The sequence below is a fragment of the Lysinibacillus sp. RS11 genome (assembly GCF_042019215.1).
GTDB classification, from domain to species: domain Bacteria; phylum Bacillota; class Bacilli; order Bacillales_A; family Planococcaceae; genus Lysinibacillus; species Lysinibacillus xylanilyticus_A.
Genome location: NZ_CP168124.1, coordinates 3,690,312 through 4,120,000 on the forward strand (window position 1 = coordinate 3,690,312; position 429,689 = coordinate 4,120,000).

Here is a 429,689-nt window from a genome sequence, read left to right on the forward strand (position 1 = left end):
TTAAGGTTTCATAATCCACCTTCTGAGAATGCTCAAAATAACGTATAAACAGCTTTCTATCTTCCACGCTAATTAGTTCGCATATCTCCTTGAAACGCTTGTATTGAAGTCGTATGCGTTCTAAGCGTTTCTTATATGATGCTTTCTCGTCAATAATCATAAATGATAGAATATCCGCCCTACTCGAAAGAGATTGATCATTATACTCTTTCAAGTAGTAAATTACTATTTTGTAGAAAAAGACCCGAGTAGCAATTACACGGTTAGGGGTTTGTTTAAAGTTTTTCGTATTAGAATAATCAGAAAATCAGATTCACCGTTATTGAATTTTGCGTATTATCGAAAATGAAAGCCCAGTGGTAATATGTCAACCATAAAAAACATCGAAACTGGAAACTCTTAAGTTAGTAAGCATCTAAAAAACTGTTTTTAAGCGTACTCAAATAAACCTCGCATTTTTCGCGCAAAAAAAGGGCGAAAATGGAAGTCGGTTCAAAGGTTTGAAAGAAAGAGAATGGGTAAATTTACTCTCTCCTTTCGGTTGGTATGTACAGCTGATTCGTGCGTAGTAGCGAATGCACGAGGCGTACAAGTTTTCTAGCGGTTAAGACGAGAGCGCGTTTGTGTTGATTTTTCGTAACTTCATTAAATTTCTTTTGATAAAAGGTTTTGTATTCAGTGTCATTTTTTCGTATGGCATCAGCGGCTTGAACGAGATAGTAGCGTAAATACTTATTACCGGTTCGCACACGATGGGTGTTTTCTGATTCATATTCACCTGATTGATATTGTGACCATACAAGTCCTGCGTATTTCGCTAAAGCGTGATGATCATCAAAACGCTTAATGTCACCAATTTCAGAGAGTAATCCCGCTGCGTACACAGGTCCTATGCCTTTTACTGATGTTAATGTTTGGGTGAATCCTTTCATCATACGCTCGATTTCTTTATCTAAGCGCTTGACTTGGGCTTCCATATGGCGAATCGTACTTAAAATCACCGATAGTGATAAATTAACGGGATCCGCCATCGTTTTGTCTAAACGAAAGGAGTTGCGAGCCAGCTTTTGAAGATATTTTGCGATTTCTTCTGGTTCCGCAAAACGATTCTTGCCCTTTTCTTGTAAGAACTCTACTAGCTCTTCTAGTGGCATTTCTGCAATCATTTCAGGATCGAGCTCTTCAATGACTGCTAAACTCGTCGTACCAAATGTGTTAGAGAACGGATTATCTTGGCGTAAGCCACTAAGTTTTAAAAACAGTTGATTTAACATGTACGTTTTATTACGCGCAATTTCATGCATCATGTGAAAACGTGTACGTGTTAAACGGCGAAGCGCCTCGTGTTGAAGGGTTTCTTGCATATCATATGGCAAGCGTCCAAAGCGTAAATGATCCGCAATTACCCAGGCATCAATTCGTCGTTTTTCGGTAACGTATCGTAGCCTTTTTTAAAGCGTGCTACTTTTCGAGCATTGAGCATAAACACCGCTGTTTGAAACAAGGGTGCATAGCCCTGTAACTGATTTTTCAAATAATGGGCTAGGTGCCAACTATATTGGTCCGTTGACTCCATCCAAATTTTTAATTGTGTAAGCTGATTCTTTTCCGCTGTTTTCAAAAGCTTTTGAATCAAGGTGTTCGCACCTTCTATATCATTAGAAACAGAAAAATCAGCAAGCGAATGACCCTCGCCATGCATGAATTGGACATGATGGGAGCGCATACTCACGTCGATACCGACTAGCATTTGTGACATGCCAATCACCTCCTATAGTGGGAATAATCAAGATTGCCTCAGACCTGGGTGCCTAGTCGAATCATCGATGTCTGCCTCGTGATGAGCAATCAAAGTGAAGAAGACCATAATGAGCGCTACACTCTCTTCTCCAACAACGTCGCAGCCAGTGGTTAGACCTTCAATAATGAACGATGGGTAGCAGGCTTTTTAAGCAGTGCACAAAAAGTGCCCGCAAGGGGGAATAGCTATTTCCTGTGTCAACCTTGTCCGTTCCATTGTCTCATGGGCACAGTCCGAGTGAAATACAAGTTGAAATAAAAAAGACGAAGTACTAAAATGGAGCCTCCTCCATCCTTCGCCCAAACGATATAAAATTGGATAACACAAATAAGCAGGTAAGCACCTGTTAGCTATACTATTTTGAATGGTTAAAATGGAAGTTTCCTTTTGGGTCCCTCGTGTAAACCAGGGTCAAAACAGGTAAAACATAAAAAAGAGTGAGGGAGCCAAAAGGCGACTATCTCCTATAGGAAATCCAACAGATCCCCCAGTTGTCCGGATCAACTGGAAATTCTATCGGAAAGAGCTCTTACTACTAATATACGAGGGGGAAGAACATGAAAAACATGACAAAAAACATTCTTATTTTTTCTCTAGGCTTTGTGACGTTCTTCATTTTCTCAATCATTTTCAGATTTTTCTTTTAAAACAAAGGGGTAAAACGAAAAAGCAACTAAAGTTCCCAGTTATGGGCTGGAGTTGTTAACTCATAACGTCTGCTATTGGAAGTAGTCCAAACAAACTTAGAACAGCTTATGTATAGAGGGCAACACTGTTACGTGGTATCTGTTTATGCAAACGGTGTTAAACCAAGTTCGTCGAAGATAGCTTATGTATATTCATTCATATAGTAGTGCCCCCTAAAGTTAAAGTTTTTATTATGCAGCTAATTGGATGGCATGAATTCGGTATTTTAATTTCAGGAGGGATAACATGAAAAAAATAGCTATTTTGGTACTAATTTGTTCTTTGCTAGGTATTATTATTAGAATTTATGATATCGGGAAATCAAGAAATACAATATTCTCCATTTATAATATTGATTTAATTATTCTTTATATAATAGTAATCTTTAGTTTGGTGCTCAGTTTAAAACTTGATCCAAAGAAATGAATCCGAATATAATTTACAGTATATTCAACTTATTTGTGTTTGATATTTTAAATACTAGTCAATGTTGTTAAACTCACTACAATCATGTATTAAAGATAAACCATCACTGTCCTTCTTAAATTCAAATTTGGCAAAGGTAATAACTCTATTATATTCTTTACCGAACCAATACTACGTTTGTGTACCCAAACTGTCCTAAGAAAGGAGACCTACCCCACCCAAGAATTCTTTAATAATAAAAACCCTAGAAACCTTATTAGATTAATGGCTCCTAGAATTTTTTTCATCGCTAAAATTTTCAAACGATAGCTGTTGTACTCGATTTTGATACAATTTCCCTCTTCAGCTTTTTTCGTTTAGTTCGCAATATAAGCCCAACTATTAGGTAAAGAATTGTAGTAATAATACCTGCCGTTGGAGAAGCAATACATACTTTTCCCTCCCAGTCTCCACTCCAATTAACTTTTAGTGATGAGCCCTGAAAATGCTAAAAAAATAAAAAAGAAACCTTCTGTCTTTACGGAAGTCTAAATAGAAAATATTTCAAATTACAAGGAGGGAATTATGGGGTTTTCTGAACTTACTGTGATGGCCTTAATTTATAGTGGCATGATGATTTTTTTCTTAGTACCTTTTAAAAAGCAGCAAAGCAATTTTCAATCCATTTTTAAAGAAAGCTTACTTCATATCACTTTTCATAAAAAAAGCTTTACTGGCCCTCCTTTTATTAACCTTTTTGTTAATAGCTATTTGGTTCGGTTATGAGCAAGAGATCTATCATTTTAATGCTCACAGTGGTTATCCCCCTATCAATACAGATTCAGAAGCAACTTTCTATATGTGCGCATTAATTGGGTATACAGTCATTCTTTATTTACTTCTCGCAGTATGGATCTCCTTAAACATTTTAAAAAGAAAGGTAAATTAATTAAATATTCTAATAATTTATGACGTTTTTTTTGTACTTTACAATAGTAATCTCTCAATTTATAAACAACTTAATCACTACTTTTATAACAGAAACAATATATCAGTTTTTTACTATTCATCCCATCTTTAAAATAGAACAGACTTCCAAAAAATATATTTTACTTTTATAAGAAAACAATTTAAAAACGCTTTCAAATAAACATCCCTAGATAACTCAACCTTCCACCAACCCAAAATACACGCTAACTTTTTTATAAAATAATAACATGAATAAAATTAACAATTTTAATAAAAATACGAGTTGAACTTTTACAAGGATTAGAATAACATGAATTTCGGAAGGTGGTTCGCCATCATTCAAGCAATAACAATTTTGTTAAAGGGGTTGGAAATATGTCAGACGTTCTAAAGCAATTTGTAATGCCAAAAACAAACTTATTTGGACCTGGAGCAATTCAAGAAGTTGGTACACGCTTAAATGATTTAGAAGTGAAAAAGACATTAATCGTAACAGATGAGGGCTTACACAAATTAGGTCTCTCTGAACAAATTGCTAACATCATTACAGCTGCTGGAATTGATGTAGCGATTTTCCCGAAAGCAGAACCAAATCCAACAGATCAGAACATTGAAGATGGAGTTGCAGTATATCATGCCGAAAACTGTGATTCAATCATATCTCTTGGAGGAGGTAGCGCACACGATGCAGCGAAAGGTATTGGACTTATTGCTTCGAATGGTGGACGCATTCATGATTACGAAGGCGTTGACAAATCTCAAAACCCATTGGTGCCATTAATCGCTATCAACACAACTGCTGGTACTGCAAGTGAAATGACTCGCTTCACAATTATCACGGATACAGAACGCAAAGTGAAGATGGCCATCGTTGACAAACATGTTACACCACTTCTGTCGATTAATGACCCAGAGTTAATGGTTGGCTTACCTCCTGCCCTAACTGCGGCAACTGGTTTAGATGCATTAACACATGCGATCGAATCGTTTGTATCGACAAACGCAACACCAATTACTGATGCATGTGCTGAAAAGGTACTTCAGTTAGTTCCTGAATATTTACCACGTGCCTATGCAAACGGTGCAGATTTAGAAGCACGTGAGCAAATGGTATACGCACAATTTTTAGCAGGTATGGCATTTAATAATGCATCACTTGGCTATGTACATGCGATTGCTCATCAATTAGGTGGCTTCTATAACCTACCACACGGCGTATGTAATGCTATTTTATTGCCACATGTTTGCCGCTTCAATTTAACAGCACGCACAGAGCGTTTTGCAAGAATTGCTGAATTATTAGGCGAAAACGTTGAAGGATTAAGTAAACGTGATGCTGCTGAAAAAGCAATTGCAACAATTGAAAATCTCTCTAAAGATTTAAACATTCCATGTGGCTTCCGCGAATTAGGTGCGAAGGATGAGGATATTGAAATCTTAGCGAAAAACGCAATGTTAGATGTATGTGCTGCAACAAACCCACGTAAAGCAACTTTAGAAGACATTAAACAAATTATTACGAACGCGATGGGCCCTGTAGCGAAGAAAGAAGAGTCACTTGAAGCTGTCGCACTTTCTTAATAAACAATAAAACAAATAGAACGGCATGTCTTTTACAGGCATGTCGTTTTTGTTGAGTCGAAAATGCGTTCGCTCATTGTATGTAACGCCAACACTCGCTATACTTTTCTTAAAAAGAATTGGAGATATGAATATGCGTTTAATCTCAATTTGTCCTAGTAATACTGAGCTCGTCGCTTATCTAGGTTTGACAGATCAGCTTGTTGGTGTCGATGATTTCTCAGATTGGCCATTAGCAGTTAAAAACTTACCACAGCTAGGTCCAGACCTATCCATTAATATGGACGCATTAGAAGCATTACAGCCTGATCTTGTACTTGCATCCTTAAGTGTACCCGGTATGGAAAAAAATATTGAAGCTCTACAAGCAAGAAATATTCCTCACATTGTTTTTAATGCCAATTCATTAGAGGAAATCGCACAAGATCTCCATACATTGGGTAAAGCCTGTGGAGTTGAAGATCGAGCTAGAAAAATTTCTGAGGAATATTTACAATATATTGAACGTCTTCGCTCTGTTGCACAAACGATTCCTAAAAAACCTACGCTCTATTGGGAATGGTGGCCGAAACCTTTTTTTACACCAGGTAAAATAAATTGGCTAACTGAAATTAGCACCATTGCTGGTGGGCAAAATCTGTTTCAAGATGTAGAACTCGCAAGCGTGCAAACTGATTGGGCAGATGTAGTAAGGCGCAATCCAGACTATATTATGATGGCTTGGGTAGGAGTTGCCTTCGAGCGTATTCAACCTGCAATTTTATTAAAACGTCCACATGCGCAGGAGCTACAGGCAGTTCAAATGAAACAGCTTCACGTGATGGAGGAATGGCTTTATTGTCGCCCATCACCTCGCCTAATAGAGGGTGCATTGAAACTTGCCCAAATACTTCACCCAAAAGAATATGGGCACTTAAAGCTTCCTAGTTTTTTAGATAGCTAAAACCCCTCGTTTTGCCAAAGAGCCATACTTTATTTAATAGAACACCCAAAATAAAACATCCCCTCAAATATTGAAGGGATGTTTCGTTTTGTTGTATAGGTTTGAATTAAACAAACTTCACCATATGGTATTTTTTCTTACCGCGACGTACAATGCTAAACGCATCCTCTAAACGATCCTTGCCGTCGATGACATATTCTAATTCAGTGACCTTTTCACCGTTCACGCTAATCGCACCATTCGTTACGTCTTCACGAGCTTGACGTTTTGAAGGTGAAATGCCTGCTTCCACAAGTAAATCTACGATGTTTTTATCTTCTTTCGCCATTTCAAAAGAAGGAACATCTTTAAACGCATCCTTCATTTCATTAGCAGAAAGTGCTTTTAAATCACCAGAGAATAATGCAGCAGTAATACGAATTGCTTGATCTAATGCTTCTTGACCATGAATTAAACGAGTCATTTCTTCTGCTAGGGCTTTTTGTGCCTTACGTAAATGTGGTTCCTCTTCCACAGATACTGCTAAAGCTTCTATCTCTTCACGAGAAAGGAATGTAAAGATTTTTAAGTATTTTACAACATCAGCATCTGCAGCATTAATCCAGAATTGGTAGAACTCGTATGGGGAAGTTTTCTTGCCATCTAACCATACAGCACCACCAGCTGTTTTACCGAATTTTGTACCATCTGCTTTCGTTACTAATGGAATCGTTATACCAAATGCTTTCGTCTCTTCCTCATGCGTTTTACGAATAACTTCTAAACCAGTTGTAATATTCCCCCACTGATCAGAACCACCTACTTGAATGCGACAGTTGTAATGGTTGTATAAATGATTGTAATCAATACCTTGAATTAAAGTGTACGCAAACTCAGTGAATGAAATCCCTGTGTCAAGACGTGATGCAATTGTATCCTTTGCTAGCATGTAGTTCACATTAATTAATTTCCCGTAATCGCGTAAAAACTCAATTGTATTGATATCGCCAATCCAGTCACGGTTGTTAACTAACTGCGCGCCATTTCCATCTTCTGCAAAGTCAAAAATACGCTCTAATTGACTACGAATACCTTGAACGTTTTTATCGATTTGCTCAACTGTTTGCAATTGGCGTTCTTCTGAGCGACCAGATGGATCTCCAATCATACCAGTCGCACCTCCTACTAGCAAAATCGGACGATGACCTGCTTTTTGGAATCGACGTAGTGTTAAAAGAGGCACAATATGTCCAATATGCATAGAGTCTGCAGTTGGATCTACACCACAGTATAAAGAAACAGACTGTTCATCTAATAATTTGGTCATACCTTCAGCATCAGTTTGTTGGTATAACAATCCGCGCCATTCTAAGTCTTGTAATAATTCGTTCGTCATTTCTATTCCTCCTAATGTGTTTAATGTTTCTTTACGTGTAGAGCCAATCTAAATAAAAAAGTCCCTACACGCAAAATATTGCATGCAGGGACGTTAATCACTAACGCGGTACCACCCGGCTTGAAGATGTCATCCATCTTCCTCTTCATTCAACCGCCTTTATCGCAGGCGCGCACGTCTAAGCTCCAAGCACGTAATTCGTCTCTACATTATGACCAGCTTTCACCAACCGCTGGCTCTCTAAACAGGGAATATAGACACTACTGCAAGCTCTTCATCACTAGAAAACTATAAGCATTATTCTATACGATTCTTTTTTTCATTGTCAATAACTATGTTCGAGCTAAATCAATATGTGCTATAATAAACAAGATTTTAGGAGGTCGATACATTGAAAGAATGGATTGAGAAAATCAATGCAAAGATCGAAGAATTATTAGTACGAAAATGGATGAAGAAATTACGCATTTCCGGAAGTGTTATCTGGAACTTATTTTTACTATTTTTAATCTTTGCATTGGTAGGCACTGTATTTGTCGGTTCAGTTGGTGCTGGCTATTTTGCTTCACTCGTTAAAGAAGAGCCTCTGCGCTCCAAAGAAGAATTGCGAACTCAAATTTTTAACTACGATTCAACCAGTGAAATTTATTTTGCCGACGATATTTATATTGGAAAATTACGTACCGATTTAGAACGTCGTGAAACAACATTAAATAATGTCTCACCAGATGTAATTAATGCCGTATTAGCGACAGAGGATGAGTATTTCCGTGAACACAACGGAATAGTTCCGAAGGCCGTTATTCGTGGGCTACTTCAAGACGTAACAAACTCTTCTACTCAAACAGGGGGCTCTACGCTAACACAGCAACTTATTAAAAACCAAGTATTAACAAACGAAGTATCCTATGAACGTAAAGCAAAAGAACTTTTACTTGCGATGCGTTTAGAGCATTTTATGACAAAGGAAGAAATTTTAGAGGCCTATTTAAATATTATTCCTTATGGTCGTAGCTCTTCAGGTCGAAATATCGCAGGAGTGGAAACTGCTGCTGAAGGTATTTTCGGCGTAAAAGCAAAGGATTTAACGCTTCCTCAAGCGGCGTACATAGCTGGTATTCCTCAAGCACCTTTTGCTTACACACCTTTTACAAATACAGGTGATCTTAAAAGTGAAGAAGCTCTTCAACCGGGCATTGATCGTATGAAAACTGTTCTTTATCGTATGAAAGACGCAGGTTATATTAACGAAGCGCAGTATAAACAAGCAATCGCTTATGATATCACTGCCGACTTCCGTTCACCCGAGATACATGCTGAGGATAGCTATCCATGGCTAACATATGAGCTCGAAAATCGCGCGAAAGAAATAATTGCTGAAAAACTAGCAAAAGAAGATGGTATTGATCCAGAACGCTTAAAGAATGAACAAAAATTAAAAGATAGATATATGATCTTAGCAGACCGTGATGTCCGTTCGAAAGGCTATCGTATTTATTCGACAATCGATAAAGATATGTACGATGCGATGCAAAAAGCAGCGGAAAACTTTAAATATTACGGTCATACGTATACAGCTAAAGAAAAGGACCCTGTAACAGGTGAAGAAGTTGAGGTTCAAATGCCTGTTCAGGTTGGTAGTGTTTTAATCGAAAATACTACTGGACGTATTTTAAGCTTCGTCGGTGGTCGTGATTTTGAATTAAAAAGTTATAACTATGCTACACAGGCAAAACGCTCAAATGGCTCAACAATGAAGCCTTTACTCGTATATGCACCTGCAATAGAATACGGTGTAATCGGTGCAGGTAGCCCGTTAGTCGACGTAAAATTCTCTATTGGTAATTGGAGTCCAAGCAACTATATTGCTAGTGATGAACGAGGACTTATACCTGCACGTGAGGCATTAGCTGATTCACAGAACTTATCTGCTTTACGTCTATATTATGATATTCTTAACAAACGTCCTGCCGATTATTTAGTAAAGATGGGGATTACGACCTTACAACCGGATGACTTCACAAACATTGCAGCCGGGATTGGGGGAGTAAAAGAAGGTATTACTGTTGAAGAGAACACCAATGCCTACTCAACTTTTGCAAATGGTGGACAATTCATCGACGCTTATATGATTGATAGAATTGAAGACCAAGATGGGAATATCATCTATAAACACGAAGTTGAACCTGTACAAGTATTCAGCCCTGAAACATCTTATATCATGACTGATATGATGCGAGATGTGTTATCACAAGGAACGGGTACAGTTGCAAAAAATACACTAAAATTCTCTTCTGACTTCGCTGCTAAAACTGGTACATCACAAAACTATAAAGATGTTTGGTTAGTCGGCTATAACCCGAATGTTTCTCTTGGAGTATGGATGGGTTATGATCAAAATCAATCACTGTATGCATTTAACAATACGTATCAGCAACCTAGTGTGCGTATTAACAAGCTATGGGGAACATTGATGAATTCTGTGTATGATGTAGATCCGCAATTAATTGACCCTAATACTAGCTTTAAGGCACCTAAAAACGTTGTGACTGCATCATTCTGTGGTATTTCTGGTTTAGCGCCTTCTGCAGCATGTGCGAATGCTGGTCTCGTGCGCTCTGATTTGTTTAATGCGAAAGTATTTTTACCTTCGCAGCCAGATGATAGCTTAGCTTCTTCTAGTGTAGTTACGATTAAGGGTAACACATATAATGCACTACCTAGTACACCACGAGAATTTGTAAAAGCAGGTGGTGCAGGTATTAATCAGGCATTTATTAAACGGATGCTAGGCCCACTTGGCGGTAATCCGGCTAGCCTATTACCAAAAAATTCGTCATTATCGAATTCAGCGGTATCAGCTGTTAATTTCCCAGCTGACAGTCATGCACCTGGAGCAGTATCTGCTTCAATTAATGGCAATACGTTATCTTGGTCAGGCTCTTCAAATGATGTAGTCGGTTACCGGATCTATAACGTAACAAACGGTGGTAGGACACTTGTCGGATCAGTACTTGAATCATCACAAAGTATGACGGTAGCAAGTGGTCAAGCCTATGCTGTTGTCGCTGTAGATATTACAGGTTTAACTTCACCGCAATCCAATGTCGTTTCTACTGGTGGCAGCGGAAGTGAAAAAAAACCTGAAGAAAAAGACGAACAAGAAAAGCCACCAACAACTCCACCTACTAACGAAAATGATTCGGACAATAATGAAAATGGCAATGGTTCCGATGGTAGTAATGAGGATGGCTCCAATACCGGCAGTGGTTCCGGGAATAACGGAAACAACTCGAATAATGGCAGTGGCTCCGGGAATAACGGAAACGGCTCGAATAATGGCAGTGGTTCCGGGAATAACGGAAACGGCTCTAACAATGGCAGCGGCTCCGGGAACAACGGAGACGGCTCGAATAGCGGCAGTGGCTCCGGGAATAACGGAAACGGCTCTAACGGAGGAGACAACGGAAATACAACTCCACCTCCTACCCAATAAAGATAAACAAGCTTGCTACAATCAATTTTGAATTGTAGTAAGCTTGTTTTTTTGTCATTATAAAGAGGACTACTAATTTGAAGAGGTGGAAAAAATATGAACATTTTAGTTTTAGGGGGCACTCGCTTTTTTGGTAAACAGCTCGTTGAACTTTGTATTGAAAATGGACATAATGTAACTATTTTAACACGTGGTCAAAGTGGAAATCCTTTTGGTACAAAGGTGAAGCAACTAGTTGTTAATCGAGATGATGCTAATGTGTTGTCACAAGTACTATCAGGTACAACATGGGATATTGTCTATGATAATATTTGCTATTCTCCAAATGAGGCACATCAACTAAGCAAAATTTTAGATGGTAAAACGAAAAAGCTCGTTTTCACCTCTACTCTCTCGACCTATGACATAAACAACATTGTCAAAACAGAAGAAGATTTTAATCCTTACGATTATGAAATTCGAATGGGAAAGCGTGAAGATTTTTCATATGGTGAAGGTAAACGACAAGCGGAGGCAGTACTTTTCAAAGAGGCTACATTCCCCGTCGTCGCTGTACGTTTCCCAATTGTTATGGGTGAGAACGACTATACACGCCGTTTACATTTTCACGTTGAGCGAATTTTACAGGATCAGCCTATTTCATTCCCAAATATTGAAGCAAAGATGAGTTTTATTACCGATGAAGAGGCCGCTGCATTTTTATATTTTGCTGGCATTACGCCTATTGAAGGACCTTATAACGCTACAGCAACGGATGCAATTTCGTTACAAGATTTAATGGGGCTTATTGAAGAAGCTAGTGGGAAGCATGCAAAAATTTCACTTGTAGGTGGCGATGAACAGTCGCAATCGCCATATGGAATTCCAGCAGATTGGTATATGTCAACTGCAAAGGCAGAAGCTGCAGGCTTTACATTTAGTCACCTTCACGATTGGCTCCCTGCTCTAGTAAAAACATTAGTAAAAGAGCTGAAATAAAATTTTACTAAGTTACCCAATAGTTTGCGGATGGCATTTGTTAAAACGTAAACCATGTAAGTTGATTGGAGTGGAGGCTGGGTTATGGTGATAAGTCTTTTTTGATTAGCTATTAAAAATCTGCTAAACTTCTTGTAAAAGGAAGTCTAGCAGATTCATTTTTTATCGTATTTAATTGTCTAGATACTATAGCAATATCGTTTTTAAAATCGCTATTGCTTCATCGATTTCTTCCTTTGACACGGTTAAAGGAGGTAATAGACGAATAACGTTTGGTCCCGCCCCTACCACTAATAAGCCCTTTTCCTCTGCTGCCGTTATAAAAGGAGCCACTTCAGTATCGCCACCACAGCCAATGCCAAGAAGCAAACCCTGCCCTTGAACTGTATACGTTGACGGTAAATTCGCTTTCAACTGCTTAACAAAATACGTGGAAAGCTCCTGTACATTTTGTAAAAAGGCCGGTTCAAAGATATGATCAAGCACGGTTTCCGCAACACTCATCGCTAACGGATTACCACCAAATGTTGTCCCATGTGTACCAGGACCAAATGTTTCATATAGCTCAGCTGTTCCAAGCATTCCGCCGACAGGGAAACCACCACCTAGTCCCTTCGCCAATGTTACAATATTTGGTTTCAATACAGTTTGCTCATAAGCATATCTTGTTCCTGTTCGTCCAATACCTGTTTGAACCTCATCGATGATTAGTAAAATACCTTTGTCATCACAGGCTTTCGCTATGGCTGCCGCGAATTCTGGTGATACGCTGTTAACACCGCCCTCACCTTGAATCATTTCCAACATAATGGCCGCGACAGAATCATCAATCGTTGCTTCAAGTGCTTCCACATCATTAAAAGGAAGAATCGTAAATTTTTCAACAAGTGGTCCGAAGCCATTATGTACCTTGCCCTGACCTGTTGCAGACATCGCTCCAAAAGTTCGCCCATGAAAAGATTTTTCAAATGTAATCAGATGATTTTTCCCTGTATGCTTACGAGCAAGCTTGATAGCCGCTTCATTTGCTTCTGCACCACTATTACAGAAAAATGCATAAGAAAAATGTGTGTTTGCTACTAATTTTTGAGCAACTTTCTCCTGACCCGGTATATCAAATAAATTAGAAATATGCCAAAGCTTTTCACTTTGATCATGAATAGCCTTCACAATCGCAGGATGGGCATGACCAAGACTCACTACAGCGATTCCACTTGTAAAATCTAAATATTTTTTCCCAGCAGCATCTTCTACTACAGTTCCTTGCCCTTTGACAATTTGGGCACGGCGTTTTCCATAGTTTCCAAATAAAGCACTCATTTTATCAACCCCTACTAATATTTTGCATAGGCAAAAATCTTCAAATATCTTCTCTAAATATCTATACTGCTTCCAGCAAATCATTAGAACGCTCAATCTTCACTATAATAAAGAATGACTTTTACTGGTTGAGGCTAAAATCGTCGTACCTTCTAAGGAATCTCCAACAATTTGCACCGATGGAATACCTGCACTTAAGCATTCAAGAGCTCCTTGTACTTTAGGTATCATCCCACCATAAATATAACCTTCCTCAATCCATTGATCGATTAAGGAAGACGTCGCTTCCGATTGATACTCATCATTAATTCGAATCCCACTTACATCCGTTACAAGTAATAGATTATCCGCATCTATAGCTAGTGCTATTTCACTTGCAACGGTATCTCCATTAATGTTTAACGCCTGACCATGTTCATCTGCTCCAACGCAAGCAATTACTGGTACAATACCCGCACTAATTAATGCTTCTAATAAAGATGTATTAACAGCTTTTACTTCACCAACAAAACCGTATACATCTTTGTCTAAATAATCCGCTACAAGTAACTGACCATCAAAGCCGTTTAAACCAATTGCAGCAATTCCAGCAGTTGTTAATTCATGAACAAGAGCTGGATTGACCTTTCCTATTAACGTTGACTGTACAATAGCAACTGCAGCTTCGTTCGTTACACGAATACCATTTAAAGTGTGTGATTCTACCCCGCGCGCCGCAAGTTCACGGTTAATGGCTGGGCCACCACCATGGGTAATAATAAGCTCTACACCACTCTCTTGTAGTTTTTTAAAATTCTTAAAAAACGACTCGTTTAAGCCTTCTAACGTACTACCACCAAGCTTAATGACCATTCGTTTACGAGCGGTATGATGCATTGATTTGAACGTAGTCATAAGTAAGATCACATCCCCAAGCATGCCCCTTGCCCTCACCCATACCAAGTGACACATAGATTTTTACTTCATTCATTTTTAAAATCTGAATTAACTCATCTTCTGAGAATGAAATGGGCTCACCATTTTCGACCATTGTTGCGCCACCAATTTGGATTGTAATGTTATCTGGATTAACTGTTGCACCACTGTAGCCTACAGCAGCAATAATACGTCCCCAGTTTGCATCACAGCCAAATACTGCCGTTTTCACAAGTGGTGAACCTACTACCGTTTTTGCAATTTTACGTGCTTCTTCATCCGAAATGGCCCCTTCTACTTCAACCTCAATCAGCTTCGTTGCCCCTTCACCATCTTTGGCAATCATTTTTGCTAAATCTTGCGCTACTGTTTTTAGAGTATAGTAAAAGTTTTGCCAATCTGGATGGTTAGGCGTTAAAGCTTCATTTCTTGCTAAGCCGTTTGCCATTACAACTACTGTATCATTTGTAGATGTATCTCCATCCACTGTGATTGCATTAAAAGTGAGATTTGTAATGTCAGATAATGCATACTGTAAAACATCAGATTCGATATTTGCATCCGTCGTAATAAAGCCAAGCATCGTTGCCATATTCGGTTCAATCATACCTGAACCTTTAGCAACCCCAGCAATAATTACCTCTTTACCGTCAATTGTCGTACTATAACTTGTGTTTTTCATAACAGTATCTGTTGTCATGATTGCTTGTGCAAAATCAATAGCACTTTCTAAATTATCCATAGGCTCTAACTGAATAATCCCATTTGCCACTGGCTCCATATTCATAATTTCACCGATGACACCTGTTGAGCAAACCCCTACTAGATTCGCCTCTATGCCAAGCTTTTCTGCCAGTAGGGACTGCATTGTTAGTGCATCCTTTACACCCTGCTTCCCTGTACACGCATTAGCATTTCCGGAATTAACAATCATCGCCTGCATTTTCTTCGTCGCGTACACAACCTCTTTCGTTACTTTTAATGGCGCTGCCTGAACTGCGTTCGTTGTAAATACACCTGCAACACTTGCTGGTACTTCACTGACTAACACAGCTAAATCTTTTTTCTTATGCTTTAATCCACAATGTAAACCCGCAGCTTTAAAACCCTTTGGTGAAACAATATTTTTACTTGACAATTTTTTCATAATACTAGTTGATGCTATTAATGTCATAAAATAATTCCTCCTTAGTTTTAAGAATAAGAGAAGCATACAGTTTCCTGTATGCTATTAAATAAAGAATGGAACGACATCCAGTCCTGTCGTTTGAGGTAAATCAAATTGAACATTCATATTTTGAATCGCTTGCCCCGCTGCCCCTTTGACCAAATTATCGATGACCCCAATAATTGTTGCACGATTTGTACGGCTATCTACCTTCACCAAAATATCACAATAGTTCGAACCTTTAACACGGTTTGTTCCTAGACTATTTATATCTGTTACAATTCGCACGAACGGATGCTTTTCATAAGTATTCTGCAAACAAGCTACTAACTGCTTCTCTGTAACACCAGGCATAACTGGCGCATACGAGGTCGATAAAATCCCTCGTGTCATTGGCACTAAATGAGTATTAAAAGAAATAGTTGCATCGACACCGGCAAACATAGCAATGGACTGTTCAATTTCTGGTATATGCTGATGCGTATTGGTTTTGTAGATGGAGAAGCTTTCATTCACCTCACTAAAATGTGTCGTTTGCGAAGGCTTATTTCCAGCCCCTGAAATCCCACTTTTCGCATCAATCACTAAAAAGCTCGGATCAATCAATCGCTCTTTTAGCAATGGCAACAACGACAGCAAAACGGCTGTTGGATAGCAGCCAGGATTTGCGATAAGAGATGCATGTTGAACCTGCTCTGCATTCCATTCAGTTAAGCCATAAACACTTTTCCTAAGAATATCGAGTGGTGCCGCCTTTTTACCGTACCACTCTTCATAGCTTGCTGGATCTTTTAAACGGAAGTCCCCAGACAAGTCTATTAACTTAGGACCTTTCCCTACCAACGGAGGTAATAGCTCACTTGTCACCCCAGAAGGCGTGCTTGTAAAAACAACATCAAATTTCTCCAAAGCCCCATAATCAATTTTTTGTAATGGTGTATCAGCAATATGAACGAGATGACCAAACTTAGAAGAAAAAATTACACCTTCTTCTGAGGATGTGAATAAATCGATCCGCTCCACCGCTTTATGATTATGTAAAAATCGAATAAGTTCTAATCCACCATATCCGGTTGCACCTACAATTCCTATTTTCAATACACTCACCTCTGAAATAAGTTAAAATTAGTATACGTCTGTATATTTATTAAGTCAATTGAATTTTTATTTACATTTAAACTTTTCTAAATATTCGCTGATTATCACCAAACGTGAGGTTGATTTCCGTTCCGACTGGGCGCTTTCCTGGGGGCGTCCAGTCTCCACTCCAATCAACTAAAACACATGGCATACAATTTAACAAATGTCATCTCCAACTTTTGAAGAAAAGCTCTTTGTAAATAAAATAGTTATATTTTTTATTTACTTATCTTTTTAATATTATTGTATTAAATAATAGCAATGCGATTTTTTCTAGAAGGTATAAAAGAGAGGTAACCAATTTCTCTAAAAACTTAGAGTAAGGGGACGTTCTTTCTATCTGAAGGGATATGTATTATTATGCAAAAAATATTAGTATATTCTTTCTGTTTCTATTAGTACTAACAGGTTGTTCTTCTACCAGGTAATCCAACATCAAAAACTATTCTTAAAGAAGATCCTCAAAAAGATATTTTACAAATTGATCAATTAATTTATTTAAAAGCAGCCAATCAACAATCTCTGAAAATGGTGATTTTATAAAAGAAGACAAATTCAGAAAAAAAACGACTACATTCACTCTATTTTTCAAAGATTTTTATCCTTTAAATTGCCAGTTGGATCTGAAATTTTCGCTACATATAATCATCACATTTACACAATTATTTAGAAATTGATGGTAAACAAATATTATATACGGCGCTTGTAGAAGGCTAATCCTAACCCGCCTATAACTGGCAGCAAAACGAGAAAGCAGGATTTTTTCGTCGACCGAATAAATTCCTGCTTCTTATGCTACAAATCAGTCTTCCAACGTAGATAAATCGCCAGTTGGTAAATTCAACTCCCATGCCTTTAACACACGACGCATAATCTTTCCACTGCGTGTTTTTGGTAGCTTATCCTTAAATTCGATTTCGCGTGGTGCAGCGTGTGCAGACAAGCCCTTCTTGACAAAATTACGAATATCCTCAATTAATACATCAGAAGGTTCAATACCCTCACGTAATGATACAAAAGCTTTAATAATTTCACCTCGTACAGGGTCTGGCTTCCCAATAACCCCTGCTTCGACTATATCAGGATGCTCTAGTAGTTTACTTTCCACCTCGAAAGGCCCTACCCGCTCACCGGCCGTCATAATAACATCATCTACACGTCCCTGGAACCAGAAGTAACCTTCATCATCCATATAAGCTGAGTCCCCAGATACATACCATTCTCCTTTTAAGAAATAGGATTCATAGCGCTCTGGATTCCCCCAAATTTGACGCATCATTGCCGGCCAACCACGGCGAACAGCAAGATTGCCCATTGTAAAAGGCGGTACTTCATTACCAGCATCATCAACAATCGTCGCATGGATACCAGGTAATGGTTTCCCCATAGATCCTGGCTTAATATCCATAGAAGGATAGTTACAAATCATATGTGCACCCGTTTCCGTCATCCACCATGTATCATGAATACGGTGACCTAGTTCATCAATCCCCCAACGAATTACTTCTGGATTTAACGGCTCACCAACAGATAAAATGTGGCGTAAAGAAGATAAATCATAATTCTCAAGCATGCCACTACCAGCGCCCATTAACATTCTGAAGGCTGTTGGTGCACTATACCAAACTGTTACACTATAATCTTCAATTGCTTGATACCAAGCTTGTGGTGAGAATCTTCCCCCAACAACTAGCATTGTGACACCATTTAACCACGGACCGAAAATGCCATATGCTGTGCCTGTTACCCATCCTGGATCAGCCGTACACCAGTAAATATCATCTTCACGCAAATCTAGTACCCATTGTGTGGATTGATATTGTTGAAGCATTGCGTTATGGACATGCAAAACGCCCTTTGGTGCTCCAGTTGATCCAGAAGTATAATGAAGAATCATACCATCCTCTCGCTCCACCCATTCAATATCAAATTGAGAAGATGCCTCTTTCAGGCGTTTATTGAAATCTAAAATTTGTGATGTCTCCTCTATATTCGATCCAACTAAAAAGACGTGCTGCAAATGCGGTAGCTTTGCTAAAGGTACTCGTTCAAGCAACTCTGGTGTCGTCACCAGTACTTTCGCTTCACTATCTACCAGCCTGTCATAAACAGCACCTTCCATAAACGCCTCAAATAACGGACCTACAATAACGCCCATTTTCAATGCACCTAATAGTGTAAAATAAAGCTCGGGTGACCGTGGCATGAAAATAAATAAACGATCCCCTTTTTCTAAATTTGTTGCGGTCTTAAAAACATTTGCTGCTTTATTTGTCAGCCTTTTCATTTCATTGAAAGAATAAGCCTCTTTACGCTTACCATCATTAAAATAAAGAGCAACTTTGTTTTTTCGATGCGTTTCTGTATGACGATCAATTGCCTCATACGCCATATTCACAAGACCTGTTTCATACCAACTAAATCCCTTTTCTGTCTCTGCCCAATCATGTACCGCTGCTGCTTCCTCATAATCGGGCAAATTGTATTGCCCTATTAAAGCATTCAACTTCTCCATCATTTTCATCCCCATGAAACTACCCCTTTCTTTGCTATCGCTTTAGAACATTAGGAAGCAAATTTCAAATCGTAATCTAAACCTCACTATTTTTCCCCTTCAAAATTCGCTACCTTCTCAAAAGACAACTACGTTATGTAGCGATTGTTATATAACAGTTTATGCAGTGTAAAATTAATCATTTATTATTCACCCTACATTCATCTGTTAAATAACAGATGCAATATAAATATATTTTACACGAATTTACTAATAATGTCTCAATATTTTTATTTTTCCAAAAACACAGGTGTATTTTGCAAAAATAAGCGTTTTTCCGCAAGAAATCAGCTATAATGGAATCATTAAACTCAGGTGGTGTAATTATGGAACATAAAAAAACTTTTTTTTCTGTCACAAAGGAAACAAAGCATGGTACTGTGTATGTGGAAGGACCTGTTCCTCCAGAAAAATTAGCTACATATTCATTCCACGAAGGTTTGGTTGCTTTTAGACCTCCAAAACAACAACAACAAGCCATTATAGAAATTGCAGGACTTCCTGAAGGAAGAATTATTATTATCCGAAATGAAAATATCATTGTAGGCTACGTCACCTATCTATACCCTGATCCATTAGAACGATGGGCGGAAGACCGAATTGATAACATGATTGAGCTAGGTGCCATTGAAGTCATTCCAGAATATCGTGGAACAGGTGCTGGTAAAGCACTACTAGCTGTGTCTTTTACGGGAGATGAAATGGAAGACTATCTTGTTATCACTACCGAATATTATTGGCATTGGGACTTAAAAGGGACTGGTTTAAACGTTTGGGATTATCGCAAAATGATGGAGAAAATGATGAGCTCTGCTGACTTCGAATATTTCGCTACAGATGATCCTGAAATTACATCACATCCAGCTAACTGCCTGATGGCTCGCGAAGGAAAACGTGTGCCTCCTGAAACAATGGAAAGATTCGATAGACTTCGTTTTAGAAATCGCTTCATGTATTAAACCAACACAAAGGGGATTGAGTATATGATCGTAGAAGAAATTATGAATGATGAGCCCTTCACGCTGGCTCCGACAAATACAGTATTTGAAGCGCTTAAGTTAATGCGCGAGAAAAAAGTACGTCATGTGCCAGTCGTAGACGAGGAGCATCACGTTCTTGGGGTTATTACTGAACGAGATATTAAAGAGGCGTTACCTTCCTCATTACGGGATGAACCAAATTCTCCAGTTTTTAATGCAAAAGTGGAAGAAATTATGGTTAAAAATCCACTCGTCGGCCATCCACTTGATTTTGTAGAAGAAGTGGCTCTTACTTTTTATGAATCCAAAATAGGCTGCTTACCCATTGTCACTGGAGGAAAATTAGTTGGAATTGTGACTACCACAGATTTACTCTATACATATATAGAGTTAACTGGCGCCACTGACCCTGGCTCAAAAATTGAAATTCGCGTATCCGATACGCCAGGAATATTATTTGAGATTACAAAGATTTTTCACGAACATCATGTAAATGTCCAAAGCGTCCTAGTTTATCCTGATTCTGAAAATGCCCAAAATAAAATTCTAAGCATCCGAGTAAAAACACTGAATCCGCTCGCCATGATTGAAGATCTTCGTAAAAAAGGCTTTGATGTATTATGGCCTAACTTACCAGGTGTTTCGTTACAATGAAAAAAGCAGTATTTGTATACTCGCCAGAGCAACTCGGATATAAATTTTCAGATACCCATCCTTTCAATCATAAACGCTTGACGCTTACAATGGATTTGTTAAAAAATATAGACGCTCTTCATGATTTAGATATTGTTCCAGCTCGTGTCGCTACGGAGAAAGAGCTTTTGCTAGCACATGATCCAAAATATATAGATATCGTTAAAAGAGCAGGGCACGGTGAGCTTTCAGAGGCACAATGCGAAAGCTACGGCATAGGTACCGAAGATACACCCATTTTCGAAAACATGCACGAAGCAAGTGCACAGCTTGTTGGCGGAACGCTAACAGCTGTCGATTATGTTATGCAAGGCAAAGCCGAGCACGCCCTCAATCTAGGCGGAGGGCTACATCATGGCTTCCGTGGTCGTGCATCAGGTTTTTGTATTTACAACGATAGTACAGTAGCTATTCGCTATTTGCAGGAAAAATACAACGCTCGTGTACTTTACGTGGATACGGATGCCCATCATGGAGATGGTGTACAATGGAGCTTTTATGAAGACCCGGATGTTTGTACATTATCTATTCATGAAACAGGCCGCTATCTTTTCCCCGGAACTGGTAATATTACGGAACGTGGAAATGGGCAGGGCTATGGCACGTCTTTTAATTTTCCAATTGATGCTTTTACAGAAGATGAGAGTTTCCTAGAAATATATGAAAAGGCTATGCGAGAAGTCTTTGAATTTTTCAAGCCAGATGTTGTACTAACACAAAACGGCGCAGATGCACATTTTTTCGATCCATTAACTCATTTATATGGAACAATGAATATTTATAGAGAAATTCCAAAGCTTGCGCATAAATTAGCACATGAATATTGCGATGGTAAATGGATTGCTGTCGGTGGTGGAGGCTATGATATTTGGCGTGTGGTGCCTCGTGCGTGGTCTATGCTATGGCTTGAAATGACCGATCAGCCATTACCGACAGGACCTCTCCCTCAAGCATGGTTAGATCGTTGGCAACCTGAAGCACCAGTGCCCTTTATTCCAACTTGGGAGGATCCAAATCCCTTGTATGAGCCAATCCCTCGAAAAGCCGAGATTGAAGAAAAAAATGCGCAAATGCTGGCCAAAGCGCTACATATTATTCGCAATGAAAAGCGCGCTTAATATTACGCCTCACGATTTTCGTGGGGCTTTTTTATTTGTTCTCAATCATCTATCCGCCTGCATAAAAAACACGTAAATCATCGACTGATTTACGTGTTAAGTACCATTATTTACTTTTGACAGATTGTCGATGCTCAATGCGATGAGGTAAAATTACTGCCTTGTCCTCAACAGGCTCTTTGCTCATCAATTTAGTTAGTAAGCGCATGGCAACAGCTCCGATATCGTACAACGGTAGCGCTACACTTGTAAGCTGCGGACGTACCATACGCGCTAATTTTGAATTCTCAAAGCTGATCACTTCAATATCCTCAGGTACATTTTTTCCTACATCCTGCGCACCATGAATCAGTCCAATTGCCAATTCATCACTACCTGCAAAATAAGCAGTTGGCGGATTTTCAAGTGAGGATAATGTTTCCCACGCCTCTAAGCCCATATCATAGCTTGATTCTTCTGCAACAATTAGTGATACATCTATAGGTAAACCTGCATCTTGTAAGGCTTTTTTATAAGCTTCAAGTTTGAATTTTCCATTAATAGTATACGTAAGTGGACCTGTTACAAAGCCGATTCTCTTATGACCGTTTTGAATGAGTAAAGTAATCGCCTCATAAGCTGCTTGGTAATAATCAATATTCACAGTCGCGATGGTTTGTGATTCATCTACTGAACCCGCAAGCACAATCGGTACAGGTGAATGATCCATAGTTTGTTGCATTTTCTCAGTTACATCATCACTCATCATAACAATACCGTCAACCTGTTTCCCCAGCATTGTATCCAGTAGCTGTAGCTCTTTATCTTCATGTTGATCTGAGTTGGCTAAAATAATATTGTAACGATACATTGTTGCAATATCCTCTACACCACGTGCCAGCTCCGCATAAATATTATTTGCAATATCTGGGATAATCACGCCAACTGTTGTTGTTTTCTTACTTGCTAATCCTCGCGCTACTGCGTTCGGACGATACTCTAATCGTTCAATTACTTCTAATACTTTTTTTCGTGTTGCTGGCTTTACGTTTTGATTGCCATTGACTACACGAGAGACTGTTGCCATAGAAACATTTGCTTCTCTTGCAACATCATAAATTGTAACAGTCATCGCACGTGCCTCCCTTTTTTCCTTTTATAGCCTTATAATACGATAATTTTTATAATCTTTTCAAGAAGAAGTAAGTGTATGAAAAGAAAAACCAAGTACAAATAGTATTATTCTAGACATTATTTTGTCACGATATATAGTAAAAACCGCCTGCTACTAATTAAGCAAGCGGTTTTTATCAAAACAATTAAGCATTGATTTCATAGTTCTTCATGAAATTTTGTAATGTTTCGTAGAAAGCATCAAATGTCGGAATATCCATTTGTTGTTGTGAGTCAGATAGTGCTACAGACGGATCTGGATGCACCTCTGCCATGACGCCATCAGCTCCAATTGCAATTGCCGCCTTAGCACATGGTAATAGTAAATCACGACGACCTGTTGAATGCGTAACGTCTACAAATACTGGTAAATGCGTTTCTTGTTTTAAAATTGGTACGGCAGAAATATCTAATGTGTTACGAGTTGCTTTTTCGTAAGTACGGATACCACGTTCACAAAGAATAATGTTCTCATTCCCTTTAGACATAATGTATTCTGCTGCGTGAATGAATTCATCAATTGTCGCTGCTAAGCCTCGTTTTAAAAGTACAGGTTTGTTTGCAGCACCAGCCGCTTTTAATAATTCGAAGTTTTGCATATTACGTGCACCAATTTGGATAACATCGATATAATCCAATGCTTCCTCTAAATGACTTGGTGTAACAATTTCCGTAATAACAGCTAAACCGTATTCCTCTGACACACGTTTTAAAATTTTTAGACCTTCTAATCCAAGACCTTGGAAGTCATATGGAGAAGTACGTGGTTTATATGCTCCACCACGTATTAATTTTTCACCTTTTGCTTTAATAGATGCTGCTACTGCTGCTACTTGCTCGTATGATTCTACAGCACAAGGTCCAAATACGAAAGATGGTTTTCCTTGGCCAATTAGCTCACCATTCACATTAATGACAGTATCTTCTGATTTCTTTTTACGGGATACAAGTAACTCTTTCTTCTTATCTGCTTCAAGTTGTTTTAAAGCTGTTTTAAAGATTTGCTTAAATATATAATCAACTGTCATTTGATTTAACGGACCTTGATTGTGTTCTTTGATGAGATCAAGCATGTGTCGTTCACGTAATGGATCATAACGATTCACACCTTGTTTTTCTTTAATCTTACCGATTTCATCAACTACAGTTGCTCGTTCGTTAATTAGACGAAGAATTTCTAAGTTTAAGTCGTCTATTTGACTACGTAAACTTTCTAAATCTTTTTGGCTCATGCTTCTTTCCCCTCTCCTCATGACAGACACTTTCAGAACTCTGAAATGTATGTTACATTTTTAGATATTAGCATCATTATAATCAATGTTGTACAGAATGTCACGCATTTTTAATTTAGCGCTTCAACTCGCTAAATTATATTAACATATTTCGAGAAAGGAAGCGAGTATTTTGAGTTCAAAATTATTTGCACTTGATATCGGTACACGCTCAGTAGTGGGCATTATTTTAGCTGAAGATAATGACCGCTTTCACGTGGAAGACATCTTAATAAAAGAACATAAAGAACGCGCCATGGTTGATGGACAAATACATAACGTCATGTATGTGGCAGATTTAATCAATGAAATTAAACATGAACTTGAAGACAAGCACGGCCCTTTAACAAAAGTGAGTGTCGCGGCGGCTGGTCGCTCTTTAAAAACAGAACAAGCAAGCGTAACAATCAATATACGTAATCGGCCAATCTTTACAGAAGAGGATATAAGTCGTTTAGAACTACAAGCTGTTCAACAGGCACAGCAACAGCTTCTACAACATAAAGAGGATACCAAAATAAGCCACTATTATTGTGTTGGTTATTCAGTTCTATATTATCGATTAGATGGTGAAGAAATTGGTAGCCTACTCGATCAGCAAGGTGATGAGGCACAAATTGAAGTTATTGCTACGTTCCTACCTCGAGTTGTCGTAGAATCACTAATTGCAGCTCTTAAACGCGCGGATTTAGAAATGGATGCACTAACGTTAGAACCTATTGCAGCTATTAATGTCCTGATCCCGCCTACTATGCGCCGTTTAAATGTTGCACTCGTTGATATTGGTGCTGGGACTTCCGATATTGCCATTACTGATAAAAGTACTGTTGTCGCCTATGGTATGGTGCCAACAGCTGGTGATGAAATAACAGAGGCTTTAAGTGACCACTATTTACTCGACTTCCCTGTTGCTGAAAAAGTGAAGCGTCAACTGCAAACAGAAGAAGAAATTTTAATTCAAGATATTTTAGGCTTTGATCAATATTATCCGAAAGAAGAAGTTTTTCAAGCAATTGATCTTGCTGTCAAACAACTTGCAAAAGCCATCGGGGAAGAAATTTTACGCCTTAATAATCGTACAGCTCCTAAGGCGGTCATGCTTGTTGGTGGAGGAAGCTTAACACCAAACCTTACGACTGAACTTGGACTAGTACTAGATTTACCAGCAAATCGTATTGCCGTTCGAGGGATTGACGCCATTCAAAACTTAACGAAAGAAGAACATATTAAAGCATCGCCTGAACTGGTTACACCAATCGGTATTGCCATTGCAGCAAAAAAAATGCCCATTCAATATATGAGCCTAACTGTCAATGAACAAGTAGTTCGTCTTTTTGAATTAAAGGAAATGACCGTTGCCGATGCATTTTTAGCAGCCAATATTCGAGCAAAACAATTATATGGTAAACCAGGACATGGATTATCAGTGAGTGTAAATGGACAAGATATTTTCATCCCTGGTGGTCACGGTCAACCGGCGGAAATTTTAGTAAATGGGCATCAGGCATCTACTAAAACGATGATTAAAACAGGCGATGCCATCCAGTTAATTGAAGGCCAAGACGGTCAGCAAGCTACTGCTACAGTAAGAGATATTGTAGATGATGCTGCCATCAAAACAGTCACGATTCAACACACAAAATATGTAATAGAACCACAAATTACTGTTAATGGTTCCCATGCATCTCTAGATAGTGCAATAAATGATCGAGATGTTGTTAAATTTGAAATAGCGGAAACAGTAGAGGATGTATTTAAAAACACAAATAATCGGGAGTTATTAAAACAATTTGAGTCATTTTACATTCAAGTAGACGGAAAGCCACTTTATTTACCAGAGTTTTCAGCGCAATTAATGATTAATGGTAAACCTTCTAAAATGACATATGCTGTACAAGATGGGGATGTTATTACATTTCAGCAACAAACATTACCGACTGTTCAACGTATTGCTGATCAAATGAATGTTTTACTTGAGGATAATATCATCGTACATTTCCAAAATGAGGTGTTGGAGCTAAAGAAGATGGCAAACGAAGTACTCGTTAATCAGGTAGTCGTATCACCACTTTCAACAACACCAAATGGAGCAACCATTTCATTTAAAGAAAAAGACCGAAGTCGTTGGATTTACCAAGATGTATTCCGCTTCTCCAATTGGCAACTACCTACTACATTTAAAGGTAACTTTACAATTTTACGAAATGGCCAACCGGCAAGCTTTGATATGGAGATTTTCGGTGGGGATAAGTTAGAAATTTTACTAGAAGAAGCGTCTATATCTCACTAAAACAAAAAGGGATCCAATACGTCGAAAGATGTATTGGATCCCTTCTTTATCACTCATGCATTAGGCGCGAACTTCTTCACTTTTTTCATCAGCTTGCACTTTTTTTTCACTAGCATCCTCTGCTTTAGGCTCTTCGCTAGGAATGAAATCCTCTAGTGGCTCTTCACCCTCGAAAGAAACAGTACCATCATCAAAAACAGTTGGTGCCTTTGCTGATTTTAATGTTTTAACTTTCTCTACTAATTGTGTAGATTGCTCTTGAAGTTGTTTAGATAATTGAACCGTTTTATCTTTTGCAGTTGTCGAGAAATCTGCACTCTTATCCTTAAAGTTAACAGCTTGTACTGCTACGTCGCTACGTAAATCTTTTCCTGATTTTGGAGCTAATAATAAGCCTGCAGCTGCACCTACTATACCCCCAACTAATGCGCCAATAACAAAATCTTTCATGTTCACACGCTCCTCTTCATAAATCGATTCTTGCGGATAATAAAGCTGAGGCAATGAACTTTCAAGCTGTTGTTCCTTCACTTCATTAAAATTCGGCTTTTGAGTTGTCATGCAACAATTCCTCCCCATAAAATAATCTAATTTGCCTAGACTGGTTGTCCATCTGCTTTCGCGGATGCATCTTCAACTTATGCCTAAGACTTTATTTTTATTCAGTTGACATTCAATGTCTACCGAATAATAATCACTTTTTACGGCCCCATCTTCTTTTCGATTTTTCCGACTGCTCTGGTTCAAAAGAGTAAAGATCTTCTTGACCCATTTCATGTGCCTGATCGATGATTTTACGCTTCTTCCACTTATCAGCAATACCCATTGCGACATTGCTCCACTGAACAACCTGTGCAATTTTTTCTTCATTGTGTTCTACACTTTTTGAAATCGAAGAAGTGATTTGCTGTACAGACGTATTTAGTCCGTTCACAGAGTCACCAATGCCCTTGACTGCATGAACAACGGAATTTAACTGTTCAGATTTTTCTTGAATATCCTCTGCTAAGCTATTTGTTTTGGATAGTAAGGAAGTCGTTTCGCGTGTAATACCCTCCATTTGTCCCTCAATACCTGATAATGTCCCAGCTAAGCTGTTAAGAATTGATTTGAGCGAAAATAATGTCATGCCGACGCTCACACATAAAATTAAAAACCCGATTGCTGCAATGATTGCTGCAATATACAAAATAATTTCCATCACTAGACCTCCCGGAAGTAAAAATTCTCTTTACTATTCCTTTCCATATCTTCGACAAAAAAAACTAATTTCCTCCTCATTTTTTGAGAAAAAACAGCTTATTCCTTACGGACTAAGCTGTTTCGTTGTTTTTTAGCACGTTTTCAAAGGCATCTTGGAATTTATGAACATCGCCAGCACCCATAAATAAAAATACTGCGCGCTCATGCTTTGTAAGCACTTCAATTCCTTCAGTAGTAATCACTGCACTACCTTCAATTAAAGATGCTAAATCTTGGATTGAAAGTGCACCTTGTGTTTCCCTTGCAGAACCAAATATATCACATAAGTAAGCTGTATCTGCAAGACTTAGACTATCTGCAAAATCCTGTAAAAAAGCTTGCGTACGTGTAAATGTATGTGGTTGGAAAATAGCTACCAGCTCACGATCTGGAAATTTTTGTCTTGCCGATTGAACCGTTGCACGTATTTCAGTTGGATGATGTGCATAGTCGTCTATTAAAACATTATTTCCAATATCCGTTTCTGTAAAACGTCTTTTTACACCTTTATAAGTGATTAAACGTTCTTGGATAATGTCTGGTGATATTCCTTCGTACTCGCAAAGTGTAATAACCGCTAATGTATTTAATACCGCGTGATCTCCAAACAATGGGATAAAGAATGTACTATAAAATTCATTGCGAACAAATACATCAAATTTTGTACCCTCTGTTGTTTTTTCAACATTACGAGCCTCAAAATCATTTTCAGCTCCAAAGCCATAATATACCACCGGTACCTTTGCTTGAATACGTTGTAGCTGTTCATCATCACCACAAGCAATAATTGCTTTTTTAACCTGTAATGCTAATGATTGAAAGGCTGAATATACATCCTCTATGTTTGCAAAGTAGTCTGGATGGTCAAAATCAATATTAGTCATTACAGCGTAATCGGGATTGTAAGCTAAAAAGTGTCGACGGTATTCACATGCCTCCATTACAAAGAAGTCAGCATTTTCATGCCCGGCTCCTGTTCCATCACCGATTAAATATGAGGTTGGTTTATAACCTCCTACAACATGAGACATTAAGCCTGTCGTAGATGTTTTACCGTGTGCACCAGTAATAGCAATCGACGTATAATTACCGATATATTCACCTAAAAATTTATGGTAACGAACAACTTCTACACCGATTTGACGAGCACGTTCTAATTCGGGATGGTCATCAGGAAATGCGTTCCCTGCAATAATTGTCATACCTTCTTTAATATTATCTGCATTAAATGTAAAAATTGGAATATTACGTTCACGTAACGGTTGCTCCGTGAAGAAATATTTATCAACATCTGAGCCCTGTACTTGTTCACCAGCATCAAATAAGATTTGTGCAAGTGAACTCATGCCAGAACCTTTAATGCCTGTGAAATGAAAAACTGTCATTAATTAAACCCCCCGGGAATTCAATATCCCTTCTATCATCTATTAGGTGTATCGTATCTTTTACTTATTATTAGGTATTAATACCTTTTCAAGTGTTAAAAAATACGTACTAATCAACACATCTCGTCTATTATAGCACTATTTATGCACAAGGATAAATGTGTAACTTTTCTAAAAATACGAAATTTGACGTAAAAAAGATAATCTATACGAAAACAATGCAATTATTATTCAAACATAGCAATTAAATCTTCTTCCGTAATATAGCTTTCTCGTGGTTTACTTCCTCTTGCCTCAGACACAAAGCCATGAGACTCTAACATATCAATTAAACGAGCAGCACGATTGTAGCCAATATGATATTTTCGCTGAATCAAGGAAGTCGATGCGCCTCCCTGTTCATACACAAATCGGCAGACATCCTCAAACAGATCATCTTGCTCAGCTGAAACTTCCGTTTTCTTTAAAAGTTCCTCTTGATCAAATATATAATCCGGCTCCCCTTGCTCACGAACATGATCAATAATGGCTTCAATTTCATCATCTGTCACAAATGTTCCCTGCAAACGCACAGGGGCAGACATACCATTACCTAAATATAACATATCGCCTCGTCCAAGTAATCTTTCTGCGCCTTGCCCATCTAAAATAGTACGTGAATCTATTTGTGATGATACTGCAAAGGCAATACGTGTAGGAATATTTGATTTAATAAGCCCTGTAATAACGTCAACAGACGGTCTTTGAGTCGCAACAATTAAATGGATACCACAAGCACGCGCTTTTTGCGCAATACGACAGATCGCCTCTTCTACATCTGCAGGAGACATCATCATTAAATCTGCTAACTCATCAATGACAATTAGAATATACGGTAATTTTAAGCTATGTTCATTATTTTTATCCGCGATTGCATTATAACGCGTAATATCACGTGCACCTACATGAGCAAATAACTGATAACGACGCTCCATTTCCTCCACTGCCCATTTTAGTGCAGCAGTAGCAGCCTTAACATCTGTGATGACCGGGCTAACTAAATGTGGGATATGATTAAAAGGTGCTAACTCTACCATTTTAGGATCAATAAGCATCAGCTTTAATTCATGTGGCGCAGCTTTATATAGCAAACTAACCAAAAGTGAATTGATACAAACTGATTTACCAGAACCTGTAGCTCCAGCAATTAAGCCATGTGGCATTTTTCGCAAATCAATGGTTACAGGCTTCCCTGTTAAATCCAGACCCAATGCTGCTTCTAACGGTGAATCTGACTCGAGGAAAGAAGCACTATTTGTCACTTCCGATAGTCGAACAGCGCGAGATACACGATTCGGTATCTCAATGCCAATTGAGCTCTTACCAGGAATCGGAGCTTGGATACGGATATCTTTCGCAGCCAACGCAAGCTTCAAATCATCTGCTAAATTGCGGATTTTGCTAACCTTCGTACCATGACTCACTGTTATTTCAAATTGTGTTACGGCTGGTCCTTGCATAATAGATTCTATTTGAGCTGAGACTTGGAAGTAAGACAAAGCTTCAACCAATGTATCACCCTGTTGCTCCATCCACTCAGTATCCTGTGTTTTTTCCTCAGGCGGCTCTAAAAATTCATCATTTGGTTTTTGATACACATGAACAGGTTTTTGAGGTTCCTCCATTACTTGATTCTCTACTAATGTTTCATCTGATTTGGAAGGTCGCTCTGGATATTCATCTGCGTCATTAGAATCCTTCTCAGAAATCTCTATGTTGTTTGTAGGAAGCTCCTGTTCAATAGTTGCGTCTGTTTCCATTTCGGTAGTTGCTGAAATTTCGTCAGAACTCTCAATGTCTAGTTCTTTCTTTTCTAATGTCGAAACGCTAGACATTGTTGCTACTGGTGACATAGTAATAACTGATACACTGTCTGTTGCAGCATTGATTGGTGAAGTATTTTGAATAATATCTTCGTTTTCCTTCGACGATTGCGGTGCTGTTTCATTGTCCATCTCTGAAGATAAAGGATTTTTATTTTCATCTTTATTGGATGGTGTTAATCGATGTTCTATATCCAAATGAATAAGTTCAGAAGAAGACTCTTGGACTTTTTGAGCTTCTTGAACTTCTTGGGCATCCTGAGCTTCTTGGGCTTCTTGAGCTTCTTGAACTTCTTGGACTTCTTGAGCTTCTTGAGCTTCTTGAGCTTTTTGCACTTCTTGAGCTTCTTGGACTTCTTGAGCTCTTTGCACTTCTTGAGCTTTTTGGACTTCTTGAGCTCTTTGCACTTCTTGAGCTTTTTGGACTTCTTGAGCTCTTTGCACTTCTTGAGCTTTTTGCACTTCTTGAGCTCTTTGCACTTCTTGAGCTTTTTGGGCCTCTTCAACAATTGTTGTAGTTGGCTTCGTATTTTTAAATTGCTGTTGTATTCTCCATTTCTCTTTATCTGTTTTTAGCATTAGGACATTAAAAGGAATACCGCTTTTTTCACGCTTGGCTTCTTCTACAGATTTCTCTTCTAACACCTCTTGCTCATCAGCTTCAGTTGTTGACGGCTGGATTACTGTAACTTCCCCAATGTGTATGGTAGAATTTTCTATCTGCAATTGTTCTACAACTACTTCTTTTACATGAATTTCTGATTGATTCTCTGAAAGTTGTTCACCATTCAGCTCGTGCTGAACGGCCTCTTTCACTTGATCTTCAAATTCTACGGCAAAGGAAGTTGTTTGCAGTACAGGTAATTCCGTGTTCGTTTCATCACTAGGCTGGTTCGTTTCGTCTGTAAATTTTTCATCAAAAGTAATCGGTTGCTTTGTAGGTGCTTCAATTTTTTCATGGACTTCAAGCTGTTCAGGTTCTTCTTTCTGAACTGTGCTCACAGGCTCTTTTTCTTTTAGTATATTTTCAATAGCCTCATTTGTTGTCGCTTCTTTTAAAGTCTTAGTTGCTGTAGGTATTGCAGACTCTTTCTTGTCATGCTCTTCCTTCCGCTTCTCTAATAATTGCTCAATTGGGCTCGGCTTAGAAAAACCATAAACCGGTGAAGGGACATCACTTGGTACAAAGCGCTTGTGATTAGCAGCTAAATCACGTTCAACTGTCTTTTCTGGTGAATTATTAGTTTCTTTAGGAGTAATAGGTGGTTCATTTTGCGCATCTCTAAAAACAAGACTTGCTCTTGTCCGATTCGTTTGTTCAGACTGACTTCGTGTAACTGTCGTTCTACCCGTTCGCTTCGTACGATTTGCTAATAAATCTCGAATTCCTGAAACCTCAATATCATAAACACTTGAATCCACAATATGATTATTTAAATGCCTCGGCAGAGATAAATCTTCAATTTGTCCGTAATTAGCATCCTCCATTTGATTGAATGCTTCTTTTGATGATGTTGTTGATGGTGAAGCTGAAAATTCCTCATCCTCAATTAACGGAAAACGAAAAGTTTTTGTCTGTGGTCCAGGTGCTTCTTTAAGCTGCTCAGATTGTTCTTCTTCATAGTCCTCATAAAATTCCTCATATTCGTATTCATTGTCATCTCTATTTACAAATTTATTTATTTGTTTTTTAAACCAATTCACATTATTCACTCATTTCTATTACACTTCATTTATAGCATCGTCTATGTCATTTCAAAAACAAATTCAATGTCTATAACAAAAAGCATACCATAAAAATGTAATAGAAACTTGCATATAGAGGCTCATTCTAGACAAAAAAATCGTTATGTTACTAGCATATTAGTAGCATAACGATTTTAATTATATTTTATCTAGTTGGCGTTTCAAACGCACTACCAATTACTTCATCTTCTGGTAATACTAAAATCCCTTTTTCAGAAGGTGCATTTGGTATTGCTAATTCACGTGCTGAACATAACATACCGTATGAATCAACACCTCGTAAATTACCTTCTTTAATAAGCATACCCGAAGGCATCACTGCACCGATTTTTGCCACGACAACTTTTTGACCTGCTTCAACATTAGGCGCACCACATACAATTTGTAATGTCTCTTCACCAACGTTTACAGAACAAATGCTTAGTTTATCAGCATTTGGATGCTTGTCCTTAGTTTCTACATAACCCACAACAAATTTTGGAGAAAAATCTACATCAAGACTAATTTCAGCGCCATTTTTTGCAATAGCCGCTTCTAGCTGTGCAACTAATTCTGGAGTAACCTCAACTAAACCTTTAGCATCAGTTTGTATATAGCTGCTGGCATTAAATAAATTAAATGCTTTAATTTCTCCTGTCTGTGCTTCCTTTAAAATAGCGAGATCACCTGCACGTTCTACCTCTGTTTTCACGATTGATTCTGATGCTAATTGTACTAGCAATACATCTCCTACATGCTCTTTGTTGTAAAATACATTCATTGTTTCTCTTGCTCCTTTTTAACTCTGTTTTTTGCTAATATAAAGATTGGTTCTAACTCCCCATCTTCATAAATAAAAGATAATGACGTAATCGGTACAGTACCGACAGCGAAGAAATGCATCGTCATCTGTGCTAATACATCATACCCTGTTTCATTCCGAATATCACCTACTATTAATACGTCCTGATGTGGCACAGATAACGTCATATCGCCCTCAATTTTAGTCTGCATGTCTTTCAAAAAGTTTTCATTTAAAATGCGACTTGCATCGTAGCCATCATTAGCATTAACAAAATAGAAAATATTCCCTGCAACTTCATCTTTCTTATACATTGTTGGTAATTGCTTTACAGAAAATCGTGCCATTTCACGAATTTGCTCTACTGTTAATTGTAGTACCTCTAACATGGATTCATCAATAAAACGATAGGTTTTTCCTAAATCGAGCGCATAAAAAATACGTGTTTCAGCTGTATGTTCAGTAGTGATGAATGCATGCCCCTCCTTCGAGGCTTGAGGGTAGGATGTTGCGCGAATAACAGGATAAATTTGCGAAGTAGATTGGAATCCTTTTTCCATCTCTTGCTCCATAGCATTAAAGGTTTGCTCGATTGTATAAACAACTTCATCGATTGCAGCCCCTTGCTTGTCATTATATTTTGCTAAAATACCTGGTAGAGATAGCTCCATCCCTTTACCAATCTTTTTGTGATTTAAACGTAATTTATCGTGCTTTTTGTCAAATTCAAAATCAAACGTTTCCTCATTTAATTGTTGCTTTAATAGGGACACAAGTTGTTCTGATTTAATTTGTTTCACCTAGCTCACATCCTTTCTTTATAATCAATATTGCCTCGGCGTAATTGAAACTGTCGCTTCGTTAGTACTACACTTTCGCGCAGATAATTTACTACAGGACGTGCATACTTAGACTGAGTTCCTCTACTTCTGGAATCTACACCCTCATACAACGCATCAACTATAGAAGTAGACATCTTTTATAGACTAATAAATGCTAAATGAGAGAAAACGGCTCACATGTTTGTGAACCGTTCTGTTCAAAACTATCCAATTACTTAATCTTAACCGAATGAACGATTTTCGTCATCTCATGTAAATTATCTTCAATATGTTTTCCTTGAGAAATGGTTGTCATTTTTACGCCACCGCTACTGACAATGAGCTCATATTCGTCTTCATTATCAGTTTTTGAAACAGCTGAAAAGCCGAAAATACCATCCTTTTCATATGTATTTTCTTCAATTATCTTTTTTGAACTATCCTCTTTTAATAAATTGTAATAGAGTTTACTCTCTGCATCTTCGCGATCATTGATGAAAAGAACATAACTCTTTTTTCCTTTAGTTACCAATATATTGTATGCATCTGAACTATCTTCAACTTTAAAGTTGGAAGGTAAGTATAATTCTACATCCCCAATACTATCTGTATGCTTCTCTGGCTCTCCCGCAAAGACAGTTTCTGTTGTTTGAAGTCCATTTTTAATTTGTTCATCAACAGATTGATTACAGCCAGTAAGTCCCAACAGTAAAAGCATTAAGCCTACCGCTCGTAGCCATGTATGAGACATATTTCTCTTCCTTTCATTGCTAACTTTTATTTATTTTAAAAAAATTTATGTAAAGTTGCAACTTCCCTGTTCCAATATCACTAATCCAAAAACATTACTCATGTGCTAATGTGAATAAATATTGACCAACAAGAAGCGAGACAATATGCTCAAACATCATCTGACGACTTACTACCCCTTGCGTAAAAATACCTACAGCTCCCGCACCTTGTCGAATATCTCGACGTTGTGTATATAGCTCCATCACTGGCCCAAGTTCCTTCCCAGCTCTTATTTCCTGGGCAATTTCTTCTGGTAATATAATTTGTGCGCCAGCAGCTGTATAAGTTGTGCCATTTGTTACTGTAAGAGCTCCCCAGTTACATACGTACATAACACCATCAATTTCCGTTACTCCACCCTCTAGTCCAAACGATAATTGAGCACCCGTCTCATTCATTGCATTTTTTGAACGGTTTATGGCCCCCATTCGTGTTTCTTCATGAGTCATCGGTTGATCAGATACTTGTGAAACAGCCTTAACATAGGTAAAAATCGGTTTATCAAAATATTTTCTAGCTATAACTTCAACTGCCTCTGTTTTTGCTTTGTTTGTTGTCCCAATAGCTATCTTCATTTTTCCAATCCCTCTTTCTTTTCATAGAAAAAGATGCCCCTAAAGGCACCTCCGGCGGATGTTACTTTACACATTAGCGCGAATCGTCTCTAATGTCGAACGATCTGCTTTTTTCACTAGTTCCACAATTAAAGCTTTTGCAGCTGCATAGTCATCAATATGAATAATTGATGCAGCTGTATGAATATAGCGTGAGCAAATACCGATTACCGCACTTGGCACACCATCATTTGCTGTGTGTACACGCCCTGCATCAGTTCCACCTTGTGATACAAAATATTGATAAGGTATATGATTTGTTTCAGCCGTATCTAAAATGAACTCACGTATGCCTCGATGTGTGACCATTGTACGGTCCAAAATACGCAATAAAGCACCTTTTCCAAGTTGACCAAATTGATTTTTTTCTCCTGACATATCATTTGCAGGTGATGCATCTAGAGCAAAAAATAAATCTGGTTTAATCATATTTGCGGATACTTGAGCACCACGTAGACCAACTTCTTCCATTACATTCGCACCTGAATATAAATGTGAGGCTAGCTTTTCATCCTTTACTTCTTTCATCAATTCAATTGCCAATCCACAGCCATAGCGGTTATCCCAAGCTTTCGCCATAATTTTCTTCGGATTAGCCATCGGTGTAAATGGACAGACAGGGATAATTGATTGACCCGGACGAACGCCAAGTGCAATAGCATCCTCTTTATTATCTGCACCAACATCTATTAGCATATTTTTAATATCCATCGGTTTAGAACGTTCAGCATCTGTTAGTAAATGTGGAGGTATTGATGAAATCACACCAGGAATCGCACCATTTTTAGTAAATACTTCAACACGTTGCGCTAGCATAACCTGATTCCACCAGCCACCTAATGTTTGAAAGCGGAGCATCCCGTTGTCGGTAATAGAAGTAACCATAAATGCCACTTCATCCATATGACCTGCAACCAATATTTTTGGTGCATCAGCAACATCACTGTGCTTTACACCGAAAATCCCACCTAAATTATCCTGAACGATTTCATCCGAGTACTTTTCCAACTCAGAACGCATGAACGCACGTACAGCATGTTCATTACCCGGAGCGCCTGGTAATTCCGTTAACGTTTTAAATAATTGTAATGTTTCCTCATTCATGATGACTCTCTCCCCACGAAGTAGAATATTCTTCCTTGCTATTGTAACACATTTATCTTCATTCAGTAGAAGACTCCTACCTCTGAATGTGGTGAGATGAATACGAGTGAGGTTTCTTTTCAGTGGGTATCCAAACACTTACTGAATGAAGATAAAGCCTCTGGCAGATGTCACGGATTTTGAAAGGAATGAATTGTGCGTGCACAATTCAAAATCCGGACACAATTACGCCAAGGCGAAATCGATTGCTGAATTCAAAATATTGATACATTTCCTAAAAGCGCTCATGTGTGAACGTGCATTCAATCCGTATGCTATGTTAAAATGAACCTATAGAAAAAGGAGGAAAAAAGCATGAAATTACGTGATTTTTTAATTGGTGTTGCAACTGGCCTAGCTGCCGCAGTCATTGTTAAAGAAGCAAGTGAAAAGGTTTCTCCGTATGTACCTGCTGGACAAGTACTCGAAAACATAAAAAAAGAATTTAAAAAGGATTCGCCGATTGATGGTTCTTGGATTTTTATGAAAACTGACAATTTCACAAACGGCATTATGACAATTCCAGTATACCGTGGAGGTATCTCACGTATGCATGAGGGCGAAATGCAAACCTTTGAATTCGCTGCTGACGCCCGCTCAGGTGTAGTTGTCGAGCTAACAGAAGTGTAACCTTACTCTGCAATACGCGATCAAAAATTATAGAACCCTACGAAAGAAGCCATCTCAGCTATTTGAGATGGCTTCTTTGTTTTACTCAGACAATCCTTTATTGTTGAAGTATTTTTTATATTTTCGATAATAATTTAAATTATTTAACGTTAGCTTCACCCAACGCTTTGCATTCATATCTTGATTATAGTAAAGAGAGTTTGTATATTTCCCTTCACGAATTAATTTTTTCGCTTCTAATTTAAGCTTTTCATTTGAGGCATATTTGAATAATACGCCCTTAGGAATGATCATCCATAAGTGCTTATCTTGAACATACGTTACATCCTGTTCAATATTTAACATATGGTCATCAGCTACATACTTCATTAAATTATGACCACTTGCTGTTACATAATAGCTTGAGCGACCATTACGTAGGTTAATTTCAAACAACTTATACTGTTTGTCTCGCATATCGTATTTCATATCAAAGTTAGCAAAACCTGTGTAACCGATATCTTCTAAAAAGGAACGTACTTGATCCAATAATTCTTTATCGTATGTTGTCACGATCGCTGCATAACTACCAATACCCTCAGGTGAATGCTCTTCTAAGATTGGGTTTCCTAGACACATTAGCTTCACTTTGCCGTCTTTCCCGACATAGGCATTTAATACACGCATATATGAATCATCACCTGGGATGAATTCTTGAATAATCATTGTATCCTGATAGGTTGAGCTATAGATTGCTTTTAAAATGGCTGTTTTTTCAGCTTCATCATGTGCAACGAATACTTTTTTCTTACCTGGGAATTTACATGCCCAGTATTCCACTGAGTTCGATGCCTTTAAAATAATTGGATAATCGAACAGTGGTGTAAAGTTTTCGTAATTATCAGCTGTCACTGTCGTCGTACCTGGATACTTAAAATTGTACTTATCACACATTTTATAGAAATTTTCTTTTAATAAAATTTCATCCATTAATGATTCATCGATATATGGTACTGTAAAATGCTCCTGCAATGCCGGCTTATTTTTGATAATAAGTTTTGCATAGTCATCACCACAAGCTAACAACAGTAGTTTTTTATTTGAATATTTTTTCGCGACTTCTGCAAGTGCAGGTGCAAACACATCCTGTTCATTTAAGCGATCAATTGCTTGAAAATTTATAATGTGGCTGTCTTGTGTTGCCGTTAAATGTGAACGCCCTAATACAAGTGGTTTAATACCATATGCCTCGTAAAATGCACGTGCCATACCATATGCATTCATATCTGATCCTAGTAATACTGGTAAAAATGGTTGTTCAGTTGTCATGTAATTTCAACTCTCTTTTGTGTTTTAGTATAGCTTTTAGTGTATCATATTTTACAAAATGTTCACGAAAAAAAGTGTCAAAAAAATGGGGTATAGACAATTAAGCATATCTTCATAACGTTAAGTTGATTTCTGTTCCTACTATACAACTACAATAATTTATATCACATAGCTTACGTTTACATAAAACAATAAGTGAAGTTCCGTTTTATCACTATAAATTAGAGTGACATACCAGAGATACATACTACGTGAAGCGTTTGATTGGAGTGGAGACTGGGCGACTCCTCGGGGATTAGCGATAAAGGAACAAAGGTTAAAAGCATCACGTCCTGTGATAACGCCTTTGTGACCAACATCCTTTTGGTCCAAGCGGCTCATCGGACGCCCCCAGGAAGCTTTGCTCTGTGCGAAAGTGCAACGACAGCAACATTGTTTTTTCTGTGCGAAAGCGTAGCGACAGCAACAAATGTTTTATCTGTGCGAAAGCGTAGCGACAGCAACATTGTTTTTTCTGTGCGAAAGTGCAACGACAGCAACAACAAAGCGCCCAGTCGAAACGGAAATCAAACCCTATTTTGCCAAAGAGCGATACTTTATTTAATTCCCTTAATTTTATTGACACAATAGTTTTCAACACTATGAAAAAAACGTGCGAACACAAAGGTTCACACGTTCTATTAATTAGAATGTAATAACAGCTTGTCTGCTACGTTCTAGTTTATCTACAATTTCTTTACCTGTTTCATCCCATTTAATCATGCGATAATAGGCATCATGATAAAAGATAAAGCCATAACCATTCGCAAGCGCTTCTTTCATAATACGCTCTTTTGCAAAGACACTCGCCATTGGATAATCATCATACGCTAATACCCATAATGGATTTTGATGCGCATGTGTCGGCATAATATCCGCCATATGCAATAATACTTCGCCGTTTTGTGTTAATTTTATTACGGCATGTCCATCACTATGACCACCAGTATGAATCATTTCAATCCCAGGAACTATCTCTAACGTACCTTCATACGTTTCAACTAAATGCTGAACTGGCTCCCAGTTTTCTTTCCAATACGTATTTTTTGAGCGAATATTTGGCTCACGCATCTCGTCCCACTCAATTTTCGTCACATAGATTTTTGCATTTGGGAATGTTGGTACAAGTACTTCGCCTTCCCATTGCGTTAAACCACCAGCGTGATCGAAATGTAAATGCGTCATTAACACGACATCAATATCAGCTGTAGTTAATCCTAACTCCTGTAAGCTAGCCGCTAATGTTGATTCTTCAGTAACACCAAAGTTACGTAGCTGTTTTTCATTTAATTTGTTAAAGCCAACACCCGTATCAATAATATAGTTTTTACCTTCATATTGAACTAAGATTGGCTCAGTCGGTAACTCAATTTGATTTTTTTCGTTTACCGGATACTTGCGTGCCCAAAGTGGTTTGGGCACAACTCCAAACATAGCACCGCCATCAAGGCAAGTGACACCCCCGTTTAGCCATGATAATGACATGTTGTGAAACTGTAACTGATCCATCCATACTCCCCCTATTTAGTAATGAATTGTGATTCTAGACGATAAATCGGCTGTCCTTTCGCAGAAAATTTCTGCTCATATTCAGTCATCACATTATCCTCAGGCATATTCGCATGTAAGTCGAGTGATACATACTTTAGTAACATACCGTATTCAGACATACTAATTAACGAATACTCAAACAAACCACGGTTGTCCGTTTTAAAATGGATTTCCCCATTATCCACTAAAATCGACTCATATAATTTCAAAAAATCCCCGTGCGTTAAACGTCGCTTAGCATGGCGCGTTTTCGGCCAAGGATCTGAGAAATTCAGATACACACGGTCTACATCATTTTTACCAAAATATTTATATAAATCTGCGCCATTTACTTTTAATAATCGTAAATTCGCTGGAGATTTAGCCTCTAAAATTTTTTCCAATGCACAAACGATTACACTGTCATAAAGCTCAATGCCAATATAATTTATATCTGGATTTTGTAAGGCCATACCCGTGACAAATTGTCCTTTCCCAGTACCTACTTCAATATGTAGGGGGTTGTCATTTCCGAAAACAGCCTGCCAATTCCCTTTAAAGTCTTCAGGATTCGGGATGATCACCTCTGAATGATTCGTAATCATTTCCTCCGCCCAAGGCTTATTTCTTAATCTCAATTTTTTTCCTCATTTCTTTCTCGTGAAATTATTGATTTGTTATAGTATAACTTATAACCATCAAATTCGCATGAAATTATTGCGAAATGATATTTTTTAATAGTTCTTTGATATAATCTGCCACGCATCACGTTGGACTGTACAGTGAATTCTCGTACCTTTTCTAATTTCCCCAATATAGTTACCATCTGTATGACAATCTACGTCATTTGCATGCACAAAAATATCAAATTGATTGCCTTGCAAAAAAGAAATCTCTTTAAATTTTGTATGTTTTCCAAAAAACACAGTGACAAATACCAGTAGTAATTTGAGACGTGAAATACTGTGAACGATTGTTATTTCGATTTGTCCATCATTAGGGATAGAGGAAGGCGAAATTTTCATACCTCCTCCGAAATAAGGATGATTGCTCATCGCAACAAACCATGCCTGCTGAAATTGCCACTCTTGCTCGTTTGCTTGAATGATTACATCAAAACGTTCAAAGCTAAATAGTCCTCTTACAACAGCCACAGCATAGGATAACTTGCCGAACCCAATTTTATTGAGGTAAAACTTTAAACGAGATTTATTAATGTGCTTTGTAACAAATGCATCAAAGCCCACACCTGCATTGTTAACAAATATCTCGTGTTGGAGTGCTCCAAGGTGAATAGCTCCGACATCCATCATTTTATCGGCAATCTCCGTCTGCAAATAGGCTTCGATTTGTTTTACATTTTTAAAAGTAGTAAAGTATCGTGCAAAATCATTCCCAGAGCCAGCACGCACTACACCAATAACTATAAATTCATTATGTAAAACACCACTCACTACCTCATGTATTGTGCCGTCACCGCCAACTACAACAATTAGTTTTTTTGTACGTGTATCGTCCGCACATTTTTTCGCAAGTTCCTGTCCATGTCCTTCATATTCTGTAAAAGCAACTTGATAATCAATTGTCAAATGGCGTTGAAGATGGCACCAAACTTTCTTACCTTTTCCATTCCCAGCTGCTTCATTTACAATAAATAACACTTGCATTTATTAATCCTCAGCTGGTTGAGAAGATTTCTGCCAAATATCCCGGTTAAAGGATGTTGTTTGTACATTGTTTAAAATCGTTTGGGCAGCTCGAATTTGCATATGCTTCATCGGGGAGGACACTTTCTTTAAATGTTCCATCCATTCTCCGTAGTTTCGACGATCAATAAACTGAATGCCAAAGGATGTACCTGGATAATCGAAGTAGCCATTACGTGTTAAAACAACTTTACGAATTGGCATATCTATATTGTCCTGCTTAAATAATTGAGTTAATACAGATTCCATACGATTTAGATTTATCAATGGATTAAGGACTTTTGAATCTTTCGTTCCTACTTTTTTTATCCAGAATCGTTCACTACCACCCACATAAACTGCTTGATTTTCCGCATCTAGCACTGTAATGCAAATACATTCTGTTGGTGACATTAGTACGACATCAAGCTCTATGGGTGCTTTTCTGATTTGTAAAATAGGGTAATAAAAAAGCAGATAATTATCTGGTAATTTTTGCAACAAATCTCGCAACAAGGAATCACGCATAAAACGAGGATCTACATACGACTTTTCACGTAGTGTTGAACTTGCCCATTTCATCTGAAAATGGAAAAATTGATCGATAAACATACGCTTTAATTCATGGATAGATTGCGGCGCATAGACAATTTTAGGTTCAAATGTTAAAGTCGTTTCTTCTTCTGGTATGCTTTCTTCATCACTCACCAGTTCATTCGTTATTTCTACCTGTTCAACGTCCCCACTGTCTGCCTTCTGGCGACCCGCAAACCATTTTTTCAATAAAGAAAATCGCTCTTTCTCTTCAAAAGAATCATTTTCAGAATCGTTGTCATGTTGCCACTCACTAATTTCTTCTCCTAACTCCCACTGTCGCTTAACACGTTCCCATTGACTATTCTTTAAGCGTACAAATTGTGTTGGATATCTCGCTAAATCAATTTGATAGCGTGAGATATAATCTTGTAATTTCACTAATTGTGCCATTTTAAGGTCACTCCAATCTTACTCGCCCTAATATCTAAACTCCCTGACTACGTTTTTGAGGGTACTCAAAAACATTATCAATAGTTATTTGCATTCATTACATCGTCATTTGTTCTTTGATTTTAAATATGTAAACTTCAGGCTATGTAGATAAATCATCATCTTATTTATTTTACATGACGTTCCAGAAGAAAACATCCATAATTTGTTCTATAGAAAAAGAGAACTACCCTTGTAGCTTGGGATAAAACCAAGTTAAGGTAGCTCTCTTGAAAGCGTAACTTATTTAGCATTAATGGAAAGCGGTAATTTCGCCTCAAATGCTTGCTGTAATTTTCGAGTCCATTCACCTGGAACTCCAGCACCAATTTTGTTACCATCGACATCGATCACCGGTGTTACTTCCGAAGATACAGATGATACAATTACCTCATCCATCGTTAATAAATCAGCCTTTGTCATCGGTTCTTCAATAACAGTTAGGTTAATCTCCGCAGCACATTTTAAAATAACTTGGCGTGTAATACCGTTTAAAATGAAGTTATTTGCAGGGTGTGTATAAAGCTTACCATCTTTAATGCCATAAACATTCGCTGATGAACATTCTGTTACGACATCTCCACGATGTAAAATAGCTTCATAGCAACCTTTTTCAGAAGCTTCTTGCTTTGCCAGTACAGCGCCTAGTAAATTTAAGGATTTAATATCACAACGTAACCAACGGATATCCTCTACAAAAGTAGCCTTAACACCTTTTTCAAAATTTTCATATGAACGCTCGCCAACTTTAACATTCCCTGTTAATACAGCTGGAACACTTGCATCTGGGAAAATATGATTACGAGAAGTTGTACCACGTGTAATTTGGAAGTAAACATGTCCAGTGTCTAAATTATTTGTCTCAATAAGTTCATGTAATAATTTGTGTAATACGTCTTTAGTATAAGGAATGACAAGACGAATTTTTTCGGCACTCGCATAGAAACGATCAATATGTTCTTGTGCTGTGAACATGTTGCCGTTATAAACTTTAATTACTTCATAAATGCCGTCACCAAATTGGTAACCTCTGTCTTCTGGGGATACTGCAATAGATCCTTCTTCAACGATTTGATCATTCCATAATGAATATGCCATGTTTCGCTCATCCTTTTCAGCTTTAAATTATTTGTTTCCTGCAAGTTCAACAATTGCTTCAGCGTAAATAGCTGTTGCTTTTATAAGATTTTCAATGACAACAAACTCATCTGCACGATGCGCTACGTCAGGTTCGCCTGGGAACAGCATACCGAATGCCACACCTTTTTTCATGACACGTGCATACGTACCACCACCTGTAGAAAGTAAAGGTGTTTCATAATCTCCTGTTTGACGTCTATAGATATCAGCTAAAGTCTGAATCAATGCATCATCCTCACTTACATAATGCGGCTTTGAATCATCTTGAATATCCAATGAAAATCCTTTAGCCACCGCTATACGTTGTGCTTCGGTAATTTTTTCATCAAACGGATAAGTGACTGAATAACGCATACTAATCACCATACTGCCACCTTTAGCTACATCAAAGCTCACAATCCCTGGATTTAATGTAGTTTTACCAGACATTTCGTCCTCAAATTGTAGTTCAAGCATGTTGCCATAATGATCTTGATAAAAAACATCTGCGGTAAAGTCGACAAATTGCTTACTTGCCTCTGTCGTCAACTCATGCTGTAAAAATGCTGCAAGATAAACAGCTGCATTGACCCCTTTTTCTGGTTCCATAGCGTGGGCTGCTTTACCTTTGATAGTTATTATATAGTGAGAACCCTCGATTAATAAAGAGCCTTCTAGCTGATTTTCGCTTAAATATGTGTGAAAATTCTGTTCGAATTGCGGAGAAACAAATTGCACTGTCGCTTCTGCAAAATCAGGTACCATATTTGGTCGCTTTCCAGCATTAAATAGTAATAGCTGTTCTTTCGTTGCATCACCAGTTTTATTTTGAGAGAACACTAGCTCTGCAATGCCTTTTTCTGCATTGATGAGTGGGAAATCCGCATCTGGCGCAAAGCCAATAGTCGGCATTTCCTCGTGTTTAAAATAGTGGTCGACACAGCGGAAGCCTGTTTCTTCATCTGTACCAATAATCATTCGTACTCTTTTATCAAGCTGAATGCCTGCATCTTTAACAAGTTTCATAGCCATCCATGCTGCAATAGTTGGTCCCTTATCATCTATTGCACCACGGGCGAATAGTTTACCATCTGCAACAGTGCCACTAAATGGTGGGTATGTCCAATTTCTTTCATCACCAACAGGTACTACATCAACATGACATAAAATACCTAATAAATCTTCACCTTCACCCATCTGTATATGCCCTGCATAATTATCAATATTTTTCGTTTGCAGTCCTTCAGCTTGGCCCTTTGCTAATAACCATTCAAGAGCCTTTAATGGACCATCACCGAAAGGTACTTCAGTAGTGATCGTATTCTCATCGAGTACACTATTAATTTGCACAAGCTCCTGTAAATCTTGTATTAATTCATCTTGCCTTTCTTTTGCAGCTTGTAACCAATCCATACGATGTACCTCCTCCAATTTCATAACATTATTCTACTCTTTACACCTTAAATTACAATCATCTTTCTGACAACTGTTTTTACAATCTTCCTCTAACACTACCATATATAGCATGTTCTTCGCTTTTTTCCACAAAATACAGTATAAATTTTTTATTTAAATTGTAAATTTCCCTTGCATTCACTAGAAAATCAACTAGTTTTTCTATATAATAAAGTTATCAGAATAATTGTTCTGAATATAAAATTAGAAAAGGGGATGTCTAAGGCAGCTACTTATTAGCCTAAGTGCACTCCGCACATATTGTCGTCCGCTAGTCTTTGCCAAGAGAAATAAGATGAAGGAGTGGTTCATTTATGAAACCAACTACTGATCGAATGCTTAATCGTATTAAAGACGTGTACATGTTTATTTTAGACAAAGGAACCGTGTCTACACAGGATTTAGTCGAAGAGTTTAGTATCACTCCTCGCACCGTTCAAAGAGATTTGAACGTGTTAGCCTTTAACGATTTGGTGATGAGTCCAAGTCGAGGCAAATGGACAACGACGAAGAAAAAAGTAAAATTGACGTCTTAGTTTTTACGTTTAACACGTAAAGCATTTTGTATGGGAAAAGAATGACCTTTCGTCGTGGTCATTCTTTTTTTGTTGTCTTGTAATTGTTGATGCCCTCATCTATTCATCAATTATGCCTAATTGCGTCCGGAATCCACTTTGTGCTTTCATAAAGAGCTCTTCGGAACAGAAATCCCCCCGCCTTTTAATCCGTTTCACTTATATGGGGATTCCAGTTCATTTCTCTCCTCAATTTGCTAAGAATTACATGCATTTTTATAAATATTTTGTTCTTCAGCGTTATCCCTGTTTATTTTTTTGACTATTTACAATTGCTCAACAATCCGTTAAAATCGAAACATTCTATATTTTGGAAGGAGGATTTTCTATGAAACTTCCCAAACTGTTCCATCCACTCGTTTGGATTATTTTAGGCGGAACTATTTTCACACGCATTGCAAGTTTTATGGCAATGCCCTTTCTAGCAATTTACCTACATAATGAAATTGAAGCCTCCCCTTTACAAATAGGTTTGACAATTGGTATTGCACCATTAATCTCCACTGTAGGAGGTTTCATAGGTGGTTATTTAACAGACCGATTTGGTAGGAAAAGAATCATTTTGCTTACTATTATTGTTTGGAGTATCGTGTTCTTCGGCTTTGCAATCGCACAGACTGTTTGGGTCTTCGTAGCATTAAACGCCTTGAATGGCTTATGTCGTTCCTTCTTTGAGCCTTCCACCCAGGCATTAATGATTGATTTTACTCCCGCTGACAAACGAAAAAGATTGTTTTCATTGCGCTATACGGCGATTAACATAGCTGCGGTGATCGGTCCCGTTATCGGTGTTTATATTTCTCAATTATCCAGCCCAAGTATCCCTTTTATGCTGACAGGAACTATGTATATTATTTATGCTGTATTTTTATATTTCGTTTTAAATTGCTATAAAATGCAACAACAAAAAGCTGCAACACAAACAAAAATATTGCAAACCTTCACAATACTAATAACAAATCGTGTACTATTAAGTTTTATTTTTGGTGCAATTTTAATAAATATTGGTTACTCTCAATTTGATTCGACACTGCCACAAATCATTGAGCTCAAAATTGAAGACGGTACTAAGCTTTTTTCTCTACTCATTTCGCTAAATGCAGCAGTTGTGTTATTACTACAATTACCGATTAGTATACTATCTGAACGCTTTTCATCGGCAGCCACTCTATTAGTAGGAATCCTGTTCTTGGCGTTTGGTCTTTTATTATTCGGCCTCTCAAATAACTATCCGCTGTATATAATCGCTATGATTATATTTACGATTGGTGAGATTTTCGCCTTTCCAACTATGAATGTCATGATTGATGAAATTGCGCCTGATACACAAAAGGCAACCTATTTAGGAGCAGCCCAATTTAAAAATTTTGGGGGCTTTGTTGGGCCAATTATTGGTGGGTGGCTATTATCACATTATATGAATGCAACGTTTGCAGTCATCGCTGTTGTTGTTTTATGCAGTTGTCTATTTTATAGAATCAATTATGCCTCTGCATAATTGTGTCCGGAATCGGCTTTGTGCTTACTGCTAGATGCAGGTCAGTTAGCTGTTATCGTATGGATGCGATGATTTTAAGCTACCATCCTTTATTAACTCCTTTCCGATTTCGTGACATCCGCCGGGAGGCTTTGGGCCAACAAGATGTTGGTCACTCAGTCGTTGTGCCACAGGACGTGGCGTTTTTAGACTGAGTAGCTGACGCATTGCTTTCGCTACAAAAACCATCTGCTGAAAGAAGTTAAAACTTAAGCCGCTACAGTAACTAGACTTCAGACAAAAAAATCGCTCCATTTCTTTTAGCGAATCTCAAGCATTTGAAAAACTTGCTTGGACTCACTATTAGGAATGGAGCGAGCAATATTACAATTTATCCTTATAATTTTTAAGTGGTTTTAGCTTTCTTCATCAGCAGCAACCTCTTCATAACTGGAGTATTGGTCTTTACCAGCATTTTTCGATTGATATAATGCCTTATCTGCACGCTCAAATAAACTTCTTTCTGACTCATCCGGATGAATGCAAATGGCACCGCCCATACTGACTGAAAGTACAGACCATCTATCAATAGTGACTTTATCAACATACTTCAAGTGGCGAATTTTCTCCAAAATAGAATTCGCTATTTGCTGTATAGCTTCTTCCTTCGCGTCATACAAAACAACTGCAAATTCATCCCCACCGAACCTTACAACAAAGCCATTCCTTTCCACTTCTTGTTTTAAAATTCTTGCTGTTTCAATCAGGATTTTATCTCCTTCGCCATGTCCAAATCGATCATTTACTTGTTTAAAATTATCTAAATCTAGCAACAATAAACCAGGTTGATTCATCTTCCTTTTCCTTAATAACTTGTCCATTTTTCTAATATAGGTAGCACGATTATAGACATTTGTTAACGGATCGTATGTTGCAAGATGCATCGTTTTGGAAAGGAGTTTATTGATGACTAATAGCATTATGAAAGAAGTTACTAATGCAATACAAAGCAATAGCTGAAACTGCTTTGTATTTTTAGCTAGCGCCTTTAATTCTGTGAAATTACCATATTTCACAAACACAACCCTTTTAGAAGATTCCCCTCGAACCGTTTCTGCTTCGTATGGTAAAAAACGATACTTTTCAATATAGCCATTTTGAAACTCTTCTTGAAATTCCGTTGGCTGCATCGTTTTTCTTGCTAACTCAAAATGCTCTTGAAATTTTTTCGATTGATCTGTTACAGTTGTTTTACTGGCTTTAGAATAATCAAAGAAAACTCCCCCCGCATTTATCGTTTGTACCTCTAACAAATCAGCATATTTATCAATTAAATATTCAGATGTCTTTTCAAAGTTAAAAGTTTGGAACACAGGATTATCAAGTAAGTCTATACCTAACTCAAATAAATATTTGTTATCAGGTGTCGCTAAATAGCTAAATTTTCGATAGCCCCCTGTTGTTGTCGAAATATCTATGCCATCACTGTAGAATTCCCCGCTTGCTCGACGTTCATCTAGTAAAGCAGAAAAACGTATGCAGCATTTTGAAAAATTTAATCCTTTATCTTTTTCAAAAGTTGTATAAATTACAGTATTTGATTGATCGAGTATGTACACATCCATACCATGTTCGTTTTTAATCTTCTGCAAATCCCACGTCGCTATATCTGGATTTTCTCTATAATATGTAATTAGTTTCCGGAGTTCTTCTTCCATTTTGTCAGAGATATTCTTATCAAAATAATAATGGGCATTATCTACAGTTTGCATATCTGTCAGAATATGCTTTTCAATTAGCTCTCTATTCAAGGCTTCTTGTTCTTCTATATCTGCCATTAGTATTTGCCTGTTGACATAAGAAATGACAGCAACCAGTACTAATGCAAAGACAATTAAAGATATTAATAATTTAATTCTCAGGTTTTTCATTAATTTGTCCTCTACTTAATTTCACCATCTTTTTTCTGAAAGATTTAGAGATTTTTTAGTACCATAGACTAAAAAGCTATTCATTGAAAGTTATATCATATTATACATTCACTATTATAAGTATGTATATTAAAATACCTCGATACTAATTGTCCTTAGCATCGAGGTATTCTTTAATCCCTATTCTGTAATCCGGCTAACTCTTCAGCAGTTAACTCTCGATATTCACCTAATTCTAGATTGTCATCTAGCTTTAGGTTCCCCATCGACAGCCGCTTTAAATACGTTACACGTTTACCTACTGCCTCAAACATACGCTTCACCTGATGAAACTTACCTTCTTGAATCATTAACTCAATTTCTGATTGCTGAGCAGATTTTAATATGATGAGCTCTCCCGGTTTTGTTACATAACCATCGTCTAGCTCAACACCTTGAGCAAATTTCTCACAGTCTTCATCCGTGACAATACCTTCTATTTGTGCATAATAGACCTTTGGCACGTGCTTTTTTGGAGACAATAAATTATGTGCTAATATGCCATCATTTGTTAACAGCAATAAACCCTCTGTATCTTTATCTAAGCGACCTACCGGGAAAGGCTCGAAATGTTGAAGTAAAGGATCTAACAAATCAATGACGGTTTCATCCCGTAAATCTTCTGTTGCAGAAATAACTCCCGGAGGCTTATTCATCATAATGTATACAAATTCTGTATATATAACACGTTCACCAAAAACGGAGACATCTTGCTTTTCAGGGTCAACATGCAATGCTGCATCCTTCACATATGCACCATCCACTGTCACTGCTTTTTGCTTTAGAAGTTGTTTAACTTCCTTGCGTGACCCATAACCCATATTCGCCAGTAATTTATCTAATCGCATAATACCTCCTATTTCAATCCCAGTTTGTTCGTAATTCTTGTCAATCGTTCACCGAGTAATTTTTGTGCTAAACCTAAGCGTAAAGACAAATAGCCATATACGGCTACACCTACTCCAGCACAAATAACAGAATAAACTAATGCGGAGAATTTACCATCTACTGGTCCCATCAATAACTCTAAAAGTTTATGAACAATTAGTACACTTACCGCCATGGCCACTGTCAAACAAGAAATAAGCATCACACGACGTATAACCATTTCTGATCTATAGTTTAGTGTTTGTCGTAGCACAAATACATTGATGATAATTGATACACTATAGCCAATAGCTGTAGCAAGAATCGCGCCATCCGCCTCCATCCAACGAATTAAAGGAATATTAATGGCTAGCTTTACTAAAATACCAGATAATAAGCTAAAGACAATCCATTTTTGGAAATCAATGCCCTGTAAAAGAGCCGCTGTTACTTGGAACAATGCAAATAAAATTGCAACAGGTGCGTAATGGGCTAAAATTGTAGCCCCCATCTCACTTTCAGAATAGAGCATAAAGTATATTTCATTTGATAACAACGAAATTCCAACTACCGCTGGCAATGTAATAAAAATTAATATTTGATATGTCTTATCCATTGCATGTCGTAGTGATAAATATTCACCTTGCGTATAATATTTTGTAATCGTCGGTACAAGAGCCATCGAAAAACCTGTAGCTAGCATTACCGGAATAATGACAACCTTATGAGTTGTAAAGTTAATCATTGATAAATAACTATCTGTCACTCCCGCTAATCCGATTGATGTCATAGCTCCGTTAAATGTTAGCATATCTACTAATTGGAATAACGGATTAGCAACGCCTACAAACACCATTGGAATCGAATACGTAATAACTTCTTTATATATGTCGGACATTGGGAGCTGCTTAGACGTAACGCTTTGGCTGCGTAGTAAATCAAATTCAGGTTGGTATTTTTTCCAATAATAATAGAGTGTCAATAACCCACCAATCGCCCCGATAAATGCAGCAAATACTGCGAAGGAGATCGCCGTTTCTGGTTGCCCATTGAAAACTACTACAACTAAGAATGAACCACCTAACAACACAACAATACGAACAATTTGCTCCACTAACTGCGAAACTGCTGTAGGCTCCATTTTGTCATAACCTTGGAAAAACCCACGCCAAAGACTCATAAATGGCACAACAATTAATGCAAAGCTAACCCAGCGCATTACTGAGGCAATTTGTTCAATCGTAAATGCCTGCTCATCACTTTTAATAACAAGACCCGCTATTGGCTTAGCTAGTATAAAGAGAGCAATAAACGCAGCAACACCAGTAATCAGCATAATCATTATGCCTGATTTCATCAGCTTACGACCTGACTGGTAATCACCCGCTGCATTGTATTTAGAAACAAACTTGGATACAGCAATTGGCGCACCCGAGATGGCTATAGCCAGCATAATCGAATAGGGAATGTATGCATATTGATAGAGGGCAATATTCTCCTCACCCACAATCGCATAAAACGGAAAAATATAAATTAATCCGAGCACCTTCGATAAAAACATCCCCATTGTTAATATCGCAGTACCTTTCATTAAATTGGACATCATACCCATCCATTCATCGTAAAATCAAGATTTTCATTATCATAACACTTAGAAAAACACTTATTAAATAATTGCTGTAAAGACCTTGCTTCGGTAGCATCCTATCTTTTTACAGGTATCTGAGTGGGTTCCCTTGCTACCCGAGTACTTTTGAGCAATTCAGGGAAACTGTTTGATTTGCAAACGCTCTCACACACAATAGCCGTCTCCTGATAGCTTAATTTCACTGATCAACAATATTCAGCAAAACTACACGAAAAGTCAACATAACCAAATATTAAATAAGTAAACCAACTGTAATCTTAACATATTTATAGAATACCGACGCATAAATACATTAAAAAGTTCTAGAAAAACACAGCTCAATCAAAAAAAATATCGATTGTGTCCTCCTTGTGGAAAGTAGAGGCCTCAAAATAATCGGTGGAGATTTAGAAAACCTCCACCGATTAAAGTTACTTCTCTATTACATGTCTACGAAAAATTGTTTATACCATACTAAAAATACATAAGCTGTCCAAATATAACGTCCACGATTCGCTTGTCCTTCATAGTGCTCATCTAGATAGCCTACTAATTGCTTTGTATCAAAGAATTCATTGGCAAAGTCAGTTGTAAACATTTCTTTTACCATCTTGTAATACTTTTCTTCACGTAGCCAGTGACGAATTGGCACTGGGAAGCCAAGTTTTGGACGCTTTGCCCATTCTTCAGGTAGTTCCTGATGCGCAGCTTGACGTAGAACATATTTCGTATCAATGTCATTTACGCGGTATCTCGATGGAATGTTTTTCGCTAATTCCATCACTTCTTTATCTAAAAATGGTACACGTAATTCGATAGAATGAGCCATACTCATTTTATCTGCTTTTAATAAAATATCACCTGGCATCCAAAGATTTAGATCAAGATACTGCATTTTAGTAACATCATCATCACCTGGTACTTCATCGTAAATACGTTTTGTAATCGATTTTACAGATGGACCATTTTTATAGTCTGGTTTTAAGACATTTAATGCATCTTCTTCATCCCACACAACCGCTTCCCCAATAAAGCGTTCTTCTACTGTTTGACCACCTTTAACAAGGAAGTGCGTGTATTGATTTTTAGGTAACACCTCTGCAATACCACGTAATGCTTTACGAATACCAAATGGGACTTTCTCATATTTTTGCATTTTGCCTGAGTTTTGATACCATGAGTAGCCACCAAAAATTTCATCTGCACCTTCACCTGAAAGTACAACTGTTACATCCTTTGAAGCTAACTCGGAAAGGAAATAAAGTGGTACTGAAGATGGATTCGATTGTGGCTCGTCCATATGCCACTGAATTTTTGGTAATGCTTCAAAACACTCATCAGCTGAAATATATTTACGCTCATTTTGAATATCTAATGTATCAGATAAATCTTTTGCTAAATTTGTTTCATTAAACATATCCTCGTAGTCAGAGAAACCAACAGAGAAGGATTTATCAGGGCGTAATAATGAAGTAATATAACTTGAATCAATACCACCTGATAAGAAAGAACCAACCTTTACATCACTTATTTGATGCGCATCTACTGATTCTCTTACTGTCGTACGAATTTCTTCTACATATTTTTCAATTGGAGCTTCTTTTGCATGGAATTTTTTATCCCAATACTGCACAATTTTCTTTTGCCCATTTTGAATAAGCATATAGTGTGCTGGTTGTAATTTGTATACACCTTTAAAGAACGTTTCGTCCATTGAAGAATATTGGAATGTCAAATAAGGACGTAGCGCATCTTTATTTAATTCTTTAATAAATGATGGGTGTGGTAAAAATGATTTAATTTCTGAACCGAAAATAAAAGTACCATCTGTTGTGTTTTCTGTATAATACAGTGGCTTAATACCAAATCCATCACGAGCGATGAATTGTAAATCATTCTTTTTATCCCAAATACAGAATGCGAACATTCCGCGAAGCTTTTTGACAAATTCTACTCCGTATTCAACATAACCATAAATAATAACTTCACTATCAGAGTGTGTTTTAAAGTTGTGACCTTTTGCAATCAAATCAGCACGTAACTCTTGGAAATTAAAAATTTCCCCATTAAATACGAGAACAATATTACCATCCGCACTATATAACGGCTGATTCGCCACGTCTGATAAGTCGATAATACTTAATCGACGGAATCCTAAAGTTACTTTATCGTCACTGTGAATCCCGCCACTGTCTGGTCCACGGTGAATAATTGTATTCATCATATTTTCGATCGTTTGATGATGATCGATCACATTTGTTCCATTAATATAGCCTATAAATCCGCACATTCTATTTTTCACCTCATAATTTAGTGCATAACCTTTACCATAATAGCATGAAAAGACATTCATTTCATGCAGACAATACAGATAAAGCAAAACTTTCATCAGTGAGGTTATTCTACACTGATTATTCATTCAACTAACTAGCGCTTTATCTCTCAATTATACTTGAATTTTCCATCTAAACTTTACACATGTAAGCTATTCACCATAACGTAGGGTTAATTTCCGTTCCGACTGAGCGCTTTGTCGCTGACGCTTTGCTTTCGCGCAGAGCAGAGCTTCCTGGGGGCGTCCGATGAGCCGCTTCGCTGCAGGGTCTCGGGGTAACAGATGTTTTTTGCGCGAAAGCGAAGCGGCAGCAGCACGATGTTTTTTGCGCGAAAGCGAAGCGACAGCAGCACGATGTTTTTTGCGCGAAAGCGTAGTGCTAACGTAGCGGCAGCAGCACCGATGTTGGTCATGAAGGCGTTATCACAGGACGTGATGGTTTTAGCCTTCGTCCCTCTATCGCTAATCCCCAAGGAGTCGCCCAGTCTCCACTACAATCAACTTATATAGCATACGTTTAACAAACGCATATCTCAAGGTTTCGGAAATAACTCTACATTAAAGTAGAAGATAAAGCATTATAAAATACTTTTGTGTTATTTTCAATGTGAAAGAAGCCCCTCTATATAGACTTCATGTATAATAGGAAAGATTCCTAATTTGAAGAGAAAGTGAGTTTTAATATATGTACGATGTTATCGTTATCGGTGGTGGCCCATCAGGTTTAATGGCCGCTGTCGCTGCTGGTGAGCGTAAAAAGAAAGTACTATTACTAGAAAAAGGGACAAAGCTCGGTAAAAAATTGGCCATTTCTGGCGGTGGTCGTTGTAATGTTACCAATCGTTTACCTGTAGAAGAAATAGTCAAGCACATACCTGGAAATGGTCGTTTTCTTTACAGTCCTTTTACGGTTTACAACAACGAAGATATTATCGCATTTTTCGAAGGACTTGGCGTTGCATTAAAAGAGGAAGATCACGGGCGTATGTTCCCCGTTTCTAATCGTGCTCAAGATGTGGTCGATGCACTTATTCGTCAACTTCAGCGGCTACATGTTGAAGTACGCTTAAACACACCAGTTAATAAGCTTCTAATGGATGAGGACAAAATTCTCGGTGTACGCCTTACAGATGGTACTGAAATTCGCAGTGAAGCCGTAATCGTTGCAGTTGGTGGAAAAGCTGTTCCACAAACAGGTTCGACAGGAGATGGTTATCCATGGGCAGAACGTGCTGGTCATACAATCACAACACTTTTCCCTACTGAGGTTCCTGTTATATCAAAAGAGGATTTTATTCAAGCTCGCGAACTACAAGGGCTAGCGTTACGAGATGTAGCTGTTTCTGTTTTAAACAAAAAGGGCAAGGTACTTATAACCCATCAAATGGATATGCTATTTACGCATTTCGGAATAAGTGGCCCTGCTGTGTTACGCTGTAGTCAATTTGTTGTTAAAGAGTTAATGAAAACAGGTTACGAGCCTGTGACAATGCGTATTCAAACACTCGTTGATTATAATGAAGAAACGTGCCTGCAATATTTAAACAGACTTATTAAAGAAGATCCTAAAAAAGCAGTGAAAAATGTTTGGAAAGGAATTGCGCCTGAACGCTGGTTGTTATTTTTATGTGAACGCGCGGATATCGATGTACAAATGACAGGCATAGAATTATCACAGGAAAAAATTCGCAACTTAGCTAGACTACTCGTCAATTTCACAATGTCGGTTAGTAGTACGCAGTCTCTTGAAAAAGCATTTGTCACTGGGGGTGGAGTTTCTGTTAAAGAGATTGAACCAAAGACAATGGCCTCGAAGAAAAAGGATGGGTTATTTTTCTGCGGAGAAATCCTTGATATTCACGGCTATACAGGTGGCTATAATATAACGTCTGCACTCGTTACAGGACGTATCGCAGGGATGAATGCAGGAATGTAAGATTACTGTATCGGGGGCTTTTATCAGCGGACTTTCGGGAGTTATCGGCGATTTTTAGGTCTTTTATCAGCGATTTCCCGCAAGTTATCAGCGATTCCGGACTTTTATCAGCGATTTCCCACAAGTTATCAGCGATTCCAGGGCTTTTATCAGCGATTTCCCGCAAGTTATCAGCGATTCCAGATCTTCTATCCATTAAAAAGAGGCTGGGACAAAAAGAGAAAATGTTAGACCGATTGTATTGGTCTAACATTTTTTTGATTCAGGAAGGAACAACCTACTCACTGAAGCGAAAAAGTTACTATCTTTTTTCGCTATTATTCAAAATAATAGCGTTTTGTCCCAGCTTCCTTTTTAGCTTTCTTTAGTCACATACACTTCCTCAAACGGTTGAATAATGACAAAGCCTTCACCTGAGAAAGCCATTTGAATGGACTCACCGCTCCCACGACCGATAAACGTACGGAAGCTAATATCTGTTTTAAATTCTGGTTTCAAATTGCCTGACCATGCTACTGTTGCATGTGGGTCCGTATAAACCGTTTCACCAGGTTTCACTAGCAAGGTAAGCGGTTCAAAATGAGTTGTAATAGCGACCTTCCCTTTTCCTTGTAACGTTACATTAAACAACCCACCTGACATGACTCCAGCCATTTTACGCATTAATTGAATATCCCATTCTATACTCGGTTCAAATGCGAGTAAGTCATTACCATTGACACAAATACTTTCACCCTTTAAATCGAAGATTGTTACTTTTTTTCCTTGATCGGCTAAGTACAGTCGCCCTTTCCCATTCGCTTTCATAAGTTGTGTACCTTCGCCTGTTAATGCCTTTTTAAACATTTTACCTAATCCATGCTCCAACACACGCTCACGCTCAAACTTAATATCGCCTATGTAGGAAATCATTGCGCCCATTTTTGACCATACTTCACCATCTAGATTGACCTCTAATACACGTTCAGTTTCTAACTCGAAATATTCATTTTCGTTGTCGTCCTGTTGTGTTTTATTGACAAATTCATCTAATGAAAATTTACCCATTCCAATTCCTCCCTTTTTTATCTTATATACGTTTAAACTAATGAAAAGATTCAATTCATTTTAATTCCTCTTGAATTTCGCACTCTAACTAAACTTACAAACTTATGCATTAACGGTTGTTCCTAAATATTTCTGACAAATACATCCCCATTTTTAGGTCCCCCATTAAAGATTGATTCATGAGCCTTGCATTTACTTTTCGTTGCAAAAATTCTCTTTTGGTAGCGAAATCACTTTATTTCCTGTAATGATATTGACATCAGACAACAGCTGTTATACATTAAAAAAAGATTAATCAAGTGTTATATAACAACTACTACAAAAAAAGACCATACAAGCGTCATGTGCGAAATGACACTCATATGGCGAATACTTTCAAGTGCGAATTGAAAGTAAAATTTATCGTGTAGCAGAGACGTCTCCAACCTTTTGAGAAGCTTCTTTTAATGCAGTTTGTTTACGTACATCGGCACGTAAAGTTATTGAAATTATTAATGAGGCTGCAATTAATCCTGTAAACACATAGAATACTGGAATATAGCTTCCATAAGCATTTTTAATTGCGCTTACTAAAAGTGGTCCAAAAACTCCACCTAATGACCATGTTGTTAATAAATAACCATGAATAACACCAAGTTGCTTCGTACCGAATAAATCACTTGCAAATGCAGGTAAATTCGAGAAACCTCCACCATAGCAACTAACAACTAAGAAAATAAGTGCTTGGAAAATAATAGCGTTTGTTGTATATGGTAAGACGATAAATGTAACTAGCTGTATGATAAAGAAAATTACAAAGACGTTCGAACGACCAATATAGTCAGACACAGCAGCCCATACTAAACGACCACCACCATTAAATAATCCCATTACTCCTACCATTGCTGCGGCTCCCGCAACTGATAATCCTACAATTTCCTGAGCCATTGGAGATGCAACAGAAATCATCATAATCCCTGCTGTTACGTTTACTAAATGCATCGCCCATAGCATCCAGAAATGCTTAGTTCTTACAGCTTCACGCGCTGACATGACAGCTAAATCTTTTTTCACAACTTCTTTACCATTGTTTGCAGCAGCCTTCATATTCGCTGGCATATAACCAGGTGCAGGCGGCACTATATATAAAGCCCCTAAAATCATTAACGTGAAATAACTTGCCCCTAAAATGAAGTACGTTGTAGAAATCCCCACAGCCTCCATTAAGTTAGCTGCGACAGGCGCTGTAATGAGTGCCCCTGATCCAAACCCAAGTACAGCCATACCTGTTGCCAAACCACGACGGTCTGGGAACCATTTAACTAATGTCGATACAGGTGAAATATAACCAATACCCATACCCAATCCACTTAGTAAACCATATGTTAACCAGTACATTGTTACGGAATCCATTTCAATCGCTAGACCAGCACCAGCTTGTCCTGCCCCAAATAGAACAGCTGCTATCATTGCAGATTTACGTGGCCCCATTTTCTCTACTAAGCTACCAAATAATGCTGCGGAAGAACCCGCAAGCCCCATCATTATTGTAAAGGCAACCGTTACGTTTGTTTCACTCCATCCCATCTCTGTGACAATCGGTAGCTTATATACACTGTATGCATATGCTCCACCGATCGAAAGATGAATAGCGATTGCGGATAATGCAATTAACCATCTATTTTTATTCATAAATTCTCTTTTCTCCCCTCTTTTGCTACCTGTGAAAGTTTTATGAACGTCCATGTAAAACAATTTACCATTTAGAATTATTCAAATGCAAGATGTTTTTCAAAAAAATATTATTTCCCCAAAAAGTTTTTTATTTTTCACCCTTGTTATATTACATCGAAAACCCTACAACCTCTAAGTAAATAGCTGTTTATTAAAGGAAAACCACAACACTTTTTAGCTAATATTACTTTTCCACACTATTACCGCAGCTCATAAAAATTATTCTAATATAATTAAATTTGTGCATATTTTCACATTCAAACAATGTATAGTTCATATTTTTCTGACTCACTTATTTTTTTCGCCCTTCTCATAAATCATAATCGAATATTAAATAGGTAGAAATATTAAGAATAAAAGAGAATTTTAAAACCTAAACAAAAGAAATTTACCACACAAAAAGAAACCAAAAAATTATATTAAATGATATTTTTAACTTTTATTAAATTTCCACTTCAATAAACCAAATCCATATTGTGCATATTTCAAGTTAGATGATCAGTACCTATTCATTTTTATTATTCAAATATATATATTTTCTTTCAATAGGAATTGTGTCATCCTTATTTAACTATGGCTAGTGATGTTATTTAAACCTAAAAGCAACTATTCCAATTAGTTTTCATCAAATACATTTGTTATAGCGCGCAAGTGAAAATTTTACTTTTTAACTAATATTGGCTCACTACTACAACGGTGGTTATGGTCGTATCGATATCCCAGTTGGTTTCAGTATAAAAGAAAAAAGTGCCCAAATTTTGGACACTTTTATCATAATTATTTAACTACGATGTTAACAAGCTTGCCTGGGATAACAATGATTTTTACTAAGTCTTTGCCTGCCATATACTCTTGTACTTTGTCATCTGCAAGTGCTACTTTTTCGATTTCCTCTTTTGAAGCATCTTTTGCTACGATGATTTTGGCACGTACTTTGCCGGCAACCTGAACTGCGACTTCCACTTCATCATCAACAAGTTTAGACTCGTCATATGTTGGCCATTGCTCATATGAAAGTGTTGCATCATGACCTAATAGCTGCCATAGTTCCTCCGCAACGTGTGGAACCATTGGAGCTAGCATCTTCACAAAGCCTTCTGCGTAAGCTGTCGGAATAACATCCGCTTTGTAGCAGTCGTTAATGAATACCATCATTTGTGAAATAGCTGTATTAAAGCGAATACCTTCATAATCCTCTGTCACTTTTTTTACAGTTTGATGGTACGATTTTTCAAGTGTTTTATCATCAGAAGCTTGGATTTTCGCAGCGATTGTTCCACCTTCTTCATTGATAAATAGACGCCAAATACGATCTAAGAAGCGACGTGCTCCGTCCAAACCATTTGTTGACCATGCAACAGATGCTTCAAGTGGACCCATGAACATTTCATAGAGACGTAAAGTATCAGCGCCGTGTGAAGAAATGATTTCATCAGGGTTCACAACATTGCCTTTTGATTTAGACATTTTTTCATTACCTTCACCAAGAATCATCCCTTGGTTAAATAATTTATGGAATGGCTCTTTCGTGTGTACAACACCTAAATCGTATAGTACTTTGTGCCAGAAGCGAGCGTATAGTAAGTGTAATACAGCATGCTCAGCCCCACCGATATAAATATCAACTGGTAACCAGCGTTTTAGTAACTCAGGGTCTGCAATTGCTTCTTTATTTGTTGGGTCAATATAACGTATGAAGTACCAGCTAGAACCTGCCCATTGTGGCATCGTGTTCGTTTCGCGACGACCTTTTTTGCCTGTTTCAGGGTCAACAACATTTACCCATTCAGAAATATTTGCTAGTGGAGATTCACCAGTACCTGAAGGACGAATATTATCTGTTTTTGGTAGCACTAATGGTAATTCGGATTCTGGTACTGGCGTCGTTGTACCATCTTCCCAATGAATCATAGGAATTGGCTCTCCCCAGTAACGTTGACGAGAGAATAACCAGTCGCGAAGACGGTAAGAGATTTTCTTCTCCCCTACGCCTTTTTCCTCAAGCCATTCAATTGCCTTAGCAATACCGTCCTCTTTGTTTAAGCCATCAAGGAAGTCAGAGTTAATGTGCTTACCATCACCTGTGAATGCCTCTTTGCTTATGTCGCCGCCTTCAAGCACAGCAGTAATTTCTAAGCCAAATTCTGTTGCGAATTCATAGTCACGTTCATCATGTGCTGGAACTGCCATAATTGCGCCAGTACCGTATGATGCTAATACGTAGTCCGCAATCCAAATCGGCATTTTTTTGCTGTTAATAGGATTAACTGCGTAGGCACCAGTAAATACGCCAGTTTTTTCTTTCGCTAAATCTGTACGCTCTAAATCAGATTTCATTTTTACTTTTTCTAAATAAGCTTCTACAGCTTGGCGTTGTTCAGCAGTTGTAATTTGCTCCACTAATTTATGCTCAGGCGCAAGAACACAGTATGTAGCACCAAATAATGTATCAGGACGAGTTGTAAACACTGTGAAGTTTTCATCTGTACCATCAATGCTAAATGTTACTTCTGCACCCTCAGAGCGACCAATCCAGTTACGTTGCATATCTTTAATAGACTCTGGCCAATCAACTTCCTCTAAGTCGTCGATTAAACGATCTGCATAGGCAGTAATTTTAAGCATCCATTGCTTCATCGGACGACGTTCTACTGGATGACCACCACGCTCTGACTTTCCATCAATAACCTCTTCGTTTGCAAGTACTGTTCCAAGTGCTGGGCACCAGTTTACAGCCACTTCATCTACATACGCTAAGCCTTTTTTATAAAGTTGGATAAAAATCCACTGTGTCCATTTATAATATTCTGGGTCTGTAGTGTTAATTTCGCGATCCCAATCATAGCTAAATCCTAGCTCTTGAATTTGACGCTTAAATGTCGCAATATTTTTCGCTGTAAATTCTGCTGGGTCATTCCCTGTATCAAGTGCATATTGCTCTGCTGGTAAACCAAATGCATCCCACCCCATTGGATGTAGAACATTATAGCCTTGCATGCGTTTAAAGCGTGAAAGGATGTCTGTCGCTGTATAACCTTCCGGGTGTCCTACGTGAAGACCTGCGCCTGATGGGTATGGGAACATATCTAACGCATAAAATTTTGGTTTATCCGTTTCATTTTCAGTTTTGAAAGTTTTATTATCGGCCCAATATTGCTGCCACTTTTTTTCGATTTGTAGATGATTAAAACTCACGATTTTTCCTCCTTCGAATTTGTAATATTACTCTTCATAATAATTGACAAAATATTTAAAAAATAAAAAAACTCGCCCCTTTCTGTAGAAAGGGACGAGAGAATTCGTATCTCCCGCGGTACCACCCAAATTAGTGATCACACTCGGCTTTAGCTTCCTTAACGCGGAAGGAACGGCACGCGTTGTTTCACGCGGGCAGACTCAGAAGGCGAGTTCAATTTGCTTTCCTACTAGCTCCCACCAACCGCTAGCTCTCTTAAAAGAAACACAAATTTACTATTCCTCATCACTGTCTTTTCATGTATTGCATTTATTCTAATGGAAAGTACTGAAAAGCACAAGGCTTTGTTTACATACTACCCATTATTGAACAATTCAATCCCAAAAGGTAGCAATACCCGAAATACATTGTGTCCATAGAGCTCGCATTATTTTAAACTATGAGAAAGCTCCGTAAAAATAACCCCTAGCGCATATGCACCAGCATCCGGATATCCTAGGCTTCTTTCACCAACTGTACCCGCACGACCCATTCGAGCAACAATTTCTTTTGTATATTCCGCTCCTTTAACAGCAGCCTCTGCCCCGTTTTCAAAAGCTGTTTTAATATCCGTACCATCTGCAGCGCTTTCTAACCAAGCATTTACACAAGGTACAAACGCATCTACAAGCGTTTTATCGCCTACCTCTGCTCCTCTTCCGAAAGAGTGCTCACCGACAGACTGTATACCTTTTAGTGTAGCTTGTAACATTTCAGCAAACTCTCCGACTGTTAATGCCATTTTTTCTTCTACAGCTTTACTTGCAGCTCGGAAAGCTCCGCCCCAAATTGGACCAGAAGCTCCTCCGCAATGTTCCATAATTATCATCGAACACGCATCCAGGAAAGTTCCAATATTTAAATGTTCTTGATTTAGAATCGAGCTCCATCCTCGTTTCAATTGCTTAAATCCTTTAGCGACACTCATCCCGAAATCGCCATCACCTGCATGGGTATCCAATTCGCAGAAAGGCACTTCGTTCTTGATAATAATTTCGCTCATTTTATCTACGAGATAAATTATATTGTTTAATGTGATTACCTCATTTTTGATGATAGCGTGTTCTTCCTCTGTTTCCGTCTCAAAGAAAACTCGCTTCTCTTCTACGTGATCATTAATATCTACGTATTCTACACTCTCAACCGGTCCATCTACCTTAAATGCAGGCGTATTACATTCTTTCGATAGTAATGCTTTCAGCTCATCATCTAGTTTCATTACTGTTAGAGAAATCCCAGCCATATCAATACTTGTCATGTAATTGCCGACAAACGTTCTATTGATTCGAATATTACTTTTACTCAACTCTCTAGTAACTGCATTGTTAAACAGATAAAGTTCTTGCAGAGGTGTACCACCAAATCCATTTATTAGGATAGCAATTTCATCCTCTTCAACTAGTCCTAAATCTTTCATAAGGTCATTTGTCATGCGGAAGGCTAATTCATCTGCGGTCATCATTTTTTCACGTTTTCTTCCTGGCTCTCCATGAATACCGACACCATATTCCATCTCATCTTCACCCAATTTGAAAGTTGGTGATCCACTAGCTGGCACCGTACAGGAAGTTAGTGCTAGACCAATTGTTCGAACATTTGCCGCTGCTTTTTCCGTCACAGCTTTGACCTGCATTAAATCCATACCTTCTTCTGCAGCTGCACCAGCGATTTTATGTACTAACACAACTCCCGCAACACCGCGTCGTCCTACTGTATAAAGACTATCTTCTACTGCAATATCATCATCTACGCGGACATACTCTACTTGAATGCCATCCTCAGAAGCTAATTGAGCACCATTTTTAAAGTTCATAATATCTCCGCTATAATTTTTAATAATAAGCAGTGTACCTTTTTTGCTAGCTGTTGCTTTAATTGCTTGATATACCTGTATTTGTGAAGGAGAAGCAAAGACGTCACCGCATACTGCAGCGTCCAACATCCCTTTTCCGACTAACCCCGCATGTGCCGGTTCATGTCCACTACCGCCACCGCTAATTAAAGTTACCTTATTCTCATTCATTTCTTTTTTCTTAATTACTTTATATATTTTTAACAACTCAAGTTCTGGATGAGCCATAACCATCCCATTGCACATTTCCATAACGAGTGTTTCAGGTGAATTCATAATTTTCTTCATTTTTATTCCTCCTCTGTAAGCTTTGTTACATTCTTTGCAGCCTATTTCGTATCCATACTTCTATAATTATTCACAGGAGATTCCTGCTATGATATGATTCCTATTATTTGAAAGCATATTCTTAATGATTATAGTAAAATGAAAGCGTTTTATCGTAGAAGGACAAAATGAACAATTTGCCTAAAGACACTCACCCTTCATTAACGAATATAATTGCGGGGATGACTATAATGACCTCTCAGGCAGTTCATCTCCCACCTAACTTCTTTGCTTTCGCTAGATTTTGAGGTAGGAGACTTGTACCTAATGCTTCGCTTTCAATAAGATAAATTACTGCCCGTTAGGTTGGGATAAAGTGAAATTTTAATCGGTGGGGATTCTTCATCCCCACCGATTAGTCTTCACCAATCAGGCAGCTAGGGGCAGTTACTTTATTTACTGTCCCTTTATCGCGAGATAATTCCTGACATTCACGGAAAGCAAAGTGCTTACACCCGATACATTTATTTATATCTAAATAGCTTAAAGCTTTATTAATTGCTTCTCCTGTATGCGGATAGAAATTATCCTCACCAATCTCATCATATAAGCCATTGTTTTGTAATGCTAATTTCAATTCATCTTGAACACCTGTAACTAAAATAGTTTCACCCTGGGCTTTAAAATTCCGGACGAAATTACCAAAATATGTCTCACCTGTTGTATCCAAAAAGGGCACTTTACTCATACGTAATATCAAAACTTTTTTTTGTTGTTGAACGGAACCTACAATTGCCTCCTCAAAATTTTGAGCTGCGCCAAAGAAAAGAGGACCCTCAATTGTATAAATACTAATTTGTGGACAGTCACGCTTCTGATGAACTACATGTGATTGTACCTTCCCACTCTCTTTCGAATGATCCGGTAATACCTTTGTTACTACAAGCTTTTCGCTCATACGCTTTGCAAATAATACAACGGCTAACACAAGCCCCACCTCTACAGCTAATGTTAAGCTTGTGAAAACAGTCAGTAAAAACGTAATCATCAAGACCAGGGAATCTCCTGATTTCAATTTAAGGATTTGCGCAAAATGTTTTTGCTCACTCATATTCCAAGCTACAACCATTAAAACTGGCGCCATACTAGCCAATGGGATATGTGAAGCAACTGGTGCTAATAATAATAAAGTGACTAATACAAATACGCCATGGATAACACCTGACATTGGTGATGCTGCACCTGTTTTAATATTTGTCGCAGTACGGGCAATAGCACCCGTTGCAGGAATCCCCCCAAATAAAGGCGTTACAATATTAGCAATCCCTTGACCAATAAGTTCTCGGTTACTATTATGTTTTGTATTTGTCATCCCATCCGCTACTACCGCTGATAGAAGGGATTCAATTCCACCAAGCATAGCAATCACAAATGCTGGGCCAATAAGTAGCTGAATTCGCTCGAATGTGATTTCTGGAATTGCAAAATCCGGTAATGTATTTGGAATTACTCCATAGGCTGTTGCTATTGTGGCCACTTGTCCAGAAAAAAAGAACGTTGCAACAAGTGTAGAAACAACAATGCCTGCTAACGCCGCAGGTACTTTAGGTAAAACTTTCGGTGTAATTAATATAATGACAAGACTAATAATTGCCGTTAAAACACTATAAAAACTTGTAGTATTAATATGCGTAACAATTTCTTTTATATTGTCAATAAAATACTCATGATTTTTAACATTTTTCAAACCCAAGAAATTGGCAATTTGACCTGTAAAAATACTAACAGCAATTCCAGCTGTAAAACCTATCGTCACGGGACGTGGGATAAATTTTATTAATGAGCCTAGTTTAAAAATACCCATTAAGCACAACATAACCCCGGCCATTAATCCAGCAATTAGTAAGTTTTCATAGCCATACGAAATGACGATCCCTAGCAGAATTGGCACAAACGCCCCTGTAGGTCCCCCAATTTGATATTTCGACCCACCAAAAATAGAAATAAGTATACCAGCAATAAAAGCTGTATATATGCCATACTCGGGTTTAACGCCTGACGCAATGGCAAAGGACATTGCAAGTGGTATTGCCACAATCCCGACAATAATCCCTGATATTAAATCTTTCTTTAAGTGATGAATAGAATACCCTTCATATCTCCCCGTAAACAGTGACTTCATCTATAAATCTTCCCTTCAAAAAGGTAAATGTTTCATAATAAACGCTACATATCCTCTTCATTTTCGTTAATAGCCATCTCTTCTAATCTTGTAATTGTATTTATTAAGTGATTGTTGAAAATATCCTTTGCTATACTAAGTAATTCAACAATCATCGGATCACTTAAAGAATAGTAAACTTTTTTACCCTCTTTCATCCCATACACGATATTTTTCCCTCGTAATACACTTAATTGCTGAGAAACAGCTGAGCCCTCTTTTTCTAAGCAGCTTTGAATCTCGTTGACACTTTTTTTACCATCAACTAGTAATTCCAATATTCTGATTCGTAATGGATGTGCTAAAGCTTTAAAAAAATCTGCCTTAAATTGTTGTAAGCTCTCTTCCACATAGATCCCTCCACGGAACTTCATCTTTACATATTCAAATATTTGAATATGTATGATTGATTCTACGCTACAATATCTTTACTTTCAAGAGTAAACATTAAAAAACGAGCAAAAAACGTGTCTCCCACACAGTTTTTGCTCGTTTCCGGAATTTTTTTGTTAAATTTAACCTATTGATCTGTCACTGTTTTATTCTTTCGTAAAGGATAATCATAGATAAGACATGGAATAATCGCAAACAATACTATAATTACTAGGATTAATACGAGTACAATCATGCCAAACTGATCGACCATAATACCACCAAATAGAGGACCTATCATACGACCTGCTGTTGCCGCACTATTGATAATCCCTTGATAAAAGCCCTGACGTCCTTTTGGTGCAAGCTGATTGGCGATGGTAGGTAAAGCGGGCGTATAAAACATTTCGCCAAACGTTAACACAACCATGGCGGCAGCAAACATTTTAAAATCACTAGCAAAGGCAATAATTCCAAAAGATAATGCGATAAGGACAATACCAAATACTAATTGCCGCTTCAATTTATTTTCCCAACGCTTCACTAATGGTGCAATTAACGGCTGCCCTAAAACAATAAGCAGGCCATTAATAGTCCAAAGTAAGCTGTACTGTTTCAATCCTAATCCTAGATCTTGCGTATAAGAAGAAATAGTTGCACTCCATTGTGAATAAGCTAGCCAGCATAGCACAGAGGATGAACTTACAATTAATAACGCATAAAACGGTGCTTTATTAATAATTCGTTTACTTTCACTTACTACATTTTTCGGTGCAATGCTACCTTCTTCTAATCGTTTAAAAGTAAATAACGCTATAAAAAAGAACAAAATATACATGACTAAGTTGACCTTAAATACATAGTCAAACTGGTAATCAGCAACAACCCCGGCAAGTGCAGGTCCAATTGCCACTCCTAAATTTTGAGCTAAATAAATGGCGTTAAAGGCCTTCCGTCCACCCTCAGGCCACGCAGTTCCAGCTAAAGCAAACATTCCAGGGAATACGATACCTCCACTAAAGCCAAGTATCGTTAAGAACCATACATAATGTGGCCATCCGTGCCAAATCGTTAAACCAATTAATGAGGCAATCGTCAAAAGAATGCCAAACATTATTGATTTATAGCCCCCTATTCTATCAAATAAATAACCACCTAATAGATTTCCCAATACGCCAGCAGCAGAATTCAACATCAACACAAAGCCAGCCATCGCAAGCGACTTCCCTAAATGATCGTGCAAGTAAATGGCGTTTAAAGGCCATAAAAAAGAGTTGCCCGTTGTGTTCACAAGCATTCCGATAATTAAAAACCACACACTTTTTGGCATAGAATGACCTCCATTATTTCGATACTCTAAATAGTTAGTTTATGTTGAAAAATACAAAAGCACAAGAAAAATAATTTTACTCTTTTTACATAGACTTAAGAATGCTTTTAATGCAGGTGTTTTTAGTGTAGGTTACGTAAAGCCCTCTATGATTTGCGCTTGTGGATGTCCTTTTCGCTCAGCTATCACCACGATTCACTCCGGTCATTATCCTTTTCGCTCGGCTACCACCATGATTCGCTCCGGTCATTATCCATCGCTCGGCTACCCCATCCATTTGCACCAGTCGTCTTATTTTTTCGCTCAGCTCTCCCAGTATTAAATAGTAAAGTCCTTAATAATAAATTCTTACCTCATGACGGAACCATTGACACATGATAAAATATAGTGTTAGAGGAGTGAAATAAATGACAGAAACAAACTTTCCTTTTCCTTCAGACGGGAAAAGATATTATACATGGAATCGCTATTTACGTGAGCAATTTGGTCATAAAGTTTTTAAAGTAGCGCTTGATGCAGGTTTTGACTGCCCAAACCGTGATGGTACAGTTGCCTTTGGAGGCTGTACGTTTTGTAGTGCAGCAGGTTCTGGTGATTTTGCCGGCAACAAAGTGGATCCGATCGAGGTGCAATTTGCTGAAATCCGTGACAAAATGCATCAAAAATGGAAGGACGGCAAATACATGGCCTATTTCCAGGCATATACAAATACACATGCACCACTACCAGTATTAAAGGAAAAATTTGAGGCAGCTCTGGCCCAAGAGGGTGTTGTTGGATTATCCATTGCAACTCGCCCAGACTGTTTGCCAGATGATGTTGTCGAGTATTTAGCTGAATTAAACGAACGCACATATTTATGGATTGAACTAGGACTTCAAACTGTGCATGAAAAAACAGCAAATCTCATAAATCGTGCCCACGATTATGCAACATATGTAGAAGGTGTTGAAAAGCTACGGAAGCATGGTATTCGTGTATGCTCGCATATTATTAATGGCCTTCCTCTTGAAGACTATGACATGATGATGGAAACTGCTCGCGAGGTAGCAAAGCTTGATGTACAAGGCATTAAAATTCATTTACTGCACCTTTTAAAAGGCACGCCTATGGTTAAGCAATATGAAAAGGGTATGTTAGAATTTTTAGATCAGGAGGTTTACACAAAGCTAGTAGCAGATCAACTTGAAATTCTACCACCAGATATGGTTATTCATCGTATCACAGGCGATGGACCAATTGATTTAATGATTGGTCCGATGTGGAGTGTTAATAAATGGGAAGTATTAAATGGAATTGATGCTGAACTTGAACGCCGCGGAAGCTGGCAAGGGAAATTTTATAAAGCTGAGGTTGCGAAATGAAGCTACAACGCGTTTTACAATATGCTCAACAGCTAATAAAGGATACAGTTGCCGATGGAGATACTGTGGTGGATGCAACTGCAGGAAACGGCCATGACACATTGTTTTTAGCACAACTTGTCGGTGATGAAGGTCAAGTCTACGCCTTTGATGTTCAAAAGAGCGCAGTCGATGCAACTCTCCATCGGCTTTTAGATAATGGCTTAGAGCATCGTGCACTTGTTTTACACAGGGGACATGAAGAAATAGCCAAATATGTACACAAACAAGTAGCTGCTGCAATTTTTAATCTTGGTTATTTGCCTGGTAGTGATCATGACATTATTACAAAGCCAAATACTACGATACAAGCACTTCAGGATTTGTTAAAATTGCTCAAAGTCGGTGGTCTTATAGTCCTTGTCATTTATCACGGTCATCCGGGTGGCAAGGAAGAACGTGATACAGTGATAGAATATGTCAGTCAACTTCCCCAAAAATATGTACATGTATTAAAATACGAGTTTCTAAATCAACAAAATGATCCACCCTTTGTTATTGCTTTAGAAAAAATGAAAGATTACCCTTTAATCTAATCCATTTACGCCCGAAATAAGATAAGTATTTCGGGCTTTTTTTGAGGCTTCTCACCATAACGTGGAGTTGATTTCCTTTCCGACTGGGCGCTTTGCCGCTGTCGCTTCGCTTTCGCACAGATAAAACATTTGCCGCTGCCGCTTCGCTTTCGCACAGAGCAAAGCTTCCTAGGGGCGTCCGATGAGCCGCTTGGGCCGACACGATGTTGGTCTCGAAGGCGTTATCACAGGACGTGATGGTTTTAGCCTTCGTTCCTCTATCGCTAATCCCCAAGGAGTCGCCCAGTCGTAACGAAGATCACCTTACTCAGAACCACCAGGATTTTATTTTATAAAAAATAAAAAGCTATCTAATAGAATATTAGAATCTATTAGATAGCTTTTTCTTTATTATCTATTTATTTTTACGTTTTTCATTATAATCTATCCAGAAATCTGCACCTTTAATTCCTAGTTTACGAGGATCAAAAACAGGATCTTTTCCTTCCTTTTTCTGTTTCTCATAATCCTTTAATGCAACAATTGCAGGTTTCATAATAATTAAAATTGCTAAAACATTAATCCAAACCATTAGGCCCAGCCCAACATCCCCCATTGCCCAAGCTAGGTCAGATGTGCGGATAGTACCGTAGAACGAAGCAATTAAAATAGCAAATTTTGCAATCCAAATGACGACTTTTTCTGTAGCTCCTGAGAATAGATAAGCCACATTTGTTTCGGCAATGTAGTAATATGCCATAATTGTCGTAAAAGCAAAGAAGAATAATGCAATCGCTACGAATGGACCACCAAAGCCTGGTAGTGAAGAGTCAACTGCATATTGTGTGTATGCTGCACCTTCTTTAATACTTTTCGCAAATGTTATTTGTTCATCCCCAGTTAATCCGTCATTATTGAATTCACCAGTATAAATAAATGAATCCGTACCTTCTGCAGCTTTTTCATCCTGTACATTATACATTCCAGTAAATAAAATCATAAATGCTGTAGCTGAACAGATTAATAATGTATCAATATATACAGAAGCCGCTTGCACGATTCCTTGTTTAGCAGGGTGTGATACTTCTGCTGCTGCAGCTGGATGCGCCCCTGTCCCTTGACCGGCCTCATTTGAATAAATTCCGCGTTTAACACCCCATGCAATAGCGGATCCAATTATACCACCAAAGATTTCTTGTGCACCAAATGCGCTAGAAAAAATTAATGCAATTACAGATGGTACTTCTTCAATATTCATTACAATAATGATAAGGGCCATAAGAATATAAGCTAACGCCATAAAAGGTACTATAATCTGTGCAGCGTTGGCAATCCATTTAACCCCACCGATAATAATGGCACCTAGTAATACGGCAATAATAAGTCCTGTAATCCAAGTTTCAATATTAAAAGCGTTTTCAACAGCTGTCGCAATTGCATTCGATTGAACACCCGGCATCAAGATTAACATTGCAGCTAATGCGGCAATAGCAAAAATAACTGCAAACCACTTTTGCCCCATTCCCTTTTCTATGTAATATGCGGGTCCGCCACGATATTCTGTATCTTTCTCTTCTTTATAAATTTGAGCCAATGTCGACTCAACGTAAGCAGTTGCCGCACCGATAAAGGCGATTGCCCACATCCAAAAAACAGCTCCAGGTCCCCCCATCCCGATTGCTGTAGCAGTACCGGCTATATTACCTGTACCTACTCGACCAGATAATGCGATAGACATCGCCTGAAAGGATGAAATCCCCTTATCCGATTTTTCACCTTTAAACATTAAAACAAACATATCTTTGAAGTGTCTTACTTGTAGGAATCGTGTAATGATTGAAAAAAAGAGTCCAATCAATAAGATACCGTAAATAAACCATGGTCCCCATAAAATGTCATTCAATATTCCAACAATTGCTTCCATCTTACCCCTCCAATTTTGAAATGTTACTTTAAGTCATTATAGTATTACACTTTTCAGAAAATTACAACATTATCTTTGGAGATTATTTACCAAAAGTTGGATGTTTGTTTTTTTAATATTATATCGTGTCACTAGCGTCGCATTAAAATAATTCAACGTATTTTAAAAAACTGAATTTTCTGCAATATTATCTGTGCATAAAAAAAGCCTTTATAATGGTTGGGTGGTAGTAAACCATCCAAATCCAAAATAAAGGACATAAGCATGGATAAGTTTACACGAAAAACTTCATTTGAACAATGGTTTTCACCTATTTCTTCTACACAAATGGAGAAATTAGTTGAAATTCATCAATTAAATTACTATACAAAGAAGCTTCAAATCGCTTCATTCTTGAAATTATTACTGTTTGCGCAACTGAATGAAACCGAAAGTCTACGTGCCATTAGTGACACGCTGTTATCAGACGACTTACAAAAAGCAACGTATTTAGAGTCCATCAGCTTTTCGCAGTTAGGTCGGCGATTAAACCAAGTGCCAACTGAGTTTTTCCAACAAATTTTTCTAGACTTAGTCGGGCAAATTCATGAGAAAACGCATTTTGAGCAGCGCCGAAAAACCACAACACCACTAAAAATCATTGATTCTAGCACATTGCCATTGAACTTAAACAACCATAGATGGGCTGAATTCCGTAAAACAAAATCAGGTGTGAAGTTACATTTGCGCCTTGTTTACCTAGAAAAAGGTTGTTCGTACCCTGATAAAGCGGTGCTGACGAATGCGAAAGAACATGATCGTGGTCAGCTTGAAATTCTCGTTGATGACAAGGAGTGCATGTACGTGTTTGACCGAGGCTACTTAGATTATGAGCGCTTTGACCGCATGACAGATGACGGACTTTTCTTTGTCTCACGCTTGCGAAAAAACGCCGTAACACGTGTGATTGAATCATTTAAAGTACCTGAACAGTCATCGGTGTTATCGGATGAAATGATTCTGATTGGCAACACGCAAAATCGTGCTGAAAATGTATTTCGCCGTATCGAAGTACTAGATCCAAACGGTAAAGAACTACATCTGATTACGAATCGTTTTGATTTAAGCGCAGATGAAGTCGCTGAACTGTATAAGTCACGCTGGACAATCGAACTGTTTTTCAAGTGGATGAAACAGCATCTGAACATTAAAAAGTTCTACGGGCAAAGCGAGCAAGCTGTGCATAATCAGGTGTACATTGCGATGATCGTTTACTGCTTAAACGTGCTAGCACAGCTTTACACAAACAGTTCACTGACGTACTTACAAATTAGTAGGTACTTAAAAGCAACACTATGGAAGCCCGCACGTATTTGGCTTCGGGAAATCGAAGGAACTACGGTACCATAAGGATTTAGAACTGTCAGTTGCCCCAGTCAAAGGTTATAGTAAAAAAATGGATGTTTACTATCTCTATTTAAGTATCTTTCATTTTCTTTAAAAACGGAAGAAGTAGAAAACAGAAAATTCAATTAAAATTCATGCGACATTAGTGATATCGTGTATGTAAGTTAATTGGAGTCATGGGTGGACTATGCCTTGAGGAATTAGCGTTTTAGGTGGGGCTCTGAGCGAGCAGCCAGTAGAGGACGAAGGCTAATAAACGCCTTCGTGACCAACATTTGTGCTATTGTCGCTTTGCTTTCGCACATAAAACATTTGTTGCTGTCGCTTCGCTTTCGCACATAAAACATTTGTTGCTCTAAGCGGCTCATCGGACGCACACAGAAAGCGCCTTAGTCGGAACCCAACATTTATGGTGATGAGCCATGTTAGTAACAATACGTTAGCAAGTTTTAGAAGGCTATTCTATAATATAACCAATTCTTCGAAGAGCATTATTAATAAAATCACGAATATAAACAAAAATTTCTTCACGCTCTACTTCATGAAATAGATTATGATAACAGTTTTCCCATTCTTTGAATTGAAACTCTGTAAATTCCTGCTGATATAGCCAATTACGTGTTTGTTTAGTTTCAGTAATACTATCTTTTTCAGCTGTCATAACTAACATAGGTCTATTAGGGAATTCAGCTTTAGGCAATAACACTAAATTACGCATCATTTGCTGTAGTTCTCTATACCATTTCACAGAAACGACTGACATAAAAGAAACCTCATCCTTCATCTCATCTCTTCCTTCTACACTGCGCGTTAACGTGTTTAATGTAATTTCATGAGTCATTTTCACATTGGCTGTCAGGGCACTTAGACTAGTTAGAGCATTTGATAGTTTACCTGGCAATAGCTTTAAATTTAGCCAAGGTGAAGTTAAAATAATACCTGCGCATTCATATTTTCGCTTATGCATGGTATGTAGTAATAATGTTGCACCAAGCCCATGTCCTATTAAAAAGACAGGTAAATTATACGAAAAAGCATTCTCGATTAAATGCCTTGTATATTTGTTGTATTCTTTAAAATCTTCATCATGAACACGTGAAAACCCGACATTTACTCCATGATTAGGTAAATCCCCCATGACTACGTGAAAGCCTTCCAATCTAAGTTTTTCTATAAGCCACGCATACCAGCGGTGATTTTCATATGCACCATGAATAATAGCAACCACAGCCTTTGCTTGTCCATCAGCTTCCCATTTCCACATTTCACATAGTCCTCCTAAAAAATAATTACACAATGATTATATCGAAATATTTCGCTCATTTTAATTTTATATTTCCATCAAGTTGCGTATTTGATACGATAATAATACATCATAGAAAGAAAAGAGGCGATTCTCATGATCTATCCATTTAAAGGGAAAACACCAAAAATCGATCCATCTGTTTTTATTGCCGATTATGCAACCGTTACTGGTGACGTTACAATAGGTGCTGAAACGACTATTTGGTTTAACACAGTAATTCGAGGTGATGTATCACCAACAATTATCGGAAAACGAGTTAGTATACAAGACCTTTGTTGTTTACATCAAAGCCCTAAATATCCACTCATTATTGAAGATGAAGTAACAGTCGGACATCAAGTAACTTTACATAGCTGTACGATTCGTAAAAATGCCTTAATAGGTATGGGCTCAATAGTATTAGACGGAGCAGAGATTGGAGAGGGTGCATTCATCGGGGCGGGTAGTCTTGTACCTCCAGGCAAAGTCATTCCTCCGAATAGCCTAGCATTAGGTCGTCCAGCAAAGGTAGTACGAGAATTAAATGCTGAAGATAAAGAAGATATGGAACGCATCGTACGTGAATATACAGAAAAAGGTCAATACTATAAATCTCTTCAAACAAAAATATAAATAGCTATTTCATCTAAATCGAAGCAGCTCTTCGTATTTTTGGACAACCAAGCCATACATAATTGTGATTAGAAGCAATTTTTGGGATAAAACTATTTCAGCGGATGTTTGGACACCCGCTGAAATGAGTTAAAATAATTTTACAGCTTCTGCATTATTTTAGCTAAACAATTTATAGTCCTGCTTTTTCCATTAATGCGTCAGCTTTGTCTGTTTGTTCCCAAGGTACATTTAAGTCCGTACGACCGAAATGACCGTATGCTGCAGTTTGCTTATAAATAGGACGACGAAGATTAAGCATTTTTATAATCCCTGCTGGGCGTAAATCGAATAGCTCGCGCACCCATTCTACGATATCACTTTCCTTAACTTTGCCTGTCCCAAATGTATCTACAGCAATAGATACTGGTTGAGCAACACCGATTGCATAAGCAAGTTGTACTTCAGCACGTTCTGCTAAGCCTGCCGCTACGATATTTTTCGCTACATAGCGTGCTGCATATGCCGCTGAACGGTCCACCTTAGTTGCGTCCTTACCAGAGAAAGCACCTCCACCATGACGCGCATAGCCACCGTATGTATCAACGATGATTTTACGTCCTGTTAGACCAGCATCCCCTTTTGGACCACCTATTACGAAACGGCCAGTTGGGTTGATGAAATATTTAGTATTAGCATCTAGTAATTCATTTGGCACAACCGGAGCAATAACGAATTCTTTTATATCCGCTTGAATTCGTTCAAGTGTCGCTTCTTCGTCGTGCTGTGTTGAAATTACAATCGTATCTACGCGCACTGGTACATTGTTTTCATCATATTCAACCGTAACTTGCGTTTTTCCATCTGGACGTAAATATGCAAGTTCGCCAGATTTACGTGCTTCCGTTAAACGACGAGCTAATTTATGCGCTAAACTAATTGGTAATGGCATAAGCTCTGGTGTTTCGTTACATGCATAACCGAACATTAAGCCTTGGTCACCCGCGCCAATTGCTTCAATGTCAGCGTCTGTCATAGAGCCTTCACGCGCCTCTAAAGCTTGGTCAACACCTTGCGCAATATCAGGTGATTGCTCGCCAATAGCAACAAGTACTGCTAAGTTTTCGGCATCAAAGCCATATTTCCCACGAGTATAACCGATTTCTGCTACAGTATCACGGACGATACCTTTAATATCTACATATGTAGAAGTAGTAATTTCTCCTGCTACTAATACTAAGCCTGTTGTTACAGTTGTTTCACACGCTACACGTGCATTTGGATCTTCTGCTAAAATAGCATCTAAAATGGCATCCGAAATTTGGTCACAAATTTTGTCTGGATGTCCTTCTGTTACACTCTCTGATGTAAACAATCGACGGTTTGTCATTTAGTTTTCCTCCTATTACTCTTACAAATAATATTTGCGAATGAATACGGTACTCATTACCCATGTCAAGTCCGTTCCTAAGGATTGAACTCTCAAGCCGTTGTTGCTGTCGTTTCACTTTCGCACAAAAAACAACCTGTTGCTGTCGTTTCACTTTCGCACAAAAAACAACCTGTTGCTGTCGTTTCACTTTCGCACAAAAAACAACCTGTTGCTGTCGTTTCACTTTCGCACAAAAAAAACAGTTGCCGCTTTTAACACGAGGATTTTCGAAAGATCCGTCATTATAATAAGGAAAGGATTACACATACTTACCTTTACATTCGTTTTTTACAATAAAAAAAATCCTTTTCTCACGCTTACTTAACATGAGGAAAGGAAATAATGACTTCGTAACCTTTCACTCTTATCGTTCAAGGGTTTACCCTTGCATCAGGTTGGCACCAACGCATGTCGTGAAATAGTTCATGCAGGTTGCCGGGTTTCATAGGGCCTGACCCTCCACCAGCTCGGGATAAGAGTATCCGTTCAATATCTCATAATACGTAAAAGGTCGAACGTTGTCAATTATTTTTGCTTTATTCCTTATCAATTATGCCTCGGCATAATTGTGTCCGCTACGCTTTCAGTACAAAAATTATCTGCTGAGAGAAGTTAAAAACTATGGAATACACAAGGAATCAAAACACTTAACATTTGGATTATGCTATAATTTGAAGCGCAAAGGCTTATTACCATAACGATATGGCAATAGTTTCAACAAACTTATCCTAACTTTTGGTGATAAGCCCAAAATAATCCCTACTCTCCACCTCACATCATGTGTTAACATATGTGTGACCCTTTAATCTTCATTCGACAAATGTTTTTTGTGGCGAAAGTAGATCGTCAGCTACGGAAGAAAGCCATCATTATGTGGTGGATGAAAATAGTTATGCCCCCTTTTCAGTCGGTGACAAACTCCAACTGATAAAAACCAGCTAAAAATTTGACATCCTGTGCGAACCTCATGTTGGTCAAAAGCTTCCCAAACGCGATTCAACTTGTCGAAAGTGGTTGTGTAATCACTTGATTATAAATAGGGTAAAAAGCATTCTTAAAGCGAATAAATTAACTTTTTGTCGTTTTCTTGAAAAGTAATAAAATCTCAAAAATAATTTCTTAATTAGTATAGATTATTTAAGCAATTGTGTTATACTATTTTTGAAATTAAGAAAATCTCCCCAGACTCAAGGGAATACTATAAAAAAGGATGGTATTTAATCGATGAATTCAGTAGAAATTGCAAACGAACTGAAGGAATTATTAAACGGCGGTAACATTAATGTTCAACTTTCAGTACCACAATTAGCTGAAAAGGCAACATCTCGTGGTGAAGCTATGTTAACAGTAGATGGCGCTGTTCGTGCAGAAACTGGCAAATACACTGGTCGTTCACCTAAAGATAAATATATGGTAGAAGAAGAAAGCACAAAAGATAAAATTGACTGGGGAAAAGTAAACCAACCAATTTCTTCTGAAGTGTTCGATAACTTATATGTAAAAGTAGTAAAATATTTAAAAGAACGTGACGAATTATTCGTATTCAAGGGCTTTGCTGGTGCTGACAAAGATTCACAATTGAGCATCCAAGTAATCAATGAATACGCTTGGCACAATCTTTTCGCTCATCAATTATTTATCCGTCCAACTGCAGAAGAATTAACTTCTCATGTTGCTGACTTCACAGTGATCTCAGCTCCTAACTTTAAAGCAGACCCTGCTATCGATGGCACTGCTTCTGAAACATTCATCATTGTATCACTTGAAAAGAAAATCATCCTAATCGGTGGTACTGAATACGCTGGTGAAATCAAAAAATCTATTTTCGGTATTATGAACTACTTATTACCACAACAAGGCATCCTTTCAATGCACTGCTCAGCAAACGTTGGTGAAGCTGGTGATGTTGCATTATTCTTCGGTTTATCTGGTACTGGTAAAACTACTTTATCAGCTGATCCTGACCGTAAACTTATCGGTGACGATGAACACGGTTGGTCAGATAATGGTGTATTCAACATTGAGGGCGGTTGCTATGCAAAAACAATTAATCTTTCTGCTGAAAAAGAACCAGAAATCTACAACGCAATCCGCTTCGGTTCTGTTCTAGAAAACGTAGCTGTTGATCCAGAAACTCGAGTTTGTGACTATGATGATGGTTCATTAACAGAAAATACTCGTGTAGCTTATCCAATCCAATTCATTGAAAATATTGTTGATCCATCTGTTGCAGGTCACCCAAAAACAATCATCTTCTTAACAGCTGATGCATTTGGTGTATTACCTCCAATCAGTAAATTAACAAAAGAGCAAGCAATGTACCACTTCCTAAGCGGTTTCACATCTAAACTTGCTGGTACAGAACGTGGTGTAACAGAGCCAGAACCAGTATTCTCAACTTGCTTCGGCTCTCCATTCCTTCCACTTCCAGCAACAGTATATGCTGAAATGTTAGGTCAAAAAATTGACGAGCACGGTGCACAAGTATACTTAGTGAACACTGGTTGGACTGGTGGCGAATATGGTACTGGTAACCGTATGAAGCTTTCTTACACTCGTACAATGGTACGTGCTGCAATTGATGGCCAATTAGCTAATGTTGAAACAATTCAAGATTCAGTATTCGGATTAAACATCCCTACTTCTATTGAAGGTGTACCAACAGAAGTGCTTAACCCTCGTGATGCATGGGCGGACAAAGCTGCTTATGATGCGAAAGCTTCTGAACTTGCTGGTCTATTCAACGAAAACTTCAAGAAATTCTCAAATGTTTCTGAAGCTATCACTAAACTTGGCGGTCCATTAAAATAATTTACTATGCAAAGGGAACGATTTCATAATCGTTCCCTTTTTTTGTGTTGAAAAAGAAAATTTTCGTAAATATTTAGCTCTCTTTAAATGAGGGTGATTTCCATTCTAGACTACTCGCTATCCTATGTATCTAGCCACTTCTTCTGCTTTGTGCTTTGCTACCGCTTCGATTTCGCACACATAACAGTACCGTTTTATCACTATTAATTAGAGTAGTATGCCAGCAGATACATGCCGAGTGAAAGGATTGATTGGAGCGGAGACTGGGCGACTCCTTGGGGATCAGCGATAGGGGAACGAAGGCTAAGAGCATCACATCCTGTGATAACGCCTTCGTGACCAACATCGGTGCTGTTGCTGTCGCTGCGCTTTCGCACAAAAAAAACCCTCTGCTGCCGCTACGTTAGCACTACGCTTTCGCGCAAAAAACATCTGTTGGCCCAAGCGGCTCATCGGACGCTCCCAGGAAGCTCTGCTCTGTGCGGAAGCGAAGCGACAGCAACAAATGTTTTATCTGTGCGAAAGCGAAGCGGCAGCAACAAATGTTTTATCTGTGCGAAAGCGAAGCGGCAGCAACAAATGTTTTATCTGTGCGAAAGCGAAGCGGCAGCAACAAATGTTTTATCTGTGCGAAAGCGAAGCGGCAGCAACAAATGTTTTATCTGTGCGAAAGCGAAGCGGCAGCAACAAATGTTTTATCTGCGCGAAAGCGAAGCGGCAGCAACAAATGTTTTATCTGTGCAAAAGCGAAGCGGCAGCAACAAATGTTTTATCTGTGCGAAAGCGAAGCGTCAGCAACAAATGTTTTATCTGTGCGAAAGCGAAGCGTCAGCAACAAATGTTTTATCTGCGCGAAAGTGAAGCGGCAGCGGCAAATGTTTTATCTGCGCGAAAGCGAAGCGGCAGCAACAAATGTTTTATCTGCGCGAAAGTGAAGCGGCAGCGGCAAATGTTTTATCTGCGCGAAAGCGAAGCGGCAGCGGCAAATGTTTTATCTGCGCGAAAGCGAAGCGGCAGCAACAATGTTTTATCTGTGCGAAAGCGAAGCGACAGCAACAATGTTTTATCTGTGCGAAAGCGAAGTGACAGCAACAAAGCGCCCAGTCGGAGCGGAAATCAATCTCTCATTTTTGCCGAAGAGCCACACTAAATTATTCACATTTCGACAACATTCAAAGGGAACGATTCAAGTAGTTCCCTTTTTTATATCCCCTTATTTTGAAAAGTCTACTTTTCATATTAGTAACTTTGTGTATAATTCATAATAGTAGTTTTAGGAGGATACATATGAAAAAAAAATATAAAGTGATTATTACCATTGTCAGTCTTCTATTAGTATTGTTTGTTGGGGTTGGATTTTTTGCAGGGAATTATTTTTATAACTTCGCCTTAAATCCTAATATTGATAAATCAGAAGTGTTTAATGCTCCGCACAATTCTATTGCTGTTAGTCCTAAGGATGCTAAAGAAAAAGAAGAGAGTGAGAAGTGGTTTAAAGAGAATTATGAGGAATCTTATATACCGTCTTTCGACGATTTGAAATTACATGCCTATACGCTTAAAAATACAAACGAAACAAATAAATGGACAATTATTTTCCATGGATATTCATCTGATGGCTCACAAATGACAAAGTACGCTAAGCATTTTTATGATACAGGCTACAACGTTCTCGTACCTGATGCAAGGGCTCATGGAAAAAGTGACGGCGACTATATTGGTATGGGCTGGCATGATCGACTTGATGTAGTCTCTTGGATTAATAATATTATCAGTTCTGATAAAAACGCTGAAATTGTTTTGTATGGTGTTTCCATGGGTGGTGCTACAGTGATGATGGCCTCAGGAGAAGATCTACCTGACAATGTTAAGGCTATTATTGAGGATTGTGGTTATTCTTCAGTTTGGGATGAATTCTCCTATCAATTGAAAGCACTCTTTAATTTACCTGAATTTCCTATTATGCATTTTTCTTCAATTGTCACAAAGTTAAGAGCTGACTTTACGCTTGGTGAAGCAGATACCGTCAAGCAAGTAGCAAAATCGAAAACACCTATGCTATTCATTCATGGAAGTAATGATACATTTGTTCCCTCTGATATGCTAAATGAAGTATTTGAGGCTGCCAATGTACCGAAGGAGAAATTTATAGTTGAAGGTGCTGGACATGGTAATGCTGAAAGTGTTGCTGGAGATACTTATTGGGAAACTATTAATAACTTTTTAGCAAAATATATAGAGTAAATATCCTTAATTTTTGCTACCGCTCAGGTGTCTTCCCAAAGCACCTGAGCGGTTCTTTGTCCTACCCGAGCAGTTTTCCCACTGACCCGAGCAATTCCGAGGTCTACCCCGAGTTAATATCTTTTTGATTCCAAAGAGTTTCTACATTAGAATCGTTAAATGGAAAGACAGCTTGAATACCTTATTGTCGTTTCATCCATTCGCAAAGTGCATGTACTGTTGCTCGATTTTTTGCCGGTGGATACTGATGAGCGTAGCGGCTATCATACCATGTCTCATATGTTTTATCAGCATCCTTTAAATAAAATTCTAACTGTCTTGCATGTTCAATATCTACATTTTCATCACGGTAGCCATGAATGATAAGTACGGGAGCTGTAATGTGCTCTACCTCAAATAGTGGTGTTCGAGCATCATAAGCCTCTGGTACACGATTAGGTGTCCCTCCAATAACCCGCTTCATCATACGGCGCATATCTGTCCGCTCCCAATATGTAGCTGTTGCATCCGATACTCCTGCCCATGTCACAACAGAGGTGATATCTCTACGTAATATGGCTGTCCACAGTGCCATAATGCCACCACGCGAAAAGCCAAAGATATGGATATTATCATTACAAAACTGTTTTAGTACGTCCACTGCATATACAGCGTCATAACGATCCCCTCCAGCAAACTCATCTCGACCTTCTCCACCTCGATTGCCACGGTAATATGGAGCGAAAACGATAAAGCCTTGTGCTGCAAACTGTGCGACACGCGAAGGTCTCACCATACCAATGCTTTGCATACCTCCACGTAAATATAAAAAACCATCATATGTACCTTCTGCCTTAGGCTCTGCTAATAATCCCTTCACACGTAGCCCCTGTGACATATAAGTAATTTCGGTTAAACGAATAGCTGGATTCGGCGAAGGATAGGCACGCTTTTTTACGATATCACCATTGTTTGTCACGATGTTTCAACTCCTCCAGCATTTTCTTCATACCTTCATCCTTCATATGAAAACTCAAGTTAGGATGCTGAGCAAATTCTTCATCTGTTAACCAAAGCATGCCTGACGTTTCTAAATCAAATTCTATGTCCTCTTGCCCTGCAAATTGTGCGGTAAAGACCGTTTTACAAAATAAGATGTCCTCATGAACTGCGTATTCTGCAAACCATTTAAGATTTTTCACATGAACACCAGTTTCCTCAAATACTTCCCTAACTGCTGCCTGCTCTAATGTTTCTCCAGGTTCTTGCTTTCCACCTGGAACCTCTACACCACGGCGTTTATGAATCGTACATAACCACTTATTTTTATGTTTTAAAAAAACAAGTACATGCTTAGGCTCAACCTCAAGTTGCCCCCTTGTAAAGCTTAAATCCACTCGTAAACCATTTAAATCTGTAAATGAGAACATGCTCTTCAACTCCTTTTTATATTGCAAAAGCATTATTTCATACATAAGTTAAATCTATTACTAAGAAATAATAGCATTCTTCAGCACATAGATAAAAATCTATGTCAGTATTGGCCTTAAAAGGATTTACCTCCTATAATTCACTGCTCTAATAAAGTGGATAGAGTAGTATATAAAAATTTAGCAGTTTGACAGGCCAAAGGAAAGTTTCTGTAATGTTCCAAATTTCATGTACTCACGCTCCTTCAACAGTCCTTTGAGATCCATTTATTTTTACTATAGACTATAGCTTAAATAAAGTGGTATTAGGAGTATTTTTTGCTAAAATCTTATTTGCCTAGTTAATATTTTATTTATGCTTTTCGTTTTAAAAAAATCTACAATTTTTACAGATCGTGTAGCGCCATTTCCCCACTCTTTAACACTAGTATTGGAAAATAACATTCAATAGAAATAGACTCTCGGTATATAAAACTCTTTTTATTTAATAATAGACATTGCAATCATCATAGTTTTCAATTTTAGCGTGCATTAAAAGTTTATACAAATTAGGGTCGCTGAAGTTTTTCAGTGACCCCCAATCTTAAACACGTTTATTGAAATAAGGAAGTTGTTCCACAAATGCTTTCGTATCATCATCCCCATACTCATGGACGAGTGCATAGATTTTTTTTAATCGCAAATCAATTTCATCATTTTCCCTATCTAAGTGATACTGTATATACGGTAACTGTGCACGCCATGCATTTGAAATTTCTAACAGCTGCATTTGCTGAAAAATCTTTTCAAAGACATCTAACGCTTGGCGATCTATATTGAGTTCAAAGTTCCACGGTCCTGCATATGGATTTGTATAATACGTTCTATTGGCAAGTGAAAAATATACACGATGACGCTCCATCTCTACAAACCTCCTTTTTCCATAGTATGGAGGTAAAAGTGACGTTTTATTCGCTGGAATGTCAAACTTCCTTCACAACTAAGTAAGATTATCTAATTTATAATAGATATGATGATTAAGGAACGGAGGGAATGCCATGAGTTTAATCACGCTTTTAATTGTAGCAGCGATTATCGTTATTTTAATAACAGTCGCTACTATTATTAGTGTCAATCGCGCATATGCCTTTAAACATACTGTTGATGAAAAACCTAAGCAAAGCTTTCATCCAGATGAAGACTAGTTCAATTTGTACATTTTTTAAAGGAATTCTTTTATAATATTATTAACAAATAGAATTTGGAGTGAACACAATGGGCGTACCATTACCAATAATAATTATGATTGCAATGATGATGCTTATGTTTGGCGTTTCTGTCATTGTCCTTTTGAAGAAAAAAAGCAATTTCTTTACACAGACTATCGATGCTAAGCCTGAACAGGTCAATCCTCAACAAAAGGATAAACACATATGAAATATCCCTTTATATGGCTCATTAAGTTTTACAGAAAATTTATTTCACCTATGACGCCACCATCCTGCCGCTTCTACCCTACATGCTCCTCTTATGGGCTAGAAGCTTTTCAAAAACACGGTGCCATTAAAGGATTCTATTTAACGATTAAGCGCATATCAAAATGCCAACCATTTCATCCTGGCGGCTTTGATCCTGTACCTGAAAAATGGCCTTCGAAAAAGAATTAATTTTCGAGGGTCATTTTTTCTTGTACTTTTTTCAGATGTACGTTATTATAGAAACTGTTCTAATAACCAAATCGTAACGATTACTATTTGAAAGAGGTATGCTATAAAATGAAAAAATTATTTTTGTTATGTTTAGTTGCAGTTCTTGCCTTATTCACTGCTGCCTGTGGAGATAAAACATCAACATCTAAACAGTCAGAGAAAAAGGATAAATTAACCATTTATACAACTGTATATCCGTTAAGTTATTTTGCACAACGAATTGGTGGCGATTTTGTAGAGGTTTCTTCCATTTACCCCGCTGGCGCCAATGAACACACATTTGAGCCAACACAAAAAGATATGATGAAACTAGCAGACGCTGATATATTTTTCTATATTGGTTTAGGACTAGAGGGCTTTGTTGAAAATGCCAAAAAAACTCTAGCTAATGAAGATGTAACAATGGTTGCAACAGCAGATCAGGTTTCAGATGAAAAATTAGCTGTCAGCACTGGCCATATACACGATGATGAAGATGACCATGCTACTACAGAAGAGCATAGCCACGGTGAAGACGAAGACGGACATGACGATCATGATCATGGAAATATAGATCCACATGTTTGGTTATCACCTATTATTAGTCAAGACTTAGCACTTTCCATTAAAAACACGCTAGTTGAAAAAATGCCGGAACAAGAAGCTACATTTACAGCTAACTACGAAGCATTAGTAAAAGAACTTCAAGATTTAGACAACGAATTTAAAGTAATGGCTGATAAAGCGCAAGAGAAGACATTCTTCGTATCACATGCAGCATTTGGCTATATCGCAGGTCAATACGGCTTAAAGCAAATACCAATAGCAGGTTTAAACTCACAAACTGAACCTTCTCAAAAGGAACTAACTAAGATTGTTGATAAAGCAAATGATTTGCATATACATTACATTTTATTCGAGCAAAATGTTTCTTCTAAGTTAGCCGAGGTCATCCAAAAAGAAGTTGGGGCAGATTCGCTTGTCTTGCATAATTTAAGCGTTTTAACAACGGATGATGAAAAAAATAATGAAACATACTTTACGCTAATGAAGAAAAATATTCAAACTTTAGATACTGCATTAAACTCCCACAAATAAATGACTAAGGAGGTGCCCCGACAATCGTTTGGGACACCTCCTTTATTATGACGTATTTTTCTTGTGGCATTCGTTTTTCCGTTCTATAAATACTTATTAGCCTCTTTTTCATTTTTACCAAATCATGTTTCTTTTGCTCAGCCTTTATTTGTACTACTTTACTTTCTAAAATGATCGGTTCCCATTTATTTAGATGTAACTGAACAGAGTTATCGCTTTGATTTCCTATTATAAGCTGTGTAGGTTGTTCTATTAATTGTTTTACAATTAGTTTATTTTTACTTAAATTAGACAGTCTTTCATCAAAAATAAAATAACTATCCAATATTGGTTTTGTAAGAACTTCAACCTTACTAGTTCTATGAAAATCTATATAGGCTTCGCTTGTTGCAGCGGGGAAGCTCGCATAGTCCCAAGAGTGATCCTGCGCTAATTGGCGATCCGAAACTAAAAAGTAATTATAACGTACTTCACCTTTACGATCTGGCAAAGGATCATCCCATGTAACATCGATATGATACCATTCATTATCAAGCTTTACTAAAACCCAGGCATGTAGCTGTTCACCTACTTTTCCTGGAACGTATTGTACCTCAAAGCCTAGCATCTCTAACATCCGATAAAGCACTAAAGCATATGCCTGACAGACTCCCTTGTTTTCCGTAAGCAATGTGTAGGGAGAATATTGACTTCCTTCGGTTTCCTTTGAATATTCAGCGGATAGGACAATAAAATCATGTGCAGCCTGTAGTTTCTGCAGATCACTTAATCCATGCATAGGTGCAATAATATTCGCCAAAGTCTGTTCTACAAATGCCTCCTCTGCTTGTGAAATATGATAAGTAAATTGAAATTTAATGACAATATTATTGGCATATCCATCATATTTCCATTTAAAACTTGAAATATTGGCGTAAATATAAGGATCTTGAATAGCATGTTTAATAAGCTCTGATAGTTCATCTTTTATTTCCGACGTATCACCAGTGTAATGAATGTCAAATTCAGTAGACAATTGCATAACTTGTTTTTCAATTAGATTTTGTAGTGTTTCTATTGAATTTGCTGTTGCAATATTCTTTTGTTCATAGTTTGCGAATACTTGCACATGACTCATTTGTAAAACAAATAATATAATGACAACATTATATATATATTTTCTCATATGAGTCATTCTCCTTTACTAACTAGTTTATGCCTTCCATTTTTTATTATGTTAATGAATGATTAATTTAATTCTAAAAGTTTGCTAAAAAAGACTCTCCAAACGTATAAAAGAAGCCATCTTATTATGAAGGCTTCTTTCAACTGATCGACAAAAGAATAAAAATAAATTAATTTGTATCCATAAACAAAGGTTGATTTTCACTCAGAGTGAACGCTTTCAGCGCAAGCTTATCCCGCAGGAGTCGCCACTCTCTCCGTAAAAATCAACTGTTCCTCTTCAAAAGATGAGTCGGCAAGCTGAAACCAAAATTCCATTATGGTTATGATTAAACACCAGAAAAAACCAGATAAAATTATAATAGGTGTTTTTTTTGTACAAAGTAAATCTACCTATATAGGAAAACAAGACAGCTTCTACGCTTCCCACGAAATGTTAAGTAGCGTGTCTACCAATTAAATGCTTTATGCAAACAAAATAATGTTTGTCTATAAACTGAAAGAAGCCCTCTTATCATGAAGGCTTCTTTCATAGTGTTGAAAAAAATTATTTTTTCAATGAAATTAAAGTATGGTACTCCGGCAAAATGAGTTGCTGATTTCCGTCCCGACTGGGCACTTTCCTGGAGCACCCAGTCAGTCACTCAATCAACCAATTCACTTAGCATATCGCTAAATTTATAGTGATAAATGAAACTTCAGCAGATGTTTTTTGTGCGATAGCAAAGCGGCAGCAACAAGAAGGTTTTGTCCGTGTGAAAGTGAAGCACCGCAACATTACTTCATTAATTTTCTACGAAGTAACTTATTAGCACCGTTACGAGGGAGCTTGTCCGTAATAATAATTTCTTTTGGCATTTTATATTTAGCAAGCTTCTGTTGACAAAATGCTTGTATTTGTTCTACCTGTACTTGTTCTTTTAATACAACAAAGGCAATCGGCACTTGTCCCCACTCATCATCTTCGATACCACATACTCCCGCTTCCTGGACAGCATAATGTGTAAGTAACACATTTTCAATTTCAGCAGGGTAAATATTTTCGCCACCTGAAATAATTAAATCAGCACGACGATCCAAAACAAACAAATAACCATCTCCGTCTATATAGCCAATATCCCCAGTATGGAGCCAACCATCAATCATCGCTTCTTTTTGGGCAAAACGGCCAATATATCCTGGCGTTACATGTGGACCACGTATACAAATCTCTCCCTCACCATTGGCATTCGGCTCAGCAATGCGAATTTGGTTAAAAAACAATGGTTTTCCTGCTGAACCTATTTTTTGCATCGCATCTTCGTTTGCTAATGTTGCCGTTTGTGATGAAGTTTCAGTCATACCGTACGTTTGAGCTACAGCTAAATTTAATGCATGAGCTCTTTTTAAATAATCTACTGGCACAGGTCCTCCGCCTGCTAGCATCATTTTAAATTTCGGTGAGGCTTGTGCATTTTTCTGTTCAAGTGTATGTAGAATTCTTTCCAATGTAACAGCGACTACTGACATATGTGTAACATCACCATTTACTATATTTTCGGAAATGGCTTCTACATCAAAATGATTATATAAATTCACTTTATTACCGTACAATAGAGAGCGTACTAATATAGAAAAGCCACTAATATGAAAAAGTGGTACTGCACATAACCAAGCGTCATCAGCCTGCAAACCTAAATTAAGAACAGAGGACGTTGCACTTGCCTGATGATTGCCAACCGTTTGACGAACCCCTTTTGGGAACCCAGTCGTACCAGATGTATACATAATGGATGTTGTTTGATGTAAAGACCATTCCTTTGCAACATCTATCGTCGTCTCCGAACTTTCTTCAATAGTTGAAAATAAGTGATGCGTAGTTTGCGACGGTAGTTTTTCTACATCCTCATCTGCAATTACTACTGTCACTGCTTCTGAATCCTCTAATTGATAGGCAATTTCAGCCTGTGATAGCCTCCGATTTAGCATGACCATTTCACATTGTAAATGCATACATGCATACATCATGATGACAAGTGCAGGCTTGCTCGGCCCCATTATAGCAATCCGGTCTCCTTGCTTAATTCCTAATGTAGTTAGTTGACGCGCACGCTTTAAAGACAAATCATTTAATTCTTGAAATGTCCAAGTTTGCCCGTTATATGTTAAACCGTTTCGTAATGGTGTTAAATACGCTCGCTGTAAAATCCAATTTGGATACATCTCGTTTTCCCTCCGATCAACCTTAATCTTAACGTTTCATCGCATCATCCGTCTATTCGTTAGTTTGAGGAAATATGTCCATTGCTTTGATGAGGTAATCCGTTACTTTGACATGTCTATTTAGTGCTCTGACACGGGGTTCCGCCGCTAACGTACCAGGTTCCGCCGCTAACGCACCACTTTCCGCCGCTAACGCACCGCTTTCCGCCGCTAACGCACCACTTTCCGCCGCTAACGCACCACTTTCCGCCGCTAACGCACCGCTTTCCGCCACTAAACCGTAACTTTTCCGTCGCTCTAGCAAGTCTATCCGTCGCGCCCCTTTAGATATACAAAAAGCTCGTATCTCCAAAAAGATACGAGCTTTTCGCTCCCAATAATCAAGGGAATCTTGGGAATTGACCGAAATCTGGTTGACGTTTTTCTTTAAATGCGTCACGACCTTCTTTAGCTTCATCTGTTGTGTAATAAAGAAGAGTAGCGTCGCCAGCCATTTGTTGAAGGCCTGCTAAACCGTCTGTATCTGCATTCATCGCTGCTTTTAAGAAGCGTAAAGCAGTTGGAGACATTTCTAGCATTTCTTCACACCATTGTACAGTTTCATCTTCAAGTTGCTCGTAAGGAACAACTGTGTTAACTAATCCCATATCAAGTGCTTGCTGTGCATCATATTGACGGCAAAGGTACCAAATTTCACGTGCCTTTTTATGTCCAATGATACGTGCAAGATAGCCTGAGCCATAACCAGCATCGAATGAACCAACTTTTGGTCCAGTTTGTCCAAAACGTGCATTGTCAGCAGCAATTGTTAGGTCACAGACAACATGTAATACGTGTCCTCCACCGATTGCATAGCCAGCAACCATCGCTACTACTGGTTTTGGAATAACACGGATTAAACGTTGTAAATCAAGAACGTTTAGACGTGGGATTTCATCTTCACCAACGTAGCCGCCATGACCGCGTACTTTTTGGTCCCCACCTGAACAGAAGGCATGTTCACCTTCACCAGTTAAAATGATAACCCCAACATTTTTGTCATCACGTGCACGTGAAAAAGCATCGATCATTTCCATTACCGTTTTTGGTCGGAATGCGTTGCGCACTTCTGGACGGTTAATCGTAATTTTTGCGATACCGTTATAGAACTCATACTTAATATCTTCGTAAGTATGTAAAGTAGTCCATTGACGTGTCATTGAATTGCCTCCTAATAAATATATTCGTCTCGTTCAGAACCGAGGCGGTAACGTAAAATTTTATTACGATCAATTATGCCTCGGCATAATTGCGTCTGGAATCGGCTTTGTGCAATCACAAAGAATTCCTTTCCGATTCCATGACATCCGCCGGAGGCTTTAACTTCTTTCATTGGTGTTGAAAGAAGTTAAATACTCCTCTACTATTGTAGCAAACTCAGCGGGATTTTCCACATGAATTGCATGTCCAGCGTCATTTACTGTCTTATGCTTAACAATTTTTAATAACGCTTTCATTTCTAGTGCTATTTTACAAAATTTTTCATCTAATGAGCCTGTTATTAAAAGCACAGGACATTCTAACTTAGTTAATGACAACCAATTTGAAGGCTGGACGCCTGTCCCAATGCCTCGTAAGCTACCAGCCAGGCCTTCCTTCTTCTGAGAAAGTCTTTCTGCACGAATAGCTTCTTGTATACTGCGAGGTAAACGTTTTTGTGATTCAAACATCGGAATATTCTCCCATGCGTTGACAAATGATAATAAACCGTTACGAACTATTTTTTCAGCTAAAGCGTTATCCTTCTCACAACGTTCAGAACGTTCCTCTAAAGTTCGTAAACCTGGAGAAGCACTTTCTAAAATTAGCTTATCCACACGTTCTGGGTAAGAGATTGCATAAGATAATGCAATTCTTCCCCCCATAGAATAGCCTAACAACGTAAATTTCTTTAACTGTAGCTGACAACAAACTTCCTCTACATCTAGGATTTGTTCTTGCATAGAGAAGCGACTAATTAGCTGAGGTATAGCCGTTCGACCATGTCCAATTAAATCAATTGCAATCACTCTTACATTCGGTAATGCTTCCGCTAAATTTCGCCATGTAGCCGTACTACCTGTAAAACCATGCAATGCAACGAGCGTTTGCTGTGCTTCTTCATTCCAGATTTCTACGTACGTTTCCAGCCCTCGAATCATTAACTTTGCCATGCTTTTAATCCCGCATTAATGCGATTCCATAATGCCCGATGCGCATAAACATTTTCCTCTCTATCTGTGAAAATTTCGAATAAGCGCAATGGTCGTTTTTTTATTGTAGTAAACTTCTCTGATAGCTCTGAAATGTCGTCTACGCGAATATAGTCCATAGCGTACATATTGGCAATATCTCTGAACTCGAGTGCAGTTGGTGTGCCAAATAAATCTTCATAATGTGCCTCAACTGTGGATTGAGGTAAATAAGAGAAAATACCGCCGCCATCATTATTCATAACAATGATTGTCAGGTTGCATTCCTGGTATCTTGAAGCAATAAGACCGTTGACATCATGTAAAAATGCTAAATCGCCAATAAGCAAGTAGGTTTCACGGTTATTTCCTTGACTGAAGCCCATTGCAGTTGAGACGACGCCATCGATACCATTCGTTCCACGATTCGCTACAATACGAATATCCTTCGATGTCGCCATTAAAAACGTATCAATATCACGCACTGGCATACTGCTACTAACAAAAATATCACTGCCATTCGGAATCATGTTCAGTAATCGACTTACCATTGCTCCTTCATCGATTGCAGCGTCAGAATAATGTTCAATATATTCCAAAGCTATATCATTAGCATCTTGCCACTCAGCTAAATATTCTGCCTCTAGTGCTGATTCAGAGATTTCTAATTGAGTGAGCCACTCACCAATGCTTGCGTGAATAAAATGAGTAGACACACTTGTAGAATCACGGAACATCGGATCTTCATCGACAATAATATAAGCATCAGGCTGAGATTTAGTTATAAACTGCATAATAAATTTAGAAACAGGCTGTGCGCCTAAACGTAGTACCGTATCAGGTTCAACTAATGCTTTAAAATCCTCACTCTTCATAATTGCATCATACGTTGTGATAATATATGGCAGACAATCCTCTGGGACAGATGCCCGCATATTCGATAAACTCTCGACAATGACAGGCCATTTTAATTGGCGAACAAACTCCCACATAATTGTTAAATCTGTACCAAGTGCTAGCTCACCAATAATAACAAAGCCTCTTTTGGTTGCGCTTAAAATCTCTGATAGCTCCTGTTGAGTGGCCGTTGAAGGCATTAACTGAGCTATACGATTATGCTTAAATGTTGCTTCTGGGAGCTCTTCTCGAAAATCAATCAACAAAGGTTCTCGGAACGGTACATTAATATGTACTGGTCCAAATGGTGCGCTCATTGCAATCGCTACTGCACGTGCAATATGGCGCTCGATAAACGGCAATGTTGGTGCTGCATCATCTGCCAACGGGAAATCTACGCTCCATTTGACATGTTTACCATATAAATTAGGCTGATCAATAGCTTGTGGTGCACCCACCTGTCGCAATTCATGTGGACGATCCGCTGTAATCACAATTAACGGTACACGAGCATAGTATGCCTCAACAATGGCAGGAAAATAGTTTGCTGCTGCTGTTCCTGATGTACATAAAAGTACAACTGGTTTCGCTGTAGCCTTTGCGATTCCTAGCGCAAAAAAAGCTGCCGAACGCTCATCAACTTGACGATACAACTGGAGCTGTTTCGTTGAAGCAAATGCATAAGCTAATGGGGTCGAACGTGAGCCTGGGCTAACAACAACATTCTCTACTCCAGCTTGCACTAATGATGCTACCATTTTATAAACATAGTCCGTTAAAATTTTCCGTTCACTCATGTAATTGTCCTCCTAGCGCACGAAGCATCGGACGGAATTTCACTAATGTTTCCTCATATTCAGAATGTGGCTCTGAATCTGCTACAATACCGCCACCAGCATATAAATAAGCTTTATCCTTAAGTAAAGCAGCCGAGCGAATGGCTACTGCAAATTCGCCGTTACCTTCAGCATCTACCCAACCGATTGGAGCAGCGTAAAGTCCACGATTCATAGGCTCGTATTTACGTATAGCTGCCATTGCCTCGTTTCTCGGTACACCACCTAAAGCAGGTGTAGGATGCAATGATTTTGTCAGTTGTAAAATCGTCGCGTCACTATTTAATTGACCTTCAACAGGTGTATATAGATGTTGTATATCTCTAATTTTTAGTAATCGAGGGCTATCTGGTATTGTCATCTCAAGACAATTTTTACGGAATGTTTCCGCAATCATATCGACTACATATTGATGTTCCCCACCATTTTTCGGATCATTCAATAAGCTTTGTCCATAGTTTTCATCTTCTTCAGCCGTCTTACCACGTTTAATAGAGCCCGCAACACAAGATGAAAAGGCACGTCCATCTTCTACTTTCACAAGACGTTCAGGGGATGCACCGAAGAACAATAATTCTTGACGCTCTAAGCCAAATAAATAGCTCTCTGGCTGTTCATGTATGATTTGTGAAAGTACTTGCGGTGAAGATACTTGCTCATTAAATTGCAATGCGAGTGACCGGGCAATTACAACTTTATCTGCCTTTTTCTGTTTAATTAATGCTGTCACTTGGTCAATGGAAGCTAAATATGGCTCCTTATACGGCTCAAAATAACTTGTAATTTCAGGCTTTGAATACGTTTTCACTTCTTTTACCTGGGCAGCATGAATTAAATGATCCCGCTCTTTTCGTAGCGCTTCAAATCGAGCCTCTGCCTGCTGATCTTTTGTAATAAGATGAAGGCTTACATACGCTTTGTCATCACGTATGACAAGCTGATAAGTTGCAAGCGCAAAATAAGCCTCTGGAAAGTCCGTCCATTCCCCAGCTACATTATTTTGTGGATCAAATGTAAAACCGCCAAATAAAATTGGCTGTAGCTCGCTTTGATCCTTTACACAGTTTTTCGTTAAACTTTTCCATTCTGCTTCAACTGCATCAAAGCGATCATTTTTGGCGTTATTTTGAATCGTATGGGCATGTCCTAGCCCTACTAATGTCATTGTTTTTTCTCTATTTTGCCAATAAAATCGTTCACCTTTATAACGCTCTTCGCCCGCTGCATAAAATGCAAGCGCCGATAAGCGACTTACTTCAATTGTTTCCATATAAAAATGAAGGCTTTGGCCCAAAGAGTCCACTTCTACCTCTGTGGCTTGGTACCACTTCTGTTGCATGAAAATTACCTCCGTTGTTGCAATGTATATAATGAGCAATGCCACGGTTCAAATACATATTGACCGAGACTTTACTTAATGAAGTGAGCGATTATATTTTCACCACATCATATTTCTTTGTTAAAATAGCGGTCATTGTTTGTTTGACAGCCTATTCTTCGTACTGTTGCGATTTTCCTAATTGTTGTTTCCAGTTCATAAATGCATGTTCTATTGTATCATTTTTTTTACTGAACTGTATGTAATAAGCTGTGAACCTACCCAATTTCTCATTCTTCGTATAAAATAAGAAGAGTCCACAACATTCGAAGGAGAGAAAGACCTTATGACCAAAGTCATTGAAGCTGATAGGGGTTTTAAAGTTTGGTGGCATTTAACACGTCCACATACTTTAACCGCTTCATTCGTTCCTGTATTTTTAGGAACAGCAATTGCCCTAGCAATTGAAAAACAAACAATTGATTTTGGACTATTTTTTGCTATGCTCATTGCAAGTATGCTTATTCAAGCAGCAACGAATATGTTCAATGAATATTACGATTACAAGCTAGGATTAGATAATGAACATTCTGTCGGTATCGGCGGAACCATTGTGCGTCACGGTGTCCAACCAAAAACAATTATGATCATTGCCTTAAGCTTTTATGCAATCGCTATGCTACTTGGCATATACATATGTGCCTCTACTTCTTGGTGGCTTGCTGCAGTCGGGCTTGTTTGTATGCTTATTGGTTTTTTATATACGGGAGGACCATACCCTATAGCTTATTCACCATTTGGAGAGCTTGTATCTGGTGCTGTTATGGGAATGGGTATTATCTTAATCGCCTTTTATATTCAAACACTTACTGTGACACTTGATGCTGTTTTACTTTCAGTACCAAGTATGATTTTAGTCGGTGCCATCATGCTGTCCAATAATATTCGTGATATCGTTGGTGATACAGAGGGTGGTCGAAAAACACTTGCTATTTTAGTGGGGCGTGATAATGCGATTTCTGTGCTTTCTGGCTTTTTTGTTGTTTCGTACTTATGGGTAATCGCTCTTGTAGCAATTGATGGTATTACTTTTTGGGCTTTACTCATTTTCTTAAGTGTTCCAAAGCCACTTCGTGCGATTCAAATTTTCCGCGATAAAAAAGAAGCCAAGGAAGTGATGCCTGCGATGAAATTTACAGCGCAAACAAATACATTCTTCGGCTTCCTCTTAGGAATAGGTTTATTAATTCAATATTTCTGTTATTAAGATACACCAGTAAAAAATGTAGCAGCCTTAACGGGTTGCTACATTTTTTACATAGCGTCGAAAATTATTACTTGCTATACCACGAACCTCTTCGACTGAAAAATGCTCACGTAATGCCTCTAGTAAATTTTGCGCCTCTCCAGCGTGTGCCAATCCATTTACAGTAGCATCTATCCCGTCAAAGTCTGAACCTAGACCAAGATGCTCTACTCCTACTAATTTCGCTAGATGCTTCACATGTGCAACTAAATCATCCAACGTAGCATCATCACTGATAAAAGTCGGGTAGTAAACGACATGAATATGCCCTCCATGCTCTACGAGTGCTTTTGCCTGAGCATCCGTTAAATTTCTTGGATGATCACAAATTGCCCGTGCATTACTATGGCTCGCAATTATATGCTTCGCTAGTGGCAACACATCCCAAAAGCTCTGTTCATTTAAATGAGCAACATCAATAATAATATCTCGTTCATTTAGCAAGTTTACAACTTCTTTACCAAATGGTTTTAAGCCAAGACTTGCATCCTGTTCAGCACCGTGGGCTACAGCATTTTCTTCATTCCATGTAAGTCCAACAAGCTTGACACCCGCGTCTAATATAACGGAAAGCTTTGCTAAATCGTCAGCGATTGGGCCACAGCCTTCTAAGCTTAAGATGGCTCCAATTTCATGTGGAGCTAAAGTATCTAATTGTGACCAATTAGTAATATGCACCATTCCCTCAGTTTGTAATACATGTGTATGAAAAGCTTCAATTTGGCGCATTGCCTCTAAAAACTGCATACTTTGTGGAATGTTAGGATCGATAAAAATAGCAAATACTTGTGCCTTTACTTGCCCTAGATGTAATCTTCCTCGATTGGCATGCAACCGTAAATCATCCTCAAATTTTGCTGTTTCTAAAGTGCTTAATTTCAATAGTGCATCACAGTGTAAATCAATTATTTCCATATTCTCACCTCATACAGCTATTATACTGCTTGTGAGAGGAAATGCTTACTAACTTTTATCTTGAGGTGTATCAGAAGAGCCAAATTCCTCAAGCTCTATGAAATCATCCGATCTTGGTGTTGAAGACAACACGTCTTCTTCCACCGGTCTTAAACCGTCTTCTCTTTGTTCTGCATGCTCCACACATGTCAAAGCTTTCGGCATAGCTTCTAAGCGACCAATCGGAATCTCTTCACCACATATAGCGCATTTGCCATATGTACCGTCCGCCATTGCTTGCAGTGCGCGCTTTATTTCCTCAGCATTGTCACCACGGTGCTCATCAATTGCCATTTCCGTTAGCTGATCCGTTAAATCACTCGCATTGTCAGCCGGATGATTATCATAATTAGATAGCTCTGTCGCTTGTGGACGCTCTGATTCCTCAAGTTGATTTTCTATTTCCTGTAGTTCCTGCTCTAATTGCTGTTTTAATTTTTCCATTACTTGTGGGTTCAAAAAAATCTCCTCCTCATGCTTCATTTTTTCCTAAATTAATATTTCTAAAACATTAAAGCATAAGGAGGAATCACTTATTTTTTTCGTATAATTACACCAAAGCGAAATTGATTATAGCATCATGCAAAAATGTTGTGGCTCCCGGAGAAATACGCTCGTCATAATAAGCTGTAAATCGTTCATCTGCAATATACATCTGTGCTATACCAGCATGTGCCTCTTTAGAATATTGTGACCATGAAAAGCTTAGCCAACGCTTATGAAGCTCCGCTACCTCCATTGCCACATCATTTTTGGTATCGCCGATTTCCATCGCTTCTTTTAAACGAGCAAATAATTGCTGTTCTAGCTGCTGCATTGCCTCATACTGTTCCTCTGTCATATTTCTGAACTTAGCATTCGATGCATCAACCGTTTGATTTCCATATTTTGAACGAATCTCTTGACCATATTGCTTTTCATTTTCTTCGATTAGCTTCTCTTTAAAGCCATTAAATTTCTCTTCATTTGTCATTGGTTGTTCCTCCTCAATCGATTGAATTGTTTTTTCCACTGTTTGTAATATCTTTTCAAGCTGCTCCTTGCGCTGCAGTAAAGCAGTACGATGAGTCTTGAGTGCCTCTGTATGTTGAAAATCAGGTGCTTGAATAATTTCCTGAATTGTTGCTAGCTTCATATCTAATGCTCTATAAAATAAAATTTGCTGGAGCATATCAACCTCAAACTGTCCATAAAATCGGTAGCCTGCTTCATTGGTTCTTGCTGGCTTCAGTAATCCAATTTCATCGTAATAACGCAGGGTTCTTGTGCTAACCCCTGATAACTGAGCAAGCTCTTGGATTGTATATTCCACACTTTCTCACCTCCACTAATGCTACTGTAAACCTTTACGCAACGTTAAGGTCAACAGAAAATAATGCAATTCTAAATTCATTTTTGTTCATTACAAATAAAAAAAAGCAAACTAGCCTTTTCATGTTCATGCTAGTTTGCTTTTCTAGTATTAATTTTTCGCATACTTTCCGTGCCACACAATATTTCTGTAGTTTTCTACATCTGTGTCACCTTCAGTATTGATAAATAATACCCGAGAATTTTCATCTAATTGTAATGTCTCTTTCAGTTCTGTATATTGCCTGTTCGTCATCAATTCATAAAAACATCCAACTGGGGCAGCTCCTGATTCTCCAGCAATAATTCGTTGATCTGTTGCTAATGGATGACCTAGAATACGCATACCAGTCGCAGCAACTTCTTCATCACAGCAGATACTCACCTTCGTATAAGTCTTTAAAGGTTCCCAAGCTAGTGGATTCGGCTCACCACAAGCAAGCCCTGCCATAATTGTTTGCATCTCTCCGCCAACTGTTACAAACTGCTCAGTACCTGCTTTAAAGCTCTCATAATAGCAATTCGCTACATCAGGCTCAACTAAGACAAATGTTATCTCTTGCTCATAATATTGTTCTAAGAAAGCTACAACTGCCCCTGCAAAAGATCCAACCCCAGCTTGTAAAAATACATGGGTAGGTGCCTTTTCCAACTCCTCAACGACTTCTTTTATTAGCGTTGTATAGCCTTGCATAATCCATAAAGGAATTTCCTCATAGCCTTCCCACATCGTATCCTGAATAACGACCCAGCCATTTTCTTTTGCAAGCTGAGAAGTATAACGAACTGTATCATCATAATTCATTGTCGTTATTTCAGCATATGCACCTTCATTTTTAATATTTTGCAGGCGCTCCGCCGCACTTCCAGCAGGCATATAAATGCGCGCTTGCAAACCAAGCTCTCTAGCAGCCCAAGCCACTCCACGACCATGATTGCCATCTGTCGTTGAAATAAATGTTAAGTCCCCTAGCCGCTCCTTTATTTCTGGTGATTTTAGTCGCTCAAACGATAGCTCATCAATACTCTTACCTAACTTTTTGGCAACGTATTGCCCAATTGCATAAACACCACCTAATACTTTGAATGCATTTAAGTCAAATCGATAAGATTCATCTTTTACAAAAATACTTTGTACTCCAACTAACAAAGCAAAAGCATCTAAGCTTCGTAAAGGTGTTCTTTCAAATTTCGCATATGTACGCTGAAATCTACTAACACGCTTTACTTGTTCCTGTGAAAAATCACGTAGAAAAGGTAAGACTTGTTCGACGTTCTTCTGCAACAAATATTGTTGATTATTAGCCCATAATAATTTCCCCATCCATATCCCCCTAGTTTTTGTTCTATCATTATTTTAGCTTATAGAATCGCTAAACACAAAAATTACCATACATATCGATAGTAAGCTCATCACTCTAGCATAGGGTTGATTTCCGTTCCGACCGGGCACTTTCTAGGGGAGGTCAGCCTTCATCCAATCATCTTATAGCCATGGCATACATTTTAATACATGTCATCTCAGATTCTCAGTAGCGAGACCGATTTTACATAACTTAGTAAAAAATAGGGAAATATGAAACCTTTTTTAAGGTTTGTTGGTATATCTACTATTACGCTTAGTAGGAGGTATATTATGGATAGCCCTTATAAGATAGCTATAATTGGAGGAACAGGGAAAGTAGGAAGACATATAGCAACTCATGCAATACAGAAAGGATACCATGTTCGGATGCTTGTTAGAAGTCCGGAAAGATTACTGTATACAAATGAGAAAATTGAAATAGTGAAAGGCCAAGTACAAGATATAGATAGTATCCGAGAGCTTCTTAAAGATTGTAAAATCGTCATTAATACATTTGGTCAACCAACTAAAGGAGAACAAATATATAGTAAAGTAACGAAAACTATTTTTGCTGTGATGAATGAATTAAACATTAATCGATATATAGGTGTTTCTGGTGGCTCTCTAACAATTAATAATGATAAAAAAAGTATATTAAATCGCTTTGGGGCAAAGATGTTTGAAGTTTTCCTTCAAAAAATGATGCAGGATAAAAAATCAGAATGGGAATTTCTGTTAAATAGTAAACAGATCGAATGGACACTAATTAGATTGCCATTTGTAAAAGATAGCTTGAAATCATATCAAATTAAGGAAAACCTTATTGATATGCCTGGTACAAAAATTACGAATCAAGATATAGCTACCTTTATCATTGATCATATAAATAACCCCCAGTACATACACAAAGCACCGTTTATCTCCCATTAATATAAAATCACATAAGAAAATAGCATGCTGATCATACATCTAGCATGCTATTTTTTATACTGAGGATTTCACAAACATTACGTCTTAGGAAATTCTCGTTAAATCCCTGTTATTTATTTTTGTACTGTAATTGTTTGTGAAGTGAAATCTAACTTATTCCCATTGGAATCCATAATAGCATTACGAGGTGAAGCTTGAATCGTAACAGTTCTACCATTTTCAAATAAATAGCCACTCTGTGGTATTGTAACTAACACTTTGTCATTTCCTTGTGAATAGGAACTATAGGTACTTGCTGCTACCGAATAACCATTCACATTAACATCAAAGTCCGTACTATTAACGTTTATGACTGGCTCACTGAAAACAAGCTCTAATGTTTGTGAATTGCTCACATTCACATTCACAATCTTTGGTGCAATATTTTCTTTAAGATTAACTGTTGTTCGCACCTCATCGAATGATTCCATAGAGTTAGCTGCTCTTAAGCCTCTAATCGTTAGATTACGTATGCCATTAAAATAATTCGAATCTTTTTTCAATGTGAGCTTAATACGATTTAAATTGGATGCCTCTACCACTGCACTTTCTACCTGAGCATTATCAATCGTATAATTTTGAACGTTTTGAGCAAGTGCTGCATCAACAGGATAATTGAAATTTAAATAAACAACATTATTATCTTTTATAGAATAATCTGTTGCCGATGTTTGAATTGGATTGTTCGGCAATAATGTAAGTTTATTTCCATTAATATTTAAATCACCATTACGTGTAAATTTTACATTTTGCACTTCATTGATCGGCACACCATATGAATTTGTAACATTAAATAAAGTTAGTTTGCCATCATAAGAAGCTCCCTTTAAATCATAAGGGCCTAGCAGACCTGCTACTTTAACACGTAATTTTGTAGGTTGATCCTTTACGATATGCATATCACTTTGAGGCCCTCTTGATAACTCATACAAAATGTGGTTATTCATATAGCTCCCTGTAAATGATGCTTTTGCGTAAGCTCCTAACTGTACTGGCTTATCGAAAGTCAATTGTAAATATTCTACATTATCCTCGTAAACAATTTCAGAATTCATTAAGACAGGCGCTTTATCATCTTTTATAAAGTTATACACTGTTGAGAATGTTGCCGTTTCACCTGATAAGTCGGTAATCACACGGCTAGAAGCTGTCCCGATCGTTGTAATTCCTTGAAGTGAATTTTTTGGATCAACGGTAACATTAAATAAACGACCATTTTTAGGGTCTTTCTCTACTTTGTTCACAGAAATAAAAGTTTGACCACTTTTAATTGAAAGATCGTATGGATAAAGTTGTTGAATCTCCTCTGAGAACAATAGCTGGAACGTATTTGGTCCAGTTTGTGTAACTGAAGATAATGTTGGTGCAATACCATCCTTATTTCCCTTTTTCACTGTTACAGTAGAAGGGTTCGGTGAAATTATGTTTCCTGATAAATCTGTTGCCGCTACGAATGTAATCTGCACATCTGTACCAGGTGATAAATAACTACCATTTACAGTTGCTGCTGATAAGTCAAATGTTGCTTCCGTTTTGTTTTGCTCAATGCTGCCTACTACATTCGCTACCTTTGTACCATTTGGTAATGTAAATTGAATGCGTTCATTAGGAAATGCTGCCATTGGCTCAGAAAACTGCACTTTAACGATGGAAGAATTGTTTCCTTGCGTTGTCCCTATAATAGTAGGCGCTTGTGTATCCCCAGCAATGACGAAATTCGCATCTACTTTAGTAAGCATTGTGCCCTTTTCAGATTTAATGTTATTTAACACATAACGATGTGTACCTTTTAGTGGCTCATTCATTGTAAAGATGATTGATTTTTTATCAGCACTGATTTCTGTTTTCACAACTGTTAGTGCTTTTAAAGTATCCACATTAGAGAAAGCTACAATATTATCTTGTAATTTCCCATCTGCTTTTAACACAGAGTTTGGATCAATTGCTTGGTTGAAAACTACTTTAATCTGTGAAGCATTGATTCCCTCAACTGATTGTACTTTTAGCTCATTGACTTCATATGTAACAACAGCGGAATATGGTTTGTTATTAATTTTGAAATCCACTTTAGTTTCCACATTTTCAATAAGCGGCGTTGCTAATGTAACCTTGTGACTTGACCCATCTGTTAATGTTACCTGTAGTGTAGTTGCATCGACAACTTTAACTGTTTGGATAAGTAATGGCACTTCAGGTTTTTTGATCATTTCATTGATATTCATCATTGAACGATGTAAAAATGACGCAAATTGACCACGTGTTAATGTATTTTTCGGATTAAATGTCTTTACATTTGTAATCTTTGCGTATTCTAATGCAATAATAGCTTCTCGATTTTCTGGTAAAGCTGATTTTAAATCTATAATAGAAGATTTATAGTTTTCTTTTTTATACATCGTAATTAAATCGATATCGTAAACTGTTTCAATCGCACGTACTAAGATAGACGCCATTTGTTCACGTGAGATTTTTTCGGAAGGTAATAACTTGTTATTAGTACCTTTGTAAATACCAGTATCATTTATAAGCGCTGCATATTGTAGTAATTCTTTATCTTTTGTAGATGTAGGCAAGTCCGTAAAACGTACTTTTTTATTGTAATCTGCTGGCACTTGGAAGTTTTCAGATACAAGCCATTTCCCTAAAAATTTCGTTACATTTCCTTTAGTAAGGACCGCGTTTGGCTTAAATGAGCCGTCTGGATATCCACCTATAATTTTTGCATCTGCTAATGCTAAAATGGCTTCTTTGTGGTCACTTTTTGCAATATCTGTAAAGTTTGCTGCACTTGCAGTAGGTACAATAGCTGCGGCAACCAATGCAGCAGCTGCTGTACTTACAATCCATTTACTTTGCTTTTTTTTCACTTTTATAACCCCCTACGAATTCTATTCATCTCCATTATAAAAGAAAGATAGATATATTCCAAAGATTATACCAATATTATCGTCATTTACCATGGATTATTTGTGTAATAAATGATGAAATTAGCAAAGTTAAGTTACATTTAGTTTGTTTGTCCATTTTTTATATGAAATTGCACAATTTTTATTGACTACTTATATTGATAGTGACGAGGATGATCAGAAATGTTTTTTAGTAGTCTTATTAGGATAAAGCAAAAGGTTATATAGCAACATTTATTGAACGAATGATATGTTGGTATGTAGGAATTTTTATCCAAATTGCTTAACGAAGACTTGAGCGTGCTATTCACCTCCCCTACATGAACAACTACCAAAAGGTGCTATCTAAACCGCAACAACAGATCGTTTAAAGAATTTAGCTATTTTCAAGTGTTAGAGGAATGCCAATGTGAATAGATTACTACGTGAATTCTGCCCATTGAAAAACAATTTTGATAAGATATCGGAGGAAGTAATTGAATGGAGCCGTACACAATTTAATAACTTGCCTAGAAAGTGACTGGGGAAACAGCAAATGATGCGTTTATGGAACAACAAAGAATCATAAAAAACAAATGCGCTAAAGCGCTGGAGAGCCCGAAGCAAAAGTAAACGCTACACCACTTTTGCCCGATGGATCAAAGCGACCTACAGGATTAGCGCTTAAGCCTAGACGACGACTAGGCTTAAGGTTATCCACAGGAAAAAAACCTATAGTTTCTCTTAACAATGAAAAAGCAGTAGATGTAAATTACATCTACTGCTTTTTAGTATGACCCGTACGGGATTCGAACCCGTGTTACCGCCGTGAAAGGGCGGTGTCTTAACCACTTGACCAACGGGCCAATGGCGGAGAAGGAGGGATTTGAACCCTCGCGCCGGTTACCCGACCTACACCCTTAGCAGGGGCGCCTCTTCAGCCTCTTGAGTACTTCCCCACAAAAAAATGGCTCCGAAGGCAGGACTCGAACCTGCGACAACCTGATTAACAGTCAGGTGCTACTACCAACTGAGCTACTTCGGAATAATGGTGGGCCTAAATGGACTCGAACCATCGACCTCACGCTTATCAGGCGTGCGCTCTAACCAGCTGAGCTATAGGCCCTTGGAGCGGGTGATGAGAATCGAACTCACGACATCAGCTTGGAAGGCTGAGGTTTTACCATTAAACTACACCCGCAAATATGGTGGGTCAGGACGGAATCGAACCGCCGACACTTAGAGCTTCAATCTAATGCTCTACCAACTGAGCTACTGACCCATATTTTTTAAAAATGGCGGTCCCGACCGGGATCGAACCGGCGATCTCCTGCGTGACAGGCAGGCATGTTAACCGCTACACCACGGGACCATTTGGTTGCGGGGGCCGGATTTGAACCAACGACCTTCGGGTTATGAGCCCGACGAGCTACCACTGCTCCACCCCGCGTTAATAATATTCTTTTCGAGTTTTTCAAGCACCATTTATAGAAATAAAACTGGAGGAGGTAGAGGGATTCGAACCCCCGCGCGGTGTTACCCGCCTGTCGGTTTTCAAGACCGATCCCTTCAGCCAGACTTGGGTATACCTCCGTAATTATATAAATGGTGGACCTTGCAGGACTCGAACCTGCGACCGGACGGTTATGAGCCGTCTGCTCTAACCAACTGAGCTAAAGGTCCTTTAAGATGGCGGCAGAGGGGATCGAACCCCCGACCTTACGGGTATGAACCGTACGCTCTAGCCAGCTGAGCTACGCCGCCAGGATCTTTATACTGGTTATCTTTTATGGTGGAGCCTAGCGGGATCGAACCGCTGACCTCCTGCGTGCAAGGCAGGCGCTCTCCCAGCTGAGCTAAGGCCCCATAAAGTGGTCGGAATGACAGGATTCGAACCTACGACCCCTTGGTCCCAAACCAAGTGCTCTACCAAGCTGAGCTACATTCCGATAAATATTAATTTGGCGCGCCCGACAGGAGTCGAACCCATAACCTTCTGATCCGTAGTCAGACGCTCTATCCAATTGAGCTACGGGCGCTAATTATAAAAAATGGTGCCGAGGGCCGGAATCGAACCGGCACGGTAGTCACCTACCGCAGGATTTTAAGTCCTGTGCGTCTGCCAGTTCCGCCACCCCGGCACATTTGGAGCGGAAGACGAGGTTCGAACTCGCGACCCCCACCTTGGCAAGGTGGTGTTCTACCACTGAACTACTTCCGCATGTGCATAAGATTTATTTATCCTGGCAATATGAAATTCTTAAAAATGGTGCGGGTGAAGGGAGTCGAACCCCCACGCCTTGCGGCGCTAGATCCTAAGTCTAGTGCGTCTGCCAATTCCGCCACACCCGCATATTTTGTTGGCAATTAAATGGTGAGCCATGAAGGACTCGAACCTTCGACCCTCTGATTAAAAGTCAGATGCTCTACCAACTGAGCTAATGGCTCAAAACTATGGTGCCGGCGATAGGAGTCGAACCCACGACCTACTGATTACAAGTCAGTTGCTCTACCAACTGAGCTACACCGGCAAATGGTGGAGGATGACGGGCTCGAACCGCCGACCCCCTGCTTGTAAGGCAGGTGCTCTCCCAGCTGAGCTAATCCTCCTGGGTATAATGCCTAGCGACGTCCTACTCTCACAGGGGGAAGCCCCCAACTACCATCGGCGCTAAAGAGCTTAACTTCCGTGTTCGGTATGGGAACGGGTGTGACCTCTTTGCCATCATCACTAGACTATTAACAGTTTTCAATATACGTTGTATTTTGAAACTCTTATGTATTTTGTTTTGAAGTTTATTACCTGTCCTTCAAGACAAGAATTATTGTATAACGTTTTCTCGCATTGTGCAACACTTTTTTATAAAAAAAAGAAATTATTACTTTATGAAGATATTTTCGTTTCGAAAGAGAAATTATTACTCTACTATTTATTATAGCAATTGTTCAATTAAAAGAAAACAATTAATTTATCAAATAGATTGATTCGCTATTTTTATTCCCTTTATTTAATAAAAGGATGCTGATTTTCACAATAAGCTAACTCCTTCCTGCGGGCAAACATCAAGCCTTGTTATTTTTTCCTTGGGAATCTTTGCTCTTCGACAGAAGTACTTGAGTAACCTTTCGCTCCAATCAGCTACAAAAATGAATACAAAAAATCTTTTATAAATCATGAACATGCCTGTTAATTTATAATTTCTATATTATTTTATTATAAAATTTCATTTTTAATCCTATCCTTTACTTTTTTATTCTGAAATGCACTAAATTATGGAAAGCGCCATTTGTAATCGATCAATTTCTTCAAATGTTGTTGCAGGACCAAAAGATATTCTAAAAAATTGGCGTGCCGCTTCCATAGAATAGCCCATTGATAAAATCGCCTTTGTACCAGATTCACTATGAATATCACAGGCACTTCCTGTGGAAATACATATTCCCGCTTCATTTAATTTTAGCAAAACATTTTGCCCCTCTACCCTTTTCATCAATACACCACAAATATTAGGCAATTGCTCCTTACACTCAATTATCTGACACGTCTCCGGTAAATTTTTCTGAAAATATTGACGTAATGCTTCATAGTGTTGACGCTCATATTGATAAACTTCAATGGCCGTAGCAAAAGCAACAATGGCTGGTGTATCCAAGGTACCTCCCCTTAACCCACGCTCATGTGTCAAACCCGGTGCTAATGCCGGAACACAGAGCTCAGGATTAATATAGATAGCTCCACACCCTTTTGGCCCACCTATTTTATGAGCTGATACAGTAATAGCATCTACTTTTTGTTTTAACGGAAGTTTACAGAAGGACTGTACACTATCGACATGCAAAAGAACGTTTGATTGTTTTGCAATCTCGGCTATTTCTTCAATAGGTTGAATAGAACCTATCTCTGAATTTACATGTTGGATCGTGATTAAAGCTGTATCTTCTTGTATTGCTGCTCGTAATTGCTCCACATGAATACAACCATCTTGCTGTAAAGGTAACTTCGTGACCACAAAACCCATTTTTTCAAGAGTATTTAACGCAGCATGTACGGATGTGTGTTCAGCTTGTGATGAAATAATATGCTTGCCTTTATTTGTTGCTAAAGCTAACGACAAAATCGAAATTAAATTGCCCTCCGTTCCGCTTCCAGTAAAAATCACACCATCACTGTTTACTCCAAGAGATTTTGCTACAACAGCTCTTGCCTGTTCAACAAAATAATGTGCTTGCCCTCCTAGATCATGTAAGCTTGCACTATTTCCATAATACTGCTTCGCTACTTCACAATATGCTTTAAGCGCTTTTGGAGACATTGGAGAGGTTGCAGCGTAATCCAAATAAATCATCTTATTCTTCCTTTCTAGTTCATCAGGTCTTGTTTTCTCCTTTATTTTATGTAAAGATATGTGTCAAGACAACTGTAAAGAAGGTATTTGAATGGATGTAATGACAGATGTACTTATTATTGGTAGCGGTGTTGCTGCACTTCAAACTGCTCGACTACTCGAAGGACATTTTCAAGTTCAGATAGTTACAAAATGTTCAATTAAAATGAGTAGTTCTTATCGTGCTCAAGGTGGTATTGCTACCGTTACAAGTCAAGAAGATCATCCAAAGTTTCATATCGCTGATACGTTGACTGCTGGTGAATATCATCATGAAAGAAGGAATGTTGAAGTACTAATAGAAAACGGCACAGAAATTATGCGTAATCTATTAAATGGGGACTTCCCTATCGATCGACAAGTTGATGGATCACCTGCTCTAGGCTTAGAAGGTGCACATAGTCATCACCGTATTTTACATGCAGGTGGTGATCGTATTGGCCAAGTAATGATAGATTATTTACTCAATCAACTTACATCTAATATCGTTGTGAATTGCTATGAAATGGCTTACGAGCTTTTATTGAATACAAATGGGGATTGTGTTGGCGTTCTTACAAAGGGAGCAGAGGGAACGAAGCGCTACCTTGCCCACCACGTCATTCTCGCAACAGGTGGTGCCGGCGCGCTTTATTCTTGTACGTCCAATTTTGCAACGAATACTGGAGATGGTATCGCTTTAGCATATCGTGCAGGAGCTGCCATCAGTGATATGGAATTTATGCAATTTCACCCTAGCTTACTTTGGTGTGAAGGTGAGGCCAAAGGATTAGTCTCTGAGGCTGTGCGTGGCGCCGGGGGAAAATTTGTCGATGCACAGCGTCATCCCATAATGAAAGGTATACATGAACAGTTGGATTTAGCACCACGCCATGTTACTGCACATGCATTATTTAATAAACGCGCTGCTGGACAGGAAACATTTATTGATATTTCAAGTATCGAGCACTTTGAAGAAAAATTCCCTACGATTGCTCAGCTTTGCTATGACAATCATGTTAATTTACACGATGGATTAATTCCTGTAGTACCAGGTAGCCATTTCTTAATGGGGGGTGTTGTTGCTGATGACAAAGGAAGAACAACTATTCCTAATCTATTTGCAATTGGAGAAGTTGCTTGTACTGGGGTACATGGTGCCAATCGTTTAGCTAGTAACTCTCTTTTAGAAGGAATTACGTTTGGACAAAGAACTGCCCAATACATTATTCAAAAAGGTTGTAAGCAAAATAATTTCTTAATTGATGACAAACATCACCAACAAACAATGCCATCATTATTTACAAAAGATAAACTACGACAAATGATGATGAACACATTAGGCATTGTGCGAAATCCAATCGATATGGAACAATTCGTACAACAATTGCCCTCAATACAAACACTTCTACAAGTTGATTTAGATGGCTTGAATCGACAGGAACTCGAACTTTACATGATGCATATTGTCGCTACATTAATGGTACACGCAGCCCTTACACGAACAGAAACTCGCGGAGCACATATTCGCATTGATAAAACAAACAATGATCATGAGTGGGCAAACCGCTGGATCATTTTTCAACAAGGACAGATGAAAGTGAGGAATTCATTATATGAATATCATCAAACTTGAGGAATTGCTAAAACATTTTTTTAATGAGGATATAGGCGATGGGGATTTATCGAGTGAATTTATTTTTTCTCCAGAACAGCAGGGATCTTTTTCTTTTTATGCGAAGGAAAGCGGCATTTTTTGTGGAGCCATCATCATTGAGCATGGATTTCTTCTACTGGACCGATCAATGGATATTATACTTTATAAAAAAGATGGTGATGAAGTAAATGCCGGTGATGTTCTCGCTGTTATTCAAGGTCCTCTTCAAAAATTATTAATTGGTGAACGGGTAATATTGAATCTAATCCAGCGCATGTCTGCTATCGCTACAGCTACGAATTTAGCAGTACGTGAAACAGTAGGTACGAATGCGAAAATATGCGATACTCGCAAAACCATGCCTGGCCTGCGTATGTTAGATAAATATGCTGTTAGAATCGGTGGCGCCTACAACCATCGTAATGGATTATATGATGCGATAATGCTAAAAGATAATCATATTGCGTTTGCAGGTAGTATAACCAAGGCCGTACAAACAGCCCGTGAGAAAATCGGTCACACCATTAAAATCGAAGTGGAAATCGAAACAAAAGCACAGCTAGTTGAAGCAATTGTAGCTGGTGCAGACATTATTATGTTTGATAATCGCAGCCCTGAAGAAATACATGAATGGCTTCTTGCCGTTCCCCCACATATCGTTACAGAAGCTTCAGGAAGCATTACTCTTCAAAACTTAAACACCTATGCTAAAACAGGCATTCAATGGATTTCGCTTGGAGCGTTAACACATTCAGTAAAAGCTTTTGATATTAGTGCACTTGTACAAACGAAAGGAGCTAATCCCCTTGTCCATCACTAGTTTATTACAACAAACGTCACTACTACCAAATCATTATCGTGCATTATCTAAAAATGAAATGGAAGGTCGCATTATCGCTATAAAAAAGAAATTAGGAAGGAAACTCTTCATCCCTGGGCATCATTATCAAAAAGATGAAGTAATTCAATTTGCAGATGTAACAGGGGATTCTTTACAGCTTGCTCAATTATCAGCTGCTAATAAAGAAGCTAAACATATAGTATTTTGTGGAGTACATTTTATGGCGGAAACGGCTGATATGCTTACAACAGAACAGCAGCATGTTTACTTACCTGATATGCGAGCAGGCTGTTCAATGGCCGATATGGCAGACATTTATCAAACAGAACAAGCATGGTCTATTTTACAACAGCTTTTCGGGGATACCATTATCCCGCTAACATATGTCAATTCTACTGCTGCCATTAAAGCATTTACGGGAAGGCATGGAGGGGCCTGTGTTACATCGTCCAATGCAAAAGAAATGGTTAAATGGGCATTTACACAAAAACAACGTATTTTCTTTTTACCTGATCAACATTTAGGTAGAAATACTGCGTATGATTTAGGAATACCGCTTGAAAATATGGCAGTTTGGAATCCTCATACAAATATACTTGAGACAGATCAGTCTCCAGAAAACATTCAAGTCATCTTATGGAAGGGACACTGCTCTGTACACGAAGGTTTTACAGTTCAACATACGGAGCTTGTGCGTAAAGTGTATCCAAATATGCGTATCATTGTTCATCCTGAATGTAGTCGCGAGGTTGTTGCCGCTGCAGATGATGCAGGTTCTACAAAATACATTATCGATACGATTAATAAGGCACCGAGTGGTTCAGCATGGGCAATCGGTACTGAAATGAATCTTGTTAATCGGATTATTAAGCAGCACCCTGATAAGCATATTATCTCTTTAAATGAGAATTTCTGTCCTTGTCTTACAATGAATCGAATTGACCTCCCCCATCTACTTTGGTCCTTAGAAAGTATAGAAAAGGGGCAACCACATAATCGTATTCGAGTAGATGCTCACACTGCTGAAGAAGCACGTAGCTCACTTGAAAGAATGCTGTTAAGCACTTAAATGGCAAAACGTCTACTCATTTCTGGTAGACGTTTGTTTATTATAGCTCTAGGTAAACATGTTGTGATGTTCAATATCGATTATGTCTCAGCATAATCGCCTCTGAAGACTTTAATTCATAATTGTTTAGAGGAAATTATTGAAATCTCAAAAACTATTCTTATACAAAAAAAAGCAGTAGATGTAAATTACATCTACTGCTTTTAGTATGACCCGTACGGGATTCGAACCCGTGTTACCGCCGTGAAAGGGCGGTGTCTTAACCACTTGACCAACGGGCCAATGGCGGAGAAGGAGGGATTTGAACCCTCGCGCCGGTTACCCGACCTACACCCTTAGCAGGGGCGCCTCTTCAGCCTCTTGAGTACTTCCCCACAAAAAAAATGGCTCCGAAGGCAGGACTCGAACCTGCGACAACCTGATTAACAGTCAGGTGCTACTACCAACTGAGCTACTTCGGAATAATGGTGGGCCTAAATGGACTCGAACCATCGACCTCACGCTTATCAGGCGTGCGCTCTAACCAGCTGAGCTATAGGCCCTTGGAGCGGGTGATGAGAATCGAACTCACGACATCAGCTTGGAAGGCTGAGGTTTTACCATTAAACTACACCCGCAAATATGGTGGGTCAGGACGGAATCGAACCGCCGACACTTAGAGCTTCAATCTAATGCTCTACCAACTGAGCTACTGACCCATATTTTTTAAAAATGGCGGTCCCGACCGGGATCGAACCGGCGATCTCCTGCGTGACAGGCAGGCATGTTAACCGCTACACCACGGGACCATTTGGTTGCGGGGGCCGGATTTGAACCAACGACCTTCGGGTTATGAGCCCGACGAGCTACCACTGCTCCACCCCGCGTTAATAATATTCTTTTCGAGTTTTTCAAGCACCATTTATAGAAATAAAACTGGAGGAGGTAGAGGGATTCGAACCCCCGCGCGGTGTTACCCGCCTGTCGGTTTTCAAGACCGATCCCTTCAGCCAGACTTGGGTATACCTCCGTAATTATATAAATGGTGGACCTTGCAGGACTCGAACCTGCGACCGGACGGTTATGAGCCGTCTGCTCTAACCAACTGAGCTAAAGGTCCTTTAAGATGGCGGCAGAGGGGATCGAACCCCCGACCTTACGGGTATGAACCGTACGCTCTAGCCAGCTGAGCTACGCCGCCAGGATCTTTATACTGGTTATCTTTTATGGTGGAGCCTAGCGGGATCGAACCGCTGACCTCCTGCGTGCAAGGCAGGCGCTCTCCCAGCTGAGCTAAGGCCCCATAAAGTGGTCGGAATGACAGGATTCGAACCTACGACCCCTTGGTCCCAAACCAAGTGCTCTACCAAGCTGAGCTACATTCCGATAAATATTAATTTGGCGCGCCCGACAGGAGTCGAACCCATAACCTTCTGATCCGTAGTCAGACGCTCTATCCAATTGAGCTACGGGCGCTAATTATAAAAAATGGTGCCGAGGGCCGGAATCGAACCGGCACGGTAGTCACCTACCGCAGGATTTTAAGTCCTGTGCGTCTGCCAGTTCCGCCACCCCGGCACATTTGGAGCGGAAGACGAGGTTCGAACTCGCGACCCCCACCTTGGCAAGGTGGTGTTCTACCACTGAACTACTTCCGCATGTGCATAAGATTTATTTATCCTGGCAATATGAAATTCTTAAAAATGGTGCGGGTGAAGGGAGTCGAACCCCCACGCCTTGCGGCGCTAGATCCTAAGTCTAGTGCGTCTGCCAATTCCGCCACACCCGCATATTTTGTTGGCAATTAAATGGTGAGCCATGAAGGACTCGAACCTTCGACCCTCTGATTAAAAGTCAGATGCTCTACCAACTGAGCTAATGGCTCAAAACTATGGTGCCGGCGATAGGAGTCGAACCCACGACCTACTGATTACAAGTCAGTTGCTCTACCAACTGAGCTACACCGGCAAATGGTGGAGGATGACGGGCTCGAACCGCCGACCCCCTGCTTGTAAGGCAGGTGCTCTCCCAGCTGAGCTAATCCTCCTGGGTATAATGCCTAGCGACGTCCTACTCTCACAGGGGGAAGCCCCCAACTACCATCGGCGCTAAAGAGCTTAACTTCCGTGTTCGGTATGGGAACGGGTGTGACCTCTTTGCCATCATCACTAGACTATTTTAAAGACAAGATTTATTATAACGTATTTTCGTTACAATTGCAAGCTTTTTTTGAAAAAACTTTCTTGTTCTTTCAAAACTGGATAAACGTGCATTGAATGTTTCAAACATTTTGGTTAAGTCCTCGATCGATTAGTATTCGTCAGCTCCATGTGTCACCACACTTCCACCTCGAACCTATCTACCTCATCGTCTTTGAGGGATCTTACTTACTTGCGTAATGGGAAATCTCATCTTGAGGGGGGCTTCATGCTTAGATGCTTTCAGCACTTATCCCGTCCACACATAGCTACCCAGCGATGCCTTTGGCAAGACAACTGGTACACCAGCGGTGTGTCCATCCCGGTCCTCTCGTACTAAGGACAGCTCCTCTCAAATTTCCTACGCCCACGACGGATAGGGACCGAACTGTCTCACGACGTTCTGAACCCAGCTCGCGTACCGCTTTAATGGGCGAACAGCCCAACCCTTGGGACCGACTACAGCCCCAGGATGCGATGAGCCGACATCGAGGTGCCAAACCTCCCCGTCGATGTGGACTCTTGGGGGAGATAAGCCTGTTATCCCCGGGGTAGCTTTTATCCGTTGAGCGATGGCCCTTCCATGCGGAACCACCGGATCACTAAGCCCGTCTTTCGACCCTGCTCGACTTGTAGGTCTCGCAGTCAAGCTCCCTTGTGCCTTTACACTCTACGAATGATTTCCAACCATTCTGAGGGAACCTTTGGGCGCCTCCGTTACCTTTTAGGAGGCGACCGCCCCAGTCAAACTGTCCGCCTGACACTGTCTCCTGCCCCGCTAAGGGGCATGGGTTAGAATTTCAATACAACCAGGGTAGTATCCCACCGACGCCTCCTTCGAAGCTGGCGCTCCGAGATCTCTGGCTCCTACCTATCCTGTACAAGTTGTACCAAAATTCAATATCAGGCTACAGTAAAGCTCCACGGGGTCTTTCCGTCCTGTCGCGGGTAACCTGCATCTTCACAGGTACTATAATTTCACCGAGTCTCTCGTTGAGACAGTGCCCAGATCGTTACGCCTTTCGTGCGGGTCGGAACTTACCCGACAAGGAATTTCGCTACCTTAGGACCGTTATAGTTACGGCCGCCGTTTACTGGGGCTTCAATTCGCAGCTTCGCTTGCGCTAACCACTCCTCTTAACCTTCCAGCACCGGGCAGGCGTCAGCCCCTATACGTCACCTTACGGTTTTGCAGAGACCTGTGTTTTTGCTAAACAGTCGCCTGGGCCTATTCACTGCGGCTCTCATGCGCTTGCACGCTCAAGAGCACCCCTTCTCCCGAAGTTACGGGGTCATTTTGCCGAGTTCCTTAACGAGAGTTCTCTCGCACACCTTAGGATTCTCTCCTCGACTACCTGTGTCGGTTTGCGGTACGGGCACCTCTCACCTCGATAGAGGCTTTTCTTGGCAGTGTGAAATCAGGAACTTCGTCCATACGGACTCGCCATCACAGCTCAACGTTACAGTGTGCGGATTTGCCTACACACACGCCTTACTGCTTGGACGCGCACAACCAACGGCGCGCTTACCCTATCCTACTGCGTCCCCCCATTTCTCAAACGGTGAGGAGGTGGTACAGGAATATCAACCTGTTGTCCATCGCCTACGCCTATCGGCCTCGGCTTAGGTCCCGACTAACCCTGAGCGGACGAGCCTTCCTCAGGAAACCTTAGTCATACGGTGGACGGGATTCTCACCCGTCTTTCGCTACTCATACCGGCATTCTCACTTCTAAGCGCTCCACCAGTCCTTCCGATCTGACTTCAACGCACTTAGAACGCTCTCCTACCACTGACATCATAGATGTCAATCCACAGCTTCGGTGAATCGTTTAGCCCCGATACATTTTCGGCGCAGCGTCACTCGACCAGTGAGCTATTACGCACTCTTTAAATGATGGCTGCTTCTAAGCCAACATCCTGGTTGTCTGTGCAACGCCACATCCTTTTCCACTTAACGATTACTTTGGGACCTTAGCTGGTGGTCTGGGCTGTTTCCCTTTTGACTACGGATCTTATCACTCGCAGTCTGACTCCCGTGTATAAATATCTGGCATTCGGAGTTTGTCTGAATTCGGTAAACCGGGATGGCCCCCTAGTCCAAACAGTGCTCTACCTCCAGTATTCTCATCACGAGGCTAGCCCTAAAGCTATTTCGGAGAGAACCAGCTATCTCCAAGTTCGATTGGAATTTCTCCGCTACCCACACCTCATCCCCGCACTTTTCAACGTGCGTGGGTTCGGGCCTCCAGTAAGTGTTACCTCACCTTCACCCTGGACATGGGTAGATCACCTGGTTTCGGGTCTACGACCACGTACTAATTCGCCCTATTCAGACTCGCTTTCGCTGCGGCTCCGCCTTCTAAAGCTTAACCTCGCACGTAATCGTAACTCGCCGGTTCATTCTACAAAAGGCACGCTATCACCCATTAACGGGCTCTAACTACTTGTAGGCACACGGTTTCAGGATCTCTTTCACTCCCCTTCCGGGGTGCTTTTCACCTTTCCCTCACGGTACTGGTTCACTATCGGTCACTAGGTAGTATTTAGCCTTGGGAGATGGTCCTCCCGGATTCCGACGGAATTTCACGTGTTCCGCCGTACTCAGGATCCACTCAGGAGAGAACGAACTTTCGACTACAGGGCTTTTACCTGCTCTGGCGGACCTTTCCAAGTCGCTTCATCTAACTCGCTCTTTTGTAACTCCGTATTGAGTGTCCTACAACCCCAAGAGGCAAGCCTCTTGGTTTGGGCTCTTCCCGTTTCGCTCGCCGCTACTCAGGGAATCGATTTTTCTTTCTCTTCCTCCAGGTACTTAGATGTTTCAGTTCCCTGGGTCTGCCTTCAAGACGCTATGTATTCACGTCAAGATACTACGCGATTAAACGTAGTGGGTTCCCCCATTCGGAAATCTCCGGATCAAAGCTCACTTACAGCTCCCCGAAGCATATCGGTGTTAGTGCCGTCCTTCTTCGGCTCCTAGTGCCAAGGCATTCGCCGTGCGCCCTTAATAACTTAACCTACAGCTTTCAATACACATCGTATTTCGTCGTCAGCTTCACTCGTTCAGTCAGTCACGTACATAGGTACGCTCCTTCCTTCTCTCGTTTGCTTCCTAGAACTACTCGTGTCTTGAAACCTTCTTAAATTATTAAGCCTATAAAAAAACTTAAAAAATAAATGTGTTTGTTACAATTTCAATGTCGTTTTATCCAGTTTTCAAAGAACAAGTTTTGAAGTATTTCATTCAGAAGAATGAACCTTCAAAACTGAACGCAAAACGTAATCTTACAAACCCTAGGTTTGTATTCCGAAAATATCCTTAGAAAGGAGGTGATCCAGCCGCACCTTCCGATACGGCTACCTTGTTACGACTTCACCCCAATCATCTATCCCACCTTCGGCGGCTGGCTCCAAAAGGTTACCCCACCGACTTCGGGTGTTACAAACTCTCGTGGTGTGACGGGCGGTGTGTACAAGGCCCGGGAACGTATTCACCGCGGCATGCTGATCCGCGATTACTAGCGATTCCGGCTTCATGTAGGCGAGTTGCAGCCTACAATCCGAACTGAGAACGACTTTATCGGATTAGCTCCCTCTCGCGAGTTGGCAACCGTTTGTATCGTCCATTGTAGCACGTGTGTAGCCCAGGTCATAAGGGGCATGATGATTTGACGTCATCCCCACCTTCCTCCGGTTTGTCACCGGCAGTCACCTTAGAGTGCCCAACTAAATGATGGCAACTAAGATCAAGGGTTGCGCTCGTTGCGGGACTTAACCCAACATCTCACGACACGAGCTGACGACAACCATGCACCACCTGTCACCGTTGTCCCCGAAGGGAAAACCATATCTCTACAGTGGTCAACGGGATGTCAAGACCTGGTAAGGTTCTTCGCGTTGCTTCGAATTAAACCACATGCTCCACCGCTTGTGCGGGCCCCCGTCAATTCCTTTGAGTTTCAGTCTTGCGACCGTACTCCCCAGGCGGAGTGCTTAATGCGTTAGCTGCAGCACTAAGGGGCGGAAACCCCCTAACACTTAGCACTCATCGTTTACGGCGTGGACTACCAGGGTATCTAATCCTGTTTGCTCCCCACGCTTTCGCGCCTCAGCGTCAGTTACAGACCAGAAAGTCGCCTTCGCCACTGGTGTTCCTCCAAATCTCTACGCATTTCACCGCTACACTTGGAATTCCACTTTCCTCTTCTGCACTCAAGTCCCCCAGTTTCCAATGACCCTCCACGGTTGAGCCGTGGGCTTTCACATCAGACTTAAAGGACCGCCTGCGCGCGCTTTACGCCCAATAATTCCGGACAACGCTTGCCACCTACGTATTACCGCGGCTGCTGGCACGTAGTTAGCCGTGGCTTTCTAATAAGGTACCGTCAAGGTACAGCCAGTTACTACTGTACTTGTTCTTCCCTTACAACAGAGTTTTACGATCCGAAAACCTTCTTCACTCACGCGGCGTTGCTCCATCAGGCTTTCGCCCATTGTGGAAGATTCCCTACTGCTGCCTCCCGTAGGAGTCTGGGCCGTGTCTCAGTCCCAGTGTGGCCGATCACCCTCTCAGGTCGGCTACGCATCGTCGCCTTGGTGAGCCGTTACCTCACCAACTAGCTAATGCGCCGCGGGCCCATCTTATAGCGACAGCCGAAACCGTCTTTCAGTATTTCACCATGAAGTAAAATAGATTATTCGGTATTAGCCCCGGTTTCCCGGAGTTATCCCAAACTATAAGGTAGGTTGCCCACGTGTTACTCACCCGTCCGCCGCTAACGTCAAAGGAGCAAGCTCCTTCTCTGTTCGCTCGACTTGCATGTATTAGGCACGCCGCCAGCGTTCGTCCTGAGCCAGGATCAAACTCTCCATAAAAAGAAATTTGATTAGCTCAAATTGTTTTGCTGGCATCATGTTTGATGTCCAAAATTTTATTTCGTTCACTAACTCAAGGTTAGTTACTTAAAACTTTATTGATTACGTTTTGCTTGTTCAGTTTTCAAGGTTCATTTTGTCACCGTTTGTTTTCAGCGACTTTATTATCATAACTTGTATTCAACAAGAAGTCAACAACTTTTTTTAAAATCTTTTTTATCAAGTCGTCCTTCTTGTTAAGGACAAGTAATAATATATAATATAGCATTTTAAAAATCAAGCTTTTTTAGAAAAAAACTTAAAAATCTTTTTCTCATCAACTATAAACAATAGAATTCCTACTATAACAATTAATCCACCAATAATTTGTGTGTTTATTAAATACTCTTTAAAAATTACTAGAGCTAAAATGGCCGCACCAATTGGTTCAAATAACATCGCAATCGAAACTACATTTGTACTAACGTATTTGATGGACCAATTAAATAGTGTATGACCAAATAAATTAGGAACTATCGCTAATAAAACAAACCATATCCAGTCCATAATAGAATAAGGGCCGAATGATTCACCTTTAAAACATAGATAAATAACGTAATTGTACTAACAACATAAACAATCATCGTGTAAGTCACAAGAGATAACCTTTTACGTACATCCTGTCCAAATAAAAAGTAGGCTGTAACAAGTACGCACGCAATCAAAGCAAGCATATCTCCATAAAATGCAGTTCCACTAACTTTAAAATCTCCCCAACTAATTAAAACACTTCCGATTATAGAAATTGCTCCTGCAATAATAGTTTTTACAGTAATCTTCTCTTTAAAGAAAAAATACGTACCTATAAACGCAAACAATGGCTGAAGCGTAACCAAAACTGTAGAACTTGCTACAGAAGTGTAATTAAGTGATTCAAACCACAATATAAAATGAAAAGCTAAAAATATGCCTGCAATTGAAGAAAATAGCCAATCACGTATTCTTAATTGTTTTACCTCGTTAGTGTATTTCCAAAAAAACAGAGGAGCCATTATTAAGACCGAAAACAACATACGGTAAAACGCAATAACCCCTGCTTCTGCATTTGCTAATTTTACTAATATAGCAGATAAGGATACCGAGACAACGCCAATAAAAATAGGGATGTATGGATGAATTTTGGGTTTCTCCATAAAATCCAACCTCCAATCAATTATGCCTCCGCATAATTGCGTCCGGAATCGCCCGAGGCTTTAACTGCTCTCAGTGAATGTTTGGACACCCACTGAACACTCACTTAAACCCACATTCATCTTACTACCTTTAGAGGTGAGTGACTTATGGCTAAAAGAAGTTAAAAAATACTTATACATCATTCCGATCGTGATGTACAATACAAAAAAGTAATGTACATATAATAATGACACCTTGCATATCTCTTAGCAATACGAAATATCTGTGGAGGGTTGCTTATGGAAACCTTATTTGGAAATATGATTACATATGAAGTTGGCATAAAATTAGTTATTGCAGCCACATTAAGTTTAGTAATCGGCATTGAAAGGGAATTAAAAAAGAAACCTGTAGGATTAAAAACAAGCTTAGTCATTGCTACTTTTAGCTGTTTATTAACTATTATTTCGATTGAAACCGCCTATTCAACACCCCCAAGGTCTGACATCAATATTACAATGGATCCTCTTCGCTTGGCTGCCCAAGTTGTTAGTGGAATAGGATTTCTTGGAGCAGGCGTTATTTTAAGACGCGGAAATGATAGTATCTCAGGTTTAACTACCGCCGCTATGATTTGGGGAGCTGCTGGGATAGGAATTGCTGTTGGCGCAGGATTTTATATGGATGCTACATTAGCTGTTATTATCATTGTCTTCGGAATTGAGGTTTTATCGCCATTTCTTATGAAAATAGGACCAAAACGGATTCGTATGCGGGAAATATCATTGAAAGTTCAGATTAATGATGATAAAAGCAGTGAATCCTTTCTGCAATTTCTAAAGGAGAACAATATTATTATCGAAAACATCCGTATTCAAGATGTGCCAAACAATGATAATGTTTTACATGAATTAGATTTACGTTTATCATTAATTATCTCTGATAACTTACTGTCATTTTATCGTTCATTACGAGCACTACCTTATATAGAAAAAATAGAAATGGAAATTTTAAATTAGTTGGAGGATTCTTCGTGGCGGAAATATTGAAACTATTAAAAGACGGTAATAAACCCTCTCTAATGGCGGCATTTGTCAATGCCTTTTTAGGAATTATTAAAGGTGTTGCCTTTTTCTTTACAGGTAATGTTGCCATGTTTGCAGAAATGATGCACTCTCTAGGGGACGCAGCAAACCAATTTTTCGTTTATATCGGCTCAGCACTTTCTAAAAAAGCACCGACAAAACAATTCCCTGCAGGCTTTGGCCGAATTGTAAATTTAGTTTGTCTTTTTGCCGTTATTATTGTAGCCATCCTTTCTTATGAAACGGTAAAAGAAGGTTGGCATCATTTTATACACCCTGCTGGAGAATCTAAAGGAATGCTCATTGCACTTGGAGTATTATTGATCGGGATTGTTTTAGAAGGGTCTGTTCTTGCTAAAGCTGCAGTTGAAATTCTCCATGAAGCTGGTCAGGAAAAAGCAGGAATATTATCAGCAATCCCTAAAGCTTTTGGCTATTTACATCGTGCAAAACCAGCAACAAAATTAGTATTTATGGAAGACTTAGTTGCTACAGGTGGTAATGTTTTGGCCTTCGCTGCTATTTTAATCGCACATTTTACAGGCTGGACAAGAATAGAAGGACTAGTTTCAATGATAATTGGCTGCATGATGTTCTATGTAGTAGCAAAAGTGTTCCTTGATAATGCACGTGGCGTTATCGGTGAAACAGACGAAGAAATGCTCAACCACATCGCTCATCTTGTTATGGATGATCCGAACATTCAAGATATTGTACGCTTAGAGGTTATTAAAGAAGGCGAATTTTTACATGTGGAATTAGTTGCTGAAGCTGACGCTAATCTATCACTCGCTTTTCTAGATGACGTACGCGACCATTTAACAGAGATCATTTCAAGTCAGAAGGGCGTATCAAAAGTGACCATTTTATTTGATGAGGATGACGGGAAATTAGATTGGGTGCATGTTGGTGAAAGACCAGAAACTAAACATTAAAACAGTAACATCAACCTTATTATCCATAATATTTTTTCTATAATGGGATAAATAGCTAATTGCCATATTTCAGGCAGTTGGCTATTTTTTTAATTAATTGTAGACGCCCTCGTTTCACTTAATCATATTTCAATGAAGCCACCTTTAAACCTCTCCATTACATACAAAAACACGATTCTTACATGGCAATAAAAAATATGAGACCACAATGCGTAGCCTCATATCCATATTCAATATTAAAGTGAGTTTTGCAAAATAGTACGGACATCTTCTTCTTGTAATTTGTTGAAGTTTCCAAAAGGTCCATTTTGCATAGCATGTTCTACAATTTGATCGAATTTCGAATCATCAATATCATAATCTGCAAAGCGACTTGGAGCTCCTAATGAAGTCCAGATTGAAGATAAACGATCAATCCCCTCAAATGCAACCTCTTCCGGTGACTTCCCTGTCGCATCAACGCCAAAGACACGTGTTGCAAGGCCTGCAAAACGTTCTGGATTCACCGATACACTTAGACGCATCCAATGAGGCTGTAAAATTGCTAATCCACCTGCATGAGGAATATCGTAAACTGCAGATACAGCATGCTCAATATTATGTGACGCCCAATCACCACGAGACCCAATTGATAAGAATCCATTTAACCCAATTGTTCCAGCTAATAAAATTGTTTCACGCAACTGGATATTCTCCAAATCGCCAAGTAATTTAGGTGCTGTAGTAATGACCGTTCGTAAAACACCTTCACACATTTCATCTGTAATTGGTGTATTCGTCGTACTATGGAAATACTGTTCAAATACATGTGACATCATATCAACGATTCCATAAACTGTATGATCTTTTGGTACTGTCACTGTATACACTGGATTTAAAATCGAAAATTTCGGGAATGCAGCAGGACTACCCCAACTTAGTTTTTCTTCTGTAGCTGCGTTTGTAATAACAGAGCCAGAGTTCATTTCGGAGCCTGTTGCAGCAAGCGTTAAAACTGTTCCGAGCGGTAAAGCGTCCTGTACGAAAACTTTACGTTTCACAATATCCCACGCATCGCCATCGTATTTTGCACCAGCAACGATCAATTTTGAACAGTCAATAACAGAACCTCCACCAACGGCTAGAACAAGGTCAATTCCTTCTCTCTTACAAATATCAATACCAAGTCTTGCTGTTTCAACACGCGGATTTGGCTCGACACCACTCAATTCAAAGATCGTTTTATCCGCTTCATGTAACTTTTCGATGACGGCATTGTATACACCATTTTTCTTAATGCTACCTCCACCATATACAACTAACACCTTTTTACCGTATTGCGCGATCTCTTTTGGTAACTTTTCCAGTGCATCTTCACCAAAATGTAACTTCACCGGATTATAAAATGTAAATGAATCCATTCAATTCGCCCCTTTCTAGTTGGATTTTCTCATATTTCTATTAGGGAAAGCAAAGATTAAATTTTGGCGAGTCGTCGTTATAAATCTTATGAATCTATTCAGGAACTGGGACATTTATTTCTGCTTATTTCTCAACCCATAGCATTTTAAACAATCCTGGTTTTGGTTTTACTCGATTAAAAATTCTAATAGTAAAAACATATACTGCTCATCAAAGTATCAGCGATTTTCTCGATGTTATCAGAGTGAAGCAGCTCATCAGACGCTCCCAAGAATGCGCCCAGCCGGAACGGAAATCACCCCCTCTTTTTGCTCAAGAGCCCTACTTTATTTAATTTGACGCCTTAATTTCATTGACACACTAAGTCTTTAAAAACACGAAACGAGTCATCCCATTAAAGGAATGACTCGTTTCATATTTATATTTTGATTAAACCCATCCACGGAAGCGTGAAGCTTCTGCAGTACGACGAACACCTACCATATAAGCTGCTAAACGCATGTTAATGTTACGTGTTGTTGCTGTTGTATAAACGTTTTCAAATGCATCAACCATTTTTTTGTATAGACGTTCTTCAACTTCTTCCTCAGTCCAGTAATAACCTTGGTTATTTTGTACCCATTCGAAGTAAGAAACTGTTACCCCACCAGCAGATGCTAATACGTCTGGTACAAGTAAAATGCCACGCTCAGTTAAAATTCTAGTTGCTTCAGCAGTTGTTGGACCATTTGCTGCTTCTACTACAATGTTTGCTTTAATGTTGTGTGCATTTTCAGCAGTAATTTGATTTTCAATAGCAGCAGGCACTAGAATGTCACAATCAAGCTCTAATAATTCTTTATTTGAAATTGTGTTTTCAAATAATGTTGTTACTGTACCAAAGCTATCACGACGATCTAATAAGTATTCGATATCTAAACCTTCTGGATCATGAAGTGCACCATAAGCATCTGAAATACCGATTACTTTTGCACCTAAATCATGCATGAATTTCGCAAGGAAGCTACCTGCGTTACCAAAGCCTTGAATAACAACGCGTGCACCTTTAAGATCAATGTCACGTTTTTTCGCTGCTTCTTGGATAACGATTGTTACACCTTGTGCAGTAGCACGGTCACGACCTTGAGAACCACCAAGCACTAGTGGCTTACCTGTGATGAAACCTGGTGAGTTGAATTCATCCATACGGCTGTATTCGTCCATCATCCAAGCCATAATTTGCGCATTCGTAAATACGTCTGGAGCAGGAATGTCTTTTGTTGGTCCTACGATTTGACTAACTGCACGTACATAGCCGCGGCTTAATCGTTCAATTTCACCCATAGACATTTGACGTGGATCACAGATGACACCGCCTTTACCACCGCCATAAGGTAGATCCACAATACCACATTTCAATGTCATCCACATTGAAAGCGCTTTAACCTCTTCCTCAGAAACTGCTGGGTGGAAACGTACCCCACCTTTAGTTGGTCCTACAGCATCATTATGTTGTGCACGGTAACCAGTAAATACTTTAGTTGTACCATCATCCATTTTCACTGGGATGCGTACTTGTAACATACGAAGTGGTTCTTTTAACAATTCATACATTGCTTCGTCATAGCCAAGTTTATTTAGAGCATCTTGAATGACATCTTGTGTTGATGTGAATAGGTTTAAGTTTTCAGACATATTAAATCGCCTCTTTGTTTTTTTTAATGATAGTATATCGGCATCATTGTAACATACTTCCGAATTAAAATGTGAACATTTTGTTAAAGATTAAATACTTTTTCAATTTGAGCAATCGACCAGTCTAAATCTTCTTGTGAAATAACAAGTGGTGGCGCAAATCGAATGACTGTATCATGTGTTTCTTTACATAATAAGCCTAGTTCTTTAAGCTTTTCACAGTATGGACGTGCTGCCTCAGTTAATTCCATTCCGATGAATAGACCACGACCACGAACTTCTTTAATTACCGGATTATTAATGTTGCGTAATTTACCTTTGAAATATTCACCTAGCTCTTGAGAACGCTCAGCTAATTTTTCATCTAGTAATACTTTAAGTGATGCAATAGAAACCGCACATGCTAATGGATTACCACCGAATGTAGAACCATGTGAACCTGGATTGAATACACCTAAGATGTCACGGTTTGCAGCTACACAAGAAATTGGGAATACACCGCCACCTAGAGCTTTACCTAAAATGTACATATCAGGCTCTACATCTTCCCAGTCACACGCAAACATTTTACCTGTACGTGCTAAACCAGCTTGGATTTCATCTGCAATGAATAAAACATTGTTTTCACGACATAATTCGCGAGCTGCTTTTAAGAAGCCTTCTGGTGGAATAACAATACCCGCTTCACCTTGGATTGGTTCGATTAAAAACGCTGCAGTGTTCGGAGTAATCGCTGATTTCAATGCTTCTAAGTTACCATAATCCACTAACTTAACATTCGGTAACATCGGACCGAAGCCACGACGATATTCTTCGTCAGATGATAAAGATACAGCAAGCATTGTACGGCCATGGAAGTTTCCGTTACACGCAATGATTTCAGCCTTGCCATCTTCTACACCTTTTACATCATATGCCCAACGACGAGCCGCTTTAAATGCAGTTTCTACCGCTTCTGCACCTGTATTCATTGGTAATACCATTTGTTTATTCGTTAATTTACCTACAAGCTCATACCATTCACCAAGGTTTTCGCTATAAAACGCACGAGAAGTTAATGTTACTTTATCAGCTTGCTCTTTTAACGCAGCAATAATTTTAGGATGACGATGTCCCTGATTAACAGCAGAGTAAGCTGATAGCATATCTAAGTATTTGTTTCCTTCTGGATCTTTTACCCAAGCACCCTCAGCCTCTGAAATAACGATTGGCAGTGGGTGATAGTTTGCAGCACCAAAATTTTGAGTTTGTTCAATAACTTGTTGTGTTTTTGTCATATAGTATTCTCTCCTTACTTTCATCATGAAAAATCTATGGAAGACTAAAAGCTAATTTACTAGACAGCATTTTCTGAATAAAGAAAAAATAAGAATCTACGCTTCCCCTAGGTAAAGCCACCTCGACGTTTGCTACTGCGGTTCTTGCCAGGCATACTTTCCCAGGAGGAGTTTCGCAGATTCTTTTTAATCCTAATACTTATAGAAAAGCTTGACCTTAAACATTACAGCATTTCTGAAGTTGTTTTTGCTTGCATGTGAAGTTGTAAATAGTCAGGACCACCTGCTTTTGAGTCTGTACCTGACATATTGAAGCCACCAAATGGTTGGTAACCTACGATTGCACCTGTACAACCACGGTTGAAGTATAAGTTACCTACATGGAAATCTTCACGTGCTTTTTCTAAATTCACACGATTATTTGTAATAACCGCACCAGTTAAACCGTATTCAGTATCGTTTGCAATATCGATTGCTTCATCGAAATCTTTAGCTTTTGTAATAGCTACAACTGGTCCAAAAATTTCTTCTTTCATAACACGTGCATTACGATCTACGTCTGCAAATACTGTTGGTTGGACGAAGTAACCAACTGAATCATCAGCTGTACCACCAGCAACAAGGCGACCTTCTCCCTTACCAATTTCAATGTATTCTGTAATTTTGTTGAATGCTGCTTGGTCGATAACTGTTGCCATGAAGTTGCTGAAGTCTGCTGGATCACCAACTGTTAGTGCATTCGTAAGCTCCACTACGCGATTCACTACTGTGTCATATACATCTTCAACGATAACAGCACGAGAACATGCTGAACATTTTTGACCTGAGAAGCCGAATGCTGATTTTACGATAGATTGTGCAGCAAGCTCTAAATCTGCTTCTTTATCAACTACAATTGTATCTTTACCGCCCATTTCAGCGATTACACGTTTAATCCAAATTTGACCATCATTTAATACAGATGCACGTTGGTTAATACGTAAACCTACATCACGTGAACCAGTGAAGCTAATGAAACGTGTTTTTGGATGATCAACTAAATAGTCACCAACTTCTGCACCAGAACCCGGTACAAAGTTCACAGCACCTGCTGGCAGACCTGCTTGCTCTAATACTTCGATAAATTTATAAGCAACTACTGGAGTTGTAGAAGCTGGTTTTAATAATACAGTGTTACCTGTTACTAAAGCTGCAACCGTTGTACCTGCCATAATTGCGAATGGGAAGTTCCAAGGTGAAATAACAATACCAATCCCTAATGGAATATAGTCATAACGGTTGTATTCACCTGGACGGCTTTCTACAGGTTGACCGTCTTTAATACGTAGCATTTGACGACCATAGTATTCTAAAAAGTCGATTGCTTCTGCAGTATCTGCATCAGCTTCAGCCCATGGTTTACCTGCTTCTTTTGTTAAAAGTGCAGAGAATTCATGTTTGCGACGGCGAATAATCGCTGCTGCTTTAAATAAAACATCTGCACGAATAGCTGGATCTACTTTTTTCCAAGTTTTAAATGTTTCATCAGCCGCTTGCATCGCTTTTTCAGCTAGCTCTTTACTTGCTTTTGATACGCGACCAATTACTTCTGTTTTCTTTGCAGGGTTATATGAAATGATTTTATCTTCTGTAGTAATACGTTCGCCACCAATAATAAGTGGATAGTCTTGACCTAAATAACTCTCAACTTTATTTAAAGCCTCTACATATGCGTTGTAGTTTGCTTCTTGAGTAAAATCCGTGAATGGTTCGTGTTTGTATGAAATCATAATTTATCCTCCCTAGTGAGATGTATTTTAGAGTGCAAAAAACATTGACGCAAAATATTTTTGCGTTTAGAATATTCTTACACTTATTATAATGCAAAATTCTGTTGCATATTTCAAGTAAAAAATTTTTTGAGGTGCACATTTTATGAAAATTTCTGAACCCTTACTACCTTTTTATGAGTTTATTGCAACAAATGTAACTGTTGGTATTCACGCCGTAGACCTTTCTGGCAAAACAATTATTTATAATACAAAGATGAAAGAAATTGAGGGATTTCATTTTGATGAATTAGCAGATCGTTCTGTTATTGAAATGTTTTCTTTCCGCCAGCATGAAAGTACTTTAATGCGTGTTTTACAAACTGGTCAAAAAGAAATTAATGTTAAACAAACCTATTGGAATAAAAATGGTCATGAAATTACAACGATTAATGATACTTTCCCACTTTATACTGAAAATAAACTAATTGGAGCAATTGAATTTGCTCGTGACATTACATCACTCGAAAAGCTTGTTTATCAGCCTCTTCGTCGATATGGTGAACCATTAACATTCGATGTCATTACTTCTGTTTCCGAATCGATGCAACAGGTTATCGCAAATGCCAAAAAAGCAGCAGCTGTGAAATTACCTGTTTTACTAATAGGTGAATCCGGTACAGGAAAAGATTTAATCGCAGAGAGTATTCACCATGCAGCATCTTCTGATCCTGAAGCATTTGTCACTCTAGTGAGTCGTCGGTCTGCACAATCTGTTTTAGATAAATTACAAGAGCTCTTACAGGATGACAAGGCATACACTTTTTTCTTTGAACGCATTGATTTTTTAAGCCTAGATATCCAAGAGCAATTATTAGAAGTATTGCAATCCCTTCCACAGTCAAAGTACATGCTCATTGGGAGTGTTGGTAGCGATCCAATTACATTAATTGCGGAAAAGAAGCTTTCAAAATCACTGTATTATTTCTTTGCAACAATGGCCATTACCATCCCAAATTTAACAGATCGAAAAGAAGATATTCTTCCATTCGTAGAGGATTATTTTAGCCGCCATCGAGAACGCTTTGCTTCAAATGTAGCGGAACTGGCACCTGATGTACGGGATTTATTCTTGCAATATGATTGGCCAGGGAATTTAAAGGAGCTTGAGCTATTACTAGATGAAATTGTGTCGTTTATGACGACTGAGTCAACAGTTACCTCAGATTTACTCCCGCTGCATTTCCGCTTCAAGGTACAACAGCAAGATGAATCCAATCGCGAGCCAGAATTCTTTATGTTCCATCAACAAAATGATGTAATGCCGCTCGATGCTTATTTACGTGAAGCCGAATCATATTATGTGCAAAATGTCTTAAATTTATATGAAGGCAATATTACAAAGGCTGCTAGCGCACTTGGCATGAGTCGCCAAAACTTACAATATCGAATTCGGAAAATAAAAAATCAGTAATTTTGAATATAAAAAAACGAGGATGCCTTCAATATGAAAGCATCCTCGTTTTATTATCCCGCATTAACAGGCAGGAATTTTTGCTGTACCGAAAGTGAATTCCTCTCACCAACTATAGAAGTGGGAGACTTCCGCTGAAAGAAGTAAAAAGATTCACTTTAGTGTCCTGACTGCTCGATCCAGTCCTGTAATTTATCTTTTAGGGAATTAAAACCATTCGCATCCGATTCATCTACACGGTCCTGCAATGATTTACGTGGTGGTGCATCTTTTTTACGCAATGTTGCTGGGCGCTCTTGCAAAGCTCGAATCGATAAACTAATTTTTTCGGCCTCTTCATCGATTTCAAGTATCTTCACTTCTACCTCTTGCCCAACTGATAAAAACTCACTAACATCCTTTACAAAACCGTACGTTATTTCGGAAATATGCACAAGGCCTTGTGTATCTTCATCAAGCGCAACAAATGCACCGTACGGCTGAATACCTGTAACTTTTCCGTTCAACACGTCTCCTAATTCATATTTTTTCACCATAACCTCTTGCCCACTTTCTTTTTGATTGCTACGTATATATCACCTTAAATTATAACATACGTGTAAAAGTCGGGCAAAAAATCATCCTATCAATCAATGACCCCCGCTATTCGATAATGACCATCATTATTTTTCGATAATTTAATAAGGTATTGTCTTCCATATATATTCTGATACTCTCCAGAAACACGAACCGCAATCATTGGATAAATACCATCGTATTCCCCTAATTGGCTAAAGATATCTAAACTTTTAACTTTATCTAACATACTAGTATCAATTTTTGTATCAGGCATTAATATAGCTTTTTGTAAATTTTCATCTCCAATTGTTACTGCATATAAATATAGAGAAACCATATTCAACGGGCGTAGTTGATTGATAAATGTTTCAGTGTCGCTTTTCTTACATTGTTCATATATTCTCTTTATTTGCTCTATTTCTGATTCATCTACATATACGATATTAAAATCACTATCATTAATAAGTCCCGCTGTTTCTTCTCTAGTCTGCAATATGATTGTCCAAATATCGTAAGTCGATAACTGTGTTAAAGTATCCGAGCGATTGTCCTGTTGCAATTCATTTAAAATTGTTGCAGCAGTTTTTTTCATGACTTCTCCGTACTTTCCATTTGCTACTTTTTGTAAAAAATCTACATAATCTTCATGAGGCTTGTCATCTTTTGCGAAAGCCGGATAACGTTTTGTTCCCTTTAACAACACTAACCATGTATTTTCAAAGCTTTGTCTTAAAACCTTATAAGTCGATGAGCCTGCGTTCACATCTGCCAGTAGTGAACGTTCCATTATTTTCAAGGATTTGGCAGTTTCTTCTCGTGTATATCTTAAATCATCTGCTAATAATAAATGTTCCTTTTGTAAATACTCAAAGTAACCAAAAATATCTGGATGTAATTGTTTCATAGAATCTTGCGCAAATTCACCATTAATAGGATTGGCTTTAAAATAATACGAACCTTTATCGTCCACTTTCAGTTCCATAAATTGATTATTCGCAGCTTCAATAATTACTTTTAAATCTGATGGATATTGATTAATATCTACTTTCTTCATTAAGAGCGGTTCATATTGTACAAGAAGGCTACTGTAAAAGTTCTCTAGTTCTAATACAGATTTTTCATATAAGCGGTATACCTCAAAAGATTCATCAAAAGTTAACTGTCTCCGTCCTATAGTTTCTAGCGCTCTTCTTGGTGTCATTAATTCATTAAGAACATTTTCTTCAGCATATTTTAAATACTGGTCATCACTAGATTGTAAACTCAAATTGTTTTTTGTATAGTAGTCTAACATGGTGTCAGCATTTTTAATAAATTCAAATGAATTTAGCTCCTCAGCAGAAACTTTTAACTCTCTTCTTATTTGTTCTTTTTTACTGTTATATTTTTTGGTGATATTTTCAACCCACTTTTGATTTCCAGCTTTCTGTAGTTCTTCCTGAGAAACATCTTCTTCACTACTTGTGCTTTCTGGTTGATTAATCACATACGACGAAATTAGCACACCCACTAAAAGTACACTTGCGATACTTGCTATCCAAACAGCTGGCTTTTGCCATTTTGAGGGAGGCTTTTGAGTGGTATTGGATTCTTCTGCTTGTTGCATTGTATTTTCTGCCTCAATTTGTGCGAAAATGGCTTCTGGATCTAGCTGTGATTCTATCCGATCGTAGGATTTTTTTAGAAGCTCCATTCGTTTTTCAAACTGTTTATCGTCCATTTTTAACACTCCCCTCTTGCATTAACTCTGCTTTGAGTTTTTCCTTGGCACGTAAAATACGAACTTTGACAGCTGATAACGAGATATTTAGTACCTCCGCTATCTCCTCATACTTTAATTCATGGAAGTAAAATAATATGAGCGGGTAACGATATTTTTCATCAAGTGCTTGAATGGCATTATGTAATAGCCTATCCTCCTCAAAATTAAGGACATGCTTTTCTGCTGAAGATGAGGGCGTTTGTTGTTGAGCACTTAGCCTTTCTTCTTTCGCCTGCTCTCGTTGTTCTTTACGATAATAATCACGTGTGGCATTTAGTGTGATTTTATAGAGCCATGTTGTAAAACGATCTTGCTTAAATTGATGTAAAAAACGGTAGAGCTTCACAAATACCTCCTGTGAAACGTCTGCTAGGTCATTACTATGTACGCCGCATTGAAAGGCAAATTTTTCAACTGTTCGTTGATGTATTCGAATAAGCTCTATATAAGCGTCTTTGTCTCCTCGCTGAGCTCGTTCGATTAATTCAGTTTCTGTCACTGTCATCCCTCCTTTGTGCATGAAACGAAACATTTCTCCTAATTGTTACATATTTTACTTATTATTAAAAATCCATATACTCTGACGGTAAGATTTGCCAATTCACCGGTTGAACCATAAATTTCGCTGGTAAGATCCAAGACTCCGCCGCTGGAACCTCGAATTCCACCGGTAAGACCCGCTAACTCCCCTAACTTCGCCGCTAACTCCCCTAATTCCGCCGCTAACTCCTCTAACTCCGTTGCTAACTCCTCTAACTCCGCCGCTAACTCCCCTAACTTCGCCGCTAGCTCCTCTAATTTCGCCGGTAGCTCCTCTAATTTCGCCGGTAGAACCATATTAAGTTACTAGAACAACCTCTGCTGCATGTGCGAACTTAATTTACTGAAATTTGCTTGTGTTATGAAAATATTGCGGTAAAATAAAGCTTTAGTATAAGGAGGATTTATTTTCGTGTCTTCAAGAGATCAATTTACAACTAAAATTGGGTTTATTTTAGCTGCCGCTGGAAGTGCTATTGGGTTAGGAGCTATATGGAAGTTTCCTTACATGGCGGGTACTAATGGCGGAAGTGTCTTTATTTTATTATTCATCTTATGTACATTTCTCATCGGCTTGCCGGTGTTAATTGCAGAATTTATGATTGGTCGTCGTGGGCAAAAAGATGCCGTCACGTCGTTCAAGGAACAAGCACCAGGAACTCCGTGGTACTTGATAGGATGGGGTGGCATGATTATTGCCGGTCTAATACTTTCATTCTATAGTGTTGTTGGTGGCTGGATTTTAAGTTATTTGGGCCGTGCCTTTACATTACAGCTGAATAATCCTGGTTCAAATATTAATTATGCAGATTTGTTTAATGACATCATTTCAAACCCACTTGAAGCAGTACTTGTACAAGGGTTATTTATGTTATTAACTGTAACGATTGTATCAGCAGGTATTAAAGGTGGTATTGAAAAAGCTAGCACTTGGATGATGCCTCTTTTATTCATCTTCTTCATCGTGTTAGTTATTCGCTCCTTAACATTGGATGGCGCGATGGAAGGCGTCAAATTTATGTTCGTTCCGGATTGGTCATACTTAAACGCGGAAACATTTTTAAAGGCGCTTGGACAAGCATTCTTCTCGTTAAGTGTCGGTATCGCCGTAATGATCACATATTCTTCCTATCTATCCAAAAGCGAAAGAATTGGAAACTCGGCCATCAATGTTGCATCCATGAATATTATCATTTCTTTACTTGCAGGCCTAGTAATTTTCCCAGCAGTGTTCGCACTCGGCTATACACCTGATCAAGGTCCTGGCCTCGTATTTATTATTTTACCTGCTGTTTTTGAGCAATTACCTCTTGGTGGACTGTTCTTAACGATTTTCTTTGTTCTTCTACTATTTGCAACAGTAACTTCTTCGATTTCCATGTTAGAAATTGTCGTGGCAATTGCAATTGGAGATAAGCCTGAAAAGCGTAAAAAAATCGCTTGGATCGGTGGTATCATTATTTTCATCATTGGTATTCCAAGTGCCCTATCATTCGGCATCCTATCCGATGTAAAAATTTTAGACCGCTCTATTTTTGATTTTGTAGACTTTTTAACCAATAGTATTGGTATGCCAATTGGAGCCTTACTAATTTCCATCTTTGCAGGCTATTATTATACAAAGGACATTTCGCGTAAGGAGCTTGCCTCCTCAAATCTGATGTTCAATATTTGGTATTATTCAATTCGTTATGTTTCTCCGATTGCCATTTTAATTATTTTCATTCAGGGGATTTTACCGTTATTTAAATAATTTGAATCTAAAAAACGAGGTTGTCACAACATTGAATGACAACCTCGTTTTCTATAGAAAAGCAAAAAGCATAATTAGATAATGCATTTTGCTTCAAATTTTATCGCAATAAGTTTGTATGAAATGGCTACACAATTCTCAAATGGAATCCATTCTTCAAACGAATGCTCATATGTTTCTTGAATAACCTTTGCAAGAACGGATGGGTCATCAATGCCTTGCAATGCTGCTACAACATCTGCCGTTTCAGTATCATAATGGTCTGGACCTAAGTTAAATGGATCCCACTCCTCTAGCAGATGTACAGCTGCTCGATTCATTTTTATATTTTCCAAAATGCTCACCTATTATCCTTTTATCATACTCGTATGATACCATAGTAAAAAAAAAAGAAAAGAGTGATTTGCTTGTCTATTTTCGATCAAACTAATAAACGTCGTTGTACAAACTCTGTAAAATGGGACGCAATGGAAAACGTCTATGGATTAAAAGATGCATCAGACATACTGCCAATGTGGATTGCCGATATGGACTTTTCCGCACCAGCAGCGGTGTCAAAGGCGCTACAAAAGCATGCTGAAAAGACTGTTTTCGGTTATAGTTTTGTAAGCGGGGAAGCCATACAGTCAATAGTAGACTGGCAATTTATTCGACATGGTTGGCACATTGAAAACCAATCTATTCTATTCTGTAACGGTGTTGTCGCTGCTTTAGCAAATAGCATCACAGCGCTAACAAATCCTGGAGATAAAGTACTTATTTCCACACCAGTCTATCCGCCATTCTTTAACATAACGAAAAGTAATGCTCGTGAGGTAGTAAGCTGTCCTTTAGTCGAAAAAGACGGAACATTTGTCTATGACTTTGAAGCTTTTGAACAGGCACTTGCTCAAAATGTGAAAGCCTACATATTGTGTAATCCGCATAATCCAGGGGGCTATGTATGGGATGAAGCAACTTTAAAGGAAATCGTGCGCCTTTGTGCAAAATATGATGTAGTCATTATTTCCGATGAAATTCATTCTGATTTGATGTTAGATGGCTCAAAACATACGCCACTAGCAAAAATTGCTGGGGATGAAATAGATCGTATTGTCACATGCATGGCACCAACTAAAACATTTAATTTAGCTGGTATTCAGGTTGCCTATATGATTGTTACGGATAAGAAAAAGCGTATGTTGCTAGAGGCAGTGAATATGGCTAGTGGGCAAGGCTCCTTAAATACCTTTGCTTCGGTTACACTTCAGGCTGCTTATACAGAGGGGTCTCCATGGTTAGAAGAAATGCTTACTTATATTTCTAATAATATGGACTATGTCATTGCTGAATTAGAACAATTACCTGGTATTCATATTACAAAACCTCAGGGCGCTTATTTGCTTTGGATTGATTATCGAGAATTAGGACTTGACGAAAAGGAAATCATGAAACGCTTGCTAGAAGATGGCAAACTTGCATTAGAGCAAGGGACAAAATATGGCGAAGAAGGCCGCGGCTTCTTGCGTATGAATGTTGCTTGCTCATTTGACACAATTAAAGATGGTGTTCAACGCTTTAAGCAAGCACTACAGGCATAACAATAAATTGTACAGGATATCTCGAGTTGTTCGGAGATATCCTTTTTATGTTTAGAAATAAAAGTTTGTTATCCCAAATAATGAAAAGGTAGTAATATCGACGTTTTCATAGAGATATTTATCGCTTGTACTCGTTTGCTTTACCACTTTTAAAACAGTTAGAAATCCTAAAAAAATTACCTCACAGTCATTTTTGACTGCGAGGCATCTGGCTTTCTACACTTTAAATATTTTGCTGATTGTTTGTATTTTTTCTCTCAGCTAGAATACGTGCTTCGATTTCCTTTGTTTTCATTTCTTGTTTTTTAGAAATTTTACGGAAAGCAATAAAGACAATAATACATAAAATAAGCATTAATAAAAATTCAAAAGCTGCAGGAATATAGCCTGATTTATCTTCTGGGAAATATAAAAATTGATACATTAAATGTTCCATGTTTTACACGTCCTTACAATTATTATTCAAAAACTGTAATTGACTCAATTTTCACATCTTCTAACGGTTTATCACGGAAGTCTTTTTCTACATCTGCGATTTTGTCTACAATGTCCATTCCTTCAACAACATGACCAAATACTGTATGTTTATGGTCTAACCAAGGTGTACCACCATTTTGAGCATAGGCTTCAATAATTTCTTCTGGGAAGCCCGCACCTTGTAATTGGCGAAGCATATCACTTGGAAGGTGCTTCATTTGAACGATAAAGAATTGTGAACCATTTGTGTTTGGACCTGCATTTGCCATTGAAAGAGCACCGCGAAGGTTAAATACATTATCAGAAAACTCATCCTCGAAAGAGTTACCCCAAATTGATTCGCCACCCATACCTGTACCAGTTGGGTCACCACCTTGAATCATAAAGTCTTGGATTACACGGTGGAAAATGATGTCGTTATAGTAACCTGATTTTGCATGACCTAAGAAGTTTTCAACAGTTTTTGGTGCATGCTCTGGGAATAATTTAATCTTGATGGCACCTAACGTTGTTTTCATTTCTACAAGCACTTCGCCTGTTTGTACTTCTGTTGTTAATTGTGGAAACATTCAAGTCTCTCCTTTAAATGTAAAATTTCAGTTTTCATGTAAATGATAGTAGTATATCATTTCTGACCTCATTTTAGTCTACCATACTTCTTAATGGTTTTCTTCACCAAAGTATTGACGATTTATGCACTTTTACCTTTTTAGCTCATCACCATAACGTTGGGTTGATTTCCGTTCCGACTGGGCGCTTTTCTGGAGTCGCCTAGCCTCCACTCCAATCAACACATAGTCAAATGCCATCTTCATTTTTCCATAATGAACCAACTCTAAAAAAATAAAACATGTCAACAGTTCTTAATACAGCTATCTAAGAATTTCGATAAAGTGCAAATAGGTCCGAACGAGTATTTGGAAACTATCCAAATTATGTTATTCTGTAGAATGACCCATATTTAGAGTGGAGGCACATATGAAAAAGGCTTGTGGTTTTTTTATCATTTTACTATCCTTACCTGCCCTTTGGTGGATTAGTACACATATTAGGACAGAGATCAATTCAGCAAAAGCGCATGAGGAGCAAATTGTTGACGCAATTCATTTACCGGAAGTACAGTCACAGCTTCCAGTAATACTTATTGACCAAAACGGGGAAACATTTAGCGAGGAATATGTCGAATGGCGGCAACCTCTAACATTACAAGAAATCCCACAAATTGCCCAGGAAATTTTTATTGCAAGTGAGGACGCTAATTTTTATGAACATATCGGCTTTGACCTCAGTGCGATCATTCGTGCAATGGTTGCCAACTCAAACACAAATTCTTCTTCACAAGGTGGTAGTACCATTACACAGCAGCTCGTTCGTATGCGTTATTTATCCGATGAAAAAACATATGAACGAAAATTAACTGAGCTTTTCTATTCCTATGAGCTTGAGAAAGAATTTGATAAAGACGCGATATTAACGATGTATTTAAATGAATCCTATTTTAGCAATCAAGTTTATGGAATCGGTGGAGCAGCTACATATTACTTTCAGAAACCACTCCAAGAATTATCTGTTGCTGAAATTGCATTTATTGCTGCCATCCCAAATAACCCCTCACTTTATAACCCTTTAAAAAATTTTGATAAAACAAAAGCGAGACAGGAGCGGTTATTAGATACTCTTGCAGCGAGTGGGGCTATAACAACAGAAGATGCTATTACATATAAAGCTGAAACAATCACGTTAAATGTAAAGAATAAAGTTCAAAACTATCCTATGTATAGCACTTACGTTCTACAAGAGCTTAGATGGTTAGTTGCAGAAAAAGAGGGCTATGCAGATCGTCTTGCAAAAACGCAAAGCGAGGAAGAAAAGAAAAAAATTAAAGCACAGTTAGACAAGCGACTTAATACATTATTTCAAAATGGATTAACGATTCATACCGCACTTGATCCTAACAAACAAGCACATGATGAGAAAAAAATGACGGCAATTCTAGGTTCAGGCAAATTACAAGCAGCTGGAGCAGTTATTGATAATAAGTCCCGTGAAGTCGTTAGTCTTTATGCGGGGAAAAACTATGAAAAATTTGATTTTCACCGAGCCTTTCAAGGTACAAGGCAGCCAGGCTCTGCCTTTAAACCGCTAGCGGTATATGCACCTTTGTTTGAAACGACAACATACACACCAGATTCTACAGTCAGTGGTGGCAGTTATTGTGTCGGTTCATTTTGTCCACAAAACTATGGAGGCTTTACGTACGGTGACGTATCAATTCGGACAGCATTTCGATATAGCTACAATACATCGGCTCTCCGTCTCTTTAACACAGTTGGGATTGAAACAGCCTTTAGTTATTTAGATCGCTTTAACTTCCGCTCCATCGTTGAAAAAGATCATAACTATGCTGCCTCGTTAGGAGGATTAACATATGGTGTTACAGCACTTGAGCTAGCAGATGCCTATACGAGCTTTATAGACGGCTCATATGTACTAGCCCATAGCATCCGTAAAGTGACAGCAGCTGATGGAACGGAGCTTTACAGCTGGGATACAGCACGCGATCAAATTTGGTCACCGAAAACGGTAAAGTATATGCGTGCATTGCTTGCGGATGTTGTCGCGAATGGTACAGGACAAGGTGTTTATAGTAGAAGTAATTATGTAGGTGCCAAAACCGGAACAACAAACAACTATCGTGACTACTGGCTTGCTGGATTAAATGATGAATATACGGCAGCAGTATGGCTCGGCTATGATAAGCCACAATCTATGGAAAACTTAGAAGCTTATAAGATTCATCATCAGCTATTTAATGTATTGATAGAATAAAGATTCTCGATTAAAAGGAGCAGCCCTTTGTGACATCCATCACTCTAGGGCTGCTCCTTTCATTGTTTAAGTTGCTATTTAATTAGCAAACGGTAAACTCGCCAAAATGCCATTATACAATTTTAAAACGACGTAAACTAAAAGTGATAATAATATTGTCCAAGTAAAAAGCTCAAAAACTAGTAGCCCAATCGTTCCACTCATAGACATAAAGTGGCTCATTTTATAAATAAGATAAATAAAATAAATAAAGACAGTTAAGACAAAAATCCCAATTAAAATATAAATAAATTGAATAGCAAAGGCTGAGCATATTGCACCGACAACTAAAATTATGTAACCGCCTCGTGCTTGATGAACTGTCGCACCTTCATTGTCTTTTGAGAAAAATAACATTCCCAGCTCGTGAATAGTTTCCCCTACTAATTTTAGTGCTGAAAATAGCATAAAAAAGATGACAGCAAAGACAATAAGCAAAAAAACACGTAGTTCGAAATCGGATAAAAATTCACGCATGCCAGAATATACGCCAATTGCTTGAAAAATTTGCAACGATTCACTTACAGCATACATCCCAAATGTTAAACTGAATAACAAAATTGTAATTAATGGTAAATAACCATAAATATAAGGGTTCTTCATAAAATTTTTTTTCCTCTGATTCTATTGATAACTTCCTATTTATAATATAGCCAAATTTCTTCCACTATCGCAAGTTAAATCCTATTAGTGCATATGCATTCATACAAAAAGTACGTTATAATTGACATACTACCTGCATAAAGGAGGATTTTTTTGTTACAAGTACTTTATATTTTCATTCCAATGCTTGCCGCAATATTTGTGCCATTTTTATATAAAAGCATTAAAAATATTCATACAGGCTGGTTTGTTCTTGCAGTACCTGCTACACTTGCGATTATTTACGCCTCTTATATCCCAAAAGTAGCAGATGGTGAAGTATTTCTTGAAGAGCTTCCTTGGATTCCATCGCTCGATATTTCCATCGTTTCTTATATAGATGGACTTAGCTTGCTATTCTCATTACTAATTACTGGAATTGGTTCATTGGTCGTACTTTACTCGATTTTTTATTTAGACAAACATAAAGAAAAATTACATAATTTTTATGTTTATTTATTATTATTTATGACCGCGATGCTTGGAGTAGTTCAGTCGGATCATTTAATTACTTTGTACTTTTTCTGGGAGCTAACATCTATTTCATCATTTTTACTAATCGGTTACTGGTATAACCGTGATGCCTCTCGCCTTGGTGCACTTAAGTCTATGATGATTACGGTCGGTGGCGGCTTAATGATGTTGGGAGGATTTGTCCTTCTTTATTTAATGGGAGAAACGTATTCAATCCGTGAACTTATTGTCATGGCACCTAATTTAGTGCAGGATCCGTTATTCACATGGTCGCTCGTTTTAATACTTCTAGGTGCCTTTACGAAATCCGCACAATTCCCATTCTACATTTGGCTACCAGATGCAATGGAAGCGCCAACACCAGTTAGTGCATACCTTCACTCCGCAACAATGGTAAAAGCAGGTATTTATTTAGTTGCACGTTTTACACCGATTTTTGCTGTTTCTGAACTTTGGATATGGCTTGTTACAGGCGTTGGTATCTTAACTTTATTCTGGGGATCTTTCTTTGCAGTGAAACAAACAGATTTAAAAGGAATTCTTGCATTCTCTACCGTGAGTCAGCTTGGACTTATTATGTCATTGCTTGGAGCTAGTGCCGTAGCGTTTCATGGCAATGGAGCAACAGATTCTATTAAATTTGCTGCTTTTGCGGCGATTTTCCACCTTATAAACCATGCGACGTTTAAAGGTAGCTTATTTATGATTGCCGGTATTGTCGATCATGAAACAGGTACGCGTGATATTCGTAAACTCGGTGGTTTAATGAGTATTATGCCGCTTAGTTTCACAGTCGCAGCAATCGGAAGCTTATCAATGGCTGGTCTACCACCATTTAATGGCTTCTTAAGTAAGGAAATGTTTTTAACTGCCATGCTTGCACTTCAAAATTTCGAATTTTTCGGCTTTGATACGTGGGGAGCACTCTTCCCTATTATCGCTTGGGTTGCTAGTATTTTCACATTTATCTATAGTTTCTATTTTGTCTTTAGAACATTTACTGGTAAATATACACCAGAGAAATTACCTCATAAACCACATGAGGCACCAATTGGCATGCTAATTTCGCCAATGATTTTAGCAGCATTAGTCGTAACAATATTCTTTATTCCAAACTTTGTTGGTGATACTTTTGTAAAGCCAGCAGTACAAGCTATTCAACCATTCTTATATGATTCACCAAAGGATATTGATATTCATGTGTCTGCTTGGCATGGTGAAATCACACCTGAATTACTCATGACAATTGGCATAGTAATTATTGGGTTTCTCTTGTTTGTAGCATTACCGAAATGGCAGAACATCTATGAAAAATTCCCACGAGCTTTGACATTAAATAATGCGTACGACAAAATTATGCTCGGACTAGATGTTGGGTTAAATCGTGTATCACGTCTTTATATGACAGGCTCTATGCGTCACTACCTGCTATATATGTTTAGTAGCATTGCAGCAATTGTTATAGGTTCTTTATTTGTGAAAAATGCTTTTACAGTCTCCTTCCAAGACACTGCACCTATTCGTCCTTACGAAATCATTTTAGTTGTAGTTTTAGTCATTGGAACGTCCATTACAATTTTGGCAAAGTCACGTTTAACAGCCATTATAGGTCTTGGCGCTGTCGGCTACACAGTGGCATTATTCTTCGTTATTTTTAATGCTCCTGATTTAGCATTAACACAACTTGTCATTGAGACGATTTCTGTAGCACTATTTTTACTAGCGTTTTATCATCTGCCTAAGCTTGGTAAACGAGAAGAACGCATGAGATTCCAATTAAATCGCGCGATTGTTTCAATTGCAGTCGGTGTTATGGTTACTCTTGTAGCGCTGTCTGCACAATCACAAAAATTGATTCCATCTATTTCGAAGTATTACGAGGAAACAGTTTATTCAAAAGCCGGCGGTGGAAACATTGTCAATGTTATCTTAGTAGACTATCGTGGCTTTGATACATTATTTGAAATTACAGTGTTAGCTATTGCTGGGATGGCCATTTTAGCAATGATCAAGCTACGCATGAATAGAAAGGAGAAATCACATGAAAACAAATGATGTAATTATACAATTTACAGCAAAAATTGTATTCTTCATTATTTTCTTCTTCTCCATTCATATTTTTCTTGCTGGACATTATACTCCTGGGGGCGGCTTTGTAGGTGGATTGTTAACATCGAGTGCCATTGTGCTCTTAGTCCTTGCCTTTGATTTAAATACGGTTCGTAAGGTATTACCAATAAATTATACGTATTTAACAGCAATTGGCTTACTACTAGCCTTTGCAACGGCCGCTTTCCCTATGTTTTTGGGCAAACCGTTTTTTACACATTTCTTTGATTATTTCGATTTACCGCTTCTAGGCAAACAGTCATTACACACGGCGATGCTTTTTGATAGCGGTGTCTATTTGGTTGTTGTCGGCGTTACGATGACCATTATTCAAACAATTGGGGAGGATGAATAATGGAAATAATTATGGCGTTTGTCATCGGCTTTCTGTTTATGGCAGCGGTTTATTTAATCTTATCTAAAAGCTTATTGCGCATTATTATTGGGACAGGTCTTTTAAGTCATGGTGCCCACCTTCTCATTTTAACGATGGGTGGACTTGGCGGTGAAGCACCCCCTGTTTTAAAAGAAGGGGCGAAAACATTTGCAGACCCTTTACCACAGGCGCTAATTTTAACAGCCATTGTTATTAGCTTTGGGGTAACAGCGTTCTTCCTTGTACTTGCTTACCGTTCTTATCAGGAGCTCGAGACAGATGATATAAGTTTAATGAGAGGAAGTGATGAGGATGAATAACTTCCTTCTACTACCAATTATCATTCCGTTCTTCTTCGGCATGATTTTAATGTTTGGGCAAAAGAATTTAAAATATCAGCGTTCATTCGCATTACTTGGTATAGGACTTGCACTTATATCAGCCATTTCACTGCTAATAAAGGTGAAAAATGATGGTATTCAAAAGGTGACATTCGGGGATTGGCCTGTGCCATATGGCATTACGATGGTTTCAGATATGGTGTCTGCATTACTTGTCACAACAACGTTGCTTATCACCTTCTTTGTTGTTTGGTATGGCTTTGGTTCCATCACAAAGGAACGTGAACGCTTCTTTTATTACCCTGGAATCATGTTTATTTTAACTGGGGTTAATGGGGCATTTACGACAGGTGATATTTTTAACCTTTTCGTGTTCTTCGAAGTATTGTTAATGGCCTCGTATTTACTCATCGTTCTCGGTGGCGAAAAAGGGCAGCTTAAAGGTTCCATTAAATATATTTTAATCAATGTTATTTCATCTGCATTATTCGTTATTACAGTTGCCCTCCTTTACTCTGTAGTAGGTACATTAAACATGGCAGATATTGCAGTAAAAATTGCTGAAATCGATCAACCAGGCATTATTACTGTTATAGCTGTACTATTTTTAATGGTATTTGGGTTAAAAGCGGCTATTTTCCCGCTATACTTCTGGCTTCCAACATCTTATGCGGCAGCACCTATACCCGTGTTAACGTTATTTGGTGCACTACTAACAAAGGTCGGTATTTACGCGATTACTCGAACGTATACATTGTTCTTTGTTCATGATTTATCGTATACACATGATTTACTAATGGCATTAGCCATTGCAACAATTATTGCAGGCTGTATTGGCGCACTTGCCTATTATGATGTTAAGCTCATCATTATTTATAACATCGTCATTGCTGTAGGTGTTATTTTATTCGGTGTATCTCAAATGAATGAGGTTGCTCTAAAGGGGGCAATGTTTTATTTAATTCATGACATGCTTATTAAAGCAGCACTCTTTATGTTGATCGGTATTATCATCTACATTACCGGCACATCTGATTTACGAAAAATGGGCGGTCTTATGAAGAACTATCCTGCTCTTGGTTGGTGCTATTTAATTGCTGCATTGGGTTTAGCAGGAATTCCCCCACTTAGTGGCTTTGTCGGAAAACTCTTGATTGTCCAGGGTGGTTTTGAGGCAGGTAGTATGTGGAGTAGTATATTTATTTTAGCTTCATCACTTCTCGTTTTATTGTCTGTTATTCGTATTTTCCTTTATGCCTTCTGGGGTGAAGAAAAGGAAACAAAGGGTACAGTCGATAAAAAAGTCTATCATACACTGTTTGTACCTACTGTCCTTTTAGTGCTCATTACCGTAGCATATGGTGTTGGCTCTGAATGGATTACACCATTCATGGACGATGCCGCAAAACTTTTAAATGATCCATCTATTTATATAGATGCTGTATTGAAGGAGGATTAGAGTTATGGCATTTCAAATTATTTTAAATTTTGTACTTGCCTTCGTCTGGATGTTCCTTTCTTCTAATTTCACAGCAACAGGCTTTATTGTTGGGTTCATTCTCGGTATTATATTGATCATTATTATGCGTAGATTTTTTACTACACGTCTTTACGTCTACCGTATCTGGGCAATTATTAAGCTAACTTTACTCTTTTTAAAGGAATTAGTGTTAGCGAATATTCAAGTTCTTCAAGTGGTTTTAAAACCTAAGTTGAATATGCAGCCTGCATTCTTTGCCTATCCGACTGTTTTAACACAAGAATGGGAAATTACTTTATTATCGAGTCTTATTACTTTAACGCCTGGTACAGTAGTAGTGCATGTATCAGATGATGCAAAAACTTTGTATGTACACGCGATCGATATTAGCGATGTCGATGAAGCAATTGCAGCAATTCGAGATTCATTTGAGAAAGCAATTTTGGAGGTGAGTAAATCATGACAACGTTTATTATTGCTGCGATTGTAGTGATTTGCTTATCGATGATTGCAGTCGTTTATCGAATGGTTAAAGGTCCTTCTGCATCTGACCGTGTTGTAGCATTGGATTCATTAGGTGTGTCAGTAATCTCGCTAATTGGACTGTTTTCAATATTGGTTGAAACAAGCTTCTTCCTTGAAATTATTTTATTGTTAGCGATATTATCGTTTATCGGTACTGTTGCATTCTCTAAATTCATAGAGAAAGGAGATATCATTAAACGTGACAATTCTCGCTAATAGTTTAGTTATCTTTTTCATTTCTATAGGGGTGCTATTTATTGTCGTGACAGCCATTGGTCTTGTCCGTTTACCTGATTTATACACACGTGCTCACGCTGCTTCCAAAAGTGCAACGCTCGGTGTCATGTGCGTACTCATTGGCGTATTCTTTCACTTTTGGCTGATTGAAGATCACTTCAATCCCCGCATTTTGCTAGGTATATTATTCCTGTTCATTACAGGTCCTGTTGGAGGACATATTATGACCCGCTCCTCATACATCGCTGGCGTAAAGCCTTGGAAAGGCACAGTACGTGACGATCTAGGACCTGAAATTGATCGAATGAAAAAGGAACAAGGCATTAAATAACTTATCTAAAACATATGGCCAATGAAATCATCTAGACTTCATTGGCCATTTTTTAATTACTTGGATAGCATAAAAAACTCTTTTTCTAACCCGATCCCTTCCCAAAAGTTTAATGCTAAGTCATTTTCTAAATCTACATAAACATTTATTACAGAAGTATCGTGCTCGTCGTCAATCCAATTCACTAAATCATCTACTAGACGTTTAGCAACCTTCTGTCTTCTATAAGTAGGTATTACATAAACTTCATCTATTTGGCCATAGTTCATATCATAAATTAAATCTTTTTTTATCGAAGCCATTCCAAAACCAATAATTTGATAGTTGTCATTAGTTGCAATATAAATAACCCCATATTTTGATTGAATATATTGTTCTAGCTGTTCCTGAATACCTTGTCTTTCACTCTTCTCTAATTCACTATCTGCCGTTTCTATGGCATTTTCATTCCACAGTCCCACTATTTCATTTAATAATTTCGGGTTCACATCATCTTTGGTTAGTAATTGAATATGTACGCTCATTTTTTTCATCTCCTATAACATTTGATAATTAAATCATCTCACAACAAATGGAATAACTCTATAAGAAATGGAAAAATTCGGGTTCATCACCATAACGTGTGGTTGATTTCCGTTCCGACTGGGCGCTTTGCCGCTGACGCTTCGCTTTCGCGCAGAGCAGAGCTTCCTGGGGGCGTCCGATGAGCCGCTTCACTCGCGTTGCTCGCTCCAGGGTCTCATCTGTGACGCTAATCCCCAAGGAGTCACCCAGCCTCCACTCCAATCAACTTATTTACATAGTATATGTTTTAACAAATGTCAGCCACAACTTTTGGTGATGAGCCAAAATTCGGACCTTAACCAAAAGATGTGGATGACATTTTAAAATATATGTCCTTTAGATATGGTAATGAGCCAAAAATTTCTCACAAAAAAATCTGCTTCATCAAAAGCAAGCAGATTCTTTAAGAAAGCAATTTTTATTAAATATATCCTTTTGAAGTTAAAATGTCTGTGAGCCGGTCTACACATTCTTCAATGGAATTACGTTCTGTGTCTAACATAATTTCTGGATTTGCTGGTTCTTCATAAGGCGCACTAATACCTGTAAAGTTTGGGATTTCTGCATTCCGTGCTTTTTTATAAAGCCCCTTTGGATCACGCTTTTCACACGTTTCTACAGAACACCTCACATATACCTCTATAAATTCTCCTTCTTCTACCAGCTCACGTACAACTTGACGATCTTCCCTATAAGGAGAAATAAAAGCTGTTAATACAATTTGACCACTTTCTACAAAAAGCTTAGAGACCTCTCCGATGCGACGAATATTTTCCTTTCGGCCTGCTTCGTCAAATCCTAAATCCTTATTCAAGCCATGACGAACATTATCACCATCTAAGACAAATGCTTGATTGCCACGTTCAAAGAGCCGGTGAGCGAAAGCATTCGCCACAGAAGATTTTCCGGAAGCCGATAAACCTGTGAACCATAAAATAAAGCTTTGATGTTTATTTTGTGTATGACGCTGCTCTTTCGTAATGGATGCTTCATGCCAAACGATATTCGAACTCACTTTAATACCTCCTTACGCATTCCTTTAATCAGTACATCAACAACCTCTTTACGACTAAATGTACTTGGTGGCACTTCACCATTACGTAACATTTCACGAACTTTAGTACCCGATAAAATGACGTGTGCTGAGCTATCATGAGAACAAGTTTTCGTCGTTGCCATGCCCTCACATTTGTTACAATAGAAGCTATGCTCAAATTTTAACGGAACAATCCCTACTTCATCTTCAGAAAATTGTTCAAAGATTTTTTGTGCATCGTATGTGCCATAGTAATCACCCACACCTGCATGGTCACGCCCGACGATAAAGTGCGTACAGCCATAATTTTTTCGTACAAGTGCATGGAAAATGGCTTCCTTTGGTCCTGCATAACGCATTGCAGCTGGAAACACCCCTAATTGCACGCGATTTTCAGGATAATAATTTTTAAGTAGAACCTCGTAGCTTTCCATACGAATTGCGGCTGACACATCGTCTGATTTCGTTTCCCCAACAAGCGGGTTTAAAAATAATCCATCAATTGTTTCAAGTGCCGCCTTTTGAATATATTCATGTGCCCGGTGTACCGGATTACGTGTTTGGAAGCCAACAATCGTTTTCCAGCCCTTTTCTGCAAACAGATGACGAGTTTCAATCGGATCAAATGAATAGGCGGGAAACTTTTGCTCAAGACGTTTTATTAATGTAATTTTGCCGCCCACATAAATACTTGGGCGTTCATGCAGCTTTTTAACACCGGGATGCTCTAAATCCTCTGTTCCATATATTAATAATGCCTCTTTCCGCTTATTCGGTTCATAAATATCAGCAACTTCGATCACACCATAAACAGCATCACCATAAACTAATTTTGCCTCATCGCCAGACTGTAATGTTGCCGCCACTTCCTTTGTTATAGGTAATGTAATCGGAATACTCCACACCACGCCTGATGCTAAACGTGTATGCTCAACAACGGATTCATAATCTTCCTGCGTTAAAAAACCTTCAATTGGACTGTAACCGCCGATAGCAATTAACTCTAAATCACTAAGTGAAATGGCATCAAGCTCAATAACTTTTTTTATTTGTGTTACATCCTTCTTTGGATTAAAGGCTTGCACTAATCGTCCACCATGTGGTTGTAAACTCATCAAAATCTCCTCCTATTTTTATTAAATTACTATGTTTTATATTTAAGCAGATGTGTTAATTAACTATTTTTATCCATCACAATTAATTAGAAGGCTCTGATTTCCGCTACGGGCTACTCGCTTCGTCGTAAGTTTTTATGCGCATGGATTGGGGTTCCCACTGTTTTGATCAGCTTCCATTTTAAAGTGATCGGGTCTCACTCTGATTTGATTGGCTTCCCTTCAAATGTAATCGGGTTCCACTCTGATCTGATCGGCTCCAATTCAAAAGTGATTGGCTCCCTCGCTGATTTAATTGGCTCCCATTAAATACCTTCACCTGCGTCATATATTGAGCGCTCTTCTTCACGCATTGTTCGCATTAAGCTAATGACACCAAGCGTTCCAACAATAATACCGCCAGTTAATACGATGGCATAGAAATCTTTCTCTAAGAATAGCTGTACTAAAAAATAAGAAATGACTAAAGAAAAAATTGGCGAGACAATCCAAATTCGGATTATTTTTTTCACGATATGCTTATGAAAAATTTGTTTACCGTTTTTGGCCATCCCCATTCCAATGATGGAAGAGGATGTTACTTGTGTTAACGGTACAGGAAGCCCGAAAATAGAGCTAATACCGACAAGTAGTGCTCCTGTACTCGATATCAATATCCCCTCTGCCTTCTCAAAGCGCATAATTTTTTTACCGTTTGTTTCAAGTACTCGCTTCCCTAGTAGCATAGCACCGAGCGCCACAAATGCCCCACCAAGCCATATTCCACTTGTTACGCCCATCACGCCTGCACCAACAAGTGGGCCAACTGCATTTGCTACGTTATTCATCCCTGCTGAAAATGCTTCGAAAAATCCGGCAAAGACAAGAAGAATCGTTAAAATCGGTCGATCCTTTAATAAGCCTTTGCCTCGTAATTTATACAGCCACTTACCAAATACAAGTGCGATGACAAACGCAATAATCGGAATAATGACCCAAAATGAAATGATGACAAGCAATGATTTTACATATAACACTTTATAGGCAATCCCAACACCTACAACTGCTCCCACTGTTACTTCACTCGTCGATAGGGGGATGCCTAAAAGATTAGCTAGGAATAGCGAGCTTGTGGCAGAAATCAAAATAATAATGACAATCTTTACAGTAATGTACTCCTGTGGCATAATGCCGGAGCTAATTGTTTTTACTACCTCTCCACCACCAAGTACAGCCCCACTAAAAACACCCACTGAGCAAATTAACAATGCTTGCCAAGCTTTTTTGATGGCACCTGCACCGTAAGCAACCCCCATTGAGGCTGCCGCTCCACTGGCCCCTATATTCATCGCAAAAAATAAACTAATTGCTATCGCAACATATTCAAGCATGGCAAAACTCCTTTATTCATGTAATCCACACTCAGTTTTACCAGATCCCTGCCATCTACCTGAACGTAAATCATCCAACGTAAATGCTGGTTTTGTACAATGCTCACAACCAACACTTGGATAGCCTCTGTCGTGTAAAGGATTGTAAGGCAAATCATGCTTTGTGACATATCGCCAGACATCATTCCATGTCCAATGAATGAGTGGGCAAATTTTAATCGACTTAAATTTATCATCACGATTGATGAAGTTTGTATTTTGACGAGTTGCTGATTGTTCACGACGTAAGCCTGAAATCCAAGCCTTTGCACCCGCTAACGCTTCATGTAATGGCTTTATTTTGCGAATTTCGCAGCATTTATTTGGATTAGACTTCCATAGTTCTTCGCCATATTGTGCTGCTTGCTGTGCTAGCGTAAGTGCTGGTTTTTGCATAATAATGTTAAGCTGTGGATATTTTTCTTTCACTCTGTTAATCGTTTCATATGTTTCCTTAAAATGAACACCTGTATCTAAAAAGATAATCGTAGCATCAGGCTTCACCTTTGAAATAAGGTCAATCAAGACAATTCCCTCAATTCCAAAGCTACATGCATAAACGATATCCTCTCCGTATTCTGCATAACTCCACTGTAAAACCTCCAGTGCAGCTTTATAAGTTTCATCAACATTAAAATCCATTGTTGGCTCATGCCAAGTTGCATATGTTAACATAATAGTCCCCCTCGTAACGAAAAAAGACGTTCTAACGCAAGACATAGTAATAGACATGCCTTTGTTAAAACGCCTCTAGTTTGACTAGCCAGCTTATTATGAAACGATGGTATTAGCTACCTCGTTCTACATTACTTCCTCTTATCCCCAAGATAGACTAAGTACACCTAGCAGACAACTAGGTTTTATAAAAAATTCATTTTTTAATGCGCGAACACCCCAGACATCGTTCTCGTTAAATAAGCCATATCTACTGCTTGAACTTATCGTGCTGATGGAGCTATGTCGTGAATATATTGATGAATGTTTAGAATCAATTAGCTTAAGGTTAGTGATCATGTAATTGTCAGTTCACAGTGATTAACGGGTTAATTATGAAAATCTCGCCCGTCGTAAACAGCTGTTACATAGCCTGCACGAATCACAAAATCACCGAAATGCTCGCCTTCTAAACGTTCCTTAGCATAGTGCAGAAGGATCGGACGAAGTTCTGCTAAAATTTCCTCTTCCCCAATATTTTCACGATAGATTTTATTGAGACGATTACCAGTAAAGCTTGCTCCTAAATACATATTATATTTCCCTGGGCCTTTACCGATAAATCCAATCTCAGCCATTGCCGCACGTGAGCATCCATTCGGACAGCCTGACATACGAATAACAATTTCTGTATCGTTTAAGCCTGCTTCATCGATGATTGTTTCAATTTTTGTAATTAGAGAAGGCAAGTAACGCTCCGCTTCTGCCATCGCTAAACCACATGTTGGTAATGAAACGCAAGCAATCGCATTACGACGCAATGCAGAATAGTGCGCACCATCTGTAAGCTTATATTGCTCAATAATAGTAGCGATTTTTTCCTTCTTTTCTGATGTTACATTACTAATCATTAAATTTTGGTTTGGTGTTAAGCGGAAATCACCCGTATGCACTTTAGCAATTTCGCGTAATCCTGTTAGAAGCTCGTAGTTTTCAAAGTCTTTAATACGGCCATTCTGAATAAATAATGTATAGTGCCATTTGTCGTCTGCACCTTTAATCCATCCATATTCATCACCTGTACGCTCAAAGGTAAATGGACGAGCTTGTTGGATGTCCCAGCCTAGACGACGCGTCAGTTCATCATTAAACCATTCAAGTCCTCTAGCATCAATAGTATATTTAAAACGTGCATTTTTACGCACTGAACGATTCCCATAATCGCGCTGAATCGTAATAATTTTCTCCGCTGTTTCCAATAGTTTATCAGGAGTAATAAAACCAATGACGCGAGCGAGCTGGGGATATGTTTCATGATCACCATGTGTCATGCCCATTCCTCCGCCAACTGCCACGTTAAAGCCTACTAACTGATCATCCTCAACAATGGCAATGAGTCCAATATCTTGGGAGAATACGTCCACATCGTTACTTGGTGGAATAGCAATACCAATTTTAAATTTACGCGGCAAATATTGAGCACCGTATATAGGTTCAATTTCTTCATCCTGACTATCTACTACCTTTTCACCATCCAACCATAGCTCATGGTATGCTCGTGTTCTAGGTAGTAAGTGCTCACTTAATTTTGCGGACCAGTTATAAATTTCCTCATGTAATGCGGATTGGTTTGGATTCACATTACACATCACATTACGATTCACATCCCCACAGGCAGCGAGAGAATCCAATAATACCTCATTAATTTCCTGCATATATTTTTTGACATTCCATTTTAATATCCCATGTACTTGGAATGCCTGACGTGTTGTTAATTTTAAGGAGCCATTGCCATACTTTCTCGCCATTTCATCCATTACTAGCCATTGTGCTGATGTTGCTGCCCCCCCTGGTGTTCGTACGCGCACCATAAATTGATAAGCTGGCTCTAGCTTTTGACGTTGGCGTTCATTCCGAAGATCACGATCATCTTGTAAGTAACTACCATGGAATTTCATCAAACGATTATCATCCTCTGGAATACCTGAGCTTAATGGATTATTCATCGTACGTTCAAGTGTTCCACGTAAATAGTTACTATCGCTCTTAATACGCTCTACATCACTAGGCTTCCCCGGTTGTGGAGGTAAAATAATTTTTTCAGTCATTTTTTTCGCCCCTTTATTAATCAATTTCGCTTTGACGTAATTGCGTCCGGATTTTGAATTGTGCCAACACAATTCATTCCTTTCAAAATCCGTGACATCCGCCGGAGGCTTTATCTTCATTCAGTAGGCTGAATGAAGATAAACGTCACGTTGATAGCGTTTCTGTTTTTTAAGTTCATTGACAAAGGCTTTTGCTTCCTCTGGCGTTTTTTGCCCTTGCTGCTCAATGACGCGATGTATTATTGCATCAACATCTGTCGCCATCGATTTTTTATCGCCACAGACGTAAATGACAGCTCCTTGCTCTATCCATTCATAAAAGGCAACAGCATTTTCCTCAATTTTATGTTGTACATATATTTTTTTATCTGTATCACGGGAGAAGGCGACATGCATTTGACTTAGTGTGCCTGAAGCAAGCCAACGCTGCCAATCTGTTTGGTAAAGAAAGTCTGTTACAAAGTGTTGATCGCCAAAAATTAGCCATGCTTTTCCTTCGATACCTAGTTCCTCACGCTCCTCTAAAAATGCACGGTACGGAGCAATCCCTGTACCGGCTCCAATCATAATAATCGGTGTGTCCTCATGCTCTGGCAATCTAAAGTTCGGATTTTTTTGAACATATATTGGTAATGAATCACCAATTTGTACACGCTCTGCAACGCTACCAGAACAAACGCCAAGTCTTTGTCGTCCATTCGTCTCATAGCTTACTTTCCCAATTGTTAAATGTACCTCTTCACTGTTTGCCTTCTGACTACTAGCAATTGAATAAAGTCGCGCTGGAATTTTACGTAACAATTCTACAAATTGTTGTGCATCCCATGTAAATGGTGCAAAGTCTTCCACAGTATCGAGCAAATCTCTCCCATTTGCATAGTCCTTCCAGGCACTCGTGTCTTCAAATAGCTTTGTAAATTCCTGATGCACCGTAAAGGCACCTATTTTTTGTAACAACGGCTTAGATAGCACTGTTATTTCTAGCTTCTTTAGTAATGCATTCTTTAATGGCAGTGTTTCTTCAAATACGTTTACTTCAGTTTGTGGATCAAACTGTAACGCTGTTATTAAAGCATCGACTAGTTTTTCATCATTTTCTGGTTGAATCCCAATACTATCCCCTGGTTCGAAATGAAAATTTGCATCCTCGATTGATAATTCAATATGACGTGTTTCTTTGTTTGAGCCGCGGCCATTTAAGTTAATGTTTTCAAGTACTTCAGCATAAAACGGATTTTTACGAGAATATGTAGTGTCTCCTTGTGCTGTCTGATTTTGTGTAGTAGACGTAGTAGCTTTATCCGTCTGTTGAAGTAATTCCTGCTGAACAGCTGAGAACCATTGTGCTGCCACATCATCATAATCTACATCGCAATCTATACGAGGGACGATTCTAGTTGCCCCTAACTTAGCAAACTGCTCATCAAAATCCTTTCCTGTTTTACAGAAAAATTCATAGGAGCTATCGCCTAAAGCTAACACTGAATAATGAAGATGCTCTAACTTTGGAGCACGCTTGCTATGCAAAAATTCGTAGAACTGAATCGCTTGATCAGGTGGGTCCCCTTCCCCATGTGTGCTAACAATGAGTAAAAGATTTGTTACCTTTTTTATATTGTTTGGCTTAAACGTTGCTAACGATGAGATTGTTACGTCAACTTCATTGTCTTTCAATGCTGAGGCGTATTTTTCAGCTAACCCCTGGCTATTGCCTGTTTGTGAGCCATATAAAATCGTCACTGTTTTGGTGAATGGTTTTACTGTCGGCTTTGTTTCTTCAACAATGGTATCAATAGTTGCTAGTGGAGCACTTAGATAGCCGTTTAACCAAATCCTCTGTTCTCTTGTTAGTTTAGGAAGCAACTCATTTAACAGCTTTACCTGCTCCTCATTAAATGGACTGTTTATTACATGCAGTTTCAATCTTGCCACCTCACGTATCATTTTCTTTTCTTAGTAAATTATCTGAATTCGAGCTCACCCCCATAATGCGGGGTTGATCATACTAGACCGACCCTATCCTTTAACCAATACAAAATTATCGGAGTCGTATTTTTTCCTTCTTTTCAATTTGGACCACGTAGGAATTTTGTACAATCAATGTAATGGATCCATGATTCATCGTATTTAAAATTTGGCGGACATTATCTAATGCTAGATTTATATTTTCAGTCCTTTTATCTACCATTACAAACACCTTCCTCATTTAATTGTAGTAATTGATAAATACGTTCCACTAAAACTTTCTTTACATTATCGTCATAGCCTAAACTTTCACATAAAATAATATGATTGTTTTCATAGGCCTGTAATCGCCTTGCTATGCTTTGGCGCAAAATCCCAGTAAACAATAAATACGGTACTATAAATACTTGATTGGACCCATTCTTCTCTTGCTGTAGCCAATCTTCAAACGTAGGACCTTTTCCATATAAAAAGCATGTGTCTACAACTCCATAAGCATATTTGTCACGTAATCTTGTTGCAATTTTGGCTAAATCGCTCTTTACTGCAGGATCACTACTCCCACGACCTATTAGTAAAACACTTGCATTGTTAGTAGGTAACCTTGCTTCTAAAACTCTAGTCTGTAGTGTGTCGATTAATAGTTCATGGACACCAAGCGGTTCACCGTATGTAAAGCGCACTTGTGGATGCTGTTTTTTTGCTTGATCAATCTCACTTGGAATATCATGCTTTGCATGCTGCGCAGCTAATAATAAAATAGGCATGACGGCTATAGCTGTAGCCCCTCGTTTAATACAGTTATCTATACCTTCAGCAATAGTTGGCGCCGTGAGCTCTAAAAAACAAATTTCTTGGATTGGTAACTCAATTTCCTGTTGTACGCTCTTTAGAAAGTTAACTGCTTGCTCCACTCCCGCCTTTACACGACTTCCATGAGCGATATATAAAATAGCTTGCATGAACCCACATCCTTACACAGAATTTTCCGCCAATTTAGGCTGTGGAATATTTTGCTCGAACCATTGAATTTGTTCCCTTAAGGCAACAACTTTTCCCACTACAATTATGCTTGGATTTTGAATATTTTCTTGCTGCACTATATCTTCAATATTGGCTAAAGTACCAGTGACTGTTTTTTGCTGAGAAAATGTACCCCAATGGATGAGTGCTACTGGTGTTTCCTCAGTACGACCATACTTGAGCAGCTGCTGACGGATATAAGGAAGATTACCGACCCCCATATAAATCGCAATTGTCTCAATCCCTTTTGCAAGACTTTCCCATCGAATTGCATCGTCCTTGCCCTCTTGCATATGTCCAGTGACCATTGCAAAACTTGAGCTTAAATCACGATGTGTAACTGGAATCCCTGCATAGGCTGGCGCTGCTATCCCCGAAGTGATGCCAGGTACAATTTCGAAAGGAATATTATGCTGTGCTAATACCTCTGCTTCCTCAGCGCCTCTTCCAAAAACGAATGGGTCACCTCCCTTTAATCTCGTCACAACCAATCCTTGCTGTGCATAGCTGACAAGTGATCGATTTATCTGTTCTTGAATCATGGCATGCTGCTGAGGCATCTTACCGCAAAAGATGAGCTTAGCCTCTCGTTTTGCATAAGATAATAGCTCTTTATTGATGAGTCTGTCATATAGAATGACATCTGCACATTCGATACACCGTAATCCTTTGACAGTGATAAGATCAACATCGCCAGGACCAGCACCTACTATAAAAACTTTCCCCATTTGATTTCACTCCTTCTCGTCTCTTAGATAGATAGAGATCGATTTCGCCTTGGCGTAATTGTAGCTGTCGCTACAGATAAACAATGCGTCCGGATTTTGGATTGTGCCAGCACAATTCATTCCTTTCAAAATCCGTGACATCCGGTGGAGGCTTTAGGCCAACGTGATGTTGGTCACTCAGTCATCGCCACAGGACGTGGCGTTCTTAGACTGAGTTCCTTTATATCAGCAGGTGTTTAGACATATCCTGAAAAGGAACCACACCCGTATTCATCTCCTCATCTTTAGAGATAGTAGTCTTCTCTGAATGAAGATAAAAAAAAGACTCAAATTATCCATAGGCATAGCGGGACCTGTGAATAATAAGAGCCTCTAGTTTACTAGTCAGCTTCGTTTCTAATCCTTAGTAATGTAATAAGAATAATAAACAATTCAGTGTAGTCTTGTCAACAATTTTTTTAATACTTAGTTACTAATTTTCATTCAATTACAAAACGCCTTTAACTTTTTGTCATTTCCAATTAAATGTTATTTACTCAATTTATTTAGGAAATATTTAAATGGCTACAATTATTAAAGGAAAAACCAGCTGTCGATTTTGTTACCGACAGCTGGTTTGCAATTTTTGTGATGATCTTTATTTTATTCGAATTAATACGGTCGATAACGAGGCCGTCTATATGGTGGATATGGTGGATATGGTGGATACGGTGGATATGGTCGATAGCCAGGATAGTAAGGATATTGATTAAATTGCGTTCCTAGTAAACCTCCTAAAAACCCTCCAAAAAACGGCGCACCGAATGTCCAAAAGCCTCCTCCTGGATAACCTCCGAAAAATGACATATGCTTCCTCCCTTTTTACTCTATCGTATGAAGGAAGATACATATCTCACATGTATATCGCCTACTCTATTTTTCTTCTCCTAAACGTTGCACAAAGTTTGCTAGTGTACGTACCATTACACCTGTACCACCTTTTGGGCCTAGGTCATGTACAGCAATCGCATCTGATGTCCCTGCAATATCTAAGTGTATCCATGGTGTATCACCAACAAACTCACCAACGAAGCCTCCACCAAAGATCATATGTCCATCACGACCAGGAGAGTTATTTAAATCAGCAACATCTGATTTACGAATTCGCTTTTTATCACTTTCTGTTAAAGGCATACGCCATACAAACTCATCAGTCTCTTGTGCAGCTTCCATGAAATCCGCAAAGAATTCATCATCATTAGCAAGTGCACCCGTTTTATCCATACCAAGTGCAGTAATGACTCCACCTGTTAACGTTGCAACATCGATAAGGGCAGTAGCACCTTGTTGCTTAGCGTATGTAGTAGCATCTGCTAATACTAAACGTCCCTCAGCATCGGTATTTAAAACCTCAACCGTTTTGCCACTATATGTCGTAATAACATCATCCGGCTTAAATGCTGTGTCAGATACCATATTATCGGTAGAACCAATCACTGCAACGACGTTTTTATTAGGACGTAATTCACCGATGATTTTCATGGCACCTAGCACTGCTGCCGCACCGCCCATATCGCCCTTCATGCCTACCATTGCATCTCTTGGCTTTAAGGAATAGCCACCTGTATCATACGTAACCCCTTTGCCGACAAGGCCAATTGGATCCTCAAAATCTTCAGTCGCTTTATATTTTAATGTTATTAAACGAGGTTCTTCATGGGAGCCTTGATTGACACTTAAAATACCACCCATACCTAGTTCTTCTAGTTGAGCTTTATCTAAAATTTCAACCTCAAAACCATACTCCACTGCTAGAGATTCTGCATAGTTAGCTAAATCTGTCGCTGTAAGTAGATTTGGTGGTAAATTGATTAAGCTACGTGCTTCATTTACTGCATCTGCATAAATAGCGCCAACCTCAAAGCTTGCCACAACCTCATCTATGTCATCAACAGTAGTCACAAGATGAACAGCGTCAATACGCTTATCTACTTCATTTGAAGTTGTTTTGTAATGAGGAATTGAATAATAACCAAGACCTGTTCCTTCACCAGCTAAAAATGCAACATCTGCCACAGTAATAGCATCTGTCGTAAACGATTCAAGCCAAATTGAATATTCTTTAACTTTTAAAGCTCTAAGTTCCTTGCCGACCAATCCAAATGCTGCACGAACATCGCTTTCTGTTAAATTTTTCCGGTCATCTAAACCAACAAATAAAATACGTTTAAGATTTGGGTGACTCTTCAAGAATGGTAATTTCGTCATTTTTTTTAGCTCAGTAGAAACATCCCCTGCACTAATCCACGCATCAAGGGTTTCTCCATAAAATGATGAAAAGCTTGCCCAATCCTGCATTTGCTCACGATGTTTAGTGACCCCTACTACTAACACCTCAGTAGAAATCGTTTCAAATGTTTTTGCTTCTTTTACAATATGCATGTAAATTCCTCCATTCATTACTTTATTATACCTAAATTTCAGAAAACGCGTAATATTTGGCTTTTAGAAAAAAATGAATGGTATAATAAAATCATTATAAGTGAAGGTTGTGATGATTATGAGTTTACTTCAAAATACCCCTTTACTCGTTGCCCTCTTTGCAGTTCTCTTTGCACAGTTTGTAAAAATTCCTATTCATTTTTTAATGACAAGAAAAATGAACTGGGGACTAATTACTTCCACTGGAGGTATGCCTAGCTCACACTCCGCTTCCGTAACAGGACTAACAACCTCTATTGCCTACGAAACAGGGCTAGATTCCCCAATTTTTGCTGTAGCCGCTATGTTTTCATTTATCGTCATGTATGATGCGAGTGGAGTACGCTATCAGGCAGGTCAACATGCAGCTGTTTTAAATCAACTACGTAAGGACTTTCAAATACTGCTTCACGATTTTAAAAAATGGCCACAAATGGATGGGCAAGAAAAAATGGAAGAGCTAAAAACATTGCTGGGTCATAAACGAAGCGAGGTATTTTTTGGGGCACTAACAGGAATTTTTATCGCCATCATAACCTACCAGTTTATTTTGTAAAAAAATGGACACATCCTCCTATTGAGGCTGTGTTTTTTTATTTATCGTAATACTTTTATGATTTATCGGAAACATTCAAAAAAAATCAGCGGATGTTTGGACACCCGCTGAAAGAAGATTAATTATGCCTCGGCATAATTGCGTCCGGAATCGGTTTGTGCAAGCACAAAGCCGATTCCGTGACATCCGCCGAAAGAAGTTAAAACATTCGATATCCACTTTTACGTAAAAAAATCATGACTATTCCAGCTACAATTGAACCTGCAAAGCCACCCGATAAGATTGCAATATCTACAAATTGCAGTGCTTGTAACTTATCTAAAAGAGCTGGAAATGCGGATCCTGGTTTGAAAATATAATCAAAAAAGCTGACCTCATCAACAATGAAAATAACAACAATTGGATACACAATCGCCATTAACCAAGTCATTCGCAGAAGCATATTCAATAAAAATCCGATACCAAAGAACATGACGAAAAATAACAAAATTGAAATGATTAACTGTACTATTGAAACTGGACCTTCCATGTATGTATACCTCCGTTTTCCTCTCATTAGTTTACATGATTACTACAGCGCTTTCAATGAACTTATCCTTGATTTCGCTTGTTCGTCATATTTAGGAAAATCAACAAGTACATCCCTTACATACTTTTTCTTCCACTGTCACTTTATTTTTTAAAGAACAATCTATAAGAGGAATATCCAAATATATCTCCTGGATTAATACCTTCAATTCCTTCCAATTGATGCTTTTCAAATTGGTTGGATGCCATTTCCTTTAACATAACTGATGTCATTTCATCTTGTGCAAGCTCCTTTGGATACATCCATTTCGCTTCTAATATTTCATTTTCCTGAATGCAAATCTGCTGCTGCTCATCTTTCATCCGACAATAAAATATCGCCATATTATCGCTAATGTCACCACGAATCACACCCGTTCGAAAACCGATTAAGCCAGATACACAACAATCAATACCCGTTTCTTCCTTTAATTCACGTACAACCGCTTCATCCACAGTTTCACCAGCATTAACAAAACCGGCAGGCAATGACCATCTTCCCTTTAGACCGCTATATGCTTTTTTGACAACTAACCATTGACCCAGCTCATTTACAGCAACCCCTGCAACCCCTAACCAAACTTTCCCTCTATCTTTTCTCATAACATTCACCTCTATATCGATATTATAACGGCTCATTTTCAATGTATAGAAGTATTAATTCAGAATTTTATGGTTACTTCACACCCTTAGTCATAAAATACGTATGTAAGCTTATCACCATAACGTGTGGTTGACTTCCGTTCCGACGAAGCGTCCAGTCTCCACTCCAATCAACTTATATTCAAGGCATCGAATGTCATCCACAATTTTTGGTAATAGACCTTATGTATTCCTTATTTATAAATATGTTACACTTAGATAAAATAACCGAATATTCAAACACTAAAAAGGAGGAGGTTAATGCTAAACGAACTATCACCTAGTGCAAGGCTTTTTATTTTAGCGATAGTATTACTTTTAGTATCACCCATCATTGTTTTTATATTGCCATTTGCTATTTCCCAAACGTTTTATTTTAGTAGAGATAATATCGTGCTAATCACTCCAACAAACAACTTCACTATGCTTGTCTTAGCAATTGCATTAATTATTTTAACGTTGATCATACTTGGATTCAAAAGAAATAAATACACCTATTTGATTACGATTATAGTAATTGTGAGCAGTCTGGTTTTAGGCTATTTTTCTCTTGTAAATTATATCGCTATACAGAAAACACAAATTGTTTTTAAAGAATTTCATCATCAAACCACATATGAATGGCAGGATATTAAGGAAGTCATTTATGAATATGAAGTTGGTACAGTAGGCACTTATTATTTTCAAACGAAAAATAATGAAAAGTTTGTTATTGAAGAAAACGGGCAATTTGGCACAGAAGAGAAAAGTGCCATTTACCATTCAGCACATGAAAATGGAGCTACATTCATAGAGCGCGAAAAGGTAGAGTAACTATTATTGTTTAAAAAAGCTGGGTTGAAATCTAAAGAACAATTGCTTATTTTCGATTTCTCATCAAGATTTTCCTCTATATCGATATAATAACTGCCCATTTTCTATTCTCGGCAGTTATTATCTTCGCCACAAAGAGCCTCTTTCGTATAGGACGAGAGAGGCTGGCTAACTTTTTTGCATCAGTATTTGGTCTACTTGCCAAAAATAGTGTATTACTTTTTTCATTCATATACTCGTTTGCATCACTAAATCCAACGAATCTTATGCTTTCAGATGCTCCATATTCCAATTAAGCTTTAATATTTTTTTTAATTTGGTCACTTGATCTTCTCCAATAGTATTGATCAGCTGCTGTACAATCACAGCTTTATAATGTTCGTTCTTTTCAAAACAGTCTTGACCCAATTCAGTCATTTGAATTGCTTTATGTTTTTTACTATGTTCGACATTGATCACCTTCACTAATCCTTTTGCTTCCAAACTTTTAATAAATTTATGGGTTGCTTGTCTTGAAAAATCAACATCCTTAGCTACCTCCGAAATCATAAGTTCCTTTTTATATACTCTTCCCAAAATACACCATTCTGAGTTTGAAATATAAATATTATGATGTTTATTCCACTTCTCTTCAACAAGTTGGCGAAGTAGTTCGTGACGTTCGCTCAACAAATCAATGACATCTCGACTCTTCAATTCGTCCTTCAGCTAGATCACCCTCATTCCATATTTTTTGTTATTAATATACAAAAAAACAACAGTAATCGTCAATCAAGTTGACAAATATCTTTGAATTGCTTACAATTACTTTAGTCAACTAAGTTGACAAAAAAGTTTGTTGGAGGGAATATACATGTATAATGTTGGCGATGTAGTCATTTATTCATCACATGGACTTTGTTCTATTGAAGATATTTGTGAACAAACTTTTAACGATATTACAAAATCTTATTACGTTTTACAGCCACTAAATGAACCACAATTAATCATTCGTACCCCCATTGACAATTCAAAAAAACAGCTTAGAGGCATTATTAAAAAAGAAGAAGCACTCAAAATTTTACATTCATTCACATCACCTGGCGTGGAATGGATTGAACAAAGCACTCATCGATTGAGATTTTATCTAGAAATAATTAAATCTGGTAATCGCCAAAAACAAGCAAACCTTTTAAACACATTATTACGAAAAAAGCTCGAATATAGCGTTACTGAAAAAAAATTCCCTAACCAAGAAGAGAAATTACTGCAATCTTTACAAGACAACATTTTTTCAGAATTTTCCATAGCTCTTGATAAATCATCAGATGAAATTTATGATTATGTATTAACAAAACTTTACTGACTGTGAATTGTTAGTGCATTAATAAGCCACGATTAGAAAAAATAATCGTGGCTTATTTCATATTAAATGAAGTTTATATTCAAAAAGAAATATAAAAAGGTTCTACTCCGCAATTTAAACAATGTAATACTTCGTGTTTAAAATCTTCATTTTCTATTAATAACAACGCTTCCTCAACATCAAAAAATCCGACCTCTAAACTTTCACAACTCGTTTGTAGCTCCCCGCCAATACCACATATTACAAATACTATTTTTTATTTCATGTGAAACACCACAAAATTTAATAACTTCGACTTCAATACCAGTTTCCTCTTTTACTTCCCTAATAACCGTTTCTTTAATTGTTTCATTTGTTTCTACACAGCCACCTGGTAATTCCCATCCTCTAATAGGATCCTTTTTCAAAAGTATTTTATTTTGTTTATTTAAAATAACAGCCCCTGACGTTAAGATAAATTTGCGAATGGTGGTTCAACTCCTTTACTATTTAATTTACAAGTCATAAATAATCGACACTTACCACATTAACTATATTCCCATCAGGTCATAAAAAAGCCTCCCTCATTCACAATGTTTTACAACATCATAAATCAAAGAAGCTTATTATTTAGAGCCAAAACTAAATGGGGAGTTTTTTATTTATGTTTACTCACAAATCTCAGGCATCCCTTCACGTTTCGCCGTTTTTAAAGACTTGTCATATGATGCAATTGCATTTGGATTATCGATGGTGAAGCCACCGCCTGTTAGTTATATCAATGTTTATTGATGTTTTGACGGATTATCAATCAAAACAGTGTGGATTTAATTGGTTCATCAATTTGTCGTCTATAACGTTCAATCTCAATTGTTGTACATTTACTATATTGATACCCATTCGCAATATGCCATGTTATAATTTTCAATATAATAAATATTCTGTATAAAAAACTGCAGAAATTTAGGAAAAGGAATAGAGGGGTTACATTGATTAAATTAATTGACATCAGTGATAGAAATAACGCTAAAGAAGTATTATCTATTCAAATACCATCTTATGAAGTAGAAGCTAAAATAATCGGCTACTATGAAATACCTCCATTGAAAGACACTGTTGATACATTACAAAAATGCGAAGAAACTTTCTTTGGTTATTATGAAAATACAGAGCTTTGTGGCGCAATATCATTAAAAGTAGAAGATGACAATATTGCTAATATACACAGATTAATTGTACATCCGAACCATTTTAGAAAAGGAATTGCCCAGCTTCTTTTAAATTTCGTAATAAGTAATTTTGATGTTAAAAAAGTAAAAGTGGCAACTGGTTCGAAAAACACTCCTGCAGTTAATTTCTATCTAAAGAATGGCTTTGAAAAGACTAAAGAAGTTACAATAAATGAACAATTATCTTTAACCTTCTTTGAAAAGAAATTATAAACTTTTATTGATGTAATGTGACCATATTATAATTTAATGAAGGGCATACTCTGCAACGATTCAACTTTCCAATCAAAGTTAAAAAAAGCCTCCCTCATTTATCATGTTTTGCAACATGACAAATCAAAGAAGCTCGTTATTCACAACCCTTTTTAGCCTAATTTAGGGTTGTTTTTATCTATTTTTGGAATTGTGTACCTACCTTTTAGCTGTGATTCATTATGCATCCTATACTTATAGATAAACGCTTATTAATCACAAATCTCAGGTGTACCTTCACGTTTTGCTGTTTTGAAAGACGTGCCACAGCCGCATGATGCGATTGCATTTGGATTATCGATGGTGAAGCCACCGCCCATTAGTTAATTAACGTAAATGTTGTTATATCAACGTTTGTTTATGTTTTGATGGATTGTAAATCACAGAGTGGATTGTGTATCCCATGCCTCTATGATTGTGTATATCGCTGATTCGATTGTACCCTAAGTAACATAGAAAAACCATTACTAAATGTGGTTTGTCGTTTCGTTAGCAACCTCAATTCGTGTGGTTGATACAGGTAGCCTACATATAAGAAGATACCCTACCACATTATCGGAAAACACCCCCTACCTTCTTTTCACAATAAGCTACACAAGAGTACAAGAGTTAATAGCATCGCTAAAGAATGAGTCAACTTCACTCACAGCACTTCTCACAGACGTTCCTACAGCCCATCAGATGGCTTATGTAGCTTACATGACTTTCAACTTAATGTTGTCATTTAATCTTGTACCAAGACTAATCTCAAATTAAAAAGCGAGATATACTAAATGTTTATCCCGCTTCTGCTACTCTTATTTTATTGCTTTCTTAACACTTGAGCTTCCTCTGTACGCCCATTGGAACTCAATTGTCCAATTTGTTCAGTTGGCTTCACAGGAACGCTCACAAACCATTCTTTGACCTTACTCTTGCCTTCTGCCATACTCACATCTGCTCACTCAATAGGAGAACGCAAATTTATTGATAATTCTTATTTTCTCGAAATCACTAAGAATTATTTCTCCATGAATAGAGCCACGTGATAGTTCAAGTACTTTTTCTTCATATGCCATAGAAAGCCCTATATCCTTAACTCCCTCAATTTCGCTCAATACTACTTCAATAGAATTAGGTGTAGGTTCATCATAGATTAATTTTTCAGGTATCTTACCATTAATAATAAATATATCTCTTTCTTGCTGTACATATCTTAAGCCAAAATAATACGGTTTATCACCTTCCTCATCAAGCTCAAATGCTAAATCTTTTACAGCAAATTGCACCATCGAATCAGTTGATTTTAAAAAGTACCATACAACATCTAATAACTCTAAACATCGCTCATATGAAGGTGGTTTTTCGTCATTATGTTCTATACCATTTCTAATTGTTAACAAACGTTTCATTAAGAACGGTCTAACAACACCAAAAACTTCTAGTATCTCCATATAGCCCTTAGGTTTATTATTTATTTTTATGAACTTAAAACCATAAATTTCTTCAATTAACTTCAATCGATGATTCAAAGCTCTTTTCAAATTAGTTATCCCATCAGCTAAATGAAACTCCGATTCATTGTTCTCAATTTGGCTTTTTGCATGTTCCCAAATTTCATATGCTCTTTCGCCCTTCTCTTTTTCAAGGACTACACTACTATCAGAATAGCTTTCCCAATTAAGTATTTCATTACTAATCCATTTACGCTGTTTGAACACCAATTTACCACCCCAAAAAATTTTTACCTATTAATTATCGTATTATTGAAATAGGAACTTATAGAGTACACGTTACAAAATTTAGCCCACAGCATAGTCAAGCCTACAGGAAACTTCCTATTCCACTAAAAAAAATAGGTATGGATAAATTCACTAAATCATGAATGATTTCCAACTTCATACCTCATGTATCTCACAATAAAGTCGTTCAGGAAGCTCTTCCCAAAAGCTCTGTAACGCTTCCTTATACTTAATGAAATCTGAATCACTCACGTTCAATACTTGCTCATTAAGCACTGTTCTATGAATTTTCAATAAGTTATTCTCAGTTATTTCAGATTTAAAGAAATCAGGTCTTAGGACTTCTAATTCTGTTGCAGAACCACCATCACCATGTTTAATAACATTAGCTAACAATCTCAATTCATTTATATCTGACCATCTCTTCATTTTCTCTAGGTCTTGTCCAAAATCTGCAAACTCTTCTTTTATAGCATTTATTCCACGTGTACAATAGTTTTTAAAATCAATTTCTTGACCTTTCTCATTACATAGAGTTACTCCTGAATGTGTAATTTCATCATATAAAAACTTCCTTACTTGTTGTTCCCAAAACTGATACATTGTAGAAATCCACATCAACTGATTATTGTACTTAACCAAAGAAACAGCTTCATAATATTCCAAGCCTTTTTCAAACGCAAAATCTGCAAAATCAGCTTCATCATGTATATCAGGGTCGAAGTACTGTCCTAACTCTTCATAATGACTTTGTGCCATCTCATTAGCTTCTTCTTCCAAGTTATTAAAAACTAAAGTAACTTTATTAAAGTAAACATCAATGTAATAATCATAAGGTTTTTGAAACCTTTCACGCAACTTTTGATATAAGTACAACTGTGCTTTTACCACCATCTCCACCTACTTTTTACATAATCAAAAAGAGAGCCTGTTTCAGCTCTCTCAGTCTTTATTCATTAGCAACCCACCACCAAAGTTAACTTATGGAGAGTTCACCCTCACTCAAAAGTTTCACTTGGCTAGCGTGTTGGATACGAGCGTTAATTCTCTCGAACATATTCTAAACGCCTCATGCGGATACGCTTATATGGTCTTACCTTAACAGCTTTATGTACCATTACTCCTACTTTACAATTTTATGGTAAATAATACTTTTTAATATTGCATAGTATTATTAACTACTATTTCTATTCAGCGAACTGTATATTTGTGTTTGGAGCTTTGTATAAAAAAATGAGTTTACTCCCCTGAATGATAAATGATTAACCCTAAAATCTTCTCCCAAAAATCAGAGTAAGCCATATCAAAAATTAATCCTTCGTATTCTTCATTAAACCGTACTTCTAATTCTTCTGTTAGGTTAGTGTCTAAGAATTTTTTTAACTCCTGTATAGCAATCTTTGCTGTGTGTATCTGAGGATGAATTTCATTTGGTTGCCATCCATCATCCCATACAACAAATCCTCTATTTTCAAGAATTTTTAATTCATCATTGGCAGACGGTGAATATAAACCTCTTTCATCACTTTTTCTATTGTCATATCTAAATGATTGAAATAATACACTTGGTAACACTTTAGGGAGTTTTCTCAAAGTAGAGCTAACTTTTCTCACTAACTCAGTAAACATTTCCCAATCTTCCATATTCGAATATTCATATGCTTTAACCTCCTCTTTGTCTTTCATATCTCTTAAGGCTTCATTTTCTTTTCTTAGCTGCTCACTCTCTTTTTCCGCCTCGTCATATGCTTCTTTGAATTGTTTTAACTCTTTTCTCAATTGAGTTACTAGTGCTTCAGAAATCACTTCCCTGCTCTCCATCTCAACTTTAAACGGCTCTAATACTTCATTGTAAAATGCCTTAGCTCTTGTGTTAAATCTAGGGAAATTAACTTTCCCAACATTTTTATCTACCATTGTCTGAGCTAATCTAGCTAAATCTTGTTCAGAGTTTAGTGTCAAACTTTGCATCCAAGAACGAAAAGGTGTTTCTTGTAAAGCACTATGGTTAAGTGGCGGAAGAATTATAGGTACTAACGCCTTTTGATTAACCCAAGTCGCTCCTAATTCACATAAACAAAACTGACTTCCCAAAAAATTAGGTGTAATCAATGGTAATACTAAATTTGCTTCATCCATACCTACTCTAATACTTTCAATCCAATCTTCACCATACTTAAGTTCTTCATCAGATGTTAGAAAAAAATTTTCTCTTTGTAAATTGAACTGAGTTTGAAGTAAATCCATAAGCTTTATTGCTAAATCGCCATCTCTAGTAGAATGGCTAATAAAAATCATAGTCAAAATAAATCATCTCCCTAAAAATATTCCATTTAAAGTATAACTTACCATAACAATTTATGTACATAACAAAAAAAGGATATAAACATTAGGTTTATATCGCTTCTTTTCTGAAGGTTACTCTTATGCAAATTGCTATCCAAGTATAAAACCTTCCATAATACTGTTAATTTCATCATCAGTGATTCCAATACACTTCAATTTCACAAATTTGCTCTCGTATCGCTTCATTTTCCTTTTGGTGTGCGTGTAGCAGGTAGCTTTGATTCTTCATTCATCATCTTCAAAATATCGCTAACTACGCCCCCTACCTAAGCCTTGCCATGTAACACTTGAAATGGCTCTGTGACACGCTTCTGACCTTCACTGACCAATGTATCAACTCGACTTCTAGGGAGCGAGCTACGAAGCCCCTACGCCCTCTGACAAGCCATCTATCACTCTGCATCCCACTCAAAATAAAACGATGATTTTACCTGTACTTCTATGTTTTAAGAAGCGGTCATAAAGCCTTATGTATCAAGGTTTTATGCTTCAATTGAATTTTCGTATTCACTGATTATCTTGTAGAATGAGTTCTTTTTCAGCCCCAATTTCTCCATGAATTTTACACCTGTGATTTCTTTCACTTTCCATGCTTGATAGTTGGCTTCAAGGTCTACTCTTTGTTGCTTGGTCAAAGTGTTAAGGTTTAATTGCGGTCTACCTAAGTGCTTTCCTTTGGCTTTAGCAACTGCTATTCCTTCTGCTTGTCGTGCTAGTGTCTTTTCACGCTCGCTTTGAGCCATGAATGTAAGCACTTCTAGGACTAAGTTAGCAACAAAGTTACCCATTGTGTCCTTATACTTGCGTGTATCAAGTAATGGCATATCAATTACAATTATATCTGCACCAATAACTTGAGTAAGTTCATTCCATTCTTTTTTGATTGCGTCACTATTACGACCTAAACGGTCTAATGATGTGATATAAAGTAAGTCGCCTGCTCGCAATTGTGCTTTTAGTGCTTGGTACTGTGGTCTGTCAAAATCTTTACCGCTTGCTTTGTCGATAAAAATGTCACGCTCGTTGATATTTAATTTCTGCATCTCTACTAATTGTCTGTCGGTGTTTTGGTCTTTTGTTGATACTCGTACATATCCAAAAGTTTTTGTGTTTGTCATGTTAGGTCCTCATTTCAGTTTGTAAAGGTTGTACCTTCATCATAAACGTTTATAAATATAAATCAATACCTTAATCAACACCTTTTAGGTCATTTGTGGGTAGTTGCTAAAGGTATGCCTTTACAAACTAAAAGTGTCCGCACCTCTCGCTAAAGGTTTAGTTGCTACTTATTATCAGACGTTATTATAATTGGTGTTAGCATAATATTCCCTTTCAACTTACGAATCAACGCTTTTCCATTGGTACATTAATCAGGACATTCATAGCCTATTTAACATGTAAATACCGCTCCGTTCTAAGTTGATTGCACTTTAAAGGAATTTAGACCTTATCGTGTCGATACTATAACAGCAAAATGTATCTATCTCCATTCAGACCTTTAATTCCTAAAAATGCTTTAACATGATATAATTTCAAAATATATAATTTCCAATGTTTTACCGAAAGGACGTGCATTTTTTGTTCAAAAACCTTATCTACTTTGATTCTGAAAAAGTAGCAGATTATTTTGCTGTTTTAAAGGGAGAAAAACAAATTTCTATTAAGAACGTTAAAATGAAACAAGACAAATCTGTTAATGGAAAAATTCCTATTTTAAGCGGACAATTTTCTGATAGCAACGAATTTGAAGGCGAAATCATTAACAATTTTCTAATAGATTGTAATGAATTTGAAGATGCTTTGAAAAAGGAAAGTAATGATAGCTATTTCGATTTCTTAGAATGTAAAGTTGCCAATGATTTTGAAACAATTCCAAGAACATCCATTGTTAGATTTGAAGGCGAGCTAAATATACCCGAAGAATTTGACATGATGGACTTAATTAATCAATTTAAGCCTATGCTATCGAGTAGCATGGAATTACAAAATCCTCAGCAGGAAGAACTGTTCAAAGCTATTTTCCAAAAAGAAAGTACTAAAATTCCGATGTTCTTAGAGAGCGAAGTATTAGAAAACCGAATCGGATTTGCAAAACTCAATCCAAATAACCTTTTATATAGCTTAGAACAACTTGAAGATTACGAAGGCGAGGACTTAACCATTTTAGCCAAAGTATTGTCTAAAAAAGATATTTCTAACGGTAAACCTATCGTATTATTTGATATTATGAAAGATTTATTTTCATTGAACAGAGCTTTGCGTAGAGAGATAGACGATAGTCCTATGAAAGGTATTCAAAATATAGAATCAGATAGAAATATAGTTCAGTTAGAAATTCTAGCTATATATATGTGATATAAGATACAGCTACTAACAGGAGGACTTATGCGTTTGAAAATCACTCACGCAAGTCCTTTTGTTATGCTTACCCAACCTCTCCTGTAGCTTCTCACATGACTTTGTAACAACAACTAGACAACCTGTGTAAATGATTCTCCTGCTCCACAATCAACGCTCACAGGCTAGTTACATGCTTCTAAGAGCTTACTACAATTATTGTTATAAGCTAACTCAAAGTTGAATCTGTTTTGACCTTATCGTTTTGCCCTGCTGTAACTGTCAATCTCCCTTGTTAGTCATCCACTCTTCTTTGCACCAATATTTCCAAACATGTTATACTTTTACAAATAACCTATTATTTAATTATAAAAGCAAGAATGAGGAAAGAATATATGTCACATTTTAAAAAGAAACTATTTTGGGTTTTGTTGATACCTTTTGTTGTTATAGGAATTTTATTACTTTACAATGTACCTGCAAATCAGAGAGCATATGTAGTTGCTTTACCTTTGCCTTTTTGGATAGTTTATTCGATATTGGATAAGTATTTTTCAAAACAAATGAAATGAATTTTTCTCACATCAAACGGTTGTTTATTGTAATCGTACTCGCTATCGTAAAGACCCTAGTTCCTCTATGAAAACATCTGTACACAATCACGCACTTTAGATGATGATACACTTACCCTTAAATACCGCTACTATTTGGATAATTATTTAATTTGAGTATTGTATAGGAATTTCTCCATGAATCGCTGCGCTTTATTGTTGAATAGGTTTCTAGATTACTCAGTCGTTATCGTCTCGGTAAATTGTAACAATCAATCTATCCTATTGCACATCTACCATTCTTCTACCAACTCAATCTCTACTATGATATGATTTCTATGGTATATAGAGGTTTTATTCAGTAAAAAAGTAGAGATGAGGTTAAATCAAAATGGACAATAATAAGAAAAAGGAACTAATAAATAATCTGATTGAAGAGATGCAGAAAATGGAATATCAAAGAGGTTCATCAAATCTTTCAGATTATCTATCTATAGGAGAAGTAATCCTTACTAAAATTTTCAGCCAAAACTCAACCCATACTGAAAAGTTCAAAAAAATTAGTTTCACTCCTAGTATGGTAGCCTTAGGAGCAGATAACACAGAATCATATATGAGAAGTTTTCAAAGAGGTAAAACTTCAATGATAAGCGTATTGAATGGAGCTATAAAAGAAATAGAGTTGGAAGAAGAACTTTTCCCGCCTACTCCCACTTTACCTTTAGATACAGAAGTAGACGAACCTACAAAAAGCAACAAAGTATTCATAGTACATGGTCATGATGATGGTTTAAAAAATGAAGTTGCACGATTTGTAGAAAGATTAGGTCTTGAAGCAGTAATACTTCATGAACAAGCTAATGCAGGTAATACAATTATAGAGAAAATAGAGAAAAACTCCGATGTAGGTTTTGCTATTGTTCTATACTCTCCATGTGATGAAGGTAAATCAAAATCATCTGAACAGCTTCGCAGTAGAGCAAGACAAAATGTTGTTTTTGAACATGGTTTCTTTATCGCTAGACTAGGTCGCAATAATGTGGTTGCCCTACATAAAGGTGAAGACCTTGAATTACCTAACGATATTTCAGGTGTTGTCTATGTTAAATACGAAAGCGGTGCATGGAAATATGAAATCGCTAAAGAAATGGTAGCTACAGGATATAACGTCGATTTCATGAAAATCTAATTCACATCAATCTAAGGGCTTGTGCGTATCAAAATTGTACTCACAAGTCCTTTTGTTATACTTCCCTTAATTGCTCCTACAGCCCCAAAAATGGCTCTGCTCCACTATCAATACTCACAGGCTCGTTAAATGACTATGGTAGCTTACTACACTCGTTGCTATAAGCTTGAATCAGCTAAGTGCTTACTCTTGTAATTATTAATCTTAGTTTTGTGTTTTGTATGGCTTTGAACGAGCGTCTAAATCGGGTAGAATGGACTAGAATATTCCCAAAGGAGCTAATATATGAATTTAGACAAATTCGCAATAAAAAAACTAGTAGAATATATTAATGAAAAACCAATTTACAGAAAAGGTTCTGAATTAGTTGAATTATTTAATGAATATGGTGGATATAGAGAGGTATATGGTAAAGGGTTCCCCTCTAGAAAAGAATACACTTTAGAAAAACTTTCTAAAATGAATAGTACAAAAAAGCTTGAAAATTTAGTAAACTACTTAGTTCACTCTCGTATCTATGAAGGTACAGAACATTCTGTTGAAGAAATAAAGAACTCACTTGACAGTATTATTAAATACTGCGGTTATTCTTTTGAACTAAATGCTCAACAAGAGTATATTGTAGTTGCTACAGAAGGTAATGCCTTACTTGAAGAAACCCCTTCAATAGAGGTTTCATTTGAGGACATACAGGCTTCAATTTTAAACTATATTAACAAAGCAGAGTTTCATATTTGGTTGTCTGTAGCATGGTTTACTGACCAAACACTATTTGAAGCTTTAAAGCGCAAAGCACAAAGTGGTGTGAACGTTCAAATAATTATGAATGATGACCACATAAACAATTCATCCAATCTTGATTTTGAGACTTATTTTGAAACTTATCGTAAATTGCCTTTTGGTTACTTTGATGACAATATTTATCATAATAAGTTTTGCATAGTAGATTTAAAGAATGTTATGAGTGGCTCATACAATTGGTCAAAAAAAGCTCAATATAATAAGGAAGATTACAACTTCATCACTAGTAGAGAACTTGCCGAACAGTATGCGAGAAGGTTTATCGAATTAAAACTTAGTTAGGATAATATATAATGATTAGAGGAAGGGGTTCTGTACTCGATACATTTATCCTTCCTCTAATCATATGGATAAGTTCTACCCACTCCCTAGCTGTACTGCTATCAAGGGCTAGTAGTAATAATACATCTAAGTGGAATCCTCATGAGCTACCTTTAAGTTTCGATTTCATGCGCTTTATTGTACTTTCAGAACAACTTAGTAACTCTGCAAGCTCCTTATTCTTCAATTCGGGTTGTTGCTCCATTAGCCTTTTCAAAGCCATCATCCGTTCATCTGAAAGCTCTCTACGTGATTCTTGATACTCAGCCATTGGTCGAATACCATTTTCCCTTCTCTTAGCTTCCTTACGCTTCTGCTCTCGTTCCTTTTTGACTTGCTTACTAATAATTGTTGTAAGCTGTCTCTGCTGTTCTAACGTGATATTCAAATCAGCAATCAGTGTAGCATTAGTCATTTTATATGCCACTTGGTTCACTGAATTTATTGCTCCTCTTACTCTCGAATCAGGCAATGGTTTATAGAAGCTTGCGTTGATGCGTTGCAAATTTCGTTCAATCAACTTATCATCCATCCCTACTGCTTTACCGCAAATAGCATAGTTGAACAATAAAGTCTTGCGGTTCACTACAGGTTGAATTTCAAGAAGCTTCTCAAAATCTTTCAAACGTGCTTGATTCAAGCTATATTCTGTCAATAAATGACTAACGGCTTTTTTGTCTCCCTCTTTCTTCTTAGTCTTTGGAGCAACGGCTTCCTCATTTATCACTTTCAGTTTACTAGGAAGCTCAGGTAAAAGAAACTCCTTCATTTCACCAATTGAGTAACGAGCATCTCTTAAATACTCTGCTCGTATAATACCACCTGTTTTTGACGAAATGCTTCCTGCTAAACGAAAAATCTGCGTGACCGATTTCGCTTTACTATCAGAATGAAGGTGTTGGAATCGTTTGTATATTTCGTTCTGCATATGCCCCCACAACTTGAGATAAATGTCATACTTCATATACTCCATTAACCAAATGAGCTGTAGACCACGCCCACTGTGAATGATAATGTTCGGTGGTAATATGACTTCATTAGCTATCATTTCATCAATTAGGTAGCGTGCTTCAATTAAATCAATTCCCTCTTTATAGAAATCTAAATCTGTATAGAGTGCATTAAGTCTTACACAGTCTTTTGCTACTCTCTTATAGCTCTTAAAAGTGTTTAAGGAAAAATACACATCTTTCCCTAACCATTCACTCTGAGGAATCTCATAATAGATAGCTTTACCTATCCTACTCACCATCTTAGGTTGTTCCTCTCTAAGTTGGAATAGTTGGGCAAATCGCTCATTATCTCCATGTACAAATTGAAGTAAATCAATAGCAGATATTACATGGGGGTTTGTGTCAAAACAGTTGTGAGTAAAGTGATACATTTTAAATCTTCCTTTTCCTAAATTATCATTTAGGTACTCAGAGCCAACAAAAAAAGGTAGACAACACTAATCAGACCTTCTTATTTCTAAGAAAAGTCCAATTAAGTATTGTCTACCGCTTCAATAGTAGAATGTAATAGGTTTCATATAATATAGCCTGTAATGGCTCAGTTAATGTTTAGGTTTCATTGTAAATGTAAAGTTTCATATAATGGCTTCAAGTGCCTATCTAATACATTATACAGGACTAATAACTTTTTGACAACTCTTTCTGTTAACCTACAATTTGTTGGTGCAAAAATGACTACCTGAACCTAAGACCCAAAATCATCATTTCTTCTTATTTAATAAATTCATCACAGGCGAGAAACTATCGTGTGTCTTTCTCAAATCTTCTGTATCCATCTGAATGTATCTTCTCATTGTGCGAATATCGTTCCAACCACCCATCTTTTGAAGTGTGAAAGAATCACAGCCATTAAGAGTCATATTCTTAGCCCATGTATGACGGTAAACGTGAGCAGTAACCTTTTTGCCCTTGATTCCTGCTTTCTCAGCATAAAATTTCAAGCGTTTATTAAAATGATTTTGCCCCAAAGGCTCTCCCCACTGCGACAAAAAGATTCTATCAGTGGTGAAATGCTTTTTATTCTCTCCCATAAGCTGTATGAGTAACTTTACCGAATGACCTGACATTGGTACAATACGAGGCTTACGATTCTTATTCACCTCAGCTTTCAGCGTTATGAAGCGTGTCTGAAAGTCTATATCAGCCACTCGTAAGCTCAATAACTCATTTGCTCTAAGCCCACAATCTAATAGAAGCGTCATAGCAACATAATCACGAAAGCCAACGTAATCACGCTTCTCAGGCTGTTTGAAAAGCTCCTTCACTTCTTCATCGGTAAAGCAATTTGTCAGGTCTATATCTTGCTTTATCAGCCTTACAGACTCCATAGGATTAAACGCTATCAATCCCTCACGCTCTAAATGGTTGAACATTGCTTTATACACTCGTAATCGAATGTTGATTGTTGTATCAGCCAATCCTAGCCCTTGTTCTTCCTTAATGAATTTATGCCCTTCATATTTTTTCGCATCATACTTAAGATAGTTGATATAATCACGAAAAATTTGTGGCGTTAGTTCATCAACCGTCTCAATCTCATAGGTCTGCTCTAACCATTTAACAAAGTAGCCCCAATCTTTACGATAATCTTTTAATGTTCTTGGTCGAAGCCCTTCTGCACTTTTAGCAGATACCACAAGGTCAATCGCTTGCTCAAAAGTAATCTTTGGATATTCTTTTTCCATTGTCATTTTTCCAATTGCTATTCGTTTTCTCTTTTTTAAAACCATACAAAAAAGCCTCCACAATATGTTATGTTTTGGCAACATACAAATCACAGAGACTTGGTATTCACAACCCTAAATAAGCTATTTTAGGGTTGTGTTTACATATTATCGGGATTGTGTACACTCATATTTTAACTGCAATTTACAATCCTTCTTCAACATTTATATCACGTTTAATTAATCACAAATCTCAGGTGTACCTTCACGTTTCGCCGTTTTGAAAGACGTGCCACAGCCGCATGATGCGATTGCATTTGGATTATCGATGGTGAAGCCACCACCCATTAGCGATTGTTTATAGTCAATTTTTGTTCCCATTAAAATCGGCGCATCTTCACGGGAAACAAGAATTGTTAAACCATGTTGTATATCTTCAAAATCATCTTCTTTTTTCTCTTTATCAAAATGCATGCCATACGATAGACCGCTGCATCCGCCACCATTAACAACTACACGTAAAAAAGATCCTTGCTCTTCATTGTGCTCCATCATTTCATTAATATGAAAGATTGCAGCTTCAGTAACTTCAATTACTTGCTTACTTGTCATCCCAATCACCTTCCTTATTTATTATCATATCAATTTTGACTATTGTATGACAAACATTCAGCTCAAGAGGGTTTTTAGTAAAAATTCTAATATTTTTCACATTATAGGTATTTTTTATTCATGTTTATAAAAACTACATTGGTATAATAGTTATACTAAGTCAATGAAAGAGGTATAAAATATGGAGATTTCACCTTATTACGAAAAAAAAATTCAATGTCATAATTGTCAAAAAGAATTTCCAACATTAAAAGTACGCTCTAAATTCATAAAAGTAGATCATACAGAAACAGATTTTCACCCTATCTATGCAGACGGTGTAAATGCCCTTTATTATAATGTATTTGTTTGTGAGCATTGCGGCTTTTCATTTACAGAAGACTTTACAAAATATTTTGCGCCTGGCACACAGGATGAAATTCGCGCGCACATTACTGAAAAATGGGTTCATCATGATTTTAAAGGAGAGCGCACTGTATTCCAAGCGATACAAGCTTATAAATTAGCATTTCTTTGCGCTACAATAAAAAAAGAAAAATTTGTCGCAATAGCAGGACTTACCTTACGTCTTGCCTGGTTATATCGTTCACTTAAAAACGAAGGTCAAGAACAACGCTTTATGACAATGGCTAGAGATTACTATATGGATTCTTATTCGACTGAGGATTATAGCTCAACTCAAATGTCAGACGTACGAATTATGTATATGATTGCCGAATTATCACGACGTATCGGTGATTTAGAAAATGCGACACGCTTCTTTTCAAAAGTTATTGAAAAGCAAAGTCATGGCGGAGAAGCAAAAATAATTGATATGGCTAAAGAACAATGGGCAATTATTCGCGAGGAAAAAGAACACGCTCGCCAAATATAAGAAAAAAAAGTTCTAGTCTGAGAAATCAGCTAGAACTTTTTTATAATCAATCGATTAGAATACTTGCTCAACTTCAATTATACCTGGTACTTCTTCTAATAATGCACGTTCGATACCAGCTTTCAGTGTAATTGTTGAACTTGGGCAACTGCCACATGCACCTAATAAACGTAATTTTACAATGCCGTCTTCTACATCTACTAATTCACAGTCTCCACCGTCACGTAGTAAGAATGGGCGTAATTTATCTAATACTTCTTGAACTTGGTCGTTAATTGTTGCTTCAGCCATTTGTCTCGACTCCTTTCCTTATAATGATTATAATGTTAGCAACAGAAAAAATCCAATATAGAATCACAAGGAGAGGAAATACTATGGGACAAACGAAACCGATGATTGAAATTTATGGAACAGCAGTAATTTGCGCGAGCTGTGTCAATGCACCATCTTCAAAGGATACATATGAGTGGCTACAAGCGGCCATAGATCGAAAATATCCAAACCAAGCATATGATATTCGCTATATCGATATAGAAGGACCAATTGAGAATGAGCGCGATCAAGACTATGCTACACGTATTCAGGAAGATGAATTTTTCTATCCTCTTGTTCTTATAAATGATGAAGTCGTAGGGGAAGGCTATGTGCAGTTAAAACCTGTATTCACAACACTTGAAAACTTAGGCTTCACGCCAGACGAAACTGTATAAAGTGAAATTTTAATTAATGGGGTTCTTTATCCCCACTGGATAAATGAACACAAGCTAAAACCTTCACATCCTGTGAAAACCCTTGTGTGACCAACATCCTGTTGCTCCTAACCAATCGGGCCTTTACGGGCTGTTCATCTTCCGCCTAATTTCTTAGCTTTCGATGAATTTTGAAGTGAGATCTTTGCTTTCGGTACAGATAAATTACTGCCCGTTAATACAGGATAAAAAGTAAGGGATTGCTTCGAAATTTATTTCGAAACAATCCCTTTTTATAAGGCTCAACGAAGATCCATCTAATTAATCATTTTGACGTTTGTAATACCATAATAATCCTGATTTCATCAAGCGAGCAATACGTCCTGTTACTGTTGTATCTGCTAAATAAACAAAGCCTTGTTTTTTACCAAGGGCTCCCATGAAACCTTTTAATTTAATGTCAGGCATTTTCTCAGGTAAGTTTTCGCCTTTCCAACGCATGCGAAGGACTTTGACGATTTGTTCTGCTTGCTCCTCAGCTAACTGAGCAGTTGGAGGTAAATCTGAAGCAGCGCAGTCACCTACAACATATACATGCTCATCATCAAGAAGATTGAAATATTGTGTTACAAGTGGACGACCTTGTTTATCTTTTTCAACTTCCAAATCGCGAACAATTTTGACAGGCTGTACACCAGCAGTCCAAACTACAGTATCGAGTGCAATTTCTTCTTCGTGATTGTAAATTTTACCTTGCTCAATTTTTGTAATATTTGAATTGGCAATGACTTCAACATTATGTTTCACAAACCAGTCTTTCACGTATTTACTTAACTTTTCTGGGAAGTCCTTCAAAATACGAGGACCACGGTCGAATAGCTTTATTTTTAAATCTGATCGACTTTCACGTAGCTCACTTGCAAGCTCAATACCACTTAAGCCAGCACCTACAATTCCGACTGTAGAGCCTGCTGGTAAACCACAAAGTGATTGGAATGTTGAACGTGATTTCGCCATTGTCTGAATGCTATATGTGTACTCCTCTGCACCTGGTACACCATGATATTTATCCTCACAGCCAAGACCAATTACTAAATCATCATATTCAATACGTTGACCATCTTCTAGAATGACTACTTTTTCCGCACGATTAATTTCAACGACTTCTCCATAGACAGCCGATAAACGTTCATGCTCTGGGAAATCTACACGAATTTCTTTATCTGTTGCAGTCCCTGCTGCTAATGCGTAAAATTCTGTTTTTAAACTATGGAAAGGGGCTCTGTCTACTAGCACAACTTCTGTGTCTAATGGAATGTTTGGTAATAATCGAAGCATAAGACGCATATTGCCGTAGCCGCCACCTAAAAGTACTAATTTACCCATAATAGTCTCCTTTTATATCTCTTGTAATAATTGTTCACAAAGTATCCACAAATGAGTATAACCGATTGTGAGAAGTTTCACAATATCAGAATGCAATTTTGTGAAAGATTTCACAAAATGACTGATAACTTGCTCTTTTCTAACGATTTTTGCATCATTTACTACTTAAAATACGCCAAATATATTGTTTACTGTTACTTTATTCTTGCACAAATCACTTGTCTCTGTAGCTAATTTTTGTTTACGTCCTAATTTAGCACTTAGTATTTGCTGTTATTCATGATAAATTTAAATCATTGACGAATGTTTTAAAAGCGAGTAGCATTACTTTGGTGAGGTGACATGTATGAATCCAATGGTTGAATTTTGTATAAGTAATTTGGCAAATGGCTCTCAAAAAACTTTTGAAATACTAGAGCGCGATCCTAACATTGACGTTTTGGAATATGGCTGCCTCAGTTACTGTACAAAGTGTTCAGAATCATTTTACGCAATCGTCAATGGTGAATTAGTTGAGGCAGATTCTCCTGAAGAGTTGACGAATGCTATTTATCAATTTATCGAAGATAACCCTTTATGGTAATGCAAAACCTTCTACTTATAAATTTGAACATATGAAAAGGATGTTATGCCAAAAAATTCGACATAACATCCTTTTTTTATGTTTAGTCCCAATAGACTAATCAATTATGCCTCGGCATAATTGCGTCCGGAGGCTTTAACTTCTTTCAGCAGGTGTCCAAACACCTGCTGAAAGAAATTAAACTAAAGCTTCCACTACATAAGTAGGCTGCTGCTCTTTTTCTAGCACAACCTTTGTTGGGGTAACACCTGTATTAACATGGATTGTGTCACAGCCAAAACGAATGCCACACATTATATCTGTGTCATAATTATCGCCAATCATCACCATCTCATCTTTTGCAAAGCTATGCTCTGTCGCAATGACTTCAAGCATTGCAGGTGATGGCTTACCGATGTAGATGGGCTCAACATCTGCAACCTCACCTACTAATCGAGCGAAGGACCCATTCCCCGGGAGAAATCCATATTCTGTCGGAAATTTAATATCTTGATTCGTTGCGATAAACGCAGCTCCATTTTGCACGGCAATCGTCGCCTTTGCAAGTGCCATATAATCTAGATTTCGGTCAATCCCCATGACAAATACTTCAGGCTCTTCCTCGATAGGTTCAATGCCTTCATTAAATAACGCTTTTCGTATACCATCAGAACCTAACATGGCCACTTTTTTGCCTGGGAAATTCAACGCTACATATTTCGCTGTAACTAATGCACTAGAGTAAATATGCTCTAACGGTGCTTCCACACCAATAGCGCTTAAAGCTTCCTGCAGCTGCTCTCTTGTTTTAGAAGAATTGTTTGTTACGTAAAATGGCTCAATTCCTGCTTGTTGTAAACGATGAATAAAAGTAATCGCAGAAGGAATAGCTTCCTTTCCACGGTAGACTGTACCATCTAAATCAAAGCAATATGCCTTGTACGTTTTCATTGATGATCCTCTGGCAAAAATGCTGAAACAGGGCCTAGTTCATTTGTTAAATAGCTATTCACAGCTGGTGAGAATTGCTTTAAGGTAGGTAGACTCGCTGTTAACACATTTACGACTTCTTGAATATCTACTTCTATAAACTCACGAACAAGCATTTTACGTAAGCCAACAACTGCTTTTAACGGTGTTTCCATTTCAGATGACACGACTTTTTCATCGATTAAAATATCAATAATATCCTCATAGCTTCCTGGATCACGCATAATGAAACCGTCAATCATTAAATTTCCTACGTCCATCATCGACTCCATCACATTGTGACCAATTCGCTCGATTGCTAATTTCTTAATATCGTTTTCTAGCCAGTTATCTTCTGACTCTAAAATAGCTAATAGTCCATCTAAGTACTGTAAATTTTTTGTGATTTTATTACGATCTACAAAATACACAAGGATAGCCCCCATTCAAATCTTTAAAAGTTGATAGTCATTTCTCTTCTATAGTACCATATCTATAGGACTGGAAGGAGATTAAAAGATGGAACGCTTTTTTTTATATGATGATGTAGAGGATACGAAAACACGCTTTGTTAGTTTTGCTGGAAATAAGTTACGTTATGATTTAGCCATTTTGCAATCAGGTCGCTTCTTTGGTAAAGTGCTTGTCATGGATATCCAATTTGGACGCTTTGCTATAATAGGGCCAGATGATGTAGAAGAGCCGGGCTACCTAGAACATGTTTACAATCGTACAGAAGAAGATACAGTAGAACTACGTGAATATTTACGTGAATTATTGAACTAACACCCTTGATTGGGTGTTTTTTTTATGCTTCCATAAAAGATTCAATACAAAAAAATTCCGCTCTTTCTGCAAGCATATGGTAGCTTTGTGCACCGTTCGGCAGAAGGTAAACGAAATTTTTTTGTAAATATCTCAAATTTACAGCTAAATGGAGAGCATCTATCGGGCTGTTCTATTCATTATTATTTACAATTGCAGGATTATCCTTATTGTGAGGCTTGTCTTTATTTTCATTATCATTTTGCTTTTTCGCTTGTTGATTTTGTCCAATGACAGCTAAATCATCTACACTAATATCAAAGCCATAACCATATTCTTCTCGGTCTAACGGTTTTTTATTGCGTTTTTCTTTAGTCAAATTCATCACCTCCAATAAATAAATTATCCTTTTTTAATGGATTTATACGTATCTTGGATGATGCTTTGCTACATCGAATTATGCTGTTGCATCCTTAATAATCCAATCAGCAGCACTTATTAAATCTGGAAAAACGGCATCAGCAAGTGGATCTTTCTCACCTAAGAATACTCCCTTAGTCCCTGCTCTTTTACCTGCTATAATATCTGTATCCGTATCTCCCACCATATAGGATTGTGTTAAATTAATATTATACTTTTCACCCAGATCAACGATTAATTTACTATTGGGCTTACGGCAGGCACAGCCCGACTTTGGTTTATGGGGACAATATACGACTTCATGAATAATAGCCCCTTCCTTCTTCAATTCCTTCATCATGTGCTCATGTATTTTTTGAAGCTGCATTTCTTTCATATACCCTAATCCAACCCCACCTTGATTGGTTACCACAAATATATAGTCAAAGTATTTATTTAATTTTTTTATAGCTTCCGGAACACGCGGCAGGAAATAAAGTTCCTTAGGCTTATTCACAAATTTAACGCGATTCGTTAAGACTTCATTGATGACCCCATCACGGTCCAAAAATACAGCTTTTTTCATCTAAACAACACACACCTTTAATATAAAATAAGTAGGTTAGTATAAAAGTCAAAAAATGCAGGCTCATCACCATAACATGTGGTTGATGAACTACGTTATTATTATTCCCAATTTTAAAAAAACCTATCACTACAAAATAAAAACCTGATGCAAATTACATCAGGCTTTAAAAGTTTATTCTGCTAGTCGTTCATTCTCAACAGGCTTTGTCACTTCGCTCGCTTCACTCACTACAACTTCTGGCTGTTGAATAGACTTACCGGATTTGCGCAATACGAAAAATGCACAGCCAAAATTACAATACTCATATAAGTAATCTTGAAGTGTACTAATTTTTGTATCGAACGTAGCTTTCTGGTTTTTATCGTCAAAAAAGCCTTTTAAGCGTAATTGATTATAGCCCCAGTCGCCCACAATATAATCATATCTGGCTAAAATATCTGAGTATCGTTCCTTGAACACTTCTTCTTGAAAAGCTTCTCGGTAATCTTCAATAAGCTCGTATTCATATCCTTCAATATTAATCAAAGGGACACCACCTTCTATTTCAACATATGTTTTTACAGTTCTGCATGTAACTGACGTGCTTTTGTTGCTTCGTTAACTTGTTCATCAGCATGATAGCTACTACGTACAAGTGGACCTGCTTCACAATGCTTGAAACCTTTTTCCATCGCTATTTTACGCAGTTTACCAAACTCTATTGGAGAATAATACTTTTTGACAGGTAAATGTTTTTTCGTTGGTTGTAAGTATTGGCCAATTGTCATAATATCTACGTCATTTGCTCGTAGATCGTCCATAACTTCTATAATTTCTTCCTCTGTTTCCCCTAAGCCAATCATTAAAGATGACTTCGTAGGGATATCTGGTTGCATTTCTTTTGCTAAACGCAGAAACTCTAATGAACGCTCGTATTTTGCACGTGCACGTACTCTTGGCGTTAAGCGACGCACTGTTTCAATATTATGATTTAAAATATCTGGCTTCGAATCCATTAAAATTTGAAGATTTTCTTCCAAGCCACCTAAATCAGATGGTAATACTTCAACAGATGTAAGCGGACTTTTACGACGAATCGCACGCACTGTTTCAGCTAATACTTGTGCACCGCCATCCTTTAAGTCATCACGCGCTACCATTGTAATAACAACGTGCTTTAAGTTCATAATAGCTACTGAATCTGCTACGCGTTCTGGCTCTGCTAAGTCTAACTCATTTGGTAAACCTGTTTTAACAGCACAGAAACGGCAAGCACGTGTACAAACCGACCCAAGAATCATCATTGTTGCTGTACGTCGTTCACCCCAGCATTCATGAATATTAGGACAGCGTGCTTCTTCACAAACTGTATGCAGATTTTTTTCACGCATGAGCTTCTTTAGCCCTTTATATTCATCATTTGTGTTAAGCTTTATTTTTAACCAATCAGGTTTTCTTAAATGTTCTTCTCTTTCTTTGCTTGTAGGTTTACAAGATGTCATACGAATATCGCCCCTATCAAAAATATGCATTTTTATAAAACTATCTTCACTCTTGTCAATGTAACATAATATATGAACTCCAACAACTATCACAGTAACTTTTCTATTTGTCTTTAGTAAGAGGGACTTCAATTGACGGCTGTGTTGCTCCATCACCATTTGAATAAACATTTGGCACATGGCCCTTCACTATGCCCATTGCTACCGGAATATCCTGGGAAACTATAGCGGTTTTACTAGCAAAAGGGACAATAATTTGTACATTTACCTCTAAATGAATTCCTACCTTCACAAACGCACTATTAATACCATATTCCTCTATTGAAGAAGTAACATCACTATGCACATTACCCATCACATGGAAGCGTACTGGAATTTTAGGTCCTAAATTCCCGAGTAAAGGGATATTGGCCGCCTGGCTGAGAGGTACATAAAAAACAATTCCTTCTTTCTCTTTTATCTTGTTGTAATCATATTCTATGTTATCAAGATTTGGTAAATGCGATAACTCCCCTTGCTCAGCCTGTTCTAAATTCATCTTTACTTGCTTTACTGTTTCGGCACGAACTCGATTAATCATTTCTGTATTAAATTTCAAATTAGAGTTATCACCAGGGGATACTTCTACAAGAATATCATCAATATCTAAAACATTGGATGTGGCATTACTGACAACATAAGAGGCAATCTTGTTCGTTTGTGCTTCCGCATATTCTAAATAGGTTGGCATAAGCCTTTCATTCAGAAGATAAATAAATAAAAAAACACCAACAATCACACATACAATTAATAGGGTTAAACGATTTAAACGACTTCCCTTTTTTCGATAGTTTCCAGAATTGCTATATGATCGTAATTTCATCCTTTTTCGAGGGAAAAACAAAAAAATCTCCTCCTGTTCCATAACGTATGAACAAGAGGAGATGTTTATTCGATTTTCTATGGTATATAATCCGCTTCAACACTTTCAATTGTTACGGATGGGTAGTCCATTAAATTAATTTCATATGTAGCCGACAATACTTGATTTTGCTTCTCAAAAATACGAATCCATGGTAATGCTGCACAAGATGGATTTTGTCTAGATACAATACCTCGACTCCCATCCGATAATTTCAAAATAACACCGTTTGGATAATGGACAACAGACTTTTTCAATGCTTGCACAATACGTGCATCGTATATAGTTCCAGAGCCGGCTTCTACAATTGCTAGGCCCTGAGAAGGTAGCATTTTTTCACGATATACACGACTGGTAGTCACCGCATCAAAGACGTCTGCTACACCAATAATTTTTGCAAACGGATGGATTTCAAAATCAACTAAGCCCCGTGGATAGCCACTCCCATCAATTCGTTCATGATGTTGGAAGGCACAGTGTGCGACAAGCAATGATATGGAATGTAAATTACGTAACAAATCAAAGCCATATCGAGTATGCTGCTTCATCGTTTCAAATTCCTCATTCGTTAGTCGCCCTGGTTTAGTTAGGATCTCTTTTGGTACCATCAGCTTCCCTACATCATGTAACAAAGCGCCAATCCCAATCAAACGTAAATCCTCAACTGAATATCCAAGCTCTTTAGCAATTGCTATCGAATAAAGAGTGACTTGAAAGGAGTGTTGATATAAATATTCATCAAATAAATAAGCATCTGTTAGGATTGTTAGAATTTCATCATTACTACTAATTGCAGACAATAACTCATCTACAATTGAAATAATTGCTTTTGATTGCTTGTCAAGTACATAAGAGGCATTTACTGAATTTAAACCATTGATTGATTGGAAAGACTCTTTAATGGTTGAAATTGCTTTATTTCGAATAACAGTTGGAACGGTTTCCTTTACCTCAATACCTTCAGAAATTTCATCATTTATATATACATAATGTGTATTTAATTGTTGTAGTCTTTGAATAATACGTGCATTAATGACAACGTCTTTCTTTAAAAGAGGGTGTCCTGCCTCATTCCAAATGGTTCTCCCTAATAGCATTCCTTCTTTTACTGCATCGATTGAAATTAAACGCATGACCTCTTCCCCATTCCATTCTAAAGCATCTTTATCTATTGCTTAAAGAATCTTTGCCCATAATCTATCATAATATTTCGTAAAAATTCTGGTAAAATATATTTCTTCTTCGCATATTTAAAGCTTGGATAAAAATAACCGAACGTAAACAAATCCAGCGTTACTAATTTGTAAATTCGATCGTTATCTGCAACCTTACCATTGATAAGTAATTGACGATCTTCATTCATTGAAAAGCCATAAGTCAGCATCTTTCCAAAGATAACGCCTCTAAACCCTAATCCTTTGAGCTCAATATAGGGCCACTCTTCATTTTTAGATTCCTGAAAAATCTCTTTCATTTCAGCAACTGATAATTCAATCGTACATAAATTTATAGGATGAGGGAAAATTCGATGCAAATCTAGTGCAGTCACTGTTCCTTTAGGTAAACCATCTAAAAAAATACCCGCATTAAATAACGCACAGTCCGCTCCACTTTTTTCTAAAATGGCCTGCGCAAACAAATCGGATAATTGCGAATAATGGAACCATTCCTTGTTATACGATTTTTTCGTGGTGAATACTGGAATATCAAGTAATCGTTTACCTTCTTCCTCTAAAGACTGTACAATATTTTTTTCGTATTGAACAGTTGGCAAGTCCTTATTATGAATTAATATATCCTTTTTTTCAACAATCTTCCTCATTTTTTTATCAAATTCTACAACAAGATGACCAGTATATTGTCCAAATTTACCGCCACCTGTTAATAAAACGCCATTCACTAGTTTTCCATTCGGGAGAACATGATGTGTATGTGAGCCGAATATTACATCAATTTCTGGGCATTCCTCCGCTAAAAGCTCATCCTCTGTTATCCCTAAATGTGACAGACAAACAATAATATCTACTTCTTTACGGAGCTGCAGTGCTAAGTGAATGAGTGTACTTCGTGCCTCATTCATCTCCCAGTTTAATTCCTTATAATAAATTTCAAACATAGCAGTGGCTGCAATAACTGCTAGCTTTGTACCATGAGCAGTTGTTAATACAATATACGGCTTCATCCACGCTGGATTTGTTCCTTGTGAGGCATACACATTAGCAACGACAACATCAAAAGCTGCTTCATCATACAGATGATATAGCTCCTCATGGGACAATGTTATACCTTCATTATTACCAATTGTCACTACGTCATAGCCAGCTTCATTTAATAACATCACATTGCCCTTACCGACTGTTGCTTCTGTATAAATATTTGACCGATCTAAATGATCTCCGACATCAAATAAATAGCTTGTTTCCCCCAGGTTTGTAAGCCCGATACGCATCTCTTTCACATAGCTTTGCATTCGTGGCCAATACTTAAAATGACTGTGCAAATCATTCGTATGAAAAATATGAATTTTTTCCTGCATGAAAGCCACCTCATCTTTAAAATAGCTTCTGTTTCTGTATAAGTGCTATAACTCATCAGACCTTAATGTCTGTATAAAGTCGTTTTCTAGACACTTCCAATCAAGTTGACAATAAACCCTCGATAATAGAACGAATTCCTAATAACAACAAAATAACTCGAAGTGCTACTACAAGAGTATCCGATTTAATTCTTTTGTTTAATGCTGCCCCAAGCTTTGCCCCAATATAAGCCCCTGGAATAACTGGTATTGTATAGAGCCATGGTACATGCCCTAAATAAATATGACTCGCTGAGTTAACAAGCGACGAAAGAAAGACCATAAACATCGATGTTGCCACTGCAACATGTGGTGGGAATAAAAATAAAATAATCATAGCAGGCACCATCATTGAGCCTCCACCGATCCCAAATAATCCAGAGGCAAAGCCTATGCCAAATGTTAATATAATGGCAAACCAAATTGGATAGCCGTATACAAAGGTATTTCCTTCATTATCCGTGAATTCCTGTTGCACACCATTTTTTACAAACCATTTTACAGGTTTCAATCGATCACGTACAAGTAATATCGTCGCTAAAATGATCAATAAAATACCAAAATATAAATTAAAAGATGGTAGATCTAATCCCTTATTTACCCATGCGCCCAGCATTGTCCCAGGAATACTCCCTATGAAAAATATAGAACCGCTTTTATAATCAACTGTTTTAGATTTCATAAAGCTTAACGTTGAGGCAAGTCCAGTGAAAATCATCATAACAACAGATAAACCAACCACTTTTTGGGGAGTTATATCTGGCATCATCCCTAGATTTAATCCAATGTATAATGTTGCTGGAACTAAGATAATTCCTCCACCAAGCCCAACTAATGAGCCAATTAACCCTGAAAATAATGCAATAATAGCTAAAAGAATAAATTCCATTATAGTTCCCCTTCAAACATGTTTAATTGCTTAGGCGCTAACCCTACATCTTTAATCGCTAAAATCCCTTGTAACTCCTTTGCATTTTTAGCAGCATGAAGCCCTGAGTTATTATTGAATAATACATACAGATCCTGTACCTCTGATTGGAGACGTTTCACATGCTGACCAAGCTGCTGTAATTCTTCACTATTATAATCATATAAAAAACGAACCTTGCGCCAATTTTCGGCATTACCAGTATTACGCCACCCATGAATGTTACGTCCATGAATACGTACAAGTGCCTTTGTCGCAGTAACAGTAGGATAAAATGGTACAGAGCCTACGCCAGCCTGTGGTTCATCACAAATCGTGTGAATAAATTGATGCTCTCGTAAAAAATCCATCGTTTGCTGCGCTACATTGTCCGCATACCACGTCCGATTGCGAAACTCTATAGCTACGTCAAAACCTTCGAGCTGCTTCCTAATATACAAAAGATATTGGACATTTTTTGCCTGACAATCAAACCAAGGTGGAAATTGTGCAAGTATCATCGCTAGCTTCCCATGACGTTTAAATTCATTAGCACATTCGATAAAGGCATTAAACATGTCATTCTTCGATTCAAATGGTATGTCCCCACGTAAATGACCAGTCATCCCTTGATAGGCCTTCACAACAAAACGAAAATTTTCTGGCGTATCCACACACCATTTCTGAACATTCTCTATCGAAGGTATGGCATAAAAAGAAGTATCTACTTCTACCGCTAAAAAATGACCTGTATAATCGAATAATTTTTCCTTTGAGGCAGTCACTCCACTATAAAGTGAAGGATGATCACCCCAACCAGTTAATCCAACTCGAATCATGTGACTCCCTCCTCTATGTACATTATCATAGCACACACTTTCTAACGAAATATGAACGTATCATAAAAAAACATAGCTCATAAAAAAGGGAAATAAAACATTTGTTGCTGTCGCTTCGCTTTCGCACAGATAAAACATCTGTTGCTGTCGCTTCGCTTTCGCACAGAAAACATTTGTTGCTGTCGCTTCGCTTTTCGCGCAGAGCAGAGTTCCTGGGGGCGTCTGATGAGCCGCTTGGGGCAACAGATGGTTTTTGCGTGAAAGCGTAGTGCTAACGTAGCGGCAGCAGCAGGATGAATCGTGTTCACTTAAAAGGGGTTCCAATATTTATCACCATAAGTACATAAATATAGACCAAAACTGTTAAAGACTTTTGGTCTATACTTAAAACAAATTATTTTATAAGATGTAGCTGGATGGCTTCTAAAATCTTAGTTCGACTATCGAAAATGATTTTTCACACCGAACAGTCAACCATGAGATGACATATGCAAAAGGAGAATCACAGCGTAAGGTGAAGTTGACAGTACCATTTATTGAATTGTAATCCTAGCATCAATTCTTGTTTTTTTAAATCCGTTAAGGATATTCCCCCTAAATAGACATAAAAAAAACCCGTCACAAACATTGCTGTGACGGGATTTTGAAGTTTTATCCGATTGAACCTTCCATTTCAAACTTGATCAGACGGTTCATTTCTACTGCGTATTCCATTGGTAATTCTTTTGTGAATGGTTCAATGAAGCCCATTACGATCATTTCTGTCGCTTCTTCTTCAGAAATACCACGAGACATTAAGTAGAATAATTGTTCCTCTGATACTTTTGAAACTTTCGCTTCATGCTCTAAAGAAACATTATCATTTAAGATTTCGTTGTAAGGAATTGTATCTGAAGTAGATTGGTTATCCATGATTAACGTGTCACATTCAATGTTCGCACGTGCACCACTTGCTTTAGGACCGAAACGAACTTGACCCATATATGTTACTTTACCACCTTGTTTTGCAATCGATTTCGATACGATTGTTGAAGATGTGTTTGGTGCCATATGAATCATTTTCGCACCCGCATGTTGGTGTTGCCCTTTACCTGCTAGCGCGATTGATAATGTCATACCACGAGCGCCTTCACCTTTAAGGATACAAGCTGGATATTTCATTGTTAACTTAGAACCGATGTTACCATCGATCCATTCCATCGTACCGTTTTCTTCAACAACTGTACGCTTTGTTACTAGGTTGTAAACGTTGTTCGCCCAGTTTTGAATCGTTGTATAACGGCAGTATGCGTCTTTACGTACAACAATTTCTACTACTGCTGAGTGTAAAGAGTTTGTTGTGTAAACAGGAGCTGTACAACCTTCAACGTAGTGTACGTGAGCACCTTCGTCTACGATAATTAGCGTACGTTCGAATTGACCCATGTTTTCAGAGTTAATACGGAAGTAAGCTTGTAACGGTGTTTCCACTTTTACACCTGGTGGTACATAGATGAATGATCCACCTGACCAAACAGCTGAGTTTAATGCAGCGAATTTGTTGTCAGTGTAAGGAATCACTTTACCCCAGTACTGTTTGAAAATATCTTCGTTTTCACGTAAAGCTGAGTCTGTATCTTTGAACACAATACCAAGGTCTTCAAGATCTTGTTTCATGTTGTGATACACTACCTCAGATTCGTACTGAGCAGATACACCAGCAAGATATTTTTGTTCTGCTTCTGGAATACCTAATTTATCGAAAGTAGCTTTGATTTCATCAGGTACTTCATCCCAAGATTTTTGTGTAGCTTCTGATGGTTTTACGTAGTACGTAATTTCATCAAAATCTAAGTCTCCTAGGTCGCCACCCCATTGCGGCATTGGTTTTGTATAGAAAGTTTCAAGTGCTTTTAAGCGGTACTCAAGCATCCACTCAGGCTCTTGTTTCATAGTTGAAATTTCACGGACGATTTCTTCAGTTAAACCACGTTTTGAACGGAAAATTGATACGTCCTTGTCATGGAAACCGTATTTGTAATCGCCAATATCAGGCATTTTTTTAGCCATTGTTTCTCCTCCGTTCATGAATTATTGTTATTTATCTAGTCTAAAACGAAACCCCTCGTCCTGAATGAAAACATGTATTATTGCTTTTATTCAAGTGTTTATTGGGATAAAATTATTACTTTACGCCTTTTTCCATCGCTTTCCAAGCTAACGTCGCACATTTAATACGTGCAGGGAATTGTGAAACACCTTGTAGTGCTTCAACATCCTCAAGGTCATATTTGTCGCTATAGTCTTCACCCATCATCATTTTAGAAAAGATATCAGCAAGGTCTAATACTTCCTCAACCTTTTTCCCTTTGATAAGTTGTGTCATCATTGATGCAGACGACATCGAAATTGAACAGCCTTCACCGTCAAATTTCGCATCCTCTACAACACCGTCAGTCACTTTAAGCGTTAAGTGAATACGGTCACCACAAGTTGGATTGTTCATATCAATCGTTACAGCATCTTCTTCAATCGATCCTTTATTACGAGGATTTTTATAATGATCCATAATGACTGAACGATATAGTTGATCTAAATTATTAAAAGACATCGCCAAAATACTCCTTCGCAGAACGTAACCCTGTAACTAGGCGGTCAATATCTTCCTCTGTGTTATACAGATAGAAACTTGCACGCGCTGTCGCTACTTGTTGAAGACATTTCATTAATGGCTGAGCGCAATGATGTCCTGCACGAACAGCAATACCGCTCATATCAAGAACCGTTGCCACATCATGTGGATGTACATCGTCTAGGTTAAACGTAACAAGTCCACAACGCTTCATTGGATCACGCGGGCCGAAAATTTTAAGTCCGTCAATTGTTTCAAGCTGATCCATCGCGTAACCTGCAAGCTTATGCTCATGCTCCGCAATATGATCAAGCCCTATTTCAGTTAAGAAATCAATCGCGGCTCCTAAACCTATTGCACCTGCAATAATAGGCGTTCCACCTTCAAATTTCCACGGTAATTCTTTCCACGTCGAGTCATAAAGTCCAACAAAGTCAATCATTTCGCCACCAAATTCAATTGGCTCCATCTTTTCAAGGTGTTCCTTTTTACCATATAGTACACCTATTCCTGTTGGTCCGCACATTTTATGGCCTGAGAATCCTAAGAAATCTACATCCAAATCCTGGACATCGATTTTCATATGTGGTGCTGCTTGTGCCCCATCAGCTACCATTACAGCACCATTAGCATGTGCAATTTGAGCGATTTCTTTAATTGGATTAATCGTTCCTAATACGTTTGAAGCCATTGACACCGACACAATTTTTGTTTTAGGCGTAATAGTCGCACGTACCTTCTCCAAGTTAAGTGTGCCATCTGCTTCAAGTTCAATGTATTTCAGTGTTGCATTTTTTTCCTTTGCTAGCTGCTGCCAAGGAATAATATTAGAGTGGTGCTCCATGTGAGTAATGACAATTTCATCACCCTCAGCAACATTAGCACGACCATAACTTGCTGCTACTGTATTTAAAGCGGTTGTAGTACCACGAGTAAAGATAATTTCTTGTGTCGATGTAGCATTGATAAACTTACGAACTTTTTCACGTGCTCCTTCATACTTGTCAGTAGCACGATTTCCTAATGTATGCACACCACGGTGAACATTGGAATTATCGAATTCATAATAATGCTTCATTGCTTCGATCACTTGAATAGGTTTTTGAGAAGTGGCTGCACTATCAAGGTAAACAAGCTTATGACCGTTTACTTCCTGATTTAAAATTGGGAAATAGCTTTTAATGTCTTTATTCATCATTAGCGAACTTTCCTTTCAATAACCTCCGTCAGTTGCTTTTGAACGCCCTCGATTGGTAATTGCGTAACAACTGGCGCAAGGAATCCATGGATAACAAGGCGCTCTGCTTCTGCTTTTGAGATACCACGACTCATTAAGTAGTACAGTTGTAGTGGATCAACTCGACCAACAGATGCTGCGTGTCCTGCTGTTACATCGTCTTCATCGATTAATAGAATTGGGTTTGCATCGCCACGAGCTTTTTCAGAAAGCATTAATACACGTGATTCTTGTTGTGCATCAGCTTTTGTTGCACCGTGTTCGATGTAGCCAATACCATTAAAGATTGATTGTGCTGCGTCTTTCATCACACCATGCTTTAAGATATGACCGTTTGAGTTTTTACCCCAGTGACGAACTTCAGTAGTAAAGTTAAGTTTTTGTTCACCGCGACCAACAACTACTGTTTTTGTATCAGCATGAGAACCGTCACCGATTAGATGTGAAATATTTTCAGAAATAGTATCTGAATCATTCATTAAGCCAAGAGCCCAATCTACTTTCGCATCACGAGCTAGTCGAGCGCGACGATTAACATAAGTAGTAAATCCTTTTGCAAGTACATCAACAGCACCGTAAGTTACTTGTGCATTATCTTGCACTACTACTTCTGCAATAATATTTGCTTGACCTTTTGCTTCTTCAACTGTTGAAATATATGTTTCAACATACGTTACAGCTGAATTTGCTTCAGCTACAACTAACACGTGGTTATATAAAGAAGCTTCTGCGTTATCGTTTAAGAATACTACTTGAAGCGGCTGTTCGATAATTACATTTTTCGGTACATATACAAACACACCACCATTTACAAGTGCCGCATGAAGCGCTGTTAGCTTATGCTCATCAACTTTTACTGCTTCTGTCATAAAGTACTTTTTAACAAGCTCATCATGTTCACGAATCGCTGTTAAAATATCTGTAAAAATAACACCTTTATCAGTAAGTTCCTGTGATGTTTTAATGAAAGCTGGTGTGTTATTGCGTTGAATATAAAGATTTTCTTGTGCCTCAAAATCAATTAAGCCTTTTGCTTCTTCTGGTAATACATCAAGTGAAGCGAATCCTTCACTGTCAACTGTATGAGTTGGGAAATTCACAAAATCCCATTTTGTAATATTTGTTCTGTCTGGTTTTGGCAAATCTAAACCAGTTACTTTGTCTAGTGCTGCCGCGCGAAGCTCTGTAAACCAAGCCGGTTCACCATTTGCTTCTGAGAACGAGCGCACGTCCTGTACTGTTACAGGCAAGTTAAGTTCCACTGTCATGCTAGTTCGTCCTCCCTCTTATGCTTCTTGTTCTTCTGTTTCTTCTTCGATACCTAATTCTTTTTTAATCCAGTCATAGCCTTCTGCTTCTAAACGTTGTGCTAATTCTTCGCCACCAGATTTAACAACACGACCTTGCATCATTACGTGTACATGGTCCGGTGTAATGTAGTTAAGTAGGCGTTGGTAGTGAGTGATCATTAAGCAACCGAAGCCTTCTCCACGCATTGCATTGATACCTTTTGATACAACTTTAAGTGCGTCAATATCAAGACCAGAGTCAATTTCATCTAAAATCGCGAAAGTTGGTTTAATCATCATTAATTGAAGAATTTCGTTACGTTTTTTCTCACCGCCAGAGAAACCTTCGTTTAAATAACGTTGTGCCATATCTTCATTCATTTCAAGGAATTCCATGTTTTTATCTAATTCACGGATAAATTTCATTAGTGAAATTTCATCGCCTTCTTCACGACGTGCATTAATAGCTGAACGTAAGAAATCAGCATTTGTTACACCAGCGATTTCAGAAGGATATTGCATTGCTAGGAATAGACCTGCCTGAGCACGCTCGTCTACTTCCATTTCAAGTACGTTTTCGCCATCAAGTTCAACTGTACCAGAAGTTACTTCATATTTAGGGTGACCCATGATTGCAGAAGCTAGTGTAGATTTACCCGTTCCGTTTGGTCCCATAATTGCGTGAATTTCATTTGTATTGATAGTAAGGTTTACGCCTTTTAATATCTCTTTCCCGTCGATTTCAACGTGAAGATCTTTAATAACTAAAGTTGACATGAAAATACCTCCATAGTGTGTTCAGTGAATGGTGAACCATTCCTTAATTATCATCATTCTAATCTTAACTGAAAATCGTTCTCTATGCAAACCATTTCAATCACTTTCATTCTCTTCTGATATAATCCTTAAAAACAAAGACTTTGTAAGCATTTTCAGATTATTGCCAATCATTATTGACAATGAGAATCGACTTCCTTCATTTTCAATAAATCAGATCTAATTGAGAATGAATTTCATCTAGCAACATAGTGGAAACCTCGCAGGAAGCGTTAATTGTAGCGGTTTTGTGACAGTTATGCATAAATAACAATACCTATACTATAACCTTTTTCATTAGAATGGAATCAATTAAGGGAAAGAAATCAAGGAAGTATGATTTTATCGGAAACTTATTCTGCTTATGACCAAGATTCAGGGATGACATTAGTAATAAGAACATATGCCATGTATATACGTTGATTGGAGTGGAGGCTGGGCGACTCCTTTGGGATCAGCGATAGTAGAACGGCTCATCGGACGTCCCTAGGAAGCTTTACTCTGTGCGAAAGCGAAGCGTCAGCGACAAAGCGCCTAGCCGGAACGGAAATCAACCACACGTTATGATGATGGGCCTTAATCGATTTAAACATCTGTTTTATTTACAATCATTTCTCATCTTAAATAGTATATAATTGAGGTATAATCAATCGTATTTTTCGATTAATAGAGGTGAATATCTAGTGGAGTTACGTCAATTACGTTATTTTGTTGAAGTTGCTGAACGTGAACACATTTCTGAGGCTGCTGAACATCTTCATGTTGCTCAATCTGCAATTAGCCGACAAATTGCTAATCTAGAAGATGAATTAGGCACAGCACTTTTTGAACGGGTAGGACGAAATGTTAAATTGACACCGATTGGAAAAACGTTCCTTGAGCACACAATTACCGCTCTGAAAGCCATTGATTTTGCCGCAAAGCAAGTAGAAGAATATTTAGATCCGGCTAAAGGTACGATAAAAATCGGTTTCCCAACAAGCTTGGCTAGCTATGTATTGCCAACTGTTATTTCAGCCTTCAAACGTGAATATCCAAATTTGCAATTCCAGCTCCGTCAAGGCTCCTATCGCTTTTTAATTGATGCAGTCAAAAATCGAGAATTAAATTTAGCATTTTTAGGCCCTCTTCCACCGAAGGATGAAGCGATTCAATCAACAATTTTGTTTACTGAAAATATCGCCGCTTTACTACCAGCAAAACACCCATTAGCTAAAAGGGAAAGTATACAACTCGCTGATTTACGCAACGACTTATTTGTCTTATTCCCAGATGGCTATATTTTACACAAAGTGGCTATGGATGCCTGTCGAGCTGCCGGCTTCTTGCCAAACGTCATCTCTGAGGGGGAGGACTTAGATGCACTAAAGGGTCTTGTCGCTGCAGGTATTGGGGTCAGCTTATTACCAGAAAGCTCCCTGTATGATTCAGCTGCCCGCTTCACAGTAAAGGTGCCAATTAAATCACCTACGATTCCAAGAACAGTCGGCATCATTTCACCCGTAAATCGTGAAATTGCACCATCAGAAAAAATATTTTTAAATTTTGTTACGAACTTCTTTTCACGCCTTTCTCAATTCCAATAAAAAAATCGCCAGCTACGGCGATTTTTTTGGTTTATGTGATTCTTTCCGTCAGATGGCTGTTCTATCCGTCGCTTTGGTGATTCTTTCCGTCATTCTTGCCTTTCTTTCCGTCGCTTTGATTTTCATTTGTCACTTCGGCTCTACTTTCCGTCGTTCTTGCCTTTCTTTCCGTCGCTTTAATTTCCATCCGTCACTTCGGCTCTTCTTTCCGTCGCTCTGGCTTCCATCCGTCACCTTGGCTCTTCTTTCCGTCGCTCTCGTATTTCTATCCGTCAATTCAGCTCTTCTTTCCGTCGCTCTGGTTTCCATCCGTCACTTTGGCTCTTCTTTCCGTCGCTCTCGCATTTCGATCCGTCACTTCAGCTCTTCTTTCCGTCGCTCTGGTTTCTATCCGTCGCTTTGGCTCTTCTTTCCGTCGCTCTCGCATTTCGATCCGTCAATTCAGCTCTTCTTTCCGTCGCTCTCGCATTTCGATCCGTCACTTCAGCTCTTCTTTCCGTCGCTCTCGCCTTTCCATTCGTCACCTTGGCTCTTCTTTCCGTCGCTCTGGTTTCCATCCGTCACTTTGGCTCTTCTTTCCGTCGCCTCGGCACTTCTATCCGCCACTCCGACGTTTCTATCCATCACTCAGCATGTACTAATTCGTTTTTTTGTTAAAACGATCCACAATCATGGCTAATGCACCATCTCCAGTTACATTTGTAGCTGTACCAAAGCTATCTTGCGCTAGGTACAATGCGATCATCAGTGCAACCATTGTTTCATCAAAGCCGAGCATTGTTTGCAGCAAACCAATCGCTGCCATAACAGCGCCCCCTGGGACACCTGGTGCGGCAACCATCGTAATACCTAACATAAAAATAAAGCCTATATATTGTGCAAAACTTATATCCATACCGTTCATCATCATTACACCTAAAGAGCATGTCACTAATGTAATTGTACTGCCCGATAAATGAATTGTTGCAAACAATGGGATTGTAAAGTTCGTTACTTTTTCTGAAGCGCCCGTTTTTTGTGCTTGACGCAATGTAACTGGAATTGCCGCTGCTGAAGATTGTGTGCCCAATGCTGTAAAATACGCAGGAAGCATAGTTCGAAGTAACTTAAGAGGGTTTTTCTTATTTAAAATTCCCGCAGCTGTATATTGAACGAGTAATATTACCCAATGCATCACAATTATTAGTACGAATACAATTGCGAAAACAGATAAGATTTTTGCTACTTGACCACCAAATGTCATGTTCAAGAAGATACCGAAAATATGGAATGGTAAAAGTGGAATAATAACGAATGATATCAATTTTTCAATGATAACATTAAACTCTTCAAAACCACGTTTCATAACATCACTTTGAATGGCAGCCATCCCAATACCTATAATAAACGCAAAAATTAGTGCAGCCATCACATCCATTAATGGTGGCATGTCAACTTTAAAAAATGCCTGCGCTAAAAATTCCTCCGGGTTTTTCATACTTTCCATTTCACCGTTTGCAATGAAATTAGGCAATACATTTCGCGCTACGAAAAAGGCGACTATACCAGCCAGTATTGTTGAGAAATAAGCAAAGAATGTTGCCAACCCTAATAATTTCCCTGAGCCTTTTCCAAGCTGGGCAATACCCGGCGCAATAAATCCAATAATAATAAGTGGTACAACAAAATTTAAAAAATTACCGAATAAACCATTAAATGTTGCAAATATACGTACAAATGGCTCTGACACGAAATTCCCAAGTATTACCGCTAACAAAATAGCGATAATGATTTTTGCCAATAGACCAAATTTTAGTTTCACTTGATTGTCCTCCTTACAAAAACAACTGTCTTCCCTGAATGTATATTAGTAATTTATCATAAATTGTTGCTCTAATAAACCGTTTGATAAATAGACAGAATCGAAGAATTATTGTTTATAATCTAAAAATAATCTCGACCTCGTTCTCAGAAAAGATAAAAAACCTTAAAGCAGACAAGTACAATGTGTCTACTTTAAGGTTCCTTTTCAATTTACTACTATTACATAGAGAATTTGTAGCTTAGCACAGGATTAGCTTCATTCGTTACGTTCAAGTTGTACGCTAGTCTCAAATAACCAAAACATTAACTGCTGCTGATTTTCGGATTCCACTTTCCTATTTAGTGAGCTGTAATCCTTCCTCTGTACTCACTGGTAAAATTGAATCTTTACCTAACCCATTAATATATTTCATAATCTGTTCTAAAATTTCTGGCGTTGTTTCATACTCTTCCAATCGCTCTTCTGTAATACCGTGCAACATAATAATAACCCAAGATTTCTCAGCAACCGCTTTATCAATCCATTTTTTCACATCCGAAAATTCTGTTGTATTTGTAATAGCATATGATTTTAGCCAGTACGGATCATAATTATTAGGTATATTCGTTTCTCTACCTAATACACGTATACCGTCAAAATATTGCATAGCAATTTTCCGTATTTCTTCATTATAATCGGAATAAGGAATCGCAACCGTTGAAACAACACCTTTACCTAGTAAAGACTCGATTGTTTTTATGCTTTCAGAAAATTCATAATGAATATCGCCCACAGATTTTTTTGTTAGGAATTGATGATTTTGTGTATGAGATGCAATTTCTAAACCTAAATCATGTGCAACCCATACTTGAGATGGTGTCATATAAATCTCATCACCTGAGTACAACTTATTACCGATAATATTAAAAGTTCCCGGCATATTATATTTCGAATGAAGTGGTAGTGCCTTATCATACCAATTTCGATAGCCATCGTCATAGGATAGGGTTACAAGTGCCTGTCCATGATAATCAGAAGTATTTAAAGGCGTGATTTTTTTAATACTTTCGATCGCAAAATTGGTCGTAAAAATCAACTTAAAACTATTTTTCAAACGCTTTGATTTATCATTTTCAATATCAGTTTGGACATTTAACGTATATGTCGTATAGTTTTCATATGGTTTTTTAGGCTTCACTTTGACTTTATTCTTATTAATCTCTAATGTAATCGGAAAATCATTTCCCGCTTCATCTTTAATCGTAATTGACGAGCTAGTAATCGATTCTTTATTAATTGGATGGTTAAATGTAATCGTCCATTCCTTATTTAAATCTGCAATTTCTTTGTGCTCTACCAAAGATTCGGCTTTTGTTATAGTAATACCATTTATGCAAAAAAGCACAAATGGTATCGCTAATACAACGATCAGCTTTCTCCACTGAATCAATCGTTCTCTCTCTCCTTTAAACCACTATTCAAACCTCTTAAATGTTTCTTGCATAATTCCATAGGATTTTTTTAAGCGTTCTTCAGTTTTAGGCATATTCCAATTATCCCATGTAAAACTATGCAATTGATTAAGTTCACCTTTTTCAATTTCTGGCAACGAAGAGACAACCTCATGCTTATCATTCACAAACAATGCACCTATATTTATTTCATCTACAAAAACTGATACTTCTCCGTTTTCTTTATAAAAATCCCCTATAAATTCTTTATGACTAGGATCCTTTGATTGAAGAAGTAACCAAGGAATACGTAATTCTATCGTTCCGTCGTCGCTCCAATTATAATCGACAAGTGAATTATAATTCTCTGCCTCCGGATTACCATTCCCCTCTATTAATTTGCCTGTTTCATATGCTTCAAAAGGTACAGCTATATCCCGTTCTGGCAAGTATAGCTCCTTATTTAAAGCATAGTAAATCGGATTGAACGTAGTGTTATCCTTCATAACGTTTGGAGATGGAATGTCGATAAGCTTTAATTCATGCCCATATAAATAAGAATAGAAATCATAATACGGGTCGATGACAATACGTGACTCCTTATTCTTATTAAGCTCGACAACAAACTCAATACCATTCCTGAACGTTACTCCTTTCAAATCAGATTTGGCTGTTTTTCCTTGATTCGGAATAACATCTAATAGAATTTGAGTAGAAGATGTTTTATTGAGTAAATCTCCTTTTAATTGAAGGTACAAGTATCTTTCATCATAATCCACGCTCATTGCGGGCTTGTTTTTTTGTTGTTCATATAAGGGAGGAGCTTTCCATTCTGACGTATCTCCGTCAACCTGAACCTTATGCCGATCAAAGCTTAGTAAACCAAATTGTTGTTCATTTGTTTGTGCATTAGACCAATAAGGGCGTTGGTTTGGATTATCATAGTCCATCGTATTCCATGTACGTTTAAACCACTCATCTTGCCAGGTAAATACTAATCCGCCCAGTAAATCCTCTGCCATAATATCCTCAAATAGATGGGTTAATATTTCACCTTGTTCCTGCTCTGAGACAAATCCTTGAGTCCAGCCGTACGGATTATCATGGGTTAAACCACGTGAACCAGGAATTCCAAACTCAGCGATTAATATCGGCATACGATGTGCAGCGTGTAAATCTGCTAAATAAGCTGCATAACTATTTTTTTCTCCACGATGATCCACATACGACAAGTATTTTTGATCATAGTTAAAGAAATCTGGGTAGTATGGATACACATGGTACGATGCAAATTGACCTGTTTGTTTCGCCAACCCTTTTGTATAAATAACATTCGGATTAACACTTGCAATATCTTCATCTGTATTCGGCTCAGATGGATGATCTAATAAATCTGTTGTAACCCAGTTTGTAAAGCTCATAGGGTGCATCCAGCCATAATTATTTTGCTCATATTGCGTAAGGTAATCCATTTGCTCTGCAAGCCAATACTCAAATGGGGAAGCATCTTTCGTTTCGAAATAAACACCATCATATTGTCCAATATTTGCATGCTTTTCATTTGTTCCGTTTACCATATGAGGGTACCATTCAATACCAATAACCCAACCGATTATATACTGAGAAACATCCGTATCATAATAACCAGAAGCATGTCCTACTTCGTGTTCTACATATTTATTACCGTGAATAACATCTACAAGGGTTTTCATTTCTGCTCGGAATTTCTCAAGCGTTGCAGGGTCATAAGCATCTAAAGTTTCCTCTAAACCTTCTTCTTCAATCCACACTCCATGTAGTACATATAAAGGATTTTCTGCTTCTTCATTATATCTTTTCAAAGCTCTATAAAAGCCAGGTGGATGTAACGTATAGACTCGAATTGTATTGGCATTCATTTCACCAATCTGTTGGAACCAACGATAATATTCATCCTCCGTAATAGCTGCCTCTCCAGGGAAATAACCGGGTTTTGCCATACCTAGATTAACGCCTTTAAGGGTGATCGCTTCCCACTGTCCATCTTTTAAGATTTCAAATGTTTGATCATTAATACGTGCATTATAACCTAATTTATTTGTTGCTGAATTGTCAGCTTTCTGCTTAACTTCTTTTTTCTCGAAGTCTTCCAAAATAGACTTCATCATCGGTACATAGGCTGACCAATAAAAATCATCATCTGAAAAATGTTGTAAAACTTTATAGACTGATGCTAGCCCTTTCATCTTATAGAAAAATGGCACTTTATTCATATCATTAAAATCGCCTGCAAAATAATAATTCGTAGCGTTTTTTTGTTCACCTGAAACAACTGCTGCGAATGAAAGGGGAATATCATGTTTATTTAATAATTTTTTACCTTCATTCGTTAAACTCCACTCATAATTCGCTAAAACATCTTGCTCATTTTCCGCGGTAACAATATCAAACCAGTAATCATAACGAGGGCTTGATGAAACATCCAAGAACTTTTGTCCTTCTTTAGTGAAGTTAAGATAAATACCTTCTTTATCAATATGTTTATTGAATTCTAAAACAATAACCTCATCTGTAAAGTCATTCACTAATATGAAGCCCCCACCTTCATATTTCCAGTCATCCTCAAATTTATCAACAACCCATTGTGGAATTTCATTATTTTTTCTATAGTCTAATTCTTCAAAATAGCGACCAATCCAGCCAGTCCAATCTATTTTCAAATACTCTAGCACTTGATTTCGAACTTCTGGAGACGTTGGTGATGCAATAGAGTTAAATTCTGCTATAAATAAACTTTTTTCTTCACTAGTTAAACGTTTCATAATAGCATCCCATTCTTGCGATTCTAATCCACCAACAATTTTCTTTGACCGTGCCCCCAATCTTTCTTGCTTTGGGTTAAGATCATCTTCATAGACACCATACGTATCTGCTAAATAGATTGCATCATAACCTTTGTAATTTTTTGGCATTTCAGAAGTAGACACACTGTTATTTTTTACATCTGGAATTGTACCAAAATAATCTTCGGACTCATCATATTGGTCTTCTTTATGTTCATACTTCAAATAATTTAATAGCCAAGTTAACCCTAAATGCTCTCGATATGAATCATCCTTCACTGTTTTATCAATAATTGCAACATTCAGTTGTTTATTAGGTGACACAAACCAAAGAGCTATTGGTATCACTATAAGTAATAGCACTACTATTATTCCCAAATAAATACGTTTCATATCGATTCTTGCTCCTTGCTTGAAATACCTTTACGATCCATTTTGCCCCACTCTCGTCTTCTTACTAAAAAGTTTAAAAGACCTTCACAGCGCCAAATGAGTGTAATGGGACGATACCAAAAAATTTCTGTGAAACTTAATAACATCATACGTATTAAATCAGCAACCTTGAACGTTTTATTTTTGCTCCATGCTTCAAATAACACAGCCATCATTGAAAATACAACACCATAAAGTACAAATGTTAAAAGTAGCAAAATGGCTATCTCATAATAGATATCACCTAAGAAAAAAGCACAAACAATATAAATATACCCACCTAGTTCAATAATCGGCCCTAAACCTTCTACGAGCCAAAAATACGGGAAGGATAATAACCCAATACCGCCATATCTCGGATTTAAAGTCATTGTTTTATGATTCCATAAACTCTCCAATAACCCTTGATGCCATCTCCTTCTTTGTCGCCTTAAAACAGCCATCGTTTCTGGTGCCTCTGTCCAACAAACAGGGTTCTCTACAAATTCAATACGTTTTTTTTCTTTCTTTTTACGGATATATCGATGCAGTTTTACTACAAGTTCCATATCTTCACCAATCATACTTTTAGTATAACCACCTGCTTCTACTACCCATTTTTTTGAAAACACACTAAATGCACCTGAAATAATTAAAACCAAGTTAAATTTACTTAATGTAATTCGTCCTATCAAAAAAGCTCTAAAGTATTCAATAATTTGCATCGTAACTAAATAATTTTTAGATACGTTTGTTTCTAATATGGAGCCAAGTTGCATATTCATTCCATTGGCTATTTGAACATTTCCTCCTGCCGCAATTACCTCACCATCAGATAAGGCAATTGGCTTCATTAAACGCAATAAAGATGTACTCTCCAAAATTGAATCTCCGTCAACAGAGCAAAAATAAGGATATTTTGCAACATTAATACCTACATTCAAAGCATCTGCCTTTCCACCATTCTCTTTCTCTACTAAAAAACAATTTGGGTGTATTTGTGATTGATAGATTTGAATAATGGGACTTGCTGGGATTTCCATTTTTATTACTTTTTCAATTTTTTTCATTTGAAATTGCTCAATAACTATTTCTTGAGTACGATCAGTAGAACCATCATTGACCATGATGATTTCAAATTCTGGATAGTGTAAACTAAGTAGAGAATGAATACTATCCACAATACCTACTTCTTCATTATAAGCAGGTATAATTACAGATACTGGCTTAGAATAGAACGCATCAATATACGTTTCATCCATTTCAGTTTGATCAAGCCTATATTCTTTTCGTAGCTTTAAAAGTGCGAAGAAGAACATAATCCCATACGTTACTATAACTAGTAGCATATAAATTATGATTAACCCGCCAAAAAACCACATTAAATAGTCAAGTATTATCATACTGCACGCATCCTTTTTTCTAATACTTCATTAGCCATATCAATTGCATATTGGTCATTTGTCGTTGCAATGAATTCTTTTAATCTCTGATAACCTCGTGGATCTTCAATGATCGTGCTTGCTGCTTGTGATCGTACCCACCAATTACTATCCTGTAACAATTTTTCTAAATGCTCGGCAGTATATGTTAAAGGTGCATATTTAAATAATTTTGCGACCATTAATCTTTCTTCCCATATAGACGAATTGACAAATGGAATATACGTCTCTAAATTTCGGATAACGCCAAGTCTTTCAAGTCCTCTAAGAGTACGAATGCGAATTTCAGTATCCTCACTTACTAGTAATTCTTCAAGTCCCTCTATAACAGCCATACTGCCCTTTGCTGCAATTGTATCAATCAATGCATATTGTGCTGCTTGTTGTAAATTCTCTATCTTTTCCATAAGTCGTTGAAGCATCTCTACTTCTAAATATGAGAATAACTTTTTATATTCACTTTCTGAAAAAGAATAATTACATAGCAATATTTCTTGTATAAATTTTTCTTTTTCAAGAATAGAATATATTTTTAATAGCTGAAATACTTCTATAGAATGTTTGTGTTTAATCGATACTTCGCAAGTACCGATAAGCTCTTGTATATGAAAATCAGCAATGCGGTACATGGCATTCATTTTCCTACTCCAGTTTCTGGATTTTAATTCATTTTGGTAATATTCCTTTAAATACATCTGTGTAAAAGTATAGATTTTTTGTTGAATAATTGGATTGGATATATTTCTTAAATACGATAAAAATATGTGTTCTACCGCTAATATTTGATATTTATTTTTAGGAATTAGCGTCACAGCAAATTGGTCGTCGCCTAGAAAGTACCCCTGCCAAAGTATTTTTGTATTTTGTATATACTTTTCCATCTCATGATTCTTTTTTTCTTCGTTTCTTTTTTGATAAATTAAATAAATCATTGCTACACCACAAAACCCTAAGAGAATAGCAATAATATACAATAACAATTGAATAGATAATTCAATCATAATCATAACCTCGCAAATGTTCTTTTTAATTGTGCTTGAAATAAATTTAAATCAAATGGCTTAATTAAATACTCATCAACGCCACTTTCATATGCGTAAATCATATCTGACTGAGATTTTCTATTTGTCATCATATAAATAATAAATTTCTTTTGATTAGCCATTTGCCTTAATGTATGCAAAACATTAAGGCCATTTTTACGAGGTAAAATATCATTCATAATGACGATATGCGTATGTCCAGATAAATACCAATCTGACTGTAAAAATTCGTATCCATCTGAAAAAACTTTTGTTTCCAATTGAAAGTGATCTAGTATCATTTTTTGAACTGTCAATTCTAATACTTCGCTAAAAATAGCATTTTCCTCTAAAATACTGACTTTCACTCTTTTAATTGGCTGTGCCTTATAGCTCGTCACGATTTCGATTTCCCAAGGTTCCGATAGTTGACTTAAAACTTCAAACTGTTTATCTATTAAATCTTCAAACATTACTTGATCATTTTTAATCTCTACAATGATTCCCTGCAATGTAAAAGCTGAATCGATTTTAGTAGGGAAGTTCTCATTTTTTACGAGTTGAAAAATTCGATTTAAAAACGCTTTTCCCTCCTCCTCACCATTTTGTGGTAGCAAAATTCCCCATCGTAAATTTCCCTCTAACTTAAAAAGCATATCGGTGTTCCGAACTTCGGATACAAAAAAATGAGCAATTTGTTCTTCTAATTTTTCAATCACATTAATTTGATGGGAATCAGCCACAGTTGCCTTTAAAAAAATTACTGTCATTTCCATATGTGAACGAATAACATTTGCCTTTAATACATCAAAAAGTGGTACAATATCACTTTCTTTCAAAATTTTTACTTTTTGTGTAGCTTTAATTAAAGTGTCCATCCTATACTCCTCTTACATTTTTTTAATATGGTATTTGATTGTTCTGTAAAACTATCATGATCAATAGATAGTTTTCATAGTTTCATACGATTTTCTTATTTTTAAGTTCACTTATTGAAGTGCGGGAATCCATTACTGTAAAATTAAATAGAATATATTCCACAAAAAATTGATGATTACTAATACAATATCCGCTATAACAAATTTGTATAGACTCAATCATCTAATCCACCCTAAAATAAACTTAGTTTTATCAAATGAGTATAACTGCTTCTAGAACTTTCTACATAGAGGTACAAGCATTCTGTAGCTGACGCTTTGCTTTCGCAGCAAAACATCTACTGAAGGAAGATAAAAAATAGTTAACGGTCACACGAATATATACAAGATATTTTTCCTTAGTAATATGTGCTTCTTGGAGATAAAGATAAAGGTAGGATATTGCTTTTTACTCGATTTCGTTATGTGCTTTTTCAACGTTTTACAGTATATCATATTAGAATCCTTTTTTAAGGATATCAGTTCAAACTAAACAAATTCTAAACAAATCAAAAATTTCAAAAATTCCATAGGATAGAATGAAAAAATTTGCTACTTTCTCCACATAAGCTGAAGAAGTTTTACAGATTATTAGCTCATCACCATAACGTGTGGTTAATTTTCGTTCTGACTGGGCGTCCAGTCTTCACTCCAATCAACCTATAAACATGGCGTCTTAACAAATGTCATCCACAACTTTTGGTGATGAGCCTGATTATTTCCTTTTATGACAATGAACAAATAAAGGAAAAATGCCTGTTTATTGCTGATTACAAGACAACTTTATCTCGGTTAATTAAATAGCCGATAAGATATTTATGGTCGCATTTCAATCCAACTTTCAAGATGGTGGATGGCTCAATCCCTCTCTATTTTTACAAAAAAATGAGGCTGGGACAGAACTAGATTATTTCGAAAAATAGCGAAATCAGATATTAACTTTTCGCTTCAATGAGTAGAGTGTTCCTTCCTAAATCAAAAAAAATGTTAGACCAATGCAATCGGTCTAACATTTTTTCTTTTTGTCCCAGCCTCATTTCATCCACTGAATAAGGATAAATTATTTAACTGGAACCACCGCGCCTCCCCACTTTTTAACGATGAAGTCTTGGATTTCTTTAGACGTTAATACTTCTACTAATTTTTTAATTTCTGGTTTTGTTTCATCACCAGCGCGTACTGTAATAATGTTGACATATGGAGACTCTTTATCTTCAAGAGAAATAGAATCTTCCATTGGATTTAGACCGTTGTCGATTGCGTAGTTAGAATTGATAAGAACTGCATCACCTTCATTATTTTCATACATTTGTACAAGCATTTCAGGAGCTGTATTTGCATCAAATTTGAACTTTTTAGGGTTTTCTTCGATATCTTTAAGCTCAGCAGATGTTTTATCTACCCCATCCTTTAGTTTAATTAAGCCCTTAGCTTCTAATAATGAAAGCATGCGCCCGTGGTCTGCAACAGAGTTAGAAAGTAAAATTGTTGCACCCTCTGGTAGATCATCAAGAGATTTATACTTTTTAGAGTAGATACCGATTGGCTCGATATGAATACCACCAGCGTTTACAAAATCATATCCTTTATCTTTAATTTCCTTCTCTAAATAAGGGATATGTTGGAAGTAGTTTGCATCAATTTCTTTACCTTCTAAATCTTGGTTTGGCAATACATAGTCTTGATATGTTTCAATTTCAAGATCGATGCCTTGTTTAGCTAAGATTGGTTTTGCTTGTTCTAGAATAACCGCGTGAGGTACATTTGAAGCACCTACTTTTAATGTTACATTTTCTTTACTGTCTGTTCCGTTTGTATCTTCTTTTTTACCAGCACCACAAGCAGCTAAAGCTAGTACCAATACTGATAAGAATAATCCTGCTAATAATTTCTTCATTTTATTACACTCCTTTAATCTTGTTTAAATATGTTAGTGGTATAAAACCAAAATAACCCTGTAATTCTTAGCGTTTATCGGTTTTCGTTGTAATCATATCGCCAATCCATTGAATGATAAATACAACTACTAAGATCAAAATAGTCGCCATTAATGTCACATCTTCATGATTACGTTGGAAACCGTCTAAGAAAGCTAAATTCCCCAGACCGCCTGCACCGATAATACCTGCCATCGCAGTATAACCAACAAGTGCTACGGCAGTAACTGTTATACCTGAAATAAGTGCTGGTAACGATTCTGGAATTAATACTTTCCAAATAATTGTTGACGTTTTAGCCCCCATTGAACGAGCTGCTTCAATAACACCCTTATCGATTTCACGTAATGCTATTAATACCATTCGTGCATAGAATGGTGCAGCACCAATAATTAATGCTGGTAAAGCTGCGTTCGCTCCGCGAATTGTGCCAAGTAAAAATTTCGTAAATGGAATTAACAAAATAATTAATACAATAAATGGAATAGAACGAAAAATGTTAACAATCGAATTTGTCAAAAAATTCACAATTTTATTTGCCCATAGTTGGGTTGGACTTGTTAAAAATAGTAAGATCCCAATTGCTAAGCCAAGTATAAATGTGATAACTGTAGAGATCGTTGTCATGTACAGTGTTTGATACGTAGCTTCCCACATTTTTTCCCAGTCGACATTCGGAAAGAGACTAGTTAGCATTTGCAATCACCTCCGTTTGTACTTCGACTGTATTTAAGTAGTTAAGTGCATCCCCAACATTATCCTTTGAGCCGTTTATTTGCACAATAAGTGTACCGTACGCACCATTTTTCGTTTGCGAAATATTACCATGTACAATGCTTACTTCCACATCAAACTGTTTCACAAGATGTGAAATGACAGGCTGCTCTGTTTTTTCTCCTACAAAGATCAGCTTTACAAGTTGTCCAGTAGGGTAATTTGCTTTAATTTGAGCCACAGTTTCCTGTGTTTCTTTCGTATCTGTAATTTGAGAAACGAATTTTTTCGTAATGGTAGCTTGCGGTGCTTGGAATACTTGTAATACCTCACCACGTTCTACAATTTCTCCGGCTTCCATAACCGCTACACGATGACAAATTTTGCGAATAACGTGCATTTCATGTGTAATTAATACGATCGTTAGACCTAATCGTTCATTAATATCGACAAGTAGATCAAGGATAGCATCTGTTGTCTCCGGATCGAGTGCAGATGTTGCCTCATCGCATAATAATACCTCTGGGTTATTAGCAAGCGCACGAGCAATACCTACACGTTGCTTTTGTCCCCCGGATAGCTGTGATGGATACGCCTTAGCACGCCCCCCCAAACCAACAAGTGTGATCAATTCATTCACTCGTGCTTCACGTTGTGCCTTTGGAACACCTGCGATTTCTAGTGGGAAAGCGATATTTTCCTCAACAGTTCTTGACCAAAGTAAATTAAAATGCTGGAAAATCATACTTACCTTTTGTCTAGCATCTCTGAGCTTTTGCCCCTTTATAGATGAAAATTCTTGATTGTTAACCGTCACCGTACCAGTTGTGGGCTTTTCTAAACCGTTTAATAAACGAATCATCGTACTTTTACCCGCGCCACTATAGCCGATAATGCCAAAAATTTCACCTTTATTGATAGAAAGATTGACGTCTTTGACTGCAGTTAATTCGCCATTCGCGGTTTTGTATTTTTTTGTAATATTCTGAAGTTGAATCATAGCGAATTCTCCTTTTCTCATATCAATTATGCCCCGGCATAATAGCGTCTTCCGCCGAAGGCATTGGGCCAACGTGATGTTGGTCACTCAGTCGTGTGTTGAAAGTAGTTAAAAAGACCCCTTCACTTATAGACAAGTAGAAGGGGTCACGTAATTATACGCTAAACCGTTCTCTCATCTTTCAAAGATAAACCTTTGAGTGATTTGGCACCTTTTCACTTTGTGATGGTTGCCGGGCTTCATAGGGCACTTCCCTCCGCCACTCTTTATAAGAGTTCGATATATTTATATTTTTTAGTATATTCGTACTTTATCACGCTATCAAAGTTCAGTCAATTGATTTTTTTAGCAATTCGTATAAAAATGGTACGGATTGAAACGCATATACCTTTTCTGTTACTTTTCCGCCATCACAGACGAGTAAACATGGTACACTTTCGATTTTATTATCAAAAGCTATGTGCTCTATAAAATTAATATTCGCTTTACCAACCTGTAGCTGCGGCAGCAATTGCTCGACAATCGTCATCATTTTCGATGCAACTGCACACGTTCCACACATAGGCGTATATAAATAAAAGGCAGCCTTTTCACCGGACTGTACAGCCGTATCCCACTGCTCTTTTGACCATTCTTCCATCTTTTCACGCAACCTTACAAAATATATTCATTATGGATTGAGAAGTGTGCACGCAGCAATATCATCGCTAACACCTTTCTCGGAGTTGTCTCAACTTCCTTATATGTCGGCATCGTACGTAAATGCTCAGCCTCTGGATAATGTCTGTCCATTAATGCCCGTAGCTTATCACCCGATGTATCTGCATCAAAAAATGTATATAGCTCACAGCCCTCATATGGATCGAGTAACTCTTCTAATTGATGCACACCAATTGTACCATTCGTACAAAGTATTATAACATCCTCACTTAAAATAGGTTTAATTTGAAGTTTATCCGAACGCCCTTCGACAATTAAGCATTTTCCCTCGAACATCACGCCACCCCCATTAGACATATCCCTTATAGCTCATTATATCCATTATGCTCTGTCGGTGATCATATAAGACACCCATTGATAAGGGACTACAACGGCTTTTGTCTCCCCAACTAAAGTGGAAAATGATCAAAGATAATAAAAAACGCCGGTGATTTCCGACGTTTTTTTATTAGGGCTTGTCTTATTCAGCAATCATTTCTTCGTATTGCTCAGCTGTCATAAGCTTTTCAACTTCTGATGCATCAGCAGGCTCTACAACGATCATCCATGCTTTTTCATATGGTGATTCATTAACGAATTCTGGGCTATCTTCTAAATCTGCATTTACTTCAACTACTGTACCTGAGATTGGTGCGTATAATTCAGAAACTGTTTTTACAGATTCTACACTACCGAATGGATCATCTGTTTTAATTTCGTCGCCAACTTGTGGAAGCTCAACGAAAACGATATCTCCAAGTTCAGATTGTGCGAAGTGAGAAATACCGATACGTACTTTACCATCTTCAAATTTTACCCATTCATGCTCTTCAGAGTAACGTAAGTCTTTTGGTGTGCTCATCAATAAACCCCTCCATAAAATATGTAGTATATTCACTTTCAGTTTGCCATACTTCACCTATAAAAACAAGGATAAATAGGGTTATTTCCAAGCTTGCTCAAAATCTGATTCTTTAAACCCTAAAGTAACTTTTTTCCCATCTGTTACGATAGGACGTTTAATCAGCATACCATCTGAAGCAAGCAGTTCAAGCTGCTCTTCTTCAGTCATGTCAGCAAGCTTATCCTTTAAGCCAAGCTCACGATATTTCATACCAGAAGTATTGAAAAATTTCTTTAATGGCAGTCCACTTTCTTGCCATAAATTTGTTAATTCATCCTTTGTAGGCGGTTGCTCGACAATATGTACCTCTTCGAATGAAATCTCATTGTCTTTTAACCATTTTTGAGCTTTTTTACAAGTTGTACATTTTGGATAATGAATAAATTGAATCGTCATTTAAAGGCTCCTCTACAATCATTTTTAGGAACTACATTTTCAGTGTATCCCTCATTTTCTGTAGTATACCATCATAACCGTTACGAACCAAAATGAAACTCATCCTGCCAAAGCGTGAGGTTGATTTCCGTTCTGGCTGGCGCTTTGTAGCTGCCGCTTCGCTTTCGCTACAGAAAACATTTGTTGCTGACGCTTTGCTTTCGCACAGATAAAACATTGCCGTTGACGCTTTGCTTTCGCGCAGACGAAACCCTTTTGCTATAAAACAAATGTCAGAGGATGCATGCTATGCGTATTAGTTGAATGAGAGTGAAGACTGCGCAACAAAGGATTCACACACAGTTTGTGTATGAATCCTTTTTTTGCTCTTTTGCAGGTGGATGTCGATAAAACTCATAAGTTGGGTGATAAATCGTGAAAGTTGGTCGATAAAAACCATCACGTCCTGTGATAACGCCTGTGACCAACATCGGTAAAGCGCCCAGCCTGGAACGGAAATCACCCCCTCATTTTGCAAGAGCTATACTTTTATTTTCAACAAAAAACCTGGCTATCACATGTCGGATAGCCAGGTTAAGTCTATTATTAAACTACATATTTTTCAGCTTCAATTAATTTAACAGAAGCTTCGCGTTTCTTCGCGATTAAGTTGTACGGATTGTTGCGCGTTAACTTACGTAGCGCAGACAATGTCATGCGGGCAGCGTCGCCGTCTGCTGAAGCAAGAATCGTATCTTTTGCTTCTTTTTCAATTTCTGCAAATGCTTCTTGGCAGAAGATTTGAGTGTAAAGTAATTTTTGATGCGCTTTTTCAACTCCGTCACGAGCAATCGCTTTTTCTGTACGTAATACAGCTGATTCCATAGCGAATAGTTGGTTTGCGATATTTGCAATATTCACCAATACTTCTTGCTCTTGATCAAGCTTTGCGCCGTAGCGTTGTGCTGCTAAACCTGATGCTAATACAGCAATTTTCTTCGCATTTTTCACAAGATACTTTTCTTGTGCTAGCGGCTCTGTGCCAACATCCTCAGGCATAAGCATGAGAAGCTCCTGTTGTAAATTTTGAGCGACTTGTAGTAATGGCAATTCACCTTTTAATGCCTTTTTCATAAATGTTCCTGGTACGATCATGCGGTTAATTTCATTTGTTCCTTCAAAAATACGATTAATACGAGAGTCACGATAAATGCGTTCCACTTCATACTCCGCCATAAAGCCGTAACCACCGTGTAATTGAACCGCTTCATCAGCAATGTAATCTAAAGTCTCAGAACCAAATACTTTCGCAATAGAACATTCAATAGCATACTCAGCAATTGCACTAGCAATAACTTTTCCTTGCTTTTGCTCATCTGGGCTTAGCTGGCTTAAACGATCCTCAAATAAACCTACAGTACGATAATTTAATGACTCAGACGCATATAATTGTGAAGCCATTGTCGATAATTTTTCTTTTGTTAGATTGAAATCAGACAGCTTCGTTTTAAACTGCTGACGTTGGTTTGTATATTGAATAGCAAGCTCTAATGCACGCTTCGAACCACCAATCGTTCCAACACCTAATTTATAGCGACCGATATTTAAAATATTAAAAGCAATAACGTGTCCGCGACCTACTTCACCTAAAAGGTTTTCTACAGGTACTTCTGCATCTTCAAGGATTAATGTACGTGTCGATGAAGATTTGATCCCCATTTTTTTCTCTTCTGCGCCAACTGAAACGCCATTGAAGGCACGATCAACGATAAATGCCGTGAATTTATCGCCATCAATTTTTGCATAAACGACAAATACATCTGCAAAGCCTGCATTTGTAATCCATTGCTTTTCACCATTTAAAATATAATGTGTACCTGCATCATTTAACTTCGCAGTTGTTTTTGCACCTAATGCATCAGAACCTGAACCTGGCTCTGTTAATGCGTAGGCAGCAATTAATTCACCTGACGCAAGCTTCGGTAAATACTTTTTCTTTTGATCTTCATTTCCAAAAAGTACGATTGGTAAAGAACCAATACCTACGTGTGCACCGTGTGTAATAGAGAAGCCACCAGCAACAGACATTTTTTCTGCGATTAATGCAGAAGAAACTTTGTCTAAGCCTAGACCCTCATATTCTTCAGGTACATCTGCACTTAGTAAGCCGAGCTCACCTGCGCTTTTTAGTAGACGAACTGAATGCTCAAATTCATGGTTTTCTAATTTTTCAACGACTGGTAACACTTCATTTGCAACATACTCTTCTGTTGTTTTAGCAATCATCTTATGCTCATCTGTGAAATCTTCTGGTGTAAATACACGATTTAATTCCACATCTTCAATAATAAATCCGCCGCCTTTAATGAAATCCGTTGTTTTTTCTGTCATTCTAAATTCCTCCCTATGCATCTATTGTTAATGGTTTTTTTTCCCGATATATAGAAAAGCTTGAAGCACCTTGTCCGGAGGCAACCAGAAACGCCGCACTCCAAGCTTATCTAGCGAAAATAAAGAAGTTAAAGAAGTTAAAGAATTTCAAATACTCCTGCAGCACCCATACCGCCGCCAATACACATTGTCACGACACCATATTTTTTACCTTGGCGCTTCAATTCATGAATAAGCTTTAATGTTAAAATGGCTCCTGTTGCACCAAGTGGGTGACCAACGGCAATTGCTCCACCATTGACATTTACTTTATTTTGGTCAATGCCTAAATGACGTACGACCTGTAAGGACTGTGACGCAAATGCTTCGTTAATTTCCCATAAGTCAATATCATCTATTGATAAACCTGCAATTTCAAGTGCTTTTGGTACTGCCACGATTGGACCAATACCCATTACCTCAGGAGGTACGCCACCAACTGCAAACCCTAAAAACTTAGCCATTGGTGTAAGCCCTTGCTTTTCAGCTTCCTCACGATCCATCACAAGTACTGCTGCTGCACCATCAGAAGTTTGAGAGGCATTACCAGCTGTAACACTTCCCTGTACATGGAAGGCTGGACGAAGCTTCGCTAAACCTTCTACAGATGTCCCTGGACGTACACCTTCATCCATGCTAAAAGTGAATTTTTTCACTTGTGGTTTGTTGTTATCATCTACATAATGCTGTTCCACTTCGATAGGTACAATTTCATCATTGAATTTACCTTCTTTAATCGCTTTTTCTGCAAGCTCATGTGAACGAACAGCAAATGCATCCTGATCTTCTCGGCTTACATTGTACTGACGTGCCACTTCCTCAGCCGTATGCCCCATCCCCATATAATATTGCGGAGCAGTTTCTGCTAAAGTTGGATTTAAGCGAGGTGTATTACCGACCATTGGCACCATACTCATCGACTCGACGCCACCCGCAAGAATCGCCTTAGAATGTCCTAGCATTACACGCTCTGCTGCAAAAGCAATTGCTTGTAAACCCGATGAACAGAATCTATTAATTGTCAGCGCTGGTGTTGTATCTGGTAACCCGGCAAGCGCTCCTATATTACGTGCTACGTTCATGCCCTGCTCAGCTTCTGGCATTGCACATCCTAAAATTAAATCGTCAATCGGACCTTCATAGCCCGCTCTTTTTAATGTTTCTTTGACAACGTCCGCTCCAAAATCATCTGGTCTAACTGTTGCTAAAGAACCCTTTTTTGCTTTTCCAATAGGAGTTCGTGCTCCTGCTACAATAACGGCTTCACGCATCGTATTAATCCCCCTTTGTTTCATGTGCAAGTATGGTTGATTTCGTCTTGAAATTAGTTACGCAGTGGTTTTCCTTTTAGAAGCATGTGTTGCATTCTTTGTTGAGATAAAGGATCTGCAACTAAGCTTAGGAACGCCTCACGCTCAAGGTTTAATAGGTATTGTTCATCTACTAATGTGCCATATGGAACTTTACCACCAGCAATGACATACGCTAATTTTTTAGCGATTTTTAAATCGTGTTCACTAATATAGCCTGATTCAAACATTCCTTGCGCACCGATTAGTAGCGTACCGTAGCCTGATGCACCGACTACAGGAACTTTCGTAGGTACAGGTGCTTGATAGCCTGCCTCATAAAGCGCTAGTGCAGCTTGTTTTGCATCATATAGTTGGTGATCTGGGTTAACAGAAATCCCATCAGCAAAGTTTAAGTAGTTATTTTCACGTGCTTCTTCGCCAGATGTCGAAACTTTTGCCATCGCAACTGCTTCAAATACTTTATTCGCAATATGTTGATAGTCTACCTCAACACCATTTGGTAGCCCTTTAAGGAACTTTTGGTATAGTGCCTTATTACCGCCGCCGCCAGGAATTAATCCTACGCCAACTTCTACTAAGCCCATATATGTTTCCATTGTTGCTTGAATATGTGCAGCTGGTAAGCAAACCTCTGCTCCACCACCAAGTGTCATAGCAAAAGGTGCTGCCACAACAGGCTTGCGAGAGTATTTAATCTTTTGCATCGCATCTTGGAATGCTTTAATAACGAAATCTAGCTCAAAAATATTATCATCCTGTGCTTCTACTAAAATCATTCCTAGATTCGCACCAACACAGAAGTTTTTCCCTTGGTTACCGATGACTAAGCCTTTATAGTTAGCTTCTACTTCATCGATCGCAAAGTTAATCATTTGAATAATGTCTAAGCCTATTGCATTTGATTGAGAGTGGAATTCAAGTAATGCAATTCCGTCACCTAAATCTATTAAACTAGCACCTGTATTTGATTTAATAACGCCATGTTTTTTCTTATAGCGTTTTAAGTTAATTTCCTTTTCATTAACTGGCACTTTAACGTATTCAGAGCCATTATAAAATGCTAGGTCACCGTCAATTTCCGAATAGAAAGTTTCAAAGCCGCTTGCTAACATATCTTTGACAAATGCCGGCACCTCACGACCCTCAGCCTCCATTTTGGCTACGGACTCTTTCACGCCAATTGCATCCCATAGTTCAAACGGACCTTGCTGCCAGCCGAAGCCCCATTTCATGGCATTGTCAATTGCAACAATATCATCAGCAATTTCACCGTGTAGCTGCGCCGAGTAAATCAACGTTGGAGCGAATATCCCCCATAGTAACTCTCCTGTACGATCCTTAGCATATGTTAATGCTTTCACTTTATTTGCTAACCCACGAGTTTGTTTTGCCATTTCGATAGATGGTGTTTTTAATTTTTTCACTGGGCTATACGTTAATGTGCTTGGATCAATTTCAAGTATTTCCTTACCTTGCTTTATGAAGAACCCTTGACCAGATTTTGCTCCTAGCCAACCGTTTGTGACCATATTCTGTAGGAATTCTGGTACTGCAAATACTTGCTGCTCTTCACCTGTCGTTTGATCATAGACGTTTTTCGCTACGTGGATAAATGTATCTAACCCAACTACATCTAGCGTTCGGAAGGTAGCAGATTTGGGACGCCCGATTAATGGACCCGTTACAGAATCCACCTCACCAACTGAATAACCACCTTTCATCATTTCTTGTAAAGTGATGAGTAAACCGTACGTTCCAATTCGGTTGGCAATGAAGTTCGGTGTATCCTTAGCAAGTACGACACCTTTCCCAAGGACATCTTCGCCAAATGTTTTCATAAAGCTTACAACCTCTGGCGCTGTTGTGTTCGCTGGAATGACCTCCAGTAATTTCAAGTAGCGAGGTGGGTTGAAAAAGTGAGTTCCTAGGAAATGCTTTTTAAAATCTTCGGAACGCCCTTCTGCCATTGCATTTATGCTTATGCCAGATGTGTTTGAACTAAGAATTGTGCCAGGTTTACGTACTGCATCAATTTTTTCATATAGACTTTGTTTAATCGCTAAATTTTCAACGACAACTTCAATGATCCAATCTACATCTTTTAATTTCTCTAAATCGTCCTCAAAGTTACCAACCGTTAGTAGTGATAAATTTTTCTTAGAAGTAAGTGGTGCTGGCTTTTGCTTTAATAACTTTTGAAGAGCCCCGTTTACAATACGATTTCTTACCGCAGGATGCTCTAAAGAAAGACCCTTTGCTTCTTCCTCTTTTATTAATTCCTTCGGTGCAATGTCTAATAATAATGTTGGAATACCGATGTTTGCTAAATGTGCTGCAATCCCAGAACCCATTACTCCAGAACCTAGAACAGCCGCTTTTTTAATGTTATAAGTCACAAGCAATTCCCCCTTATTCTCCCATTGAATGAATAGCCATTCATTTTTTGTCCAAAAAAATATCAAGTTTACCTTAGTGTATTTTCGTCCAGATTTTGCATTGATCTAGTTCAATTCAAGTTTAACGCGCTAGCGCCTTCTGTGACATACGACTAAGGCTTATTTTCGTTCAGCTACCATTTTTATATCAGAGGTAAATATTTTCCGCTGAATGAAAATAAAACTACTTTTTCTGATTTTAGTGTAGATTATTTTGTTTAATTTAGCAATCTTTTTTCATCATTATTTTTTGCAATATACAACTTTTTTTGTTTTTTACGAGCGAAAACAAAACAATAAGTAGATAACAACCATACCAAACAGAAAACTTTCAGGTTGCGCAAAAAATGTGTAGAATGGAAAGCAAGGAGAGTGAAACACTAATGAAAACAATTACAACTGCTGAACAATTTAATGAACTAATTTCTGGTGACAAAAAGGTTCTAGTGAAATTTTACGCTGGCTGGTGCCCAGATTGCACACGCATGGATATGTTCATCGATCCAATTATCGAAGAGTACAGCCAATATGACTGGCACGAACTTAATCGCGATGAGCTTCCAGAAATTGCGGACAAATATGATGTAATGGGTATTCCAAGCCTATTAATTTTCCAAAACGGTGAAAAATTAGCGCACTTACATAGCGCCAATGCTAAATCACCTCAGCAAGTTATTGAGTTCTTATCTGCACAACAATAATTAAAAAAGGAGCTGCATTTCTTGTTGAAATGCAGCTCTTTTTTAGAAAGGAAATTTTGATGCGCAAACAATTATCACTGCTCGGAAAATCACAATATGATGCATCGATTTCGCCAAACTATCGTAATTCTGCCTGTGGACCTACAACTGTACACGTAGTCTTAAACTATTTAGAAGATCAAGCTCCTTCGGTAAATGAACTTTATAAACTTCTTGGCGGCACAAAAATCGGGTTATTTAAATGGCGTCTAATTCGCAATCTTCGCCGGCTTCGTCCAACATGGGATATTCGTGATTGTACATTAAAGGAGGCAATGCAGGAAATCGATGCAGGCCGCCCTGTCGCCATACGCTTTGACAGATATTTCAGCCTAAATTGGCGCGATAAAAAATCTGCCTTCGCCTATCATTGGGTACCTCTTATTGGCTATGAAATACGAAATGATGAGCTATTGTTAATATTCCATAATAATGGTGGCCGTGATCGTGAAAATAAAATTCGAACGGCTCCTTTTAAAGATAATGAAAAAGTATTGAGCTTCGTGAAAATTACACCGAACTGAGTGAGAGCGTGCCTGCAATGTCTAGACACGCTCTTCTTATAATTCAACGCTTATTTACTTTTCTCAAGAATATCCTTTAGAACTTGTGCAAAAATATCTGTTGTTCTATACATTTCTTCCAGCGTATTTTCTATACCTCCCATTTCTAATAATACTGAATTATCATGGAGCTCTTGATTATAGGTATTTGGGGGATTGCCCTCTTTTTCTATTACACCTATTGATAGTCCCGGATATAATTCTTCTAGTTGTTCATGAAGCTGAGTTGCAAATTTTTTATTCGCTTCATAGTTTTCATTCGTTTTCGATACGACAAATTTAATTCTTGCGTACTCTTTCCCTTTAATTTCAATTGTGGAATCCCGTCTTTTATTAGAATCTCGATGTATATCAAAAACCATGCGAATACTGTCATTTTCAGCTAAGACTTTTTGCAAATTTTCCCGTGACACTTTATATGAATCAGGAAAATGTAAACCCTTTTGTTTTAAGATTCCAGCTATATCGGTCTCATCATGAATTGATGGAACCTGTATTTCCTCTAATGCTCTACTTAACTCTTTCCCTACCAATGTTATATTTTTCGTATCACTATTTGCCCGCTCTCTATACATCTGCTGTGCAGGAAGCTCTGGAATAAATGATTCTATATTATGTGAGTGATATATATATACAACAGGTTTTTTTTCGTCCATTGCGTAGGAAGATGACGCCCCTCCAAAACTATGGATGATCTCTGAAACTTTACCATTTCCATTAAAGAAGATTAACCATGAAAAAATAAATGCACACACTAAAACGCTGCTTGAAATCACAGAGAACTTTGTTAAGATTCTTTTTTTCCTCATACTTCGTGCTCGTTGTCTAAGCGTATTCTCAGTTGCAGAAACAAATTCCTTTCTAGGGTGTTGAGGGTACATTTCTTTCAACATATCAAATAAATCTTTTTCATTTTGCATTTGTCAAAACCCCCTCTATTTCAATATTCAGTTTTCTTTTAAGCTCTTTTAGGGCTCTGTGATAATCAACTTTTACCTTCACTTCACTACATTGAAGAATTTCTGAAGTCTCGATAATGGAGAACTCATTAATACCTCGAAGTATGACTACTGCTCTGTAATTAGGTTTTAATTTAGCAATGGCATCATGTATAAGTAGTTTTAATTCTGTTACTTCAAATTCCTCATCAGGCTTCTTTTCATTCGATGATAACTGATTAAAAAAACCGTCCTTGAATAGAGAGGTAAACCTTTTCTTCCTATAATGATCTATTGCCACATGTTTTGCGATCGAAAAAATCCATGTTTTTAGGTTATATTTACCATCAAAGTTCGATAAACCTTTTAAGACACGAATGAACACTTCTTGGGTCAAATCTTCCGCATCATTTTGATTTCCTGTAAAACAAACAAGAAATCTATAAACGTCTAAGTAATACAAATTGTAGATTTGAACTATTCTTGATTCCAAGTTATTTGAATCAATCAATCTTTCCCCTCCTTTTACTTATCTGCTTATAATTCGTTTGAGGTTAGGAAAAGGTTACAAAATTTTTTGTATAAAAAAGGCTCATCACCATAAAGTGTAGTTGATTTCCGTTCCGGCTGTGCGCTTTGCCGCTGACGCTTCGCTTTCGCGCAGATAAAACATTTGTTGCTGTCGCTTCGCTTTCGCACAGATAAAACATTTGTTGCTGTCGCTTCGCTTTCGCACAGATAAAACATTTGTTGCTGCCGCTTCGCTTTCGCACAGATAAAACATTTGTTGCTGTCGCTTCGCTTTCGCACAGATAAAACATTTGTTGCTGTCGCTTCGCTTTCGCACAGATAAAACATTTGTTGCTGTCGCTTCGCTTTCGCACAGAGCAAAGCTTCCTGGTGGCGTCCGATGAGCCGCTGAGTCCCAAGGAGTCGCCCAGCCTCAACTCCAATCAACCTATGTAGATGGCATATGTTTTACCAAATATCTGCCTCAACATTTGGTGATAAGCCAAAAAAAGCAGAGCATATTTCTATACTCTGCGTTGATGATCATGCTGTTTGTTTTTAAATAAGCGAATACAGTGAGCGTGCCTGCTTGGCGATTAATGTGTAGCCACGTTGTTCTATTTCTTTGAACGTTTGAGGCTCGTAATCAGGTAATACTAAGCTCGCTAATTCTGCCTCGATTGGTACGTTTGTTTGAATGGTTGCAAGCTCGTGTGACAATTTTAGCATGTCTAGATTTTCTTTAATTTTTGTACGTTGACCTGGCTTTAATTCATCTATTGATGTAAGAACATTTTCGATGGAACCATACGTTTGAATTAATGTAAGTGCCTGCTTTGGTCCAATTCCTTTAACGCCTGGATAACCGTCACTCGTATCCCCCATAAAAGCTTTAACTTGTGCAAATTGAATTGGTTCGATGCCATATTCTTCAGTAAAGCGTGTATGCGTATAAACGTCATACTCTGTGTAGCCTTTTTTTGTAAAAGCAATTTCCGTTGATGGTCTTAAAAGTTGCAGTAAATCCTTATCGCCACTAATTACCGTAATGTCAGCCTCATCCTGCCATTTCGTAATCATCGAGCCAATTAAATCATCTGCCTCCATTCCTTTAACACCGAAATTTTTCCAGCCGATTTGTTCAGATAAATTTTTCGCCATATCAAATTGTGGCAGCATTTCCTCTGGTGGTGCTGGACGATTTGCCTTATAGCCATCAAATAATTCGTTACGGAATGTATGGGCACCCATGTCCCAACAAACAGCAAGATGTGTTGGCTTCATGATAGATTGTGCCGTTAATACATGACGCACAAATCCTTGGGCACCATTTGTTGGTGTCCCATCCGCGAGGCGAATATAATGCCCCATCGCAGCTGACGCAAAAAACGAACGGAATAATAACGCCATGCCATCAACAATTAATAATTTTGGTTTTGTAGTCATGATAACTAATCCTCTCTATAACAATACAATGATTGTAGTAATTCATTATTAAGCATTGTTCTATTATAGCAAACTATCATTAAACTTCATTGTAAATATATACAAGCCATTGTTCCACGTCCCAATTAGTGTCACAGGGATAATTTGGTGGTTGACATAAAAAAGCCTCCCCTTTAATTGATACGTATATCATACTGGAGGTGCCTTGTTGTTTAAATGCGTTATTTGATTACGGGCTTACAAAAAGCCTCCTGATAATAGATGTTATTGTGATTTCGCGAAATATGGCAATTATCAGGTGGTTGGGATTTCTAGCGCCTACCTATAAACGCTTCTTTTGGGATGAACCCGAATCAAGGAAGGAGTGTGTCCTAAAATCGGTTTCCTCCCAAGACTCGTTTCAAAATTCCCCTACCTAAATAGAGCATTTCCTCGATATAAATTTAACTTAACATTATCAATCTCATGAAATGCCCAAAATTTTAGGTTGCGGTGAATAATTCAAGTTAAACTCTTTTGTAAAATATTTTATAATCTTCATAATTTCTTCATCTTGTCTTATTTGGTATATTTCGCAATGCTCGCGTGGAAACTGGACATTTAGCTCCATTTACCAATTCAATGTACTTTTCCTTTTTATTAATTTGGATTACGTGCTGAAGATTAACTATACAACTTTTATGACATCTAAAGAACGTTGGATGAATATGTTCAATTTCCTTGAGCTTACCGTAAAATTCGTATACACCATTCTTTTCAAACAATCGAACTTTATGAACATTCTCTGATGTTTCGAAATAATAAATATTTTCATAGGGAACGTTTTTTAATATTTCACCTATCTTTACCTGATAGAAATTAACTGAGTTAGTTTTTCCTAATTGTTCATAACGTTGAATAGAGCATTCAAAAGAACCAATTAGTTGATCGGTAAAGCTTGTATCAGTTCTTTTTATTATATAATCTAATGCAGCTACCTTGTATTTAAATGTTAACTTTAGTGCTTCTGAATAATCCGTTACAAATATTAAACTGGCTAAAATATCTTGCTTTCTAATTTCAGCAGCTAGTTGAAGGCCATTTTGCCCCTCTCCGAGTTCAATATCTAAAAAGTAGCAATCAGCTTTATTCGTCTCCATAAATTTTAAAACTTGTTCCGCGTTAGATGCGGCTAATACAATTTCAACACTCGGATGATTAATCATGGCATAGTTTTTTAACTTAGTATAAAGCATTTTTTGCTGTTGTGGATTATCCTCACAAATTACAACTTTCATTGAATCCCTCGTTTTTAGTGATTTCGATAATTTGGGTGAACAAGCGCTTATTTATATTTGTGTTTAATGTTACATTAGGATAATTTTTAATAATGTTAGTAACATTATTAAGCCCTCTTCCTCGATTTTTTCCTTTTTCAGAGAAGCCATTTGTGAAAATTTGGTCTATCATTAAAGAATCGTTATTGAAGGTATTTTCAATAATTATTATGGTAGAATCAGATATGCTGTTAAAAAACGCAATATTAATTTCTTTTTCTTCCTGAATATTATTTTGGTTATTAGCTTCAATTGCATTGTCCAAAAAGATTCCTAGTATTCTTGATAAATCAATGACATTCATACTAATTTCATCAATTTCATCGGAAATTTCAACTTGGACTGATATTCCCTCTTTTTCGGCTTGTAAAGACTTTGTTATGATTAGTCCTTTAATACCTGTAATTTGCAACCTTGATAAATTGGCTAAGCGTTTATTTCTTTTTAATGTTTCCTCTTCTGCAGAGAAAATATGCTTTTTAAAATACTTCTTCAATCCTTCAAAATCATTTATTTCTATATAACCTTGCATCGTAACCAAGATATTTGTGTAATCATGCTGGAACTTCTGCATATCATTATTAATTAACTCCAATGAATACATATAGTTTGTAAATTGCGCATTTTCAACCTCAATTTTTCGAAAGTGAGTTTCTCTTCTAATGTTAATGATTGTTATATAAAGAACAAAAATCATAATGGTAAAATAGATAGTTTGTGTGATGATATTAAACTTTAAAAGGCTATCTTTAGAAAAATATTCAGTTAAATAGATATTGATATAAAACGTACTCATCGTTACGAGTAAAATAAAAAGGATAAGAATATAAGCGGTCTTCAATTTGCCAATCAATATATAAATTTTCCGTGTTAGAATCCGATACATCTGGATACTTATTATAAACAAAACGAAAAAAATGCAATAATGCAATAGTATATCTGGAATAAATTTAAAATGAATAGCTACGGCTATATATTGCGTAAGATTGTCTGTTAAAATACCAATAATCAACACAAAGCAAATATGTATGAAAATAAGAAAATCCTTTGATAACCAAAAGAAGTAGATAAAAGAACTAATAATCAAGTAGATGATTCCTTGCCACTGACCAATGGATTCATAAATTAATGTGGTCGGAAAAATAATCAATACAATATAAGTTAAGGTACTCTTTATACTAATCTTACCTTGTATTACACAGGTGACGGCCCAAAATATTAAAACAAACTCAATTATTAAAGTAAAAAATTCCATATTTTCTCCAAATTAATTTATTCCTTATTAGATGCGAATGGGTGACTGTTTAGTAGTTCTCTAGGAACCTTTTTTTCATGAAATAGAGCAGTACATGATGTGATAGTTGCCATTCCTCCTACCGCAACAACTATTTGAGCTACTTTTGATACGAAAAACTTTAGATTTAATTCTTTTTTGTCTTTATTATTCATCTTTAAACTCTCCTTTAATCGATTGTAAAACCAACATAATTGTTTCTAAAAATACTCCATAAAAAATAAAGAATTTAACTACTATTGGACTTAAAAAATATACACCCACCAAGAGGAATAATCGGATTTTCATCTTCCTTCTTAAATGCTCACGATGTGCATTACTAATAACTGGTTGATTTTTAGTACCTTTTGGTGCAAGTGTATAGATTGATACTAAGAGAATACAAAAAATGATATTTAATAAAAGTTCTGAGAAATTCACATAAAAATCGGCTAAATAATAAATTGCTACAGGAAATGCAACCATACTCCATCCAATACACGTAAATAAACTTTTGAAGTGATAACCTAAGCATACTTGTCTTAAAAGGAAGAATGACAGATGTGTAATTAAAGTTGGAAACATACAATCTAATAAAAATGCAGCCAAATATATTAGTAGCAATTTATTAAATTCTGATAGAATAATTTTTATACCGAACTTTAATTTTTCTCTTTCAAGAAAAGAATACTGTTCTTGATTTAATACGTTGAATAGAGTTTTTTCCAGTCTATATATCCTTCTCACCCCTCCATAAGATTCATAGAAGAAGTATGATTCTATACTATAATCCTCCTTATATTCGGTTATTATTCTACCACCAATTCCTAATTAATTGTTTTTTTTTATAATAAACTTTCCTTTTTTTATCATAATCGTACCTAGCGTTATTTTATTAATTCGACCTGATTTTTTACAAAAAAATCTATATTTTATAAATAAAAACTAAACTGTACATTTCTTATTGTATTCATAAAAGTAGTAAGAATCTAAAAAAATCAGTTACTACAGATTTGATACTATGTCAAGAAAATTGATAGAGAAAATAGGGATTATCACTCTGAATCTAGCGCGCTAACGCTTGCTGACATCTCAAATAATTTAAGGGACGTAACCCATAAATTATTTGAAAGGTTAAAAGGGTAGAATCATATTACCTTAGCTATCTGTAAAATTTCGAAATATCGCTTTTCGTATGCAATAAGTGACATATAATTTGTAAATGAATTATACGTTTGTAGTTATAGAAACTAACAATGTATTCGACTTATACTTTTTTGGACCTCGGCAAACCACTTGCCACATTCAACTAAATGTACAGTGTCTAGCTTGAATTCTTTGGCATTACTTTTTCGTTTGGTCATCTTTGACACTCCTAGTAAATTGTTAAGAATACTATACTTAAAAGTCCCAATTTACCTTGTCCAATATTTAGACTAACATCAATTTAAGCGTTATAATGCCTACCTAAAAGACTAGGTAGGCATTATAACGCTTACTATTTAACAGGGGATTAGCAATATACCATAAGCTATGTTATAAATTTATAACTCTTGAACAATTTGAAATTGCACTTTCATCATGACTCACCATTATAATCGTCTTCCCTTGATTGTGGAATTCTTTAAGCAAATTCATAATGATTTTTCCATTTTTCTGATCCAAACTCCCTGTGGGCTCATCTGCTAATATGATTTCACTTTTACGTAATATTAATCTTGCAATTGCTACTCTTTGTTGTTCACCTCCAGATAGCTGAAAAATTTTTTTATCTAGAATATCACCAAGCCCTAATTTATTTAACTCTTGTAAAGCTAACTTTCTTCCTTCTTTTTGGGGGATTTTATCCAAAATAATTCTTAAATTTTCATACACGGTTAAATCATCGATTAATGCATAATTTTGAAACAAATATCCAATCTCATTTTTGAGTAATTTACGTACTTCTTTTGTATCTCTATAACTTATTTTTTTCCCTTTAATAATTACATTTCCATCACATTCTTCTAGTAATCCTATTATATTCAGTAATGTGGATTTTCCAGCTCCACTCTTTCCTGTTATTCCAAGAAATTCACCTTTTTCTATTTCTAAATTAAGATTGCTGAATATTAGATTGCCATTATATGATTTTGTAATATTCTCAAGTTTTATTAAACTCATTATTTTTCTCCGCTTCTATATTTATTCACCTTTTAATGCTAGCACTGCCTTGCTCCTCATGTATTGGTGTAACAAAACTCCATAAATGATTCCTTCTAGGAAGAATAAGAAAAAGAAGGTTGGATTAATAATTAATGTAATTCCTATAGTAATGATTCCGTTTAATATCGTAAATTTACTAATTGTTTTTATTGGGTACTTACCAACTAATCGATATACTGCGAATTCTTTTTTTCGTAGTTCCAAGAAAATCGTGACTATTGATAAAACACAAAGTAAAAAAGATAATAAGTTGATTATCATATGAAAGAGGGATTCAAAAAGATTCAATTCTAAATTTCCTTTTAGAATATTATAGTCACTATTTAAGGTTTCAATTCTTATACTATTTGTGTCTATTCCTAAATGGGCTAATTCTTGTTCGATAATTTCCGCACCATTTTTATCTAGCAAAATCTCACCTGAATTCAAATACAATGTTCTTTTTAGCTCATGTATATAATAAATAGAGTCATATATATAATTCCCTGGCCACAAAATATTTTCCTGAACTTGCCCGTTTTTGATATAGATTATTTTTGTGTTTTTTTCTAATTGAAAATAGTCAAGAATCATTTCAATATCGTTCTTAAAATGAATTGGAATTAATAAAGTATTTGCCTTTACCTGTGAAGCATTAATTTTATTGTTTTTTTCATCTACAATATCTAACAATTCTAATATATTCGGAGAAATAGAAGTATAAGCAAATTCATCTCGATCTCTTAATTTACCACTAGATTGATACAGCTTGAGTTCGTTTATATCAAGTGTGTGTTCTGTAGGTGAGTAATTATATACTTGTCCATCGTCTAAAGATGCAATTAGTTGATCTAATTTTGTATGTATTTCTGCATCAGGTACCACGGATGTTTGTATCTTAGAAAAATTATAACTCTGTAGCTTACTTATTGATTGAATATTTGCATTAAGCTTATATATGTCCTTAATTGAGGTATTCATTGAAAATGCTAATAAAGTTACGATAACAAATTTAAATATAATCAAAGTATAAAATAGTAACTTATTATTTCGTTTATTTTTTATAGCACCTACTTGATTTATCTTATATATATAGAGAGTTCCAACAAAAGCAGACAATAAAAAAACTAGTGCTAAAAAGAAGCATAATAAAAAATATATTCGAGCATATAGTATGATTTTTCCAAAATCGCTTAAAACAATATATATACTAAATGGTATTGCTAAGAATAAACTAGATAAATAGGAATGGATTAACAGCTTAGAAAGTAGTCTAAAAGAAATTTTACTATTACTCCATCCATGTAACTTTAAAATCCCTATTTCTTTTAATCGATATACATAATAGGTTGCTATACTTAATATTATTAATAGAATAAGCAATGAAAAAAATTTTATATTTAATGAAGAGAAAAGCATTCCTAATGTAAAATTTAGTGGCTCGTTCTTGATTAGACTTACACTATATCCTTTTTTTTCAAGGGTAGATTTTAGATTTTCAATTTTTTTATCTTCATTGCTTTGAATAGTGAAAAATTTAATCTTTTTTTCAATTTCTTCATCAAAATCATAATAAATAATCTCATTTTTAGGAAACACACTAGGTTGTTTTCCTAGATCGATGGTTGAATTTGGGTTAATAAAGGTAACTTCTAATTCATTTCTTCCAAAACTAATATTCTTAAAGTTTACCAATCTAATCATTAAATTTGTATCTTCAGCCATTTCTTTTAATTCTTTACCTGATATACTTTTAGATAAATTAAAATCATAAATTGTCTCATTGTTGTGATATACCATTTTATCTGCAACTAGTAAAAAAAAGGAAAACGAGAAAACTGCTACTAATATACCTATCCCATAAAAAATTTTTTTCATTTTTATTCATCTGTCCCTATTTTTAATTTTTTTAGGCCGTATTAATTATATAAATAAAGGAAGTATTATTAAGTGAACAAAGTTTACACTGTAAAGTTTTGAAACCTTTACAGTGTATGTTAGTTTAGATATGCTAATAAGTATTATTTAGAAGTGATTGCTTTAAAATCATTATAACCAGATTTTTCCGGTACAAATGGATTTGTATGGGTAGATGCTCTAGTTACTTTAACTTCTCCTGCTGCCTTTACTCCGCTAGTAGTGCCTGTTTTTTCACTTTTTTGACCTTTATCATCTTGAACCCAAACTCTAACCTCATATTTAACGCCATCACTTTCGTTATCCCAAAGTTTAGAAAAGATTATACCATCTTCATCTTCTCCACCATACCATGTGGCACCACCACCATTTAAAGATTCAGAAGCTGCCATAGCAACTACTGAAAATCCAGCAGTCATCATACATGCCGCTATTAAACTAGTAGTACCTTTTTTAATCTTTTTGAAATCCATAATTTCTATCTCCTTCCATTATCGCTGAGGTATGAACGGTTTAACCCGTTTTTATTTTTTGATTTGTAATATATACCAGTAATTCAAAATTCAAATTAATTAACAATTTAGGGACGCTTAGCTAGAGTCATTCTGGAAGAAGCAAACCAACCACCGAATGAAGCACTCTACCTCGTTCATCAATTGAGCAAGCATAATGTTTATACTTAGCGAGATTGATACCTACGACGAGTGTATTTTCAGTTACTTGATTAATTTTTTGATTCGTTTTAGAATTCATAAATGGAGTCCTTCTGTGTGATGGTAGGTCATTCATTACCGGTTGACAATCACGCATCATACTAGAGGGCTTTTTTAATTCAAGAGCCTGAAAATCCTTCTAACAGGAATGCTCCTTAAACTGAATGTTATGTTTTACATCAAGAATTAAAAATCCTTGTGTAATAGTTGCTTGCCGACGTCGGTAATCAAATTATAGCAAGCGAGTTATCTTAGAAAACTAGTTTTTTCCTAAAATGTAATATTCTCTTCATAAACGCTAATAGTTTCATTTTCAAGATATTTAAGTTGAATTTATTAACGTTTATTATAATTATCGTAAGCCCGAAATATAATAAAATAAGCACACATTCTCGATACGCACGACGAATGGCCATCTATCCTAGTTTTATCGGGTAGATGGCTATTTTGCACATGTGGCTTGGATTTTTTTCGACCAAGGCATGTAATTCTTTAAAATCTCTTGCTGCTGGCTAATCGGTAAATTGGGCAGTTCTGTCAGTAATGTTACTAAGTATTGATAAAAATCGATGCCGTTTGCTCTTGCCGTTTCAGTCAAACTTAAACAGAGGGCATTCGCTTTAGCACCTGCTCCACTAACAGAGAAAAACATTTCTTACGACTAATCATATTGGAGCAATCGCATTTTCAGCTGGATTATTATCGATTTCAATTCGACCATCGAATAGAAAAACCTTTAATCCGTGTAAGATTTAATGTGTATTCGTCAGCTTTTGCGAGCGCCTTTTTTCCGAAGAAAGGCGATTCGTCAACCCCTTTTAGAAACTTCTTTACAATCAGTTTTGAATGTTTTTGCCTTGCTTTTGGGTGTTTACCTGGTATGGAAACAGTCACATTGCGTATTTGTAGGATGAGGGTGAATTTCTACTGTTTCAACATGACCTACGTGAGAAATCGACTTTTACTAGATTATTCTTACACCTCGGTAGTTATTTTCTTCGAATACGATTGCGATGATCCAGTTGAATCCCTGTTAGCCAATGTAAAAATGCTGTAACACCCATCTTTACTGTTTCTGGACGTAGATCTCCTTCCTTTGGATCTGCGTAAACAAAGTCAATATGGCGGACACCTTCATTTTCCCCAATGAGCTTGAGGATATCAAATAATTCATAGGCAGTTAGTCCACCTGGTGTTGCAGCAGGTACACCTGGTGCGAATATAATATCAAGTGCGTCTAAATCTACAGATACATAAATACGATCTACCGCATACATCAGCTGCCGAAGCATTTCGCGAATTGTTAATTGTATGCCGTCACGACGCATTTGCTTTAATGTAATCATATGAATGCCTTGTTCTTTCGCGTAATGAATCATTTCCGGCGAATTGAAAAAACCATGTAGCCCTACATTATAAACATGTTTTCCCTCTACAATGCCTGCCGCAATTAGCTTCTGTATTGGAGAATCCATCGCTAAGCCAATTTCCTCCTGATTCCGTGCATCCAAATGTGTATCAATTTGAATAATCCCTATTCGATCTTGTGGGAAAGCATTCTTTATTCCTCTTAAGGAGCAAGCCGTAATCGCATGATCACCACCAATGAGACAGGTGAAACTTTTAGAATAAGCGGTACTTAAGCTTTCTGCCGCAGCTTCGATAGCTGACTCTGAAAGCATTCTATCTGTCGCATGAATCGCTACATCACCTACATCCACAACTGCCAACGAGCACAAATCTACTTGCTCATCTAAATTATAGGATTGAAAGCTTGGCCAAGCTTTTCGAAATGCCGTTGGATAGAGTGCTTTTGGGGAAGGTTTACGTCCATAAGATAATAAAGCACCATACAAAATAATATCTACATCACCCGGAATCGGATTTTCTTTTTGTTTAATCCATTGATGCATAGCTGAACCATTTTCTTGCTTATACCGCCATTCTGGTTGAATAAACATGTTAACCTACCACCTTCACGTCATTTTTCTATAACTATCTTCAAGTACTTTCATTCTTTATGTATTGAAAATTCATCAACATATCCACATGAAACGTTTGAACAAAATGTCATCCCATTTTTGGTGATGAGCCAAATGGAAGTCAATTGCCCTATGCTACTTTATTGTTCACATAAATATACCTAGAGAATTACCTTTGATATTAATAGTACCATTAGTTCGTATAATTTCGTCAAAGTTCGGTATTTCCCCTCTTTTTAAAAAAATTTTCCACACGCCATTTACCCCAATAACATAAAAAGTAGCAAACTAGGCAATATTCTAGTTTGCTACTTTTTTTGCTTGGATAAAGTGAACACTAATCTACTCCACTCCACTTCTTTGCTTTCGATGAATGTTGAGATGGGCGTCTTGTACCTGACGTATCTCTTTCGGTACAAATAAATTACTGTCCGTTAATGCGAGACAAGTTTTGGCAAAGCTCCGCGACCTCGTGCATCGTATAACTTTGAAAGTTATATTGCTGACGTAATTCCTGATAATACTGTAAAATTTCTTCAAGCATAGCTAAATTTTTTTCAATATTCTTGCCAAAATTATGAGGATGCCACCATAGATGATAAAAAGCTTCAGACGTTGCAGCTGCATGCATACCCTCTTTAATACGTTTAATCTTGAAGCCCTCAAAAAACCGTAATGGGCTACAATATGGCCTTAAAAATGCACTTGAACGAATGTTAATAAATGAATCCTTTTGCATTTCAGCTAATGTTACTAGATGATTTCCGGTTACATTAACATAGCTATCCAGCCACTTCTTCGCACCTAATAGCCGACCTTTTTTCGTAAATTTTTGAGGATCGTACAAAGGGTGTTTTTCATTCCCTCTATAGCAAACAAACCCCACATCCTGACAAGCTGTGAAATACGCTTCATTCACTTGATTTCGCGGAAATACAATCGACTTCATCGGTGCGATATACTCTTCACATATCATGGCAGTAGCATGTAAATCTGCACGGAAATCCGCTTCAGTTTGGCCATCTTCTAAACAATAAAAATGTGAAAATGTATGACTTCCTATTTCCTGATGCGGTGTACGTTTAATCTTCTCAAGTAAGGAGTTGCCAAAATGTAAGTGGTCCTCCTGCTCATTTTCTCCTACTTTAATAAGTTGTGTATGTGCTGCATAGCGCATGTTTTTATATTTTACCGGGATACCTCGTAAGTAATGGGCCATTTCTGCTTTTGTTTCTGCAAACAATAAACCAACTGTTGCCCAGGTCGCATGAATACCGTATTGTTCAAACAACTCCAGCATTTCAGGCAATGCCTCACGTACACCGTATAAGTTTTTATTGTATTGACCGTATTTAAATACATCGTGGACACCCCAATTCAGCTCAAAATCTAATGATATGACAAGACCCCCACGGTTTACTTTGATTGCTACTTCCTCCATTTTTGCACGCCCAGTAACAGTGCACTTATTTTGGATTGGGTAATGTAGCCGGAATAAACATTGACAACCTGTCCACCGAAGCCCAGTTTAAACTCACGAACATTTTGGTCATCTGTCAGCTTCCCCATATCATATAAATCAAAGCCTTGCTCCTTTAAATGCAATAAATTATGCCATAGTAAGAAACGATTTGCATAACGAGCTGGTCGTTGTAAATGATCTGGCATCATTTGTGAATGACAAGTCGCTGCATAGTAGGACATTGCTTTTTTAGCGTGTACAATATCGAGTCTATAGCATAATGTTTGTCCACAAATACTTCGAATCTCGGACAACCATAGTGCTCCTTTATCTTTTAAGAGCGTAATAGCTTCCATTTGAGACTTACTAATTAGCTCGAGTTTTTTCCTTTTGGCAAAATTATTATAAAACTGCTGAAAGGCTCGTAAATTTTCTTCTGATGGTTCCTTATAAATAAAAACTTGGTAGGACTCTTTTTGTGCACGACGAAGTATTTTTCGATTACTTTCTGAAAGAGCAAGATATAACGATAACTCACTTTCTGTAAGGTGAATATGAACCGTTTCACTTTTAACAAGTTTACGGCTAGGTACAAGTGAATGTGTATAACCAACAACCTTCTTTGATTTTCTAACATTGGCTGGCTTTTCTACAAAATAAAAATGCTGCATTGCGATATTCCATCGCTTACTTTTAATGGACAGAATGAACATCGCCCCCACTCTCTGTGTATTTTTCTACATGATTTCGTTCATAACGAGCACATTTGAAATGTTTCATTCGAGAAATACGTTTATAACCTAGCTGCAATAGTCGTTTACGCTTTCGCCATTGCCAAAAGCTTGCTGTAACCCAAAGTGTTTGTGCAGGTTTCATTTTTTGAAAAAAAGCTGTTATAATATCGATATTTTTATAAACATCATAGGTTAAAAAAAAGGTCTGCTTCGGCAATGCTTCAACAATTTGCAATTCATCTACACGCCAGTTCACAGCATGTAATGCAAACGCAGCCTTATTCTTTTCAGCAAAGGAATCTTTATAAATGGTGTATCCCTTATAAAATAGAGAAATAATTTCTTCATCATCGAGTTGCATCGCCTCCTGTATTGACAACTCCTCAAACAAATCTCCTACAGGCCGATGCGGTGTGACACTATCTGATGGGGATAATTCATATAAATCCACTAGCTTAAAACGAATAAATTTTTCTACGAATAGTTGTCCATATTCTAGCCAATCTTTTACCTTTCCATACTTTACTAAGTACCGTAATTGACCGAGCGTATTGCGTTTCCAGTCAACAACACGATAATTGCCTTTTAACATTTCCTTTATTCGTTCCTTCAGCGAATAATGACCTACTAATAGTTTTGCCCGCTTCGTTCCACTGCCTACAAGCATACGCCTTGTAAAATCAATACTAGAGCGCCAGTCAAACTTATAAGGCTCATAACCAATACTCATATCGAATAAATGATAGTTTTCAGAAAAGGTGCGCTTGATAATTTCCTGATTAACTAATCTACCAGGCCCAAATATATTAAATGTCGGCTCATGCGCAAGGGCGTAAGTAACATAACGTCCTCGACAGCAAATGCCATAGGTGAAGGCAATCCATTGGTTTTCAAAAACAAGTGCGTCTACCTCGACTTGCAATGCCTCCCCTTTAAGAAGTGTTAGCCGTTCGAAAAAATCTCTTTTCTTTCCTTTTGTAAAATCACTCGTATCTAGCTTTTTGGCCCATCGCCGATCAAACAATCTAAACATTTGCCAAAGCTCGTCCCGCGAAGGTACTGTCCTCGTTAATGAACCTAAATTCCGCAGCTTTCGTTCCCTTCTATCCACACCATGCATTTTTCTACGTTGATTGAAATGCTTATGGAAATCTATATCGCGAAAGGCAAGATACGGTGTCACTACACGAAAAATACTCGGTTGTAACTGCCTTTCAACAAAATATTGTTCAATCACCTTTGTAGACTCTTTGCTTTCCAATAATCCATGAAACGAAAATATGACATGTTTATGCCGTTCGATGAGCTGATCAAATACAAAGGTTATAGCGGGCAGCAGCCATTCCTTTTTCGCTACAACACCTGAATAATTTGCAATATTTTCTCCCGTAAAGGCATAAATTCGTATCCCCCATCGAAGTCGAACTGTGAATGGGAAAAAGGCAATGATATGACCATTTTCTTCAACAGCGTAGAGCTCAACACGCGCTCTTCGCCCAACTATTTGCCACCAGTTATAAAACCAAGAAAATTCTATAAATGGATTATCATTAACCTCAGCTGCTAAAATTTCATCCCAAATATCCTTGTACCACATGAGCTCATCATCTGTTCGAATGCGAATTAATTGCAAATTAATCACCTTTCTTAGCCGACTTTGATACAGCCTGTTCGTAGACAAATAGGGTTTTCTGATACATTGGTAGAAACGTAAAATTCCTTAAAAAGCAACGTTCACTGGCGTCCCCCATTTTTTGACGCAAGTTCTCATCCATTAACAATTGTTTAAGCCTTTTCTTTAGTAAATCTGTATCATCTCGGTTCATTAAAAATCCATTCTCATGATCAGAAACTAGCTCATTGACGCCACCTACATTCGTGGCGATAATCGGAAGTCCTGCCCGCATCGCCTCAATAATTGAGATCGGTAAGCCCTCCCAATCGGATAGCAAGACAAATAAATGACTGTCCTCAAGCAAAGGTGTGACCTCTAATTGGTTGCCTAAAAATGAAACACGATCCGTTAAGCCTTTATTAGCAACAAATGTTTCTAAATTAGGACGCAATGAGCCATCACCTATCAATTGAAGGCGCCAAGGAATATCAGAAAGCTCTGCTAAAGCCTCTAACAGTAAATCCTGTCTTTTTGGCACTTCAAAGCGAGCAACCATCACAATTAGTGGATGCTCCTCTTTCTCTCGATTAGGTGCTATTCGCTTATCTATTTGGTCAATGCCATTATGAATGGTCAACATTTTATGGGCAGGAGCAATTCTTTTTGTTAATGCTAGCTTGCGATCATATTCAGATACCGTAATAATTTTAGCTGTTAGCGACTGAACTGATTTTTCCATTCGACTATACAAAATCTTTTTTTTATGTGGTACGCCTTCTGTAAAACTCCAGCTATGGGCTGTAAAAACAGTTGGAATGCCTAAAAGACTACCTACTACACGTCCAATTGCACCCGCTTTTGATGAATGTGCTGCAATAATATCGGGTTTTATTTTTTTAAAAGCGGCTCTTAATTGCCACAAGGATTGTAAATCTTTTTTTAAATGAATCGCTCGCTGCATGGCTGGGATACTGATAACATCAATTTTTTCTGCTTGTAAGCGCCACAGTGATGGTTCGTATAGGCCTGTTACAATAGTTACTTCATGTGCGTCTTGCTTTAATTTTATGGCAAGTGCCTCCACATGCTTTTGCGCTCCGCCAATCTTATCCATACGTGTAATAAGCTGAACAATTCTCAGTACCTAACACTCCTTATTTTTATCAATTGTGCCTTGGCATAATTGCGTCTGGAATCGACTTTGTGCTTAGGCCTGCGTGATGCAGGTCAGTTAGCCGTTATCGCGTGGATGCGATGATTTTAGGCTAACATCCTTTAAGAACTCCTTTCCGATTCCATGACATCCGCCGGAGGCTTTGGGCCAACACAATGTTGGTTACTCAGTCGTTGCCACAGGACGTGGCGTTCTTAGACTGAGTTCCTCTTTTTCAGCAGGCGTTTGGCCCCCCCTGAAAACAGCTTAAATTCGCATCCATCTCACCACTTATAGAGGTAGGGGACTTCTGCTGAAAGAAGTTAATAAGCACCTGTTCTCGCTAACACTACGTAAAATGTTTTGATGATAATTCTTAAATCCATCCAAAACGAATAATTATCAACGTATTCTAGATCATATGAAATTTTTTGCCCATGCGAAATATTAGATCGACCGTTAATTTGAGCAAGCCCCGTTAATCCTGGCCTTACTTCTAATCGTCGTGCCTGGACAGTGTTATAAGCATTTGTGATGGGTGGAACTTCAGGGCGTGGTCCAACAATACTCATATCTCCTTTTAAGACATTAATGAGTTGTGGAATTTCATCAATACTTAGCTTCCGAAGCACGGACCCAACCTTCGTGATTCGTGCATCCTGTTCAGTTTTAAAGTAATAATCATCTGGAATTCCGTCTGCACACACAGAAGGCGTAGTCACTGGAACTGCCTGTATGGTCATTGTCCGTAACTTCAAAATAATAAAGCGTTGATGAGCCAATCCAGTACGGATTTGTTTAAAGAAAAAAGGGCGGCCTGTACTAATGAGTAAAATGAGGAATACTGGTAACATAAGAGGAATGGTTATGAAAAGTAGTAGGAGTGCCCCGGTAATATCAAAAATTCTCTTGCCGTACTGACTATAAAATGTGGTCGTCTGAGCTGATTGCTCGTGCAATACATCATCCTTTGCATTTTTTGCACTTAACTTTATATATTCATTTGGGACATTTATAGAACTACTTTCGAAAAGCATTTACATAATAAAATATAAAAAGGGAGTTTGTTTCGATAAACATTCAAATAGTTTCGATAAAATGAGATTTTGTTTCGATAAACCTTCAAAGTGCATAACCCTTATCTGTTCAACTATCTATTGATCCTTGAATAATTTGCACCTCGCATTCTATTTGAACGTTTCCTTTTAATGCCTTACTAATCATACAAGATTGTTCAGCCTTCTCAGCTAATCGATCAATTCGTTTGTGCTGTCGTTCAGATAAATCTTGTACAACAATTCTTGGCTTATGTACGATTTTCTCATAAGTAAAAATGCCATTCGTGACATCAACAAAACCTTCCGCTTGCATAGACAAATCCAACACAGCAATCTTCGAATTTTCAAGTAACGTAGCCAGTGTAATTAAATAGCAAGTTGCTGCTGCTCCAAGCAGCATTTCATCCGGATTTGTCCCAATCCCTGGTCCATTCATTTCTCGAGGGATAGAGATTTTCGTTTTTAAATTGTCCGCAATAATAGTACCTGTCCCATTTCTCCCCTCCGACCATTTTAAATTCATACTAAATAAATGTTGAACCATAAAAAATCCTCCTTTTGATGATGTAGTGTAATAACTTACACATGACTTTTTAGAGATACAGATTGTATTTTGCCCCTTCGTAGCCGAGCGATTGCTATGGGGCCCGATTACTTCCTTGACTTACCTGAGCGGTTCTATTTCTCACCTCTTATTAAAAATTAACAGAACAATAATGAAACATCAAAACTATAAGAAAAACAAGAAAACTAATTTTATGGTAGAATAGAAAAAACAATTCTTTAGGAGATTTAATAATGATTTTAACAAAGCAACAAGCAGTACAAGCACTAAAAAAGAACAAATTTATCGGTTTTACGATTACAACAGGAAATATTATTATTAAAAAAATGAATAAAACCGATTATAATATTTTTGTTTTTGAAGAAGGCAAAGACAAACCATTGCGTTATGTCGGTTCCATTATGAACGTAATGGCTACAATGAGCGACAAAGCTTCAAATAAGGATTTTGTCATTGTGGAACAGCTTCCAACTCAAAGTAAAGAAGAAGCTAAACCAGTAGTGAAAGATGAAGTCAAAGAAGCAGCTAAACTTGTAGAGCAAGATGAAGTTAAAGAAGAAAAAGCAGTTGACTTCGATGAAGAAAGACGTGCCATTTCAGGCTACGAGGGCCTATATGATGTTACAGCGAGTGGTCGTATCATTACAGTGCGTGAAAATCGTCCATTAACTCGATGCAATGATGAATATGGTTTCCATATTGTTCGACTAACAAAGGACGGCTCTGCTTCAAGTCACAATGTGTTTGAACTTTGGAAACAGGCATACCCTGAACTTGAACAAACGAATTTTAAAGGTGCCTTAAAAGCAAAGTATGGCACAGGCTGTAAGCTTACTGATAAACCAGGTATACACTTTTAATTTCTTTCAGAAAAAAATCCTCAGCGCCGCTTCATAAACGCTGGGGATTTTTTTAATAAATAAAGGTCATAGTGCTAAATGTCAGAGATGATAAATACTATTCCCTTGTGATTGGAGATATTTTAACCAATTGTTTACTTGGCGATATACCTTTTTCTTTTTCAATACTTGAATTATTGTTATCCTCTCTACCCTTTGAAACCCTAACTGTACTAGCTCTCGTCGTCTTTTCCTTTCATACCATTGAACGGAAGTACAGATGGCTCTTCCTTCTTCCTGCATGTTAGCGACGATTTCGGACAGCTGATGATTATGGTCCTGAATGTATGAAACATTGGATGGAAGCTCGTGTGTAAATCCTGTCGCTTCTTCACGAAATATTTGATCATGTCTTAAATAAGCTATTTCGTTCGTGCTATTTCTAAAGATCCGATAGCCTTTATGAAAGTTCGAAACATAGTTAGCACGTCTTCTACTTACCATTACATCCTGAATAAACACTTCATTAAAGTTTGATGTCGTTTGACCTTGGCCATTCTCAGCAACATAAATATCAAAAATATGCACAGCTATTAGGCGATTAATCCCCTTCTTGAAAGAATGGAACCAATCCTTTGAACGGGCACTTTTAAAAAAATAACGTAGCTCTCCCAATCGATCTCGTTTCAATTTCACGAGCTGATGATTATTTGTTAATTGGCCTTTCAATCTATTAAACAAGACCATCATTAGCCTTAAGGTACGTTCCCTTTTGCCTTTCGTACTCATCATAAATTTTCTAGTAAAATCAACATGTGTATACCATTCAAACTTATAAGGCTCATAACCACTGCCTAAATCATAGAAACGGTAGTTCGAAGCATGTGCTTTGAGCATATTTTCTCGCTCTATTAAACGGCCAGGCCCAAAAATATTAAAATCAGGCTCATGTCCCATCGCCTGACAGAAATTTCGATCTCTACAGCAAATATCGATCGTAAAGCCTATCCAATGCCCCTCAAACTGAAGACTATCTACTTCTACTCGTAACGCGTTACTTTTCTGCGTTGCCAAACGCTCAAAAAAACGACGCGTTTGTTGTTCTGTAAATCCACTTTTATCGATTTTCTTTTGCCATCTTCTCGTAAACAAGTCGAACATGTCAGCTAACCTTTCACGATGTACCTCTTGAAAGGTTACTTGACCAAGAGCCTTTAATTTTTTTTCACGCCGCTGAATCGTTTTAAATTTTTTTCTATGCTTATAAAGAAAATCCTCAAGTTTTATAGATTGAAAATCAATATAAGGAGTGACAGTACGAAAAATAGAATAAGGTACCTGATACTCTATTGCATATTTTTCCAGAATTTGAGATGTATGTTTACTTTCTAATAAGCCTTGTAACACTAATATAAATCGTTTATATTTCCGAGAAAGCTCCTTTAGTAAGTATTCAATTGCAGGTTCCTTCCATTGTTTCTCTGCAATTACTTCCATATAAGTGGCAAACCCTTGTCCTAAAAAAACAAAATAATGTATACCACCAAATCGTACATAACGAACAAGTGGGAAAAATGCTACTGCTACTCCGTTTTGCTCGACTATGTAAATCTCAACATTGTCATTTGCACCTAACGTCATCCACCATGTCGAAACCCATTCAAACTCAATGAACGGATTATCATTTTTTTCACGTTCAAGTATCTCTGACCAAGTATTTTTATAGGACTCTAACTCTTCCATCGTTGTTACGAGTCTATAAGATAGCACGTGCTGATTCACTCCTTTTTATGTTCCAATGAATTATCGATTTTACCGCTCATCACCATAACGTGTGGTTGATTTCCGTTCCGGCTGGGCGCTTTGTAAGCTGTCGCTTCGCTTTCGCACAGAGCAGAGCTTCCTGGGGGCGTCCAATGAGCCGCTTCGCCTGCGCTCCAATCAACCTATATATGGCATTAATGTAACAAATGTCATTCACAACTTTTGACAATGAACCAATTTAACACTTAATATCCACCATATTCCTAGCTCTTATCTTATAGAACCCTTTATTCAGTAAGGAATTGAATGAAAATAAGCAAAAAACCTAAATTCAGCAAACTACTGAACTTAGGTCTACAAATAGCATCTTTTAATTTATACCTCTAGCAGCGTTGCGTGTTCTTTTTTAACTACATTTGCCATATGCGTTGTTGCAATATAGCTTAATGTCATACCAGGTCCTAAGGTTGCACCTGGACCTGGGTATGTTTCGCCCATAATAGAGGCTGAACAATTTCCTGAGGCATACAACCCTCCAATTACCGTACCATCTGCCTTTACAACGCGAGCATGCTGATCAACTACTAAGCCTCCCTTTGTCCCGATATCTCCCGGATATAAGCGAAGTGCATAAAATGGAGCATTCTTCAGTTCTGCTAGATTCGGATTCTGCAATGTAGGATCTCCATAATAATTATCATAGGCACTATCTCCTCGAAGGAAATCATCATCATGACCATTACGAGCAAAAGCATTAAAACGTTCCACAGTGTCCACTAAATTTTCTGGAGAAACATTCATTTGCCATGCAAGCTCTTCAATTGTTTGTGCACTTTTCACAATACCACTGTCAAACCAAATTTTAGGAAAGGGCTGTCCAGGGAAAAGTCCCGTGAAAATATAACGACTCTTTGCTGTTGCATCTATCAAGATCCAAGAAGGTATAGCTTTGTTGTTTTTTTCATGGTGACTATGCATATTGTCTACAAATTCATGATAAGGTGCCGCTTCGTTTAAATAACGTTTTCCTGCACCATCTACAACCATCATATTAGGAACGCCTCGATCTGCAACTAGGAAGAAAGGATGTCCTTGTGGATCAATCACTGAAGGTGCCCCCCATACTTTATCCATTAAATCTAGTGACGCCCCTATTTTTACGCTTGGCTCGATAATGTCACCTGTTTGCCCTTCTGGTGTAGAAGTCCATTTTGTGTTTGTTGGAGCTGGCAAATATTTTTCGCGATATGCTTGATTATGAGAAAAACCACCTGCAGAAAGCACAACCCCACGCTTTGCTTCAATATGCATCTCCTGCCCATCTCGCTCAACTACGATACCAGTCACCCGATCTTTTTCAACGATAAAATCTTTAAATGCAGTCGAGATCCACAACTCTCCATTCGCTTCAGCAAGTGACATTCGTAAACGAGCAATTAATGCTTCGCCTAATGCAACAGGCAAACTTCCTGTAACTTTCGACTTCACCAATCGCATGCCTAATTTTAATGCTGTCGTTTTCCCCTTTGTCGTACGTCTAATCATATTGACCTTATGAAATTCATAGCTATTCATCGTAATGCCTTTAGTGGACAAGGTCGAACGACGCATCGTGTCTGCTAATGAGCCCATGTTCTTCAAATCAAAAATCCGTGGCTCAATCGACCGTCCTTGCGGTAAGCCACCTGGTTTTTCAGGATAATAATCAGAATAACCTTTAGCATATTGGAAACGCATATGCCTCGTATGATTATTTAAAAACCTTAACATTTCTGGTCCTCTTGTAATATAAGCTTCCTTTAAAGCCTCTGGCACACGATCACCAATGGTTGAATCTAAGTATAAACGTGCTAAATCATGTGTATCTGGAACGCCTTCACCCTTAATTACATGATTATTTGGAATCCATAATGCACCACCAGACAAGGCAGAAGCTCCACCATAACGATCTGTCTTTTCAATAACTAGTGATTTTAGGCCCTGTAGCTTTGCTGTCAGACCTGCTGTTAACCCCGCTGCTCCTGAACCTACGACTACTACATCATAACTCGCATCCCATTTCATACTTATATTCCTCACCTTCATTAGTAGTTACTAAATCAATGAATCTGGTATTATCTAAAAAGTATAGAATTAAATAAATTTTCAGTCAATTAATACCTATCTAGCATTCGATCATATAATACCTTTTACTACATTGAATCCTTTTCTTCTAAAACTTCCGCTAATCATATTCATTTCTATTTAGCATATATTTTGTAAAACGGCGATGGGGTGAAGGAAATTTTGCAGTTGAATGCAATGATATTAGGTGGATTTCTTTTGTTCAGTGTTAGCATCGGAGGAGCGATAGCCTGGGTATTTTCTAAGCTATTTCAGCATACAACTCAAGGATTATCATTATTATGTGGCGGATTTTTAGTTGGCTTACTTATATTAGACATTATTCCTTCTTCTTTTCATCTATACAAATCATTTGGTCTTTTACTTGGAATTCTTATTGGCTATTTAATTTTTCAAATACTCAATAGTTTATTACACGTTTCCCATACACAAAACCCCTCTGTAACGCTACTTGCAATGGCTATAATTATCCACACCATTCCAATTAGTCTCACTGTCGGAAATTTATTAGGGAACTCTGCATTAGGTATTACCATTACAGCATCCATTATTCTACATCATCTGCCAGAAGGCTTTGCACTTTCAACAGCATTATTATCACAAGGAGAAAGGCTATGGAAACTCTTTCTCTATTTCATAGCATTTTCAATTTTCTTTAGTATCTTTATACAGATTGGTCAGTATTGGGAATTAACCGAGAAAGAACAAGGGCTACTAATGGGCATATCAATCGGGTTAATCGCAACCGCCAGTATTTCAGAATTTATTTTGCATCATTTTCGTTCAGTAACACGTAAATCCTTTTTAACATATATTTTATTAGGTTATTTTTTAAGTTATGTATTTCATATGCTAGTCGAATAAAAAAGCAATCCACCAAAATAATGTGGATTGCTTTTTTCAGTTAAAAGAAGAATCGTATTATTCTTCTTCACCTGCTGCTAATAATGTAAGTGATAAAATTTTAGAGAATTGTGCACGTGTAAGATTACCTTTTGGATTAAATTTACCACTTGATCCGTCAATAACACCTAATTGTTGTAATAAACCGATTGATTCTACCGTTTCTTTACGCATTTGATTTTTGTCTGTAAATGTGTTATTTTTGCTAGCCTTAGCTACATCAAATTCCATTGCCTCTAATAAGCTTGCTGTTACATAGGCCATTTCCTCACGTGTTACAGGTTTGTATGGCTCAAAATTAGCACCATCAAAAATATCGATTAAGCCATAATCCTCTAAAATCGCTACTTCTTTAGCACCTGGGTATTTTCCCAAATCCTTATATGAAGCAGGGCTTTCGTAATCCTCTTTCACATCTAATCCACCAGCACGGAAAATCATAGAAGCTAATTGTCCGCGTGTTACTTGTCCATTTGGATTAAATGTTGTAGCCGTTGTTCCATTAATAATGTCAGCTTGGTACAGTAATTGGATATAGCTCTCAGCCCAATGTCCAATAGTATCAGTGAAGTAACCGCCTGGTTTTAAGTCTGAAATATCTTCACTAATAGATGTTACAAAATCATTCAATTCTTTATCAGTTAAAGTTTGCCATCTTCCTTCAGCAAACATTTCAGCTTTGAATGTCTTTCCAGATGGAGTAAATTTCATTTGCATAAAGTCACCGAAAAGCTCTTTAAACTCTTTTTGCTCCTCTGCACTCACTTCAGAGAATTTCATAAGTCCTTGTAAGGATATTTTTACTGTAATACTATCCTTTGTACATACTAAGATCATTTCTTTATCGTCATATTGTACTTTAGAAAGTAAAAACGTTTTGTAAATATCTTGGTAGGACATTGATTGCACTTGATTAGTAGCTGCAACTACATTTTTTGGTTGGATGAAGCTAGAAACATCTACATTTTCTTGTGCATTAGCTTGTATACTAAAGCCTCCAGTTAAACATGCGATACTAAGTGCTCCAGCAATAATTGTTTTCTTCATGTTTCTTTCCCCTTTCAATTCATAGATTCAGTGTACTAAAACAACTGTTAGTAAATCTATAAAAATATGTAAATTTATCAAAATTATATAAAAGTCCTATATTCCACAACATAAAAAATTACTAAATATTTATGTAAATCCAGAAAATATATTGCATAATTTCTACAATGAATTAAGGAATTTTTTTAATAAACCTAACAAATTCTAACGTTTTTTTCTGCTTTTGAATAAAAATACTATCTCAAATATGTTCATTTCTATTTTGGATTTATAGAAAAAAATTAGTAAATTCGTTCTTGCTTCACTAGGTATAAAGTAGTCATAAAGATCTAATCACACAGTATTGTTCTATCACTAGAAAGTGATTAGAAAGTTCCATTAACTTGTTTAAAGGTATTTTTATTCCATTTAATACATTTTGCTGGTTCATCACCAAAACGTGTGGTTGATTTCCGTTCCGACTGGGCGCTTTGCCGCTGACGCTTCGCTTTCGCGCAGAGCAGAGCTTCCTGGGGGCGTCCGATGAGCCGCTTCACTCGCGTTGCTCGCTCCAGGGTCTCGGGCCTACACGATGTAGGTCACGAAGGCGTTATCACAGGATGTGATGCTCTTAGCCTTCGTTCCTCTATCGCTGATCCCCAAGGAGTCACCCAGCCTCCACTCCAATCAACTTATTTACATAGTATATGTTTTAACAAATGTCATCCACAACTTTTGGTGATGAGCCATTTTGCTAGTAATGTTTACCCTCAATTTTGGTTCAGTCAAAATCGTCTGTAGTTCATATCCACAAAAAGAGCAAGTAGAAGCTTGCCCTTTTTTCTGTCGTCCTACTTGAAGTCAGGTATATAAATTCGACGTTCTTTTTATAAGAATTACAAGAAAAAATCCCAAAAACTTGGTGCATTCTGAAACTTTACTGTCGCCAGCTTTTCTATAATTTTCAATTTGATTTCTTGTTCTAAATCTTCCCTTTCTTGATAGTCTGTACTGTGTAGACATTGTTTAATTTTAGGTGTGAAATTCTCTATAATTGTAAGCGTTTCTTCGTTAAATTGATTTTCTAAATTTGCCATATAAATTATTCCTCCTTTTTTCTGAGTGTATGATTAAGCTTATTTAAAGCTTTGCGATGAAGATTGGATATATTCTGTGGTGTTGTTCTTAATTTTTGAGCTATTTCTTTTGTAGTAAGATCTTTTACATAAATCATCTCTAAAACTTGTAGCTGTTTAACCGTTAGTTTTTGCAAGGACTTTAAAAGCTGTTCATCCTCAATATTGTCTAATAACCCTTCTCCAACTATATTTTCAAGCTCCTTTTCATTGCTTGCATCTTCTATTTGCTCTTTTGCAGTCGTTCCACCTTCTTCTGATAAGCCCTTATCTAATATTAATAAAGTATGCTTTTGCAGCTTTCTCCTTTTTTTATCAAAATCTAAACTGAAGAAATAAATTAAATTACTGACGTATTTGATCTTCCTAACATTTATAAAGTGAGATTGAAAAGATTCATCCACGAGTTTTTTATTACTATCAGTTGGATATAAGATCGCTTTTTGTACCAAATAAAGATTTTCAGAATCCAACAAAAAGCTTTTTATAATTGGATTGTTTACCTGTTTATTATTCCTATAGAAGAATTCCTCTACTTTTTGATTATCTTTCTCCATTTAATAATCCCTCCTATATATCCGCCTTCTTTCTATATAAAGTGAATGTAGTATCTATATTATAAACCAAAATAAGAACAAATGTTCTTAAAAAGAGAATAAAAAATCACCTTTTATACAAAAAAGGTGATTTAATCCAACTTCTTCAACTATCTAAAATAGCTTTTATTTTCTCTGGCTGATAGCCTATAATTTCCTCCACTTTATTATCAGCGACTACTAAAGTAAATGGGATAGCGCTACTATTAAATTGCTTAAACTCCTGTAATACGTGTTCTTCATTAATGTCCTTATTAATATAAGTAATATTATTTGCTTCTAACCATTCCTTTAACCTGACACAATATTGACATCCATCGCTTGAATAAACCGTTAAATCATACTTCATCTTAGAGACCTCCTTTTTTCTATAAAGAGGATTAAAACATAAGATATGGAACCATAACAAAATAATACTTTTTTTAACTGGAAGGTTGTTTTTATGAAAGAAGGATTCACTTTCCATAGTACAGTTACAATTTTGGTGATATAGCCAAGCGGTAAGGCATGGGTCTGCAAAACCTGGATCCTCGGTTCGAATCCGAGTATCACCTTATAGTATTAATTTGGAGTAAGAGGGAGGGTGATTTATAGTATGACACCAGAAAATGTTCCAATGTGGATTAGCTTAATAGGAAATTTTGGATTCCCTATTGCCATAACAGTCTATCTGTTCATTCGCTTTGAAAGGAAAATAGATAAATTAGAAGCTGTCATCATGGAGTTATCTGAAGTTATAAAATCTCTTAATTACAAAAAAGGAGGGTAATCCACATGGAAATTGAAAAATTAATGGCTTGTTACTGTAAAGCAAGAGAAGTTCAATCATTTTATTCAAGTTGTTTAACGAATGACAGTCTTTCTCCAAAAGAACGCGATTTACTAATAAACCTTATTAAAAATGCCAGTATTTCTTCTAAATTATTGAAGGAATATTGTCAGATTCATGCTAATGATAAATGATCTTTTTACAAATAAACCAACCAAATAATTTAGGTTATAGACTACCTAATGTTATTTGGTTGGTTTTAATTTTTAATGGAATTATTCCATTACCAATTTCCTTACATCTTTCATCTAATTAATGTATGATCGTATGAACAGGAGGGGAATTTTATGATAGCCTACAAGAGAATAGCTATACTATATCTTCTTATAATAATCTTTAGTATTTTTATTGCTACACAGATGAACAGTATATTAAATGGATTGTTGGTTCTTGCTTTATTGTATGTGTTATTTATTGGCCTTCCTTATTTATTACAAAAAAAGGTGAAGTTTTTCGGGATATGTTGGAGTTGGTTAATAAAAGGTGGGCGAATAGGTCCTAAAAATTAAAGAGATGAATCCATTGAGTTAATGAATATTGTAACTGACAATACGTATCCTTTACTCCCCCGAAAATGTTAGGCCTTTCCTAACATTTTCGGGGTATTTTTTTCTTTAAATTGCGAATTTCACTTTATTATCATCGTTCTTTCTTCACTTTATTATGTAAAAGGAGATGAAGATAATGAACACTGAAATCATTTTAAAACCAGTAAAAATTGTTAAGTTGTTTAAAGTTCTAAATGCAGTTCCCGATAACTTAGATAAGATTCGGGCAAGGGAATTGTGGGAAGAAACAGATCAGGGTTTGGGATCTGTTGTTGCTGTATTAGATAGTGGCGTTCAGATTGACCACCCGAGTTTAAAGGAAAATATTATTGATGGCTATAATTTCACAGATGATGATGAAGGTAACCCTTCCATTTATAAAGACTACCTCGGTCATGGGACACATGTGTCTGGGATTATTGCAGCCGTCGATAACGGTAGAGGCATCACAGGTGTAGCGCCAAAAAGTAAAGTTCTTATATTAAAAGTGATTAACCATATGGGCAGAGGTAGCTTTGAGAATTTGATTAAGGCCATTATGTATGCCGTTGATTGGACTGGGCCTAATGGAGAAAAAGTAAACATCATGAATATGTCGCTAGGTAGTCCTGAACCACATGAAGAATTGCATAAAGCCATAAAATATGCCCGTTCAAAAGGAATCGTATTAGTAGCGGCTGCTGGTAATGAAGGCGATGGAGAAAGCGAGACTATCGAAATATCATACCCTGGATTTTATAAAGAAGTCATACAAGTCGGCTCCATATCTGAAGCAGAAACACCCTCGAAATTTTCTAATACGAATGTAAATTTAGATTTTGTAGGGCCTGGTGAAAATATTTTATCTACACATTTAAACAGTAATTATGTAGAGTTGACTGGAACATCTATGGCAGCGCCATTTGTTGCTGGTGCCGCTGCTCTTATTATAAAAACAATCAATCGTTCTGAATCACGTTTGATTCCTATGTATGTGTATGATTACTTACTATCGCATGTTCTTCCACTGGAAAACTTCTCGATCAATCATATTGGTCATGGCTTTATTCAATTGAAATAAACCATGCTCCCCCCCATTGCCCCAAATATGTAAAAACATATGATGTACGTAATCAAAACCATAATAACCACATTATTTTTCCTAGCATACTATAAATAAAAGGATCGCAAATTTATAGATTGGAGGGAATTATGATGAGCAATAATAAAATCGCATCAAGCAATATCGCGCTGACATTTTTACTTATTCTCAGTATCGCCTATAATTATTTTTACGATCAATTACCAATTCAAATTGAGTTCCTAGGTAATCTGGGTTTTTGGCTAGTATTCCCATTATCATTAGTCATTATAGTGCTGAGCGTAAAGCTAATAAAAAATAAAGCAAGCAACGTCAGTCCCTACATCACTTTCATCATTGCTGTAGCTATTTTAATCATTTCTTTATATTCACTATTTCCTTGGGGCTCACCTTAATCGTCAAAATTGAAATACTCCCATTTGATAGACAGATGAAAAAGCTGCTGATCTAATGGGAGTATTTTTAGTCCGTCTTATTTATTTGTACTTTCTTTTTGCAATTTTTGTATAATAATTAGGAAGAGCTTTTTATTTTTGAAACTTTTAGAGTTACGCTAAAACTTATTTAAACGAAGCAAAGAAAGGGATGGGATAAGAAAATGGATATTCTAATTCCAATTGGGATAGGTTTTTTTGCTAATGTGGTAGTATTTGTGATAAGTATATTAGTCGTTAAAAATAAAAGAAAAGCTACCCAGATCACACTTATTTTTTGGGGAATCACTGTTCTCCTATCTTTTATTATTGGTAGTTGGCGTGGAATGGGTTTATTTGTCATAAGCTTAGGGATGTTAATAGTTTCTATATGCTTGTATTTATATATTTACATTGAACGTAACTTTATACAAAAAGACGTCTAGAAAAGCCTTTGAAGGGTTTATTCCTTCAAAGGCTTTTTCCTTACTACTAACAGAGTAATGCTTGTGGTCCGAAGAACGCGCGAATTCCTGCAGCGGCTACAGTAGTATGACCTGAAACACATGAAACCAACTCTTTATCGCAGCAATTATCTCCATATCCAAAGACGTCATAACATCTGTCATGTGACACACAGCAAGTATCTGTTGCATTAATTGGTTTCCCTCCACCATGAGTTGAACCATAACCACAGTTACCACCACAATGCTGATACCCTCCTGGTAAGCATCCATCAGACGTCCACCATGCTAGTAAACTAACTTCATTATCGATTGAAATATTTTCCTCAACAAATTCAAATTGAACAAGATTTGTTTCATATTGCTTTTCAATCACTTCTTCCTGTTCAAATGTAAAAGTGACGATATTATTAGAATCCCCTTTTTGTAAAACTTGGCCAAAGTAATGATCCTGATGAATTGGCAATTCATTAAATAAGATTGTAACGGTCTTATCCTTATTTACCAGATTAATAATAGTGGAATTAAACTGAATTAGACCTTTCGATTTTTGCCCTACAGCCGCTTCAAAAGTATAGGCTTTTTCCACTTCTAATTCTTCTACTCTAAACATTTCCTTCTCTTGCATTTCTTTCACTATTTTTTTGAATTTCTCTTGTTGATATAAAGAGGTTAGTTTAATTTGCAAATCATTGCCTGTTAAATCTACTTTAGCTAGAACTTTTACTATCATGCTAATTCCACTCCTTTTCATGTAATGATGTTTAAGTAATAACGCCGCCTCCGCCTTTACACCCGCAATGATCAAGTATCCATGTAGATCCTGTTAGAGGAACGAATGTACCTAAACAACCTTCGTATAGGCAACAACTCCGAATAGGACTACAGAAACTTTGAGCTACTACCTTGTCGTTTCCTTCTGTCGATTTTTTTTCCTTCTCACTCATGTGATCCCCCCCTTTCCTGGCTAAGTAAGATACATTTTTGTATCTCTGTAATATAAAGAGAGCCCTATCGAAATAAATAAAACTTTTATCGAAAAATTTTAAGAAAAAAATTATTGAATATCGCCAAGACATAAAAAGACCTCCTCATCGTTTTGAGTAGAAGGTCCATACGGTAGGTTTATGACAAGGTCACCCACTATAGCTTTTGAATAATGTTTGATTAAAAATCACTCTGAACCCTTGATTTTACTGCAAATAAAAAGCCATCGTTTTGTAATGAAGATTGAACTTTTCATTTTGATCGACAATGACTAATCGTGTTTAATGTACTTTTATAAAACAGTTGCCTAAAATGGACATAACAGCATAAAGGAGAATCAATACTATGAAATCGAACAGTATGGCAACCCATTTTCACACTTTACAGGAGCAGCGAGCTCATTATCTGCCCTCTATTCAATCACTTCCGCAAGACCAACTATGGCATCGAGAAGTGGAAGGTAAATGGTCAATCGGGGAACACTTTTATCATCTTTATTTGATCCTGAAAATGCTTAAAACCGCAACAAAATGTTCCTTACTACTGACCCCTTACGCGAAAATACGAAGAAACAAGCCTTTCGCCACTGAAATACATGATGTTTACGAAGAATTTAAAAAAAAAAAGGAAGAGGCATGAGAGCTCCTGCAATATTAGTGCCTCCTAAAAAGATACGCTTTGTGCTAAACAGCGACGAAATCGAGCAATTACTAATAACCGAAACAAGCGCAATGAAAGAATTGGTAAAAGATATTGAGGAGAATATAGCCGGGCATATCGTCTTTCCCGACCCACTTGCCCACTATCCTAACCTTATTCAATCCATTCAGCTACTTGCCATCCACGAAAAACATCATTTTAGGATTATGGCGGAGCAATATAATAGATTGATTGCGTCTAGTTAATAAAAAATCCTTCATAACAAATGACCACCCGTCATGGAGTGGTCATTTTCATTTCTTATTTAATTAACCATTTTATAGTGCATTTTTTTCTTCTGCCTAGGTCTATTACTTAATGATCTTCAATTGTAGTAACCTCTTCTAGCCATTCCGTCATTCTGCTCTTAGCATAATTCTGTTCAAATTCGTACCAATGATTTTCGATGCCTAGTTCATTAATTTTTTCCTTAAAAAATCGAAAAGGCTTATTTCCGTTCAGTACGTTGATTAAATGAATCTTAATCGAATCTGATTGCTTTTTAGCAAAGCTGATCATGACATCATACATTTCAGACGATGAAACGCTTGGAATCATCACTAAATCCGCAGCCAATTCCTCATCATCCCAATCAATCGCGGGCTCGCCAGTTAAAGCTTCTGGCGCATCCAAAAGCACTTCACCCGTTCGACAGTTTAATACATACGACATTTCCTCATCATTTCCATTTAAAAATACATCCGCAAGTTCATCTAGTAGTTTCAATTTTCTCACCTCATATAAGCACAATTCACATGTTCATATTACAAAAAAATGCCCGCAACCATCAATGGTGGCTACGGGCTTCCATCTTAAGTTCAGTCGTAAACTGCATAAAAAAGAACCGAATAGATTCGATTCGGCATTTATTCATACATTCCTATACTGAGCTCCCTACAAAATGATTCTATCGTGTCACGCTCTTCCTTTGGCAATGCTTCGTACTCAACCAGATATTGCGCTGAAAGATCTTCTAGCTCCATATAACTGACTTCTCTTGTCAGGACGATCCCATTGATCTCATTAGCCAACTGGTTTGCAGTTTCAATATCCTTAAACGCAAAGGCCTGTTCTTCATCATCCGTAAATGTAAGAAAGTCAATTTTCCCCTCGTAATAACGATCATCTACTTGCACTACGTAATATCTAATTGAATCCATTATACACCTCCCCTATTTAGGATTTTACCTTTTCAAAGCAGTCCGAGATTTCTAAAGTAGCATTCGTAAAAACTTTTCAAAATTCACGCCTGCCTCGCGCGGAATTTGCTCCTTCGACGTTGCTTCAATCGAAGCGGCTAAAAACGCCTCCGCAAGCTTCATCGATTCAACTAGATCCTGCCCGCGCATCATGCCACCCATAATAACTGATGCAAACAAATCACCTGTGCCTGAATAGCTCTCACCGTTATAATCGCGGATGCTAGAAAATGAACGATCTGCATCGACATACATATTGCCTACATAACGCTTGCTCGCATCTGTTGGCGGTGGATTCAATCCAGTAATAATGACTTTCGCCCCAGTAGCCTGCTGTAGCTGATGGCCCGCTTCTTCTAGTGCCTGAAGATAATCTGAATCTTCTTGATAGCTCTGTAGCTTCTCATACGACAAACCTGTAAGCAAACAGCACTCTGTAATATTTGGCGTAATAATGTCAGCACATTTCACTAGCTCTTTCATACGATCAAGCAACTCGCCCGTAAACATTTTATACACTTCGCCCAAATCGCCCATCACCGGATCGACAAGCAGCGTTGTGTTACTCGAATGAAACACGCTTAAAAATCGAAAGATATTATCGATTTGCTCTTTTCCTGTCACAAAACCTGTATGAATACCATCAAAGGTAGTACCTAGCTTGCTCCACTCATCCACAAAGTAATCCATTTTTGACGTTAAATCCTCACAATAAAAGCTTGAATACCCTGTTTGCGCCGTTAAAATTGCAGTTGGCAATGGCACAGCCTGAACCCCCATCACTGACAGCACAGGCATCGCAGCTGTTAACGAGCACTTCCCAAAGGATGACATATCTTGAATTACAGCAACTTTTTTCATCATACTCTCCACCTATATCCTGTATGTACTCACTTCATCGTATCATAATTAGAAAGATGCGAAAATGCACACAACTTAAATTCGAGAGATGAACAATCATAAATAAATAATCTGACCTTTAATAATTTTATCAAATTGACACTTTTACCATAGTCAGTCCTTTGTTAAAGTTAAAATTATCAAAAATTTCATCTTAGTGAGGAAGATACAGATGCAAAATATACAAGGGCAAAGCTATACAAGAACACGCACAAAAACATTTGATTTAGTAATCACATCAATTTTAGCAGCACTTGTTTTTGTCGCAACAGCGTTCATCAATCTTAAGCTACCATTCGGGCAAGGTGGACTTATTCACTTAGGGACATCTATGCTTTTCATCTCAGCGATCTTATTTGGTCCTAAAAAAGGGGCACTTGCTGGGGCAATAGGGATGGGCTTATTCGATATTACAGGTGGTTGGTTAATTTGGGCGCCAACTACAATTATCTCCCGTGCATTACAAGGTGCCATCGTTGGGAAAATCGCTTGGTCTAAAGGTCATAAAGGCGACAACGTTGGATTAAACATTTTAGCAGCAGTTGTTTCAATGCCCGTGATGATTGCGGTCTACTATATCGGGCAAGCCATTATGTTCAAAAGCTGGATTGCCCCTATGGCATCAATCCCAGGAGACGTCATCCAAAACGTTGTCGGTTTACTGATCGCAATTCCAGTATGTATCGTGCTGAAAAAAACACCCTATTTCAAAAAGAATTTTTAACTTCTTTCAAAAGAAATTAAAGCCTCCAGCGGATGTCACGGAAATCGGAAAAGAGTTCATAAAGGATGTTAGCCTAAAATCATCGCATCCATGCGATAACGGCTAACTGACCTGCATCACGCAGGCCTAAGCACAAAGCCGATCCCGGACGCAATTATGCCGAGGCATACTTGATTACTACAAAATTAACACGCCATCTTGCTATTTTACCATTAGCATAGATGGCGTGTTTTTATCATTTTCTAAAATTTTGGACATAGGGATGTAGCGATTACTTACATGAAACTGTTCTCGATATCGAAAAAACCTTCGAATCTACTCAAATATCATACGTATCCTCACCTTGTCCGACTGAATAATTTTAGTTTTGGGGAGATTTAAAACTTCAAATGACAATAATGTACGCTTTTTTACATACGATATGGTGGAGGTGAAAAAAATGCCAAGAGCAAAATATCGAGATGCAGACGTTGACTTAATGGCAAGGATGATGAGAGCCGAAGCTGAAGGTGAAGGAAATCAAGGAATGTTATATGTTGGAAATGTCATTGTGAATCGTCTTGTATCAAATTGTTTAGACTTTAAAGATTTAAGAACAGTAGAAGATGTTATTTATCAGGTACAAGGAGGAAATTATTCTTTTGAAGCTGTTCAAAAAGGGAATTTATTTTACCAAAGGGCGAGATCTTCTGAAAAAAGATTAGCAAAAATGAATTTGGATTATTGGAGACAACATCCAGCAAAATTCGCACTTTGGTACTTCAACCCATATGCCCCATGTCCTCCAACATGGTATGGTCAACCATTTACTGGTCAATTTAAAAATCATTGCTTCTATGAACCAGCACCTGATACATGTGAAGGTGTTTATATCGATTAGGTAGCTATTATGCGTTTTGGTGCTGCGAATACAATATTATTAGTCGCAGGTACTTATAGCCAACAAAATTTATTCGATGTAACTCTGCCAAGCTAACACTTATTTTTTGTATTTATTTACATTGAACGTTCTTAATTCAAAAAGCATTAAAAATTATTTAGACATAACAATCCCCCTGTTCGTTCAAAACAGGGGGATTATATTTTAAATTTCTCTTCTACTACGTCGTAATAACAAGTATGCTAGCGCTACTAAAATCAAACCGAGTACTTGGTATAGGGTTGTATTACTTTCCCCTGTTTGAGGTAAGCGTTTCGCTTGATTTGGCGTATCTTGATCATTTTTGTCAACTTTTTGATTTTGAACCACGTTGTTAGCGTGCTCCTTTGATGACATTTCTACTACATTACGCTCATTTTGTGAGTCACTTGGTTTTTCACTAAGTTCCACCGATGTTTCCGATTTCTCTTGAGTCTTTGGTTCCTCTACCACATTACCCTCATTTTTCGGGTCTTTTGGTTCTTCACTTGGTTCCACCGGTTTTTCTGGTGTTGTTGGTTTTTCATTTGGCCCCATCGGTTTTTCTGGTGTTGTTGGTTTTTCATTTGGCCCCATCGGTTTTTCTGGTGTTGTTGGTTTTTCATTTGGCTCCACCGGTTTTTCTGGTGTTGTTGGTTTTTCATTTGGCCCCACCGGTTTTTCTGGTGTTGTTGGTTTTTCACTTGGCCCCACCGGTTTTTCTGGTGTTGTCGGTTTTTCACTTGGCCCCACCGGTTTTTCTGGTGTTGTCGGTTTTTCACTTGGCCCCACCGGTTTTTCTGGTGTTGTCGGCTTTTCACTTGGTTCCACAGGTTTTTCTGGTGTTGTCGGCTTTTCACTTGGTTCCACAGGTTTTTCTGGTGTTGTCGGCTTTTCACTTGGTTCCACAGTTTTTTCTGGTGTTGTCGGCTTTGCTGGTTCAGCTTGATTCACTACTTTTAACTGAATAACAGATTCTTTGTCTACCAAACTAACTTCAAAGTCGATTGGTTTTGCATCCAGCTGATAACCTTTTGGTGCTTTTGTTTCCACAAACGCATATTTACCCGGAAGTAAATTATCTACTTTAATTTGACCGTCCTTATCTGTTACTAATTTTATTACTACTTCTTTACCCTCTTGATTAATGAGTTTGAATTCTGCATCAGGTAATACTGGACCTTGCTCATCTTTAGCATGCTTTGTCAATACTACCGTTGTCTTGTTATAGGAATTTTCTACTGTTACTTGAACATCTTCTTTTTGATCGTTTTCAATTGTAAATTCCATTTTTTCATGTAAAGGTTTATATCCATATAACGCTTTTGTTTCCACAAACGCATATTTGCCGGGAAGTAGATTGTTAACTTTAATTTGACCGTCTTTATCAGTTACTAATTTTTCTGCAATAACTTTGCCTTCATCGTTAATTAACGTAAATTCAACGCCCTCTAATTTATCTTTAGTATCAGCATTTATTTTCGTTAAAACAATTGATCCTTTAGGGATTTTTGTATTTACAATATTATAACCTTCAACTTTTGACTCATATCCCGCTACCAGTTGCTCTTTCACAGCATATTTGATTTCTTTACCGTCTACTGTGTATTGGTCTAAGTTTTCAAAGCTATACTTCCAACCATTTTCTGCTGTTACTGTTTTTGTAGCAATAACCTGTCCATCTTTGAGTAAATCTACTTTGATTTCGGAAGGGCGATCTTGTTCACGATCGTTGCTCCAAGTTTTCGTTCCTTCAATCGAGGTTTTTTTCAAACTGTTAGCAATTGGTAATTCAATACCTTTTGCAGCATCCGTTTCCATTGTAAATGGAATTTTCATACTTGCATCAAATGTTACGTATTCAGGAGCTGATACTTCTTGTACATAGTAGTCACCAGCCTTCAAGTCTGGTACTTCTACAATTCCTTTGTCATCCGTTTTATACTGATCGCCAATTTGTTGCCCATTTGATGAAAAAACTTTAAATTGAACATTTGGAATGACTTGTTCTTTATGGCCATCTATATGTTTTAGTATTCTTAATGTACCTTTAGCTGGTAAATCCCCTACAGCCCCACCATTGGCTGAAATATTTTTTACTTGAGCTACATTTTTCTCATGTACTTCCTTTTGGTTGGAAACTTTGTAAGTCAAATCATATTCATTCTTAAAATATTCTTCATTTAACCCTTCAGCTGTAATAGTTGTTTCATAACCTACAGTGAACTCTGAAAAACTTGCATACTCACTATAAATCACTACATTAAATGAATTATCATCCGTAAAACTTACAGATCCATATCCTTTACTTTCAAACTCTTCTAGTGTCAACCGCTGATTGCCTAGTTGGCCACTTGTGTTGATATAGAAACTATCTTTCTGTATTTGTTGACCGCCTTTTGAAGAATCTTGTAAAACGATATCACTTTCAAGGGATTCCTTCTTACCGTTGAAGACTAGAAACCACCGAACTTCATCAGCATTTTCTGGTATAATATCGCCTGCTTTATAGAAAAAGATTCTTGAACCATCACTAGTTGGGTGAGTAACTGTTACAGCTTGTGCACTTAAATCTGTTCCAAAGCTCGTATTAACCGTTTTTGTAACTCCATATTGTACATTCGTCGCCATTATAGTGAAATTAAAGTAACCTTTTATATTTTCACGTTGATCTACTTTACTATTGAACGTACATACAACTTGTTCGTTAGTCACATTACATGAACCGTAATCATCTAGAGGAATATTCTTATTAAAACCTCTTAATTCAGGTGGTAATGTCATTGTAAGTGTATCGCCTGATTTTAATTTCAGACCAGTCTTTTCACTAAATGTTACAGATACTCCTGTTTGTTCACCATATAATAAATCTGTTTTAGTAATTTGCACACTATCAAGAAGTCCTGTATTGCTGTGTTCTCGTGCTTTTTCTACAGGAGGTGTATTTGTTTGAGTTTGTTCGGGTTTTACTGCGTTACTATCTTCTACGACAGTTTTAGATTCTTCTACAAGAGTACTTGACTTGTCTGTAGGAGCATTGGAGTTGTCTGTTTGAGTGCTTGAGTTATCTATAGGAGCACTTGGACTGTCTATTTGAGTGCTTGAGTTGTCTATAGGAGCACTTGGATTTTCTGTTAGAGTACTTGAGTTGTCTATAGGGGCACTTGGATTTTCTACTTGTTTAGGCGAAACAACGCTGTTATCTTTTTCTATTGCCCCATCACTTACACCAGCGCCTTCAATAGCATTCGCTCCGTTTCCTTCTACTGCTGGTGCTTCTTTTGTTTCAGTTGTTCCTGTTGCTCCAATATTAGAATCCGCTTCAATCGCAAACGCTGAGATTGGTGATAGTACTGTTTGTAAGACGATCAGCAATAAGATTGCTACTATGTTTAATTTTTTCATGTTTTTCTCCTTTCTAAATCCTGAGAGATACCTATTGGTGTTTGCTGACAACTTAATGTCGGAAGAATGTCACCAACAATAAGCTGGTACCTCTATCCTTCCATTCACTTCTTGTCATAAATGAATACATTGCTAATAAATTCTTCAAAGCATAGGACAAAATCGCATGTATAGGTCCTATTTTCACCTCTCCTCAAATAATGAATCTCACTTTATAATCATTACAAAGTAGGTCGCTGAACAAATACTAAATGATTCCAGACTTTTTGTCTACATAAATTTTAAAAAATTCTCCATTTTTTTTATTTATCTTTAAGAAGCAAAGAAAAAACAGTAAAAATTTACTTACGATGAGTATTTTTTTATTATTTTTTATTATAAATATAATAAAAATCCACTAAACAACTCTTGCTTCAAAAACATTTTATTTAAATAGGAAATGATATTATATTGAGAAAATATTAGTTGAATTGATATTCACAATAAGTAATTATCATGCATGGCGGGATACAATAAATGTAAAAAAACGTCCATATATAAAACCACACATTTAACTGTGCTAAAGTCACAGAAATGCGTGGTCTCGTTATTCACTATTCTTCAATTAAACCCATTGGCATGGCTTTCATAAATTCTCTCACTTCACGAATACTAGGGAATTTACTTTCTACGAAGTCCATCCTAATAGTCTTTTTTCTGATTTTTCTCAACTTTTGTTTAATTTATAACAAAAATTGATTTTGTAATATTTTTAGCTACTGATATGCTTATAATATCCCGGGGAAAGTAAAGAAGAGAAAGTTTTTCATTTGTGTTTTCGATTAAGATTTATCTCCTTGTAGATAAAAAAGAGAAATTTCTAATGACTTTATCGTTTAGCATCCAGGTTGGAGCGAATACCAATACAATATCTCGTATTATTTCTTTAGCAAAGATCCTATGTCATGTAGTGCACGTGTTGGATATGGACCTATTTCTGTTACGAAAGCAGGATCTAATGGGCAAACTATTAAAGCTGATCCAAAAACGGACAAGACCGGGTGTTTATGGAAATGTAGGTGTGACTAAATACAATGTGGAGAAATAGAATGGAGCAGGAATATACACTGGTTCCACGACAAAATATATAAGCAATGCATCAAGTACGTATGTTAAGAGTAGAAATAAATAGAGAGTAGTATGCTGTATGAAAAACAAAAAAACATTTCGGATTATTAGTATAACGATACTAATAATTGCCTTACTTATAACTGCTTATAAGTTTGACGAGAGCAAAAACAATCTTGTGGAGATGCTGAAAATTCAAGATACAGTCTATGTCGTAACCTGGGAACCAGTTGAAAAATCCCAAGTAGTAAGGAAATTAGGGGAGATCAAGCAAAAAATAGATAGAAATCAAGTTCCGAATACTAATTTTGAGTCTAATTCTTTAAATGAGGGTACTCCTATATATGAAAGAGAAAATGGAGATGAGTTTCCAAAATCTGTAGTGTATAAACGAGAGGGTAAATTTTATATTGCTACGCAAGTAGTAAACCTAAACCGTAGTGATTGAGCAACAACCTCTTTTTTAGAAATAAATTGTAAAAGTGGCTGACTTTTTTGAAGGTTAGCCTCTGAAATACTTGTACTACGTATTTCAGCGGTTACTACTTGAAGTGATGAAAAGCATTTTTTAATTTAAAACCATGGTTAAAGTAAGTTACGAAATATTTTTTTCACCCAAAAAAAGAAAATTCCACGGAAAAGTCTTCAACCTTTCCGTGGGATTTTGTGTGATTGGATATTCACTACTTCACTATTCTTCAATTAAACCCATTGGCATGGCTTTCATAAATTCTCTCACTTCTCGAATACCAGGAAGTTCACTTTCTACAAGCTCCACCCCGACAATTTTTGCTAATGGTTGAAGCATCGGTTTTACCTCTTTAGAGACAAATATTTTACTTGGTCTTACCTCTAAGCTTTGTAAATATGCCCATAAAATACTTTGTGCGATTGGTGGCGTTTTAGGCATCGGGAACATTTCGTGTCCGATAACCAAATTGCTTCCTCGTTCAACAAGCATACCAACAATCGGATAAACAGTGCGGTTCGTCAGTTCCGTTTCTACGCCAAAAGGCATGTAAAACACATCATATTCTAATTGTAACGCACTTTTAGGCTTTTTCTTATATTGTGCTTTTTCAAACATCGAAATTTCCTCGTAGCACTCATACGTTGGCTTCGGTATATTTATCTGCAAAATATAGATTTCTTGTAACTCACCATCCATTTGTACTTTAAACGTTGGATATTGATGTGCAGCTACCTGTGGATATTCCCAGCCATCCTTCCTAGCTTCTGTAATATTAATCATCCTACTTACAACATCAATTAATAACTCTACCTCTAGATAATTTGGTCTTTCAGGATGCGTTCCTTCTTGATAGCTACGGAATTGAATCCAGTTCTTCTTCCCTCTATACGACAGCCCACAATCTTTAATTAGCAGATAATCTGCTGGATCTAACTCTTCTCTATCAACGAAATTCACAGTTAAAGCGTTTAAACTATAGGAAAAATCACTCGATATATTTTTCTCAAAAAATATTTTCGCTAAGCTGTCATAGCCATTTTCTATATCAAAAATCATTAATCCAAACTCTTCACCACCAGCACCCATAACAGAAACAAGTACTTTGTAATCTATATCTGCAAAGTGAATGACAACGACTTCATCATCCCTTAAATATTGCCATGGCTTTTGTTTTTTCAGGTCATTAGTAAGCTCTAATAAAGTAAGATAATCTGGCTCCAGGTTTTCTAGTAAACTATTTGCCTCTTCATCCTCCCGTATCAGTTCATTAATTTCCTCCAAATTAATCTTGTCCAATTTGCCAGTATGAATATTGCCTGCTCCCGCAATACATATAGGCGTTTCCGTGTTCATCGGTAATTCCTCATTGCTCTCTAATCGAATCGTAAATGATTCACTATTATCAATTACATGAGCAATGGCTTCATCACCCGATTTTCGAAGCCATTCATCGACCAACTCTTCATCTGTATCAAAATCCGTATCATTTTTAGGTAAAAAACAAATCTTCTCTTTAGATACTCGTCCATCTTTTTTAACCATTTCAAAATTAAAATAGTCCGAACCATCCAAATCAAAACTTAGTAATATCATTTCATCTAGCATGGAAAAACTACTGTTCTTCGGTAACAATAACTTTCGATAAATCTCCGGTTTTTTCTTACTTTCAATATGCAACTGGATCATTGTTTTACCTCCTACCTCTACTTGTTATAGCTATTCTGATGAGTTCGGCATAACCTTCACTCATATACAAATGTATTCATCTCTTGCGCGATCTCTTTATTGATTTCAACTTTGTAGCTATTCCATATGCGAATCACTCTTTATTCACTTTACTGGCAATCTCTCCATTCTGCAACACTTCAAACTTCATCCCAACCAATTGCTACACATCTCAATATCTGTCGCATTAATTGTACAAAACACCCTAAGGTTGTGCTAGCAACAGCTACGTATTGTAATTACAAGGTTCACATTTTAGAAAGTCAAGATTAACTCTCCGACTTTTCTCAATTTTTGTTTAATTACTAACAAAAATTGATTTTTAAACTTTTACAGCCAATGATATGGTACTAATAGTAGGGAAATTTTATATTCACCAGTGTAGAAGTTATTAAAATACCTTTCCAAATTCACGGAAAAAGAGTAGGAGGAAAAGATGAACAAATCGTATAAAATGATCGTTGCTATTCTTTTGAGTATTTTCACTTTTACTTCAATTACATTTTTAGGAACTATTGCTATTGTGTTATCTAATGTAGAGTTTTTTAATTTTCAACCTACGTTTTTTGGTCAAGATATTGTTTATGTTCATATTCAGGATCGTGTATTTAAAGCTAATGTAACATGGACGGGTGTACTACTATTTGGTCTTTTAGGAGGTGTTATTCAACTTCTTATTAATAAATTTAGTAAATCAGATAACCACGCGTATTGATATTAAATAAATCCGCCAATCTTCATTCGTAATAAAACGCCAAAGTTTCATTAATACGACAAGCGCCATTACGAGGAGGATTAAATATCGACAATGACTACAAATAAGAAAAAGTTGAATGAATCCGGAGGTCAATGGAGTAATGGATTTTATGTAGCATTAGCATATGGAATGTTATTCGTTTCTTTAATGCTCGTAACAGGAAAAGAGCTTACAATTAATATTTTGACTATACCCGCTTTAGTATTATTTTTGGTTGTTAGCGTTACTGAATATTTTGTGACGAGAGACGAAAAAAAAGATATGCCTCAATGGATTATAGTGGGAGCATTTGTTATGGCTGTTCTTACTGCAATAGGTATGACGGTTATTTCAAACTAGGGAGTGAGAAGATGCTACATAATGGAATAAAATAGATCGGATTTTTAGCTATGCTAATGTTTGGAGGCATTTTTATTTTCAGATGGTTTCTTCGAGATGAATTATTATTAGATCAATTCATTGGTTTTTTGGTAGGTTCTATTCTTTTTATCGTGTCTTTTTTTGTTAAAAGAAACTAAATTAGTCTGGTCGTCTCTACGATTACTATTGAGCTTTATAAATATGTCTCTTTACAATAGATGATTACTATCTTTTGCTTCACATTTTCTATACCTTCAATTTCTGCAAATGCACCTACATCTTTGTAATTCTCCTGTTTTAACAATCTAATTCCCTATCGTCGTGATAGATGGTTCTAAGATTACACCAACATTTTTAACATCTTAATTTAGCACTTCATAAATCGCCCCTCTCTTTTTTACCGTGGTCGCCTTAAAGCGGATTTTCTTTCTTGAAAAAACGTTTTTATGTTCTATGAAATAGTATTTAATTAAAAACAGGTTGCAATTATAGATGTTTTATTATAGTATTTCATTATTGTGCAAAAAAATAATATATTTTTTCTTCTTATCAAGAGAGATGGAGGGACTGGCCCTATGAGATCTCGGCAGCGGAACTTTGTGATTAAGTTACTGTGCCAAATCCAGCAAGCAATGGCTTGATAGATAAGAGGAGTGTTTTATAAATATAAGACCTCTTCTTGTTATTTCAAGGAGAGGTCTTTTTTTAGAAAAAAATGGACAAGGATGTATCCATTTTTAATTTTTGGAGGTAGAACAATGAAGAAAGAGAATCCATGGGCGCTGATCCCATTTGTTGTTTTTTTAGTTTTATTTATTGGTTCAGGGATTATTACAGGTGATTTTTATGCCTTTCCTGTCATTGTAGCCATTTCCATTTCGGGCGCTGTGGCTCTGGCGATGAATCGAAAAGAATCGTTTTCGCGAAAGGTTGATATTTTCTGCAAAGGCGCAGGAAATTTAAATGTCATGCTGATGGTTGTTATTTTTCTCTTGGCTGGAGCCTTTTCAGCGGTAGCAAAAGGCATGGGGGCAGTGGATTCCACTGTTAACTTTGCTTTATCGGTCATTCCGCCAAACCTGCTTGTCGTAGGCTTGTTCATCATTGCCTGCTTTATCTCCCTGTCAATGGGTACATCGGTGGGAACGATTGTTGCACTGGCGCCGATCGGAGTTGGGATAAGCGAGCATATCGAACTTTCCATGGCTTTAGTAATGGCAGCGATTGTTGGCGGTTCGATGTTTGGCGATAATTTATCCATTATTTCAGATACAACAATTACTGCCGTTCGTTCACAAGGCGCACAAATGAAGGATAAATTTAAGGTGAATTTTTGGATTGTGTTGCCGGCAGCTATTGTAACGAGCATTATTTTAGGGGTTATCACAATGGGTGAAACCGCACAAGTGGAGCATTTAAGCTATAGTTGGATAAAAATTGTTCCCTATGTTTTAGTTATTATTTTAGCGTTAGCTGGAATGAATGTTTTCTTTGTTCTCGCATTTGGTATTGTTCTCGCCGGGGCTGTTGGCTTAGCGGATGGCAGCTATCATTTAATGAGCCTTATGCAAACGATTGGCGAAGGAATGGCAGGCATGTATGAAATGGCATTTCTTGCAATATTAATAGCTGGAATGGTGGAGGTTATTAAGTTTAACGGAGGAATTGACTTTCTACTTCACCTTGCGACACGAAGAATTAAATCGAAAAAGGGTGCTGAATTTGGGATTGCCAGCCTTGTGGGTCTAACTAATTTATCTACGGCCAATAATACGATTGCTATTTTAATTGCTGGTCCGCTTGCTAAAAATATTGCTGAACAGTATGATATTGAGCCGAGAAAGTCCGCAAGTATATTAGATATTTTCTCCTGTACGGTCCAAGGTCTTCTGCCATACGGAGCCCAATTCCTGGCAGCCGCAAGCGTAGCTGGAATATCGCCAGTGAGCATGCTACAATACTCTTTCTATCCGATCTTGATAGGAATTTGCGGAATCATCGCTATCCTTATTGGATACCCGGCACAAAAGAAAGCCTGATCTTTATCACTTTAAAGTGATGGGGGTTGCTTTTAAGAAATTTGAACTTAAATTCAAAAAATCCAATTGTTTTGAAAAAAAGATTAATCAAAACGATTGGATTTTTTTATGGGGTTATAGGTAGGGTATATATGATCATTCCTATTGAGCTTTTTAAATACGTACACGTGTAATTGTTCTAAAGTCATAGAAATATGTGGTCAGGTTATTCACTATTCTTTAAATAAATCCATTGACATGTTTTTCATAAATTCTCTCACTTCTCGGATGCAAGGAAGTTCACTTTCTACAAGCTCCACCCCGACATTTTTTGCTAGTGGTTGAAGTATCGGGCTTAACTCTTTAGAATCAAATATTTTACTTGGTCTTACCTCTAAGCAATAGCTTTCGATAAATTTCAGGTTTCTTCTTACTTTCAATATGCAACTGGATCATTGTTCAACCTCCCTCTTCTACTTGTTAAAGGATGCCGATGAATCTACAACTTAATCTGATTTCACCCCATGTGCAATAATCACTTACTTCATCTCTTCATTAAATTTCTACTTTGTAGCTATTCACAAAGTGAACCACTCTCTATTAACTCTACTAACAACCTGTCCATTCTGCAATACTTCAAAATCCATTCCCCACCTTTGTGCACTCCTGAATACTTGACGTGTTAATTGTGAAAAACATCCTAAGTTGTCTAGGAACAGCGCTTTATTGTAATTATAAAATTCACATTTTAGAAAGCGAAAAAGTTTTCTAACTTTTATCAATTTTTGTTCAATTATTCACAAAAGTTGATTTTGAAACTGAACTGCCCCGTAAAAGTTAAACATAAATCTAACTTTTACGGGGGTTTTTTATAGCAAAATAAGTGCTGAACAACGTATTCGAGCAGTTCAACGATATTCAGCTTTGAGTTTTCTTTTTTTTATCAATTTTCGTTCAATTTTCAACAAAAGTTGATTTTGAAACTTTTATAGCTAATGGTAAGTTATTTACATACCCGGGGAAAAGGTAATGTAGGAAGGAGGGATAGTAATGCAAAACATGTTTTTACCAGCATTCATTAATTTCTTTGTGCTACCATTTACAAACGGGATGGTGGTTTCAAAAACTGAACAACGTAATGCTTATTTTTGGATCATAGTTGCTATTGTTATTTTAGTACTAGCCGCTTTTTATGCTGCTTGTATCGTTTATGGCGCTAAGTTTACAGGCGAATTCGAATTTTTAGGATTTGCATTTAGAGTTCAATGCGGTTAAATATTTAAATAAATATTCAGAAGTAAAATAGTATTCTATTCTACTTCTACTCTTATAGAAGGTGACTTATATGATTGAAATTAATATAATACAAAAAAAATATCCTGATTTTTCTATAGAGGATGTTTCCCTTTCTGTATTTCCAGGGGAAATTACATTATTGTTAGGTCATAATGGCTCTGGTAAAACCACAATAATTCGTTCTTTATTGGGATTAGTTCATTTGGATTTAGGCAATATAAAATTAGATAATATTGAAATTAATTTTCAAAATTATAATAGTTATGAAAAATTCAAATCTGACATTAGGTTTATACCAGATGAAGATGTTTTATTTGATTATCTAACTCCAGTCGAATATTTCCAATTAGTTACAATCAGTAATGATATCGATTCGCCTGATTTTTTGGACTTTTTAATAAATGTATTTGATATTAGTAAATATACTAAACAATTGATAAGTACGTTATCTCATGGAAATAGAAAAAAAGTTCAAATTATAGGACAAATTTTATGTAAACCAAAGTATTTAATAATTGATGAGCCTACCAATGGATTAGATCCAGATATGATAATAATTTTGAAACAGATTATTTTAAAGTTAAGAGATCTAGGTACGGGAATTCTAATCTCTACACATGATTTGCGATTCGCTGAAAATTTGATGAATAATGTGACTATTATAAGAAACGGGAAAATTATTCTTCAGGATAAAAGTGATAATTTATTGAAAGAATATAGAACTTGTAATTTAGAAGATATTTATAAAAAAATCAATAATGATTATTATAATTTTATTGAGGAGCTTATAGAGAATGAAATGGTTAAGCATAGCTAGGAAACTCGATGGGAAACAGCTTAGGGAAAATTTAATTTCTACTTTTATCCGTAATAAAATGATTGGGTTATTAGTGCTATTAAGCGTAATTTCTATCTATGCTCTATATATTTTATTAACTATAAAAGGCGCTAATCCTTCTAATCAATCTATTAATGATGTACTTTATAGAGCTGGAATTATGAGTATAGGCACTTTTAGTTTTATTTCAATTATATTTGTATTTTTTACCAGAAACAAACTTCTTACCTCTAGATATAAACATTTTTTTAGTTCTTTGTCTATGCCCTCATTGGAAATAATTTTAGCTAATTATTATTATGTTTTTATTTTTTCATTGCTTTTTTATTGTTTCGTTATGATACCTGTATTTTTAGTTATTATTTTCTTTTATGAAATAACTTTCTTTATAATGTTTTGTATGTTTTTAATGTGGTTATCATTACCTCTTTTGTTTCTTCTCATTTTAAATGTGTGGATAGCTTCTTATCTTATAGCTGTGAGACTAAATAATAATTTTAGAAATTCAATTTTAACTATTTTATTTATTATTTTTTCTTTTGTTTTGATAGCTATTAATTTGTTTTCGGGAAATTATTTTAGTTTACTGAGTTTATATTTAAATTCGGGTTTTGTTAATTATATCGTTTCATTATTACTGCTAATAATATATATGTCTTTAAACTTTTGGGGGTTAAATAGATTATCTTCAATTTATTTAGGTAATTTATTTAAAGAAAAATTAGAAGATGGCTTTATCAAATATAAATCAGTAAATATTTCCAAATGGAGAAATGATCCACAATTATTAATACAAATTAAACTTGAATTGTTAAGATTGTATCGGACAAACCTGTATATAGAACAATTTTTTATAGTTATTTTTTTAGGTTTGATAATAGTTGCCTCATACAAAGTGTTAAATTTCGAGAATTTTATTTCAATATATAATTTAGTTTTCCAATTTGGAATGATTGAAGCTATGATAATTGTTCTAATATCTTTGGGATCAGAATTTTTTAAAACTAAATTTCTAATATATTCAATGAATTGGAATGGATATATTTATTTATTTGGTAGATTTCTTTTATATTCCGTTACCAATATCTTTATTTATCTTATATTTGCTTTAGGGGTTTCAACTATTATTACCGATGTTAATGTTGATTTATTAACCTCATTTCAATATATAAGAATAATTTCTATTACAATTTTAGCCATAACTATTGGATTTGTATGGCCTGTTCAAGAATTTAATAGATTGTTTTTGATTTTAGTATTTATATTTTGTTATGGCATTATTGAACTAATTATTTTTAATTTCAATCTTCCTTTCTCGCTAATTAATTTTTTATATGGAATAATAATTCCATTTGTTTGTGTATTAGTTTTGAAAAAGAAATTTTTAAAAGGACCAATAACTAAATGAATGTATTAACACCCAGCCCTGGTATTTTAGAAGTTTTTCAGTTTGTTATGTTTATGTTTAAATCTATAATCACAGTTATATTGTTACATGAATTAGGACATATATTGATGATTATATTATTCAATATTGTATATAGAAGAGGGATTTTTAATTTCAAGTTAAAATTAACATTGACTAGTGTAGAGGTTATTAATAAAACCTTCCCAAATCCATGGGCAAATATTTTAATAGCATGTTTTGGGACAATTAATCCATTTATATTTAGTTTTGTCTTTTATAGTTTATATTCTAATAATTTTTGGGGAGTTACAATGTTTTTATCTATTTTAAGTATTTACAACATCTTCCCATTCGCTCCTGATGGAAATATTATTAATTACAATTTAAAAAAATTAGAGGAAGTTAGGAGAAGTAAATGAAAAAATCATATAAAATTATTGTTGCAATTCTATTAAGTATTATTACTTACTCTTCACTTACATTTTTAGGAACTATCGCTATTGTGTTATCTAAAGTAGAGACTTTTAATTTTCAACCTAAGTTTTTTGGCCAAGATATTGTTTATATCCATATCCAAGATAGTGTATTTAAAGCTAATGTAACATTGACAGGTATACTTATATTTGGCTTTTTAGGAGGGATTATTCAACTTCTTATTAATAAATTTAGTAAGTCCGATAAACAGGTGTATAGATGAATCTAAATATCTAGTTTTCACGAGGCAGAACTTCTATTTGTGACATTATTTAGTGCTTCCTAATATCTCTAAGAGGGATCTCTGAAAGCCCAAAATAAAAAAAAGCATACATTTTCCGTACACGACAAATGGCCATCTATCCTATTTTTTCGGATAGATGGCTAGTTTGCACATGTGGCTTGGTTTTTTTCGACTAAGGTATGTAATTATTTAAAATCTCCGGGTGCTGGAGGTTTTAAATAAACTAAAGGAACACGCATTGACTCCTTTATTGGACTTAATGCAATATCATCAATAGATTTTACTTCATTATTTTTAAATCGTTCATAAGTCATCATTGCTGCGGCTAACCAAACTGTATGATTTACGGTTAAATTCATATTAAGCACCTACTTTGATTTTATTTATTACTTTTTTTATATTAAATTTTGGTAATGGCCCTCCATATAACTCAACTGCTTTTCATTTAACTTAACTCGCAACTCATCATTTATATTCAAAAATACTCGAGCTGTATTATCTAATGTTTGTGATATAGCAATCTTCCCATTTAAATCAAATGAAATTAACTGTTTATCAAACAACGCATCATGATTAGGGCAAAGTAATAATCCATTATTCACATCAAGTCGTTCTTCATTTGTAGAAGCACTCCATGGTTTAATATGACTCGCAATTAGAACGCGCGGATCTGTTACACCACATAATGCACATTTACACTCACGTTCGATCAGTAGCTTTTTAAACTTCCCCTGACCTATACGTGATTTGATCAAACGTTCTTTTTCAGTTTGAGTTATAGGTAGGTTTTCAACTTGCTGTATTCCTTTAAATTCTTCTTGCAGCTCTGGCTTATCATTCGTAGCTGATGCTGGTTTCGTAAACTTCGCTTTGCTATCCAGTAAGCGTAGTGGAAAAATCCATACTAGGCGCTGTCTGCCATCTTGATCCTTTTGTTGATCCTGATATGGCTCTCCCGCAAGTTCTACTTGTCCGCGATATGTATATTCTCTTGGCTTCATTACCTCAAAAAAATGAATCTCCACTCCATTACCATCCGATTCCGCTAACGTCAAATTTTGACCGCTCATCTTCTGATCACCACTCTGGCCCATACCTGTGTAATGATAAATATCATCAACAACCTTGTCATCATAAAGCTTCGTCTTATCCGATATAAGCGTCAACGTATTAGTACGATTCGACTTACGCATTCCTCCCTGCGGAGCACATAAAAACACCTCACAAAGCTGCTGATTATTTACAACTTCATTTATTGCTAACGCACGTGTCATCGTCATACAATAACCTCCTAAAATATTATTCATTCATATTATTAAATTCACTGTACTATGATGGCAAACATTAAAATTTAGTATGGATGAAAGAGCTCGCTAATTTGCAGGCCAAAATCCACCTATATTAATCTTTAAAAACATCTCGTATCAAGCAATCCATTTATTTCAAGTATAATAATATATAGAAGAAAATTCATTCTAATATTATTGGAAGGGGCATACATATTTTGAATTATGGTTGGGCTGGGACAATTGAACAATTTATGCACTTAGATTTACAGTCATTTATTGTCCAATTACAAAAACATGTATATAAAACTACAACAGGAAATAACCCTAAGATGGAGGCTCAAATACGAGCGTGGACAGATAGTTACAACAAAATCCAACATCTATTTCGACAGTTTCCAAACGTAGAGGCATCACTTATTTTTGAATATGAAATATTGCGTGGTGGTGGGCGTCGCCCAGATGTACTATTACTTCTAAATGGCTATGTCATTGTCATCGAATGTAAAAGCTATAACGCTGTCTCACCTGCTGAATATATTCAAACCTCTCTATACGTGCGAGATTTAGAGCATTATCACTCCACTATTCAGAAATCAAATCTAAAGGTCGTTGGTATTTTATTGCTAACAAATTATGAAGGAAATCAAACTGTGTTTAAAAAGGAATATGAAGTAACAGTTTCAACAATGGATGGATTAGCAACTATTATTAAACGGATAATTCAAAAACCACAGCTAAATGCTTTAGGCATTAAGGAGATCACCAATGGAACATATGAACCTTCCCCTTCGATGTTAGAGGCTGCTCGTTCTATTTTACATAATGAGCCGCTCCCAAATATTAAAGCAATAGCAAGCAGTAATTTTCCAGAGGTACAACAAACTGTACGGCAAATTATTCGTGAGGCTCAAACTACAAAATCCCACCATTTAATTTTAGTCTCTGGTGAACCGGGAGCCGGTAAAACATATTTAGGTTTAACAATCGCACATGATGTTGAGAATGCAGTTTATTTATCTGGTAATGGCCCACTAGTTGATGTATTACAAGATACATTAAAAAATCGAACATTTGTGCAAGGCTTATATGGCTATAAAATGGATTTCCTTGAAAAGAATCTTATTCCTAAGGAGAAAGTTATCATTTTTGATGAGGCGCAGCGGGCATGGGATGCGAACAAGGTGGACCAATCACTCACAAGAAAAAATCGTGAAGCTCAGCATTTAAGCGAACCCGATATTATGATGAACATTGCCACTCTTAATAAATCATGGGTGTCACAATTGGGTTAATTGGTGAAGGACAGGAAATATATTCTGGTGAAGAAGAGGGACTAGCATTATGGAATGCTGCGATTGCAGGTAAAAACATTACGGTCCATTCTAAACACCCAAACACTTTATTCACAAATGCTGGACGATATGAAACACACACACATTTACATTTAAATTGTTCGTTCCGCGCACATGCTGCTTTGCAGTATTATGACATCGTCAATACATTATTAGATGAGAAATTTGAGCAGACAAATTCTCTTGTTCAGCACTTGCCAAAGGATCATTATAATCTTTTCATAACACGAGATCTAAATAGAGCAAAAACAATTTTAGGTCAACTTTATCCAGATGACACAAAAACAGTTGGTGTTATTTGTGCTGGTGGGGCTGATCATCAAAAAGAAGTGCCCGTTCTACCGAGAGATGAACGGTATGAACACCCTTCTAAAATTGCTCAATATTTTAACTACCCAGCTTCACCTTATTATTGCAAAACGTTGACCCACAGTACAACAGAATTTCAAACACAAGGGCTCGAGCTAGATCTAGCACTTGTTCATTGGGATGACGATTTATATTTACAAAACGGAAAATGGAAGGGTCAACATTATCAATGGGGTGTCCAAGATCCATTTCAAATTAAACTCAATGCGTATAGAGTTATTTTAACAAGAGGACGAGATGGAACGATTATTTATGTACCGCCAAAAGCGATTTTAGATGAAACTTGGCATCTATTAAAAAAACATTTAAATATTCCTGTATTATAAATAGTTACTAAATATGCCTATAGATTTGAAAGTGAAATTGGCATTTCAACACTATAATGGACATAGAAGAATTTCGATCTTACATATGTTTAATTTGTGAGCGGTCAATCCATTTAATGACTATGTCGTTTCAATGTCAAAATCAATTAGTGAGGAATGGATATCTAATGACGAGTTTTTTGTCACCGAATCTGGAATTTAGGAGAATAATAAACTCTATCATCAATTGAAAAAGAACTTCTAATAAGAAAAACATAGGGAGATTTTAGTCTTCCTATGTTTTCATTCATACTATTTATCTGTTTGTTTTTGCTTTTTTTTCAAATACTCCGCACGTATTTTTTCAAGTTGCTGCTTTTTATCAAATTTGGCAGGCTTGTGTTTTTCATGATACTTTGCCACGGCCATCTGACCTTTGGTATCCAATTGATATTTCCCCACTTTGTTCACCTACTTTTCTTGTCTTTAAAGAGAATCTATTCAACAAATATAATATACCTTATTTTACTGAATGCTAATGCATTTGAAAATTTTATTCAGGAACTATTGAACAAGCTCATTATTAAGCTTGTTCTTTTTATATTTGTCTACACTCTCTTATTTATCTTGAAACATTATACATAATACGATAAGTATGTAAGGTACTACTCTATCTTACACTCTGTCTCTGTAAAAGGGTATGGATGATGAAAAAGTTAATGTGTAATCTTGTCGGGGATAATTTAGAGTGAGAACGTAGTAGAGACGCTCAACTTATATACATGACTGGTTGGGTTGTCGGTAGCCCATTTCAGAGCACTTAAATGGATTCGAAAACGGCGAGAGATTTATGGTTAGTTAAGAATGTGGTGGAGCAGAAACAAAATTTGGTTATATTTCAGGGCATAGATTGGAGGTTATTGAACAATGAAAAAGAATAACGTTTACAAAGTAATAATTGCATTTTTAACATCTATTATAGTGATGGGTATCATAGCTATATGGTATCTCGTATCTACCGATAGTTATCCTACAAAAATCAAGCAAGAAAGTTTGAGCTCGGAAGGTGAAATTGCTAATGTGGTAGAATCAGAAGAGGTAGAAGAGGTTTATGTGATCCATGAGACCGCTACTGATAAATCTTGTCTGTCACCTGAAAACGCAATCACTTTAGACGAAATGTATGCAAATTACCTAGAGTTTAAACGTGTGGCACTTAATGAAGATGGATCACTAAATTTCGATAACGCAATTAACGCTTATAACGGCATCAGTCAGAACTTAGCTACATCGGTCCTTAAGACCCGCTCAACGGCTTACGACAAAGAAGTATACAAAGTAGTGAACGAATGGGCTAAAGATGCTTCTAACGTCTCAGATGACATGCTAGGATTCAAAAAACACGCAGCCTCCATTTATAGATACTACGTGCTGTCCATAAACCTCATTTAATTTTTCTCCTTTATGGCTATAAACTTCCGCTCCGCTTCTTCATAAACCTCCCTCATCTTTCTTCTTTCCTCAATAATCCGTTCACGTTCAACTAACAATTCATTACGCTGCTCATTAAAATAAATATCTGCACATCCTGTTGAACAAAAGCGACGACCAATAGCGTTTGGATCTTTCCGTGTACTTGATACAATAAAGTATTCATCTGCTACATTACTTACTACTTTTTCTCCGCAATGACATATAAAGCTCCATGCTCTTTTCATACCTTTATGGAAATACTTTTTCTTATATCCTACTTCCAACTCTTCTAGCTTCAACTCTATATCTGTTAAATCCGTCATTAAACTATAATCTAAACCCATCATTAAACTATAATTTAAATCCATTTCAACACACTCCTTTTAAATTAATTAATATCATTTTAATACCGAAAGATAATACAAATCAATAAAAATAAACTTATAAGTTATTTTTATTACACTTCAATGGTATGTAATGTTTATTTTACCTCACATAGGATTAAAGTGGGGGGATATAAATGGATTTAACAAAACGCGTAGGAATGAACATCAGAGCAATTAGGAAGGCTCAAAAATTAACAATCGACGAACTAGCAGAGAAGTGTGATTTTCAAGCCCCGTATTTATCAGATGTTGAACGTGGAGAGAGAAATATTACGTTACAAACTTTAACTAAAATATTAGATGCCCTAAAGGTCGGTCCAGGTAGCGTACTTATACCTGAAATTAGCGAAAATGAAGACCCAGAAAATAATAAAGATGAGCTTTTAAAACTCTTAATGAACACGCTTGAAGATAAAAATGAAGACGATATTCGAATGATACTGAATATATCAATTGAAATCTTCGCACGCTTGCAAAAAAATTAAAAAATTAAAAAGGAAGCTGTGTATTTTTTTACAAGCTTCCTTTTTAGCTAATAATCCCTTCTTTATAATTCATTTTTTAATCTTACTTCTAACATAAAAAACTATATCTGGCTTTTTAATAAAATAATTGAATCCAGTTTATTTCCATAATATATTTTAAAGCTATTAAAATCCTAGGGAGGAGTTGCCATGAAAAAATTCCGTACGTATAATCAAGCAAAAAAGGATCTAAAAGTTTTTCAAGAATACATCAGTTTAATTGAGAATTATCAACCCAAAAATTTTACTCAACGTGTCATACAAGAATATGCTTATCAGGGAAACATTAATCGTACTGCTGAAATTCTTAACCGTCGTGGCTATAAAACAGATGATCGTAGTATTGAACCGCAGGATATTTCAACGATAATTAAAAGTAAACCTGCTCCAGAGGACTTACTTCATAAAGAAATACGTAGATTGTACCTCAAAAAAACTAAAAGTAATCAAGGGTCTTTTTCTAAAATATATCGATAATTCTTCTACTGTCTATTACCTAAATATAACTTTTCCTATTATGTTATATCACTTTTGAAACGAAGGTTATGCCTTAATTTTTCTTCACTTTTATTAATACTTTAATTCATCAAAAAATTGAACCTTCCGCACACTTATTATTGTTAATTTTATTTTCAGAATATATGACGGATTTCTAATCACTATTCAATACAACACCTTTTCTATACGAATAACTTTGATTTTTGCTGGATATGACTCCAAAATTTCAGAATACCAAATCCTCACTTTACCTCCACTTTTAATCCCTTTCATAGACAGTTTCAATTCATTATTTTAAATTGAAACTGATCCAAAATTTTTTTAGTACATGAGATTTCCGCTAGAGAAACTCTCTATATCTGATTGTTGAACGTGCTTTCCTTAATAAAATAGACTATTCCTTCATACATTACTAAATAGCCAATCTCACTTTCGAAATTTCCTTTACTAGATAACAGCTGGCTAACATTACCTATAAATCATAAAACAACAAGAAAAAGTAATAATAAGACCATGTTGATTTTACATCACGCAAGCGTTGTCACAATCGTTGGTGATTCATATCGATTAAAGCACCATTTAACCTCGGAAAACGAGTAGTTTTGTACATCCTTAAACGAGCAAAAATGCACATAATGGTGTTGACAGTTATAATTTGGTTAACTTGATCAGATTTTGCAAACTTCCAAAAAGGGGCATTAATCATTCATATGTGAATCCGCATTGTTTCGTAGTAACATCTCCAATACACCTATATCACAGAATAAATGTAATTTATTATAATATAAAAAAAAATTACCAATTTAGTAGTCTCAAGCACATTCCAGCAATACAGTTACCTTTATCAGAAAAGAAAACACCTATCAAAGTAAGTGTTGTGATAAAGCCTATAGCCCACCCATCACGGAGTGGCCTTTTTCTTATCTAGTTGCAGTATTTGTACTGAAAATTATTGACTGGATTCCATTGCCCGTTTTTATGGTGGAACAATCGACCATTTGATTTGAACCTCAAGTGTTGTTCTTGCCCATCAAATTCAATCGCAATCAGATAAATGTCATATTTTTATAATTCTAGTCGTTTTTCTTCATCCAAAGCTTATTCCATTTTTTTTGCAAATTAGCTTTGCTCCCTCTATCATAAAATAACTTATTATAATGCTAAACATAAATAATGTTTGGTTATAATTAAAAATCAAATAAGCAATATAACTCAATATTAACCACGGACCAATTATTACACCAAAACTCGCGTTATAAAATACCCTATTTCCTAAAAAACCCGGGATATAGGTTAAGACACCTATAAATAAGCCAGAAACAAATAAAGTTACACCTAATAAACCAATAAAGGGTAACCAGGAATGAATCAATGTTAATATTTCTGCATTCTTTTCAAGAGCAATTTTTGGTATCACACTTTGAACATTTATCATATCTTTAAAAACATTTAAAACAGAATTAACCATTAAATAATAAATTAATACGAGAAGTAAATATTGAGGTAATGTATATAAAGTCATACCTTTTATTATATTATCTTTAAGTGATTTAATAGAATTGATTCCTCCTTCTGATTTTTCATTACTCTCCTCATTAATAAAATCTGACATTTTTTCACCTCTTTAATATAAAGCTATTCTTCTTTCATATCCATTTGAATTAAATGCTTACACTTCGGACACCGGCAAGAAAGTTTATAGTTTTTTTTCGTTGGTTTAAATTCTTCTATCAATGTATTAACAACTCCAGGAAAAGAAAGGATAATTGCAGTAATAGAAATAAGATTCACTGAATCAGTATTCCCCTTATAAATCCCTAAAATCAAGAAAACTAATAAATAAAAAAAGAACCCCATCAATAATAACCCTAAAGAAATTAAACTAACTCGAGTATATGTTTTTTTAATTTTCTTCCACATATATGTATCCCCCTTTACTAAATTACGGATAACTATGAAAATAGTTTCATATATAAAAAGAAAAACACCTACCGAAGTAAGTGTTTCAGAACGCGATGGACGAAATTAATCATGTGGAAACATATCATTTTCTCCTTTCTAAACCTTGAGTAGATCAACTATATCCTCAAACCCTAATTCCTTCATTTCTGGATAAGTTAGAAACTCTTCAATCTTCACTTGGAAATCTATTTCAGAAGCTAATCCAAATTCATTTTCGATGTTTTCGCTACATTACTTTGAAGATACTCTTTTTCAGATAATGAAGAATCACTATGAATCATTTCTGCTTTTCCATAAAAACGTGATTTTTGTAAATTCTCATTTGTAAGGTACTTAGCTCTTCTACCTAACAGTCTACCGTAAGCCCGTAGTCAAATAACGCATATAAACAACTAGGCGCCTCCGGTACGATGACGTATCAAATGAAGGAGGTGCTTCTTTATGTTAACTACCAAACTAACAATTGTCCCTGTGACACTCGATCCTATCACTGACGAATTTTCTTCAAATTTTTCACCTCAATATTCCGATTGCCCAAGCTGCGTCATTAAAACAGCTATCGCAGAAATCTCCTTCTTCAACGGCGTAGATGAGCACATCATTCAAACGATTATAAAGGAGTTGAATAATCAATGAATCATGATTTTACGAGCGTAAAAAATATCTATATTATTTGTGGCAAGACTGATATGCGTAAAGGAATCGATGGTCTCGCAATGCTCATTCAGGATTCTTTTGAACTCGATCCCTATAGCGATTCCATCTTCTTATTTTCTGGAACGAGCAAAGATCGTTATAAATGTTTGTATTTTGATGGAGATGGCTTCGCCAAACTTTATAAACGATTAGATAATGGCAAACTGCAATGGCCAAAAGATGAAAAGGAAGTACGTAACCTTTCACAAAAGGAACTTCGCTGGCTTTTAGAAGGTTTATCGCTTCAGCAACCAAAGGCAATTGCGAAATCTGCAAAAGGTGTCTTTTGAATTTACTTTCTAAGATGGTATAATCAACCATAACTTAGATTGAACGAAATTTGGTGAATGATTTGATGAGCACTTCTAACGAAAAAGTGATTCAACTTCTTGAAGAACAACTTGCGTATATGAAAAACCAAAACAAAGATTTATCGAAACAAATTGAAGTGCTAACAGAACAAGTTCGCCAATTAACAAAAGCTTTATACGGTTCCAAAACGGAAAAATCAAAGTATCAAGCACCCGACGGACAAGGCTCTTTATTTGAGGACGATCCGTTTTTTAACGATTCTGAGCAGACAGAAGAACAAAGCACGCCAACTGTTATGTATACCGTTGTCCGTAAACTACATAAGAAAAAACGGAATGATTCTTTTCATGAAGGGATTGAAATAGAAGAAATTCATCATCACCCCACCAATACACAATGCGACTGTTGCCTTGGTCAAATGACCGAAGCCGGTATAACTATTGCGCGTGAAGAAGCAAAATTCATTCCGGCAAAAATGATGCGCATCCAGCATATTGAACATGCCTACGAGTGCAAGCACTGTAAAATGGATGCCACACAAAAAGCACAAATGAAACGTGGGAGAGCCCCACAAGCTCTGCCATTCAGCGAAGCATTGCGGGACCTACCGTTCTAGCAAAACTGATCTATGATAAGTTCATCCAATACTTGCCTCTTTACCGTCAGGTAAAGGAGTGGGAACGATATGGCCTGCTTACGAATGATAAGAACTTATCAAACTGGGTGATTCGTGCAGCTGAAGATTGGCTTCTACCGGTTTATGAACAGATGAAGCAGACATTAACAGTAAAATCCGTTCTACATGTAGATGAAACCTATGCGCAAATAATCAATCGTTCAGACGGAAAATCCGGTCAATCGAACGCCTATAATTGGGTGTCCCGAAGTGTGCCAAGTCAAGGACCGATCATCGTTCTTTTCCAAAGCGCTTTATCGAGAAGCCGTTCTGTATTAGCAGACTTTATAGCTGGTTTTCAAGGAACTGTGATTTGTGATGGTTATTCTGCATACGGGAATCTGCCTGATGTCACGTTCGCCAACTGTTGGGCGCATGTGCGACGCTATTGGCTGAAAGCTGATAGCAAAAACGGGCAAATCGTGGATTACTGTGATCAACTGTATCACCTAGAACGTCAATTCAAGCATCTTTCACCAGGTAAACGCCGAAAATCACGGCAAAAACATTCAAAGCCGATTGTAGAGAAATTCTTAAAATGGGTGGATGAATCGCCTTTCTTCGGAAAAAATGCCTTAGCTAAAGCTGCCGAATACACATTAAATCGTGTACATGGATTAAAAGCTTTTCTGTTCGACGGTAGGATTGAAATCGATAATAATCCGGCTGAAAATGCGATTCGTCCAAATGTGATTGGTCGTAAGAACTGGCTTTTCTCTGTTAGTGAAGCAGGCGCTAAAGCGAATGCCATCTGTTTAAGTTTGGCTGAAACGGCAAAAGCAAACGGCATCGATTTCTATCAATACCTAGTGACGTTAATGACAGAATTGCCAAATTTACCGATTCATCAGCAGCCAGAGATTTTAAAGAATTACATGCCTTGGTCGAAAAAAATTCAAGCCACATGTGCAAAATAGCCATCGATCTGAAAAAATTCAGGGTAGATGGCTATTCGTCGTGCGTACTGAGAAGGTGCGCTTATTTTTTTATATTTCGGGCTTACCTTCAAAAAGCATATTAATATCATTTTACATTGATTGATATTCAATGAAACTATATGACATAGTGCAAAATGAAAAACCCTTGTATATCAAGGGTTTTGACGTTCATTGAAACTCAATGAATCTATTATGGAGACGGCGGGAGTCGAACCAACCGCCCCATAAAAGGCTATACTATCAGTGTTTTCAACGGTTTATAGCTGTCATTGTGAATGTTTGACTACGTATTTGACTACGTTTGATAAAAAACATTTTGTGAGGGCAAGGTTTTATATTTTTTGTTATAGTTCATTACTCTTCTTTATTATTAGAGGGACCCAGTACCTAGCGATTAACTTAACTTAGTATTAGATTACGTTACGGTCAAAAGTTCCGTATAAAATTTTTTACAAATATTTTCCAAGACGTACAATCATACGAGTACATGACCCCATTTACAGGCTATGAGACAGAACCAACAAGGCAATCATACATAAACCATTATGTCACTTCGTCTCACAGCGTTCTGACAGCCCACTAAGGACGTTCAGAACCACTAAGACCCAAATGGGCGGACGTGGGGCGGAACACCTCACACGGTACATCTCACCTCTTATAGCTACATAGATAGATGTAAGAGAAGACCCTATGTACATATGACCCTCATCATCTACACATATAGATTCTCTTTTACTTGAAACACGATCTCTCCAATGCTCCCACCATTACCCACCTACACTTAAGAACCTTTACCAATCCCTAATAGCTTGTTTAAATGTATGCCCCTAAAATATCTAATCCTAATATAGATAGATACCTCCATTTTTATAGATGATACCTATACCTTCGCTCCCTCCACGTGCCTATAAAATTCTACCCATGTACGTACAACAATAAGGAGATTTATTGTTATTTATCGTTTTATATTTTTATTACATTAATTCTATACAATCATGTGTTAAGAACGCGAAATGCGAAACTATAATAGTGTCGTCAGAGAAGAACATAAAATTAGGAGGTTTTACAAAATGGAAAAAGAGTTCTTTACAGTACGCTCATTGGCTATGTATCTCGATATATCAGAGCAGAATTGCTACGTGTTATCTCGTCAGGGAGTAATTCCAGGACGTGTAAAGGTAGGGAAATCAATTCGTTTTAACAAAGCGGTCGTAGTTGAATGGCTGAAAAATGGAGGGGCTAACGATGATAGTAAAGACTAAGGGCTTATTCAGTTTTCAACATGCAGCAGAAATACTCGGGGTAAGTACACAAAGGCTTTTTGAACTTACAGTCTCACCTTATGTTGATAAGGTGCATATCGAGAACCGTACCTACTTTACCAAAGAGAGCATGCGTTATTTACTACTGAGAGGTGATATCTAATGATAAGTGTAGAGAAGACTAGCAGAATACTAAACCACTTTAACGTGAGTTTTTCAGAAGGAGCGGTTTTGGGCTATATCCAAAAAGGTAGTTTAGAGAAAGCTCCTTTGATCCAAAATAGCTATCATTCGCGTAATACCAAGTTTAACTACGGTGTGAACGAAGAGTCTTTAGCGAGGTTCCTACAAGAGCGTGTGGGGGCAACAGAAAAAGAAATTAATGACATCCTTTATGGATAACCGCTCCCTGCCAACCGCTTTTATGTTTTTACCAACATAGAGTGGTTGGCATGTGTTTTTTTAACAACCTATTCACCCTTGGTTACGATTACTAGAATAAAGACTAATAACTTTACTATTAGTTAGCTTTACTTAAAGGCAATTTAAGACTAAAACTTGAAGGAGGAATTAACATGGTATTAGTTGCATTTGACGACGAAACAGGTGAGTTAATAGGGAAAGGAGGAAGTTACAGAACTCCCGAACAATTAGATAAAATTAAACAGATACAAGCCAAGGAAAAATATAGAAAAAGAGGTAACAGGCATTTTGTTCAATGCTTTCTTGATCCAATTAGAGAAGTCACACCCCACCTATCACTAACTGTGAGCGGAGCTATTATGAAGCTATTGCTTTACATGAAATTGAATAATGGAGGGCTACTACAGGATGATGACAAGCCTTTAAAGCAGTCAGACATCAAAAAAATACTAGGTAAAGGAAAGACCCAAACTGCGGCAATTATTAAACATCTTGAAGAACTGTCTTTACTTTTACCGATAAAAGACGGACGTTCTAAATTATTTCGTATGAACGAAAAATTCCATATTATGGGCAAAAGAAATAAAAAAGACCACTTTACTAAGGTACTTACAACTAAACTACGTGAAGCTGTAGGACAGTTAAAACTAGAACACCTTGGGTTCCTGTATAAAATACTTCCTTTTTTCCACTATGAAAAATGTGTACTTGCACATAATCCCAATGAAAAGGACGAAAGTAAAGTACAGTATATGAACCGCAATGAGTTGGCTGTAGCCATTAATCACGATGTTGATACCATTACAAAATTAGTACGGCAATTAGCGGAAAACGGTTTAATTATGGTAACTAATAGTAGCCGTAACGTCCTTTACTATGTACACCCCGATTTAATGTATAGACAAGAAAATGATGGTAACAACGACTACTGTAATGCTTTACGTCAAATGTTTGAAAATCACCAACGAGAGTCAAAAAGAAGAAGTGCAAAGAAAAGGGACTGATTAACCGGTCTTTTCTTTGCCCTTCTTCTTTTTGTACGTACAATATGCGGTGTAAACCGAACCTATTAGCCATTTTATACGGTGTAAACCGAACCTATGTTAAGTGTAAAAAAAGGTCAAAAACCCAATAGCACCAAAGGTTTGAGCATTTTCTAGAGTCGAATTTACTCTTAATTCTTTGTCAGTCAATAAAAGAGTTATAAAGGATATACTATGATAGAAATAAAATAACAGGGGCAAGCGTAGCGTAGCCCCTCGAAACGAGCGCAGCGAGTGGAGGATAGTAAATATTTAATATTCTATTGGTGTTCGAAGAACTCCCTACGGTCGTTCTTCTCCACGTGGCTCCCTTCGGTTGCCACTATTTTTATTTCTACACCCTCTTTCCCTCTAAAGTGTATGTGGTGTTTAATTTACTTTTTACCTGCTACCCTCTTATTGCCACAGTTCATACATCCATTTATGAGTGAATTTCTTCCGTTAAACCCACACAGTAAACCAATTGGTAAAGAAAGGAAAACTATAAGTGCAACTAAAGGGAAAGTATAAAAAGTAAGCCAATCTCCAATAGCACTTTCCAATAAGAAAAAGATAAATCCTAAAGCTATTCCTATACCAATCATAGAGAATAGCACTTTAAGTTATGGTACCGACCAAAATTAAAAGAAACCACCTCATATGAGATGGTTACCTCTTTCTAGCTATACAACTAAAGCCCGCGTTAGTTAAAGTATGATTCTTCACAAATTCAAAATGTGCAGTAACTTAACCTTCAATAATGAACGATTAAATTTAGTCGATTGTTAGCCTATTGCCCTTTTCTCCATATTTCATTCGAATAAAATACTACAAATGGAGGTGAAAAAAATGGATAACTGTAGTAACTGTAATAAACGTTCCTGTTTATGTGGAAGCCAAATAGGACCATTCACAGCCGTTGATCTCTGTGGCATTACTGGCCCTATCCCTCCTGTACCACCAACAGCATGTAGTGGTCTCTGTGAATATGGTTATATATATAATCTAAGTCCTGAAACTGTCGCTTTAGAGGCTGCTGTTATTTTTGATTCAACAGGTATAGTTACACCTGGTATTACGCACATTCCAGGAACCTCTCAAATTGTTGTTTCCACACCAGGAATCTACGAGGTTACTTTCAGCGTATCAGGTGTTGAACCTAACCAATTTACGCTATTTTTAAATGGTGTACCGATTCCACAATCAGTCTACGGTTCAGGGGCTGGTACTCAACAAAATACTGGCCAGGTGATAATTGCTATCCCTGCCGGCGGCATTCTTACACTTAGAAATCATACCTCTGCTGCAGCAGTAATCCTTCAAACATTGGCAGGAGGCACACAAACAAACGTAAATGCTTCTATTATCCTTAAAATGTTAAGTCCTATTGTTTAAAGACAAAATACTCGGTAAATATAGTTAGGAGTAAGTATCCTTTGGTGAAGGATTTGCTCCTTTTTTCTTTTCATATTTATGCACGCTTCCTTTACTCAACAATATCTTTCAGATATTCATTCAATATAGTGATGGAATTTAAAATTCCACTTTGGTATATCTGTTTAAAGTAACCTTCCTCTTAAACTAAAACTGCCCCGTTGAAAAAAACTCGTTCCGCAACTTTCATGATGGGGCTCACAATATTTGAGTGATACAACTACCGATAAACCTAAATCTCAAATCGTCTGAATGGCTTGTAGACCTTCTTTTTACCATTCGAGATCTATATATAACCTTTTTCGGTAGGTAGGTAATCAGAGTATAATACCGCTCCTATGTACATATTCCACGTAGCGGACGAACAAGACAGGTAAACAATATCAAAAGTATGCTACCGCAACTATTCCCCACCATGTATCGACATCTAAATTACAAAACATGCGTGGGGGTATTTTTAGTGGAATTAGAAACGTTGGATATTTTACAAAACATGGTATCTACTTCAATGCAGCGAGCTATTAATAACTATCAACCGAAGGAATGGTTGAGCTTAAAAGAGGGAGCTTCATATGCAGGGGTCAGTTATAACACGTTCCTCAAATTTAGAGTAATGGGGTTAAAAGTGACTGAAATTGATGGTATAAAGCGGGTTTCAAAATCAACGATAGATTCCTTCTTCCATCAACATAGTTTCTAAAAACAAAGCAGAAATAAAATATTTTATAATTAAGCTATGACGCTGATACTATCATGTCATGGCTTTTATACTGTAGAATAGACTTTATGCTACGTATTATCTTACTTAGCATTATTCCTCTATATACCTTGCCCTCACAAGTGTAAGGGGGAAAATCATGACAAAGAAAAAAGTATCACCAATCAAAAGCTACAAACTAAGTAAAAATGGTGAACTACGATACGAGTTCCCTGTTTATTTAGGTGTTGATCCATTAACAGGTAAACAGATGCGTACAAAGAAGCGCGGCTTTAAAACACGTAAGGAAGCGGAGTTAGCACTAGCACATATTAAAATAGATGTAGCAAATGGCACTTACCGTAAGGAGCGGGCGGAGACATACCAAGAGTTGTATGACTTATGGATATCTCAGTACGAAAAGACTGTTGAGGAAAGCACATTCGTCAAAACGACAGGTATCTTCAAAAACCATATTTTACCTGCTATGAGTGCTTATAAAATTGAAAAAATTAATGTAGATGTATGTCAAAAGCATATTGATGAATGGGCGGCAAAGTTAAAGAAGTTCCGCATGGTAAAAGCATATGCTGCTAAGGTATTGGACTTTGCGATTAAGCGTGGCTTTATACAAACCAATCCTTTCACACACGTAGACATGCCCACCACCGCTTCTAAAAAGGCGATTGTCACGGAAGAAGATGAAGCAGAAAACTTCTATACTCGTGAACAACTTATCAAGTTCCTCTCATGCTTAGAACAAGAAAGCAACTACAAAGCGTTTGCCCTATTCCGTTTACTAGCTTTTAGCGGTATGCGTAAAGGTGAAGCATTGGCACTGAGATGGGATGACTTAAACTTCACGACAAATGAGCTACGTATTAACAAAGCCCTTTCACGAGGAAAAGACAATCAGCTATATGTTAAGTCTACAAAAACAGGTGTTGCTCGTACTATTAAGATGGACGCTAAAACAATGGCGATATTAAAAGAGTGGAAGAAAAAGCAAAAGCAGGATTATTTAGTGCTAGGCTTTAATACGATGCAACCTAAACAGCTAGTATTTAGTAATGAGACCAATGAATATCTACAGCCTACAAAGACTCGTAAATGGATTTTACACGTTCAGAACAAATATAGGCTAGGTACAATTACAACACACGGTTTGCGCCATACTCACTGTTCGCTGTTATTTGAGGCGGGAGCAAGCTTAAAGGAAGTACAAGATCGTTTAGGTCATAGTGATATACAAACAACAATGAACATTTACGCTCACGTTACGAAGGAAGCGAAAGAAGAAGCGATATTAAAGTTTGCTAGCTATATTGAGACGTAGTTAGATGACTACGCTTTGACTACGTTTTTGACTACGTTCGATTGATATTCAATGAAACTATATGACATAAGGCAAAAGAAAAAACCCTTGATATACAAGGGTTTTGACACTCATTGAAATCATCTGATTTCTTAAAATGGAGACGGCGGGAGTCGAACCCGCGTCCAGAAACTCCAATACTTCAGCTTCTACGCGTGTAGTTTGCCTATTTACAATTCACGTAACATTATGCCGACAAACAGGCGTCCTGTACGCTAACCTGGAAATCTCTTGCCGGTGACTCAGGTGGCACCATCGACCGTATCCCACTAAAGTTGGGCCCCACGTTCTCTACATGGGCGATAGAGAGGCAGAGCGCTTAAGAGCTTACGCTGCGAAAGCTAAGTTTTGTTGTTTGCCAGTTATTATATAACTTCCGTTGATGACGGAGCCGAGACCTCCGACGCGCGACCAAAGCTTGAACCATCCCTGTCGAATCCGTAACGTCCCCTTGATGATGAATCGAAGCACGCAGCCTCGTTCAAGTAAAGGAGCTAGAATTTCTTCTAGTACGGTGGGAGCTTAAAAGTACGCTTCCATGTAATCTGGCAATCAGTAATACATATTATAAAACAAAACGAGCTATAGTTCAAGTGTCCCGCTATGATAGAAAAAATTGGCTAGCTCAACATGATTTGCTTATTTCCTAATCATCAATTATGCATTCAAAATTGCCTGCCTTTAGAACTCGCCCTGAGCATTCTATGCGTCAGTTTGTCATTTCTATCGTCGCCTCAACTGTTCTATCCATCACTCCTCAAACTCTATCTACAAAAAGCTCACTATCCGAAAATAGTGAGCTTTCTTACAATCTATTATTATTGGTTTTTCGCTTTGAAGGCGCGTTCTATGTCGCGTTTGGCTTCTTTTTTGCGCATGTCGTTACGTTTGTCGTAATCTTTTTTCCCTTTGCCGACGCCGATTAATAGCTTGGCGTAGCCGTCTTTAATGTACATTTTTAATGGGACAATTGTGTAGCCATCGCGCTTTACGGCACCGACTAGCTCGCCGATTTGCTTCTTGTGGAGTAGCAATTTGCGGGCGCGCAGTGGGTCGTGGTTGAATCGGTTGCCTTGTTCGAATGAACTGACATGCATATTGTTGATCCATGCTTCACCGCTGCGGATTTGTACATAGGATTCTTTTAGTTGGACCCTTCCTGCACGGATGGATTTAATTTCTGTGCCTGTTAGCACCATGCCCGCTTCGATTGTCTCTTCAATGAAGTAGTCGTGCCCGGCTTTTTTGTTTTGTGCTAATACTTTCCCAGTACCTTTTGCCATATAAATTCACCCTCTTCATAAAGGTTACGCAGGAATTACCTGCTTTATTATTGATTAAGCGAAAGCACCAGTAATGTGATAATTGGTGCTTTCGCCTTGCTTTTATTTACGTTTTGTTTTTTTCTTTTTGTTTTTCTTGGCTACGCCCTCGTAGAATTTTTGCTTTTGCTTCACGCCTTTTTTAGGGCCTGGGCTTGAACCATCTTTGCGGCGTCCTCGTGGATCACGGTCGTTTTCACGTCGCTCTCCTTGTCCGCTTCGTCCTTCTTCATTGCGACCTCCGCGACTGCCACGTCCACCACGTTCTTCTTCGTTGCGACCTCCACGGCTGCCACGTCCACCTCTTACTTCTTCGTTGCGACCACTGCGACTACCACGTCCGCCTCTTTCTTCTTCTTTGCGTCCACCTCTACGGCCATTACGACCATCTTTGTTGTCGCTATAATTTTTGCGTGCGTGAATAACAGTAGGTGCTGCTTTTCGTGTTCGTCCATAAGACGTTACCATTCCGACGATTTCAAAGTCAATTGATGACTCCTCAATAATAACATTTGCTACACGTACTGTAACTTCATCACCAATACGGAATTGACGATTTGTACGTTCACCAATCATAATCATTTGACGGTCGTCAAAACGGTAGTAGTCGTCTGTCATATTGCTAATATGGACAAGACCTTCAATCGTATTTGGAAGCTCCACGAAAATACCGAAGTTGGTAATAGATGAAACGATCCCTTCAAACTCCTCACCAATTTTATCGGACATGTATTGAGCCTTTTTCAGTGCATCTGTATCACGCTCTGCATCGACAGCACGGCGTTCACGCTCTGAAGTATGATCCGCAATTTCATCCATTGCCATGCTCCACTGTGCAACCGTTTCTCTCGATGTATCTTTATTAAGTAAATACGTTCGAATTAAACGATGCACGATTAAGTCCGGATAACGGCGAATCGGTGACGTAAAGTGTGTATAGAAATCAGTTGATAAACCAAAGTGGCCTAAGCTTTCCGGATAATACTTCGCCTGTTGCATCGAGCGTAGAAGCATCGTTGAAATCACAGGCTCCTCTGGCATACCTTCAATGGCTTTCAATACATCCTGTAGTGCTTTCGGATGTACCGTATTTCCTGTCCCTTTAATTAAAATACCGAAATTCGTGACAAATTCAAAGAAGCGTTGTAGCTTTTCTGGCTTTGGATCTTCGTGAATACGGTATAGGAACGGTACATTCATCCAATGGAAGTGCTCTGCTACTGTTTCATTCGCTGCTAGCATGAAATCTTCAATTAATTTCTCAGCTACTGTACGTTCACGTAATTCAATATCAATTGGCCAGCCATCTTCGTCCACGATCACTTTAGATTCTTTAAAGTCAAAGTCAATTGCACCACGCAGTGTACGTTTAGTACGTAAAATGTTAGACAGCTCAGCCATATGTTTAAACATTGGTACTAGTGGCTCATAGCGGGCAATTAATGCCTCGTCTTGCTCCTCTAAAATCTTGTATACATCTTTATATGTCATACGTTCTGTCGTTTTAATGACACTTTGGAAAATTTCATGTGATACGACATTACCATTTGCATCAATAATCATTTCACAGGACAGTACTAGTCGATCAACCTGTGGATTTAATGAACAGATACCATTCGATAGTCGATGTGGAATCATTGGAATAACGCGGTCTGTTAAATATACACTTGTTGCACGATCATACGCTTCAATATCTATTACAGAGCCTTGAGTTACATAATAACTAACATCTGCAATATGTACACCAAGTTTATAAGTACCGTCGACGTTTTTCGTTACGGTAACAGCATCATCCAAATCCTTTGCATCAGCACCATCGATTGTCACGATCGTTTCATGGCGTAAATCACGGCGCCCTTCTAAATCTGCCGCTGTAATTTCATCTGGCACACTTTGTGCAGCAGCAACCACTTCTTCTGGGAATTCAGGTGGAATGTCATGCTTATATAAAATAGATAGAATGTCGACACCTGGGTCATTTTTGTGCCCTAAAATTTTCGTGATATAGCCTGTAGCTGATTTTAAATCCTCTGGCCAAGTAGCTACCTCAACGACAACCTTGTGACCATCGACAGCTCCTAATGTATCACCCTTCGCAATGAAAATGTCCATCGGTAGTTTTTTGTCATCTAGCACAACAAAGCCAAAGCCTCGATTTGCTTGGAATGTTCCGACAAAGCTTGTTTGTCCACGTTCTACTACCTTTGTCACTGTTCCTTCACGGCGATCACCGAATGATTCCTTTAACACACGAATCAGAACGATATCGCCGTTAATTGCACCGTTTACTTCATGCGGTGGAATGAAAACATCATCCATTCCTTCAATATCAGGTGCGACGAAGCCGAAGCCTTTCGCATGCCCGATAAACTTACCTCGAAGTAAATTCATGCGCTCTGGTGAACCATAACGATTAGAGCGGGAACGAACAACTAAGCCTTGCGCCTCCATGCGCACTAACGTTTTCACTAGTTCTTTAAATTCGTCAGCATCCTTAAAGCCAAATACGTCCTCGATTTCGCCAACTGTTAATGGTTTATACTCTTCTTCACCGAAAAAATCGAGTAAACGACTTTGTAGTGAATTATTTTGGTCTTTCATAATTTCCCTCCTTCATGAGAAAATCCTTCTTATAATTTATTGTGCCCAATTTAGGCTTTCTAAAAAGTGAAAAATATCTTCATGTAACTGATCTTTTTCTTGATCTAACGTAATAACATGTTTTGAGTTTTCATACCACTTGATTTGTTTTTCAAGTGACTCAGTTTGATTATATATAATGTTGGCAGATTCTGTCTCAATTACCTCATCATTTGTCGCCTGAACGACAAAAATTGGTGCATAAATCATGTCAATTTCCTGACGTGTCCGATCAATAAATTCTCGCAACTCTTGTAGAGAAGGCATGCCCTTTTCAGCAATTAACGAAACTTCAGCTTCGATTTGCTCTTCGTCTTTACCTTGAAACTTTTTATAGTCCCTTGCATATTTCAGTACACCTTCGAACATAATGTCCGTTGTGCGCATCGTCATCGGGGAACACATTGTCACGATCCCTTTAACTGGATTATTAAGCGCAACGTTTAAAGCCATCACACCACCCAATGACAGTCCAGCCACAGCAATTTCCTGATAGCCCGCTTCCTGTAACTGTTTGTATGCGGCTACGACATCTTGCCACCAATCAGCAGGACCTGTTGTGATGAGTTCTTCCGGTTCCACACCGTGACCTTTATAATGAGGTGCTAATGTAGTATACCCTTTTTTCTCTAAAAATCTTCCGAGCATTCGCACATCTGCCGAGCTACCTGTAAAGCCATGCAGTAATAAAACGGCTCGTGGACCTGCTTGAAAGAAAAAAGGCTGTGATAATGATTTTTTCATTGCGAGCTCTCCTTCATCCTTATACATACTATTACCATTATAGCCATACAGAAGCTTCCTCAAAAGCTTTGGCAATCGTTACTTTTTTTATGAGGTTTTATCGGTTAATTTCATGGGGCTTTTTGGCATTCCGATAGTCTTTCTGGCATTTTGAGGATTCTATCCGGCACTTTTGGGATTCTATCCATCATTTTGGCTCTTCTATCCACGATTTTGAGGGGTCTATCCACGACTTCATGGGTTCTATCCACGATTTGGAGAATTCTATCCATCAGGCTTTCCCTGCTCCGCGCGGGTATTCACTTTACTAAACTAACTATGTATTGGGTTCAAATAATTAGTACTATAAAAGAAAACGCCCAACCAGTAAGGTTAGGCGATATATCTTCAACTATTAGATTTTTGTAATAGCGAGTGCTAAAATAAAGAATAATATTGCTAACACAACTGTTGCACGGTGAAGGATCAGATCCATACCACGTGCTTTTTGCTTTCCAAATAGTTGTTCAGCTCCACCCGAGATGGCACCTGACAAGCCTGCACTTTTACTTGATTGAAGTAATACTACAACGATTAACGCTATTGATACGATAATTAATGAAACTAATACTACTGTATGCATCCACTGCACCTCCCGAACTTCGAACATCACAACAAATCACATTATAACAAAAAAAGGTTGCCTTGACAAACTGAGATTAATAAATAACCTTGTTTTTCCCATTTAAGTTAGTTTTACAGATTATCATTGATTACATTTAATCCCCCAGGGGCTTTAACTTATTTCATCGGATGACCCCATTGAAAAGTAACTTAAACCAGCGGCATATGTTTTAACTCTCCCGCCTCTATTTGGTGACATGAATATGTATATGAGTTGATTGGAGTGGAGGCTGGGCGACTCCTTGGGGATTAGCGATAGAGGAACGAAGGCTAAAACCATCACGTCCTGTGATAACGCCTTCGTGACCAACATCGGTGCTGCTGCCGCTACGCTTTCGCGCAAAAAACATCTGTTGCCCCGAGACCCTGCAGCGAAGCGGATGTTTTCTGTGCGAAAGCGTAGTGTTAACGTAGCGGCAGCAAATGTTTTATCTGTGCGAAAGCGAAGCGTCAGCAACAACAAAAGCGGCTCATCGGACGCCCCCAGGAAGCTTTGCTCTGTGCGAAAGTGCAACGACAGCAACAACAAAGCGCCCAGCCGGAACGGAAATCAACCTCACATTATTTCGATGAGTCCTTTTTACGAAAAATAGTATTACACCTTCCCAGCACATTACCCTATAATAGTTAAAAATGTAATATTAATGGGGGTAAATATGAAAAAGTATGTATGGCTGATTTTTTTGCTTATTCCTTTAAGCTTGCTTACCGGTTGTACAGCTACGATCTGGGCAATCGATGCACTAATAGAAGAGGAAGAGGAACCTGCACCGAAAGAAGAAGCCTTTACGGAAGAAAAGCAACCTGCTAGCAAAGCACCGTCGGCCGATTTTACAACGGACGATCTTTTTTCAACGACATTATTCAAAGAAGATCCTGCTTTGCTTCAATTTTCAAAGAAAGTTGAAAAGGGAATATCAAAATTTGAGCCAAATTTTAAAGTATTGTATAGAGGAAAATTAGATTGGGATACATTTGAAGTACAGCTAAATGATTTGATTAGCTTAATTTCCTTTGTTAACCCTTATACTGCAGGATATATTGAAGGCGCTACATGGGAAGCAACGGAAAGGGATAACGGCTACTTAGTCGAATTTAACTTTACATATTACACAGATGCCGAGCAAGAAAAGATTGTTGATTCGTATGTTAAAGATTTTGCTAATTTGTATATCACAAATGACATGGATGACTTTAGTCGTGCAAAAACCGTTAATGACTATATCGTACAACTTGCTACTTATACGGAAGAAAGTGAGTCTTATGGTCAATCAGTTTATGAATTAATCAGTGAAGAAACTGGGGTTTGTCAAGCTTACGCATTATTAGCCTATCGTTTATTTTTGGCGGCAGGTCTCGACACAAAATATGTCTATGGCTACAGCGATAATCAGCTTCATGCATGGAATTTAGTAAGTGTTGACGGTAATTGGTACCATATTGATACAACTTGGAATGATGTCGATCCGGATGAGCCTTACGCTATTTCCTACGCATATTTTTTAGTGAATGACGAAAAACTAAGTGAAGATCATCTATGGGCAAAGGAAAACTATTTTGCTGCTACAAGTAATGCTTACGACTTTATGCATGACATGTGGTACGCAGATACCGTTGGAGACGTTATTTATTATAATAGCCTGGCCGATAGCATGGTGTACTCCTATAATGTAGCAACAAAACAAACTGCACGAATTACTGAAACAGCCTGCTACTACTTAGCTGCTTTTGACGATGTGATTTATTGCAGTGATTATGACAATGCAGGCTATTTAACAAAAATTAATGTAAACGATGGCTCAGAAGAAGTGTTATTAGAGGAAGAAGTTCTAAATTTATTCGTTGATGATGACGGTGTTTTACTTTATGAAACCATCGACGGTGAGGAACATTCTTTCTAGCCGAGCCATAAAAATTACCCAAAGAATCTGCGAACTTCCATCAATGGATAGTAAGCAGATTCTATTTCTCCTTCCATATTCCGGAGTGGAGGCTGGGCGACTCCTTGGGGATCAGCGATAGAGGAACGAAGACTAAAAACATCACGTCCTGTGATAACATTCGTGACCAACATCGTGTCGGCCCAAGCGGCTCATCGGACGCCCTCAGCCGGAACGGAAATCAACCACACGTCTTGGTGATGAAGATCATTTTTACAATATACCCACAATTTGTTAACAATATATTAATTCTAGCTTTACAACCTTCCTTTACACTTATTTATGGATTAACCAAAAGGAGGAAAATTATGAAATACTAGAAAAAGTAGTTCATTGCTTTAACAACCTTACATATCATCTATTATGTCCATTGTCATTTTTCTTAATTTTCAAAAAAATATTCCTCATCTCTTTTAACCTGAGGTACTGTACCCACATACCACTATTTCGAGATGGTTTTAATGTCAATGGAAAGCAACTTTTAGTAAGTCATCAATAGGAAGATAAAATTTTAACAAAGCACAGAGGAGGAAAATCATGAAATACTCAAAAAAATGGAGTTCATTGTTTTTAGCAAGTGCCCTAACTTTATCGACATTTAGTATCGCTCAACCACAAGTACAAGCAGCTGAGGTAGAAAAAACAACAAAACCAACAAATGTTATTATGCTCGTGATGGATGGTAGTAGTAATAATGCCGTAACACTTTCTCGTTGGTACAAAGGTGAAAACTTAGCCATGGACGAAATTTTATCAGGTGGCGTACGTACGTATTCTGCTGAATCAGCAATTACAGACTCAGCCCCTGCCGCTACTGCGTTAGCAACTGGTCATAAATCCAATGATAAATTTGTCGGTGTGTTACCAGCTACGGTTAAATCACCTGGGCTAGAGCAAGTTGCAAAAGAGGATGCCTTTAAACCTGTAGCCAATGTGTTAGAAGGGGCGAAACAACAGGGCAAGGCAACTGGATTGATTTCTACTTCCGAAATTCAACATGCGACACCAGCAGGCTTCTCTGCACATGTTACTAATAGAAGCCAATATGATAACATCGCTGAGCAGCAAGTTTATCAAAACATTGATGTTGTATTAGGTGGCGGATCGGAGTCACTGACGCCAGGCACAACAAAAAATGCTCGTAAAGATGGCGAAAATTTAGTGAATGTCCTAAATGAAAAAAATTATGACATCGTTAAAACGCGTGATGAGCTCCTAAATAGTACTTCATCAAAAATTTGGGGAAGCTTTGCTCCAAGTGCTCTTGCCTACGATTTAGATCGTGCTAAAACTAAACCAACTGAGCCAACGCTTGCTGAAATGACTGGTAAAGCTATTGATACCCTTAAAAAGGATGAGGACGGCTTCTTCTTATTTGTAGAAGGCAGTAAGGTAGACTGGGCAGCTCACAATAATGACACAATCGGCATAATTTCCGATATTTTATCGTTTGATGATGCTGTCAAAGAAGCCGTTGATTTTGCAAAAGAAGATGGCAATACAATGGTCATTGCTGTTACAGACCATGGTAATAGTGGTATTACGATGGGTAATGCTAACACGTCAAGTACTTACTCTAGCATCCCTGTTTCTGCCTATATTGACCCTCTGAAGAAAGCTACGATGACAGTTGAAGGTGCGCTAAGCCAATTAAAAGAAGATAAATCAAATCTTGTAGAAGTCGCGGCACTTTATGGATTAGATAATTTAACGGAGGACGAGCTTGCAACACTAAAATCGGCTAAAGACATCGGCGACGAGATGGTGAAAATGCTTGCAAATCGTGCAAACATTGGCTATACAACGGGTGGGCATACTGGTGAGGATGTATTCTTATACTCATACGGACCATCTAAAATTACAGGACTTGTCGAAAACACAGACTTAGCACATTCAATGGCACAGTTTATGGGCTTTGATTTAAACAAACTTACAGATGATTTATATATCCCAGCTACAAAAGCATTCAAAGATAAAGGCTACACAACTAAAATTGACTTAGCTGACAAAGAAAACCCTAAATTTATTGCACAAAAAGATGATGTAACGTTTACAATTCCAGTGAATAAAAACACGTTGATTTATGAGGATACATCAACAAAGACGACAAAGACTCATACATTTGACACAATCAATGTCTACAACGGCACTGAATTTTACGTTTCAAAAAAAGTTTTAAATGTAATCAAATAATAATTGGAGTGCTATCATAAATTGAGTTGATTAACTTATGATAGCACTTTTCTTTTTGCTCAAATATGGATCGCAACAGCCCTCAAAAGATCGCCAATTTCATCATCTTCCCACTATTCCCCTTCCTTTCATCTCATCATTACAGCTGCTGCTCTTAAAAAATACCAACATTTTTCATTGCATTTACTTTGAGTTTACTTTAATTTATTATGCTTACTATAACGGAAGAGCTGGACCGGAAATCCCCCCGTTATAGTGACGAGCCATCTTTTTAGGTGCAGATTGAGATGGAAAAATGACTTTAATAAACCAATTTCTTAGCTTCATTTTAAGGCACTTTTCCAAAACCTTAAATTTACCTTAAACTTTTCTTATGGTTTAATGAATTTTTTGAAATTCAGCAACATTTTTCTCCACATTCCGTCAAAACAGTGATAAAAATTTAATAAAAGGATAAAAGGTTACTTAAAATAACTTGAAAAAATATCTATTTCTTTAGTATATTTACAAAGTTATAGTCTTTTTTTTCATTTATAATTGGAGGTGGACAAATGCAATCCATCAAAAATAATGAGCTTTTTCGTTTTATAGGCTTTACACTATTTTATTTCCTCATTTTGGTGCTCTTGTTTCTTATTCATGGCTTCCATGATATGAACGCAGGACCATTTATATATACGGAATTTTAAGAAAAGGAGATCTAAATTATGTTAAGTATTTTAGAGGCTATTCAAAATGTGGCACATGAACATCCACATCGAACTGCATATCAAACCAATAATGAGTCCTTAACGTATGGTGAGCTTTGGCATCTATCTGATTGTGTAGCACACTATTTAAAAGCTCTTGATTTAAAAAGGCAACAACCCATTGTCGTCTATGGGCATATGTCGCCTTTACAAATTGTTGCTTTTTTAGGTGCTGTAAAGGCTGGGCATCCTTATGTACCTGTTGACTCATCTACACCGTCTGAAAGGCTACAAATCATTATAGAAGCGTCTCAGGCTTGCTTACTACTAAAGACTGAAGCATTAAGTACGCACCAGTCCGTTCCTGTCGTGGAGGTAAGTGATGTAGTGACTCAAACTAGCAACATTTCAACACAACCTTCAACATGGGTTCAGGAGCAAGAAATTCATTATATTATTTACACATCTGGTTCTACTGGTAAACCAAAGGGTGTCCAAATTACAGCCGATAATTTAGCACACTTTGTTGCTTGGATGCACGAACACTTCCCCTTACAAGAATCTGGTGTATTTCTAAATCAAGCGCCTTACTCCTTTGATTTATCTGTAATGGATTTATATCCTGCACTCGTTAGTGGGCAGACGCTTTACGCAATCACGCAAGAGCAAATTGCTAATCCAAAGGCGTTGTTCGATTCATTAGCTACTTCTGGTATTCGAGTTTGGACTTCCACACCTTCCTTTGCAAAAATTTGTTTAATGAACAAAGAGTGGCATCAAGCGTTAATGCCTTCTTTAAATACGTTTTTGTTCTGCGGAGAGGTTTTGCCAATATCCTTAGCAAAAGAATTAATGCAACGCTTCCCACAAGCATCTATTTTTAATTTATATGGCCCTACTGAAACAACCGTTGCTGTATCTTATGTAGAAGTAACAGCGGAGCTTTTAGAGCAATTTGATCAATTACCAATCGCACCTCAATCTGAGCCTAATCTAGCCTTACTAGAAGATGGCGAGATTATTATTTCTGGACCAACTGTTAGTGCAGGCTATCTTGAGGCGCCTGACTTAACACTTGCGGCCTTTCCTACAATAGGGGATCAACGTATTTATAAAACTGGGGACATGGGTTATGAAAAGGATGGTTATCTGTTCTTTGCTGGACGAAAGGATTTTCAGGTAAAATTGCACGGTTATCGTTTAGAAATCGAAGAGATTGAAAAACAAATTGGCAATCTTCCACCTGTTTCTAGCTGTGTTGTTATTCCAATCTATAAAAATGATGAGATTATTTCACTAAGTGCTTTTATTGTTCTTCGAGAGCCTTTAACGGACTCTGCTTTCAAAATGACGAAGCAACTAAAAGCCTTGTTATCGGATTATTTACCATCTTATATGATTCCGAAAACTTTCAAATACATTGACACTTTACCTTTAAATACTAACGGTAAAGTTGATCGTAAAGGATTGGCGGTTATGGAGACAGTATGACGCCTTTTGGAAATATAGGTTTTTTCATCATCATTGGTATTTTGTTATTGCCAACAATTATTTTAGGGCTACGTGGAAAATCAGCTAAAGGCTATAATATCTTTATTTCGATTATCGTTTTAGCAATTATATTTGGTCACTCCCTTAACGGCTCAATTTCTCTTATACTATTTACACTATTTCAGTTAGTATTAATCATCGCTTACCAAAAATATCGATTACAGAAGAATAGCACTTCCATATTCATTATCGCTGTGCTCTTGTCCATTTTGCCGCTTGTACTTGTAAAGGTTCTTCCGATACTTGGTCTTAAAAATTTATTTGGCTTCTTAGGGGTATCCTATATCACCTTTAAAGCGATCCAAATGATTTTAGAGACACGCGATGGCTTAATTAAGGATAAAATTTCAGCAGTGGAGCTTGCCTATTTCTTACTGTTCTTCCCAACTGTATCTTCGGGACCGATCGATCGTTGGCGACGCTTTTCTAAAGATATGCATACCGTGCCGTCTGGTGAAGACTATCAAAAGCTACTGTTAAGTGGGATAAATTATATATTTGTAGGCTTTTTATATAAATTTATTTTGGCTTATTTAATATACAACTACGCACTGATGTATTTACCAAATCATACGTATAACTATTTGACACCTTTTCAAGGGCACTTAGCGTATATGTATATGTATAGTTTTTATTTATTTTTCGATTTTGCGGGCTATAGTGCTTTCGCTGTTGGTGTCAGTCGCATTATGGGTATTCAAACGCCTATTAACTTTAACCGTCCATTCACAAGTCGAAATATTAAAGACTTCTGGAACCGCTGGCATATGAGCCTTTCATTCTGGTTCAGAGATTATGTCTATATGCGCTTTGTGCTTTGGATGACGAAGAAAAAATGGATTAAAAACAAATATGCAATTTCGTATCTTGGCTTCTTTTTACTCTTCTTTTTAATGGGGATTTGGCATGGATTGGAATGGCACTTTGTTGTCTACGGTCTCTACCATGCCTTATTGATTATCAGCTTCGATAAATTCGAACGCTGGAATAAAAAGCATAAGCTTTGGCCAAAAAATAAATGGACACATGCAATCGGCGTGTTTATCACTTTTAATGCAATTTGCTTTGGCTTCTATATTTTTTCAGGAACATTATTTTAAACAACGGCTTGTTACGATGAATCATTGCTAAATAACACAGCCTATACAATAAAGGAGAATTATTATTATGGATAAACAACAAGTTTTAGAAATGTTAGTAGAGTTATGCGAGGACGATATTGTTTCAGAAAACCCAGATATCGATTTATTTGAAGAAGGACTTCTTGATTCATTCGGTACGATTAATTTATTAGTTGAAATTGAAAACCGCTTTGACATCTCAGTGCCAATTACTGATTTTAACCGTGAGGAATGGAACACGCCAAATCGTATTGCAGCGAAATTAGCTGAAAGACAATGATAAAGAAAGGCTTTTTATCACTTTTAATTGCGTTTGTTCTTTTTGCTGCCTTTTTATTCTTCCCTAACTCCTGGATCAAAGCTTGGATTTCAGATGAAGATGTAGAGCAGGTAAAAACCAGTATGTCTCCGTTAGTGTTCCAAGGTATGTATTACCAGGAGCGGATGTTGCAGGAGGCTAATTCCTTGCCTTTATATGGCTCCTCAGAACTAAATCGTTTTGACCCCTTCCACCCTTATAATTATGCGCGAGCTACGGATGCCCCGTATACGCCGTTTATGATTGGGCGAGGAGGTATGCAGTCAATTACACACTTTTTAAATTTTGCTGCACAGGAGAACAATTTAAAGGATAAAAAAATTGTATTCATCATTTCTCCTCAATGGTTTACGAAAAAAGGAATGGATGAATTACATTTTTCTCCTAACTATTCGATGTTGCATGCCTACGATTTAGCATACAATAAGGACATTGATGAAGAGCTTCGAAATCGAGCAATGAAACGGCTTTTAGAATTCGATACAGTAAATCGAGATCAACTGTTAAAAACGATTTATGAGTATAAATTATCCGACGGGAAGAAAAGACCTATCGTTGGACGCCTTGCCCTGATGGCTGGTCGTGTTCAAAAGGAAATGCTAGAGAAAAAAGATTTGTATTACTCCATTTTCCCGCGAGAGTCTCATAAATTAAAAAGTAATGACAAACTAGTAACGAATCAAACATTTGAGCAACAATTGCAACATGCTGAGGAATATGGCGACAAACGTGTATCCAATGATTTAATGATTGAAAATAAATTTTATAAACGGCTTGTAAATGCGAATTTATCTAAGTTTGAAGGCATGCGTAAAGACGAAGATTATACGGATTCACCCGAATATGAAGATTTTCAGTTAGTTATTGATGTGTTAAAGGATGCTGGTGCAAAGCCACTATTTATCTCTATTCCGGTCAATGGTCATTGGTATGACTACACGGCATACCCTGAGGAACGTCGACAAAAGTATTACGCAAAAATGGAGCAAATCTTAACGGATGCGAATGTTCCATATGTTGACTTCTCTGACCATGAATATGATCCGTATTTTATAATGGATACGATTCATATCGCATGGAAAGGCTGGGTATATGTAGACCAAGAGCTAGACAAATATTGGGAACAGCAATAACAAGCATTGTTGTCGTTTAACGAGCAAAGAGACAGTCTAACGTGTTCACCACGAAAGACTGTCTCTTTTTCATACTGTGCTTCTATCTAATGAAAAGAGTTTTAGTTCTTCTTCATCATTCGAAAGTTGGACTAATCTCTCAAACTTCAAGCCTACCTTTTCGAGTAACTTTGCTGAAGCGTAATTATCTTGAGTTGTGATCGCTACAATACGCTTTAGTCCTAGTGTATCTAGACCATATGCTAATACTGCTGAAGCGGCTTCATAGGCGTATCCTTTTCCCCAATACGTAGGGAGAAAAGCGAAGCCAATATCCACATCTTCTAGCGAGTCTCTTTTAACTAGACCGCAAATTCCAAGCGGGATATTATCTTCTTTTCTTTCAACTAAATAAAAACAGAAGCCAGATTTCTCATACATGTTAATTGAATTCAATATATATTCACGTGCATCCTCTACTGTTCTCACACCACGATCACCAATGAACTGCAGCCACGAAGGATCATTCACTAGCTCAAGGATAAAATCCGCATCCTCTGTAGTTTGTAACCGAAGCGTGAGTCGTTCTGTTTCAAGAACTTTCATAGTTTCCACTTTCCTTTCGGTATTGTATTCTCCATTTTCTAACCTTTTTAACTATATAATAACGGACGAACAACTGCACTTGCATAGCTCTGATACTAGAAAAAGTAAATCCAATTTCACTGGGTCATGTAAAGATGGACAAACGAAAAAAATGCATCCATTCCGTTAAAAGCAGTACAAGGTTCACTTACAATATTTGCCGAATAATAATATATAAAACAAGTTGCCTTCATTAAATAAAGGGCAGTCAATTCATAAAAGGCGAGGTTGATGTATTGAGAAAAATTTTTAGTATCGTATCAACATTACTTTTGTTATTGCTTTCAGGTTGTGCTAATCAAAAGGATACAGAGTTAGCGACTATTTCAATTAACACGGATTCTGAATATGTGACTACTTTTGAAGAATTACATTTAGGGATAGTATTCGACTTTGATTTCAAATTAAATAATACCGATAAAAATTGGGTTGACCTTTGGGTTGAAAGTTACAAAGATGGACAATTGGAGTCTAAATCATTAATCGCACTTTCCTATGGGCTAAGTCCAAAGAAATTAGAGGAAGGTAATATAGGACTTGGCATCATCAATGCTGACGATACATCTCTTGCTTTTCTTTATGGGCCAAGTGTTAAAACAACTCCTCAGAAAATCGACAAATCTCAATCTGTTGCTAGTATTAGTGGATGGGAATATGCAATTGGCGATGAAACAGTAAAATTAGAATTAAATGAAACCTATTTACTGGGAGTATACAGAGAATCAAAAGGAAACTCTATACGAACATACGACTTACAAGACGAGATTGAAGTAAAAAAAATGATAGATGATGACCATCTTGTCTATTTATTAAAATTAAAAATAACTGAAAAGTAAACCTAATTTCAAGGGCATATACGGTGCACTTTAATTATAGTGGGGTTTTTATCGTGCCAGAGCAGTTCTCTCGGGAACCCGCGCTCTTTTCCACCCTACCTTCTTGGATAATCCGAGCAACAAAAAAATCGCCTCAAAAGTATTTGTATACCTTTGAGGCGATGTCCGTAAAGCTACTGAATAATAGCAGCTACCATGATTATTTTAAGTTATAGAAAGATTTTAAACCAAGGTATTCAGCTGTTACACCAAGTTGATCTTCGATGCGAAGAAGTTGGTTGTATTTAGCTACGCGGTCTGTACGAGATGGAGCACCTGTTTTAATTTGACCAGCGTTTGTAGCCACTGCGATATCAGCAATTGTTGCATCCTCAGATTCACCAGAACGGTGAGAGATAACTGCTGTGTAACCAGCGCGTTTTGCCATTTCGATCGCTTCAAATGTTTCTGTTAACGTACCGATTTGGTTTACTTTGATAAGGATTGCATTACCAACACCTTGCTCAATACCAGCTGTTAATTTTTTCGTATTTGTTACGAATAGATCGTCGCCTACTAATTGTACGCGAGCGCCAATGCGATCTGTTAATAATTTGTGTCCAGCCCAGTCGTTTTCGTCTAAGCCATCTTCAATTGAGATGATTGGATATTTATTTGTAAGCTCTTCGTACCAGTCAACCATTTCTTCAGAAGTTTTGACAACACCTTCACCATCTAAGTGATATTTGCCATCTTCTTTATTGAATAATTCAGATGAAGCAACGTCCATTGCAAGTTTTACTTCTTCACCTGGTTTATAGCCAGCTTTTTCGATTGCTTCTAAAATTACAGTAATGGCTTCTTCATTCGAACCAAGGTTTGGTGCGAAACCACCTTCGTCACCTACAGCCGTATTATAGCCTTTAGCTTTAAGTACTGCTTTTAAGTTGTGGAAGATTTCAGCACCCATACGTAATGCATGACGGAATGATTCAGCGCCTACAGGCATTACCATGAATTCTTGAATATCTACGTTGTTGTCAGCGTGAGCGCCACCATTTATGATGTTCATCATTGGTACTGGTAGTTGTTTTGAGTTAAACCCACCAAGGTATTGATAAAGAGGTACATCTAAATAATCTGCCGCAGCATGTGCAACTGCCATCGATACACCTAGAATGGCGTTGGCACCTAATTTACCTTTGTTTTCTGTGCCATCTAGCTCGATTAAAGCTTTGTCGATCACTACTTGGTCAAGAACAGAATAGTTATCTTCGAACTCTTCTGCAATGATTGTGTTTACATTTTCAACTGCTTTTAATACACCTTTGCCTAGGTAACGTGATTTGTCACCGTCGCGTAACTCTACTGCCTCGTATTCACCTGTAGATGCACCTGATGGCACGATAGCGCGACCAAAAGCGCCTGATTCTGTAAATACTTCAACTTCTACTGTTGGGTTCCCACGTGAGTCTAAAACTTCGCGCGCATAAATTTGTGTAATAAATGGCATAATTAATTCTCCTCTTTTTCAATTAATGATTGTCCTGTCATTTCAGAAGGTTGTGACACCTCTAATAATTCTAACATGGTAGGCGCCAAATCGGCTAAAATGCCACCATTTCTTAACATTAAATTTGGTTTTGTCACAATTACTGGAACAGGATTTGTTGTATGAGCTGTCATTGGCTCCCCTACTAAAGTAAGAACTTCATCAGAGTTACCATGGTCAGCTGTAATAATAGCTGCGCCACCTTTTGCAAGGAGTGCATCTACTACTTTACCAAGACATTCATCGACTGCTTCAATGGCTTTAATCGTTGGCTCTAACATTCCACTATGCCCAACCATATCTGGGTTAGCGAAATTAAGTATGATCCCATCAAATTTATCGGCCGCAATCTCTGCAAGCAATGCTTCTGTTACCTCATAGGCACTCATTTCAGGTTTTAAATCGTATGTTGCAACCTTTGGAGATGCAATTAAAATACGCTCTTCACCTTCAAATTTCTCCTCACGACCACCACTCATAAAGAATGTCACATGCGGATACTTTTCTGTTTCTGCAATACGTAGCTGTGTTTTGCCATTAGAAGCTAACACTTCACCAATTGTATTTTTTAAGTTGTCGTTTGCATAGGCAACTTGAGCATTTACTTCATCACTATAATGTGTGAATGACACAAATTTTAAATTTTGTGGATGTTTCGCTGATAAAGCAAAGCCATCAAACTCACTATTAGTAAATACTTTTGACAGTTGAATGGCACGATCAGGACGGAAGTTAAAGAAAATAACAGCGTCGTTATCGTTAATCGTTGCCACTGGCTCCCCATGCTCTTGAATGCTGAATGGAATGACAAATTCATCTGTTACATCACGCTCATATGATTCTGCGACACCACTTCTTGCACTGTCAGCTGTTTGACCAACACCATCTACTAGTACATTGTACGTAAGGGCTACACGATCCCAGCGTTTATCACGATCCATTGCATAGTAACGACCATGAACGGAAGCGAATTGACCTACGCCAATTTCCGCCATTTGTTTTTCGGTTTCTTCAATATAGTCTAGTGCTGTTTTTGGTCCAACATCACGACCATCTAAGAAACCATGTACAAAGACCTCGTCTAAACCTTGTTGTTTTGCAAGCTTTAATAGTGCAAACATATGCTCATAATGGCTATGTACGCCACCATCTGAAAGTAAGCCCATAACATGAAGCTTTGATTGATGCGCTTTAGCATGCGCTATTGCATCCAAAAATGCTGTATTCGTAAAGAAATCCCCTTCACGAATCGATTTGTTTAAGCGTGTTAAGCTTTGATAAACAATACGCCCAGCACCGATATTCAGATGCCCAACTTCAGAATTCCCCATTTGACCATCAGGTAAACCCACAGCTTCACCTGCTGCAGTTAATGTTGCGTGCGGGAACTCATTCCAAAAACGATCAAAATTAGGTTTGTTTGCTTGTGCTACTGCATTCCCGAAAGTTTCATCACGAAATGCAAAGCCATCTAAAATAATTAATGCTACTGGCTTTTTAGGCATTTGCTGCCGCCTCCAATAATGTTAAATAAGATTCTGGTTGTAAGCTTGCACCACCGACTAAAGCGCCGTCGATATGCTCTTTTGATAATAATTCCTGAATGTTTTCAGGTTTTACGCTACCGCCATATTGAATGCGTACTGCATCGGCTGTTTCAGCGTTATATAATTTTTGAACGACTGCACGAATTGCTCCGCATACTTGGTTAGCATCTTCTGCTGTAGCCGTTTTACCCGTACCAATTGCCCAAATCGGTTCATAGGCGATTACCATATGCTCCACTTCTTGTGCCTCAAAACCAGCAAGAGCCGCTGTAATTTGACGAGCAACCTTTTGCTCAGTAGTTCCCGCTTCACGTTCCTCAAGCGTTTCACCACAGCAAATAATTGGTACGATATTATGCGCAAGTGCTGCAGCAACCTTTTTATTGATTGCTTCATCTGTTTCATTATAGTATTCACGACGTTCAGAGTGTCCTAAAATAACATAGTCTACTTCCACACTTGCTAGCTGTGCTGGACTAATTTCTCCAGTGAATGCACCTTCGTTTTCATAATGCATCGTTTGTGCGCCAATGGCTAGCTCTGATTCACTAGCAACCTGCACAAGTGTAGGTAGATAAAGTGCTGGTGCGCAAACAACAGCGTCTACTTTATCGTTTGAAGGAAGTTTGTCCTGGACAGCATCGACAAACTGGATCGCCTCTTCAAATGTTTTATACATTTTCCAGTTACCTGCAATAATTGGTTTACGCATCGTTTTGCCTCCCAAATTGTTTTATTTATCGTTTAATGCCACAATTCCTGGAAGCTCTTTACCTTCCATTAATTCAAGTGATGCACCGCCACCAGTTGAAATGTGGTCCATTTTATCGGCAACTTCAAATTTTTCGACTGCTGCTGCAGAATCTCCACCGCCGATCACTGTATAACCAGTTGTTGTTGCCATTGCGTCAGCTACAGTTTTTGTACCATTCGCAAATTTATCCATTTCAAAAACACCCATTGGTCCATTCCAAATAATTAATTTAGAATCTTTAATAACCTCAGCATAATTCGCAGCTGTTTTCGGACCGATATCTAAGCCCATCCAATCGGCAGGAATCGCATCTACATCTACAATTTGAGTTTCTGCATCTTTTGAAAATTCATTTGCGACAACTGCATCGACCGGCATATGTAATTGCACGCCTTTTGCTTTCGCTTTTTCAATAAAGGATTTTGCTAGGTCGATTTTATCTTCTTCTAATAAAGATTTACCGATATCGTAGCCTTGCGCTTTAATGAATGTGAATGATAGACCGCCACCGATAATTAGGTGATCTACCTTTTCTAATAAGCTTTCAATAACACCAATTTTATCTTTAACTTTGGCACCACCGATAATTGCTGTAAATGGTCGCTCTGGGTTAGATAATGCCTTACCTAGCACATCTAATTCCTTTTGCATAAGGAAACCAGAAACAGCTGGTATGTGCTTTGCAATTCCTTCTGTTGACGCATGTGCACGGTGAGCGGCACCAAACGCATCATTCACATAAACGTCCGCTAATTTTGCAAACTGCTCTGCTAATGCTGGATCATTTTTCTCTTCACCAGCGTGGAAGCGTACATTTTCAAGTAGAAGCATGTCGCCATTTTGCATGTTTGCAACAGCTTCTTCTACTGCTTGACCAATCGACTCATCTAATTTAGTAACAGGTTTACCCATTAACTCAGCTAGACGAACGCCTACTGCAGTTAGGCGCATATCTTCTTTTACTTCACCTTTTGGACGTCCTAAGTGAGAAGCTAAAATTACTTTTGCACCTTGCTCAACCAAATATTCGATTGTAGGGATCGCTGCTCGAATACGTGTTTCGTCAGTAATCACACCATCTGCCATTGGTACATTAAAATCAACACGTACAAATACGCGCTTGCCTTTTACATCAATATCTTTCATCGTCTTCTTGTTTAACATGAAGAAACCCCCTTCAAATTTTTAGTCGTGAATTTCTTGGATTCACCCATCTTGGCTCTTCACATCATTCACTAACTTATACTGTATTAGATAAAATTATTCGGTCTATCATCACCAAAATTAGGAATGGCATTTGTTAAAACGTATGCCATGTATATAAATTGATTGGAGTGCAGACTGGGCGACTCCTCGGGGATCAGCGTCACAGATGAGACCCTGGAGCGAGCATCGCGAGTGAAGCGGCTCATCGGACGCCCCCAGGAAAGCGCCCTGTCGGAACGGAAATCAACCCCACTTTATGGTGAAGTACCCTTTTACTTGTTTTTAATAGTAGCAAAAGTCTTGTTCGATGTCTTGCATTAGCATAACCATTCATAAGAAAAGCACACTTACTTATATAACGTATAAAAAAAGAGTAAGGGTAAATTTCCCTTACTCTCATTACCCTTGTATATTATATCTTTTAGATATTATAAAGGCTATACTTTTTGTGCGTAAAAAGCGGTATTATGTCACACTTTTTACTTCAAATGTCGAATTATGATACTTATTTATGATCTAATCCTTTTTCTGCGATATATAAAGCTAAGTCCATTAATCGAGTAGAATAACCAATTTCGTTATCATACCATGCTAGAACCTTCACCATACTATTTTCTAATACCATTGTAGATAGTCCATCTACAGTTGAAGAGTTATGGTTACCATTGTAGTCAATTGAAACTAATGGTAGTTCATTATATCCTAAAATACCTTTAAGCTCGTTTTCTGAAGCTTCTTTTAATGCAGCATTAATGGATTCTTTTGTTACTTCTGATTTTAGCTCTACTACTAAGTCAACACATGACACGTTTGGTGTCGGTACACGCATAGAGAAACCATCTAATTTACCTTTTAATTGAGGTAATACTTTTGAAACCGCTACTGCCGCTCCTGTTGTTGTTGGAATCATTGACACTGCACCGGCACGTGCGCGACGTGGATCAGAGTGCGGGAAGTCAAGGATACGTTGATCGTTTGTGTAAGAATGAATTGTTGTCATCATACCGCGCGCAATACCGAATTTTTCATCAAGTATTTTAGCTACTGGTGCTAGGCAGTTCGTTGTACAAGAAGCGTTTGAAATAACGTCATCTGTTTTAGGATTGTAGTCCTCGTGGTTTACACCCATTACAAATGTCGGCATGTCACCTTTCGCTGGAGCTGAAAGAATTGCTTTTTTAGCACCTGCTTGAATATGCTTGCCTACCTCTTCCATTGAGCGGAATCTACCTGTACATTCAAGTACTACATCTACACCTAGTTCACCCCAAGGTAAATTAGACGGATCTTTCTCAGCATAAACTCTAATATTTTGTCCATTTACTACAAAAGAATCGCCTTCTGCATAAACATCAGCATCGTAGATACCGTGTACTGAATCATATTTCAATAAGTGTGCAAGCTGACCTGCATCTGTTAGGTCATTTACTGCAACCACTTCAAATTCATCGTGTTTCAATGCTTCACGAAATACTAATCGTCCAATACGTCCAAATCCATTAATCGCTAATTTTAATGCCATTGTCAATTCCTCCAATAATGTTTAAATGATAGATTTTGCTTTTATACTCATTCAGAGGGTGTTATTTCACCCGCTGAGCTACGAGTTACCTATTACTTTTTCCATCTCTAAAGACGGTGTATTCATTTATAAGAAGGTAATCCTTCAGCGATCGCTTTTGCAGCTGCCTCATCCGTTATAAAAATTGTTTGCTCTGGTGCTACCTTAAAGTACGATAGCATGGCCTTCACTTTTTGTTTACCGGCAGCAACTGCAATGACTTGCTTACTTCTTTGAACTTGCTCAAACTGAATACCGATTGTTCGAATTCGATGTACAATTTCGCCTTCTGCATTGAAATAATAGCCAAATGCTTCACTAACTGCTCCCTTTTCTTCGAGAATCCGCAAATCCTCAGGTGATGAATTACGACGAACAGCCATTTCCTCTGCCGAGCCAATACCATGAATGACACAATCTGCACGATCATAATAATCCATCATTTCAGTTACCATTGGCTCTGTTAACATCGCTTGATAAGCCTGCTCACTTAAATGCTCAGGTAAAAACAAGGTACGATATTGTGCATCCATCTGCATGGAGAAGGTCGAGACAAGTGTATTAGCTTGCATTTGCATTTCATGTCCAATGCCTCCACGTGCAGCAACAAATGTAATGTTGTGTGTATCAGCTGGATGTAAGAATTGCGTGATGGATGCAACCGACTTTCCACCCGTAACAGCTACTATCTGACCATCAAAGCTTGTTGATATAAATTGATGTGCCGCCTCTTTTCCAAGCAATGTTAATACCGTATCGTCTTCATTGTAATCACCTGGAACAACAATTACGCGCTGTAAGCCAAAATGATTTTCCAGTAATTTAGCTAGCTGTGTAAGACCAGACCATTCATAGACTAGTGCTCTTAGTTTTTCAATAACTACTTCACCATCGTCTGTACATACCATACCCGATTTTAGAGAATCTAATAACCCTTGCTCACGTAAAATATCCGTTTCTTTACGAATTTCTCGTTCGGTCATTTTAAGTGAATCCGCAAGTGTTCGACGCCCAATTGGCTGCATTAGCTGAACTGTTTGCAAAATACGATATCTTGATTGAAGAAGCGGAGATATTTCTGGAAGTAGCTTTTGCTGTGCCTCAGGTACAGATAACATATTCATCTACTCCCTTTTTGATAGTTGTGGGTTGTATTTTGTCCCACTATATAAAATTATGTCCCACTTATGGTTTCATTATAATACGCATGAAAATAAAGAGCAAGTAAATGCTATGTATTGGCATAAAAAATTATTATTTACAACAAAGTGGCTTAATCATATATGGTGCTGAGGCACATTGGGAGAAATTTTTATTGCATCTCTAATGGGCTTTAAAATAAAGTTTGATCAGAAGTGCGCTACAAACATTGATGGTACAATAGAAAAACCCCACCCATTTTGAAAAAAGATTGAAAAAATGAATTCTTATCCGGCAGATACAGGATTCGTTTTTTATGGATCATTTTCTACTTGTTCGACAATCGTACCCGCCATTTAAGTCGGGACACTTACCTTAATGAAAGTACCTGTACTAAATGTGCATACTTATATATTAGTGGTTTGTTCTTTATACTCGAGAAGAAATAAATAATTCTTGGGAGGACTAAACTTTGAAAACTCTAGTTATCGTAACTCACCCTAGCATAAATACTTCTGTCATAAATAAGCGATGGGTAACAGAACTTAAAAAATATCCGGAAAAGTATACTGTACACGAATTGTATAAAGTGTACCCCAATGGAAACATTGATGTAGAAAAAGAACAAAAATTGGTTGAATCTCATGGAAATCTTGTTCTTCAGTTCCCTATATATTGGTTTAATTGTCCGCCTCTCCTTAAAAAATGGCTTGACGATGTATTTGCTTATGGTTGGGCTTATGGTTCAAATGGCGGGAATAAATTAATGAATCGCAAAGTTGCTTTAGCTGTATCAGCAGGCATTAGTAAAAAAGATTATAGTGAAGAAGGAAGATATCGCTATACACTCGAACATTTATTATCTCCTTTTGAAACTACCTTCCTATACTGCAATGCAGATTATCGTTCATTCTTTGCGTTTTACGGCACAGAAAAAGCACCTAGTATGGAAAATGTACAATTTAAAGGCGAATTGGAAAAAAGCTCACAAGATTATTTGAATTTTGTTGACAACCTGTAAAAGATTGCTTTTTTGAATAAGAAAGAGGCTGTGACATAATTATATATTCTAAGCAAAATTAAAAACCTTCGCATCAGAAAAAGCGCGAGAAATCAACGTTTCTAAAATTGATTTCTCACGCTTTTTAAGGTTTTGACCAGTTATGTCCCAGCCTCTTTGATTGAAACAACATAGCTCTGTGCCTACCTCTGTAAAGCCTCCTGAGCTGACAAACGGTTTTGCTCCCCCCATTCGCACATCATATTTAACACGGGAATAATCGAAAGACCCCGTTCAGATAATGAATATTCAACTTTTGGAGGTATTTGGGGAAATTCCTTGCGTATGATAAGGCCATCTGTCTCCAAGTCTTTTAACATCATGCTTAGCGTTTTAAAGGGAATAGTACCGATACATCGCTTCAACTCATTAAACCTCATAACCTTATTTTCAGACAGCCAATACATAATAATCATTTTATATTTACCACCAATTACGGACAACGTATATCCAAAGCTAGTGTCTTTTAATTCCACGCCAGTCGGAACACAGGTTTCACGCATAAATTTCAATCTCCTTTTGGCAAGTATATGATAAAAAAAATAAATACTATACTATAGATAATTATACATTATTACCTTATTATATATAAAATGGACATTATCATTAAATATCTAATTTAGTGCACACTTTAATATAAATGACCAATCTTTATTACAAATAATCGGACTTTGTAATAAAATTTAATCTAATATGAAATGGATACCTCTTATTAGTTAAAATCCTTGACCATTTTGTTTTTCAACACAATAAAAAACTCGTAACCAATTAGACATGGCTACGAGTTTTTAGTTAGCTTATTTTGTGAAAGATAATATTGCGTTTTTCTTAAATCCGCCTAAAGCTTTTGTTGCTTCATTTTTATTTGTGTATTCAAAAATACGAACGTCCTTTTTCTCAAATACTGTAATAACCCACATTGTAAAATCTCCCTTCAAATATGTTTATGTTTTTGTAATATAACAACCACTAAAAATCGTGATACTTTTAAAAACTGTTTTATAACAACCTCTTACTTGATTCCTATTCTACTCCGATTTTTTTAAAAATAAAGCCTAATGTGAAGGTCTTCACAAACTGTTCAAATTCATAACGCTTTCATTGAACAATTTGTGAATTGTGGTTTTTCCCCCTTAAGATTTGGGTACTGCAACCAAAAAAATTCCGCTCCCTCTTCACGCCACATATGTAGCAGAAGAGATGCGAAATTTTTAGGAAGGTTTCATTCACTTTATGTTTTGCTTCATTAAATGAGCGATTTGCTGCTCATTTGTATGTTTGATTTCTTCTAACTTTTGTATAACTAATTGCTGCCTTTTATTTGAATGATTCTAAAAGCCACTGGTATGTACATTAGCAAATCCCCCTTTGTTATTCGGTACACAAATGCTCCATGAGTGTTGCATAATCCAAATTGCCGTATTGTATAACTTGCCCATCCTTTTCTACTACTGGAATCATTAACATATATTTTTCATGTATGTCCTCGTCTTCTTCAATGTCAATGATTTCAATATCGAAATCTATATCCTCCTGTACAAGCTTTAATGTATGCAGTCCCTCTACACATAATCCACAATTAGCTCGACTAAAAAATTTCACGTTCACTTACAGCACCTCCATAAAGTAATTATAAATCGAAACAATTCTCTATAAGTAAGATACTGTAATCCCCCTTACTTGCCAACTCTCTTATTAGTATTAATCCCTTATGATCAGGCCTCTAACTAGAAAAAAACTGTGCAAGAAACTTACTTCCTGCACAGTCTTCTCTCATATTATTTTTTTAAATGACTATCTAAGAATTTAATCATTGCATTATAGAATTCAATACGGTTTTCTTCATTTCTGAAGCCATGACCTTCATTGTTCTTCAGCATATATTCGACATCAACGCCTCTTGCACGTAATGCCTCAACGATTTGATCAGATTCAGCCTTATTTACACGTGGGTCATTTGCGCCTTGTGCTACAAATAATGGCGTTTTAATTTTATCCACATGGAAGACAGGTGAAGCTGCTGTTAATAGCTCTTTATCCTTCTCCGGATGCCCTACGCGCTCATAAAGTTGGTTACGCATTGTTTCCCAATATGGAGGGATTGTATTTAATAATGTAAAGATATTTGATACACCTACATAGTCAACTGCTGCTGCATATAAATCTGGTGTAAACGTAATACCAGCTAACGTTGCATACCCTCCAAATGATGCACCGTAAATCCCGATGCGTTCTGGGTCTGCAATACCTTGGTCAATTGCCCATTGTACACCATCTGTAATATCATCTTGAATTTTTAGACCCCATTGCTTATTACCCGCATCTAAAAACTCTTTTCCGTAACCCGCAGAAGAACGGAAATTCACTTGTAGCACGGCATAACCACGGTTTGCTAGTAATTGCACTTCTGGATTAAAGCCCCACATATCGCGTGCCCACGGACCACCATGTGGATTGACGATCAGTGGTAAGTTTTTAGCCTCTTTGTTTTTCGGTAAAGTTAAATAACCGTTAATCGTTAAGCCATCTCGACTCTTATAAGAGATTGGATGCATTTCTGCAAGCTCCTCTGGGTTTAACCAAGGGCTTAATGTTGCCATTTCTGTTAATTCATCTGTTGTTGAATCATAGTAATAATATTTCCCGTAAACAGTGTCACTAGAAACGCTAACAATGAATTTTGTCATCTCTTTGTTGTAATCATTGATGCCTAATTCACTTTCAGGCACACCTAATTTGTTTTGGATTTTACGGAATAGTTTTTCAAATTCCTCGTCAAAGAATTGATAATGTAGCTTATCTGTTACATATGCCCCATACAATACTTTATCTTTCTCAGCATTATATAATACACTTGATACATCCACTTCTGAGTTGGACATAATTACTTCTTCTTTACCTTCTAAATCATATTTAACCACTTCTACTTTATCTCTTCCTTTATTAGAAGTAGCGTAAATATATTTATTGTCTTTGGAGAAACTAAAAGGACTTACATCATCCCCGGCTTCTATTTCAATTAATGGCTTGAATTCATCTTTTTCTGAATCACGATAAAGGACCGTTCCTTCTACACCGTCTGAAACTACTGCCACTCGAACATTGCCATCACGATCTGCTAACCAGCTACTAACATTACCTGGATTTTTAGCAACGTGTGTTGTTTTACCAGTCTTCACATTCAGCTTGTACACATCAAAGACTTTGGCATCTTCTTTATTCATCATAATAAGGATTTCGTCTTTAACGCCCTCTAAACCGCTTAGTAACCCAACTGTTACATTTGGATAAGGTGTTAAATCCTTTTCCTCATTACCATTAAATGATGTTGAATAAATGTGGAAGTTTTCATCTCCACCTTTATCCTTTACATATAGTAAATTATCATCTTTCCAGAAAGATCCACCGATATCGCGATCCGTTGAGCTAGATACACGTACTGGCTCGCTATCGTCATTCATTTTTTTCACGAAAACATTTGAACGATTTTCCCATTCAGCATTATACGTAATGTAATTACCATCTGGTGAAAGTGAATAGCCAAAGTTTCCTGGATTTTTCACAAAATCTTCAACGGAAATTTCTTTCACACCTTCATTATTTACACCGTTTTGCACTTTTTTCGTATTATTCAGAATCTTAACTGCATCTTGTTTAGAAATCGTTTCACTATTTGAAAGACCGTTAAATAAACCAAGCTTATTGGCTTTTTCCTGATACTCAGCAAGGGTTGCTTCTTTTTCCTCTTTATCTAAGGCTCTTACTAAAATACGTGCTGCTTCATCACGTTTAATTTTCGCACTTAAATCTTTTAATTCTTCACCTTTTACCCACTGATCAATAATTTGCTGGCGCATTGTTTGTGATCCATGTTGGTATGTTAGTGCTGTTACAGTTAAATCTAGAAACTCCTTAGCAGATAAACTTTCCTCTTTTACTTCTACTTGACTGCTAGTTTCATTGGCAGCGCGCACTTCCTGCATAGATACAGGAATGACAACAGATGTTGTTAAAATAACTGCTAATGATGCTGATAAAAATCTTTTTTTCAAAATGATTCCTCCTTATATCAGTCCGCGTTATATCATTTGTCAACACAATGAAATTATAACAACTTTAGCATTTTTGTCAATTAATGGTTTCGATAATTAAAAGAAATCAAAGCGATTAAGAACAAGAGATATCCTGAACCCCTTGCTTTTGGATATTATTTTAGATTTCCATGATCTGTGTATTCAATAACCATATTTTATTTCATTTTTACTTAATGCAAAATGTTCATCTTTGTGATCATCAGATTTACACTTCCATCTTCCTCTTTAACACTCAAAATATAGCATTAATTTTAAAATGAATAAAATCAATATTTGTTTATTTTAGAACATGTTTTGATAATCTATTATTGTATTTAGACAACCGTTGTTACTCAAGAACCCGAAAAAAAGTAAACGCTCCACCACTTTTGCCTGATGGATCGAAGCGACATAGCGCTTTAGCCTAGACGAAAACTACGCCATTGGTTACCCACAACTTAAAAATCTATAGTTTCCTTAACAACTAGAAAAAGACTGTGTAAGAAGCTTACTTCCTGCACAGTCTTTCTTTTGTATTATTTTTTTAAATGACTATCTAAGAATTTTAGCATTGCATTATAGAATTCAATTTTATTTTCTTCATTTTGGAAGCCATGGCCTTCATTATCTTTCAGCATGTACTCCACATCTACGCCTCTTGCACGTAATGCTTCAACGATTTGATCAGATTCAGCTTTATTGACACGTGGATCATTTGCACCTTGAGCTACAAATAATGGCGTTTTAATTTTATCCACATGGAAGATAGGTGAAGCAGCTGTTAATAGCTCTTTATCCTTTTCTGGATGACCTACACGTTCATACCACATGTTGCGCACTGTTTCCCAATACGGAGGAATTGTATTTAATAATGTAAAGATATTCGATACGCCTACATAATCAACTGCTGCTGCATATAGATCTGGTGTAGTCGTGATACCAGCTAACGTTGCATAACCACCAAATGATGCACCGTAAATTCCGATGCGTTCTGGGTCTGCAATACCTTGGTCAATTGCCCATTGTACACCATCTGTAATATCATCTTGGATTTTTAGACCCCATTGCTTATTACCAGCTTCAAGGAATTCTTTTCCGTAACCAGTTGAAGAACGGAAATTCACTTGTAGTACCGCATAACCACGGTTTGCTAATAATTGCACTTCTGGATTAAAGCCCCACATATCACGGAACCATGGTCCACCATGCGGATTGACGATAAGTGGCAGATTTTTAGCCTCTTTGTTTTTCGGTAAAGTTAAATAACCGTTAATTGTTAAGCCATCTCGACTCTTATAAGAGATTGGATGCATTTCTGCAAGCTCTTCTGGGTTTAACCAAGGACTTAATGTTGCCAATTCTGTCAATTCATCCGTTGTTGAATCGTAGTAATAATATTTTCCGTAAACAGTGTCACTAGCAACGCTAACAATGAACTTTGTCATATCTTTATTGTAATCATTGATACCTAATTCACTTTCAGGCACACCTAATTTGTTTTGAATTTTACGGAATAATTTTTCAAAGTCCTCATCAAAGAATTGATAATGTACCTTATCTGTTACATAAGTACCGTATAATAATTTATCTTTATCAGCACTATATAATACGCCTGTTACATCCACTTCTGGGTTGGACATAACTACTTCTTCTTTACCTTCTAAATCATATTTCACTACTTCTACTTTGTCTCTTCCTTTATTAGAAGTTGCATAAATATGTTTATTGTCTTTAGAGAAAGTAAGTGGCATTACTTGTTCCCCTGCTTCGAACTCTATAAATGGCTTGAATTCATCTTTTTCTGAATCACGATAAAGCACAGTTCCTTCTACACCATCTGATGCAACTGCCATACGCACATTGCCATCACGATCCGCTAACCAGCTAATAATATTCCCTGGGTTTTTAGCAACATGTGTAGTTTTACCAGTCTTTACATTCAGCTTGTACACATCAAAGACTTTGGCATCTTCTTTATTCATCATAATAAGGATTTCGTCTTTAACGCCCTTTAAACCGTTTAATAATCCAACTGTTACATTTGGATATGGTGTTAAATCCTTTTCCTCATTACCATTAAATGATGTTGAATAAATGTGGAAGTTTTCATCTCCACCTTTATCCTTTACATATAGTAGATTATCACCTTTCCAGAAGGATCCAGCGATATCACGATCTGTTGAACTAGATACACGTACTGGCTCGCTATCATCATTCATTTTTTTCACGAAAACATTTGAACGATTTTCCCATTCAGCGTTATACGTTATGTAGTTACCGTCTGGTGAAAGTGAATGACCAAAGCTTCCCGGATTTTTCATAAAATCTTCAACGGAAATTTCTTTCACGCCTTCATTATTTACACCGTTTTGTACTTTTTTTGCATTATTCAGAATCTTGACTGCGTCTTGTTTAGAAATTGTTTCACTAGTTGAAAGACCGTTGAATAAACCAAGCTTATTGGCTTTTTCTTGATACTCAGCAAGTGTTGTTTCTTTTTCCTCTTTATCTAAGGCTCTTACTAAAATACGCGCTGCTTCATCACGTTTAATTTTCACACTTAAATCTTTTAATTCTTCACCTTTTACCCACTGACTTATGATTTGCTGACGCATTGTCTCTGATCCATGTTGGAATGTTAGAGAAGTTACAGCTAAATCTAGAAATTGCTTAGCAGATAACTGTTCCTCTTTTACTTCTACTTGACCGCTAGTTTCATTGGCAGCGCGCACTTCCTGCATAGAAACGGGAATGACAGTAGATGTTGTTAAAATAACTGCTAATGATGCTGTTAAAAATCTTTTATTCAAAATTTCTTCCTCCCTTATATCAGTTCTCGTTATATCGCTTGTCGATACAATGAAAATTATAACAATTTTAGTCCTTTTGTCAATAATTGAAAATATTTAAAGAAAAATTTCCTTTTAGACCAATAAAAATGTGAATTGCACATATACCGTATGAAATTTATTTAAAACGACATACTAAATACTGCAATAAACTATGTCATTAAGGAGGCGTTTTTTTTGTCACAATCGTTTTACAATGAACCATCTAACCAAACATCATTCAACCAACAGCACAGCCTAAATCATGGTGGACATGAAGTAATGGACATGCATGAAACACTTGGCGAAATCATTGCTGGTATGAATCAATCTATTCTTTTACGACCTCAGGTTAAGGACACTGAGTTACTTAGCATTTTGGATCGCCAATATAATTTCACACTAGGCATGTATAATACCATTGTGGAGTCATTTAAAACTGGTCATGATCCATCTGTTCCTACAGGTCGTTATCAAATGGAAACAGGGCATGATTTTAAATTCGGCTTAAACCCTGGACAGCCAAAAAAGCCTATGCAAAATGCGAGTGAGATCAATGATGAAGCAATTTCTGGCTTCTTACTTGGTGCTCAAAAAGGCGCGGCAAAATGTATGACTGCGGCTGCAACAGAAACGACAAACCCTGTCGTTCGTCGTGTTGTTGCAGATAGTATTCCCAACTGCATCGAAATGGCATACGAATTATCTATTTACCAAAATAAGCATGGCTATTATCAAGTACCTCAATATTCTCAACAAGATATGCAAACGATGCTTAATTCATTTGACACTACAAAAAATCCTCTTCATTAAATACAAAAAGAGCAGTCCCTATTGTGATGAAAAATCACTAGGGATTGCTCTTTCCTTATTAAAGTACTTTTCCTAAAAAGGCTTTTGTTCGTTCATTTTGTGGGTTACTGAAAATTTCTTTAGGTGTTCCCTCTTCAACAATATAGCCACCATCCATAAAGACAACACGATCGCCAACTTCACGAGCAAAGCCCATTTCATGAGTAACAACAATCATCGTCATTCCTTCAGCGGCTAGATTTTTCATAACGTCTAGCACCTCTTTGACCATTTCAGGGTCAAGTGCCGAAGTAGGTTCATCAAATAAAATAGCTTTTGGCTTCATTGCTAAAGCACGAGCAATGGCAACACGTTGCTGCTGACCTCCTGAAAGCTGTTCAGGATAGTTATAAGCCTTACTATCAAGACCGACCTTTTTCAAGAGCTCATGTCCGAGTGCTTCCGCTTCCGGCTTTCCCATCTTACGGATTTGCATTGGCGCCATCGTCACATTATCAATAACAGTCATATGTGGGAATAAATTAAATTGCTGAAACACCATCCCCACTTCAGCTCGAATCGCATTAATATTTGTTTTTGGATCATTAATTTTGACATTCTCAATATAAATTGCACCATCTGTTACTTCTTCTAGCATATTGATGCAACGTAAAAATGTACTTTTCCCCGAGCCTGAAGGACCAATAACACAAACAACTTGCTTTTCTTGTATTTCATAATCAATACCCTTTAATACTTCCAGCTTACCAAAATATTTGTGTAAATTTTCAATCTTAATCATCGTGCTTCCCGCCCTTCTGCCTTACGAGGGACATAGCTATTACTAAATCGTTTTTCAATAAATGCTACAATCTTTGTTACACCATACGTTAAAATTAAATATAATAAGGCTGCAACAATATATGGTTCCCAGAAACGGAAGCTAGCACCTGCCACTACTTTACTTGCATATAAAATATCTGGAGCCGCAATAACGGTTACTAAAGATGAATCCTTTAATAAGGCGATAAATTCATTGCCTAGCGGCGGAATCATACGTCTAAAAGCTTGGGGTAAAATAACTTTACGCATCGCTTGGTTATGCGTTAAGCCCAGAGAACGAGCTGCCTCCATTTGCCCTTTAGCAATACTTTGAATGCCCGCACGGAAAATTTCTGCATTGTATGCCGCACAATTTAAAATAAGTGCCGTAATCCCTGAAACCATATAGCCTAGTGAATGCCCAAAAATTGACGGTATCACCGCTAAGTGAATTAATAAGATTTGCACAAGCATCGGAGTCCCACGGAATAAATCTACATATAACTTACATGGCCAATAAATCCATTTTTTATCTGATAATTTTCCAAGACCTAAAAATAACCCTAAAAGAATTCCTCCAAAATAACCACTAAGTGTTAAAACAAGCGTCACGCCAATACCACGTATAAACATATCACGGTAGTTCCAGACTGTGTCCCAGCGTAAGTCAAAGATGTCCATCCGAAAACCCCACTTCCCCTTTAGAGTTAATCCAAAAAATCATTTCGCCTTGGTATAGTTGCGTGCAGATTTTGAATTGTGCCTAGACCTACACGAAGGCCGACACAAGAACCTCATACTCATTCATCCCGCCACCTTTAGAGATAGGAGTCTTCTGTAGCTGATGCGTTGCTTTCACTACAGAAGACATTTGCTGAATGAAAATTAATGGGCCGCTAACTATAACTATACTAGTGGCATCACGCATTCATTATTTTTCTTTAAATTCTGTGCCTGTAATTTCTTTTAATTTACCGTTTTCTTTAATTTTTTTCAGACCTTCATTTAGTAGGTTTAACAACTCTGTGTTCCCTTTTTGAACCATAAACCCATAATATTCTTTTTCAAATGCATCATCTTCTATTATTTTAAGTTTTTCGTTTGGATGTGCCTTAATATATTCATACACTACCGCATTATCACCAATTGCTGCGTCTACGTTTCCGTTTAGCATCTCTTGAATAGCGACTGGTTGATTTTCAAACGCCAAAATATTTGTACTTGATTCTCCTTGCAGCTTTTTAGCAGCTTCATGTCCAGTAGCATTAATTTGTACTGAAATCTTTTTATCTTTTAATTCAGCTAATGATTTAATCTTTGAATCTTCCTTTACAACGATTAATAATTGAGATTCATAATATGGCTCAGTAAAGTCAAATGACTCTTTACGCTTTTTATTGATTGTTATGCCAGATGCACCGATATCTGTTTCACCATTTTTAATCGTTTGGAATACAGGCTCCCAACCAATGTTTTGCCATTCCACTTCAAAGCCCATCTCATCAGCAATTGCTTGTAAAATATCGACATCAATTCCTACAACATTTCCTTTATCGTCAAGTGATTCAAATGGCGCAAAGGTAGCTTCTGTTCCTACCTTATAAACTTTTTTACCATCCTCACCCTCAGATGGCTCGCTACCAGATGATGTCTTTTCTTTAGCACCACAGCCAGCTAGAACTAATGCAAATACTGCCACGATCATCAATAGCATCGATAAACTTCTTTTCATAGTATTTTCCCCCTTATTCCATTACCTTCCCGAAACACATTTTATTGTTTGTTAATTCGGAAATGTTAGACTATTAGGTCAATTATAGTGACATTATTCACTTTAGACAACAACAATTCGCATAAAAGTAATTGTTTTTTCATAAAAATTAATTTTAGTTGGTTTTTTTAGCAAAAAACGGTATGAATGAACAAAAATCTAACCTAAATTGTATATTTATACAAATTCGAACTATGCCGAAGATAGATATATTTTGGCAAAAAAAAAGAATCCCCTCAGAAAGGATTCTTTTTTCCGACTAGTATACTAGTCTTCACGTACAGTATGTTCACTAAAAAATAATTTGGAGTTATTGCTTTTTTGAAGGTTTGAAAGAAACACATAAGGGAATAATGCTAACTAAGCAGAATTCCCACTATTTTCCCTTCATTCTCCACTAAGCAGGCTGCTAAACTACTTATTAGGAGAATTGCTATAAAAGTAAATCAAATAATCAGTAAAATGGCGCCCTCGGAGGGAATCGAACCCCCAGTGCAAGAACCGGAATCTTACGTGTTATCCATTACACCACGAGGGCAATTAGACACAAAAAAAAAGTACTCACTCAAAGGCTTTCCAAAAAGCATGATGTAGATAATCCTCATTTGAAGCATACCTGCAAAATAGTGTACTGTACTTTAACTTATGACCTTACCAATTATACAAACGTATTGCTCATAATTCAACTATAGAATGCAAAAAGATTTTAATTTTTTTTAGACTCTTCATCAAAATATGTACTTGACTATCCATTTCACGACAGAAGGACGCTTCCCGTAGTGTGAACTAAGCCTTCTTGGCGCTTACACTTCGTTACATCAACCATACTGTTTTAGTCATGAACAGTTTTCAGTATTGGCTATTTATTTAATTTCACTTTAGCAGGGATAATATTTGACCTTCCCTGACTATAATGTGTATGATAAGGATACAGCTGATACACAATGGATGTTATCAGCAAAAGTATTCGAATTTAGTTTTTTAAGGAGGATTTAACATGAATTTAATTCCTACAGTTATTGAACAAACAAGTCGTGGTGAACGTGCTTATGACATCTATTCACGACTACTAAAAGACCGTATTATTTTATTAGGAAGCGCGATTGACGACAATGTAGCTAACTCCATTGTTGCTCAGCTTCTATTCCTACAAGCAGAAGATCCAGATAAAGATATCTTTCTTTACATCAACTCACCAGGCGGATCAATCACTGCTGGTATGGCAATTTATGACACAATGCAAATCATTAAGCCACAAGTACAAACAATTTGTATTGGTATGGCAGCATCTATGGGTGCTTTCCTACTTGCTGCTGGTGAACCTGGTAAACGCTTCGCATTACCAAATGCCGAAGTAATGATTCACCAACCTCTTGGCGGTGCACAAGGTCAAGCAACTGAGATTGAAATCGCTGCAAAACGTATTTTATTCTTACGCGAAAAATTAAATGGCATTTTATCAGAACGCACTGGTCAACCGCTTGAAGTAATTTCAAGAGATACAGATCGCGATAACTTCATGACTGCTGAGCGTGCCAAAGAATACGGCTTAATCGATCAAATTATGGAACGCAAATAAAAAAGTTAAAGGCATCCCAGATTATTTCTGAGATGTCTTTTTTTGTTCGACATCCATGTATGTATGGTTTGATGGGGTGATCCATCACTTTGGTTGTTCTATCCATGATTTTGGCGGTTCTATCCACGATTTTGGCTCTTCTATCCATCACTTTGGTCATTCTATCCATTACCTAATGGTTCTACCCTATATTTGACTTTTCTTTTCGTAGTTTCGGCCTTTCTTTCCGTCGCTCAGGCTCTTCTTTCCGTCGCTTCGGCTCTTCTTTCCGTCGCGGTCTTTTCTTTCCGTCGCTTCGACCTTTCCTTCCGTCGCTCAGGCTCTTCTTTCCGTCGCTTCGGCTCTTCTTTCCGTCGCGGTCTTTTCTTTCCGTCGCTTCGACCTTTCCTTCCGTCGCTCCGGCTCTTCTTTCCTTCGCTTCAGCCTTTCTTTCCGTCGCGGTTTTTTCTTTCCGTCGCTTCGACCTTTCCTTCCGTCGCTCCGGCTCTTCTTTCCATCGCTTCAGCCTTTCTTTCCGTCGCGGTTTTTTCTTTCCGTCTCTTCGACCTTCCCTTCCGTCGCTCCAGCTCTTCTTTCCGTCGCTTCAGCCTCTCTTTCCGTCGCAGTCTTTTCTTTCCGTCGCTTCAGCCTTTCTTTCCGTCGCTTCGGCTCTTCTTTCCGTCGTTTCAGCCTTTCTTTCCGTCTCTTCGACCTTTCCTTCCGTCATTCAGGCTCTTTTGTTCTGCGTTGCAAAGACGCAAAAAAACTGCCCAGCATGTAAGTTTTACAGCTTGGACAGTTTTTGCATTATAGGTTGTTTAATCTTCTTCTTCGATTAGTGCTGCCAATGCTGTTACCGCTTGCTCAGCATCGTTCCCATCACTACTAAGGACAACTTCTGTTCCTTTTGCAATAGCTAAACTCATTACACCCATAATGGATTTAGCATTTACTTTTTTCTCTTCTTTCTCAAGAAAGATATCTGCGCTAAAACGATTTGCCTCTTGTACGAATAGCGCCGCTTGTCTAGCTTGTAGTCCTAATTTTAATTTTACATGGACTCTTCTCTCGGTCATTCTCAAAACTCCCCTTTACTACCGTTCATTTTATTAGTTTTATCTTACCTCACTTACTAGCAAAAGAACAATACGCGATTACACATGACATTCATACCTGAAAAGTATGAAAATTTAACCATCAATTTTTTCACCACTTCTTAATGCATCGGCAATTTCATCGATTTTCCTTAATCGATGATTGACTCCTGATTTACTAACCGTTCCACTTGATACCATCTCACCAAGTTCTTTTAGGGTTACATCTTGATATTCTACTCGTAATCGTGCAATTTCACGAAGCTTTTCAGGCAATTGATCTAGGCCTATTGAATTTTCAATAAAACGAATATTCTCTACCTGTCGTAATGCTGCACCTATTGTTTTATTTAAATTTGCTGTTTCACAGTTAACAATTCGATTAACACTATTCCGCATGTCTCGCAATATGCGAACGTCTTCAAATTTCATCATTGCTTGATGAGCGCCTACAATATTAAGAAAATCAGAAATTTTTTCCGCTTCTTTTAAATAGGTTACAAAGCCTTTTTTTCGTTCAATTGTCTTTGCATTTAGCTCAAATTCATTCATCAAATCCATTAAAGCCTCGCCATGCTCTTTATATAATGAATAAATTTCTAAATGGTATGCTGATGTTTCTGGATTATTGACAGAACCACCTGCTAAAAATGCGCCTCGTAAATACGCTCTTTTTTGACCACCCTTTTTTATGAGCTCTCGAGATATAGTATGATTAAATTGAAAATCGTCTGAGATGATTTCTAAATCGATTAGTAGCTCTCGCGCACCTTCTCTTACACGGCAAATGTATACGTTATTTTTTTTCAAACGCATTTTTTTTCGAACAAGTAACTCTACATTATATGGATACAGCTTTTTCATAATCGTATAAAGCCTTCTTGCGATTGCAGCATTTTCCGTTTGTACGTCTAAGCTTAACTGTTTATTAGCAAACGATAATGAACCATTCATACGAATTAGGGCAGATACTTCTGCTTTCATACAATGATTGTCTGCTTCTATTTGGGTCAATTCCTTTTTAGTTTCAGAAGCAAAAGACATATCAAGCCCCCCTTTCCAACCAACCTTTAGTTCTATGTATATGTCCATCTTATCATATACAAATAGCGCTTTATGATTCTATAATTGGTTCACTTATATTTTGTTTATAGATATTTGCGTAATCTACAAGCCATTTTGCAACGTTTGCTGCATTATGACGAACCGTCCCATCTGAGCGAATCGTAGCAATATCTCGTTTAATAACCTCTAATCCCATACTTTCAAGCTTCGCAACGTCAAAAGTTACTGGCTCAGCACATTCTTCCTTATAAAGCTCTTCTACAGGATGCGGTAGTTTTACATCATTTACTAAAATAGAATCAATAAAGGAATCTCCAACATGTTTGTATAAAGCTTGCACATGGTCACCTGCTGTATAGGAAATCGTTTCACCTTTTTGAGTCATTAAATTACAAACGTATATTTTTCTTCCTTTAGCCCTTATAATGGCTTCACCAATTCCTTTTACAAGAAGGTTTGGAATAATACTTGTATATAAACTTCCCGGACCAATTAAAATATAGTCAGCACGATTGATTGCTCGAATAGCCTCTGGTAGCGGTTGCACGTTTTCAGGCACTAAAAAAACACGACTCAATCGTTTTTTAGCCATTGGAATTTTCGATTCACCTTCAATTATTGAACCGTCCTCTAGCTCTGCATGTAAATTTATCTTTTTGTTGGCTGCTGGTATGACGCGACCATGGACCTTTAAAACCTTTCCCATTTCACTAATAGCATGGTTAAAATCTCCGGTAATTTCCGTCAAAGCAGTCAACATTAAATTCCCTAATGAATGTCCACGTAAATCTTCTGATGCTGAAAATCGATATTGAAACATTTGCTCTACAAGTGGCTCAACATCCGATAACGCAGCAATAACATTACGAACATCACCAGGTGGTGGAATATCATAGTCATCCCGTAAGCGTCCTGAAGAACCACCGTCATCAGCTACTGTCACAATTGCAGTAATTTCAAATGGGTGGTGCTTGAGCCCTCGTAGTAAAGTAGAGAGCCCTGTACCACCACCTATTACAACAAGCTTAGTTCGCTTCTTTCCCATTCACTCAATCCTTTCTACGATTGATGTCACGATGTGTAATAACAGCATTTTCTTTATTGGCTAAAAACGCCCCGAAATATTCAGCTAATGTCACCGAACGATGCTGTCCACCAGTACAACCAAAAGCAATGACAAGTTGTGATTTGCCCTCTTGTCTATAAAGAGGAATCATAAATTCAAACAGATCCGTTAATTTTTGAATGAGTGTTTGCGTATCTTCAAGTGCCAGAACATAAGAAGATACCTCAGTTTGTAAACCCGTTTTATGGCGTAACTCTTCTACATAGTATGGATTTTTTAAAAAACGAACATCAAACACTAAGTCTGCATCTATCGGCATACCATGTTTAAATCCAAAAGACATGATATTTACTGAGAAAATATTATCGGCATCACTGGCAAATTCTTTAACAATTTTTTCGCGTAGCGCTTTTGGCTTCATGTTAGATGTATTATAGATAAATTTAGCGCGACCCTTTACTTCCGATAAAAGCTTCCGTTCTTGTTTAATGCCATCTAACGGTAACCCATTTACAGCCAATGGATGTGCACGTCTTGTTTCCTTATAACGTCTAACTAAAGTTGCATCATCCGCATCTAAAAATAAAATTCGTGCAACAATATCGCCTTCTTTAAGAATATGGTCGAGTGCGCCAATAAGAGAATCAAAAAAGTCGCCACCACGCATATCCATGACAGCTGCAATACGTGTAATATTTTTACCCGAATCCCTGAGCAGGGTTAAAAATGTTGTGAGCAACGCTGGTGGTAAATTATCAATACAGTAATACCCTAAATCCTCAAAGCTTTGAATCGCTACTGTTTTTCCAGCGCCAGACATTCCTGTAATAATAACCAATTCATGTGTATTTTTTCGGTCTTCAACCACCACTGTCATGCAGCTCCTTTATTGTTCTATTGATATTTGTATTTTCTCATGAAGTAATTCAAAATCAGTCGTATATTCAAACGTACCGTACTGAATGCCTGATTGTGAGATGGCAAATTGTAAATTTGTTCGATCACCTTCAGCCATAGGCAAATGTTTTAAATCCTCTACTGGGTGCCATGCAAGTTTGCCCTCTCTAGTTTCAACAAACGGTACACCTTCTACATCCTTGGCAACAAATGTATAAAGCATCCATTCATCCACTATCTCATTATTTTCTTTAATAATCATCGTATAAACACCCTTTAAATGAGCATTTAATGGTGTGACATTTGTTTCTTCTTGAAACTCACGTACAGCAGCCTCATAGATTGACTCACCACACTCCATTTTACCGCCAGGAGCTACGTACCAGCCGCGTCTCGGCTTCTGAAGTAATAATATTTGACCGTCTTTTACGGCTATTAAATTTGCAATTCTTTGCATAGGCACACCTCTAATCACTTTTGCATTCTACCTTTTATTATAACAAGACCAAACAAGGTTTGTCCTCCATTCAGAACTTTAGGTGCATAGCAATTTTAGCTTCACTACTATCTACGGGAACTATGTTTTAACCGCTACTTAAACATATGAAACGGTGCAATAAAAAATCAAAATTTTTAATCACAACAAAAATAGGTTGCTCCACCTAATTTGGTGGAAACAACCTACTAAACAAATTAAAAGGGGGATTGCTAATTACACTTTATATATTACACCTTTTATATGTCATTCAAGTTACAACAATATTAAAACCGTATTAAAATTGTATATTTTTCCTTAAAATTTCATCAAGAGAATCATCACCATATCGTGTGGTTGATTTCCGTTCCAACTTATATTGGCATAAGTTTTAACAAATGTCATCCACAACTTTTGGTGTTGAGTCAATCAAAACAGATTTTAGTCTTGATCCACTTTAAGCATTAATTTTTTCTAATAATTTTTCCACATAATGCTGTACTGCTTGTGCTGCAATACTTCCATCACCTGTCGCTGTAACGATTTGACGAAGTGACTTTTCACGCACATCTCCCGCAGCGAATATACCAGGTACGGTAGTTTCCATATTATCATTTGTCAAAATATAACCAGCTTCATTTAAAATCCCTAGAGACTCAAATGGTTTAGTTAACGGTAGCATACCAATGTATACAAATACGCCATCCGCAACAAAATTAGATTCTGTACCATCTACAGTTGATTGTAGTGTTACACTTCCAACTTTACCTTCAGCCTCATTAATTTCTTTGACTGTTGCATTCCAAATGAAATCAATTTTTTCGTTTGCAAAGGCACGGTCTTGAAGAATTTTTTGCGCACGTAATTTATCACGACGGTGCACAATTGTTACTTTGTCTGCGAAGCGAGTTAAGTAAACCCCTTCTTCAACAGCAGAATCCCCGCCACCTACGACAACAAGATTTTTTTGCTTGAAGAATGCACCATCACATACTGCACAATAGCTGACACCACGGCCTCCAAGTTCTTTTTCGCCCGGCACGCCCATTTTTTTATACTCCGCACCTGTAGAAAGAATAATTGCTCGTGTTTTGTATTCTTTAGCACCTGATTTTATTGTTTTATATTCCTCACCATCAATAATTTCAGTCACATCGCCATACACATACTCAGCACCGAATTTCTTTGCATGGTCGAACATTTTTGTAGAAAGTTCAGGCCCTAAAATTGTATCAAACCCTGGATAGTTTTCCACTTCTTCTGTATTCGCCATTTGTCCACCAGGGATACCACGTTCAATCATTAAAGTTGAAAGGTTGGCACGCGACGTATAAACAGCTGCAGTCATACCAGCAGGACCTGCACCAATTATTACAACATCATAGATTTTTTCTTCCGACATAAATACTTCCCCCTAAAACAAATGTTTTTTTATGATAACTTCATCGTATGTGAAAGTAAAAAGTTATTCAACTATGTTGCTCACAGTCTAATTATGCGTGTCTGGTAAAAATTTTAAAATTTCATCAATGTACTTCGATAAAGTTGACACGGATACCCCGTATTGCTCAGCAATCTCTTTTTTTGTAACCTTGAGCATTCGGGAAGAACGAAATAAATAATCATTTGCTCCTGCAATCGCTGCTGGATTGGTAAAACGATAATTATTAATCAGTGCTTGTTCACACAGCACAAACCACATTTGGAACATTGGTGCGATAAGTGTCGTCAGTTTGCCATACTGTTCTAGTAAAATTTCTGGCACACTTACTGCGCGTAAAAAGCTAGCCTCCACTTTATTTTTCATATCAAACTCATGGCCAAGAGAGTACGCCAAGAATAATTTTTCAAACGTATCGAATTTTTCAACGTCTATCCATTTTGGATGCGCAATAATTTCTTGTTTATGTGCTGTACAGCTAAGTAAAAATAACCCAAAAATACGCTCACTTACATAATTGCTCTCTAGTTTATCCACAATGTAGTCTCGGTCATGTTCTAATGCATCAAGCGCATATACATTTTCCTCTTGGCGCCAAGGTTCAAAGCCTTCTTTATCTGGATCTAGCTCAAGTAGCTGCTCCCATGCACTCTTTGAAATTTCTTCATGTTTAGAAAAATACGCTGCGTGTGATAACCAAAAGTAAAAGCCAGCATCTCCAACATAGCCTCGTTTTTGCATGCTGCGTAACCATTTAAATGCTAAATCATACTGTCCAACAAGCGCTAATGTTGCACCCAGTTTGTAACGATGTTCCCATGTGTATGGCTGAATTTTCACAAGTACTTCTAAAAGATCTTTTAAATCCTCTTCATTTTTTTCATAATACGCAATAACAGTTAAATTACAAAGTGCATGTAAATTCCCCTTATTTTCACGTAATACCTTGTTTAGAAGAGCCTTCGCCTGTTCTGATTCCCCTACATAAAAATAGGCAAGAGCTAAGTTATTATAGGCCGACCAAAAATCTGGGCTATTTTCAATTAAGTCTTCAAGAATAGTAATAGCTTCAGGGAAGTCTCCCTTTTCCATACAGCGTCTCGCCTGTTCCTGACGATATAAATCTTCACCAGAACCTTCAAGCTCCTCAAAATCATCTTGCTCAAAAGCAACAAACTCTAATATTTCTGCCGCTTCAACTGCATAGGCACCCTCTGGCTCTATTTGTAAATATTGCTCTGCAAAGCGTTTAGCATCTTGTATAATGCCAACGCATCCAGATACCTCTGCCATGTAAAAAATAATTTCTGGATTATCTGAATCCAGCTGATAAGCGTGACGAAGAAGATCATACGCTTCTTCGAAACGTTGACCTTCTAACTCAATAATCGCTAATTGCAATAAAATCATTGGATCATCAGGACTTAAATCAACGGCTCGCTGTAAATATTTATACGCTTTATTCATTTGTCCGCTATTCATTGCTTGAACGGATTTTTTATAATAATAGTCGCCTGTTGGAATGAACGACACTATATTCGTTTGATTCTCTTTTTGACGTTTCTTTTCCAAAATATTTCCTCCGAAACAAGAAATAAGGAACGTATCACACGTTCCTTTACACAGTAACTTCTATTATAGCATACAATAAGCGATATGCCGTTATTTCTCTTCATGACGTTTTTCTAACACTTGTAACACGTCGTAAACACTTACTTTTTGCTCTTGTAGTAACACTAATAGATGGTAAATTAAATCAGCAGCCTCCCATTTTACCTCTTCTCCATCACGATTTTTCGCACCGATTACAACCTCTGTTGCTTCTTCACCGACTTTTTTACAAATTTTATCGATTCCTTTATCGAATAAATATGTAGTATACGCGCCTTCAGGCATTTCTTGCTCACGCTTTTCAATGACATTTACAAGTTTAGAAATAATCTCAACAGATCCGACCTTGGCATTTTGCTGAATAATCTCTGTAAAACAAGAAGTTGTTCCGTTATGGCAAGCCGGACCAGCAGGAATTACTTCTACGACTAATGCGTCACCGTCACAGTCCGCTTTGATCGACACAACTTTTTGTGTATGACCACTTGTTGCTCCTTTATGCCAAAGCTCTTGACGTGAACGTGAGAAGAACCATGTTTCTCCCGATTCAAGTGTTTTCTCCAATGATTCTTTATTCATATACGCTACAGTTAAAACTTCTTTTGTATTCGCATCTTGTACAACCGCAGTGACAAGACCCTTATCATCAAATTTAATGCTGTCAATCATCTTACTGCCACTCCTTTTTCACGTAAGTATTCTTTTACTTGCGCTACGCTCGTTTCTTTATAATGGAAGATGGATGCGGCAAGTGCTGCATCTGCATCGATTTCTTCAGCCAATACCTCGTAAAAATGTTCGGCATTCCCTGCACCGCCACTTGCGATAACAGGAACTGTCACAGCCTCTCTCACGGCTTTTGTTAATGCTAAATCAAAACCTGATTTTTCACCGTCCTGATTCATACTCGTTAATAATATTTCCCCAGCACCTAAACGAACCGCTTCCTTAGCCCATTCAGTTGCCTGCCAATTTGTCTTGTTCCGGCCACCATGCGTATAAACCATCCATGTGCCGTCTTCCTCACTATAGCGCGCGTCAATAGCTACAACAATACACTGTGCGCCAAAAAAATCAGAACCTTCTTTTATAAGCTCTGGTCGCTCTAAAGCAGAAGTATTCACTGATACTTTATCGGCACCTGCACGTAAAATGCGTTTCATATCGTCTAATGTACGAATTCCACCACCTACTGTAAATGGAATTGCTAATGTCGCCGCAGTTTGCCGCACTACATCAACCATTGTTTCACGTCCTTCATGTGATGCCGAAATATCAAGAAACACAAGCTCATCTGCCCCTTGCTCATCGTAAAACTTGGCCAGCTCTACTGGATCACCTGCATCACGTAATGACACAAACTGTACACCTTTTACAACTCGCCCCTCTTTCACATCAAGACATGGAATAATGCGCTTCGTTAACATGAAGCCACCCCCTTCAACCATTGCTCTAATAAATATACTCCTAGTTCACCTGATTTTTCGGGATGAAACTGCATTCCAGTAATAGAACCATTTACAACTATACCTGGAACCTTAATACCATGATAATCCGCATAAGCAACAAGCTCTGTTTCATCTAGATTTGCTGCATAAAATGAGTGAACAAAATACACATGCTTTGCCGATACTTCACCTTTTAACCATGAAGGACGCTTTGTCATTACGAGCTCATTCCAACCCATATGTGGTACGCGATACGCCTGTCCAGCATTGTCACCACTAAATCGTTTAATGCATCCTTTAAAAAAGCCCAGACCTTTCGTCGGTGACACCTCTTCACTTTGCTCAAATAATAGTTGCATGCCTAAACAAATTCCGAGAAGTGGTCGATTTTCAGCTTTCACCTTGTGCAAATATCGATCTAAATTCGTTTCAGTTAAACGTTTGATGGCATCTGGAAATGCCCCAACACCAGGAAGCAACAATGTATCTGTTTCGTCTAGCATTTTTTCGTCAGCCGTGACAACAACCTCACAACCAAGTCGTTTTAATGCCTGCTCAACACTAAATAAATTCCCCATTCCATAATCAATAACACCTATTTTCACGTTAACAGCCCCTTAGTCGACGGTACACCTTTAACACGCGGATCAATTTCTACTGCTGCGTCAATAGCACGTGCTAACGCCTTAAAAATAGCTTCAATGATATGATGTGTATTATGTCCATAAGGTACAATGACATGAACATTCATCCTAGCCTCAAGCGCAAACTTCCACAAAAATTCATGTACTAATTCAGTATCGAAGTTACCAACTTTCTCCTTTAACTGTGGTACACGATATTCTAAATGCGGACGATTTGAGCAATCTACAACTACTTGTGCAAGTGCATCATCCATTGGCACAAATGCTGTACCGTAGCGCTTGATTCCTTTTTTATCACCGAGTGCTTCACGAATCGCTTGACCTAATACAATTCCAAGGTCTTCTGTTGTATGATGATCGTCTATATATGTATCACCATTTGCTTGTATCGTCCCATTAAAAAGACCATGTTTAATGAATAGGTCTAGCATGTGATCCATAAAGCCAACACCCGTTTTAATATCCGCCTTTCCTTCACCATCTAACTCGATAGCTACTGAAATTTGCGTTTCATTTGTTGTACGTTCAACTTTTGCATATCGTTTCTTTTCAGTCATTGTGCTACTCCTTTTCCCATCCACGTGATTCGACTGCACGAGCATGGCCCTCTAAGCCTTCCATACGTGCTAGACGTGCAATTTTCGGTGCATTTTCTGCCCAAGTTTTTTCACTATAAAAGACGACGCTCGATTTTTTCACAAAATCATCGACGTTTAATCCACTTGCAAAGCGTGCAGTGCTATTCGTTGGTAGCACATGATTTGTCCCCGCAAAGTAATCACCAACTGGTTCAGAGCTATAACGGCCGATGAAAATACCACCTGCATGTCGTACTTGTTCCGCTACAGCCTCAGCATTTTTTGTCACAACTTCTAAATGCTCAGGGGCTAGCGAATTAATTGCATCTACGGCATCTGCCAACGTTTCAGCCACATAAATGGCACCAAAGTTTTCAATAGATGCACGCGCTACCTCTTCACGCGGTAAGGTGATTAGCTGCTTCTCTACTTCTTCAGCCACTTTTTTAGCCAACTGCTCAGAAGTCGTCACCAATATGGCACAAGCCAATTTATCATGCTCAGCCTGTGATAAAAGATCAGCTGCAATTTCATCAGCAAATGCTGTGTCGTCTGCTAACACGGCAATTTCACTTGGACCTGCAATCATATCAATCGCTACCTCACCAAATACCTCACGTTTTGCTAATGCTACAAAAATATTTCCTGGACCTGTAATTTTATCAACAGGAGAAATCGTTTCTGTACCATAAGCAAGAGCTGCAATCGCCTGAGCTCCACCGATTTTATATATTTCCTCTACCCCTAAAATATGCGCCGCAGCAAGTACACCTGGAGGTAATTTTCCATCGCGACCTGCTGGAGACGTAATAACAATGCGTTTGACACCAGCAACTTGTGCAGGAATAACGTTCATCAAAACTGACGATGGATACGCTGCTGTACCGCCAGGAACATAAAGTCCTACAGCATCGAGAGCAGTAATTCGTTGCCCAAGCCACGACCCATCTTCTAACTCTAAGCGATAACCTGAACGCTTCTGCTGCTCATGATAAAAGCGAATATTTTGTGCAGCTTCTGTTAAATCAGCATAAAGCTGTTGATCAAGAGAATTTGCGGCCTCTTCTATTTCATCCTTCGTTACCCGTAAATGATCAGGTGCAAAACCATCCCATTTTTCTGTATAAAAACGTATGGCTGTGTCACCTTGTGCACGAACATCTGCTAATACTTGACGTACAACCTTTAACTGTTCTTCATTACCACCTTCAAGTGGTCGTTTTAAGGAAATACCTTTTGCTAGCCTTGTTATCTTCATAGGATTAATCTCCTTTAATTCTAGGTATACATGTAATTATCTATTATCGATGACTGTGAGCATGATTTATTTCACACATTTCTTTAAACGTTTCACAAGGTCAATAATGCGGTCCCCCTTCATACGATAGCTTACTGGATTAGCAATTAACCTCGAAGACACATCCGTAATAAATTCATACTCCACTAAACCATTTTCCTTCAGCGTCCGTCCTGTTGAAACAATATCGACAATGCGATCTGCTAAGCCAATCATTGGTGCCAATTCAATCGATCCATTTAGCTCAATAATTTCAACTTGCTCCCCAATGCCCTTATAATATTTCATCGCGATATTAGGATATTTAGTCGCTATTCTTGGGGCAATTTCATTCATCGTAGTGTTAGGTAAACCTGCCGATGCGATATAACATGTACTTATTTTTAAATCCAGTAATTCATGTACTTGTCGTTGCTGTTCTAACAAAACATCTTTTCCAGCAATACCAATATCCGCTACACCGTGCTCTACATAAACAGGAACATCCATCGGCTTTGCTAATATAAAACGAATTTTCTCTTCTGGAATTTCAAGCATTAATTTACGGGACATTTCGACTTCCTCTGGTAAATTAAAGCCAGCTTCTAACAGCATTTGGTATGCCTCATCGAAAATGCGCCCCTTCGGCATAGCAATCGTTAATTCATTCACTGCCAACGTCCTCCTGTCCCACAACAACTACTTCTTTAAATTGTGCTAAAAAAGCTTCTTCATCAACTAGGCTATTTCTTAACTGTAAGGTAGCCTGTTTTCCAGCAGCTCGAAGCGTCTGTACTTGTGCAAGAGCCGCTTCAAATTGTTGTTCCTCAAATAGCACTACTGTCGCCGCTTGTCGTTTATCAGATTGCTCATCCAGCGTTTCTAGTAGGCGATCAACGCGAATACTAAATCCTGTAGCACCTACTTTTGAGCCAAACACCTCAAGCAATCCGTCATAACGTCCGCCATTACCTAATGGAAAACCACTGCCTGTTGCAAACACTTCAAATAGCATTCCTGTGTAATAACTCATATGACTAGAAAGTGTAAAATCAAAGACTACATAATCCCCTAAACCTGCAATTTCAAGTAGTTTAGCGAGCTGTTGCATATATTCTAATGCGTCATTTTTCCGCACATATTTTTCAATATCTTGGATTTCTTTTAAATTCATAGCTTCTTCAATAAATTGTAGTAATGCATCTGATTTTGTTTTAGGTAAATCAAATGATTCCACTGCTTCTTCAAACCCTACATAATTGCGTTGTACTAGAAGTGTTCGAAGTATATTTTGTTGTTCAATGCTCTCTGTATAGTCTTGTAAAATACAATTTAATATCCCTGCATGGCCGATAGTAACTTTAAATTGTGCTAATCCAAATTGCTGTAATAGCTCCATTGCCGCCACAATAACCTCAGCATCAGCAAACACAGAATTATCTCCAATTAACTCGATCCCCATCTGATCAAATTCTGCTGGACGCCCACCTTCTGCCTCTTGTGCACGAAAAACGCTAGCAAAATAAGCAAGGCGTAATGGAATCATCTCTTTTAATAATTTTGATGTTGCTACACGAGCAATCGGTGTAGTCATATCAGGTCGTAGTACTAACGTGTTTCCTTGGCTATCTACTAATTTAAATAAATGCGCATCGGCTATTGCTGATGCTTTACCGACTGTATCAAAATACTCTACTGCAGGTGTCTTAATAAATTCATAGCCCCTGCTGCATAAAAAGTCTCGTCCCGTATTTCTTACAGCCTCTATCTTTTCGTATATTTGCGGAAATGTATCGCGCATTCCAAGTGGTTTCTCAAACATTTTAATCGACGACATTTTGACACTTCCTCACGTTTCACTTTAATTCACTAGAGTGTTAGAGAATTAGATTATGAAAGAATTCTAACTTATTTCTCCCTTTCCGTCAATGCAACTCTCTATGAATTATCGAATAATTTCATTACTGATTATTCTGTTAATTATACTCGAAAACAAATAAATTGAAACTTTATTCAACACAGTAAGCTTTTTCCTTCTTAAATTAGTTAAACTTTAAAATCGTAAACAAAAATGGCCTAGGAAATCTTTGTGAATGTTGTGGCATTTTAAATGAGGTGATTTCCGTTCCAGGCTACTCGCTTTCCTGTGGGTGAGCGTCGAGCCGCTTCCTCCGCTAGTTTTGCTGCCGCTACGTTAGCACTCACGCTTTCGCACAGAAAACATCCGCTCCGTGCAGGGTCTCGCCTGTCTCACTTTCCCACGGGAGTCGAGTAGCCTTCCACTCCAATCAATGATAGCGTAGAACTTTTATAAATTTTATACATTTCAAAAGTGAACACTATGACTACTCATCATTAGACTTACAACAGTGACGCGATTGTTCTATTGGTACTGCTACTATGTTTTCACTATAAAACTATTGTTGTTGTCAATCCGCTTTCGCACAGACAACCCATTGTTGCTAACGTGTTGTTTTATCACTATAAATTAGAGTGACATCTAAAAAAATACATGCTAAGTAGTGGTTGATTGGAGTGGAGACTGGGCGACTCCTTGGGGATTAGCGATAGACCAACATCCTGACGCTGCGTTTGCACTACGCTTTCGCACAGAAAACATTTGTTGCCCCGAGACCCTGGAGCACAGCGAAGCGGCTCATCGGACGCCCCCAGGAAGCTTTGCTCTGTGCGAAAGCGAAGCGTCAGCAACAATGTTTTATCTGCGCGAAAGCGAAGCGTCAGTAACAATGTTTTATCTGCGCGAAAGCGAAGCGTCAGTAACAATGTTTTATCTGCGCGAAAGCAAAGCGTCTGCGACAATGTTTTATCTGCGCGAAAGCAAAGCGTCAGCAACAATGTTTTATCTGCGCGAAAGCAAAGCGTCAGCAACAATGTTTTATCTGTGCGAAAGCAAAGCGTCAGCAACAATGTTTTATCTGTGCGAAAGCGAAGCGTCAGCAACAATGTTTTATCTGCGCGAAAGCAAAGCGTCAGCGACAATGTTTTATCTGCGCGAAAGCAAAGCGTCAGCGACAATGTTTTATCTGCGCGAAAGCAAAGCGTCAGCGACAATGTTTTATCTGCGCGAAAGCAAAGCGTCAGCGACAATGTTTTATCTGTGCGACAGCGAAGCGTCAGCGGCAACAAAGCGCCCAGTCGGAACGGAAATCCCCCCTTGTTACAATAGTATTTTCAACACAAAAAAACACTGTGCACAGTAAAGCATGCACAGTGTAGATCTTATTATTTTTTTGGCGTGCACCATTGTACTACTTCATTGCGTTTGCGCTCCGCCATTTGTTCAGCTGTATAAATAATTTGCATAGGGTTACCGCCTGCAAGACAGCCAGCTGGCACATCCTTATGGACAAGGGTTGCAGCCGAGACAATCGCACCGTCACCTATCGTAACACCTGGTAGTATCGTTGAATTGGCACCAACCATTACTTCATTGCCAATATAAACATCCCCCAGACGATACTCCTCTATTAAATACTCATGCGCCAAAATAGTTGTACTGAAGCCTATAACGGTATTGTCACCGATGTGAATTCGTTCTGGAAACATTGTATCTGGCATCACCATTAAAGCTAATGAAGTTTTTTCACCAATCTCCATCTTTAAAAAAGTTCGATACAACCAGTTTTTCACACGTAAAAATGGTGTGAAGCGTCCAATTTGAATGACAATAAAACACTTCATCACCTTCCAAAAGGACACCGTATCATAAATATTCCAAAGCGAGTTTGCTCCTTCGACACGGTAGCGTTCTGTTTTACGTGCCATTTACTAACCCTCTTTCACAATTTCAAATAAATCCGTCATATGATGCAACATATATTCCGGCTTGAACTGCTGTAAGTATTCCTCACCTTTAAAAGCCCATGCGACACCAGCTGCTCTAATTCCAGCATTGTGTCCTGCCTCAATATCATGAGAATTGTCACCAATCATAATGGCTTCTTCCTTTTTTACACCAAGGCGTTCAAGGGCAAGCAAAACTGGTTCTGGATCAGGCTTTACATTTTTCACATCATCCGTACCAATACGGATATCAAATAAATGACTTGCACCGAGCACCTTAAGTCCACGGTCAATCATCCCATTACGCTTTGTAGACACAATCGCTAACTTGATACCCATAGCCTTTAATTGCTCTAAAGTTGATACAACATCAGGATATTGAGTGACAAGCTCATCATGATGTAATTCATTATATTCGCGATATTTAGCAATCATTTCATCCTCTTCACCAGGAGCAATGTCACTCATTGTCTGTTTCAAGGACGGCCCAAGGAATTTTAGGCAATCTTTTGGCGAATATTGCCCGGGAAATCGCTCGTTTAAAACATGCATAAATGTTTTAATGATTAAATCATTTGTATTGAGTAATGTACCATCAAAGTCAAAAAGTAATGCCTTTACAGCCATGTCCTTGCACCCCTTATTAATCATCTAAATACTTCACTGCAGGTTTTACTGTTATACGTCGGTAAATAATCGCCACAAGACCCACTACAATACCAATTATTGAAACAACCTGAGCCGAGCGTAAATCTCCTACTAAATATAGGCTATCTGTACGCATACCTTCTATATAGAATCGACCGAATGAATACCAAATGATATAGCCAAAGAATATTTCCCCACGATTTAAATTTACTTTGCGTAATACTAGTAAAATGATTAGCCCAATGAAATTCCATACGGATTCATATAAGAACGTAGGATGTACATATGTTCCTAATTCTTCAACATACATTTGATTAATAATCCAATCAGGCAGCCTCAGATTTTCTAAAAATTCACGTGACACCGGACCACCATAAGCCTCTTGGTTCATAAAATTTCCCCATCGGCCAATTATTTGGCCAATCAAAATACTTGGTGCCGCAATATCCGCTACTTTTAAAAAGCTTATATTTCTTTTACGAGTGAATATGTAAGCTGTTATAAATGCCCCAATAAGAGCTCCGTGGATCGCAATACCACCATTCCAAATCTCAATAATTTTCTCTGGGTTCTGACCATAATAATCCCAACGCATCGTTACATAGTAAATGCGTGCGCAAACTATGGATATAGGAACAGCCCATAGTAATAAATCCGCCAGAAACTCCTCCGGTAATCCCCGCTTCATAGCTTCTCTTTGTCCTACAAAATAAGCTAAAATAATACCCGATACGATTAGCAACCCATACCAATGAACAGGGATAGGTCCTAAATTGAAAGCAATCGGATCAATTTGTAATAGTAATAAGTCCATCTTATGCTCCTCTCAACATTCTTCTATTACTAGGTCATTGTATCTTATTAATAAACCATTAATCATCTAATTCATCTGTTGAAGTAATAACCTCATCTAAACGTCTAGAAAACTCCTCCGCTGCATTAACGCCCATTTTTTTCAAACGGTAATTCATGGCAGCTACTTCAATAATAACAGATACATTGCGCCCAGGTCTTACAGGAATTGTTAACTTTGTTAATTCCGTATCGATGATTTTCATTTTCTCTTCCTCTAGACCTAAACGATCATATACCTTTTCTGGATCCCAAATTTCCAGTTCGATGATTAACGTAATACGTTTGTAAGGTCGCACTGCGCTTGCTCCAAACAGCGTCATAATATCAATTATGCCAATACCTCTAATTTCAAGTAAGTGTTCTAAAAGAGGTGGTGGACTTCCGATTAAGAAATTCTCTGATTCCTGACGAATTTCCACGCAATCATCAGCTACTAATCGGTGCCCTTTCTTTACAAGTTCAAGTGCTGTTTCACTTTTCCCTACACCACTTTTCCCGATTATCAGTACACCAATGCCATAGACATCGACTAAAACTCCATGAGCAGCAGTCATTGGTGCTAAACAACCTTCTAAATAGTTAGTCAGCCTACTTGAAAACTTTGTTGTTGTCATATGTGTTTTAAATACAGGTACGTGCTTTTCATTAGAAGCCTGTAAAAGCTCCTCAGGTATCTCTAAATCACGAGAAATAATTATAGCTGGCGTATCCTGCGAACACAGTAAACGCATACGCTCCAATTTCACATCTGCAGGTAACATTTCAAAAAATGAAAGTTCTGTTTTCCCAAGCAATTGTACTCGATTCGCAGGATAATGTGTAAAATACCCGGCCATTTCAAGTCCTGGTCTTGAAATATCACTCGTGACAATCGTTCTTCCTATTCCTTCCTCACCAGCTAATAGCTCTAACTTAAATTTCTCCATTACGTCTCTTGTTAATACTACGACCAATATTAGTAGCCCCCATTCATCTGGCGATTAACTAGCCCGATTGGTTCAACTAGCAATCAGCTTCACTGATTGCAGTATCACTTTATTTTAGCATGTCTAGGAATAAAAGAAATGTATTTACTCTCTTGTCTGTTAGCTGAAAATTACACCACAAAACATAAAAAACTAGCGGTTCTCCAAATCCGCTAGTTTTTTATGTTTTATTTTTGAGTAGCTAACCATTTGGCAACTGCTTCTGCATCCTCACCTTTAACAACATTTGGAGGCATACCATTTTTACCATTTTCAATAACATTTAAAATTTCTTTTTCTGATAAACGAGAGCCTACATCTTTAAGTGCAGGTGCATTACCTTGACCTTGTAGTTCGCCACCGTGGCAAGAAATACAAGATTTCATAGCAATTGTTTCACCGTCTGGAGCGGCAGTTTTCCCTTCATCTTTAGTTGCAGTTTTATCTCCACCACCACAAGCAGCTAGGAAGATTGCTGATCCGAACACTAATGTTAACATTGCCTTTTTCATTAGTACCCCTCCTCATTAGTTAAAAAATATCTTTCCTCGACATTATACCAAAATTATGCACGTTTGAAACCTTTGCCTAATACCTCATAAGCATCGGAAACAATAACAAACGCTGATGGGTCAACGCTTTTAATGAGTTGTTTCAGCTTTGTGAACTCTGTTTGGTAAACAACAACCATCAGTACTGGTCGTGCTTCCCCTGTATACCCTCCAATTGCGGGTAACTTTGTCACGCCACGATTAATCTCGGCATAAATAGCATCACGTATCTCATCTTGTTTCATCGTAATAATATAAACCATTTTGGATTGACTAAAGCCGAGCTGAATAATATCGATTGTTTTAGTAGTGACATAAAGTCCAATAAGTGCATACAAACCTTTCTCTAAGTCAAAAACAATTGCTGCACTAATCGCGATCATTCCATCAATCAATAGTACACTTGTACCAAGAGTAATTCCGGTAAACTTTGTAATAATTTGCGCTAGTAAATCAGTGCCACCTGTAGAAGCATTCCCTTTAAAGACAAGTCCTATTCCTAAACCGACAACAATTCCCCCAAACAACGCACCAAGTAAAGGATTATCGGTCCAAGGTTCCCAACTATGTGTTAGTAATACAATTAACGGTAATGTCACTGTTCCAATAAATGATTTTATCCCAAACTTTTTTCCAAGTAATAATACACCTGCTATAAATAATGGAATATTAAATGCATACTGTACATAACCAGGATTCCAGCCAAATAAACCGTGTAAAATTGTACTAATCCCACTTACACCGCCTGAGGCTATTTGATTTGGCAGTAAAAATACATTGAAGCCAATAGCAATGACTGCCGCTCCAACAACGACGTATACATATTCCATAATGCTATCTCTTGCACTCTGTGCATGATTCATTTCCCCACGTCCACTTCAACTTTCAGAATTTTTTAAGACGAGATGATTATAGCAAATAGCTTTCACATTGAGAACTTCATTTTGATGAAGGAAAGATGAAATAATTATTCCTCTTATAAAAACAAAAAAATAAGCTACCTTTAAAGAGAGTTTTAAGGTAACTTATTTCTATTTTTTGGCTCTTCACCAAAATATGTACTTGACTTTATATTTTGTTTCAACAGGGTGCTTTTTTCACGAGTATTGGACTGAACCTCTCAAAGCTCCATATAGATTTATACTTTTTAATCAAGAACAGATTTTTTGGTCCAATTAGAAAGATTTTTCTGCCCATTCCATTGCTTCTTGGTATAAAAGATCAATGTTTGTTAAATCAAAATTGAGTTGAGGAGCTAATACTTCTAAGCTTGACCAATCTAATTTATCTAACGCAATACTAAATTCAAGATAAGGTGTCATTTCAGTTGGATTACCTAAAATCGTTTCTGATATAGCTTCTGAAAAAGGTAACTGTTGCAAAATAACATTCATCGGTCTTTGCAATAAAGTATCTATTAATGAAAACATCCCAATTAAAAAATATTCAGAAAAGTTCTTCTTATAGGAAAGCTTAGCTAATTTCTCACATACTTTTGCTCTAAATAACGATGTACGCATGACTTCTTTAAAAATATCATTATCAGCATTCATATCAATTTCTCGCATCGCCAATAAATAAATCCACTTTCGTAAATTTGATACTCCAAGTAATACAATCGCTTGTTTGATCGAACGAACCTTGGATTTAGAGCGCTTCTCTGAATTATTAATCATTTGCAGTAATTTATACGTCAATGAAATATCACGCTCAATATTTTCAGCTAATAACTGAACATTAGGTTCCTCTTCTTTTAATAGGGTAAGAATATATAAATATTGAATAGTATTAGCTGGTATATCGGTTGCTGTAATTATTTCGGGCTGCTCAAAAAAATAGCCTTGAAATAATTCATAGCCAGAATGCTTTGCAACTTCAAATTGATTACGTGTCTCGACCTTTTCAGCGAGCAATTTTATGTGAGGGAAATTTTCTTTCACTTTATTTTCAATTTCCATTCGCTCCAGTAATGGTGACAATAAAAAATCAACTTTTATATAATCAATATAAGCAAATAACTCATCATAAACTTGTACTTCATCATTCAAAATAAAATCATCTAATGCAATAGTAAACCCATATGATTTCAATTCAATGACTCTCTCTACTAACTGAGGTGTAAGAGGGACGTCCTCTAAAATCTCAATAACAACTTGTGATGGATTCAAGTATTCATCTATCTGACTCATCAGCAAGTTTTCTGTAAAGTTAACAAAACTAGGCTTACCTTTTGTTACCTCTTCAATACCAATTGAAAGAAATGAGTTTACTAGTACGTCAATTGTTGCAGCATCTGGATCTACCTTCGGAAAAGTATTCACGTTTTTGCTACGATATAATAATTCATACGCAACGATTTGTTCATGAAGGTTAAAAATAGGCTGTCTTCCGATAAATACTTCCATTTCGTCGCCCTCCATTTTCTAGTAATCAATATTATAACATTTTTCATTCCTGTCTGCTTATCATTCAAGGAATTGTCTAAAAGTCTCCTTACAATAACTAACACCCTATACAGGACAATGGCTCATCACCATAACGTGTGGTTGATATCCGTTCCGGCTGTCAGCTTCCTAGAGTTGCCCAACTTTACCGCTTAACTTATACATGGCATATATTTCAACAAATATCATCCTTAATTTTTGATGATGAGCTAAAAAATAAGTAAGCCCGAAATATAAAAAAAATAAGCGCACCTTCTCGGTACGCACGACTAATGGCCATCTACCCTGAATTTTTTCGGATAGATGGCTATTTTGCACATGTGGCTTGGATTTTTTTCGACCAAGGCATGTAATTATTTAAAATCTCTGGCTGCTGATGAATCGGTAAATTTGGCAATTCTGTCATTAACGTCACTAGGTATTGATAGAAATCGATGCCGTTTGCTTTTGCCGTTTCAGCCAAACTTAAACAGATGGCATTCGCTTTAGCGCCTGCTTCACTAACAGAGAAAAGCCAGTTCTTACGACCAATCACATTTGGACGAATCGCATTTTCAGCCGGATTATTATCGATTTCAATTCGACCATCGAATAGAAAAGCCTTTAATCCGTGTACACGATTTAATGTGTATTCTGCAGCTTTTGCGAGCGCATTTTTCCCAAAGAAAGGCGATTCGTCTACCCATTTTAGAAACTTCTCTACAATCGGCTTTGAATGTTTTTGCCGTGATTTTCGGCGTTTACCTGGTGAAAGATGCTTGAATTGACGTTCTAGGTGAAACAGTTGATCACAGTAATCCACGCCAATTTGCCCGTTTTTGCTATCAGCTTTCAGCCAATAGCGTCGCACATGCGCCCAACAGTTGGCGAACGTGACATCAGGTAGATTCCCGTATGCAGAATAACCATCACAAATCACAGTTCCTTGAAAACCAGCTATAAAGTCTGCTAATACAGAACGGCTTCTCGATAAAGCGCTTTGGAAAAGAACGATGATCGGCCCTTGACTTGGCACACTTTGGGACACCCAATTATAGGCGTTCGATTGACCGGATTTTCCGTCTGAACGATTGATTATTTGCGCATAGGTTTCATCCACATGTAGAACAGATTTTGCTGTTAATATCTGCTTCATCTGTTCATAAACCGGTAGAAGCCAATCTTCAGCTACACGGATCACCCAGTTTGATAAGTTCTTATCATTCGTAAGCAGGCCATATCGTTCCCACTCCTTTACCTGACGGTAAAGAGGTAAGTATTGGACGAACTTATTATAGATGAGTTTTGCTAGAACGGTAGGCCCCGCAATGCTTCGCTGAATGGCAGCTTGTGGGGCTTTCCCACGTTTCATTTGTGCTTTTTGTGTGGCATCCATTTTACAGTGCTTGCACTCGTAGGCATGTTCAATATGCTGGATGCGCATCATTTTTGCCGGAATGAATTTTGCTTCTTCACGCGCAATAGTTGTACCGGCTTCGGTCATTTGGCCAAGGCAACAGTCGCATTGTGTATTGGTGGGGTGATGATGAATTTCTTCTATTTCAATCCCTTCATGAAAAGAATCATTCCGTTTTTTCTTATGTAGTTTACGGTTAACAGTGTAAGTAATCGTCGCTGTGCTTTGTTCTTCTGTGTGCTCAGATTCGTTAAAAGACGCATCGTCATCGAATAAAGAAGCTTGTCCGTCTGGTGCTTGATACTTTGATTTTTCCGATTTTGAACCGTATAAAGCCTTGGTTAATTGGCGAACTTGTTCTGTTAGCACTTCGATTTGTTTCAATGATTGATCCAACTTCTTTGTCAGTTCATTATTTTGCTGATTTGAATGAGCCAATTGTTGCTCAAGTAATTGAATGAATCGTTCATTTTGGTCAGAAGATACGTTACCCACTGTATTCACCACATTTCGTTCAGTATAAGTCATGGATGATTATACCACTTTGGTGAAAAGATTTAAAAGACACCTTTTGCAGATTTCATAATCGCTTTTGGTTGCTGAAGCGATAAACCTTCTAAAAGCCAGCGAAGTTCCTTTTGTGAAAGGTTACGTACTTCCTTTTCATCTTTTGGCCATTGCAGTTTGCCATTATCTAATCGTTTATAAAGTATGGCGAAGCCATCTCCATCAAAATACAAACATTTATAACGGTCTTTACTCGTTCCAGAAAATAAGAAGATGGAATCACTATATGGATCGAGTTTAAAAGAATCCTGAATGAGTGCTGCGAGACCGTCGATACCTTTACGCATATCGGTCTTACCGCAAATAATGTAGATGTTCTGCACGCTCGTAAAATCTTGCTTCATTGATTATTCAACTCCTTCAGGATCGTTTGGATGATGTGCTCATCTACGCCATTAAAGAAGGAAATTTCAGCACTAGTTGTTTTAATGATGCAGCTCGGCTCAGGAGAGTTTTGTGGTGAAGTTGTTGATGAAGAGTTGTCAGTGATCGGATCTAGTGTCACAGGGACAATTGTTAGTTTGGTAGTTGACATAAAGAAGCACCTCCTCTAATTTTGATACATATCAATCGTACCGGAGGTGCCTGGCTATTTATATGCGTTATTTGATTACGGGCTTACAAAAATAAAGACAGTCCTAAGTGATTTTTTATCACATTTGGACTGTCCTTTTGTTATTTCCCACTTGCTTTTGATTTAATAGCACCAATAACTGCTGGTACAACTGAAATAAAGATAATTAAAATAAGAACCGTTGAGAAGTTTTCTTTAATAATCGGAATATTACCAAAGAAATAACCTAGGAATGTACAGCTAAATACCCATAGCACTGCACCTACAACGTTATACATTATGAAGTAGCTATACTTCATTTTACTTGCTCCGGCAATAAACGGTATGAATGTGCGGATGAATGGCATAAAACGCGCGATAACAATTGTTTTACCACCATGTGTATTAAAGAATCTTTCTGCAGCCTCCATACGTTCTTTTTTTACGACTCTACCAAGGAAGCTCTTTGGTGGAATGGATGTTCCTACTTTATGACCAATATGATAGTTCATCGTATCTCCCAAAATTGCTGCTGCTAAAAATACTGGGATTAGAATCCACATATCAAATGCACCCATTGCTGCTGCAAACGTACCACTTGCAAAAAGCAATGAATCACCTGGTAGGAACGGGAAAATTACGACACCTGTTTCAACAAAAACAATTGCAAATAAAATTAGATAACTCCAATTACCAAAATCACGAATGATTTCCTCTAAATGCACATCGATATGCATAATAAAACTAATTAATTCCTTGATGAGTTCTATCATTTTTTTGTATACTCTCTTTCAATTAAATTTTCTAAAAGCTTTGACGTAGCTAAACACCTAAGGGTTCCATTTATGTTTACAGTCTGAGATGTTACTCCCTCACTATATGACAAGCCTTTAAAAAGTATGTAGTTTTCACAAGTTTGATTTTATCACTTACAGACTTCTACACTCAACTTATTTAATTTAGAGACCATACCTTTTCAAATAGTTAAATTATGCAATAAAAAAGAGCTAGGGCTAATCACCATAATCGAACGGAAAAGACTTATAACCGTGACGCAACGTGACCAACATCGTGTTGGCCCGAGATCCTGGAGCCAAGCGGATGTCTTCTGTGCGAAAGCGTAGTGCTAACGTAGCGTCAGCAACTGGGTTTTGTCTGTGCGAAAGTGTAACGACAGCAACATTGTTTTATCTGTGCGAAAGTGCAACGACAGCAACAACAAAGCGCCCAGCCGGAACGGAAATCAACCCCTTATTTTGCCGAACGGCGTTCACTTTTGTGATACATAAAATTTATAAAATCTTTACATTATCCTGATTGGAGTGGCAGGCTACTCGACGCTCTCCACAGAAAAGCGCGAGAAATCAACGTTTCTAAAATTGATTTCTCGCGCTTTTTCAGGTTTTGAGTAGTTACGTCCTCGCCCCTACTTTATTATCTTTTAATGAACGACGCAAAATTTTTCCTGTCGTGTTTTTCGGTAATTCATCCATAATTTCAATTACTTTAGGAACCTTATATTTCACCATATGTTTTGCACAGTATGCAAAAAGGTCGTCTGTTGAAGTTGCATCTGCATCTTTCAAGACAACATATGCATGAACTGCCTCTCCTAAATTAGGGTCTGGGAAGCCTAAAACTGCCGCTTCTACGATATTATTATGAGCAAAGAGTACTTCTTCAACCTCTCTTGGATATACATTAAATCCGCCTACAATAATCATATCTTTCTTACGGTCAACGATGTAGAAGTATCCTTCTTCGTCAACTTTAGCTAAATCCCCTGTATATAACCAGCCATCACGTATAGCCATCGCTGTTTCTTCAGGCAATTTATAATAGCCCTTCATAACATTAGGTCCTCGAACAATTAGTTCCCCTACTTCGCCAACAGGCACTTCTTGGCCATTCGCATCCACTACCTTATTTTCAACATTGGAAATGTTTGTCCCAATAGAACCTGCTTTACGATCACGATCCAATGGGTTAAAGCACGTCACCGGTGAAGCTTCTGATAAGCCATAGCCTTCCGAAACACGCACATTAAATTTCTTCTCGAAATTATGTAATAGTGCTACAGGTAAAGACGCGCCACCTGAGATCGCTAGGCGTATTGTTGAGAAATCTTCAGGGTTGCCTTCTGGTAATTGATACAAGAAGTTATACATAGTTGGTACACCTGCAAAGACTGTCGCTTTTTGTTCCTTTGTTAAATTAAAGACTTCAGCTGGACTAAAACGTGGTACAAGTAAAACTGTTGCTCCACTCAATAAAGGTGCATTGACGACAACAGTTAACGCAAATACATGGAAAACTGGTAATGTAGCAATAATACGATCAGTTGCTCTATAGCCTAAATAATGTGCCACATCTCGAGCATTTGAATAGACATTTTCATGAGTCAGCATTGCGCCCTTTGGAGTACCTGTTGTACCTGAAGTATATAAAATAATTGCATTATCATCGTCAGCTACATCTATTGGTTGGCAAGTGCCCGATGCACTGGCTATAACTTGTGAAAACAAATGCGTTTTTGCCTGTGTCTCTTCAGATAAAGTAGCTACTTTTTCAGCAACATCTGCTGTTGTTTCACAAACAACAAATGTTTTTACTTGTGGAAAAGCTTGTACACCCATTTCTACTAACGGAAGAAGTGCATCAAGAGCAATAACAGCTTTTACATCACCATTATGCAAAATATATGAAATTTCATCCGGTGTATAAATTGGATTAATCGGAATTGCGGTTGCCCCTATACGCATTGTTGCATATAACGCAATTAAATAATGTGGTGTATTGCCGAGTAAAAACGCCACATGGTCCCCTTTTTCAATCCCTAATTGTTGTAACCCCTTAGCAAAGCGACCAACAGAGTGTTCAAACTCACCGTATGTCGTATCTTTCCCCATAAAATGAAACGCAATTTTATCCGGCTGCTCTACTGCTTGTTGACGAACACATGAAACTAAATTCAATTACACCATCCCCTTATCGTATAAAATGAATCGTTATTCAGTAATATTATATAAGAAATATATCTAAAAGACAATGAAACTTTTTATTTCATGTCAAAAATTACGTCAAATAACTCATTTTTTTCTCTTTCACGCACTTTTGTCATGAACGAATATGCGAGATGTATCGCCAACGAATCAAATAAAAATAAATTACTTGTATTAAAACAAAAAAGCCAAAAGCAAAGAAAACTTCTTTTACAATCGAAATATTAGCAATATCCTTTAAGATGCCTTGAACCATAATAAAAGCAAAGGCACTATGCATCATTGCAACACCCCAAGGCAAGAAAAATTGTGGGAATAAATGGCGATTCACAAGCTTTTTGAGCTCTGTATCTGTTAAGCCCATTCGCTTTAAGACATCGAATTTACGCTTTTCTCTTTCAAGAGAGGCATGCAATTTAAAGTAAACAAAGCTACCTGCTGCTAATAAAAATACAGATGCTACCAAGACACCTACTAATGTAAATAATGAATAGGTAGCTAGTATATAAGAATAATTTAATCCTGCATTTTCAAAGTAATACGGGCTAAATTTACCCTTCTTTTCAATAAATTGAGATGCTGTTAACTCGTCTATGTCTTGGCCGATATCTTTCGATTCTATCCACTGAGGAATATAGAAAGTAAATAAGTGATAGGTTGGCTGCAAAACATCTTGATCGGCAATCGGTTTGATGAGCCTTGCAAAATCCTCGTCGCTTATCACGATTGAATTGACGCTAACAATAGAGCCTGGGAATACTATTTTTGGATATACACTATCAATAGTTAACGGGATCGCGTTTTCTTCTAACACAGTATGCACAACTTTATTTTTTAATTTTTTCAAGGATTCTTCTGAATAGGGTATAAACACTGCCTGTCCTGAAGACAAGTCAAGTAATGGATAACTAAAGGACGACAGCAATACATTCATATCAGATTCTCTAAAGACTTCAACCTCATTATTAGTAAAAGAAGAAGTTTGCTTTACAACAACAAAGCGAGATAAATGGTAGGACAGACCTTTCTCCTCTAATTGAATTCGTAAAGAGTTAATATGATTTCGTTCGTACGGGTTGTCGACATCTCCCTTATAGACAAGCCCTAGAGGATTTAAGCGATCATACTGTGTCGTATAAGAAGACATCGTTGCTAAAACACCGACAGATAAAAATGCCATTGTGGACACCATCGTTACAACAAAAAACATTTTCACATTATCCTTCATAATATGTGTTTGCTCAGCTAACGAAAGGAGACGATAGCGTTGCCAATGGTATTCACGTTTGCCTCGAGCTTTATCTAAAAAGCAAGGTACTGTATCACTAAAAAAATAATATGTTCCAAAGGCTGCTGAAAACGGGATTAATAGTGTTAAACCAATTAATGATGTATTCGACACAACAAATGCTAGCACATATGTTGATAAAATAAGAGCAATCCCATATACTGCACGTATTTTCGAATAGGTTGAATCACTATTTAAATAAGCACTTTCTTTAATAAGGTCGCGTAATTTTCTTTCACGTGTAAAATACACACTGATAAAGGAAATCACTACAAAAGCACTTGTAAAGACACCTATTGTTAGTAAAAATGGCTGCCACGATACATACAAAGGCAATTTATCTAAATGTAAAATTTCTCGGACAATCATGAAAAAGAATTTCGAGAACGAGAAACCAAATATTATTCCAACAATAATAGAGGCAGAACCAATAATCATTGTCTCCAAAAAGACAAGCTTATTCATCTGGCGTCTTTCCATTCCTAGATGTAATAAAATAGCAAACTCATGGGATCTAGCCTCTAAAAAGGCACTCATCGAATAATATAAAAAGAATAGTGTAAAAAGGACGAGCACGACTTCTGCACCGACCATCCCAATTAACGATACCTCTCCTAAAATTCCTCGTTCAATATCCGGATGAAACATGAGCATTGAATAGATAAAAAACACTGCCACAGAAAAAAAGCTAGCCATGAAAAAGGCACCATATATGCGGCTGTTCCGTACGACATTACGGTAAGCGAATTGTCGAAAGGTCACCTACTTGTCCTCCTCCTAGTAAGCTCAAAACATTTAATATTCGCTGGAAAAACATTTGACGGCGATCATCTTTGTAAATTTCATTGAAAAATTCCCCATCTTTAATAAATAACACGCGATCACAGTAGCTAGCTGCGATTGGATCATGTGTTACCATGACGATCGTCGTTTGTTTATCTTGATTGACTTTTGTTAAAAGTTCAAGTACATCACGCGAAGAATTGGAATCCAAATTGCCGGTCGGCTCATCTGCTAAAATGAGACTTGGGTTATGAATAAGTGCTCGACCAATAGCTGTTCTCTGTGCCTGTCCACCTGATATTTCATTTGGACGTTTATGCAAGAAAGAGTTTAAATCCAGCTTTTCCACAATGCTTGCAAGACGCTCCTCTATTACTTCTAATGGCTGTTGATCTAATGTTAGTGGCAGCACAATATTCTCTTCCACTGTCAGCATATGCAAAAGATTAAAATCCTGAAAAACGAAACCAAGTTGTCTTCTTCTAAAGTAGGCAAGCTCTGTTGCATTCAGCATATGAGGATTCATGCCATCTACAATAATTTCTCCACTGGTTGGTTCATCAATCGTAGAAATGATATTTAATAATGTTGTTTTTCCACTTCCCGATGGACCCATGACTGCTAAAAACTCACCTTCCTCCACATCAAAGCTTAGCTGATTTAGCGCACGATGAGTTACTTTACCTTCATATACCTTCGTCACGTCTTTTATTTGTAAAATAGGCATACTTTATTCACCTTATTTCTTCATTAATTCCATAGATTCTGGTAAAAGCCATTGCAATACTACCTCAAAGCCAATTTGAAAATGTGGCTCTGTTAATGATATTGCGGACTCATTGCCATCCTCCTCCACTAGACTTAAGCAATGATCCCCAACAATTACATCCCAGGCATCAATTTCACCTTCGATTATTTCTCCATAAATCGTATAATGCCCACTATACATCACTTGTTCACCTTCTACAGGAAAAGCGTTCAGTAAAGTTGGTTTATGTAAGTCTAGCCCTAGCTTATCTGAAAAATGCATGACTTCTTCATTAAGCAAAAGACTAGCTTTTCGGAAATTTTTGCAGGATAAACATAGACAAACATCGTTATGCGATTCATATAATGCCTCTGTTTTATCAGTTTTGACATTTAATACCCACTTACCAAAGCGTACTTCTTTCATCTCTGCTCCCCCTAATTCGTAAATGTCACTGTAACAATTGTTCCTTTTCCTACCTCTGATGTAATGATTAATTCATGACCGAGTTTTTCACAGATTTCTTTAGCTAAATATAAGCCCATCCCTGTAGATTCCCCGGTTTTACGTCCATTCTCACCAGTAAAAAAGGCTTTAGTGACGCGAGAAAGATCGGAAGTTGGAATACCAATACCTTCATCACAAATGGCTAACTGTACGCAGTCATCCTTTTTAATGGCCGAAATCACTATTTTTTTATTTGCTTCAAATGTATATTTAACTGCATTGGTTACAAATTGGCCGATAATAAAACGAAGCCATTTTGAATCACTCGCTACGATTATGTCATCCTCAATATGAATTTCTGGGAAAACTCGCTTTGTAATAAATAAACGTTTATTTTCATTAACAGTTGCAGTTACAATCGTCTTTAAAGCAACCTGTTCTACTTGCATATCCTCTTCAAAATTTTCTAACCGAGCATTTACAAGTACCATATCCAAGCCTCTGCGCAGGCGATCAATTTCCTCCTGCACATTCTTTTTATCGAGAGGACGCTCATCTTGTAATAACAGTTCAATAACAGAGATTGGCGTTTTCATCTGATGTACCCATTGATTAATAAACTGATCATGTCGTTTGTGGCCAGCATATAACGATTGGAGCTCATGCTGGTACAGTCGATATAGTTCATGCATATATTTCTCTACCTGTATCGCCTCAGGTGATTTAGCGTTTTTTTGTAACACATCCTCCATGGTTTTAGGAAGTTGCGATATTTTCAACAAATAACGTTGGCGCATTAAATAGCGGATCAGTAAAAATGAGGCTAACAACACTAAACTAATACAGAAAGAATAAATAGCCGTATCGACATTTCGAAAGCCATCCAGCCAATATAAGACCATGATGAAGCCGACTAAACAGAACTGGAATACGATGAACGATGCGTAATCACGCAAAAATAATTTCCAGCCCACTATAACTCACCTGCACTTAATATAAAACGATATCCTGCCCCGCGTACCGTTTCGATAGATGACGTAATATGATAATCCGCTAGCTTTTTACGTACTCGTGTCATATTGACGTTCAATGTATTTTCATCAACAAATGCCTGATCGTCCCAAAGTTCTTCTAATAGTTGCTCACGCGTCACTACTTTTGGGGCATTGCCCATTAACAGTTCTAAAATGATACATTCTTTTTTCTGAAGAGGAATTTCCAAATCATTTTTATGAAGCTCCATTCTTTCTAAATGAAGAACAAGCTGTCCTTGTTTAATTGTCCGTTCCTCTTGCCTTGCTGCATATTCACCATATGTACGACGCAAGTGACTACGGATTTTAGCCAGTACAATCTCATAATTAAATGGCTTCGTAATAAAATCGTCGCCCCCATTTTCAAGCGCGAAAATTTGATCCATCTCCCCAGAACGAGCGGAAATGAAAATAATGGGACAAGTTGTATGTTGACGTAGTTGGCGACACCAATAGTAGCCATCATATGAAGGTAAATTTATATCAAGCAACACCATATGTGGATTAAATGCTGTAAATTCTTCAATGAGATGATCAAATTCTTTGATCGTTTCAACTTCGTATTGATATTTTCTAAGCGTTTCTGCGAGCAATGACGCAATCTTAACATCATCTTCGACAATAAATATTCGATGCTTCTCCATACAAAAACTCCTTTCTATTTATATTGTATCAAAAAAAGGTCCGACGACATAATTGTCAACGAACCTTTTTGTAGCAAAAGTTAATACGAATCAGTAAGGACATTTAACAACTTCTACACAAGCTTTTCTTAATATACTAATTGTAGAAACTCTTCTGTCGTAATTCCACCAAAGTATGTTGGAATATCAATATCTGCTAACGCTTCAGCGATTGCAGTTCGATCATAGTTTGTCCCAACTAAACGTTGTTCAACATCTGCCATATCGCCCACACCAAAGAAATCACCAAAAATATGTGCTTCTTCGATAATTCCATGATTCACTTCTAAGCGAATATCAATACCTCCAGTTGGGAAACGATGTGTTTTTTGAATATTGAAGCGTGGTGATTTGCCATAGTTCCACTCCCATGTTTGATAACGCTCAGCAGATAGCTTGTGTATATTTGTCCAATCTTCTTCCGTTAGCTCATAGTAGCGAATATTCTCTTCGCCACCGAAAATCGATTTTAAAATTTCTAGACGGAATTCTTCAACCGTCATCTGATCCTTTAAAAACTCAGAAATATTAGCTACTCGCGAACGAATCGATTTAATGCCCTTTGATTCAATTTTATCTTTCTTCACCTTTAAAGCAGATACAACAGCATCAATTTCTGTATCAAACATTAAAGTACCGTGGCTATACATACGGCCCTTTGTAGAAAATTGTGCGTTGCCAGAAACTTTACGTCCTTCCGCTAAAATGTCGTTGCGACCTGAAAGTTCAGCGTGAACGCCCATTTTTGCAAGTGCATCTACAACAGGCTGTGTGAACTTTCTATAATTCATAAAGCTTTCGCCATCATCTGTAGTGATAAAACTGTAGTTAAGGTTCCCTAAATCATGATATACTGCGCCTCCACCTGAAAGACGACGTACAACGATTATGCCATTATCCTCCACATAATCTGTATTAATCTCTTCGATTGTATTTTGATTTTTGCCAATGATGATTGAAGGTTGATTTATGTAAAAAAGCAGCACTGGCTCCTTCTCAACATCCATCGTTTTCAATAAATACTCCTCAATAGCAAGATTAATGCGTGGATCATGAATCCCTTTATTATCAACGAATATCATAATTACATCTCCTCCTTCACAAAATATCCATATTTATTTTAACGTAAATTAGGCATTTAGTGTTGACGAAAAGCATCTGTTATAATACACTAGGAAATAACAAAACAGTAATAGTACAGATGAACTTAAAGGAGGAGTCCACAATGTTAGAAAACGTAGTTGAATTTTTCAAGAATCTACCTGCAAAACAATGCACAGAATGCGGTGAAAAAATGGAAGAACAAAGCGAATGCTACAGCAACACTTGTGAAAAATGTAACCACCTATAAGCATTTGCCTATTCTGTAATAGTCATATACGTGCCCCACACGTACTAATAATGACACCACTCATCATTTTTTGATGAACCCTTAATTAAATCTCTTACACTTACAAAAAACAACAGCTGATACGCTCATATCAGCTGTTGTTTTTTTATATTTTTTACCTATGAAGCTCTTCCTTTGAGCTGAGCAGTTTCCCCACGCACCCGAGCAGTTCTCCCTGTTACCTTATTTAAAGCACTTGTCCAACAAAAAAGACACCCACATGGGTGGGTGTCAAAAGTGTTATTTTTAGTTTTCTTCGGCTACTTTTGAGTAACGTTTTGCATGTAGTAACATGAAATAACCGAATGTAATAGCTAAGAATACTACTAGGAAACCTAATAGAATTCCGTAGTTTTGCATTAAGAATGACATATCACCAGTAGAGATACATGTTTTAAATGCTTGAACAGTATATGTCATTGGCAATAGTGTATTAAATACTTGTAATGGTTCTGGAATTAACTCAAGTGGGAATGTACCCGCACTTGTTGTAAGTTGTAAAATTAATATAACAATCGCCATGAAGCGTCCTGGATCACCGAAAATGGACACTAACATTTGGATTAAAGCTAAGAAAACATAGCTTGTTAATAATGCTGTTAGGAAAAAGTGTCCTAAACTGTATACTTCAAGGCCTAAACCCCATTTTACAATAACTACTGTTCCTATAGATTGAATTAAGCCGACTGTTGCTAAAACTGAGACTTTACTTGTAAACCAAGCTGCACCATTTTTTGGACGAATTGCTGGTTCTACAAGTGGGAAAACGATAGAGATCATTAATGCACCAACAAATAAACCAAGAGAAATAAAGTATGGTGAGAAACCTGTTCCATAGTTAGGTACATGGTTAACAGATTCTTTTTCAATCTCAACTGGTTTACCTACCATCTCATATGTGTCTTTATTTACATGAACTTCGCCTGCTTTTTCACCTGCTTCACCTAATTCGCTAGATAAAGTTGATGTACCATTTGCAAGTTCAGATGAACCATCTGCAAGCTCTGCAGAACCTTGTGCTAACTCACCTGATTTTGATGCAAGTGTTGAAGTACCTTGATTCAATGCTGTTGAACCACTTGCTAGTTCATTTAAACCTGAAGCTAATGCTTTAGAACCTGTTACGGCTGTATTCACACCAGCATTTAATTCACCTAATTTTTGTGCAAGCGTTGCATTACCAGCTTGGAGACCTTTTGCTCCTTCGACTAATGCACCGCTTTTTGCTGTTAATGCATTAGCACCTGCTAACACTTCTCCTTGACCTGCTGCAATTTGAGTTGCACCAGAACTTACTTGACTAGCACCTGCTTGTAATTTTTCTGTACCAGCAGATAAAGAATTTAAGCCATTATGCACGCTGGCACTTCCTGCTTGTAGCTCTGCTAAAGTTTGCTTTAATGCTGCAGCTTCCTCTTCAGGTAGTGAAGCCATCATGCCTTGTAATTGATTGGATAAAGCAGTGATACCTTCTTCTACTTTTGCAGAACCAGCAGTTAATTGGTTTGCTGCACCATTTAATGCGCCTGCATTGTCAGCAATTGAAGCTGCACCTGAACTAATTTGTTGTTGTTTCTCATTAATTGTAGATAAACCTGCTTGCACCTTCGCTACACCTTGAGTATATTGCGATAAACCTTGCTGAAGGGTTGTTGCTCCAGTTGCTGCTTGCTGTGCACCTTTTTGCAACTGTCCAGTTCCGTCTTCTAATTTTACTAAGCCAGAAGATAAATCATTAGCGCCTTTTGCAGCCTCTCCAGCACCTTTAGTAATTTTATCTGTACCATTTGACAATTCAACTGTACTTGATGCTAATTGCTCAAGATAACCTTTTAAATCTTTCGCACCATTGGCTAAAGATTTGGCACCTTCATCTAGCTTACTAGAGCCATCAGCAGCCTCCGTAAAGCCATCTCCCATTGTTGTAATTGTATCAAATAAATTTTCTGCATAAGTAGTTGAAATTTGTGTATTTACTTCCGCACGTATCATTTCCATTGCTGAATCGCCAATTTGTGCACTTAGGAAGTTTAATCCTTCATTTGGAATATAGTTCATAACTAATTTAGAAGGTTTGTCATCTAATAACGTAGTGGCATGCTCAGAGAAATTTGCTGGAATTTCTAAAATCATATAGTAATCTCGACCATTTAAGCCTTTTTTAGCTTCTTCTTTGGTTACTTCAATAAATTTAAACTGCTCACTTTTGACGAGATTATCGACTAAGTCTTTCCCTACATCTAATTTAACTCCTGCCATTTCAGCACCTTTATCTTCATTGACAACAGCTACTGGTAATTCAGGTAGGCTTTTATATGGATCCCAGAACGCCCATAAAAACATACCTGCATACATAACCGGTATAAATAATACAGCGATTATTGAAACAAGCATTTTTTTGGTTTTAAAGATTTTTAGCCACTCAGCTTTAATCATAAGTTTTCTTCACTCCTAAACTTTTTGACCGAAAACGTCAGTTGGTCATTTTTATTCAAAAAAAAATCTAAACCCTCTTATGGGCTAAATTTGCTCCTAGGCTTTCACTTGATTCAGTATTTTTATTTCCCTATTATCCCAACCGAATCAAGTTAAAATTAGCCCACGGAAGATTGTTTCCTTAAAAAGATTCAGTATCTTTTCTTCTGGAATAATGTCGCCATGTAGCTCATGCCAATCAACAATAAATGCTAGATACGCCTTTAGCAACAGATAGCTTACTAATTCTGCATCACAGTCTTTGATTTCACCTTTATCAATACGTCTTTGAATTAACTCAGCAACATACGATAAAATTTCAGTCTCAATGCGAATTAAAACTTGTTTGACTGCCGGCGTTCGCAATTCTTTTTCCTCTTCTAATAACTTCGCAAATAAAAGATGTTTTTCACGGAACTGTAGCATTCTCATTAAAGCATTGTGTGCATTTTCCATAAAGCCAGCTGATGCATCCAACACTGCATCCGCCTCAGCCTTCATGTCTCGTACTAGTGACATGGCTATCTCTTGAAATAAAATTTCTTTATTTGCAAAGAATGTGTAAATCGTTCCTTTACCAACATTAGCGATTTTCGCCACTTGCTCCATCGTTGTCGCCTTGTAACCGAACAATGTAAAAGATTTTGCAGCTGCTTCAAGAATCTCCTGCCTACGATCCATTAGTAACATCCTTTCTTTGTTAAAGTTATGTACTTGTTTTGTACACCGAAAACGACGATGACCAGAAAACCATTTCGGTCATCTGGTCATTATCATATTCCTAATTGAAAAATAATGCAAGCATTTAATGATGATTTTCTTCATTTTTTTCGTGATCACCATGCTCAGCGTCATCTGATGTATCATTACCGTGATTCATCATGTTATCATCCATGCTATTACTTGCTTTTTCATCCTCTGGTAAAACTTTTGTCATATCAGGTTTCCCAGCTGTAATTTGTTGCTTCGGCATATTATGAACACCATTAGCAGTTGTGTGAGCAAACATATAATAAACACCATCGTGGTCAAATGTAGTCGTTGCTTTATAAACGCCATCTTTCTCTAATTTACCGTCCATCATTTTGCTTTCATCGCGTTTACCCGATTCCCATACTTCAAATTGTACAATTGCATCATCCACGTTTTCCCCACCTTGTTCGACGTGCGCTGCAAGTTCAATCGTTTCATTAATCGCTACTTCTTTCGGTGTTAAAATTTCAACCTCTGGAATTTGAGGCATTTCTGGCTCTTTCAAATCTGCTGACTCTTTCTTGTCTCCGCACCCTACTAACAATGCAGGTACTGCGACTAATGCCAATAACCATTTTTTCATGTGTTACTCCTCCATTAACGGCAACATAATTTTTACAACTGTGCCTTTTTCAACTTCACTTGTAATGTCAATTTTACCATCTAACTGCTTCAACAATTGTTCAACAATCGACAAGCCTAGTCCACTGCCACCATCAGCTCGACCTCGTGCTTTGTTAACACGATAAAAACGTTCTGTTACATGCGATAAATCCTCCTGTGGAATACCGATCCCGTAATCCTTGATAGTAATTTGCGCATGACCATTATTTTCAATAGCAGTGATTTCAACTTTTGACTGCTCATACGAATAATTAATAGCATTTTCAATAATATTAATAATAATTTGTTTCAGCTTTACTTCCTCAGCTTTGATGATTAACGCATCATCAACATCTAGATGAAGTGTAATGCTTTTCTTTTTCGCCTGATGAGTTAATATTTTTTGAACCTCACGTAATGTTTCGGCAAGAGGAATTGGATATAAAGTTATTTCTGCTTGTTCATTTTCCATACGGGCGAGTTGAAGTAGTTCATTTGTCAAACGTTCCATACGATTCGCCTCACGTACAATAAGCTGGATCGTTTCCTCTTTTTGATTTTCCGGAATAATGTTTTTCTGTATTGCTTCACTATACCCCTTCACATAGCTAATGGGCGTCCGTAACTCATGTGAAACTGTTGCTAAAAACGTTTTCTGAGCCTCATCCTCTTGTTGTATAGCCTCTGCCATTTTGTTAAAGGTGCTGGATAATTTCCCAACTTCATCTTTTGAATGAACTGGTACACGTGTTCCGTAGTTTCCATATGACATTTGCTCGACAGCCCTTTGCAAATTGCTTAATGGTCGCATAATATGACGAATCCCTTTATAAATTAAAAAGCTGATTACAATTAAAAATATAAAGGCACTGACAAATAAGAAAATGACCTCATTATTTGCTAACTCACTAATTTTTACTAGAGGAAAGTAAATATAAATAATCCCTTCAAGCCTATTTTGATCTACTAGTGGAAGTACTACAGAAATTAGCTTTCTATCAAATCGGGGCTCATAGCCGATTTTTTGCACATATTCACCTGCAAGTAATTGCTGTCGCTCCTCAGGGCCAATTAATGTTTCGTAATCAATATCAAAGGGTACACAAGCACTTAGTTCACGTGGATTTCTTACTGCAAAAATATTCAAATTCGAATAATTCGCATAATGTTCAATATCTGCAATAAATTCATCCGTTACCTTACCACTGGTATACATAGTTTGGAGCTTTGTTCCAACCTCTACCATCATCTCTCTCGTGTCTTCTACATAAAGTCGTTCATATAAATAATCCGTCAGGACATACATAAAGAAAACGGTAATCATTAAAAATGCAAAGATTAATAACAAAATGCGTGTTGAAATCTTTCTCATTCGCCAGGATCAAAACGGTAGCCCACTCCCCAGACGGTTTGAATATGCCCCGCGGCTTCCTTTCCAAGCTTTATACGCAAGGTTTTTATATGCGTGTCAACCGTTCTTGTTCCCCCTACATAATCAATGTCCCAAATGCGTTCTAGTAGTTGCTCCCTTGTATATGCATTCCCAGGATTATTCATAAATAAATGCAATAGTTCAAATTCCTTTAAAGTAAGCGGAACACTTTTTCCATCTACAGATACCTTACGTGCAATCTCATCTAACTTAATAGGTCCAATCATCACATATTTTTGCTGCAAATCTACAATATTAGTACCGCTTCTTCTTAATACAGCATGGATTCGCGCAACTAGTTCATCGTTTGTAAAAGGTTTTACAAGATAATCATCTCCGCCAAGTGTTAGGCCTTTTACTTTATCCTCATTTGCATCACGTGCTGTTAGGAAGATAATTGGTACATTCGACATCACACGTATGCTTTGACAAACTACAAAGCCATCTTCATGTGGCATCATTACATCGAGTAAAACTAAATCAATTTTTTCGCGCATAATAATATCATATGCTTCTGTACCACTCGCTGCTGTAAAGGTCTCAATTTTTGAATTATTGAGCATCATTTCTATTAAATTACGCATATCTTGTTCATCATCAACAATTAATACAGTTGTCACATTTATTCCTCCCTCACTAACAGTTGAAATGCACCGTTCCCCACATCAACTGTTTTCTTCACCTGACCTTCTTTTATAAAATACAAAGTATGGTCATCATAGCCAGCGACAACAATATAATCTTTAAACTGATTTACGACAAATGGATTAGCGCCTACCTCTAGCTGCCATTTCACATTTCCATCAAAGTCAGCCACATATAATTTATTATGGCCATGACTAACAACGAGGACAGAATCCTTTGTTTTGGTTAATCCAACAGGCATTAAAGGCATTTCTATCTCTCCATGTTCCTCACCTGTCGTAAGATCATATTTTTTCACAGTACTATTCGGTTTGCTTCCTTCTCCATGACCACCTATCCAAAGTTCATTCGTCTCTTCAAGAATTGCTATCCCATGAGATGATTTTTGAATCGGCCACTCTTGCTCAACCTTTAGATTATCAATGTTTAACACCGATAATTTCGTGTCTTTATAATTTATTACATATAGCTTATCTTTATAGGCAGCCATCGACATAGGATAATTACCAAGCTTCTGTGTTGCAAGCTCATTGCCTTTCTCATCAAAGCTTGTCACAGTATTTGTTTTGCTATTCGTAATAAAAAACTGTTTTTTATTTTCAACATAATACGCATTCGTTGTACCAACCTGTACTTTTTTAGAGTAGAGCTTCTTCCCGGTTGATAATGTATAGACGTCAATTTCATTCAATTGATGACCATACAATAATACATGATCCTGTCCGAGCAATATTGCCCCTGAGTAAGCTTTGTCAAATAACCATGTTGCTATGACATTACCTTGTTCATCTATAAAATCTAATGAAGGTTCTTGTATATTTAAGGACGCAATAAAGTTCTGATCGCGTTCAATAGACTCAAGCGACTTCTCCGTACATCCTGCTAACCATACAATCTGTACTAAAGAAAAAATGAAGAATGCCCATTTTTTCAACATCATCACCTCTGTTTCTTAACTATACTTCACAATTGTGAAATCCAAGTGAAACTTGAGAGGTAAATTTATGACAAACAAATAAAGTAATTTTCGCTATTATTATGTAACGCTTCATCAACAAGCATTTATCCAACCAAAAATTATTGATAGCGAATGCACATAACAACAAAGCGAGTCGCCCAAAAATGGTTAATCAACACACCTGCTAATTTAATAAAAAATAATGCGTATAAAAAATAATAATTGATCTATACTATTAAAGATTTCACTTCAAATCCAATGACTAGGAGGGTTAACCCGATGAGTAAGGTTGATCGATAGCTCTTACTGAATAAAGCTAAAGTACAGTATCTTAGGGATATCTTAAGATTCTATGCGGAAGCGAGGCAGTGTGTCATGGAGAAATAAATGTAAGTGGAATTCAAACCCGGATATTATTTCCGGGTTTTTTATTTTATATAATTAGGGAATTCATAACAAGTGAAAATCGGATAAAAAACAATACAGGATGTTACGCACACGCTGGCTAAATAGATTTTGCTTTCCCTTTTTTTAAAATTCCCATAAGAAGAAGGACAAGCCCGATTAAAAACAGAAGCGGAAACATTACCATCATTAGTGCGACTGCCGCAAAACCCTCACCTTCATATACCCCATACAGAATAGAAACAACCCATGAGAATAAAGGAGCAATTACTAACATCATAGTTATTCCCCAAATTATATATTTCTCTTTGTTCGATTTACCATGACTTATCATAAAAGCTACGCCTAGTGCCAATGCTAACCCCAAAATACCTAATCCAATTTCCAAACTTACCCCCCTATTCTTCAGCTGTTTCACCACAAATATCCAAATCAATTAATGATACCTCGGCATAATTGCTTTCAGTGGGCTGCATCTTTGTTTCAAACCGACAGCATCAGATGGTCGCTTAATATCTTCATAGTTATAAGGATAAGTTTACGGCAGAAAATCCCTTATTCATTACCCTTTTCTGTGAATTTTATATGATATCCACCTTTAGTATTCTTTCCTTCAATATGGACATAATGCAGGCGATGGTCTGCAAGGGTAGTAAAAGTACCTTGGCTGTCTTCTTTAAATGTTTCTTGCCAGATTATTTTCTTGCGATCAGTCCATTCTAAGGTTAGCTCTCCTTCCTCCACTTTTACATCATATGAGATCGTAACGATATTTCCCTTTCTGAAAAAAAAATTATAATTATCCAAGCCGGCAAACCTTTTATAGGAAACGTTTAACGTTTTGCCAAAATTATTATCAGTATAGCCCCATTTAATAACTGTTATAAATTTAATATGTTTCCTTAGCATAAAAATAATTAGAATAAGTACGATAAAAAAAATTGTATTTGGGGACACACTTTTTCTTCCTTCCCATTCAAACTCGTTTTTTGTAATGGTGTTTCTGGAAAGACCGTGTTATCAATAAATATTCATCACGCTTTCACCAGCAGCCAATAACCTGACCACTCCATCATATACGATTTTATCTTTTCCTTTGCAGCTACATGATATTTCTTCTTGGCACCTTTATATTTCCCTTTTCTGATAAAAGGATTTTTTTGATGCGATTGATTTATTCTATGAAGCTGATGGATTAGATATAGAACTCATGCTAGGGGGTGCTAATTCTGACGGGATATTATGGTCATGTCATCGGATTTTCTAATAGTAGATTCTAGGTAACTTAAAGTGAAACAAGCCAGGGAAGTTTCATTTAACCTTCCCTGGCTTGTTGTTCAGTGATATTTCGCATCTTCTTTGTGCGACTATCCATCTCTTTAGCTTTATTGCTGCTCAAACATTTCCATTAATATTTCATTAGCAACGTTCTTACCTTGCTCAACGCACTCTGGTATAGATATTCCTTCGAAGGAACTTCCTGAGAGCTTAACAGTTGGAAAATGTTCTTGCAATTCTTTCTTTACACGCTCTATCATCGCCTCATGACCTACCGTATACTGCGGCATAGCATTTTTCCAGCGAGAAACTACTGTCATCAACGGTGCTCCATCTACACCAATTGTTTTCGTTAAATCCTGCAAGACGGTCTTTTCAATTTCAGTATCAGATAACGCTACAATTGCCTCGTCACCCACTCGTCCAATATAACTACGTAATAGCACGTAATCATTTGGTGTTGTGCCAGGCCACTTTCGATTAATCCAAGTGCAAGAAGTTATTGAAAAATCACTATTTCGAGAGACAAAAAATGATAATGCATCTAAATCACCTAACTGGTCTTTTTTAAAGGCCATTGTCACAGTTGCAATAGTTGCAGCCTTCATCGTACTCAATTCACTTAATAGCTGGTGTTTGTTGAACATTTTTTCTGCCACATTAAATGGTGTAGCAATAAGAACAGCATCTGCTTTTAATTGTGTAAAATTATTTAACACAACTTGGACAGTACCATCTTTACCATGTTCTATTTCTTCAACTTTAACACCCTTCATAACTGTCCCAGGAAGTAGTGATTCTTCAAGCTTTTCGATAAGTGTCTCAAGACCATTATTAAATGTTTGAAAAATCCCCTTATCTTTCGAGATGCGATGGTTACTTAAAAAATTCGTACCAGACTTTTTCATACCAATCAGTAGGCTACGATATTTTTGTTCTAATCCGTAGAGCTGCGGGAATGTTAAACGCATACTTAACTGCTCAATATCACCAGCAAATGTTCCTGCAAGTAATGGTTCTACTAGATTTTCCACAACTTCAGCACCGAATCTTCTTCTAAAAAATTGCCCTAATGGTTGATCATCATCTTGTGCAGAACGGGCGATGAAAAAATCACCCGCTGCACGGACTTTACCGCTGAGTGAAAACAAACCTGATGTAATAAATGACGAGATAAGCGGTGTTGCCCCAGACAAAAGATTACTCGGAATTGGATATAATTTACTACCAACAGCAATATAATTCGGTCCTGCATTGCTTGTAATCAATTCCTGTTCAATTCCTAAATCTTTTGCTAGAGCATATACATAGTTCTCACGATCAAAAAAAGATTCTGGCCCGCGCTCAATAATAAAGCCATCTTTTCGCAGTGTTTGTATTTTTCCGCCAAGACGTAATGACGACTCGACAAGTACGATATCTAACGGCAATTCTTTTGCGCGTGCTTCTTTTTGCAAATAGAATGCAGCTGTGAGGCCAGTAATGCCACCGCCTACCACAACTACCTTACGTCTTTTCTGAGTCACCAACATCATCACTTTCTTTTCGCTTAGCTTAATTTTTTATGAATGGCATCAACCATTGCATCAATAAATAATGGGTGTGTATTTGGCATTGCTGGACGATAATAGTTCGCGCCAAGTTCATCACAAACAACTTTACATTCAAAATCGTTGTCATATAAAACTTCTAAATGTTCCGTTACAAAGCCCACTGGCGTGTAAACGAACGAACGGAAGCCTTTCTGCTCGTAAAGTTCACGCGTTAAGTCTTGAACATCTGGACCGATCCAAGGTTCTGGTGTTTGTCCTGCTGATTGCCAGCCAACTTCTACATTTTTTATACCAGTCGCTTCTTGGATTAGTCGCGCTGTCTCAATTAATTGATCTTCATATGGATCGCCTAACTCTTTAATTTTCTCTGGAAGTGAATGTGCGGACACAATTAAACATGCTTTTTCGCGTTCTTCCTCAGACATTGCATGAAATGTTTCATTCACTTTAATTTTCCAATACTCAATGAAATTTGGTTCATCATACCAAGATTCCACAGGCGTAATTGTTAAACGACCTCCAGCTGCTTCTGCTGCACGGCCATTATATGATTTAATGGAGAACGTTGAGAAGTGAGGAGCTAATACGATAGAAACTGCTTCTTTAATACCTTCTGCTACCATTCCTTCGACAGCATCCTCAATGAATGGGTGGATATGCTTTAAACCGATAAATAATTTGTATTCCACATCATCTTGTACTTCATTCAAGCGTGCACATAAAGCTTCAGCTTGTGCTTTTGTAGCCGCAGCAAGTGGCGATAAACCACCGATTGCTTCATAACGACTACGTAAATCTTCTAAATGCTCTTCTGATGGTTTGCGACCGTGTCGGATATGTGTATAGTAAGGTTCAATGTCTTCTTCTTTATAGGGTGTTCCGTATGCCATTACTAATAAGCCTTTAATTTCTTTCATTAACTTTTTCACCTCTAAAAATAGTTAAAATTAAATTTTTTCTCATATATTAATGTGACAAAAAGAAGCTGTCCAATTCATCAGATTGGACAGCACCCTTTCTTATGATGAAATCTGAACATCATTCATAGAAAAGGATAAAACCTTGGTCACTTCTACATTATTTAAGAACGTGCTTGGATTTGTTGAGCACTATATTCATGAATAAGTGCCGTTAAACGTTTTAACACTGCTGGGTCTACCTCTGGGAATACACCATGACCTAAGTTAAAGATATGTCCAGGCATTCCTAAACCTTGATCGATAATATCTTTCGTACGTTTCTCAATAACAGACCAATCAGCAAGTAATAGCGATGGATCTAAGTTACCTTGAACTGGTTTTGTAATCCCGTTTATGCGTGCTTCTTTAATTGGTAAACGCCAATCTAGGCCAACAACATCGATCGGTAAATCATTCCACTCTTTCGCTAAATGACTTGCACCGACACCAAACTGAATAAGTGGCACATTTTCTTTTTTCAGCTCAGCAAAAATACGTGTCATAATCGGCTTAATGAATACACGATAGTCTTCAACATTTAAAGCACCGACCCAAGAGTCAAATATTTGGATAGCTTTTGCTCCCGCTTCGACTTGGGCAGAAACATCAGAAATAATCATGTCAGCTAACTTGTCCATTAATGCAAACCAAGCTTGAGGCTCTGATACCATAAATGACTTTGTTTTATTGTAGTTTCTTGAAGGACCTCCTTCAATCATATAACTTGCAAGTGTGAATGGTGCCCCAGCAAAACCAATTAGTGGTACATTCAGCTGCTCTTCTGTTAACAATTTTATCGTTTCTAACACGAATGGTGTATGTTCTTTCGCATTGAATTCACCTAATTTTTCTATATCAGCGACTGATCGAATAGGGTTTGAAATGACAGGACCTACGCCTGCTTTGATTTCTACATCTACACCAATACCCGGAAGAGGCGTTACAATATCTTTGTATAAAATTGCTGCATCAACATTGTAATTTTCAACTGGTAAACGCGTTACATACGCGCAAAGCTCAGGTTGATGTGTAATTTCCTCTAAGGAGTACTTTTCTTTAATTGCACGATATTCTGGCTGAGAGCGTCCTGCTTGTCGCATATACCAAACTGGTGTATGTTCCGTTCTTTCCCCTCGTGCAGCACGTAGAAGTGAATCATTAAAAGTTGTCATGAATAGTTCCTTCCCCTCGATAAAATTCATATCGTAAAATTCTCTTGTTTATTCCGTTATTATTGATATCCGTTTTCAATAGTAAACGCTTCCTCTGTTATTGTATAGTTTTCCTAGTGAAATGTCATAAAATTGTTCTTTCTATAAGCATTCTTTTTTGACAGAGCTTTAGACTTACACTTAAATGGAGATAATCACATTATATTTTGAACATTCATAAGGAGGGCAAATTTATGTATATTTATTTAACTTCTGGTACAGGTGATTTTTTAGAACAGTTAAAAAATAAATATCCAAACGAGGAGATGATTTTAATACACGGAGAAGGAAACTCTGTGCTTATACATGAAACAGAAGGGAAATCTGTCTTTACGACACCACGGAAGTTTGAAGTACTAGATTCAGTAAATAATTTAGAAGAACGCGGCTTCTTTGTCTTCAACAATATTCCCGTTACCGATGAAGGTCGACCCGTTTTTGAACATCGCTTTTTAAATCGAGCACGTGCTATAGAAGATGAGCCAGGCTTTGTAGCATTTCGACTACTACGTCCAATAAATAGTGAAACATACATTGTAATGACACAATGGAACGGTCCTCATTCGTTCGAAGCATGGAAAAGCTCTAAGGCCTTTACATCAGCGCACGCAGAACGTAAAGAGCCAACAGGTGTGAATCAGCAAAATATTTTCTCAGCAGCTTCCTATGTCACAACCTATAATGTTGCCCCGAAGGAAGAAGACGAAGCTTAGTTTTTTAAGCTTTGAGGGTATTCACTTCTCTTCCGCGGATATTCTCCCAGCACGCGCGAATATTCACTTCTATACTAGTTAATACATTCTGTTTAAGGAGGTTTCCTATGAACCAACATCTACGTGAAAAGGTTGATGCTCATTTTGATGAAATGGTGGCTATTCGCCGTCATCTACATATGCATCCAGAGCTAAGCTTTCAGGAGCAAGAAACTGCAAACTACATTATTCAATTTTATAAACAGTTAGGCGTGCCGGTGGAAGCTAATGTCAGTGGTTATGGTCTGATTGCACGGATTAAAGGAAGCAAGTCTGGTAAAACGATTGCTTTACGAGCAGACTTTGATGCACTTCCTATACAAGATGAAAAAGATGTACCTTACAAATCAACTGTGCCTGGCGTAATGCATGCTTGCGGGCATGATGGTCATACAGCTACTTTATTAATTATCGGTAAGCTTTTGTGGGAAATGCGCGATGAATTAGCTGGAGAATATGTTTTAATTCATCAGCATGCCGAAGAGGCTGATCCAGGTGGTGCGATTGGTATGGTACAGGCTGGAGCTTTGGACGGAGTCGATGCTATTTTTGGTACACATCTATCTTCCAGCCATCCAACAGGTATGATTGGTTACCGCGTAGGTCCGGCGATGGCCGCTGTTGATAGTTTTGAAATAAAAATTCAAGGTAAGGGTGGTCACGGTGCTCATCCGCATCAAACAAAGGATGCTATCGTTATTGGCTCTCAACTTGTTATGAATTTACAACAACTTGTCGCCCGTAGAGTTGATCCGACGGAATCGGCTGTTTTATCAGTTGGTTCATTCGTAGCATCTAATGCCGACAATATTATTGCCGATACAGCCTATTTAAATGGAACAATTAGAACGTTTAATAAGGATGTTCGTGAAACGATGGAGCGTGAGTTTAAACGGGTTATCCAAGGTACAGAAATTGCCCAAGATTGTACAATTGAAGTTGATTATCGTCGTGGCTACCCTGCAGTTGTAAATCATGAAAAGGAAACACTATTCGTGCGTAATATTGCACAGGATATATGCGATGTGGCAGAGATTGAAGCAACTATGGGGGCCGAAGATTTCGCTTACTACTTAGAAGAAAAGCCAGGTACATTCTTCTTTACCGGAGCCGAACCAGCTGAATATGCCCCACATCATCATCCAAAATTCGATATAGATGAAAAAGGTATGCTCGTAGCGGCAAAAGTATTATTAACAGCCGCACTAGACTATCAATTTGTAGAATAAAAAATAAAGCTCATTTTTCCAATCAAAGAATTGGAGAAATGAGCTTTTATAATTTGCTGATCACCATAACTTGGGTTGATTTCCGTTCCGACTGGGCGCTTTGTTGTTGCTGTCGTTGCACTTTCGCACATATAAAACATTGCTGCCGCTGCGTTAGCACTACGCTTTCGCACAGAAAACATCCGCTTCGCTGCAGGGTCTCGGGGCAACAGATGTTTTTTGCGCGAAAGCGAAGCGACAGCAGCAGGATGTTGGTCACGAAGGCGTTATCACAGGACGTGATGGTTTTAGCCTTCGTTCCTCTATCGCTGATCCCCGAGGAGTCTCCCAGTCTCCACTCCAATCAACTTATTCACATGGCATACGTTTTAGCAAAATGTCATCTACCTTTGGTGATAAGCTGAAATTAACCCTATTAAGGTTTTGAGATCTTAGCAGTCAATTCACTTATAACCAAAATGATAATGAAGGTTACATAAAACATTGGCTGTGTAACCCCACATAGACCGACAATAATAGCTTGAACAATCATTGCGAGACGTACAATTTGTTTGACTGCAACCTTTCGCGCTTCATCCGGTAATGGATAAAGCATGTCCATGCGGAATTCACCACTTGATAATAATGCCTGCTTTAGCTGTATCGTTGTAGCAAAACTCAATGCACCTGCAACAATCCACGTAACTACAGGAATATCTACAAAAGCTGCAATAACAGCTGAAATTACTGTTAAGCGTAGCCATAAATAAAAATGATCGTCTGTACGCACAAATGTCCGGAACACCAAGTACTTTTGAGCATTGTCCTTCTTGTATGACACAAATTTATAAAGCCAGTCAAGCCAACCACGACGACGGATGCTGCCACGTAAATGTGGAACGTCTGTGAAATAATTAGCAAAACGATAGAAACTCATCATGCGATTTTGTTCTAGCTTCACAAAATGCTCGTACGGCACAGGCTCGCCAGCACATTTTTTTCTAAATATAACAATATACACACACATAATAGCCACTGCAACAATCGCTAAAAGAAGTTGCATATGAAGCCCCATGTAAACAGCAACACCAAAGATAACAGCTCGAATTAGCCTGTCCACCCAAATCATTTGACCACGTTCACTATAACGATAGCTATATTCACCCTGAACGCTCAAATACTTCAATATAATAATAAGGAAGAACACTGCCCAAACTTCAAATGTTGTTAATTCAGTAACAGCTTTTAATAAAGGAATACTAACGATATAAACAATTGCCACAACCCAAACCTGTGACCAAAACGTCCACGCTAATGCCTTTTTAAAATACTGTGCCATTTTTGATTCTAAAGGTAATAAATACACTTGGTCAGGCTCTCTCAAAAGTGAAGTTGGACGACTAAATGCTAGCAAAATCCCAACTACCACTGCAATTATTACCTCTGCCGGAAAATCAGGCTGAACAATTTTCAGCCATTCACTATATTGATAGCCCCCTGCTCCAATAAGAAATACTATTACAATCGCTATATGCCCCGTAAAAATAAATCGCATATATTTTTGCACTTCACCTATATAATGCATGAAGCGAGAGGACCATACATCACGCAAGTTCTTCATGGTCGCGCTCCTTTGTCATTGCAATATATAAGTCATCTAATGTCGCATGTGGCATCGCAAATGCCTTACGTAGATCCTCCATTGTCCCTTGTGCTCGCACACGCCCTTCGTGCAATAAAATTATGCGGTCACAATGCTTTTCAGCGGTCGATAAAATATGTGTGGACATTAATATAGAAGCGCCCTCTTTTTTCTTTTCATCCATTTGATCAAGCAATGATTGAATGCCTAGCGGGTCGAGTCCCACAAAAGGCTCATCAATAATGTAAAGACTTGGATTGACTAAAAAGGCGCACATAATCATAACCTTTTGACGCATCCCTTTTGAGAAATGAGATGGGAACCAATTCAGTCGTTTTTCCATTCGAAATTCCTTTAATAATAATTGTGAACGAGCTGCAAGTGTTGCTTCATCTAGCCCGTAAGCCATTGCGGTTAATTCTAAATGTTCACGTAATGTTAACTCATCATATAATACAGGTGTTTCAGGAATATAGGAAAATGCTGTACGATACTTGTCCGTATTTTCCTTTAACGTCACACCATTTAAACGAATGTCTCCTTCTTTTGGAAGCATCGTTCCGATAATATGCTTAATCGTCGTACTTTTACCAGCACCGTTCAAACCAATTAAGCCAACAAGCTCTCCTTTTTCAATCGTAAATGATAAATCTTTAATTACAGGCTTTCTTGTATAACCACCTGTCACATGTTGTACCTCTAATACCGTCATGCCCTCACTCCTCTTCTTGTTTATATTTTATCAAAAATTAGCAAATGATACAGTTATGAGTGTGATAGAATGTATTTACATATAAAATAAGGGGGAATTTTCGAATGAGCGATTGCCTATTTTGCAAAATCATTGATGGATCTATTCCAAGTACAAAAATTTATGAAGACGAACATGTCTATGCATTTACGGACATTTCACCTGTAGCAAAAGGTCATACACTATTAATTCCAAAACATCACTGCAAGGATCTATTCGAAATGCCTGAGGCTGTGGCTAGCAATTTATATGCAGTAGCACCGAAAGTTGCAAATGCTATTAAAGCTGCTTTTAATCCAATTGGACTGAATACAATTAATAATAATGGTGCTGCAGCTGGTCAAACTGTTTTCCACTACCATTTACATTTTATTCCGCGTTACGATGAAAAAGAAGGCTTGGACTTAAATTGGCAAACACAAAAATATACACCAGAGCAATTAACTGAAGTTGCAGAAAGCATTAAAGCCAACCTTTAATTAAATGGCATATACTTAAATTATCAGAATAGTATATTGCAATTTAAATGTATTTATCGTACAATCACAAATAAGTTTCGCTAACGGTCATGAGGACACGTTAGGAGACAAATAGATTAGCTTAGACGAGGAGAGATTAGAAATGAATACAAAGAATTTAGTTTTAATGGCACTTTTAGTTGGTGTCGGTGCAGCCCTTTATGTAGTTACACCAGGTATGGTAAACGGTATGAAGCCTGATTTCATGCTAACAATGATGTTTATTGGCATTTTATTGTTCCCTACTGTTAAAGAAACGTTTTTACTTTCTTTAGTAACAGGTGTACTTTCAGGATTGTTTACAACGTTTCCTGCCGGTCTTGTTCCCAATATTATCGATAAAGCAGTTACAGGTTTTGTCTTTTTAATTGCCTTAATTGTCCTAAAAAAATTGGTAAACAATTTCATAGTATCGGCTGGCTTAGTTGGTTTAGGAACAATTTTATCTGGAACTGTCTTTTTAGCAGTAGCACTTTTTGTGTTCAACGCAAATGTTGGTGCAACATTCACTGTTCTATTTGTAGGTGTTGTATTACCTGCTGTGGCATTTAATGTCATTGCTTTTACGATTATTTATCCTATAGTTACAAAATTAGTGAAACGTTCTAAATTCAATACAGCTATTTCAGTGTAATAAAAAGATGCATAAGGCTAGAAAATGCACTTTAATTTAACAAAGGAAGCTAAACCGTGATACAAAATCACTCGTTTAGTTTCTTTTTTCTTTTTGTATATGGGCATTTCATGGTTTAATAGTAGATAACACATGACAATTACAGAAATGAGGTATTCGATATGAAAGCAAAACCATTTTTATTTGGACTAGCAGCTGGGATCGTTGGCGGGACAATCGCAGTACTTTTTTCAACTCCTCAATCAGGACAGCAATTACGTGCTAATTTGCGAGCAAATGCTGAAAGTACAAAGGACAAACTTTTAGATGTAAAGCAGCAAGTAGATACAGTGAAACAATCCGTTAATTCACTAACAAATGAAGTGAAAAATAATATACCACAAATAGTAAACGATTTAAAACAAACAATTACTACATTTACAGAAGAAATCGAACCATCAAAGAATAACTTACAACAAGAAATAGAAGCATTACAGAATTCATTAAACGAAATCGAGAAGAATGTCACACAAATCACAGAAAATGGGAAAAAATCAAAAGAAAAAGTTATAGACTAAAGTCCTTCTTAACAACCAAAAAATCTATATTTTTATTAAAAACAATTGCTATAATATCATTTTTTAACCACTTTTCAATTTTTTAATTTTTCTAACTTTAAACTTATTTTCTTTATTGCTATAATATTTTTAAAATGTTAAAGAAAGCAGTAGGTGATGGCTTTGTCAGAGGAATTATATACTCAAAAAGAAGCGATGCTTTATAGTCAAAGAATTGCGCAATTATCAAAAGCCTTATGGAAAGCGGTTGAAAAAGATTGGCAGCAATGGATTAAACCCTACGATTTAAATATTAACGAACATCACATTTTATGGATTTCGTATCATTTAAAAGGGGCTTCAATTTCCGATGTAGCAAAATTTGGGGTTATGCACGTTTCGACAGCATTTAATTTTTCAAAGAAGTTAGAAGAGCGTGGATTCCTAAAGTTTTCAAAGCGGGATGACGACAAACGTAATACGTATGTTGAGTTAACAGAAGCAGGTACAGAACTTATTGTTGAAATGAACAGTAATTATCATAATACTTATCATTCTGTGCTCGAAGGCTCGTTAGCTTTAAAAGACCTATATGGTCGCTTCCCAGAATTTTTAGATGTTATGGCTGTTATTCGTAATATATATGGAGAGGACTTCATCGACATCTTTGAGCGTTCCTTCCAACACTTCCGTGATTCCTTTGACACAATGGAAGAACGTTCAACTGTAAAGGGATGAAAGTGAGAACCAAGCGTGCTTTTACGGGCAGTTACTCGTCAAATGTACTGACTTCCGTTGAAAGCAGTTAAAATACATGTAAAAAGAGGTATTTCAGAAATTTCTGAGATACCTCCTTTTTCTTGCATTCTAACATAAATCAATTTACATTAAATAGGACCCTTCCTATTTAGGAGTTGATAAACTATGCATTGTTGGAAAATTTTAAACCTAGAACATCATTACGGAACAACACGTATTATAATAATGTCTGTATTTGTTTTTTTAACCGTCTTTGCTCTTTCCTATGTAACATTTAATTTATTTAATGACGAGCACTATACAGATCATTTGTTTTGGCTATTTGTTATTGCTATATTAGCACTCTATCCAATTCATAAATTCTTTCACTTTCTAGCATTGTATGATTTACGTCAGCATTTAAAATTGCGTGTGCGTACCCAATTTTATGTTATTCCTGTTCTACACATGCGTATTCAGGAACCTTTATCGAAAAATCGTTATATTTTAGCTTTACTCACGCCATTTATTGTTATAAATACAGGCATTTTAATAGGGACACTGCTATTCCCTGTGTATACCCATTATGGTACATTGCTTTTAGCTTACCATTGTAGTTTATGTTTAATTGATATTCTGTATGTGAAATATTTATTTAATTCACCTAAAGACTCCCAAATTGAAGAAACACCGAAGGGCTATGAAATTTTAGTGCCACCCACTATTCACTAAATTGCTTGTACTTGTGTTTTATTGACGTTTTTTGATATGCTATTAATACTGAAAGAGGGGAGGAATAGACTTGCTATTAATGATTGTAGTTCTATTCTCGGTATTCTATTTATTTCAAATCAACCGCATGACATATGCACTGTGCATGCGACGTGAAATTCCCGAAGAGAAACATCCAAAAATATTCCGAACTATAAATATACTTATTACAATTTTACTTGTCTCATTCTATATTGAAATTTTATATGCAGTATAGTTAGAAAGAAAAGTATATCTACGCCCGTCCGCTTGCATGGAGTAAGTTTGATACCACATATAGCAACTCGTTCTGACCAATTTTATTTTCTGGACGTGACCTTAAGCGTACGGCGTGAAAGTCTTATAATGTAAAAAAAGCTAAGGAGATACCCTTAGCTTTTTTTCTTTTTCCCCCACATATAGCTGGCAGTAAGACGAGACTTCAAACTGATAGGGGTAAACGAGATTAGTTAAGTTGGGAAGCGACTTCCAGTAAATGCCCGATTGGTTCCGGCCACCAGGATGTTGGTCACACAAGCGTTTTCACAGGATGTGAAGGTTTTAGCTTGTGTTCCTCTATCCTTTAGGGAGAGGGAAATGAAGCCCTCTCAGAATGAAGTTTTACTTTATCAATTAGTATAGGAACGCTGCACCAACAATAATTAATAAAATAAATAACACAACTATTAAAGCAAAGCTTGAGCCTGAACCATAGCCGCCGCCGCCACCGCCGCCGTATCCTCCGCTGCCCATAACTTCACCCCCTTTCTTTTCTATATCCTATGCGCTTCAAAATTCGAAATATAGGCTATACTCAAGGGGGGAACCATTTTGTTTTTAATGCGTTTATGTTATAGTAAGCAATGGACGAAACCACGTTAGGAGAGAATATCTACTATGAAAAAGACAGTTTTATCTGTAACATTAGCTGCTTCGGTATTAGCACTTGGTGCTTGTAGCGGAGGAGACAAAGAAACAGTTGTTACTTCAAAGGTAGGCGACATTTCAGTTGCTGACTTTAATGAAACAGCAAAAACTTTAACAGGCTCATTTGTAATACAACAAATGGTGTCTGAGAAATTATTAGCTGATAAATATGAAGTAACAGATAAAGAAATCCAAAAGGCTTATGACAATATGGCTACACAATTTGGAGGTAACTTTGACCAAGTTCTGCAACAAAGTGGCTTAACTGAAGAAAGCTTTAAAGAAACTTTACGATTCCAACTTCTTCAAGAAAAGGCTTTAAAAGATAAAGCTATTAAAGAAGAAGATGTAAAAAAATATTATGAACAAATGAAAACTGAGTTAAATGGTCGTCATATTTTAGTGGCAGATGAAAAAACAGCTAACGAAGTCATTGCCAAAATTAAAGGCGGCGCTGCTTTTGCGGATGTAGCAAAGGAATACTCAACTGATACTGGCTCTGCTCAAAAAGGCGGAGAGCTAGGCTGGTTCTCTGTTGGCACAATGGTAGATGAATTTAATGATGCTGCTTATGCCCTAGAGTTAAATACATTAAGTAAGCCTGTAAAAACAAGCTTCGGTTACCACGTTATTGAAATTACGGACAAGCGTGATGTAAAAGGTGTTGGCTCATATAAAGAAGAAAAAGATAATATTAGTTCACAAATGCTAGCTAAATTAACGAATTCAGGTGAAGATAAGCAGATCCTTAAAGATATCGTTGCAAATTTAGCTAAGGAAGCTGATGTAAAAACATCTGATAAAGATTTCAAAGCAGCTATAGAGGATCTTTCAACAACAAGTGAAGAACAAGCTAAAAAAGCTGAAGAAGAAGCTAAAAAAGCTGAAGAAAAAGCTGCTAAAGAAAGTAAAGAAGAAAAAGATAACGCTGAAGATACTGAAAAAGAATCTAAATAGTTATTACTGTACTATATGAAAAAGGGTTACGCTGATACAGGCGTAACCCTTTTTATATGCTGTTTCTTTGAAATAAGTTTTCTTGTGAATACATCTGTTGAAGCAAATGAAAAGGATTCATTGTGAATGCTTTTTCATTTTTTGATTGAAGAGATAAAGCATCACATCTCTTTTACAATCATCCCCAACTGTGATGAGACTCAAATCTACATTACTTAATAGCCGGCTTGTAAAATGATCGATTATCTAGCGGGAAAAGTCTCTCAGTAAATTCACCTGGCGCAGTTTTACCAAGTGCTCGTGTTAGCATATTCATCTTTGCATCAATATTATCAATGTAATGCAAGATTTCCGCTTCTTGAATCATTGGTTTTTTCGGGCTGCCCCATTCTTCTTTACCATGGTGAGATAGCACCATATGTTGCAATAGCATTACTTCTTCGCCCTCGATCTCTAGTTCACTAGCAATCTTGGCAATTTCATTAACCATAATAGTGATATGGCCAAGTAAATTCCCCTCAACCGTGTACACTGTTGCAACCGGTCCTGATAACTCAACAACTTTGCCAATATCGTGCAAAATAATTCCTGCATATAACAAATCTCGATTTAATGTAGGATATAGATCAGCAATGGCTTTACCGAGTTTCAACATTGATACCATATGATCCAGTAAGCCTGATGCATAATCATGATGATTCTTTGTTGCAGCTGGATAAACTAAAATAGCATCCTGATGTTTTTTAATAGCTGCTCTGGTAATTCGTGATATATTCGGATTTTTAATATCAAAGAAAAATTGTGTCAACTCTTCATATAATTGTTCTTTTGGAGTTGCTGAGGAAGGAACTAAATCATTAATAGCAATTCCCTCCTCTGGTTTTGCTACACGGATCGCTTTTATACGCAATTGACTTTTGCCACGGTAGTCATGAATTTCTCCACCCACACGTACAATTGCCTCAGCTTGGTACATTTTTTCGTGCTCTTCATTTGTATCCCATAGCTTCGCCTCAATATCTCCACTTTTATCTTGTAATAACAGTGACATAAATGGCTTCCCAACTGTGGTAACCCCTTTTGTCGCTTGTTTAATTAATAAAAATTGATCAACCGATTCTCCAACCTGGAGCGTCGTAATACCCTTCATGTTGACGCCACTCCCCTTTCATTTGCTAGTGCTCCTACATCGACAATTTGGTCTTTCTGCCAATGTTCGAGCATCGCGTCATGGCAAGTAAAATATAGAATTTGACGTTCATATCCTACTTCTTTCATTAATTGTACCATTTTGTCTGTACGGTTTCGATCAAAATGGACAAAAGGATCATCCATAATAAATGGAAATGGGGCAGAAGCTGTAAGCGTTTTGGCCAGTGCCATGCGCAACGAAATATAAGCTTGCTCCTTCGTTGCCTGTGATAATTCTGCCATTTGATAACGTAATCCTGAAACATCGTGTGCAACAAAATAGCCTTCATCATTAATTAGAAGCTGATCGTAACGTCCACCTGTTAACAAATTAAACATTGCATTAACTTCTGTCAAAACATGAGGTAATTTTTCTTCTCTTAAGCGGAATAATGTTTCGTGTATGGCAGTAGTCAATGCTTTTTTTGCAGCCCATTGCCCAATCAGCTGCTGCAACACTGATTTCTCTTGTTCAAACTGTTGAAGCAATTGACCATATTTCTCGTCATTCAGAAGATTCTCCTTCTGAATTTGTAGTGTCGCTCGTTGTTCCAAGCAATGATCTATTGCTAACTGCATTGCGCCTCGTTCCTCCTCTAAAGCAAGGAGTTGTTCATGAAGCTGTTCTTCGTCGATTAATGATTGTTTGTTGTCTACATCCAGTGAGACTAGCTGACTCTTAATTGCTTGAAGTTCTGTCTTTATTTTTTGCTGTTGCTCAAATTGTTCATGAATTTCATAATAAACCTTCTCTGATTGAACATTCGCAGCATTAAATAACTGAGTAACTTCAGACTCATAGTTCTCTATATGAGATTGTACACTTTGAATTTTTGTTTGAAGGCTAGCCAACTGCTCTTTTGTTTGTTGGGACACTTGCTGCTCCTGTTGCAAAGTAAGGAGTGCGGTGCGTAAATGCATAAAGATTTCCTGCTCACTATATTCCACCTTTAACACTCGCTGTGCTTGTTCTACTAGCTCATTTTTCTCTGCCTGTATCATTTGTAGAAGGGTACATGTACTCTTCTTCTTCGCTACCAACTCTTGAACACCACGTATGCGCATAAACAGCTCTGGTAATAGTGTTTTTGGTACATTCCCCTCTAGCTTATAGCGCCCTAAAAATTGTTGAAGCGACAGAGTGGCTTCTTCAATTACCAGCTCAGCCTGCTGAATTTTATATTCAAGTTTTACATATTGTCGTTCTTTTTCTTGCTGTTGCTCATTTACATGTAACCATCGATCCTCAAGTCTTTGTTTTTTTAGCAGTATGGTCTGAGCAACATTCTCCTCCTGCTCTAACTCACGTATTTGCTGACTATGTTGTTTACTCGGCGTTTCATGTGCTTGTCTAGCAAATTTTAAATATAAGGTAATGAACAGTAACATAACCACACCTATGACAATTACAGCCATATTTTTTTCCAAAACACCATAAATAAACGCAAGTACACTTATTGCTAACATTATGAATATCAAAACACTTGGTTGTTGCTGTTTCGAGCGTTGTGACCTTCCCAAACGCAACTGTTCGAGCTTTCGCTTACGCTGGGGCCACTGTGCTAAAATATGTTCTTCCTCAGTGGATAATGACTCCTGTTTAAGCTGTTGTTGCTGTTGAGCGATTGTATCTAATTCTGCATGTATTTGTTCTAACGAACGCAGATGAAATTTTAGCCCTTCTTCCGCTTCTTCTAATAGGCTTAACTGCCGTTGAAATTGTTCCTCTTGCTGTAATGATACGGTTTCCTCAAGCAAAATATCCTGAGCTGTTTTTTCCTGTACACCTAATAAACGAAACTGTGCTTCTATTTCTTGTTCAAGTAAATACAGCTCGTCCATTAAGTTCTGTTCCTTCACAACTACCTGATTCCATGTTGCTTCTTTATTCAGAAGTCGAGACATTTCAGAAATAGTTTGCTCGTCCACTGTTAACTGCAGTTTATTTTGTAATGCCTGATACTGCTCCTTCAATTGTTCGATTTGTAGTGTTTCATGTACAAGCCGATCCTTTAATTGCTCATAACGCCGGATCCCTTCTGGTGGAAATTGCACATGTTCATAGCTTTTCAGCATCTGCTCAAAAGCCTTTTGCTGTTTCATAAGTGGCATTGCCTGCTTGAGAATTGTTAGCTGTTGCCAATTTTGCTGCTGCGTTTTTTGCTGACTATATAAACCTTCTAGCCTTTGAGCGAGTTGTTGTAATTGCAATAATTTATCCTCAAAGGTCTGAATATTGTCTTGTTCTTGTTTAATTGTGCGTTCCAGCTTTTTTAAATGTTCTAATTTTTGATTAATCAGAGGCACCTTACCTGATTTTTTAAAAAGCTCACTAGCATCTTTGTCCAATTTCTTTTCTAGAGACGATAACTGCTGAATCCCTGTTGTCCCAGAAGCAAGTAATAAATGCGTCAACTCTTCCTCTGACATTTTTTCAATGCCCTGTAGCTCATGTAATGAGAAGGAAAAAATTGACTCAAAGGATGCTCTTGAATAGCCATATAATAGTTTTGCTAGAAGCTCTTCATGCCCTGTTGTCCCGTCTTCGAGATAAACTGTAACATCGCCCACTGCCTTCCCTTTAACACGTTCTATGGTGCATTGCCCATAGGACGGATGCCAAATCGTAAGCTGACCACCAAATTTAGTAGATGTCTTTGGCTCATATTTACGTTGCACCTGTTGCCTCGTAGGAAAACCAAAAAGCATTTGTAAAATAAACTGTTGAATAGTGGTTTTGCCCGCCTCATTCATACCATAAAAAATGGTAACACCTTCATGTAAGGAGATTGTGATGTTTTCATGCTTACCAAAGCCATAAATTCGGATCTTTTGTATCTTTAGCATGTTATTCACACCCTTTGAATTTCTTCTGCTAATAACTCTTGTGCGTTGTGCATTAATTTTTTTATATCCTGCTCTGTTAAAGGCTCAATTAGTCTTGCACCACCAGCATGTTGATACAGATCCTTTAAAATATCCTTCCATTCTGAAAGATCCCATTGCTCCATTAAGTTCATTACAGATTCAGTTGCGGCAGTATGCTCATACGATGCTGACGATTGATGTAACATGAGCTTTTGCACCCAGCACATCGGTTCAATCCCATCCTCTGCTTCTCGAATAGTTTCTAGCCATGTATCTACTGTGGCATATTCAAATAAAGATTGTGATTGTTCATCTATATTTTTTAAGTGGAGCTCAACAACAGATGCCCCATACTCTAAACGATTGTTCGTTAGTGCTTCTTCACATTTTCTTAGTAGTTCATTGGCATGAAACACATTCGTACAATCCACCTCTACCGTGTTATAAACAACAGCAGATGTCGGAACGAATTCCATGTCAGTAGTGTTTTGAGACAAGGTTACATCATAGAAGCCTTTTACTCCCTGCTCTTTCCGATGTCTGCTTTGAATATTGCCAGGATAAACAATCGGTGGATTTTGGTGTAAAAGTTGTCGTTTATGAATATGTCCTAAAGCCCAGTAATGATAGTTTTTTTCAAGAAGTTGATCTTTTGTGAAAGGGGCATAAACATCATGTGTAGTATCGCTAGCCTCACTACCATGAAGCATACCAATATGAATAACATGCTGGTCCTGCGCAACAGGATAACTATCAATCTTTGCTGTCTTTATATGGCGTTCACCATAACTGAAGCCATAAATATTGACTTGTTGACCACGTATGTTTAACTGTACAACACTCGTCTCAGCCGGTAACTCATAAACATTGCTAGGTAAGGCAAAGCGCGTCCAAGCACCATTTAAATGATCGTGATTACCATAGCTTAAAATGACAGGAATATTATGCTGAAAGAGTTTTTCCATCGCCTCTTGAAATCTTCTTTGTGCCTGTAAACTACGATTTTCACCATCATATATATCACCGACAATCAGTAAAAAATCAGGTTTCTCCTGAATGGCTTTCTGAATAATTTTATCAAAGGCTTCAAAAGTACTTGTTCGAATTTTTTTAAAATTATAATCAGGTAAACCAAATAAGCCCTTAAATGGACTATCTAAATGTAAATCTGCCATATGGAAAAAACGAATTTCTGACATCCAATCACCTCAAGTAATAGATAATTTATACCTTGACGTCACAATGTCCAGCTTTTTTTACTAGTGCAATCTTTTATCATTCGCAAAGTAGTATTTAGTACATCAAAGTTGCTACTAAATCATTTTACAATCGCTCTCTGTCTCTTTTTTATGCTGAAACATCCGTGAATCACGCCAAAACCGAATATTTGTTCTATTTTATCATACTTCTCGCTTGATGAGAAATGTATTCATAGAATATTCATCACATCAATAGTATTGCCTTATTTTTTCCACAACTTTCGTAATTTATCAAAATATTCGCTAGTTTTACCGTGAAGTTTATAAACCTTCTATGTATAATGGAAATATATTTAAGTAAAAGGTGGGGTTTGTATGAAGAATTATCGTTTTACGGCTTTCGAACAAACTGGGGAAACATTATTTGATGAAACTTGGACATTCGAAAACGATGAGGCTGCAAAAATTAACGGTCAACAGCAAATCATGGAAAAAGGTGTTGCCGACAAAACTCATCGTCTTGTTAATGCCTCGGGTAAATTAATCTTATTTCATGTCTAACAGTGGCTAGTAAAAGGCACGTAGTAAACTTTACTACGCGCCTTTTACTACTTTGAATTGACTGCCCGTAAATGCCACCATTGGCGAAGACTAATAATCAGTGCGGATGCAGAACCCCCTACTGATTAAAGTTTCACTTTATTTTCCTACAAAAACAGGCGCTCTTTTCTCTACAAATGAATGAATTCCTTCTAAATGATCAGCCGTTTTACGCATTGCTGCTTGTCCCACTGCTTCCATCGATAAAATACTCTCTAATTGAGGTAAATTTTGGGCATGTAGAATTTTTTTAGTCGTAATCATCGATGCAATTGGAGACGCAAGCATTTTTCCAACTAGTTGGTCCGTAATCGCAAAAACAGTCCCATCTGGTGCAACGTAGTCAATTAACCCTTCATCCTGTGCTTCCGATGCAGTTAATACCTTGCCTTCCCAAATCATTTGTTTAGCTTTGAAAGTACCCACACGTTCCTTCATAAAGAAATGACCGCCACCATCAGGTATGAGCCCTATACCTATGAAATTCATAGCGAGTTTACTATTTTCACATGCCACAACTATGTCAGCCCCTAACGCTAGACTAAAGCCTAATCCAGCTGATGCTCCATGAACTGCCGCAATGACGATCATCGGTAGCTGGTAATATGCTTTGACAATACGTGTTAAATAAACCATTGCCTCATTAATATTTAGTGGCTTATTTGGATCTAGCATTGCTTTAATATCGCCACCTGCTGAAAAGACTTTTCCTTCCCCGCGAATAACGAGAACTTGTATTTCTTGCTCTTGCTGTAGTGCTTCAAAGCATTCTGCTAGTTCACGCATCATCACATCGTCCATGGCGTTCATGGCATGTGGTCGATTTAATGTTAATGTTGCACGTCGTTCTAATTTCTCTAATGTAATCGTTGAAAATTCCATCCCAACACCCCCAAATATGAATAGTCATTCACTATGTACTATTCGTGTTTTTTTAGAAAACTCCTTCTATCCTACGCAAAATAGTACTTGATATGCTATATTTAAGAAGGAATATTGATTTAAAGGTGGTAAATAATTGTGACACAGAAAGACTATCGTGTATTACTTTATTATAAATATATAGCTATTGAAGACCCTGTGGCATTTGCAGAAGAACATTTAGCAGTTTGTAAAGAAATCGGGCTTCTTGGTCGTATTTTAGTTGGATATGAGGGGATTAATGGAACGGTTTCAGGTACAGTCGAGCAAACTGATGCCTACATGAATCATATGAAGGCAGACCCTCGTTTTAGCGATATTATGTGGAAAATTGATGAAGTTGAAGGGCATGCCTTTAAAAAAATGCATGTGCGCCCTCGTAGAGAGATTGTACACCTTGGTTTGAACGATGATATTAATCCTTTAGAAATAACTGGAGATTATTTATCACCAAAAGAATTTATGGAACGTATGCAGGAAGATCATACAGTAATTATTGATGCACGTAATGATTATGAGTTTGACCTTGGACACTTCCGCGGTGCCATACGTCCAGATATTGAAAATTTCCGTGACCTACCTGCTTGGATGGAGGCTCATAAGGAAGAGTTTGATGGTAAAAAGATTTTAACTTACTGTACAGGCGGTATTCGCTGTGAAAAATTCTCTGGTTGGTTAAAACGTGAAGGCTATGGAGAAAGTGTTGGTCAGTTACACGGTGGAATTGCCACGTATGCTAAAGACCCTGAGGTAAAAGGTCAACTATGGGATGGACAAATGTTTGTCTTCGATAGACGTCGTAGTGTACCGATTAATCAGGTTGAGCATGTGATTGTCGGCAAGGATTTCTTCACTGGAGAACCGACAGAACGTTATACAAACTGCGCAAATCCAGAATGCCATAAATTAATGCTGTGCGAGGAAAAGCACGAGGCCTTTTATATGCGCAGCTGTTCAGACGATTGCCGTCGCGCAGAACGTAACTTCTTCGTTGAAGAAAATGGTTGGACAAAAGAGCAGATTGAGGAACAAATCGCTAAAATCGCTGAGGTTCAAAATTCTTCATTATAATAAAAAAGAGCATCGTCCACTTGTGGGAGATGCTCTTTCATATTCTAAAATTCGTATCACTTTTACAGCTTTTCACTTCCATGCATGTGAGGGTTACTCTTTTCACCCGAGTAATTCTCCCATGTATCAGAGCAGCTTCTTCTCTCACCGGAGCTTTCTAAATTTCCCTTTGCCAAGTAACGCCCTACTTGCCGTCCACTAAATAAACAACCACCAACAAATGTCCCTTCTAAAGCACGGTAACCATGTACACCACCACCACCGAAACCACTCACTTCCCCAGCAGCAAATAAACCCGGTATAGGCTGACCGTCCATGCCCAACACAGCACCATCCAAATTTGTCTGTAAACCTCCCAATGTTTTACGTGTTAAAATGTTTAATCGCACCGCAATAAGTGGCCAATTTTTTGGTTCTAATATTTTATGTGGCTTGGCAACGCGCACAATTTTATCACCAATATAGTTTCTTGCGCCGTGAATAGCATTAACCTGTAAGTCCTTTGTAAACTTATTGTCCATTTCACGATCCCTTGCTAAAATTTGCTCCTTTATTTTCATAAAATCAAGAAGCTCATTGCCCACCAATTTGTTCATCCCGTCAACTAGCTCCTTTAAATCATTCGCAATAACAAAATCCTCACCATGATTTTTAAATGCCTGAATCGGAGCAGGTGGACCTGGCAAAACACGTTTTAAAACATCACTAATGCTTTTATTTGTTAAATCAGGATTTTGCTCAGAGCCTGATAATGCAAACTCTTTTTCAATAATTTTTTCAGTTAAAATAAACCACGAGTAATCATAGCCTGTTTTTTGAATTGCTTCTAACGTACTTAACGTATCAAAGCCTGGAAAATTCGGAGCGCCAAATCGATTGCCCTCCGCATCAAACCATAATGATGAAGGTCCAGGCAAAATTCGAATACCGTGATTTGGCCAAATAGGATCCCAATTTTTCAAGCCTTCCGTGTAATGCCACATGCGGTCTCGATTAACGATACGCCCTCCCGCATGCTCAGTAATTTCTAGCATTCTGCCATCAACAAAAGCAGGTACACCACTGACCATGTTTTCTGGTGGTGTGCCAAGTCGCGCTGGCCAATTTTTTCTGACCAAATCAAAATTTGCACCTATTCCACCGCTAGCCACAATAACGGCATCCGCTTCATAAGAAAATTCGCCAATACCAAGCCTAGAGCTTTTCTCACCGCGATTTGCATAACTTTGAGCCAAAACAGTTCCACTAATCCCTGCTATTCCTCCATCGTGTTGAATAAACTCATCTACACGATGTCTTGCTTTAAAATCTATATAACCATCCTTAATGGCCTTTTTCACTTTTTCAGCAAAAGGCTTTACGATGCCTGGCCCAGTTCCCCAAACAATATGAAATCTAGGTACCGAATTTCCGTGTCCACCTGCTAATGAGCCCCCACGTTCTGCCCAACCAACGACAGGAAAAAACTTAATTCCTACAGACTTTAACCATTCATATTTTTCACCAGCTGCAAAATCTACATAAGATCTGGCCCATTTATGCGCCCACGAATCCTCATCTTCTAAGCGATCAAAGCCAGCCGTTCCTTGCCAATCCTGCCATGCAAGCTCTTTACTATCTTTAATACCAAGCCTTCTTTGCTCGGGTGAATTCACTAAAAATATACCGCCAAAAGACCAAAATGCCTGTCCCCCTAATGAATTTTCAGGTTCTTGATCTACTAATAAAATTTTTTTCTTTGCATCCGCTAACTCACAGGCAGCGACTAAACCTGCCAGTCCTGCACCGACAATTGCTACATCATACATCATTCTCCCCCCTAAAAATCAATCTTACATTACTTACATTCTTCTCCAATTAATAGTTTACCTTCTACACATCGTATTTTTGACAAAAATGTGACAAGGAAAAAATGTTCGCTTTCCTCCTCAAAACAATGAAAGTTTTACTCAAATAAACTATTTAATCCCAATTATTTCCCATATAATTTTAGACCTTTAAAATTTACTAAACGCCCATGTAATCTGACTTAACACATAACGTTAGCGCTTTCATTGTCCTTTCTGAAAAGACGAACATTAAAGCAACGAAATCAAAATAAAGTTCGCTTTTGGTTATTTTTCAGACTTTTGAAGTGAAGTTTTTTAATCTTTTTTAGAAATATCGTTGACAAAGGTGAACAATAAGGTTTATGATGTTAACAAATTTAATCAACGAAAATATAACGACGGAGACACGCTAGTCGCAAGAAAATCTAAAGAGAGCTGATGGTTGGTGTAAATCAGTGATTTCTACGATAATAGTTCCACTCCTGAATAGATAAGCCGAACATCTCCAAAGTAAGCCTATCCGTCACATGCACGTTACGCATATAGCTAAGACTGCAAGATTTCTTTCAAGCAGTGATTAAGGGTGGTACCGCGAACCAATGTTTTTTCAGCCTTTCGCCCCTTACAACACAATAACTGTGTTTGTAAGGCGCGGAAGGCTTTTTTTATCTTGATTTTGTAACACTTACAAAATCAAGATAAAGCCTCTGGCGGATGTCACGGCTTTACGCCAAGGCGAAAAGGAGATTGTTTGTATGCTGTAAGATGTACTATCTCTACAAAATTCAGACTGTTTCGTATATAAAGAACACTAACATTTTTTAATTAAAAGGAGCTAATTACAAATGACTACTGCAACAAAAACAATTAACGTATTTATCGCTGACCCACTAAGTGAAGATGGTATTTTCCCACTTCGACAAGAACAAGATTTAGACTTAAATATCATTGTAGACACTGGTCTTGCACCAGAAGAATTAATCGCAAAAATTGCGGATGTAGATGTTTTACTAGTTCGTTCTCAAACAACTGTGACACGCGAAGTAATTGAAGCGGCTAAAAACTTAAAGCTTATCGGACGTGCTGGTGTAGGTGTGGACAATATTGATCTAACTGCTGCAACTGAACATGGTATTATCGTTGTGAATGCACCAGACGGTAACACTAACTCAGCTGCTGAGCACACTATTGCGATGATGACTTCTCTTGCTCGTCACATCCCACAAGCATTCAATACACTTAAAAATGGTAAATGGGATCGCAAATCTTATGTTGGGGTTGAGCTAAAAAATAAAACGTTAGGTGTCGTTGGCTTTGGTCGTATCGGTGTGGAAGTAGCTTATCGTGCAAAAGGTCAACGCATGAACGTTATGGCATACGATCCATTCCTAACGGATGAACGCGCTAAAGAGTTAGGCGTAACAAAATCGACAGTTGAAGAAATTTGTGCAGCAGCAGATTTCATTACAGTACACACACCACTGCTTCCTGAAACACGTAATCTTATTAACAAAGAGAAATTCGCTATGATGAAAGATGGCGTGCGTATCATTAACTGTGCACGTGGCGGTATTATCAACGAGGATGATTTATATGATGCTATCGTAGAAGGTAAAGTAGCGGGCGCTGCTCTTGACGTATTCGTATCTGAGCCAGCAACAGATCACAAGCTACTTACTTTACCACAAGTAATCGCAACACCTCACTTAGGTGCATCTACAATTGAAGCACAAGAGTCTGTAGCTGTTGACGTATCAAATGACATCATTAAGTTCTATAAAACAGGTACTGTAACTAACCCAGTAAACATGCCATCTATTCCAAAAGAGCTACTTGCACAAGTTGAACCTTTCTTCGAATTAGCTGAAAAGCTTGGTTCATTCTTATCTCAAATTACAATTGAGCCTATAAAAGAAATCAACTTATCTTATGCTGGTGAAGTAGCAAATTATGATGTACGTCCATTAACGTCAAACGCGTTAAAAGGCTTATTATCTAAAAACCACGGTAACCATGTTAATGACGTAAATGCTCGTTACTTATCTGAACGTATCGGCATGAAAATAAATGAACATAAAACAACAACTGCTAAAGGCTTCACTAGCTTAATTACGATTGAAATTAAAACAGCCAATGAAACACACACAGTAGCAGGTACATTATTAAATGGTCTAGGTGCACGTATTGTCAAAGTTGAAGACTATGTTGTAGACGTTATTCCACAAGGTCACCTTCTTTACATTAAAAATACTGACAAACCAGGAGCAATCGGCCGCGTAGCAACAAGGCTAGCAGAAAAAGATATCAACATCGCAACGATGCAAGTTGGTCGTGCACAAGTTGGTGGTACAGCTGTCATGATGCTAACAATCGACAATGTTGTAACAGAGGAAGATTTAACATTTGTTGCACAGCTTGAAAATATTGATGAAGTAAAAGCGATTAACCTATAATATAATTGTTTTTTTAAGCAGGGAGTGCAAATACTCTCTGCTTTTTTTATTGCTCATTATCACCCTCATTAATGCCGTTGTTCAACTATGTATTGCAATTGCCTTTACATGGCTATATCTTGCATTTAATGCGCATTTTTAGTGAAAGTTTCGACAAAGCTTGAATTTGTTTCGATATTTCGCTAAAAAGTTTCGATATTTCATCAAACTGTTTCAATAAACTTCAAGAAACAAAAAATGTACTGATCCTTTGATGAATCAGTACATCTATTTGCCTATAGTTTATTAATTAACTCGAATAACGCTGTTAAAGAGTCGACCTCATATGTTGGCGTCACAACACCATTTGGTACATTGTTTTCACGATTTATCCATACATTACGCATACCAACACGGGATGAGCCTAAGATATCAGTATTTAAGTTATCTCCAACCATGATCGCATCATCCGCTGTAATACCCGCTTTCTCCATGACATACTCGAAAATAGAGGCATCTGGTTTCCCTTTACCAAAGTCCCCAGAAATAATAATATGGTCAAAATATGGCGCGATTTCTGGTGTAATTTCTAATTTTAAATTTTGGAGACTCGGCGCACCATTTGTCAGTAATACAAGCTGATACTTCCCTTTCAGCTTATCTAGTACAGCAAAAGTATCTTCATATAAGAATGGAGACACTTTACGTTCCGCCACAAAACGCTCCCCTAGTTCCACTCCTAGCTTCGGATCATTAATCCCAAGAGCTGCTAAACCTTTTGTCCAAGCTTCTGTACGATAGCCCGGCACAATATTTTTCATTTTTTGGAAAGAATCTGTTAGGTCATCGAATGTTCCCCAAAGTCCTTCGAATGGATTAATACCAATTAACACCGTATAATCATATGTTTCATAGCCTTCGTAAAGCGCACGTGCTTCCTTACGCACAGCTTCCTCTAGTTCAGCTGGATTCACATTATGTATTGTCGCTGCATATTCACATGTTTTTTCAAATGCTGTTTTAACAGATTTTTTATCCCATAATAGCGTATCATCTAAATCAAAAATAATTGTGTTAATTGACATTGTGTCAGCTCCTAGCTTCCTATTAATATAATTATTTTAGCATATATTCAAAATATTTAGCATAGCATTTTATGCATATTCCTTCTATATTAAACAAGCTGTGAATAAAAGTAATTTACTCACAGCTTGCAAAGTACTATTGATTTTTTCTACGCAATCTATCCATTAAACTTTGTATTTCAGCCTTTTTCTGCTCTGTTTCTTCTTTCAAAATTTCAATATGATAGATGCCGTCAGTTTCTTCAATTTGTACACGATCGCCCACCTGAACCGGCTTATTCATGGCGGACTGTAAAATAATAATTTGCTCCTCTTCCTCTTGGTACTTTAAGAAAACTGCATAGCCATCTTCAATACGGTCTAAGGTGTATTTAGTCAAGCTCACTAATCATTTCCCCTTTCGCATTACGTAATGGCTCCTTACAGCCTGCTAATAAAAAAATACAAAGGAGTACTACTATTAATTTTTTTATCGACTAACTTCCTTTCTAGTTCTCTATTATACAAAAAAAGAGAGCTAACCACGGACTGCTCTCTATATCTATTGCTACCTGTCATTACTCCGGCATCAATCATCTTCCATTTGTACGTAATACTCAAAGATTCTTTTTGTTTTCAGACGAATACAATCATAGGGCTTTTCCATCGCTTGCTGAACAGTAGTATTCCCATCTACTAATGATTCAACAACAGTAAAATAGTCTATCAATGCAGGTTTATCATTTTCATCTATAATCCCAGACAATAAGATGGTCTGTGCATTCGCTAATTTTGCAGCTTTCGCCACCCCTATTGGCGCCTTCCCATGTAATGTTTGACAATCTGATTTACCTTCACCTGTAATAATAAACCTAGCACCTTCTAAATGCTTTTTTAGCTGTACGGCATCGAGCACAATATCAATCCCTGCATGAAAACTGCCGTTTAAAAAAGCTATTAAGGCACCTCCCATTCCACCTGCAGCGCCTGCGCCTTTGTAGTCGTGTAGTCGAATGCCAAATTGCTTTTCAACAATATCGGCAAAGTGCTTTAAACAACTATCAAAATAAGCAATTTGATGCTTCTTCACACCTTTTTGAGGCCCAAAAATGGCTGTTGCCCCTTGCTCTCCAATTAATGGATTATCAACATCACAGGCAATAATAAATTGTGCTTTAGACAATCGAGGATCTAACTGACCAATATCAATTGAAGCTAAATCTAACAGTCCTGACACTCCATTAGCAATTAATGTTCCGTCTTCTTTTTTCAATTGCAGTCCAAGTGCTTTTAACATGCCAACCCCTGCATCATTCGTAGCACTCCCACCAATTGCGATCATAAACTTCCGAAAACCTTTATCAAGAGCAGCTTTTATAAGCTGTCCTGTCCCATACGACGATGCAAGCTCAGGATTTTTTTCATTGTCCTGTAATAGCATAATACCGGATGCCTGAGCCATTTCAATAACACATGTTTCGTTATCACCAAGCACACCATATCTCGCTTCTATTGCTCTTCCCATTGGATCAAGTACAGGCTGCGACATATATTGACCATCTGTTGAAGCAATAAGAGATTCTAGTGTACCTTCTCCACCATCTGCTACTGGTAAAATAACTGTTTCAATCGATGGATCAACATCCACGATTCCCGCCTGCATTGCATTAGCCACCTCGATGGCCGACAAAGTCCCCTTATAGGAATCTGGACTAATAATGACTTTCATGTTATACCTCCACTCAGTTCATGTAAGTTAGGCGCTTACACTCATTATAAAATTCTGCTTAAAATATTTCCTGAGGTTTTATCGGAATGTTTTTTAAATTTATCGGAACATTTTATGGTTTTATCGGAATGTTTTCCAGTTTTATCGGAACATTATCGCGATTTATCGGAATAAAAGAGGCAATCTGAACATCACGTCAGATTGCCTTCATTTTTACAACTTATATAATTCATCTAAAAACTCGAGTTTTTTACCGATTGCATCTTCAAATGTCATGATATAGGCAGCAGGGTCCTTAGGATTATGGAACTGCGTTATTTTCCCTGTTTCGGGATGAACAAATTTCGAAGAGGCTCCACAACCAATCCCTAAAATTGTCTGTACTTCTTCCATTATAACAATATTATAGATGCTTTCTTCGCCAGCTTTACTGTATCCAACATTTTCTAAATTACCTAAAATATTTTTTTGACGATATAAATAGTAAGGTACATAATCATTTTTCTTCGTCCATACTTGTGCCATATGCATCATTTGTGCAACAGTATCACGGTCCGCTACCTTATATTTATCCTTGTTACGCGTCATTTCCGAAGCACGCTTAAATGACAATGTGTGTACCGTAAGCGATTCTGGTTGCATTTTTGCAGATTCATCTAAGGAATGCTGGAACTCCTCAATCCCTTCGTTCGGTAAGCCAATAATTAAATCCATATTAATATTATTCATACCAGATTCACGTGCTAACCAAAACTTATCAATCGTTTCCTGTACCGTATGATGACGACCAATTGCTTTAAGCGTTTCATCTGTATAGGATTGCGGATTAACACTTATTCGATCAATGCCCCATTTTTTTAACACGTCCAATTTTTCAGGAGTAATCGTATCCGGTCGACCTGCTTCAACTGTCACTTCACGGATTGTTTCAGGATGAGGGAATGACTCATACATCGTTTGATACAACGCATCCATTTCATCCGCTTCTATAGATGTCGGCGTACCACCACCCCAATAAATGGATGTGATTTTCATGTCATTTTCCTTCAGCCATTTCCCCATTTCACGTAATTCAATATGCAACCCATCTAAAAATGTAGTGACACGTCCTTGCTTTCGGTTGCTTCCAATCGCATAGGCCGGGAATGTGCAATAAGCACATTTAGTCGGACAAAAAGGAATACCGATATAAATACTTATTTCTTTTCCGATATCATCAATATCTGGAATCGTCACTAACTGACGAGCAACTATTTCTTTTAGTAGTGCCACCTTTTCCTCTGACAGACGGAAATCACGAATAAGAATATCTGCAATTTCTTCCTCGCTCTTACCAGCCTTGCGGAATTTATGATAGAGCTTTGTTGGACGTACACCCGTTAAAATCCCCCATTGTTGATGCATCCCAGTATGCTGCTCGAGCACATCTAAAAAAACGTGAGATAAGGCACGTTTCATACGAATATTTAGCTCACGACCTTCAGCCCCAGTATCATACTGAATACGGTAATCATTCGTATAACTTTTACCATCTACCTCTAGTACCGCTTTTGTCGACAATGAGAAATCATCGCCAACGTTATATTCGAAAGACACTGACATATCTGTTCCTTCATGCTCTACTTTTAACTTGGAATCCTCAAAAAATAAATTCGCAATATGATTTAATACGCGAATCCAATCCTCAGGATATTTTTGATCTATGTGAATAATTTTCATTTTCTTCGCTCTCTTCTCTCAAAATTACAGTATCAATAGTTTAACAAATTTTTATAACTTTAAGCAAAGCTACAAGTAGAAGTTTCAAATGACGGAATATTCCGTTTATTTCTAGATCTTAAAAAAATAGTATGCCAGAAATAATCTTCTAGCATACTATTGACGAGTTCTATAATTATTTTAAATATTCCTCTACAAACTCAACTGGTACATATGTTTTATTTGCTTCTAACAAAGCGGGTGCCGCATTAAGTGGGCGTAATGCTTTGTTAAAACCAAACATTTTTTCCCCACGAGTAAGTGTGTAAGATACATTCCCTTTTGATACAATTGCACCTTTCCCCGTTGACTCTACTGTATAGCCGAGTTTTTCCGCAATCAAACGTAACGGAACCATTTTTGTTCCATCTACCTCATAAGAATCCTTCGCGATTATTGCTGCTATTTCCTCTTCTACAGTATTTTCAGATGAAATTTCAGACTCATTATCAAGGACAATTACTTTCGAAGGTGTTGTTTGAGCTGGGATACTTCTTGTTGAAGCTGTATAGAAAACAACTAAGTGCTTCTCCGCTAAATCTTTAGCTTCAACTTTCTCCCCCTTCTCATTTAAAAGCTCAGTATTTTCACCAATGTTTAGTTTTAAAACATCATAAGTGTTTGTTAAGTTTTCAAAGAAGTAGTCAACTTCAACAAAGCCAACTTCCTCCGTTTCAACAATGACAACATCAGGGTTAAATTGTGGTGGATAAATTAGTTTTTGTGGCTTATTTGCAAATGTATAAGCTACTACTTTATCGCCCTCTTTAAGTTCCACTTTTTTACCTGTGTTATCGAAAACAAGTGTATCTTTTGTTATCTCTAAAATATTTGTTTGTTCGCCATCTTTTACTGTGAAATATGTAATGTTTTCACCAGCATCGACTTTCTCAACTGTTCCATGTGTATTGTTGAAAATGTGAACAGGATCAATTTGAATTTGTGAACTTTGTTGCTCCGTCTCTGTAGGTTTTTCATTTGCTGAAGCGACTGGTACTACTACACTTCCAAATAATAATGCTGTCATAGCTGCAGGTGCGAATTTTTTCATATTCGTATTATCTCTCCTTATTATTGGGTTCATAGGATTAGTAGTTTTAGGATGGAAAAAGTTTCATCCTAAATAGGAAAATTTATAATAAAAGTCATTCTGAAGGTTCATCACCATAACGTGTGGTTGATTTCCGTTCCGACTGGGGGTTTTGTTGCTGACGCTTCGCTTTCGCACAGATAAAACATTTGTTGCTGTCGCTTCGCTTTCACACAGATAAAACATTTGTCGCTGACGCGCAGAGCAGAGCTTTCTGGGGGGAAGAGCAATTCTGAACAATCAATGTATATCCAAACTTAACAACAAACAGAATAATTGGATAACATTTCATAACTTGATTTTATATAATATAGTCTGTACTAAAAATTTTATCGAGAAGTAAGGAGATGTAGAGTTGAACAAACGGATAATCTCACTCTTGTTTCTAAGTTGTTTGTTATTTGCTTGTGAGGATCAACAAGCAAATACAACTGATGTTTTAGATCATAACGAGTCAACAAAGGATGACAAATTGTCTTATACGATGGAAGAGTGGAAGCAGCACGCCTTGGAAAGTACATGGTACCAAAATGTAACGATCCCAAGTGAAGAATCTTATGTAGAAATGATCGACTTCGAAGGAGATGAAGTACCAGAGCTCTTCATTGGTTATAACGGAACTAATTACGGTTATATAATCGGGCAATATAATAGTGAAAGCAAAGCTTGGGAACAATGGGTTTCCCAACAATATGAAACGACAATTCATGGAGATATCCGTTTTAAAGGTATTTTCAAAGAAAAAGACAAAAAAGATATTGCATTAATAACGAAATTTACTGCTGGTGCTTCAGACAATTTGGAAGTTCTCCATTTACTAAAAGTAGCAGACGACGGTAATGACATTATTAGTGGTCAATCTTATAGACTCTATGCCGATAGTGATTTAAAAGTAGATACCTCTAAAAATGTCTTTACCATTCAAACAGGAGATTATTTAGAGCATTTTACACTTCGTGACCATGCTGTAACTAGTGAATATAGAACTACAAACTTGTATTCCGGGTTACCCATCATCCAAAATCCAAAACTGCTAAAATTATTAAACCACGATTTCTTTAAAACTAATATTATTTTTGGAGATACTTATCCTGTTGCTAAGGAAAAATCCGGTTTGCCAAAAACAGAAGATTATTACGAGGGCGGGCTCTGTTCTTTCTATAATGATTACTTTTTCTGTCTAGCCGAGGATGAGATACCTGTTAGTCATTATTATCTTTCAAATTTCAAAAATGTGACAAAAGAATCTTTGGAGGAAGTTATCAATCAAACTATTCATATCTCTTCTTATGAGAGATACGAAAATCCTGATGATATCGTTTACTATGCAAATTTTGAATTTGAGAATGTTTATTTCCAAGCTGAATTTAATCATGACCAAAGTAACGCTGAGTTAACTAGTCTTACATTGGGAATCAATGCTTCAGAATAGTTTAGAAGTTAAAACCACCAGTAAAAAAATGAACTGGTGGTTTCATGTTGATTGTCTCTTGTTCATGCTTAGTCCTTTACAATTTCCTTTAATCCTGTGATATCTATTCCGTTTAATGCTTGAGTTGCCAGGCGATCTGCTTCGGTATTTTCTTTACGTGATATGAGCTTGTACTCCGGCTGGATACTGAGCTCCTCTAGCTTTGCATCAATTTTATCAGCCCAGCTAGATAGATCCTTTTCTAGAGCTGGCCATTCCCCACTCAACTGATTGATAACTACTTGGGAATCACCAGTGAAACAAACAGGCAAATGGTGAACGTTCAATAGTTCAAGCTCCACTAACCCTAAATAAAGTGCAGCGTATTCGGCCTCATTATTCGATTTAAGCTCTGACGAAAAGGCATTTCTTCTTAATCGATATGGCTTGCCATTTTGCTCATAATAAATGGCACAACCTAACCCCGATTGTTTTGTTGCACGATCGAAGCCGCCATCGAAATAGACTGTAATATTGTGTGGCTCAGTGTCAATTTCCTTTAAATATGCCTTTAGTTCCTTTAGGGACCAATTTGTATCCTGTCGATCGATACACTGCAGTGACTTTACTCTCCCTGTTCGCTCCATGTCCTCTGCTAGTAGTAATGCTTGAGCTGCCGGCATTTCTTCTGAACGTAATACTGTTTCTGCACCTTTTGGCGTTTTATAAATCCATTCAATGATTACATGCATCGTATATATAACCTCCAATGATATTGAGCGCATAAAGTGAAAACGTGCTCCGACTTGCGGAAACACGTTTTTCTTCTTACTTGTTATATGTGCAACTAATAGTATATTTATTCCTAAGAGAGCTATTACTTGCGCTGGGAGATTCTGCTTTTGCGCTGCTTGGATGCTCGGTTGCGCCGGGTGAATCTGTTCTTCCGCCGCTTGGATGCTCGGTTGCGCCGCTAAATCCTGCTTTTCCGCCGCTTGAATGCTCGATTGCGCCGCTAAATCCTGCTTTTCCGCCGCTTGAATGCTCGATTACGCCGCTAAATCCTGCTTTTCCGTCGCTTGGACTCGCTATTTAGCCGCTAGAATCCTACTGTTAAAATTCTTCATACAATGCTTGTATAGGTTTTACTAAAATGCGGTTTACCTCTTCAATTAGCTTACTTAACTGCATTTCTGCTTCAATCATTTTAGTAATTTTTTCATTTTGTTGGGCAAGCTGTGCCGTTTTTTGGGCATAGATCAGCTCATCTTCCAGTAAATCCTCGCCAGCTAATTGTTTTTGCTGTAAGTCCATTTGAATCTTACGGAAATTTTTAAATAGATTAAATGCCTCTTCATCTTCCTTAACAACTGTAACTGCTTCTTTCAACGCTTGAAATTCCGGTGTTTTACGGAAAGTCGCCTCTAACGCATTAATTTCATTATAAATATTAATCATAAACACATTTCCCCTTTTTAAATAAAGTAGACTATTAACCCTTGCACAATCCCAATCAATCCACCAAGAACTGCACCAAGTACTGTAATCATTTTAAATTCACGCTTTGAAATACCTAGTACAAGTTCCTCTAATTTCGATACTGGGAAAGAATCAACCTGCTCTCGTACTACTTCTTGTAGATTTAAACGTTCCAAAACATCCTCTAATTTGTCTTCAGCTTTTACAAAAGCTTTTTCGATAACTTGTGGAATTATTGTTTCCTTCATCCATGAATTACCTTCTGGCCAGTAATGCGAAATTGGATGATTTAAGCGCTCTTCAACTGCTAATTGCTCTTTTACATAAGTTTGTAATTTTGATAATATTGGTTCAAAATGAATATCCTGCATGAAATCCATCGCTGGGCGCTCTTTTAATTTCTCCCATTCCTGCGTAAAAATTTTCGTTAATAACGCTGATGTTCCTGGTGCTTGCATAAATTTCACAAGCTCACGCTGGACCTTTGCTACGAGCGAAGAAGAATCACCTAAAAACATATTAATCATTCCGCCAAGCGATCCTTTTGACGATAAGAAGTCATCAATCATCGCCTTAATCGTCATCTCGCCCTCAGGTGATAAAAAATAATCCTCACCTTTTTCTAAAATATGACCCACCGCTACTGGAATCTTTGCATCAATTGCATTTTGAATATCTGCTGATAGTAGTGTACGAATTGATTTCGTTGATAGTGTATTCTTAACTGCTTCAAATTGTCCCTCAACAATTGCTTCAACCTTTTGTTCAATTGTTGCTGGCATATTGGAAAATCCAGCTAATGTTAGCCAATCCTGAATCGTTTTATCATTTGTAAAAATCGTTTCCTCTACCTTTGTTTGAACAAATTGTTCCACCTTATCTTGAATATCTTTTGAGAAAAATTTCTTTCTAAAGGTTTCAGGTGTTAATAAATAATTCACAACTGTCAGTCCAAGTTGTTTTGCTAATTCGTCACGTCTCTTTGGAATAAGGCCAGGTGTAAATGGTACTCGCCAATTTTTAATATAAATAGCTTCATGTGGTCGAAAAAGCATTTTAATGGCTAGATGATTCGTTACACCACCGATTGCAGCTCCAATGACTGCCATAAATAATAATGTCACTAGAAAATTATCCATTAGTATCCTCTCATTTCAATTGTATTCACAATTGGCGTATTTTGTCGCCTAATGCACTCATTATAGCAGAGCAATGATTTTCGACGAAAGAAATATCTCTATTTAATTATATCTAATCATACACATCTCTACACACATTCCAACTCTTTAATGTGATAGTTGCAAAATTACCACTATCCTTGAATAATAAAACTACATATATAAGAAATGGGGTTTGGTTATGATTCAGCATTTCAGCTTTAAGCCTTTATTTGAAAATTCTCAGCTCCCGGGATGGTCTATTTCATTCTTTTATCAACGTGAACGTTATACAGCGGAGTACTTAAAAGATGGCGTTATCCAATGGAGTGGAGCTATCCCTCCAAACGAAGAGGATGTAAAAAAAATGATTCATGAGCTCATGTTGTACCATATTTACGACTAACAAAAGTATATTTTCCTGTACCCACACTGTATTAATACACATCTTTTTTACTATTTTAAACACTGCTATTATCTTAAAATTGTTTAAGTATATTGAAATTCCCTTTTTATTTTTATACATTTATGTTATTAAGTATCAAATGTTTTTTATGAAGGAGCAATTTCAATGAGTAAAGTCACTCTTTTGGATGACTTAAACGGTTATAATTCAAAAGCATTAATTCGTGCAAAAGTAAAAGAAGTTTTTTCCGAATTTTCCGCTAAAATTTTCGAGTTAGCGAATGAAGCTGACACTATTGATAGTAAAAAATTTGAGGCTCTTTCTGGCTTTAAAAGTGATTTTTACAATGAATACTGTAGTCAATTAAGAGCCTTGTTCAATTCATCTTCTAGCACTTTAGGTAAAAGACCTGTTAAGAATATCTATTTAACGTATAACGGCAAAAATTATATTTTTACACAGCAAGGTATCACAGAAAAAGCACCTGTTACCATTTCACTTTATTCAGGTGAAATACCTTTAAAAGAAACGGTGCACGATGTGGAAAAAGCGTGCTTGAAATTACGTTTTCAACAAGAATAAATAATTCAAACAGAAGGAGCCACCTCATATGAATGAGATGGCTCCTTTTTGGTTGCTAATCAATTATGCCTCGGCATAATTCGGCTTTGTGCAAGTACAAAGCCGATTCCATGACATCCGCCGGAGGCTTTAACTTCTTTCAGCGGGTGTTTGGACACCCGCTGAAAAATGATTTAAAACCGTATTCATCCCACCACCTATAGAGGTAGGAGACTTCTGCTGAAAGAAGTTAAAATAATTCATTTAAAAAAATCTGCAAGTAAAGCTCTCTTGAGATTTTTGACGTGTCGTTATATATGAGATGCATATGCTTCTTTCTCTAAACAAACTATCTTCTTTGCTCCATTTAAAGTTAGCATAACGGATTTTTATTTTCAATCATTTGATACTTGAAAATATTATTTTTTTCCAATTTACGTATTGAAATTCAAGTAAAAAAATTGATGTCAATATTTGTGTTTTGCCTGTAAATATTTTATGATTAAATCATCCAACAATTTTTTAAATCATAGGAGGTGTACACTTTGTTTACTTCCCTCATTTGGGCGGGGACAAAGGAATTATTTGGACGGAGACATATTGGAAATAACCATAAGGTTGGCGGCATTCGCCCTACTAATAATAATGACAGGATTTTTCGTTGCAACTGAATTTGCAATTGTTAAAGTAAGGACTACACGAATTGATCAATTGCTTGCAGAAGGAAATAAAAAAGCAAAGAATGCAAAACGTGTTGTTTCAGATTTAGATGAATACTTATCTGCATGTCAGTTAGGTATTACCATCACTGCTTTATTTCTAGGTTGGCTTGGTGAGCCTACATTTAAGATCATCTTGAATCCAGTGTTTGAATTTCTAAATCTGAGTGATAGTTTTACATCTGTCCTTTCATTTATTCTTGCATTCTCAATTGTAACGTTTATGCATGTAGTTATGGGGGAATTGGCGCCAAAAACATTAGCCATCCAAAAAGCAGAATTTGTCACATTAAATCTTTCTGGCCCATTAATTTTATTCCACAATATTACTTATCCAATCATTAAGCTGTTGAACGGATCTGCACGTGCTTTAACTGGTCTTTTCGGCTTAAAAATGATGTCAGAGTCAGAAGTAGCCCACACTGAAGAAGAGTTACGTATGATTTTGTCGGATAGTTTAAAGGGTGGAGAAATTAATAACGCAGAATATGAATATGTTAACAGTATTTTTGAGTTCTCTGATCGCCTTGCGAAAGAAATCATGGTCCCACGTACTGAAATCGTCGGAATTGAAAAAGAACTTACGATTAAAGAAGTTTTCGATCTAATGGGTGTTGAGCAATATACGCGTTACCCAATTATCGATGGTGACAAGGACCATATTATCGGCTTAGTCAATATGAAGCACTTGTTAACCGCGTACATTAAAGATCCAGCAAATGGCGATAAACTAGTGATTGACTATATGCAGCCGATTATTCGCGTTATGGAAACCACGCAAATTAATGATTTGCTACTTAAAATACAGCGTGAACGTATTCATATGGCCATTTTAATGGATGAATATGGCGGAACATCTGGTCTAGTTACAATTGAAGATATTATCGAGGAAATTGTCGGCGACATTCAAGATGAATTCGATGAAGATGAAATTCCAGAGGTTCAGGAAATTGCAGAAAATCATTTTATTTTAGATGCAAAGATGCTACTAGAAAATGTTAATGATATGCTAGGTACTGACATAGAAGATGATGATATTGATACAATTGGTGGTTGGTTCATGACAAAGCGCTTTGATGCGGTCGAAGGAGACAGTATTGAAGAACAAGGTTATGAATTTATCGCAAAAGAATTAGATACACACCATATTTTATACTTAGAAGTTCTGAAATTACCTGAACGTGATTTATCAAATGAAAACGATGAAGACTATAATTAAATTGCCTTGTCGTATTTGCTGTGGTACGATTAAAATCATGCTTGTATGATTCAGGCTATAAAAATGGTTTTTAGCTCACAACCTATAATGGTGGGGGCTTCTACTGATATAAAGTTAATATTTACGTAAAAAACGACTCCCTTACACGAGAAGGGGGTCGTTTTATAATGCCCGAAAATTTTGCAAGGAGGAAACAAAATGGAGCTCTATACAAATTTACGGCAAGGGGAAAAAGGTGCTTGGTTATCAATCGGTACATATATAATACTGAGCTCGATTAAGCTAACGATTGGCTATATCGGAACATCGGAAGCACTAAAAGCAGATGGACTTAACAATACAACTGATATTATCGCCTCTATTGCTGTACTCATTGGATTGCGAATTGCCCAAATACCACCTGACTCTAATCACCAATACGGGCATTTACGTGCAGAAACCGTTGCGTCGCTTGTTGCATCGTTTATTATGCTAGTTGTTGGCTTACAGGTACTTGTTAATTCGATCAAAAGCCTTTGGGAGCCAACTGGCACAGAACCATCGCTATTAACGGCCTATGTGGCAATCGGAAGTGCGGTAGTGATGTATCTTGTCTACCGCTATAATTTGGCATTATCAAAAAAAATAAAAAGTGCTGCTGTTAAAGCGGCAGCTTACGATAATCGTTCGGATGCCCTTGTAAGTATAGGTACAGCAATCGGGATTTTTGGCGCAATTTTTGGTTTTCCTATTATCGATACACTAACAGCACTGCTTGTCGCTCTTCTTATTATTAAAACAGCCGTAGAAATTTTTTGGGAGGCTGTTCAGAGTCTCACAGATGCCTTTGATATTGAAGAAGTCGAAACATTATCTGTATTAATACGTAATGTTGATGATGTAATCGAGCTTTTGGATTTTAAAGGCCGCTCACATGGCAATATGTATTTTATAGACGTGACCGTTTCAGTTGATCCTTATTTAAATGTTTTGGAAAGCCACCGCATCACTGAAGAAATTGAAAAAACTATCATGAGAGAATGTTCCTTCTGTGAGGTTCTTGTGCATATTGAACCTCATGTTGAAGTAAATCCCCCAGCAAATGACAACAAGTCTCCTACCAAATGATTGGTAAGAGACTTGTTTTTTATTTAATCGCAATATAAAGATCGACCTGCGCTTCTTGTGGGTTGGCGCAGCGTTCATCGTACAGTTCAAAGTCACCAGTGTACGTTCGTTCTACCCCTGAGTTCGCGAACCAAGCCCAGACATCCTGCCAAGCTTTCACGACAACTTCTACAAATGGACCTTTGTCAGAAGTAAATACTAAATAGTTGGCAGCTGGTACTGTTTTTACAACCATCCCTTCTGGAACTTCATCTGCAGCTAATACTTCCATTCCAAGTGTAATTGAATACTCTCCATTAACATCCGTTTCATAATCAGAATATAGACCGTATGTTACTTGGTTTACTGGATTAGATATTTGCCCTACTACATCTTGCTGATAAAAGTCTGTCCATAATTGTGGGATTTTTGCTTGAGAAGTTATTTCATTCGCATTGCTTGTTCGCGCTGAGATTCCTACGATTTGAAATGATTCTTTATGCATCACAACCGGTTCTTTTATTTCATGTGTTCGCCATCTTTTTAAGCTTGGTAAAAAAGATGCCAACATTCGGCGTGCTTCTTCTTCCGCCATTCCATCTTCCTTTAAGTGTGGCACACTAATTTCGATCATTTCTTCAACTGTCAGATTTGGCTGTTTAAACGCTCCTAATTCATAACAATATGTGCAATATTCCTGACTTTTGTGTCCTTCTTTTTCTGTACCAAGTAACGCCTCATCCACTAATGGCATTCCACAGCTTTGACAATAACTTTGCATAATTAAATCCACCCTTCGTTCTATTTGTTATGACTATAACAAAGGAAACCTGACATCTGTATGTCATTAATTGCATGGATTATTTTTCTTTATACAACTGCACAATTTCTAGTGCTCGTTTTTGCACTATCTCACTTATATGAGATGGTTCTAACACTTTTACGCGATGACCAAAGCTAAGAAGAAAACCATATAACCATTCATCCTCAGGCAGTGAAATATTAATAGTTGAACTCTCATGATCTACATGTTCAGCGCCAAATGATTCTTCTACTAATGTTGTTATTGCCACATCGAAGGACAACTTAAGGTTTACTACATTTTGAGGGTCATGCCACTTTTTATCCCATGGGAGTTCGGATAAGTTGACTTCTTTACGCTGGAAGGTCGTCACCTCTTCTTTTAAATTTTTCATTCTCGAAATTTTAAAGAAGCGAAAATCTTCTCTCCATGTGCAATAGCCATAAACATACCAAACCTTCCCTTTTTGGACTAACGTGTGTGGCTCCAATAAGCGATTTGTTATGCGACCATGTGTAGTAGAATAAGAGAAACTTACACAATGCGTGTGTTCAATTGCCTTTTTTAATAATGTAATTTGATCCTTAAAAATGACATTCGGTCCCCAAGGGCTCAGGTCAATAAATAGTTGATCAATCGATTGTTTCATTTTCTCATCAGCAATGCCTGTTAATTTTTCCAGCACTGCTTCGGCATGTGAATCTTCATATGTTGTTAGTGCACTTTTGATAGCAATAGAAAGTGACGCGAGCTCCTCCTTCGTCAGCACTTGCTTATCGACACGATAGCCATCAATTAAACTTATACCACCATTAACACCCTGTTGGCTCATAACAGGAACCCCAGCACAGCTCAGCGTTTCAATATCACGGTAAATAGTACGGACTGACACGTTAAATAAATCGGCTAGCTCCTGGGCCTTCACCTTTTTTCGATTGATTAAAATCATCGTCATCGTTAAAAGACGCTCTAATTTCATGTTTGTACTCCTCTATTTTTCTATATTAACCGCATTTTAATTACTAATCCTCTATCTATTTTAAGTATTTTTATAGTTTTATTCATTAAAAAACGACGGGCTGCTACAATGTGTAGGAACTCGCCGTTTACATATTTTTCAAGATCCGTACTATTCATTAACCTTTATACACCACTACCCTCCGTCAGCCCGTGCTTCACAGCATAAAGAGCCGCCTGAGTTCGATCCTGTACATGTAGCTTCGTGAAAATATTAGAAATATGGGTTTTCACTGTTTTTTCTGTAACGAATAAGGAGGACGCAATTTCTCGATTACTTTTCCCTTTTGTAAGCTCTGCAAGTACATCCTGTTCACGAGGCGTTAGTGGATTTAACACATGAGGCGCATTTTTAGATTCTTGACGGTCCATTTCAAGAGTCGTTGTTGCTTCTGGATGTAATGTATTTTCACCTCGCATAATACGACGAATAGACAATACCAATTCATCAGGCTCAATATCTTTTAACTGATACCCTGCTGCTCCAGCCTCCATAGCTGGCACCACATGATCACGGTCTGAAAAGCTTGTAAGCATTAAAATTTCTATTTGTGGAAACTTAGCTTTAATGCGCTTCGTTGCCTGAATACCATCCATTTCAGGCATTACTAAGTCCATGAGTATAATATCTGGCTGTATACTTTCTGCTAAAGCTACTGCCTCCAGTCCATTTTTCGCTTCTCCTACAACTTCAATATCTTTTTGTGTTTTTAAGAAAAATAATAATCCACGACGCACAACATGATGGTCGTCTGCGATTAATACACGTATCATTCTTTCCCCCCCTTAATATGGTAAGCGGATTAACAGCTCTGTTCCTCTTCCAAGTTCACTTACCCAGTCAGCTGTACCACCAACTGATTTTGCACGATCCTTTATAGATTGCAAGCCCATTGAAAGTAGCTTCGTGTTGTTATCGATGACGAAGCCTCGTCCCTCATCACGAATAACAAGTAAAATATCCGTAGAAGTAACCGTAATATAAAGTGCCACTTCCAGCACACCAGCATGACGACGAACATTATTAAGTGCTTCTTGAGCTACTCGAAATAATGTTTCTTCGATCCGTGATGGAAATTGCAGTACACCTGAGACTGTTACATGAAGCTTCAAGCCAAGCATTTCAGCATACACTTTTATCGCTTCAAGCAAACCATTTTCTAATCCTTTTGGACGAAGCTGCCAAATAAGAGCACGCATTTCTGTTAAGGCATCCTGTGTTAAATGCTGAATCTCTTTAAATGTTTCCTTAACATCACAATCATTCGTCATCTCAATACCAGCTCTCGCAGTTAAAGTAACTGAGAAAAGTAACTGGTTTACAGAATCATGTAAATCTCTAGCTAGACGGTTACGCTCCTTTACAAGTGCCATCTCTTGCTCCTGTTTTGTCAGTAAAATTCGCTTAATAGCTGACCCCATCTGAAATGCAACCGATTCAAGTAATGCTAGCTCTTCCTCTGAAAAACGCACGGTATCCTTTGTTGCAACATTTAAGACACCAAAACGCTCTTGTCCAGATTGAAGTGGCACTGTTGCGTGATGTGTAATGCCCTCGTGATCACCTACATTTGCTGATATTGCGCTTTCAATTCGTTGACACTCAATAATATTAGAAGCTTTTTTTAATTCCTCATTACGATAACGAGAAACACACCAGCAGCCTCCTTTTTCTAAATAATGGCAACCTTTATACGCCAATGCCTCCGGTAAATTTTCATGGACAACAAGCTCTGACCGCCCTTTTTCATCGATAAAAAAAATCCAGCCTGTTTCAAAATTTGTGCCATTTAAAAACTTCACAAGTGCTCCCTTTAACATCGTCACTATTTCAGTTTCTTCATTTAATAACTCTGCAATTTCTTTTAAAATACTAATATTGGAATGCTCATTTTCCCTCACAAAAACACCTCTTCTTCGGCATTACTAATTTTATGATAACATTTCAAAGTCTGGAACGTCTGCCTCAGCCATTCATACTTTAGTCTGAAATTCATAAGAAAAGTATTTAGCTTATCTTTGTTAAGGTAATTTACTTCTAAAACTAGAACAACTATAATCGAACAAGTACATGGTTATAATAAGGGGAGAATTTATATGTCTAAAAAAGTGGAAAATGGCTTATTATTTATTTGGATTGTCTCTGTCGTTGCTACACTAGGTTCCTTATACTTTTCTGAAATTCGTCATTATGAACCTTGTAAAATGTGTTGGGTCCAACGGATTTTCATGTATCCAATTGTCATTATGACTACTATTGCCTTTATTCAAAAAAATGCACGTATTGCTGTAACAACTGCTGTTTTTGCCATTATGGGCGGCAGTGTATCACTATACCATTATGGAATTCAAAAGCTTAGTTTCTTAGCTGAATCTGCACCTGCTTGTGGCGCTGTTTCATGCACAGGACAATATATTAATTGGCTAGGTTTTATTACAATACCATTTTTAGCGTTAACTGCTTTTATTTTAATTGCAGGGGCAAGCTTCTATTTAATGAAAGCTAGTAAAACAACAAATTAATTAAGGGGCCGTGTTCTAAGTAGGAATACGGTCTTTTCTACGGAGGAAGATATATGTTTCATTATGAAATAAATACTAATAATTTGACGGTCGAGGACCTATTACGCAATCATTGGCGACTCGGTAAAAAACTGGTCCATGAATTGCGAATGGCAAAAGCTATCACAACAGTTGACGGAGAGCCTATTCAATGGAAAGATCCACTACAGGCAGGAACTATTATAAAATTTACATTTCCTATTCCACCATCTAATTATCAACCGACACCGGTTTGTGCTATAGATGTTGTCTATGAGGATGATCACTGCTTGATCGTTTCAAAACCAAAAGGTATGTCGACCCATCCAAATGATGCACGTGATACCCATACTTGTATGAATCATGTTATGGCACACATTAAAGAACAAGGTGGTACTTATGCAGAGCATGTGCATCGATTAGATAGAGGGACACAGGGTTTGTTACTTGTTGCAAAGCATCCACTGGCTAAGTCAATTTTTGATCGTATGATAGAAGAAAAATCTATAATTCGAACTTACGCAGCAGAGGTACAAGGAAATCTACGTTCTTCATCAGGTACAATCGCCGAATCAATCGGAAAAGACCGACACCATGCAACAAGACGTGTTGTTTCAAAAACTGGACAACATGCAGTAACACACTATGAGGTTGTCGCTCGCTATAAAAATTCTTGTGTTGTCCATTTAATTCTAGAAACGGGTAGAACACATCAAATCCGTGTACATTTAGCACATATCGGTCATCCGATTATTGGTGATACGATGTATGGCGCAAGAGAAACTGCAAGTGGTGACTATGAACTCCATGCCATTCAATTGGAATTCGAGCATCCATTTTTAAATAAACAAATCGTTGTAAAAGATCAGAAGTAATTACCGCACTGCACGTCCCATTGTTAGACATTAGCTAACAATGGGACGTGCAGTTTTTTTATGCCTTTAGTTAAAGTCTTTTTACTTAAAATCGGCTCATCACATAACGTGTGGTTGATTTCCGTTCCGACTGGGCGCTTTGGTGCTGTCGCTTCGCTTTCGCACAGACAAAACATTTGCCGCTACCGCTTCGCTTTCGCGCAGATAAAACATTTGTTGCTGCCGCTTCGCTTTCGCGCAGATAAAACATTTGTTGCTGTCGCTTCGCTTTCGCACAGATAAAACATTTGCCGCTGCCGCTTCGCTTTCGCACAGATAAAATATTTGCCGCTGACACTTCGCTTTCGATCCCCAAGGAGTCGCCCAGCCTCCACTCCAATCAACTTATATACAAGGCATATATCTTAATACTTTTGGTAAAGAGCCTAATAATTCTATAAAAGTATAAATATATCATTTACCATTTCTTCGTTTATTTTTTACAGTAAATTTAATATGCATTTCCATTATTGGTAATGACGATGGATTTCTTTCATGATAGAATAGAGTAAATTGTCAGTCATCTGACATATTATGAGGAGGAATTTATTGATGAAATGGGTTAAAAGCATTGCTGCAACAACTCTAGCTGCAAGTTTACTAGCTACACCCGGTTTTGCTGCACACGCTGCAGAAACAACACCAACAGCTAAGAAGGATGATTTCAAGTTAACAATTCTACACTCTAATGATACGCATGCACACGTTGAAGCTGCTCCACAGCGTGCAACAAAAGTAAAAGAACTTCGTGCTGCAAATCCAAACTCACTTCTTTTAGATGCTGGTGATGTTTTCTCTGGTACTCTCTACTTCAATCAATTTTCTGGAGAAGTTGATATGAAGTTAATGAACTCTATGGGCTACGATGCAATGGTATTTGGTAACCATGAGTTCGATTTAGGCTCAAGCCCAGAAGGACATGCTGCACTTGCGAAATTTGTTAAGGGAGCAGATTTCCCATTACTAGGGGCTAACTTAGATTTCTCAAAAGATTCTTTATTTGACGGGTTACAATTCCAAACAGTTACAAAAGACTTTGAAAAAGGTAAAATTTATAACGGTATTATTAAAGAAGTCGATGGTGAAAAAGTAGGTATTTTCGGTTTAACAACTGAAGAAACACCTTCCATTTCAAGCGTTGCTAATGTTCAATTTGCAAACTATATTGACTCTGCGAAAAAAACAGTAGCAGAATTTGAAAAACAAGGTGTGAACAAAATTATCGCACTAACACATTTAGGCTTTGATGATTCAAAAGATTTCGATAACGATCAATTACTAGCTTCAACTGTAGAAGGTATTGATGTAATCGTAGGTGGTCATACACATACAAAATTAGACAAGCCTGTGAAAGCAGAAACATCATTCAAGGATCCTACAATTATCGTTCAAACAGGTCAATATAGCGAAAATTTAGGTGAACTAGATTTAACATTCAACGATAACGGTGCAGTTGTTGACTATTTTGGTCAATTACATGCTTTAAATGATAAAGAAAAACCAGTAGCAGCAGATCCAGAGGCAGCTAAACTTTTAGCTCCATATTCTGAAAAAATTACTGCAGTTAAACAACAATCAACAGGCAATACTGCTGTGTCGACACTAGATGGCAAACGTGGTCTTTGGGGCGTACGTGCTGGCGAAACTAATCTTGGTAACTTAATTACTGATGGTATGCTTGCGGGTGCAAAGAAAATTGATCCAGAAGTACAATTTGCATTCCAAAATGGCGGTGGTATCCGTGCAAGTATTGACACAGGAGATATCACTGTTGGTGAAGTCATGACAGTTATGCCATTCGGTAATGCGCTTGGTATCGTAAAATTAACGGGTGCCGAAATCTACGAAATTGTAGAACATAGTGTAAAAGAGTTCCCGAAAGAATTCGGTGGCTTCTTACACTTCTCAGGTTTACAAGTAGAGTTTGATGGCAAAGCACCAGCTGGTAAACGTGTAAAATCTATTAAATTAAATGGTAAAGAGCTAGATAAAGCAGCATACTATAAAGCTGCAACAAATACATTTACTGCTAAAGGTGGAGACGGCTACGAAACACTTGCAAAAGTATATGCTGATGGTCGTGTAAGTGAACCTGGTACAATTGACTATGAAATGTTTATCCAACACTTAGATACACTGAAAAAAGTTGATCCAAAAGTAGAAGGTCGTATTATTGCCACAATTCCATTTACGGATATTGCAAAAGGTTCGGAAACAGAAGGCTATGTTCGTGATCTTTATTACCGTGATTTAACAAAAGGTACTTCTGCAACAACATATTCACCAAACGCAAACTTAACTCGTGCTCAAGCTGCATCATTTATCTCACGTGCATTACATCTTGAAGCTAAAGGTCAAGCAACATTCACGGATATTGCTAAATTAAATCCTGCAACACAAAAAGAAATTACAGCACTTGCTGAGGCTGGAATTGTACAAGGTGTAAATGGTAAATTCAATCCTGATGCAAAAGTAACTCGTGCTCAACTTGCATTAATGTTTGCTCGTGCATACGACCTACAACATGATGCAAAAACTGGTTTAAAAGCTGATTTCAGTGATATTTCTAAATACGACGCTGAAACACAAAATGCTATCGCACTTATGAAAGACTTAAAGATTGTTAGCGGCGCAAACGGCAAATTTATGCCTGGTAACAACGCTACACGTGCACATATGGCAAAAATGCTTTCTAACTACATTCCTTATGTAAAAGAATCTAAATAATATTATTAAGAATCCCGCTTCTCTAATTAGAGAGCGGGATTTCTATTAGAAATTAAATTTAAAATGATCTGGGTCCTGCCCAAATCGTTCATTGCGATTTAACGCAGCCATTTTATCCATTTGCGCTACTGTTAATTCGAAATCGAAAACCTGTGCGTTTTCCTCAATACGACTAGGTGTAACAGATTTCGGAATAACAAGTGTATCATTTTGTAAATGCCAGCGAAGCACTACCTGTGCAGCTGTCTTCCCTATTTCGCGCCCAATTTCCATAATCGTTGGATGATCAAGGACACCACCACGACCTAATGGAGACCATGCCGTAACAGCAATTCCATGCTCGCTACAATATGCTCTTAATGCGTCTTGCTGTAGATATGGATGCACCTCTACTTGGTTAACCATTGGTGCAATATTTGCTTTGGCTAATAACTTTTGCAAATGATGCTCATGGTGATTTGAGACACCTGTTGCACGAATTAATTTTTCATCATATAAACGTTCAATTGCTCTATACGTTTCTTCAAATGTTTCTGGTACTGCCCAATGAGTTAAATATAAATCTAAATAATCCATATTTAACTTTTTCAATGAGACTTCAAATGCTCGTAATGTTTCATCATAGCCTTGGTCATTATTCCAGACCTTTGTCGTCACAAAAATATCCTCACGTTTAACGCCTGAATGACGAATAGCTTCGCCCACCTCAGCCTCATTACCATAAAGAGAAGCCGTATCAATAGCTCGGTAGCCAAATTTAAGAGCTATATCAATGGCATTCAAAGTTTCATCACGCTCTGTCATTTTATAGACACCTAAGCCAAAGCGAGGCATTTCCACACCATTTGCTAACGTTTTTGTTGAATGTAAATTCAAAAATAACAACCCCTTTCTTTTCCTAGTTCCATTATACAAAAAATTGGTTTTAAGAAATATAAGGAAAATTTTCGGGGCAATTTCTTATTGTTTTTTTGCTTTCTCTTCAAGATCATCTACTTGGATAGGATCTGGAATTCGATCGTCTTCCGCAAGCTCCAGACCATCACGTAAATGCTCCATTTGCTTTCCTAAATCCTTTAAATCTTGAAAGTTTCTAGCCATTGTACCGTTTTCGATATTCGGAACCTTTTTTTCCATTATCATCACCTCTCTTATAGTTTTCCCGAAATAGTTATTTCTGAACCATTTCTGACATATTTTATTCCGCTATGTCGTTTCATTTTTATAGTAGATAGGCTATACTAAGTGGAGATGTCTTTATAAACATGAGGAGGGTTCTTCCATGAGTTTACTATTAATTATTGGTGTAACTGTAGCGTTCTTAGCTGCTATTTTCACTGCTGGTTACGAAGGCGACTACAGAGCAGACAAATAATACCTCAAGAAATCACTAAGCATGCATATGCTTAGTGATTTTCTTTTTTTTGAGAAGGATCTCGTCAGTTACTTCTCTTTTTTTGGAACAATATAATTACTTGACTTTCAACACTTTATAAAATAAACTTACTTACATAAAGTAACTTAATAATTAAATACAACTTATATTTGGAGGTAATCTACTATGCATTTTCATGAAAAACCTAACACATATGTTACAAATGTTGAAATTAAAGTGAGTGATTTACAACGTTCATTAACTTATTATCAGAAGGTAATTGGCTTTAAAGTTTTACATCAGGAATCTCATAAAGCAACTTTAACAGCAGATGGCAAAACGGCTTTACTAACAATCGTCCAACCCGAAACAGTGGAAGAAAAAACGAGCTTAACAACTGGACTCTATCACTTTGCAATTTTATTGCCTACTCGTCGTGATTTAGCCAATATCATTTCTCATTTCCATAACAACGGCGTGTACTTCGGAGCATCCGACCATGATGTAAGTGAAGCATTATATTTAAATGATCCTGATAAAAACGGCATCGAGGTTTATGTTGATCGCCCTGAAAGTGAATGGACTTGGCATTTCGACCAAGTTCATATGGTTACTGAACCTCTTAAAATTTACTCTATATTAGAGGAAGGTGATGGTAGATGGAATGGTCTGCCTACTAATACGGTTATGGGGCATATTCATTTATCAGTATCTAATTTAGCTGCCGCAGAGGAATTTTATACAAAGGGATTAGGATTTGAGGTTGTCACTCGCTACGGTGCACAAGCATTATTTATCTCAACTGGCCGCTATCACCATCATATCGGTTTAAACACTTGGCACTCTGAAAACGCATCAAAGCTTGGTGAAAATATGGTTGGCTTAAAAACATTTTCACTGCGTCTAGACAATGAAGAACAAGCAGCAACAATAAAAGAAAATCTTCGTGCAATTGGTGCACCGGTTACTAATATAGATGGAGGATTCCAAACAGAGGATCCAGCAGGTAATGTTGTTTTATTGAAATTTTAAAAGTGGTGCGGGTCTTTCCGTCAGTCAGTTTGAGGATTGTATCCGTCGCTTGACGTGCTTTCCGTCGCTTGACGGGCTTTCCGTCACTTGACGGGTTCTTTCCGTCGCTTGCGAAGTTCTTTCCGTCACTTGACGGGTTCTTTCCGTCGCTTGACGGGCTTTCCGTCGCTTGACGGGTTCTTTCCGTCGCTTGCGAAGTTCTTTCCGTCACTTGATGGGTTCTTTCCGCCGCTTGACGGGCTTTCCGTCGCTTGACGGGTTTCCTTCCGTCGCTTGACGGGTTCTTTCTGTCGCTTGCAAAGTTCTTTCCGTCGCTTGACGGTTTCTTTCCGTCGCTTGCGATGTTCTTTCCGTCGCTTGACGGGCTTTCCGTCGCTTGCGGAGTTCTTTCCGTCACTTGCGATGTTCTTTCCGTCACTTGCGATGTTCTTTCCGTCGCTTGACGGGTTCTTTCTGTCGCTTGCGGAGTTCTTTCCGTCGCTTGACGGGCTTTCCGTCACTTGACGGGTTCTTTCCGTCACTTGACGGGTTCTTTCCGTCGCTTGCGATGTTCTTTCCGTCGCATGTAGAAATAAAATTTAAAAATTTCACATCAGAAAAGCGCGAGAAATCAATGTTTCTAAATTGATTTCCCGCGCTTTTGAGGTTTTGACCAGTTATGTCTCAGCCTCTTTTTAATTTAACCCTGGGTATCCCTGTTGACGCAACGCTTCATAAATAACAATTGCTGCTGTATTCGATAAATTAAGTGAACGTACATGGTCACTCTGTGGAATGCGTAAGCACATTTCTCGACGCTCATACGCAAAATCCTTTGGCAGGCCAGTCGTTTCTTTTCCAAACATAAAGTAAATATCACGATCTTTATCACTAAAATCATGTGTCGTAAATGGCTCTTCACTATATGTCTCAATTAAATAAACGTCGCCATTTTTTGATGCCTCTAAAAAATCTTCTAGTGAATCATGATACACGACATTAACACTATGCCAATAATCCAAGCCCGCACGCTTTAGCATTTTATCGTCTGTAGAAAAGCCTAGAGGGCGGATTAAATGTAATGAGGTATTTGTTCCAGCACATGTGCGTGCAATATTTCCTGTATTCGCTGGAATTTCTGGTTGATATAAAACGATATGCAATGGCATAACGATACACTTCCTTAACTGAAAAATTGTAAACCTTTGTTAATCTCAACGAGTACTTCCTCGTCTTGTTCTTTTACTTTTGCTTCAAGTAATGCAGATTGTGCCTGCTCCCCGCCGATTTTACCTAAAGCCCACGCTGCCGTTCCTCGAATAACAGGTCGTTCGTCCTTTTTAAGAAGTGCTACTAAATCTGGTACAGCCGCTTCCTCTTTAAAATGTGCAAGTGCCAAAATAGCATTGCGTTGAATAGGCTTCTTCCCCCGCCATGAACCTGAGACATGTCCAAACTTTTCTTTAAAGTCACGATTTGAAATCGTTAAAAGTGGCACTAGTAGTGGCTTTGCTAGCTCTGGATCAGGCTTAAATTCCTCGTGTATCCAGTTAATCTTTCCTTTATTTTTTGGACATACGGTCTGGCACGTATCACAGCCATACAAACGATTACCAATATGACTACGAAACTCATCAGGCAATGTTCCTTTCGTTTGCGTTAAAAAGGCTATACAACGTTGAGAATTTAGCTGTCCCCCTTCGATTAACGCACCTGTTGGACAAACATCTAAACATAAACGGCAATCTCCACATTCATCCTCCATAGGCTTATCAGGTGCGAAGGGTATATTCGTAATAAGCTCTCCCAAATAGACATAGGAACCAAACTCAGGCGTAATAATCGAGCAGTTTTTCCCGCCCCAGCCTATTCCTGCGCGTTCCGCTACTGCCCTATCCACAAGTGCACCTGTATCCACCATTGATTCAATGCGTACACCTTCTATTCGCGCTTCAAGCCAAGCAGATAATAATTTTAGTCGCTCACGTAATGCTGTATGATAATCGACACCCCATGAAGCGCGGCAAAAAATCCCACGCCTTGCTCCCTTCTTGCCAACAGGTGCATTTTGCATACGCGACGGATAGGCTACAGCTATCGCCACAATACTTTCTGCTCCCTCCAACAATTGTAGGGGTTCGGTACGTTTTTCAATATCGCTTTCTTCAAAGCCCGACTGATAGCCAAGCTCTTGTTGGCGGCGCAGTCGATTTTTTAATTCTGTAAATGGAGCTGCTGTTGTAAAGCCAATTTTATCTACACCAATGGACATTGCATACGCCACAAATTCACGTTGTAGGTCATGTATGTTCATTTTATTTCCAACTCCTTACATGGTACAATAATTGAAATAAACAAAGTAGGTGATGTTTTATGGAAATTTCAATTAATCAATCTCTATTGACACAACATCCCGAGCTAAAAATCGGCATTATTCATTATACCAAAATTGTCGTTGCAGAATCGCCTCAAATGATTAAAGGCCGCATGCAATTGTATCAGGAAAATCTCTATTTAGAAATGCAAGATAATCCTGTAACACAACGTGACGGTATCGCAGAATGGCGACAATTATGGAAAAAACTTGGCGCTGATCCTAATCGTTATCGTCACTCAGCAGAAAGCTTAATGCGCAGAATTAGTAAGCAAAATTATTTAACACCGCTTCACTCTGGTGTTGATTTAAATAACTTCTTCTCCTTGCAATATGAAATTCCGGTAGGCTTATATGATACAGCTAAACTAAAAGGGAATATAGACATTGCACTTGGCAACGAGGAAACTGGCTATGAGGGCTTAAATGGGCGTTTTAATTCATTAAAAAATATCCTCTATAGCGGTGATGCTGAAGGAGCATTTGGGTCACCATTTGTCGATTCTAAACGTACGTCTGTTTCAGAAGAAACGACTGAGGCTCTACATATTTTCTACCTTCGCCCATCACTGTCAGAAGAAAATGCGGAAGAACTTCTTGCATCTGCTGGCAAAATGTTTAACCAAATTCATGGCGGCGATTATAAAATAGCCTTATTATCAAACGCAGCACCATCTACTACATTGTAAAAGGACGTGTTTTCATGATTAATCTTGCAGAAGCCGTTAAGCTAAAAAGTATTTTATCAAAAAAAATTCAGGAGCTTGTTAGCGAATTACATCGTAGCGCTTTCGTAACTATTGAAAAAGGACAAGCACCCAAAACAAGTAATCGTGCAATGAACGTAATTGAAGCTGAATTAGCTCAAGTACGTCTCGATGTTCGTACATTGGATCGTTTAGTATATGAAGCAAATATAAAAAACTCAGTAGACTTTAAAGGCGGAAAACTAGCTTTAGTTGAAGCGATTGAGCTCGCAACTCAACTTCGTGCAGATGCCGAACTTTGCAAACATTTTAGTATGCACGAAAAAGAGAGTTTACGCATGGGTTATGGTGAAAATACAATGCTTTATGAAATTGCTATGTATGAACCAGATGAGTACCGTGAACGTGCGATTACACTTGAAAAAGATGCACATAAATTATCGAATCTTATCAATGCAAAGAATTATAGTGTTGAAATCAATTTCGATGATTCACGTTACTTCTAATCAGGTCGTAAAATACTGCAATAAAAAAGCATCCTTTTTGAACTGTACCCCAATTGTGTTTAACAATTGGGGATGTAGCTCATTTAGAGATGCTTTTTGTATTACTTTGTTAAATCATAATTAAATTCAAATTTTCCTGAATCGATATCAGTAAATAGACTAGTTACCTTATAATTAGAATCCGTATATGAATGAGTGCTTTTCTTCTGCTCAGCTAAATTAATTGATTCACTGAATTTATCTAAATCTAATCCTAGTACTTGAGTAACTAATACAGCAGAAGTTATTCCTTCCTCCCATTGATTTCCCTCTTCGCTTCTTTCTTTTGCTGGAAGTCCTTCTACAGAAACATTATAGCCAATTATTTTTTTATCCTTATTATATTTAGCAACTAATTTGTAATGGCCTTCATATTTTTTAAAATCAGCATCAAATAGGATTTGTGAGAAAATATCTTTCTCTTTATTTAGTTCACTAGTTATTGGTTCTGTAATCTTCACTAATTCTACTTCTTGAACCTGTTTAAATGCATCAACGCTAGCATTGTATTCTTTAGCAAACTTTTCAACTGTAGCTTTTGTTTCAGAATCAACTTCTTCAAATTTTACAGAAACGACTTTCTCTTCCTTTACGACCTCTTCTTTTTTTACATTTTCTTCTTTTTTCTTCTCTGTTCCTTCTCCAGAACATCCAACTAGCATAACGGCTAGTAGTAATAATAAAACTTTCTTCATTACCTTAATTCCCTCCAAATGCATATCCTTTATAATTGTACGTTATTAGATTTAACGAAACAGAATTATAGCGCGAAAATCCCTAAATTAACATTTCGTATAACCTTATTACAATTCTTACAAATTAAGGTGTTTATTACTACCATAATCATTCGTCATTTTTCGACATTTTATAAAATTAAGGGATTTATGTTGCTTATTGAACTAACTAACACTGGTATTTTTTAAAAGTCCAAATGCTATTATAATTAAATTAGCATTTATATGCTATCGAAGTAATACAAAAAAATTACTTTTACAAATAGACAAAAACCCCCCATCATGAACAGCATCTCCAATCATTAGTTAGTGTCAAACAATTGAGGTGTAGTTCATCACGAAGAGGTCTCTATAGGATTTATTCAATTAAAGCTCCTGTTTTAGTTTATAATTTAAGTTTCGCTTGGCGGAATTATTCCCCAAACAAGTAGAACAAAGAATACTAATCCAATTAAAAAGAAGATAAATGAAGCAGTAAATACTGGACCTATTGTATAAGTGAAGCGTTCTCTTTTCTGAATAATACCTGTTCTCCCACTAACTTGTGAAGCAAATAACCTAGACATTGCTCCACCACTACTTGAAAAGTAAAACGTTCCTCCAGCAAAAGCCATACCAGTAAAAAACATTACTTCGATGAATCTTACAGAGAAAAATGAGGCAATAAAATACGTAATAATAACTTCTAGAATAAATGTCACTATCATCACAGTTATATTTTTCCTACTCATATAATCCCTCCTACTCTTCAGATTTAATGTTCCTTACTATGTATACGATTGAGTTGAATCAAAGTTCCATCTTTTACTAAATTAGCCAGTTCTTTTTTGAAATTTCCAGCAAATATTTTGCTAGTCGTTTAAATTCAAGATTTGCTTTTGCTGAAATTTTAAGGTGGGAGTCTTGTACTTGACGCTTTGCTTTCGGTACAGATAAATTATTGCCCGTTAATACGGGGTAAATGAAGGCTTTTCATATCACTTGAAACTGTATACAATAGATTTATGGGGTCGATGAGACTTCATATTGAATTGGATGTGCTGTTTTCAAAACTAGCTTTTGGTGCTAACTTAACTAAACCAATGACAAGTTACCTGTTACTGTATGACCAATGACTAATAACCAACTATAAGCAATGGCCATACTCAAACAACTTACAATTATTTGAAAACGCCATCCAAATAGCTCTCTTACATCTTGTGTGTAGGAGAGCTTTTTAAAAGGTGCGGTAGAAAGACTAAATTTAAAATAAAATCAATTTATTAGACCATTGTTTATGGTATGAAAACCCCTAATAAAAGCATTCTTTAACTCTCTTCCACCTCATGTGAAGGAGAGTTTTTTCATGTCTATTTGTTCACTAACATGTACACAATGGATATATGTAAAGAAAGGGGTTAAACAATGACAAAACAACATGATTCAACAAACGAGCATGACATGACTTTGACAAATCGACAAGGGCACCCTATTACTAACAATCAGAATATACGAACTGTCAGTAATCGTGGACCTGCAACACTTGAAAACTATGATTTTATAGAGAAAATAAGTCACTTTGACCGTGAAAGAGTTCCTGAGCGTGTTGTACATGCCCGAGGTGCAGGGGCACATGGCTACTTTGAGACATACGGTGTTGTTGGGGATGAGCCTATTTCTAAGTATACAAGAGCAAAAGTATTTCAGGATAAGGGGAAGCAGACGCCAGTTTTTGTGCGCTTCTCAACAGTTATTCACGGCAGCCATTCACCGGAAACATTACGTGATCCACGAGGCTTTGCTGTAAAGTTCTATACTGAGGATGGTAACTGGGATTTAGTCGGCAATAATTTAAAAATCTTCTTTATCCGTGATGCCATGAAATTCCCTGATATGATTCACGCTTTTAAGCCTGATCCCATTACAAATATTCAAGACGTCGAACGTTTTTTTGATTTCTGTGCAAGCTCTCCAGAAACCTTCCATATGGTGACATTCGTTTATTCGCCTTGGGGTATTCCAGCTAACTATCGAATGATGCAAGGTTCTGGTGTTAATACGTATAAATGGGTTAATAGTGAAGGTAAAGCGGTATTAGTAAAATACCATTGGGAGCCACTACAGGGCATTAAAAACTTAACACAAAAAGAAGCGGAAGAAATCCAAAAGAAAAACTTCAATCATGCCACACAGGATTTATACGACGCGATTAAAAACGGTGATTATCCTGAATGGGAATTAAACGTACAAATTATGGAGGATGGGCCACATCCCGAGCTCGATTTTGATCCACTAGATGATACGAAGCTTTGGCCTAATGATCAATTCCCATGGTATCCAGTTGGTAAGATGGTGTTAAATAAAAATCCAGAAGATTATTTTGCTGAGGTTGAACAGGCTGCTTTCGGTACAGGTGTGCTTGTGGACGGATTGGATTTCTCGGATGATAAAATGTTACAGGGTCGTACCTTCTCTTACTCTGATACACAGCGTCATCGTGTAGGTGCGAACTATTTACAGCTTCCTATCAATGCTCCTAAAAAACGAGTAGCAACCAATCAAAACGGTGGTCAAATGATGTACAAGCGTGATTTGGCTCCAGGGCAAAATCCTCATATTAACTATGAGCCGTCGATGTTAAATGGTTTAAAGGAAGCTACTCAAACAGCTAAGGAATATACACCACTAGTGGAAGGCAATCTCGTTAGGGAATCCATTGATCGTCAAAGTAATACGAAGCAAGCTGGAGAAACATATCGCAATTTTGAACAGTGGGAGCGAGATGAACTGCTTGAAAATTTAATTCGTGATTTATCAGTTTGTAATATAGCCATCCAAGAAGCAATGATTTCATTAGCGGAAGAAGCAGATGAAGAATACGGTCGTTTGTTAAAAGAAGGAGTACAAAAAGCCCGAAATGATTCATCTTCATCTAAGCCGCTTGGTAATATTGATGGTGATGAAGCCCCTAAAGAAGCTATAGATAAAGGCCATGGCGCAGAGCCGTATTAATATTCAAAATAAAACGCTCAGCACAATATTACGTGCTGAGCGCTTCTTTTAATGCACACCAGGCAGAATCTTCAGTACCTTTTCCTGTGCATCTAAAATTGCATCTACGCCTAATGGAATTGCAATATTCGTTGAATCATGGCCAATTTTAAAGCCAGCTACAACCGGAACTCCTAAATCCGTAAAATAATCCTTCATTAAAGCAAGTAATGCCGCTTCATCCGCTCCTGTTTGCGTAAAGGAACCAATAACAACACCGGCTAACTGCTCAAGCTTTCTCGCCTGCTTTAATTGCTGCAGCATCGCATCGATAGTTGGAATAGTTTCTCCAAGCTCCTCAATCAATAAAATTCGACCTTCCGTACTAACTTCAAATTTTGTACCTAATGTGTTAAGGAGGCGACGTAAATTTCCACCAATAATCTCACCGCGAGCTACACCAGGTACAATCGTTGTTAATGGGGAAATATCCTCCGTATACTGTAATTCCATCGGAGAAAATAGCTGTAAAAACATTTTCTTTGATAAATCATCTATTCTTCCCACAGACATAAGTAACGGTCCATGAAACGTCACTAAATTAGCATATTCGTTAATCGCGCAATGTAAATATGTAAGATCAGAAAAGCCCCAGAAGACTTTTGGATTTTCCTCAAGTAGTCCGTAGTCAATCTTTTCCGCAATGCGTGCAGAGCCATAGCCCCCCTTAACACAAAAAATTGCCTTCACCTCTGGATTTCTCACCATTTCATGAAAATCAGCTAGACGTTCTTCGTCGCTACCTGCTAGATAATCATGCTTTGCCTGAATGGTATCCCCAATTATATAGTTTAGCCCTAATTCTTCAAGAAAGGCTATAGCATCTCCTAGCTTTTCAGGCTGTGCTGGACTAGATAAAGCCACAAGACCTACTGTGTCGCCCCTTTGTAAATGTGGTACGGTGCTTTTTCACCTTAACCCCTCCTATAAGTTTTTCTTATTCTAGCATATAGAAACTATTGTAGCATTGATTAATGGCGAAGCTAATATCTATGACAGCTAAATTCCTGGGTGAATGCTCCTTCTTTGGCGGGCTATTCACAACTTTAGCTGCTCTATCCATGATTTTGCCAGTTCTATCCACGATTTTGCCTGTTCTATCCACGATTTTGCCTGTCCTATCCACGACTTTGACTGTCCTATCCGTCGCTTTGAGGATTCCTTCCGTCGCTTTGGCCATTCTATCCGTCACTTCGCTGGTCCTATCCGTCGCTCCGATTCTTCTATCCGTCGCCCTGACTTCAATCCATCACTAGAGTTCTTCTACCAGACGCTTTCGCCCCCTATCCATCACTCTATCCGCCTCTTCAAATACAAAATAAATAAGCGTAGACTTTAAATAATATAAAGTCTACGCTTATTTTTTATTTTGTTCCGCCGTATATAACCGTTACATTTGAATGGTTTAATAATTGACTTGCTGGGAAATCTTCCGTCACAATACCACTTTTTAATTTTTCGATAGCTTCTAGTTTCTTCTCACCAAATGCAATCAACACGATTTCTTTCGCATTCATAATAGAGTGAATGCCCATTGTAATAGCATGTGTTGGTACATCTTTGAAGTCATCAAAATAAATTGCATTTTCAGTACGTGTAGATTCAGTTAGCTCTACAATATTAGTTAGTGAATCAAAAGGTGTGCCCGGTTCATTAAAGCCAATATGTCCGTTTACGCCAATACCCAGAAGCTGTAAATCAATTCCTCCCGCTTCCTTGATGCGAGCATCGTATGCTACACACTCAGTATCTAACTCCTCAGCCTTACCATTTGGTAAATGTATATTTTCTTCCTTAATATCCACATGATTGAATAAATTCTCATGCATGAATGTCCAATAGCTTGCTGGACTTGATTGATCGAGACCAACATATTCGTCTAAGTTAAAAGTAATAACGTCGCTAAAAGATATAGTTCCAGCTTGTTGGCGTTTCACTAATTCCTTATACATCCCAACAGGAGAACCACCCGTTGCTAATCCTAAAATACTTGCCGACTTCACTTGTAATTGCTTAGTGAAAATATCCGCTGCTACTTCGCTCATTTCATCGTAAGAATTTACTTCTATCCATGTCATTTTAGTTGTCATAGTCATATATATACCTACCTTGTAATCTTTATTATTAACTAAATTGGTAAATAGTTCACTAAATAGTAGCTAACACTTTAATTTTACTAGTTATCCACCTATTTTTCTATTATTTTCTTTTTGAATATTATACGTGTATTCCCAAGCCATTTCGGTTATGTTATTTAATAAGGAAGTGAGGCGATTTAATGAATTCACAAATACAGCAATATTTGAAACACCTTCTTTTTCAAGGACCTTTAACTGAGCCGTCTATTAAACTACTTGGTCAATTACAAACAAGACATTTATACACCATCCCGTATGAAAACTTGGATGTTGCCTTGAAACAAGACATCTCCTTCTCAATTCCTGATATTTTTCAAAAAATAATTGTTCACAAACGTGGAGGCAATTGCTTTGAGCTAAATATTTTATTTAGCTGGCTACTTCGTGAACTCGGATTTTCTGTGACCAATCGCTACGCACAGTTTTGGCGCAACATTGAAGCAGATACTCCTACCAAAGATGTCCCAATGCATCAGCTCTTGCTTGTTAATTTTGCTGACCAATCCTATATTTCCGATGTTGGTGTAGGTGCATTAGCTCCTTGTAAGCCAGTTCCACTCATTGCTGGGCATTTCCACCGTGAAGGCAATGAACTTTATAAAATTGAACGAGATGATGCGAACGGCTGGATGCTGTACGAACAAACACAACACAATTGGCGTTTACTCTATAGTTTTTTTGATGAGGCTAACGATGCAAAGTTTGCTCCAAGACTTTCTAAACAACAAAATAAAATCGCTATGATTCGTACCCCTCGTGGTCGACATACAATGCTTAACGGCGAATTCCGAATATACGAGGGACACTCCCTAACAACCTATACAACACATAACGAAAAGGAATGGCTACAAGCACTTCAGCGTTTTTTTCATATTTCGTTAGATTAGATACTTCATGACAAAAAGCAAGCCTCCTCGTTACAGGAGACTTGCTTTTCCTATGGCTAACATTTAATTGGCTGTACGATCAACCAGTTCAAAGATAACAACATCGTTGTAAAGCTCCTTAACTAGACCGATACCATCTACAAAGTAATATGTCCATACTCCATCACTGTAAACGGACGTTTCTGCTAAAACAATAACATTATTATAATTAACACCACCTGCTTGGACAGTGCCATCTGTTGCTTTAACAGTATTTTGGACTCCTGAAATTACCCCGCCTTTTATTAATGTAAGCACCGACTGTTTTTGAAACTCCTCGACGGCGAGGCTGGAGCCATCTCCTATATGTAAAAATCACTATTGCAGGCATATACAAAAATAAGCCTTATTTTGTTCAATGCCAATACGTAAAACAATGGATGTTATCTCCTTCTTTACATAGGGCATTAATGAGAATGGACTGTAAAGTAAGCCGAAAAGCTCGATTAACATAACATTTCAGAAAGGCCGTCTTCCTAAGTGGTAAAAAACCGCTATGCATTCTACCCGATCAGGGCAATATATGTGTTTTGTGCGAAAGCGAAGCGTCAGCAACAAGGGTTTTTATGTGCGAAAGCGAAGCGTCAGCCAACAAGGCGTGTTGCTCCTTCCTTCATTTTTCATATACACTTCCTCGTAAATACAATTCGCAGGAGTCTCGCGGCTTTTTACCTTTATATAAAAGATAACTAAAACACAAAATTAATTAACTCCTTAAGTGACAGTTAGCGATCTTCTTCATGCTTCTTATAAATTCCTAAGAGTAATATAATAAGCCCTATGACAAAAATCATTGGGAATAAAAGCATCATAATCGATGTTGCCCAACCATTTCTAACCGTCATTGCATACGTTACGCCAATTAAAAAAGATAAAGATGGGGCAAATGCAATCATCGTGATGGTACCCCAAATAATATATTTGCCTTTCTCCGTCTTTTCTTCGCTTAATTGGAATGCCGCTATTAATCCTACTAATACAATTATTAATGCAATGACAAACGCCATAAAATCACATCCCCTTTTCTTCTACAATATGCTGTATTCGTTAAATGGTTTGGTAACTTTAACACTAAGCTTCTTAAAAATATCCCTGTCATTCATCTAATGCCGTTATTTAATCAAAAAAAATACCACAACCATCATAATTATGGTTGTGGCTCTCTAAAATTTTATGTTCCCGAACTAAAGGGCATCTTGCAAAATGACACCATCGCTCATTTTAATAATACGATCCGTATATGCAAGCATCTCTTCATCATGTGTCACCATTAAAGTAGTAATGTTTAAGGTTTTAGTCAATTCTCTAATTAATAACATAACCTCTTTTGATCTTTTAGAATCCAAACTTGCCGTTGGTTCATCTGCGAACAGAACTTTCGGTTTATGAATAATTGCCCGGGCAATGGCTACACGTTGCTTTTCTCCACCTGATAATGAAGAAGGATAAGAATCTTTCCGATGGTCCATCCCTACTAATTTTAGTATTCGATCGACTTCATTTTTTTGTTCAGACTTCTTTAACTTGGATTCAGAAACATCTAGCATTAACAGTAATTGTTCCTCAACTGTAAGAAAAGGTACAAGGTGTGCGAACTGAAAGACAAATCCAAATTTACTTGCTCGTACTTTTCGAACTTCTTCAGAGCTCATTGAAGTTAAATTGTTATCTTCAAATATAACTTGCCCATCTGATGCAGGCTGAAGTCCGGCAGCTATTGTTAGAAGCGTACTTTTACCAGAGCCCGATGCACCTACCAATGCTATGATTTCTCCTTCTTTTAGAGAAAGGTTTATGCCTTTTAATATTTCTTCTTTTACTTCGCCATTAGTAAACGTTTTTCTAACCTCATCAATTGTAAATAAAGTCATATTAAGCCTCTCCTTGCTGTATCGCTTGTAATGGTTCAATTTTTCTAATTTGAAGTCCTGAAATTGTAGCCCCAATAAATCCAATAATTAGGAATACTATCGACAATTGCGTCGTTGTCGCGATTGTTAAAGTGAAAGGCATCCCTTGTGGCGCTACCATATTAAATGCTTGGCTAAAGGTTACAGACAAAATAAGTGAAATAACTGTAATGATGGCCATCTGTGTCCATATCAATTGGAATATCTTACTTGTTTTCAAACCAATAGCTTTTAAAATTCCGTATAAGCCAATTTTTTGAACGTTCATCATATAGAAGAAGATAGCAAACAGCATCCCACTAATAACTACTAAAAACCAAACAATCATATTTAAAGACATTTGTTCTGCATTATAGCTTGGAATTGTATTAAGAAACGCTTTATTTGAAAATGATTCTAATCCAGCAAATTCTTTTGAAGAATCCCCGTCTGGTACGAAAATCATCTGCATTTCATCAACACGGTAAATTTCTTTATAATCCTCTTCATTAATATAGGCAACAGGTGCATGACTATATTTCTTTTGATCGACAAATCCCTTTACTACAAACTTGCCACTAAATTGATTATTCGTTAATGTATCTCCTACTTTAATTCCTTTATCTTTCATTGAGCTGTCTAAAATGACTTCCTCATGTTTCACATTTTCAAATAAATCTGACTCAGTAGATGTAACAAAGGCAACACTTTGCTGCTTATTGTCCTTATCATTCAAAAAGCCCATTTGTAATGAAAACGCTACTGCATCTTTTTCTTTGCTCAATATTTCGTTTTGTGTACTGCTATCTATTTTTGACAGATTATAAGTTTGATCTGCATCTTCATTCATATAAAATTGTCCTTGCGGCAAATCCTTAATTAGGGCGGCATTATCTTGTGACAATCCATTCGCCAAACCAGAAATAATAAATGTTAAAAAACTAACAAGAAAAACAATTGAACCTAATATTAAAAACCTTACTTTATTTTTCTTAATTTCTTTCCATGCAAGATTCATATTGAACTCCTCCATTCCTTTTTACATCCTTATCATAAAATTCTTAAATGAACGGAAGATGAACTAATTATTAAAAATGAGATCTTTTTAACTTCTTTCAGCAAATGTTTTATGTAGCGAAAGCGAAGCGTCAGCTACAATTGTTTTATGTAACGTAAGTGAAACGGCAGTTACAAATGTTTTATGTAGGGAAAGCGAAGCGTCAGCAGAAATCCCCCACTTCTATAGTGGTGAGATAAATGCGGATTTAATCTACTTTTCATTGCGTATACAAATACTAGCTGAAAGAAGTTAAAGCTTCCGGCGGATGTCACGGAATCGGAAAAGAGTTCATAAAGGATGTTAGCCTAAAATCATCGCATCCATGCGATAACGGCTAACTCCTGCATCACGCAGGCCTAAGCACAAAGCCGATTCCAGACGTAATTATGCAGAAGCATAATTGATCAAAAAAGCTCGTAAACCGTTTCTCTTTTGGTTTACGAGCTGATCTAATATTCATCATTATTATAGTAGTAGGCTTTTTTCCTTTGTCTGTACATTATGCAACCAACCACTTTATACATTTACAAATTTACTGGTCATATAAGTGAATAACTGCCTTTTTATAATATTTCGGGGTTTCTTCTACCCTCGATTCGTACAAAATCACTTCTTTCACTGGAAATTGAGGAAGCTGAAACTCTTCTTTTAGCAATTCTTCGAATAGAAATTTACCGAATGCCTCATCCCATTTTCTCGCAACAGTTATATGTGGTGTAAAAGGCTTCATATCTAATTCAAATCCAGCTTTAATACAATCACGGTATACTATGTCTCTTACAAAACTTAATTGCTCAGATTCGAGCAGATCCCCCCATAAAATTCTTGGATATTCTCTTCTTCCAAAAGTATTGAATCCTTGAATTTTTAATTCGAACGGAGAAACATTCATCAGATTTTTCCTCGTTTCATCCACTACAGTTTGTAATTGCCCTTCATCCGCATGACCTAAAAAAGCCAATGTGATGTGATAATCTTCCCGGTGAACCCATCGTTTAAAATGAAAATCCGTTTTCATTTTTTCACATCTCGCATGAAGAACTGCTTTAATATCTGAAGGAAGTGGAACTGCAATAAAATAATGTCTGTTCATGTTCTTACCCTCTCTATGCATTGTAAATGTAACTTACATCCCTTATCTTAAAGAAATGTAGGAATTCATGTATTATCATCAACCTAAATTTTAAAAGTATACTAAAACTGGCTCATCACCATAACGTGTGATTGATTTCCGTTCCGACTGGGGCGCTTTATTGCTGTCGCTTCGCTTTCGCACAGAGCAGAGCTTCCTGGGACGTCCGATGTTCCCCAAGGAGTCGACCAGCCTCCATTCCAATCTTTAAAATTAAGCCATACTTCAGTAATTCGAATTTTTTTATTCTATATTCAAATCGAAAACAAAAGTTGATTTTCCTTCATTCCATTTTGCAATAACTTCGTAAATATAATATCCTTTTTCCGTTGGAAGGGTTATTTCGTTCTTTTGAATTTCAATATTATCAATTGTACCATCTTCATTCTCCTGATTTACAATTATTGAAGGTGGGTTTTGATCAATTTCAATTTTTATTTTATCTCCCTTTTCAACAGTTAATGTTTCAAATTCTTCTGCTAAGCCATATTTATCAGGTGAATTAAGACTTCGAATTGTAACGTCATCATCTTTCAATTCGAAGTCGCCAATCTGCATCATGTAACCTTCATCATCTACAATAACTCGCCCCACTGGGTTTCCAAAAGAATCGGAATGTGATGAAGGTATTCCGTTACAACCAGCTATAATCATCACAATGAACATTAAATAAAACAAATTTTTCATAGCCACTCCTCCTCAACATCAATCACTATATAATAAAATACCTTTTTTTACATATTTTATCATT

The 429,689-nt window shown here is 37.4% G+C and carries 409 protein-coding genes, 42 tRNA genes, 4 rRNA genes, 1 other RNA gene, 10 pseudogenes, 3 riboswitches and 2 other annotated features; of the genes and pseudogenes, 140 read left to right on the forward strand and 326 right to left on the reverse strand.

The window, feature by feature from the left end:
- Nucleotides 1-524 precede the first annotated feature (524 nt).
- Nucleotides 525-1,759: pseudogene (locus AB9L17_RS18985) on the reverse strand (IS110 family transposase).
- A 975-nt stretch (nucleotides 1,760-2,734) separates the two neighbouring features.
- Between AB9L17_RS18985 and AB9L17_RS18995 the strand changes: the two are divergent.
- The 4 genes from AB9L17_RS18995 to AB9L17_RS19010 all read left to right on the forward strand — a co-directional run bounded on the left by AB9L17_RS18995 (nucleotide 2,735) and on the right by AB9L17_RS19010 (nucleotide 6,386).
- Nucleotides 2,735-2,914, forward strand: coding sequence for a hypothetical protein (locus AB9L17_RS18995; protein ID WP_375199641.1), 180 nt, complete (start codon nucleotides 2,735-2,737; stop codon nucleotides 2,912-2,914).
- 564 nt (nucleotides 2,915-3,478) lie between these two features.
- Nucleotides 3,479-3,679: a hypothetical protein gene (locus AB9L17_RS19000; protein WP_375199642.1), complete on the forward strand. Its 201-nt coding sequence runs from the start codon at nucleotides 3,479-3,481 to the stop codon at nucleotides 3,677-3,679.
- Nucleotides 3,680-4,237: 558 nt separating this feature from the next.
- A complete protein-coding gene (locus AB9L17_RS19005; RefSeq protein ID WP_068984003.1) occupies nucleotides 4,238-5,443 on the forward strand; it encodes an iron-containing alcohol dehydrogenase in 1,206 nt (401 codons plus the stop codon).
- A 133-nt stretch (nucleotides 5,444-5,576) separates the two neighbouring features.
- Complete coding sequence (locus AB9L17_RS19010; protein WP_375199643.1) at nucleotides 5,577-6,386, forward strand: cobalamin-binding protein; 810 nt, start codon at nucleotides 5,577-5,579, stop codon at nucleotides 6,384-6,386.
- 106 nt (nucleotides 6,387-6,492) lie between these two features.
- Here the strand turns inward: AB9L17_RS19010 and tyrS are convergent, their stop codons facing one another.
- Nucleotides 6,493-7,761, reverse strand: a complete 1,269-nt coding sequence (tyrS, locus tag AB9L17_RS19015) for a tyrosine--tRNA ligase (RefSeq protein ID WP_375199644.1) — start codon at nucleotides 7,759-7,761, stop codon at nucleotides 6,493-6,495.
- An 83-nt stretch (nucleotides 7,762-7,844) separates the two neighbouring features.
- Nucleotides 7,845-8,048, reverse strand: a binding site (T-box leader).
- A 104-nt stretch (nucleotides 8,049-8,152) separates the two neighbouring features.
- Between tyrS and AB9L17_RS19020 the strand changes: the two genes are divergently transcribed.
- Both AB9L17_RS19020 and AB9L17_RS19025 read left to right on the forward strand, forming a co-directional pair.
- On the forward strand, nucleotides 8,153-11,257 hold the full coding sequence (locus AB9L17_RS19020; RefSeq protein WP_223556993.1) for a transglycosylase domain-containing protein: 3,105 nt from the start codon (nucleotides 8,153-8,155) through the stop codon (nucleotides 11,255-11,257).
- A 96-nt stretch (nucleotides 11,258-11,353) separates the two neighbouring features.
- Nucleotides 11,354-12,235 (forward strand): NAD-dependent epimerase/dehydratase family protein, encoded by an 882-nt coding sequence (locus tag AB9L17_RS19025; RefSeq protein ID WP_223556991.1) that lies wholly within the window; start codon nucleotides 11,354-11,356, stop codon nucleotides 12,233-12,235.
- 186 nt (nucleotides 12,236-12,421) lie between these two features.
- Here the strand turns inward: AB9L17_RS19025 and AB9L17_RS19030 are convergent, their stop codons facing one another.
- From AB9L17_RS19030 to acsA, 5 genes are all read right to left on the reverse strand, one after another.
- The gene (locus AB9L17_RS19030; protein ID WP_375199645.1) at nucleotides 12,422-13,555 is read right to left on the reverse strand and encodes an acetylornithine transaminase; all 1,134 of its coding nucleotides are present in this window, start codon (nucleotides 13,553-13,555) and stop codon (nucleotides 12,422-12,424) included.
- A gap of 102 nt (nucleotides 13,556-13,657) precedes the next feature.
- The gene (argB, locus tag AB9L17_RS19035) at nucleotides 13,658-14,449 is read right to left on the reverse strand and encodes an acetylglutamate kinase (protein ID WP_375199646.1); all 792 of its coding nucleotides are present in this window, start codon (nucleotides 14,447-14,449) and stop codon (nucleotides 13,658-13,660) included.
- Nucleotides 14,412-15,644 carry a bifunctional glutamate N-acetyltransferase/amino-acid acetyltransferase ArgJ gene (gene argJ, locus AB9L17_RS19040; protein WP_375199647.1) on the reverse strand — a complete coding sequence of 411 codons (1,233 nt, stop codon included), beginning with the start codon at nucleotides 15,642-15,644 and terminating at the stop codon, nucleotides 14,412-14,414. The genes argB and argJ overlap by 38 nt, the downstream gene beginning before the upstream one ends.
- A 57-nt stretch (nucleotides 15,645-15,701) precedes the next feature.
- The gene (gene argC / locus AB9L17_RS19045) at nucleotides 15,702-16,736 is read right to left on the reverse strand and encodes an N-acetyl-gamma-glutamyl-phosphate reductase (RefSeq protein ID WP_068984011.1); all 1,035 of its coding nucleotides are present in this window, start codon (nucleotides 16,734-16,736) and stop codon (nucleotides 15,702-15,704) included.
- Nucleotides 16,737-17,580: 844 nt separating this feature from the next.
- Nucleotides 17,581-19,308 carry an acetate--CoA ligase gene (gene acsA / locus AB9L17_RS19050; protein WP_375199648.1) on the reverse strand — a complete coding sequence of 576 codons (1,728 nt, stop codon included), beginning with the start codon at nucleotides 19,306-19,308 and terminating at the stop codon, nucleotides 17,581-17,583.
- 350 nt (nucleotides 19,309-19,658) lie between these two features.
- Between acsA and AB9L17_RS19055 the strand changes: the two genes are divergently transcribed.
- From AB9L17_RS19055 to AB9L17_RS19065, 3 genes are read left to right on the forward strand one after another with little or no spacing between them, the layout of a single operon-like run.
- The gene (locus AB9L17_RS19055) at nucleotides 19,659-20,291 is read left to right on the forward strand and encodes a GNAT family N-acetyltransferase (RefSeq protein ID WP_068984012.1); all 633 of its coding nucleotides are present in this window, start codon (nucleotides 19,659-19,661) and stop codon (nucleotides 20,289-20,291) included.
- A gap of 24 nt (nucleotides 20,292-20,315) precedes the next feature.
- Nucleotides 20,316-20,966: an acetoin utilization AcuB family protein gene (locus AB9L17_RS19060; protein WP_068984013.1), complete on the forward strand. Its 651-nt coding sequence runs from the start codon at nucleotides 20,316-20,318 to the stop codon at nucleotides 20,964-20,966.
- Nucleotides 20,963-22,123 (forward strand): acetoin utilization protein AcuC, encoded by a 1,161-nt coding sequence (locus AB9L17_RS19065; protein ID WP_223556630.1) that lies wholly within the window; start codon nucleotides 20,963-20,965, stop codon nucleotides 22,121-22,123. Before AB9L17_RS19060 ends, AB9L17_RS19065 begins: the two co-directional genes overlap by 4 nt.
- A gap of 106 nt (nucleotides 22,124-22,229) precedes the next feature.
- On the opposite strand, the gene ccpA is transcribed toward AB9L17_RS19065, so the two are convergent.
- Together ccpA and AB9L17_RS19075 are read right to left on the reverse strand one after the other, a co-directional pair.
- Nucleotides 22,230-23,234 carry a catabolite control protein A gene (ccpA, locus tag AB9L17_RS19070; RefSeq protein WP_068984015.1) on the reverse strand — a complete coding sequence of 335 codons (1,005 nt, stop codon included), beginning with the start codon at nucleotides 23,232-23,234 and terminating at the stop codon, nucleotides 22,230-22,232.
- 187 nt (nucleotides 23,235-23,421) lie between these two features.
- Complete coding sequence (locus AB9L17_RS19075; protein ID WP_223556628.1) at nucleotides 23,422-24,507, reverse strand: bifunctional 3-deoxy-7-phosphoheptulonate synthase/chorismate mutase; 1,086 nt, start codon at nucleotides 24,505-24,507, stop codon at nucleotides 23,422-23,424.
- 172 nt (nucleotides 24,508-24,679) lie between these two features.
- Between AB9L17_RS19075 and AB9L17_RS19080 the strand changes: the two genes are divergently transcribed.
- Nucleotides 24,680-26,836: a cell division FtsA domain-containing protein gene (locus AB9L17_RS19080; protein ID WP_375199649.1), complete on the forward strand. Its 2,157-nt coding sequence runs from the start codon at nucleotides 24,680-24,682 to the stop codon at nucleotides 26,834-26,836.
- A gap of 60 nt (nucleotides 26,837-26,896) precedes the next feature.
- Here the strand turns inward: AB9L17_RS19080 and AB9L17_RS19085 are convergent, their stop codons facing one another.
- From AB9L17_RS19085 to AB9L17_RS19130, 10 genes are all read right to left on the reverse strand, one after another.
- Nucleotides 26,897-27,397, reverse strand: coding sequence for a YtxH domain-containing protein (locus AB9L17_RS19085; RefSeq protein ID WP_223556625.1), 501 nt, complete (start codon nucleotides 27,395-27,397; stop codon nucleotides 26,897-26,899).
- Between the two features lie 133 nt (nucleotides 27,398-27,530).
- Nucleotides 27,531-28,037: a DUF948 domain-containing protein gene (locus tag AB9L17_RS19090; RefSeq protein WP_068984019.1), complete on the reverse strand. Its 507-nt coding sequence runs from the start codon at nucleotides 28,035-28,037 to the stop codon at nucleotides 27,531-27,533.
- A gap of 112 nt (nucleotides 28,038-28,149) precedes the next feature.
- A complete protein-coding gene (murC, locus tag AB9L17_RS19095) occupies nucleotides 28,150-29,463 on the reverse strand; it encodes a UDP-N-acetylmuramate--L-alanine ligase (protein WP_068984020.1) in 1,314 nt (437 codons plus the stop codon).
- 227 nt (nucleotides 29,464-29,690) lie between these two features.
- On the reverse strand, nucleotides 29,691-33,029 hold the full coding sequence (locus AB9L17_RS19100; protein WP_375199650.1) for a DNA translocase FtsK: 3,339 nt from the start codon (nucleotides 33,027-33,029) through the stop codon (nucleotides 29,691-29,693).
- Nucleotides 33,030-33,216: 187 nt separating this feature from the next.
- Nucleotides 33,217-33,831, reverse strand: a complete 615-nt coding sequence (ytpR, locus tag AB9L17_RS19105) for a YtpR family tRNA-binding protein (protein WP_068984022.1) — start codon at nucleotides 33,829-33,831, stop codon at nucleotides 33,217-33,219.
- Complete coding sequence (locus AB9L17_RS19110; protein WP_223556623.1) at nucleotides 33,828-34,652, reverse strand: DUF1444 domain-containing protein; 825 nt, start codon at nucleotides 34,650-34,652, stop codon at nucleotides 33,828-33,830. Before AB9L17_RS19110 ends, ytpR begins: the two co-directional genes overlap by 4 nt.
- 5 nt (nucleotides 34,653-34,657) lie before the next feature.
- Entirely contained in the window at nucleotides 34,658-34,828 is a 171-nt protein-coding gene (locus AB9L17_RS19115; protein ID WP_375199651.1) for a hypothetical protein, read from the reverse strand.
- Between the two features lie 77 nt (nucleotides 34,829-34,905).
- Nucleotides 34,906-35,424 carry a hypothetical protein gene (locus AB9L17_RS19120; RefSeq protein ID WP_068984023.1) on the reverse strand — a complete coding sequence of 173 codons (519 nt, stop codon included), beginning with the start codon at nucleotides 35,422-35,424 and terminating at the stop codon, nucleotides 34,906-34,908.
- Nucleotides 35,425-35,518: 94 nt separating this feature from the next.
- Nucleotides 35,519-36,040, reverse strand: coding sequence for a DUF84 family protein (locus tag AB9L17_RS19125; RefSeq protein WP_375199652.1), 522 nt, complete (start codon nucleotides 36,038-36,040; stop codon nucleotides 35,519-35,521).
- Nucleotides 36,041-36,106: 66 nt separating this feature from the next.
- Nucleotides 36,107-37,183 carry a M42 family metallopeptidase gene (locus AB9L17_RS19130; protein ID WP_223556619.1) on the reverse strand — a complete coding sequence of 359 codons (1,077 nt, stop codon included), beginning with the start codon at nucleotides 37,181-37,183 and terminating at the stop codon, nucleotides 36,107-36,109.
- 354 nt (nucleotides 37,184-37,537) lie between these two features.
- Between AB9L17_RS19130 and AB9L17_RS19135 the strand changes: the two genes are divergently transcribed.
- Nucleotides 37,538-37,852, forward strand: a complete 315-nt coding sequence (locus AB9L17_RS19135; RefSeq protein ID WP_053592328.1) for a peptidase M4 — start codon at nucleotides 37,538-37,540, stop codon at nucleotides 37,850-37,852.
- Nucleotides 37,853-37,933: 81 nt separating this feature from the next.
- On the opposite strand, the gene AB9L17_RS19140 is transcribed toward AB9L17_RS19135, so the two are convergent.
- On the reverse strand, nucleotides 37,934-39,160 hold the full coding sequence (locus AB9L17_RS19140; protein ID WP_375199653.1) for an ATP-grasp domain-containing protein: 1,227 nt from the start codon (nucleotides 39,158-39,160) through the stop codon (nucleotides 37,934-37,936).
- A gap of 264 nt (nucleotides 39,161-39,424) precedes the next feature.
- Between AB9L17_RS19140 and AB9L17_RS19145 the strand changes: the two genes are divergently transcribed.
- Nucleotides 39,425-39,790, forward strand: coding sequence for a hypothetical protein (locus AB9L17_RS19145; protein ID WP_375199654.1), 366 nt, complete (start codon nucleotides 39,425-39,427; stop codon nucleotides 39,788-39,790).
- A 54-nt stretch (nucleotides 39,791-39,844) separates the two neighbouring features.
- Here AB9L17_RS19145 and AB9L17_RS19150 read toward each other — a convergent pair whose 3' ends face one another.
- From AB9L17_RS19150 to pepV, 6 genes are all read right to left on the reverse strand, one after another.
- Nucleotides 39,845-40,708, reverse strand: a complete 864-nt coding sequence (locus tag AB9L17_RS19150; protein WP_068984028.1) for a YtnP family quorum-quenching lactonase — start codon at nucleotides 40,706-40,708, stop codon at nucleotides 39,845-39,847.
- Between the two features lie 11 nt (nucleotides 40,709-40,719).
- Entirely contained in the window at nucleotides 40,720-41,367 is a 648-nt protein-coding gene (trmB, locus tag AB9L17_RS19155) for a tRNA (guanosine(46)-N7)-methyltransferase TrmB (protein WP_068984029.1), read from the reverse strand.
- A 96-nt stretch (nucleotides 41,368-41,463) separates the two neighbouring features.
- Nucleotides 41,464-42,396 (reverse strand): diacylglycerol/lipid kinase family protein, encoded by a 933-nt coding sequence (locus AB9L17_RS19160; RefSeq protein ID WP_068984030.1) that lies wholly within the window; start codon nucleotides 42,394-42,396, stop codon nucleotides 41,464-41,466.
- 3 nt (nucleotides 42,397-42,399) lie between these two features.
- Nucleotides 42,400-43,401, reverse strand: a complete 1,002-nt coding sequence (locus tag AB9L17_RS19165) for a nuclease-related domain-containing protein (RefSeq protein ID WP_068984031.1) — start codon at nucleotides 43,399-43,401, stop codon at nucleotides 42,400-42,402.
- Between the two features lie 282 nt (nucleotides 43,402-43,683).
- Nucleotides 43,684-44,538, reverse strand: a complete 855-nt coding sequence (dat, locus tag AB9L17_RS19170) for a D-amino-acid transaminase (RefSeq protein WP_068984032.1) — start codon at nucleotides 44,536-44,538, stop codon at nucleotides 43,684-43,686.
- A gap of 27 nt (nucleotides 44,539-44,565) precedes the next feature.
- Complete coding sequence (gene pepV, locus AB9L17_RS19175) at nucleotides 44,566-45,972, reverse strand: dipeptidase PepV (RefSeq protein WP_068984033.1); 1,407 nt, start codon at nucleotides 45,970-45,972, stop codon at nucleotides 44,566-44,568.
- A 356-nt stretch (nucleotides 45,973-46,328) separates the two neighbouring features.
- On the opposite strand from pepV, the gene AB9L17_RS19180 reads away from it, so the two are divergent.
- Together AB9L17_RS19180 and AB9L17_RS19185 are read left to right on the forward strand one after the other, a co-directional pair.
- Nucleotides 46,329-46,550: a DeoR family transcriptional regulator gene (locus tag AB9L17_RS19180; RefSeq protein ID WP_049667439.1), complete on the forward strand. Its 222-nt coding sequence runs from the start codon at nucleotides 46,329-46,331 to the stop codon at nucleotides 46,548-46,550.
- Nucleotides 46,551-46,917: 367 nt separating this feature from the next.
- The gene (locus AB9L17_RS19185; protein ID WP_068984034.1) at nucleotides 46,918-48,087 is read left to right on the forward strand and encodes an MDR family MFS transporter; all 1,170 of its coding nucleotides are present in this window, start codon (nucleotides 46,918-46,920) and stop codon (nucleotides 48,085-48,087) included.
- A 395-nt stretch (nucleotides 48,088-48,482) separates the two neighbouring features.
- Here AB9L17_RS19185 and AB9L17_RS19190 read toward each other — a convergent pair whose 3' ends face one another.
- From AB9L17_RS19190 to asnB, 4 genes are all read right to left on the reverse strand, one after another.
- On the reverse strand, nucleotides 48,483-49,997 hold the full coding sequence (locus tag AB9L17_RS19190; protein ID WP_068984035.1) for a GGDEF domain-containing protein: 1,515 nt from the start codon (nucleotides 49,995-49,997) through the stop codon (nucleotides 48,483-48,485).
- Nucleotides 49,998-50,170: 173 nt separating this feature from the next.
- A complete protein-coding gene (locus AB9L17_RS19195; RefSeq protein ID WP_375199655.1) occupies nucleotides 50,171-50,884 on the reverse strand; it encodes a pseudouridine synthase in 714 nt (237 codons plus the stop codon).
- 8 nt (nucleotides 50,885-50,892) lie between these two features.
- The gene (locus AB9L17_RS19200) at nucleotides 50,893-52,506 is read right to left on the reverse strand and encodes a putative polysaccharide biosynthesis protein (RefSeq protein ID WP_083226944.1); all 1,614 of its coding nucleotides are present in this window, start codon (nucleotides 52,504-52,506) and stop codon (nucleotides 50,893-50,895) included.
- A 466-nt stretch (nucleotides 52,507-52,972) separates the two neighbouring features.
- Nucleotides 52,973-54,820 (reverse strand): asparagine synthase (glutamine-hydrolyzing), encoded by a 1,848-nt coding sequence (asnB, locus tag AB9L17_RS19205; protein ID WP_375199656.1) that lies wholly within the window; start codon nucleotides 54,818-54,820, stop codon nucleotides 52,973-52,975.
- Between the two features lie 292 nt (nucleotides 54,821-55,112).
- On the opposite strand from asnB, the gene AB9L17_RS19210 reads away from it, so the two are divergent.
- Nucleotides 55,113-55,253: a hypothetical protein gene (locus AB9L17_RS19210; protein WP_375199657.1), complete on the forward strand. Its 141-nt coding sequence runs from the start codon at nucleotides 55,113-55,115 to the stop codon at nucleotides 55,251-55,253.
- A gap of 297 nt (nucleotides 55,254-55,550) precedes the next feature.
- On the forward strand, nucleotides 55,551-56,801 hold the full coding sequence (locus AB9L17_RS19215) for an NAD(P)/FAD-dependent oxidoreductase (protein ID WP_068984038.1): 1,251 nt from the start codon (nucleotides 55,551-55,553) through the stop codon (nucleotides 56,799-56,801).
- Nucleotides 56,802-57,155: 354 nt separating this feature from the next.
- Here AB9L17_RS19215 and AB9L17_RS19220 read toward each other — a convergent pair whose 3' ends face one another.
- From AB9L17_RS19220 to AB9L17_RS19250, 7 genes are all read right to left on the reverse strand, one after another.
- A complete protein-coding gene (locus tag AB9L17_RS19220; protein WP_068984039.1) occupies nucleotides 57,156-57,848 on the reverse strand; it encodes an AIM24 family protein in 693 nt (230 codons plus the stop codon).
- 399 nt (nucleotides 57,849-58,247) lie between these two features.
- Entirely contained in the window at nucleotides 58,248-59,519 is a 1,272-nt protein-coding gene (locus AB9L17_RS19225) for an L-lactate MFS transporter (protein ID WP_068984040.1), read from the reverse strand.
- An 819-nt stretch (nucleotides 59,520-60,338) separates the two neighbouring features.
- Entirely contained in the window at nucleotides 60,339-62,756 is a 2,418-nt protein-coding gene (leuS, locus tag AB9L17_RS19230) for a leucine--tRNA ligase (protein WP_223556959.1), read from the reverse strand.
- Between the two features lie 87 nt (nucleotides 62,757-62,843).
- Nucleotides 62,844-63,055: a binding site (T-box leader), on the reverse strand.
- A 129-nt stretch (nucleotides 63,056-63,184) separates the two neighbouring features.
- The gene (gene dhaK / locus AB9L17_RS19235) at nucleotides 63,185-64,936 is read right to left on the reverse strand and encodes a dihydroxyacetone kinase subunit DhaK (protein ID WP_223556957.1); all 1,752 of its coding nucleotides are present in this window, start codon (nucleotides 64,934-64,936) and stop codon (nucleotides 63,185-63,187) included.
- 394 nt (nucleotides 64,937-65,330) lie between these two features.
- Nucleotides 65,331-67,097, reverse strand: coding sequence for a SulP family inorganic anion transporter (locus tag AB9L17_RS19240; protein WP_375199658.1), 1,767 nt, complete (start codon nucleotides 67,095-67,097; stop codon nucleotides 65,331-65,333).
- 44 nt (nucleotides 67,098-67,141) lie between these two features.
- Entirely contained in the window at nucleotides 67,142-67,486 is a 345-nt protein-coding gene (locus AB9L17_RS19245) for an ArsR/SmtB family transcription factor (protein ID WP_083226945.1), read from the reverse strand.
- Between the two features lie 170 nt (nucleotides 67,487-67,656).
- Entirely contained in the window at nucleotides 67,657-68,838 is a 1,182-nt protein-coding gene (locus tag AB9L17_RS19250) for an MDR family MFS transporter (RefSeq protein WP_375199659.1), read from the reverse strand.
- Between the two features lie 407 nt (nucleotides 68,839-69,245).
- Here AB9L17_RS19250 and AB9L17_RS19255 point away from each other — a divergent pair, with 407 nt between their 5' ends.
- Nucleotides 69,246-70,202 (forward strand): TIGR01212 family radical SAM protein, encoded by a 957-nt coding sequence (locus AB9L17_RS19255; RefSeq protein ID WP_223556943.1) that lies wholly within the window; start codon nucleotides 69,246-69,248, stop codon nucleotides 70,200-70,202.
- The gene (locus AB9L17_RS19260) at nucleotides 70,199-70,777 is read left to right on the forward strand and encodes a tRNA (mnm(5)s(2)U34)-methyltransferase (protein ID WP_223556938.1); all 579 of its coding nucleotides are present in this window, start codon (nucleotides 70,199-70,201) and stop codon (nucleotides 70,775-70,777) included. Before AB9L17_RS19255 ends, AB9L17_RS19260 begins: the two co-directional genes overlap by 4 nt.
- A 394-nt stretch (nucleotides 70,778-71,171) precedes the next feature.
- On the opposite strand, the gene AB9L17_RS19265 is transcribed toward AB9L17_RS19260, so the two are convergent.
- The gene (locus AB9L17_RS19265) at nucleotides 71,172-72,680 is read right to left on the reverse strand and encodes an alanine/glycine:cation symporter family protein (protein WP_068984048.1); all 1,509 of its coding nucleotides are present in this window, start codon (nucleotides 72,678-72,680) and stop codon (nucleotides 71,172-71,174) included.
- A gap of 264 nt (nucleotides 72,681-72,944) precedes the next feature.
- Between AB9L17_RS19265 and AB9L17_RS19270 the strand changes: the two genes are divergently transcribed.
- Nucleotides 72,945-74,069, forward strand: coding sequence for an IS4 family transposase (locus AB9L17_RS19270; RefSeq protein WP_068984049.1), 1,125 nt, complete (start codon nucleotides 72,945-72,947; stop codon nucleotides 74,067-74,069).
- A 197-nt stretch (nucleotides 74,070-74,266) separates the two neighbouring features.
- Here AB9L17_RS19270 and AB9L17_RS19275 read toward each other — a convergent pair whose 3' ends face one another.
- Both AB9L17_RS19275 and AB9L17_RS19280 read right to left on the reverse strand, forming a co-directional pair.
- A complete protein-coding gene (locus AB9L17_RS19275; protein ID WP_175401702.1) occupies nucleotides 74,267-74,443 on the reverse strand; it encodes a hypothetical protein in 177 nt (58 codons plus the stop codon).
- A gap of 80 nt (nucleotides 74,444-74,523) precedes the next feature.
- Complete coding sequence (locus AB9L17_RS19280; protein WP_068984050.1) at nucleotides 74,524-75,330, reverse strand: alpha/beta hydrolase; 807 nt, start codon at nucleotides 75,328-75,330, stop codon at nucleotides 74,524-74,526.
- A gap of 135 nt (nucleotides 75,331-75,465) precedes the next feature.
- Between AB9L17_RS19280 and AB9L17_RS19285 the strand changes: the two genes are divergently transcribed.
- Nucleotides 75,466-75,984: a gamma carbonic anhydrase family protein gene (locus tag AB9L17_RS19285; protein WP_068984051.1), complete on the forward strand. Its 519-nt coding sequence runs from the start codon at nucleotides 75,466-75,468 to the stop codon at nucleotides 75,982-75,984.
- 172 nt (nucleotides 75,985-76,156) lie between these two features.
- Here AB9L17_RS19285 and metK read toward each other — a convergent pair whose 3' ends face one another.
- Complete coding sequence (gene metK, locus AB9L17_RS19290; protein WP_068984052.1) at nucleotides 76,157-77,353, reverse strand: methionine adenosyltransferase; 1,197 nt, start codon at nucleotides 77,351-77,353, stop codon at nucleotides 76,157-76,159.
- 92 nt (nucleotides 77,354-77,445) lie between these two features.
- On the reverse strand, nucleotides 77,446-77,589 hold the full coding sequence (locus AB9L17_RS19295) for a hypothetical protein (protein ID WP_375199660.1): 144 nt from the start codon (nucleotides 77,587-77,589) through the stop codon (nucleotides 77,446-77,448).
- 167 nt (nucleotides 77,590-77,756) lie between these two features.
- Nucleotides 77,757-77,874, reverse strand: a riboswitch (SAM riboswitch).
- Between the two features lie 745 nt (nucleotides 77,875-78,619).
- Between AB9L17_RS19295 and pckA the strand changes: the two genes are divergently transcribed.
- Nucleotides 78,620-80,206, forward strand: coding sequence for a phosphoenolpyruvate carboxykinase (ATP) (gene pckA / locus AB9L17_RS19300; protein ID WP_068984053.1), 1,587 nt, complete (start codon nucleotides 78,620-78,622; stop codon nucleotides 80,204-80,206).
- 312 nt (nucleotides 80,207-80,518) lie between these two features.
- Here pckA and AB9L17_RS19305 read toward each other — a convergent pair whose 3' ends face one another.
- Nucleotides 80,519-80,659 (reverse strand): hypothetical protein, encoded by a 141-nt coding sequence (locus AB9L17_RS19305; RefSeq protein WP_375199661.1) that lies wholly within the window; start codon nucleotides 80,657-80,659, stop codon nucleotides 80,519-80,521.
- 26 nt (nucleotides 80,660-80,685) lie between these two features.
- Here AB9L17_RS19305 and AB9L17_RS19310 point away from each other — a divergent pair, with 26 nt between their 5' ends.
- From AB9L17_RS19310 to AB9L17_RS19320, 3 genes are read left to right on the forward strand one after another with little or no spacing between them, the layout of a single operon-like run.
- Nucleotides 80,686-81,141 (forward strand): hypothetical protein, encoded by a 456-nt coding sequence (locus tag AB9L17_RS19310; RefSeq protein ID WP_375199662.1) that lies wholly within the window; start codon nucleotides 80,686-80,688, stop codon nucleotides 81,139-81,141.
- A gap of 51 nt (nucleotides 81,142-81,192) precedes the next feature.
- Complete coding sequence (locus AB9L17_RS19315; protein WP_375199663.1) at nucleotides 81,193-81,471, forward strand: hypothetical protein; 279 nt, start codon at nucleotides 81,193-81,195, stop codon at nucleotides 81,469-81,471.
- Nucleotides 81,472-81,493: 22 nt separating this feature from the next.
- Nucleotides 81,494-82,450: an alpha/beta hydrolase gene (locus AB9L17_RS19320; RefSeq protein WP_068986873.1), complete on the forward strand. Its 957-nt coding sequence runs from the start codon at nucleotides 81,494-81,496 to the stop codon at nucleotides 82,448-82,450.
- Nucleotides 82,451-82,631: 181 nt separating this feature from the next.
- Here the strand turns inward: AB9L17_RS19320 and AB9L17_RS19325 are convergent, their stop codons facing one another.
- The 3 genes from AB9L17_RS19325 to AB9L17_RS19335 form a co-directional block, all read right to left on the reverse strand.
- A complete protein-coding gene (locus AB9L17_RS19325) occupies nucleotides 82,632-83,408 on the reverse strand; it encodes an alpha/beta hydrolase family protein (protein ID WP_068986874.1) in 777 nt (258 codons plus the stop codon).
- Entirely contained in the window at nucleotides 83,392-83,859 is a 468-nt protein-coding gene (locus AB9L17_RS19330) for an NUDIX domain-containing protein (protein ID WP_223556795.1), read from the reverse strand. The genes AB9L17_RS19325 and AB9L17_RS19330 overlap by 17 nt, the downstream gene beginning before the upstream one ends.
- A gap of 583 nt (nucleotides 83,860-84,442) precedes the next feature.
- The gene (locus AB9L17_RS19335; protein ID WP_068986876.1) at nucleotides 84,443-84,760 is read right to left on the reverse strand and encodes a transposase; all 318 of its coding nucleotides are present in this window, start codon (nucleotides 84,758-84,760) and stop codon (nucleotides 84,443-84,445) included.
- A gap of 136 nt (nucleotides 84,761-84,896) precedes the next feature.
- Here AB9L17_RS19335 and ytzI point away from each other — a divergent pair, with 136 nt between their 5' ends.
- From ytzI to AB9L17_RS19355, 4 genes are all read left to right on the forward strand, one after another.
- Nucleotides 84,897-85,043, forward strand: coding sequence for a YtzI protein (gene ytzI / locus AB9L17_RS19340; RefSeq protein ID WP_139114503.1), 147 nt, complete (start codon nucleotides 84,897-84,899; stop codon nucleotides 85,041-85,043).
- 70 nt (nucleotides 85,044-85,113) lie between these two features.
- Complete coding sequence (locus AB9L17_RS19345) at nucleotides 85,114-85,275, forward strand: hypothetical protein (RefSeq protein ID WP_175401849.1); 162 nt, start codon at nucleotides 85,114-85,116, stop codon at nucleotides 85,273-85,275.
- Entirely contained in the window at nucleotides 85,272-85,505 is a 234-nt protein-coding gene (gene yidD / locus AB9L17_RS19350; RefSeq protein ID WP_083227137.1) for a membrane protein insertion efficiency factor YidD, read from the forward strand. Before AB9L17_RS19345 ends, yidD begins: the two co-directional genes overlap by 4 nt.
- Nucleotides 85,506-85,613: 108 nt before the next feature.
- Nucleotides 85,614-86,624 (forward strand): metal ABC transporter solute-binding protein, Zn/Mn family, encoded by a 1,011-nt coding sequence (locus AB9L17_RS19355; RefSeq protein WP_068986877.1) that lies wholly within the window; start codon nucleotides 85,614-85,616, stop codon nucleotides 86,622-86,624.
- A gap of 4 nt (nucleotides 86,625-86,628) precedes the next feature.
- On the opposite strand, the gene AB9L17_RS19360 is transcribed toward AB9L17_RS19355, so the two are convergent.
- The 7 genes from AB9L17_RS19360 to AB9L17_RS19390 all read right to left on the reverse strand — a co-directional run bounded on the left by AB9L17_RS19360 (nucleotide 86,629) and on the right by AB9L17_RS19390 (nucleotide 95,272).
- Nucleotides 86,629-87,789 carry a transglutaminase domain-containing protein gene (locus AB9L17_RS19360; protein WP_375199664.1) on the reverse strand — a complete coding sequence of 387 codons (1,161 nt, stop codon included), beginning with the start codon at nucleotides 87,787-87,789 and terminating at the stop codon, nucleotides 86,629-86,631.
- Between the two features lie 776 nt (nucleotides 87,790-88,565).
- Nucleotides 88,566-89,990 carry an o-succinylbenzoate--CoA ligase gene (locus tag AB9L17_RS19365; protein ID WP_223556798.1) on the reverse strand — a complete coding sequence of 475 codons (1,425 nt, stop codon included), beginning with the start codon at nucleotides 89,988-89,990 and terminating at the stop codon, nucleotides 88,566-88,568.
- Nucleotides 89,991-90,042: 52 nt separating this feature from the next.
- Nucleotides 90,043-90,294, reverse strand: coding sequence for a hypothetical protein (locus AB9L17_RS19370; RefSeq protein ID WP_375199665.1), 252 nt, complete (start codon nucleotides 90,292-90,294; stop codon nucleotides 90,043-90,045).
- A 76-nt stretch (nucleotides 90,295-90,370) separates the two neighbouring features.
- A complete protein-coding gene (menB, locus tag AB9L17_RS19375; protein WP_068986881.1) occupies nucleotides 90,371-91,189 on the reverse strand; it encodes a 1,4-dihydroxy-2-naphthoyl-CoA synthase in 819 nt (272 codons plus the stop codon).
- Between the two features lie 159 nt (nucleotides 91,190-91,348).
- On the reverse strand, nucleotides 91,349-92,182 hold the full coding sequence (menH, locus tag AB9L17_RS19380) for a 2-succinyl-6-hydroxy-2,4-cyclohexadiene-1-carboxylate synthase (protein WP_375199666.1): 834 nt from the start codon (nucleotides 92,180-92,182) through the stop codon (nucleotides 91,349-91,351).
- Nucleotides 92,170-93,894, reverse strand: a complete 1,725-nt coding sequence (menD, locus tag AB9L17_RS19385) for a 2-succinyl-5-enolpyruvyl-6-hydroxy-3-cyclohexene-1-carboxylic-acid synthase (RefSeq protein WP_223556804.1) — start codon at nucleotides 93,892-93,894, stop codon at nucleotides 92,170-92,172. Before menD ends, menH begins: the two co-directional genes overlap by 13 nt.
- Nucleotides 93,887-95,272, reverse strand: a complete 1,386-nt coding sequence (locus tag AB9L17_RS19390; RefSeq protein WP_068986884.1) for an isochorismate synthase — start codon at nucleotides 95,270-95,272, stop codon at nucleotides 93,887-93,889. The genes menD and AB9L17_RS19390 overlap by 8 nt, the downstream gene beginning before the upstream one ends.
- Nucleotides 95,273-95,597: 325 nt before the next feature.
- Here AB9L17_RS19390 and AB9L17_RS19395 point away from each other — a divergent pair, with 325 nt between their 5' ends.
- Nucleotides 95,598-96,518: a 1,4-dihydroxy-2-naphthoate polyprenyltransferase gene (locus AB9L17_RS19395; protein WP_068986885.1), complete on the forward strand. Its 921-nt coding sequence runs from the start codon at nucleotides 95,598-95,600 to the stop codon at nucleotides 96,516-96,518.
- A 27-nt stretch (nucleotides 96,519-96,545) separates the two neighbouring features.
- On the opposite strand, the gene AB9L17_RS19400 is transcribed toward AB9L17_RS19395, so the two are convergent.
- The 4 genes from AB9L17_RS19400 to dpaL all read right to left on the reverse strand — a co-directional run bounded on the left by AB9L17_RS19400 (nucleotide 96,546) and on the right by dpaL (nucleotide 100,185).
- Nucleotides 96,546-97,472, reverse strand: coding sequence for a dipeptidase (locus tag AB9L17_RS19400; RefSeq protein ID WP_068986886.1), 927 nt, complete (start codon nucleotides 97,470-97,472; stop codon nucleotides 96,546-96,548).
- A gap of 48 nt (nucleotides 97,473-97,520) precedes the next feature.
- Nucleotides 97,521-97,970 (reverse strand): TraR/DksA C4-type zinc finger protein, encoded by a 450-nt coding sequence (locus tag AB9L17_RS19405; protein WP_068986887.1) that lies wholly within the window; start codon nucleotides 97,968-97,970, stop codon nucleotides 97,521-97,523.
- A 91-nt stretch (nucleotides 97,971-98,061) separates the two neighbouring features.
- Nucleotides 98,062-98,823, reverse strand: coding sequence for a MerR family transcriptional regulator (locus AB9L17_RS19410; RefSeq protein WP_068986888.1), 762 nt, complete (start codon nucleotides 98,821-98,823; stop codon nucleotides 98,062-98,064).
- Between the two features lie 150 nt (nucleotides 98,824-98,973).
- Complete coding sequence (gene dpaL, locus AB9L17_RS19415; RefSeq protein WP_375199667.1) at nucleotides 98,974-100,185, reverse strand: diaminopropionate ammonia-lyase; 1,212 nt, start codon at nucleotides 100,183-100,185, stop codon at nucleotides 98,974-98,976.
- Nucleotides 100,186-100,497: 312 nt separating this feature from the next.
- Here dpaL and AB9L17_RS19420 point away from each other — a divergent pair, with 312 nt between their 5' ends.
- The gene (locus AB9L17_RS19420) at nucleotides 100,498-101,136 is read left to right on the forward strand and encodes an NAD(P)-dependent oxidoreductase (protein WP_223556807.1); all 639 of its coding nucleotides are present in this window, start codon (nucleotides 100,498-100,500) and stop codon (nucleotides 101,134-101,136) included.
- 113 nt (nucleotides 101,137-101,249) lie between these two features.
- Here the strand turns inward: AB9L17_RS19420 and AB9L17_RS19425 are convergent, their stop codons facing one another.
- From AB9L17_RS19425 to AB9L17_RS19535, 23 genes are all read right to left on the reverse strand, one after another.
- On the reverse strand, nucleotides 101,250-104,042 hold the full coding sequence (locus tag AB9L17_RS19425) for an S-layer homology domain-containing protein (RefSeq protein ID WP_375199668.1): 2,793 nt from the start codon (nucleotides 104,040-104,042) through the stop codon (nucleotides 101,250-101,252).
- Nucleotides 104,043-104,854: 812 nt separating this feature from the next.
- Nucleotides 104,855-104,926 (reverse strand) — tRNA-Glu (locus tag AB9L17_RS19430).
- 2 nt (nucleotides 104,927-104,928) lie between these two features.
- Nucleotides 104,929-105,019, reverse strand: a tRNA-Ser gene (locus AB9L17_RS19435).
- A gap of 9 nt (nucleotides 105,020-105,028) precedes the next feature.
- Nucleotides 105,029-105,105 (reverse strand) — tRNA-Asn (locus AB9L17_RS19440).
- A gap of 4 nt (nucleotides 105,106-105,109) precedes the next feature.
- A tRNA-Ile gene (locus AB9L17_RS19445) sits at nucleotides 105,110-105,186 on the reverse strand.
- A 1-nt stretch (nucleotide 105,187) separates the two neighbouring features.
- Nucleotides 105,188-105,261 (reverse strand) — tRNA-Gly (locus tag AB9L17_RS19450).
- Between the two features lie 5 nt (nucleotides 105,262-105,266).
- A tRNA-Phe gene (locus AB9L17_RS19455) sits at nucleotides 105,267-105,342 on the reverse strand.
- A gap of 14 nt (nucleotides 105,343-105,356) precedes the next feature.
- Nucleotides 105,357-105,432: transfer RNA gene (locus tag AB9L17_RS19460), tRNA-Asp, on the reverse strand.
- A 3-nt stretch (nucleotides 105,433-105,435) separates the two neighbouring features.
- A tRNA-Met gene (locus AB9L17_RS19465) sits at nucleotides 105,436-105,510 on the reverse strand.
- Between the two features lie 50 nt (nucleotides 105,511-105,560).
- A tRNA-Ser gene (locus tag AB9L17_RS19470) sits at nucleotides 105,561-105,653 on the reverse strand.
- 13 nt (nucleotides 105,654-105,666) lie between these two features.
- Nucleotides 105,667-105,743, reverse strand: a tRNA-Ile gene (locus AB9L17_RS19475).
- A 7-nt stretch (nucleotides 105,744-105,750) separates the two neighbouring features.
- Nucleotides 105,751-105,824 (reverse strand) — tRNA-Met (locus AB9L17_RS19480).
- Nucleotides 105,825-105,850: 26 nt separating this feature from the next.
- Nucleotides 105,851-105,926, reverse strand: a tRNA-Ala gene (locus AB9L17_RS19485).
- 6 nt (nucleotides 105,927-105,932) lie between these two features.
- Nucleotides 105,933-106,009: transfer RNA gene (locus tag AB9L17_RS19490), tRNA-Pro, on the reverse strand.
- A 13-nt stretch (nucleotides 106,010-106,022) separates the two neighbouring features.
- Nucleotides 106,023-106,099, reverse strand: a tRNA-Arg gene (locus AB9L17_RS19495).
- 13 nt (nucleotides 106,100-106,112) lie between these two features.
- Nucleotides 106,113-106,201 (reverse strand) — tRNA-Leu (locus AB9L17_RS19500).
- 5 nt (nucleotides 106,202-106,206) lie between these two features.
- A tRNA-Gly gene (locus tag AB9L17_RS19505) sits at nucleotides 106,207-106,281 on the reverse strand.
- Nucleotides 106,282-106,327: 46 nt separating this feature from the next.
- Nucleotides 106,328-106,412: transfer RNA gene (locus AB9L17_RS19510), tRNA-Leu, on the reverse strand.
- A 20-nt stretch (nucleotides 106,413-106,432) separates the two neighbouring features.
- Nucleotides 106,433-106,508 (reverse strand) — tRNA-Lys (locus tag AB9L17_RS19515).
- A 7-nt stretch (nucleotides 106,509-106,515) separates the two neighbouring features.
- A tRNA-Thr gene (locus AB9L17_RS19520) sits at nucleotides 106,516-106,591 on the reverse strand.
- A 3-nt stretch (nucleotides 106,592-106,594) separates the two neighbouring features.
- Nucleotides 106,595-106,670, reverse strand: a tRNA-Val gene (locus AB9L17_RS19525).
- Nucleotides 106,671-106,680: 10 nt separating this feature from the next.
- Nucleotides 106,681-106,796 (reverse strand): 5S ribosomal RNA (rrf, locus tag AB9L17_RS19530).
- Between the two features lie 530 nt (nucleotides 106,797-107,326).
- Nucleotides 107,327-108,406 (reverse strand): cysteine desulfurase family protein, encoded by a 1,080-nt coding sequence (locus AB9L17_RS19535; protein ID WP_068986924.1) that lies wholly within the window; start codon nucleotides 108,404-108,406, stop codon nucleotides 107,327-107,329.
- 91 nt (nucleotides 108,407-108,497) lie between these two features.
- Here AB9L17_RS19535 and nadB point away from each other — a divergent pair, with 91 nt between their 5' ends.
- From nadB to nadA, 3 genes are read left to right on the forward strand one after another with little or no spacing between them, the layout of a single operon-like run.
- A complete protein-coding gene (nadB, locus tag AB9L17_RS19540) occupies nucleotides 108,498-110,060 on the forward strand; it encodes an L-aspartate oxidase (RefSeq protein WP_375199669.1) in 1,563 nt (520 codons plus the stop codon).
- Nucleotides 110,041-110,901: a carboxylating nicotinate-nucleotide diphosphorylase gene (gene nadC / locus AB9L17_RS19545; protein WP_068986922.1), complete on the forward strand. Its 861-nt coding sequence runs from the start codon at nucleotides 110,041-110,043 to the stop codon at nucleotides 110,899-110,901. The genes nadB and nadC overlap by 20 nt, the downstream gene beginning before the upstream one ends.
- Nucleotides 110,888-111,991, forward strand: coding sequence for a quinolinate synthase NadA (gene nadA / locus AB9L17_RS19550; protein WP_068986921.1), 1,104 nt, complete (start codon nucleotides 110,888-110,890; stop codon nucleotides 111,989-111,991). Before nadC ends, nadA begins: the two co-directional genes overlap by 14 nt.
- A 209-nt stretch (nucleotides 111,992-112,200) precedes the next feature.
- Here nadA and AB9L17_RS19555 read toward each other — a convergent pair.
- The 24 genes and pseudogenes from AB9L17_RS19555 to AB9L17_RS19670 form a co-directional block, all read right to left on the reverse strand.
- A tRNA-Glu gene (locus AB9L17_RS19555) sits at nucleotides 112,201-112,272 on the reverse strand.
- Between the two features lie 2 nt (nucleotides 112,273-112,274).
- Nucleotides 112,275-112,365 (reverse strand) — tRNA-Ser (locus AB9L17_RS19560).
- 10 nt (nucleotides 112,366-112,375) lie between these two features.
- Nucleotides 112,376-112,452 (reverse strand) — tRNA-Asn (locus tag AB9L17_RS19565).
- Nucleotides 112,453-112,456: 4 nt separating this feature from the next.
- Nucleotides 112,457-112,533, reverse strand: a tRNA-Ile gene (locus AB9L17_RS19570).
- 1 nt (nucleotide 112,534) lies between these two features.
- Nucleotides 112,535-112,608, reverse strand: a tRNA-Gly gene (locus AB9L17_RS19575).
- 5 nt (nucleotides 112,609-112,613) lie between these two features.
- Nucleotides 112,614-112,689, reverse strand: a tRNA-Phe gene (locus AB9L17_RS19580).
- A 14-nt stretch (nucleotides 112,690-112,703) separates the two neighbouring features.
- Nucleotides 112,704-112,779: transfer RNA gene (locus AB9L17_RS19585), tRNA-Asp, on the reverse strand.
- Nucleotides 112,780-112,782: 3 nt separating this feature from the next.
- Nucleotides 112,783-112,857, reverse strand: a tRNA-Met gene (locus AB9L17_RS19590).
- Between the two features lie 50 nt (nucleotides 112,858-112,907).
- Nucleotides 112,908-113,000: transfer RNA gene (locus tag AB9L17_RS19595), tRNA-Ser, on the reverse strand.
- Nucleotides 113,001-113,013: 13 nt separating this feature from the next.
- Nucleotides 113,014-113,090: transfer RNA gene (locus AB9L17_RS19600), tRNA-Ile, on the reverse strand.
- Nucleotides 113,091-113,097: 7 nt separating this feature from the next.
- Nucleotides 113,098-113,171 (reverse strand) — tRNA-Met (locus AB9L17_RS19605).
- Between the two features lie 26 nt (nucleotides 113,172-113,197).
- Nucleotides 113,198-113,273, reverse strand: a tRNA-Ala gene (locus AB9L17_RS19610).
- Nucleotides 113,274-113,279: 6 nt separating this feature from the next.
- A tRNA-Pro gene (locus AB9L17_RS19615) sits at nucleotides 113,280-113,356 on the reverse strand.
- Between the two features lie 13 nt (nucleotides 113,357-113,369).
- A tRNA-Arg gene (locus AB9L17_RS19620) sits at nucleotides 113,370-113,446 on the reverse strand.
- A 13-nt stretch (nucleotides 113,447-113,459) separates the two neighbouring features.
- Nucleotides 113,460-113,548: transfer RNA gene (locus AB9L17_RS19625), tRNA-Leu, on the reverse strand.
- Between the two features lie 5 nt (nucleotides 113,549-113,553).
- Nucleotides 113,554-113,628: transfer RNA gene (locus AB9L17_RS19630), tRNA-Gly, on the reverse strand.
- Between the two features lie 46 nt (nucleotides 113,629-113,674).
- A tRNA-Leu gene (locus AB9L17_RS19635) sits at nucleotides 113,675-113,759 on the reverse strand.
- A 20-nt stretch (nucleotides 113,760-113,779) separates the two neighbouring features.
- Nucleotides 113,780-113,855, reverse strand: a tRNA-Lys gene (locus AB9L17_RS19640).
- A gap of 7 nt (nucleotides 113,856-113,862) precedes the next feature.
- A tRNA-Thr gene (locus AB9L17_RS19645) sits at nucleotides 113,863-113,938 on the reverse strand.
- A gap of 3 nt (nucleotides 113,939-113,941) precedes the next feature.
- Nucleotides 113,942-114,017: transfer RNA gene (locus AB9L17_RS19650), tRNA-Val, on the reverse strand.
- A gap of 10 nt (nucleotides 114,018-114,027) precedes the next feature.
- A 5S ribosomal RNA gene (rrf, locus tag AB9L17_RS19655) occupies nucleotides 114,028-114,143 on the reverse strand.
- A gap of 117 nt (nucleotides 114,144-114,260) precedes the next feature.
- Nucleotides 114,261-117,188, reverse strand: a 23S ribosomal RNA gene (locus tag AB9L17_RS19660).
- 305 nt (nucleotides 117,189-117,493) lie between these two features.
- A 16S ribosomal RNA gene (locus AB9L17_RS19665) occupies nucleotides 117,494-119,045 on the reverse strand.
- The 16S, 23S and 5S rRNA genes sit together here with 20 tRNA genes alongside, the layout of an rRNA operon.
- Nucleotides 119,046-119,321: 276 nt before the next feature.
- A pseudogene (locus AB9L17_RS19670) lies at nucleotides 119,322-120,217 on the reverse strand (DMT family transporter).
- A 279-nt stretch (nucleotides 120,218-120,496) separates the two neighbouring features.
- Here AB9L17_RS19670 and AB9L17_RS19675 point away from each other — a divergent pair.
- Nucleotides 120,497-121,216 (forward strand): MgtC/SapB family protein, encoded by a 720-nt coding sequence (locus AB9L17_RS19675; protein WP_068985276.1) that lies wholly within the window; start codon nucleotides 120,497-120,499, stop codon nucleotides 121,214-121,216.
- A gap of 14 nt (nucleotides 121,217-121,230) precedes the next feature.
- Nucleotides 121,231-122,217 (forward strand): cation diffusion facilitator family transporter, encoded by a 987-nt coding sequence (locus tag AB9L17_RS19680; protein ID WP_068985277.1) that lies wholly within the window; start codon nucleotides 121,231-121,233, stop codon nucleotides 122,215-122,217.
- 236 nt (nucleotides 122,218-122,453) lie between these two features.
- Here AB9L17_RS19680 and AB9L17_RS19685 read toward each other — a convergent pair whose 3' ends face one another.
- The 4 genes from AB9L17_RS19685 to pruA form a co-directional block, all read right to left on the reverse strand.
- Nucleotides 122,454-123,617: an iron-containing alcohol dehydrogenase gene (locus AB9L17_RS19685; RefSeq protein WP_223555778.1), complete on the reverse strand. Its 1,164-nt coding sequence runs from the start codon at nucleotides 123,615-123,617 to the stop codon at nucleotides 122,454-122,456.
- 430 nt (nucleotides 123,618-124,047) lie between these two features.
- Nucleotides 124,048-125,292, reverse strand: coding sequence for a Glu/Leu/Phe/Val family dehydrogenase (locus tag AB9L17_RS19690; RefSeq protein WP_068985279.1), 1,245 nt, complete (start codon nucleotides 125,290-125,292; stop codon nucleotides 124,048-124,050).
- Between the two features lie 83 nt (nucleotides 125,293-125,375).
- Nucleotides 125,376-126,569 carry an ornithine--oxo-acid transaminase gene (locus AB9L17_RS19695; RefSeq protein WP_068985280.1) on the reverse strand — a complete coding sequence of 398 codons (1,194 nt, stop codon included), beginning with the start codon at nucleotides 126,567-126,569 and terminating at the stop codon, nucleotides 125,376-125,378.
- 224 nt (nucleotides 126,570-126,793) lie between these two features.
- On the reverse strand, nucleotides 126,794-128,338 hold the full coding sequence (gene pruA, locus AB9L17_RS19700) for an L-glutamate gamma-semialdehyde dehydrogenase (RefSeq protein ID WP_068985281.1): 1,545 nt from the start codon (nucleotides 128,336-128,338) through the stop codon (nucleotides 126,794-126,796).
- 145 nt (nucleotides 128,339-128,483) lie between these two features.
- Between pruA and AB9L17_RS19705 the strand changes: the two genes are divergently transcribed.
- A complete protein-coding gene (locus AB9L17_RS19705) occupies nucleotides 128,484-129,791 on the forward strand; it encodes a sigma 54-interacting transcriptional regulator (RefSeq protein ID WP_068985282.1) in 1,308 nt (435 codons plus the stop codon).
- Nucleotides 129,792-129,949: 158 nt separating this feature from the next.
- Here the strand turns inward: AB9L17_RS19705 and yugI are convergent, their stop codons facing one another.
- The 4 genes from yugI to AB9L17_RS19725 all read right to left on the reverse strand — a co-directional run bounded on the left by yugI (nucleotide 129,950) and on the right by AB9L17_RS19725 (nucleotide 132,948).
- Nucleotides 129,950-130,327, reverse strand: coding sequence for a S1 domain-containing post-transcriptional regulator GSP13 (gene yugI, locus AB9L17_RS19710; protein ID WP_068985283.1), 378 nt, complete (start codon nucleotides 130,325-130,327; stop codon nucleotides 129,950-129,952).
- Nucleotides 130,328-130,416: 89 nt separating this feature from the next.
- Nucleotides 130,417-132,069: a hypothetical protein gene (locus AB9L17_RS19715; RefSeq protein ID WP_223555780.1), complete on the reverse strand. Its 1,653-nt coding sequence runs from the start codon at nucleotides 132,067-132,069 to the stop codon at nucleotides 130,417-130,419.
- Nucleotides 132,059-132,610, reverse strand: a complete 552-nt coding sequence (locus AB9L17_RS19720) for an RNA polymerase sigma factor (protein ID WP_223555781.1) — start codon at nucleotides 132,608-132,610, stop codon at nucleotides 132,059-132,061. Before AB9L17_RS19720 ends, AB9L17_RS19715 begins: the two co-directional genes overlap by 11 nt.
- Nucleotides 132,611-132,648: 38 nt before the next feature.
- Nucleotides 132,649-132,948 (reverse strand): hypothetical protein, encoded by a 300-nt coding sequence (locus AB9L17_RS19725; protein WP_375199670.1) that lies wholly within the window; start codon nucleotides 132,946-132,948, stop codon nucleotides 132,649-132,651.
- Nucleotides 132,949-133,063: 115 nt separating this feature from the next.
- Here AB9L17_RS19725 and AB9L17_RS19730 point away from each other — a divergent pair, with 115 nt between their 5' ends.
- Nucleotides 133,064-134,404 (forward strand): sodium-dependent transporter, encoded by a 1,341-nt coding sequence (locus AB9L17_RS19730; RefSeq protein ID WP_223555784.1) that lies wholly within the window; start codon nucleotides 133,064-133,066, stop codon nucleotides 134,402-134,404.
- A gap of 74 nt (nucleotides 134,405-134,478) precedes the next feature.
- Here the strand turns inward: AB9L17_RS19730 and AB9L17_RS19735 are convergent, their stop codons facing one another.
- Nucleotides 134,479-134,739 carry a DUF1871 family protein gene (locus AB9L17_RS19735; RefSeq protein WP_083227047.1) on the reverse strand — a complete coding sequence of 87 codons (261 nt, stop codon included), beginning with the start codon at nucleotides 134,737-134,739 and terminating at the stop codon, nucleotides 134,479-134,481.
- Between the two features lie 72 nt (nucleotides 134,740-134,811).
- Here AB9L17_RS19735 and AB9L17_RS19740 point away from each other — a divergent pair, with 72 nt between their 5' ends.
- Complete coding sequence (locus AB9L17_RS19740; protein ID WP_375199671.1) at nucleotides 134,812-135,984, forward strand: MalY/PatB family protein; 1,173 nt, start codon at nucleotides 134,812-134,814, stop codon at nucleotides 135,982-135,984.
- Between the two features lie 223 nt (nucleotides 135,985-136,207).
- Here AB9L17_RS19740 and AB9L17_RS19745 read toward each other — a convergent pair whose 3' ends face one another.
- Nucleotides 136,208-136,420 carry a hypothetical protein gene (locus AB9L17_RS19745; RefSeq protein WP_223555788.1) on the reverse strand — a complete coding sequence of 71 codons (213 nt, stop codon included), beginning with the start codon at nucleotides 136,418-136,420 and terminating at the stop codon, nucleotides 136,208-136,210.
- Between the two features lie 22 nt (nucleotides 136,421-136,442).
- A complete protein-coding gene (locus AB9L17_RS19750; protein WP_068985291.1) occupies nucleotides 136,443-137,030 on the reverse strand; it encodes a peptidylprolyl isomerase in 588 nt (195 codons plus the stop codon).
- Between the two features lie 409 nt (nucleotides 137,031-137,439).
- Between AB9L17_RS19750 and AB9L17_RS19755 the strand changes: the two genes are divergently transcribed.
- Complete coding sequence (locus tag AB9L17_RS19755) at nucleotides 137,440-139,290, forward strand: transglycosylase domain-containing protein (RefSeq protein WP_068985292.1); 1,851 nt, start codon at nucleotides 137,440-137,442, stop codon at nucleotides 139,288-139,290.
- 78 nt (nucleotides 139,291-139,368) lie between these two features.
- Here AB9L17_RS19755 and AB9L17_RS19760 read toward each other — a convergent pair whose 3' ends face one another.
- A complete protein-coding gene (locus AB9L17_RS19760) occupies nucleotides 139,369-139,932 on the reverse strand; it encodes a DUF5366 family protein (RefSeq protein WP_068985293.1) in 564 nt (187 codons plus the stop codon).
- Between the two features lie 153 nt (nucleotides 139,933-140,085).
- On the opposite strand from AB9L17_RS19760, the gene AB9L17_RS19765 reads away from it, so the two are divergent.
- From AB9L17_RS19765 to mnhG, 7 genes are read left to right on the forward strand one after another with little or no spacing between them, the layout of a single operon-like run.
- Entirely contained in the window at nucleotides 140,086-142,500 is a 2,415-nt protein-coding gene (locus AB9L17_RS19765; protein WP_083227048.1) for a Na+/H+ antiporter subunit A, read from the forward strand.
- Nucleotides 142,487-142,909, forward strand: a complete 423-nt coding sequence (locus AB9L17_RS19770; protein ID WP_068985294.1) for a Na(+)/H(+) antiporter subunit B — start codon at nucleotides 142,487-142,489, stop codon at nucleotides 142,907-142,909. Before AB9L17_RS19765 ends, AB9L17_RS19770 begins: the two co-directional genes overlap by 14 nt.
- Nucleotides 142,909-143,250 carry a Na(+)/H(+) antiporter subunit C gene (locus AB9L17_RS19775; protein ID WP_053593262.1) on the forward strand — a complete coding sequence of 114 codons (342 nt, stop codon included), beginning with the start codon at nucleotides 142,909-142,911 and terminating at the stop codon, nucleotides 143,248-143,250. The genes AB9L17_RS19770 and AB9L17_RS19775 overlap by 1 nt, the downstream gene beginning before the upstream one ends.
- Nucleotides 143,243-144,730 (forward strand): Na+/H+ antiporter subunit D, encoded by a 1,488-nt coding sequence (locus AB9L17_RS19780; protein ID WP_068985295.1) that lies wholly within the window; start codon nucleotides 143,243-143,245, stop codon nucleotides 144,728-144,730. Before AB9L17_RS19775 ends, AB9L17_RS19780 begins: the two co-directional genes overlap by 8 nt.
- Before the next feature lie 4 nt (nucleotides 144,731-144,734).
- The gene (locus AB9L17_RS19785) at nucleotides 144,735-145,214 is read left to right on the forward strand and encodes a Na+/H+ antiporter subunit E (protein ID WP_068985296.1); all 480 of its coding nucleotides are present in this window, start codon (nucleotides 144,735-144,737) and stop codon (nucleotides 145,212-145,214) included.
- A complete protein-coding gene (locus AB9L17_RS19790; RefSeq protein WP_068985297.1) occupies nucleotides 145,211-145,492 on the forward strand; it encodes a Na(+)/H(+) antiporter subunit F1 in 282 nt (93 codons plus the stop codon). Before AB9L17_RS19785 ends, AB9L17_RS19790 begins: the two co-directional genes overlap by 4 nt.
- Complete coding sequence (gene mnhG / locus AB9L17_RS19795) at nucleotides 145,476-145,844, forward strand: monovalent cation/H(+) antiporter subunit G (protein WP_068985298.1); 369 nt, start codon at nucleotides 145,476-145,478, stop codon at nucleotides 145,842-145,844. Before AB9L17_RS19790 ends, mnhG begins: the two co-directional genes overlap by 17 nt.
- A 56-nt stretch (nucleotides 145,845-145,900) precedes the next feature.
- Here the strand turns inward: mnhG and AB9L17_RS19800 are convergent, their stop codons facing one another.
- The 13 genes from AB9L17_RS19800 to AB9L17_RS19860 all read right to left on the reverse strand — a co-directional run bounded on the left by AB9L17_RS19800 (nucleotide 145,901) and on the right by AB9L17_RS19860 (nucleotide 158,867).
- Nucleotides 145,901-146,368: a GNAT family N-acetyltransferase gene (locus AB9L17_RS19800; protein WP_068985299.1), complete on the reverse strand. Its 468-nt coding sequence runs from the start codon at nucleotides 146,366-146,368 to the stop codon at nucleotides 145,901-145,903.
- A 58-nt stretch (nucleotides 146,369-146,426) separates the two neighbouring features.
- Nucleotides 146,427-146,606 (reverse strand): hypothetical protein, encoded by a 180-nt coding sequence (locus tag AB9L17_RS19805; RefSeq protein ID WP_068985300.1) that lies wholly within the window; start codon nucleotides 146,604-146,606, stop codon nucleotides 146,427-146,429.
- Nucleotides 146,607-146,829: 223 nt separating this feature from the next.
- Nucleotides 146,830-147,423, reverse strand: coding sequence for an adenylyl-sulfate kinase (gene cysC, locus AB9L17_RS19810; protein WP_068985301.1), 594 nt, complete (start codon nucleotides 147,421-147,423; stop codon nucleotides 146,830-146,832).
- Nucleotides 147,420-148,559 carry a sulfate adenylyltransferase gene (gene sat / locus AB9L17_RS19815; RefSeq protein WP_068985302.1) on the reverse strand — a complete coding sequence of 380 codons (1,140 nt, stop codon included), beginning with the start codon at nucleotides 148,557-148,559 and terminating at the stop codon, nucleotides 147,420-147,422. The genes cysC and sat overlap by 4 nt, the downstream gene beginning before the upstream one ends.
- A gap of 305 nt (nucleotides 148,560-148,864) precedes the next feature.
- Nucleotides 148,865-149,929 (reverse strand): inorganic phosphate transporter, encoded by a 1,065-nt coding sequence (locus AB9L17_RS19820; RefSeq protein ID WP_068985303.1) that lies wholly within the window; start codon nucleotides 149,927-149,929, stop codon nucleotides 148,865-148,867.
- 12 nt (nucleotides 149,930-149,941) lie between these two features.
- Nucleotides 149,942-150,643 carry a phosphoadenylyl-sulfate reductase gene (locus AB9L17_RS19825; protein ID WP_375199672.1) on the reverse strand — a complete coding sequence of 234 codons (702 nt, stop codon included), beginning with the start codon at nucleotides 150,641-150,643 and terminating at the stop codon, nucleotides 149,942-149,944.
- A 368-nt stretch (nucleotides 150,644-151,011) separates the two neighbouring features.
- Complete coding sequence (cysI, locus tag AB9L17_RS19830) at nucleotides 151,012-152,730, reverse strand: assimilatory sulfite reductase (NADPH) hemoprotein subunit (protein WP_068985305.1); 1,719 nt, start codon at nucleotides 152,728-152,730, stop codon at nucleotides 151,012-151,014.
- Nucleotides 152,731-152,850: 120 nt separating this feature from the next.
- Complete coding sequence (locus tag AB9L17_RS19835) at nucleotides 152,851-154,653, reverse strand: assimilatory sulfite reductase (NADPH) flavoprotein subunit (protein ID WP_375199673.1); 1,803 nt, start codon at nucleotides 154,651-154,653, stop codon at nucleotides 152,851-152,853.
- Between the two features lie 115 nt (nucleotides 154,654-154,768).
- Nucleotides 154,769-154,918, reverse strand: a complete 150-nt coding sequence (locus AB9L17_RS19840) for a YezD family protein (protein WP_083227049.1) — start codon at nucleotides 154,916-154,918, stop codon at nucleotides 154,769-154,771.
- On the reverse strand, nucleotides 154,908-155,657 hold the full coding sequence (locus tag AB9L17_RS19845; protein WP_223555797.1) for a sirohydrochlorin chelatase: 750 nt from the start codon (nucleotides 155,655-155,657) through the stop codon (nucleotides 154,908-154,910). The genes AB9L17_RS19840 and AB9L17_RS19845 overlap by 11 nt, the downstream gene beginning before the upstream one ends.
- A 12-nt stretch (nucleotides 155,658-155,669) precedes the next feature.
- A complete protein-coding gene (gene cobA / locus AB9L17_RS19850) occupies nucleotides 155,670-156,446 on the reverse strand; it encodes a uroporphyrinogen-III C-methyltransferase (protein WP_223555800.1) in 777 nt (258 codons plus the stop codon).
- A gap of 651 nt (nucleotides 156,447-157,097) precedes the next feature.
- Nucleotides 157,098-157,292 carry a uroporphyrin-III methyltransferase gene (locus AB9L17_RS19855; protein ID WP_375199674.1) on the reverse strand — a complete coding sequence of 65 codons (195 nt, stop codon included), beginning with the start codon at nucleotides 157,290-157,292 and terminating at the stop codon, nucleotides 157,098-157,100.
- 66 nt (nucleotides 157,293-157,358) lie between these two features.
- Nucleotides 157,359-158,867, reverse strand: a complete 1,509-nt coding sequence (locus AB9L17_RS19860; RefSeq protein ID WP_223555803.1) for a leucyl aminopeptidase — start codon at nucleotides 158,865-158,867, stop codon at nucleotides 157,359-157,361.
- Between the two features lie 112 nt (nucleotides 158,868-158,979).
- Here AB9L17_RS19860 and AB9L17_RS19865 point away from each other — a divergent pair, with 112 nt between their 5' ends.
- Nucleotides 158,980-159,462, forward strand: coding sequence for a divergent PAP2 family protein (locus AB9L17_RS19865; protein WP_068985311.1), 483 nt, complete (start codon nucleotides 158,980-158,982; stop codon nucleotides 159,460-159,462).
- Between the two features lie 199 nt (nucleotides 159,463-159,661).
- On the opposite strand, the gene AB9L17_RS19870 is transcribed toward AB9L17_RS19865, so the two are convergent.
- Nucleotides 159,662-159,991: a YuiB family protein gene (locus AB9L17_RS19870; RefSeq protein ID WP_068985312.1), complete on the reverse strand. Its 330-nt coding sequence runs from the start codon at nucleotides 159,989-159,991 to the stop codon at nucleotides 159,662-159,664.
- A 143-nt stretch (nucleotides 159,992-160,134) separates the two neighbouring features.
- Complete coding sequence (locus AB9L17_RS19875) at nucleotides 160,135-160,632, reverse strand: NUDIX hydrolase (protein WP_068985313.1); 498 nt, start codon at nucleotides 160,630-160,632, stop codon at nucleotides 160,135-160,137.
- A gap of 300 nt (nucleotides 160,633-160,932) precedes the next feature.
- Between AB9L17_RS19875 and AB9L17_RS19880 the strand changes: the two genes are divergently transcribed.
- A complete protein-coding gene (locus tag AB9L17_RS19880) occupies nucleotides 160,933-161,484 on the forward strand; it encodes a hypothetical protein (protein ID WP_223555805.1) in 552 nt (183 codons plus the stop codon).
- A 264-nt stretch (nucleotides 161,485-161,748) separates the two neighbouring features.
- Here the strand turns inward: AB9L17_RS19880 and AB9L17_RS19885 are convergent, their stop codons facing one another.
- The gene (locus tag AB9L17_RS19885) at nucleotides 161,749-162,180 is read right to left on the reverse strand and encodes a MarR family winged helix-turn-helix transcriptional regulator (protein WP_223555807.1); all 432 of its coding nucleotides are present in this window, start codon (nucleotides 162,178-162,180) and stop codon (nucleotides 161,749-161,751) included.
- 157 nt (nucleotides 162,181-162,337) lie between these two features.
- Here AB9L17_RS19885 and AB9L17_RS19890 point away from each other — a divergent pair, with 157 nt between their 5' ends.
- The gene (locus AB9L17_RS19890; RefSeq protein WP_068985316.1) at nucleotides 162,338-162,829 is read left to right on the forward strand and encodes a CarD family transcriptional regulator; all 492 of its coding nucleotides are present in this window, start codon (nucleotides 162,338-162,340) and stop codon (nucleotides 162,827-162,829) included.
- 203 nt (nucleotides 162,830-163,032) lie between these two features.
- On the opposite strand, the gene AB9L17_RS19895 is transcribed toward AB9L17_RS19890, so the two are convergent.
- Together AB9L17_RS19895 and AB9L17_RS19900 are read right to left on the reverse strand one after the other, a co-directional pair.
- On the reverse strand, nucleotides 163,033-163,236 hold the full coding sequence (locus AB9L17_RS19895) for an NUDIX hydrolase (RefSeq protein WP_317853403.1): 204 nt from the start codon (nucleotides 163,234-163,236) through the stop codon (nucleotides 163,033-163,035).
- A 240-nt stretch (nucleotides 163,237-163,476) separates the two neighbouring features.
- A pseudogene (locus tag AB9L17_RS19900) lies at nucleotides 163,477-163,581 on the reverse strand (iron-sulfur cluster assembly accessory protein); the annotation flags it as partial.
- 216 nt (nucleotides 163,582-163,797) lie between these two features.
- Between AB9L17_RS19900 and AB9L17_RS19905 the strand changes: the two are divergent.
- On the forward strand, nucleotides 163,798-164,250 hold the full coding sequence (locus AB9L17_RS19905) for a GNAT family N-acetyltransferase (protein WP_223555809.1): 453 nt from the start codon (nucleotides 163,798-163,800) through the stop codon (nucleotides 164,248-164,250).
- Nucleotides 164,251-164,501: 251 nt separating this feature from the next.
- On the opposite strand, the pseudogene AB9L17_RS19910 reads toward AB9L17_RS19905, so the two are convergent.
- The 6 genes and pseudogenes from AB9L17_RS19910 to AB9L17_RS19935 form a co-directional block, all read right to left on the reverse strand.
- Nucleotides 164,502-164,612: pseudogene (locus AB9L17_RS19910) on the reverse strand (iron-sulfur cluster assembly accessory protein); the annotation flags it as partial.
- A gap of 479 nt (nucleotides 164,613-165,091) precedes the next feature.
- Nucleotides 165,092-165,217, reverse strand: coding sequence for a hypothetical protein (locus tag AB9L17_RS19915; RefSeq protein WP_375199675.1), 126 nt, complete (start codon nucleotides 165,215-165,217; stop codon nucleotides 165,092-165,094).
- A gap of 16 nt (nucleotides 165,218-165,233) precedes the next feature.
- Nucleotides 165,234-165,989 (reverse strand): hypothetical protein, encoded by a 756-nt coding sequence (locus AB9L17_RS19920; RefSeq protein ID WP_375199676.1) that lies wholly within the window; start codon nucleotides 165,987-165,989, stop codon nucleotides 165,234-165,236.
- Between the two features lie 177 nt (nucleotides 165,990-166,166).
- Entirely contained in the window at nucleotides 166,167-166,904 is a 738-nt protein-coding gene (locus AB9L17_RS19925) for a hypothetical protein (RefSeq protein ID WP_375199677.1), read from the reverse strand.
- A gap of 345 nt (nucleotides 166,905-167,249) precedes the next feature.
- Nucleotides 167,250-168,308, reverse strand: coding sequence for a toll/interleukin-1 receptor domain-containing protein (locus AB9L17_RS19930; protein ID WP_375200816.1), 1,059 nt, complete (start codon nucleotides 168,306-168,308; stop codon nucleotides 167,250-167,252).
- A 530-nt stretch (nucleotides 168,309-168,838) separates the two neighbouring features.
- Complete coding sequence (locus AB9L17_RS19935) at nucleotides 168,839-169,474, reverse strand: recombinase family protein (RefSeq protein ID WP_375199678.1); 636 nt, start codon at nucleotides 169,472-169,474, stop codon at nucleotides 168,839-168,841.
- Nucleotides 169,475-169,925: 451 nt separating this feature from the next.
- Between AB9L17_RS19935 and AB9L17_RS19940 the strand changes: the two genes are divergently transcribed.
- From AB9L17_RS19940 to AB9L17_RS19950, 3 genes are all read left to right on the forward strand, one after another.
- Nucleotides 169,926-170,711 carry a DUF6414 family protein gene (locus AB9L17_RS19940; RefSeq protein ID WP_375200817.1) on the forward strand — a complete coding sequence of 262 codons (786 nt, stop codon included), beginning with the start codon at nucleotides 169,926-169,928 and terminating at the stop codon, nucleotides 170,709-170,711.
- Between the two features lie 924 nt (nucleotides 170,712-171,635).
- Complete coding sequence (locus AB9L17_RS19945) at nucleotides 171,636-172,433, forward strand: TIR domain-containing protein (RefSeq protein WP_375199679.1); 798 nt, start codon at nucleotides 171,636-171,638, stop codon at nucleotides 172,431-172,433.
- Between the two features lie 285 nt (nucleotides 172,434-172,718).
- Nucleotides 172,719-173,516 (forward strand): phospholipase D-like domain-containing protein, encoded by a 798-nt coding sequence (locus AB9L17_RS19950; protein ID WP_375199680.1) that lies wholly within the window; start codon nucleotides 172,719-172,721, stop codon nucleotides 173,514-173,516.
- A 139-nt stretch (nucleotides 173,517-173,655) separates the two neighbouring features.
- Here AB9L17_RS19950 and AB9L17_RS19955 read toward each other — a convergent pair whose 3' ends face one another.
- The 3 genes from AB9L17_RS19955 to AB9L17_RS19965 all read right to left on the reverse strand — a co-directional run bounded on the left by AB9L17_RS19955 (nucleotide 173,656) and on the right by AB9L17_RS19965 (nucleotide 176,844).
- Nucleotides 173,656-174,939, reverse strand: coding sequence for a hypothetical protein (locus AB9L17_RS19955; RefSeq protein WP_375199681.1), 1,284 nt, complete (start codon nucleotides 174,937-174,939; stop codon nucleotides 173,656-173,658).
- A 330-nt stretch (nucleotides 174,940-175,269) separates the two neighbouring features.
- A complete protein-coding gene (locus AB9L17_RS19960; RefSeq protein ID WP_375199682.1) occupies nucleotides 175,270-176,298 on the reverse strand; it encodes a tyrosine-type recombinase/integrase in 1,029 nt (342 codons plus the stop codon).
- 174 nt (nucleotides 176,299-176,472) lie between these two features.
- The gene (locus AB9L17_RS19965; RefSeq protein ID WP_068985319.1) at nucleotides 176,473-176,844 is read right to left on the reverse strand and encodes a HesB/IscA family protein; all 372 of its coding nucleotides are present in this window, start codon (nucleotides 176,842-176,844) and stop codon (nucleotides 176,473-176,475) included.
- Between the two features lie 181 nt (nucleotides 176,845-177,025).
- Between AB9L17_RS19965 and AB9L17_RS19970 the strand changes: the two genes are divergently transcribed.
- Nucleotides 177,026-177,718 carry a DUF2225 domain-containing protein gene (locus AB9L17_RS19970; RefSeq protein WP_068985320.1) on the forward strand — a complete coding sequence of 231 codons (693 nt, stop codon included), beginning with the start codon at nucleotides 177,026-177,028 and terminating at the stop codon, nucleotides 177,716-177,718.
- Between the two features lie 54 nt (nucleotides 177,719-177,772).
- On the opposite strand, the pseudogene AB9L17_RS19975 reads toward AB9L17_RS19970, so the two are convergent.
- A pseudogene (locus AB9L17_RS19975) lies at nucleotides 177,773-177,988 on the reverse strand (NifU family protein); the annotation flags it as partial.
- A 104-nt stretch (nucleotides 177,989-178,092) separates the two neighbouring features.
- On the opposite strand from AB9L17_RS19975, the gene AB9L17_RS19980 reads away from it, so the two are divergent.
- Nucleotides 178,093-178,428: a YuzD family protein gene (locus AB9L17_RS19980; RefSeq protein ID WP_068985321.1), complete on the forward strand. Its 336-nt coding sequence runs from the start codon at nucleotides 178,093-178,095 to the stop codon at nucleotides 178,426-178,428.
- Nucleotides 178,429-178,728: 300 nt separating this feature from the next.
- On the opposite strand, the gene AB9L17_RS19985 is transcribed toward AB9L17_RS19980, so the two are convergent.
- Nucleotides 178,729-179,793, reverse strand: coding sequence for an NAD(P)/FAD-dependent oxidoreductase (locus AB9L17_RS19985; RefSeq protein WP_068985322.1), 1,065 nt, complete (start codon nucleotides 179,791-179,793; stop codon nucleotides 178,729-178,731).
- 346 nt (nucleotides 179,794-180,139) lie between these two features.
- Between AB9L17_RS19985 and AB9L17_RS19990 the strand changes: the two genes are divergently transcribed.
- Complete coding sequence (locus AB9L17_RS19990; protein ID WP_068985323.1) at nucleotides 180,140-180,376, forward strand: YuzB family protein; 237 nt, start codon at nucleotides 180,140-180,142, stop codon at nucleotides 180,374-180,376.
- Between the two features lie 177 nt (nucleotides 180,377-180,553).
- Here the strand turns inward: AB9L17_RS19990 and AB9L17_RS19995 are convergent, their stop codons facing one another.
- Nucleotides 180,554-181,306, reverse strand: coding sequence for a TIGR01457 family HAD-type hydrolase (locus AB9L17_RS19995; RefSeq protein WP_223555811.1), 753 nt, complete (start codon nucleotides 181,304-181,306; stop codon nucleotides 180,554-180,556).
- Nucleotides 181,303-181,755: a DUF86 domain-containing protein gene (locus AB9L17_RS20000; protein ID WP_068985325.1), complete on the reverse strand. Its 453-nt coding sequence runs from the start codon at nucleotides 181,753-181,755 to the stop codon at nucleotides 181,303-181,305. The genes AB9L17_RS19995 and AB9L17_RS20000 overlap by 4 nt, the downstream gene beginning before the upstream one ends.
- An 88-nt stretch (nucleotides 181,756-181,843) precedes the next feature.
- On the opposite strand from AB9L17_RS20000, the gene AB9L17_RS20005 reads away from it, so the two are divergent.
- Nucleotides 181,844-182,110 carry a DUF3055 domain-containing protein gene (locus tag AB9L17_RS20005; protein WP_068985326.1) on the forward strand — a complete coding sequence of 89 codons (267 nt, stop codon included), beginning with the start codon at nucleotides 181,844-181,846 and terminating at the stop codon, nucleotides 182,108-182,110.
- Between the two features lie 172 nt (nucleotides 182,111-182,282).
- On the opposite strand, the gene AB9L17_RS20010 is transcribed toward AB9L17_RS20005, so the two are convergent.
- The 15 genes from AB9L17_RS20010 to sufC form a co-directional block, all read right to left on the reverse strand.
- Nucleotides 182,283-182,474, reverse strand: coding sequence for a hypothetical protein (locus AB9L17_RS20010; protein WP_175401764.1), 192 nt, complete (start codon nucleotides 182,472-182,474; stop codon nucleotides 182,283-182,285).
- A 72-nt stretch (nucleotides 182,475-182,546) separates the two neighbouring features.
- Nucleotides 182,547-183,074, reverse strand: a complete 528-nt coding sequence (locus AB9L17_RS20015; protein WP_223555814.1) for a D-glycero-alpha-D-manno-heptose-1,7-bisphosphate 7-phosphatase — start codon at nucleotides 183,072-183,074, stop codon at nucleotides 182,547-182,549.
- A 174-nt stretch (nucleotides 183,075-183,248) separates the two neighbouring features.
- Complete coding sequence (locus AB9L17_RS20020; RefSeq protein ID WP_068985329.1) at nucleotides 183,249-183,602, reverse strand: YutD family protein; 354 nt, start codon at nucleotides 183,600-183,602, stop codon at nucleotides 183,249-183,251.
- A gap of 32 nt (nucleotides 183,603-183,634) precedes the next feature.
- Nucleotides 183,635-184,558: a lipoyl synthase gene (gene lipA / locus AB9L17_RS20025; RefSeq protein ID WP_068985330.1), complete on the reverse strand. Its 924-nt coding sequence runs from the start codon at nucleotides 184,556-184,558 to the stop codon at nucleotides 183,635-183,637.
- 103 nt (nucleotides 184,559-184,661) lie between these two features.
- Nucleotides 184,662-185,462, reverse strand: coding sequence for a sporulation protein YunB (gene yunB, locus AB9L17_RS20030; protein ID WP_068985331.1), 801 nt, complete (start codon nucleotides 185,460-185,462; stop codon nucleotides 184,662-184,664).
- A gap of 35 nt (nucleotides 185,463-185,497) precedes the next feature.
- A complete protein-coding gene (locus AB9L17_RS20035; RefSeq protein WP_068985332.1) occupies nucleotides 185,498-186,592 on the reverse strand; it encodes an HD-GYP domain-containing protein in 1,095 nt (364 codons plus the stop codon).
- 35 nt (nucleotides 186,593-186,627) lie between these two features.
- Complete coding sequence (locus AB9L17_RS20040; protein WP_068985333.1) at nucleotides 186,628-187,995, reverse strand: bifunctional metallophosphatase/5'-nucleotidase; 1,368 nt, start codon at nucleotides 187,993-187,995, stop codon at nucleotides 186,628-186,630.
- Between the two features lie 100 nt (nucleotides 187,996-188,095).
- Complete coding sequence (locus tag AB9L17_RS20045) at nucleotides 188,096-188,923, reverse strand: sulfite exporter TauE/SafE family protein (protein WP_068985334.1); 828 nt, start codon at nucleotides 188,921-188,923, stop codon at nucleotides 188,096-188,098.
- Nucleotides 188,923-189,780: a DUF72 domain-containing protein gene (locus tag AB9L17_RS20050; RefSeq protein WP_375199683.1), complete on the reverse strand. Its 858-nt coding sequence runs from the start codon at nucleotides 189,778-189,780 to the stop codon at nucleotides 188,923-188,925. The genes AB9L17_RS20045 and AB9L17_RS20050 overlap by 1 nt, the downstream gene beginning before the upstream one ends.
- 77 nt (nucleotides 189,781-189,857) lie before the next feature.
- Nucleotides 189,858-190,088 (reverse strand): hypothetical protein, encoded by a 231-nt coding sequence (locus AB9L17_RS20055; RefSeq protein WP_375199684.1) that lies wholly within the window; start codon nucleotides 190,086-190,088, stop codon nucleotides 189,858-189,860.
- Between the two features lie 343 nt (nucleotides 190,089-190,431).
- A complete protein-coding gene (gene sufB, locus AB9L17_RS20060) occupies nucleotides 190,432-191,829 on the reverse strand; it encodes a Fe-S cluster assembly protein SufB (protein WP_068985344.1) in 1,398 nt (465 codons plus the stop codon).
- A gap of 115 nt (nucleotides 191,830-191,944) precedes the next feature.
- Nucleotides 191,945-192,370, reverse strand: coding sequence for a Fe-S cluster assembly sulfur transfer protein SufU (sufU, locus tag AB9L17_RS20065; protein ID WP_223555819.1), 426 nt, complete (start codon nucleotides 192,368-192,370; stop codon nucleotides 191,945-191,947).
- Nucleotides 192,360-193,589: a cysteine desulfurase gene (locus tag AB9L17_RS20070; protein WP_068985346.1), complete on the reverse strand. Its 1,230-nt coding sequence runs from the start codon at nucleotides 193,587-193,589 to the stop codon at nucleotides 192,360-192,362. The genes sufU and AB9L17_RS20070 overlap by 11 nt, the downstream gene beginning before the upstream one ends.
- Nucleotides 193,589-194,896, reverse strand: a complete 1,308-nt coding sequence (sufD, locus tag AB9L17_RS20075; RefSeq protein ID WP_068985347.1) for a Fe-S cluster assembly protein SufD — start codon at nucleotides 194,894-194,896, stop codon at nucleotides 193,589-193,591. The genes AB9L17_RS20070 and sufD overlap by 1 nt, the downstream gene beginning before the upstream one ends.
- 18 nt (nucleotides 194,897-194,914) lie before the next feature.
- Entirely contained in the window at nucleotides 194,915-195,700 is a 786-nt protein-coding gene (gene sufC, locus AB9L17_RS20080) for a Fe-S cluster assembly ATPase SufC (protein ID WP_175401765.1), read from the reverse strand.
- 716 nt (nucleotides 195,701-196,416) lie between these two features.
- Between sufC and AB9L17_RS20085 the strand changes: the two genes are divergently transcribed.
- On the forward strand, nucleotides 196,417-197,319 hold the full coding sequence (locus tag AB9L17_RS20085; protein ID WP_375199685.1) for a LysR family transcriptional regulator: 903 nt from the start codon (nucleotides 196,417-196,419) through the stop codon (nucleotides 197,317-197,319).
- 52 nt (nucleotides 197,320-197,371) lie between these two features.
- Nucleotides 197,372-197,998 carry a hypothetical protein gene (locus AB9L17_RS20090; RefSeq protein WP_375199686.1) on the forward strand — a complete coding sequence of 209 codons (627 nt, stop codon included), beginning with the start codon at nucleotides 197,372-197,374 and terminating at the stop codon, nucleotides 197,996-197,998.
- Here AB9L17_RS20090 and AB9L17_RS20095 read toward each other — a convergent pair.
- From AB9L17_RS20095 to AB9L17_RS20180, 18 genes are all read right to left on the reverse strand, one after another.
- The gene (locus AB9L17_RS20095) at nucleotides 197,957-199,120 is read right to left on the reverse strand and encodes a dicarboxylate/amino acid:cation symporter (protein ID WP_068985351.1); all 1,164 of its coding nucleotides are present in this window, start codon (nucleotides 199,118-199,120) and stop codon (nucleotides 197,957-197,959) included. The genes AB9L17_RS20090 and AB9L17_RS20095 overlap by 42 nt on opposite strands.
- A gap of 337 nt (nucleotides 199,121-199,457) precedes the next feature.
- Complete coding sequence (locus AB9L17_RS20100; protein WP_068985352.1) at nucleotides 199,458-200,552, reverse strand: polysaccharide deacetylase family protein; 1,095 nt, start codon at nucleotides 200,550-200,552, stop codon at nucleotides 199,458-199,460.
- A 24-nt stretch (nucleotides 200,553-200,576) separates the two neighbouring features.
- Complete coding sequence (locus AB9L17_RS20105) at nucleotides 200,577-203,768, reverse strand: hypothetical protein (RefSeq protein WP_375199687.1); 3,192 nt, start codon at nucleotides 203,766-203,768, stop codon at nucleotides 200,577-200,579.
- A complete protein-coding gene (locus AB9L17_RS20110) occupies nucleotides 203,765-205,189 on the reverse strand; it encodes a glycosyltransferase family 2 protein (protein ID WP_223555835.1) in 1,425 nt (474 codons plus the stop codon). Before AB9L17_RS20110 ends, AB9L17_RS20105 begins: the two co-directional genes overlap by 4 nt.
- The gene (locus tag AB9L17_RS20115) at nucleotides 205,186-206,229 is read right to left on the reverse strand and encodes a HEAT repeat domain-containing protein (protein WP_068985355.1); all 1,044 of its coding nucleotides are present in this window, start codon (nucleotides 206,227-206,229) and stop codon (nucleotides 205,186-205,188) included. Before AB9L17_RS20115 ends, AB9L17_RS20110 begins: the two co-directional genes overlap by 4 nt.
- 2 nt (nucleotides 206,230-206,231) lie before the next feature.
- Entirely contained in the window at nucleotides 206,232-207,128 is an 897-nt protein-coding gene (locus tag AB9L17_RS20120) for a response regulator (RefSeq protein ID WP_223555836.1), read from the reverse strand.
- A 1,099-nt stretch (nucleotides 207,129-208,227) separates the two neighbouring features.
- A complete protein-coding gene (locus AB9L17_RS20125) occupies nucleotides 208,228-209,064 on the reverse strand; it encodes a MetQ/NlpA family ABC transporter substrate-binding protein (protein WP_068985357.1) in 837 nt (278 codons plus the stop codon).
- A gap of 67 nt (nucleotides 209,065-209,131) precedes the next feature.
- The gene (locus AB9L17_RS20130; RefSeq protein ID WP_068985358.1) at nucleotides 209,132-209,800 is read right to left on the reverse strand and encodes a methionine ABC transporter permease; all 669 of its coding nucleotides are present in this window, start codon (nucleotides 209,798-209,800) and stop codon (nucleotides 209,132-209,134) included.
- Complete coding sequence (locus AB9L17_RS20135; protein ID WP_223555839.1) at nucleotides 209,790-210,818, reverse strand: methionine ABC transporter ATP-binding protein; 1,029 nt, start codon at nucleotides 210,816-210,818, stop codon at nucleotides 209,790-209,792. The genes AB9L17_RS20130 and AB9L17_RS20135 overlap by 11 nt, the downstream gene beginning before the upstream one ends.
- A 171-nt stretch (nucleotides 210,819-210,989) precedes the next feature.
- Nucleotides 210,990-211,093, reverse strand: a riboswitch (SAM riboswitch).
- Nucleotides 211,094-211,146: 53 nt separating this feature from the next.
- Complete coding sequence (locus AB9L17_RS20140) at nucleotides 211,147-211,458, reverse strand: thioredoxin family protein (protein ID WP_068985360.1); 312 nt, start codon at nucleotides 211,456-211,458, stop codon at nucleotides 211,147-211,149.
- Between the two features lie 14 nt (nucleotides 211,459-211,472).
- A complete protein-coding gene (locus tag AB9L17_RS20145; RefSeq protein ID WP_068985361.1) occupies nucleotides 211,473-211,814 on the reverse strand; it encodes a hypothetical protein in 342 nt (113 codons plus the stop codon).
- 184 nt (nucleotides 211,815-211,998) lie between these two features.
- Nucleotides 211,999-212,379 carry a glycine cleavage system protein GcvH gene (gcvH, locus tag AB9L17_RS20150; RefSeq protein ID WP_375199688.1) on the reverse strand — a complete coding sequence of 127 codons (381 nt, stop codon included), beginning with the start codon at nucleotides 212,377-212,379 and terminating at the stop codon, nucleotides 211,999-212,001.
- Nucleotides 212,380-212,460: 81 nt separating this feature from the next.
- Nucleotides 212,461-212,817, reverse strand: a complete 357-nt coding sequence (locus AB9L17_RS20155; RefSeq protein WP_223555842.1) for an arsenate reductase family protein — start codon at nucleotides 212,815-212,817, stop codon at nucleotides 212,461-212,463.
- A gap of 31 nt (nucleotides 212,818-212,848) precedes the next feature.
- Nucleotides 212,849-213,034 carry a hypothetical protein gene (locus tag AB9L17_RS20160; RefSeq protein WP_375199689.1) on the reverse strand — a complete coding sequence of 62 codons (186 nt, stop codon included), beginning with the start codon at nucleotides 213,032-213,034 and terminating at the stop codon, nucleotides 212,849-212,851.
- Between the two features lie 115 nt (nucleotides 213,035-213,149).
- Complete coding sequence (locus AB9L17_RS20165) at nucleotides 213,150-213,287, reverse strand: hypothetical protein (protein WP_175401758.1); 138 nt, start codon at nucleotides 213,285-213,287, stop codon at nucleotides 213,150-213,152.
- Between the two features lie 115 nt (nucleotides 213,288-213,402).
- Nucleotides 213,403-215,187, reverse strand: a complete 1,785-nt coding sequence (locus AB9L17_RS20170) for an acyl-CoA dehydrogenase family protein (RefSeq protein ID WP_223555844.1) — start codon at nucleotides 215,185-215,187, stop codon at nucleotides 213,403-213,405.
- A gap of 137 nt (nucleotides 215,188-215,324) precedes the next feature.
- Nucleotides 215,325-216,497 (reverse strand): acetyl-CoA C-acetyltransferase, encoded by a 1,173-nt coding sequence (locus AB9L17_RS20175; RefSeq protein ID WP_375199690.1) that lies wholly within the window; start codon nucleotides 216,495-216,497, stop codon nucleotides 215,325-215,327.
- Nucleotides 216,498-216,550: 53 nt separating this feature from the next.
- Nucleotides 216,551-218,935, reverse strand: coding sequence for a 3-hydroxyacyl-CoA dehydrogenase/enoyl-CoA hydratase family protein (locus AB9L17_RS20180; protein ID WP_068985367.1), 2,385 nt, complete (start codon nucleotides 218,933-218,935; stop codon nucleotides 216,551-216,553).
- A 386-nt stretch (nucleotides 218,936-219,321) separates the two neighbouring features.
- Between AB9L17_RS20180 and AB9L17_RS20185 the strand changes: the two genes are divergently transcribed.
- Together AB9L17_RS20185 and AB9L17_RS20190 are read left to right on the forward strand one after the other, a co-directional pair.
- The gene (locus tag AB9L17_RS20185; protein WP_263297577.1) at nucleotides 219,322-219,675 is read left to right on the forward strand and encodes a thioredoxin family protein; all 354 of its coding nucleotides are present in this window, start codon (nucleotides 219,322-219,324) and stop codon (nucleotides 219,673-219,675) included.
- A gap of 59 nt (nucleotides 219,676-219,734) precedes the next feature.
- On the forward strand, nucleotides 219,735-220,238 hold the full coding sequence (locus AB9L17_RS20190; protein WP_223555847.1) for a C39 family peptidase: 504 nt from the start codon (nucleotides 219,735-219,737) through the stop codon (nucleotides 220,236-220,238).
- A gap of 50 nt (nucleotides 220,239-220,288) precedes the next feature.
- On the opposite strand, the gene spoIIP is transcribed toward AB9L17_RS20190, so the two are convergent.
- The 22 genes and pseudogenes from spoIIP to AB9L17_RS20295 form a co-directional block, all read right to left on the reverse strand.
- Entirely contained in the window at nucleotides 220,289-221,197 is a 909-nt protein-coding gene (spoIIP, locus tag AB9L17_RS20195) for a stage II sporulation protein P (RefSeq protein ID WP_223555849.1), read from the reverse strand.
- Complete coding sequence (locus tag AB9L17_RS20200) at nucleotides 221,187-221,726, reverse strand: RNA polymerase sigma factor (protein WP_375199691.1); 540 nt, start codon at nucleotides 221,724-221,726, stop codon at nucleotides 221,187-221,189. Before AB9L17_RS20200 ends, spoIIP begins: the two co-directional genes overlap by 11 nt.
- 26 nt (nucleotides 221,727-221,752) lie before the next feature.
- Nucleotides 221,753-222,172 carry a hypothetical protein gene (locus tag AB9L17_RS20205; RefSeq protein ID WP_375199692.1) on the reverse strand — a complete coding sequence of 140 codons (420 nt, stop codon included), beginning with the start codon at nucleotides 222,170-222,172 and terminating at the stop codon, nucleotides 221,753-221,755.
- A gap of 111 nt (nucleotides 222,173-222,283) precedes the next feature.
- Nucleotides 222,284-223,171, reverse strand: a complete 888-nt coding sequence (locus tag AB9L17_RS20210; protein ID WP_223556608.1) for a 5'-3' exonuclease — start codon at nucleotides 223,169-223,171, stop codon at nucleotides 222,284-222,286.
- Between the two features lie 548 nt (nucleotides 223,172-223,719).
- Entirely contained in the window at nucleotides 223,720-224,448 is a 729-nt protein-coding gene (locus AB9L17_RS20215; RefSeq protein ID WP_223556606.1) for a LytR/AlgR family response regulator transcription factor, read from the reverse strand.
- Nucleotides 224,429-225,742, reverse strand: coding sequence for a GHKL domain-containing protein (locus tag AB9L17_RS20220; RefSeq protein WP_223556604.1), 1,314 nt, complete (start codon nucleotides 225,740-225,742; stop codon nucleotides 224,429-224,431). The genes AB9L17_RS20215 and AB9L17_RS20220 overlap by 20 nt, the downstream gene beginning before the upstream one ends.
- 17 nt (nucleotides 225,743-225,759) lie before the next feature.
- Nucleotides 225,760-225,936 (reverse strand): hypothetical protein, encoded by a 177-nt coding sequence (locus tag AB9L17_RS20225; RefSeq protein ID WP_223556602.1) that lies wholly within the window; start codon nucleotides 225,934-225,936, stop codon nucleotides 225,760-225,762.
- Nucleotides 225,929-226,507 (reverse strand): accessory gene regulator ArgB-like protein, encoded by a 579-nt coding sequence (locus AB9L17_RS20230; protein WP_223556601.1) that lies wholly within the window; start codon nucleotides 226,505-226,507, stop codon nucleotides 225,929-225,931. Before AB9L17_RS20230 ends, AB9L17_RS20225 begins: the two co-directional genes overlap by 8 nt.
- 401 nt (nucleotides 226,508-226,908) lie before the next feature.
- Nucleotides 226,909-227,027 (reverse strand): annotated as a pseudogene (locus AB9L17_RS25375) (IS3 family transposase); the annotation flags it as partial.
- Between the two features lie 269 nt (nucleotides 227,028-227,296).
- Nucleotides 227,297-227,923 (reverse strand): ABC transporter ATP-binding protein, encoded by a 627-nt coding sequence (locus tag AB9L17_RS20235; RefSeq protein WP_223556592.1) that lies wholly within the window; start codon nucleotides 227,921-227,923, stop codon nucleotides 227,297-227,299.
- Between the two features lie 21 nt (nucleotides 227,924-227,944).
- The gene (locus AB9L17_RS20240) at nucleotides 227,945-229,822 is read right to left on the reverse strand and encodes a hypothetical protein (protein ID WP_223556590.1); all 1,878 of its coding nucleotides are present in this window, start codon (nucleotides 229,820-229,822) and stop codon (nucleotides 227,945-227,947) included.
- A gap of 143 nt (nucleotides 229,823-229,965) precedes the next feature.
- Nucleotides 229,966-230,334 carry a hypothetical protein gene (locus AB9L17_RS20245; protein WP_223556588.1) on the reverse strand — a complete coding sequence of 123 codons (369 nt, stop codon included), beginning with the start codon at nucleotides 230,332-230,334 and terminating at the stop codon, nucleotides 229,966-229,968.
- A 127-nt stretch (nucleotides 230,335-230,461) separates the two neighbouring features.
- On the reverse strand, nucleotides 230,462-230,614 hold the full coding sequence (locus AB9L17_RS20250; protein WP_422655648.1) for a hypothetical protein: 153 nt from the start codon (nucleotides 230,612-230,614) through the stop codon (nucleotides 230,462-230,464).
- Between the two features lie 402 nt (nucleotides 230,615-231,016).
- Nucleotides 231,017-231,226: a transposase domain-containing protein gene (locus AB9L17_RS20255; RefSeq protein WP_223556586.1), complete on the reverse strand. Its 210-nt coding sequence runs from the start codon at nucleotides 231,224-231,226 to the stop codon at nucleotides 231,017-231,019.
- Nucleotides 231,227-231,239: 13 nt separating this feature from the next.
- Entirely contained in the window at nucleotides 231,240-231,326 is an 87-nt protein-coding gene (locus AB9L17_RS20260; RefSeq protein WP_375200818.1) for an IS66 family transposase, read from the reverse strand.
- Nucleotides 231,327-231,563: 237 nt separating this feature from the next.
- Nucleotides 231,564-232,535 carry an agmatinase family protein gene (locus AB9L17_RS20265; RefSeq protein ID WP_223556584.1) on the reverse strand — a complete coding sequence of 324 codons (972 nt, stop codon included), beginning with the start codon at nucleotides 232,533-232,535 and terminating at the stop codon, nucleotides 231,564-231,566.
- Between the two features lie 445 nt (nucleotides 232,536-232,980).
- Nucleotides 232,981-233,997, reverse strand: coding sequence for a polysaccharide deacetylase family protein (locus tag AB9L17_RS20270; RefSeq protein WP_068985372.1), 1,017 nt, complete (start codon nucleotides 233,995-233,997; stop codon nucleotides 232,981-232,983).
- The gene (locus AB9L17_RS20275; protein ID WP_223556583.1) at nucleotides 233,985-234,731 is read right to left on the reverse strand and encodes a hypothetical protein; all 747 of its coding nucleotides are present in this window, start codon (nucleotides 234,729-234,731) and stop codon (nucleotides 233,985-233,987) included. Before AB9L17_RS20275 ends, AB9L17_RS20270 begins: the two co-directional genes overlap by 13 nt.
- Complete coding sequence (locus AB9L17_RS20280; protein WP_263297610.1) at nucleotides 234,712-236,385, reverse strand: GNAT family N-acetyltransferase; 1,674 nt, start codon at nucleotides 236,383-236,385, stop codon at nucleotides 234,712-234,714. Before AB9L17_RS20280 ends, AB9L17_RS20275 begins: the two co-directional genes overlap by 20 nt.
- A gap of 1 nt (nucleotide 236,386) precedes the next feature.
- Entirely contained in the window at nucleotides 236,387-237,481 is a 1,095-nt protein-coding gene (locus tag AB9L17_RS20285) for a glycosyltransferase family 4 protein (RefSeq protein WP_223556579.1), read from the reverse strand.
- A gap of 362 nt (nucleotides 237,482-237,843) precedes the next feature.
- Nucleotides 237,844-238,479 carry a sugar transferase gene (locus AB9L17_RS20290; RefSeq protein ID WP_223556577.1) on the reverse strand — a complete coding sequence of 212 codons (636 nt, stop codon included), beginning with the start codon at nucleotides 238,477-238,479 and terminating at the stop codon, nucleotides 237,844-237,846.
- Between the two features lie 187 nt (nucleotides 238,480-238,666).
- Complete coding sequence (locus AB9L17_RS20295) at nucleotides 238,667-239,122, reverse strand: SACOL1771 family peroxiredoxin (RefSeq protein WP_223556575.1); 456 nt, start codon at nucleotides 239,120-239,122, stop codon at nucleotides 238,667-238,669.
- Between the two features lie 254 nt (nucleotides 239,123-239,376).
- Here AB9L17_RS20295 and AB9L17_RS20300 point away from each other — a divergent pair, with 254 nt between their 5' ends.
- Nucleotides 239,377-240,003, forward strand: a complete 627-nt coding sequence (locus AB9L17_RS20300; protein WP_375199693.1) for an NUMOD4 domain-containing protein — start codon at nucleotides 239,377-239,379, stop codon at nucleotides 240,001-240,003.
- A gap of 81 nt (nucleotides 240,004-240,084) precedes the next feature.
- Here the strand turns inward: AB9L17_RS20300 and AB9L17_RS20305 are convergent, their stop codons facing one another.
- The 3 genes from AB9L17_RS20305 to AB9L17_RS20315 all read right to left on the reverse strand — a co-directional run bounded on the left by AB9L17_RS20305 (nucleotide 240,085) and on the right by AB9L17_RS20315 (nucleotide 243,810).
- On the reverse strand, nucleotides 240,085-241,752 hold the full coding sequence (locus AB9L17_RS20305; RefSeq protein WP_375199694.1) for a GNAT family N-acetyltransferase: 1,668 nt from the start codon (nucleotides 241,750-241,752) through the stop codon (nucleotides 240,085-240,087).
- A 52-nt stretch (nucleotides 241,753-241,804) separates the two neighbouring features.
- Nucleotides 241,805-241,975, reverse strand: a complete 171-nt coding sequence (locus AB9L17_RS20310; RefSeq protein WP_223556572.1) for a hypothetical protein — start codon at nucleotides 241,973-241,975, stop codon at nucleotides 241,805-241,807.
- 146 nt (nucleotides 241,976-242,121) lie between these two features.
- Nucleotides 242,122-243,810 (reverse strand): FAD-dependent oxidoreductase, encoded by a 1,689-nt coding sequence (locus tag AB9L17_RS20315; protein WP_223556570.1) that lies wholly within the window; start codon nucleotides 243,808-243,810, stop codon nucleotides 242,122-242,124.
- 258 nt (nucleotides 243,811-244,068) lie between these two features.
- Between AB9L17_RS20315 and AB9L17_RS20320 the strand changes: the two genes are divergently transcribed.
- Entirely contained in the window at nucleotides 244,069-244,734 is a 666-nt protein-coding gene (locus tag AB9L17_RS20320; protein WP_254660177.1) for a ZIP family metal transporter, read from the forward strand.
- Between the two features lie 57 nt (nucleotides 244,735-244,791).
- Here AB9L17_RS20320 and AB9L17_RS20325 read toward each other — a convergent pair whose 3' ends face one another.
- The 5 genes from AB9L17_RS20325 to AB9L17_RS20345 form a co-directional block, all read right to left on the reverse strand.
- The gene (locus tag AB9L17_RS20325; RefSeq protein ID WP_068985380.1) at nucleotides 244,792-245,820 is read right to left on the reverse strand and encodes an S-layer homology domain-containing protein; all 1,029 of its coding nucleotides are present in this window, start codon (nucleotides 245,818-245,820) and stop codon (nucleotides 244,792-244,794) included.
- A gap of 365 nt (nucleotides 245,821-246,185) precedes the next feature.
- Nucleotides 246,186-246,356, reverse strand: a complete 171-nt coding sequence (locus AB9L17_RS20330) for a hypothetical protein (protein ID WP_375199695.1) — start codon at nucleotides 246,354-246,356, stop codon at nucleotides 246,186-246,188.
- A gap of 339 nt (nucleotides 246,357-246,695) precedes the next feature.
- Nucleotides 246,696-246,896: a hypothetical protein gene (locus tag AB9L17_RS20335; RefSeq protein ID WP_068985381.1), complete on the reverse strand. Its 201-nt coding sequence runs from the start codon at nucleotides 246,894-246,896 to the stop codon at nucleotides 246,696-246,698.
- A 5-nt stretch (nucleotides 246,897-246,901) separates the two neighbouring features.
- Complete coding sequence (locus tag AB9L17_RS20340; protein WP_068985382.1) at nucleotides 246,902-247,492, reverse strand: sigma-70 family RNA polymerase sigma factor; 591 nt, start codon at nucleotides 247,490-247,492, stop codon at nucleotides 246,902-246,904.
- Nucleotides 247,493-247,637: 145 nt separating this feature from the next.
- Nucleotides 247,638-247,880, reverse strand: a complete 243-nt coding sequence (locus AB9L17_RS20345; RefSeq protein WP_068985383.1) for a glutaredoxin family protein — start codon at nucleotides 247,878-247,880, stop codon at nucleotides 247,638-247,640.
- Between the two features lie 134 nt (nucleotides 247,881-248,014).
- Here AB9L17_RS20345 and AB9L17_RS20350 point away from each other — a divergent pair.
- The 6 genes from AB9L17_RS20350 to AB9L17_RS20375 all read left to right on the forward strand — a co-directional run bounded on the left by AB9L17_RS20350 (nucleotide 248,015) and on the right by AB9L17_RS20375 (nucleotide 250,384).
- Nucleotides 248,015-248,085, forward strand: a tRNA-Cys gene (locus AB9L17_RS20350).
- Nucleotides 248,086-248,126: 41 nt separating this feature from the next.
- Nucleotides 248,127-248,300 carry a YvrJ family protein gene (locus AB9L17_RS20355; protein ID WP_083227054.1) on the forward strand — a complete coding sequence of 58 codons (174 nt, stop codon included), beginning with the start codon at nucleotides 248,127-248,129 and terminating at the stop codon, nucleotides 248,298-248,300.
- A 5-nt stretch (nucleotides 248,301-248,305) separates the two neighbouring features.
- Complete coding sequence (locus AB9L17_RS20360) at nucleotides 248,306-248,494, forward strand: hypothetical protein (RefSeq protein ID WP_368637855.1); 189 nt, start codon at nucleotides 248,306-248,308, stop codon at nucleotides 248,492-248,494.
- 153 nt (nucleotides 248,495-248,647) lie between these two features.
- The gene (locus AB9L17_RS20365) at nucleotides 248,648-248,869 is read left to right on the forward strand and encodes a hypothetical protein (protein WP_375199696.1); all 222 of its coding nucleotides are present in this window, start codon (nucleotides 248,648-248,650) and stop codon (nucleotides 248,867-248,869) included.
- A 175-nt stretch (nucleotides 248,870-249,044) separates the two neighbouring features.
- Nucleotides 249,045-249,968, forward strand: coding sequence for a S8 family peptidase (locus AB9L17_RS20370; RefSeq protein WP_223556565.1), 924 nt, complete (start codon nucleotides 249,045-249,047; stop codon nucleotides 249,966-249,968).
- A gap of 131 nt (nucleotides 249,969-250,099) precedes the next feature.
- Nucleotides 250,100-250,384, forward strand: a complete 285-nt coding sequence (locus AB9L17_RS20375) for a hypothetical protein (RefSeq protein ID WP_375199697.1) — start codon at nucleotides 250,100-250,102, stop codon at nucleotides 250,382-250,384.
- A gap of 510 nt (nucleotides 250,385-250,894) precedes the next feature.
- Here AB9L17_RS20375 and AB9L17_RS20380 read toward each other — a convergent pair.
- Complete coding sequence (locus AB9L17_RS20380; protein WP_375199698.1) at nucleotides 250,895-251,599, reverse strand: hypothetical protein; 705 nt, start codon at nucleotides 251,597-251,599, stop codon at nucleotides 250,895-250,897.
- 31 nt (nucleotides 251,600-251,630) lie between these two features.
- Nucleotides 251,631-251,813 (reverse strand): hypothetical protein, encoded by a 183-nt coding sequence (locus AB9L17_RS20385; RefSeq protein ID WP_139114450.1) that lies wholly within the window; start codon nucleotides 251,811-251,813, stop codon nucleotides 251,631-251,633.
- Nucleotides 251,814-252,198: 385 nt separating this feature from the next.
- Here AB9L17_RS20385 and AB9L17_RS20390 point away from each other — a divergent pair.
- Nucleotides 252,199-252,758: pseudogene (locus AB9L17_RS20390) on the forward strand (DinB family protein).
- Between the two features lie 109 nt (nucleotides 252,759-252,867).
- Here the strand turns inward: AB9L17_RS20390 and AB9L17_RS20395 are convergent.
- From AB9L17_RS20395 to AB9L17_RS20405, 3 genes are all read right to left on the reverse strand, one after another.
- Nucleotides 252,868-253,278 carry a UPF0158 family protein gene (locus tag AB9L17_RS20395; RefSeq protein ID WP_375199699.1) on the reverse strand — a complete coding sequence of 137 codons (411 nt, stop codon included), beginning with the start codon at nucleotides 253,276-253,278 and terminating at the stop codon, nucleotides 252,868-252,870.
- Between the two features lie 140 nt (nucleotides 253,279-253,418).
- Nucleotides 253,419-253,712 (reverse strand): hypothetical protein, encoded by a 294-nt coding sequence (locus tag AB9L17_RS20400; RefSeq protein ID WP_375199700.1) that lies wholly within the window; start codon nucleotides 253,710-253,712, stop codon nucleotides 253,419-253,421.
- 51 nt (nucleotides 253,713-253,763) lie between these two features.
- Entirely contained in the window at nucleotides 253,764-254,612 is an 849-nt protein-coding gene (locus AB9L17_RS20405) for a pyridoxamine kinase (protein ID WP_375200819.1), read from the reverse strand.
- A gap of 211 nt (nucleotides 254,613-254,823) precedes the next feature.
- On the opposite strand from AB9L17_RS20405, the gene AB9L17_RS20410 reads away from it, so the two are divergent.
- Together AB9L17_RS20410 and AB9L17_RS20415 are read left to right on the forward strand one after the other, a co-directional pair.
- Nucleotides 254,824-255,375 (forward strand): ECF transporter S component, encoded by a 552-nt coding sequence (locus AB9L17_RS20410; RefSeq protein ID WP_068985396.1) that lies wholly within the window; start codon nucleotides 254,824-254,826, stop codon nucleotides 255,373-255,375.
- A 439-nt stretch (nucleotides 255,376-255,814) separates the two neighbouring features.
- Nucleotides 255,815-256,255 carry a cell wall hydrolase gene (locus AB9L17_RS20415; RefSeq protein ID WP_175401760.1) on the forward strand — a complete coding sequence of 147 codons (441 nt, stop codon included), beginning with the start codon at nucleotides 255,815-255,817 and terminating at the stop codon, nucleotides 256,253-256,255.
- 204 nt (nucleotides 256,256-256,459) lie between these two features.
- Here AB9L17_RS20415 and AB9L17_RS20420 read toward each other — a convergent pair whose 3' ends face one another.
- On the reverse strand, nucleotides 256,460-259,678 hold the full coding sequence (locus AB9L17_RS20420; RefSeq protein WP_375199701.1) for a SpaA isopeptide-forming pilin-related protein: 3,219 nt from the start codon (nucleotides 259,676-259,678) through the stop codon (nucleotides 256,460-256,462).
- Between the two features lie 1,186 nt (nucleotides 259,679-260,864).
- Between AB9L17_RS20420 and AB9L17_RS20425 the strand changes: the two genes are divergently transcribed.
- Complete coding sequence (locus AB9L17_RS20425; protein WP_375199702.1) at nucleotides 260,865-261,233, forward strand: hypothetical protein; 369 nt, start codon at nucleotides 260,865-260,867, stop codon at nucleotides 261,231-261,233.
- Between the two features lie 243 nt (nucleotides 261,234-261,476).
- On the opposite strand, the gene AB9L17_RS20430 is transcribed toward AB9L17_RS20425, so the two are convergent.
- Nucleotides 261,477-262,943 carry a DUF7309 domain-containing protein gene (locus AB9L17_RS20430; protein ID WP_375199703.1) on the reverse strand — a complete coding sequence of 489 codons (1,467 nt, stop codon included), beginning with the start codon at nucleotides 262,941-262,943 and terminating at the stop codon, nucleotides 261,477-261,479.
- A 475-nt stretch (nucleotides 262,944-263,418) separates the two neighbouring features.
- On the opposite strand from AB9L17_RS20430, the gene AB9L17_RS20435 reads away from it, so the two are divergent.
- The 8 genes from AB9L17_RS20435 to AB9L17_RS20470 all read left to right on the forward strand — a co-directional run bounded on the left by AB9L17_RS20435 (nucleotide 263,419) and on the right by AB9L17_RS20470 (nucleotide 270,356).
- The gene (locus AB9L17_RS20435) at nucleotides 263,419-263,697 is read left to right on the forward strand and encodes a hypothetical protein (RefSeq protein ID WP_375199704.1); all 279 of its coding nucleotides are present in this window, start codon (nucleotides 263,419-263,421) and stop codon (nucleotides 263,695-263,697) included.
- Between the two features lie 93 nt (nucleotides 263,698-263,790).
- Entirely contained in the window at nucleotides 263,791-264,078 is a 288-nt protein-coding gene (locus tag AB9L17_RS20440) for a hypothetical protein (protein ID WP_375199705.1), read from the forward strand.
- A gap of 564 nt (nucleotides 264,079-264,642) precedes the next feature.
- Nucleotides 264,643-264,750: riboswitch (SAM riboswitch) on the forward strand.
- Between the two features lie 107 nt (nucleotides 264,751-264,857).
- On the forward strand, nucleotides 264,858-266,138 hold the full coding sequence (locus tag AB9L17_RS20445; protein WP_375199706.1) for a Na+/H+ antiporter NhaC family protein: 1,281 nt from the start codon (nucleotides 264,858-264,860) through the stop codon (nucleotides 266,136-266,138).
- 1,029 nt (nucleotides 266,139-267,167) lie between these two features.
- Nucleotides 267,168-267,392, forward strand: a complete 225-nt coding sequence (locus AB9L17_RS20450) for a hypothetical protein (protein ID WP_223556527.1) — start codon at nucleotides 267,168-267,170, stop codon at nucleotides 267,390-267,392.
- A 70-nt stretch (nucleotides 267,393-267,462) separates the two neighbouring features.
- Nucleotides 267,463-268,230, forward strand: coding sequence for an ATP-binding cassette domain-containing protein (locus AB9L17_RS20455; protein ID WP_223556524.1), 768 nt, complete (start codon nucleotides 267,463-267,465; stop codon nucleotides 268,228-268,230).
- On the forward strand, nucleotides 268,208-269,659 hold the full coding sequence (locus tag AB9L17_RS20460; protein ID WP_375199707.1) for a hypothetical protein: 1,452 nt from the start codon (nucleotides 268,208-268,210) through the stop codon (nucleotides 269,657-269,659). The genes AB9L17_RS20455 and AB9L17_RS20460 overlap by 23 nt, the downstream gene beginning before the upstream one ends.
- Nucleotides 269,656-270,078, forward strand: coding sequence for a hypothetical protein (locus AB9L17_RS20465; RefSeq protein ID WP_375199708.1), 423 nt, complete (start codon nucleotides 269,656-269,658; stop codon nucleotides 270,076-270,078). The genes AB9L17_RS20460 and AB9L17_RS20465 overlap by 4 nt, the downstream gene beginning before the upstream one ends.
- Nucleotides 270,075-270,356, forward strand: a complete 282-nt coding sequence (locus AB9L17_RS20470; protein ID WP_223553929.1) for a hypothetical protein — start codon at nucleotides 270,075-270,077, stop codon at nucleotides 270,354-270,356. The genes AB9L17_RS20465 and AB9L17_RS20470 overlap by 4 nt, the downstream gene beginning before the upstream one ends.
- Nucleotides 270,357-270,562: 206 nt before the next feature.
- Here AB9L17_RS20470 and AB9L17_RS20475 read toward each other — a convergent pair whose 3' ends face one another.
- Both AB9L17_RS20475 and AB9L17_RS20480 read right to left on the reverse strand, forming a co-directional pair.
- A complete protein-coding gene (locus AB9L17_RS20475) occupies nucleotides 270,563-270,736 on the reverse strand; it encodes a hypothetical protein (protein WP_375199709.1) in 174 nt (57 codons plus the stop codon).
- Nucleotides 270,737-270,772: 36 nt separating this feature from the next.
- Nucleotides 270,773-271,657, reverse strand: a complete 885-nt coding sequence (locus AB9L17_RS20480) for an HNH endonuclease (RefSeq protein WP_375199710.1) — start codon at nucleotides 271,655-271,657, stop codon at nucleotides 270,773-270,775.
- Nucleotides 271,658-271,881: 224 nt separating this feature from the next.
- On the opposite strand from AB9L17_RS20480, the pseudogene AB9L17_RS20485 reads away from it, so the two are divergent.
- A pseudogene (locus AB9L17_RS20485) lies at nucleotides 271,882-273,713 on the forward strand (DNA/RNA helicase domain-containing protein).
- 291 nt (nucleotides 273,714-274,004) lie between these two features.
- Here the strand turns inward: AB9L17_RS20485 and AB9L17_RS20490 are convergent.
- Complete coding sequence (locus AB9L17_RS20490; RefSeq protein WP_093268153.1) at nucleotides 274,005-274,154, reverse strand: hypothetical protein; 150 nt, start codon at nucleotides 274,152-274,154, stop codon at nucleotides 274,005-274,007.
- Nucleotides 274,155-274,619: 465 nt separating this feature from the next.
- Between AB9L17_RS20490 and AB9L17_RS20495 the strand changes: the two genes are divergently transcribed.
- Nucleotides 274,620-275,144 (forward strand): hypothetical protein, encoded by a 525-nt coding sequence (locus AB9L17_RS20495; protein WP_375199711.1) that lies wholly within the window; start codon nucleotides 274,620-274,622, stop codon nucleotides 275,142-275,144.
- On the opposite strand, the gene AB9L17_RS20500 is transcribed toward AB9L17_RS20495, so the two are convergent.
- On the reverse strand, nucleotides 275,141-275,533 hold the full coding sequence (locus AB9L17_RS20500; protein WP_375199712.1) for a hypothetical protein: 393 nt from the start codon (nucleotides 275,531-275,533) through the stop codon (nucleotides 275,141-275,143). The two genes, AB9L17_RS20495 and AB9L17_RS20500, sit on opposite strands and share 4 nt — an antisense overlap.
- Nucleotides 275,534-275,685: 152 nt before the next feature.
- Between AB9L17_RS20500 and AB9L17_RS20505 the strand changes: the two genes are divergently transcribed.
- Entirely contained in the window at nucleotides 275,686-276,036 is a 351-nt protein-coding gene (locus tag AB9L17_RS20505; protein ID WP_375199713.1) for a helix-turn-helix domain-containing protein, read from the forward strand.
- A gap of 189 nt (nucleotides 276,037-276,225) precedes the next feature.
- Nucleotides 276,226-276,552 carry a hypothetical protein gene (locus AB9L17_RS20510; protein WP_375199714.1) on the forward strand — a complete coding sequence of 109 codons (327 nt, stop codon included), beginning with the start codon at nucleotides 276,226-276,228 and terminating at the stop codon, nucleotides 276,550-276,552.
- A gap of 186 nt (nucleotides 276,553-276,738) precedes the next feature.
- Here the strand turns inward: AB9L17_RS20510 and AB9L17_RS20515 are convergent.
- The 3 genes and pseudogenes from AB9L17_RS20515 to AB9L17_RS20525 all read right to left on the reverse strand — a co-directional run bounded on the left by AB9L17_RS20515 (nucleotide 276,739) and on the right by AB9L17_RS20525 (nucleotide 278,493).
- Nucleotides 276,739-277,049 (reverse strand): annotated as a pseudogene (locus AB9L17_RS20515) (DUF3221 domain-containing protein).
- A gap of 611 nt (nucleotides 277,050-277,660) precedes the next feature.
- Nucleotides 277,661-278,185, reverse strand: a complete 525-nt coding sequence (locus AB9L17_RS20520) for a hypothetical protein (RefSeq protein ID WP_375199715.1) — start codon at nucleotides 278,183-278,185, stop codon at nucleotides 277,661-277,663.
- Nucleotides 278,186-278,208: 23 nt separating this feature from the next.
- Nucleotides 278,209-278,493, reverse strand: coding sequence for a hypothetical protein (locus tag AB9L17_RS20525; RefSeq protein WP_375199716.1), 285 nt, complete (start codon nucleotides 278,491-278,493; stop codon nucleotides 278,209-278,211).
- Nucleotides 278,494-278,976: 483 nt separating this feature from the next.
- Between AB9L17_RS20525 and AB9L17_RS20530 the strand changes: the two genes are divergently transcribed.
- The 6 genes and pseudogenes from AB9L17_RS20530 to AB9L17_RS20560 all read left to right on the forward strand — a co-directional run bounded on the left by AB9L17_RS20530 (nucleotide 278,977) and on the right by AB9L17_RS20560 (nucleotide 283,846).
- On the forward strand, nucleotides 278,977-279,171 hold the full coding sequence (locus AB9L17_RS20530) for a hypothetical protein (RefSeq protein ID WP_375199717.1): 195 nt from the start codon (nucleotides 278,977-278,979) through the stop codon (nucleotides 279,169-279,171).
- The gene (gene tnpB / locus AB9L17_RS20535) at nucleotides 279,168-279,521 is read left to right on the forward strand and encodes an IS66 family insertion sequence element accessory protein TnpB (protein ID WP_375199718.1); all 354 of its coding nucleotides are present in this window, start codon (nucleotides 279,168-279,170) and stop codon (nucleotides 279,519-279,521) included. Before AB9L17_RS20530 ends, tnpB (AB9L17_RS20535) begins: the two co-directional genes overlap by 4 nt.
- Nucleotides 279,522-279,586: 65 nt before the next feature.
- Nucleotides 279,587-281,136, forward strand: a pseudogene (gene tnpC, locus AB9L17_RS25380) (IS66 family transposase).
- 1,091 nt (nucleotides 281,137-282,227) lie between these two features.
- The gene (locus AB9L17_RS20550) at nucleotides 282,228-282,419 is read left to right on the forward strand and encodes a helix-turn-helix domain-containing protein (RefSeq protein ID WP_375199720.1); all 192 of its coding nucleotides are present in this window, start codon (nucleotides 282,228-282,230) and stop codon (nucleotides 282,417-282,419) included.
- Nucleotides 282,420-282,581: 162 nt separating this feature from the next.
- Nucleotides 282,582-282,821: a hypothetical protein gene (locus AB9L17_RS20555; protein WP_375199721.1), complete on the forward strand. Its 240-nt coding sequence runs from the start codon at nucleotides 282,582-282,584 to the stop codon at nucleotides 282,819-282,821.
- Between the two features lie 173 nt (nucleotides 282,822-282,994).
- On the forward strand, nucleotides 282,995-283,846 hold the full coding sequence (locus AB9L17_RS20560) for a hypothetical protein (RefSeq protein ID WP_375199722.1): 852 nt from the start codon (nucleotides 282,995-282,997) through the stop codon (nucleotides 283,844-283,846).
- Nucleotides 283,847-284,259: 413 nt separating this feature from the next.
- On the opposite strand, the gene AB9L17_RS20565 is transcribed toward AB9L17_RS20560, so the two are convergent.
- Nucleotides 284,260-284,469, reverse strand: coding sequence for a hypothetical protein (locus tag AB9L17_RS20565; protein ID WP_375199723.1), 210 nt, complete (start codon nucleotides 284,467-284,469; stop codon nucleotides 284,260-284,262).
- 244 nt (nucleotides 284,470-284,713) lie between these two features.
- Here AB9L17_RS20565 and AB9L17_RS20570 point away from each other — a divergent pair, with 244 nt between their 5' ends.
- From AB9L17_RS20570 to AB9L17_RS20580, 3 genes are all read left to right on the forward strand, one after another.
- Complete coding sequence (locus AB9L17_RS20570; RefSeq protein WP_375199724.1) at nucleotides 284,714-285,259, forward strand: BclA C-terminal domain-containing protein; 546 nt, start codon at nucleotides 284,714-284,716, stop codon at nucleotides 285,257-285,259.
- Nucleotides 285,260-285,758: 499 nt separating this feature from the next.
- On the forward strand, nucleotides 285,759-285,998 hold the full coding sequence (locus AB9L17_RS20575; protein WP_375199725.1) for a DNA-binding protein: 240 nt from the start codon (nucleotides 285,759-285,761) through the stop codon (nucleotides 285,996-285,998).
- Between the two features lie 157 nt (nucleotides 285,999-286,155).
- Nucleotides 286,156-287,331, forward strand: coding sequence for a tyrosine-type recombinase/integrase (locus tag AB9L17_RS20580; protein ID WP_375199726.1), 1,176 nt, complete (start codon nucleotides 286,156-286,158; stop codon nucleotides 287,329-287,331).
- 134 nt (nucleotides 287,332-287,465) lie between these two features.
- On the opposite strand, the gene ssrA is transcribed toward AB9L17_RS20580, so the two are convergent.
- The 5 genes from ssrA to secG all read right to left on the reverse strand — a co-directional run bounded on the left by ssrA (nucleotide 287,466) and on the right by secG (nucleotide 292,698).
- Nucleotides 287,466-287,821, reverse strand: a transfer-messenger RNA (tmRNA) gene (gene ssrA, locus AB9L17_RS20585).
- 367 nt (nucleotides 287,822-288,188) lie between these two features.
- The gene (gene smpB / locus AB9L17_RS20590; protein ID WP_068986822.1) at nucleotides 288,189-288,653 is read right to left on the reverse strand and encodes an SsrA-binding protein SmpB; all 465 of its coding nucleotides are present in this window, start codon (nucleotides 288,651-288,653) and stop codon (nucleotides 288,189-288,191) included.
- Between the two features lie 102 nt (nucleotides 288,654-288,755).
- On the reverse strand, nucleotides 288,756-291,293 hold the full coding sequence (gene rnr / locus AB9L17_RS20595) for a ribonuclease R (protein ID WP_375199727.1): 2,538 nt from the start codon (nucleotides 291,291-291,293) through the stop codon (nucleotides 288,756-288,758).
- A 36-nt stretch (nucleotides 291,294-291,329) separates the two neighbouring features.
- Complete coding sequence (locus tag AB9L17_RS20600) at nucleotides 291,330-292,076, reverse strand: alpha/beta hydrolase (RefSeq protein WP_068986824.1); 747 nt, start codon at nucleotides 292,074-292,076, stop codon at nucleotides 291,330-291,332.
- 394 nt (nucleotides 292,077-292,470) lie between these two features.
- Complete coding sequence (gene secG / locus AB9L17_RS20605) at nucleotides 292,471-292,698, reverse strand: preprotein translocase subunit SecG (RefSeq protein WP_068986825.1); 228 nt, start codon at nucleotides 292,696-292,698, stop codon at nucleotides 292,471-292,473.
- Nucleotides 292,699-293,162: 464 nt separating this feature from the next.
- On the opposite strand from secG, the gene AB9L17_RS20610 reads away from it, so the two are divergent.
- From AB9L17_RS20610 to dltD, 8 genes are all read left to right on the forward strand, one after another.
- Nucleotides 293,163-293,312: a hypothetical protein gene (locus AB9L17_RS20610; protein ID WP_375199728.1), complete on the forward strand. Its 150-nt coding sequence runs from the start codon at nucleotides 293,163-293,165 to the stop codon at nucleotides 293,310-293,312.
- 83 nt (nucleotides 293,313-293,395) lie between these two features.
- Nucleotides 293,396-294,640, forward strand: a complete 1,245-nt coding sequence (locus AB9L17_RS20615) for a transglutaminase domain-containing protein (RefSeq protein WP_375199729.1) — start codon at nucleotides 293,396-293,398, stop codon at nucleotides 294,638-294,640.
- 576 nt (nucleotides 294,641-295,216) lie between these two features.
- Nucleotides 295,217-296,872, forward strand: coding sequence for an alkaline phosphatase (locus AB9L17_RS20620; RefSeq protein WP_375199730.1), 1,656 nt, complete (start codon nucleotides 295,217-295,219; stop codon nucleotides 296,870-296,872).
- 551 nt (nucleotides 296,873-297,423) lie between these two features.
- Nucleotides 297,424-297,561 carry a teichoic acid D-Ala incorporation-associated protein DltX gene (dltX, locus tag AB9L17_RS20625; protein WP_068986828.1) on the forward strand — a complete coding sequence of 46 codons (138 nt, stop codon included), beginning with the start codon at nucleotides 297,424-297,426 and terminating at the stop codon, nucleotides 297,559-297,561.
- 18 nt (nucleotides 297,562-297,579) lie between these two features.
- Nucleotides 297,580-299,052, forward strand: a complete 1,473-nt coding sequence (gene dltA, locus AB9L17_RS20630) for a D-alanine--poly(phosphoribitol) ligase subunit DltA (RefSeq protein ID WP_375199731.1) — start codon at nucleotides 297,580-297,582, stop codon at nucleotides 299,050-299,052.
- Complete coding sequence (gene dltB / locus AB9L17_RS20635) at nucleotides 299,049-300,212, forward strand: D-alanyl-lipoteichoic acid biosynthesis protein DltB (RefSeq protein WP_068986830.1); 1,164 nt, start codon at nucleotides 299,049-299,051, stop codon at nucleotides 300,210-300,212. The genes dltA and dltB overlap by 4 nt, the downstream gene beginning before the upstream one ends.
- 67 nt (nucleotides 300,213-300,279) lie before the next feature.
- On the forward strand, nucleotides 300,280-300,513 hold the full coding sequence (gene dltC / locus AB9L17_RS20640) for a D-alanine--poly(phosphoribitol) ligase subunit 2 (protein ID WP_068986831.1): 234 nt from the start codon (nucleotides 300,280-300,282) through the stop codon (nucleotides 300,511-300,513).
- Nucleotides 300,510-301,685: a D-alanyl-lipoteichoic acid biosynthesis protein DltD gene (dltD, locus tag AB9L17_RS20645; RefSeq protein ID WP_068986832.1), complete on the forward strand. Its 1,176-nt coding sequence runs from the start codon at nucleotides 300,510-300,512 to the stop codon at nucleotides 301,683-301,685. The genes dltC and dltD overlap by 4 nt, the downstream gene beginning before the upstream one ends.
- 69 nt (nucleotides 301,686-301,754) lie before the next feature.
- Here the strand turns inward: dltD and AB9L17_RS20650 are convergent, their stop codons facing one another.
- On the reverse strand, nucleotides 301,755-302,270 hold the full coding sequence (locus tag AB9L17_RS20650) for a GNAT family N-acetyltransferase (protein ID WP_375199732.1): 516 nt from the start codon (nucleotides 302,268-302,270) through the stop codon (nucleotides 301,755-301,757).
- Between the two features lie 275 nt (nucleotides 302,271-302,545).
- On the opposite strand from AB9L17_RS20650, the gene AB9L17_RS20655 reads away from it, so the two are divergent.
- Complete coding sequence (locus AB9L17_RS20655) at nucleotides 302,546-303,145, forward strand: hypothetical protein (protein WP_375199733.1); 600 nt, start codon at nucleotides 302,546-302,548, stop codon at nucleotides 303,143-303,145.
- A 199-nt stretch (nucleotides 303,146-303,344) separates the two neighbouring features.
- On the opposite strand, the gene eno is transcribed toward AB9L17_RS20655, so the two are convergent.
- Genes eno through AB9L17_RS20675 form a run of 4 tightly spaced genes read right to left on the reverse strand, consistent with a single transcriptional unit; the run spans nucleotide 303,345 to nucleotide 308,141 of the window.
- Nucleotides 303,345-304,637: a phosphopyruvate hydratase gene (gene eno, locus AB9L17_RS20660; RefSeq protein ID WP_375199734.1), complete on the reverse strand. Its 1,293-nt coding sequence runs from the start codon at nucleotides 304,635-304,637 to the stop codon at nucleotides 303,345-303,347.
- Nucleotides 304,638-304,639: 2 nt separating this feature from the next.
- Nucleotides 304,640-306,181 carry a 2,3-bisphosphoglycerate-independent phosphoglycerate mutase gene (gene gpmI, locus AB9L17_RS20665; RefSeq protein WP_068986836.1) on the reverse strand — a complete coding sequence of 514 codons (1,542 nt, stop codon included), beginning with the start codon at nucleotides 306,179-306,181 and terminating at the stop codon, nucleotides 304,640-304,642.
- Nucleotides 306,174-306,935, reverse strand: a complete 762-nt coding sequence (tpiA, locus tag AB9L17_RS20670) for a triose-phosphate isomerase (RefSeq protein ID WP_068986837.1) — start codon at nucleotides 306,933-306,935, stop codon at nucleotides 306,174-306,176. Before tpiA ends, gpmI begins: the two co-directional genes overlap by 8 nt.
- A 21-nt stretch (nucleotides 306,936-306,956) precedes the next feature.
- Complete coding sequence (locus AB9L17_RS20675; RefSeq protein ID WP_068986838.1) at nucleotides 306,957-308,141, reverse strand: phosphoglycerate kinase; 1,185 nt, start codon at nucleotides 308,139-308,141, stop codon at nucleotides 306,957-306,959.
- Nucleotides 308,142-308,375: 234 nt separating this feature from the next.
- Here AB9L17_RS20675 and AB9L17_RS20680 point away from each other — a divergent pair, with 234 nt between their 5' ends.
- The gene (locus AB9L17_RS20680) at nucleotides 308,376-308,504 is read left to right on the forward strand and encodes a hypothetical protein (RefSeq protein WP_263297454.1); all 129 of its coding nucleotides are present in this window, start codon (nucleotides 308,376-308,378) and stop codon (nucleotides 308,502-308,504) included.
- Nucleotides 308,505-308,688: 184 nt separating this feature from the next.
- Here AB9L17_RS20680 and gap read toward each other — a convergent pair whose 3' ends face one another.
- Nucleotides 308,689-309,705: a type I glyceraldehyde-3-phosphate dehydrogenase gene (gene gap, locus AB9L17_RS20685; protein ID WP_068986839.1), complete on the reverse strand. Its 1,017-nt coding sequence runs from the start codon at nucleotides 309,703-309,705 to the stop codon at nucleotides 308,689-308,691.
- Nucleotides 309,706-309,827: 122 nt separating this feature from the next.
- Nucleotides 309,828-310,862, reverse strand: a complete 1,035-nt coding sequence (locus AB9L17_RS20690; RefSeq protein WP_068986840.1) for a sugar-binding transcriptional regulator — start codon at nucleotides 310,860-310,862, stop codon at nucleotides 309,828-309,830.
- A 494-nt stretch (nucleotides 310,863-311,356) separates the two neighbouring features.
- On the opposite strand from AB9L17_RS20690, the gene AB9L17_RS20695 reads away from it, so the two are divergent.
- A complete protein-coding gene (locus tag AB9L17_RS20695; protein WP_375199735.1) occupies nucleotides 311,357-311,905 on the forward strand; it encodes an NAD(P)H-dependent oxidoreductase in 549 nt (182 codons plus the stop codon).
- A gap of 182 nt (nucleotides 311,906-312,087) precedes the next feature.
- Here AB9L17_RS20695 and AB9L17_RS20700 read toward each other — a convergent pair whose 3' ends face one another.
- The 5 genes from AB9L17_RS20700 to AB9L17_RS20720 form a co-directional block, all read right to left on the reverse strand.
- Nucleotides 312,088-312,447, reverse strand: a complete 360-nt coding sequence (locus tag AB9L17_RS20700; protein ID WP_068985956.1) for a winged helix-turn-helix transcriptional regulator — start codon at nucleotides 312,445-312,447, stop codon at nucleotides 312,088-312,090.
- Between the two features lie 294 nt (nucleotides 312,448-312,741).
- Complete coding sequence (locus AB9L17_RS20705; RefSeq protein ID WP_263297453.1) at nucleotides 312,742-312,864, reverse strand: hypothetical protein; 123 nt, start codon at nucleotides 312,862-312,864, stop codon at nucleotides 312,742-312,744.
- Between the two features lie 451 nt (nucleotides 312,865-313,315).
- Nucleotides 313,316-313,552, reverse strand: a complete 237-nt coding sequence (locus AB9L17_RS20710; protein ID WP_375199736.1) for a glutaredoxin family protein — start codon at nucleotides 313,550-313,552, stop codon at nucleotides 313,316-313,318.
- 170 nt (nucleotides 313,553-313,722) lie between these two features.
- Nucleotides 313,723-315,996 (reverse strand): S9 family peptidase, encoded by a 2,274-nt coding sequence (locus AB9L17_RS20715; protein WP_375199737.1) that lies wholly within the window; start codon nucleotides 315,994-315,996, stop codon nucleotides 313,723-313,725.
- Nucleotides 315,997-316,553: 557 nt separating this feature from the next.
- The gene (locus AB9L17_RS20720) at nucleotides 316,554-318,827 is read right to left on the reverse strand and encodes a S9 family peptidase (protein ID WP_068985959.1); all 2,274 of its coding nucleotides are present in this window, start codon (nucleotides 318,825-318,827) and stop codon (nucleotides 316,554-316,556) included.
- Nucleotides 318,828-319,043: 216 nt separating this feature from the next.
- Here AB9L17_RS20720 and AB9L17_RS20725 point away from each other — a divergent pair, with 216 nt between their 5' ends.
- Entirely contained in the window at nucleotides 319,044-319,658 is a 615-nt protein-coding gene (locus AB9L17_RS20725; RefSeq protein WP_068985960.1) for a spore coat protein, read from the forward strand.
- Between the two features lie 58 nt (nucleotides 319,659-319,716).
- Here AB9L17_RS20725 and AB9L17_RS20730 read toward each other — a convergent pair whose 3' ends face one another.
- The 4 genes from AB9L17_RS20730 to AB9L17_RS20745 form a co-directional block, all read right to left on the reverse strand.
- Nucleotides 319,717-320,439: an amino acid ABC transporter ATP-binding protein gene (locus AB9L17_RS20730; protein ID WP_375199738.1), complete on the reverse strand. Its 723-nt coding sequence runs from the start codon at nucleotides 320,437-320,439 to the stop codon at nucleotides 319,717-319,719.
- The gene (locus AB9L17_RS20735) at nucleotides 320,436-321,140 is read right to left on the reverse strand and encodes an amino acid ABC transporter permease (protein WP_068985962.1); all 705 of its coding nucleotides are present in this window, start codon (nucleotides 321,138-321,140) and stop codon (nucleotides 320,436-320,438) included. Before AB9L17_RS20735 ends, AB9L17_RS20730 begins: the two co-directional genes overlap by 4 nt.
- A 250-nt stretch (nucleotides 321,141-321,390) precedes the next feature.
- Complete coding sequence (locus AB9L17_RS20740; RefSeq protein ID WP_068985963.1) at nucleotides 321,391-322,191, reverse strand: basic amino acid ABC transporter substrate-binding protein; 801 nt, start codon at nucleotides 322,189-322,191, stop codon at nucleotides 321,391-321,393.
- A gap of 502 nt (nucleotides 322,192-322,693) precedes the next feature.
- Nucleotides 322,694-322,768, reverse strand: a tRNA-Arg gene (locus AB9L17_RS20745).
- A 459-nt stretch (nucleotides 322,769-323,227) separates the two neighbouring features.
- Here AB9L17_RS20745 and clpP point away from each other — a divergent pair.
- Nucleotides 323,228-323,809: an ATP-dependent Clp endopeptidase proteolytic subunit ClpP gene (clpP, locus tag AB9L17_RS20750; protein WP_068985964.1), complete on the forward strand. Its 582-nt coding sequence runs from the start codon at nucleotides 323,228-323,230 to the stop codon at nucleotides 323,807-323,809.
- 192 nt (nucleotides 323,810-324,001) lie between these two features.
- Complete coding sequence (locus AB9L17_RS20755; RefSeq protein WP_375199739.1) at nucleotides 324,002-324,601, forward strand: hypothetical protein; 600 nt, start codon at nucleotides 324,002-324,004, stop codon at nucleotides 324,599-324,601.
- Nucleotides 324,602-324,606: 5 nt separating this feature from the next.
- On the opposite strand, the gene AB9L17_RS20760 is transcribed toward AB9L17_RS20755, so the two are convergent.
- From AB9L17_RS20760 to AB9L17_RS20825, 14 genes are all read right to left on the reverse strand, one after another.
- Nucleotides 324,607-324,864, reverse strand: a complete 258-nt coding sequence (locus AB9L17_RS20760) for an HPr family phosphocarrier protein (RefSeq protein WP_068985967.1) — start codon at nucleotides 324,862-324,864, stop codon at nucleotides 324,607-324,609.
- Between the two features lie 114 nt (nucleotides 324,865-324,978).
- On the reverse strand, nucleotides 324,979-325,926 hold the full coding sequence (gene whiA, locus AB9L17_RS20765) for a DNA-binding protein WhiA (protein ID WP_068985968.1): 948 nt from the start codon (nucleotides 325,924-325,926) through the stop codon (nucleotides 324,979-324,981).
- A gap of 70 nt (nucleotides 325,927-325,996) precedes the next feature.
- Nucleotides 325,997-326,992: a gluconeogenesis factor YvcK family protein gene (locus tag AB9L17_RS20770; RefSeq protein WP_223553850.1), complete on the reverse strand. Its 996-nt coding sequence runs from the start codon at nucleotides 326,990-326,992 to the stop codon at nucleotides 325,997-325,999.
- Between the two features lie 4 nt (nucleotides 326,993-326,996).
- Nucleotides 326,997-327,890: an RNase adapter RapZ gene (rapZ, locus tag AB9L17_RS20775; protein WP_068985970.1), complete on the reverse strand. Its 894-nt coding sequence runs from the start codon at nucleotides 327,888-327,890 to the stop codon at nucleotides 326,997-326,999.
- A gap of 9 nt (nucleotides 327,891-327,899) precedes the next feature.
- Nucleotides 327,900-328,367 carry an NUDIX domain-containing protein gene (locus tag AB9L17_RS20780; RefSeq protein ID WP_068985971.1) on the reverse strand — a complete coding sequence of 156 codons (468 nt, stop codon included), beginning with the start codon at nucleotides 328,365-328,367 and terminating at the stop codon, nucleotides 327,900-327,902.
- 475 nt (nucleotides 328,368-328,842) lie between these two features.
- The gene (gene trxB / locus AB9L17_RS20785) at nucleotides 328,843-329,787 is read right to left on the reverse strand and encodes a thioredoxin-disulfide reductase (protein ID WP_068985972.1); all 945 of its coding nucleotides are present in this window, start codon (nucleotides 329,785-329,787) and stop codon (nucleotides 328,843-328,845) included.
- 87 nt (nucleotides 329,788-329,874) lie between these two features.
- On the reverse strand, nucleotides 329,875-331,398 hold the full coding sequence (locus tag AB9L17_RS20790; protein WP_223553848.1) for a tetratricopeptide repeat protein: 1,524 nt from the start codon (nucleotides 331,396-331,398) through the stop codon (nucleotides 329,875-329,877).
- 90 nt (nucleotides 331,399-331,488) lie between these two features.
- Complete coding sequence (gene hisIE / locus AB9L17_RS20795; RefSeq protein ID WP_223553846.1) at nucleotides 331,489-332,106, reverse strand: bifunctional phosphoribosyl-AMP cyclohydrolase/phosphoribosyl-ATP diphosphatase HisIE; 618 nt, start codon at nucleotides 332,104-332,106, stop codon at nucleotides 331,489-331,491.
- Nucleotides 332,103-332,864 (reverse strand): imidazole glycerol phosphate synthase subunit HisF, encoded by a 762-nt coding sequence (gene hisF, locus AB9L17_RS20800; protein WP_068985975.1) that lies wholly within the window; start codon nucleotides 332,862-332,864, stop codon nucleotides 332,103-332,105. Before hisF ends, hisIE begins: the two co-directional genes overlap by 4 nt.
- Nucleotides 332,858-333,490 carry an imidazole glycerol phosphate synthase subunit HisH gene (gene hisH / locus AB9L17_RS20805; RefSeq protein WP_375199740.1) on the reverse strand — a complete coding sequence of 211 codons (633 nt, stop codon included), beginning with the start codon at nucleotides 333,488-333,490 and terminating at the stop codon, nucleotides 332,858-332,860. The genes hisF and hisH overlap by 7 nt, the downstream gene beginning before the upstream one ends.
- A complete protein-coding gene (gene hisB, locus AB9L17_RS20810; protein ID WP_068985977.1) occupies nucleotides 333,487-334,086 on the reverse strand; it encodes an imidazoleglycerol-phosphate dehydratase HisB in 600 nt (199 codons plus the stop codon). Before hisB ends, hisH begins: the two co-directional genes overlap by 4 nt.
- A 4-nt stretch (nucleotides 334,087-334,090) precedes the next feature.
- The gene (hisD, locus tag AB9L17_RS20815) at nucleotides 334,091-335,365 is read right to left on the reverse strand and encodes a histidinol dehydrogenase (protein ID WP_223553842.1); all 1,275 of its coding nucleotides are present in this window, start codon (nucleotides 335,363-335,365) and stop codon (nucleotides 334,091-334,093) included.
- A 66-nt stretch (nucleotides 335,366-335,431) separates the two neighbouring features.
- On the reverse strand, nucleotides 335,432-336,055 hold the full coding sequence (gene hisG / locus AB9L17_RS20820; protein WP_068985979.1) for an ATP phosphoribosyltransferase: 624 nt from the start codon (nucleotides 336,053-336,055) through the stop codon (nucleotides 335,432-335,434).
- A complete protein-coding gene (locus AB9L17_RS20825; protein ID WP_375199741.1) occupies nucleotides 336,048-337,220 on the reverse strand; it encodes an ATP phosphoribosyltransferase regulatory subunit in 1,173 nt (390 codons plus the stop codon). The genes hisG and AB9L17_RS20825 overlap by 8 nt, the downstream gene beginning before the upstream one ends.
- 685 nt (nucleotides 337,221-337,905) lie before the next feature.
- Between AB9L17_RS20825 and AB9L17_RS20830 the strand changes: the two genes are divergently transcribed.
- A complete protein-coding gene (locus AB9L17_RS20830; RefSeq protein ID WP_375199742.1) occupies nucleotides 337,906-338,604 on the forward strand; it encodes a hypothetical protein in 699 nt (232 codons plus the stop codon).
- 22 nt (nucleotides 338,605-338,626) lie between these two features.
- Here AB9L17_RS20830 and AB9L17_RS20835 read toward each other — a convergent pair whose 3' ends face one another.
- The 11 genes from AB9L17_RS20835 to AB9L17_RS20885 form a co-directional block, all read right to left on the reverse strand.
- A complete protein-coding gene (locus AB9L17_RS20835) occupies nucleotides 338,627-339,169 on the reverse strand; it encodes an acyltransferase (RefSeq protein WP_068985982.1) in 543 nt (180 codons plus the stop codon).
- A gap of 3 nt (nucleotides 339,170-339,172) precedes the next feature.
- Entirely contained in the window at nucleotides 339,173-339,814 is a 642-nt protein-coding gene (gene ppaX, locus AB9L17_RS20840; protein WP_223553836.1) for a pyrophosphatase PpaX, read from the reverse strand.
- Between the two features lie 16 nt (nucleotides 339,815-339,830).
- Nucleotides 339,831-340,649 (reverse strand): prolipoprotein diacylglyceryl transferase, encoded by an 819-nt coding sequence (lgt, locus tag AB9L17_RS20845; RefSeq protein ID WP_068985984.1) that lies wholly within the window; start codon nucleotides 340,647-340,649, stop codon nucleotides 339,831-339,833.
- 58 nt (nucleotides 340,650-340,707) lie between these two features.
- Complete coding sequence (gene hprK, locus AB9L17_RS20850; protein ID WP_068985985.1) at nucleotides 340,708-341,643, reverse strand: HPr(Ser) kinase/phosphatase; 936 nt, start codon at nucleotides 341,641-341,643, stop codon at nucleotides 340,708-340,710.
- A gap of 200 nt (nucleotides 341,644-341,843) precedes the next feature.
- Nucleotides 341,844-342,167: a cytochrome c551 gene (cccB, locus tag AB9L17_RS20855; protein ID WP_068985986.1), complete on the reverse strand. Its 324-nt coding sequence runs from the start codon at nucleotides 342,165-342,167 to the stop codon at nucleotides 341,844-341,846.
- 53 nt (nucleotides 342,168-342,220) lie between these two features.
- Nucleotides 342,221-343,036, reverse strand: a complete 816-nt coding sequence (locus tag AB9L17_RS20860; protein ID WP_254660198.1) for a YitT family protein — start codon at nucleotides 343,034-343,036, stop codon at nucleotides 342,221-342,223.
- A 345-nt stretch (nucleotides 343,037-343,381) separates the two neighbouring features.
- Nucleotides 343,382-344,611, reverse strand: coding sequence for an EAL and HDOD domain-containing protein (locus AB9L17_RS20865; RefSeq protein ID WP_068985988.1), 1,230 nt, complete (start codon nucleotides 344,609-344,611; stop codon nucleotides 343,382-343,384).
- Between the two features lie 346 nt (nucleotides 344,612-344,957).
- The gene (gene tnpC / locus AB9L17_RS20870) at nucleotides 344,958-346,574 is read right to left on the reverse strand and encodes an IS66 family transposase (protein WP_068984463.1); all 1,617 of its coding nucleotides are present in this window, start codon (nucleotides 346,572-346,574) and stop codon (nucleotides 344,958-344,960) included.
- A gap of 29 nt (nucleotides 346,575-346,603) precedes the next feature.
- Nucleotides 346,604-346,957 (reverse strand): IS66 family insertion sequence element accessory protein TnpB, encoded by a 354-nt coding sequence (gene tnpB / locus AB9L17_RS20875; protein WP_068984462.1) that lies wholly within the window; start codon nucleotides 346,955-346,957, stop codon nucleotides 346,604-346,606.
- Nucleotides 346,954-347,148, reverse strand: a complete 195-nt coding sequence (locus AB9L17_RS20880; protein WP_068984461.1) for a hypothetical protein — start codon at nucleotides 347,146-347,148, stop codon at nucleotides 346,954-346,956. The genes tnpB (AB9L17_RS20875) and AB9L17_RS20880 overlap by 4 nt, the downstream gene beginning before the upstream one ends.
- A gap of 140 nt (nucleotides 347,149-347,288) precedes the next feature.
- Nucleotides 347,289-347,936, reverse strand: coding sequence for a VTT domain-containing protein (locus AB9L17_RS20885; RefSeq protein WP_223553937.1), 648 nt, complete (start codon nucleotides 347,934-347,936; stop codon nucleotides 347,289-347,291).
- Nucleotides 347,937-348,267: 331 nt separating this feature from the next.
- Between AB9L17_RS20885 and AB9L17_RS20890 the strand changes: the two genes are divergently transcribed.
- Nucleotides 348,268-348,483: a hypothetical protein gene (locus tag AB9L17_RS20890; RefSeq protein WP_375199743.1), complete on the forward strand. Its 216-nt coding sequence runs from the start codon at nucleotides 348,268-348,270 to the stop codon at nucleotides 348,481-348,483.
- 95 nt (nucleotides 348,484-348,578) lie between these two features.
- Here the strand turns inward: AB9L17_RS20890 and AB9L17_RS20895 are convergent, their stop codons facing one another.
- The 7 genes from AB9L17_RS20895 to AB9L17_RS20925 all read right to left on the reverse strand — a co-directional run bounded on the left by AB9L17_RS20895 (nucleotide 348,579) and on the right by AB9L17_RS20925 (nucleotide 356,233).
- Entirely contained in the window at nucleotides 348,579-350,141 is a 1,563-nt protein-coding gene (locus tag AB9L17_RS20895; RefSeq protein WP_375199744.1) for a fatty acid--CoA ligase family protein, read from the reverse strand.
- A gap of 142 nt (nucleotides 350,142-350,283) precedes the next feature.
- Complete coding sequence (locus tag AB9L17_RS20900) at nucleotides 350,284-352,218, reverse strand: FtsX-like permease family protein (protein WP_068985995.1); 1,935 nt, start codon at nucleotides 352,216-352,218, stop codon at nucleotides 350,284-350,286.
- Nucleotides 352,190-352,966, reverse strand: coding sequence for an ABC transporter ATP-binding protein (locus AB9L17_RS20905; protein WP_068985996.1), 777 nt, complete (start codon nucleotides 352,964-352,966; stop codon nucleotides 352,190-352,192). The genes AB9L17_RS20900 and AB9L17_RS20905 overlap by 29 nt, the downstream gene beginning before the upstream one ends.
- Before the next feature lie 12 nt (nucleotides 352,967-352,978).
- Nucleotides 352,979-353,413 (reverse strand): hypothetical protein, encoded by a 435-nt coding sequence (locus AB9L17_RS20910; RefSeq protein ID WP_375199745.1) that lies wholly within the window; start codon nucleotides 353,411-353,413, stop codon nucleotides 352,979-352,981.
- A gap of 11 nt (nucleotides 353,414-353,424) precedes the next feature.
- Nucleotides 353,425-354,408: a sensor histidine kinase gene (locus AB9L17_RS20915; protein WP_375199746.1), complete on the reverse strand. Its 984-nt coding sequence runs from the start codon at nucleotides 354,406-354,408 to the stop codon at nucleotides 353,425-353,427.
- Nucleotides 354,408-355,112 carry a response regulator transcription factor gene (locus AB9L17_RS20920; protein ID WP_068985999.1) on the reverse strand — a complete coding sequence of 235 codons (705 nt, stop codon included), beginning with the start codon at nucleotides 355,110-355,112 and terminating at the stop codon, nucleotides 354,408-354,410. Before AB9L17_RS20920 ends, AB9L17_RS20915 begins: the two co-directional genes overlap by 1 nt.
- 128 nt (nucleotides 355,113-355,240) lie before the next feature.
- Entirely contained in the window at nucleotides 355,241-356,233 is a 993-nt protein-coding gene (locus AB9L17_RS20925) for a lipoate--protein ligase (protein WP_068986000.1), read from the reverse strand.
- Nucleotides 356,234-356,376: 143 nt separating this feature from the next.
- Between AB9L17_RS20925 and yhfH the strand changes: the two genes are divergently transcribed.
- On the forward strand, nucleotides 356,377-356,502 hold the full coding sequence (yhfH, locus tag AB9L17_RS20930) for a protein YhfH (protein ID WP_004230455.1): 126 nt from the start codon (nucleotides 356,377-356,379) through the stop codon (nucleotides 356,500-356,502).
- A 285-nt stretch (nucleotides 356,503-356,787) separates the two neighbouring features.
- Here yhfH and AB9L17_RS20935 read toward each other — a convergent pair whose 3' ends face one another.
- The 11 genes from AB9L17_RS20935 to hemE form a co-directional block, all read right to left on the reverse strand.
- A complete protein-coding gene (locus tag AB9L17_RS20935) occupies nucleotides 356,788-358,977 on the reverse strand; it encodes a YhgE/Pip domain-containing protein (RefSeq protein ID WP_068986001.1) in 2,190 nt (729 codons plus the stop codon).
- Between the two features lie 147 nt (nucleotides 358,978-359,124).
- Nucleotides 359,125-359,697, reverse strand: coding sequence for a TetR/AcrR family transcriptional regulator (locus AB9L17_RS20940; protein WP_068986002.1), 573 nt, complete (start codon nucleotides 359,695-359,697; stop codon nucleotides 359,125-359,127).
- 124 nt (nucleotides 359,698-359,821) lie between these two features.
- The gene (locus AB9L17_RS20945; RefSeq protein ID WP_068986003.1) at nucleotides 359,822-360,352 is read right to left on the reverse strand and encodes a FixH family protein; all 531 of its coding nucleotides are present in this window, start codon (nucleotides 360,350-360,352) and stop codon (nucleotides 359,822-359,824) included.
- Nucleotides 360,353-360,355: 3 nt separating this feature from the next.
- Nucleotides 360,356-361,744 (reverse strand): sensor histidine kinase, encoded by a 1,389-nt coding sequence (locus AB9L17_RS20950; protein WP_068986004.1) that lies wholly within the window; start codon nucleotides 361,742-361,744, stop codon nucleotides 360,356-360,358.
- Entirely contained in the window at nucleotides 361,741-362,424 is a 684-nt protein-coding gene (locus AB9L17_RS20955; RefSeq protein WP_083227090.1) for a response regulator transcription factor, read from the reverse strand. The genes AB9L17_RS20950 and AB9L17_RS20955 overlap by 4 nt, the downstream gene beginning before the upstream one ends.
- A gap of 2 nt (nucleotides 362,425-362,426) precedes the next feature.
- Entirely contained in the window at nucleotides 362,427-363,386 is a 960-nt protein-coding gene (locus AB9L17_RS20960; protein WP_375199747.1) for a YncE family protein, read from the reverse strand.
- Nucleotides 363,387-363,912: 526 nt separating this feature from the next.
- On the reverse strand, nucleotides 363,913-364,200 hold the full coding sequence (locus AB9L17_RS20965; protein WP_375199748.1) for a hypothetical protein: 288 nt from the start codon (nucleotides 364,198-364,200) through the stop codon (nucleotides 363,913-363,915).
- A gap of 167 nt (nucleotides 364,201-364,367) precedes the next feature.
- Nucleotides 364,368-364,769 (reverse strand): hypothetical protein, encoded by a 402-nt coding sequence (locus tag AB9L17_RS20970; protein WP_068986006.1) that lies wholly within the window; start codon nucleotides 364,767-364,769, stop codon nucleotides 364,368-364,370.
- A gap of 428 nt (nucleotides 364,770-365,197) precedes the next feature.
- The gene (gene hemY / locus AB9L17_RS20975) at nucleotides 365,198-366,625 is read right to left on the reverse strand and encodes a protoporphyrinogen oxidase (protein ID WP_223553935.1); all 1,428 of its coding nucleotides are present in this window, start codon (nucleotides 366,623-366,625) and stop codon (nucleotides 365,198-365,200) included.
- 14 nt (nucleotides 366,626-366,639) lie between these two features.
- Complete coding sequence (hemH, locus tag AB9L17_RS20980; RefSeq protein WP_068986008.1) at nucleotides 366,640-367,560, reverse strand: ferrochelatase; 921 nt, start codon at nucleotides 367,558-367,560, stop codon at nucleotides 366,640-366,642.
- Between the two features lie 164 nt (nucleotides 367,561-367,724).
- Nucleotides 367,725-368,774 carry a uroporphyrinogen decarboxylase gene (gene hemE, locus AB9L17_RS20985; protein WP_375199749.1) on the reverse strand — a complete coding sequence of 350 codons (1,050 nt, stop codon included), beginning with the start codon at nucleotides 368,772-368,774 and terminating at the stop codon, nucleotides 367,725-367,727.
- Nucleotides 368,775-369,007: 233 nt separating this feature from the next.
- Between hemE and AB9L17_RS20990 the strand changes: the two genes are divergently transcribed.
- A complete protein-coding gene (locus AB9L17_RS20990) occupies nucleotides 369,008-369,526 on the forward strand; it encodes an antibiotic biosynthesis monooxygenase family protein (protein WP_068986009.1) in 519 nt (172 codons plus the stop codon).
- Between the two features lie 107 nt (nucleotides 369,527-369,633).
- A complete protein-coding gene (locus tag AB9L17_RS20995; protein WP_375199750.1) occupies nucleotides 369,634-370,794 on the forward strand; it encodes an amidohydrolase in 1,161 nt (386 codons plus the stop codon).
- Here AB9L17_RS20995 and AB9L17_RS21000 read toward each other — a convergent pair.
- The 3 genes from AB9L17_RS21000 to AB9L17_RS21010 form a co-directional block, all read right to left on the reverse strand.
- Nucleotides 370,779-370,967: a hypothetical protein gene (locus AB9L17_RS21000; protein WP_375199751.1), complete on the reverse strand. Its 189-nt coding sequence runs from the start codon at nucleotides 370,965-370,967 to the stop codon at nucleotides 370,779-370,781. The two genes, AB9L17_RS20995 and AB9L17_RS21000, sit on opposite strands and share 16 nt — an antisense overlap.
- Nucleotides 370,968-371,209: 242 nt before the next feature.
- A complete protein-coding gene (locus AB9L17_RS21005; protein WP_375199752.1) occupies nucleotides 371,210-372,394 on the reverse strand; it encodes an ABC transporter permease in 1,185 nt (394 codons plus the stop codon).
- On the reverse strand, nucleotides 372,378-373,127 hold the full coding sequence (locus AB9L17_RS21010; protein ID WP_068986013.1) for an ABC transporter ATP-binding protein: 750 nt from the start codon (nucleotides 373,125-373,127) through the stop codon (nucleotides 372,378-372,380). The genes AB9L17_RS21005 and AB9L17_RS21010 overlap by 17 nt, the downstream gene beginning before the upstream one ends.
- 104 nt (nucleotides 373,128-373,231) lie before the next feature.
- Between AB9L17_RS21010 and AB9L17_RS21015 the strand changes: the two genes are divergently transcribed.
- From AB9L17_RS21015 to AB9L17_RS21040, 6 genes are all read left to right on the forward strand, one after another.
- Nucleotides 373,232-373,645, forward strand: a complete 414-nt coding sequence (locus AB9L17_RS21015) for an HIT family protein (RefSeq protein WP_375199753.1) — start codon at nucleotides 373,232-373,234, stop codon at nucleotides 373,643-373,645.
- Nucleotides 373,646-373,787: 142 nt separating this feature from the next.
- Nucleotides 373,788-374,318, forward strand: coding sequence for a tryptophan transporter (locus tag AB9L17_RS21020; RefSeq protein WP_223553814.1), 531 nt, complete (start codon nucleotides 373,788-373,790; stop codon nucleotides 374,316-374,318).
- A gap of 161 nt (nucleotides 374,319-374,479) precedes the next feature.
- The gene (locus tag AB9L17_RS21025; RefSeq protein ID WP_375199754.1) at nucleotides 374,480-374,875 is read left to right on the forward strand and encodes a YtxH domain-containing protein; all 396 of its coding nucleotides are present in this window, start codon (nucleotides 374,480-374,482) and stop codon (nucleotides 374,873-374,875) included.
- Nucleotides 374,876-375,031: 156 nt separating this feature from the next.
- Nucleotides 375,032-375,592 carry an HTH-type transcriptional regulator Hpr gene (locus AB9L17_RS21030; protein WP_068986017.1) on the forward strand — a complete coding sequence of 187 codons (561 nt, stop codon included), beginning with the start codon at nucleotides 375,032-375,034 and terminating at the stop codon, nucleotides 375,590-375,592.
- Between the two features lie 186 nt (nucleotides 375,593-375,778).
- A complete protein-coding gene (locus AB9L17_RS21035; RefSeq protein ID WP_223553811.1) occupies nucleotides 375,779-376,324 on the forward strand; it encodes a DUF3267 domain-containing protein in 546 nt (181 codons plus the stop codon).
- A gap of 70 nt (nucleotides 376,325-376,394) precedes the next feature.
- Complete coding sequence (locus tag AB9L17_RS21040) at nucleotides 376,395-376,580, forward strand: hypothetical protein (protein ID WP_068986019.1); 186 nt, start codon at nucleotides 376,395-376,397, stop codon at nucleotides 376,578-376,580.
- A 395-nt stretch (nucleotides 376,581-376,975) separates the two neighbouring features.
- Here the strand turns inward: AB9L17_RS21040 and AB9L17_RS21045 are convergent, their stop codons facing one another.
- Nucleotides 376,976-377,095, reverse strand: coding sequence for a YjcZ family sporulation protein (locus AB9L17_RS21045; protein WP_083227091.1), 120 nt, complete (start codon nucleotides 377,093-377,095; stop codon nucleotides 376,976-376,978).
- Between the two features lie 144 nt (nucleotides 377,096-377,239).
- Between AB9L17_RS21045 and AB9L17_RS21050 the strand changes: the two genes are divergently transcribed.
- Entirely contained in the window at nucleotides 377,240-378,226 is a 987-nt protein-coding gene (locus tag AB9L17_RS21050; RefSeq protein WP_223553809.1) for a peptidylprolyl isomerase, read from the forward strand.
- A gap of 211 nt (nucleotides 378,227-378,437) precedes the next feature.
- Here AB9L17_RS21050 and yhaM read toward each other — a convergent pair whose 3' ends face one another.
- From yhaM to AB9L17_RS21065, 3 genes are read right to left on the reverse strand one after another with little or no spacing between them, the layout of a single operon-like run.
- On the reverse strand, nucleotides 378,438-379,376 hold the full coding sequence (gene yhaM, locus AB9L17_RS21055; RefSeq protein WP_068986021.1) for a 3'-5' exoribonuclease YhaM: 939 nt from the start codon (nucleotides 379,374-379,376) through the stop codon (nucleotides 378,438-378,440).
- The gene (locus tag AB9L17_RS21060; RefSeq protein ID WP_375199755.1) at nucleotides 379,373-382,264 is read right to left on the reverse strand and encodes an ATP-binding protein; all 2,892 of its coding nucleotides are present in this window, start codon (nucleotides 382,262-382,264) and stop codon (nucleotides 379,373-379,375) included. Before AB9L17_RS21060 ends, yhaM begins: the two co-directional genes overlap by 4 nt.
- A 5-nt stretch (nucleotides 382,265-382,269) precedes the next feature.
- Nucleotides 382,270-383,484, reverse strand: a complete 1,215-nt coding sequence (locus AB9L17_RS21065; RefSeq protein ID WP_375199756.1) for a metallophosphoesterase family protein — start codon at nucleotides 383,482-383,484, stop codon at nucleotides 382,270-382,272.
- Nucleotides 383,485-383,859: 375 nt separating this feature from the next.
- Here AB9L17_RS21065 and AB9L17_RS21070 point away from each other — a divergent pair, with 375 nt between their 5' ends.
- A complete protein-coding gene (locus AB9L17_RS21070; protein WP_068986024.1) occupies nucleotides 383,860-384,045 on the forward strand; it encodes a YhzD family protein in 186 nt (61 codons plus the stop codon).
- A 138-nt stretch (nucleotides 384,046-384,183) separates the two neighbouring features.
- Here the strand turns inward: AB9L17_RS21070 and AB9L17_RS21075 are convergent, their stop codons facing one another.
- On the reverse strand, nucleotides 384,184-384,966 hold the full coding sequence (locus tag AB9L17_RS21075; RefSeq protein ID WP_375199757.1) for an enoyl-CoA hydratase: 783 nt from the start codon (nucleotides 384,964-384,966) through the stop codon (nucleotides 384,184-384,186).
- 138 nt (nucleotides 384,967-385,104) lie between these two features.
- Between AB9L17_RS21075 and AB9L17_RS21080 the strand changes: the two genes are divergently transcribed.
- A complete protein-coding gene (locus AB9L17_RS21080; protein ID WP_068986026.1) occupies nucleotides 385,105-386,076 on the forward strand; it encodes a rhodanese-related sulfurtransferase in 972 nt (323 codons plus the stop codon).
- A 62-nt stretch (nucleotides 386,077-386,138) separates the two neighbouring features.
- Here AB9L17_RS21080 and AB9L17_RS21085 read toward each other — a convergent pair whose 3' ends face one another.
- Nucleotides 386,139-387,887: an FAD-binding dehydrogenase gene (locus AB9L17_RS21085; protein WP_083227092.1), complete on the reverse strand. Its 1,749-nt coding sequence runs from the start codon at nucleotides 387,885-387,887 to the stop codon at nucleotides 386,139-386,141.
- 863 nt (nucleotides 387,888-388,750) lie between these two features.
- Between AB9L17_RS21085 and serA the strand changes: the two genes are divergently transcribed.
- Nucleotides 388,751-390,358 carry a phosphoglycerate dehydrogenase gene (gene serA, locus AB9L17_RS21090; RefSeq protein WP_375199758.1) on the forward strand — a complete coding sequence of 536 codons (1,608 nt, stop codon included), beginning with the start codon at nucleotides 388,751-388,753 and terminating at the stop codon, nucleotides 390,356-390,358.
- Nucleotides 390,359-390,633: 275 nt separating this feature from the next.
- Here the strand turns inward: serA and AB9L17_RS21095 are convergent, their stop codons facing one another.
- The 5 genes from AB9L17_RS21095 to AB9L17_RS21115 form a co-directional block, all read right to left on the reverse strand.
- A complete protein-coding gene (locus AB9L17_RS21095) occupies nucleotides 390,634-391,422 on the reverse strand; it encodes an HAD family hydrolase (protein ID WP_375199759.1) in 789 nt (262 codons plus the stop codon).
- Between the two features lie 136 nt (nucleotides 391,423-391,558).
- A complete protein-coding gene (locus tag AB9L17_RS21100; RefSeq protein ID WP_068986029.1) occupies nucleotides 391,559-391,807 on the reverse strand; it encodes a DUF3006 domain-containing protein in 249 nt (82 codons plus the stop codon).
- 183 nt (nucleotides 391,808-391,990) lie between these two features.
- Entirely contained in the window at nucleotides 391,991-393,130 is a 1,140-nt protein-coding gene (locus AB9L17_RS21105) for a glycerate kinase (RefSeq protein ID WP_068986030.1), read from the reverse strand.
- A 213-nt stretch (nucleotides 393,131-393,343) separates the two neighbouring features.
- Nucleotides 393,344-394,849, reverse strand: coding sequence for a coproporphyrinogen III oxidase (locus AB9L17_RS21110; protein WP_375199760.1), 1,506 nt, complete (start codon nucleotides 394,847-394,849; stop codon nucleotides 393,344-393,346).
- 175 nt (nucleotides 394,850-395,024) lie between these two features.
- Complete coding sequence (locus AB9L17_RS21115) at nucleotides 395,025-395,939, reverse strand: copper amine oxidase N-terminal domain-containing protein (RefSeq protein ID WP_068986032.1); 915 nt, start codon at nucleotides 395,937-395,939, stop codon at nucleotides 395,025-395,027.
- Between the two features lie 394 nt (nucleotides 395,940-396,333).
- Here AB9L17_RS21115 and AB9L17_RS21120 point away from each other — a divergent pair, with 394 nt between their 5' ends.
- On the forward strand, nucleotides 396,334-397,410 hold the full coding sequence (locus AB9L17_RS21120; RefSeq protein ID WP_375199761.1) for a hypothetical protein: 1,077 nt from the start codon (nucleotides 396,334-396,336) through the stop codon (nucleotides 397,408-397,410).
- Nucleotides 397,411-397,478: 68 nt separating this feature from the next.
- On the opposite strand, the gene AB9L17_RS21125 is transcribed toward AB9L17_RS21120, so the two are convergent.
- On the reverse strand, nucleotides 397,479-398,141 hold the full coding sequence (locus AB9L17_RS21125) for a ribonuclease H family protein (protein WP_068986034.1): 663 nt from the start codon (nucleotides 398,139-398,141) through the stop codon (nucleotides 397,479-397,481).
- A gap of 44 nt (nucleotides 398,142-398,185) precedes the next feature.
- On the opposite strand from AB9L17_RS21125, the gene AB9L17_RS21130 reads away from it, so the two are divergent.
- Nucleotides 398,186-398,485 (forward strand): hypothetical protein, encoded by a 300-nt coding sequence (locus AB9L17_RS21130; RefSeq protein WP_375199762.1) that lies wholly within the window; start codon nucleotides 398,186-398,188, stop codon nucleotides 398,483-398,485.
- A gap of 17 nt (nucleotides 398,486-398,502) precedes the next feature.
- Here AB9L17_RS21130 and AB9L17_RS21135 read toward each other — a convergent pair whose 3' ends face one another.
- Both AB9L17_RS21135 and AB9L17_RS21140 read right to left on the reverse strand, forming a co-directional pair.
- Nucleotides 398,503-398,847: a YlbF family regulator gene (locus AB9L17_RS21135; RefSeq protein ID WP_068986035.1), complete on the reverse strand. Its 345-nt coding sequence runs from the start codon at nucleotides 398,845-398,847 to the stop codon at nucleotides 398,503-398,505.
- Nucleotides 398,848-398,864: 17 nt separating this feature from the next.
- Complete coding sequence (locus AB9L17_RS21140) at nucleotides 398,865-400,007, reverse strand: DUF445 domain-containing protein (RefSeq protein WP_068986036.1); 1,143 nt, start codon at nucleotides 400,005-400,007, stop codon at nucleotides 398,865-398,867.
- Nucleotides 400,008-400,227: 220 nt separating this feature from the next.
- On the opposite strand from AB9L17_RS21140, the gene AB9L17_RS21145 reads away from it, so the two are divergent.
- The 4 genes from AB9L17_RS21145 (at nucleotide 400,228) to AB9L17_RS21160 (ending at nucleotide 404,037) form a co-directional block, all read left to right on the forward strand.
- Entirely contained in the window at nucleotides 400,228-400,431 is a 204-nt protein-coding gene (locus tag AB9L17_RS21145) for a YheE family protein (RefSeq protein WP_068986037.1), read from the forward strand.
- 165 nt (nucleotides 400,432-400,596) lie between these two features.
- Nucleotides 400,597-401,013 (forward strand): hypothetical protein, encoded by a 417-nt coding sequence (locus tag AB9L17_RS21150; RefSeq protein ID WP_068986038.1) that lies wholly within the window; start codon nucleotides 400,597-400,599, stop codon nucleotides 401,011-401,013.
- A 579-nt stretch (nucleotides 401,014-401,592) separates the two neighbouring features.
- Nucleotides 401,593-402,930 carry a hemolysin family protein gene (locus AB9L17_RS21155; RefSeq protein WP_263297450.1) on the forward strand — a complete coding sequence of 446 codons (1,338 nt, stop codon included), beginning with the start codon at nucleotides 401,593-401,595 and terminating at the stop codon, nucleotides 402,928-402,930.
- A 198-nt stretch (nucleotides 402,931-403,128) separates the two neighbouring features.
- On the forward strand, nucleotides 403,129-404,037 hold the full coding sequence (locus AB9L17_RS21160; protein ID WP_223553788.1) for a cation diffusion facilitator family transporter: 909 nt from the start codon (nucleotides 403,129-403,131) through the stop codon (nucleotides 404,035-404,037).
- Nucleotides 404,038-404,056: 19 nt separating this feature from the next.
- Here AB9L17_RS21160 and AB9L17_RS21165 read toward each other — a convergent pair whose 3' ends face one another.
- The 4 genes from AB9L17_RS21165 to AB9L17_RS21180 all read right to left on the reverse strand — a co-directional run bounded on the left by AB9L17_RS21165 (nucleotide 404,057) and on the right by AB9L17_RS21180 (nucleotide 407,737).
- Nucleotides 404,057-404,797 carry an effector binding domain-containing protein gene (locus AB9L17_RS21165; RefSeq protein ID WP_223553787.1) on the reverse strand — a complete coding sequence of 247 codons (741 nt, stop codon included), beginning with the start codon at nucleotides 404,795-404,797 and terminating at the stop codon, nucleotides 404,057-404,059.
- Nucleotides 404,798-404,876: 79 nt separating this feature from the next.
- Nucleotides 404,877-405,797 carry a helix-turn-helix transcriptional regulator gene (locus tag AB9L17_RS21170; RefSeq protein WP_068986042.1) on the reverse strand — a complete coding sequence of 307 codons (921 nt, stop codon included), beginning with the start codon at nucleotides 405,795-405,797 and terminating at the stop codon, nucleotides 404,877-404,879.
- Nucleotides 405,798-405,961: 164 nt separating this feature from the next.
- Complete coding sequence (locus AB9L17_RS21175) at nucleotides 405,962-406,609, reverse strand: response regulator (protein WP_068986043.1); 648 nt, start codon at nucleotides 406,607-406,609, stop codon at nucleotides 405,962-405,964.
- Between the two features lie 12 nt (nucleotides 406,610-406,621).
- A complete protein-coding gene (locus AB9L17_RS21180; RefSeq protein ID WP_068986044.1) occupies nucleotides 406,622-407,737 on the reverse strand; it encodes a GAF domain-containing sensor histidine kinase in 1,116 nt (371 codons plus the stop codon).
- Nucleotides 407,738-407,932: 195 nt separating this feature from the next.
- Here AB9L17_RS21180 and AB9L17_RS21185 point away from each other — a divergent pair, with 195 nt between their 5' ends.
- Together AB9L17_RS21185 and AB9L17_RS21190 are read left to right on the forward strand one after the other, a co-directional pair.
- Nucleotides 407,933-408,358 (forward strand): disulfide oxidoreductase, encoded by a 426-nt coding sequence (locus AB9L17_RS21185; protein WP_068986045.1) that lies wholly within the window; start codon nucleotides 407,933-407,935, stop codon nucleotides 408,356-408,358.
- Between the two features lie 53 nt (nucleotides 408,359-408,411).
- Entirely contained in the window at nucleotides 408,412-409,251 is an 840-nt protein-coding gene (locus AB9L17_RS21190; RefSeq protein ID WP_068986046.1) for an RluA family pseudouridine synthase, read from the forward strand.
- 85 nt (nucleotides 409,252-409,336) lie between these two features.
- Here AB9L17_RS21190 and AB9L17_RS21195 read toward each other — a convergent pair whose 3' ends face one another.
- Nucleotides 409,337-409,606: a hypothetical protein gene (locus AB9L17_RS21195; RefSeq protein ID WP_068986047.1), complete on the reverse strand. Its 270-nt coding sequence runs from the start codon at nucleotides 409,604-409,606 to the stop codon at nucleotides 409,337-409,339.
- A gap of 236 nt (nucleotides 409,607-409,842) precedes the next feature.
- Here AB9L17_RS21195 and AB9L17_RS21200 point away from each other — a divergent pair, with 236 nt between their 5' ends.
- The gene (locus AB9L17_RS21200; RefSeq protein WP_254660200.1) at nucleotides 409,843-412,017 is read left to right on the forward strand and encodes a 5'-nucleotidase C-terminal domain-containing protein; all 2,175 of its coding nucleotides are present in this window, start codon (nucleotides 409,843-409,845) and stop codon (nucleotides 412,015-412,017) included.
- Between the two features lie 45 nt (nucleotides 412,018-412,062).
- Here AB9L17_RS21200 and AB9L17_RS21205 read toward each other — a convergent pair whose 3' ends face one another.
- A complete protein-coding gene (locus AB9L17_RS21205) occupies nucleotides 412,063-412,893 on the reverse strand; it encodes an aldo/keto reductase (protein ID WP_068986049.1) in 831 nt (276 codons plus the stop codon).
- Between the two features lie 84 nt (nucleotides 412,894-412,977).
- Nucleotides 412,978-413,154 carry a hypothetical protein gene (locus tag AB9L17_RS21210; RefSeq protein ID WP_175401801.1) on the reverse strand — a complete coding sequence of 59 codons (177 nt, stop codon included), beginning with the start codon at nucleotides 413,152-413,154 and terminating at the stop codon, nucleotides 412,978-412,980.
- A gap of 424 nt (nucleotides 413,155-413,578) precedes the next feature.
- Here AB9L17_RS21210 and AB9L17_RS21215 point away from each other — a divergent pair, with 424 nt between their 5' ends.
- The 3 genes from AB9L17_RS21215 (at nucleotide 413,579) to AB9L17_RS21225 (ending at nucleotide 414,928) form a co-directional block, all read left to right on the forward strand.
- Nucleotides 413,579-414,424 carry a VOC family protein gene (locus tag AB9L17_RS21215; protein WP_375199763.1) on the forward strand — a complete coding sequence of 282 codons (846 nt, stop codon included), beginning with the start codon at nucleotides 413,579-413,581 and terminating at the stop codon, nucleotides 414,422-414,424.
- A gap of 87 nt (nucleotides 414,425-414,511) precedes the next feature.
- Complete coding sequence (locus AB9L17_RS21220) at nucleotides 414,512-414,679, forward strand: hypothetical protein (protein ID WP_375199764.1); 168 nt, start codon at nucleotides 414,512-414,514, stop codon at nucleotides 414,677-414,679.
- Nucleotides 414,680-414,697: 18 nt separating this feature from the next.
- The gene (locus tag AB9L17_RS21225; RefSeq protein ID WP_375199765.1) at nucleotides 414,698-414,928 is read left to right on the forward strand and encodes a hypothetical protein; all 231 of its coding nucleotides are present in this window, start codon (nucleotides 414,698-414,700) and stop codon (nucleotides 414,926-414,928) included.
- A gap of 170 nt (nucleotides 414,929-415,098) precedes the next feature.
- On the opposite strand, the gene trmL is transcribed toward AB9L17_RS21225, so the two are convergent.
- Both trmL and queG read right to left on the reverse strand, forming a co-directional pair.
- Nucleotides 415,099-415,572, reverse strand: coding sequence for a tRNA (uridine(34)/cytosine(34)/5-carboxymethylaminomethyluridine(34)-2'-O)-methyltransferase TrmL (gene trmL, locus AB9L17_RS21230; RefSeq protein WP_068986052.1), 474 nt, complete (start codon nucleotides 415,570-415,572; stop codon nucleotides 415,099-415,101).
- Nucleotides 415,573-415,586: 14 nt separating this feature from the next.
- Nucleotides 415,587-416,717: a tRNA epoxyqueuosine(34) reductase QueG gene (queG, locus tag AB9L17_RS21235; protein WP_068986053.1), complete on the reverse strand. Its 1,131-nt coding sequence runs from the start codon at nucleotides 416,715-416,717 to the stop codon at nucleotides 415,587-415,589.
- 59 nt (nucleotides 416,718-416,776) lie between these two features.
- Between queG and AB9L17_RS21240 the strand changes: the two genes are divergently transcribed.
- Entirely contained in the window at nucleotides 416,777-417,466 is a 690-nt protein-coding gene (locus AB9L17_RS21240) for a B3/B4 domain-containing protein (protein WP_223553776.1), read from the forward strand.
- Nucleotides 417,467-417,480: 14 nt separating this feature from the next.
- The gene (locus tag AB9L17_RS21245) at nucleotides 417,481-417,990 is read left to right on the forward strand and encodes a hypothetical protein (RefSeq protein ID WP_375199766.1); all 510 of its coding nucleotides are present in this window, start codon (nucleotides 417,481-417,483) and stop codon (nucleotides 417,988-417,990) included.
- 101 nt (nucleotides 417,991-418,091) lie between these two features.
- On the opposite strand, the gene AB9L17_RS21250 is transcribed toward AB9L17_RS21245, so the two are convergent.
- On the reverse strand, nucleotides 418,092-418,724 hold the full coding sequence (locus tag AB9L17_RS21250; protein ID WP_068986056.1) for a hypothetical protein: 633 nt from the start codon (nucleotides 418,722-418,724) through the stop codon (nucleotides 418,092-418,094).
- A gap of 431 nt (nucleotides 418,725-419,155) precedes the next feature.
- Complete coding sequence (locus tag AB9L17_RS21255) at nucleotides 419,156-419,494, reverse strand: hypothetical protein (RefSeq protein WP_068986057.1); 339 nt, start codon at nucleotides 419,492-419,494, stop codon at nucleotides 419,156-419,158.
- A 673-nt stretch (nucleotides 419,495-420,167) separates the two neighbouring features.
- Between AB9L17_RS21255 and AB9L17_RS21260 the strand changes: the two genes are divergently transcribed.
- Nucleotides 420,168-421,754: a catalase gene (locus AB9L17_RS21260; protein ID WP_375199767.1), complete on the forward strand. Its 1,587-nt coding sequence runs from the start codon at nucleotides 420,168-420,170 to the stop codon at nucleotides 421,752-421,754.
- A gap of 48 nt (nucleotides 421,755-421,802) precedes the next feature.
- On the opposite strand, the gene AB9L17_RS21265 is transcribed toward AB9L17_RS21260, so the two are convergent.
- Nucleotides 421,803-422,657, reverse strand: coding sequence for a S66 peptidase family protein (locus tag AB9L17_RS21265; RefSeq protein ID WP_375199768.1), 855 nt, complete (start codon nucleotides 422,655-422,657; stop codon nucleotides 421,803-421,805).
- A gap of 151 nt (nucleotides 422,658-422,808) precedes the next feature.
- On the opposite strand from AB9L17_RS21265, the gene AB9L17_RS21270 reads away from it, so the two are divergent.
- Nucleotides 422,809-423,132 carry a hypothetical protein gene (locus tag AB9L17_RS21270; protein WP_375199769.1) on the forward strand — a complete coding sequence of 108 codons (324 nt, stop codon included), beginning with the start codon at nucleotides 422,809-422,811 and terminating at the stop codon, nucleotides 423,130-423,132.
- Nucleotides 423,133-423,157: 25 nt separating this feature from the next.
- Here the strand turns inward: AB9L17_RS21270 and nagB are convergent, their stop codons facing one another.
- Nucleotides 423,158-423,871, reverse strand: a complete 714-nt coding sequence (nagB, locus tag AB9L17_RS21275) for a glucosamine-6-phosphate deaminase (protein WP_223553933.1) — start codon at nucleotides 423,869-423,871, stop codon at nucleotides 423,158-423,160.
- 200 nt (nucleotides 423,872-424,071) lie between these two features.
- On the opposite strand from nagB, the gene AB9L17_RS21280 reads away from it, so the two are divergent.
- Complete coding sequence (locus AB9L17_RS21280; protein ID WP_068986061.1) at nucleotides 424,072-424,818, forward strand: arylamine N-acetyltransferase family protein; 747 nt, start codon at nucleotides 424,072-424,074, stop codon at nucleotides 424,816-424,818.
- Between the two features lie 63 nt (nucleotides 424,819-424,881).
- Here the strand turns inward: AB9L17_RS21280 and AB9L17_RS21285 are convergent, their stop codons facing one another.
- From AB9L17_RS21285 to AB9L17_RS21315, 7 genes are all read right to left on the reverse strand, one after another.
- Nucleotides 424,882-425,115, reverse strand: coding sequence for a hypothetical protein (locus AB9L17_RS21285; protein WP_068986062.1), 234 nt, complete (start codon nucleotides 425,113-425,115; stop codon nucleotides 424,882-424,884).
- 467 nt (nucleotides 425,116-425,582) lie between these two features.
- On the reverse strand, nucleotides 425,583-425,864 hold the full coding sequence (locus tag AB9L17_RS21290) for a hypothetical protein (protein ID WP_068986063.1): 282 nt from the start codon (nucleotides 425,862-425,864) through the stop codon (nucleotides 425,583-425,585).
- Nucleotides 425,865-426,041: 177 nt separating this feature from the next.
- Nucleotides 426,042-426,728, reverse strand: a complete 687-nt coding sequence (locus AB9L17_RS21295) for an ABC transporter ATP-binding protein (RefSeq protein WP_068986064.1) — start codon at nucleotides 426,726-426,728, stop codon at nucleotides 426,042-426,044.
- 1 nt (nucleotide 426,729) lies between these two features.
- Nucleotides 426,730-427,764, reverse strand: a complete 1,035-nt coding sequence (locus AB9L17_RS21300; RefSeq protein WP_068986065.1) for an ABC transporter permease — start codon at nucleotides 427,762-427,764, stop codon at nucleotides 426,730-426,732.
- Between the two features lie 574 nt (nucleotides 427,765-428,338).
- Nucleotides 428,339-428,899, reverse strand: coding sequence for an RNA 2',3'-cyclic phosphodiesterase (thpR, locus tag AB9L17_RS21305; RefSeq protein WP_068986066.1), 561 nt, complete (start codon nucleotides 428,897-428,899; stop codon nucleotides 428,339-428,341).
- A 90-nt stretch (nucleotides 428,900-428,989) separates the two neighbouring features.
- Nucleotides 428,990-429,118 carry a hypothetical protein gene (locus AB9L17_RS21310; protein ID WP_263297449.1) on the reverse strand — a complete coding sequence of 43 codons (129 nt, stop codon included), beginning with the start codon at nucleotides 429,116-429,118 and terminating at the stop codon, nucleotides 428,990-428,992.
- A gap of 63 nt (nucleotides 429,119-429,181) precedes the next feature.
- Complete coding sequence (locus tag AB9L17_RS21315; RefSeq protein WP_068986067.1) at nucleotides 429,182-429,625, reverse strand: hypothetical protein; 444 nt, start codon at nucleotides 429,623-429,625, stop codon at nucleotides 429,182-429,184.
- Between the last annotated feature and the right edge of the window lie 64 nt (nucleotides 429,626-429,689).

What these genes read in the sequence shown, in the direction of transcription:
- AB9L17_RS18995 (WP_375199641.1), top strand. Translation starts at nt 2,735, where the DNA reads ATGAAAAAAATAGCTATTTTGGTACTAATTTGTTCTTTGCTAGGTATT.
- AB9L17_RS19000 (WP_375199642.1), top strand. Translation starts at nt 3,479, where the DNA reads ATGGGGTTTTCTGAACTTACTGTGATGGCCTTAATTTATAGTGGCATG.
- AB9L17_RS19005 (WP_068984003.1), top strand. Translation starts at nt 4,238, where the DNA reads ATGTCAGACGTTCTAAAGCAATTTGTAATGCCAAAAACAAACTTATTT.
- AB9L17_RS19010 (WP_375199643.1), top strand. Translation starts at nt 5,577, where the DNA reads ATGCGTTTAATCTCAATTTGTCCTAGTAATACTGAGCTCGTCGCTTAT.
- tyrS (WP_375199644.1), bottom strand. Translation starts at nt 7,761, where the DNA reads ATGACGAACGAATTATTACAAGACTTAGAATGGCGCGGATTGTTATAC.
- AB9L17_RS19025 (WP_223556991.1), top strand. Translation starts at nt 11,354, where the DNA reads ATGAACATTTTAGTTTTAGGGGGCACTCGCTTTTTTGGTAAACAGCTC.
- AB9L17_RS19030 (WP_375199645.1), bottom strand. Translation starts at nt 13,555, where the DNA reads ATGAGTGCTTTATTTGGAAACTATGGAAAACGCCGTGCCCAAATTGTC.
- argB (WP_375199646.1), bottom strand. Translation starts at nt 14,449, where the DNA reads ATGACTACGTTCAAATCAATGCATCATACCGCTCGTAAACGAATGGTC.
- argJ (WP_375199647.1), bottom strand. Translation starts at nt 15,644, where the DNA reads ATGACATTAATAGCATCAACTAGTATTATGAAAAAATTGTCAAGTAAA.
- acsA (WP_375199648.1), bottom strand. Translation starts at nt 19,308, where the DNA reads ATGGGGATGAAAATGATGGAGAAGTTGAATGCTTTAATAGGGCAATAC.
- AB9L17_RS19055 (WP_068984012.1), top strand. Translation starts at nt 19,659, where the DNA reads ATGGAACATAAAAAAACTTTTTTTTCTGTCACAAAGGAAACAAAGCAT.
- AB9L17_RS19060 (WP_068984013.1), top strand. Translation starts at nt 20,316, where the DNA reads ATGATCGTAGAAGAAATTATGAATGATGAGCCCTTCACGCTGGCTCCG.
- AB9L17_RS19065 (WP_223556630.1), top strand. Translation starts at nt 20,963, where the DNA reads ATGAAAAAAGCAGTATTTGTATACTCGCCAGAGCAACTCGGATATAAA.
- ccpA (WP_068984015.1), bottom strand. Translation starts at nt 23,234, where the DNA reads ATGACTGTTACAATTTATGATGTTGCAAGAGAAGCAAATGTTTCTATG.
- AB9L17_RS19075 (WP_223556628.1), bottom strand. Translation starts at nt 24,507, where the DNA reads ATGAGCCAAAAAGATTTAGAAAGTTTACGTAGTCAAATAGACGACTTA.
- AB9L17_RS19085 (WP_223556625.1), bottom strand. Translation starts at nt 27,397, where the DNA reads ATGACAACTCAAAAGCCGAATTTTAATGAAGTGAAGGAACAACAGCTT.
- AB9L17_RS19090 (WP_068984019.1), bottom strand. Translation starts at nt 28,037, where the DNA reads ATGGAAATTATTTTGTATATTGCAGCAATCATTGCAGCAATCGGGTTT.
- murC (WP_068984020.1), bottom strand. Translation starts at nt 29,463, where the DNA reads ATGACAGTTTTTCATTTCACAGGCATTAAAGGTTCTGGCATGAGTTCA.
- ytpR (WP_068984022.1), bottom strand. Translation starts at nt 33,831, where the DNA reads ATGAATGTATTTTACAACAAAGAGCATGTAGGAGATGTATTGCTAGTA.
- AB9L17_RS19115 (WP_375199651.1), bottom strand. Translation starts at nt 34,828, where the DNA reads ATGTCTACTTCTATAGTTGATGCGTTGTATGAGGGTGTAGATTCCAGA.
- AB9L17_RS19120 (WP_068984023.1), bottom strand. Translation starts at nt 35,424, where the DNA reads ATGTCTCATACATGGCTACGAGCGGTAGGCTTAATGCTTTTACTGTTG.
- AB9L17_RS19125 (WP_375199652.1), bottom strand. Translation starts at nt 36,040, where the DNA reads ATGAAGATAGCTATTGGGACAACAAACAAAGCAAAAACAGAGGCAGTT.
- AB9L17_RS19130 (WP_223556619.1), bottom strand. Translation starts at nt 37,183, where the DNA reads ATGAATGAGGAAACATTACAATTATTTAAAACGTTAACGGAATTACCA.
- AB9L17_RS19135 (WP_053592328.1), top strand. Translation starts at nt 37,538, where the DNA reads ATGAAATTACGTGATTTTTTAATTGGTGTTGCAACTGGCCTAGCTGCC.
- AB9L17_RS19140 (WP_375199653.1), bottom strand. Translation starts at nt 39,160, where the DNA reads ATGACAACTGAACAACCATTTTTACCAGTATTACTAGGATCAGATATG.
- AB9L17_RS19150 (WP_068984028.1), bottom strand. Translation starts at nt 40,708, where the DNA reads ATGGATCAGTTACAGTTTCACAACATGTCATTATCATGGCTAAACGGG.
- AB9L17_RS19160 (WP_068984030.1), bottom strand. Translation starts at nt 42,396, where the DNA reads ATGCAAGTGTTATTTATTGTAAATGAAGCAGCTGGGAATGGAAAAGGT.
- AB9L17_RS19165 (WP_068984031.1), bottom strand. Translation starts at nt 43,401, where the DNA reads ATGGCACAATTAGTGAAATTACAAGATTATATCTCACGCTATCAAATT.
- dat (WP_068984032.1), bottom strand. Translation starts at nt 44,538, where the DNA reads ATGGCATATTCATTATGGAATGATCAAATCGTTGAAGAAGGATCTATT.
- pepV (WP_068984033.1), bottom strand. Translation starts at nt 45,972, where the DNA reads ATGGATTGGTTACAAGCTGCAAAAGAAAGGCAAGATGAATTAATACAA.
- AB9L17_RS19180 (WP_049667439.1), top strand. Translation starts at nt 46,329, where the DNA reads ATGAAACCAACTACTGATCGAATGCTTAATCGTATTAAAGACGTGTAC.
- AB9L17_RS19185 (WP_068984034.1), top strand. Translation starts at nt 46,918, where the DNA reads ATGAAACTTCCCAAACTGTTCCATCCACTCGTTTGGATTATTTTAGGC.
- AB9L17_RS19190 (WP_068984035.1), bottom strand. Translation starts at nt 49,997, where the DNA reads ATGAAAAACCTGAGAATTAAATTATTAATATCTTTAATTGTCTTTGCA.
- AB9L17_RS19195 (WP_375199655.1), bottom strand. Translation starts at nt 50,884, where the DNA reads ATGCGATTAGATAAATTACTGGCGAATATGGGTTATGGGTCACGCAAG.
- AB9L17_RS19200 (WP_083226944.1), bottom strand. Translation starts at nt 52,506, where the DNA reads ATGTCCAATTTAATGAAAGGTACTGCGATATTAACAATGGGGATGTTT.
- asnB (WP_375199656.1), bottom strand. Translation starts at nt 54,820, where the DNA reads ATGTGCGGATTTATAGGCTATATTAATGGAACAAATGTGATCGATCAT.
- AB9L17_RS19210 (WP_375199657.1), top strand. Translation starts at nt 55,113, where the DNA reads ATGAGCCGCTTCGCTGCAGGGTCTCGGGGTAACAGATGTTTTTTGCGC.
- AB9L17_RS19215 (WP_068984038.1), top strand. Translation starts at nt 55,551, where the DNA reads ATGTACGATGTTATCGTTATCGGTGGTGGCCCATCAGGTTTAATGGCC.
- AB9L17_RS19220 (WP_068984039.1), bottom strand. Translation starts at nt 57,848, where the DNA reads ATGGGTAAATTTTCATTAGATGAATTTGTCAATAAAACACAACAGGAC.
- AB9L17_RS19225 (WP_068984040.1), bottom strand. Translation starts at nt 59,519, where the DNA reads ATGAATAAAAATAGATGGTTAATTGCATTATCCGCAATCGCTATTCAT.
- dhaK (WP_223556957.1), bottom strand. Translation starts at nt 64,936, where the DNA reads ATGAAGAAAATTATGAATTCACCTGAAACACTCGTTATGGAAATGTGC.
- AB9L17_RS19240 (WP_375199658.1), bottom strand. Translation starts at nt 67,097, where the DNA reads ATGAAGTCACTGTTTACGGGGAGATATGAAGGGTATTCTATTCATCAC.
- AB9L17_RS19250 (WP_375199659.1), bottom strand. Translation starts at nt 68,838, where the DNA reads ATGCCAAAAAGTGTGTGGTTTTTAATTATCGGAATGCTTGTGAACACA.
- AB9L17_RS19255 (WP_223556943.1), top strand. Translation starts at nt 69,246, where the DNA reads ATGACAGAAACAAACTTTCCTTTTCCTTCAGACGGGAAAAGATATTAT.
- AB9L17_RS19260 (WP_223556938.1), top strand. Translation starts at nt 70,199, where the DNA reads ATGAAGCTACAACGCGTTTTACAATATGCTCAACAGCTAATAAAGGAT.
- AB9L17_RS19265 (WP_068984048.1), bottom strand. Translation starts at nt 72,680, where the DNA reads ATGGAAGCAATTGTTGGAATATTGAATGACATTTTATGGGGACCATGG.
- AB9L17_RS19270 (WP_068984049.1), top strand. Translation starts at nt 72,945, where the DNA reads ATGGATAAGTTTACACGAAAAACTTCATTTGAACAATGGTTTTCACCT.
- AB9L17_RS19280 (WP_068984050.1), bottom strand. Translation starts at nt 75,330, where the DNA reads ATGTGGAAATGGGAAGCTGATGGACAAGCAAAGGCTGTGGTTGCTATT.
- AB9L17_RS19285 (WP_068984051.1), top strand. Translation starts at nt 75,466, where the DNA reads ATGATCTATCCATTTAAAGGGAAAACACCAAAAATCGATCCATCTGTT.
- metK (WP_068984052.1), bottom strand. Translation starts at nt 77,353, where the DNA reads ATGACAAACCGTCGATTGTTTACATCAGAGAGTGTAACAGAAGGACAT.
- pckA (WP_068984053.1), top strand. Translation starts at nt 78,620, where the DNA reads ATGAATTCAGTAGAAATTGCAAACGAACTGAAGGAATTATTAAACGGC.
- AB9L17_RS19305 (WP_375199661.1), bottom strand. Translation starts at nt 80,659, where the DNA reads ATGAGCCGCTTGGGCCAACAGATGTTTTTTGCGCGAAAGCGTAGTGCT.
- AB9L17_RS19315 (WP_375199663.1), top strand. Translation starts at nt 81,193, where the DNA reads ATGTTTTATCTGCGCGAAAGCGAAGCGGCAGCAACAATGTTTTATCTG.
- AB9L17_RS19320 (WP_068986873.1), top strand. Translation starts at nt 81,494, where the DNA reads ATGAAAAAAAAATATAAAGTGATTATTACCATTGTCAGTCTTCTATTA.
- AB9L17_RS19330 (WP_223556795.1), bottom strand. Translation starts at nt 83,859, where the DNA reads ATGTTCTCATTTACAGATTTAAATGGTTTACGAGTGGATTTAAGCTTT.
- AB9L17_RS19335 (WP_068986876.1), bottom strand. Translation starts at nt 84,760, where the DNA reads ATGGAGCGTCATCGTGTATATTTTTCACTTGCCAATAGAACGTATTAT.
- ytzI (WP_139114503.1), top strand. Translation starts at nt 84,897, where the DNA reads ATGAGTTTAATCACGCTTTTAATTGTAGCAGCGATTATCGTTATTTTA.
- AB9L17_RS19345 (WP_175401849.1), top strand. Translation starts at nt 85,114, where the DNA reads ATGGGCGTACCATTACCAATAATAATTATGATTGCAATGATGATGCTT.
- yidD (WP_083227137.1), top strand. Translation starts at nt 85,272, where the DNA reads ATGAAATATCCCTTTATATGGCTCATTAAGTTTTACAGAAAATTTATT.
- AB9L17_RS19355 (WP_068986877.1), top strand. Translation starts at nt 85,614, where the DNA reads ATGAAAAAATTATTTTTGTTATGTTTAGTTGCAGTTCTTGCCTTATTC.
- AB9L17_RS19360 (WP_375199664.1), bottom strand. Translation starts at nt 87,789, where the DNA reads ATGAGAAAATATATATATAATGTTGTCATTATATTATTTGTTTTACAA.
- AB9L17_RS19365 (WP_223556798.1), bottom strand. Translation starts at nt 89,990, where the DNA reads ATGTATCCAAATTGGATTTTACAGCGAGCGTATTTAACACCATTACGA.
- menB (WP_068986881.1), bottom strand. Translation starts at nt 91,189, where the DNA reads ATGACACGTCAATGGACTACTTTACATACTTACGAAGATATTAAGTAT.
- menH (WP_375199666.1), bottom strand. Translation starts at nt 92,182, where the DNA reads ATGGCAAAGTTAATGATTCGAGGGCTGGAAACGTACGTAGAAATCTGG.
- menD (WP_223556804.1), bottom strand. Translation starts at nt 93,894, where the DNA reads ATGAGTGAACGGAAAATTTTAACGGACTATGTTTATAAAATGGTAGCA.
- AB9L17_RS19390 (WP_068986884.1), bottom strand. Translation starts at nt 95,272, where the DNA reads ATGCAACAGAAGTGGTACCAAGCCACAGAGGTAGAAGTGGACTCTTTG.
- AB9L17_RS19395 (WP_068986885.1), top strand. Translation starts at nt 95,598, where the DNA reads ATGACCAAAGTCATTGAAGCTGATAGGGGTTTTAAAGTTTGGTGGCAT.
- AB9L17_RS19400 (WP_068986886.1), bottom strand. Translation starts at nt 97,472, where the DNA reads ATGGAAATAATTGATTTACACTGTGATGCACTATTGAAATTAAGCACT.
- dpaL (WP_375199667.1), bottom strand. Translation starts at nt 100,185, where the DNA reads ATGGGGAAATTATTATGGGCTAATAATCAACAATATTTGTTGCAGAAG.
- AB9L17_RS19420 (WP_223556807.1), top strand. Translation starts at nt 100,498, where the DNA reads ATGGATAGCCCTTATAAGATAGCTATAATTGGAGGAACAGGGAAAGTA.
- AB9L17_RS19535 (WP_068986924.1), bottom strand. Translation starts at nt 108,406, where the DNA reads ATGATTTATTTGGATTACGCTGCAACCTCTCCAATGTCTCCAAAAGCG.
- nadB (WP_375199669.1), top strand. Translation starts at nt 108,498, where the DNA reads ATGGATGTAATGACAGATGTACTTATTATTGGTAGCGGTGTTGCTGCA.
- nadC (WP_068986922.1), top strand. Translation starts at nt 110,041, where the DNA reads ATGAATATCATCAAACTTGAGGAATTGCTAAAACATTTTTTTAATGAG.
- AB9L17_RS19675 (WP_068985276.1), top strand. Translation starts at nt 120,497, where the DNA reads ATGGAAACCTTATTTGGAAATATGATTACATATGAAGTTGGCATAAAA.
- AB9L17_RS19685 (WP_223555778.1), bottom strand. Translation starts at nt 123,617, where the DNA reads ATGGATTCATTTACATTTTATAATCCGGTGAAGTTACATTTTGGTGAA.
- AB9L17_RS19690 (WP_068985279.1), bottom strand. Translation starts at nt 125,292, where the DNA reads ATGTCTGAAAACTTAAACCTATTCACATCAACACAAGATGTCATTCAA.
- AB9L17_RS19695 (WP_068985280.1), bottom strand. Translation starts at nt 126,569, where the DNA reads ATGACAAAAACACAACAAGTTATTGAACAAACTCAAAATTTTGGTGCT.
- pruA (WP_068985281.1), bottom strand. Translation starts at nt 128,338, where the DNA reads ATGATTTCATACAAACACGAACCATTCACGGATTTTACTCAAGAAGCA.
- AB9L17_RS19705 (WP_068985282.1), top strand. Translation starts at nt 128,484, where the DNA reads ATGAAAATTTCTGAACCCTTACTACCTTTTTATGAGTTTATTGCAACA.
- yugI (WP_068985283.1), bottom strand. Translation starts at nt 130,327, where the DNA reads ATGGTGAAAAAATATGAATTAGGAGACGTGTTGAACGGAAAAGTTACA.
- AB9L17_RS19715 (WP_223555780.1), bottom strand. Translation starts at nt 132,069, where the DNA reads ATGGACGATAAACAGTTTGAAAAACGAATGGAGCTTCTAAAAAAATCC.
- AB9L17_RS19725 (WP_375199670.1), bottom strand. Translation starts at nt 132,948, where the DNA reads ATGGTTCTACCGGCGAAATTAGAGGAGCTACCGGCGAAATTAGAGGAG.
- AB9L17_RS19745 (WP_223555788.1), bottom strand. Translation starts at nt 136,420, where the DNA reads ATGGAACATTTAATGTATCAATTTTTATATTTCCCAGAAGATAAATCA.
- AB9L17_RS19750 (WP_068985291.1), bottom strand. Translation starts at nt 137,030, where the DNA reads ATGTTTCCACAATTAACAACAGAAGTACAAACAGGCGAAGTGCTTGTA.
- AB9L17_RS19755 (WP_068985292.1), top strand. Translation starts at nt 137,440, where the DNA reads ATGAAAAAGGCTTGTGGTTTTTTTATCATTTTACTATCCTTACCTGCC.
- AB9L17_RS19760 (WP_068985293.1), bottom strand. Translation starts at nt 139,932, where the DNA reads ATGAAGAACCCTTATATTTATGGTTATTTACCATTAATTACAATTTTG.
- AB9L17_RS19770 (WP_068985294.1), top strand. Translation starts at nt 142,487, where the DNA reads ATGAAAACAAATGATGTAATTATACAATTTACAGCAAAAATTGTATTC.
- AB9L17_RS19775 (WP_053593262.1), top strand. Translation starts at nt 142,909, where the DNA reads ATGGAAATAATTATGGCGTTTGTCATCGGCTTTCTGTTTATGGCAGCG.
- AB9L17_RS19780 (WP_068985295.1), top strand. Translation starts at nt 143,243, where the DNA reads ATGAATAACTTCCTTCTACTACCAATTATCATTCCGTTCTTCTTCGGC.
- AB9L17_RS19785 (WP_068985296.1), top strand. Translation starts at nt 144,735, where the DNA reads ATGGCATTTCAAATTATTTTAAATTTTGTACTTGCCTTCGTCTGGATG.
- AB9L17_RS19790 (WP_068985297.1), top strand. Translation starts at nt 145,211, where the DNA reads ATGACAACGTTTATTATTGCTGCGATTGTAGTGATTTGCTTATCGATG.
- AB9L17_RS19800 (WP_068985299.1), bottom strand. Translation starts at nt 146,368, where the DNA reads ATGAGCGTACATATTCAATTACTAACCAAAGATGATGTGAACCCGAAA.
- sat (WP_068985302.1), bottom strand. Translation starts at nt 148,559, where the DNA reads ATGAGTTTACAACCACATGGTGGACGATTAGTGCAAGCCTTTAATCCA.
- AB9L17_RS19820 (WP_068985303.1), bottom strand. Translation starts at nt 149,929, where the DNA reads ATGCTTGAATATGTTGCGATAGCAATTAGTTTATTTTTTGCGATGAAT.
- AB9L17_RS19825 (WP_375199672.1), bottom strand. Translation starts at nt 150,643, where the DNA reads ATGTTAACATATGCAACTTGGCATGAGCCAACAATGGATTTTAATGTT.
- cysI (WP_068985305.1), bottom strand. Translation starts at nt 152,730, where the DNA reads ATGACTGAAAAAATTATTTTACCTCCACAACCGGGGAAGCCTAGTGAT.
- AB9L17_RS19840 (WP_083227049.1), bottom strand. Translation starts at nt 154,918, where the DNA reads ATGGTAGATAAAAGGACTGAAAATATAAATCTAGCATTAGATAATGTC.
- AB9L17_RS19845 (WP_223555797.1), bottom strand. Translation starts at nt 155,657, where the DNA reads ATGCAAGCTATTTTATATATCGCTCATGGAAGTCGTGTAAAGGCGGGA.
- cobA (WP_223555800.1), bottom strand. Translation starts at nt 156,446, where the DNA reads ATGGGGAAAGTTTTTATAGTAGGTGCTGGTCCTGGCGATGTTGATCTT.
- AB9L17_RS19855 (WP_375199674.1), bottom strand. Translation starts at nt 157,292, where the DNA reads ATGTCATTTTTCGGAGGTTATCCAGGAGGAGGCTTTTGGACATTCGGT.
- AB9L17_RS19860 (WP_223555803.1), bottom strand. Translation starts at nt 158,867, where the DNA reads ATGCATATTGTAAAAGAAGCAAAAACATTTGAAACGATTTCTACTGAG.
- AB9L17_RS19865 (WP_068985311.1), top strand. Translation starts at nt 158,980, where the DNA reads ATGATTATGAGTTTACTTCAAAATACCCCTTTACTCGTTGCCCTCTTT.
- AB9L17_RS19870 (WP_068985312.1), bottom strand. Translation starts at nt 159,991, where the DNA reads ATGGAAGGTCCAGTTTCAATAGTACAGTTAATCATTTCAATTTTGTTA.
- AB9L17_RS19875 (WP_068985313.1), bottom strand. Translation starts at nt 160,632, where the DNA reads ATGAGAAAAGATAGAGGGAAAGTTTGGTTAGGGGTTGCAGGGGTTGCT.
- AB9L17_RS19880 (WP_223555805.1), top strand. Translation starts at nt 160,933, where the DNA reads ATGCTAAACGAACTATCACCTAGTGCAAGGCTTTTTATTTTAGCGATA.
- AB9L17_RS19890 (WP_068985316.1), top strand. Translation starts at nt 162,338, where the DNA reads ATGTATAATGTTGGCGATGTAGTCATTTATTCATCACATGGACTTTGT.
- AB9L17_RS19915 (WP_375199675.1), bottom strand. Translation starts at nt 165,217, where the DNA reads ATGGCAGAAGGCAAGAGTAAGGTCAAAGAATGGTTTGTGAGCGTTCCT.
- AB9L17_RS19925 (WP_375199677.1), bottom strand. Translation starts at nt 166,904, where the DNA reads ATGGTGGTAAAAGCACAGTTGTACTTATATCAAAAGTTGCGTGAAAGG.
- AB9L17_RS19930 (WP_375200816.1), bottom strand. Translation starts at nt 168,308, where the DNA reads ATGATTTTTATTAGCCATTCTACTAGAGATGGCGATTTAGCAATAAAG.
- AB9L17_RS19935 (WP_375199678.1), bottom strand. Translation starts at nt 169,474, where the DNA reads ATGACAAACACAAAAACTTTTGGATATGTACGAGTATCAACAAAAGAC.
- AB9L17_RS19945 (WP_375199679.1), top strand. Translation starts at nt 171,636, where the DNA reads ATGGACAATAATAAGAAAAAGGAACTAATAAATAATCTGATTGAAGAG.
- AB9L17_RS19950 (WP_375199680.1), top strand. Translation starts at nt 172,719, where the DNA reads ATGAATTTAGACAAATTCGCAATAAAAAAACTAGTAGAATATATTAAT.
- AB9L17_RS19955 (WP_375199681.1), bottom strand. Translation starts at nt 174,939, where the DNA reads ATGTATCACTTTACTCACAACTGTTTTGACACAAACCCCCATGTAATA.
- AB9L17_RS19960 (WP_375199682.1), bottom strand. Translation starts at nt 176,298, where the DNA reads ATGGTTTTAAAAAAGAGAAAACGAATAGCAATTGGAAAAATGACAATG.
- AB9L17_RS19965 (WP_068985319.1), bottom strand. Translation starts at nt 176,844, where the DNA reads ATGACAAGTAAGCAAGTAATTGAAGTTACTGAAGCTGCAATCTTTCAT.
- AB9L17_RS19970 (WP_068985320.1), top strand. Translation starts at nt 177,026, where the DNA reads ATGGAGATTTCACCTTATTACGAAAAAAAAATTCAATGTCATAATTGT.
- AB9L17_RS19980 (WP_068985321.1), top strand. Translation starts at nt 178,093, where the DNA reads ATGGGACAAACGAAACCGATGATTGAAATTTATGGAACAGCAGTAATT.
- AB9L17_RS19985 (WP_068985322.1), bottom strand. Translation starts at nt 179,793, where the DNA reads ATGGGTAAATTAGTACTTTTAGGTGGCGGCTACGGCAATATGCGTCTT.
- AB9L17_RS19990 (WP_068985323.1), top strand. Translation starts at nt 180,140, where the DNA reads ATGAATCCAATGGTTGAATTTTGTATAAGTAATTTGGCAAATGGCTCT.
- AB9L17_RS19995 (WP_223555811.1), bottom strand. Translation starts at nt 181,306, where the DNA reads ATGAAAACGTACAAGGCATATTGCTTTGATTTAGATGGTACAGTCTAC.
- AB9L17_RS20005 (WP_068985326.1), top strand. Translation starts at nt 181,844, where the DNA reads ATGGAACGCTTTTTTTTATATGATGATGTAGAGGATACGAAAACACGC.
- AB9L17_RS20010 (WP_175401764.1), bottom strand. Translation starts at nt 182,474, where the DNA reads ATGAATTTGACTAAAGAAAAACGCAATAAAAAACCGTTAGACCGAGAA.
- AB9L17_RS20015 (WP_223555814.1), bottom strand. Translation starts at nt 183,074, where the DNA reads ATGAAAAAAGCTGTATTTTTGGACCGTGATGGGGTCATCAATGAAGTC.
- lipA (WP_068985330.1), bottom strand. Translation starts at nt 184,558, where the DNA reads ATGACATCTTGTAAACCTACAAGCAAAGAAAGAGAAGAACATTTAAGA.
- yunB (WP_068985331.1), bottom strand. Translation starts at nt 185,462, where the DNA reads ATGGAACAGGAGGAGATTTTTTTGTTTTTCCCTCGAAAAAGGATGAAA.
- AB9L17_RS20035 (WP_068985332.1), bottom strand. Translation starts at nt 186,592, where the DNA reads ATGCGTTTAATTTCAATCGATGCAGTAAAAGAAGGAATGCTATTAGGG.
- AB9L17_RS20040 (WP_068985333.1), bottom strand. Translation starts at nt 187,995, where the DNA reads ATGCAGGAAAAAATTCATATTTTTCATACGAATGATTTGCACAGTCAT.
- AB9L17_RS20045 (WP_068985334.1), bottom strand. Translation starts at nt 188,923, where the DNA reads ATGGAATTTATTCTTTTAGCTATTATTGCATTATTTTCAGGGTTAATT.
- AB9L17_RS20050 (WP_375199683.1), bottom strand. Translation starts at nt 189,780, where the DNA reads ATGATTCGAGTTGGATTAACTGGTTGGGGTGATCATCCTTCACTTTAT.
- sufB (WP_068985344.1), bottom strand. Translation starts at nt 191,829, where the DNA reads ATGGCTAAAAAAATGCCTGATATTGGCGATTACAAATACGGTTTCCAT.
- sufU (WP_223555819.1), bottom strand. Translation starts at nt 192,370, where the DNA reads ATGTCTTTTAATAATTTAGATCAACTATATCGTTCAGTCATTATGGAT.
- AB9L17_RS20070 (WP_068985346.1), bottom strand. Translation starts at nt 193,589, where the DNA reads ATGATGAATAAAGACATTAAAAGCTATTTCCCAATTTTAAATCAGGAA.
- sufD (WP_068985347.1), bottom strand. Translation starts at nt 194,896, where the DNA reads ATGACAGTGGAACTTAACTTGCCTGTAACAGTACAGGACGTGCGCTCG.
- AB9L17_RS20090 (WP_375199686.1), top strand. Translation starts at nt 197,372, where the DNA reads ATGGCTGTTCTATCCGTCGCTTTGGTGATTCTTTCCGTCATTCTTGCC.
- AB9L17_RS20105 (WP_375199687.1), bottom strand. Translation starts at nt 203,768, where the DNA reads ATGAAACGTATTTATTTGGGAATAATAGTAGTGCTATTACTTATAGTG.
- AB9L17_RS20110 (WP_223555835.1), bottom strand. Translation starts at nt 205,189, where the DNA reads ATGATAATACTTGACTATTTAATGTGGTTTTTTGGCGGGTTAATCATA.
- AB9L17_RS20115 (WP_068985355.1), bottom strand. Translation starts at nt 206,229, where the DNA reads ATGATTGAATTATCTATTCAATTGTTATTGTATATTATTGCTATTCTC.
- AB9L17_RS20120 (WP_223555836.1), bottom strand. Translation starts at nt 207,128, where the DNA reads ATGGACACTTTAATTAAAGCTACACAAAAAGTAAAAATTTTGAAAGAA.
- AB9L17_RS20125 (WP_068985357.1), bottom strand. Translation starts at nt 209,064, where the DNA reads ATGAAGAAATTATTAGCAGGATTATTCTTATCAGTATTGGTACTAGCT.
- AB9L17_RS20130 (WP_068985358.1), bottom strand. Translation starts at nt 209,800, where the DNA reads ATGCTAACTAGTCTCTTTCCGAATGTCGACTGGGAAAAAATGTGGGAA.
- AB9L17_RS20135 (WP_223555839.1), bottom strand. Translation starts at nt 210,818, where the DNA reads ATGATTCAACTTCAGAATATTACAAAAAAATACAAAACCGCGAATGGC.
- AB9L17_RS20140 (WP_068985360.1), bottom strand. Translation starts at nt 211,458, where the DNA reads ATGGAAGAATGGTCAAAAGAGCAGTGGGATACGGCTGTACAGTCCGGT.
- AB9L17_RS20145 (WP_068985361.1), bottom strand. Translation starts at nt 211,814, where the DNA reads ATGTTCGAGGGAAAATGCTTAATTGTCGAAGGGCGTTCGGATAAACTT.
- gcvH (WP_375199688.1), bottom strand. Translation starts at nt 212,379, where the DNA reads ATGAGCACACCAAAAGACTTACGTTACTCTGAAGAGCATGAATGGGTA.
- AB9L17_RS20155 (WP_223555842.1), bottom strand. Translation starts at nt 212,817, where the DNA reads ATGACGATTCAATTTATTCATTATCCAAAATGTACAACTTGTAAAAAA.
- AB9L17_RS20160 (WP_375199689.1), bottom strand. Translation starts at nt 213,034, where the DNA reads ATGTTTTATCTGTGCGAAAGCAAAGCGTCAGCAACAAATGTTTTCTGT.
- AB9L17_RS20165 (WP_175401758.1), bottom strand. Translation starts at nt 213,287, where the DNA reads ATGTTGGTCACAGGCGTTATCACAGGACGTGATGGTTTTTATCGACCA.
- AB9L17_RS20170 (WP_223555844.1), bottom strand. Translation starts at nt 215,187, where the DNA reads ATGACAGAAAAAACAACGGATTTCATTAAAGGCGGCGGATTTATTATT.
- AB9L17_RS20175 (WP_375199690.1), bottom strand. Translation starts at nt 216,497, where the DNA reads ATGCGTGAAGCCGTTATTGTAGCAGGAGCACGAACTCCTATTGGAAAA.
- AB9L17_RS20185 (WP_263297577.1), top strand. Translation starts at nt 219,322, where the DNA reads ATGTGTAGAATGGAAAGCAAGGAGAGTGAAACACTAATGAAAACAATT.
- AB9L17_RS20190 (WP_223555847.1), top strand. Translation starts at nt 219,735, where the DNA reads ATGCGCAAACAATTATCACTGCTCGGAAAATCACAATATGATGCATCG.
- spoIIP (WP_223555849.1), bottom strand. Translation starts at nt 221,197, where the DNA reads ATGCAAAATGAAAAAGATTTATTTGATATGTTGAAAGAAATGTACCCT.
- AB9L17_RS20210 (WP_223556608.1), bottom strand. Translation starts at nt 223,171, where the DNA reads ATGACTACAAAACCAAAATTATTAATTGTTGATGGCATGGCGTTATTA.
- AB9L17_RS20215 (WP_223556606.1), bottom strand. Translation starts at nt 224,448, where the DNA reads ATGAAAGTTGTAATTTGTGAGGATAATCCACAACAGCAAAAAATGCTT.
- AB9L17_RS20220 (WP_223556604.1), bottom strand. Translation starts at nt 225,742, where the DNA reads ATGGAATTTTTTACTTTAATAATTGAGTTTGTTTTAATATTTTGGGCC.
- AB9L17_RS20225 (WP_223556602.1), bottom strand. Translation starts at nt 225,936, where the DNA reads ATGAATAATAAAGACAAAAAAGAATTAAATCTAAAGTTTTTCGTATCA.
- AB9L17_RS20235 (WP_223556592.1), bottom strand. Translation starts at nt 227,923, where the DNA reads ATGAGTTTAATAAAACTTGAGAATATTACAAAATCATATAATGGCAAT.
- AB9L17_RS20240 (WP_223556590.1), bottom strand. Translation starts at nt 229,822, where the DNA reads ATGAAAAAAATTTTTTATGGGATAGGTATATTAGTAGCAGTTTTCTCG.
- AB9L17_RS20245 (WP_223556588.1), bottom strand. Translation starts at nt 230,334, where the DNA reads ATGGATTTCAAAAAGATTAAAAAAGGTACTACTAGTTTAATAGCGGCA.
- AB9L17_RS20250 (WP_422655648.1), bottom strand. Translation starts at nt 230,614, where the DNA reads ATGAATTCTAAAACGAATCAAAAAATTAATCAAGTAACTGAAAATACA.
- AB9L17_RS20255 (WP_223556586.1), bottom strand. Translation starts at nt 231,226, where the DNA reads ATGTTTTTCTCTGTTAGTGGAGCAGGTGCTAAAGCGAATGCCCTCTGT.
- AB9L17_RS20265 (WP_223556584.1), bottom strand. Translation starts at nt 232,535, where the DNA reads ATGTTTATTCAACCAGAATGGCGGTATAAGCAAGAAAATGGTTCAGCT.
- AB9L17_RS20270 (WP_068985372.1), bottom strand. Translation starts at nt 233,997, where the DNA reads ATGGAGGAAGTAGCAATCAAAGTAAACCGTGGGGGTCTTGTCATATCA.
- AB9L17_RS20275 (WP_223556583.1), bottom strand. Translation starts at nt 234,731, where the DNA reads ATGTTCATTCTGTCCATTAAAAGTAAGCGATGGAATATCGCAATGCAG.
- AB9L17_RS20285 (WP_223556579.1), bottom strand. Translation starts at nt 237,481, where the DNA reads ATGGATAAGATTGGCGGAGCGCAAAAGCATGTGGAGGCACTTGCCATA.
- AB9L17_RS20295 (WP_223556575.1), bottom strand. Translation starts at nt 239,122, where the DNA reads ATGGTTCAACATTTATTTAGTATGAATTTAAAATGGTCGGAGGGGAGA.
- AB9L17_RS20300 (WP_375199693.1), top strand. Translation starts at nt 239,377, where the DNA reads ATGATTTTAACAAAGCAACAAGCAGTACAAGCACTAAAAAAGAACAAA.
- AB9L17_RS20315 (WP_223556570.1), bottom strand. Translation starts at nt 243,810, where the DNA reads ATGAAATGGGATGCGAGTTATGATGTAGTAGTCGTAGGTTCAGGAGCA.
- AB9L17_RS20325 (WP_068985380.1), bottom strand. Translation starts at nt 245,820, where the DNA reads ATGAAGAAAACAATTATTGCTGGAGCACTTAGTATCGCATGTTTAACT.
- AB9L17_RS20335 (WP_068985381.1), bottom strand. Translation starts at nt 246,896, where the DNA reads ATGGCAAATTTAGAAAATCAATTTAACGAAGAAACGCTTACAATTATA.
- AB9L17_RS20340 (WP_068985382.1), bottom strand. Translation starts at nt 247,492, where the DNA reads ATGGAGAAAGATAATCAAAAAGTAGAGGAATTCTTCTATAGGAATAAT.
- AB9L17_RS20345 (WP_068985383.1), bottom strand. Translation starts at nt 247,880, where the DNA reads ATGAAGTATGATTTAACGGTTTATTCAAGCGATGGATGTCAATATTGT.
- AB9L17_RS20355 (WP_083227054.1), top strand. Translation starts at nt 248,127, where the DNA reads ATGACACCAGAAAATGTTCCAATGTGGATTAGCTTAATAGGAAATTTT.
- AB9L17_RS20360 (WP_368637855.1), top strand. Translation starts at nt 248,306, where the DNA reads ATGGAAATTGAAAAATTAATGGCTTGTTACTGTAAAGCAAGAGAAGTT.
- AB9L17_RS20365 (WP_375199696.1), top strand. Translation starts at nt 248,648, where the DNA reads ATGATAGCCTACAAGAGAATAGCTATACTATATCTTCTTATAATAATC.
- AB9L17_RS20370 (WP_223556565.1), top strand. Translation starts at nt 249,045, where the DNA reads ATGAACACTGAAATCATTTTAAAACCAGTAAAAATTGTTAAGTTGTTT.
- AB9L17_RS20375 (WP_375199697.1), top strand. Translation starts at nt 250,100, where the DNA reads ATGATGAGCAATAATAAAATCGCATCAAGCAATATCGCGCTGACATTT.
- AB9L17_RS20380 (WP_375199698.1), bottom strand. Translation starts at nt 251,599, where the DNA reads ATGATAGTAAAAGTTCTAGCTAAAGTAGATTTAACAGGCAATGATTTG.
- AB9L17_RS20385 (WP_139114450.1), bottom strand. Translation starts at nt 251,813, where the DNA reads ATGAGTGAGAAGGAAAAAAAATCGACAGAAGGAAACGACAAGGTAGTA.
- AB9L17_RS20400 (WP_375199700.1), bottom strand. Translation starts at nt 253,712, where the DNA reads ATGGATTCAATTAGATATTACGTAGTGCAAGTAGATGATCGTTATTAC.
- AB9L17_RS20405 (WP_375200819.1), bottom strand. Translation starts at nt 254,612, where the DNA reads ATGAAAAAAGTTGCTGTAATTCAAGATATGTCATCCTTTGGGAAGTGC.
- AB9L17_RS20410 (WP_068985396.1), top strand. Translation starts at nt 254,824, where the DNA reads ATGCAAAATATACAAGGGCAAAGCTATACAAGAACACGCACAAAAACA.
- AB9L17_RS20415 (WP_175401760.1), top strand. Translation starts at nt 255,815, where the DNA reads ATGCCAAGAGCAAAATATCGAGATGCAGACGTTGACTTAATGGCAAGG.
- AB9L17_RS20420 (WP_375199701.1), bottom strand. Translation starts at nt 259,678, where the DNA reads ATGAAAAAATTAAACATAGTAGCAATCTTATTGCTGATCGTCTTACAA.
- AB9L17_RS20425 (WP_375199702.1), top strand. Translation starts at nt 260,865, where the DNA reads ATGAAAAACAAAAAAACATTTCGGATTATTAGTATAACGATACTAATA.
- AB9L17_RS20430 (WP_375199703.1), bottom strand. Translation starts at nt 262,943, where the DNA reads ATGATCCAGTTGCATATTGAAAGTAAGAAAAAACCGGAGATTTATCGA.
- AB9L17_RS20435 (WP_375199704.1), top strand. Translation starts at nt 263,419, where the DNA reads ATGAACAAATCGTATAAAATGATCGTTGCTATTCTTTTGAGTATTTTC.
- AB9L17_RS20440 (WP_375199705.1), top strand. Translation starts at nt 263,791, where the DNA reads ATGACTACAAATAAGAAAAAGTTGAATGAATCCGGAGGTCAATGGAGT.
- AB9L17_RS20445 (WP_375199706.1), top strand. Translation starts at nt 264,858, where the DNA reads ATGAAGAAAGAGAATCCATGGGCGCTGATCCCATTTGTTGTTTTTTTA.
- AB9L17_RS20450 (WP_223556527.1), top strand. Translation starts at nt 267,168, where the DNA reads ATGCAAAACATGTTTTTACCAGCATTCATTAATTTCTTTGTGCTACCA.
- AB9L17_RS20455 (WP_223556524.1), top strand. Translation starts at nt 267,463, where the DNA reads ATGATTGAAATTAATATAATACAAAAAAAATATCCTGATTTTTCTATA.
- AB9L17_RS20460 (WP_375199707.1), top strand. Translation starts at nt 268,208, where the DNA reads ATGAAATGGTTAAGCATAGCTAGGAAACTCGATGGGAAACAGCTTAGG.
- AB9L17_RS20465 (WP_375199708.1), top strand. Translation starts at nt 269,656, where the DNA reads ATGAATGTATTAACACCCAGCCCTGGTATTTTAGAAGTTTTTCAGTTT.
- AB9L17_RS20470 (WP_223553929.1), top strand. Translation starts at nt 270,075, where the DNA reads ATGAAAAAATCATATAAAATTATTGTTGCAATTCTATTAAGTATTATT.
- AB9L17_RS20475 (WP_375199709.1), bottom strand. Translation starts at nt 270,736, where the DNA reads ATGAATTTAACCGTAAATCATACAGTTTGGTTAGCCGCAGCAATGATG.
- AB9L17_RS20480 (WP_375199710.1), bottom strand. Translation starts at nt 271,657, where the DNA reads ATGACGATGACACGTGCGTTAGCAATAAATGAAGTTGTAAATAATCAG.
- AB9L17_RS20495 (WP_375199711.1), top strand. Translation starts at nt 274,620, where the DNA reads ATGAAAAAGAATAACGTTTACAAAGTAATAATTGCATTTTTAACATCT.
- AB9L17_RS20500 (WP_375199712.1), bottom strand. Translation starts at nt 275,533, where the DNA reads ATGGATTTAAATTATAGTTTAATGATGGGTTTAGATTATAGTTTAATG.
- AB9L17_RS20505 (WP_375199713.1), top strand. Translation starts at nt 275,686, where the DNA reads ATGGATTTAACAAAACGCGTAGGAATGAACATCAGAGCAATTAGGAAG.
- AB9L17_RS20510 (WP_375199714.1), top strand. Translation starts at nt 276,226, where the DNA reads ATGAAAAAATTCCGTACGTATAATCAAGCAAAAAAGGATCTAAAAGTT.
- AB9L17_RS20520 (WP_375199715.1), bottom strand. Translation starts at nt 278,185, where the DNA reads ATGTCAGATTTTATTAATGAGGAGAGTAATGAAAAATCAGAAGGAGGA.
- AB9L17_RS20525 (WP_375199716.1), bottom strand. Translation starts at nt 278,493, where the DNA reads ATGTGGAAGAAAATTAAAAAAACATATACTCGAGTTAGTTTAATTTCT.
- AB9L17_RS20530 (WP_375199717.1), top strand. Translation starts at nt 278,977, where the DNA reads ATGTTAACTACCAAACTAACAATTGTCCCTGTGACACTCGATCCTATC.
- tnpB (WP_375199718.1), top strand. Translation starts at nt 279,168, where the DNA reads ATGAATCATGATTTTACGAGCGTAAAAAATATCTATATTATTTGTGGC.
- AB9L17_RS20550 (WP_375199720.1), top strand. Translation starts at nt 282,228, where the DNA reads ATGGAAAAAGAGTTCTTTACAGTACGCTCATTGGCTATGTATCTCGAT.
- AB9L17_RS20555 (WP_375199721.1), top strand. Translation starts at nt 282,582, where the DNA reads ATGATAAGTGTAGAGAAGACTAGCAGAATACTAAACCACTTTAACGTG.
- AB9L17_RS20560 (WP_375199722.1), top strand. Translation starts at nt 282,995, where the DNA reads ATGGTATTAGTTGCATTTGACGACGAAACAGGTGAGTTAATAGGGAAA.
- AB9L17_RS20565 (WP_375199723.1), bottom strand. Translation starts at nt 284,469, where the DNA reads ATGATTGGTATAGGAATAGCTTTAGGATTTATCTTTTTCTTATTGGAA.
- AB9L17_RS20570 (WP_375199724.1), top strand. Translation starts at nt 284,714, where the DNA reads ATGGATAACTGTAGTAACTGTAATAAACGTTCCTGTTTATGTGGAAGC.
- AB9L17_RS20580 (WP_375199726.1), top strand. Translation starts at nt 286,156, where the DNA reads ATGACAAAGAAAAAAGTATCACCAATCAAAAGCTACAAACTAAGTAAA.
- smpB (WP_068986822.1), bottom strand. Translation starts at nt 288,653, where the DNA reads ATGGCAAAAGGTACTGGGAAAGTATTAGCACAAAACAAAAAAGCCGGG.
- rnr (WP_375199727.1), bottom strand. Translation starts at nt 291,293, where the DNA reads ATGAAAGACCAAAATAATTCACTACAAAGTCGTTTACTCGATTTTTTC.
- AB9L17_RS20600 (WP_068986824.1), bottom strand. Translation starts at nt 292,076, where the DNA reads ATGAAAAAATCATTATCACAGCCTTTTTTCTTTCAAGCAGGTCCACGA.
- secG (WP_068986825.1), bottom strand. Translation starts at nt 292,698, where the DNA reads ATGCATACAGTAGTATTAGTTTCATTAATTATCGTATCAATAGCGTTA.
- AB9L17_RS20610 (WP_375199728.1), top strand. Translation starts at nt 293,163, where the DNA reads ATGTTTTATCTGTGCGAAAGCGAAGCGTCAGCAACAACAAAAGCGGCT.
- AB9L17_RS20615 (WP_375199729.1), top strand. Translation starts at nt 293,396, where the DNA reads ATGAAAAAGTATGTATGGCTGATTTTTTTGCTTATTCCTTTAAGCTTG.
- AB9L17_RS20620 (WP_375199730.1), top strand. Translation starts at nt 295,217, where the DNA reads ATGAAATACTCAAAAAAATGGAGTTCATTGTTTTTAGCAAGTGCCCTA.
- dltX (WP_068986828.1), top strand. Translation starts at nt 297,424, where the DNA reads ATGCAATCCATCAAAAATAATGAGCTTTTTCGTTTTATAGGCTTTACA.
- dltA (WP_375199731.1), top strand. Translation starts at nt 297,580, where the DNA reads ATGTTAAGTATTTTAGAGGCTATTCAAAATGTGGCACATGAACATCCA.
- dltB (WP_068986830.1), top strand. Translation starts at nt 299,049, where the DNA reads ATGACGCCTTTTGGAAATATAGGTTTTTTCATCATCATTGGTATTTTG.
- dltC (WP_068986831.1), top strand. Translation starts at nt 300,280, where the DNA reads ATGGATAAACAACAAGTTTTAGAAATGTTAGTAGAGTTATGCGAGGAC.
- dltD (WP_068986832.1), top strand. Translation starts at nt 300,510, where the DNA reads ATGATAAAGAAAGGCTTTTTATCACTTTTAATTGCGTTTGTTCTTTTT.
- AB9L17_RS20650 (WP_375199732.1), bottom strand. Translation starts at nt 302,270, where the DNA reads ATGAAAGTTCTTGAAACAGAACGACTCACGCTTCGGTTACAAACTACA.
- eno (WP_375199734.1), bottom strand. Translation starts at nt 304,637, where the DNA reads ATGCCATTTATTACACAAATTTATGCGCGCGAAGTTTTAGACTCACGT.
- gpmI (WP_068986836.1), bottom strand. Translation starts at nt 306,181, where the DNA reads ATGCCTAAAAAGCCAGTAGCATTAATTATTTTAGATGGCTTTGCATTT.
- tpiA (WP_068986837.1), bottom strand. Translation starts at nt 306,935, where the DNA reads ATGCGTAAACCAATTATTGCAGGTAACTGGAAAATGTATAAAACATTT.
- AB9L17_RS20675 (WP_068986838.1), bottom strand. Translation starts at nt 308,141, where the DNA reads ATGTTAAACAAGAAGACGATGAAAGATATTGATGTAAAAGGCAAGCGC.
- gap (WP_068986839.1), bottom strand. Translation starts at nt 309,705, where the DNA reads ATGGCATTAAAATTAGCGATTAATGGATTTGGACGTATTGGACGATTA.
- AB9L17_RS20690 (WP_068986840.1), bottom strand. Translation starts at nt 310,862, where the DNA reads ATGTTATCTGTACCTGAGGCACAGCAAAAGCTACTTCCAGAAATATCT.
- AB9L17_RS20700 (WP_068985956.1), bottom strand. Translation starts at nt 312,447, where the DNA reads ATGCGTGAAACCTGTGTTCCGACTGGCGTGGAATTAAAAGACACTAGC.
- AB9L17_RS20705 (WP_263297453.1), bottom strand. Translation starts at nt 312,864, where the DNA reads ATGTGGGTTATTACAGTATTTGAGAAAAAGGACGTTCGTATTTTTGAA.
- AB9L17_RS20730 (WP_375199738.1), bottom strand. Translation starts at nt 320,439, where the DNA reads ATGATTAAGATTGAAAATTTACACAAATATTTTGGTAAGCTGGAAGTA.
- AB9L17_RS20735 (WP_068985962.1), bottom strand. Translation starts at nt 321,140, where the DNA reads ATGGACATCTTTGACTTACGCTGGGACACAGTCTGGAACTACCGTGAT.
- AB9L17_RS20740 (WP_068985963.1), bottom strand. Translation starts at nt 322,191, where the DNA reads ATGAAAAGAAGTTTATCGATGCTATTGATGATCGTGGCAGTATTTGCA.
- clpP (WP_068985964.1), top strand. Translation starts at nt 323,228, where the DNA reads ATGAATTTAATTCCTACAGTTATTGAACAAACAAGTCGTGGTGAACGT.
- AB9L17_RS20760 (WP_068985967.1), bottom strand. Translation starts at nt 324,864, where the DNA reads ATGACCGAGAGAAGAGTCCATGTAAAATTAAAATTAGGACTACAAGCT.
- whiA (WP_068985968.1), bottom strand. Translation starts at nt 325,926, where the DNA reads ATGTCTTTTGCTTCTGAAACTAAAAAGGAATTGACCCAAATAGAAGCA.
- AB9L17_RS20770 (WP_223553850.1), bottom strand. Translation starts at nt 326,992, where the DNA reads ATGGGAAAGAAGCGAACTAAGCTTGTTGTAATAGGTGGTGGTACAGGG.
- rapZ (WP_068985970.1), bottom strand. Translation starts at nt 327,890, where the DNA reads ATGACAGTGGTGGTTGAAGACCGAAAAAATACACATGAATTGGTTATT.
- AB9L17_RS20780 (WP_068985971.1), bottom strand. Translation starts at nt 328,367, where the DNA reads ATGCAAAGAATTGCAAATTTAATAGCCGTAAAAGACGGTCAAATATTA.
- trxB (WP_068985972.1), bottom strand. Translation starts at nt 329,787, where the DNA reads ATGTCGGAAGAAAAAATCTATGATGTTGTAATAATTGGTGCAGGTCCT.
- hisIE (WP_223553846.1), bottom strand. Translation starts at nt 332,106, where the DNA reads ATGATTGACAGCATTAAATTTGATGATAAGGGTCTTGTCACTGCGGTT.
- hisF (WP_068985975.1), bottom strand. Translation starts at nt 332,864, where the DNA reads ATGTTAACGAAGCGCATTATTCCATGTCTTGATGTGAAAGAGGGGCGA.
- hisB (WP_068985977.1), bottom strand. Translation starts at nt 334,086, where the DNA reads ATGACTGAAAAGAAACGATATGCAAAAGTTGAACGTACAACAAATGAA.
- hisD (WP_223553842.1), bottom strand. Translation starts at nt 335,365, where the DNA reads ATGAAGATAACAAGGCTAGCAAAAGGTATTTCCTTAAAACGACCACTT.
- AB9L17_RS20825 (WP_375199741.1), bottom strand. Translation starts at nt 337,220, where the DNA reads ATGTCGTCGATTAAAATGTTTGAGAAACCACTTGGAATGCGCGATACA.
- AB9L17_RS20835 (WP_068985982.1), bottom strand. Translation starts at nt 339,169, where the DNA reads ATGGCACGTAAAACAGAACGCTACCGTGTCGAAGGAGCAAACTCGCTT.
- ppaX (WP_223553836.1), bottom strand. Translation starts at nt 339,814, where the DNA reads ATGGCTGTAAAGGCATTACTTTTTGACTTTGATGGTACATTACTCAAT.
- lgt (WP_068985984.1), bottom strand. Translation starts at nt 340,649, where the DNA reads ATGGACTTATTACTATTACAAATTGATCCGATTGCTTTCAATTTAGGA.
- cccB (WP_068985986.1), bottom strand. Translation starts at nt 342,167, where the DNA reads ATGAAAAAGGCAATGTTAACATTAGTGTTCGGATCAGCAATCTTCCTA.
- AB9L17_RS20860 (WP_254660198.1), bottom strand. Translation starts at nt 343,036, where the DNA reads ATGGAATATGTATACGTCGTTGTTGGAGCGGCAGTCATTGCTATTGGC.
- AB9L17_RS20865 (WP_068985988.1), bottom strand. Translation starts at nt 344,611, where the DNA reads ATGGAAGTATTTATCGGAAGACAGCCTATTTTTAACCTTCATGAACAA.
- tnpC (WP_068984463.1), bottom strand. Translation starts at nt 346,574, where the DNA reads ATGACTTATACTGAACGAAATGTGGTGAATACAGTGGGTAACGTATCT.
- tnpB (WP_068984462.1), bottom strand. Translation starts at nt 346,957, where the DNA reads ATGAAGCAAGATTTTACGAGCGTGCAGAACATCTACATTATTTGCGGT.
- AB9L17_RS20880 (WP_068984461.1), bottom strand. Translation starts at nt 347,148, where the DNA reads ATGTCAACTACCAAACTAACAATTGTCCCTGTGACACTAGATCCGATC.
- AB9L17_RS20890 (WP_375199743.1), top strand. Translation starts at nt 348,268, where the DNA reads ATGTCTTCTGTGCGAAAGCGTAGTGCTAACGTAGCGTCAGCAACTGGG.
- AB9L17_RS20905 (WP_068985996.1), bottom strand. Translation starts at nt 352,966, where the DNA reads ATGCCTATTTTACAAATAAAAGACGTGACGAAGGTATATGAAGGTAAA.
- AB9L17_RS20910 (WP_375199745.1), bottom strand. Translation starts at nt 353,413, where the DNA reads ATGAAAGAAGTACGCTTTGGTAAGTGGGTATTAAATGTCAAAACTGAT.
- AB9L17_RS20920 (WP_068985999.1), bottom strand. Translation starts at nt 355,112, where the DNA reads ATGGAGAAGCATCGAATATTTATTGTCGAAGATGATGTTAAGATTGCG.
- AB9L17_RS20925 (WP_068986000.1), bottom strand. Translation starts at nt 356,233, where the DNA reads ATGATATTCGTTGATAATAAAGGGATTCATGATCCACGCATTAATCTT.
- yhfH (WP_004230455.1), top strand. Translation starts at nt 356,377, where the DNA reads ATGTTAGAAAACGTAGTTGAATTTTTCAAGAATCTACCTGCAAAACAA.
- AB9L17_RS20935 (WP_068986001.1), bottom strand. Translation starts at nt 358,977, where the DNA reads ATGATTAAAGCTGAGTGGCTAAAAATCTTTAAAACCAAAAAAATGCTT.
- AB9L17_RS20940 (WP_068986002.1), bottom strand. Translation starts at nt 359,697, where the DNA reads ATGGATCGTAGGCAGGAGATTCTTGAAGCAGCTGCAAAATCTTTTACA.
- AB9L17_RS20945 (WP_068986003.1), bottom strand. Translation starts at nt 360,352, where the DNA reads ATGAAAAAATGGTTATTGGCATTAGTCGCAGTACCTGCATTGTTAGTA.
- AB9L17_RS20950 (WP_068986004.1), bottom strand. Translation starts at nt 361,744, where the DNA reads ATGAGAAAGATTTCAACACGCATTTTGTTATTAATCTTTGCATTTTTA.
- AB9L17_RS20960 (WP_375199747.1), bottom strand. Translation starts at nt 363,386, where the DNA reads ATGTTGAAAAAATGGGCATTCTTCATTTTTTCTTTAGTACAGATTGTA.
- hemY (WP_223553935.1), bottom strand. Translation starts at nt 366,625, where the DNA reads ATGATGTTGGTGACTCAGAAAAGACGTAAGGTAGTTGTGGTAGGCGGT.
- hemH (WP_068986008.1), bottom strand. Translation starts at nt 367,560, where the DNA reads ATGAAAGAAATTAAAGGCTTATTAGTAATGGCATACGGAACACCCTAT.
- hemE (WP_375199749.1), bottom strand. Translation starts at nt 368,774, where the DNA reads ATGACAACTTTTAATGATTCACTTCTACGTGCTGCACGAGGGGAAAGA.
- AB9L17_RS20990 (WP_068986009.1), top strand. Translation starts at nt 369,008, where the DNA reads ATGTATATTTATTTAACTTCTGGTACAGGTGATTTTTTAGAACAGTTA.
- AB9L17_RS20995 (WP_375199750.1), top strand. Translation starts at nt 369,634, where the DNA reads ATGAACCAACATCTACGTGAAAAGGTTGATGCTCATTTTGATGAAATG.
- AB9L17_RS21005 (WP_375199752.1), bottom strand. Translation starts at nt 372,394, where the DNA reads ATGAAGAACTTGCGTGATGTATGGTCCTCTCGCTTCATGCATTATATA.
- AB9L17_RS21010 (WP_068986013.1), bottom strand. Translation starts at nt 373,127, where the DNA reads ATGACGGTATTAGAGGTACAACATGTGACAGGTGGTTATACAAGAAAG.
- AB9L17_RS21015 (WP_375199753.1), top strand. Translation starts at nt 373,232, where the DNA reads ATGAGCGATTGCCTATTTTGCAAAATCATTGATGGATCTATTCCAAGT.
- AB9L17_RS21020 (WP_223553814.1), top strand. Translation starts at nt 373,788, where the DNA reads ATGAATACAAAGAATTTAGTTTTAATGGCACTTTTAGTTGGTGTCGGT.
- AB9L17_RS21025 (WP_375199754.1), top strand. Translation starts at nt 374,480, where the DNA reads ATGAAAGCAAAACCATTTTTATTTGGACTAGCAGCTGGGATCGTTGGC.
- AB9L17_RS21030 (WP_068986017.1), top strand. Translation starts at nt 375,032, where the DNA reads ATGGCTTTGTCAGAGGAATTATATACTCAAAAAGAAGCGATGCTTTAT.
- AB9L17_RS21035 (WP_223553811.1), top strand. Translation starts at nt 375,779, where the DNA reads ATGCATTGTTGGAAAATTTTAAACCTAGAACATCATTACGGAACAACA.
- AB9L17_RS21045 (WP_083227091.1), bottom strand. Translation starts at nt 377,095, where the DNA reads ATGGGCAGCGGAGGATACGGCGGCGGTGGCGGCGGCGGCTATGGTTCA.
- AB9L17_RS21050 (WP_223553809.1), top strand. Translation starts at nt 377,240, where the DNA reads ATGAAAAAGACAGTTTTATCTGTAACATTAGCTGCTTCGGTATTAGCA.
- yhaM (WP_068986021.1), bottom strand. Translation starts at nt 379,376, where the DNA reads ATGAAGGGTATTACGACGCTCCAGGTTGGAGAATCGGTTGATCAATTT.
- AB9L17_RS21060 (WP_375199755.1), bottom strand. Translation starts at nt 382,264, where the DNA reads ATGCTAAAGATACAAAAGATCCGAATTTATGGCTTTGGTAAGCATGAA.
- AB9L17_RS21065 (WP_375199756.1), bottom strand. Translation starts at nt 383,484, where the DNA reads ATGTCAGAAATTCGTTTTTTCCATATGGCAGATTTACATTTAGATAGT.
- AB9L17_RS21070 (WP_068986024.1), top strand. Translation starts at nt 383,860, where the DNA reads ATGAAGAATTATCGTTTTACGGCTTTCGAACAAACTGGGGAAACATTA.
- AB9L17_RS21075 (WP_375199757.1), bottom strand. Translation starts at nt 384,966, where the DNA reads ATGGAATTTTCAACGATTACATTAGAGAAATTAGAACGACGTGCAACA.
- AB9L17_RS21085 (WP_083227092.1), bottom strand. Translation starts at nt 387,887, where the DNA reads ATGATGTATGATGTAGCAATTGTCGGTGCAGGACTGGCAGGTTTAGTC.
- serA (WP_375199758.1), top strand. Translation starts at nt 388,751, where the DNA reads ATGACTACTGCAACAAAAACAATTAACGTATTTATCGCTGACCCACTA.
- AB9L17_RS21095 (WP_375199759.1), bottom strand. Translation starts at nt 391,422, where the DNA reads ATGTCAATTAACACAATTATTTTTGATTTAGATGATACGCTATTATGG.
- AB9L17_RS21105 (WP_068986030.1), bottom strand. Translation starts at nt 393,130, where the DNA reads ATGAAAGTCATTATTAGTCCAGATTCCTATAAGGGGACTTTGTCGGCC.
- AB9L17_RS21110 (WP_375199760.1), bottom strand. Translation starts at nt 394,849, where the DNA reads ATGAAAATTATTCACATAGATCAAAAATATCCTGAGGATTGGATTCGC.
- AB9L17_RS21115 (WP_068986032.1), bottom strand. Translation starts at nt 395,939, where the DNA reads ATGAAAAAATTCGCACCTGCAGCTATGACAGCATTATTATTTGGAAGT.
- AB9L17_RS21125 (WP_068986034.1), bottom strand. Translation starts at nt 398,141, where the DNA reads ATGCATGTAATCATTGAATGGATTTATAAAACGCCAAAAGGTGCAGAA.
- AB9L17_RS21135 (WP_068986035.1), bottom strand. Translation starts at nt 398,847, where the DNA reads ATGATTAATATTTATAATGAAATTAATGCGTTAGAGGCGACTTTCCGT.
- AB9L17_RS21140 (WP_068986036.1), bottom strand. Translation starts at nt 400,007, where the DNA reads ATGGATAATTTTCTAGTGACATTATTATTTATGGCAGTCATTGGAGCT.
- AB9L17_RS21145 (WP_068986037.1), top strand. Translation starts at nt 400,228, where the DNA reads ATGATTCAGCATTTCAGCTTTAAGCCTTTATTTGAAAATTCTCAGCTC.
- AB9L17_RS21150 (WP_068986038.1), top strand. Translation starts at nt 400,597, where the DNA reads ATGAGTAAAGTCACTCTTTTGGATGACTTAAACGGTTATAATTCAAAA.
- AB9L17_RS21160 (WP_223553788.1), top strand. Translation starts at nt 403,129, where the DNA reads ATGGAGCTCTATACAAATTTACGGCAAGGGGAAAAAGGTGCTTGGTTA.
- AB9L17_RS21165 (WP_223553787.1), bottom strand. Translation starts at nt 404,797, where the DNA reads ATGCAAAGTTATTGTCAAAGCTGTGGAATGCCATTAGTGGATGAGGCG.
- AB9L17_RS21170 (WP_068986042.1), bottom strand. Translation starts at nt 405,797, where the DNA reads ATGAAATTAGAGCGTCTTTTAACGATGACGATGATTTTAATCAATCGA.
- AB9L17_RS21175 (WP_068986043.1), bottom strand. Translation starts at nt 406,609, where the DNA reads ATGATACGTGTATTAATCGCAGACGACCATCATGTTGTGCGTCGTGGA.
- AB9L17_RS21185 (WP_068986045.1), top strand. Translation starts at nt 407,933, where the DNA reads ATGTCTAAAAAAGTGGAAAATGGCTTATTATTTATTTGGATTGTCTCT.
- AB9L17_RS21190 (WP_068986046.1), top strand. Translation starts at nt 408,412, where the DNA reads ATGTTTCATTATGAAATAAATACTAATAATTTGACGGTCGAGGACCTA.
- AB9L17_RS21200 (WP_254660200.1), top strand. Translation starts at nt 409,843, where the DNA reads ATGAAATGGGTTAAAAGCATTGCTGCAACAACTCTAGCTGCAAGTTTA.
- AB9L17_RS21210 (WP_175401801.1), bottom strand. Translation starts at nt 413,154, where the DNA reads ATGGAAAAAAAGGTTCCGAATATCGAAAACGGTACAATGGCTAGAAAC.
- AB9L17_RS21215 (WP_375199763.1), top strand. Translation starts at nt 413,579, where the DNA reads ATGCATTTTCATGAAAAACCTAACACATATGTTACAAATGTTGAAATT.
- trmL (WP_068986052.1), bottom strand. Translation starts at nt 415,572, where the DNA reads ATGCCATTGCATATCGTTTTATATCAACCAGAAATTCCAGCGAATACA.
- queG (WP_068986053.1), bottom strand. Translation starts at nt 416,717, where the DNA reads ATGAACATACATGACCTACAACGTGAATTTGTGGCGTATGCAATGTCC.
- AB9L17_RS21240 (WP_223553776.1), top strand. Translation starts at nt 416,777, where the DNA reads ATGGAAATTTCAATTAATCAATCTCTATTGACACAACATCCCGAGCTA.
- AB9L17_RS21245 (WP_375199766.1), top strand. Translation starts at nt 417,481, where the DNA reads ATGATTAATCTTGCAGAAGCCGTTAAGCTAAAAAGTATTTTATCAAAA.
- AB9L17_RS21250 (WP_068986056.1), bottom strand. Translation starts at nt 418,724, where the DNA reads ATGAAGAAAGTTTTATTATTACTACTAGCCGTTATGCTAGTTGGATGT.
- AB9L17_RS21255 (WP_068986057.1), bottom strand. Translation starts at nt 419,494, where the DNA reads ATGAGTAGGAAAAATATAACTGTGATGATAGTGACATTTATTCTAGAA.
- AB9L17_RS21260 (WP_375199767.1), top strand. Translation starts at nt 420,168, where the DNA reads ATGACAAAACAACATGATTCAACAAACGAGCATGACATGACTTTGACA.
- AB9L17_RS21270 (WP_375199769.1), top strand. Translation starts at nt 422,809, where the DNA reads ATGCTCCTTCTTTGGCGGGCTATTCACAACTTTAGCTGCTCTATCCAT.
- nagB (WP_223553933.1), bottom strand. Translation starts at nt 423,871, where the DNA reads ATGACATGGATAGAAGTAAATTCTTACGATGAAATGAGCGAAGTAGCA.
- AB9L17_RS21280 (WP_068986061.1), top strand. Translation starts at nt 424,072, where the DNA reads ATGAATTCACAAATACAGCAATATTTGAAACACCTTCTTTTTCAAGGA.
- AB9L17_RS21290 (WP_068986063.1), bottom strand. Translation starts at nt 425,864, where the DNA reads ATGGCGTTTGTCATTGCATTAATAATTGTATTAGTAGGATTAATAGCG.
- AB9L17_RS21295 (WP_068986064.1), bottom strand. Translation starts at nt 426,728, where the DNA reads ATGACTTTATTTACAATTGATGAGGTTAGAAAAACGTTTACTAATGGC.
- AB9L17_RS21300 (WP_068986065.1), bottom strand. Translation starts at nt 427,764, where the DNA reads ATGAATCTTGCATGGAAAGAAATTAAGAAAAATAAAGTAAGGTTTTTA.
- thpR (WP_068986066.1), bottom strand. Translation starts at nt 428,899, where the DNA reads ATGAACAGACATTATTTTATTGCAGTTCCACTTCCTTCAGATATTAAA.
- AB9L17_RS21315 (WP_068986067.1), bottom strand. Translation starts at nt 429,625, where the DNA reads ATGAAAAATTTGTTTTATTTAATGTTCATTGTGATGATTATAGCTGGT.